This is a genomic window from Mesorhizobium loti R88b (assembly GCF_013170845.1).
Classification (GTDB): Bacteria; Pseudomonadota; Alphaproteobacteria; order Rhizobiales; family Rhizobiaceae; genus Mesorhizobium; species Mesorhizobium loti_B.
On the sequence record NZ_CP033367.1, the window covers coordinates 3,610,217 to 4,065,955 of the forward strand.

The window sequence follows — 455,739 nt, forward strand, 5'->3', positions numbered from 1 at the left end:
ACCTATGAGCGGGCACTGGCCTCGGCCGACTGGGTGCGCAACCGGCTGACCTTCGACATTGCCGGGCTCGACGTCGGCGGCGGCTTTCCGGCCGAGTATGGCAATGATCCGAACCGCAAGCAGGTCGAGATGCCGTCGCTCGGCCAGATCATGTCGCGGCTTTCCGGTGACCTGAAGGAATACCAGTTCGACCAGATGCCGTTGGTGGCCGAGCCGGGCAGGGTGATCGTGGCGCGCTGCCTGTCGCTGATCGTGCGGGTGCTGCTGCGCAAGGGCAAGCGGCTCTACATCAATGACGGCATCTGGGCGTCGCTGTCGGATTCATGGACCGGTAAGATCACGCTGCCGGCCCGTTTCATTCCTGATCCGGCGATCCGGACCCGCAATGGCGACGAGAACAAGATCGTGCCTTTCAAGGTCTGCGGCGCGACCTGCGATTCCGTCGACATCCTGTCCAGGCCATTCTGGCTGCCGGAAACCGTCGACACTGGCGACTGGATCGAAATCGGCCATATCGGCGCCTATTCGCTGTCGCTGAGGACCCGCTTCAACGGTTTTTATCCCGACACCTTCGTCGAGGTGACGACGCCCTTCGACGAGGGCGATGCCCCGCAGGGGTTTGCCAGTCTGGAGACGATGGCGGACTGAGTTTCTTCCTTCTCCCCTTGAGGGAGAAGGTGGCCTCGCGAAGCGAGGTCGGATGAGGGGTGTTCCAGCTTGGCGACACGTCAACAGCGAACTGAACCAGACGACACCAACGCCTCACTCCGCTGGAACACCCCTCATCCGTCTCGGCGCTGCGCGCCGATCCACCTTCTCCCACAAGGAGGAGAAGGAAGAGGTGCTACAATTTCCCCAACAGCTCCGGCGTCGGCCAGCCATCCACCGGCAATCCCAGCCGCATCTGCTCCTTGCGGATCGCTTCGCGGGTATTGGTGCCGAGAATGCCGTCGACCGTGCCGACATCGTAGCCCCGGGCTTCGAGCTTGGTCTGCAGCGCCTTCATCTGGTCGTTGTTGAGGCCGGGCTCAGGGTTGCGCGGATCAAGCGGCGGCGCGCCGGCGAGCCGTGCGGCGAGGTTGGCCGCGGTTAGAGCGTAGGTGAAGGACTGGTTCCATTCGAGATAGACGTCGAAATTCTCATAGGTGAGGAAGGCCGGCCCCTTGCGGCCCATGGGCAGCGCCAGGCCAGCCGTGAGGCCCTTGTCGACCAGCGGCGAGCCGTCGGGATTGGTGACGCCCCATTGCGCCCACTGTGTCAGCGGCAGTTTGTTGGTGCGCCCGGTCTGGTCCCAGGGCATCTGGTCTGGCACGCGCACTTCCTGGATCCAGGGTTCGTCGCGCTTCCAGCCGCGCGACAGCACCTTGTTGGCCGTGGTCATGATCACGTCCGGCACGCTTTTGCGCAGGTCGATCTTGCCGTCACCATCACCATCGACGCCGCTGGCCAAATAGTCGGAAGGCAGGATCTGCGTCTGGCCGATCTCACCGGCCCAGGCGCCCTGGACGTCGGCCGGCAGGACGCCATGGTCGATCAGCTCCAGAAGCGGCACCAGCTGCTGGCGGAACAGCTGCGGGCGGCGGCAATCATGCGACAGCGTCACCAGCGCGCTCAGCGTGTGGAAATCGCCCTGCACGGCGCCGAAGTCCGTTTCCAGCGCCCAAAAGGCGGTGATGACAGGCGCCTGAACGCCGAACTGCTGGTCGGCGCGCGCGAAGACATCGGCATATTTCTTCATGTTCGCCGCACCTTGCTTCAGCCGGTAGGCCGAGATCATGCGGTTGGAAAACTCGACGAAGGTCTGGGTGAAGACGCCCTGGGCGCGGTCGCGCGCCAAGGCTCTTTCATCGATCCTGGCGTCTTCCAGCGCATCGAGGCCGACAGCACCGACGCCGGCCGCCTTGGCCTCCACTGCTACACCCTGTTTCCAGGTTTCGAAATCGCCGCCGCATTCCTGCGCCATCGCCGGCAAGGCCGTGGCGCACAAGAACAGCGCCGCGAGGGCTTGGGAACGCAGTCGCATCAGCTTCCTTTCGAAACGAACAGGGGCAATCTATCGTGCTTCGCCTGGGAAGCCCAACGCCCTGGATTACCGGCGGTTGCACTCTTTACCGCTGGCTGTGTCGAAAAGCAGGCGAAGAGCCTGGTGTCAACGGGTGTTCTGCCGCAGTCCCTTATTGGAGGCGGTTCGCTGCCGTCGTCACCGGTTCAACGGGAGCTCTGCTGGAGCAGCATAATCGAAGCCGAGCTGCCGTTGAACTGATGTCAACGGGTGTTCTGCCGCAGCCATTTGTTCCAGGCAGCTTCGCTGCCGTTGAAGACATTGATGTCGGACTTGCCGGTCATGCCGGGAACAATGCCGGTTCCGGTGTATTGCCAGAAGGTGAAGGGGTGGCTGCCATACTTCTCTCGCGGGTGCCCAGCGACGGAGCGCAGCCAGTAGGGATAGCCGCGGAAGGTCGACAGCTCGTTGTCGTCGAAGAAATCGACCGATGTGTAGATGATCGGCTTCTTGCCGTAGTGCCGCTCGACGATTTCGAGGAAGGTGGTCATTTCCGCGCGCACCGTGGCAGGGTCGGGGCGCAGCCTGCAGGTCGGGGATTGCGGGTTCCATTCCATGTCGAGCACTGGCGGCATCGCTGAGCGGTCGACCGGGACGTTCTGGATGAACCAGCGCGCCTGCTGGGCGGCGGGCGTGCAGAAATAGAAGAAATGATAGGCTGCGCGCGGAATGCCATTGGCTTTCGTGCGCGCCCAGTGCTCGTTGAAATACTCGTCGAAGCGGTCGCCGCCCTCGGTCGCCTTGATGAAGGCGAAGGAAATGCCACTCGCCCTGGCCGTCGGCCAGTCGACCGAGGTCTGGTATTTGGAGACGTCGGTGCCGTGGACGGCGTAGTTCCACGGCGCGCCGCTGTCCCATTCATGCGGCTTGGAATCGGCGAAGCGCGGCGCGCGCACGGCCACCGTCCGACTGCTGGACGCGGATGGCGACAGTGACAGATCATCCACGGTCGAGCAGGCGCCGAGCAGCGTCAGCATGAAAAGAGCCGCAAGACGGCGCATCACAACTTCCAAGCCGGAATCAGCCGGTCGCTGATGGGTCTGTGAACTAATGGCCGATCTGGCCTCTTCGAGCGATCGCCCCACGCATCGCTCAATATACCATTTTTAGTGATCGCCGATCATGGTTGATAATCCGTTGATGGCGCTCGACAACAGCCGCGATTTTGCGGAAGCAATGGCGGCAATTCGATGACATAAATCGAGCCGGAAACTACCGGCAGCCGAAAAGCAGGGACGGAAAAGATGCGGATCGTCGTCAAGATCATCAAATGGCTGCTTGGCTTGATCGTGCTGGCGGTCGCCGCTTTGTTTGCCTGGCTTTACATCGCGCCGCCCGAATTGATCCGTGTCGGCTCCGGCTATTCGGCCAAGATCGTCTGCTCGAACGTCTTCATCGCCGGGCGCGATCCCAACGAGGTGCTGGCCGTCGACGTTCAGGCGCCCGGCCACCCGCTGCTGCGGCTGATGCGCGTCTCGGTGGACAAGAACCGAGGCACTGTATCAGCGGGCCTGCTTGGCTTCCTCGGCAAGAGCGTTGCCGTCGCGCGCGAGGGGCTGGGCTGCGCCTCGGTTCCCGATGGCGATGTCGGCAAGGCGCGGCGCACGACCATCCCTGCCGAAGCGTCGGTAGCCGCCAAGGGCGATCTGTGGCCGGAGGGAGATCGGGTCGATGCCTCGCAGAATCCCGAAATCACCAAGGTCCTCGGCGATGCAGCGATGGCTGGCACCGGCATGCGCGCGATTGTGGTGGTCAAGAACGGCCGCGTCGTTGCGGAACGCTATGGCGACGGCTTTTCCGCCAAGACGCCGCTGCTCGGCTGGTCGATGACCAAGACGGTGAATGCCGCGATCATCGGCACGCTGGTCAAGGATGGCAAGATGGCGGTCGACAACAAGGGCCTGTTTGCGCCGTGGAAGGCCGATGGCCGCGCCGCGATCAGCCTTACCGACATGATGGCGATGTCGAGCGGGCTGGAGTTCAACGAGGATTATGGCGACGTCGCCGATGTTACGCGCATGCTCTATCTCGAACCCGACATGGCGGGCTTTGCCGAATCAAAGCCGCTGGCGGCCGAGGTCGGCAAGGTGTTTTCCTATTCGAGCGGCACGGCGGTGATGCTGTCGCGCCTCTGGCAGGATGCGATCGGCGACAAGGTCAAGGCGCTGACATGGCCGCGCAGCGCGCTGTTCGAGCCGCTCGGCATGCACAGCGCCGTGCTCGAGACCGACGAACAGGGCACCTTCGTCGGCGGATCCTATCTCTATGCGACGGCGCATGACTGGGCGCGCTTCGGTCAGTTCCTGCTACAAGGCGGTGTGTGGAACGGCAACCAGGTCCTGCCGGCCGGCTTCGTCGACTGGATGCGGGAGCCGGCGCCGGCCTCGAAAGTCTATGGCAAGGGCCAGTTGTGGATCGAAGGACCGGGCGACGAGGACAGCCCCGGCGCCGGTGTCGCGGCAGGCCTGCCCAAGGATGCCTACTGGATGGAAGGCCATGACGGGCAGACGGTCACCATCATTCCATCCGAGCAATTGGTGATCGTGCGGTTGGGTCTGACGCCGGCCAAGTTCGGCTATCGGCCGCAGGCGATGGTGGGAGCGTTGGTCAAGGCGCTACATTAGCCCTGCAAATCTTGTCTACGCGGCTGTCGGTAAAGGCTTGGCGCGGTCGACACGCGCCCGTTCGTCGGGCGAATTCATGACCGTCCAAAGATCGCTGCGGCGTTGGACGTTCAGCCAGAAGTCGGGGCTGTTGCCAAACACCCGTGCCAGAATGAGCGCGGTTGCCGCTGTCACGTTGCGGCGGTCGTTGCACAATTCATTCACATGCTTGCGCTGAACGCCCATCGCCCCGGCCAAAGCCGCCTGCGTCAAGCCAAGCGGCTGCATGAATTCCTCGGTGAGAATTTCGCCAACCGTTGCTGGTTTGCGTGTGGTCATCAACATGTCTCTCACCTCACTTGTAACTGTGGTCGTCGAGATAGATGTCCGACGCCTCACCGCGACCGCCGTCCCACCGGAAGACCAGACGCCATTGTTTGTTGACGCGGATAGAATGGAAGCCTTCGAGATTGCCGCGCAACTTCTCGAAATGATTGCTGGGCGGAGCACGCAAATCTTGGTCAATCGCCGCATCGTCAATCATCTGGAGCTTTCGGAACAAGCGGCTTTCGAGATCGGACGGAATGTTGCGGGAGCGGGTATTGTCTACAAAGTAGGCCCGCAGCCATCCGTCTCTAAAGTCGACGATCATCACATACTTCCAGCGTGGAGCTGATGTACCACTCTGTGGGCCATATGGCAATGCGCACGCGGTTGCTGCCGCCTTATAGCGGTTGGGAGCAGCGGCCTTCAGGTTGCAAACTTAGATCTTGATCACCGCCAGCCAGGCATAGCCGCGATAAAGCGTGCGGAAACGGAAGGTTGCGCCGGTTCGCCGCGATTCCGATTCAAGCACTTCGCGCAGGGATTCACGCGGTGTGACGTGGAATTTTCTGAGCCAGCCGCGCAGCATCGTCCGGAACCAGTTGGGCAGGCCTTCCTGCTGGCCGAAATCGACGATGTGCAGCGAGCCGCTGGGGGACAGTGCGGCCAATGCTGCCGACACGGTCTTTTCCCAGCCGGGGATCATCGACAGCGAATAGGAGACGAAGACGCGGTCGAAGCGTTCGATGCCGTAAAGTGCTCCGGCGTCGAAATCGGTGGCGTCGCCCCTTGCCAGCGTGACTCGGTCAGACAGGCCTTCGCGGTCGATTGCTTTGGCTGCCGTTTCCAGCATTTCAGCCGAGATATCGAGGCCGAAGAAATGCGCATCCGGATAGCGACGCGCTGCCAGAATGATGTTGCGGCCGGTGCCGCAGCCGAGTTCCAGCACGGTGCCGCCGGCCGGTATCTCCAGCCCCTCGATCAGCCGGTCGCGGCCGAGCAGATAGTATTTGCGGGTCAGGTCGTAGATATGGCGCTGCCAGCGATAGACGCCGTCCATCAGTTCGGCATGGCTGGCCGGCAGCTCCGTCGTGCTCATGCCGCGCGCTTCACATAGAGGTGGAACCCGCCATAGATGGCCGAGCGGTCACGGGCCGAGAACTCGCGCGACGCCTCGTTCTGATAGTCCCACTGGTCGAGCAGCGAGGTCGAGACGCGGCCCGGCAGCAGGCTGGGTTCGGCGGCGGTGCGGAAGATGACGCGGGCGCCGGCCGAAGCGGTGCGGGTGATTTCCGACCACAGCGCATTGAGCTGCTCATCGGTCATCCAGTCCTGCGCATCGAGCAGGATGAAGCGGTCAACAGCGCCCGCATCCTTGCCGGCGAGGAACTCGATCAGATTGGCATGGTGGATGGCGACGCGGTCGATATTGCCGCGGATGGTGTCGTAGTTCTGCTTTTCCAGATAGGCGGGCAGGGCGGCCTCGCCCGGCTCGGGGTAGCGCCGGGCAAAAGCCTGCCAGGCGAAATAATTGTTCTCTAGGGGAAAATCGCAGGCGAGCTTTTCCAGCCGGGCCTTCAGCACGCTGGCCATGGTGCCATCGCCTGATGTGATCAGCGAATCATACTGCGCCGGCGGAATGCCGAGGCCGAACAGCGAAGCCTTGCGCGACGTTGCCCATTTCAGCAGCTTCTTGTCGAAAACCGGCGCCAGCTCCTCGTTGAAGAAGCGGCGCTGTTCGCCGATGTTTTTGGCTTCCATCATGCGGGCCGGGTTGACGCCGAAGAACTTCGCTGAGCGGTGACCCATGGCGATGAACAGGCCGAGCAGGCCGGTCTGGTAGAAATTGCGGTCGAAAACACCGATGCGCCGGCGGCCCCGCCAGCTGCGGTGTTCCCAGTAATGGCGGCTGACGGGATCGAGATGCGGCGCTATGAAACGGTCGTAGGCTTCCGAATTGTGGCTGGTGTCGGCGGCGCCGAAGAAGCGGAACAGGTCGCCCTGCGAGGGCAGGCGTCGCACCGCCTCCAGCTTCATGCGGTTCAGGGCGATGTGGGCGGCGTTGAGGTCGACGGCGTCGATCTGTGCCGGCGAGCGAGTGAGGTAGGCCAGGATGTTGCAGCCGCCCGAAGCGATGGTGACGACGCGGTGACCCTGGCCAAGCTGCATGGCCTCCATGTCGACATCGGGGTCTTCCCAGATCTGTGGGTAGACGAGCCCAGAAAACAGGAGAGCGAACAGCCGCTCGGAGATGCCGGCTTTCGAAAGTGCGCGGTTCTGGTAGACCGCTTTTCCAACTTCCTTGCCGCGGCGAAAAACCAGATCCGAGGAGACGTCCGTCATGACAAAGTGATTCCCCATTTGCTTTGTCGCAAGCGGGTACCCCAGGGTCATGACAGGCCGGTGACAACCTGTTGACGCAAAATCAGGCCGCAGCGAACCGAAGTCCTGTTAGCTTATTGGACTCGTATGTGTCTTTAAATTTATCAGAAAAGATTATGTCGAATCTGGCAACAAAGGGATCTCTTAGTCTAAATAAATCTAGATCTGTTGAAAACCCTTCTTTCAATTTCAAATCAAAAATCCTAGATATGTCGCCGCCATCAAATTGATATTTTTCGTAATTAGACCTTAAAAAATCGAAACCATCCACCTCTTCCATGGGAACATATATTTCCAGATCGTATTTGTCAGTTTTTGCTGTGTAGAATTTGTGGCGGCTCTGTAAAATTATCGACCCAAACAGGTCGAATATTTCACGCCTCGCAAACAAAACACCCGGCTTAGCAGTCGGCGCGAAATCTCCGATTGGGAGGGGGCGCTGTTTGTCAAAGCGGAATCGCAGCTTGCTTTGGTCGATATCCCTCGCACCTTCCATTCCTAGAAGATCTTGCGATCCATAGTCATTCCCCCAATCAGCAAGAATGGCACAATTTCTGGAATCTTGGTGGGTTCGCCAATATGACATCATAGTACCTACGAATTGAGTTCTACTAGCGTCGTTCGCGTTTTATCACTTTTCCCAGCCTTTGGCCGCTGATGTCATCTGAATTTGCGCGTTACAACAGCTTGCCAAACCCGCCCGACGTCGGCGTCGTCAGGATGACCGCTTCGCCAGCTTCAAGCACGGTCTGGTCGCAGGCCTTCAGCACATCGATCGTGCCATCCTTGCGGCGGACCTTGGTCGATCCGACCTCGCCATCGGCACCATCGTCCAGACCCTGCGGCGGGCGGTTGCGGTGCGAAGACAGGATCGCGCATTCCATCTTCTCGAGGAAGCGGATGGTGCGCTTGGTGCCGTCGCCGGCTTTCCATTTGCCCTTGCCGCCGGATCCCTCGCGAATGTGGAAATCCTCCAGCACCACGGGAAAGCGCAGTTCCAGCACTTCCGGATCGGTCAGGCGCGAGTTGGTCATGTGGGTGTGGACGCCTGATGTGCCGGCAAAGCCGCGGCCGGAGTTCATCTGGCCGGCCGGCGAGCCGGAGCAGATGGTTTCGTAATACTGGTACTGCTTGTTGCCGAAGGTGAGGTTGTTCATCGTGCCCTGCGCATTGGCCATGGCGCCCATGGCGCCGAACAGCGCATTGGTGACATGCTGCGAGGTCTCGACATTGCCGGCGACGACGGCGGCGGGGTAGGCGGGCTTCAGCATGCAGCCATCGGGAATGATGATGTTGATCGGCCGCAGGCATCCGGCATTCATCGGGATCATGTCCTCGACCATGACGCGGAAGGCATAAAGCACGGCTGCGCGGGCGACCGGCTCCGGCGCATTGAAATTGTTCTTCATGACAGGCGAGGTGCCGGTGAAGTCGACCGTTGCCTCGCGCTTTTGCCGGTCGACCGTGATCTTCACCTTGATGACCTGGCCGGTATCGGTCGGGTATTCGTAATGCGAGCTATCCGGCAGCCGTTCCAGCACGCGGCGCACGCTTTCGGCGGCATTGTCCTGGACATGGCCCATATAGGCCTCGACGACACCGAGACCGAAATGCGCGACCATCTTGCGCAGCTCGGCGACGCCTTTCTCGTTGGCGGCGATCTGCGCCTTGAGGTCGGCGATGTTCTGGTGTGGGTTGCGGGCCGGGTAGCGGTGGTCGGTGAGCAGCGTGTGCAGCTCGGCCTCGCGGAATTTCCCACGATCGACGATGCGGAAATTGTCGAACAGCACACCTTCCTCGTCCACGGTGGTGGCAAGCGGCGTCATCGAGCCGGGGGCGGTGCCGCCTATATCGGCGTGATGGCCGCGCGAGGCCGCCCAGAACAGGATGTTCTCCTGGGCATCGTCGAAGACGGGCGTCACCACGGTGATATCTGGCAGATGCGTGCCGCCATTATAGGGCGCGTTCAAGGCAAAGACGTCGCCGGGGTGGATGTCGCCGGAGTTCAGCCGGATGACGGTTTCGACCGAGCGGTCCATGGATCCCAGATGCACCGGCATGTGCGGCGCGTTGGCGACCAGGGCGCCTGTGTGGTCGAAGACGGCGCAGGAAAAATCCAGCCTTTCCTTGATGTTGACGGAGTAGGCGGTGTTCTGCAGCGTCACGCCCATCTGCTCGGCGATCGACATGAAGAGGTTGTTGAAGACCTCCAGCATAACCGGGTCGGCTGATGTGCCGAGGGCAGCAGCGCGCGCTTTCCTTTGTGTGCGACGGATCACGACGTGATCGAGATTGGTGATTTCGGCCTGCCAGCCCGGCTCGACGACGATGGTCTGGTTCGGTTCGATGATCAGCGCAGGGCCTGCGACCAGATTGGACGGGCGCAGGTTTTCGCGACGATGGATGCTAGCTTCATGCCACCCGCCTTCGGTGTAGATGCGCCGCGTTCCAGAAGCACCAGCTTCAACCCTTGCAGGTCCGGCGGGCGCATAGGCCTCGGCGCTGCTCTCGCCGATTTCGATGCCCTCGACGCCGACCGTCTCGACGATCATCGGCTTGGCGTCATAGACGAAGCCGAATTGCGCCTTGTGGGCAATTTCGAAAGCCCGCCTGGCCTGGAAAATCGAGTCACTTTCGAAATTCACCGGCAGTGTCGTGTCGGTGCCGTCATAGCGGATGTGCAACACCGGCTTGGTGGCAACCCTATCCTCGGCGATGCCTTGCGCCGCCAGCTCCGCGATGACTGCTTTTTTCAAGGTGGCGATGAGGTTGCCGATCTCCGTTCTGGATTCCTCGGCAAGGGGCTTGAGCAGCGCCTGCTGGCGCGAGGCGAACACCGACGCCAGGCCGATGCCATAGGCGGAAAGCAGTCCGGAGAAGGGGTGGATCAGCACCGCCTCCATGCCAAGCGCATCGGCGACCAGGCACGCGTGCTGGCCGCCGGCGCCCCCGAAGCAGTTGAGCAGGTATTCGGTGACGTCGTAGCCGCGCTGCACCGAAATCTTCTTGATGGCATTGGCCATGTTCTCGACGGCGATGGTGATAAAACCTTCCGCAACCGCTTCCGGCGAGCGGCCGTCGCCGATCTCGGCGGCCAGTGCCGCGAATTTTGCGCGCACGGTCTCGACGTCGAGCGGCTGGTCCTGGCCGCGGCCGAAGATCGCCGGGAAGAAATCGGGCTGCAACTTGCCGAGCATGACGTTGGCGTCGGTGACGGCGAGCGGCCCGCCGCGCCGGTAGGCTGCGGGGCCAGGATTGGCGCCGGCGGAGTCCGGTCCGGCGCGAAAACGGCCTGCCTCGTAGTGCAGGATCGAACCGCCGCCGGCGGCGACCGTGTGGATGCGCATCATCGGGGCGCGGACGCGTACGCCGGCGACTTCGGTATCGAAGGCGCGCTCATACTCGCCATCATAGTGGGCGACATCGGTGGAGGTGCCGCCCATGTCGAAGCCGATGACCTTGTCGAAACCGGCGAGCTTCGCCGTCTCGACCATGCCGACGACACCGCCGGCGGGGCCAGACAGCAGCGCGTCCTTGCCCTGGAACATGTCGGCTGCGGTGAGGCCGCCGGAGGACATCATGAACATGAGGTGAGGAAATTGGCCGATCTCCCCCACAGGTGGGGAGATCGGGGCCGCGCCTAGCTCGCCCGCCACCCTCTGCACATACCGCGACAGGATCGGCGACAGATACGCGTCGACCACGGTGGTGTCGCCGCGGCCGACCAGTTTGATCAGCGGCGAGACCTCGTGGCTGACCGAAACTTGGGCGAAGCCAATCTTGCGGCAGACCTTTGCCACCGCCTTCTCGTGATCGGGATATTTCCAGGCATGCATGAAGACGATGGCCACGGCGTCGATGCCGTCTGCCTTCGCCTGTTCGATGGCCGGCCGGCAAGCGGCGATGTCGAGCAGTCGCTCGACGCAGCCATCGGCAAGCACGCGCTCGTTGATCTCGATGACGCGCTCATAGAGCTGTTCGGGAAGGATGATCTCCTTGGCGAAAATGTCCGGCCGCGCCTGATAGGCGATCCTCAGCGCATCGCGAAATCCCTTGGTGATGAGCAGCAGCACGCGGTCGCCCTTGCGCTCCAGAAGCGCGTTGGTGGCAACTGTGGTGCCCATCTTGATGTCGCCGATCTGGCCGGACGGTATCGCGGCGCCCGGTTCAAGGCCGAGCAGGTCGCGTATGCCCTGGATGGCGGCGTCGGCATAGGCCTCGGGGTTTTCCGACAGCAGCTTGCGCGGATGCAGCCCGCCTTGCGGGTCACGGCCGATGACATCGGTGAAGGTGCCGCCGCGATCGATCCAGAAATCCCATTTCGACGCCATTGCAGCTCCCGGCACTTCAATTCCATTCAATGCATCGTGTTAGTTCGCCGCTGTCAGGCCGGCAATCGCAAAAGCGCCGGTCGATGTTACAGGTGGAAACGCAACGTTACGAAACTCATGGCCCGGTGATGCATTGTCTCTGCGAGCGCTCACTGCAATTTGAGCGTGTATTGAAGGAGAGATGTTATGAAAAAGCTCATTCTGGCTTCCTTGTCCGCCATTGCCCTTCTGGGCGTTGCTGCCTGCAGCGACAGCGGCACTGACAAAACCACCACCCAGAGCACCAATCCGCCGGCCGCCGAGCAGCCGATGAAGCCTGCGGCCCCGGCCGACAATTCGACCAAGCCCGCCGAGCCGGCTCCGGCAACACCTGCTCCTGCGCCCGCGCAGTAGCTTGTACCTGTAGAGCGTGTCTTGGGAGGAAGGCCGGCGTCATGCCGGCCTTTTCTCGTAGAGGCGATCAGCCGACCCGACCCACCCGACCAGACAAGGCTGCTTATCTTCACATCGCAGCCATGCGCCGTTATTGGCTTGATAGCGGTGACCGGTTGGCTTTATGAAACGGACCATGTCGATTTGGGACCGCCTCGGCGAGTTTATCACACGGGTATCGTCTTCAGCGACGTCGGGCGTTGCCGACGTTGTCGAGGCCGTGCGCACGGTTTTCTCCGGCGATGCCGATCTGCGCCGCCGCGTCGCCTTCTCGGTGGCGATGATCGCGCTTTCGGCCAAGATGGCCAAGGCCGACGGCATCGTCACCCAGGACGAGGTGCGTGCCTTCCAGGAAATATTCGAGGTGCCGCCGAAGGAGACGCGCAATGTGGCGCGGTTGTTCGAACTTGCCCAGCAAGACGTGGCCGGCTTCGAGATCTATGCCGAGCGTATGGCGCAGATGTGCGGCTCTGGCCATTCGAATTGCGTGATGCTGGAAGACATACTGGACGGCCTGTTCCACATCGCCAAGGCCGACGGCGTGGTGCATGAGGGCGAAGGCATCTTCCTGCACCGTATTGCCGAAATCTTCCGCATCGATGAGGCGCATTACGAAGCCATCATGGCGCGGCACGTCAATCTTGGCGCTGGCGATCCCTATGTCGTACTCGGCATCGAGCGCGGCAAGCCGTTTGAAGAGGTCAAGAAGCGGTATCGCAAGCTGGTGTCGGACAACCATCCGGACCGGCTGATCGGACGCGGTCTGCCGCAGGAATTCATCAAGATCGCAACCACCAGGGTCGCGGCGATCAACGCGGCCTACGAGATGATCGAGCGGGGCCTGCGGCACGCATGAGCGGCTTCCTGCCCGACGAGCCGAGCGCCGAGGTCAGGGTATCGCCGAATTTCGGGCCAAGGCGTGACACGCTGAAGGCCGATATAATCGTGTTGCATTATACCGGCATGGCGACGGGTGCCGGGGCGGAAGCGTGGCTGTGCGATCCGGCGAGCGAGGTCTCGTCGCACTATCTCGTCCATGAGAATGGCCACATCGTGCAGATGGTCAGGGAAAGCGACCGCGCGTGGCACGCCGGCAAGAGTTCCTGGTTCGGACGCACCGACATCAACTCCTGCTCGGTCGGCATCGAAATCGCCAATCCGGGACATTCGCTGGGTTACCCAGGATTTCCCGGACGCCAGATCGAGGCGGTGATCGGCCTGTGCAAGGGGATTGCCGCGCGGCATGCAATTCCTGCCAAACGGGTGCTGGCGCATTCCGACGTGGCGCCGGGGCGAAAGATCGATCCGGGCGAGAAGTTCCCGTGGGCAGTGCTGTCTGGCGCCGGTGTCGGCCATTTCGTGCCGGCCTCACCGGTGAGGCGCGGAGCCGCGCTGAAGCCCGGTGACAGCGGGGCCGATGTCGAGGCGCTGCAGTCGATGCTGGCGCTCTACGGCTATGGTGTCGAGATATCGGGCATTTTCGACCATCAGACACGGATTGTCGTCGAGGCCTTCCAACGGCATTTCCGGCCTCGCCTTGTGGATGGCGTGGCCGACGGGTCGACGATGCGCACGCTGCAAAGACTGCTTGCTTCGGCCAGGGATTGACCCTGGGTCAAGGTCCGCCCAAAGTAATCTCTTCCCTTCGTTAAGTTACAAGCTGTCACTCAAAGTGACTTGCCGCGCCTTCATTGGCGCCAATTCGGACTTCAAACGGCAATCCGTACAGTTTGTCGGACCTCTAGCCCCCGATGTTCCGATATTGATCAAGCAGCTCCGCGCGAAAATCTTCGCGTGGCCCAGACAGAACAGGATCACATGCAGAAATTGACCGTTTTAACGGCAGCTCTTGCTGCCGGCGTAATGACTTTTGCCTTCAGTGCGGCTGACGCCGCGCCGGTAAGCCCACGGGCCGATCAGGGGCTCGTCGCGGCGACCGCCAAGGGCAAGGCCATTCCGGCCAAAAGCAGCAGGAGTGCAAAGGCGACGAAGCAGGCTTCCGCCAAGGTGGAAAAGGTAAGCTGGACCAAGGCGAAGAAATCCGCGAGGCAGACGAAGCGCGGCCGCAAAACCGTCGACATGACGACAACGGCATCGATCGGCCTCAGGAATGTCGCAACGTCGACGGCGGCGGTGGCCAGCAGCGGCCAGTATTCCGCGATCGTCGCCCGCTATGCGGCAAGCTACGGCGTTCCGGTCTCGCTGGCTCATGCCGTCATCACCATTGAGAGCAACTATCGGCCGAACATGGTCGGCAGCGCCGGTGAAATCGGCCTGATGCAGATCAAGCCGGCGACGGCGCGGATGATGGGGTATAACGGGTCAGCCAAGGGGCTGTTCGATCCCGACACCAACATCAAATACGGCATGAAGTATCTCGCTTTGGCGCAGAACCTTGGTGGTGGCACGACCTGTGGCACGATCCTGAAATACAATGCCGGCCATGCCGCGACGCGGATGAACCCGATCTCGGCCGCCTATTGCAGCAAGGTCAAGGTTCAGATGGCGGCGCTCTGATTGCAAGTTGCGAGAGCCGACGGACAAGCCGGCTTTTTCATTTGCGTTTTCCCGGCTGAACCCCTTTATACGCCTTGCCAGCTGGCTGGGCGGCCGCACTCGCAAACGCTGAAAGGCCGCGAGTGAGGAAAGTCCGGGCTCCATGGAGACACGGTGCCGGTTAATGGCCGGCGGGGGCGACCCCAGGGAAAGTGCCACAGAAAGCAAACCGCCACGACTTTGTCGGGGTAAGGGTGAAAGGGTGGGGTAAGAGCCCACCGCGCGACTGGCAACAGGAGCGGCACGGTAAACCCCACCGGGAGCAAAACCGAATAGGGGCGGTGCGAGGGGAAACCCTCGAGGGCTGTTTCCGGCTCACCGTCCGGGTAGGTTGCGTGAGGCGCATGGCAACATGTGCCCAAGATGAATGGCCGCCACGTTCTCGTCCCGCAAGGGGCGAGGGCCATACAGAACCCGGCTTACAGGCCAGCTGGCAGTTTTCCCGGAGAGAAATCCTTTGAGATCAGCAGGTTGCGCCCTCGGGCGCGCCTGTCGATTCAAGCGTCTCCGGCCATCCGAAGCCGATGAGGGTCGTGCTAGATTCGATCAGCCGCCGACCCGGTCCAACGAAGCCTCGATCGCCGCCCAAAGTTCTTCCACGGGTTCGCAGCCTATCGACAGGCGCACAAAGCCGGCAGGAACCGCATCGCCTCGTTTCAAGCGCCGCTCCGCCGAGGAGTGGACCCCGCCGAAGGATGTCGCGGCCTGCAGCAGCGCGCAGTTGTTGATGAAATCCTCGGCCTTCTGTTCCGAGGCGAGTTCGAAGGAGATCAGGAAGCCGAACCGCTCCATCTGGGCGCGGGCGAGGTTGTGCGACGGATCGTTTTCGAGGCCAGGGAAACGCAAGCCGCTGACCGCCTCGTGGCCTTGCAGCCGACGCGCGATCATTTCCGCCGAAGAGCACATGCGGTCGAAGCGCACGTCGAGCGTTTCCAGGCCGCGATGCACCAGCCAGGCTTCGAACGGCCCCGGAATGCCGCCGGCGGTCTCGCGCCAGCCTCTCACGGCCGAGATGATCACATCGTCGCGGCTGGCGACATGGCCGAACAGCACGTCGGAATGGCCGTTGGGTGCCTTGGTGTCGGCGGCGACGACAATGTCGGCGCCGTGGTCGAGCGGGCGTTGGCCGAAAGGCGTCATCGTCGTGTTGTCGACAACGACAATCGCGCCGGCCCGGTGAGCAGCCTCGGCGACGGCCGTGATGTCGCAGATGTCCAATCGCGGATTTGAAGGGGTTTCGACATAGGCGAGGCGATAGCCGTCGAAGCCGCCGTCGAGGAAAGTCGATGTCGGTCGCAAGTCGAAGTCGATGCCGAACGGTTTCAGAAAGCGTTCGGCCAGCGCCCGTGTGGCGTGATAGCCGTCTGAAGGCAAAAGGATGCGGTCGCCGGATTTCAGCAGCCCGAAAAACACAGCCGAGATTGCCGCCATTCCAGAGGGGAAACCGACACATTGCGCGTCTTCCAGATGCGCCAGCATGTGCTCGACCGCGTCCCAGGTCGTGTTGCTGTAGCGGCCATACTGGCTGTAGCTGGTATCATTTCCCGGGTTGTGGAAGATGGCGGCCATGCTCAGGGGCAGCGGAATGGGGTCGCCTTTGGCAAGGTTATCGCGGCGCAGATGGGCGAGGGACGCGGCGCGTGACCTGGCTGTTTCGGACATGGATGTCAAACCTTGTTGCTAAGCGGATGAGAGGGGTGACGCTATGCGCGGCAGCGCTGCGCGGCAAGCCGCCTCCGGTTGGGCCAAAGCACTCTAAACGCTTCGTTAGGCTTAATGATCGATAAAGACGAGACGTGCCGTAACGGCTGCTCGGATTGGTCGCGATGCGCGTGTTTGTGAAGCCTATTCCCGTTGACGCCCATAGCACCCCATGATATCCCATTCGAACACTCAAGCTTTCGTTCCGTGTCAGGGTAAAGCGTACGCCAATCGGGCAGCCGCGGCGGCTGCGCGTTTGCCGTTTCTTGCCCATGTGGACGGGATGGGTGCGGGGCAGGGAACGCGCTGCGGCGGCGCGTGCAGGACAATGAAGAGGGGTGCGGCGGCGCAAGCGGCTGTAGCGTTTAATGGACCGGTTTCTGTCGAACACGGTGAGCAGGATCGATGCGAAGGGGCGGGTTTCCGTTCCGGCGCATTTCCGCGCCGTCGTGCAGAAACGCGGCTATTCGGAACTCTATGCACTACGCTGCCTGGACCTGCCGGCGATGGATGTCGGCGGGCTGGATCTGCTCGACCGTTACGAGCAGCGCATCGCGCAAGAAGATCCCTTCCTGCAGACTGCGGACGACATGTCGTTCTTCTGCCATGGCGACGGCACGTTCCTGAAGCTCGACCAGGACGGCCGCATCACCATGACCGATTTCATTCGCGAGCATACCGGCATCTCGGCGGAGGTGGCCTTTGTCGGGCGCGGCAATTTCTTTCAGATCTGGGAGCTGGGACGGCTTGCTGCCTATGGGGCGCAGGCACGGGCCCGGCTTTTGCAGCTTCGGCAGGGGACGAAGCCTGGGGAGCGACCGGAATGACGGTGGGCCACGGCGATGACCTTCCTCACGCTGTAGGTGGGCACGCCGTTGGCGGATCGGTCCGCCACATTCCGGTCCTCCTTGGCGAAGTGCTTGAGGCACTGGCGCCGGCGGAGGGCGACATCATCATCGACGGCACGTTCGGCGCCGGCGGCTATACCAGAGCCATTCTGGCGACCGGGGCTTCCGTCGTCGCCATCGACCGCGACCCCGATGCCATCGCCGCCGGGCGCGATCTGGAAGTGCAGTCGGGCGGCCGGCTGAAGCTGGTTCAGGCACCGTTCTCGACGCTCGACGAGCATGTTGAGAGCGCCGACGGTGTCGTGCTCGACATTGGTGTGTCCTCCATGCAGCTCGACCAGGCCGAGCGCGGATTCTCGTTTCGCAATGACGGGCCGCTCGACATGCGCATGGCGCAGGCTGGCTTGAGCGCCGCCGACGTCGTCAACAGCTTCAAGCCGGGCGATCTTGCCCGCATCTTCGGCTTCCTCGGCGAAGAACGTCACGCCGGCCGTATCGCACGCATGATCGAGGCGCGCCGCGAAAAGAAGCCGTTCGAACGCACGCTGGAACTGGCCGACGCGATCGAGACGCATATCGGCCGTGCGCCGAAGGACAAGATCCATCCGGCGACCCGCGTCTTCCAGGCGCTGCGCATCTTCGTCAATGACGAGCTTGGCGAACTGGCCAAGGCGCTGTTTGCTGCCGAACGTGCGCTGAAGCCCGGTGGGCGGCTCGCCGTGGTGACGTTCCATTCGCTGGAAGACCGCATCGTCAAGCGCTTCATCGCCGACCGTGCCGACGTCGCCACCGGCTCGCGCCATCTGCCCGAGGCGCACGCGCGCACCGCGACCTTCCGCAAGGCTGGCGGCGGCGTGACGGCAGGCGATGCCGAGGTCGCCGCCAATCCGCGTGCCCGATCGGCCAGGCTGCGCGCCGCGATCCGCACCGAAGCGCAGGCGCGCGCTGGCGACTTTTCGATTTTCGGTCTTCCAAAGCTTCCCGGCATCAACCTGCCGGGGGAGAGGTAAGCACGTGTTCCGTACCAGCGACATTGTCCTGATCGCCGTCATGGTTTCGGCGGCAGCCCTGACCTACAAGACCAAGCGCGAGGCCGAGGACCAGTTGGCGGCAGTGCAGAAGATCCATACCCAGATACGCTATGAGGAGGAGACGATCGACCTGCTCAAGGCCGACTGGAGCCTGCTCACCCAGCCGTCGCGGCTGCAGAAGCTCGCCGAACTCTACAAGACGCAGCTCGCACTCGAGCCGGTCAGCGCCCGCCAGATCGTGGGCTTGAGCGACCTGCCGGCCAAGGCCCTGGACATTCAGGACATCCTGAAAGGACGCCAGGACAGCATGGCTGACAATTCCGACAAGGCGCCGTCTGGCGACAAGGATCCCGTCGTGACCGGAGACATCGCCCAATGATCGGCAAACTGCTGAAGCGCCGTGCCAGGACGGGTGGAGACGGATCGATCGTCGTCGAGGGTGCTCGCAAGGCGACCGGCGGCAAAGGCAAGGCGCGCATCGTGATGACGATGGCGGTGTTTTTCGGCATCTTCTCGATCATTTCGGGGCGGCTGGTCTATCTCGGCTTCCAGTCGCCAGACATGTCCGGCGGCCCGCAGAGCCGGATCACCGCCTCGCGGCCCGACATTGTCGACCGCAATGGCGAAGTGCTGGCGACCGACATCAAGACGGCATCGCTGTTTGCCGAGCCGCGCCGCATCGTCGACGCCGACGAGGCGATCGAGAAATTGTCGACCGTGCTCCCCGAGATCGACTACGAGCAGACCTATCACAAGCTGAAGAGCGGCGCCGGCTTCGTCTGGCTGCAGCGGCAGCTGACGCCCAAGCAGCAGGCCGATATCATGCAGCTCGGCATTCCCGGCTTCGGCTTTCGCACCGAGAAGCGCCGTTTCTATCCGAGCGGCGAAACCTCATCCTATGTTGTCGGCCTGACCAACATCGACAATCAGGGCATCTCCGGCATGGAGAAGTATATCGACGAGCAGGGCCTGAGCGATCTGCAGGCGTCGGGCCTGGCGGTGGCCAAGGACCTGCAGCCGGTGAGGCTTTCGATCGATCTGCGCATCCAGCATGTGGTGCGCGACGAGATCGCCGCCGGCCTGGAGCGCTATCGCGCCATCGGCGCCGGCGCCGTCGTGCTCAACGTCAAGACCGGCGAAGTGGTGGCCATGGCCTCGGTGCCGGATTTCGATCCGAACAATCCTTACAATGCCCAGGAAAAGGACCGGCTGAACCGGATGTCGGCGGGCCTCTATGAGATGGGCTCGACCTTCAAGAGCTTCACCTCGGCCATGGCGCTCGATTCCGGCAAAGCGACGATGAACAGCCGCTTCGACGCCTCGCATCCAATCCGTGTCGGCCATCAGGCCATCCACGATTTCCACGGCAAGAACCGCGTGCTGTCGCTGCCCGAGGTGTTCCTTTATTCGTCCAACATCGGGTCGGCCAGGGAGGCTGAACTGGTCGGCATCGCGGGCCACCGGGAATTCCTGCATCGCCTCGGTATTCTGGAGCGGATGCAGACCGAATTGCCTGAGGTCGCACGCCCGACCGAGCCGAAGGTCTGGAAACAGGTCAATTCGTTCACAATCGCCTTCGGTCATGGCGTGTCGACGACGCCGCTGCAGGCGGCTGTCGGCTGCGCGGCGCTTATGAATGGCGGCTTCCTGATGAACCCGACCTTCCTGGTGCGGACGCAGGAGCAAGCGATGGCCGCCGCCAAGAAAGTGGTGAGCGACAAGACCGTCGAGGGCATGCGCTACCTCTATTCGCTCAACGCCGAGAAGGGCTCGGCCAGGAACGCCAGGGTCCCCGGCTACCGTGTTGGCGGCAAGACCGGAACGGCCGAGAAGGTCATCAATGGCCGCTACTCGAAGGAACTGAATTTCAACACCTTCGTCGCCGCCTTCCCGATGGACGATCCGCAATACCTGGTGTTCACGATCGCCGATGCTCCGCACCCGGAAAAGCCTGGGATGACCGACGTCGCGGCGTCGAATGCGGGGGTTATGGCGGGAAACATCATCAGGCGGTCGGCGGCCATGCTTGGCGTGAAGCCAGATTTCAGCCATGAAAATGGTGCAACGCTGGTTTCCTATCAGTGATTCTTGGGGCGCGCCGGCAACTGCGCGCTATTTTGTTGCGGTGAACGGGACTCGATGAAGCTCAGAGATTTAGCCGGTATCTTGCCAGTCGAAGGAACAGCTTCCGCCGATCTGGAGGTTACCGGGATTTCGTCCGATTCCCGGCAGGTAAAACCCGGCGTGGTCTTCTTTGCGCTTGCCGGCACCAAGGCGGACGGCTCGGCTTACGCTGCCGATGCGGCCAAGCGAGGCGCTGCCGCGATCGTGACAAACAAGGGCAGCTCTGTCGCCGGGTTGCAGGTTCCGGTGTTGGCGGTCGACGATCCGCGCCTGGCGCTGGCGCTGAGTGCTTCCAGCTTTTTTGGCAAGCAGCCTGCGATCATGGTCGCGGTGACCGGCACCAGCGGCAAGACCTCGGTCGCCGCCTTCACCAGGCAGATCTGGGAGCAGGCGGGCTATGCCGCCGCTTCGATCGGCACCACCGGCGTGGTCGCGCCCGGCCGCAACGAATACGGCTCGTTGACGACGCCCGATCCGGTCGCCTTGCACCAGCTGCTTCGGGAATTGGCGGATGCCGGCGTCACGCATGCCTCGATGGAGGCTTCCAGTCACGGGCTCGACCAGCGCCGCCTCGATGGCGTGAAGCTTGCCGCCGGCGGCTTCACCAATCTTGGCCGCGACCATATGGATTACCATCCCACGGTCGAGGATTATCACCGCGCCAAACTGCGCCTGTTCGACACGCTGCTGCCGAAAGGCGCGCCGGCGGTGATCTTCGCCGACGATCCATGGTCGGAACCGACAATCAAAGCGGCTCGGGCCGCCGGGCTCAAGGTGCTGACGGTTGGCCGCCACGGCGATTTCCTCAGGCTGAAGCGGGTCGAGCATGAGCGCCATCGCCAGCGCGCCGAGGTCGACGCCGATGGCGTGCTTTACGAAATCGACCTGCCGCTGGCCGGCGATTTCCAGATTTCGAACGCGCTGGTTTCGGCGGGCCTTGCTATTTCCACGGGAACACCTGTCGCCAAGGCCTTGGCCGCATTGGAGAAATTGAAGGGCGCGCCGGGCCGGCTGGATCTCGTCGGCACCACCGCCAGCGGCGCGCCGGTCTATGTCGACTATGCCCACAAGCCCGATGCGCTGGAGAACGTGCTGGCCTCGGTGAGGCCGTTCACGACGGGCCGCGTCATGGTGGTGTTCGGCTGCGGTGGCGACCGCGACCGGGGCAAACGGCCGATCATGGGCGAGATCGCCAGCCGGCTTGCCGATGTCGTCATCGTCACCGACGACAATCCGCGCTCGGAAGTGCCCGAAACCATCCGCGCCGCCATTCTTGCCGCCGCTCCCGGCGCCATCGAGATCGGCGACCGGCGCAAGGCGATCCACGAGGCGGTCGCCATGCTTCATGCCGGTGACACGCTGATCGTCGCCGGCAAGGGCCACGAGGAAGGCCAGACGATCGGCTCGCAAACCCTGCACTTTTCCGACCACGAGGAAGTCCGCGACGCGCTGCGGGAGCGTGCCGCATGAGTCTGCTGTGGACATCCGAGGCGCTGGTTGCCGCCATGGATGGGCGGCCGCTCGGCCCAATGCCGGAAGGTATTTCGGGCATTTCGATCGACAGCCGCAGCCTGCAGCCGGGTGACGCCTTCTTCGCCATCAAGGGTGAGGCGATGGACGGTCATGACTTCGCCACCGCTGCCATCAAGGCCGGGGCCGGCGTGTTGGTGGTGGCTGAAGGCAAGCTGCCGTCGCTTGGCCGGCTGACGGCGCCGATCATTGTCGTCGAGGACGTGCTGGCCGCACTGGAAAAGCTCGGCGTCGCCGCGCGGACCCGTTCGCAAGCAAAAATCGTCGCTGTCACCGGGTCGGCCGGCAAGACCACCACCAAAGAAGCGCTGCGCCATGTGCTGTCGGCCGTCGGCAAGGTGCATGCCTCGGCGCAGTCCTTCAACAACCATTGGGGCGTGCCGCTGACCCTGGCGCGCATGCCGGACGATTGCGACTATGCCGTGTTCGAGATCGGCATGAACCATCCCGACGAGATCCGGCCTTTGGTGAAGATGGTGCGGCCGCATGTCGCCATCGTCACCATGATCGCGGCCGCGCATCTGGGCTTCTTCCGCAACCTGGACGAGATCGCCAAGGCCAAGGCCGAGATTTTCGAAGGGTTGGAACCCGACGGTGCTGCCGTCCTCAACCGCGATGACGCGCGTTTCAAGCTTCTCGACAAGATGGCGCATGCCGCCGGTGTCGAGCATGTCTATGGCTTCGGCGAGAACGCGCGCTCGACCTTCAAGCTCACCAAATGCGAATTGCATGCCGACCATTCCGACATCGCCGCCAGGGTCAACGGCCATGATATGATCGCTCGTATCGGTGCGCCCGGCCGGCATATGGTGCAGAACGTGCTGGCGGTGCTGGGTGCGGCGCAACTGGTCGGCGCTGATCTCGGCAAGGTGGCACTCGCGCTGGCCGATCTCTCGGCCGAGCGCGGACGCGGCAAGCGCCATGTGCTGCGGCATTCCGGTGGCTCGATCACGCTGATCGACGAGAGCTACAACGCCAATCCGGCCTCGATGGGGGCGGCCATGGCGCTGCTCAACGCGACGCCGGTGACGGGCGAGGGCCGCCGCATCGCCGTGCTCGGCGACATGCTCGAACTCGGAGACCATTCGGCCAAGCTGCATGCCGCCCTTGCCGATCTCATCATTGGCACCGGTACGCAGACCGTCTTTCTCGGCGGTCCGGAAATGCGGGCGCTGGCGGAAGCACTGCCGGACGACATCAAAACGGAATACCGCGCCGGCGTCGAGGAACTGAAGCCGGTGCTGCTCGCCGCGCTGAAGCCGGGCGACGTGGTGATGATCAAATCGTCGAAGGGCATCGGCTTTGCAAAACTGGTCGATGCGCTGCTGGGCAAGTTCCCGGCTCAATCAACAGCCAACAGTCGGTCGTAGGGTCGGGGGACGAAAGCGCATGTTTACACTGCTGGTCGATTTCGCGGACAAGATCTCGGTCTTCAATGTCTTCCGCTACATCACGTTCCGCACCGGCGGGGCGTTGATCACCTCGGCGCTGATTGTCTTCATCTTCGGGCCGACGATCATCAATTCGCTGAGGCTCAGGCAAGGCAAGGGTCAGCCGATCCGCGCCGATGGTCCGCAGACGCATTTCAAGAAGGCGGGCACGCCGACCATGGGCGGGCTGATGATCCTGTCTGGCATCATCGGTTCATCGCTTTTGTGGGCGAACCTGTCGAGCATCTATGTCTGGGTGGTGCTGCTGGTGACGCTGGGTTTCGGCTCGATCGGCTTCTACGACGACTATCTCAAGGTGACCAAGCAGTCGCATCTGGGCTTTTCCGGCAAGGCACGGCTGGCGCTTGAATTCGTCATCGCCGGCATTGCCGCCTGGGCGATCATGCACAATGGCCAGGCGCCGTTCTCGTCGTCGCTGACATTCCCCTTCGCCAAGGAATTCATCATCAATCTCGGCTGGTTCTTCATTCCGTTCTCCTGCTTCGTCATTGTCGGCGCCGGTAATGCGGTGAACCTGACGGACGGCCTCGACGGGCTGGCGATCGTGCCGATCATGATCGCGGCGGCATCCTTCGGCGTCATCGCCTACCTCTCCGGCAACGCGGTGTTCGCCGAATATCTGCAGATCCATTTCGTGCCCGGCACCGGCGAACTGGCTGTCGTGCTCGGCTCGGTCATCGGCGCCGGCCTCGGTTTCCTCTGGTTCAACGCGCCGCCGGCGGCGATCTTCATGGGCGACACCGGTTCGCTGGCCATGGGCGGCCTGATCGGCACCGTGGCGGTCGCCACCAAGCACGAGATCGTGCTGGTCATTGTCGGTGGCCTGTTCGTGGTCGAAATCCTCTCCGTCATCATCCAGGTCGGCTACTTCAAGATGACCGGCAAGCGCGTGTTCCTGATGGCGCCGATCCACCATCATTTCGAAAAACTCGGCTGGACCGAAAGCCAGGTGGTGATCCGTTTCTGGATCATCGCCGTCATCCTGGCGCTGGTCGGCCTTTCCACCCTGAAGCTCCGATAGGAAACCTCCTTGATCCCCGCCGCATCCTTCGCAGGCAAGCACGTTTCGCTCTTCGGGCTCGGTGGCTCGGGGATCGCGACCGCGCGGGCATTGATCGAGGGTGGGGCTGAGGTGCTGGCCTGGGATGACAATCCCGACAGCGTCGCCAAGGCGGCCGCCACCGGCATCGCAACCGCCGATCTGCGCGGCGCGGACTGGGCAAAATTCTCGGCCTTCGTGCTGTCGCCCGGCGTGCCGCTGACGCATCCCAAGCCGCACTGGACGGTGGAACTGGCGCGTGGCGCCGGCGTCGAGGTGATCGGCGACATCGAACTGTTCTGCCGCGAACGGACTCTCAGCGCGCCGACTGCTCCCTTCATCGGGATAACCGGCACCAATGGCAAGTCGACGACCACGGCGCTGACGGCGCATATCCTGAAGGCCTCCGGCCGCGACACCCAGATGGGTGGCAATATCGGCCGCGCGGTGATGACGCTCGATCCGCCTACGCCCGATCGCCACTATGTCGTCGAGTGCTCGTCCTACCAGATCGACCTCGCGCCCTCGATCAACCCGACGGCCGGCATCCTGCTCAATCTGACGCCCGACCATCTCGACCGCCACGGCACCATGCAGCATTACGCTTCGATCAAGGAGCGGCTGGTGGCGGGCAGCGAGACGGCGATCATCGGCATCGACGATTCCTGGTGCGCGCAGATCGCCGAGCGGCTGGAGCGGGCAGGGCGGCAGGTCATCCGCATTTCCAAACGGCTGCCGCTGACCGACGGCTATTTCGCCGATGGCACCAATCTGATGGAAGCCGTGCATGGCCGCTACAGCCGGGTCGCCTTCCTTGAAGGTATCGGCTCGCTGCGCGGCCAGCACAATGCGCAGAACGCGCTTGCCGCGGTCACGGCCTGCCTGAGGGTCGGGCTCGACCTCGGCGAGATCCAGTCGGGGCTGGAAAGCTTCCCCGGCCTCGCGCATCGCATGGAGCAGGTCGGCCGCAAGGACCATGTGCTGTTCGTCAACGATTCCAAGGCGACCAATGCCGATGCGGCGGCACCTGCGCTGTCGAGCTTCAACCGCATCTACTGGATCGCCGGCGGCCTGCCCAAGGAAGGTGGCATCGAGCCGCTACGCGGGTTCTTCCCGCGCATCGCCAAGGCTTATCTGATCGGCGAGGCGGCGCCCGCTTTTTCGGCGACGCTGGGCGAGGCGGTGCCTTACGAGATCTCGGGCACGCTGGCCGCGGCGGTCGAACACGCCGCGCATGACGCGGCCAAAGACGACAGCGGCGAGGTGGTGGTGCTGTTGTCGCCGGCCTGCGCCAGTTTCGACCAGTTCAAGAATTTCGAAGTTCGCGGCGAAGCCTTCAGGCAAGCTGCGAATGCTATCGAGGGTGTGAAACCCATCGGAGGGGCACAATAATGCAGAGCCGTCTCGACAAAAGTCCGGTTGCAACCTGGTGGTGGACGATCGATCGCTGGTTCCTGGCGGCGTTCCTGTCGCTGATGGGGCTCGGCATCATCTTGTCCTTCGCCGCCAGCCCGGCGGTGGCCGAACGCATCGGCCTCGACAGTTTCCACTTCGCCACCCGGCAGATCATCTTCACCGTGCCGGCGCTCGGCGTCATGCTGGCCGTGTCCTTCCTCGATTCCAGGCAGATCCGGCGCATGTCGCTGATCATGCTGTGCCTGATGCTGGTGCTGATGGTGGCGGTGCTCTACATCGGTGTCGAGGTGAAGGGTGCGCGGCGCTGGGTATCGCTTGCCGGCCTGTCGATCCAGCCGTCGGAATTCCTGAAGCCGGCCTTCGTCATCATGTGCGCCTGGCTGTTTGCCGAGCACAAACGTCAGCCCGATATTCCGGGCAATCTGTTCGCCATGCTGCTCCTGGTGCTGGTCGTGTCGCTGCTGGTGGCGCAGCCGGACCTCGGCCAGACCATGCTGACGACCGGCACCTGGGGCATCATGTTCTTCATGGCGGGGCTGCCCTGGCTGTGGATCATCGTGCTCGGCGCCGCCGGCGTCGGCGGTGTCTTTGCCGCCTATACGGTGTTCCCGCACGTTGCCCTGCGCATCGACAAGTTCCTCACCGGCGAAGGCGATACGTTCCAGGTCGACATGGGGCGCGACGCGCTGATCAATGGCGGCTGGTTCGGCGTCGGACCGGGCGAGGGCACGGTCAAGCGGGTCATCCCCGACAGCCATGCCGATTTCGTGTTCTCGGTCGCGGGCGAGGAGTTCGGGCTGATCATGTGCTTCTTCATCATGTCGATCTTCGCCTTCATCGTGCTGCGCGGCCTCAACACGGCGCTCAAGGAACATGACGATTTCACTCGCTATGCGGTCGGCGGCCTCGTCACCGTGTTCGGCCTGCAGGCCGTCATCAACATGTGCGTCAACCTGCAGCTGGTGCCGGCCAAGGGCATGACGCTGCCTTTCATCTCCTACGGCGGCTCCTCGCAGATCGCCATTGCCATCTCGATGGGCATGGTGCTGGCGCTGACGCGCAAGCGGCCGGAAAAGCGCAAGCAGATGGGCTTTACGCTGCCGCAGCGCGCCATGCCGGCGGAGTGACATGGCGAGGGGTGTCATCCTTCTCGCGGCAGGCGGAACCGGCGGACATCTGTTTCCAGCCGAGGCGCTGGCGCATGAGCTGATCGAGCGCGGCTGGGCGGTGCATCTGGCCACCGACGACCGCGCCGAGCGGTTTGCCGGCCATTTCCCTGCCGCGGCTATCCATCCGATCCAGTCGGCGACGATGGGCTCGAAAAATCCAATTGCCGTGCTTGGCGCCTTCTGGAAGATCTGGCGCGGCGTGCGCCAGGCCTCCGCCATTATCGGCAGAATCAAGCCGGATGCGGTGGTCGGCTTCGGCGGCTATCCGACCTTGCCGCCGCTCTACGCGGCGACGCGGCGCAAGGTCCCGACGCTGATCCATGAGCAGAACGCGGTGATGGGGCGCGCCAACCGGGCGCTGGCCGGCCGTGTCGATGCCATTGCCGGCGGCTTCCTGCCGCAGGATACGAGTGCCACCGGTGACAAGACGGTAACGACAGGCAATCCGGTCAGGCCGGCTGTGCTGGAAGCGGCCAAGGCGCCCTATGCGGCATCGAGCGGAGAAGATCCGTTCCGCCTGCTGGTGTTCGGCGGCAGCCAGGGTGCTCAGTTCTTTTCCGATGCCGTGCCGGGGGCCATCGCGCTGCTTTCCGATGCCCAGCGCAAACGGCTGTTCATTACCCAACAAGCGCGCGCGGATGACGTGGCACGGGTCAAGGCCGCCTATGCCGCCCTTGGCGTTGCCGTCGAGGTCTCGCCCTTCTTCACCGACATGGCGGCGCGCATAGCGGCGGCGCAGCTGGTGATCTCGCGCTCCGGCGCCTCGACCGTCTCGGAGATCGCTGTCATCGGCCGGCCGGCGTTGCTGGTGCCCTATCCCTATGCGCTCGACCACGACCAGGCGGCGAACGCGGCGGCCCTTGCGGCGGCCGGCGGCGGCGAAGTGCATCCGCAATCGACGCTGTCGCCCGAACGGATCGCAGCCCTTATTGGCGGGCTGATGGACAATCCCGAGCGGCTGACGGCGATGGCGGCGGGTGCGAAGTCGGCCGGCAGGCCGGACGCGGCACGGTTGCTCGCCGACCTCACAGAGGCTATTGCGTCCAGAAAAACCGTTACGGATTTCAGGAAGGGGACGCACCCATGAAGATGCCGCAAACCATCGGCCTTGTGCATTTCATCGGCATTGGCGGCATCGGCATGAGCGGCATTGCCGAGGTGCTGCACAATCTCGGCTACAAGGTGCAAGGGTCCGACCAGGCCGACAGCGCCAATGTGCAGCGGCTGCGCGACAAGGGCATCGAATGCTTCGTCGGCCACAAGGCTGAAAACCTTGGTGGTGCCGAGGTTGTGGTCGTCTCGACGGCGATCAAGAAAACCAATCCGGAGCTGAAAGCCGCGCGCGAAAAGCTGCTGCCGATCGTGCGGCGCGCCGAGATGCTGGCCGAACTGATGCGTTTCCGCCAGGCTGTGGCAATCGGCGGCACACATGGCAAGACCACGACGACCTCGATGGTGGCGACGCTGCTCGATGCCGGCGGGCTCGATCCAACCGTCATCAATGGCGGCATCATCAATGCCTATGGCACCAATGCCCGCATGGGCGACGGCGAATGGATGGTGGTCGAAGCCGACGAGAGCGACGGCACGTTCCTGAAGCTGCCGGCCGAGATCGCCGTGGTCACCAACATCGATCCCGAGCATCTCGACCACTATGGCAGCTTCGACAAGGTGCGCGAGGCGTTCCGCCAGTTCGTCGAGAACGTGCCGTTCTACGGTTTTGGCGTGATGTGCACCGACCATCCGGAGGTGCAGGCGCTGGTCAGCCGCATCGAGGACCGCCGTGTCATCACCTATGGCGAGAATGCGCAGGCCGATGTGCGCTTCACCAATCACCGCATGGCGGGTGCGACATCCGAATTCGACGTGGTGATCCGCGACCGTAAAACCGGCATCCAGAAAACGATATCGGACCTGCGTCTGCCGATGCCTGGCCGCCACAATGTCTCCAACGCTACCGCCGCGATCGCCGTCGCGCATGAGCTCGGCCTGTCCGCCGAAGCGATCAAGAAGGGTCTGTCGTCCTTCGCCGGCGTCAAGCGCCGCTTCACCCACACAGGTTCGTGGAACGGCGTCGATGTGTTCGACGATTACGGCCACCATCCGGTGGAAATCTCGGCGGTGCTGAAGGCGGCGCGTAGTGCCACCAAAGGCCGCGTGATCGCCATTGCCCAGCCGCACCGCTTCACCCGGCTGCATGATCTGTTCAACGAATTCTCCGCCTGCTTCAACGACGCCGACACGGTGATGGTGGCGCCGGTCTACGCTGCCGGCGAAGACCCGATCGACGGTGTCACGTCGGACGAACTGGTGTCGCGCATCCGCGCCGGCGGCCATCGCGATGCGCGCTACATTGAAGGGCCGGCGGCAATCGCACCGATCATTCGCGACTTGGCCAAGCCCGGCGATTTCGTCGTCTTCCTCGGCGCCGGCAACATCACCCAGTGGGCCTATGCTCTGCCCAAGGAGCTTGCCGCCTCATGATGCACGGCCAGGCCCTGATCGACAAACTCGGCGACCGGCTTACCGGCCTGCGCGGCCGTCTCACGCCGAATCCCGAGATGGACAAGATCACCTGGTTCCGCGCCGGTGGTCTGGCTGAAGCGCTGTTCCAGCCGGCGGACGAAGAGGACCTTGCCGCCTTCCTGCGTGCGGTGCCCGAAGAGATCCCCCTGACGATCGTCGGCGTCGGTTCGAACCTTCTGGTCCGCGACGGCGGTATTCCGGGTTTTGTCGTCAGGCTTTCGGCCAAGGGGTTTGGCGAGGCCGAAGTGGTTTCGCCGATCAGGATCAAGGCGGGTGCTGCGACGCCCGACAAGCGTGTCGCGGCTTTGGCGCTGGAGGCCGGCATTGGCGGCTTCCATTTCTACCACGGCATTCCTGGCGCTATCGGTGGTGCGCTGAGGATGAACGCCGGCGCCAATGGCGTCGAGACGCGCGAGCGCGTCGTCGAGGTGAGGGCGCTCGACCGCAAGGGCAATGTCCATACGTTAAGCAATGCCGAGATGGGCTATGCCTATCGTCATTCGGCGGCACCGGCTGGGCTGATCTTCACCTCGGCTGTGTTCGAAGGCTTTGCCGAGGACAAGGCCACGATCAAGGCGGCGATGGATGCGGTGCAGAACCACCGCGAGACCGTGCAGCCGATCCGCGAGAAGACCGGCGGCTCGACCTTCAAGAATCCCGAAGGCACGTCGGCCTGGAAGGAGATCGACAAGGCGGGCTGCCGCGGTCTGATGATCGGCGGCGCGCAGATGTCGCCAATGCACTGCAACTTCATGATCAACACCGGAACGGCGACCGGCTACGACCTCGAATATCTCGGCGAGACGGTGCGCGCCCGCGTGCTCGAACATTCCGGTATCCGGCTGCACTGGGAGATCAAGCGCATCGGCAATTTCCGGCCCGGCCATGCCGTGCAGGAGTTTCTTGGACAGTTGCTTTAGATTTTCCCGATAGGGAATCTGTAAACCCGACACCGAAGCGAATGAAATGGTCGCGCATGCTGGGACAATCAACCGGGATGATCCGCACATGTTTGTGCCGATTTCACGAGCCCGTCGGCATCAAACGTGGTGCAATACCTGAAGAGGCGAAGTTCGCGTAAGGCGTTGAGCGAGTTCGGGATGTTGCGGAGCGTCCGGCAATCTGTCGGCAACGGGCCATTGGGCTGCAACGAGCGGAAATGTTACCGGCTAAATTTGGTGCGAGTACATCAATAACCAGCCCGATGGCAACTTCAACCTGAGTTGGCATGCTCTCTATCAATCGGCGGACTCCGCCGGCTTTAAGCCCTAGCCGAAAGCCACCGCCTTAGGCGGTTGGCAATTAACATTAGCATTTCTATTGGCCGGTCACTGCCATCTTTCCTGCCCCCACGCGTTAGGATAGAGTAGAAAGTTTAGAAAGACTGGTGGGGAGAGCGGCAATGAAGGAATTCGACCTATTCCTGAGTCATAATGGCGTAGATAAAACTTGGGTTGAGCATTTGGCAACAGTCGTCGAGGCCGATCGTAATGGGTCGCTGCTCAAGGTATTTTTCGACAAATGGGACATCCCTCCAGGCGGCGATATCCCGCTAGAACTCGAGCAGGGCTTGCAAAACAGCAGATACATCGGACTCGTCCTGTCGCCGGAAGCGTTGTTGTCAGACTGGGTGTCGCTCGAGCGGTCAACGGCGATCTACTCGGATCCGAGAGCAAAACAGCGCAGTTTGATACCCCTTCTGCGTAGAGACTGCGAAATCCCAAGTATGCTCGCGCGCTTGAACATGATCGACTTTCGACATAACGTCGACTTCGATGCCGGTGTAGCGAAGCTTGTAGCTCACCTACGCGGTCTCCCTTCGATAAGAGGCAACACCAGCAGCCCGGGTGAATTGCACCTCCGCGAGGATGTCGCCTTGTTTCGAAGACAGCGGGTTATTTTTGAAAGACCCGCCTTCGAAACTCCGTGCATATGGGAGCTTTTTCTGCGCGAGCTTAAGGAAGCAGCCGACATGACGCTCGCTGCTCTTAACACTGGGAGTCTTTACTCGAGAGATAAAACTCTTTTGGCCTCGTTCCCTGGTCGCAATGAATATATCACCCCCCAATTCCGGGAGGTTTTTGCCGCTATCGCGAATCTCGTTGTAAAAATGAAGAGGGACGTGGTCGAATTCGAAGCTTTGTTCATGTCTGTAGTGTCCGGCTATCGCCATCACTTGAATTTTTACGCGATGCTAGTGAGTTCTGCAGGCTCGACAAGCAGCGATAATGTCCAGTCCATGGTAGACTTCATGGATAGGATCGATAGCGGTAGAAATCAGATTTTGTCACTGCTGAACACGCTTCTCGATCCGTCGGGTGGTGAGCGGTTCAGTCCTATCGAACTTAGCAGTGAGATTATTCGGAAGGGTCAATTTGGTGGGGCGGACCGGATCAAAGAAGCATTGCACTGGTCCTGATTGTCGGCAGATCGTCGCCAGCCTGCGGCGCTCGGGCCGATGCAGACAAGTTCGAGTCGTATCGAGGCTGGTAGCGACAAGATCGCGATGAGCTAGGGCAGCGCGAAAACAGTCGGAGTTGTGGCCGTTATTCAGCGTATGGCAGAAAGTGTCTGGCTTCTTACTTTGGGGCGTCGGTTTCCAAAAATGGGTTCGCCGATGATGCTCGCTGGAAGATGCTCGGGCGCTAGCCGAAGTTCACGTAACGGATGAACTTCAACGCGCTCGCAAAACGCGCGAAACCGTTGCTCCAAAGACTCAGCCGAGCGGTTTTCGCAGGCATTTTCTCACAAAGTGAATCTCTCGGAATCATAAGCACTTGCCAGTGAATCAACTCTCTGATTCTCTGCTCCAAAGCGTTTCCTGATTTGAGTCGTTCGACGCGTTACCCGCGTTTTCCGTCTGGGGGGGCAACCTGCCGGGAGACTCGGACTCAATGTTGCGGAAAATCTTGGTTTTTGGTCCGCCGTGAGAGGGGATGACGGGGAATGAAAAGCAAGCATGTGGCCGTCCTGCTGGGAGGTTTCTCGTCCGAGCGGCCCGTGTCCTTGTCTTCCGGAAAGGCTTGTGCTGATGCGCTTGAGCAGGAAGGCTACGAGGTCACCCGAGTCGATGTCGGTCGCGATGTTGGCTCCGTGCTTGCGGCGCTCAAGCCGGATGTCGCCTTCAACGCGCTGCATGGCCCGTTCGGCGAGGACGGCACCATCCAGGGCATCCTTGAATATCTCGGCATTCCCTATACCCATTCCGGCGTGCTCGCCTCGGCGCTCGCCATGAACAAGGAACAGGCGAAGAAGATCGTCAAATCGGTCGGTGTTCCCGTTGCCGAATCAAAAGTGACCAATCGCTTCGCCATCCAGAACAAGCACCCGATGAAGCCGCCCTATGTGATCAAGCCGGTCAATGAGGGGTCGAGCTTCGGCGTCGTCATCGTGTCGGAGGGGCAGTCGCATCCGCCGCAGGTCGTCGGGTCGTCCGAGTGGAAATATGGCGATACCGTCATGGTCGAGCGCTACATCCATGGGCGCGAGCTGACCTGCGCCGTCATGGGCGATGTGGCTCTGGGCGTCTGCGAGATCATCCCGACTGGCCATTCCTTCTACGATTACGATTCAAAATATGTCGCGGGCGGATCAAAACACGAATGCCCCGCAAAAGTTTCACCAAATATTTACCAAAAAATACAGACACTGGCGCTCAAGGCTCATCAAGCTGTCGGCTGTCGGGGCGTTTCCCGGTCGGACTTCCGTTATGACGATCGTCACTCCGAAAATGGCGAGGTTGTATGGCTCGAGGTCAACACCCAGCCGGGTATGACGCCGACGTCTCTGGTGCCTGAAATCGCCGCCCATTCTGGGCACTCGTTTGGCGAATTGTTGAGTTGGATGGTGGAGGACGCTTCGTGTCTGCGTTGAAATGGGGACAAGGCAAGGGGAAGGGCGCGGCCGTGCCGTCGCTGTTCGGCCTGTCATTGTCGTTTGACCATTTCGTGCTGCCGCGCGTGCTTCGCCGCCCGGTGCGCATCCTGGCGCGCCTGGGCGATGGCGACTTCGAGGCGCCGCGCTTCTCCGCCGCGATCATGTCGGCGGTGCTGCTTGCTTCGAGTGGCGCCTATGGTGCCTATCTCGGTGGTCATGCCGATGGGATCGTCCAGAGCATCACTGCCCGCACAGGTTTTGCCGTTGATCAGGTCAAGGTGGTCGGCAACCGGCAGACCTCCGAGATCGACATTCTCGACAGACTCGAGCTCGACGGTTGGACCTCGCTGATCGGCTTCGACGCCGAGGCCGCGCGCGAGCGCATCTCCGGCCTGCCGTGGATCGAAGTGGCGGCGGTGCGCAAGGTCTATCCGCACACGCTGGAAGTGCGCGTCGAGGAGCGCGACGCCTTCGCGCTCTGGCAGCAGGGCAATGATCTCTCGGTCATCGAGAAGAATGGCGCCGTCATCGCGCCGTTCTCTGGCGGCAAGCAGGTGCTTCTGCCGCTGCTGATCGGCGATGGCGCGCCGGCCAAGGCGCCGGACTTCCTGGCCAAGATTGAAAAATATCCCGATCTCGCGAGCCGGGTCAAAGGCTATATCCGTGTCGGTGATCGGCGCTGGGACCTGAAGCTGGACAATGGCGTCACCGTCAAGCTGCCCGAGGACGACGAGGATCAGGCGCTCGCCGAACTCGTCAAGATGGACAAAGACAAGGGGCTGCTGTCGCGCGATATCGCCGCTGTCGACATGCGCCTGACAGACCGGCTGGTCGTGGAGCTGTCGCCCGAGGCGGCGACGCAGCGCGAGGCCGCCCTCAACGAGAAGCCGAAGACCCTCAAGCGCAAGCCGGAGACGAAGATATGAGCTGGCTTGGCGGTTCTGGCGATGCCGCGTCGCGCCGGTCCGGCACTTTGACGGTGCTGGATGTCGGCTCGAACAAGGTTTGCTGCATGGTGGCGAAGCTTAAGCCGAACGATGACGGCAAGCTTCTGCGCGGCCGCTCGCACCGCATCCAGGTGATCGGCATCGGCCACCAGAAGTCGCAGGGCGTGAAGTCGGGCGTGGTCGTCGATCTCGACCGCGCCGAACATGCCATCCGGCTGTCCGTCGACGCCGCCGAGCGCATGGCGGGGCTGACGGTTGATTCGCTCATCGTCAACATGACCGCTGGCCGGCTGAAGAGCGAAAGCTTCTCGGCGACCATCAATCTTGGCGGCCATGAGGCCGACGAGGCCGACATCAAGCGCGTGCTCGGCGCCGGCGCCAAGCAGGCCCTGAAGGCCGAGCGCGAGGTCATCCATTCGCTGCCCGTCGGGTTCTCGCTGGATGCCGAGCGCGGCGTTCGCGATCCGCGCGGCATGGTCGGCGACGCGCTCGGCGTCGACATGCATGTACTGACGGGTGACGCGGCCCCGATGCGCAATCTGGAGCTTTCCATCAATCGCTCGCATCTGTCGGTCGAGCGCATGGTGGCGACGCCTTATGCCAGCGGGCTTGCGGCCCTGGTCGACGACGAATTGGAAATGGGCGCTGCCTGCATCGACATGGGCGGCGGCACGACGACCATTTCGGTGTTTTCGGAAGGCAAGTTCGTCCATGGCGACGCCATCGCCATTGGCGGCAACCATGTCACGCTTGATATGGCCAAGGGGCTTTCGACCTCGCTCGACGCTGCTGAGCGGCTCAAGGTCATGCATGGTTCGGCGCTGCCGGGCAGCGCCGACGATCGCGACCTGGTTTCGGTCCAGCCGATCGGCGACGACGGCGACGTGCCATTGCAAATTCCGCGTTCGGTCATGACGCGCATCGTGCGCGCCCGCATCGACGAGACGCTCGAACTGCTGCGCGACCGGCTGAACAAGTCAGGCTACGGCAATGCGGTCGGCAAGCGCGTGGTGCTGACCGGTGGCGCCAGCCAGCTGGCCGGTCTGCCGGAAGCGGCACGCCGCATCCTCGGACGCAATGTGCGCATCGGCCGCCCGCTCGGCGTGGCGGGCCTGCCCGAAGCGGCGAAGGGACCGGCTTTCTCGGCCGCCGTCGGACTTTTGATCTATCCGCAGATGGCGAGCTTCGAGAGCCATCCGGCGAAAGGCATTTCCGGTCTCAGGATGACCGGAACGGGTGGAAAACTGCATCGCATGAGTCAGTGGTTGAGAGACAGTTTCTAAATTGACGGGGACAGCCCCATAGGCGGCCGCGGCGGCGAAGCGGCGTGAAAGGCAAAGGACGGAGACAATGACCATCAATCTGCAGAAGCCGGACATCACCGAGCTTAAGCCGCGCATCACCGTGTTCGGTGTCGGCGGCGGCGGCGGCAATGCCGTGAACAACATGATCACCGCCGGTCTGCGCGGTGTCGAGTTCGTCGTGGCCAACACCGACGCGCAGGCGCTGACCATGTCGAAGGCCGGTCGGCTGATCCAGCTTGGCGCGCATGTCACCGAGGGGCTCGGTGCCGGATCGCAGCCGGAAGTCGGCCGCGCGGCCGCTGAAGAATGCATCGACGAGATCCTCGACCATCTCACCAACACCCATATGTGCTTCGTCACCGCCGGCATGGGCGGCGGCACGGGTACGGGCGCGGCTCCGGTGGTTGCCCGCGCCGCCCGCGAGAAGGGCATCCTCACCGTCGGCGTCGTCACCAAGCCGTTCCATTTCGAAGGCCAGCGCCGCATGAAGACGGCCGACATGGGCATCGAGGAGCTGCAGAAATGCGTCGACACGCTGATCGTCATCCCCAACCAGAACCTGTTCCGGCTGGCCAATGACAAGACCACCTTCGCCGATGCATTCGCCATGGCCGACCAGGTGCTGTATTCCGGCGTCGCCTGCATCACCGACCTGATGGTCAAGGAAGGCCTGATCAACCTCGACTTCGCCGACGTGCGTTCGGTGATGCGCGAGATGGGCAAGGCGATGATGGGCACCGGCGAGGCTTCGGGCGAGGGCCGCGCGATGGCCGCAGCGGAAGCCGCCATCGCCAACCCGCTGCTCGACGAGACCTCGATGAAGGGCGCCAAGGGCCTGCTGATCTCGATCACCGGCGGTCGCGACCTGACCCTGTTCGAAGTCGACGAGGCGGCGACCCGCATCCGCGAGGAAGTCGACCAGGACGCCAACATCATCCTGGGTGCTACGTTCGACGAAGAGCTCGAAGGCGTCATCCGCGTCTCCGTGGTTGCCACTGGCATCGACAAGACCGCGGCTGAAATCGCGTCCGCGCCGATCTCGATCCGTACGGCTCCGCCCAAGCAGGCCACCCGTCCGGCCGTTGCTCCGGTGGAAAGCCGACAGGCGCCGGTCCAGCAGGCCGTGTATGAGCCGCGTGCCATCGATCCGGTCGCCGAGGCCATCCAGCTTGCTGAAGCCAATGCCGCCGCCATGGCGCAGGTTCGCCCGGCTCCGGTCACGCATGCGGACGATTTCCGCCCGCAGAGCAAGATCTTCCAGGCGCCCCCGGCACAGCCGCAGCCAATGCAGCAGCCGGTCGCCCAGCAGATGATGCAGCCGGCCCCGCAGCCGCGCGAAATCTTGCGTGAGGTCCAGCAGCCGGTGGCGATGGCACCGCAGCGTATGCCGCGCGTCGAGGATTTTCCGCCGGTCGTCAAGGCCGAGGTGGACGCCAAGAGCCGTCCGCATGACCACGAGAACAGCGGCCCGATGGGCCTGCTGAAGCGCTTGACCAACGGCCTGACCCGTCGCGAGGAAGAGCCGGCACGGCTCCAGCCAGCGCAGCCGCGTGAACCCAAGCTGCGCCAGGCGGCACCCGAAGTGCGCCGTCTCGCCAGCCAGGACGCCCAGCTCTATGCGCCGCGCCGCGGCCAGTTGGATGACCAGGGCCGCCTGACGCCGCAGACCAGGGCGACTCAGGACGACGATCAGCTGGAGATTCCGGCGTTCCTGCGCCGCCAGGCCAACTGAGCGGTTTACTGATCGTAACAATTGTTAACAGGCAAGTAAGGAATTGCTTGCCTGTTAACGTTTTAAATGCTGTAAAATCAAACGGTTATGATGCCGTACCTGTTCCAGTTCGCGGTTACAGAGAGTAAGAAACCGTGATTTGGAGTCTCCCTGCCGGGACATTATCTTCGCTGCCTACCATAGTCGGTCTGCCGGGATTTCGGGGAAGTGGCCCTGCCTGCCGATTTAACAAGAGCCGCGCCCTCGGGCTGGAGAAGCGGACTTAGGCATTCGGGCTTATGGGGTTTGTCTTGCACGACTACCAGACGACAGTGAAGACGCGCGCGTCGCTTACGGGCACCGGCGTCCACAGTGGCAAAGAAGTCTCTATCAGTTTCGTGCCCGCGGATGCCGATACCGGCATCGTTTTCCAGCTTGTCAATGGAGACGGGCAGGGCCGCGAGTTCCGCGCCCTGTTTTCCGAAATCGGCGCCACTGACCTGTGCACCATGCTTGGCGATCCGTCGGGCGAGCACATCGCCACCGTCGAGCACATCATGGCCGCGCTGTTCGGCCTGGGCATCGACAATGTTCTCATCGAGGTCGACGGCCACGAGGTTCCCATCCTCGACGGCAGCGCCATGGCCTTCGTGGAGGCCATCGACCAGGCGGGCATCGAGAAATTGCCGATCAAGCGGCGCTACATCAGGGTCGTCAAGCCAGTTCGGATCGAGAACGGTGCGTCCTGGGCGGAGTTCAGACCCTATGACGGCACCCGTTTCGAGGTCGAGATCGACTTCGAAAGCCCGGCGATCGGACGTCAGCTGTTTGCCTCCGACCTCAATGCCGATATCTTCCGCCGCGACATCGCGCGGGCCCGTACCTTCGGCTTCATGAAGGATGTGGAGCGGCTGTGGGCCGCCGGCTATGCGCTGGGATCGTCGCTTGAGAACTCGCTGGTGATCGGCGACGACAACCGCGTCATCAACATGGGCGGCTTGCGTTATCCCAATGAATTCGTGCGCCACAAGACGCTCGACGCGATGGGGGACCTGGCGCTGGCCGGAGCCCGCTTCATCGGCTGTTTCCGCTCCTATCGCGGTGGCCACAGGCTGAACGCAGCGGCGCTGCGGCGCCTGCTGTCGGACCGTACGGCTTTCGAGATCGTCGAGACGACACGCCGCGAGCGTGGCCGCGCGGCTGAGATGAGCGCCGTCAATGCGCCGCTCTACGCGCCCTGGATGATCTAAATCCTGTAACGTTTTGGGATGGCGGGTGTGGCAGGAATGCACCATCGGCCGACGAAATTACAGCGATATTCCATCGCCGCTTCACCGCCACAAAAATGTGCGATTGCCCGGAGATAGCGTTGCCGGGCAAGGCGGTTATGGTTTATGGCTGCTGCCGTCGATTAGTGCATGTCGCTCAAAAGTGGGGACCAGTTTTGGGACAACAGCATGCAAGAGGCATTAAAATAACGCCGAAAGGGCGCAATCCAATCATGTTTTTCAAGCGAGTCGGTCAATCGAAGGCGCCCCAGCGGTCCGTTCTCCTGGCGCTGTCGGTGGTTGTTCCTTCGCTCTTCCTTTCTGCTTGCATGTCGTCGCCGGAGAAAGACATCGACCTGTCGAAGTATGTCGACCAGACGGAGCCGGGCGACGTGCTCTACAATCAGGCCCTCGCCAATTTGAACGCCGGACGCCTCGACGAAGCGAGCAAGAAGTTCGACGCCGTTGACCGCCAGCACCCCTATTCGGAATGGGCGCGTAAATCGATGGTGATGGGCGCGTTCACCGATTACCGGAAGGGCAGCTACGACGATGCGATCTCGGCAGCCAAGCGCTATCTGGCGCTTTATCCGTCGACGGATGACGCGCCCTACGCGCAGTACATTATCGGCCTGAGCTACTACAAGCAGATCAAGGACGTGACGCAGGATCAGAAGGAAGCACGCCAGACCGTGCAGACGATGCAGGAACTGGTTACGCGCTGGCCGACGTCGGAATATGTCGACGACGCCAAGGAGAAGATCCGCTTCGCCAACGACCAGCTCGCCGGCAAGGAAATGCAGATCGGCCGCTATTATCTGGAGCGTCGCGAGTATATTGCCGCCGTCAAGCGCTTCCGCACCGTGGTGGAGAGCTATTCCAACACCCGCCATGTCGAGGAAGCACTCGCCCGCCTCACCGAAAGCTATTACGCGCTGGGGCTGACCTCGGAGGCCCAGACGGCAGCGGCGGTGCTTGGCACCAATTATCCCGACAGCCCATGGTACAAGGATTCCTACAAGCTGCTGCAAAGCAATGGGCTGTCGCCGCGCGAAAATTCCGGATCGTGGATATCCAAGGCCGGCAAGCTGATCACCGGCGCCTGATGTCGGGCTGAAGCGCGCATGGCGCGCTTTTTCGGATTGATCCGATGCTGAAACAAAAAGATAGTGCGGCGCTGCGACTCCAATCGGTCGCGTGCCGCTCTGCGGCGGTTCAGTGGTTTGATTGAAGCGCTGAACCGTCCTATCTCTTTGTTCTACGCAATTCCCGGGGGAAAACCGTTACGCACTTTTCCCGGAATTGCTTGAGGTCCGGGTTCTGATGCTTTCCAGACTGTCGATCCGCGATATCGTCCTGATCGAGAAGCTGGATATCGACTTCCAGCCGGGCCTTTCCGTGCTGACCGGCGAAACCGGCGCCGGCAAATCCATTCTGCTCGATGCCCTGTCGCTGGCGCTCGGCGCGCGCGGCGACGCTTCGCTGGTACGCCATGGCGCGGCACAGGGCCAGGTCATTGCCGTGTTCGATGTGCCGCGCAACCATCCGGTGCGCGCGCTGCTCGCTGAAAACGCCATCGAGGATGACGGCGACATCATCCTGCGCCGCGTGCAGACCGCGGATGGCCGCACCCGCGTGTTCGTCAACGACCAGCCATCCAGCGTCACACTGATGCGCGATGTCGGCCACGCGCTGGTCGAGATCCATGGCCAGCATGATGAACGCGCTTTGGTCGATCCCGGTGCTCACCGCGACGTGCTCGATGCTTTCGGCGGCCATCTCGGCGCCGTCCGCTCGACGGGCGAAGCATGGCGGCACTGGCGCGCCTGCGAGCAGGAGCTGACGCGCCACCGCGCCAAGGTGGCGGCCGCCGCGCGAGAGGCCGACTATCTGCGCGCCGCGGTCACCGAACTGACCAAACTCGATCCCCAGCCCGGCGAGGAAACGGAACTGGCCGAACTGCGCGCCCACATGATGCGCGCCGAAAAGATCGCTTCCGAAATCCATGATGCGCAGGATGTGCTGTCCGGCCCGTCATCGCCCTTGCCGCAACTGGCCAGTTTGCTGAGGCGCCTGCAGCGCAAGGCAACGGAGGCGCCGGGCCTGCTCGAGGACGTGGTCAAGTCGCTGGACGAAGCGATGCTGTCGCTCGACGCGGCGCAGTCGGGCGTCGAGGCCGCACTTCGCGCCACCGAGTATGATCCGCAGCGGCTGGAGAAGGCGGAAGAGCGGCTGTTTTCGCTGCGCGCTGCGTCACGCAAGCACAGTGTCGCCGTCGACGATCTGGCGCAACTGCGCGACACGATGGTTGCTGATCTCGCCGATCTCGATGCCGGCGAGGGGCGCCTGCATGGGCTGGAAAAGCAGGCCATCGCTGCGCGCGAGGCCTATGATAGCGACGCCGTGCAGCTATCCTCGCTTCGCCATGCGGCGGCGGTCGGCCTGACCAAAGCGGTCATGGCCGAACTGCCGGCGCTGAAGCTCGAACGCGCCGCCTTCATCGTCGAGATGAAGAGCGAGGCGGAAAACCGCATGGAAGAAGGCATCGACCAGATCGAGTTCTGGGTGCGCACCAATCCCGGCACGCGGCCCGGACCGATGATGAAGGTTGCATCCGGTGGTGAGCTGTCGCGTTTCCTGCTGGCGCTGAAGGTGGCGCTGGCCGATCGCGGCTCGGCGCCGACGCTGGTCTTCGATGAAATCGACACCGGTGTGGGTGGCGCCGTCGCGGACGCCATCGGCCAGAGGCTGGCGCGGCTGTCGAAGCGCGTGCAGGTGCTTTCGGTCACGCATGCGCCGCAGGTGGCGGCGCGCGCGGCAACGCACTTCCTGATCTCCAAGTCGGGCGGCACCGACCGCGTGGCGACCGGCATTGCCGAGATGGACAGGACGGCTAGGCAGGAAGAGATCGCCCGCATGCTGGCCGGCGCCACCATCACCGACGAGGCACGCGCCGCCGCCGAGAGGCTGCTGCGCGAGAATACAAACGCGGCTTAAGACTGTCCGCGTCATCCCCGAGTCAGGATATGGCCCGAGTCAGGATATGGCTCCATGTTGCTGTTCGGGAATGATTTTCCCAAGGCCGCTCTCCCTTGCGAGAGAATCCTGATCTATTGTGATGCGCCACCGTTCGGGGGAGAAAAGCATGGCCGAAAAACCAGTCGATGTGCTCAGCGAAAGCGAAGCCGAAGCCGAGTTGAAGCGGCTGGCCGAAGAGATTGCCGGCCACGATGTGCGCTATCACGCCGAAGACGCGCCAACGATTACGGACGCGGAATATGATGCGCTGCGGCGCCGCAACCTTGCGATAGAGGAGCGCTTTCCCGGCCTGGTGCGCGAGGATTCGCCGTCGCGCAGGGTGGGTGCCGCGCCGGCGGAAGGCTTCGCCAAGGTGCGCCATGCCGTGCCGATGCTCAGCCTCGCCAAGGCCTATACCGACGAGGATGTCACTGACTTCATCGAGCGCGGCAAGCGGTTCTTCGACCGCGACAAGGATCTCGACATCGCCTTCACGGCCGAACCGAAGATCGACGGGTTGTCGGCATCGCTGCGCTACGAGAAGGGCGTGTTCGTGCAGGGCGCGACGCGCGGCGACGGTGCCGTCGGCGAGGATATCACCGCCAATCTCAGGACGATTGCCGACATCCCCGCGAAGCTGAAAGGCTCGGGCTGGCCCGAGACCATTGAGATACGCGGCGAGGTCTACATGACCTATGCCGAGTTCGAAGCGCTGAAGCAGCGCTCGGCGGCGGCCGGCGGTCAGGATTACGTCAATCCGCGCAACACGGCGGCGGGGTCGCTGCGCCAGAAGGACGCCTCCGTCACGGCCAGCCGCAATCTTAAATTTTTCGCCTATGCATGGGGCTTCACGACATCGGATCCTGCGCCGACCCAGTACGAATCGGTGCAAAAATTTGCCGATTGGGGATTCAAGATCAGCCCCTTGATGGTGCGGGCGAAGTCGGTCGAGGAACTGGTCGCGCACTACCATCTGATCGAGGAGCAACGCTCCTCGCTTGGCTATGACATAGACGGCGTCGTCTACAAGGTCGATCAGCTGGAGCTGCAGCGCCGGTGGGGTTTCGTCACGGGCGAGCCGCGCTGGGCGGTCGCGCATAAATTCCCGGCCGAACAGGCGATGACGACGGTCGAGAAGATCGACATCCAGGTCGGCCGCACGGGCACGCTGGCGCCGGTCGCGCGGCTGGCGCCTGTCACCGTCGGTGGCGTCGTGGTCGAGAATGTCACGCTGCACAATGAGGACTACATCAAGGGTTTTGACAGCAACGGCCTGCCGATCCGCGACGGCATCGACGTTCGCATCGGCGACACGGTGGTGATCCAGCGGGCTGGCGACGTCATTCCGCAGATCGTCAGCGTCGTCGTCGACAAACGCCCGGCCAGTGCCGTCCCTTACGAATTCCCGCATACCTGTCCGGTTTGCGGTTCGCCGGCGACGCGCGAGATCAACGAGAAGACCGGCAAGGAAGACTCCCGCCGTCGCTGCACCGGCGAGCTGATTTGCGCCGCGCAGGCCGTGGAAAGATTGCGCCATTTCGTCTCGCGCGGCGCCCTGGATATCGAGGGCCTGGGCGCCGAAAACATCGACACTTTCTTCAATGCGGGGTTGATCAAGACGGCCGCCGATATCTTTACGCTCCGGGACCGTCGTCCCGCCGTCACCAAGGCTCTGGCCGAACGGCGCGAGGAGCAGGCCAGGCAGCGCGAAGCGGCATCGGGCAAGACGCGCAAGAATGTGCGCAGCGTCGAGGACCGCAACTATGAAGGGCTCGACAAGCTGTTTTCGGCAATCGATTCGCGCCGTGAGCCGGAACTCGATCGCTTCATCTTCGCGCTCGGCATCCGCCATATCGGCGAGACCACGGCCGCCGTGCTCGCCAAGACCTTCTCGACCATCGAGGAACTGATCCGCGTCGGCAAGGAGACGGCGGCAGCGGAAGATCCGCACACCGTCTTCCCGTCGGTCAACGGCATTGGCGACACGGTGATCGATGCGCTGCGCGACTTCTTCGGCAATGAACGCAATGACGATGTGCTTGAGAAGCTGCTCGGAGAGGTCAAGCCAAAGCCCTACATCGTCACCGTTTCGGCCGACAGCGAGGTCGCCGGCAAGACCATCGTCTTCACCGGTTCGCTGGAAAAGATGACGCGCTCGGAAGCCAAGGCGATGGCCGAGCGGCTCGGCGCCAAGGTCGCCGGTTCGGTTTCGGCCAAGACCGACCTGCTGGTCGCCGGACCGGGGGCGGGCTCCAAGCTCAAGCTCGCCAGCGAACTCGGCGTCGAAGTCATTGACGAAGACACCTGGCTGCAGCGGGTCGGCAAGGCGTGATGGACGGCGCGTTCAAAGGTTTCGGTCCAAAAGCCCTTCCGTTCCTGAAGGCGCTGGATTTCCACCAGAGCCGGGAGTGGTTTTTGGAGAACCGTGACCTGTTCGAACAGGAATTGCGCGATCCCCTAGGCGATCTCGTCGACACGCTGACACAGCGTTTTGCGGAAGCCGGGCTCGGCCTGCGCGGTGACCGCAGGAAGTCCCTGTTCCGCATCAATCGCGATGTGCGCTTCGCCAAGGACAAGCGGCCCTACAACCGGCATGTCTCGGCGATCCTGTCGCCTGATGGCAGCAAAGCCGTGCAGGGCGTCTTCTACATTCATATCGGGCTCGAGGGATGCTTTGCCGGCGTTGCCTGGTGGCAGCCGGAAGCAGCATTGCTGCTGGCGATGCGGCGGGCCATCGAGACATGGCCTGACAGGTTTCGCGCCATGGTGAAGGCGTTGAAGAAGAACGGCCTCGAGCTTGATGCCGAAGACGCCATGAAACGCACGCCGCGCGGCTTCGAGCACGTCACGGACGAGGAGCTTGTCGTTGCTATCCGCAACCGGCATTTTGTTGTTCGTCACGTCATCGATCCGGCTGGAATCCATGACGCCGCACTGGTCGAGGAACTCGTCGATTTCACTTTGCGCGCCAAGCCGCTGCTCGATTGGGGCAGGGCGATCGAGGGCAAGGTGCCGGGCAGTTAGAGCAATTCCAGGAAAAGTGTGAAACGGTTTTCCGTCCGGAATTGCATCAAAACAAAGAGTTAGAGCAGTTCACCGTTTCCGTGAAAAGGTGAACTGCTCTAGTTTTCCGGCCCGTTGGGTATGACGGCTACATCCGCATCAGAAGACCGCCGTCGACAGCCAGTTCAATTCCGGTGATGTAGCTTGCAGCGTCGGAGAGCAGGAAGAGCGCGGCGTTGGCCATGTCCTGCGGCGTGCCGATGCGGCCGAGCGGCGTGTAGTCGGCGACGGCGGCGCGCTTCTCCTCGGTGTCCCAGCGGGCCTGCAAGGGGGTAAGCGCCATGCCCGGACAGATCGCATTCGAACGGATGCCCTCGCTGGCAAGCTGCATCGCCAGCGACTTTGAAAGCGCGCAGACGCCGGCCTTGGATGCCTGGTAGGCGTCCTGCGGTTTCGGATCACCCCGGTACCACTGGATCGTCGAGAAATGCACCATGGCCCCGCCGCGTCCGCCCGCGCGCATGACGGGAACGACGGAGCGCGCCGTGTGCACGAAGGATTTCAGATTGATGTTGAAGACCTGGTCCCAGACATCAAGGTCCATTTCCAGTGCCGATCTGTCGCGGCCGAACCAGAGTACGCCGGCGACATTGGCGAGATAGTCGATGCCGCTGCGCTCGCGGCCCGCCGTGCTCACGACCTGCTCGACAAAGGCAGCGTCGGTGAGATCGCCCTGTGCAAAGGTGAGCCTGTCTCCGAATTTGGAGAGCGAAGCCGGAACCGCCTTGACGTCGATGGCGGTAACCGACGCGCCGGCTTCGAGCAGCGCAAGCGCGATTGCTTCGCCCATGCCGCCGCCAGCGCCGGCAACGACCGCGTGCCTGCCGGTGAAATCGTAAACGATCATCTGCAACCTCTCTGTGCTTTCGTGCCCCAAGACATCAGTTTCGTTGATTTGCTGGCTCAAGCGAATTCGTCTGACTTTCCAATCGCTCGCCCCTACATATCAGCGCAACTTGGGAACGGGATATGTCTGCTGAGACCTTGACCGAAAATTCTTTGGCCAGCGATTTCTGGCAGGGTGTGCGGCTCTCCATGCCTGTGGTGGTGGCGTCGGCGCCGTTCGCGGTGCTGTTCGGCGCGCTTGCCGTCGACAATGGCTTCTCGGTCCTCGAAGCCTTCCTGATGAGCGCTTTGATCTATGGCGGCGCCAGCCAGATGGTCGGCATCCAGCTGTTCGGCCAGCATGTCGCACCATGGCTGATCGTGCTGTCGATCTTTGCCGTCAATTTCCGCCATGTGCTCTATTCCGCCGGCATCGGCCGGCGTATCGCGCACTGGCCTGTCATCCAGCAGGCTCTCGGTTATTTCATCCTCACCGATCCGCAATTCGCGGTTGCCGAGGCGAGGGCGAACACCGGTCAGACGGTTGGCTTCGCCTGGTATCTGGGGCTCGGCCTGCCGGTCTACATATTCTGGGTGATAGAAAGCGCGCTTGGCGCGGTGTTCGGCAAGCTCATCCCCGATACGCATGCGCTGGGCATCGATTTCCTGCTGCCGATCTATTTTCTTGGCCTGGTCCTTGGCTTCCGCAAGCGGCCGCTGTGGCTGCCGGTGGTGCTTGCCAGCGCCGCTGCTTCCATCGTTGCCTACAAGACGGTCGGCTCGCCTTGGCATGTCTCGATCGGCGCCATCGCCGGCGTGCTGCTCGCCGTCATCCTGCCGCCGCACCATAGTGGCGTGGAGACAAGGCCATGAGCACGACATTCTGGATCATCATCGCCGGCGCGATCGCGACCTATCTCACGCGCATCGGCGGGCATCTGGTGATCTCGCGCTTCGAAAACATCCATCCGCGCGTCGAGGCCGGGCTCAACGCCGTGCCGGCGGCGGTGCTGACGACACTGGTGGCGCCGGAATTGCTGAATGCGGGGCCAGCGGAATGGGCGGCGCTGGTGGTGACTGCGGTGGTTTCGTTGCGCGGCGGGCTGATGGCGATGTTCTTGGCCGGTGCGGCGGTGTTGATCGTGGCGCGGCAGTTCGTCGAGTAGGGCGGGTCGATATTCAGGTGATGACGGCCTGCAAACGGCGGCTTCCTGCGCTTCCCCGTTCCACTGCGTCGCATTGGAACTGAGCTCACGTACCCAAGAGTACGCTCCGCTCCGGTTCTCGGAATCCACCGTTTTCGGCTCGTCCTGACCTGAATCTCGACCCGCCCTCGCGTCTCAGAAATCTAAATCTTGGCGTCGTGCGGCAAGGGCGCCGTCGCCTTTTCCAGCCAGGCCAGCGTTTCGCCATCGAGCATCGGTCCGATCTCGACCAGTACCCAGGCATGGTAGGCGTCGAACCAATGCAGCTCCTCGCGCGTCAGCAGGTCTGACCGCACCAACCGCTTGTCGATCGGGGCGAGCGTTAGCGTCTCAAAGCCATGCATGGCGATGTCGCCGCCTTCGATCTGTTCGGCTGGCGTCACCAGGATCAGGTTCTCGATGCGGATGCCATAAGAACCTTCCTTGTAATAGCCGGGTTCGTTGGACAGCATCATGCCTTCGAGCAGCTTTTCGGTACCGGTGCGGGCTATGCGCTGTGGCCCTTCATGCACGGCGAGATAGGAGCCGACACCATGGCCTGTGCCATGGGCGAAGTCGCAGCCATGCTTCCACAGCGCCATGCGAGCGACGGCGTCGATCTCCGAGCCGCGCGTGCCGGCGGGAAAGCGCAGTGTCGAAATGCCGATCATGCCTTTCAGCACCAGCGTGAAGCGCTCGCGCATCTCCTGCGTCGGCTGGCCTATCGGCACGGTGCGGGTGATGTCGGTGGTGCCGTCCTGATACTGCGCGCCGGAATCGAGCAGGAACAACTCGCCGGCCTGCAGCTTGCGGCTGGTGGCGCGCGACACGCGGTAATGCATGATGGCGCCGTTCGGGCCGGCGCCGGAAATGGTGTCGAAGGAGACGTCGCGCAGCGGCATCTGGGTTTCCTCGCCGGTCTGCCGGCGGCTCTCTTCCAGCCTGGTGACGACCGCGATCTCGTCGAGCGAGCCGGGTTTCTGGCGCTCCAGCCAGCACAAAAGCTTGGCCACCGCCGCACCGTCCCGGCGATGCGCGGCGCGCGAGCCGTTGATCTCGGCCTGGTTCTTGGTGGCGCGCGGGATGCGGGCAGGATCTGGCGCGGCAATCACCGTGCCGCCATTGTCCTCGACCAGCATGCGCAGCCTGTCGGCGGCCAGCACCGGGTCGAGCGCGATCTTCGCGCCGCTCTTGGCGAGGGCTACGATCGCCGCCTCGAATTCGCCGGGCTCGTGCAGATCGGCAAGCTGGGTGAGATAGGCCGCGACCTGGCGCGAGAATTTGCGCTTGTCCATGAACAGCTGGTGCGATCCGTCCGCGGCGAGGATGGCAAAGCCAAGCGCCAGCGGCGTGTGCGGCACGTCGCCGCCACGGATGTTGAAGGCCCAGGCGATGGAGGAGGGGTCGGTCAGCACCGCATGAGTGGCGCCGTCCTTGCCGATCGCTGCCGCCAGCCGCGCCAGCTTGTCCTTGGCGAGCTCGCCGGCAAAGCCGATCGGGTGCAGTTCGACCGGGGCCACCGGCGCCTCCGGCTGATCCTTCCAGATGATGTCGATCGGATTCCTGTCGAGTGGCACCAGCACGGCGCCGGTCTTGTCGGCCGCGGCCTGCAGCGCCTTGACCTCGCTGAGTGTGTGCAGCCAGGGATCGAAGCCGAGCCGCGCGCCCTTGCCGATATTGTCCTTCAGCCAGACAGCGGGCGGGTTGTCGACCAGGCTTTCGATCGAAAAAATGTCGAGATCGACCTCACCCCGCACCTGCAGCGTGTAGCGCCCGTCGACGAAGACGAAGGCGCGGTCGCGCAGCACGATGGCGACGCCGGCCGAACCGCTGAAGCCGGTCAACCATTTCAGCCGCGCCGAACGGTCGGCGACATATTCGCCCTGGTGTTCGTCGGCGCGCGGAACGATGAAGCCATCGAGGCCATTGGCGGCCAGCCATTGGCGCAACAGCGCCACGCGCGGCTTGCCGACAGCCGGGTCGCCGGCGGAATCGAAGGTCTGGAACATGATGGGCCTCCTTGTCGTCGCGCGACCGTAGCCTATGGGCTCGAAAATCGGAATCGATTTCCAGCTGGCGCAACCTGCTACAGCGTCACTTGACTAACAACCAACGGAGCTTGGTCCAGACACTGACGAAGAGGGATGGCCCAGCTTTCCGGCGCTGACGGCGCTCGGAATTGTGATCAGAAAAAGTCAGCAAGTGCCATCTTTTGAGCGTGCGCTAATTTGCGGGGCAAGCTATTCGTGTGGCGTCTTTGAGCTTGACCGGACGGGCGGGGGCCTTCCGATCGAGGTCGTTGTCGGAGGGCGTTGATGAGCATGGGAAGTCCTTGGCCATTTTTGGCCAGCCGGCGTCAGGCTGAGTCTGACGCGCACCCCCGATAGAATGATCTGGACGGTCGAGCGTGAGTGTCGCTCACGTGCCGTCACGGCAGTCTTCAATCAACATCGTAGCAATACCAATATGCCCGTTGGGCGGGCGCGGAATATGGGGCGAGGCATGAACTCTTCGACGATGTCCGGCGGGATCGCCTTGCTGTCGCGTTTGCATGACAGGCTCGGCATGAGCCACGGCGCGCGGCGACGCAACCTGCTGATGGGAACGGCCCTGGCCGGGCTGGCGCTGATGGCGACACCGGCCGCCGCCCAGCAATGGACCGGCGCGGCGAGTTCGGACTATGCCACCGGGAGCAACTGGACGGGCGGCACCGCTCCGAACGACCCAGCCGCATCAGTCGTCTTCGGTTCGGGCGCCAGCACGACGACCGTCAACCTGAACACGCCTTTGGCCCAGTATTCTGCCGGGCCTATAACATTCAACGATCCGGCCAGCGCCTACACCGTGTCGGTCTCGAATACGGCCTATCTGCAAGTCTATGGCGATGTGAACAACACGTCCGGTGTGACCCAGAACTTTTCCGTCACGGGCGACTCCGGCATGGCATCCTTCATCAATTTCCATGGCGCCGACGCCGGCAGCAACGTCGTCTACACTGTGAATGCCGATGGCGGGGTGACCTTCTATTCCGGAGGTTCCGCGTCGGGCGCCAACGCGACATTTGTCCTCAACGGCGGCTCCGTTTCGCTGTCAGGTGACGGCACGCTGGAACTCGGCTCTGTCGAAGGGTCGGGCATCCTTTCCTATTATGGAAATCCTGGCGGTTCGTCCGGCAACTTCCAGATCGGCGGCCTGAACACCAGCACCACGCTTGCCGCGCAGATTCAGGAACAGACAGGCACGCTGTCGATCACCAAGGTCGGAACGGGAACGCTGACGCTGACGGGGCCCAGCAGCTACACCGGCGGCACCAATCTCTATGGTGGCACGCTCAGCCTTGGCAACAATGCAGCACTTGGGACAGGGGCTGTTTACGCGGACGGCGGCACGACCATCGACATTCAGAACGGCATCACGATCAACAACGACCTGACCATGTATGCCAGCATGAACCTGAATGTCGGCTCGGGGGCAATCGGAACCTATTCCGGCCAGATTTCGGAGTTCAGCGATCCGTCGGCGATCTTCAAGACCGGAGCCGGCACGCTCGTGCTGACCAACAACACCAACAGTTTCAGCTCCGGCGCCATAATCGAGGAAGGAACGATCCAGGTCACGGCCGATCATGCGTTGGGCTCGGGCCCGATCACACTGGATAGCGGCACGCTGCAGGCGGGGGCAAACCTAAACCTTGCCAATGTTTCGATCCTGTTTGGCGCCGCCAGCGGTACCATCGACACCAACGGCTTCGATGTCAGGACGAGCGCCAGCATGGGTGACAACGATACGCCAAGCGGGACCTTCACCAAGACCGGAGCCGGGACACTGACGGTGGACGGCTTCGCCGGCAACGACAACTATTCCACGGCCACCGACGTCGCCCAAGGCACGCTGAAGGCGGCCACGACCAATATCTTCAGCGCGAACAGCGCCTATACGGTGGAAAGTGGCGCAACACTTGATCTCAACAATTTCGACCAAGCGATCGGTTCGCTTGCCGGCGCCGGCTCGGTCAAAATCGGTTCCGGCACGCTCTCGACCGGAGGCGACAACAGTTCGACGGTGTTTTCCGGCGACCTCAACGGAACGGGCGGCTTGATCAAGACCGGAAGCGGCACTTTCGAACTTTCCGGCGACAGCAGTGGTTTCTCCGGCGCGACAACGGTGCAAGCCGGAACGTTGCTGGTGACGGGGAATCTTGGCGGCTCCGTCGTCACGGTCGACAGTGGCACCACGCTGAAAGGCGATGGCAGCATCGGCGGACTGGTGGCCAACGGCACGGTCGAGCCTGGCGAGAATGCGATCGGTACGCTCTCCGTCAATGGCACCGCCAGTTTTGCGGCCGGGTCGACCTACGCGGTGGAATTGAACTCCACCGGCGCTTCCGACCTGATCGATGCGTCGGGCGCGGCCACCATAACCACAGGCGCTGGACTGACTGTCAGCAATGTCGGCCCGGGCAGCCTCGTGGTGGGCACGCGCTACACCGTGCTCGAAGCCAGCAGTGTCACCGGAACATTCACGCTCACCGATCCGGATATCTCCAACTTCATCAAGCTTACCACCACGTCCGACGCTACCCATGCCTATGTCGACGTCACCAAGTCCAAGAGCTTCGCCTCTGTCGGCCTGACGCCAAACCAGATAGCCACGGGTGAGGGGCTGGACAGTGCCGCCAGCAGCGCCCTGGTCAGCGCGTTCCTGGGTTTGCCGAGCGATGCCGCCGCGCAAGCCGCTCTTGATCAGCTCTCCGGCGAAATCCATGCCTCGGCCAAGGGCATGCTGCTCCAGGACAGCCACTTCCTGCAGGACGCGGTGACGGCGCGCCTGCGTGCCGCCTTCGGCGATAGCGGCAAAACCGCCTCGGTGCCGGTCATGGCCTATGGCGAGGACGGCGTTCAGGCGGTTGCCGCCGACACGGATCGCTTCGCCGTCTGGTCGCAGGGGTTTGGCTCCTGGGGCGGTACCGACAGCGATGGCAATGCAGCCCGATTCGACCGTTCGACGGGCGGCCTGCTGGTCGGCGCCGACGGAATGGCCGGCGACTGGCGCATAGGCATGGTCGGCGGCTACAGCCGCACCAGCTTCAATGCCGATGACAGGAACTCGTCGGGCGACAGCGACAATTATCATCTCGGCCTCTATGGCGGCACCAATTGGGGCGCCATCGCGTTCCGGACCGGCGCCGCCTACACCTGGCACCGGATTTCCACCTCGCGCTCCGTCGCGTTCCAGGGCTTCACCGACAGTCTGTCGGCCGACTATGACGCCGCGACCGCGCAGGCCTTCGGCGAACTGGCCTACAAGACCGATGCCGGACCGTTTGCCTTCGAGCCCTTCGCCAATCTCGCTTACGTCAATTTGCACACCGATGGTTTTGCCGAGAGCGGCGGCGCCGCGGCGCTGACCAGCGGCTCCTCATCGTCGGATGCAACCTTCACCACGCTCGGCGTCAGGGCCTCCACCGATGTCACCATTGGCGGCGTTGCGGCGACCATGCGCGGCATCTTCGGCTGGCGCCATGCTTTCGGCGACGTGACCCCGCAGTCGACCTTCGCCTTTGCCGGCGGTGACGACTTCACCATTGCCGGCGTGCCGATCGCCAGGGATGCGATGCTGGTCGAAGCCGGCTTCGACGTGCAACTGGCGCAGAACGCAACGCTTGGCCTGTCCTATGCCGGACAGTTCGGGCCCGGTGCCTTCGACAACGGCTTCAAGGCCAATCTGGGCATCAAGTTCTAGGCGGCGAAGGCTTTTGCTTTTGAGGCGGAACATCCAGGCACTGGGGAAGTTCTGAAGGGCCTGTTTCCCTCACAGGCATCTGAAGCTGGTAGAAAACAGCATTCAAGGCTCCGCTGACCCCCAGTCGGCGGGGTTTTGCGTTTTGGCCTACCCTTCGGCACCAGCCTTGAGACCCCAGCGCTGCGGTGGCCGCTCTGCCTCAGCGCTTGAGGTGGATCGTTACCCAGCCTTCGCGGTGCAAGGTGCGCACGTGCCGAAAGTTCTGGCCGACATAGGCCGAGATGACGGCGTCGCGCTGGCGCTCGAGAATGCCTGACAGCACGATTGAGCCGCCAAGCGTTATATGCCCCGCCATTTGCGGCGCCAGCCGCATCAGCGGCCGCGCCAATATGTTGGCGACGATGAGATCGAAGGGCGCGCGCTTGCCAAAGATCGGGTGGTGGAAGCCTGGCGCTGTCACTGTTTCGATCAGCGCCTTGACGTGGTTGAGCCGCGCATTGGCGGCGGCAACCCGCACCGCCACCGGATCGATATCGGTGGCCAGCACCGGGATATGCGCGAGTTTGGCAACGGCGATGGCCAGCACGGCGCTGCCGGTGCCGAGGTCGAGCGCATTGCGCGGATGCTCGCGCCGCACCACTTTCTCCAGCATCTCCAGGCAGCCTGATGTGGTGCCGTGATGGCCGGTGCCGAAGGCAAGGCCAGCCTCGATCTCGATGGCGAGTTCGCCGCTGTGGCGCTTCCTGCGGTCATGCGCGCCGTGGACGAAGAAACGGCCGGCGCGCACCGGCTTCAACCCTTCCAGCGAATGTATGACCCAGTCGATGTCGGGCAGCGCCTCGCGCTCGACCGGCTTCGACAGATTGAGGCCGGCAAGAACATCCTTCATCCGCGCTTCGACCGCATCGACGTCGCCGTCGGTGTAAAGCGAGACTTCGTGGATATCCTGGTCCTCATCGACTTCGATCACGGCGATCGGCAGGCCCTCATCCTCGAAGGCCGTTTCGAGCGCCGCGAAGACGCGCTCAGCCTCGGTCTTTCCCGTGGTGAAATGGAGCCGGGTCTGGGTCATGGAGTCCGTATCAACCCTTGGCCGCTAGCCGCTTCAGCTTCTCCACAGCGGTGCTGGCACTTTCGCCATAGGCGATCGTGCCGGCAAAGTCGCCCTTGCCGTTGAGCAGCAGCACTGAGGCGGTGTGGTCCATCGTGTAGTCGCCGTCGCCGGTGTCGACCTTCTTCCAGTAGATGCCGAACGCCTTGGCCATGGCATGGACCTTGTCGGGGTCGCCGGTAATGCCGGTGATGCGGTCGGAGAAATTGCTGACATAGGCGTTCATCACCGCCGGCGTGTCGCGCTCCGGGTCGACTGAGACGAAATAGGCGTGCAGGGTCTTGCCGTCGTCGCCGAGCGTCTTCAGCCAGCCGGAGAGTTCGAACAGCGTCGTCGGGCAGACCTCGGGGCAGTGGGTGAAGCCGAAGAAGACGACGCTGGGCTGGCCCCGGAACGCGGCCTCGGTGATCTCAGCGCCTTTCTGGTCGACCAGGGTGAAGGGAGCGCCGAACGGTTCGCCGCCATAATGGCCGCGATACCAGTCGAAAGTCAGCCAGCCGATGCCGGCCGCCATCAGGACGAGAATGCCGACCAGGATAGAACGCATCATTAGAAAAGTCCGTCTGCAGAAATCATCGCGCCGGCTCGGTGCCGCGCCGGTGCGACAGTCTTAGAGCCTGTTTGGAAATTCTACTCTGGCGGCCATCTGGTGGCATTTTCTGCGCTTCCGGTGCTCACGGACCCAAATGTCCGCTCCGCTCCGGTTCTCGAAACCACCACCATATGACTCGCCAGAGCGAATTTCGAAACAGTCTCTTAGCCGTTCGGCCCTGCCCAGGCAAAGTGCCGCGTTGCCGCAACCGCGGCGGTGTTGACGCATATGCTTGCAAAGCCTGACAATTCGCCCCACCTGAGACCGGCAACTCGAACCACAGGAGGCTCCCTTGCTGAAATTTATGGGTGGCGCGCTGGCCGCGTGTGTCGTGCTTGGCGCCGGTGGCGCCGTCGCCGAGGAAGTCGGTAAGGTCGGCGTCGACTGGGTCGGCAATGACATCATCGTCGAAGCGATCAAGGACCCGAAGGTGGAGGGCGTGACCTGCCATGTCTCCTATTTCGACCGCAGCGTCATCGATCGCCTGCACAAGGGCAACTGGTTCGAGGATCCCTCCGATTCGTCGATCTCCTGCCGGCAGACCGGCCCGATCACCATCGGCGATATCGATATGAGCGAGGGCGGCGAAGAGGTTTTCAAGCAAGGCATCAGCCTGATCTGGAAGAAGCAGGTGGTGAACCGCATCTACGACAAGACCAACGAAACGCTGATCTATCTCTCGCACTCGCGCCAGGTGCAGAACGGCTCGGCCAAAATGTCGGTCACGACAGTGCCGCTCTACGGCCAGAACGTGGTGTGGAGCAAGGGCAAGCCAAAATAGGCGAGTCGACTCTTTCTCGGAACTAGCTTGACGGACGATTGCTCCCGCTTGCGGGACCAATCGCTCTGACGTAAATCCGCCGTCATGGACCGTTCCGAAAACCTCGTCCTGAAGGATCCCGAGCCACGCATCCATCCGACCGCGGAGCTGAAGGCGTGCAAGCTCGGCCGTTATGCCTCGATCGGCGAGCGGGTGGTGCTGCGCGAGGTGAACGTCGGCGATTTCTCCTATTTCGAGCGCCATAGCGAAGCGATCTACGCCACGATCGGCAAATTCTGCTCGATCGCCGCCAACAGCCGTATCAATGCGCTGGAGCATCCGATCGAGCGGCTGACCCAGCACAAGGTCAGCTATCGGCCGAACGAATATTTTCGCTGGCTGGGTGTCGATGCGGCGTTCCGCGAACGGCGGCAGTCGAACGCCGTGACCATCGGCCATGACGTCTGGGTCGGCCACGGCGCGGTGATCATGCCTGGCGTCACGATCGGCAATGGTGCCGTCATCGGCGCCAACGCTGTTGTGACGCAGGATATACCATCCTACACGATCGTCGTCGGCGTGCCGGCAAAGCCGCTCAGGCCTCGCTTTGCGCCTGACATCGCGGCGCGGATCGAAGCGCTCGCCTGGTGGGACTGGCCGGTCGAAAAACTTGCCAGGGCGGTTCCCGACATCCAGGCAATGCCGATCGAGGCCTTCCTCGATCGCTGGGAAAACGACGCCGTTTAAGCCCGCATCCACCCTCGTTCTACTCGCTTCCCGTCGTTCGAAGCGGTGCGCATTCCGTTGGGAGAGAGGCTCTGACGGTAACCAATTTTCTTAACGTAAAATATTAAAGTTAAAAATTGGAAAACGGATTGCAACGACCAAATTAAACACTCCATGGTTGCAAGACTTTTCGCGAAATGCACTAATCGACATAGGGGTAAGTCGTAAGAAGTCGAAGGAAACACTGTAAGCAACAATGGAGAGAAGTCATGAAGAAGTTCGCACTTGTACTCACGGCTGCTATGGTTTCTTTCTCGACTGTCGGCGCCTATGCCGGCGGCTGGGGAGGTGGTGGTAGCCTGATCAACGTGTCGCCGTCCATCGGCCTCGGCCAGGTGAACGCATTGAATGGCATTCTGAGTGGCAACAACATCCTGAGCGGCAATGTCGTTTCGGGCATTCTCGACGGCAACAAGACCAACGTCCTTACCGGTGTTCTCTCCGGTATCGGCGTCAACGTCCTGGGCGGCAACAGCTACAAGCTGGGCGGCCATCACTAAGCAGCAAAGTCAGGGGTAATCCCTTGTCGGGGGCAGGAGGGTCTCGCACACCCTTCTGCCTCGCTGGTTTGTTCCCGAGACGAAAACAAGCCAGAAATCCGGTTTTGCGCGCGGAACGATGTCAGATCTTGGCGCGCACCGCGATGAATGCATCAACGGTGTGCTCGCGGTCGTCGATCACCGTCTTGATGGTGCGGGAGATATCGACCCGAAACACGAAGCTCAGCGACTTGGTCGCGTCATATGTCGCCTCGGCATAGATGCCGTCTCGACGCTCCTGGTTCTCGTAGAGCAGATTGTCCTTGATCTCGTAGAAGATGCCGGACGCGACGCCGAGATTTTGGCGCACCTTCATGCCGAGCTCCAGCTCCGCGCGCTGCAGCCACGAGGCCAGCGGGTCGTCGGTGTTGGACGTCTCGTAGCGGCCGAAATAGGTTCCGCGCAGTTCGAAGCCGCGCGGCAGCGGCTTGCCGAAAGTCACCTGCCAGGTCGGGCGCCAGCGCTGGTAGATGTCGTTGGCGCCGCGCAGGAACTCCGCGCCCAGCGCTACGCCGAGCGTCGAGCCGTCGGCAGCCTTGTAGGCGGCTTCGGCGCGCAGCGTATAGGCGTTGAACGACAGGAACAGCGGCGGAAAGCCGATCTGTTCGACGCTGGCGAAAAGCGCCGATGCGGATGCGCCGAAGGCGAACTGGCCGACAGTGTGGGTGATCCTCGATGCGAGTTGGAAGAGGTTGCGGTTGGCGTGCAGCTTCGCCGGCAGGATCAGGTCTTCCTGGAAATGCGTCGCGCCGAGCTTCTCGAAGCTGTCGGCGGCTTCGAGGATCAGCGAGGTCGTATTGCCGAGATCGATGCCAAGCTGCGTCTGGGCGGCGAAGACCTGCTTGGCCTCGCGCGTTCCCAATGTCAGCGGACCGATGTCCAGATTGTCGCCGGTGCTGGAGACGCGGTAGCTCAGCGTTCCCTTCAGTTCGAGACCCGGCGCCAGCCGGCGAAAGGCCTCGCCCGACACTCCCAAGGTGCGGTCGTCTTCGATCGAGGTCTTGTCGTAATGCGAGACCTGGAAGTCCGCATTGACCTTCGCGTAGGCGTCGTTGTCGCCCCACTGCTTCTGCAGCGTGCCGCGCAGCTGCGTGTACCAGTCGGAGACATTGCGGTCGCTGTCCAGCGCATTGTTGGTAAAGTGCCGTTCGAGACTGCCGGTGATCGTGGGATCGGTCGAGGGTGCCGCCGCCGGGTCGGTTGTCGGCTCGGCTGCCGGTACGGTCGTGGACTCTGCCCTGGCCGTTACCGACGCGCAGGCCATCAGCAGGCCGAGAGCGGCGCTGGCGAGCAAGCTGCGGGAAAGTGGAGCGACCGTCTGTCTGTGTGCCGGCCGGCGCTTTGGGGAAACCATGCTCCGCGCACTCCGGACTGAAACCCCTTCCGCCATGCGGGGGTGGCGCAGCGGAAGGGGCTGGAGGTAAACCGCTGTGAAGCGGAAGGAACAGGCTCTCTTGCCTGCACGGTTACCATGCCATTAAACCGATAAGGTGTGTTTTTTGTCAGATACGCGTCCTGCGTGTATTCAATTGTGCCTGATGAATTTGTTGCCGCCGGGAACCTGGAATGGGTGCTGTTTGTTTCTCATCGCGGCAGCCATTGAGGATCTCGACAGATGGAAAAGGTTTTCACCAGGATCGCCAACTGGGTCGCCCATATAACCGGCCTGCCGCTGACATTTGCCGCCTGCTGTCTGATCGTCGTCGTCTGGGGGGTGAGCGGGCCGTTCTTCTCCTTCTCCGACACCTGGCAACTGGTGATAAACACCGGCACGACCATCATCACTTTCCTGATGGTGTTTCTTATCCAGAACACCCAGAACCGCGACGGCGCCGCGATCCAGGCCAAGCTCGATGAGCTGATCCGGGTCAGCGAGGGCCACAACCATTTCATCGGCATCGAGCACCTGACCGAATCCGAGGTCGAGGAAATCCGTGACAAGTGCGAGCGGGCGGCGAAGCGGCATGACCAGCGGCATGATGAGAAGATCGCCAGCATGGCCGCGAAAAAGGTCGTGGCGCAGAAGCGTCCCCCAAAAAAGAACGCGGCGTAAGTGCCTCAGATTGAATGAGAAATCAACCTCGGGGTCCTGCCTGTTCTTGTTTGAGCATGACCTGATCCGAAAACCCGTTCCTATCCTCGATCAGGCTCGAAAACATGCTTTTCGAGGTGATGCTCACTGTCCTATGAAGGCGGCGAAAGGTTCCTTGTAGTCCGGATGCCAGCGCGACAGAGCGGGACGGTTTTCGATGATGTCGCCGATCGCCCAGGCCATGCGTTTCTCGTCCAACGGCCGCGCCACATCATTGTCCGGGCACAGGATGTAGAAGTCGCCCCTGACCAGGGATTCCAGCATGAAATCAACGACCTGTTCGCCGGTCCAGGCACCGGCGGGTTTTTCCGTCGCACCTTCGGTGAGGCCGGTATAGGTGAAGCCGGGGATGAGCAGATGTGCCGACAGGTGGGCGCCGGGCTCGTTGCGCAGCGCGTGCGCGAGGCCTTCGGTGAATGTCTTAACTCCGGCCTTGGAGACATTGTAGGCAAGATTGCCGGGTGGCGTGGTGATGCCTTGCTTGGAACCGGTGTTGACGATCAGGCCCGGCTTCGCCGACGCCAGCATGCGTGGTGCGAAGGCTTCGACGCCATGCGCGACACCCCAGAAATTGATGTCGAGCAGCCGCTTCCAGGCATCATGGTATTCCCAGGGCTTGCCGGGATTGTCGCCGACGCCGGCGTTGTTCATCAAGAGCGAGACCTCGCCGAAGGCGCCGAATGCCCGGTCGGCGAGACGATCGACCTCGTCGGCCTTCGACACATCCGAGGCAACGGCAAGCACGGCGTCGTCTCCGGCAATGGCCGAGACGGCGCGGGAGGCATCGTCAAGGCGGGTGCCGCCAAGGTCGGCGAGCACGATCTTCATGCCCATCAGCGCAAGCCGCTTGGCGGCCGCCAAACCAATGCCGCTGGCGGCGCCGGTGATGACGGCGGTGTTGCCCTTAACAAGCGCGGGCAGGGCGGTCTGAATTTCGGCGTCGGTGATCATGAGCAGCGGGATCCTTTTCTCGATGGCGCCGAACTTAGCGCTGGAACGGGCTTGCGCAAGCCCGCGTCAGCACGTGTTCGGGTTGACCCGTCGGGCCGCGACTGCGCATGTTGCCCCTGGCAAAAGAGATTTTTGCCGCGGCAAAAGAGATTTTAGCCTGGGGCAAAAGGAGACTTTTGCCTGGGCACATGGAGATTTTCGATTGACGGACTGGGTTGCAATTTTGAAGGAGCAGACCGCCACCGGCGACCAGATGGGGCGCGAGGTGCCGCAGATGCTGGCCAACCCCGATATCAGTGAAGCCCAGGTGAAGACGCTGTTCTCGGCGCTGGAAAAACAGGCCGAGTTCGTTGAGAAACTGCGTATGGCGCTGGAGAAGTTCGGCCATGATTTCCCGATCATCAAGACAGCTGAACGGCTGGAAGAACGCTATGCCGATCTTGCCGCATCCGTGGCGGAAAAGCTGAAAGCGATCCGCAATCAAAGCAATTCAGGAAAAGCGTGAAGCGGTTTTCCCGGGAAAGGCGCAAAGCGCTCTCCCTTGGGAATTGCACCAGACCAACAGCTATTTTTCGAGAACCCGCGAAAAGCGGGTGTCGGGGATCAGCCAGACCAGAGCGACAACCACATAGATACCGACACCGATCCAGCGATTGAGGAAGGTCAGCGCGATAGCAGCTATGTAGGCGACGAGCGAAAGCCTGCCCTTGCGGTCATTGCCGATTGCCTTGGCAAAGGCGGTATCCTGTCCGTGCAGGCGATGCAGGGCAATCACCAGGATGCCGTAAGCGGTCGCGCACATTGCCAGGTCAAAACCGTAGACCGCCACGGGAACCGTAGCGAAATGGTTCTCGCCCATGAAAGCGGTCGTCACTGGCATCAAGGATAGCCAGAACAGCATATGCAGGTTCGCCCAAAGGACGCGGCCGTCAACCCGTTGCACCGTGTGGAACATGTTGTGCAGGTTGTTCCAGTAGATGCCGACATTGATGAATGAAAGCACGTAGCACAGGAAGATCGGCCACTGCGGCAGCAGCGTCGAAAAGTCCTCGCCCTCCGGCACCTTCAGGTCCAGCACCATGATGGTGATGATGATGGCCACCACGCCGTCGGTGAATGCCTCGACCCTGCCTTTGCCCATGGAGCCCCCTGCCGTTAGCCTGCCAGTCTAGATGAGCTGAACGGCATCGGGGAAGGCCTCGAGGTCGGTTCTCAACCGTTCGGCGTTTCCGGCGCCATGTTGGCGCGCCCACGCGGCATGCCAAGCCCGGTGTCCGGCGGTTCGCCGGCGGCCGGCCTGTCCTCTATCATGTGCATGGTGCGCCAGTGGCCGAAGCGGTAATAGGCCGCGGCCAGCACAAGCGAGGTGATCGAACCGGCCGGAAAACTCCACCACAGCGCCTCGACGCCCAACACGCCGCGCATGAAATAGGCAAAGCCGGTGCGCACGACCAGCACCGAGATGACCAGGATGATCAGCGGCGGCATCACCGCACCGGTGGCACGCACGGTGGCAAACAGCACGATGGTGATGCCGAACAGGATGAACGACCACGATGCCACCGTGTTGATGTGGGCTGCGATGTTGATTGCCGCGCTGTCGCTGCTCAGGAACAGGCTGAGGATCGAGCGGTCGAACAGCCACAGCAGCGCGACCAGGGCGCCGGTGAGGACAAGGTTGAAGCCGACGCCGGAAGCTGCAATGCGGCCGATCCGGTCCCAGCGCTTTGCACCGACATTCTGCGCCGCCATCGAGGACACCGCTGCGCCAATGGCGAGCGCCGGCATCTGGATGTAGGTCCATAGCTGCGCGGCAATGCCGTAAGCGGCGGCGACCTGCGAACCGTAGGAATTGACCATACCCATCACGGTCAGTGCCGCCGCCGAGATGACGATCATCTGCAAGCCCATCGGCACGCCTTTGAAGACGATGATGCGCAGCAGTGTCGGGTCGGGTCGCAGAAGTGCGAGGTTTGCGCCCGCCAGCCGCAGCGGATGCTTGCTGACATAGAGCACCACCAGGATGGCGATGACGCTGACCGTTTGCCCAATAAGTGTCGACGTTGCCGACCCGGCGATGCCAAGTTCGGGGAAGGGGCCGATGCCGCGGATCAGCAGCGGGTTGAGGATGATGTCGAGGACAACCGCCAGCGCCATGAAGATGAAGGGCGTGCGTGAATCGCCAGCACCGCGCAGAACGGTCATGACGAAGGACAGAAGGTTCATCATCGGCACGGCGATGAAGATGATGCGCAGATAGGAACGCGCCAAAGGCAAGGCGTCGGCCGGTGTGCCGAGCGTGTTCAGGATCGCGTCGACCCAGATCCAGCCGCAGACGGCGAAAATGATCGAGATCAGGAAGAAGAAGGTGGCGCTGGTGCCGACGATGCGGCGCGCCTCGGGCAGGTCGCGGGCGCCGACCGATTGCGCCACCAGGATGGTGGCCGCCATACCGATGCCGAACACGGTGCCGAGGATCAGGAACAGCACCAGATTGGCGTTGGAGGTGGCGGTCAGCGCCGACTCGCCGAGAAAGCGGCCGACCCAGACGGCATTGATCGACCCGTTGAGCGACTGCAGCACGTTGGAGCCGAGCACCGGCAAGGCAAACAGCAGCAGCGTGCGCGGGATCGGGCCGCTGGTCAGATCGGCGGTGCGCCGGCGCGCGGGCATTTTTTCGGTCATGACAGGCAACTCGGCAAAAGTGATTTGGATCCGGTCCGCCATCATCGCCCATTCAACGGACCAGGTCGATGCGGTGTCGTGAAGATCGGCGAAGGCCTTCCGGCCTGTATTGATCCAGCCATGTTCTCAAAGCGTCCGGAATGGGATATTGATCGTCCGCTTGGGGCCGCATTCAGTACCAGATCTGACAAATAGACCGGGGGGTTCATGTCCGAAATTCCGTTGTTTTCCGAGCGCCTGAATCGGCGCGCGTTCCTGGGTGCATCCGCTTTGGGTGCGGCCGCGGTGGCTGTTTCGGCGTGCACCACGACCGACGTGGCGCCGGCGCCGCCAGTGGTCGCGGCGCCGCCCGAGCCGGCGCTCGGCGATACCGCAACAATGTATAGCGCGCGCACCGACGAGGGCTTTCAGCTGCCGGCCATCCCGGTCGCCAAGCTCGATCCGAAGTACGTACGCCAGATCGTGGCCGACCCGACCGGTGAAAAACCAGGCACCATCGTGGTCGATGTCTCCGAGCACTTCCTCTATCTGGTGCGCGATGGCGGCAAGGCCATCCGTTACGGCGTCAGCCTGGGCAAGGCCGGCTTCGGATGGACCGGCAGCGCCGTGATCCAGGCGCGGAAGAAGTGGCCGGTGTGGACGCCGCCGACGGAAATGATCAAGCGTCGGCCGGAGCTGGCGAAATTCAAGGACGGCATGCCGCCCGGCCCGCAGAGCCCGCTCGGCGCCCGCGCGCTCTATCTGTTCCGCGACGGCAAGGACACGATGTACCGGCTGCACGGCACGCCGGAGTGGGATTCCATCGGCAAGAACGCCTCGTCGGGCTGTGTGCGCTTCATGAACCAGGACATCATCGACCTCTACAGTCGCGTCAACGGCCCCGCACCAGTCTTCGTGCGGCCCAATTTGTCGGCTGCCGGCAAGATCATGGCGGTGTCGAGCAGGACGGCAGAGCCCATCGATGCGGGCGTGCCGAAAGATGCGGAGTTCTTGAAGTAGGCTTTCACGATCGACGGTTAGACCGGGATAATCCAGGCGGACGCCTCAAGCGCGCCCGCCTTAATAGAGGTGATTACTTCTTGGCGAGGCCGGGAAGCGTGACCTGATAGACCAGGAACATGGTGTCGACATTGGCGCCGTCATCGGCCTTGTAGGGGGCGCCGACCTGGAAACCGTCCTGGGCAAGGAAGTCGTTGTCATTGGCGACGAACAGGAAATAGTCGTCGGGCAGCTTCGGGTCGAGCACGCTGGCCAGCGACATCGCTTCCCACTTCTCGGACAGATTGTTGTGGTCGTTCGGTGCGCCATTGTGCAGGCCGAAGCGGTTGAGCTGCGCATTGTCGTTGATGTCGATGAACGGCGTCAGCTTGGCCGGCGTCACCGACGGATCGAGCACGCCCTTGGGAGCGAGCGGCTTGTCGGCGGCATCGAAGGCGCCGCCGGCGATGTCGGTCGCGGCCGAAACGTCGACGACGAAGATCTTGCGCAGCAGCGAGGTGTCGCCCTTCAGGCCCTGGCCGTTGCCGCTGTCGCGAGCCAGCATCAGAAACGCTGTGTCCGACAGCGCCACGATCTCGCTCTGCGCGGCGATCTTGGTCTTGCCCTTGGCATCCTTGAACACCGGCAGCGGCACAACATATTCATGCGCGAGCTTGAGATGGGCGAGGTCGGAGGCGTCGTAGACCAGCGCCCGCGTGTTCTGCCGAGTCGAACCCGAATCGCCGCCATCCTGCCTGGTCGCCGACTGCAGCACGGCAATCAAGAACTTGCCGTCCGGCGTCATCGCCATGCCTTCGAGGCCCTGGTTGTTCTGGCGGCCGGTATCGGGATCCTTCGGATCGGGCTCGGCCGCACCCGGGCCGGGGTTGTCCGAGGAGAAATTCGGCTTCCCCTTGCGCATCGGGACGAGGGCCGCCGGCGGCTGGGTCGCCGACAGCAGGCGGCCCTCAGCGGAGAAGTGGTAGATGTTGGGACCATATTCGTCGGAGATGAACATCGAGGCGTCCGGGAGCCGCACGATCGCTTCATTGTCGAGGGCGAGCTTGCCGTTGGTGGCGACTGGCAGCATCGGCATGTCGCCGCTGGCGGCATGCACATCCGACAGCGGATCGAGGCCGGTGGTGTCGGCGCCCTTGTCGTCGGTAAGCAGCAAGGTATCGGCAAGCGTCGCCTTGACGCCGGTCTGCTCCTGGCCGGCGGCGCCTGGGGCTGCCGGGGTGAACTCGATGCCTATGGTGTTGACGCGCGCCCGGTAGTCCGTGGTGCCGGCGACATTATAGCCACGATCCGGCAGCAGCCAGAGCGACCCCTTGTAGGTGCCGGCATCACGCGTCCAGCCTGATGTGTCGATCGCCATGCCGGAACCCGAGCCGAACGTCTCGCCGAACTTGTCGCGCTGCGCGGCCGGAATGCGGCCGACGCCAGCCAAACCTTTGTTGACGGGGACGGTGCTGTCGGCGAGCGCCGGAGTCAGGGCGGTGAACAAGGCGAGTGCGACGCCGAGCGAGGCGGTTCGGTACAGGTGTTTCATAGGCAATCCTCTTTCTGACAAAGCGGGCCGGAACGGCCGAAGGATGAAAAACTGAAAGAGGCGCCACATCGATGATGCCGCGCGCCACCCCCCAAAAAGCGGTCTAAGGCGAGAACATGATGCTTGCGTGACAGCGCGCGGTACATGGCCGCGGGCTTCTTCGCGCGCCGGCAAAAACGTGTGTCCGCACGAAGAACTGATCATCCCGCCACGTTGTCGGCACGGTCAGGCGGGGTGTGTTTGCGCATCACTGGACACTTATGTCCAGTGCGTATATAGTCCGGCTTCTGACAGACCGGGGAGGGAAGCCTTGAAGTCGCACTACCGCGCAGTGGTTATCGGAGGTGGCGTGGTCGGCGCCTCGGTGCTCTACCATCTGACGCGGTTCGGCTGGTCTGACGTGGCGCTGATCGAGCGCGCCGAATTGACGGCAGGTTCGACCTGGCATGCGGCAGCGGGTTTCCATGCCCTCAACGCCGATCCCAACGTCGCGGCGCTGCAGGATTACACCATCAATCTCTACCGCGAGATCGAAGCTGAATCCGGCCAGAACATCGGCCTGCACATGACCGGCGGCGTCAACATCGCCAGCGATCCCGCGCGCTGGGAGTGGCTGAAATCGGCCTGGGCTGTGTTCCAGTCGGTCGGCATCGAGACCGCCCGGCTGGTGACATCAGACGAGATCAAGGAAATCTGCCCGATCGTCGACGTCACCGGCGTGCTCGGCGGCCTGCATGATTCCAACGAAGGCCATCTCGACCCCTACGGCACCACGCATGCCTATGCCGGTGCCGCGAAGAAGCGCGGCGCCGAGATCATCCTGCGCAACCGGGTGATCGAGCTGAAGTCTCGCGCTGACGGTCACTGGGACGTCGTCACCGAACAGGGCACCATCGTTGCCGAGCATGTCGTGAACGCCGGCGGACTGTGGGCAAAGCAGCTCGGTCGAATGGCTGGGGTCGACCTGCCAGTGACGCCGATGGAGCACCATTATTTCATCACCGAGGACATTCCGGAGATCGCGGCACTCGATCGGGAGATCGGCATCGCCGTTGACCTCGACGGGTTTTCCTACCTGCGGCAAGAGCGCAAGGGTGTGCTGCTCGGCGTCTACGAGCAGAACCCGAAGCACTGGAACATGGACGGCGCGCCATGGGACTATGGCATCGAGCTGATCCCGGAAGACATCGACCGCATCAGTCCGGAACTCGCCAAGGCGCATGAGCGCTTTCCCTGCCTGGCGACAGCCGGCATCCGCAAATGGGTCAACGGCGCCTTCACCTTTACCCCTGACGGCAACCCGATCGTCGGGCCGGTGCGCGGCTTGAAAAACTACTGGGTTGCCTGCGGCGTCATGGCCGGCTTCAGCCAGGGCGGCGGCGTTGGAAAATCGCTGGCGGAATGGATGATTTTTGGCGAGCCACAGGCCGACATTTTCGGCATGGACATTGCCCGCTACGGCGCCTTCGCCGCCAACCGCGAATATCTCAAGCAGACGACGCGGCAATTCTATTCGCGCCGTTTCGTCATGACCTTTCCCAATGAGCGGCTGCCCGCGGGCAGGCCCTTGAAACGCCCCGGCGCCTATGACGGCATGAGTGCCGCGGGCTGCGAATGGACGGCCTCTTGGGGGCTGGAAATCCCGGCCTATTTCGCGCCGATGGGCTTTCGCGAGAACATGACGCTCAAGCGCTCCAACGCCTTTGACATCGTCGGCGACGAGGCGCTGCAGGTTCGGCGCGCCGCCGGCCTCGTCGATATCTCGGCCTATTCACGCTATGCGGTGTCCGGGCCGGGCGCCGAGGCATGGCTCGACCGGCTGCTTGCCTGCAGGCTGCCGAAAGCGGGACAGGCGCGGCTGGCGCCGATGCTCGGGCCGGACGGACGGCTGAAGGGCGACCTCACCGTGATCAACTGGGGCAGCGGCGATTATTGGCTGATGGGCTCCTACTACCTCAGGGAGTTCCACATGCGCTGGTTCGAAAGCCAGGCGGGAGAGCGCGTCACGGTCACCGACATTTCCGACGCGATGAGCGGCTTCCTGCTGACCGGGCCGAATGCGCGCAAAATCCTCGAGCGCACCACGCATCAGGATGTCTCCCGCGCGGCGCTGCCGTTCATGGCCTGCGGCGCGTACGACATCGGCATGGTGCGCGCCCGGGTTGCCCGCCTCTCCATCGCAGGTGAACTGGGTTTCGAGATCAGCTGCCCCGTGACCATGCATGCCACGCTGCGCGACACGCTGCTTGCCGCCGGTGAGGATCTTGGCCTGGTCGAGGTCGGCTATTACGCGCTCAATGCGCTCAGGCTGGAGAAAAGCTTCGGCATCTGGTCACGCGAATTCACGCAGGGCTACACGCCAGGCCAGACCGGCCTCGACCGCTTCGTCGCCTTCGACAAGGGCGATTTCATCGGCCGCGAGGCTGCGCTGAAGGAGCGCGAGGCCGGTGCGGCGCAGCGGATCGTGACACTGGAGATCGACGCCGTCGATGCCGATGCCAGCGGCTTCGAGCCGGTCTGGCATGAGGGCCGGCGCATCGGCTTCGTCACCTCCGCCGGATTTGGCTACACGATCGGCAAGAGCGTCGCGCTGGCGTTGGTGGACGACGATTTTGCCGAGGAGGGGGCCGCACTTTCGGTGCACATTGTCGGCGTCGAGCGGCCGGCACGGGTCATCGCGGCCTCGCCCTACGATCCCACGGGCAAGGCGATGCGGCAATGAGGAGGATTTTCGATGGTCGATGACGCGGCAAGAGACAGCAGGCGCGAACGCCGGCGTGGGCGGACAGGCGATGCCGGCAGCGAAAGCAGCCGCCGGCCCAATTACCGGTCGCTGAAGAACCCGTTCCTGCCGCAGCCGATCTTTTCGGACGATCGGGTCGCCGCGATCCACGACACGGCGCTGCGTGTGCTGGAAGAGCTTGGCATCAAGGTGCTGCTGCCACAGGCACGCGACTATTTCGCCCGCGCCGGCGCGCTGGTCGACCCGGACACCGACATGGTGCGCATCGGCCGCGACATGGTGGCGGCGGCATTGGCCTCGGCGCCGAAGTCGATCCATGCGCAAGCCGGCGACCGTTCGCGCGACCTGACGCTGGAACTCGGGTCGATGACCTTCCTGGCCGGATGCGGGGCGCCCAACGTCACCGACCTCGAACGCGGCCGGCGGCCTGGCACGCTGGCCGATTTCGAGGACCTGCTGCGGCTGGTGCAGCATTTCGACGTGCTGCATATGCTTGGCCCCTGCATCGAGCCGCAGGATGTCGACAACCGCTTTCGCCACTATGCCGTCAACCGCGCGCAGCTGACGCTGTCCGACAAATTCCCGTTCGTCTTCGCGCGCGGCACGCCGCAAGTCGAGGACGGCTTCGAGATGATCCGGTTGGCGCGCGCCCTGTCGCAGGACGAGTTCCTGGCGAACGCGCATTGCTACACCGTCATCAACACCAACTCGCCGCGCCAGCTCGACATTCCGATGGCGCAAGGCATCATCGATTTCGCCAGGGCCGGCCAGGTCTCCGTCATCACGCCGTTCTGCCTGGCGGGTGCGATGGCGCCGATCACAGTGGCCGGCGCGCTGGCGCTGCAGCATGCCGAGGCGCTGGCGGGGCTGACGCTGGCGCAGATCGTGCGGCCCGGCGCGCCGGTCGTCTATGGCTCCTTCTCCTCCAATGTCGACATGAAATCCGGTGCGCCGGCCTTCGGCACGCCGGAGCATGTCAAGGCGACGCTGGGCGCCGGCCAGCTGGCGCGCTTCACCGGACTGCCCTGGCGGTCCGGCGGCGGCAGTGCAGCCAACATCTCGGACGCGCAGGCAGCACACGAAACGCAGTTCGCGCTGTGGGGTTCGGTGCTGGCCGGAGCGACGATGTGCATCCACGCCGCCGGCTGGCTGGAAGGCGGCTTGAGCGTCTCCTTCGAAAAGCTGATCACCGACATCGAGGCGCTGCAGACGGTCGCCGAACTATGCGCCGCGACGCCGGGCGACGACGATTCCATCGGCTTCGAGGCGATCGCCGAAGTGCAGCCGGGCGGCCATTTCTTCTCGGCCGGCCACACCATGTCGCGCTACCGCACCGCCTTCTACGAACCGCTGGTGGCCGACTGGTCGAATTTCGGCAACTGGACGCAGAGCGGATCGAAGACGGCGAGCGAGCGCGCCACTGGTGTCTGGCGGCGCGCGGTCGCCGATTTCGAGCCGCCCGCTTCGGCTGCCGCGACATCAGGCGCGCTCGACGAATTCATCGCGCGGCGTACCGAAGAGGGCGGGGCGCTGCCGGTGTCGTGAGCGGCAGCCGCAGCAGCCGGATCGGCTCTTTGTTTTGCGCAATTCCGGACGGAAAACCGCTTCACACTTTTCCTGGAATTGCTCTTATGTCGGGTTGTCGAGCGTGAACAGGTCGCTCTCCTCGTCATAGGCAAAGTACTCGGCGTAGCGGGCCCAGCTGATGACGGCCCGCACCGTCTGGTCGGCATAGCCCTCGGACATATGGTCCTCGAGCTCATCGCGAAAACGGCGGGCCGGCGCCTTGTGGCCGGAACGCTCGTCGAGCACGCGGCGGATGTGGCCGGCCAGCGGCACATAGGTCGCGAGCGGCTGCACGAACAATTGCTTGCGCGCGTCGACCTCGCTCTCGGCGAAACGCTTGCCGGCAGGTGTCAACTGGATGTCGCCTTCGGCCAATTCGGCAAAGCGCAGCAGCTGCAGCGTTTCGGCGATCGGGAACAGATCATCGATCTCGAGCTGCAGGCTGGCGGCCAGCGGCGGCAGGTCGGCGTGCCCGTTATAGGGTGGGGCAGCGACGGCCTCGATCAAGCCGGCAAGCAGGTTGGTCGAGACGCGCGGCAGCACCATGGCGATGCCCGAACTGGGGAAGAGGAAGATCACTGCTGCCAGCAGCACAAGCAGGGCCGGCAGCAGCGGCCGGCGCCCAAGCAGCGGCAGAAATGATCTTGGGGACAAGCCGACCCTCATTGATGGGCAAAACGCCGAAGATATACCGCGCGGCCTTTTGGCCCGGCAAGGCGGCATGGTCCCCGATTGCTGACGCAAGCGCTACGCCTTACCATTGGCAATCGGCCCAGGCCGTGCAGAAATGAGCGCTATGCGCGAAGCCTTGATCGCAGTGGTGATTTTCCTGTGCCTGGTGGCGGCGCCGCTGGTCAGCATGGCAATCTGGCCGAAGCTGCCGGCCAGACATCGCGACGACGATACCAACAATGTCGTGCGGCTTGCCGCCAATCTGTTCGGGGTCATGACCTCGCTGGTTCTCGGGCTGATGATCAACTCGGCCAAGAACACCTTTGAATCGATCGATCACAATGTGCACGCCTATGCGACGGAGCTGATCCTTCTCGACAGGACATTGCGCCAGTACGGCCCTGAAGCCGACACGGTGCGCCAACCGCTGCTCGCCTATGTGCAGCGGGTGGAGAGCCAATGGTCGCAAACCGAGGAGAAACCAGTCGTTGCGAACCGGCTGTCCGAACATCTGTTGACGGAGATCGGAATTCAGCTCAACGCACTGGCATCGCCTGACGCGCCGCATGGCTTGTTGTTGCAGGATGCCCGCCAGCGCCTGCAGAAAGTGCTGGAAATGCGCTGGGTGCTGATCGAGCAGTCGGAGGGCGCTATACCCGGGCCACTGATCGCGATGCTGGTTGCGTGGTTGGCGCTGATCTTTGCCAGTTTCGGGTTCAGGGCACCGAGGAATGCGATCACGCTCGCAACCTTCGTGGTGTCCGGCGCGCTGATCGCAGGCGCACTCTACCTGATCCTCGACATGGACGTGCCGTTCTCCGGCCCGATCCAGATATCGCCGGCACCCCTGCAACGGGCTTTGGCTGAATTGCAGCAGTGAGACGGAACCCGCGGCGGTCCAGCGCATTCATGGATACGGCCAAGTTTGCCGGCGATTGAGGGAGGACGACATGGGTTTCGGCCAGTATCACGAACCGCCTGAAGAACTGACGCAGAAGGTGCGGACCTTTGCCCGCATGATTGCCTCGCTGATCGAGGAGGCGGAGGCGATCGGCTGGTACGAACAGCGGATGTCGGTGGAAAAGGACCCGCAAGCCAAGGCGATCATGAAGAATGCTCAGAGCGAGGAGTTCAAGCATTTCGGCATGGATCTGGAATTCCTGCTGCGCCAGAAGAAGGACTGGCGCGCGGAACTGAAGGAAATCCTGTTCACGACAGGCGATATTGTGAAGGCCGGCGAGCGGGGCGAGAAGAAGGTGGATTGAGCGCCTTCAGCAGGGCTCCCAACCCCATCAATCGCTGTCGCGCGCGATCAGTTCCAGCGGCCAGACCTCGCGGATGATGCTCGGGCCTTCGGGGCCGGCGAAGGCCGATAGCGAGGCCAGCAGCATTTCGGCCAGCCGCCGGCCCATCGGCTCCAGCGCCGGACGGAAGGCGGTCAGCGCCGGGGAAAAATAGCGGCAAAGCGGCGTGTCGACGATGACGATCACTGCGATATCATGGCCGGGCCGGATGCCCATCTCGGCCAGCGCCTTGCAGCCGCCGAGCGCCATGGCGTCGTTGTTGAAGATGATGGCGGTGGGCCGATCCTTGGAGAGCATTACGTCCGCCGTCACCTGATAGCCGCCGGCCTCGTTGATGAAGCCGTCGGCGATCAGGCCGGGGTCGACTTCAATGCCGTGCCGCTTCAGCGCCTTGCGATAGCCGTCCAGGAACAGGTAGCCGAAGTTGAGATCATGCGAAGGGCGGATGGCAGCGATGCGGCGATGGCCGCGCGCGACCAGCCGGTCGACGGCTTCATCACCCGCCCTCTCAAAATCGATATCGAGCGAAGGATAGGTGTCGCCGCCGGATTGACTTCGGCCAAGCGTTGCAAAAGGAAAGCCGGCCTTGCTGAGATAATCGATCCGATCGTCTTCCCGCCGTGTATTGGCCAACACGACCGCGTCGGCTCGGCGCGTCTCAACCACACGGCGTAGCCTCTCCTGCTGATATTGGCCGGGCTCACCCATGACGACCATCAGATCCAGGTCATAGTCGGCGAGCCGCGCCTGCAGACCGGTCAGGAACGGGATGAAGAACGGTTCGCCATATTGCTGGTCGCCGGGATGCGGCTGCAGCATGAAGGCGATCGAACGGGTGGCGCCCTGGCGCAGGCTGCGGCCGGACTGGTTGGGCGAATAATTCAGCTTCTTGGCGGCGTCGAGCACGCGCTGGCGGGTGTCGGCATTGACGTCGGCGCGGCCGTTCAGCGCCCGCGACACGGTGCCGATCGAAATGTTCAGGTGACGCGCAAGGTCGTGGATGCTGGACGCCAAAGATCATTCTCCCCCTGCCTTGGCTAGCACCGGCTGCCGCTCAGGCCAAGGCTTCGAGATGATTTTCGCAGGCAGCCGATTGACATTCTACGCCATCGGGTGTGTTCTCGTAAACGTTTACGGAAAAACGTTTACGGTGATGCCGTGGATGCCGTGACATTCGGTCTGGAGGGACCGGACGGAGGAGTGCCGGATGATGAATGTCGTCCTCGTCGGCTGTGGCGCGATGAGCAGGCAGTGGCTCGATGCCGCCAGGCAGATCGACGGGCTTGACATTGTCGGCCTTGTCGATCTCGACGCCGAGCGGGCGAAGGCGAGGGCGCATGAATATGGCCTCACCGGTGCCGTCACCGGCACCAGCCTCGACGCGGTGCTCGACCAGACCAAGCCGCAAGCCGTGTTCGATGTCGTGGTTCCCGCCGCCCGCCGCGAAGTCGCGCTCACCGCATTCGCGCACAATTGCCATCTCCTGACCGAAAAGCCGCTCGCTGACAGTCCGGAAAACGCACGCGCCATCGTCGAGGCAGCGCGCCGGGCAGGGCGCGTTCATGCCGTCGTCCAAAACCGCCGCTATGTCGCCAATGTCAGGCGCATCCGCCGTTTTCTAGACTCCGGCGCCATTGGGGCGGCGACCTCGATCCATGCCGACTTCTTCGTCGCGCCGCATTTCGGCGGCTTTCGCGAGGAGATGGCGCATGTGCTGCTGCTCGACATGGCGATCCACACCTTCGACGCCGCCCGCTACATGGCTGCGGGCGAGCCGGCTGGCGTCTATTGCCAGGAATGGGAGCCGGCCAATTCCTGGTACCGGCAGGGCTCGTCGGCCAGCGCCGTCTTCGATCTCGGCGGCGGCAAGGTTTTCACCTATGCCGGCTCCTGGTGCGCCGACGGTTTTCGCACCAGCTGGGAAGGCAGCTGGCGCATCGTTGCCCAGCGCGGCAGCCTGATCTGGGACGGTAGTGATGGCCTGAAGGCGGAAGTGGTGGCGTCGGGCCGCGATGGCCTGATCGACAAGACCCAGCCGATCGAAGTGCCGCCCCTCGATCCGGCCGACCGCATCGGCGGTCATCTCGGCATCATCCGGGATTTCATGCACGCCATCGAGACCGGCACAGAGCCTGAGACGCGCGGCGCCGACAACATCAAGAGCCTGGCCATGGTTTTCGGCGCCATCGAGAGCGCCGAGACCGGACGCCGCGTGGCGATCACCGGACAGGAAGAAAAGTAATGCAAAACCCGCTTCTCGACATCAGGATCGGCACCATGGTGCGGGCCAATCTCGACGACCCGGCAGGCTACATCAAACAGATCCTGCCGCTTGGCTTCGAAAGCATCCAGCCCTTCTTCTGGCAGACGCTGGGCGGCAAGGATTTGCCACGGCTGGCCGGCCAGATCCGCGAGGCGATCGGTGATGCCGATGTCATCGTGTCTTCCCTGGGCGTGTTCGGCAATCCGCTGGAGGATGGCGAGGTTGACCGTGGCGTGCTCGCCGCCTGGGAGACCGTCATCGACAATGCGCACCTGTTCGGTACCTCGATGGTCAGCGGCTTCACCGGACGTCTGCGCGGCAAGAAGCTGACCGACAGCCTGCCGCGCTTTCGCGAAGTGTGGGGGCCGCTGGCCAAGCGTGCCGCCGACAAGGGCGTGCGCATCGCCTTCGAAAATTGCGCCATGGACGGCAACTGGGCCGCCGGCGACTGGAACATCGCCCACAATCCCGACGCCTGGGAGCTGATGTTCAACGAAGTGCCCGACGACAATCTGGGGCTGGAATGGGAGCCCTGCCATCAACTCGTCTATCTCATCGACCCGATGCCGCAGATCCGCAAATGGGCGCCGCGCATCTTCCATGTCCATGGCAAGGACGCCACCGTGCGCTGGGATGTCATCCGCGAGCATGGCGTGTTCGGCCGGCTGCCCTTCGTGCAGATGCGCACGCCGGGCTTCGGCGACAGCGACTGGACGCGGGTGATCAGCGAATTGCGGCTGGCCGGCTACAAGGGCGCCATCGACATCGAGGGCTGGCACGACCCGGTCTATCGCGGCGATCTCGAAATCACGGGGCAGGCGCGGGCGCTGGACTATCTCAAGCAATGCAGGGGAGGTGCCAGCTACCTGCCAAATCCGACGTGAGACCAAATTTGATGTGAGAATTGGGCGGCGGGAGGAGCCGACCGGTAAGTCGTACTGCCGTAGCAATCGTCAAAAGCCCCTCGGCTGACGAGGGAACAATGGGAGGACAAGTGCATGAGCATCGCGATCAGAACGACACTTCTGCGCACGACCGTCGTGGCTGCCGCCACGGCGCTGTGCGCCGCCATCTCGACCTTGCCGGCACAGGCGCTCGACGCGCAGTGGTGCAAGGATGTCCATATCCGCTTCTTCGTCGGCGGCGCCGAGGGCGACGCTTTCGGCACGATTGTCTATAATGGCGCCAAGCAGGCGGCGGCCGATCTCGGGCCGAAGGTCGACTACATCTTCTCCGGCTGGGACGTCGAGAAGATGGTGCAGCAATTGCGCGAGGCGGTTGCCGTCAAGCCCGGCGGCATCGCCATGATGGGCCATCCCGGCGACGACGCGATCATGCCGCTGGCCGAGCAGGCGCATAAGGACGGCATCAAGATGATGTACCAGAACGTGCCGGTGCCGAAGGTGACGTCGGCGTTCGGCGGTGGCTATGTCGGCGCGCAGCAGGAGCAGCAGGGCCGCGCGCTCGGTGCCGAGGCGTTCAAGCTGGCCGGGCTGAAATCCGGCGACAAGGCGATCATGATCGGCCCCTTCGACAATGAGAGCCGGGGCGCGCGCGAGCGCGGGACGGTCGCCGCATTGAAAGAGGCGGGCGTCGATGTCGTTCAAATCAATTCTGTACCCGAGTGGGCAGCCGATCCGAATCTGGCCATCCCGGTGATCACCGCGGCGTTGCTCAACAATCCCACCGTCAAGGCGGTCGGCTACCCTGGCGGGCAGATGCTCGGCAATGTGCCGACCTACATGCAGGCCGCGGGAAGGAAGCCCGGCGATATCTTCAATTTCGGCTTCGACACCAGCCCGCAGATCGTCGAGGGCTTCAAGGGCGGCTGGGTGCAGCTGACGGCGGACCAGCAGCCATTCCTGCAGGGCTATCTGCCGATCCTCAGCCTCTGCCAGCAAGTGGTGCTGGGTCTCGCGCCGCTGAACGTCGACACAGGCGCGGGCTTCGTCACGCCGCAGAATTATGAGATCGTCTCAGAGCTCGCCAAGCAGGCGCTGCGCTGACCTCCCAAGGCTGCCGGCCGGGTTGACCCGGCCGGCAGGACCGCCGGTTGAGAAGGCCGGCAAGCGACAATGACAAGCGAGGATCCGATGGCCGAACGCATCATCGAACTGCGCGATATCAAGAAATCCTACGGTCAGGTCTATGCGCTTGGCGGCGTCAATCTCAGCGTCGACCGCGGCGAGGTGGTCGGCCTGATCGGCGACAATGGTGCCGGCAAGTCGACGCTGATCAAGATCCTCTGCGGCGTCGTCAGGCCGACCAGCGGCGAGATCCTCGTGCGCGACAAGCCGGTAAGCGGCTGGAGCGCGGCGCGTTCGCGCGACGCCGGCATCGAGACGGTGTTCCAGGACCGCGCTTTGGCGGTGCAGCAGACCATCGTGCGCAACATCTTCATGGGGCGTGAGCTGACCGGTTTCATGGGCTGGCTGAAGGTCAACAAGGAGATCGAGGAGGCAAGCCGGCTGATGCGCGAGATCGGCTTCACCTCAAAGGTGTTCACGCCGCATTCGATCGTCGGCCAGCTGTCGGGTGGCGAACGCCAGGGCGTGGCGATCGCCCGCGCCATCTACAAGCAGGCCGAGCTGATCATCCTCGATGAGCCGACGACGGCGCTGTCGCTGACCGAGACCGCCAAGGTCTTCCATTTCGTGCGCCAGGTGCGGGCCGGCGGCCGCTCGATCCTGTTCATCGGCCACAACATCCATCACGTGTTCGACATTGCCGACCGCTTCGTGGTGCTCGATCGCGGCAAGGTGGCGCTGACCGCCGACCGCAGCCAGGTCAAGTCGGCGGAAGAGCTCATCAATTTCATGGAAGACGTCGCGCATCCCGGCGGATTGCCCGGACTGCACGAGGCCGGCGAAGCGGAGCAGCAAGCGCGATGAGCAAGACCATGGAACCCGATCTCGAAAGCCCTCTCGGCTCGCATGGCGGGCCTGTCCGGAAAGAGTGGAAACACCCATCCGACCATTGGCTGCGCGGTTTCGTCCTCGACAACCGCGCCTCGCTTGGCACGCTCGCCGTGTTCGTCGTCATGATGGCGGTGTTCATGGTCGCCAACCCGACCGTGTTCACCACCTGGTATCTCTACAGTTCGGTGCTGACGACGCTTCCCGTGGCGTTGTTCGTGGTCGTGCCGCTGGTCTTCGTCGTCACCTGCGGCGAGATCGACCTGTCGTTTCCGGCGACGATGGGGTTTGCCTCCTGGGTCTTCGCGCTGGTGGTGCAAGCTGGCTACGATCCGTTCCTCGGCATTGCGGCGGCACTCGTCACCGGCATGCTGCTCGGCTTTCTCGTTGGATCGCTGGTGGTCTATGGCGGGCTGTCGTCGCTGATCGCCACGCTCGGCATGAACTTTTTGCTGCGCGGCCTGATCCAGATCATCAACGAAGGCAAGTCGATGGCGCTGACCGGCCTTGCCGACACCCCAGCCTACAAGATCTTCTCCAGCCAGGTTCTTGGGATCCCGGTGCAGATATTCTGGGCCATCGCCTTCGTCGTGCTGTCGGCGATGCTCTACAACCGGCACCGTTTCGGCGCGCAGGTGAAAGTGGTCGGCGACAATCCCGACAGCGCCCAGCAGATGGGCATCGACGTAAAGCGCGTGCGGGTGAAAGTGTTCGTCTTCGTCGGCATCGGCGCTGCGATCGCCGGCACGTTTTCGGTGATGATCAATTTCACCTGGTGGCCGACGGCCGGCGACGGCTATCTCCTGCCGGTGCTGGCCTCGGTCTTCGTCGGCGGCACGCCGACCTGGGGTGGCATCGGCACGGTCGCCGGCGGCGCCATCGGCGCGGTCACCGTGTCGTTCATCCAGACCGGCGTGGTGGCGGCGGGGCTGAGCGGCTTCTACGTGCAGTTCTTCAACGGGCTGATCATCATCCTGTCGCTGCTCGGGCATAAGTGGAACCAGGCGCGGTACAGGTGAGGGCTATTCTCGTTGACGGACCGCATAGCTTGACGATTGGGCGCAGACGTTCGTCGCTTCGTCATCCACGGGCGGAGCAAGGAGCGTAGCGGCGCAGCGCAGACCCGAGGATCCATGCCGCGACTTAAACACTCTGCCACGGTACAGAATCCTGCTCCGCTGCACTCTTCGGCCAAGGTCACGGAATGGATCCTCGGGTCTCCGCGACGTCGCTTCGCTCCTGCTTCGCCCGTGGATGACGAAGCCGGGGAGGACCCCGCCAGAGAATAACAACGTGGGACAACGTGACAGGCGGCAGCTCACACGGCCGCCACAAACCCGTCCAGCACGCGTTTCTGGCCGGCCTTGTCGAAGTCGATGGTCAGCTTGTTGCCTTCGATGGCGGAAATGTTGCCGTTGCCGAATTTCTGGTGGAAGACGCGGTCGCCGACGCTGAAGGCCGACGGCGTGTCGGAGACGGATTTGGCGACCAGTTCGCCGTCGATGGTGCGGCCTTTGACCGAGGTGCGGCCGGCGCCGTAACCGGAGTCGGTCTCGCCATAGCCGATGCGCTCGACCTGGTGGCCGGAGCGCGAGCCCCAGTTGCGGTCGGTCGCCTCGGTTCGATTGGCTTGCGCGCGCTGCCAGCCGGGTGTCGCGTAGGTGTTGGAGAAGGCGCCGGATTTTTCGGTGTCGGCGCCGACATTGTCGAAGCGCGAGGCGCCATAGGGGTTCTGGCGGCCGCCACGGCCAGACGCGAACGAACCGCCGCCATAGGAATTGCCATAGCCGCCATAGCTGTTGCCGCCGCTTTCGGCGACCTCGATATGGGCTTCCGGCAGTTCCTCGAGAAAGCGTGACGGGATGGTCGATTGCCAGAGGCCGTGGATGCGGCGGTTGGAGACGAACCACAGATGCAGGTTCTTCTTGGCGCGGGTCAGGCCGACATAGGCTAGGCGCCGTTCTTCCTCCAGCCCGGAACGGCCGCCTTCATCCAGCGCGCGCTGATGCGGAAACAGGCCTTCCTCCCAGCCGGGGAGAAAAACGGTTTCGAATTCGAGGCCCTTGGCCGAATGCAGCGTCATGATGTTGACGGCGTCGAGCGTGGCATTCTGCTCGGCGTCCATGACCAGTGCGACATGTTCGAGGAAGGAGCGCAGCGACTCGTACTCCTCCATCGAGCGGATCAGCTCTTTCAGGTTTTCCAGCCGGCCGGGGGCTTCGACCGAGCGGTCGTTCTTCCACATGTCGGTGTAGCCGCTCTCTTCCAGAATGGTCTCGGCGAGTTCGGTGTGCGGCGTCGTTTCCAGCGCCTTTTGCCAACGCTCGAAATTGGCGGCGACTTCGCGTAGCGCTGCGCGCGGCTTCGGCTTCAACTCGTCGCTTTCGGCGAGCTTGGCGGCGGCTTCCAGCATCGGCACACGTAGCGCGCGCGCCGTATCGTGGATCTGGCGGATGGTGGTTTCGCCGAGGCCGCGCTTGGGCACATTGACGATGCGCTCGAAGGCGAGGTCGTCGGCGCCTTGCGCGACGACGCGGAAGAAGGCCAGCGCATCGCGGATTTCCATGCGCTCGTAGAAACGCGGGCCGCCGATGACGCGGTAGTTGAGGCCGAGCGTGACGAAACGGTCCTCGAATTCGCGCATCTGGAATGAGGCGCGGACCAGGATGGCCATGTCGTTGAGCTTGTGCTTTTGCCGCTGATAGGCCTCGATGGTCTCGCCGACGGCGCGGGCTTCCTCTTCGGAATCCCAGGCGGCGTGGACATGCACCTTGCCGTCCTCCGGCTCGTCGCGGTCGGTGAACAGCGTCTTGCCGAAACGGCCCTCATTGTGGGCGATGAGATGGGAGGCGGCGCCGAGGATGTGCGCGGTGGAGCGGTAGTTGCGCTCCAGCCTGATGATGGTGGCGCCGGGAAAATCCTTGTCGAAGCGCAGGATGTTGTCGACCTCGGCGCCACGCCAGCCATAGATGGATTGGTCATCGTCGCCGACGCAGCAGATGTTGACTTTGTTATCGCTCACGGGCTGTTCCGCGCCTGCCGGCGCGGGCCCTCCGCGGGGGCCTCGCAACGGCTCGGACGCCCGGTCGGGCTTGCGGCCTTCGGCCGATCGCAGATCCGTCGATGTTGACGCGCGCCCGCTATCCGGTCGCTGCGCCAGCAGGCGCAGCCACATGTATTGGGCGGTGTTGGTGTCCTGATATTCGTCGACGAGGATGTATTTGAAACGCTTGTGATATTCCTTCAACACATCCGGATTGGCGCGGAAGATGCGGATGGGGTGGCAAAGCAGGTCGCCGAAGTCGCAGGCGTTCAGCGTCTTCAGCCGCTCCTGATAGGCCTTGTAGAGTTCGCGGCCCTTGCCGTTGGCAAAGGCGCGGGCGTCGCCTTCGGGGATCTCGGCGGGGCCGAGGCCCTTGTTCTTCCAGCCGTCGATCATCTGCGCGAACTGCTTGGCCGGCCAGCGCTTGTCGTCCAGCCCCTCGGCCTGGATCAACTGCTTGATCAGCCGCACGACGTCGTCGGTGTCGAGGATGGTGAAATCGGAGCGCAGCCCGGCAAGCTCGGCATGGCGGCGCAACAGCTTCACGCCGATCGAGTGGAAGGTGCCGAGCCAGGGCATGCCTTCGACATTGCCTTCGCCGATCAGCACGCCGATGCGGATCTTCATCTCGCGCGCGGCCTTGTTGGTGAAGGTCACGGCCAGGATCTGCGACGGGAAGGCCTTGCCGGTGGCAAGGATGTGAGCGATGCGGGTGGTCAAGACGCGGGTCTTGCCGGTGCCGGCGCCGGCCAGCACTAGAACCGGGCCTTCGGTGGTCTCCACCGCCAGCCTTTGTTCCGGGTTAAGGCCCTTCAGATAGTCGGGTGCGTTGTTCTGGCCGCTACGGGCGGCCATGGCGCGCGCGGCAATGCCCGACGGGGCCGTGGGCCGCGCATTGGGTTCATCGAAAAAGGGCATGTCTTCGGAAAAGCCGGACATCTTCCCCCCGAATGTAGTGATTCGGGAGGGAAAGACCAGAACTGTCTACGTTTTGTTCCGGTTTTAAAGCACGATTGGCGGTCGCCATGCGACTGTTGTGCCCCCCGGTGGCCGACGATTCTTCTCCAAAGCTATGACCAGGCCTATCTCGCGGCCGCGCGCATCCGCTCGCCGATCTTGTCGGCGACATAGCTGGCATCGCGTGCCGCGCCATGGATCATCGTCGAAGAGGTCGAGTGCTGGAAATGCAGGCCGCAGACATAGAGGCCGGGTTCGCCTTCCACGGCGCCGCGATACTGCTTCACCCGGCCGTTGTCGTCGAAGATCGGCAGCCTGATCCAATCCAGCCCGGCCTTGAAGCCGGTGCACCAGATGACGTTCGTGACGTCGAGGGTCCGGCCGTCGTCAAGCAGCGGTTTGCCGTCACGCACGCCGGCAACGCGGGAGACACGGCGGACGCCGGCAGCGTCGAGATCGTGCGGCTTGACCCGGATCAACGGCAGGCCGTGGGACAGCTGCCCAAGTTTGGCCTTGCGGCCCATTGGCGTGTCGACCGTCAACAACCGGTGGAAGATGAAGCGGAACACGACCGGCAGCACCAGGCGCATGGCGAAATAGCCATTATAGGCGACCGGAATGTTGCCGGGATGCCGGCCGGCCAGCCAGGTCTGGTGCGTCGGCGCGACATCCATGGCGATTTCGGCGCCGGAATTGCCGGCGCCGACCAGGAGCACGCCACCCGGATTGAGCAGCGAGGGGTTCTGGTAGGCACTTGAATGGAATTGCCGGATCGACGGATCGAGCAAGGCGGCGAAATCCGGAACCTTCGGCTTCTGGTAGCTCGCCGAGGCGATGACGACATGATCGGCGCTATAGCGCGTCCGGCCTGCCGTCACGACATAGCGGCCGTCGATGCGGGTTACCTCGTCGACCTTGACACCAGTGCGCACCGGCAAGGAAAACTTCCTGGCATAGGCCTCGAGATAGTCGGCCATCTCGTCCTTGGTCGGGAAGGCAAAGCGGTGAGCGGGGAAGGGCATGCCGGCCAGCCCGTCATAGCGCGCCGGCGTGAACAGGCGCAGCGAATCCCAGCGCGAACGCCAGCAGTCGCCGACACGTTCGCGCCCCTCGAGGATGACATATTTCAGGCCCTTGCGGGCGAGGTGATAACCGACGGACAAGCCGCTCTGGCCGGCGCCGATGATGACGACGTCGAAGTGTTCATCCCCCGGCGCGGGCCGCATTTCATCGCCTGAAGAAGCCTGGCTTGCCGCGTGGCCGCCCGCCGCCTGCAACACGCCGGCCTCCAGCTGCATGAAGGCCGCTCCCTGTTCCAGCAACGCGCCGGCACGCGCCTTGGTCTCGGTGATGCCGACACGGCGGCCGCGCCGTCGCATTGCGTGCCCAGAGGTCGGGCGAGGTGTCGAGGTCGGGTTCATGATCGCTCCATCCGGTTTCGTCAGCCTGGACCCAGAAATAGCGATCCGGTGCGGCGGCGCTTCGGGGAGACACCTCACGAGACCGGGAAAATGCGATGGGGATTTTCCCCCATGCCTCGGGTCTTTGGGGTCGTCGGTTCAGAGCAGCCCGTTCTGGAAGGCATAGGCGGTCGCAGCGGCGCGCGAGCTGACCGCCAGCTTGTCGAATATGTTGCTGAGATGCCGGTCGACCGTCTTTTCGCTGAGACCGAGGTCGCTGGCGATCAGCCGGTTTGTCTTGCCGGTGGCGACAAGGCCGAGAACTTCGATCTCGCGTCGGGTCAAGCCGTGCGGACGCGCCTTGTCCGACGCGGTCAGCGCCGTGACGCGCGCGCGATCGGGGGCAGCGCCCAGGGCCGTGAAAACCGCCCGGGCGGCATCGAATTCAAGCTCGGCGCTGTCCTCGTCGCCAAGCGCGCGGCAGGCCTGCCCGGCCAGCACGCGCAGGCGCGCTTCGAGATAGGGGGCGCCGGCGCGCTGCCATGTCGCCAGTGCGGTACGGAAATGGCCGAGTGCCACCGCGGCGTCGCCGTCGTTCAGCTCGATTTCGCCTCGCGCCTGCGAGGCCATCGCAACAAGAATGTCGGTCGCGAAACGGTCGGCCGTCGTCTGCAATTCCAGGGCCGCTTCGCGCGCCTCGTCGATTGCGCCCGCCGCGATCATGATCTCGACCAGCGCCGGCAGCAGACGGGCGCGGCCGAGCGGCGTCCCGGTCGTGGCGAGCACGCGGCGCATTGTTGCGGCCGCTTGCTCAGCGCGGCCTTGCACGAGACGCAGCAGCGCCATGCCGGGCTGCGGTTCGAGCCCAAGACGGCTGGCGGTGCGGTAAAGCTCTTCGGCTGCCGCGAATTCGCCGCGCAGCCGATGGATTTCGGCTTCCTGATAGGCCGCACCGGCGGTCGTCTCGTTGCTGACATTACGGGCCAATGATGATGTCGCACGCCGCGCTTCGGCAACGGCATCCTGCCAGGCGCCGTTCACCTCCATGATCTCCGCCCGGTGCAGCCGGCATAGGCCGTTGAACTGAACCAGCTGTGGCTGCGATCCGCACCAGTTCGACATCGCGTCGGTCCATTCGCGCGAACGATCGAAGGCGTAGATTTGCCGGCAGGCGTCGATGAGATTGCAATAGATGAGGCCGGTGACAACAGGCGAGAGCTTGCCGTCGACGACGGGCAGCATGGCTTCGTCGAGCGAGACGATGCCTTCCCCGATCCGGCCCTGGCGCAGCAGCGCGCGGCCGAGATAGCAGCGGGAGAAGGCGATCAGGTCGAGGTCGCAACAGCGTTCGCCGATCCCCAGCGACTGCGCCGCCAGCGCCGCGGCAGCCTGATCGTTGCCGCTCCCGAGTTCCTTGTGCGCCGAAAGCATGATCAGGAAGCCTTGCGCCGCGCATTCGCGGCCAAAGCCTTCGGCATGGCGCTGAGCCCTTTGCAGCCAGGCCATGCCACGGCCTTCCTCACGCAAAGCCATGAGCCGGAAGCCATGGAAGAACGCCCAGTACGCCGCCTGGTCGTCGCGGCCGGCCTCGGCATGTGTGTTGAAGAGACGCTCGGCGGCGGCGAAGATGTCGGGGTCGCGGTCGAGCATGCCAGCCGACCACATCAGCCGCTCAAGGTCTTCCGGGGCGAGCGCGGTGGTTTCGTCGGTCGCCTGTAAAAGCTCGAACGCATCCGCCCATGCCCTCTGTCCGTAGGCATGGCGGGCTTTTTCGAGCAACGAGGCAGCATCGGCTTTCATCGGCAAAGCATAGTACCACCTGACACCTGGCGGAAGAATGGCGGGGTTCAGGCCTTGCGGTAGCCGAGGGCGACGAAGAATCGATGCCCGAAGGAGCGCGCCTCGTCGGTCATCACGGCGCCCAGCGCGACCTGCATCTGGTCGTAATAATGGTTGCCGGCGGGTGAGGCCAGGAAGTCCTCGTAAAGCTTGAGATCGGCTAAAGGCAGATCCCGGTAGATATAGGCTGCCGATTCCATGACGTCCGTATCGATGTTGCGGCGAAGCCCTTCGGTCTGCTTGCGCAGCAAGGCCATGATCTGGTCGTCGGGCAGGGGCTTGCCGGCGGCACCCAGCATTTCGGAAAGCATCGCGTAGCCCATGTTCAAGGCGACGGCTTCTCCGGTATCGACGGCACTGAGATCGTCCATGATCTTTTTGTACAGTGCGAGCCGGGCCGGATCCCTGGAGGGAAGTTCGCCGAGGATTTTGGCTCCCTCTATCTTCTTGGCCTCCCTGGCCTGCGGCGCCGCAGCCTGGATCTCCAGCGCCGTGACCTGTTTGCCCAAGGGCGAAGCGTAGAACGAGGCCAGGTCGGACAGCTCCTTGGCGGTGAGCTTGTCGGCCATCCGCGTTTCGATGGCCGCCTCCATCTTGTTGGGATCAAAGGCGCCTTCCATGGCAGCGGCAAGCGCATCCCTGACTTTTTGCGGCGGCATTCCCGGCGCCGATGTCACGGCTGCGGTGAAACCCGGGCCGATGCCCATCAGCATCTCATGAAAGCCGTTGGCCTTGTTGATGTCGCTGATGGTCTGCGCCGGCGCGGCCATGGTGAGGAAGACGAGGCAGCAGAGCGCAAGCGCCAACCGCGTCAGTGACCGAACGAATGACGTCATTTGCTTGCTCCTGCGGAGAGATGATTGAGACTGCTGGAAAACCGGCATACAGGCAAGATGGGTTGCCACCGTGGCGTGTACACCAGCTTGACAGGCGAGGCGGCCGGGAGAAAGCTGTGCAAGGCAGGGAGGTATCCTGTCGCCCATGGCCGCCTCACCAGCGCGCAACAGTCGAAGGAGTATCATCTTGGCTGTCACCATCACCTCCCTCATTCTCTTCCTCATCGGCCTTGCGCTCGGCGCGGGTGGCATCTGGTTGGCCTCGCTGGGCGGCAGCTGGTACTACATGATTGTCGGTCTGGCTTTCCTGATCGCCGCCTGGCTGCTCTACCGGCGCCGCTCCACGGCACTCTGGCTCTACGCGGCGATCGTGCTGGGAACGCTGGCCTGGGCGGTGTGGGAAACCGGCTTCGACTGGTGGGAACTCGGGCCGCGCGGCGGCATCATCGTGCTGCTGGCTCTATGGCTGCTGACGCCGTGGGCGCGGCGCGGCCTCGCCGGTCCTGACGCTCGTGCGCCGCTGATCCTGGCCGTGCTGGCTTCGCTGGCTGTGGCCGGCTATTCGATGACCACGGACCCGAAGGACATTGCCGGCGCGCTCGACACCGACAAGGTGATCCCCAACGCCAATCTCGGCGGCGATGTGCCGGCGGGCGAATGGCACTATTACGGCCGCACCCAGTTCGGCCAGCGCTATTCGCCGCTCGACCAGATCACGCCGGACAATGTCGCCAACCTGCAGCCGGCCTGGACCTATCGCACCGGTGATGTGAAGGGGCCGGATGACATCGGCGAGACCACCTACCAGGTGACGCCGCTTAAAGTTGGCGACACGCTCTACATCTGCACACCGCACAATTTTGCCATCGCCGTGGATGCCGCGACCGGCAAGGAAAAATGGCGCTACGACCCCAAGATCAAGCTCGACAAGGATCGGCAGCACCAGACCTGCCGTGGCGTGGCCTATTATGCCGATGCCGCCGGCACCGCCGGCCAGCCCTGCGCGACCCGCGTCTATTTGCCGACCTCGGATGCGCGGCTGATCGCGCTCGATGCCGCCAACGGGCAGGTCTGCCCCGCCTTTGCCGAGGCCGGTACGCTGAATCTTTTGACCGGTATGCCCTATCCAAAATCGGGTTATTATTACTCGACTTCGGCGCCGCTGATCGCGGGCGGAAAAATCATCGTCGGCGGCGCGGTCAACGACAATTATTCGACGCAGGAGCCTTCCGGCGTCATCCGCGCCTTTGATGCGGCCACTGGCAAGCTGGTGTGGAACTGGGATTCTGGCAATCCGGATCAGACGACGCCGCTGCCGGCCGGCCAAACCTATACCGCCAACTCGCCCAACATGTGGTCGACGCCGAGCGCCGATGAGAAGCTAGGCCTGCTCTACGTGCCGCTCGGCAACCAGACGCCGGACCAGCTCGGCGCCGGACGCAGCGCCAATGTCGAGAAATTCTCGTCCTCGATCACCGCGCTCGACCTCAACACCGGGCAGTTGAAATGGGTGCGTCAGACCGTGCACCACGACCTCTGGGACATGGACGTGCCGGCGCAGCCGAGCCTGATCGACATCACCAAGGCCGACGGCACGATCGTGCCGGCGCTGGTCGGGCCGACCAAGCAGGGCGACCTCTATGTGCTCGACCGGCGCACCGGCGAGCCGGTGATCGCGGTCAAGGAAGTGCCGGCGCCCGGCGGTGCCATCGAGGGCGACAAGGCCTCGCCGACGCAGCCTTCGTCCGATCTCTCCTTCAACCCGAAGCCGCTGACCGATGCCGACATGTGGGGCATCACCATGTTCGACCAGCTGGCTTGCCGCATCGCCTTCCACAAATTGCGCTATGAAGGCCGCTACACGCCGCCCTCGCCGCAGGGATCTCTGATCTATCCCGGCAATTTCGGCGTCTTCAACTGGGGTGGGGTGGCGGTCGATCCTGTGCGGCAGGTGATGTTCGGCATGCCGACCTATCTGGCCTTCACGTCGAAACTCATTCCCCGCGCCGATGTGCCGGCGCCAGGCGACAACACCAAGGGCAGCGAACAGGGGCTGAACCGCAATGAGGGCGCGCCCTATGCGGTGGTGATGGGGCCGTTCCTGTCGCCGCTCGGCATTCCCTGCCAGGCGCCGCCCTGGGGCTATGTCGCCGGCGTGGATCTCAGGACCGGCACGATCGCCTACAAGCATCGCAACGGCACCATCTACGACATGACACCGCTGCCGCTGCCGCTGAAGGTCGGGGTGCCCGGCATTGGCGGGCCGATGATCACCGCCGGCGGCGTCGCCTTCCTTGGTGCGGCGGTCGACGACTATCTGCGCGCCTACGACCTGACATCAGGCAAGCAGCTCTGGCAGGCGCGGTTGCCGGCTGGCGGACAATCGACGCCGATGACCTACACGGTCGCCGACGGGCGCCAGTTCGTGGTCATCGTTGCCGGCGGCCATGGCTCGGTCGGCACCAAGCCGGGCGACTATGTGATGGCTTACGCGCTGCCGAAGTAGAGGAGGCGCTGCCTGGAATCAGGCTTGGCGAATGACGTCAGCCCAGTCCGAGGTGGCTCTTCAGGCTGGGCACCTGGCCGAGCACCTGGTTGGTCAGATCCGGACCGGCCGCGGCTTGGGCTTGCTGAACCAGTGTCTGACCAGCCTTCTCGATCTGCGCCAGGTCGAGGCCGGATGCCTTCAGCGCGGCGAGGCCGTTGACCAGCGCGCCGGCCTTTTCGCCGAGAACGCCGCCAAGCGCGCCCTGAAGCGACGACAGGAAGCCGCCACCGCCGCCGGCAGGGGCGGCGGCCATGACGTCATATTTCTGCGCCAGCGCATCGGCGCCCGGAATCTTGGCGAAGAAGGCTGAGGCGCTGGTGCCGTCGGCTTCATGTTCGAGCACCGAGAAAATGGTGCCGACGACTTTTTCGGTCGTGGCCTGATCGAGGCCGGCCTTCTGCGAGACGGTGTTTACGATGTCCTGTACGTCCATGACTTCACCTCAACCCTGGGTTTTCGTGTTTGCCGGATGGCGCTGCTGGCTGGTAGCCTGGCGGCTGGGAACCTTGACCATGGACTTTCGGCTCGCCGCGACAACGGTTGCGCGCATCACCGCAATCGCGGCTGCGGCAACCATGAAGGCGGTTGCCAGGATCGGCGAGGTCATGGTCATCAGTTTTCCTTTCAGATCGGGCCCTTCAGGACCGTGGCCGCGCCATGGGGCGACCGGACATCCAGTTTCTCCCACTATTGTGGCAGCGCCATCAAGATTTATCACCGATGACCAAATTGTGATGATCACTGCTTTCGCTCGCACACCGCTGCGTGAACCGCGAGCGTCACCGGCCTCTGACTGGACGATGCGGGGCTCGCCCCTATCTTGCGAGCGGGCAAGGATACAGAAGTCGAGATACCGAGATCGAGGAGTGCGCCATGTCGAAATCCATTGAAAAGCCTGTCATCACCCAGGCAATGATCGACGCCTATGACGAATACACGCATCTGACGCTCGATCGTCGCCGCTTCATGGAACAATTGACCAGGCTTGCCGGAACCGGTGCTGCGGCGGCCGCGATCGCGCCAATGCTGGCGGCGAATTCCGCCCAGGCGGCGATCGTCGCCGAAACCGATGCCCGCGTGAAAGGCGAGGACATCACCTATCCCGGCGGCAGCGGCGAGATGAAGGGCTATCTGGTCAAGCCGGCAAACCAGGCCGGCAAGCTCGGTACCGTCATCGTCATCCATGAAAACCGGGGGCTCAACCCGCATATCCGCGACGTTGCCCGGCGTGTGGCGCTGGAGGGTTTCGTGGCGCTTGCGCCGGACTTCCTGTCGCCGCTCGGCGGCACGCCCGCCGATGAGGACAAGGCGCGCGACATGTTCACCAAGCTGGACCCGGCGCAGACGGTCGCCAACGGCGTGGCGACCGTCGCATTCCTCAGAGGTGCCAAGGACGGCAACGGCAAGGTCGGCGCCATCGGCTTCTGCTGGGGCGGCGGCACGGCCAATATGCTGGCCGTCAACGCGCCCGATCTCGCCGCCAGCGTCGCCTATTACGGCATGCAGCCAAAGGGCGCCGATGTGTCGAAGATCAGGGCCGCATTGCTGCTGCACTATGCCGGGTTGGACGATCGCACCAACGCCGGAATCGATGCCTTCAAGAAGGAACTCGACGCCGACCATGTCGAATACACCGTCTACATCTACGAAGGCGCCAACCATGCCTTCAACAATGATACCTCGGCGGCGCGCTACGACAAGAAGGCGGCCGATCTCGCCTGGGGCAGGACGATCGCTTTCCTGAAGGACAAGCTGAAATAGGTTGTCAGGCGACCGAGGGCGCCCAGACGGCCTCGAAAGCCGGCGACAGGGTGAAGCCGGCCGGCCGCGTGGAAACGGGCGGCGGGCGGCGCACGCCTTCCTGCAGGTACCGCAACGCCGATGTCAGCCCGTTCATCGTGTAGGGCTTGGCGATGACGCCGATCGCACCGGCGAAATGATCGGGAATGCGCTTCGGGTTGGCGGTCATGAACACCACCACCGAACTCTTCTTCTGGCCGATATATTCGGCCACCTCGACGCCAGTCGGGCCATCGGTGAGGTGGATGTCGACAAAGGCGATGTCGGCATCGGTGGACTCAACCATGCTTTTCGCCTCAGACGAGGACGTCGCCCAGCCGACGACGCTGTGGCCAGCCTCTTCCACCAGGCTCTCCAGTTCCATGGCCAGCAGCGCTTCGTCCTCGATGATCAGGACCTTGAGCGGTTCAATCATGACACATTCCCTTTTTGCTGCGGTTCGTTCGGCATCGAGATCACGACCTTGGTTCCGGGGCCGGCGTCGTGCCATTCGATATCGGCGTGCAACTGGCGGGCGAGCGACTTGATCAGCCGCATGCCGAAAGACGCATCGCCACTGGCATCAGCCATGCCGACCCCATCGTCGGAGACCTCGATGTTGAAGTGGCCGTCAGGCTGGCTCATCTTAATGCCGATGCGCCCCGCGGTGGTCCCGTCGGGTCCTTCCTTGAAAGCGTGTTTCAAGGCATTGGTGACGAGCTCATTGACCATCAGCGCGACCGGCGTCGCCTTTTCAGCTGAAATCACAATGGGTTCGAGGTCGAGTTTCGACTTGATCCCGGAGCGCCCCGATGCCGTCAGCAGATCGGTCACCAGGTCCTTGGCGAAATCCGAGACGTCGAACCGGCTGACATCCTTCGACTGGTAGAGCCGGCGATGCACGGTGCTCAGCGCCTCGATGCGCTCCAGCATGGTCTTCAGGGAACGTTTGGTTGCCTCGTCCTTTATGGAACGGCTCTGCATGATGATGAGCGACGAGATCATCTGCAGATTGTTTTTCACCCGATGATCGACCTCGTGCAGCAAGGTGGTCTGCGCCTCAAGGGCAGCTTCCAGTTCCGCGGTGCGTTCCTTCACCGCTTTCTCGAAACGATCCTTGTCGGCGGTGATGCGATGCTCCGAGTGCTTGCGGTCCGAGACATCGAGCTGCGAGGCGAAAAAGAACTGCAACTCGCCTTTGTCGTTCGAGACAGGGCTGATGTAGAGCGCATTCCAGAAGGTCGACCCGTCCTTGCGATAGTTCAGGATGTCGATGGCTACGTCGGTCTTGTCCGCGATCGCCGTGCGGATCTCCGCAATGGCGTCCTTGTCGGTCTTCGGCCCCTGCAGGAAGCGGCAGTTCTTGCCAATGACTTCGTCACGACCATAGCCGGACAGCCGCAGGAAGGCGTCATTGGCAAAGACGATCGGGTTATCGGGCCGCCGGGGATCGGTGATGATCATCGACATGCGGGTGGCGCGGATGGCCGCCGCGAACGGGTCGCCCTTGCCGTGCTCGGCATGAAGGTCATCCGTCATGTGCCAAGCGTCGGCGGACTCCCTGGTCCGTTTCCAGTCCATGCTGTCACTCCAAGCTTTTTTCGTAGGGGACAACGGATAAAGCGAGGAATTGGTTCAATCCTGGACGTGTTGTCGCAGTTTGGCAGTGTCGGGAACCGACTCGGTGTTTCTGCAAGCGATTGATGATAAAGGTTTTCCTGGCGTCTAGGATGCCGATGCCGGCTTGTGGAAAGCGACGCCGGCGACCACCAGCGCGATCCCCAGGCAATCGCTGAGGCCTGGAATCTGGCGCAGCACGACGATACCGATCAGCGTTGCGGTGACCGGCAGCAGCGACAGCATCAGGGCGAAGCTCGAGCGCGGCAGCCGCGACATGGCAAGCTGGTCGCAGATGTAGGGAATGACCGAGGAGCAGATGCCGACGCCGACGGCGGCGAGCAACAATTGCGGTGCTGAGAAAGCCGGAAGCGCCTGTGCGAAGCCGATCGGTAGCACGACAATGAAGGCGATCGTCATGGCCGCGCCCAGCCCGGCTATGCCGCCACCCGCACTGGTGTGCGCGACGCGGTGGCCGAGCACGATGTAGCCGACAAAGAGTGCACCGTTGAGGAAGGCCCAGAACAGCCCGACCGGATCGCTGGACCATTTGACGTCGATGAGCAGCAAGGTGCCGGTGACGGCCACGGCAAGAGCGGTGAGATTGCGCGGGCTCCTGAGCCCGATCACCGCGACGCCGATGGTGCCGACGAATTCGATTGCCGCCACCAGCGAGATCGGCAAGCGGTCGAGCGCCAGGTAGAACGAGCAATTCATCACCGCCAGGCAGGCGCCGAAGGCCAGCAAAAGCAGCCGTGTCGAGCGATCGGCGCCGGCAAAGGTTCGCCAGGGGCGGGTCAGCGGCGCGAAAATCAGCGCCGCGGTGGCGATGCGCAGCCACGCCATCCCGAGCACGCCGACATACGGGAACAGCAGCACGGCGAAAGCCGGACCGAGATAGTGGAAGACAGCGCTGACGCCGAACCAGACATGCGGCGGCAGTTTTGTCGCCAGGCTGGCCGGGCCGCCAAGGGCAGGGCGGGCAGCGGGAGCTTGCGCTTGATCATCCATGGGATCAGTATCGCAGGCGATTTTGCCTGGATATATGGATGATGATCGCCTGTAGGTCGATTTTCTTCCCGGAAGCAAGGAGTTCTCCATGAAACGCCTTCGAACCGAAAATGTGGATCTCGACGTCGCGGATATGAAGATCCTGCGCCTGCTGGAAGAGGACGCTCGGATCAGCACAGCGGAGCTGGCGCGTTCGGTCGGCCTGTCGGCGCCGAGTGTCGCCGAGCGCATCAAGCGGCTGCAGGAGAACGGCGTGATCGAAGCCTATTCGGTCAGGATCAATCCAGCGGCACTTGGCCTGAAGCTGTCGGCATGGCTGCGCATCCGGCCGGTGCCGGGGCAATTGGCAGTCGTCGCCGATATCATCCGCGAGCTGCCGGAGATCGCGCAATGCGACCGGGTGACCGGCGAGGATTGCTTCATCGCGCTGGCGCATGTCGGGTCGGTGACCGAACTCGAACGGGTGATCGACCGGATCATTCCCTATGCGATGACCAACACGGCCATCATCCAGTCGTCACCGGTGGCGGCGCGCTCGCCGCTGGCAGCGATCAGGCGATCGCCTTGATTTGATTGGTTGCCTGATGTTTTCGCAGGCCGTCTCGTCAGGCGTGGCCGCGCTTCAGGCGGGCGCGTTTCAAAATGCTGCGCCAACGGATCATGTCGAACGGAATCGGTTCGTTGTTGTTGGCGATATGGAAGATCTCATTGTCGACGTTCTTGAGCGAACGCCAGAAATCATAGTCCGATATGCGCGGATCAGCGGCCAGCCTGTCCACCTCGACCTTGATGTCGGTTTTCATGCACGTCCCTCGAACCGGCTTCGCCCCGCCGCCCGTATAGCAACCCTGTGCGGAGCGTTTTCGACCGCTCCGCTGAGTCGTTCAACGGCTCAAATGGCTTGTTCCCGTTAAAACCTTGGTAAGGTTAACGCGGGCGCGGGGCCGCTTCAAGCACTGGTGCAAGCCGATTCCAGGGTTTCGCAATTTTGGATTGCTGGTGTGGCTTTGAAGCCCGGTGGCCTGTTTCGGGAACGGTCAGCTCGATCTATTTGCGTTTGATCCCGATCGAGCGGCCGGCGCGCTCCGGCATCGGCAGCACCGAATGGGCAGCGCGCATGGCTTCGATCTTGGCCAGCACATCGGCCGGGAAGGGCGCGACTTTCGGCCCGGACATGTCGACATGCAGCGACAGCGTCTCGGAGGTGGCGGCGAGCCAGCCATCGACATGGCGGATTTCCTGGTAGGCCCTGAGCCGCTTCTGGTCATGGTCGATAAGCTGGAACGAGACCGTGACCTTGTGGTCGAGATGTAGCTCCTGGACGTAACAGACATGGACCTCGGCGGTGTAGATGGTGAGGCGGCGGTCCTTCACATAGTCCAGCCCCATGCCCATCGCCTCGAAGGCCTCGTCCGAGCAGCGGTCGAACAGCACGTTGTAGTAGGCCATGTTGAGATGGCCGTTGTAGTCGATCCAGTCCTTTTCAATGTCCATAGGCCTGGAGACGAAGGGGGCGGGGATGGGCATCGAAACTTCCTTGTTCTGGTGCTGGACACGGCGTGGCCACTGAGACTTTTTTGTTCTGACGCAATTCCGGACGGAAAACCGCTTCACACTTTTCCTGGAATTGCTTTAGGCATTCATAATCGCAGAACAAGCATGGACGCTGGTCCATTCGCGGAGGAAATCATGGCTCTGAGCGACCTCAACCCGGTCGAACGCAACGAGGAAGGCATCGCCGCGGTGCTCGGCATCCTCAAGCAACAGCTCGGCGAGCGTTTTCAGACTGGCCAGGCAATCCGCTCGCAGCATGCGCATACGACCACCTACATTCCGACTCAGGCGCCTGACGGCGTCGCTTTCCCGGAGACGACGGCCGAGGTGCAGGAGATCGTGCGCGCCTGCGCCGCGCACCGCGTGCCGGTGATCGCCTTTGGCGTCGGTTCCTCGCTGGAGGGGCACACCAATGCACCGGGCGGCGGTATTTCGGTCGATACGTCGCGGATGAACCGCATCCTTGCGGTCAATCCGCAGGATCTCGACTGCACGGTCGAGCCCGGCGTGACGCGCGAGGATTTGAACCGTCACCTGCGCGACACCGGCCTGTTCTTTCCGATCGACCCCGGCGCCAATGCCTCGCTCGGCGGCATGGCGGCGACGCGGGCGTCGGGCACCAATGCGGTGCGCTACGGCACGATGCGCGAGAACGTGCTGTCTTTGACCGCCGTGATGGCCGACGGCGAGACGGTGATAACAGGCAAGCGGGCGAAAAAGAGTTCGGCCGGCTATGATTTGACCCGGCTGCTGGTCGGCTCGGAAGGCACGCTCGGCATCATCACCTCGCTGACATTGAAGCTGCAAGGCATTCCGCAGGCGATCTCCGGCGGCGTCTGCCCGTTTCCGAGCGTCGAGGCGGCCTGCAACGCCGTCATCGCAACGATCCAGATGGGCATCCCGGTGGCGCGCATCGAACTGGTCAATGCGCTGCAGATGCGGGCGATGAAGACCTATTCCAAGCTCGACTATCCCGAGAGCCCGTGCCTGTTCGTCGAGTTCCACGGCAGCGATGCGGGCGTGGCCGAGCAGGCCGAAACTTTTGGCATGATCGCCGAGGAAAATGGCGGCGGGCCGTTCCTGTGGACCAGCGTTGCCGAGGAACGCACCAAACTGTGGAAAGCCAGGCACGACGCCTATTGGGCGTCGCTGACGCTGCGGCCCGGCGCCAAGGGCCTGTCGACCGATGTCTGTGTGCCGATCTCGCGCCTTGCCGAATGCGTCATGGAAACCGAGGCGGACATCGCCGAAATGGGGCTGATCGCGCCGATCGTCGGCCATGCCGGCGACGGCAATTTCCACGTGCTGGTGCTGATGGATGTGAATGATCCCAAGGAGATCGCGCTGTCGGAAAAATTCGTCGCGCGGCTCAACATGCGGGCAATCGCCATGGACGGCACCTGCACCGGTGAGCATGGCATCGGCCAGGGCAAGATCGGCTTCATGCGCCGCGAACTCGGCCACGGCGTCGACATCATGCGTTCCATCAAGCAGGCGCTCGACCCGCAAAACATCATGAATCCTGGCAAGATATTGCCCGGCGAGGGCCATTAGATGTCGGTCGCCGAGACCTTGCTGCCGATCGAGCTGCCGCGGTCATCCGCTGGCGCGCCTCTGCCTCATGTGTTTGCGGATGAAGGCAGGCTGCTCGTTGCCTATATCGCCACTGCCCCGGATCCGTCCTTCGATGGCACGAATCCGCGTTCGGTTTCACCGGTAGCGGGCAACCAGTCCGTCGCCATCTTGACGGCTGATCCTTATCTGGCATTTCAGTTCGGCCCGCCGAATGACGAAGCCATCGGTGGTCATCGCCTCTATCCGCTGGGCTTGCGGGCCTACGAAGCATTTGAAGTCTGCAATTCGTCGTGGATCGCCTCCCTGGAAAAGTCCAATCGGGTTCATTCGTCCCATACGCCCGAACTGTTTTCAGGCTATCGGCACTTCATCTTGACGTTCCACGATTCGACGCTGGAGTTCATTGCCGAGAGTTTCTCTGCAAGCCTTCACAATGGAGCGGTTTTGACAGTGCTGATGGAAGCCATTGGGCACATTCTCCCGGCGCAGCACGATAAACCGATCCGCTTTCTCGACAGGCTCTGGCGACGCAATTGACCTGTCATAGGTTTCCCGCCGTCTTGACCGCGCCACCATTCGGGTCGAGGCTCCCTTGGCGGCATGCCTGAAAACACGGGCGCGCCAGTTGAGGAGGATTGTCATGGCCATTTCACGCAAGGAGGAAGCGCGCGCGCTGAGCGCCGATGAAAAGGACCTGGTGGAGAAGTCGCACCATCCAGCGGTGCAGGAGCTTTCCGACGCCGACCTTTCCGGCCTGGTCAAGCTGCTGCGGGAGCGGCGCGACAAGGCGCAGGCCGAAGCACACCGCCGCCGGCGCGAGATACGCGGCAAGGGCGCGCCGAAAGGGGCTGCCCCCTCGAAGTCCGATGGCGGCTCGCAAGTGAAGCTGGCGGTGCTGGCCATGGCGATGCGGCGGCTGAATGGCGAGGCCGAACGGCGGCGCCAACTGGCGGCTCGCATTTCACTGGTCGGCAATGCACGCAAGGCGCTGGCCTTGAAGCAGAATGCGCCGGCGGATGGTCTCGCGCTCAATTCACGGACGGCTCACAAGGGCATGCGGGCGGTCGCCAACGAGCGAGCGCCGAAGCTGGTGCGGCCGGCGGAACTCGGACGGCAGCGCAAGGCGGGCAAGGTGGCGCAAGCAAAGCGCGACGCGCGCTGATCCTCGCGGACAAGCGTTGCCCCCTACCGCGCGGCAGGAAGTTGCGGCTGCGCGCCGTCGACAAGGGTTTGCAGCATCGGCCGGGTCGGTGCGAAAAATGTCGTGCCCGTGTGCGGCGTTGAGAAATCGAGCAGCCGGTCGTAAGCTCCCGGCGGGTCGCCGACATACATGCGTTGCAGCATCTTTTCGGTGACCCAAAGATACCTGCTGTAGCCGATGAAGTAGGTGCCGAATTCATTCTGCCCGGGCCTGCCGAACGGCATGTTGTCGCGCAAAATATCATACTCGTTGCCGTCGGCATCCTCGATGGTGGCCAGTGACTTGTGCGATTTGCGCGGCGCGTCGTCATCGTCGATCTCGATGTTGTCGATCTTGGTGCGGCCGATGATCGCCTCCTGGACATGCGTCGGTGTTTTGCCCCAGGCCTGCATGTCGTGCAGGTATTTCTGGACGACGACATAGCTGCCGCCGGCAAAGTCGGCATCCTCGTCGCCGACCAGTGCCGAGGCGGGCAGGTCGAGGCCGGTCGGGTTGGCGGTGCCGTCGACAAAGCCGAGCAGGTCACGGGCATCGAAATAGCGGAAACCCGTCACTTCGTCGACGACCGTGACGCCGGAACCGACCCTGTCGAGCAGGATACGTTCGAACTCGAAGCACATGTCTGATCGCTCGGCCCGGATGTGGAAGAGAAGGTCACCTGGTGTCGATGGCGCCGAATGGACCGCCCCCTTGATCGGCGCGAATGGTTTCAGCTCCAGCGGCCGCCGACCCGGGCTGAGCCGGTCCCAGAGATCGCGGCCGATGCCGGCGATACACGACAGGCGGCCGCCAAGGTCGCGGAACCCGACATTCTTGACCAGGTCGTCAAGTTCGCCGAGTACGGAGCAGACCTTGGCAAGAGCCGCTTGGTCGCCGGCGACGCTGGCGACAAGGAAAATCGCCGACTGCGAAAGCGGCGCATCGATGCTCTGTGCGTCGATCGGCACGCGGTCCCAGTTCTTGCCCGACATCCGAAAATCTCCGCTTTTCCCGGATTTGTTTCAGATCGCTAGGGATGACGCAATACTGGATGAATTGCCTCTTTATCGACACGCGGATGCGGGTAGAGTGCGGCAGATTTCAATCAACCTGTTCGGAGCTTATGCTCGCACGCCTGTTCGTGATCTTTGGTGGCCTGTTTGTGCTGGTGCTGTGTGCGGCGCTGGTGGTGCCGTATTTTGTCGACTGGACTGGGTACCGCGCCGAATTCGAGCGCGAGGCAAGCGCCATCCTCGGCCGCAAGGTGACCGTGCAGGGCGACGCCACGGCAAGGCTGCTGCCGTTCCCCTCGGTCACCTTTTCCAACGTCGCCGTCGCCGGCGGCCCGAATGGCCAGCCGGCCATGACCGTCGAGACGTTTTCGATGGATGCGGAACTGGCGCCGTTCCTGCGCGGCGAGGTGCTGATCTTCGACATGCGGCTGGTGCGGCCGAAGGCGACCATCGACATCGCCAATGATGGCACTGTCGACTGGGCGATGCGACCATCCTCGCCCTTTGACCTCAACCAGATCTCGATCGAGAAGCTGACGGTGACGGAGGGGCAGATCGAGCTGCGCCATGCCGCCGGCGGTCGCAGCCATTTCATCTCCGAGATCAATTCGACCATTTCGGCCAAGTCGCTGGTAGGCCCCTGGCGCATGGACGGCACGCTGCGGCTGGACGGGTTGCGCACCACGGTCGCGGCGTCGACCGGCAAGGCTGAAGGCTCCGGGCAGATGCGATTGCGGGTGAAAGCCGATCCGGATGCCTATCCGCTGGTCATCGAGACCGACGGCAATGCCGGCATCGTCAAAGGTGCTGCCGTCTATTCGGGCGACTTCAAAATCTCAGGTGCCGACAAGAACAGCGCCGAGCTGCGCGGCACCGATGGCGAGACCGTCAAGGTCAGCGCCGGCAAGCCCGATCCGGGCTTCCGGCTGAATGGCAAGTTCGCGCTCGACCACCAGAAGCTTGGCGTCGACGAATTCCGTTTCGAGACGGGACCGCTGGACAATCCCTACACCGCCGACGGCAAGGCTTCGGTCGATCTCGGCCTGAAGCCGAGCTTCGCCATCGAGGCCAATGGCGCGCAGGTGAAGCTCGACGAGGCGGTGGGGGCTCAGGCCGGCACCGGCCTGACGCTGGACCAGCGCATTGCCGGGCTGGAGCAGGCATTGCTTGACCTGCCGAAGCCGGCCATCCCCGGCACCGTCGAGGTCAAACTTCCGGCGGTGGTGGCCGGTGACACCACCGTGCGCGACGTGCATCTGTCGGCCGAACCGGTCGAAAGCGGATGGAAGGTGAAGTCGCTTGCCGCGACCTTGCCGGGCCGCACGACGCTGGAAGCCGATGGCATGCTTGCGCTCAATGTGCAGGGCCATTTCGGCTTCACCGGCTCGTTGCTGCTGGCTGTGGCGCAACCCTCGGGCTTTGCCGCCTGGCTGTCGAAGGATGTCGACGAGGCGATCCGCCGTCTGCCGGCCGCCGGCTTCAAGGCCAAGGTCGACCTTTCGGAAAACCACCAGGCGTTCAGCGATCTCGAATTGATCCTGGGCAAGGCCAAGTTCTCCGGCCGCATCGATTCCAGCCAACCCGACGACGCCAGACCGTCGGTGCTGATGCGGCTGGAAGGTGGCGAGCTCAATGTCGACGGGCTGGCCGCGTTTGCCTCGATTTTCGTCAGCGACAAGGGCGCCAACCGCTTTGCCAACAGCGACCTCGATTTCCAGATCAAGGCCGGTCCGGTGAGCGCAGGCGGTCTGACCGCCGACACGGTCGATACCGCGCTCAGGCTGCGTGACGGGTTGCTCGAAGTCGACCGGCTCTCGGTGGGTGGGCTGGCCGGCGCCTCGATCAGCGCTACGGGCCGGATCAAGGATTTCCCGGCGAGCCCGACCGGCAAGCTCGACGCCTCGGTCGTCGCTGTCGACCTGAAGCCGCTGATCGACGTTGCCGCGCAGCATTATCCAGACAGTGCGGTGCTGAAAGGGCTGGCAAGCCGTGCCGCCGCCTATCCCGACCTGTTCCAGGACGCACGCGTCGACCTCGTGGCAAGTGCCGCCGACAATGGTGATGGCACGACCGGGCTGGCGGTGAGCGGCCAGGGCAAGGCCGGCGGCTCGGCCTTTTCGGCGTCGCTGTCGGGGAAGGGGGCGCCGGACAGGCTGCTCGATGCGCCGGTGACGCTGACCTTCAATGCCAAAAATCCGGACGCCACCGCCCTTTTGGCACTTTACGGCCTGCCGGCGCTGCCGCTCGGCATGCTGGGCGAGGCAACGACCGATATTTCGGCCAAAGGCACATTTGGCGGTGGCCTGGCGACAAGTTTCAATCTCACAGGCGCCGACTTCAAGGCCGGCTTTGACGGAACCGTTGCGGACACGCCGCAAGGACTTGCCGCCAAGGGCAAGATCAACCTCGATGCGACCGACATCGAACCGTGGCTGATGACATCGGGCATCGGTCTGCCCGGCATGGGGGCGGGCATGTCGACGTCGCTCTCGGCACAAGGCGACTATGGCAACGGCCTGCTGGTGCTGGACAATGTCAGCGGCGCCATCAACGAGGCGGCCGTGTCCGGCGACATCAATGTCGACGCCAAGGACGGCGTGCCGCATCTGGCCGGCGCGCTGGCGCTGGACGAGCTCGACCTCGATCCGATGGCCGTGGCGCTGTTCGGTGATTCCGCGTTCCTTGCGGACAAAAATGGGGCTGACAAGGGCGGCGCTTGGCCGGCAGCGCCCTTCAGCCAGAAATCCAGCCTGCCGTTCACCGCCGATCTCGACTTGACGACGGCCGCCCTTGCCGCCGGCCCGTTCGCCACCGCCTATGATGCTGCCTTTTCGCTCAAGCTCGACAAGGAGGGCATCCGGGTTTCGGACCTCAAGGCGAAACTCCTAGGCGGGGCGCTGACCGGCCTGTTTGAGTTGAAGAACAATGACGGCACGGGCCTTTTCACCGGCCAGATGAAACTGGCGGGTGCGGATCTCGCCAATGTGTTGCCGGATGCAGGTATCACCGGCATCAGCGATTTTTCGACGACGCTTTCGACCAGCGGCAAGTCGGTCGACGCAATGGTCGCCGCACTGTCCGGCTCCGGTACGGCGACGCTCAAGGGGTTGCAGGTCGCCGGCGTCAATCCCGATGCATTCAGCGCCTTGCTTGCCAGGGCGGACGCGATCGGACGCGACATCGACGCGGCCAAGACCGCCGGCTTTGCGCCTGGCATCGCCGCCGCCGGCAATTTCGCCGCCAAGGATGCCGACATCGCCTTCACGATTGCTGGCGGCACGCTAAGAGCGCCGCCAGTCAGCCTTGAAAATCCGGCGGCGACCTTGTCGGCGGATATCACGGCGGACCTCAATACCAGCACGGTTTCCGCCAAGGGCGCGATCACCTACAAGCCCGGCGACGAGGCGCTGGTCGGCTCCGAGCCGGTCGTCAATTTCACCGCTGCAGGGCCGTTCGGCGCTGTCAAACGGCAGTTCGACAGCGAACCGCTGGCGCAGTTCCTGACCCAGCGCGCGCTGGAGAAAGAGCAGCAGCGCGTCGAGGCGATGCAGGCGGCGCTGCTCGAAAAGCAGCGGCTGCGGCGCGAGGTGCGCTACTATGCAGCGCTGCAGGACGCGCGCGACAAGGCGGCGGAAGAATTGCGCCAGCAGGAGGAAGCGGCGCGGCTGAAAGCTGAAGCCGACGCCAAGGCGAAAGCCGAGGCAGACGCGCAGGCAAAGGCCGAAGCTGACGCCAAGGCTCAGGCCGACGCGGATGCCAAAGCCAAGGCGGATGCCGAGGCCAAAGCCAAAGCCGAGGCCAAAGCCAAAGCCGATGCGAAGGCCAAGGCTGATGCCGATGCAAAGGCTGCGGCCGAGCAGCAGGCCGCCGACGACGCAGCCAAGGCGCAGGCCGACGAAGACCAGCGGCAGAAGGCCGAGGAGGCGAAGCGTATCGCTTCGCAGGAAAAAGCGCGACTAGAGGCTGAGCGCAAGGCCGCCGAGCCGAAGGTCGAGCGCGCACCTCTGCCAGAAGCCAGCGACAACCCGCCAGCCAAGCCAAAGGCCAATCCGTTCACGATCGACAATCTCATGAAGTCGTTGCAGTAGCGGCGGTCGGACGAGCCGGAGCGCGGGGCTTAAACGTCTGCTCCGCGCTTCGCCCACTCCAGCACGTGCAGCCGCAGCGCCGAGGACAGGTTGGTGTCACGGGGCCGCGTCTCGTCGACTTCGGCCACGAGTGCGGCGAGCGTCTGTTTTCTCACCGCCGCGATGGCGACGAGATCGTCATAAAAGGGCTTTTCGAGGGAATAGCTGGTGCGATGGCCGCGAATGGTCACCGAGCGCTTTTCGACGGCGCTCACGGCCGAGCACTCATTGCCGAACACTCATTGCTTGTCCTTGCCGGGCTTGTCCTTGCCGGACGGCTCAAGGCGATGGCCGGCGACGAACTTCTCGGCCTTGTCGGCGATCAGCTGGTCGCGCTGCTTCTCAGCCTTGGAACGGCCGTGCAGGGCCCGGTTCTGGTCGGCGATGCGCAGCTTATCGTCCCGCGCCTTCTGCTTGCGAGCCTGGCGGAGATTGACGATATCGGCCATGGCGCGGACCGCCTGGCTTATTTCTTGCGGAAGGCGTCGAGCGAGACCACTTCGGCGCCCTTGGCGCCGGCCTCGGCCGCAGCGGGCTTTTTCTCGGCTTCGGCGGCCGCGGCTTTCTTTTCGGCTTTCGGCTTCTTCTCGGAGACGATGGTCAGAGGCTCGGGCGCCGGCTGGGCCGGTTCCTCTTCGGCCGGCGCGTCGGTCTTGACGTCGAACTCGAGCTCGAAATTGACCGAGGGGTCATAGAAACCACGCACGGCCGAGAACGGGATTTCCAGTTTCTCCGGCACGTCGGAGAAGGACAGGCCGACTTCGAAGCCGGTGTCTGTCACCTTCAGGTCCCAATACTGGAACTGGATGACGATGGTCATCTGCTCGGGGTAGCGTTCGCGCAGCCGTGACGACACCCGCACGCCGGGCGCGCCGGTCAGGAAGGTGATGAAGAAGTGATGGTTGCCGGGGAGGCCGGTGCGTGCGACCTCGGCCAGGACCTTGCGCATGACGCCGCGCAACGCCTCCTGGGCCAGAATGTCGTAGCGGATGTGGTCGTCGGCCATGTGCTGGTCGGGTTCCGTTGAATCGTCCGCATAGCTGTAATCAAGCTTGAGGGCGGCGTAAACCTGATATAGGCCGCCGCCGCACTGAGACGAGGACTATTGCGAATGATTTGATCGCCAAGCCGGCTTCGCGGTAAGCGCAAATGTTATGCGTTAGCCAGCGCAGTGTGCTTTTTGACGCTGCTCGGGGAAGGGCGCTTGCCGAAGGCGCGCAGGAAGGTGCGCACACCGTTCGTTGCCGATTGCAGGACTTCGTCTTCGGAAGGCGTGCCGCCAAGCATGAAAGTAGTCTGCAGTTCGGCATTGGCCAGGCCAAGGAACTGACGGGCCGCGACGTCGGGGTCGTCGATGGTGAGGTGGCCGCCATAGGCGAGGCGGGCGAAACGGGCGGCGATTGCCGGCCATGTCCTGCCCGGACCCTGTTCGCGCCATTCGGCAAATAATTCGGGATAGCGTTCGCCCTCGGTCTGGATCAGCTTGCGCAGGAATTTTCCGTCACGGTTGCAGATGCAGTTCTGGTTGAGGCGCACCGCAAAGCCGATCAGGTCGGCTTCGAGGTCGCCTGGCTGGTCCGGAAAGGTGGCAATGGTGGCGAAGATGCCGACATTGCAGCGCTCGGTGAGGTCGCGCACGACGGCGATAAAGAGCTTTTCCTTGTCGCCATGGTGATTATAGACGGTCTGGCGCGAGACACCGGCCTCCGCCGATATCAGGTCGATATTGGCGCCGGCAAAACCTTCCCGGCAGAAAACGCCGGCTGCGGCGTCAACGATCGACAGGCGTTTGGCCTCATGGCCGCGCGGCGGAAAAATGTCAGAAGAAAAGCCCGGTCTCATGAAAATCCATATAGAGGTGATTGACGATTTAGACAAGAGTGTCTAAATTTGTGGACACGATACAAAGAGGTTTCGCGCTGGAGAGGCGAATAGAATTCGCTCTTGGGGAGTCGGAATCTCGCGGGATGGAACGTCCTAGGGTTAGACGTCGCCTGGCGGCGGCAACCAGAATTCGAAAGAAGCCACTACCATGAGTCCCAAATTCCTCCGCATTGCGGTCGTGCTCGGCCTGTTGTCCGCCATCGGCCCGTTCGCCATCGACATGTATCTGCCCGCACTGCCGTCGATCGGCGCGGATCTGCACGCCGGAACCGCCGCCGTGCAGATGAGCCTGCTGATCTTTTTCCTGTCGATGGGTTTCGGCCAGATCGTCGTCGGGCCGATCTCCGACATGGTCGGCCGCAAGCTGCCGCTCTATGGCGGCCTTGCGCTGTTCATGGTCGGCGGCATCGGTTCGGCAATGGCGCCGACCATCGAGTGGCTGATCGCCTTCCGCTTCCTGCAGGGCCTTGGCGCCAGCGCCGGCATGGCCGTTCCACGCGCCATCGTGCGCGACCTGCACACCGGCAATGAGGCGGCCAAGCTGATGTCGTTGCTGATGCTGGTGTTTTCGGTGTCGCCGATCCTGGCGCCGCTGACCGGCAGCCAGATTATCGAGGCTTTCGGCTGGCGCGCTGTGTTCTGGACGGTGACCGGTGCGGCAGCCCTTGCCACCATTCTGCTTGCGACCTCGCTCAAGGAGACGCGGCCGGCGGAAGAACGCGTTGGTTCCTCGTTCGGCACCGCACTGTCGGCCTATCGCTTGCTTATGGGTGACCGCAACTTCCTCGGCCTGGTGGCGATCGCCGGCTTCGGCATTGCGAGCTTCTTCGTCTATCTGTCGAGCTCGTCCTTCATCCTGATCGACCATTATGGGCTGTCGCCTTCGGTCTACAGCGTGTTCTTCTCGATCAACGCGGTAGCTTTCATCGGCATGTCGCAGCTGACCGGGCTGCTGGCCGGGCGCTTCGGGTTGAAGCGTGTCGTGTGGGTGGCGGTGACCGGCTATGCCTCGACGATGGTGGTGCTCTTCGCGATCATGGCGACGGGCGTCGACCGGCTGGACGTGATGGCGGCCCTGCTGTTCGTCGGCTACGGCTTCCTTGGCTTGGTCATTCCCACCACTTCGGTGCTGGCCATGGAAGAGCATGGCGAGATCGCCGGCACCGCCTCGGCGCTGATGGGCACGCTGCACTTCGCCATCGGCGCGCTCGCCATGGGCGTTGCCGGCGTGTTCTTCGACGGCACGCCGCTGCCGATGGTCGCCGGCATCACGCTCTGCGCGGTGATCTCGTTCACGCTGGCCAAGTTCACGCTCGGCCGCTCGCGGGAAGCGATCGAAGCGCCAGCGGAATAGGCGACCGCAGTCAAAATGAAAGGCCGGGTCTTTCCCGGCCTTTTCATTTTGAGCCCGGCCTTGGCCCGCACAAAGCCAGTTCTGCGGCCCGACGGCTTCGCGGACCGTACGAAGTCTGGCCAGCGGGAGTTGCCATTGCGTGATGTTGAGAGAGGGAGAAGTGGAGGTTTCTGTTGCCAGGTACCTCCGAACCCCGCCTAGAAGTGCGAACCTCTAGGGCTTGATTTGAAGCTATCGCACTGCATTAAGCAGCGAGACGTGCTTCCGCATAGTTGTCATTTGCAACTACAGGTTTAGCCCGATGACGGTGGTACCATGCCGGGCAAAAGTACGATCTTTACACCTTCGTCGATCCTATTTCGCCCCCATCAAAAACCGCTCTGTCGTCAACAGCGGCTTTTGGTGGAGGCGCCGGGTACCGCCCCCGGGTCCGAACGGCTTATTTCATCGCCCATTTATCGCCATAGTCGGTCAAGCCGACAAAACGAATATAGGGGGCGATCATGGAAATTGAAAGGCCGCAATCGGGCTTTGTCCCTGTGTCAAATCGCGACGCCAAAGGGTTGACTTGGGCGCGGTCTCAACCGAAGCTTTGCGTGCGGTGAGGAGTTACCGACCTAGCGCACAGGTTGCAGCAGCGCGCCACAGCCCTCATCGATCGGATCCGTGGCGCCGACGAGGGGAATTTTGATGGCCGACTATCTTGCAGACGTGAAGAAGTACGATGCCGCGGCAAGTGCCGACGTCGTCGAAAAGATCGTCAAGCATCTGGGCATTGCACTCCGGAACCGCGACTCCTCGCTGGTGTCCTGCACGGACCCGAAGGAACTGGAGCGGGTCAAGGAGAGCTGGGTGGCCAAGAAGCTCGGCGTCAGCGACGGGGCGAAAGCCGACGCGGCGATCGAGAAGACCTGCAAGGCGATGCATGCCGATCACAGCAAGGGCCGGGTGACTTTCTACTATCTGGTGGCCAAGGATCTGGGCAAACTCGGCTCGCTCTGACACCTCCGATAATTCTACTCTGGCGACCGGCTGGCGGTTTCCTGTGCTTCCGGCTCGCCAGAGCGAGTTCTGAAAAGGTCTGCGCTCCCGATCTGGGTGGGGAAGACCTCAAACAAGCGTGGCATCAGCGCCCACATGCGCTATGATTGGTGAAATCTCGAATCGAGCCGGAACCGATGCGCCAGTATCTCGACCTCTTGCAGCATGTGCTGGAAAACGGCGCCGATCGTGGTGACCGCACCGGCACCGGCACGCGCTCCGTTTTCGGCTACCAGATGCGTTTCGACCTGGCACGCGGCTTTCCCGCCACCACCACCAAGAAGCTGCACCTGAAGTCGATCATTCATGAACTGCTGTGGTTCCTGGCCGGCGACACCAACATAAAATACCTGACCGACCACGGCGTTTCGATCTGGGACGAATGGGCCGACGAAAATGGCGACCTCGGCCCGGTCTACGGCAAGCAGTGGCGCTCCTGGCCGGATGGTCATGGCGGCTGGATCGACCAGATCGCTGCCCTTCTCAAGGAGATACGCCGCAATCCTCAATCGCGGCGGCTGATCGTCTCAGCCTGGAACCCGGCCGAGGTGGAAGCGATGGCGCTGCCGCCTTGCCACTGCCTGTTCCAGTTCTACGTGTCCGAGGGCCGGCTTTCCTGCCAGCTCTACCAGCGTTCGGCCGATATCTTCCTCGGCGTGCCGTTCAACATCGCTTCCTACGCGCTGCTGACGCTGATGGTGGCGCAGGTGACCGGTCTGAAGCCGGGCGATTTCGTCCACACGCTGGGCGACGCGCATCTCTACTCAAATCATTTCGAGCAGGCCCGCGAGCAGCTGAAGCGCACGCCAAGGGCGCTGCCGACAATGTGGATCAATCCTGAGGTCAAAGACCTCTTTGCGTTCCGCTTCGAGGATTTCCGGTTGGAAAACTACGTCGCCGATGCGTCGATCAAGGCGCCCATCGCGGTCTAAGCCTCAGGCTTGCAGGACTCAGCCAACTTCAAAGTCACCCGCCTGTGGCGGCGCGATCGGCTTGAACAGGGTGCGATCCGGTTTCAGATCGAGCAGCGGCGTGCCATCGACGCAGTCCATGCCGCGCACCAGCAGTGTCGATCCCTCGATGCCGACCAAGCTGACGATCGAGGTGCCGATCGGATTGGGCCGGACCGGCGAGCGCAGCGCGAATGTCCCGCGCGAGGTGCCGTCGCTGGCCGGGCTTTGTTTGACAAGGTCGCGCCGCGACAGATGCAGCCAGTACAGCACCTCCAACCGCTCGATTTTCTCCACGCCCTCCAGCGCCTGCCACCATGGATTGAAGATTTCGAGCCGGCAGACCGGGCCGTCCTCGCGGCCCTGGCGCGGCGTGACCAGCCGCGAGGCCCAGGGCGTGTGAATGACGCCGATGAACACCAGGCCGGCGTCGGTTGCCGGCGGAGCCTCGATCGCGACCTCACTCGGCCGGATCTCGTTTTCGCGAACCATGGCTCGTCGCAGACGGTTCAGTCGATGCCGACCATCACGTCCGAAGCCTTGACCACGGCATAGGCCTGCTTGCCCTTTTCAAGCTTCAGGTCGGCGACGGCCTCGTTGGTGATCGAGGCGGTGACGACGGTGCCGCCACCGATGTCGATCCTGACATGCGAGGTGGTGGCTCCCTTGACGATCTCGGTGATCGTTCCCTTGAGGATGTTGCGGGCGCTGATCTTCATTGTTTTTCCTTTCGAGGTTGTTCCGCTCGTCTTTAGCAGAACAGCCGCGCGGCGCCACTCACAAGACCAGCTTGAGTGTTTCAATGGAAGGCGGGCCTTCCCTTGTTATGTTCGTCCGGATATATCGATCTGCAGGCTTTGGGCCGCACGGATTTCAAACCAGGGAGAGTTTCATGATGGGCAAGGGTTTTGGATTGAAGGCATTCGCCATTGGCGGATTGGGGGCGCTGTTGATGGCCGCCGTGCCGATGGCGCATGCCGATGACAAGTTGACCGTATTCGCCGCCGCCAGCCTCAAGGACGCGCTCGATGCGGTCAACAAGGCCTGCGAGAAGAAGGTCGGTGAATCCGCAACCATTTCCTATGCGGCAAGCTCGGCGCTTGCCAAGCAGATCGAGGGCGGGGCGCCGGCCGATGTCTTCGTTTCGGCCGATCTCGACTGGATGAAATACCTCTCGGACAAGAAGCTGACCAAGCCGGAGACCGAAGTTCAATTGCTCGGCAACCAGATCGTGCTGGTCGCGCCGAAGGATTCGAAGGTCAAGACCAAGATCGAGAAGGGTTTTGACCTCGCCAAGCTGCTTGGCGACGGCAAGCTCGCCATGGGCGATTTCAAGGCTGTGCCGGCCGGCAAGTACGGCAAGGCAGCGCTCGAATCGCTCGGCGTCTGGTCCTCGGTGGAGGGCAAGGTCGCCCAAGCCGAAAACGTTCGCGCCGCATTGAAACTGGTGTCGACCGGCGAAGCCCCGCTCGGCATCGTCTATGCCACCGACGCCAAGGCCGACAAGACCGTCAAGGTGGTTGGCACGTTCCCCGAGGATTCGCATCCGCCGATCATCTATCCGATTGCGCAGACGGCCGATTCGAAGGACAAAGATACGCCTGCCTTCCTGAAGTGCGTGGAGTCCTCGGCTGCCGCCAAGATCTTCAAGGAACAGGGTTTTACCGTGCTCAAGAAGAGCAAATGAGAAGTCCTGACATCACAACATGAACTGGCTGCTGGACCTCACTCCCGACGAATGGAATGCGGTCCGGCTGTCCATCAAGGTGGCGACGGTGGCGATGCTTTTCAGCCTGCCACCGGGCATCCTGATCGCGCTGCTGCTGGCCCGAGGCCAGTTCTGGGGCAAGACGCTGCTCAACGGATTGGTTCATCTGCCGCTGATCCTGCCGCCTGTCGTGACCGGTTATCTCTTGCTGTTGACGTTCGGCAAACGTGGTCCGGCCGGCGCCTTCCTGGCCGAGCATTTCGGCATTGTCTTCTCGTTTCGCTGGACAGGTGCGGCACTTGCCTGCGGCATAATGGGCTTTCCCCTCATGGTGCGGGCGATCCGGCTGTCGATCGAGGCGGTGGACCGCAAGATGGAGGCGGCGGCGGGAACGCTTGGCGCCAATCCTTTGTGGGTGTTTGCGACCATCACGCTGCCGTTGATCCTGCCCGGGCTGATCGCCGGCGCCATCCTGGCTTTCGCCAAGGCGATGGGGGAATTCGGTGCGACAATCACTTTCGTCTCCAACATTCCCGGCGAGACGCAGACGCTGCCGTCGGCGATCTACACCTTCACGCAAGTGCCGGGCGGTGATGAGGGCGCGCTCCGCCTGACGCTGATCTCCATAATCATTTCGATGGCGGCACTGGTCGCATCGGAAGTGTTGGCGCGGCGGGTCGGCCGGCGGATGGACATCGAATGAGCGTCCTCGTCGACATCAGCCATCGGCTCGGCAATTTCGCCATCGACGTCCGCTTCGAGAGTGCTGGACGGCTGACGGCACTGTTCGGGCCGTCAGGTTCCGGCAAGACGACGCTGATCAACATGATCGCCGGCCTGATCCGGCCCGACAAGGGCCGCATCGAGGTCGATGGTCGCGTGCTGGTCGATACCGACGCCGGGGTTTTCGTACCGAAGCACAAGCGCCGCATCGGCATGGTGTTTCAGGACGCGCGGCTGTTTCCGCATATGAGTGTCGCCAGCAATTTGCGTTACGGCCGCTGGTTCACGCCAGCGGCGGAGCGTTACGCAGAGATCGATTCGGTTGTCGACCTGCTCGGCATCGGGCCGCTGCTGAACAGGCGCCCGGCAAAGCTGTCCGGCGGCGAAAAGCAGCGTGTGGCGATCGGCCGGGCGCTGCTGGCAAGCCCCAGATTGCTGCTCATGGACGAGCCGCTGGCCTCTCTCGACGAAGCGCGCAAGGCCGAAATCCTGCCCTATCTCGAGCGGCTGCGCGACGAGACGAAGATTCCGATCGTCTATGTCAGCCATTCGGTCGCCGAGGTGGCGCGGCTGGCCAGCGACGTGGTGACGCTGGCGCAAGGCAAGGTCGTCGCCAGCGGTCCGACCGAGGCCGTGATGCAAAGGCTCGACTTGTTGCCGGCGGAAGAGCGCGGCGAGGGCGGCGCGGTGCTCGACACCAAGGTGCTGCGCCACGACGAGGTGTTCGGCATGACCGTGCTCGGATCGGCTGCCGGCGAGATCCGCGTGCCGAGGCTGGCGATCAACGCCGGTGCGCCGGTGCGTATCCGCATCCGCGCCCGCGATGTGATGATCGCCACGGAGAAACCCACGGGCCTCAGTGCACTCAACATACTGCCCGGCACGATCGTCGCGATCAGCCCGGGCGAGGGGCCGGCGGTCGAGGTTGGCATCAGTTGCAATGGCGCAACCGTGCTGGCCCGTATCACCGAACAATCGCGACAGGCGCTGAAGCTTCAGCTTGGCGGCAAGGTTTTCGCGGTCATCAAGACTGTGAGCTTTGACCGGGCGAACACCGGCGCCGGCCTGCCCGTCGAGGCGGATGGATGAAGGTCGCTATGTCTTTTTGGAATAGCGGTTTTGCCGAAGAGCTTCTAGTGTGGAGATCGGACGTGACCGCGGAGGAGCAAAAATGCCGTCGCTGAGCTTGCGGATAAATCTCGATCCCGACGGGCGCATAGGTCCGGGCAAGATCGAGCTGCTGGAGCACATCGCCACCTTCGGCTCGATCTCAGCCGCAGCGCGCGGCATGGAGATGTCCTACAAGCACGCCTGGGACCTGGTCGAGGACATGAACCGTGTGTTCGGCAAGCCGCTGGTCGCGGCGCAGACCGGAGGCCGCAAGGGCGGCGGCGCGCAACTGACGACGGTTGGCCTGGCCGTGGTCAGCCGTTTTCGCGCCATCGAGCGGGCGGCGAGCGCCGCGGCGTCGACGCATATGGATGCACTGCAGGCGGAGATCGATGCCGGGTGAGATCGACTGGAAACTCTACCCCGACGGGCGACTAGCGCGATTTTCTGCGCTTCCGGTGCTCACGGACTTTAATGTCCGCTCCGCTCCGGTTCTCGAAATTCACGCTATTCACCTCGTCGGGACGAGTTTCGAGCCGATCTCAGCGTTGGCGCCACAAGGGATTAGTTCTCCTCCGGCTCGCCATGTTTGCGCAGCAGGTAGGTGTCCATGATCCAGCCCTTTTTCTTGCGGGCCTCTTCGCGGGTTCTCTCAATCTCTGCGCCAACATCGCCAAGGCGGCCCGAGACAAGAATCTCGTCAGGCGTGCCGAGGTAGGCGCCCCAATGGATGGTGACATCCTTGTCATCCAGCGTGTTGAAGGCGCATTTGCCGTCCAGCATGACGACCGTGCTGCCGGCATTTTCGGCCAGGCCTTCCTCGGTGAGCTTGCGCCCGGTGGTGACCAAGATGGAATCGCCGATGCGGTTCAGCGCCATTTTATGGCCGGCGGCCAACGCCTGGATGGCTGTGATGCCGGGGATGACCTCAAGCTCGAAGCCAACGTTGCCCCTCAGCCGCACCCGCTCGAGGATGCGCAGCGCGCTGTCGTAGAGCGAGGGGTCGCCCCAGATCAGGAAAGCGCCGCAACCGTCTTCCGCAATCTCGTCGCGGATCAGGCCTTCGTAAATGGCGGCGATGGCTTCGTGCCAGTCGTCGACGGTCGAGCGATAGGACGGCGCCGGCTGGGCGCGCACCGGCACGTCGAATTCGACCCGGCGCGACTTCGGGTTGGTGACAAAGCGGTCGCAGATCCCGCGCCGCAACTCGGCAAGATCGGTTTTGTCAGCGCCCTTGTCGGGGATGAACAGCACATCGGCGCGGTTCAGGCCTGATATGGCCTGAACCGTCATGTGGTCGGGATTGCCGGCGCCGATGCCGATGACGAGAAGCTTGCGCATGGGCGAACTCCTGCCCGATCGGAACTTGTTAGTCCAGACCGCTTGCGTGGCCAGACCGACCACTGTGGCGTACTCACGCATGCGGAAGGGCTTTGAAACGCCACATTGAAACGGCTAGGGTCGACCAGGCATTCCAGCCGAGGGGGCTTCGATGTTGCGATATGTTCTGACCGTGGCGCTGGCGCTTTCAGCCGCGCCGGCACTGGCCAATGACTCAACCGCCGAACTCGGCACCGGTGGCCTCATTCTGTCGCGTAACGATGCGGTGGCGATGCGGAGCGAGGACCTCTTCATTTCGCCCGAAAAGGTGACCGTCGACTACGTCTTCCACAACAACACCGACAAGGATGTCAGCGCGATCGTGGCCTTTCCGATGCCCGACATTTCGGGCGATCCCGAAGAAATGCCGGCGATCCCGGAAAATCAGAGTGACAATTTCCTCGGCTTCGAGGTGACGATCGACGGCGCGCCGGCAAAGCCGCAGCTCGAACAGAAGGTGTTTGCGCTCGGCATCGACATCAGCGCCGACCTGAAGGCGCAGAATGTGCCGTTCAACCCGTTTGGCGATGCGGCTAAGGCGGCATTGGCAAAACTGCCAAAGGCGGTGGCAGATGACTGGGTCAATCGCGGCATCATCATCGAGGATCCGGAAGGCGACCAAAGCGCCACACCGTCCTATGCGCCATGGTGGCAGCTTCGCTCGACCTATTGGTGGCGCTCGACCTTTCCGGCCAACAAGGACGTCCATGTTTCGCACCGCTACAAGCCGAGCGTCGGCGGCACGTCCTCGGTCAGTTTCTTCTATGATGGCAAGTTCCAGGGACGGTACGCCGCCTACAAGACCCGCTATTGCCTGGACGATGCGTTCGAAAATGCGGTGCGCCAGGCTGCGAAGGCCGACGGCTATCCGAAATTCTACGAAAACCGCATCGCCTATATCCTGACCACCGGCGGCAACTGGGCGGCCGGAACCATCGGCAAGTTCAAGCTGACCATCGACAAGGGCAATCCCAAAGCCATGGTCTCGTTCTGCGGCGACAATGTCAAAAAGGTCGGGCCGACGACCTTCGAGATGACTGCGGACGATTTCTATCCCGAGCACAATATCGATATCCTGCTGCTCGAACCCTCGGACAGCAATGGCGGGGACGCGAACTGATGCATGTTGCGATCTACGTCGCCATCGCCGAGAACGACGTGATCGGCCGCGACGGCGGGCTGCCCTGGCGGCTCTCCACCGATCTCAAGCGTTTCAAGGCCGACACGATGGGCAAGCCCATCATCATGGGCCGCAAGACCTATGAAGGGATCGGCCGGCCACTGCCGGGCAGGCTGAACATCGTCGTCACCCGCGAGAAGGCCTGGCGCGCCGAGGGCGTCGAGGTGGCGCATACGCTGGAAGCCGCGATCCAGCTGGCAACGGTGCGCGGACGTTGCATGGCTGGCGTGGACGAAGCCTGCGTCATCGGTGGTGGCGAAATCTATGCCCAGGCGCTGCCGCTGGCCGACCGGCTGCACGTCACCCATGTGCTGGCAGCCGTCGATGGGGACGCGCATTTCCCGCCGATCGACCCTCAGACATGGCGCCTGGTCAGTTCGCAGGAGGTTCCGGCGGGGGAAAAGGACAGCCACGCGACGCGCTATTCGGTTTACGAGCGCCGCAGCGAGATACATTGAAAGACGAAAAAGCTATTGAAAGACGACAAAGGGTCGCGACCGGCCCAAAACAGATGATGTCGGCGGGGCATCGCGTTGAAAGCGTGCTGCCACATCCCTATAGAAGAACAACACTGGATTTTGCGCCGTAACTCCGGCGCTTGAGGGAATTCCAAGCGAAAGGACATTCATGCCCTGGAACGACAAGAGCGGCGGTGGCGGCGGCCCATGGGGCGGCGGCGGCGGCGGTAACAATCAAGGGCCCTGGGGACAGGGGCCGAAGGGGCCAAGCGGCCCGCAAGGGTCGCCTCCCGACCTCGAGGACATCATCCGCCGTGGCCAGGACCGGTTGCGGCGTGCGCTGCCCGGTGGCGGCGGTGCCAGTCCGGCCGTGTTCGGCCTGATCGCCGCGGTGCTGGTCGTTCTGTGGGCATTCCAGGCAGTCTATACCGTGCAGCCTGATGAGGTCGCAGTCGAACTGCGCTTTGGCAAGCCGAAGCCCCAACTCTCTCAGCCCGGCTTGCATTTCCACTGGTGGCCGCTTGAGACCGTCGAGACGGCCAAGATTTCCGAGCAGCTCGTCGACATTGGCGGCGGCAACACCAGCGGCAACGGCCTGATGCTGTCGGGAGACCAGAACATCGTCAACGTGCAGTTCTCGGTGGCCTATCAGGTGTCCGATCCCCGCGCCTACCTGTTCGACGTCTCCGATCCCGATGGCATGCTGCGGCAGGTCGCCGAAAGCGCCATGCGCGAAGCCGTCGGCCGCCGGCCGGCGCAGGACATCTTTCGCGATGACCGCCAGGGCATAGCGGCGTCGGTGCGCGAAATCATCCAGACGACGCTGGACGGCTACAAGGCCGGTCTCAACGTCAACGCCGTCTCCATCGAGGATGCAGCACCGCCACGCGAAGTGGCCGATGCGTTCGACGAAGTGCAGCGCGCCGAGCAGGACGAGGACAAGTTCGTCGAGCAGGCCAACCAATATTCCAACCAGAAGCTCGGCCAGGCGCGCGGCGAGGCGGCACAGGTCCGTGAAGACGCGGCCGCCTACAAGAACCGCGTGGTGCAGGAAGCCGAAGGTGAGGCCCAGCGCTTCATCTCGGTCTATGACGAATACGTCAAAGCTCCCGACGTCACGCGCAAGCGGCTTTATCTGGAAACCATGGAGAAGGTTCTGAAGGATTCGAGCAAGGTCATCGTCGAGCAGGGCAACGGACAAGGCGTCGTGCCTTATCTGCCGCTGCCGGCATTGCAGCCGAAACCGCCGGCACCGGCCGCGCCTGCCGCGAACACGGGAGGTACCCAGTGATGGCCAACCGTCTTCCCATCTTCGTCGTCGTAGCGGCGGTCATCCTGTTCCTGATCTATTCCTCGGTCTTCGTGGTCAATGCCCGCCAGCAGGCGCTGGTGCTTCGCTTCGGCGAGATCGTCGACGTCAAGAGCGAGCCTGGCATCTATTTCAAGGCGCCGTTCTCGTTCTTCGACGCCGACACCGTGCAGCTGATCGAGAACCGGGTGCTGCGGTTCGATCTCGACAACATCCGCGTCCAGGTGTCGGGCGGCAAGTTCTATGAGGTCGATGCCTTCATCGCCTATCGCATCTCGGATCCGCGCGTCTTCCGTGCCGCCGTATCCGGTCAGATCGAACTGGCTGAAGCGCGCCTGCGGACCCGTCTCGACGCTGCCTTGCGCCGCGTTTACGGTCTGCGCGATTTCGAGGCGGCGCTTTCGGAAGAGCGTGCGGTGATGATGCGCGAAGTGCGCGATCAGCTCCGGCCCGACGCCACCTCGCTTGGCCTGCAGATCGAGGATGTCCGCATCCGCCGTACCGACCTCACGGCCGAGGTTTCACAGCAGACCTACGACCGCATGAAGGCGGAACGCCTGGCGGAAGCGGCGCGGCTTAGGGCACGGGGCAACGAAGCGGCACAGCGCATCACGGCGCGGGCTGATCGCGAAGTGGTCGAGATCGTCGCCGAAGCGCAAAAGGAGTCCGAGATCCTGCGCGGCGAGGGCGAAGCCCAGCGCAGCGCCACCTTCGCCGGAGCCTATCAGCGCGATCCCGCCTTCTTCGACTTCTACCGCTCGATGAATGCCTATGGCACCGCACTGGACAACACCGGAACGACGATGGTTCTGTCGCCGAATTCGGAGTTCTTCCGCTTCTTCCGTGACCCCGACGGCAAGGAAGGGCAGGCGAAGCCGACACCGGCGGCTCCAGCAGCACCGGCGACGGCACCTGCAGCGCCGGCGACACAACCCAGCACCGGCCAGCAATAGCCGGTGCAGGACTTTCTCGCCGCCATGGGCCTCGTCCTCGTGATTGAAGGGCTGGTCTATGGCGGCTTTCCCGGCCTTGCCAGGAAACTTGCCACTGAAGTGCTGTCGCTGCCGGAAAATGCCTTACGGATCGCCGGGCTGGTTGCGATCGCCTTCGGTGTCGGCATCGTTTGGCTGGTGCGGGGCGGATGAGGGCAGCGTCGTCGCGGAATAACGAGCGATTTGCACTCTGCCGATAGCCACAGCCGCAAACGTGCCGTATTTCTTGCCATCATGGCGCTACGCGGCGTTTTCGTCGAAGCGCTTTTCTCTTTTTAGAATTCCGGGAGGCTTCTCGATGACATCCACATCCCTTTTGCGCGCGGCACGGCGGACGCTGATCGCCGGAACAGCAGCACTTATTGTCGGCGCAACCGCCGTCCCGTCCTTTACGCCGCCGGCCTTCGCAGCCGATGGACCTGCCTCAGTGGCTGACCTGGCGGACCGTGTGCTGGGCGCGGTGGTCAACATCTCGACCTCGCAGACAGTGAAGGGCACGGAAGGTCCGGGCGCGGTGCCGATGCCGCAGCTGCCGGAAGGGTCGCCCTTCCAGGATTTCTTCGACGATTTCTTCAAAAACAAGGGCGGCGACAAGGATGCCGGCTCGCAGAAGGTCCAGTCGCTGGGCTCCGGCTTCGTCATCGACGCCGAGCAAGGCATCGTCGTCACCAACAACCACGTGATCGCGGATGCCGACGATATCGAGGTCAATTTCTCCGATGGCATCACCTTGAAGGCGACGCTGGTCGGCACCGACACCAAGACCGATGTCGCGGTGCTCAAGGTCGATCCGAAGGGCCACAAGCTGACCGCGGTGAAGTTCGGCGATTCCACCAAGATGCGCGTCGGCGACTGGGTGATGGCGGTCGGCAATCCCTTCGGCCTCGGCGGAACGGTCACGGTCGGCATCGTCTCGGCCCGCAACCGCGATATCAATTCCGGCCCCTATGACGACTTCATCCAGACCGATGCCGCGATCAATCGCGGCAATTCGGGCGGCCCGCTGTTCAACAGCGCGGGTGAAGTCATCGGCATGAACACCGCGATCATTTCGCCGTCCGGCGGTTCGATCGGCATCGGTTTCTCGATTCCCTCGCAGCTTGCCTCGGGCGTCGTCGATCAGCTGCGTCAGTATGGCGAGACACGGCGCGGCTGGCTCGGCGTGCGTATCCAGCCGGTGACGGACGACATCGCCGAAAGCCTCGGCATGGCGACGGCCAAGGGTGCGCTGGTGGCCGGCGTCATCAAGGGCGGACCTGTCGACAACGGCACCATCCAGGCTGGCGACGTCATCATCAAGTTCGACGGCAAGGACATCCATGAAATGCGCGACCTGCCGCGCGTCGTCGCCGAAAGCCCGGTCGGCAAGGCGGTCGACGTGCTGATCGTGCGCAAGGGCGTCGAGCAGACGGTGAAGGTGACGCTCGGACGGCTCGAGGATGGCGAGAAGCTCGCCAGTGGCGAGAATGGCAACACCGACCAGGACAAGGGCGACAAGACTCCGGCCGTTTCGACCGCCTCGGTGCTCGGCATGACCGTCGGCGAGATCAATGACGAAACGCGCAAGAAGTTCGGCATCGCGGCCGATGTTTCCGGCGTCGTCATCACCGATGTGGCCAAGGACTCGGCCGCTGCCGAGCGCGGCATCCAGCCCGGCGAAGTGATCACCGAGATCGCACAGGAATCGGTCGCCACGCCCAAGGACGTCATGGACCGGATCGGCGCGCTGAAGGAGCAGGGGCGCAAGAACGCGCTCTTGATGCTGGCGTCCAAGACCGGTGAGTTGCGCTTCGTGACGATCCGGATGGATTGAGGTTTCAATCCGCGGATTTCAAAAGGCGGCTAACCAGCCGCCTTTTTTCTTGCATGCCAGTCGTCCCGCGAAAGCCTGTAGAAAACATGCCGCTTGAGTGCGGGATGGCTATCGGGAATGCCGGGGTGGTCAAAATCGGCAGAGGGATCGGCGGTCATGCCGAGGCGTTCCATGACGGCGGTGGAGCGCCTGTTGTTATCGACGGCGAAACAGACGATCTCGCCAAGTCCGAGCTTTTCGAAGCCGTAGGCCAGCCAGGCTTCCGAGGCCTCTGTGACGTAGCCCTTGCCCCAGAATTCGGGTGCCAGCCGCCAGCCGATCTCGATGGTGCCCGCCGGCAGGAACGGCAAGTGGTCGGTTCCCATCAGGCCGGCAAAGCCGACGCACTGATCTGATGCGGCGATCTCGACCGCGGTAAAGCCATAGCCTTTTTGCTCGATCGATGCGCGCAATTCATCCATCTTGGCATCCGCCTGGGCACGGTCACGGCGGAACGGGAAGAACTCCATGACGCGCTCATCGGAGTTGATACGATGGAAGAGCTCACGGTCACGGTCTGCCCAATTGCGCAGGATGAGCCGCTCGGTGCGCATGGGTTTCATCTAGCGAACTCTTCTTGGCGATAACCCTGCAGATAGAGCAATGCGGTCAGGTCGCCGTGGTCGATGCGAGCCTTCGCCTGCGCAGCCACTGTCGGTTTGGCATGCAGCGCCACACCGGTTCCGGCAAGGTGGATCATGTCGAGATCATTGGCGCCATCACCGACGGCGATCGCGTCGGCCGGCGTCAATCCAAGGCGGGCCGAGATTTCGATCAGGGCATCTGCCTTGGCGGCGCGGCCGAGGATCGGCTCGCCGACCAGGCCGGTGAAGCGTCCGTCCTGTTCGAGCAGGCGATTGGCACGGTTTTCCTGGAATCCGAGCATGGAAGCGATGCGCGTCGTGAACACTTCGAAGCCGCCCGAGACAAGTGCCGTCCAGGCGCCGTTGGCGCGCATGGTCTGGACCAGCGCGCGGCCGCCAGAGGCCAATGTCAGCCGATTGGCGACGATGCGGTCGACGACGGCGGCATCGAGGCCCTTCAGAAGTGCAACGCGCTCGCGCAACGCCGGCTCGAAGGCGATCTCGCCATTCATCGACCGCGCGGTGATCGCCGCAACGCGATCCTTGACGCCAATCTCGTCGGCCAGTTCGTCGATGCATTCCTGGTCGATCATGGTCGAATCCATGTCGGCGATGAGGATTTTCTTGCGGCGCGTTTCGGCCTGCTGGACGATCACGTCGACCGGTTCCGCGGCCAGTGCTGCCCGCAGGGCATCAGTGGTCTCGGTGGGATCAGCCTCTTGCGGCAAGGCAAGATCGCAGGCAATGCCTTCGGCCAGCCAGACGACAGCGCTTGCGCCCACCGACCGTGAGGCCATATTCGCAAGCGACGGCGACAGAGCGCGGTCGGCGGGACGGGAAACAAGCGTGGCAATGAGCGGCATCGAGAATTCCGGCACGGATGCGGGCGAAGGCCGCGTGAAGAACGCGATCCTGATAGCCGGGCCGACCGCCAGCGGCAAGTCGGCACTCGCACTCGATCTGGCCGAACGCACGGGCGGCGTCATCGTCAACACCGATTCCATGCAAGGCTATTCGGTGCTCGATGTGCTGACCGCCCGGCCGGAGCCGGCCGACCTGGCGAGAGTGCCGCATTTTCTCTACGGCCATGTCCATCCCGGTACCGCCTATTCGACCGGCGCGTGGCTGCGCGATGTGATGAAACTCATCGACGACGGAACGCTGTCACGGCGGCCAGTCTTCGTCGGCGGCACCGGGCTTTATTTTCGCGCGCTGGCCGAGGGCATTTCGGAAATGCCTGATATTCCGGCGCGCATCCGCGACCGCTGGCGCTATGAGCTGAAGGAGCAAGGCGCGGTCAAGCTGCACGCGCTGCTGCTGCGCGAGGATTCGAAAGCCGCCATGCAGCTGAAGCCGACGGACAGCCAACGGGTCGTGCGAGCGCTCGAAGTTCTCGACGCCTCCGGCCGATCGATCCTGGAATGGCAGGCCGAGCGCGGCCGGCCGCTCATCGACAGGCAGACCGCGCATTTCCTCGTCATCGAGCCGGACCGGGCGGCGCTTGTCGATCGCATTGAAAGGCGTTTCGACCAGATGCTGGACAAGGGCGCGCTGGAGGAAGTCAGGCAAATTGCGGCCCTTCGCCTCAATGACGACCTGCCGGCGATGAAGGCGATCGGTGTTCGCGAATTGCAGGCGGCGATGGCTGGACAATCCAGCTTTCCCGAAGCGATCGAGCGCGCCAAGATCGCGACCCGGCAATATGCCAAGCGGCAGGCGACGTGGTTTCGCCATCAACTGGGGCCGCAATGGCAAAGATTGCGCCCCGGTGACGATCTCGAAACCACGATCCAAACACTTGTTGCTAATGCAACTTAAAAAGTTGACCTTGAGGGAAGGGTTCGCGCCGAAGTTGTTGCAATTAACGCTCCGTAAGGCGGTCCGTGCCATAAGATCGGTGGGCACTTTCGATCGGGGAGCAGATGCGTTTCCATAAGGCGGAATCCGCTTTTTTCGTCTTTATTTTCGTGATCCTCGCCGCTGGCCTGGTGACACTGCATGCCTATGGGCTCTTGCAATCCTTCGCCACGGAACTCACCACGCAGTCCGGCATGGACAAAGTCATCTATCTCAACAAGCTGTTGTTCGCGACCGGCGTGCTGCTGGCGACCGCGCTGTTTTTCGGTATCTTCTTCATCTACCCGCTGATCCGCAAACAGGCGACGGAGGAAGGCAAGCTGCGCGCCATGACGGTTTCGCTCAGCGCCCGCTCCGAAACGCTCGAGCACGCCGCCCTGACCGATGGCCTGACCGGGATGCAGAACCGGCGCTATTTCGACGATGCGCTGAAGGAATATCTCGAGGAGTTCCGGCGCATCGAGAAGCCGGTCGGGCTGATGATCCTGGATCTCGATCATTTCAAGCAGGTCAATGACACGCACGGACATGATGTCGGCGACGAGGTGCTCAAGGCTGTCGCCAACTGCCTCAAGGATATGACACGTTTCCACGATGTGGTGGCGCGGCTGGGCGGCGAGGAGTTTGCGGTGGTCACACCCAATATGGAGGCGGAGTTGCTGGCCAAATTCGCCGAGCGCATCCGCAAGGCGATCGCCAACATGTCCGTCCTTTCAGGCAATGTCCGGCTCAAGATCACCACCAGCGTCGGTCTTGCCGTCTGGGACCGCAAGGAAACGGCGGAAGAGTTCTATCGCCGCGCCGACCGCCAGCTCTATGAGGCGAAGAGGCAAGGCCGCAACCGCGTCTGCGCCTAAAATCCCATCATTGAATTCGTGAAGCCGGCCCTCTGCCGCTGTTTTCTGCGCTTCCGGTGCTCACGGACCAAAAGTCCGCTCCGCTCCGGTTCTCGAAAACCGCACCAGCCGACTCGGCCTGACGAATTCCCTGACTGGATTTACCCTGGCTGGCCAACGAAGCTCGGCGCTTGGATGTTTGAAGCAGGTGCTCAGATTATCGGCAGGTGGACTTGACGCCAGACTCAATCGTTCTGGGGGCGCATGCCGAAAGTGGCGGGCTTCAGGCCGTAGCGCATGTCGAAATCGTCTTCCGACGGCGTTCGGGTGGCCGGCGGCTTGCGGTAGTCGGGATCGCCGGCCTGGCGGCCGGAATCGACCACTTCGGCGAAGGCCATCGCCTGCTGCGACGGTTTCGGCACGTTGCGCAGCCGCTCGACAATCGCCACCAGATCGACATCGTCGTTGGCCTTTGGCGCCTCGGTCTCTTCGCGCTTGGCCGTGCCGGGAAGCAGGTGGCTGGGCAGTCGTTCGAACTTCAGCCGCATGGTGGTCGCCACGCCTTCGCCGAAGGCAATGGCTTCGCGCTGGCCCATGGACGACAGGAAGGCAAGGCTCGAGGCGGACGAGTCGGCGATGGCCGAACGGATGATCGCCTGGTCCTGCTCATTGGCGAGCCGCATGGCAAAGAAGGTCGAGCATTGCGACAGGATGGTCGGGTCGAGCTCGCCCGGACGCTGGGTGACGACGCCGAGATAGCAGCCATATTTGCGGCCTTCCTTGGCAATGCGCGACAGCGCGTGCCTTGTCGGCGCGAAGCCGAGACGCGGATCGGCCGGCATATAGCGATGCGCTTCCTCGCACAGCAACAGGAGTTGCAGCTTGCCCTCGCTCCACAGAGCGAGATCGAAGGCCAGACGCGCCAGCACCGAACAGACGGAATTGACCACTTCGGAGGGCATGCCGGCCATCTCGAAGCAGGTCACCGGGCGGCCGTGATGCGGCACGCGGAAAATGTTGCCGATCGTCTCGTGGATGGTGTCCTCGATCAGGCGCGAATTGAACATGAAGCGGTAGCGCGGATCGGCGGCTGCCGATTCGATGCGCGTCTTCAGCGATTTGAGCGTCGGGCGCTCGTTCTTGCTTTCGAGCATGCCCATACGCTCGTCGATCTGCTTGAGCAGGTCGGCGACGCGGTAAGGCACCGGCGTATCGGCGGTCAGCGCATCATTCCCGCGCCGGAGATAAGCGCCTGAATTCGGGTTGCGGTAGAGATTCTTGGCGAGCGGAATGAGGTCGCGCAGGGCGTCGATCTCTTCAGGGACCGTTTCGCGGCCGCGAAACAGCACCTCGGCGAATTCCTCGAGCTTGAACATCCAGAACGGCAGGTCGAGCGTCTTGGAATCGACCCTGACGCAATATTCCGGCAGCGATGAAGCAAACTCATTGTGTGGATCAAGGATAAGGATGCGCAGATCAGGGCGTGCCTGGATCGATTTGCGCAGCAGCAGCGAGACGGCGGTGGACTTGCCGACGCCGGTGGTGCCGACAACGGCGAAATGGCGAGCCAGCGTGTCGTCAATGGCGATGTTGGCGGCGATCGTCTCGTCCTGTGCCAGAGAGCCGATGGTAATGGAATGGCGGCCGGCGAGATCATAGACCGCCTGCAGGTCGCGGGTACGGATGCGGTGCGCGACCGCACCGATATGCGGATAGGTGGTGATGCCGCGGTCGAAGATTGGCCTGGCGCCGGGCTCGGCGCCGTCGCGCACTTCACCGACCAGCTCGATGCTGACCTCGATGGGGTTCTGGCCCTCGTTGCTCCAGGCGCGGTTCGATTTGCCGATCGCGTAAACGAGACCCACGGTTCGCGTCGTGCCCAGATTGATCGAGATCATCTTGCCGACCGTCCACAGGCCGGTGACAGATCCGTCGATGTCGTCGGCATAGGCGGCGATGGTGGCGCGCGCGCCGTCGCATTGCACCACATTGCCCAGGATGCGCCGGTCGTTCTGCTCTGCGTTGCGGCGCTCCTGCGATGTCGGTTCTCCGACGCAAGCTTCGCGTTCGACATACATGGATAGGCCAATCCCCATTTCCCTGGAGGTTGGACCCTACAGGAATGGGGTTAAGGTCGGATGAGGTCGGATGGTGTAGAGAGGATTAAAGGCTTGGCGAAAATTGTCGCAAAATGGCTCTTTTCCAACGTATGTCTTTCGCTATAATGGACGAATGGATGATATAGCGAACGATATTTCCTCGACCATCGGCAAGCGGATCCACACCGAAAGGGCCATGCGGGACTGGTCTCTGGCCGATCTCGCCGAACGGTCCGGTGTGTCCAAAGCGATGCTGAGCACGATCGAGCGCGGTATGACCAGCCCGACGGCGGCCCTTCTGGTCCGCATCGCGGCGGCCTTCGGCATGACGCTGTCGACCCTCATCGCGCGGGCGGAATTGCAGGGCGGCGGGTTGCTGCGCGAGGCTGAGCAGCCGGTGTGGTGCGATCCCGATACGGGCTATGTCAGGCGGCATTTATCACCTGCCACCGACATGCCGCTCGAACTGATCAAGGTGCATCTCCCGGCGGGCGCGAGCGTCAGCTTGCCGGCGGCCTCCTACGCCTTCATCAAGCAGCAGATCTGGTTGATTTCCGGACGGCTCGACTTCACCGAGGGCGATGTGGTGCACAGGCTGGCGCCCGGCGACTGCCTGGCGCTGGGCGCGCCATCGGACTGCACCTTCCACGCCTCGGAGGCGGGCGCCGACTATGTCGTCGCTCTGGTCAGGGGCTGACATCATGGCGAGACGTCCCAAACGCTCCCACAATGGGGGGCCGCCTCTTGATGAGTACAAGGGACCGCCATGGGGCAAAGGCGATCCCTACATCTTCCTGGCCTGGCAGGCCGCGCACGCCAAGGCGTGGAAGGCGCCGAGCCGCGAAATCATGTTGTTGCGCATGGACAAGGCCGAGCGGCTGGGCCTGACCTATGAGGAATACACGCTCGAAATCCTCGAGCGCGGGCGGCATCTCAGGGAAGAAGACACCGAGCGCATCAGCGCCATCAAGGCCGGGCGCAAGCGCCGCCGCGTGAGCCGTCTCGACTGATGCCGGCACGCTGTCTGCCCCCTTCATCGTTTCCAGAGGACTGGTCATGAATTCCATTGATATCGAAGCCCTGAGCGCCAGTGCGGAAACACTGGCAGTCCTGGCTGATCTGCTGGTCGAGACAGTTGCCGCAGGCGGATCGGTCAGTTTCATGCATCCGCTGGCACCGAAATCGGCAAGCGCGTTCTGGGAGAAGTCGCTGGCCGCAGCGGCCAGAGGGGAGCGAGTGGTGCTTGGCGCATGGGACGGCAAGGCCCTTGTCGGCACCGTCACGCTGCTGCTCGACTTCCCGCCCAACCAGCCGCATCGGGCCGAGATCGCCAAGCTGATGACATCGGTCGGATACCGGGGCAGGGGTGTCGGAACGCGCCTGATGCGGGCCGCCGAGCGTCTCGCTGTCGAGAAGGGGCGTACGCTGCTGGTCCTGGATACGGCAACAGAAGAGGGCGCTTCAGGCCTCTACGAAAAACTCGGTTTTACGTTGGCCGGCGAAATACCGGACTATGCGCTGAAGCCACATGGCGGGCTGACCGGCACGCTGATCTATTGGAAGCGCATTGGCGCCTTGTCGAAATAGGTCGCGCCGGTCAGGCCGAGGCGATCCCCGAGAGGCGCCTCAGCAGCCATTGGCGGAAATCCTGCTCGGCACTGGTCAGCCGCGCGGTCGGCGCCCTGGTCAGAAAATGGCCCGAGGTGCTGGAGAGCTCGAAATCGGAAAGCGGCACGAGGGTCCTGCTCCTGAGTGCTGAGTCGACCAGGGGCCGCGAACCCAGAAGCGCGCCGGCTCCGGCGCTTGCCGCTTCCATCGCCGCGACGAAGCTGTCGAAGCGATGTGACCGTTGGGGGTGGCCGGCCAATCCGGCGGCGACAAACCATTCCGCCCACATCTCACGCGCGCCGGCGACCAGAAGCAGTGGCAGCGATGTCCAGTCGGCAGCACCCGCCAGGGCCGGACTTGCCACCGGCACCAGCCGCTCGGTGGTCAGCCTGTCTGCTTCGCGGCCGGGAAAGGATCCGTTGCCGAAGCGGATGTCGAGCGCCGAGCCTGGCAAATCGTAGTCGGCCGGGCGATGGATCGTCACCAGGTCGAGCTGGATGCGCGGCAGCGCCCTGGCAAGATCGGGCAGTGCTGGAACGAGCATCAGCAAGGCAAACGAGATCGGTACGCGGATGGTCACCGTCTGGACGGCGCGCGGCTCGAACAGTTGCGCCGTGCTGCTGCCAATGGTGGCGAAGGCCGACTGGATATGGGGCAGATAGGCAGCGCCTTCCGGCGACAGTGCGACCCCGCGCGCCAGCCGCGTGAACAGACGCGTCTTCAGCCGCTCCTCCAGCAGTCGGATGTGCTGGCTGACGGCGGCCTGGGTCAAGCCGAGTTCAACTGCCGCGGCCGTGAAATTCGACAGCCGCGCCGCGGCCTCGAAACTGCGCAGCCAGTCGAGCGGAGGCAAGGCGGGGACGGTTCTTCGAGCCATTAGTTATTCATGGGCATTGGCCAAAAAATGATAATTTGAGTTATGCCTTCGGCGGGGTCAACATGCAATCGAAACCCACAGACGGAGCTGTGGGGATACAACAGACAGGACGGATTTCCATGCTCACCCACGCGCTGATCGGCGACGAAGGCAGAACAATCGAACTTGGCTGGCAGGATGGGAAACGCACCCGCTTCCATGCCATGTGGCTGCGCGACAACGCGCTCGACGCCAAGACGCGCAGCGCCGGCAACGGCCAACGGCTGATCACCATTCTCGACATTCCGGCCGATACGAAGATCGATGCAGCCTCGGTCAAGGGCGATGCCCTCGAGCTCACCTTCGTGCCGGAAGGAAAGACGGTCAGCTTTCCCTCGATATGGCTGAGCACCAATGCCTATGACCGCGACACCGCTCGCCAGGCCGGGTGGACCGGCACGGACACCGTTCGATGGACCAAGGCCTCGATGCAGGATTCGGTGCCGAGCGCCGGCTATATGGCCGCCAGCCGCGACCGGACGGTCTTGCGGCAGTGGCTCGCTGCGGTGAAAACCTATGGTTTTGCCGTGATGGACGATCTGCCGACAGAATCCGGGGCGCTATGCAAGGTGTCCGACCTGTTCGGCTATATCAGGGAGACCAATTACGGCCGCTGGTTCGAAGTTCGCGCCGAGGTCAATCCGACCAATCTCGCCTACACCAATCTCGGTCTTCAGGCACATACAGACAATCCCTATCGCGATCCGGTGCCGACGTTGCAGATCCTGTCCTGCATCGAGAATACGGTCGAGGGCGGCGAATCCAGCGTCGTCGACGGTTTTGCCGTTGCGGCCGCCTTGCAGGCCGAGAATCCCGAAGGCTTCCGGCTGTTGAGTTCATACCCGGCTCGCTTCGAATATGCCGGTTCATCCGGCGTGCGGCTGCAATCCAAGCGTCCGATGATCGAGCTTGGGCCGGATGGCGAGCTTATCTCCATTCGCTTCAACAACCGCTCGCTGGCGCCGACGGTCGACGTCCCGTTCGCCGAGATGGCCGCATACTATGCAGCCTATCGCCGGTTCGCGGAACTGATCGAGGATCCGTCCTTCGAAGTGACCTTCAAGCTCGAAGCAGGGCAGGCCTTCATCGTCGACAACACCCGCGTCATGCATGCGCGCAAGGCGTTTTCCGGCACCGGCAAGCGCTGGCTGCAGGGTTGCTATGCCGACAAGGACGGCCTGCTGTCGACGCTTTCGGCGATCGAACATCAGTTCAAGGAGGCCGCCGAATGAACGGTCAGAATCTGAACGCGGACAACATCGTCGAGTTCATCGCCGACATCTTTGAGCGTCGGGGGGCCGAATCCTATCTCGGCGAACCCGTCACCATGTCGGAGCACATGCTGCAGGGCGCCTGGTTCGCCGAGCAGGATGGCGCGTCGGAGGTGCTGGTGGCGGCGGCCCTGCTGCACGACATCGGCCACTATACCAGCGAGTTCGGCACCTATTCGCCTGATGATGTCGAGGACAAGCATCACGACGAAGCCGGCGGTGAGGTGCTGGCGCCGTTCTTTCCGCCGGTCATTGTCGAATGCGTCCGGCTGCATGTCTCGGCAAAACGCTACCTCTGCGCCACCGACCCGACCTATTTCGGCAAGCTTTCGCAGGCCTCGGTGCATACGCTGTCGCTGCAGGGTGGGCCGATGAACCCCGAAGAGGTGGCCGAGTTCCGCAAGAACCCGTTCCATGAGGAAGCGGTGCGGGTCCGCAGATGGGACGAAGCCGGCAAGATCGCCAATATGAAAACGCGGACGTTTCGCGATTACGTGCCGTTGCTGCAGCGCGTCGTGCGCGATTTCGCCAATCGCCTCTGACAGCGATTCATCACCGGGAGGGACAGCCATGTGTTTCTGCTTCGACGGCGACAATGCAGTGGCTGCATTCCGGCCGGAGAGCTGCCGCGAGCGCTTGACTGACGCAAGCGCTCGCGCCGAACGACCGGACACTTCACACCATGAACCAGGCCAGGTCGGCTCCGCCGGATCGTTCGAGCCGGCCGATGCTGGCCAAGCGCGCCACATTGCCGGCGGGTTTGTTCGGGAGTATTAGACACGCCCGAAATGCGGCCTGTTTTCATCCGCCGCTGCGTATCGACCACATTCTTGAAGGAGGCATGATGAGATCTTGTTCACGCATTTCGCGCCTCCACGGCAGTCGAACGGGCTGACCGCACCACAGCGGTTTCCAATTTCCCGACGATCTAACGACCGCCTTGCGGTGCGTTGCAGCGCTCATTGTCCGCAATGGATTCGATACAGGTCACTGATGCGGTGGGAGCCGACAAGCTCCCGGCCAACGATCACGGCTGCCTAAAGGCCTGAGATGCGCCTTTGCAACACTCGCTCAGGCCATTGTAAACATTGGAATAATGGCTCTTGCTCAAAAACTTCCTTGAGCCTAGAGAGCCCGCCATTCCAACCCCGTCATCCCCAGAGGAGACCCGTCAAATGTCACGCATATCCAGTTCGACACATTCCGTGCCGGCGCTGGAAGTGCGCGCGGCTGACAGGGTTCCAATCGGGAAGAACGGCCATGGCCAGGTCCATGATCCAGCTCAGGCAGGACGCCGAGCGTTTACGTATTAATGCATATGCCGCGACACTGCGGCGGGTTTCTCCAGCCCGGCGTCCCGCTCCGGATTTCGAGCGGGCGATCGAGGAGGCGCATCGCGGCTTCGGCATGGCGATCCGCGATGGGGCCTTATGGCGCCCGAAGCTGAAGACGCGCGACCATGCGCGTTTGCGGCTTGCGGCTGCGCGCCATCTCTATGCGCTGTACCCGGTGCCGGCCGCGCTCGAAGCCATCTGGCTCGACAGCTCGGGGCTCGATGCCGGTGAGATCAAGCTGCGCAAGGCCTGGTATATTGCGGCCGCGGGCGGCAACTCGCTCTACAAGGCGGGCGCCAGTGCGTGGTTGTCGCGCAAGGAGGTGCACTGCTTCCTGAACCTCTGCGGCGACTTCACGTTCGATGAGGCATTCTGGGTGGCGATCATACGGACTTATACGGATGATTTGGGGCTGGCGGCTCGAATTGCGCGGACGAAGATCGCGCGTACGCCACGCGGCGAGCTTGCCTTCTGGCGCGAGGTCGCCCGGTTCTTCTGCGGACAACCAACGTCCAGGGAAGAGATCGACGATCTGTGCGACTATGTCGGTGCGATGCATCGGCATGATCGCGCCTACAGCCTGAAGGGACGCACGCTCGGCTCGTTGCGCAAGCAGATGTCGGAATGGCACCGCGACATTGCTGCCATCGAACGCATCGAGGCCATGCGTCGCCGCGTCGCCGGCCGGGTTTCGCCGGTAAAAGGCGCCTGGGATGGCTCGCGGCTCGATGACTGGGAATGGCAGCCGCCGGCCAAGGAGGCGAAGGCGCATGGTGAGCGCTTCTTCATTCGCCAGCTAAGGACGGCCGAGGATCTGGTCGCCGAATCCAGGGCGATGCATCACTGCGTGTCGACATACGCAGCCAAATGCATTGCCGGCTATGCCTCGATCTGGGTACTGCGGCGCACGGCGCTTGGCAAGATCGACCGTCGGCTGACGATCGAACTAGACCGGCAACATCGTGCGGTGCAGGTGCGCGGTTTCGGCAATCGTCTGGCTACGCCCGACGAGCGCAAGATACTCGAGCGCTGGGCCAAGGCGAAGGGTGTGATGCTGCCGGACTGAAACGGAAGACCCGCGCGGTGGAAGTCGCCGCGCGGGTTCAAAGGGCGCGGATATGCCGGACGCTATCCCTTGTGATGCACCTTCTGCAGCCCATAGACCGGTGTCGGCAGCCCGGCCTGCCTGGCCTTCAGCTGCAGCGCCAGGAACTGCGAATAGTGGCGCGACTGGTGCAGATTGCCGCCATGGAACCACAGCGCTTCTTGTTGCGTCGGCTTCCACATGTTGCGCAATTCGCCTTCCCAAGGGCCCGGATCCTTGGTGGTGTTGGAGCCGAGGCCCCAGCATTTGCCGACCTTGTCAGCGGTTTCGCGCGATATCAGATCGGCGGCCCAACCGTTCATCGAGCCGTAGCCGGTGGCGTAGACGATAAGGTCCGCAGGCAGTTCCGACCCGTCGCTGAGCAGAACCGAATGCTGCTTGATCTCTTCGACGTCAACGCCGCTCTTCAGCTTGATCGAACCATCGATGACCAGCTGGGAGGCGCCGACGTCGATGTAATAGCCCGAGCCGCGCCTGAGATACTTCATGAACAGGCCGGACTCGTCGTCGCCCCAGTCCAGCATGAAACCGGCCTTTTTCAACCCCTTGTAGAATGCCGCGTCGCGTTTCTTCATCTCGGCATAGGCCGGGATCTGGAACTCGTGCAGGATCTTGTAGGGCAGGGAAGCAAAGATGAGGTCGGCCTTGGCCGTGGTGATGCCGTTCTGAACCGCCTGTTCCGAGTAGAGGGACCCTAGCCCGATTTCCATCAACGTGTCGGATCTGGAGATATGGGTGCTCGAACGCTGCACCATGGTGACGTCGGCGCCGGCTTCCCAAAGTGCGGCGGCGATGTCGTGGGCGGAATTGTTGGAGCCGATGACGACGGCCTTCTTGCCTGCATAGGCGTCGGGGCCTGGATGCTTCGAGGAGTGATGCTGGTCGCCCTTGAAGCTTTCCATGCCCTTGAATTTCGGCAGATTGGCCTTGCCGGACTGTCCAGTGGCCAGCACCAATTGCTTCGGCTTCAGGGTGATATCCTTGCCGTCGCGGTGGACGACGACGGTCCATTCTTTCTTCTTGTCGTCATAGGAAGCGCTCTTGGCCTCGGTCGAGGACCAGTAGTTCAGCTCCATCACCTTGGTGTACATTTCCAGCCAGTCGCCGATCTTGTCCTTGGGCGAGAAGACCGGCCAGTTCTTGGGGAAATCGATATAGGGCAGATGGTCGTACCAGACCGGATCATGCAGGCAGAGCGATTTGTAGCGCTTGCGCCAGCTGTCGCCTGCCCGCTCGTTCTTCTCGATGATTATGGTCGGTACGCCGAGCTGCCGCAGCCTTGCGCCAAGCGCGATGCCACCTTGGCCGCCGCCGATGATCACCGTATCGGGCTGTGTCTTGAAGCCGAGTTCGGCGGCTTCCCTCTCGCGCTCTTCCTTCCATGTCGGACGGTTCTTGCCCGAGCCGTGCTTGGCGCCCATGGGCCGCGCGAAGCCAGCCTTCTCCTCATGACCTTTCAATTCGGCCATGGTGGTCAGCAGTATCCAGATCTTGCCGTCCTTCAGCCTGACATGGCCAAAGCCACGCGCCAGTTCTGTCTCGAAACTGATCCAGCCTTCGATCAGCCCACCGCTCTCGGTCGCGTCCTCACCTTTGGCGAGTGCCCAGTGTGACGGCTTTGTCCTCGACAACTGGCTGTCCAGCATGTCGCGCACCTGATCCTTGCCTTCCATGGTCTTGATGTTCCAGGTGAAGGTGACGAGGTCGCGCCAGTAGCAGTCGTCCTGGAAACAACCGACGGCCTTCTCGACGTCATTGGCGGCCAGGGCGGCGCCGAATTGGTCGAGCAGGTCGGACAGTTTCTTGTTGGGGGCCTTGTCGAGCATAAGTCTTCCTCCGTGAAATCCTGACCGTCATGGTGGCTCCTCCCGAGCCGGACGATCAAGTATCGGCAGAGAGGACGGCGTTCGTCACGCCCCACCATAGTTTCGCGTGGCTTCAAGGACTTATCCGGAGAACGACGCTCCGGAACTGGTCCGGGAGTGCCTAGCGGAGGGCGATGGAAGGGACGTTGCGGTTTGCGTGATGTCGGTACGATATGGCGTCGGTCGCGAAATCGTGACGGCCATTTGTCGAATTGAGAAATACCTTCAGCGCCGGCGCGATTTTTGCCGTTGACAGGCTGCCTTGCCCGCCCTTAGTGTCCGCGACCATGAAAACGGCACTCATTCTCGTAGGAAGGCGCGTGGGCAAGGCGGTGTAACCGCCGGGCGAAAACCTCCCATGCGCAACACACAGGCTCCCTCGGGGGCCTTTTTTATTGCCTGAAACACGACTAAACGACCAGCAAACGCCAGATGGCGGACAGTACGGGACCAGACCGATGAGCAACGGACAGAGTGAGCGGCGCGAGATGACGGGCGCCGAAATGGTGGTGCAGGCGCTGAAGGACAATGGCGTCAAGCATGTCTTCGGTTATCCCGGCGGCGCCGTCCTTCCGATCTATGACGAGATATTCCAGCAGGACGAGGTCGAGCACATTCTGGTCCGGCACGAGCAAGGGGCCGGCCATGCCGCCGAAGGCTATGCGCGCTCGACCGGCAAGGCCGGCGTCATGCTGGTGACATCAGGCCCCGGCGCCACCAACGCGGTGACGCCGCTGCAGGACGCGCTGATGGATTCGATCCCGCTGGTCTGCCTGACCGGGCAGGTGCCGACCTCGCTGATTGGCTCCGACGCCTTCCAGGAATGCGACACCGTCGGCATCACGCGCCCCTGCACCAAGCACAACTGGCTGGTAAAGGACGTCAACGATCTCGCCGCGACCATCCACGAAGCCTTCCATGTCGCCACGACCGGTCGTCCCGGTCCGGTGGTGGTCGATATCCCCAAGGACGTGCAGTTCGCCAAGGGGTTTTATGTCCCGCCGCAGATTGCGCCGCGCACCAGCTATCAGCCCAAGGTCCAGGGTGACCTGGAGAAGATCAAGGCAGCCGTCGAGCTGATGGCCGGCGCCAAGAGGCCGATCATCTATTCAGGCGGCGGTGTCATCAATTCCGGCCCGGAAGCGAGCCATCTGCTGCGCGAACTGGTCGACCTCACCGGCTTCCCGATCACCTCGACGCTGATGGGTCTCGGCGCCTATCCGGCGTCGGGCAAGAACTGGATGGGCATGCTGGGCATGCACGGCACCTATGAAGCCAACATGGCCATGCATGATTGCGACGTGATGATCTGCATCGGCGCGCGCTTCGACGACCGCATCACCGGCCGGCTGACGGCGTTCTCGCCAAACTCGCGCAAGATCCACATCGACATCGATCCGTCGTCGATCAACAAGAACGTGCACACCGAAGTGCCGATCATCGGCGATGTCGGCCGCGTTCTGGAGGATATGGTGCGGCTGTGGCGGGCAACCGCCAAGGCCGACAAGAAGGCGCTCTACCCCTGGTGGGAGCAGATCGCCAAGTGGCGCGGTCGCGATTCACTCGCCTACAAGATGAACCACGACGTGATCATGCCGCAATACGCCATCCAGCGGCTCTACGAACTGACCAAGGGCATGGACACCTACATCACCACCGAGGTCGGCCAGCACCAGATGTGGGCGGCGCAGCATTATCATTTCGAGAAGCCGAACCGCTGGATGACATCAGGCGGGCTGGGCACGATGGGCTACGGCCTGCCGGCCGCACTCGGCGTGCAGATCGCGCATCCCGATGCGCTGGTCATCGACATTGCCGGCGACGCCTCGGTGCAGATGACGATGCAGGAGATGAGCGCGGCGGTGCAGCACAATGCGCCGATCAAGATCTTCATCCTCAACAACCAGTATATGGGCATGGTGCGCCAGTGGCAGCAGCTGCTGCACGGCAACCGGCTGTCGCATTCCTACACCGAGGCGATGCCGGACTTCGTCAAGCTGGCCGAGGCCTATGGCGGCCACGGCATTCGCTGCGAGAAGCCGGACGAGCTGGACGACGCGATCAAGGAGATGATCTCGGTCAGGAAGCCGGTGCTGTTCGATTGCCGCGTGGCGAACCTCGCCAACTGCTTCCCGATGATCCCGTCGGGCAAGGCACACAACGAGATGCTGCTGCCGGACGAAGCCACCGACGAGGCCGTGGCGAATGCCATCGACGCCAAGGGCAGGGAACTGGTGTAGCAGACAAGCCGAGGCAGGGCTGTCGCGAGAAGCCGTGCGGGAACAGAGAGTTAGATCAAGAGTTTGAAATCGAGATTCATGTCATGAACGCACAGCTACAACCGACCGGTTCGGCCTATTTCATCGCCAAGGAAACCGAGAAGCCTGAGAACCACACGCTTTCCGTGCTGGTCGACAATGAGCCGGGCGTGCTTGCCCGGGTCATCGGCCTGTTTTCCGGGCGCGGCTACAACATCGAGAGCCTGACCGTTTCCGAGACCGAGCATGAAAAGCATCTGTCGCGCATCACCATCGTGACGCGCGGCACGCCGCATGTGCTGGAGCAGATCAAGCATCAGCTGGAGCGTATCGTGCCGGTGCATCGCGTGGTCGATCTCACCGTGCGTTCGCACGAGTCCGGCCAGGAGCGGCCGCTGGAGCGGGAACTGGCGCTGGTCAAGGTCGCCGGCACCGGCGAGGCTCGTGTCGAGGCGCTGCGGCTGGCCGACGCCTTCCGCGCCAGCGTCATCGACGCCAACACCGAGCATTTCATCTTCGAGATCACCGGCAAGGGCACCAAGATCGACCAGTTCATCGCCATCATGAAGCCGCTCGGCCTCGTCGAAATCTGCCGCACCGGCGTGGCGGCGTTGAACCGCGGTCCGCAGGGGATGTAGGCCGACTTAACGATCCGAATCTTCCAGCAACGTAAGGACTGGCGTGGCCAACTGCCGACGCTGGCCTTTGCGATGGCCGGAAAGAGTCAATAGTGCTGGCGTATCCGGGAGGATATCATGTCACTCGACGCATTCCTCGCACTGCTCGTCTATGCCTTCGTGACCTCGATCACGCCGGGGCCGAACAATCTTATGCTGCTGGCCTCCGGCGTCAATTTCGGCATCGCCAGGACGATTCCCCACATGTTCGGCATCAGCATGGGATTCCTGGTGCTGCTGCTCGCCGTCGGTCTCGGCCTGGGTGCGGTTTTGACAGCGTTTCCGGCATTGCACACGGGATTGAAGATCGCGGGTGGTGCCTATCTGCTCTATCTTGCCTGGAAGATTGCCATGTCGCGCTCGCTCAACGGCAAGGGCGATGCCGAAGGGCGACCGATGCGTTTCATCGATGCCGCCGCTTTCCAGTGGGTCAATCCCAAGGCCTGGGTGATGGCGATCACCGCCATGGCTGTCTACACCAACCCCGATCACCCCTTCATTTCGGTGGCGCTGATCTCGGTCGCCTTCGCCGTCGTCAATCTGCCGAGCGTCTCGGTGTGGGCGGGATTCGGCACGGCGCTGCGTGGATTCCTGTCGGATCCGGTGCGGCTCAAATGGTTCAACATCGCCATGGGCGTGCTGCTGGCGGCGACGCTGTGGCCGATGCTGCGCTAGGCTAAGGACTCAGTTGCGGCGATGCAGATCGCCGACTTGAATCTGCAGCCCTTGGAAATTCCTCCGCTTCAAGACAAGATCATCCGACTCTAGCCTCTTGGGGAAACTCTGATGGAAAGCCACGAGCCGTTTTTGCGCGAGGCGATTGCGCTCTCGAAATCCGCAATGGAACGCGGCGACGAACCGTTTGGCTCGGTGCTGGTGAAGGACGGCGAAGTCATCCTGCGCGCCGAAAACAGCGTCTTCACCGGCCACGATATGACGAACCACGCCGAGATGAACCTGGTCAAGCTGGCGGCGCAGCACTACGACTCCGCTTTTCTCGCCGACTGCACGCTCTACACCAGCACGGAGCCGTGCGCGATGTGCTCCGGGGCGATTTACTGGTCGGGCATCGGGCGCATGGTGTTTGCGTGCTCCGAAGCGCGGCTTGGCGAGATCGCCGGGATCGGGTTGAACGTGCCGAGCCGGGCGGTGCTGCAAACCGGCGCGCGCATCGTCACCGTGGTTGGCCCGACCCTCGAAGACGAAGCCGCCGAAGTCCACCAGGAATTCTGGCCGAAGCATCTGGGCAAGGCTTAGAGCCCAGCTTTTGAGGCCTATGACGGGCTTCCGCCAGCGACCATAGCCGGCTGCCTATCCATTGTGCAGTGCACATTAAATCTTCGTAATGCCGTGTTTTGGCCCTTTTCCAACAAACGCCTGTCCTATCTATTCGGCTAAATCGCGGCAATCAGCCGTGAATTGCGCTAGAATACGACCACCAAGGCAACGGCGTGTCGGACGGAGAGGGTACTTTGACGATACGTGGAAAACTCGTTCTTTCATTGCTGGCAGTTGCCTGCGCGGGCGCGGCCTGGCTCTATCTTTCGCCTGACGCGCTGACCAAGGCTCAGCAGCTGGTCGGCATGAAGCAGGTCACGGCGGTGGACAAAAAACCGGCCGGTGACAAGGCGGCAGCTGGCGACAAGCAGGCATCAGGCAGTGGCGGCGCCCGGTCGGCCTCGATCCTCTCCGCGACAGCAACAACGGCTGATTTCCCGATCCGGCGCTATGCCATCGGCTTCGTCTCCTCTCCGGCAGTGGTCAACATCAATGCGCGGGTCTCCAGCCAGATCGTCTCGATCGACGTCAAGGACGGGCAGATGGTGAAGGCCGGCGATACACTGTTCTCGCTCGATGACCGGGCCTTGAAGGCGCAGCTCGCCAAGGATCAGGCGACGCTCGCCAAGGACCAGGCAATGCTTGCCAGCTCAAGTTCCGATCTTCAGCGGGCCAAGGATCTGGTCGCCAAGCAGGCCGGCACGCAGCAGACCTACGACCAGGCCGTTGCCGCGCAGAAGGCAGCGGCCGCCACCGTCGATGCCGATAAGGCAACGATCGACGCCGACAATGTCCAGCTTGGCTTTGCCACCATAACGGCGCCGATTGCCGGCAGGCTGGGTGCCGTCAGTGTTGCCATGGGCGACCTCGTCACCGTCAGCAATGGCAACAGCAGCACGGCGACACCGCTGGTGACCATCACCCAGATGGACCCGTTGCAGGTCAACTTCAATCTGCCGGAAAGCAATTTGGCGCTGCTGCACAAGGCGCTTGCCAATCCGCAGCAAGGGGCGGTGACGTTGACCAAGGATGGCGACCCGACGCCGATCGGCAAGGGCACGCTTGATTTCGTCGATTCCAGTGTCGACACCGCGTCGGGCACGATCGCCACGCGGGCGAGCATCCCCAATGCCGATATGTCGCTGTGGCCCGGACAGTATGTGAATGTCATCCTCGACGCCGGTATCATGCCGCAGATGACCTCGGTTCCGACCGTCGCGGTACAGCCCAGCCAGAAGGGGCCGTTCGTCTATGTGGTCAAGCCCGACAACACCGTCGAGATGCGGCCGGTGCAGGTGGCGCTGACCGAAGGGGAAAACAGCGCGATCAGCCAGGGTGTGAAAGCTGGCGAAAAGGTGGTCACGGAAGGCCAGACCAGGCTGAAGAACGGTGCCGCCGTGCATGAGGGCACCACGACAGCAGCGCCCAAGGTGGCCGAGGCGACCAATACGGGCGAGGCGGCCCAATGATCTCCGAATTCTGCATTCGCAGGCCTGTAGCCACCCTTCTGATGTCGTTCGCCCTCGTGCTGGGCGGACTGTTTGCCTACAAATTCCTGCCGGTGGCGGCACTGCCGAGCGCTGAATTTCCGGTGGTCAACGTCTCGGCCTCGCTGCCGGGCGCCTCGCCGGAGACCATGGCGACTTCGGTGGCGACGCCGCTGATCAAGCAGTTCGCGACCATTGCCGGCATCGATTCCATTTCGACCACGAACTCGCTTGGCCAGACCTCGATCGCCATCCAGTTCGTGCTCAACCGCGACATCGACGCGGCAGCGGCCGACGTGCAGGCGGCGATCGCGCGCACGCAGAAGTCGCTGCCGCCGCAGATGACGTCGCCGCCGAGCTACCGAAAGGTCAATCCGGCCGACGCGCCGATCCTTTTGATGTCGCTGGTCAGCGACACGGTTCCGCTGACCGACCTCGATGCCTTCGCCGAAAACGTCATCTCGCCGTCACTGTCGACCATCGACGGCGTTGCGCAGGTCTCGATCTTCGGCCAGCAGAAATATGCGGTGCGCATTCAGATCGATCCGACAGCGCTTGCCGCGCGCGGCATCTCGATCGACCAGCTGCAGGCGGCTGTTGCATCCGCGAACAGCAACACGCCGCTCGGTGTGCTGCAGAACAACAAGCAGCAGCTGACCATCACCGCCAACACGCAACTGACCGATGCCGCCGGCTTCTCCAACCTGATCATCGCCACCAAGAACGGCCATCCGGTGCGGCTGGGCGAGGTGACCCGCGTCGTCGATTCCGTTCAGACCACGACGACGGCGAGCTGGTACGACGGCACGCGCGCGATCATCATGGCGGTGCAGCGCCAGCCCGACGCCAACACCGTCGACGTCGTCGACAAGGTCAAGGCGATGCTGCCGTCCTTCCAGGACCAGATGCCGGCGGCCGCCCAGATCAAGCTGCTCAACGACCGTTCGAGCTCGATCCGCCAGGCGGTCAGCGACGTGCAGTTCACGCTGCTGCTCACCATTGCCCTGGTGATCCTGGTGATCTTCGTGTTCCTGCGCCGCGTCACGGCGACCATCATCCCGGCCGTGGCGGTGCCGATCTCGCTGATCGCCACGCTTGGCGCGATGTTTCTGTTCGGCTTCTCCATCGACAACATATCGCTGATGGGCCTGACGCTGGCGGTGGGCCTCGTTGTCGACGACGCGATCGTCATGCTCGAAAACATCTTCCGGCACATGGAGGAGGATGGCTTGTCAGCCTTCGATGCGTCGCTGAAGGGCGCGCGCGAAATCGGCTTCACCATCATTTCGATCTCGATCTCGCTGGTGGCGGTGTTCATCCCCGTGCTTTTGATGGGCGGCGTCATCGGGCGCATCTTCAACGAATTCGCCGTCGTGGTGACGGTTGCCATCCTGGCATCTATGTTCGTGTCGCTGACGCTGACGCCGATGCTGTGCTCGCGCCTGCTCTCGGTCACCAAGGCGGATCGCGACAAGCATGGCCCCGGCCACAAGCAGGACATTGTCACACGCGGCTACGACCGGATTCTGACATTTTGCCTGCGGCACACTTTCCTGGTCTTCCTCGTCTTTGTCGGCACCGCGGCGGCGTCGGTTTGGTTGATCGACATCTCGCCCAAGGGCTTCTTCCCGCAGGAGGACATCAGCCAGATCTCGGTGACGACCATCGCGCGCCAGGACATTTCTTTCGACGCCATGGTGAAGCTGCAGGGGCAGGTGGCGAGCGTCTTTTCCCATTCGCCCTATGTTTCGCATGTGGCATGGTCGGCAGGCAGCGGTAACAATGCATTGAACCAGGGCCAGCTCTATGTGCAGTTGAAGGACAAGAGTCAGCGGCCCGACATCGATAAGGTGCAGGCGGATCTGCGAAAGCAACTGGCCGGCGTCGCGGGCATCGAGACCTACATGCAGCCGGTGCAGAACCTGCGGCTCGGTTCGCGCTCGTCGGCCAGTGCCTACCAGCTCGTGGTTCAGGGCCTCGATACCGGCCTGACCGACCAGTGGGCGCAGAAACTGAATGACGCGATGGCGGCCGACCATACGACCTTCACCGACGTAACCAGCGACCTGCAGAACAACGCGCTGCAGGCATCGCTGGTCATTGATCGCGACAAGGCCGCCCAGCTCGGCATTGATACCGACACGCTGCGCTCCGCCCTCTACGGCGGATTTGGCACCGACCAGGTTTCAACGATCTTCGGTTCGGCCGACAGCTATGAGGTCATCACCGAGCTCGATCCCAAGATCGAATGGTCGCCCGAGCGCATGCTCGCCATCCAGATGAGGACGGCAAGCGGCTCCCTGGTTCCGCTCGGTGCCTTCGCCCGGGTCGACCGCACGGCCGGCGCCCTGACGGTCAACCAGCTCGGCCAGCTTCCGGCCGTGACCATCTCCTACAATCTGCCGCAAGGTGTCGCGCTGGGCGACAGCGTCACGCGCATCAATGCACTCAAAGAACAGATCGGCATGCCGACGGTGATCTCGACGACCTTCGCCGGCACGGCCAAGACCTTCCAGGATTCCCTTGCCAACCAGGGGCTTCTGGTCGGCGGCGCGATCCTGACCATCTATATCGTGCTCGGCATTCTCTACGAGAGCTTCATCCACCCGCTCACCATCCTCACCGGCCTGCCGTCGGCGGTGCTGGGGGCGGTCGTTGCCTTGCGTTTTGCCGGCATGGATCTGTCTGTTATTGCGGTGATCGGCATCCTGATGCTGATCGGCATCGTCAAGAAGAACGGCATCATGATGGTCGACGTCGCGCTCGAACTGCGACGAGAAGGCATGTCGGCCAAGGACTCCATCCACAAGGCCTGCCTGATGCGTTTCAGGCCGATCATGATGACGACTTTGGCGGCATTGATGGGTACGTTCCCGATCGCGCTCGGTACCGGCGCCAGCGCGGAACTGCGCCAGCCGCTGGGCGTGGCCGTTGTCGGCGGCCTCTTGGCTTCGCAGGCGCTGACCCTGTTCGTGACACCGGTGATCTACGTCTATATGGAGAATTTCTCGGGCTGGCTGGTCGGGCTGTGGTCGAGGGGCAAGGCCAAACCGCAGGTGGTCAAGGAGAGTGGCGACCAGCCTTCGCTGTTTGGCACCAATGACGACATCCCGGCGGACGCGCAAAAGACGGCCGCTGAATGACAGGCTGACACGGCAAGGACAGAAGCTGGCCCAAGCCGTTATGCTTGCGGCCGGCGGATCGGAGCCGTAATTTGCGGTCATGTCCCATGATCATGACCACGACAACGAACTCGATCCGTTTGCCGCCCGGGTGCGGGCGCTGGAGACCATCTTGAGCCGCAAGGGGCTGATCGATCCGGCGGCGATCGACGCCATCGTCGACACCTACGAGACCAAGATCGGCCCGCGCAACGGCGCCAGGGTGGTGGCCAAGGCCTGGAGCGATCCCGCCTATGCGGACTGGCTGAAGCGTGATGCGACGGCGGCGATCGAATCGCTCAGCTATACCGGCCGCCAGGGCGAGCACATGCAGGCGGTGTTCAATACAGAGGAGACGCACAACCTCGTCGTCTGCACGCTGTGCTCCTGCTATCCGTGGTCGGTGCTGGGGCTGCCGCCGGTCTGGTACAAGGCGCCGCCCTATCGCTCACGCGCGGTGATCGATCCGCGCGGCGTGCTCGAGGAGTTCGGGCTGACGCTTCCGACGACCAAGAAGATCAGGGTCTGGGATTCGACGGCGGAGCTGCGCTATCTCGTGGTGCCGATGCGGCCGGATGGCACCGACGGCTGGAGCGAGGAGCGGCTGGCCGATCTGGTGAGCCGCGATGCGATGATCGGTACGGCGCTCGCGCAGGAACCGCAACAAACCGGCGAGCCGGCATGAACGGCCCCCATGATCTCGGCGGACAGATGGGGTTCGGCCCGGTCGCGCCCGAAAAGGACGAGCCCTATTTCCACGCCGCCTGGGAGAGGCGGGCGCTAGGCGTGACGCTTTGCGCCAGCGCCATGGGCGCCTGGACTATCGACGAGAGCAGGCACGCGCGGGAATCGCTGCATCCGGCCGACTATTATAGCTCCAGCTACTACCAGATCTGGATCAAGGCGCTGGAGACCTTGCTCAAGCGCCATGGTTTCGTCAGTGAACGCGATCTCAAGGCGGGTGAGGCGATCGACGCGGCGGCGACGCCGAAGCGGGTGCTGAAGGCGGAAAACGTTCCGGCCGTGCTGGCCAAGGGCGGCCCTTGCGACCGGCCGGTCGCAACAGCGCCGCGCTTCAAGGCCGGCGACGCCGTACAGACGAAGAATTTCAACCCGAGCGGCCACACCAGACTGCCGCGTTATGCGCGCGACAAGCGTGGCACGATCGAGGCAGTCCATGACGGCTTCGTCTTTCCCGACACCAATGCACATGGGCAAGGCGAGAACCCGCAATGGGTTTACACGGTGGTCTTCGACGGCACCGAGATCTGGGGTGAGGGCGCCGACCCGACACTGACTGTGTCGATCGATGCCTGGGAGAGCTACCTTGAGCCGGCTTGAGGCGAACGGACCGGCGGTCGATTTGCCTGACAGCCTGGATGCGCCGGTGTTTGCCGAGCCATGGCAAGCCGAAGCGTTCGCGATGACCGTGGCGCTGCATGACAAGGGCCTGTTCTCGTGGGGCGAGTGGGCGCAAGCCCTGTCGGCGCAGGTGAAGAAGCCGGGCGCCGCAACGGACGGACACGACTATTACGAGCACTGGCTGGCGGCACTGGAAAGCCTGCTTGCCGCCAAGGGCCTGGCCGCCAAGCCCGATGTCGACGCGATGGCGCAAGCCTGGGAACGCGCCGCGCATGCGACCCCACACGGCAAGCCGATCCTGCTGGAAAACGATCCGGAATTCACATCCGCCAGATGAGGCGGCGGCCTCACGAAAGGCCAATCTTCCGCACCGCTCGCCAGGCACCGGCAACCAACCGCTGCGCATTTCACAAAGAGAGAATGAATGTATCTGTCGGAAATTCTCTCGATCGGCGCGGCCTTGTGCATCGCCACCAGTGGCATGCTGGCTGGTGAACTGATCGGCCGCATCGATGCGTTGACCCTGACCCGGCTGCAAACGCTCGCGGTGACAATTGCCACCACGATCGGGGCCACGCTGCTGGGCGGCTGGGCCGGGCTACTGCCTTGGCAGGTGGGCTATCTCTCGGCCTCTGGCGTGTTCGGGATCTTCATTGCCTCTTCGGCCTATATCTCGTCGATATTCGCGCTTGGGCCGCGCCTGGCGCTGCTGGTTTTCTCGCTGACCTCGCCCTTTGCCCTGATCATGGGCTATTTGTTTCTGGGAGAGACGGTTGGCCCGGTCAAGCTGGCCGGTGTGGCGCTGGTTATCGCCGGCATTGTCCTGGCCATCCTGTTCGGCCGTCCCGCCAAGGTTCAGCCGGAAGGCATTTTCCCGACCCCGCCGATCGAGGCGGCAGTGCTGCCGGCAAAACAGATGACCTTGCCTGTCGGTCTCGCCTTCGGGTTGGTTGCCGCACTCGGGCAGGCCGCGGGCGCGTTGGTGGCGCGTCCCGTCATGGCGTCGGGTGTCAATCCGTTCACGGCGATGGCGATCCGGACCGGTGTGTCGGCGGTGCTCTTCCTTCTGCTCTTGCTGGTTCCCCGCCGCAGCGCCGCCAGGCGCCCCCGGCCGGCGGCACGAACGCTGGGCATCGGCATCTGCGGCGCGCTGATCGGCACGGGCATGGGCATGTCGCTGATCATGGCCGCGCTGGCCGGCGGAAAGGTCGGCATCGTCTCGACATTGTCGTCGCTGTCGCCGGTGCTGGTGTTGCCCATGGTGTGGCTGCGCACAGGCTACAGGCCATCGGCACCGGCCTGGGCCGGCGCGGTACTCGCCTTTGCCGGCACATCTCTCATCGCGGCCGGCTGAAAGCGGCGATCAACCGGGCGCTGTCTTTGTTCTCTTTACGTTCTTTTTGTGGCCTGATAGCCTGAACCGTCGGAGGCGCTCGGTGCGTCACGACGGCAGTCGATATGGCGGCTGTCTTGTCTTTCCCTTGCGAATCCGGTCTGTCGCATTGATGGAATTCTCCCCCCAACAGGACGAGGCGCTGCAATCGGTTGCCCGCTGGCTGAAGGCCGGCCAGCCGCAGCTGTTCCGGCTGTTTGGCTATGCCGGCACCGGCAAGACGACGCTGGCGCGCTATTTCGCCGAACATGTCGACGGCCAGGTGCAGTTCGCTGCCTTCACCGGCAAGGCCGCACAGGTGCTGCGCTCCAAGGGCGCGGTCAATGCCCGCACCATTCATTCGCTGATCTACAGGGCCAAGGGCGAGGAATCGGTTGAGGATGAGGTGACAGGCAAGACCTCGATGTCGCCGACCTTCTCGCTCAACCGGCAAAGCCCGATCTCGCGCGCCAAGCTGGTCGTCATCGACGAATGCTCGATGGTCGACGAGCAGCTTGGCCGCGACCTGATGAGTTTCGGCACGCCGATCCTGGTGCTAGGCGATCCCGGCCAGTTGCCGCCGATTTCGGGCGGTGGTTTCTTCACCGACCATGAGCCGGACTATCTCCTGACCGAAATCCACCGGCAGGCGCGCGACAATCCGATCCTGCGGCTGGCGCTGGATGTGCGCGAGGGCCGTGAATTCATGCGCGGCGACTATGGCACGGCGCAAGTGATCGGCAAGGAAGACGTTACCCAGGAACTGGTGTTGAAGGCAGACCAGGTTCTGGTCGGCACCAACCGCACGCGTCGACGCTACAACCAGCGCCTGCGCGAGCTCAAAGGCTTCAATGCCGACTATCCGCAGGCCGGCGACAAGCTGGTTTGCCTGCGCAACGACGCGGCCAAGGGGCTGCTCAACGGTTCGCTGTGGAAGGTGATGACCTCATCGCGCGAAACGGTGAAGCCCGGCATCAACCTGCTGGTTTCGCCCGAAGAGGATGATCCGGACCGCGGCGTCGCCAAGATCAAGCTGCTCAAGGCGGCGTTCGAGGATCCCGACGCCGATATCCCCTGGCAGCAGAAGAAGCGCTTCGACGATTTCGACTACGGCTATGCCTTGACTGTGCACAAGGCGCAGGGCTCGCAGTGGAACGAGATTGTGCTGTTCGACGAAAGCTGGGCGTTCAAGGAAACCCGCCAGCGCTGGCTTTATACCGCCATCACCCGGGCCGCCGAGCGACTGACCATCGTCAGGTAAGGCATGGCGTCAGGTAAGGCGTGGCGTCAGGTAAGGCGTGGCGTCAGGCGATAGTCATGGGGCGCTGGGCGGCTGGACGCCGAGCCATTTCCAGGCCTCGTCTTCGTCCTCGGCCTTGAAGTGCCTGAATTCGATGGGCGACGACGCGGGCAGGGCGTGTCGCGCGTCCGGCGTCCAGTCCGGCGTGCCGATCGCCGCGCACCGGCCAATATGTTCCGGTGCGTGGACGGCGCCCTGTTTGAGGGTCTCTTCGGAGATGTCGGTCCAGTCGACGCCATCGTGATCGACCATGCGCACGGCGACGTCGATTCGCTGGTGGAGCGCATAGGCCGCCTCCAGCAGGCCAAACAGATTCTCTGCATCGGCCGCCGAGACATGCCCGACGACATCGATGGCGAACAGGTCGTCGCGCGCGGTGTCGAGGCGACGGATCGCTGGCACGGATTGCAGGAAATTCACGGCGGGGCCTCCTTGTCGCGAAATAGCGGTGCCCTTCTGGAACACTGGAAAGCCCTATCTGTTCCCATCAAAGACGCTATAGATGCCCGATCTCAAGCGCGCCGCGGCTGAACGGATGGCTGTGGCGCGCCGTTAACCCGCCTGTTTCACGGACACCAGCCCATGCCCGCAAAGCTTTCTGTCAACCTCAACGCCATTGCCATGTTGCGTAACCGGCGTGACCTGCCATGGCCCGATGTGATCGGTGTCGGCCGCCTTGCGCTTGCCGCCGGAGCGCATGGGCTGACCGTCCATCCGCGCCCCGATGAGCGTCACACCCGGCATTCCGACCTGCCCTTGATCCGGGCGCTGATCGACGATGAATTTCCGCAGGCGGAATTCAACATCGAGGGCTACCCAAGCGAGGATTTTCTGGCGCTTGTGGAAAAGCATCAGCCCGAGCAGGTGACGCTGGTGCCAGATGATCCGGCACAGGCAACCTCCGACCATGGCTGGAACTTCGTCACCGATGCGGCGTTCCTGACACCTATCGTCAGGCGGTTGAAGAAGGGTGGCTTCAGGGTGTCGCTGTTTTCCGATTCCGATCCTGCAGGTATAGCGGCCGCGCGCGATACTGGGGCCGACCGGATCGAGCTCTACACAGGCCCATATGGAAGCTATCATTCCGATTCCGCAAAAGCGGCCAACGAACTGGAAAGACTGGGAAAAACCGCCGATGCGGCATTTGCCGTCGGCCTCCAGGTCAATGCCGGGCACGATCTGACGGTGGGCAATCTGCCCGATCTGGCGAAGCGCATTCCGGCATTGGCCGAAGTGTCGATCGGACATGGGTTGACAGCCGACGCGTTGGAGTATGGCATGGCCGGCACGGTGCGTCGGTTTCTCAAGGCCTGCGGCTGGTAGGGGTATGCTTCGCTTTGCAGGTATGGCGGCCATAGCGTGCAATTGATACCGCATCGCAGCATGCATGAAGCACCGCGCGCTTGCCGGGGAGTGGTCCATGGACCTTGCCAGTCGCGGTAGCGAGGCAGAGACCGTCGAGCAATCAAGCCATTCCGGGGTCGAACAGCAAAGCACCAAGGTGCTGATGCTGGGCGCACTCGGTGTCGTCTATGGCGATATCGGCACCAGCCCGATCTATGCCTTTCGCGAGGCGCTTCACGCTTCGCCCGGCATCGATACGCGTATTCACGTGCTTGGCGTGCTGTCGCTGATTGTCTGGGCGCTGACGATCATCGTGACCGTCAAATATGTCGCCTTCGTGCTTCGTGCCGACAACAAGGGCGAAGGCGGCACGCTGTCGCTGATGTCGCTGGCGCGCAGCGCCTATCCCAGAGGCGCGCGCCTCATCCTGGCGATCGGCCTTTGCGGTGCTGCGCTGTTTTTCGGTGATTCGATCATAACGCCGGCCATCTCGGTGCTGTCGGCGGTCGAAGGCCTCAAGGTGGTGACCCCGACATTGGGCGCCTATGTCGTGCCGATCACCTTGGTCATCCTGGCCATCCTGTTTTCAGTGCAACGCTTCGGCACGGGAAAGGTGGCGGCGGTGTTCGGGCCGGTGACGGCGCTTTGGTTCCTGGCCATCGGCATTGCGGGGCTCTATCACCTGATGGACGATCCATCGATCCTGCTGGCGATCAATCCCTATTACGCGGTCGCCTATCTCGCCAGCACACCCACAGCCGCTTTTGTGACGGTCGGTGCTGTGTTTCTGGCGGTGACCGGGGCTGAGGCGCTCTATGTCGATCTTGGCCATTTTGGACGCAAGCCGATCGTGCTGGCGTGGTTTTCCGTGGTGTTTCCCTGCCTGCTGCTCAACTATTTCGGGCAGGGTGCCTTTGTCCTCGCCCATGACGGCAAGCCAACCAATCCATTTTTCCAGATGCTGCCTGACTGGGCGCTGATGCCGATGGTGGGACTGGCAACGGCCGCGACCGTCATCGCCAGCCAGGCGGTCATCTCGGGGGCTTTTTCGCTGACCCGCCAGGCCGTGCAGCTGAACCTTCTGCCACGCATCGAGGTGCAGCATACGTCCGAAATGCAACTCGGCCAGATCTACATGCCGCGCGTCAACCTGCTCATCGCGCTCGGGGTGATGTTGCTGGTCGTTGGTTTCGGCAGCTCGAGTTCGCTGGCGTCCGCCTACGGCATCTCGGTGACGGGCGAGATGCTGATGACCACCATTTTGCTGTTCGTGGTCATGCGCAAATTGTGGAAATGGACGCTGGCGCTCGCTCTGCCGCTGACCTTGCTGTTTGGCGTCATCGACAGCGGCTTCTTCCTGGCAAACATCGTGAAGATATTCGAAGGCGGCTGGGTATCGATCACCGTTGCCTGCCTGATGGGGCTGATCATGGGAACCTGGATACGCGGCACCCGCTATCTGTTCGACAAGACCCGCCGCAACGAGATCCCGCTCGATTTCCTCGCCGCCAATCTGCTGAAGAAGAAGCCGCATTTGGTGTCGGGCACGGCGGTGTTCCTGACAAGCGATCCCTTGAGTGCGCCGACAGCGCTGATGCACAGCCTGAAGCACTACAAGGTGCTGCATGAGCAAAACGTCATCCTCTCCGTGGTGACGGCGCCTCAGCCGGTGGTGCCGGACAGCGAACGGGTCAAGATGGAGACGGTCAACGAGCTGTTCATGCGGGTGACGCTGACCTTCGGCTACATGGAACAGCCCAACATACCGCGCGCGCTGGCGATCTGCCGAAAGCAGGGCTGGAAGTTCGACATCATGACGACATCGTTCTTCCTGTCGCGGCGCTCGCTCAAGGCCTCGCCCAATTCAGGCATGCCAGTGTGGCAGGACCGGCTTTTCATCGGCCTGGCGCGCACGGCGGCCGACGCCACCGAATATTTCCAGATCCCGACCGGACGTGTCGTGGAAATCGGCACGCAAGTTGCTATTTAAGGTGCATACGGCAGTCTCGTGGGCGTTCGGTATGCTGCCGTGGCGGCTAATTCAGCCCCGCAACCGTTGGATTACAGGCCATTTCCCAAGGAGCCTAGCGTTGACGGCATGGGAGCCATCACGCGACGGCACTTGATATTGCATTGCAGCAAGCGTAGAGCACCGCGCGCTTATCGGAGTGTCGTCCATGGCCCTTGCCAATGCTGGTAGTGAGGCAGAACCCGTCGAACAATCGAGCCATCCGGAAATCGAACAGCATAGCACCAAGGTGCTGATGCTGGGCGCGCTCGGTGTGGTCTATGGGGATATCGGCACCAGCCCGATCTATGCCTTTCGCGAGGCGCTGGTCGCGTCGTCCCATGGCACAGTCGCGGATCGCGGCGATATCCTCGGCGTGCTGTCGCTGATCATCTGGTCGCTGACGATCATTGTCACCATCAAATACATCATGTTCGTGCTACGCGCCGACAACCGCGGCGAGGGCGGCGTGCTGTCGCTGATGGCGCTGGCGCGCGGCAGTTTCCCCAAGCGCTCGGCGATCATCCTGGGCATCGGCATCGTCGGCGCCTCGCTGTTTTTCGGCGATGCGGTCATCACGCCCGCGATTTCGGTGTTGTCGGCGGTCGAGGGCATGAATGTCGTCACCCCTGCCTTCCAGCCCTATGTCGTGCCGCTGACCCTGGTCATTCTCGCCATGGTGTTTGCTGTGCAGCGCTTCGGCACGGGCGGGGTGGGGCTGGTCTTCGGTCCGGTGACCGCGATCTGGTTCCTGGCCATCGGCCTGTCGGGTCTCAAGCACATCATCGCCGATCCGGAAATCCTGTGGGCGATCAGCCCGCACTATATCGTTGCATTCCTGATCCATTCCCCCGACGTCGCCTTCGTCACCATCGGTGCCATCTTCCTCGCGGTGACCGGCGCCGAAGCGCTCTATGCCGATCTCGGCCATTTCGGCCGCAAGCCGATCGTGCTGGCCTGGCTGTCGATCGTGTTTCCCTGTCTGCTTTTGAACTATGCCGGGCAAGGTGCCTTCGTGCTGGCGAAGAACGGCGTGGTCGGCCATCCGTTCTTCGAGATGAACGAGGGCTGGGCGCTGATCCCGATGGTCGTGCTGGCGACCGCGGCGACCGTCATCGCCAGCCAGGCGGTGATCTCGGGTGCCTTTTCGCTGACCCGCCAGGCGGTGCAGCTCAACATGCTGCCGCGGCTCGAAATCCTGCACACGTCGGAAAAACAGTCCGGCCAGATCTATATGCCGCGCGTCAACCTGTTGCTGGCGCTGGTGGTGATGATGCTGGTGGTTGGCTTCGGCGAATCCAGCAAGCTCGCCTCCGCCTACGGCATCTCGGTGACCGGCAACATGCTCGTGACGACGGTGCTGCTTTATGTCGTCATGACCCGCATCTGGAAATGGAAGCTGTCGGTGGCGATCCCGCTGACCGCACTGTTCACTTTCATCGATATCGGCTTCTTCGCCTCCAACATCGTCAAGGTGTTCGAAGGCGGCTGGGCGTCGCTGGCGGTGGCCTTCACCATTGTGCTGGGCATGTGGACCTGGGTGCGCGGTAGTCGCTACCTGTTCGACAAGACCCGCCGCAACGAGATCCCGCTCGATTTCCTCGCCGCCAATCTGCTGAAGAAGAAGCCGCAGCTGGTTTCCGGCACGGCGGTGTTCCTGACGAGCGATCCCTTGAGTGCGCCGACAGCGCTGATGCACAGCCTGAAGCACTACAAGGTGCTGCATGAGCAGAACGTCATTCTCTCCGTGGTGACCGCACCGCAGCCGGTGGTGCCGGACAGCGAACGGGTCAAGATGGAGACGGTCAACGAGCTGTTCATGCGGGTGACGCTGACCTTCGGCTACATGGAACAGCCCAACATACCGCGTGCGCTGGCGATCTGCCGCAAGCAGGGCTGGAAGTTCGACATCATGACGACGTCGTTCTTCCTGTCACGGCGCTCGCTCAAGGCCTCGCCCAATTCCGGCATGCCGGTGTGGCAGGACAAGCTATTCATCGGCCTGGCGCGCACCGCGTCGGACGCGACCGAATATTTCCAGATCCCGACCGGACGTGTGGTAGAAATCGGCACCCAGGTGGCGATCTGATCGGCTTGATCGCTTCGACTTAGCGGGAGGCTGATATGAGCGGCGAATTGGTGCTTGTCACCGGCGGATCGGGCTTCCTCGGCGCCCACTGTATCGTTGAACTCCTCAAGGCAGGCTACCGCGTGCGCACGACGGTGCGTTCGGCCAAGCGTGAAGCCGGTGTCCTGGCCATGCTCAAAGCGGGCGGCGCCGAGCCGGGCGACAGGCTGTCCTTTTCCATCGCCGACCTGATGAGCGACACAGGCTGGCCGCAAGCGGTCGCCGGCTGTGACTATGTCCTGCATGTCGCCTCGCCATTTCCGCCCGGCGTGCCCAAGCATGAGGACGACCTGATCGTCCCGGCGCGTGAGGGCGCGTTGCGGGTGCTGCGGGCCGCACGAGATGCCAACGTCAAACGCGTCGTGCTGACCTCGTCCTTCGCGGCCATCGGCTATGGCAAGATGCCGTCCGACGGCCGCCCGTTCACTGAAGAGAGCTGGACCGATCCTAAGGGCAAGGTCAGCGCCTATGTGAAGTCGAAGACGCTTGCCGAGCGCGCCGCCTAGGACTTCATTGCCGCCGAAGGCGGTGCGCTGGAGTTGGCGGTCGTCAATCCGGTCGGCATCTTCGGGCCGGTGCTCGGGTCCGACCATTCAACCTCCACCGAATTTGTCCAGCGCATGATGAATGGCGCCATGCCGGGGCTGCCGCGCCTGTCCTTTGGCGTCGTCGATGCGCGCGACGTGGCGGACCTGCATGTGCGGGCCATGACCAATCCCGCGGCAAAAGGCGAGCGCTTCCTGGCGGTGTCAGGCGATTTCATGACCGTGCGGGAGATCGCGCAGACCTTGAAAACGCGGCTCGGCGATGCGGCGGCCCGCGTCAAGACGCGGCAGCTTCCCGATTGGCTGCTCCGGATCGTCGGATTGTTCAACCCGGAAGTCGCGCAGCTCGTGCCGGAACTGGGCAAGGTCAAGAACGCCACCAACGCCAAGGCCGTGCGCATGCTCGGCTGGGCGCCGCGATCGCGCGAAGATGCGCTGGCTGCCACCGGCGAAAGCCTGGTAAGGCTCGGCCTGCTCAAGAAGTAGCGCGGCGGGAAGTTAGAGCTGCCCGCCGCGCGGATTTCAGCCCAGCAGGGCCGCCTTGTTGGTTTCGAGGAACTGCTTCAACGGCACCGACTTGCGACCGGAGAGCTTCTCGACGGAGTCCGTCACCATGCCAAGGTCGCCGGCACGCGTTGCCGCGTCAAAGGAGACCAGAACCTTGGCGATCGGCTCGGGAAGCCCGGCTGCCTTGATCCCTTCAGTCAGAGCTTCGTCGGAAAGCTGGACGATCTGGATCGGCTTGCCGGTGACCTCGGTGATGAGTGCCGCGACTTCGGCTGTCGTGTAGGCCTTGGGGCCAGTCAGCGTGTAGGTCGTGCTGTCGCTGGCGTCCGAGGCCAGCCCCGCGGCTATGGCCGCTGCGTAGTCGTCACGCGCGCCGTACGAAATGGCGCCGTCGCCGGCCGACGTATACCAATGGCCCGATGCGAGGATCTGCGGCGCTGCCATGAACAGGTTCTCGTCGTACCAGCCATTGCGGAAGATCGTGTAGGGAATGCCACTCGCCTTGATCGCCTGTTCGGTGTCGTAATGATCGGGAGCGAAGGCAACCGCCGAACCCGGCTCGGTGTTGGGCATCGAGGTGTAGTGGAGATGACCAACACCCGCCTGCTTGGCAGCCGCGACCGCCGCGAGCTGCTGCTGGCGCCGCTTGCCCTGGATCGCCAGTTCATTGGTCGAGATGATGAGCACCCGGTCGGCACCGGCGAAGGCTTTGGCAACCGAGGCCTGATCGTCGAAATTCGCCTCGCGGACCGTGACGCCGCGCGCCGCGAGGTCGGCCAAATTGGCCGGTGTGCGGGTGGTGGCGATGATCTTCGCGGCCGGCACTTTGAAGGTGTCCAGCAAATGGTTGATGACGCTGCGGCCGAGCTGGCCGGATGCACCGGTGACGAGAAGAGTTGCGGTCATGAGGGATCCTGACGTTTGCGGGGAAAGGCGGTTCGGGCAGCGGTCTCAAAAAGAGACCAGCACTAAAATAGGAATTGACCCGGTGCCGTAAAGGAGGCAGTTTTTCGGGAGGTAGGCACAGGCAGGGAACCAGTCATGGACAGCTCGATCGTCAAACTGAGATCCAAGCTTGAGGTCTACAAAGCCATGACCGATGGCGGCAACCTGTCCGATTGCCCGGTCCGCGATGTCATCCAGGGCCTGAGCGGCAAATGGAGCTCGCTGTTGATGGCGGCGCTGGCCGAGCAGCCCTACCGCTTCGGCGAATTGCGGCGACTGGTACCCGACATCTCGCAGCGCATGCTGACCCAGACGCTCTGTGACCTGCAGCGCGACGGCTATGTGCATCGCGAAGTGTTCCCGACCAAGCCGCCGAGCGTCGAATACAGCCTGACCGACCTCGGACGCTCGATGTTCAGCGCCTTGCAGCACCTCCTGCAATGGGCGGAGAATAACCACGACGCGGTGCGTGGCGCGCGCGCTGCCTTCGACGCCGCATAATCGAGCGCTCAGCCTCGTCTGGCATACGCCTTGACGCTGTCATGGCGACCAAGCAGTCGATTCCCTTTGGCCCTCCCGGCAAACAGACCTTGCAGTCGTCACAATCGTGTGGGAGCTGACAAAATCAGCTTGGGAGTTTCAGTTGCGGCGATTCCTGATTGTACTGGTGCTGGTTTGTTCAACCGTCTTTCCGGCATGGGCCGAACAGCGCTTCGCGCTGGTCATGGCAGTCGATGCCTACAAGAACGTCCGGCCGCTGGGCAATGCCGTCAACGATGCCCAGACGATCAAGAAGTCACTGGAAAAGCTTGGCTTTCAGGTCACGCTGGAGACGGATCGCGACCTCAGGCGGATGCGCCGCGCGCTTGAGGATTTTCGCGAGGACGCTGCCGGCGCCGATGTCGCGCTGGTCTATTTCGCCGGTCACGGCGTCGAAATATCAGGCGAGAACCGGCTTTTGCCGACGGATGCCGACGCCACCTCGGTCGACACGCTGAAGGAGACCAGCCTGCCGATGGAAGAGGTGCGGGAAACGGTCTCCAGCGTCTCGAAAGTCGGACTGATCCTGCTCGATGCCTGCCGCAACGATCCGTTCGCCGGAGGTGCTGGTGCCGGGCGCGGCGTCAAGGCACTGAACGTCAAGACGACGGCGGAGGTGCGGCCCGGGCTCGGTCGTCTGGGCAAGGCTGAAAACCTGCTCTACACCTTCTCCGCAGCGCCCGGCGCGACCGCGGCCGACGGCAATGGCGAGAATTCGCCGTTTACGGCCGGCCTGGCAAAATATCTGGCGACCGACGGGCTCGAAATCCGCTCGGTGCTGACGTTGGTGCAGCAGGAGGTCTACGACCGGTCGCGCGGCGCGCAGCTGCCCTATGTCGAGAACGGCCTGCCGCAAATGTTCTTCGCCTCCAAAAGTGCTGGCCAATTGCCGGAACGGGAGCGCCTGCTGCTGGCGATGGCCGACGTGACGCCCGATCTGCGCGACGAGGTCGAGCGGCTCGCCAGGGACAAGGACATGCCGCTGGCACCGCTTTATGGCGCGCTGATCGATTCCGGCGCCAAGTCGTTGTCGGCGGACGACCGGCGCAAGAAGCTTGCCGAGGCCGCCGATGCGTTCGTGGCCGTGCGCGCGCAGATGAAGACGCTGGCGTCGGCTGACCCGACGGTCGCCAAATTGCGGCAGGACGCGCAAAGCCAGCTCGATCTCGGCGCGTTCGACACGGCGCGCGGCAAGCTTGCCGAAGCCGCCGAAATTGATGCGACCTCGCGCGATGCGCTGAAGGCAAACTTTCTTGATCGCACGCTGTCCGAGGCGACCACGCATATGATCAGCGGCGGTGCGGCGCGTTCCAACCTGAAATACGATCTGGCGATCGAAAGCTACGAGAAGGCGAGTGCACTTTACGACGATCTGGCGCGCGACAAGCTGCCTGAGGCACAGCGCAAGCAGCAGCTGGAATCGCTGGAGGTGCTCGGCGACCTGTATCTGACGGTCGGCAATCTGTCGGGCGGGCGCAGCGCCTACGAACGCCAGCAAAAGGTGGCGACCGCTCTTGCCGAAGCCGAGCCGTCCAATGCCGCCTGGCAAGACAATGTCGCGGCCAGCACGCTGAAACTGGGTGATGTGCAGCGCGACCAGGGTGACTCCTCCGCTGCATTGGCATCCTATCAACGCGGCCTGGCAATCCGGACGGAGCTTGCCGCCGGCAATGCGCCCGATGCCGGCGCGCTCGGCCTCGAGGCCGCTGCGTTCCTGAAGGTGGGCGCGCTGCACAAGCTGCAGGGCAATGACGAGATGGCGATGGCGGCCTACACATCGGCGCGCGACATTGCCGCGCGGCTTGCCGGCAAGGATCCGGCCAATGAGGACCTGCAATCCACACTGGCGCTGAGCGACCGCCAAATTGGCGAAATCCAGCAGGACAAGAAACAGCTTTCGCAGGCGCTCGCTTCGTTTGGGGAAAGCCTGGACATATCGAAGAAACTGGCCGAGGCCGCGCCCGACAATGCGCTGCGCCAATTCGATCTGGCCACCGCCTATGACGCGCTGGGTTATGCCCAGTATGACAAGAACCAGGCGGATGGCAGCGGTACGACCATTGGCGAGAGCGCGGTCGCTTCCTTCGAGACCTCGGTCGCCATCACGCGGCGGTTGATCGCAGCCGATCCCAACAACACCTCCTGGCAGCGCGGGCTTGCCGGCACTTTGGAAAGAATGGGCCAGGCCATCTATTTCAGCGATGGTGTGATCACCCATGAGGACGCCGACAGATCGCTGGCCGCCTACAAGGAGGCAAACGGGATCCGCGAACGCCTTGTCCAGTCGGATGCCGTCAACAAGCAGTGGGTGGCGGACCTGATCACCTCTTATGAAAAGATGGCCACCTGGTATGAGTTCGTCCCTGACGATGCCACCGCAATCGAATTCACCAAGAAGGCGCATCAGGCATCGTTGAACCTGGCTGCGCTCGACCCGGAAAACATGGGCTGGCAGCACAATGCGACGCTCTATCATGCCAAGATCGCCAGTTCCTACAGCCAGATGAAAGACTATGCCAACGCCTTGAAATACGATGAGGCCGGCTTGGCCTATGCGACCAAGATCGTCGAGGCGCAGCCGGACAAGCAGACCTATCAAAGCGATCTCATCGTCTTCCATTCCAGGGTCGCGATCGATAAGCGGCTGATGAACGACTACAAGAGCTATTGGGCGCAGAATGATCTGCGGCTGGAGGCCGCGAAGAAATTCGCCACGCAGTTCCCGCAAAACGTCAACAGCCTGCGCGATCTCTACGAGGCCTATGTCGAAGTCGCCGATTCCTATACGACGAATTTCCCGCAGGATGCGATGAAGCTGTACAAGGCCGCCGAAACCGCAGCGGCAAAGGCGGTGTCCATCGAACCCAAAAATCCCGAATTCGATTTCGCCGTCTACAATGCTGAGGTCAAGACCGGCTATGTGCTCGAGGATCAGGGCGATAAGGCCGGTGCCAAGGCTGCTTACGAAGCCAGCCTCAAGAGCGTCCAAAAGGCGATTGATCTCAAGCCGGACGAAGTCCTGTACACGGCCAGCCGCGATCATGCTCTCGCCAGGATCGACGGTATCAGCAATTAGCGCATTTTGCCCGGAAGCGGGGATCTGTTTGGGGGACGACATGCATTGCCTTGGCCTCGGCGCTTTTAGCGCATGATCGCGAACCGATGCCTCGACATCGCAATTGCCGGCGCCGGCCCGGCGGGGCTCGCCATGGCGCTTTATCTCAAACGCGCCGGGCACAACGTCACCATCTTCGAACGTTTCGAGGAGCCCAAGCCGGTCGGCTCCGGGCTGATCCTGCAGCCGACCGGGCTGACGGTGCTTGCCGATCTCGGTCTGCTCGCCGACATACTGGCGCTCGGCGCGCGCATCGATCGCCTGCATGGCGCCGATGCCTCGACCGGGCGCACCGTGCTCGACGTCCGCTACGATGCCCAGCGCAGCAACCGCTTCGGCCTGGCGGTGCACCGGGCAGCTTTGTTCGGCGTGCTTTTTCGCGCTGCGCAACGCGAGGCGATCGCCATCGAGACCGGCGTCGAGATCGAGACCATGGAGGCCGGCGAGCGCGCGACGCTGATTTGGGGCAACGGACGAAGGGTAGGGCCGTTCGATCTGGTCGTCGACGCCAGCGGTTCGCGCTCGAAACTGCGGCAATGTGTGGTCGGCGCTGGTGCACCGCGACCGCTCACCTATGGCGCGTTCTGGGCATCGCTTGATTGGCGCGGCGAGGGCTTTGACGAGCACGCGCTTTTGCAGCGCTACGACAAGGCCAGCGTGATGATCGGCGTGCTGCCGATCGGCCGGCCGGAACCCGGTGCTGAAAAGATGGCGGCCTTCTTCTGGAGCCTGAAGCCCGATGATGCCGAGGCGGTTCGCGCCCAAGGCATCGACGCCTGGAAGGAGAGGGTGGTGAGGCTGTGGCCGCAAAGCGAGGCGTTCGCCAACCAGGTCGACAGTTTCGACCAGCTTTCGCTGGCCCGCTACGGCCATCACACGGTGAAGCTGCCAATTGGCCGGAGACTGGCCGTCATCGGCGACGCCGCGCATTCGACCAGCCCGCAACTCGGGCAAGGGGCGAATATGGCGCTGCTCGACGCCGCGGCGCTCAGCCATGCGCTGGCGCGTACGCAAAGCGTCGAGGCAGCGCTTGAAGCCTATGCCAAGGCGCGGCGCTGGCACGTGCGTGTCTTCCAGGCGCTGTCGCTGGCGTTCACGCCGTTCTACCAGTCGGATTCGGTGGCGCTGCCCTTCATCCGCGACAGGCTGGTGGCGACCATCGCAAAAATCCCGCCGGCCCCGCAGTTTCTCGCCTCGATGGTCGCCGGCACGGTGATCGATCCGTTCAGGCGGGCAGGGCTCCGGGAAGCGCGGTGGGATTTCGGACAAAATCGGGGTCATGATACGACCGCATCATAGAGTTTTCGTCCGGGCCAATCGCATGCATGTCATGTTCAGAGCGCGAAAATCGCAAGGTCCGATGCGCATCGTTGCAGCTGTCCTGGGGATGCTGGTCGTGGCGTTGCCTGTACCTCCGGCACACGCCCAGGCGCCAGGCCAGGCCAGCCAGCAGGGGGCGGCAGACAGTGAAGACGCGCTGAGGGCTCGCATCGACGCTGCTTACAAGCTGATGATGGACGCAGGACGCTTCGATGAAGGCTACGCGCAGTTGCGGGCAACGCTGCTCGATGCCGCCAGAAGCGACTTGTACGAGTTTACCGTGGAGAGCTACTCGAACGCCGGCGGGACATTTCTCAACAACCAGATCCTCGACAACGCCGAGGAGATTTTTGCTGAAGGCCTGAAAACCAGGGCGATGCAGCAGGATGTCGAGAAGCGCGGCGATTTCTATCTCAACTACGCGATGCTGAAGCAGGCCGAGAAGGACTATCAGGGCTTCGTTTCCATGTGCGCGACAGCAACCAATCTGTACGCCCATTACCACGGCAACGAATCCCACGAACTCATGTATGCCAATGATGTGCTGGCGACCGGGGTTGCCGCATTCGGTCAAATCGCTTCAGCTATCAATATCGAGCAGCGCAATCTGAAATTGGCCGAGCAGGTAACTGGCACCGACGATCGTTTCATCTGGAAGCTGCAGAACAATCTGGCCGATATGCTGCGCCAGATGGGGGCTCCGACACGCGCCTTGCAGTATGATCTGGCCGTGCTGGAGAATCGCATCGGCTATTACGGGCCAAATCACTTCAATGTTTTGGCCAGCGCCAACAATACCGCTCAGGACTATCTGGACCTTGGCAAATACGACGAGGCCTTGCGCTACTTCCAACAGGACCGGGACATTGCCGTTGTCCTGAAGCAGGAAGGCAATCTGGTCGAGCAAGCCGATGCCTGGCTGCTCTACACGAGGGTTGTCTCCGGTACGCAGCCCCTAGACGACCCAACGCTGGCACGGCTGCAACAACTGACCATCGATCCCAGCTATCCCGAAATACTGGCAATCAAGATCGCCAACCTCCTTGCCTCGCATTTCGCGGCCGGAGGCGACACCGAAAACAGCATGAGCCAACTTGAACGAGCCCAAAGCATCGCCGAAACAACATACGGGGTGGTGCACCCGCTGACCTTTGCCGCACGTCAGGCCAAGGCCAATCTCAAGGCGAAAACGAATCCAGAGGCGGCGGCCGCCGATTTCGCCGCTCTCGACGAGGACATGCTGCGTTGGAATTGGTTCCAGGTAAGCACGGCCGGTAACCCTGTTGTCGCCGAGGCCAGCCGCGCCTTGGCCGACGATATGCTGTACGACTATGCGCGCCTCGCAAAAGACAAGGCTTCGGTGGTGCCAGCGTTTGCCGAAGCCGTGCGCCGCTGGCCGACGCTTGAGAATGAGAAACGCGATCTGTTGCGCAGACTGTCCCGCCTGATCGATCCGAACGACACGGAGACACGGAATTTGATCCAGACCGGTATCCGGCTGTCCCTAGCCTATCAGGAGGCGGCTTCCAGCGGTGACAGTTCCGATGATCCAGGTGTGGTGCAGCCGGAACAGGTTCAGGCGGCGTACGAAAAGGCCACCGCCAGAGTCATGGCCAAATACAGTTTCAGTCAGAGCGTGGTGGACAAACCCTTGCCGTCAGCCAACCTGCTGCTGAAGCCCAACGAGGCACTGGTCGACTACTTCATCACCCGCAAATGGCGGGCGGATCGCGAGAGTGCCGATCCGCTGGAAGACGAGCGCCTCTATGCGATCGTCACGCGCAAGGACCAGAAGCCCCGCCTCTACGATCTCGGCGATTCGCGCCGGCTCATCCCGGCTGCTCACGAAACACGCATGGCAAATTTGCGGTCGACACGTTCCGCGCAGGAACGCGGCGCCGTGACCTTGATCGACCTGAACGCCACATTCTCCGGGCTGTATGCTGGTCTGATCGCGCCGTTGGAATCGTCGCTTGGCGGCGCCGACACGCTGTTCGTGGTGCCGGACGGCAAGCTGTTCTCCGTGCCGTTTCCCCTGTTGCAGGACAGCAAAGGCGCAACGCTCGACGACCGCTTCGTCGTGCGCATGCTGACGCGGCCGGAATCGCTGCTGAATGCCGGCGTCGATCAGAGTTTTCCCAAGACCGGCAAAGCCCTGCTGGCTGGCGGTCTGGACTATGCCCGAGGGTCGGAAAAGGGAGCGGAGCCGCTGCCGGGCACAGCCAGGGAGGTCGACGCCATCGCCTCGATCCTGCGCGGCGATGCCTATTCGGTCGAAATGCTGACCGGAAAGGCGGCCAGCGAGCGGACGCTGCGCGAGGATATGGAGCAGGCGACGATCGCGCATCTGGCGACCCACGGCGCCTATCGTGACGAGAAAGAGGGCGGCGTGGGCGCGGTGAATGCGCTCTGGCAAAGCCAGGTCGTGCTGTCGCAGTCGGGAGACCGGCAGTCGATGAAACGCGACGATGAAGACGGCCGGCTCTACGGCATGGAACTGATGAACTGGGACCTGTCGGGCCTCGACCTGCTTGTCCTGTCGGCTTGCGAGACGGCCCGAGGCCAGGAGACATTTGTCGGCGGTTTGCGCGGCCTGCCGACGGCAATCGATATCGCCGGCGCCAAACGCTCGCTGCTGACGCTGTGGCCGGTGGACGATGCCGGAACCGCAGCCTTCATGGTCGGCTTCTACCGCCGTCTTGCGGCCGGGCAGACCTATCCGGAAGCGTTGCGCCAGACCCGCCGCGATGCTCGCGACGGCAAGATATCAGGCGCCCAGGACCCGCGGGTCTGGGCCGCCTTTGTCATGTTCGAGAACTGAGGCCGTTCAAAGTGGGTGTTTGCCCGGGTCTGTCATTCAAGCCGATCGTGCCAATGCAAATGGTCCGGCTTGATCGTTTCGATGGATGAGGCTCGACAGAAATGAGCCCTTCGCTTGCAGGAAAGCATGCAGGCGCTGCGGATAATCGGGCCGCACGGCGTCCCTGATCGATGTGCGATCGTTCAACGCTTTCCGCCAGGCCTGGACGCGCGGCTTGCCGTCCAGGATGGAGAAATCGCCGATCCTGTCGAAAGCGTCTAGATATCTGAAAACAGGCCCGAACACCGCATCGACAAGCGAGAAGCTGTCGCCGGCGAACCATGGACCACGGGGCCGGGTATCGTCCGCCAGTTGCGCCTCAAGGCGGCCAAACATGTCCGCCAGCGCGCTGGATTCGGCGAGGAAGGCCGCCTCATTTGACGCCGAATAGAACCGGCCGATGGCGTTGAGGGTGGCCGAGCCGAACTCGATCCAGGCGCGGTGCCGGGCACGGGCATAGGGGTCGGCGGGGTGCAGCGGATTGGCCTGTGTCTCCTCGAGGAATTCGAGGATGACGGCGGATTCGAAGATCGTCGTTTCCTCGCCGTCGCGCTGGACGCGCAGCAGCGGCACCTTGCCGAGGGGCGAAATGGCGTTGAACCACACAGGCTTGTCGGCGAGGTCGATGTCGAGGCGTTCGAACGGCACGCCTTTCTCGGTCAGCGAGATCGCCGCGCGCTGGACATAGGGGCAGAGAGGGTGGCTGACGAGGGTGAGCTTGTCGGTCATGTCACTCTGCCCAGACATAGTTCAATGCGCCGCCCTCGACGCGCGTCGACAGAAACATCAGGCGAGAACCCTTTGGTGCCGGGCCGTCGAGGCGATCGCCTGATGCCATGTCGAAAGCGGCGCCGTGCCATTGGCAGACCAGCCTGCCGTCCGTGCAGTCGAGCGGTCCACCGAAATGCAGGCAGACATTGGCGGCAGCGCGGATGCGGTCGCCACTGCGATAGACATGGACCTCACGGCCGAAGAACGGGGCGATCAGGCTGCCCGTTTGCGGGATATCGGCAACCTTGCAGATTTCATGTTTCATGGTTTTGCCTTCCGAGTATTGATGTAATTGCATCTATGTAGATGCATTTGCATTGATCGTCAAGCTTGATGCATCTGCATCTATCGCCTAGGGTAAGCCATGATCGAAAAAGCCACGCCTTCGCCGGAAGCCATCAAGGCCTGGGCCCGCCTGATGCGCGTGTCGCGCCAAATGGTGGAGAGTGCCGAAGATGCATTGAAGGAAGGCGGCCTGCCGCCGCTTGCCTGGTACGATGTCCTGCACGAGCTTGCCGAGGCGGGCGAGGGCGGCTTGCGCCCGTTTCAACTGACCGAACGTACCCTGTTTGCGCAATACAACATCTCGCGGCTGCTCGCCCGGCTCGAGGCGGATGGACTGGTCGAAAAACTGCCGGTGGCCGATGACGGTCGCGGCCAGACCATCCGCATCTCGGCCAAGGGACGTGAGACGCGCCGCCAGATGTGGGCCGTCTATGGCCGGTCGATCGCCGAACTGGTCGGGGCCAGGCTTTCGCCGGATGAGTTGAACACGGTGTCGGCGCTGCTCGGCCGGCTGCGCCATCCGCCTGTGGGCGAGTGAGGCTGACCGGCACTGAGCGGCTGTTGCGCACCGTCGCCTTTTGCCGCCAAATATTTCTACCTTTCCCCTTGCGTCGGGTGGCGGATTGCGCAATATGCCGAACCGTAACGTACGGTACTCCCGTTGATTGACGGCGCACTGTGCCCCATCGAACAGGAACCGAGCGTGTTGCAGGCCAACGCCGATATCGACAACAGCGAAGCGCTGACGGAGCGGCAGAAGGCCGTTCTGGATGCAGTGCTGCGGCTGCTGGTCGAGGAGGGCGATCAGTTGACCATGACCGCCGTGGCGCGGCGCGCCAGCTGTTCGAAGGAAACGCTCTACAAATGGTTCGGCGACCGTGACGGACTGTTGACCGCGACGGTGCAGTGGCAGGCCTCCAAGGTGCGCGTGGTGTCTGTCGACGGCAAGGGCCTTGATCTCGCCTCGCTGACGGCCAGCCTTGAAGGCTTCGCTTCCGACTGGCTGAAAGTGATTTCGAGCGACACGTCGATCGCGCTCAACCGGGTAGCGATCGGCCATGCCGGGTCGGGCAAGGACAACCTTGGCGCCGTCGTGCTGGAGAATGGCCGTTTCGCGCTGGCGAGGCGGCTGAAGCCGGTGCTCGAGGCCGGACGCCATGCCGGGCTCCTGGACTTTACGGATGCCGAGACGGCGTTTCGTAGCTTTTTCGGGCTGGTCGCCCGCGATGTGCAGATCCGTCTGATGTTGGGTGACCGGCTGGAATTGACTGAGGCGACGATCGGCGGCGATGCCGTCCGCGCGACGCAGCAGTTTCTCGCTCTTTACGGAGCAAAAACCGGCCGCAAGGCCTCTGATTCATAAAACGGGAAGGAAGTAAAATGCGCGTCTATTACGATCGTGATGCCGATCTTAACCTGATCAAGGGTAAGAAGGTCGCCATCATCGGCTATGGCAGCCAGGGCAGGGCGCATGCGCTCAACCTCAAGGATTCCGGCGCCAAGGAGATCGCCATCGGTCTCAAGGCCGGCTCGGCGACCGCCAAGAAGGTCGAGGCCGACGGCCTCAAGGTGATGAGCGTGGCGGATGCCGCCAAATGGGCCGACCTGATGATGATGGCGACGCCCGACGAATTGCAGGCCGACATCTACAAGAATGAAATCGCGCCGAACATTCGCGATGGTGCGGCGATTGCCTTCGCGCACGGCCTCAACGTGCATTTCGGCCTGATCGAGCCGAAGTCGACGGTCGACGTCGTCATGATCGCGCCGAAGGGGCCTGGCCACACGGTGCGCGGCGAATACCAGAAGGGCGGCGGCGTGCCGTGCCTGGTTGCCGTCAACCAGGATGCCTCGGGCAATGCGCTCGACCTGGCGCTGTCCTACGCCTGCGGCGTCGGCGGCGGCCGTTCGGGCATCATCGAGACCAATTTCCGCGAGGAATGCGAGACCGATCTGTTCGGCGAGCAGGTCGTTTTGTGCGGCGGTCTGGTCGAGCTGATCCGCGCCGGCTTCGAGACGCTGGTGGAAGCCGGCTACGCGCCCGAAATGGCCTATTTCGAGTGCCTGCACGAGGTCAAGCTGATCGTCGACCTGATCTATGAAGGCGGCATCGCCAACATGAACTACTCGATCTCGAACACCGCCGAATGGGGTGAGTATGTCTCGGGTCCGCGTATCATCACCGCCGAGACCAAGGCCGAGATGAAGCGCGTGCTGAAGGACATCCAGACCGGCAAGTTCACCTCGGAATGGATGCAGGAATACCGCGCCGGCATGTCGCGCTTCAAGGGCATCCGCCGCAACAATGACAGCCACCAGATCGAGGAAGTCGGCGCCAAGCTGCGTGCGATGATGCCCTGGATCTCGAAGAACAAGCTGGTCGACAAGGCCAAGAACTGATCGAAATCCACGTCTTGCCCCTGCGCGTCCTCGGGCTTCGCCCTGCGGTCGCGCGGGGGATTTCAAGAACAAGCTGGTCGACGTGGCCAAGACTAGGGTCCGAACTCAGATGTACCTGATATGGCCCACTGCGAGATGGTCGCCGTGGGCTTGTCGCTACGACTACGCGGGTACGAGCCCGTGGCGCAGCATGACCTCCTTCGCCTTGGCCAGGTCGGGCTTGCCGGGAACATTGATTACCTCGGCAATTTCGTCGAAGTAGCGGCGCCCGATAGACCCCGGCGTAAGCACGGCCAAAGTCCGCGATACACCGTCGTGCAGATTCTCGTGGTGGTGGACACTTCCGCGCGGAATGAAGATGGCATCGCCGGCGCCGAGCTCCTGCTTTCGGCCATCAACGGTAATTGTCAAAATGCCCTCCAGCCCATACAGCGTTTCGTCAGCCTCCTGATGGTAGTGGGGCGCCGGTACGCGGGCGCGGGACGGGACAATGAACTCAAACACGGTTGCACCTTTGTCGGTGACCAGGAAGCGCAGTTCCAGTTCACCGATCTTCAGGACGCTCTGTGTACCCGCTTCCATCGACATGCTCCTTGTTGTAAAGTGGCTTTACATGATTTGTAAAAGGACTTTACATTGATGTCAACGGCCGGTGAAACGACAGAGCCCGACAAAGAGCTGGGCCCGCCGTTCTTCGGGGCTCTCCTGCGCATCACCTGGCAGCACGTTCGCAACCAGATGCACAGGGCCATTCATGACGCCGGCTTCACCGACTTTCAGGACGCTCACTTCGCCATATTCTCGTATCCCCTTCCGGATGGCGTAAGGCCGTCGGAACTGGCTCGCCAGAAGCGAATGTCGAGGCAGGCGATCAACTATCTCCTCATCCAGCTCGAGGAGCTCGGCTATATCGAACGGCGCTCTCCCGAGGGCAGCGACCGGCGCCTCATCTACCTGAGCGCGCGCGGGTGGCAGCTTGTCGAGACGATTTTCACCTGCCTGCGGCGGTTGCACGCGGAATGGGCGGAGGAGATCGGTGAGCAGCGGTTCAACGACTTCCTTGGCGTGTTGAAGCAGCTGGCCGCGAGGGCGCAGCAGGATGACTCCAAAGATCCAGGCCAGTAGCCGAACGATCGCGGCTGGCGCGCTGCACGTCACTATGCCCGCAGTTGCGTTGAGCCGTTGTTTCAGCGAGGCCCGCCGACAAACGGCGCCGCTATGCGCGGCGCCGTTTCATGGGGATCCGTCAGTCACAGCAACTCAGCTGTAGGGCGAATAGCACTGCTGGCGCGGGCCGCCATAGGGCTGGAACGTGTTGTCCCAGGACCGGTACGAACGGTAGCGGTTGTAGCACCACTGGACATGGGCGTTAGAAAGCCGCCCGGCGCGATAGTAGCGGCGCGGCGGCGGCGCATAGTAGCCGTCGTTGTAGTAGTTGTTGCTGTACATGCTGCCGAGGCCAAGCCCGAGGCCCAAGCCCAGGATCGCGGCACCAGCGTCGTCATCATAATAACCCCCGCCGCGATGGCGCCAACCGCCGCGATTCCAATGGCGGTCACCGTTCCAACGACCGCCGCCATTCCAATGGTGGCCGCTCCAGTTGCCCGACCGGCGCCATCTGAAATTACCGCCATTGTTGTTGCCGCCGGCCCAACTGTCGCGCACGTCTGTGACTGTCGGAGCGGCAGTGCTGGTCGGAATCGACAGGTTCGGCTGCATGATCGGCCCGGCGGCGGACGGCGCCGTGATGCCGGAGACAATGCCGAGCGCTATCAGCCCGGACTTTATGGTGGAAGAAAAGAGCGAGTTCATTTGCACTCTCCAAGAGTTACAGGCCCCACGCCTACCCTGGAATGGGCTCACTGTGGGGGTTTGGATCTGAACGACGGATGAACGGAAAGGTTCCGTCAACCATGGCGTGAAGGCCGCCAGGACCAATCGATCTAAGCATGTGGTCCTGCGATCTTGTTTTCTCCAGCACATGCGGGCAAAGGTCAGGACATGTCGCTGCGCCTTGCCACCTTCAATGTCGAGAACCTGATGAACAGGTTCGATTTTTCCGGCTATCGCAACCAGCTCAACGAAGATCGCACGCTGGCGCTGTTCGATATCCAGAGCGAGGCCGAGTACAAGATGCTGGAGCAGGCCCGTGCCATCGCGCAATCCGACGACACGCGGCAATTGACGGCGCTGGCGATCGCGGCCACCCGGGCCGACATGATCTGCATGCAGGAGGTCGACAACATCGAGGCTTTGAAGGCCTTCGAGTACGGCTATCTGTTCAAGATGGTGGGGCAGGGCTACCGGCAGAAATACACCACGTCAGGCAATGATTCGCGCGGCATCGACGTTGCTGTGATGATGCGCAACGAGACGGCACAGGGCCAGCCGATCGAATTCGTACGCATGACCAGCCACGCCTACGTCACCTATGAACAGTTCGGGCTGCATACACCGGAGCTGGCGGCGCTCGGCAACCAGGCCAATGAGCGCATTTTCCGCCGTGATTGCCTGGAAATCGACATCACCGTCGGCGGGGTGCCGCTGACGCTCTACCTCGTGCATTTCAAGTCGATGGGCTCGCCCCGCAACGGGCTTGATGGACGCGAGGCGACGATGCCGGTGCGCAACGCCGAGGCACAGGCGGTGCGCCGCATCATCGAGGAGCGCTTCGGTGGGGAGCACGCCGCCGACAAGCGCTGGGCGATCTGCGGCGACATGAACGATTACCGGCAGCGCGTGAAGATCGCCGGCGACGAGGTCGATGGTTACCGTTTCGAGGTGGTCGACGAGGCCCAGTCCTGCATCAACGTGCTGACGGCGGGCGGCTTCTGCGAAAACGTCGTCGAGCGGCGGCCGGAAATGAACCGCTGGAGTTTTTATCACACACGCGGGCCGCAAGAGCGGCATCTCTGCCAGCTCGACTACATCCTGTTGTCCAGGGGGCTGGCGGCGAAGAACGCCACTGCTGTGCCCGACATCATCCGCAATGGCCAACCATGGCGCACGATCTTTCCGCCGGGCCAGGAGGTCGAGCGTTTCCCGCGCGCCGGCTGGGACCGGCCGAAGGCGTCAGACCATTGCCCGGTGGCGATCACGCTGGACATGGCGTGACGCGCATGAGTTTCGACCTGCCGCGCAATGTCATCCTGCCGGTCGATACCGTCGACGTCCGGCTCGATCCTGGCCCGCATCCTTTCGCGCTGGATAATGGCGAGGCGATCGCCGAGAACTGGCAGCGCGAGATATCGGCCAATCCGGCGCTGTTTGACGGTACCGTGGTGCTCTTGTCCGCACTCGCCTGGCGCGACCGGCGCCTGGTTGGTCGCTGTCACGCCGTCAGCTACTCCGCCTTCATGCTGTGGCGTAAGCAGCGCGCAAATTCAGGCGCCGAGCATGCCTATGGCCATGCCATGCTGGTGGCCGGCGACAACGCGCTGGTGGCGATCCGCATGGGCTCGCACACGGTGGGTGCCGGCAGCGTCTATTTCGCCGCCGGTTCGTTCGAACCGATCGATTTCCGCGACGGCCTTGTCGACGTCGATTTCAACATGATCCGCGAGGTGCGCGAAGAGACAGGCCTTGACCTGTCCGCTGCCAGGCGCGGTCCGCATTGGCATGCCCTGTCGACCACGAGTGGCACGGTCATCTTCCGCCGCTATCATGTCGATGGAACGGCTGACGAGATTGCTTCGCACATCCGTACCTTCGTTGCCGCCGAGGTCGATCCGGAAATCGAGGGACCGGTGATCATCCGCCATGCAACCGATCTGCCGGCAGGATTGGCGCCGCATATGAAGCCTTTGGTCGAATGGCATTTCGCGGGAATGGAATAATCCCGGCTACGGTGACTTGATCGCCTGATGTTGCGGGCCGGGCGTGGGCTGGCGCTGATCCTCTTTGCGGGGCTTGCCGTAAATCTGGGCTGGCGGTTTGGTTCCGGTTCAGCACGCGCGGTTTCGCCTGGCCTGCAACAAAAATGACGGTTGTATTCCCGACATGATCCCGCCGGCCTTGCAGGGCCTGCGCCGGCCATGTGAAACACCGCAGGCCACCCCGTTGATTACTGGATATCGCCCATGAAATTGCTTTTGCTTGCTACCGCCGCTCTGTGTGTCCTGACGGCACCGGCCCTTGCATTCGACTGCAGCAAGGCGACGACGCAGGTTGAGCACCAGATATGCGGCAGCAAGGCCCTGCGCCGGGCCGATGATGAGATGAGCACGGCCTATGCGAAATTGTTGCGTGCCGTCGACGATCCAGAAATCCACGCCGCGCTGATCGAGAGCCAGCGCCGCTGGATCAAGGCGCGCGACAGTGGCATCAATGACCCGGCCACCCTCGAAGCCGGGGGCACGGACGACGATTCCGCTCCACCGAGTTGGGCCCAAGTCCTCACGCGCGTGACACAGGACCGCACGGCCTTTCTCAAGAAGACGTCTGACGGCAAGCCCGCCTTCGTCGCCAGCGCGCTTGCGCAGCGCAAGGCGCTCGGCGTCAGCGGAAATGGTCCATGGGCGGGGTTCTCGACCAACTGCACTTTCATTCCCGACCGGCAGCACCCGAACGACTATACCTACAACTGCTTCGGCAGCATGAGCCGGCAGAATGGCGACAGGGTCTGTGTCGAAGCCAACGATTTCGCCTCCTACACGTCGCAGACCACCCGCACCGTGGTCGATATTGTCGACGGCCGGGCGCGGACGCGGGCAAAATGCGGCCTCGGCAATGACGGGGTCAAAACATGCCCCGACGAGCCCGTCGATGGGAAAGCGCCCGATGGCGGCTGGGACATGACGCCGGATACGAGAAAGGCTGAAGCGCCGGGCAAGCCGGACCTGAAGTTGGACCCGGAGGCGTCGGAAACCGTTGCCGATGCCGATTGGATGAGTGGTTGCCTCGCGGACAAATCCTTCCCCGCTGGCGGCACCAATCCCTGATCGCCACAGGCAATAAGCGCTGCTCTATTCGTGCCGCAGCGCGTCGATCGGGTTAAGCCTGGCGCCGCGCAGGGCCGGGAAGAAGCCGAACACCATGCCGATCAGCGCGGAGAAGCCGACGGCGAGCAGGATGACGGCTGGGCTGGGCGCAAAGGGTATCGTCAGCGTCAGCGAGGCGAGGCCGGCCAGCGCCAGGCCGATCAGGATGCCGATGATGCCGCCAAGCAGCGACAGCACCGTCGCCTCGACCAGGAACTGGATGAGGATGTGCTTTTCGTGCGCGCCTATGGCGAGCCTGATGCCGATCTCGCGGGTGCGTTCGGTGACCGAGACCAGCATGATGTTCATGATGCCGATGCCGCCGACCAAAAGGCTGACGCCGGCGACGGCGCCCAGCATGCCGGTCATGGTGGTGGTGGCGCTGGCCATGGCGTCGGCGATCTGGGTCATGTCGCGGATGGCGAAATCGCTTTCGCGGTCGGGCGTGATCCGGCGTGCATCGCGCAGTATGTCCTCGACGCGGGGCTGCAATTCGCTGGTCGGCGTGCGGTCGTCGGCGGCGATGTAGATGTTGTCGATGTCGCGGTTGCCGGCGATGCGGCGCTGATAGGCATGCAGCGGCATCAAGACGACATTGTCCTGGTCCTGGCCGAAGCCGGTGTAGCCCTTGGGCTCGAGCAGGCCGATGATCTTGCAGGAGGTGCGGTTGACGCGGATGATCTCGCCTTCGGGATCGCCGGCGCCGAAGAATTGCTGGCGCACGGTCTCGCCGATCAGGCACACGCCGGTGCCCGAGCGGGTTTCGGAATCGCTGAACGGGCGGCCCGACACCAGCTTCCAGTCGCGCGCATCGAGATAGGCGCTGTCGGTGCCGGTGACGCCCGAAGTCAAGCTCTCGGTGCCGAAGATGACGCGGACCTGCTTTTGCGAAGCCGGCGAAATGGCGCGCGCACCAGTCAAATGCGCAACCAGGGCTTCGAGGTCCTTTTCGGCCAGCGGCCGCACCACCTGGTCGAGCCCGCCCGGGCCACCGGGGCCGGCCGGGCGGCCTGACCTGACAACCAGCAAATTGCTGCCAAGCTTGGAAATGTCGGCCTTAACCTTTTCTGTCGTGCCGGAGCCGATGGTGAGCATGGCAATGACGGCGGCAACGCCGATGACGATGCCAAGCAGCGTCAGGAACGAGCGCAGCACATTGCGGCGGATCGAGCGCAGCGAGAGGCGGACGGTTTCCCAGATCATGCCAGCTCCACCTTCATGGTGTCGGAGGCGACATGGCCGTCGAGGAAGCGGATCGTGCGCTCGGCATAGAACGCGACATCGGCCTCGTGCGTGACCATGGCGATGGTCAGGCCAAGCTCGGTGTTGAGCTTTGTCAGCAACTCCATGATCTCGTGCGTGCGGGCAGTGTCGAGATTGCCGGTCGGCTCGTCGGCGACGAGCAGGGTCGGCCGGGTGACGATGGCGCGCGCGATCGCCACGCGCTGCTGCTGGCCGCCCGACAGTTCGGCCGGTGTGTGGTGCTCGCGGCCGACAAGGCCAACCTGGGCGAGTGCCTGCATGGCTAGGTCGCGGCGCTCGCGGCTTGCCACGCCACGATAGATCAGCGGCAGCTCGACGTTCTCCGCCGCCGTGGTTCGGGCCAGCAGATTGTAGCCCTGGAAGACGAAACCGACATAGAGATTGCGCAGCATTGCGCGGCGGTTGCGGTCGAGCCGGCCAGCATCGATGCCCATGAAGGAATAGGTTCCGGCCGTCGGCGTGTCGAGGCAGCCGATAATATTCATCGCCGTCGATTTGCCGGAGCCGGACGGGCCCATGATGGCGACGAATTCGCCGCGCTTGATGGCAAGGTCGACGCCTGCCAGAGCATGAACCCGGGCCTCGCCCTGGCCGTAGCTCTTCCAGACCTTGTCGAAGGTGATGAGAGGCGCACCCGCGGCCACGGCCTCAGCTCCGCAGCTGTGACGCGGTGATGATTTGCACGCCTTCGTCGAGACCGGAGGTGATCTCGGTCAGCTCGCCATCGGTCGAGCCGATCTTGACGTTGACCGGATGCGGCCGGCCGTTTTCCAGCACATAGAGCGTGCGCGAGCCATCGGTTGGTGGCGCGACCGTGCGTTGGCGATTGGGACGGCCCATCCGGCCCGTGAACAGATCGCTCAAGCTCCAGCCGCGCGCCGCCTGCTGCGCCGGGCGGTAGCGGAAGGCGGAGGAGGGGACCGTGAGCACGCCCTTGGCTTCCCTCGTGACGACCGCAACCGTCGCGGTCATACCGGGCCGCAGCAACAGCTCGTTGTTGTCGACTTCGAGCCGCGCATTGTAGGTGACGACCCCGTCTGTGGTGACCGAGGCGTAAGAGATGTCGCGGATTGCGGCGTCGAACGGCCGCTCCGGGAAGGCGTCGACGGTGAAGCGGGCGTGCTGGCCTGATTTGACCGCACCGATGTCGGCTTCGTCGACCGCCGCCACCAGTTCCATGTTCCTCAGATCCGCTGCGATGATGAACAGCACCGGCGCCTGCAGCGAGGAGGCGACCGTCTGGCCGGGGTCGACCGAACGGGTCAGAACGATGCCGTCGATCGGCGCATAGATCGTGCTCTTGGCAAGGTCGGTCTGCTGCGCCTTGAGATCGGCCTGGGCGATGGCGAGATTGGCTTGCGCACTGTCGAGCGCTGCCTTGGCGCGGTCACGTGTCGCGGTTGCCGCCTCGAGCGACTGGTCAGTCGCCATGCCGCGTTTTGTCAAGGCCGCCGCGCGTACCAGCGCGCTTTCGTTCTCGGCCAGCGTCACCGTGGCGTCTTCGACATTGGCCGCGGCGCCCTTGGCGGATGCCTCGGCGCGTTCAATCTGGACCTCGAGTTTCACCGTATCGAGCGTAGCCAGCACGTCGCCCTTCTTCACCTGCTGGTTCTCCTCGGCGGAGACCGAGCGGATGATGCCGGACAGTTCGCTTGATATGTCGACCTGGGTGAGCGGCTGCAGCGTGCCGGTCGCCGAGACCTGGACGGTGAGGTCGGCCTTGGCGGCCGGCGTTGTGGTGTAGTCGATCCTGGCCGGCGTGCCCGCATACCACTGATAGAGGCCCAAGCCAGCGGCAAGCACGATCAGGGTCAGCAATGCATAGAGCCAGCCACGCTGGCGTGTCTTGCGCAGCCCCTTTTTATCAAGGCCGAGCGCCGTCTCGATGGCGGAATCCGATTCCGTCTTTGGCAGATTGACAATCTGGTCCACGCCAGACCCCTATGATGCGCAACGTCCCTATCTGTGCACAGATCAGGCTTGATGGTTCGAATATCAAATTAAATTTCGCCCATGTTGGGATTGAGGCAGGAATGAAAACCCGGAATTACTTGCTTTACGATGTGTTTACGACCGAGCGACTGGCCGGCAACCCGCTGGCCGTGGTGTTGGATTGCGATGGATTGGACACGACCGCGATGCAGGCTATCGCGCGCGAATTCAACCTGTCCGAATCAGTCTTTGTCCTGCCGCCTGACAATCCCAAGCATAAAAACCGCATCCGCATCTTCACGCCCGACTATGAAATGCCGTTCGCCGGGCATCCGACAGTGGGTTCGGCAATCGCGCTGGCTGAATTGGCGGGCGAGGGTGGAGCCGGCATCTTCGTGCTGGAGGAAAACATCGGCCCGGTGCGCTGCGCCGTCAGCACGCATGATGGCGCCACTTTCGCCGAATTCGACCTGGCGAAACTGCCGGAGCCGCTGAAGCTGGAGGCCGACCCGCAGGCAATCGGTGCAGCCCTTGGCCTGGCGCCGCACGAAATCGGCTTCGAGAATCACCGCGTCTCGTTCTGGTCGGCAGGCGTGCCCTATGTGACCATTCCTGTCGCCAATCTCGAGGCGGCGGGCCGGGTCCGGCTGGACAACCAGGCGTGGTCGGAACTGGCGCCGCGCAAGAGCGAATGGGCCTTCGCCAGCCCCTATGTCTATTGCCGCGAGACGGTGAACCACGAAAGCGCGTTCCATGTCCGCATGATCGTGCCCGGCACGCCTTCCTATGAGGACCCAGCGACCGGTTCGGCGGCGGCCGCCTTTGCCGGCGCCATCATGCATTTCGACGCGCCGACCGATGGCATTTCGCAACTGTGGATCGAGCAGGGCCTGGAGATGGGCCGGCCGTCGCGCATACGCCTCGAATTGACCGTGCAAGGCGGAAAACTGGCCTCGGCGCGCATTGGCGGCCATGCGGTCAAGGTGGCGGAAGGCAAGCTTTTCGTCTGATCGCGATGTGCTGAAAGCGATTTGTCGGGAAATGACTCCTGCAGGGCTGGACATGTCGGATGGTGGCGGCTATATGCCCGCCAACGCCGGTTTTTGCCGGCCGAGTGGGTGCGTAGCTCAGTTGGTAGAGCAGCTGACTCTTAATCAGCGGGTCCACAGTTCAATCCTGTGCGCACCCACCAAATTCTTCAAAAATTGGTGGAAAGACCCTGAAAGCGAGACGCGTTTGGCGCGTCTTAAGCATGCGTCGATATCGGCGCGGGCCGAGGGCCGAGCAGCGGTGGCAGGCCTGGCTACTGAAGCGTCGGCCTCAAATAGCTGAGGATTGCCCGCACTATGGCCAGGACGCCGTCGACGGCGTCGAAGCTTGTCTTGCTTTTGCCAACGACCCATTCCAGTTCCGGGGCTTCCGGCAGACGAAGCTCGCGACCTATTCCCCAGCCTGAGAGCATAAAGAGTTGGAATGATCTCGGGTCGCCATCCGCATAGTAAGGAAATTGAAAGAACAGCCTTATTGGACCGCCATATGCGAGCTTGAAGGTCATCGAGAACCTGATTTCGTGACCGAATCTGTCTTCGAAAATTCCACTAAAACTAAGGTCTTTGGCGTCGTAGCTATGCCATTGCGTCGCTAATCCCAAAGAACTCCAAGCCTTCAGAGTATGGGCTTTCAGTTCTTTGCGATTGGGGAATTTTGCCTTTTCAGGATCATAAGGCAGGGGTGGATCGACGTAATTTGTCTCGGTTCTCCACTCTTCTGCCGCGCTGCGGAGGTCTTCAAAAACCTGAACGATTCTCGTGCCGGTCTGCTCGCCAGAAAAGATTGAGATTCGCCATTGAGAAATCATCTCGCACAGCTCTTCGACAGTATGGCCTGATCGCTCTGCCCAATCCTGTGTTGCCAGTATCCACGGCGAATTGTAATTCAGCCCGGCAAAAGCTCCGCTCTTGCTGTCGAAATCCCGGATAATCCGAGCAAGAGCATCCCGAAGTCCCTGTTTGGGGTTCCCGAATATCTGCGAGGGCTCATTCATCGGGTGTGATCCGGCGTTGCGAATCTACTTATCCGACACCCCAGCCTCGGCGAAGCTCGCCATCCCAGCATGGCACTCCAGCGCCGAGCGGACGATGTTGACGGCGAGGCAGGCGCCGGAGCCTTCGCCGAGCCGCATGCCGAGATCGAGCAGCGGCGGCAGGCCCAGCGCTTCGAGCAGGCCGCGATGGCCTGACTCAGCCGAGACATGGGCGGCGACGGTGTGTGCGAGGCCGGTCGGATGCAGCTTTGCCAGCGGGGCGGCGGCGGCGGTGCAGACAAAGCCGTCGAGCAAAACGGGTATACCGAGGTGACGGGCGGCGAGCGTGGCGCCGAAGATGGCGGCCAGTTCGCGGCCGCCGAGTGCGGCGGCAACGCCCAGCGGATCGGCGAGGGCTGCGGCGTGTCGCTTCAGGCCGGCTTCTATTGCCGTCACCTTGCGCTTCAGGCCGGCATCGTCAACGCCGGTGCCGCGGCCGGTCCATTTTTCCGCGCCGCCGCCAAACAGCGCCGCCGAAATGGCGGCAGCCGGCGTGGTGTTGCCGATGCCCATTTCGCCAAAGCAGACCAGGTCGAGATCATCAGTCACGGCGTCATAGCCGGCCGAGACAGCGGCGAGGAAGGCCTTTTCATCCATCGCCGGCACTTGCGTGAAGTCGCCCGTGGGATGGTCGAGGTCGAGCGGGATGACGTCGAGCTCAGCGCCGGCGATCCGGGCGAGCTGGTTGATGGCGGCGCCGCCACCGGCGAAATTCGCCACCATCTGCACCGTGACTTCCGAGGGGAACGCCGACACGCCTTGCGCGGTGACGCCGTGGTTGCCGGCGAAGACGAACACCTTCACCCGGTCGAGTTTGGGCATGTCGCGGCCCTGCCAGCGCGCCAGCCAGGCGGCAATGGTTTCCAGCCGGCCGAGACTGCCTTGCGGCTTGGTCAGCGTGTCCTGGCGGCTGGCAACGGCCTTTGCCGCGCTATCGCTGCCGGCGGGCAGATCGAGGCAGGCGGCGCGCAGTTCATCGAGGGATTTGAAGGGCATGGGGGCAAGGTCTCCGGAAGGGAATCAAGGGGAAGCAGGCCAAGGCGATCAAGAGAGGGCGACGGAAGCGACGAGCAGCACCGCGATTTCGCTGACCTGCTGCAAAGCGCCGATCGTGTCGCCGGTCTGGCCACCGATCTGGTTGAGGCAAAGGGCGTGGAAGGCGGCAAACAGCAGGCCAAGCAGGATCAGCGCGGCGATGGCGCCGCCGGGCCCAAGCAGCAGGAGCGGGATCGCGCCAAGCACGGCGCCGGCGATTGCCGTTTCAAGCGAGACCGTGCCGGCGCTGGCCGAGAGGCCGTCGTCGCGCGCCGGCGGCAAGAGATGCATGAAGGCGCCGAGCACGCCACGCGAAGCCGTGTGGGCGGCGACAAGGGCGAAAAGGGCTTGCGTCGGGTCGACAAGTTGCGACAGCGCGCTCCAGCGGATGAGCAGCGACAGGGCAAGCGCCATCGCACCATAGGCGCCGATGCGGCTGTCGCGCATGATGTCGAGTTTGCGGCCGCGTGATTTGCCGCCGCCAAAGCCATCGGCGACGTCGGACAGCCCGTCCTCATGCAGGCAGCCGGTGGTGAGCACGGTTGCGACAAGGGCAAGGGCGGCGGCCGGCGCCATGGCAAGGCCGAACCTCTCAGCGGTGGCAAAGACAATGGCGCCGATCAGGCCGACGAGGAGCCCGGCGATGGGTGCGGCCCAGATCGCGGCGGCGAGGCTGCGGCCGCGAAAGTCGAAGACGGGGAGCGGCAGCCTGGTGAAGAACACGAGGCAAAGCGCCACATCGTCGAGGATTTGGCGAGGCGAAAGGGTCAAACTCCGCAGCTTGAGCATGATCTCCGAAAATCGGTTGCCACTTTTCGGCATCTAACTCTAGCCCCTCGCAATGGCGTGGAAGAAAGTGCCACTAACATGGCCGCGCCGGTAGCCGGAAGGGCCGATCGGATTGCCCTGGCCATCGGCGAGGTCGGCCAGCGGCTCGTCATTGCCGGTGGCCGTCATCTGCGCATAGTGGAATTCGTGACCCCGGATCAGCGCGCCTTGTGAGCCAAGAGAACAGTCGGCGCGCAGCCGTGCCTCGCGATAGCCGAGATTCATCTTGCGCTTGGCAAAGCTGGTGGAATGGCCAAGCAGGCCCAGCATGCGATGCGTTTCGTCGGAGGCGTCTTCCAGCGTTTCGCCCAGCACCATGAAGCCGCCGCACTCGCCATGGATCGGCTTCTTCGTCGCGAAATGCAGCATTCCGGCACGGAAATTCGTAGCGGCGGCGAGCTTGCCGGCGTGAAGCTCGGGATAGCCCCCAGGCAGCCAGCAGACATCGCAATCCTGGTCGGGCGCTTCATCGGCGAGCGGGGAGAACGGGACAAGTTCAGCGCCGGCCTGACGCCAGTAGGCGGCGACATGCGGGTAGAGGAAGGTGAAGGCGGCATCCTCGGCAAGCGCGATGCGTTGGCCTGGCGGCTGCAGCGCGTCCGCGAAGTCGCCCGCTGCCGGGGTGAGGGGCGTTGCCAGAGCCATGACGGCATCGAGGTCGAGCGACTTTTCCGCCATGTCGGCCAGCCGGTCGAGATGCGCCATGAGGTCATCATATTCGCCGGCCTGGACAAGGCCGAGATGCCGCTCGGGCAGGTTCAGGGTGGGGTCACGCAGGATGGCGCCGACGACAGGCAGGCCGATCGCCTCGATGGCGTCGCCGGACAGCCGGCGGTGGCGCTCGCTGCCCAGCCGGTTGAGCACGACGCCAGCCATGCGCACATCCGGATCGTAGGTGGCAAAACCCTTGGCGACGGCGGCTGCCGTGGTCGATTGGCCTGATACGTCGAGCACCAGCAGCACCGGCAGGCCGTAGAGTCGGGCGAGATCGGCGGCCGAACCGGTTCGTCCCGGCGCGGCCGGAATGCCGTCGAACAGGCCCATGGCGCTTTCGAGGATGACGAAATCCGTGTCGTCGGCCTGTTGCGCGGCCAGCGCGTTGAGCAGCGATGGCGGCATCGCCCAGCTGTCGAGATTGACGCCGGACAGGCCGGTGGCGGCGGTGTGGAAACCGGGGTCGATATAATCGGGGCCGGATTTGGCGCCGCGCACCTTTAGCCCGCGCCGGGTGAGCGCGCGCAAAATGCCGATGGTGACGCTGGTCTTGCCCGAGCCGGAGCGCGGCGCGCCGATGATGATCGCGCGGGCCGTCATGCCTGGCCCGCCAGTGCCGCGCGCATGGCGACGATGCCACCGACGACGATCAATGCCGGCGAGGCGAGGCCGGCGGCGGCGGCTTCCTCGGCAATGGTGGCAAGCGTGGCGACGACGATCCGTTCCTGTGGTGTGGTCGCGGCGACGATGACCGCTGCAGGCGTCGATGGCGCCAGCCCGCCGTCGAGCAATGCCGTGGCAATCAGGGGAAGGTTGGCCATGCCCATATAGACCACGACTGGTTGGCCGGTGCGGGCGATTGCGCCCCAGTCGATGTCGTCATCGGTGCCGGCGGCGTGTCCGGTCGCCAGGATCACCGCCTTGTTGATGCCGCGCATGGTGGCCGGAATGCCGGTCGCGGCGAGCGCGCTCAGGCCTGACGTCAGGCCGGGCAGCACGCGGAACGGGATGCTTTCGCGCGCGAGCGCCAATGCTTCTTCGCCGCCACGGCCGAAAATATAGGGATCGCCGCCCTTCAGCCTGACGACGCGGCGGCCATCGCGCGCCAGCCTGACCAGCAGTGCGGTGATGTCGTCCTGCTTCATCGACGGCTTTCCGCCGCGCTTGCCGGCAAAGAACAGCTCGGCATTTTCGGCAACGGCGACGACATCCGGCGAGACCAGCGCGTCGTAGACCAGCGCATCTGCTTCGGCCAACGCCGCCAGCACTTCCAGAGTCAGGCAACCGGGGTCGCCAGGGCCGGCACCGGCCAGCCAGACATGGCCCGGCTCGAGCGGGCGCGGCTTGAAGTTCAGCCGCGACAGAGCCCGTTCGAGCGCGGCGTTTTCGCCTTTGTTTTTGGTGCTGCGGCTCACAATCCGTCCCGTCCGCGAAAACGCCGCTGATAGTGGGCGTCGTACAATGAACTCTCGCCAAAGCCTTCCGCCGCGAGTGAGCGGCCGACGAAGATGATCGCCGTGCGCTCCATCGGATCGGCGGCCAACAACGCCTCGATCGTGGCCAGCGTGCCGGTCAGCACGCGCTCGTCCGGCCAGGAAGCGCGAAAAACGATCGCCACCGGGCAATCGCCGCCATAGTGCGGTGTCAATTCGGCGACGACGCGATCGATGGCGTGGATGGCCAGATGGATGGCAAGCGTGGCGCCGGTGCGGCCGAAGCCGGCCAGTGTTTCGCCAGGCGGCATCTTTGAGGCGCGGCCGGAGATGCGGGTCAGCACCAGGCTCTGCGCGACCTCGGGAATGGTCAGTTCGCGGCGAAGGGCTGCGGCCGCGGCGGCGAACGAAGGAACGCCCGGCGTCAGCGTGTAGGGTATGCCGTGCTTTTCCAGCCGGCGGATCTGCTCGGCAACCGCGCTCCATACCGACAGGTCGCCGGAATGCAGGCGGGCGACATCATGGCCGGCCTTATGTGCGTCGAGATAGGCGGCTTCGATCTCGTCGAGCGACATCGGCGCCGTGTCGATCAGCTTTGTTCCCGGCGCGCAGTGCTGCAGCAATTCGGGCGCGACGATCGAACCGGCGTGGAGACAGACCGGACAGCTTGCCAGCAGCCTGGCGCCACGCAGCGTGATGAGATCGGCGGCGCCCGGGCCTGCGCCGATGAAATGGACGGTCATGGCGCATCTCCGCTGATGGCGATGGCGCAGGTGACCGGGCCGAGCACGGTGCGCGGGCCAAGCAGTTTTGCACCGGCGCCGGCAACCGCAAGGGCGGATGCTTCGGAAACCGATGGTGTGCCTGCCCGTTTCTGTGAGAGGTTGGAGCTGCTGAGCGTGCGCGGCGAGGCGGCCTGAAGCGCTGCGTCATCGACGATGATGACGGGAAGGTTCAGCGTGCGGCCAGCCGCGGCGATCGCTTCTTCATCCTTCTTGAGCGTGGCGGTGGCCAGGGCTGAAAGCGCTGTCATCGCCAGTCCGTGCGCTTCGAGCGCGATTTCTACGGCGGCGAGCACGTCTTCAACGCTCACGCCCTTTCGGCTGCCGATGCCAGCCACCATCATGGCTTCACCCATGTCCATTGGGTGATCGGCATAGCCGGCCGCCAAGCCTGCATCGAACCGACCGGCGAAGCGCGGGAGATGTTTATCCGCGTGAGATCACCGCCCAGTTTCGTGTGCTGGGCCAGGAGCAGGGCTTCCATCTCCAGCGTCACCGCATTGGCGACGAGACGGCCGCCGGGGCGCAGCGCCTTGATGGCAGCCTTCAACACACCGGTGTCGCTGCCGCCGCCGCCGATGAAGATCGCATCCGGCGTGTCCAACCCGGCGAGCGCCTTGGGCGCCCTGCCTTCCACCACCACAAGCCCGGGAACCCCGCAGGCGGACGCGTTGTGGCCAATGCGGACAGCGCGGGTCGGGTCGGCCTCGATGGCGATGGTGCGCATCGAGGGGTGGGCGAGCATCCATTCGATGCCGATGGAGCCGGAGCCGGCGCCGATATCCCAAAGCAATTCGCCGCGCCTTGGCGCCAGCGCTGAAAGGGTGACGGCGCGGATTTCGCGCTTGGTGATCTGGCCGTCATGGTCGAACAGATGGTCGGCAAGGCCAGCCGTCAGCGGCAGCACCCGTGCCTGCGGATTTGAATCAATTTCGATCGCCAGCACGTTGAGCGGATTGATGTTTTCGAGATCGAAAGCGTCAGCGCGGGTGGAGCGCTGGTTCTCCTTTGGGCCGCCAAGCGCCTCCAGGACCGTCAGCCGCGATGCGCCGAAATCGAGTTCGGTGAGCAGGTGAGCAATTGCCGCAGGTGCCTCGGCATCGGATGTCAGCGCCAGAATGCGTGCGGTGGGCTGCAGCAATGGCCGGATCAGGTCGAGCGGACGGCCATGCAGCGAGACCGCCTCGATGTCCTGGAGCGCCCAGCCCAGGCGAGCGGCCGCCAGCGAAATGGCTGATGGTGCCGGGATGACATGCATGTCCCGTGGCTTGACCTTGCGGGCGAGGGTAGCGCCGACGCCGTGGAAAAAGGGATCGCCGGAGGCGAGCACGCAGACTTTGCTGCCGGCAAGCGCCAATACATCGCGCATCTCGGCATCGAAAGGGACCGGCCAGGGACAGGGCTTACCCTTGGCGAAGGACGCGACGAGCGCCAAATGCCGCTTGCCGCCGAAGATGAACTCCGCTTCGGCAATCCGCTGCTTGGCCTCGTCGCCGAGACCGGCTAAACCGTCCTCGCCGATGCCAACGACTGTCAGCCATCTCTGGTTGGCGCCGTGCGAACCCTCAGCAGGCATGATGACCCACCGCATTCTGATCCTCGGCGGCACCATGGAAGCCCGGCAACTTGCTGGAACGTTGGCCGCGCGTGCCGATTGCTCGGTTACGCTGTCGCTGGCCGGCCGCACTGAAAACCCGATCGCCCAGAACGTGCCGACAAGGGTCGGCGGCTTTGGCGGTGCTGGCGGGCTGGCAGCCTATCTCAATGACATGCGGATCGACCTGCTGATCGACGCCACGCATCCCTATGCGGCGCATATATCCGCCAATGCCGCGCAAGCCGCGCGCATGGCGGGGGCGCCGATTTTCGCCTTGCTGCGCCCCGGCTGGGACCCCGTCGAGGGGGATCGCTGGTCGGAAGTAGATACGGTTGGCGATGCTGTGCAAGCGCTGAGCGCCAGGCCGCGTCGCGTTTTCCTGGCGCTCGGAAGGCAAGAGGTCGCCGCGTTCGAGGCAACGCCCCAGCACCATTATCTCATTCGCAGCGTCGATCCTGTCCAGCCGAAGCTGGCGGTGCCCGATGCCGACTATCTGCTGTCGCGCGGGCCGTTTCGCGAGGACGACGAACGCACGCTGCTCGAAAACCATCGCATCGATGTCGTCGTGTCCAAGAACAGTGGCGGCGCGGCGACCTACGGCAAGATTGCCGCTGCGCGGGCGCTTGGCATCGACGTGATCATGGTCCGCAGGCCCGTCCTGCCGGACGTGCCCTCGGCTGAAACCGTCGATGCGCTGGCCGCGATGGTCGATCATTTTGTCGAGCCCGCTGCCGAGCGTGGCGTGTAGACCAGCGCCGGTTTGTCGCCGCGCTTGATAATCCGGGTTTCCGGCGAACCGATGATGATGCAGGTCGCCATGTCGGCCTTTTCAGCTTCGACGTCAGCCAGCAAGAACACCTCGACGCGCTCGTCCGGACGGCCGGCGGCGCGGCCGAAGATGACCGGCGTGGTGCCGGGCAGGATCGCGGTCAGGCATTCGAAGGCACGGCCAAGCTGCCAGGGCCGTGCCTTGCTGATCGGGTTGTAGAGCGCGATGACGAAGCCGGCACCGGCCGCTGCCAAGAGGCGCAACTCGATCAAATCCCACGGCTTCAGATTGTCGGACAGCGAGATGGCGCAGAAATCATGGCCGAGCGGCGCGCCGATGCGGGCAGCGACTGCCAGCATGGCGGTGATGCCGGGCACAACAGCGACATCGACCGCGCGCCATTCGGCCGGACCGGCCTCGATTGCCTCACAAACCGCCGCCGCCATGGCGAAGACACCGGGATCACCACCGGAGACGACGGCGACGTCATGGCCCTCGGCTGCCTTTGTCAGCGCGTCCTTGGAACGGGCGAGTTCCTCGCGATTGTCCGAGGCGACGCGAGTCTGGTCCGGGCGCAGTTCCAGCCGGTCGAGATAGGGCTTGTAGCCATAGAAGAATTTGGCTTCCGCGACGGCGCGGCTGGCTTCCGGAGTGACCTGATCGGCATTGCCCGGTCCAAGCCCGATGACGGTGAGACGGCCGCTCATGCCTGCGCTCCCATCGCGGTGGGCCGGCCGGACCAGCCGGCAACCAGCACGATGGCGAAGTAGGGCGCCTTGTCGTCCTGCTTGTCGGCGAGCTTCATCGAGACGCTGCCGGCCATGGTGCCGCGCTCGACATAGACGGCGCGCGTCAGCTTGCCGGTGGCTTCCAGTGCCCGCCTGATCTTGGGCAAGTTGCGGCCGACCTTCATGATGACGGCGGCGTCGGTGTCGGCTAGGCGACGCGTCAGCTCGAACTCGCTCATCGTGCCGGGCAGAACCGTCAGCACATCGTCGCCCTGGACGATGGGAACACCGGTCTGCGACCAACAGCCCGACATGGCGGTGACGCCGGGGATAACCTCGGTCGGGAAACGATGCGCGAGGCGCACATGCAGATGCATGTAGGAGCCGTAGAACAGCGGATCGCCTTCGGACAGGACGGCAACCATCCTGCCGGCTTCGAGGTGTTCGGCGACCTTCTCGGCCGACTCTTCGTAGAAACCGGTGATCTGCGAGCGGTAGTCGTCGTGATCCCTAGCGATTTCGGTGGTGACGGGATAGAGCAGCGGCAACTCCAGCATGTCTGGGCGGAAGCGCGCTTCGACGATGGCGCGCGCATTGCTGTTGTTGCCGCGCTTGGCGAAATACGCCACCACATCGGCTTCAGCCAAGGCCCGCGCGGCCTTCAGCGTCAAGAGTTCGGGGTCGCCCGGACCAGTGCCGACGCCGACGAGACGGCCTGTTGCCGGAGCATCTTTGACAGGTGCGTTCACAGACCCGGCCTCGCCAGCGAATTGAGCGCGGCCGCGGTCATGGCGCTGCCGCCGAGCCGGCCGCGCACGATGGCATAGGGCACGCCATAGGAATTCTCGGCCAGCGCATCCTTGGATTCGGCCGCACCGACGAAGCCGACCGGCATGCCGATGATGGCCGCCGGCTTCGGCGCGCCGTCGCGCAGCTTTTCCAAGAGATAGAACAAAGCGGTCGGCGCATTGCCGATGGCGACGACGGAGCCGGCCATCCGTTCGCCCCACAGGTCGATGGCAGCAGCCGAGCGAGTGTTGCCGATCGCCTTGGCGATGTCATGCGTGCGCGGGTCGCGCAAGGTGCAGATCACCTCGTTGCCAGCGGGCAGGCGGGCGCGGGTGACGCCATGCGAGACCATTTCCGCGTCGCAGAAGATCGGCGCGCCGGCGGCGAGCGCCTTGCGCGCGGCGGTGACGAAGTCAGGCGAAAAAACGAAATGGCTTGATGCTTCGACCTGGCCGCAGGCATGGATCATGCGGATGGCGACATCGGCCTCGGCTTCCGAGAAGCGCGTGAGATCAGCCTCGGCGCGGATGATGGCGAAGGAGCGTTCGTAGATCGCCGTGCCGTCGTGGATGTAGTCGTAGGCGGCCATGCTCATTTCCGTTTTTCAGTTTGGGCCTGTCGGTAAGCCTCGGCGATTGCCGCCGGCCCGAGCCTTGTCAGGCAGTGGGCTGCGGTCTCGCCTTGATATCGTGCGCTGCGGATCACTGCCGCGACGCGACTGACACCGCGCGCGGCGTCATAGCCCGGCCTGTAGCCGGCAGGAAGGGCCTTTGCCGTCGCGTTCACGACAAGTCCGGCCCCATTTTCGCCGCCGACGATTGTCAGCGCCGCTGGGCCTGGATGCGCGCAGCCCTTGGCGCAGCCGGAAATGTGCAGGGTGAAGTCGAGAATGTCAGCGTTTTCGGCGGCGATGGTTTCGGCGATGTCGCGCGTGGCAATGTGGCCGGAGGCGCAGGCCGGTGTTCCGGGGCAGGCGGCGATGCGGGTGCGCGGGTCGGTGGGGGAGGTTACGAAGCCGAGGGTGGCGGCTGTGGTTTGGAGGGGGTGGTTGGCGGCTGATGGTTGGCCGAGGAAGAGGAGGGCACGGCCTGGGGCGAGGCGGATTTCTGAGGTGCCAAGTTCGGAGGCTTGGCTGGCAAGGTCTATGAGGTTTTGCGCTGGCATACTGCCGAAGGGTAGGCCGATGCCGAGGGCGTGGCCGGTGTTCAAGTCGAAGAGGCCAATCGGCGGGCGGGAGCGCTCTACGGCGCCCCCCTCTGTCCTGCCGGACATCTCCCCCACGGGTGGGGAGATTGGCAGCTTCGGCGCCGGCGCTCCTTCTGCAACGTTGGTGATTGGCGAAGCCGGCGATGACAGCCCAATCTCCCCCCTCGTGGGGGAGATGTCCGGCAGGACAGAGGGCGGCGCCTCGCGCAAACCTGTCAAAAGCCAACCTGCGAGAGACGCCAGTTGCCTCTCGGACAAATCCCTCCCATGGGCGTCACGGCCCTTCTCGGCAACCATTCGGAGGGCCGCGACAGTAATATCGCGTGCTGCATCGTCCTCAACCGTCGCAAGCCGTTTCGCCCTTTGGCCATCAACAGCGACAGATACAGTCCACAGGACGCCAGCGTCGGCTCGCATCGCCTTCAGCCTGATGTCGGCCGTCACAGCATCCATCGTCAGTTGCCCACCGCCGTCGACAATCACCGAGACCTTCGGCCCCAGCCTCGTCGTCAGCCCTGCCTCTTCAATCGCCACCCTGATCCGCTCAGCCAGCGGCCACGGATCGGCAATCTCCTGCGGGTCGATTCCGGCCAGCGGCCCGGTCTCGACCGGCACCCCGATACGCACGGCAATGCCCAGCGCATCGACCTCCGCCGCCAGCAGTGCAGTTCTTTCCGCCGTTAGTCCACGTATCTGCAGGCTGCCGCGAGCGGTGACTTCCATGATGCCGTTGCCATGCCGCAAGGCGGATTCGGCCAGTCCGATCAAAAGTTTGGGCGATAAGCCTCCAGCGACCGGGTTCAGCCGCACCAGCAGGCCATCGCCCGTCTGCATCGGCGCCGACAAAGCCGGGCAGGCGCCGCGCCTTGAAAAGGCGTTCATGCCGCCACCCCGAGCGCCTCGGCCTCGGCAATCAGCGCTGCAAGATCGTCGTCGATGGAATTGCGCAGGGGATGCCAGAGGCCGCGCCGACGCGCCGACAGGAAACGCTCGGCAATGACTTTCGCGGCCGCCGGGTTCTCGCGCAGGATGAAGGCGCGGACCAGGGGATCGCCGACATAGGCGTCGTGCACGGCCTCGATCAGCGAACCCGATATGGCATGGGTGGTTTCGGCGAAGCCGACCAGCCGGTCGACCGTCTCGGCGAATTCGGAGGCGCCGCGCGGGCCGTGGCGCATCTGGCCAGCGATGAAGCGAGCATTGACCGCGCGCGCCCGCACCACCCGCGATACGGCTTCGCTGACCGAGCGTGGCTTGGGCTTTTGCGGATCCGTGGTGTCGAGCACGATGACGTCGGCATTCCGGCCCAGCGCCGCAAGAGCGGCCGAAAAGCCGCCGATGAAAGCGACGTCGGCAGAGCCTTCCAGGATATCGCGGCCAGGATCGTCGCCGGTGTGGACGAGAAGGTCGGCCTCGGCGATGCGGGTTTCAAAGGCGCCGGGGGAGGCGATGCCTTCGCCCTCGGCGCCGCCATAGGCATGCGAGGTGGCGTCGAGATAGGCGCGGCCGATCTCTTCGCGCGCGCGCCAGTCGCCACGGGACAGGAGATCCTCGACGCCGGCACCGTAAGTGCCGGGCGAGGTGCCGAAGATGCGCGGGCTGATCTTGCCGTCGGCGCGGGTTTTGGCCGCGAGCGGGTTTTCCGAATCGTCCTCGTCGCGGGCGGCAACGGCATTGGCAGCGGCATCGATCAGCGCGATCTGGGTCGGGAACATGTCGCGGAACAGGCCCGAAATGCGCCAGGTGACATCGACGCGCGGGCGGCCAAGCGTGGCCGGCGGCAGTACTTCGATGCCGGTGATGCGGCCGGTGGCGGCGTCCCATTGCGGCCGGCAGCCCATCAGCGCCAGGCCTTGCGCGATCTCCTCGCCGCCGGTGCGCAGCGAGGCTGAGCCCCAGAGGTCGATGACCAGCGAGCGTGGCCAGTCGCCATGCGATTGCATATAGCCGCGCACGACCTCTTCCGCCGCGACCTTGCCCAGATCATAGGCGGTCGGCGTCGGCATGGTGCGCGGGTCCGAGGTGAACAAATTGCGGCCGGTGGGCAGCACATCGGAGCGGCCACGCGCGGGCGCGCCTGCCGGACCGGCCTTGACGTGACGTCCATCGAGCGCGGCCAGCAACGCCGTCTTTTCGGCCTCAGCGCTTTGGACGCGCATGGCATCGGGTTCGCTCTCGGCCGCACGGCCATAGATGTGCAGCCCGTCCTTGATGGCGAAATCCTTGAGGTCGCAGAGCCAGGCATCGATGCGGCGCAGCGCTTCGTCAGGCGCATCGGTCGTGGCGACGCCGGCTTCAGCAGCGAGGCCCGTCTTTTGCGCAGTCTCGACAATCAGTTTCGCCAGACGGTCGCGGCGACGGCGGTCGAGGCCGTCGGCCTGGGCGTATTCGTCGACCAGGCGTTCAAGTTTGTGCTGGTTTTCGTCCAGCCCAGCGCCGGCCAACGGTGGCGGCAGATGGCCAAGCGTGACGGCAGCGATGCGCCGCTTGGCCTGCGCGGCCTCGCCGGGATTGGAGACGATGAAGGGATAGATGACGGGCAGGGGACCCGTGACGATCTCGGGGAAGCAGTTTTGCGAGAGCGCGACCGTCTTGCCGGGCAGCCATTCCAGCGTGCCGTGGGCGCCGACATGGATCAGGGCGTGGACGCCGAGCGACTTGCGCAGCCACAGTCCGAAGGCGAGCAGGGCATGGCGCGGCGGGAGCGTCGGGTCGTGGTAGTCCGCGCGGCGGTCGGCGGAGCGGCCGCGGTCGGGGGGCAGGGCGACCGTGACGTTGCCGAAGGTAGCGGCGCGGAAGGGGAAGTGTCTTTCGCTTGTTGGCCGAGAAGGTCGGTGCGAGGCACCCCCCTCTGGCAGGACAGAGGGGGGCGCCTTGCGCAACCCTGTCTCGTCTTTTGCCTCGCCCCAAGCGCCTTCGACCGCAGTCATTGCCTCAATCGGCAATTCCTTCGAGAAGCGCAGATAGTCGTCCAGCCCCAGCCCACCATCGCCTCGCTCGAGCAAATCCAGCAGCGCGCGCGGCGATTGCGGAATCCCCTCAACGCCATAGCCCTGTTCGCTGAGGTCATGCAGCATGGCGAGCACGCTGGACGGCACGTCGAGACCGACGGCATAGCCGGTACGGCCAGGCGCGCTTGGGTAATCGGGGATCAGGATAGCCAGCTTTCGGTCGGCGCGGGGCGTCTCCTGCAGGCGAATGAACGCCGCGACGCGATCAGCCACCTGCGCGATCCGGTCCGGCTCCGGCCGGTTGGCGAAAGCGCGGTGACCAAGCGCCGGATCAACTTCGCTCTCGCCCTTGAAGGAAATCGCTCCGGCGAGGATGCGGCCGTCGAGTTCGGGCAGTACGACATGCATGGCAAGGTCGGCAGGCGCCAGGCCGCGCTGGTTGTTTTCCCAGACATCGCGGCGGGTGGTGGCGACGATGACCTGGAAGACGGGCACGCCGGCGCGGTCGAACAGGGTTTCGACGCCGGGTTCAGCACCGGAGGCGAAAGCGGTCGCGGTGATGATGGCGGCGGGGTTTAGCGTGGCCAGCGCGGTTTCGACGAAGGCGAGGGAGGTCGGGTCTTTCAGGCTGGAGACGAAGATGGGGATCGGGGCGATGCCGCGCTGGCGGAGCGCTTCAAAAAGCGCGTCGATCGGCGCGACGTCGGCGGCGAGCAGCATCGAGCGATAGAACAGGATGGGGATGACACGAGCGTTGATGTTGTCAACGCCGGCGTTTGAAAGATCCAGTCGTTCCACAACTCCGCGCCCAGGCTCGTAAAATCCGGCCTTCGGCACTGCAACCGGCGCCGAAACCGTTGCTTCCCCTCCAGCCAAGCCTGCCAATCGCTGAACCAGCGCGCTCATATTGGCCGGGCCACCCTCGCGGAAATAGCCGAGCAGCGCGTCCAATTCCAGGCGCGGCAGCGTTGAGGCTTCGATCAGTCTGAGGTCCTCGTCATGGCTTTCACCCGGAAGCAAAGCCAGCTTGATGCCGCGTTCGCGGGCTGTCGAGGCAAGCTGGTCGCAGCCATAGCGCCACCAGTCGTAGCCGCCGAGGATGCGGACCAGGATGATTTTGGCGTGGCGCGCCACGCTGTCGACCCAGAGATCAACCGACATCGGGTGGCGCAGGTCGCGCAGAGCGGCCAGCCGCATCGAGGGCAGGCTGCCGGCATCGACCTTCCACGCGGCCGCCAGTCCGGCGAGATCGCTGTCGGTGAAGGACAGCGCCACGATATCCGCCGGCGTCTGCCGCAGATCGATCGGCTCGGCGAGATCGTCGAGCGAGGCGGACGTGGTGGCGAGTATGTGCATTGCGGTCTAGCGCGGTTCACCGTTTCACGGAAACGGCGAACCGCTCTATCTCCTTGTTTTTTGCGCAATTCCTGTGGGAAAACCGCTTCACACTTTTCCTGGAATTGCTTTGGCTGCTTGGCGTCAGCCGGCGAGTATAGCTTCGATTGCCGGGCGGTTCAGCCCCTTCAGGCCGATGACGACGAGACGCGAGCGGCGATCGTCCTCGGCCGTCCAGGCGCGGTCATAGTAGTGATTGACGCGCGGGCCGACGGCCTGCAGCAAAAGCCGCATCGGCTTGCCGCCGACTTCGACGAAACCCTTCACGCGCAGCACGTTTTCCTGTTCGGCGGCGGTGGCGACGCGCTTTGCCAGTTCGTCGGGATTGGCGATCGAGGGAATGTCGACGATGAAGGTGTCGAAGTCGTCATGCTCGTGGTCGAAGGCGCCGTCATGATGGGACTTGCGGTTCTCGATGTCGTCCTCGACGGCGAGCCCGAGGCCGAGCAGCACGGAGGGATCGACCTTGCCATGCGATGTCGGCACGATTTTTACCGCGCGGGCGGAATGTTCATTGATGATGGCATTGGCGCGGGCCGAACCGGCGGCGTCCATCAGGTCGCTCTTCGACAGGATGATCAGGTCGGCGCAGGCGATCTGATCCTCGAACACTTCCTCGACCGGGTCGTCATGGTCGAGGCTGTCGTCCTGAGCACGCTGCGCCTGCAGGGCGTCCATGTCGTTGGCGACGCGGCCTTCGGCCAGCGCGGGGCCGTCGACCACGGCGATGACGCCGTCGACGGTTACGCGGCTCTTTACCGACGGCCACTGGAAGGCCTGGACAAGCGGCTTGGGCAGGGCCAGGCCGGACGTCTCGATCAGGATATGGTCGACTTTCGGCGTCAGCGACAGGATCTTGTCCAGCGCCGGCACGAAATCGTCGGCGACGGTGCAGCAGATGCAGCCATTGGCCAGTTCGACTATGTTTTCCTCCGGGCAGGTGTCGATGCCGCAGCCCTTCAGGATCTCGCCGTCGATGCCGATGTCGCCGAACTCGTTGACGATGATCGCGATACGCTTGCCGCCGGCGTTTTCCAGGAGATGGCGGACCAGCGTGGTCTTGCCGGCGCCGAGGAAGCCGGTGACAACGGTGCAGGGTACTCGGGAGAGATTGCCGGCCGGATTTGGAGCGCTCATGGTTGGTCCTTCAGCATGTCGAGAGGTGGAATACGCGCCACGAGGCCGCGCTTGAGGGAATCAGGCCGGCCGCGCCATGGGATGAGGCCGTCGGTCGAGGTGGCGAAGAGTTTTGCGCCGGTGATAAGGTCGGGGCCGCTGGTCAAGGTCAGGTCGCCGAAGACATAGCTCCAGCAGCCATCGCGCAGGATCGCGGCGCTGAGCCGGCGCTTGCAATTGCCGAGACATTCGACCGTGCGGACGCGGATATTGTCGGCCGCTGCGGCGCGGCGCGTATCTTCGGCCAAAAGTTCGCCGGCGCGGGGATGCGCGTCGGAGCCGGCCTCATTGCGGCAGGAGGCGCAGACGATGACGGTGACGCCGGCCAAGGCTTCACTGTCGCCGGACGCATTGTCCGCTGTGCCAGCCGAAAAACTGCTGTTCTGGTCCAAAAAGCCGGGCTCCTTGCCCGGAAACCCGCCGGGCGATCGGATTCTTCTGTCGCAGACGGCAGGTCTCCTGGCTCGCGGGTCATCGCCTTGGATAGCCGCCTTCCCGGGAACTCCCAGTGGCTTTCGGCCTTGGCTCTTCGCTTACAGTTGCGGGGACAGCCGCGGATTTGAGATCGAAATCCCGCACCGCATTCCCTCTTAGCCCTTGCCGTTGCGGGCAAGGGACCGTCTGGACCGGATTTAGGCTTTTGCAGGTGGCGGTGTCAACGCGCGGTAGGCGAGATCGCCAACCAGCTGTATTCAGCGCCGCAGGATTTTCTTGCCCAGCTGCGCCCAACGGCTCAGCGCAACCGGTCTCTCTTCTGGTAACGCAAGAATGACTTGGCGCACTGCCTGGTAGCCATCGCCGTGATGCCAATCCTGGCCAACGAGAAGCTCCTGGCCTTCCGGCCATGTTTCGTTGTCCAGGACAACTTCGTGACCGACCATTGCTCCGTCATGGCTCGCCAGGAATATCCGCACAAAATGACTGCCGGGGCGAACATTGGCCGCGAACAGTCTTTCCAAACGGGCATAGAACGCCGGATATGCTTGGTTGAGCGTGGATTCTGCCGCAGCCTGGGTGATCACAGGTCCGCCAAAGACCTTCCAACCGGCATCATTCCGACGCCAGAACTCGATTTCGGCTTGCATGTTCTCGCAGACATGATGCGCGAGGCCCTCGATCAGCACATGAAATACGCCGATCAGGAACTTTCCGAATGCCTGGAATGTCGCTTCTTCGCGCGTGCTGCCCATGCCGACAAACGATTCGATGGCTGGCTGAGTCTCCAGCAGGGGCGAGAAGATGTAGATCTCGACGACCAATCTGTGGGTAGAGTCTTGTTGCCCCCTGTTGAAAATCTCGGCTTCGAAGCGCAGGTCCTCCAGTTCAAGCCGGACGTCGTACTGTCCACGTACGGCTTTGATCCCATGCGCGATAAGCGCTTCGTGGATCAGGTCGAGAACTTGTTGCGATGCCATCATTGAACCTGGGCTGACAAAAACGCCTCAAACGTCTGCGGCCGGCGGCTGATGTCAAGAGCGGCTCTGGCTGTTGAACGCATCCAGCAGCGCCGGGCCTAGATCGCCGGCAGGCGTCACTTCCATGCGTTCAAGGCCAAGCCAGCCCTGCATCTGCTCCAATTCCTCGAAGAGCTGAGCAGCGGTCTCAGGCGGTGCGCCGAGTTCGGGGTAGGCGGCATGGACGCGCAGAATGCTCCCCGGTCGGTCGGCCCTGAGGTCGACTCGTGCCACGATCTTGTCGCCGAGCAGGAAGGGCAGGACGTAATAGCCGTATTGGCGCTTTTCGGCGGGCGTGTAGATTTCGATGCGATAGTGGAACTTGAAGAGCCGTTCCGACCGCGACCGTTCGAAGACGACCGGGTCGAAGGGCGCCAGCAAGGCACGAGCCTCGATTTTCCGGGGCAGGCGGGCGTCCTTGTGAAGATAAGCCGGCTTGTCCCAGCCTTCGACGCGCACCGGGATCAACTCGCCGGTCTCGACCAATTCCTCCAACCGCCCCTTCATGTCGGCCGGCGAAAGTCGAAAATAGTCGCGCAAATCGCCTGATGTCGCGATGCCGTGGGCGCGGGCCGAGATGCGCAGCAATTCGCGGTGCGCGTCCTCTGCAGCCGGCACCGGCAGGTCGAGGATCGCCTGAGGCAGAACGCGTTCCGGCAGGTCGTAGAAGCGCTCGAAGCCGCGGCGATGCGCGGTGGTGATGCGACCGGCCCAGAACAGCCATTCGAAGGCGTGCTTGGCGTGGCTCCAGCCCCACCAGCCGCCCGAACCTTTCTGGCCTTCCAACGCGGAAGCGGCGATCGGGCCGCGTGCGACGACCTCGCGGTAGATCTCTTCTATATAGGCGGCGTGCTCGCGACCCCATTTGGCCAGGCCGAGATACATTTCATCACCCTGCTCGGCGCGCTGCATGCGCCAGCGCATCAGCGGGTAGGTTTCGACCGGCAGGAACGAAGCCTCATGCGCCCAGTATTCAAAGACCGTGCGCTTGCGGGTGACGGCGGCATTGTCGAGCAGAGCGAGCGGGTAGGGGCCAAGCCGCGAATAGAGCGGCATGTAGTGAGCGCGTACCACCGCGCTGACGGAATCGATCTGCAGCAGGCCGGTGCGGGAGAGCACCCGGGCGAAGTGGCGGCGGTCGGGCGTGCCACTTGGCCGGGGATCGAGAAACCCTTGAGCGGCGAGCGCGATGCGCCGGGCCATGGGGAGCGAGATCTTTTCCTTCATTCGTATGCGACTCTGAGGAGGTTCTGACGGCTGATTCCAGACCATGCTAGCAGGGTTTTGCCGGCAACCATGTCAGGAGACAAAAGTGGAGTAGAAAATGAAGGAAATCAAACAGGAGCCGATCGGACCAGTTTAGCGCGACATGCCGTCCAGGCCGGTGTTTTGAACAAGGTTTGACTTGCTTCGATGGAAGTGCTGCGCTAACCCTCGCCGCGTTGCAGCATAGGCTCCTTAAAACGGTTCAGCGGTTAAACTGTCACGCTTCCGCATTAAGGTCCGGTGCTGTAATCAAAGTGGATTGGCTCCAACGGAAAGCCGAGCATGAACGCACTTCTCAGTTCGTACCTGCCCATCGTCCTGTTCATCGGCGTGGCGCTGGTCGTCGGCCTGGCGCTGCTGGCCGCACCGTTCCTGGTGGCGTACCGCAACCCCGATCCCGAAAAGCTTTCCGCCTACGAGTGCGGTTTCAACTCGTTCGATGACGCCCGCATGAAATTCGACATCCGCTTCTACCTGGTGTCGATCCTGTTCATCATCTTCGATCTGGAAGTGGCCTTCCTGTTTCCCTGGGCCGTCTCCTTCTCGAAGATCGGCATGCTTGGTTTCTGGTCGATGATGGTGTTTTTGGCAGTGCTGACCATCGGCTTTGCCTATGAATGGAAAAAAGGAGCGCTGGAATGGGATTGAACGACAGTTCAGGTACCCTCGTCGCGCCGAAGCCCAAGGGCCTCATCGATCCCAACACCGGCCGGCCGGTGGGGGAGGACGATCCCTTCTTCCTCGAAATCAACAATGAGCTTGCCGACAAGGGCTTTCTGGTCACCTCGACCGAGGCGCTGATAACCTGGGCGCGCAGCGGCTCGCTGATGTTCATGACCTTTGGTCTGGCGTGCTGCGCCGTCGAGATGATCCACACCTCGATGCCGCGCTACGATTCGGAGCGGTTCGGTGTCGCGCCGCGCGCGTCGCCGCGCCAGTCCGACATCATGATCGTCGCCGGCACGCTGACCAACAAGATGGCGCCGGCGCTGCGCAAGGTCTACGACCAGATGCCGGAACCGCGCTACGTCATCTCGATGGGCTCCTGCGCCAATGGCGGCGGCTACTACCACTATTCCTATTCGGTGGTGCGCGGCTGCGACCGTGTGGTGCCGGTCGACATCTATGTCCCCGGCTGCCCGCCGAGCGCCGAAGCCCTGCTCTACGGCATTCTTCTCTTGCAGAAGAAGATCCGCCGCACCGGCACGATCGAACGGTAAAGCCATGGCCGCATCCCTTAGCGAACTGTCGACCTATCTCGGCGAGAAGCTGATTGGCCGCGTCAACGACGCGGCGATCGCCTTTGGCGAACTCACCGTTCATGTCGAGCCGCGCGATCTGGTCGAAGTGGTGACCTTCCTGCGCGACGATGCGCGTTGTCAGTTCATCTCGATCATCGATGTCTGCGGCGCCGATTATCCGTCGCGGGTCAAGCGCTTCGACGTCGTCTATCACCTGCTGTCTCCGAAGCAGAATGTGCGTATCCGCGTCAAGGTTCTGGCCGACGAGGAGACGATGGTGCCATCGATCACTGGCGTGTTCCCGGGTGCCGACTGGTTCGAGCGCGAGACCTACGATCTCTATGGCGTGCTGTTCTCGGGCCATCCCGATCTGCGCCGCCTGCTGACCGACTACGGCTTCGAAGGCCATCCGCTGCGCAAGGATTTCCCGCTGACCGGCTTTGTCGAGGTGCGCTACGACGACGAAGCCAAGCGCGTCATCTACGAGCCTGTGGAATTGAAGCAGGAATTCCGCAATTTCGATTTTCTCTCGCCTTGGGAAGGCACGGACTATGTGCTGCCCGGGGACGAAAAAGCCAAGACGAATTGAGGCGCCAGAATGGCTGAAACCTCCGTCCGCAATTTCAACATCAATTTCGGGCCGCAACACCCTGCGGCGCATGGTGTTTTGAGGTTGGTTCTGGAACTCGACGGCGAAGTCGTCGATCGCGTCGATCCGCACATTGGCCTGCTGCATCGCGGCACGGAAAAGCTGATCGAGGCAAAGACCTATCTGCAGGCGGTGCCTTATCTCGACCGGCTCGACTATTGCGCGCCGATGAACCAGGAGCATGCCTTCGCGCTCGCCGTCGAGCGCCTGCTCGGCATCGAGGTTCCGAGGCGCGGCCAGCTGATCCGCGTGCTTTATTGCGAAATCGGCCGCATCATGTCGCACATCCTTAATGTGACGACACAGGCCATGGACGTCGGCGCGCTGACGCCGCCGTTGTGGGGCTTCGTCGAGCGCGAAAAGCTGATGGTGTTCTATGAGCGCGCTTCCGGTTCGCGTATGCATGCCGCCTATTTCCGCCCCGGCGGCGTCCATCAGGACCTGCCGCGCCAACTGGTCGAGGACATCGGCAAGTGGATCGACCCGTTCCTGAAGTCGATTGACGACCTCGATCGCCTGCTGACCGGCAACCGCATCTTCAAGCAGCGCAACGTCGATATCGGCATCGTATCATTGGCCGATGCCTGGGCCTGGGGCTTTTCGGGCGTCATGGTGCGCGGTTCGGGCGCGCCGTGGGACCTGCGCAAGTCGCAGCCCTATGAATGCTATTCGGAAATGGATTTCGACATTCCGATCGGCAAGAACGGCGACTGCTACGACCGTTATCTCGTGCGCATGGAAGAGATGCGCCAGTCGGCGCGGATCATGCGCCAGTGCATCGATCTGCTGCTCGGCAAGGAAAGCACCGGTCCGGTGTCGAACCTCGACGGCAAGATCGTGCCGCCGAAGCGCCAGGCGATGAAGCGCTCGATGGAAGCGCTGATCCACCACTTCAAGCTCTACACCGAGGGTTATCGCGTTCCGGCGGGCGAGGTCTATGCGGCCGTCGAGGCGCCGAAGGGCGAATTCGGCGTCTATCTCGTCTCCGACGGCTCCAACAAGCCCTACCGCTGCAAGCTGCGCGCGCCGGGTTTCGCGCATCTGCAAGCCATGGATTTCCTCTGCCGCGGCCACATGCTGGCCGACGTCACCGCTGTTTTGGGTTCACTAGATATCGTGTTTGGGGAGGTCGATCGATGAAACGCATTGCAATCGCAGCCCTGCTTACGACTTCAGCCGTGCTGTCAGCCCACGCCGAGGGCGTCACCGTCGATGCCTTGCTCAAGCAGGGCTTTGAGGTGAAGGCCGCAATCCCCAGCAATGCCGGTCCGGGCCTTGTCCTGCAGAAGGGCGATGCCGTGTTCATGTGCTTTGTCGCCGAGACCAAGACCTCCGGCGATATCGCCACTCAATATTGCAAGCCTGTTCACTAGGTTGTCCTGAATGTCAGTCCGTCGTCTCGCAGAAGCCAGCGTCCAGCCAGCATCCTTCGCCTTCAACCGGGCGAACGCGGCAGCGGCGAAGCTGTGGATCAAGAAGTACCCGAAAGGCCGCGAGCAGTCGGCGATTATCCCGCTTCTGATGATCGCGCAGGAGCAGGAAGGCTGGGTTACCAAGGCGGCGATCGAGACGATTTCGGATATGCTCGGCATGCCGCGTATCCGCGGGCTCGAGGTCGCGACCTTCTATACGCAGTACCAGTTGAATCCGGTCGGCACGCGGGCGCATATCCAGGTTTGCGGCACCACGCCCTGCATGCTGCGCGGCTCGGAAGCGCTGATGGATGTCTGCCGTTCGAAAATCCACCACGACCAGTTCCACACCAACGACAAAGGCACCTTGTCGTGGGAAGAGGTCGAGTGCCTTGGCGCCTGCGTCAACGCGCCGATGGTCATGGTGTTCAAGGACACGTTCGAGGATTTGACGCCGGAACGGCTGGCCGAGATCATCGATCTCTATGACGCCGGCAAGGGCGCCACAGTGGCGCCCGGACCGCAGAACGGCCGCACCGGCTCGGAGCCGGCCTCCGGCCTGACGACGTTGAAAAGCGAAAAGGCGATCCTCAAATCGACCCGTGACCGGGAAGCCAAGGCGGCGACCAAGGCAGCCCAGAATGCGGCGCCGGCCGCTGCCGCCGCTCCGGCCGCAGCCGCTCCTGCGGCGCAGGCACCGGCTGCCGCTTCTGTCGCGCCGTCCAATGCCAGCAAGCCGAAGACCGACGCGGCTGAAACCAGCCCGGCCTTGAAGACGCCTTCGGCGACCAAGGTGGCGCCGGCGGCGGAGACGGCGGCGAGCGTTTCGGCACCGCCGCTTTCGGCCGCCAACGCCAACACGGCAGCACCGGAAGTCGAGAAGGTCGTCAAGCAGCGCAATGGGCCGACGGCCAAGGCCGAACCAGCATCCGCCGTCAAGGCGCCGGAAGCCGAAGCGTCCGATGTTAAGGCAGCAGCTGCAAAGCCGGCAAAACCATCGCTGGAGGACAAGAACCGTCCGGCCGGTATCGACAGGCCGGCCGCGGTCGACGATCTCAAGCTGATCTCCGGTGTCGGCCCGAAGATCGAGGGCATCCTGCATACGCTTGGTATTTTCACCTTCGCGCAGGTCGCTTCCTGGAAGAAGGCCGAGCGCGAGTGGGTGGACGGCTATCTCTCCTTCCACGGCCGCATCGACCGCGATGACTGGGTCAAGCAGGCCAAGGCGCTCGCCAAGGGCGGGGTTGCCGAATACATCCGCGTTTTCGGCAAGAAGCCGGTCTGAGGGACGAAAAATGCTTCAGGACAAAGACCGCATCTTCAACAACATCTACGGCCTCTTCGACAAGTCGCTGGCCGGCGCCATGGCGCGCGGCGCCTGGGACAACACGCCGGGCCTCGTCGCCAAGGGGCGCGACTGGATCGTCAACGAGATGAAGGCATCGGGCCTGCGCGGCCGTGGCGGCGCTGGCTTCCCGACCGGCCTCAAATGGTCGTTCATGCCCAAGCAGAGCGACGGCCGGCCGAGCTACCTGGTCATCAATGCAGACGAATCCGAGCCCGGCACCTGCAAGGACCGCGACATCCTGCGCAACGACCCGCACACGCTGGTCGAGGGCGCCTTGCTCGCCGGCTTCGCCATGGGCGCGGTCGCTGCCTACATCTATGTGCGCGGCGAGTTCATCCGCGAGCGCGAAGCGCTGCAGCGGGCCATCGAGGAGGCCTATGAGGCCAAGCTGATCGGCAAGGGCAACACATCAGGCTACGATTTCGACGTCTACATGCATCACGGCGCTGGTGCTTATATCTGCGGCGAGGAGACGGCGCTGCTCGAAAGCCTCGAAGGCAAGAAGGGTCAGCCAAGGCTGAAGCCGCCATTCCCGGCCAATGTCGGCTTGTACGGTTGTCCGACGACGGTCAACAATGTCGAATCCATTGCGGTGGCGCCGACCATCCTGCGCCGGGGCGCGGCCTGGTTCTCGTCCTTCGGCCGGCCCAACAATGTCGGCACCAAGCTGTTTTGCATCTCCGGCCACGTCAACAATCCGTGCACCGTCGAAGAGGCCATGTCGATCTCGTTCCGCGAACTGATCGAGACCCATTGCGGCGGCATTCGCGGCGGCTGGGACAATCTGCTCGCCGTCATTCCGGGTGGCGCCTCGGTGCCGCTGGTGCCGGCGGAGCAGATCATCGACGCGCCGATGGATTTCGATGCGCTGCGCGATCTCAAGTCGGGCCTCGGCACGGCGGCTGTCATCGTCATGGACAAGTCGACCGATGTGGTGAAGGCGATCGCTCGACTGTCTTATTTCTACAAGCATGAGAGCTGCGGCCAGTGCACGCCGTGCCGCGAAGGCACGGGCTGGATGTGGCGGGTGATGGAGAGGCTGGTGCGCGGCGAGGCGCAGAAGCGCGAGATCGACATGCTGCTCGACGTCACCAAGCAGATCGAAGGCCATACGATCTGCGCGCTGGGCGACGCTGCGGCATGGCCGATCCAGGGCCTGATGCGGCATTTCCGCGGCGAGGTGGAGCGCCGCATTGACGAGTTTTCGCGCAACGCGCATCGCGCCGAACCGGTGATGGTGGCGGCGGAATAGAGAATATGTGACTGCGGGCGAAAGCCCGAAGCGAGAAGTGCGGGGCGGGGCGAACGAAGAAACGACCAGGAGAACTCTATGGCGCCGTATTCGACACCCTACCCAATGATGCCCAATTTGGACCAGATCGAGAAGATGAACCAGGACCTGACCAGGATGATGCCGAAGGAGATGGCCAGCGCCGTCAACCTTTTCGTGCACCCTGTCGCGGGTGCGGCGGCGATGTCGGCGCTTGGCATCGGGCTCGCCAATCATGCGTTCGGCGTCTGGCTTGGCGCGCTTTCGGGCGCGGCCGAAGCCTCGCAGCGGCTCATGCAGCCTGTCGTCGATGATTTCGAGGCGCGCGTCGCGACCTTCGACGACACGAGCGTCTCCGCCACCAAGGCGCGGGCGACGGCCAAAACCGTGATCGCCGAGGCGCAGTCCTTTGCGCAGGAAGTCACCGATATCGCTGCCAAGGAAAGCGTCGTCATTGCGCCGGCCGCAACTGCCGCCCCCGCAACGGGCGAGACCGCCGATGTGTTGCTGCCCGAGGATTTCAGGCAGCCCAAGGCGATGGACAAGCCGGCGAAACCGTCGGACTTCAAGGCGATATCGGGCATCGGCCCGAAGCTGGAGAAGGTTCTGAACGGCCTGGGTATCTGGACATATGCCCAGATCGCCGCATGGTCGCCGCAAGAGATCGCCTGGGTTGACGACTATCTGTCGTTCAAGGGCCGCATCGGCCGTGATGACTGGACTGCCCAGGCGGCGGCTTTGGCCGCGAAGAAGTGAATGAAATGCCGGGCGCTGCTGAAGTCGCGCCCGGGAAATGAGATTGCGGGAAATCCGCAGAGGTTTGAGGCGAATGGCAAAGCTCAAGGTCGACGGGAAAGAGATCACTGTACCCGACCACTACACGCTGCTGCAGGCGGCGGAAGAGGCGGGCGCGGAAGTGCCGCGCTTCTGCTTCCATGAGCGGCTGTCGATCGCCGGCAATTGCCGCATGTGCCTGATCGAGGTGAAGGGCGGACCGCCCAAGCCGCAGGCCTCCTGCGCCATGAATGTGCGTGATCTTCGCCCAGGCCCCAATGGCGAGGCGCCGGAAATCTTCACCAACACGCCGATGGTCAAGAAGGCCAGGGAAGGCGTGATGGAATTCCTGCTCATCAACCATCCGCTGGACTGCCCGATCTGCGACCAGGGCGGCGAATGCGACCTGCAGGACCAGGCGATGGCCTTCGGCGTCGATTCCTCGCGCTATCACGAGAACAAGCGCGCCGTCGAAGACAAGTATATCGGCCCGCTGGTCAAGACGGTGATGAACCGCTGCATCCACTGCACGCGCTGCGTCCGCTTCACCACGGAAGTCGCCGGCATTTCCGAACTCGGCCTGATCGGCCGTGGCGAGGATGCCGAGATCACCACCTATCTCGAAAGCGCCATGACCTCGGAACTGCAGGGCAATGTCATCGACCTCTGCCCGGTCGGCGCGCTGACCTCCAAGCCCTTCGCCTTCCAGGCGCGCCCTTGGGAGCTGACCAAGACCGAATCGATCGACGTGATGGACGCCGTCGGCTCGGCGATCCGCGTCGACAGCCGTGGCCGCGAAGTGATGCGCATCCTGCCGCGCGTCAACGAGCAGGTGAACGAGGAGTGGATCTCCGACAAGACCCGCTTCATCTGGGACGGCCTGCGCACGCAGCGCCTCGATCGCCCCTATGTGCGCAAGGACGGCAAGCTGGTTCCAGCAAGCTGGGCCGAAGCATTCGCCGCGATCAAGGACGTGGTGTCGAAGGCGGCGCCCGAGAAGATCGGCGCCATTGCAGGCGATCTCGCCGCTGTCGAGGAAATCTACGCGCTGAAGCAACTGATGGCGTCACTCGGTTCGAAGAACACCGACTGCCGCCAGGACGGTGCCGCTCTCGATCCGACGCTCGGCCGCGCCAGCTACATCTTCAACCCGACCATCGAAGGTATCGAGCAGGCCGACGCGGTGCTGATCATCGGCGCCAATCCGCGCTACGAGGCCTCGGTGCTCAACGCCCGCATCCGCAAGCGCTGGCGGGTCGGCAATCTGCCGGTCGGTGTCATCGGCGATGTCGGCGACACGCGCTATGACTACGAATTGCTCGGCGCCGGGCCGGATTCGCTGAAGGATTTGGCCGACGGCAAGGGCAAGTTCTTCCAGGTGCTCAAGAACGCGACGCACCCGCTGATCATCGTTGGCCAGGGCGCGCTGGCGCGTGCCGATGGCGCGGCCGTGCTTGGCCAGGCGGCGAAGCTCGCGGCTGCCGTGAACGCTGCCCGCGCCGACTGGAACGGTTTTGCGGTGTTGCACACTGCAGCCGGCCGCGTCGGCGGCCTCGATGTCGGCTTCGTACCGGGCGAGGGCGGCAAGGATGTTGCCGGCATGCTTGGTGAGACGGACGTGCTGTTCCTGCTCGGCGCCGACGAGATCGACATGGGCAGGACCGGCGGCGCCTTCGTCGTCTATATCGGCACCCATGGCGACCAGGGCGCGCATCGCGCCAATGTCATCCTGCCGGCGGCCGCCTACACCGAAAAGTCGGCCACCTATGTCAACACGGAAGGGCGTGTGCAGCAGACCAACCGCGCCGGCTTCGCGCCGGGCGATGCCCGCGAAGACTGGGCGATTCTCAGGGCACTGTCCGATGTGCTGGGCAAGAAGCTGCCATTCGATTCGCTGCCGCAGTTGCGTGCCAAACTCTATGGCGAATACCCGCATCTGGCCCGCATCGACCACGTCGAGTCGGGCAATGCCGAGGATATCGCCAATGTGGCGAAGCTCGGCGGGCAGCTCAACAAGGGCACCTTCACCTCGCCGGTTCACGATTTCTATCTGACCAATCCGATCGCGCGGGCGTCCGCCGTGATGGCGGAATGCTCGGCACTGGCCAAGAGCGGCTTCAAGCAGGCGGCGGAATAAGCATGGAAACCTTCTTCTCCTTCTACGTGCTGCCGGCGCTGATCATTCTGCTGAAATCGGTCGTGCTGATCGTTATCCTGCTGATTTTCGTCGCCTATATCCTCTATGCCGACCGCAAGATCTGGGCGGCGGTGCAGCTGCGGCGTGGTCCGAACGTGGTCGGTCCGTGGGGCACGCTGCAGGCCTTCGCCGACCTGCTGAAGTTCGTCTTCAAGGAGCCGGTGATCCCGTCAGGCGCCAACAAGGGCGTCTTTCTGCTGGCGCCGTTGGTTTCGGCGGTGCTGGCGATCTCGGCCTGGGCGGTCATTCCGGTCAATGAGGGCTGGGCCGTCGCCAACGTCAATGTCGGCATCCTCTATGTCTTCGCCATCTCCTCGCTCGAGGTCTATGGCGTGATCATGGGCGGCTGGGCGTCCAACTCGAAATATCCGTTCCTCGGCGCGCTGCGCTCGGCGGCGCAGATGGTGTCCTATGAAGTCTCGATCGGCTTCGTCATCGTCACCGTGCTGCTCACCGCCGGCTCGCTCAACCTGACCGATATCGTGCTGTCGCAGCATGACGGAATTGGCACGCGGCTCGGCCTGCCCAACACGTTCCTCGACTGGAACTGGCTGTGCCTGTTCCCGATGTTCATCATCTTCTTCATCTCGGCGCTGGCCGAGACGAACCGTCCGCCCTTCGACCTGGTCGAAGCCGAATCGGAACTGGTCGCCGGCCACATGGTCGAATATTCGTCGACGCCGTTCCTGCTGTTCTTCCTCGGCGAGTATGTCGCCATCGTGCTGATGTGCGCCTTGGCCACCATCCTGTTCCTCGGCGGCTGGCTGCCGCCCTTCGACTTCGCCCCCTTCACCTGGGTGCCCGGTGTCATCTGGTTCGTGCTGAAAGTGTGTTTCGTGTTCTTCGGCATCTCCATGGTGAAGGCCTTCGTGCCCCGCTACCGCTACGACCAGCTGATGCGTCTCGGCTGGAAAGTGTTCCTGCCGATCTCGCTGGCTATGGTGGTGATCGTCGCCGCCTTCCTCAAGTTCACGGGGATGGCGTGATGAGCAATTTGTCTATCGGCCTTTTGGGAGCAGCCGTCGGGCTTCTCATAGCGTTGTTCGAGTATCTGGTTTTGCTGCCTCGTATTCTGAAGCAGATAAGCGCGGAGGCTGTAAAACCGATAACGTTCGTGTTCCGTGTCGTGACGCCGATCCTGTTTGGATGCGCTGGCTATTTCGTCGCGATAAACCTGTATGGGAGTGGCCAATGAACGCTCTGTCTCAGGCCGCAAAATCGCTGCTGCTGCAGGATTTCGTCAGCGCCTTCTTCCTGTCGATGCGCCAGTTCTTCGCGCCGAAGGAGACGATCAACTATCCGCACGAGAAGGGGCCGACCAGCCCGCGCTTCCGGGGCGAGCACGCGCTGCGCCGCTATCCCAATGGCGAGGAACGCTGCATCGCATGCAAGCTTTGCGAGGCGATCTGCCCGGCGCAGGCGATCACCATCGAGGCCGGCCCACGCCGCAATGACGGCACGCGCCGCACGGTGCGTTATGACATCGACATGGTGAAGTGCATCTATTGCGGCTTCTGCCAGGAAGCGTGCCCGGTCGACGCCATCGTCGAGGGGCCGAATTTCGAGTTCGCGACGGAGACGCGCGAGGAACTCTACTACGACAAGGACAGGCTGTTGGCGAATGGCGACCGGTGGGAGCGCGAACTGGCGCGCAACATCTCGCTGGACTCGCCCTACCGCTGATATTTGCCGCATGGACGGGGCGAGGGGCCTCGTCCAGAGGATGATCCCGAAAAGTTGCAGACTTTTCGGACCAGATCATCCTCCGGGATGAAAGAGTGTCGCATGTTTCTTTCGATCGGGTCTTTCAACCCGATCGGAACATGCGATAGGAACACGAAACTTGCCGACCGGAGGCGGTCGCAAAGAATCGAACCGGGCACGAGCGCCATGTTCGAACAGGAAACCCGGGGGATCCCCAATGTTGAGTGGACTAGAGGCGGCCTTTTTCTACCTCTTCGCCTTTGTCGCGGTGGCGTCGGCGTTCATGGTCATTTCGTCGCGCAACCCCGTGCATTCGGTGCTGTTCCTGATCCTGACCTTCTTCAACGCCGCAGGCCTCTTCATGCTGACCGGCGCCGAGTTCCTGGCGATGATCCTGCTCGTCGTCTATGTCGGCGCGGTCATGGTGCTGTTCCTGTTCGTAGTCATGATGCTCGACGTCGATTTCGCCGAGCTGAAAAGCGGCGCCCTGCAATATGCGCCGATCGGCGCGCTGGTCGGGCTGATCCTGGCGGCCGAACTGATCGTCGTGCTCGGCGGCTACACATTCGCGCCGAAACTGGCCGCGACTGTTTCGAAGCCTATTCCCGATCTCGCGGCGCGCTCGAACACGGCAGCGCTCGGCGACATCCTCTATACCGACTACCTCTACTACTTCCAGGTTTCGGGCCTCATCCTGCTGGTTGCCATGATCGGCGCCATCGTCTTGACGCTGCGCCACAAGGAAGGGGTCAAGCGGCAGTCGATCGCAGCCCAGGTCGGCCGCACGCCGGCCACCGGCATGGAAATCCGCAAGGTCAAGTCGGGCGAAGGAGTCTGAGATGGTCGTCGGCATCGCACATTATCTGACCGTATCGGCGATCCTGTTCACGCTCGGCGTGTTCGGCATCTTCCTGAACCGCAAGAACGTCATCGTCATCCTGATGTCGGTCGAGCTGATCCTGCTGGCGGTCAACATCAATTTCGTCGCCTTTTCGGCCGCACTTGGCGATCTGGTCGGCCAGGTGTTCGCGCTGTTCGTGCTGACGGTCGCGGCGGCAGAGGCTGCCATCGGACTTGCCATTCTCGTCGTCTTCTTCCGCAACCGCGGCTCGATCGCGGTCGAAGACGTGAACATGATGAAGGGTTGACGGAACCACCATGTATCAGGCCATCGTCTTCCTTCCCCTGCTCGGCTTCCTGATCGTCGGCCTGTTCGGCAATTCGCTCGGCGCCAAGGCATCCGAATACATCACCTCCGGTTTCCTGGTGATTTCGGCCGTGCTGTCGTGGGTTGCCTTCTTCAGCGTCGGTTTCGGCCATGGCGAGGTGTTCGTCGTGCCGGTGCTGCACTGGATTCAGTCCGGCGGCCTCGACGTATCCTGGGCGCTCAGGATCGACACGCTGACGGTGGTGATGCTGGTGGTGGTCAACACCGTGTCGGCGCTGGTTCACATCTATTCGATCGGCTACATGCACCACGATCCGAACCGGCCGCGTTTCTTCGCCTACCTGTCGCTGTTCACCTTCGCCATGCTGATGCTGGTGACAGCCGACAATCTGGTGCAGATGTTCTTTGGCTGGGAAGGGGTCGGTCTCGCGTCCTACCTGCTGATCGGCTTCTGGTACAAGAAGCCGTCGGCCAATGCCGCGGCCATCAAGGCCTTCGTCGTCAACCGTGTCGGCGATTTCGGCTTCGCGCTCGGCATCTTCGGCTTGTTCGTGTTGTTCGGCTCGGTCAATCTCGGCACCATATTTGCCAATGCAGCAACGTTCATTCCGGCTGAAGGCGCACCGCAAGGTCCCGCCGTGCTGACCTTCCTTGGCCATGCGCTGGACAAACAGTCGGCGATGACCGTCGTCTGCCTGCTGCTGTTCATGGGCGCCATGGGCAAGTCGGCACAGGTGCCGCTGCACACCTGGCTGCCGGACGCCATGGAAGGCCCGACGCCTGTTTCCGCGCTCATCCATGCCGCCACCATGGTGACGGCGGGCGTGTTCATGCTGGCGCGGCTTTCGCCGCTGTTCGAACTGTCGCATTCGGCGCTGACGGTGGTCACCTTCATCGGCGCCTTCACCGCCTTCTTCGCGGCGACCGTTGGCCTCGTCCAGAACGACATCAAGCGCGTCATCGCCTATTCGACCTGCTCGCAGCTCGGTTACATGTTCGTGGCGCTCGGCGTAGGCGCCTATGGCGCTGCAATCTTCCATCTGTTCACGCATGCCTTCTTCAAGGCGCTGCTGTTCCTCGGCTCCGGCTCGGTCATCCATGCCGTCTCCGACGAGCAGGACATGCGCAAGATGGGCGGCTTGCGGAAGCTGATCCCGACCACCTACTGGATGATGGTGATCGGCACGCTGGCGCTGACCGGCGTCGGCATTCCGGTAACCGTCATCGGCACCGCCGGCTTCTTCTCCAAGGACGCCATCATCGAGAGCGCCTTTGCCGGCCACAATTCGGTCGCCGGCTTCGCCTTCGTGCTGCTCGTGATCGCGGCCTGCTTCACCTCCTTCTACTCCTGGCGCCTGATCTTCATGACGTTCCACGGCAAGCCGCGGGCGAGCCATGAGGTTATGCACCATGTCCATGAATCGCCGCCGGTGATGCTGGTGCCGCTGTTCATCCTGGCAGCCGGCGCGCTGTTTGCCGGCGTCATCTTCCACAGCTCCTTCATCGGCGAAGGCTATGCCGAGTTCTGGAAGGCATCGCTGTTCACGCTGCCGGACAACCACATTCTGCACCAGATCGAAGAACTGCCGCTGTGGGTCGAGCTGTCGCCCTTCATCGCCATGCTGATCGGCTTCGCGCTGGCGTGGAAATTCTACATCCGCTCGCCGGAAATGCCGGTGAACCTAGCTAAGCAGAATCGCGGGCTCTACGCCTTCCTGCTCAACAAGTGGTATTTCGACGAGCTCTACGACTTCCTGTTCGTGCGGCCGGCCAAGCGCCTCGGCTACTTCCTGTGGAAGACCGGTGATGGCACCATCATCGACGGGCTCGGGCCGGATGGCATTTCGGCGCGCGTCGTCGATGTCACCAACCGCGTCGTCAAGCTGCAGACCGGCTACCTCTACCATTATGCCTTCGCCATGCTGATCGGCGTTGCCGCACTCGTCACCTGGATGATGCTCTGATGACCGCCTGGCCAATCCTCTCGCTGGTCACCTTCCTGCCGCTGGTTGGTGTGCTGCTGATCCTGTTCATCAACGATGACAGCGAAAACGCACGCCGCAACATCCGCGCCATCGCGCTGCTGACGACGACGTTCACCTTCATCATCTCGCTGTTCATCTGGACCGGCTTCGACAACTCGCAGGCCGGCTTCCAGTTCGTCGAAAAGGTCGCCTGGCTCGACTCCGGTATCTCCTACCACATGGGCGTCGACGGCATTTCCATGCTGTTTGTCATCCTGACGACCTTCCTGATGCCGCTCTGCATCCTGGCCTCGTGGGAATCGATCGAGAAGCGCGTCAAGGCCTACATGATCGCCTTCCTGCTGCTCGAGACGCTGATGATCGGCGTGTTCTGCGCGCTGGACATCGTGCTGTTCTACGTCTTCTTCGAGGCCGGCCTGATCCCGATGTTCATCATCATCGGCGTCTGGGGCGGCAAGCGGCGCGTCTACGCCTCGTTCAAGTTCTTCCTCTACACGCTGGCCGGCTCGGTGCTGATGCTGCTTGCCATCATGGCGATGTTCTATCAGTCCGGCACGACCGACATCCCGACGCTGTTGACGCACAGCTTCCCGGCCAACATGCAGACTTGGCTATTCCTCGCCTTCTTCGCCTCTTTCGCGGTGAAGATGCCGATGTGGCCGGTGCACACCTGGCTCCCCGATGCTCACGTCGAAGCGCCAACGGCAGGCTCGGTCATCCTGGCCGGCATTCTCCTGAAGATGGGCGGGTACGGCTTCCTGCGCTTCTCCTTGCCGATGTTCCCGCTGGCATCCGAAATGTTCGCGCCGCTGGTGTTCACGCTCTCGGTCGTCGCCATCATCTACACCTCGCTGGTGGCGCTGATGCAGCAGGACATGAAGAAGCTGATCGCCTATTCGTCGGTCGCCCATATGGGCTTCGTCACCATGGGTATCTTCGCCATGAACCAGGAAGGCGTGCAGGGCGCGATCTTCCAGATGCTCAGCCACGGTCTGGTCTCGGGCGCGCTGTTCCTGTGCGTCGGCGTCATCTACGACCGCATGCACACACGTGAGATCGATGCCTATGGCGGCCTGGTCAACAACATGCCGAAATACGCCACCGTGTTCCTGATCTTCACCATGGCCAATGTCGGCCTGCCCGGTACATCGGGCTTCATCGGCGAATTCCTGACCATGCTCGGCGTGTTCCGGGTCAACACCTGGGTGGCGTTCTTCGCCGCCACCGGTGTCATCCTGTCGGCGGCCTATGCGCTCTGGCTCTACCGCCGGGTGATCTTCGGCGCGCTGACCAAGGACAGCCTGAAGGGCCTGCTCGATCTGTCGTTGCGCGAGAAGGTCATCATCTACCCGCTGGTGGTGCTGGTCATCTTCTTCGGCGTCTATCCTGCTCCCGTCTTCAACGCGACGGCCCAATCGGTCAAGTCGCTCGTCACCAATGTCACCGCATCCATCGGCGCCGCGCAGACCGCGGCGGCGAACTGACCAGAGGTTTTGCGAACCATGACGCCGGACCTTCTCTCCAGCCTGTCGCTCTCGACGCCCGAGCTGATCCTTGCCATCGGTGCGCTCGCGCTGCTGATGGTCGGCGCCTATTCGCGCGCCAATACCAGCACGCTGGTGACCGGCCTCGCCGTGGCCGTGCTGGTCGTCGCGGGCGCATGGCTGATCTTCCGGACCGGGGACGGCAGCGCTTATGGGCATGCCTTTATCCAGGATTCGTTTTCCCGCTTCATGAAGGTGCTGGCGCTGGTCGGCTCGGCCGTGACGCTGATCATGTCCGGGCGCTTTGCCAAGGCGGAACATTTCGACAAGTTCGAATATCCGGTGCTGATCCTGCTTTGCACGCTGGGCATGATGCTGATGATCTCGGCCAACAGCATGATCGGGCTCTATCTCGGCCTCGAACTGCAGTCGCTGGCGATCTATGTGCTGTGCGCGATCAACCGCGACAATCTGCGTTCGACCGAGGCAGGCCTGAAATACTTCGTCCTCGGCGCGCTGTCGTCGGGCATGCTGCTCTATGGCATCAGCCTGGTCTACGGCTACACCGGCAACACCGGCTTCCAGGAAATCGCCACCGCTCTGGGTAGTGGCGAGCGCCAGCTTGGTCTCGTCTTCGGCCTGGTTTTCGTGCTGGCCGGCCTTGCCTTCAAGATCTCGGCGGTGCCGTTCCACATGTGGACACCCGACGTCTATGAAGGCGCGCCGACACCGGTGACCGCTTTCCTTGCGGCAGCCCCCAAGATGGCGGCGATGGCGCTGATCGTGCGCGTCACCATGGGTGCGTTCAAGCCGATTGCCGCCGACTGGCAGCAGATCATCGTCTTCATCTCGATCGCCTCGATGGCGCTCGGTGCCTTCGCCGCGATCGGCCAGACCAACATCAAGCGCCTGATGGCCTATTCCTCGATCGGCCACATGGGCTACGCGCTGGTCGGCCTTGCCGCCAACAGCCAGGCCGGCGTGCGCGGCGTTGCCATCTACATGCTGATCTACCTGGTGATGACGCTCGGCACCTTCGCCTTCATCCTCGCCATGCGGCGCAAGGAAGGCAATGTCGAGCAGATCAGCGATCTGGCCGGGCTTTCCTCGACCAATCCGATCATGGCGACCATCCTGACCATCCTGATGTTCTCGCTGGCCGGCATCCCGCCGCTCGCCGGCTTCTGGGGGAAGTGGTACGTCTTCCTGGCCGCCATCAACGCGCATCTCTACGCGCTGGCGATCATTGGCGTGCTGGCCTCAGTGGTGGGTGCTTATTACTACCTGCGCATCATCAAGATCATGTGGTTCGACGAGCCGGTCGGTGGCTTCGTGCCGATGGCCAGCGAATTGCGTGTCGTGCTCGGCGTCAGCGGCGCCTTCGTGCTGTTCTATGTGCTGATCGGCGGTCCGATCGGCACCTATGCCGAAGCCGCCGCCAAGACGTTTTTCTAGACGGAATGGCATTTCGGCTGGCCCCAACCTCGGCGTCGGAAGGCTTCCGGCTCGAGGATCATGAGACTATCGGCTCCACCAATACGGTGGCGCTGGACCATGCAAGGGCAGGCGACCCTGGTAAATTGTGGGTCGTTTCCAAGAAGCAGGAAAGCGGGCGTGGCCGGCGCGGCCGCGCCTGGGTATCGCACGAAGGCAATCTGGCCGCGACCTTGCTCGTCATCACCGGCGGTGAACTTCGCCTTGCCGCGACGCTCGGTTTCGTCGCTGGCCTGTCGCTTGCCGACGCGCTCGATGCAGTGGTGCCGAAAGGCCGCATCGCCATCGGGCTCGATGGTGCGAGCCAGGGGCAAAACCGTTTCGAGCTGAAATGGCCGAACGACGTGCTGGCCTCCGGTGCAAAGCTCGCCGGCATCCTGCTGGAGTCGGCGATACTGGATGGCGGCCGCTTCGCGGTCGCCGTCGGCATCGGCGTCAATGTGGTGGCGCATCCCCCGGATTTGCCGTATCCCGCGACATCGCTGCAGGCTCTCGGCGCGACATGCGACGCGGAAACGCTGTTCCTGGCGCTGTCGGATGCCTGGAGCGAGAATGCCCGCCTGTGGGATGAAGGGCGCGGACTTGCCGCCGTCAGGCGGCGCTGGCTGGCGCGCGCGGCGGGGCTTGGCGGCGAGGTTGCTGTCAGAATTGACGGTAATGTCGTGCGTGGGGTGTTCGAGACCATTGACGAAGACTGTCGTTTCGTGATCCGCGACGATGAGGGATCTGTTGTGACGGTCGCAGCCGGCGATGTGCATTTCGGCGCGGTTGCATCCGCCCGAGTCTAGAGCGGCTCATTGTTCGATATGAACAATGACGGCTATAACTGTTTGTTTATGCGCAATTCCTGTGGGAAAGCCGTTGCACGCTTTTCCTGGAATTGCTCCAACGGCTTGGCCTGAGGGCCAGGAAGGAAAAAATCATGGCGAAAGCCGAAAACGCTGAACTCGTCTTCGTGCCGCTTGGCGGCGTGGGCGAGATCGGCATGAACTTCGCTCTCTATGGCTACGGCCCGCCGAGCGCCCGCGAATGGATCGTCATCGATGTCGGCGTCACCTTTCCAGATGCCAGCCTGCCCGGCGTCGACCTGGTGCTGCCCGACACGCGCTTCATCGAGGAAAATCTCGCCAATCTGCGCGGTATCATCATCACCCATGCGCACGAGGATCATTACGGCGCGCTGCTCGACACCTGGCCGAGGCTGAAAGCACCGGTCTGGATGACGCCGTTCAGCGCCGGCTTGCTGGACGCCAAGCGGCAAGGCGAACAAGGCGCGCCGAAGATCCCGGTGACGATCTACCGGGCCGGCGAAAAATTCACAGTCGGCCCGTTCGAGATCGAAGCCATTCCGGTGGCGCACTCGATCCCTGAGCCGATGTCGCTGGCGATCACCACGCCGGCCGGCACCGTCATCCATACCGGTGACTGGAAGATCGATCCGGAACCGACGATCGGCCCCAAGACCGACGAGGCACGGTTCCGTGCCTATGGTGACAAGGGTGTGCTGGCGCTGATCTGCGATTCGACCAATGCGCTGCGCGAAGGCGAATCGCCCTCGGAAGTCGCTGTCGGCGAGGGCCTCAAGGGCGTCATCCAGAGTGCTGTCGGCCGCGTCGCCGTCACCACCTTCTCCTCCAATGTCGGGCGCATCGTTTCCATTGCCAGGGCGGCACGCGATGCCGGCCGCCAGTGCCTGGTGCTGGGCCGTTCGCTGAAGCGCGTCATCGATGTCGCCGACGAACTCGGCTACATGGACGGCTTGCCGGAATTCATCGCCGAGGAAGATTTCGGCTTCATCCCGCGCGAAAACCTCGTCATCATCTGCACCGGCAGCCAGGGCGAGCCGCTGGCGGCACTGGCCAAACTGTCGCGCGACGAGATGAAATCGGTGTCGCTGACGGCGGGCGATACGGTGGTGTTTTCCTCGCGTACGATTCCCGGCAACGAGAAGGCGATCCTCGAGATCAAGAACCGCCTGATCGATCTTGGCATCAAGATCATCGAGGACGGCGATGCGCTGGTGCATGTCTCCGGCCATCCCCGGCGCAGCGAATTGCGCAAGATGTATGAATGGGTGCGCCCGCAGATCGGCGTTCCCGTGCATGGCGAGGCGGCGCATCTGGTGGCGCAGGGCTCGCTGATGTCGACTTCGGGCATCGGCCAGGTGGCGCAGGTGCGTGACGGTGACATGCTGAGGCTCGCGCCCGGCCCGGCCACCATCATCGACCAGGTGCCGTTCGGCCGCATCTACAAGGACGGCAGGCTGATCGGCACAGACCAGGCGATGGGCATTCGCGACCGGCGCAAATTGTCGTTTGCCGGCCATGTCGCGGTCAATGTCGTGCTCGACGACAAATATGAGCTGGCCGGCGACCCCGACCTGGTCGCCATTGGTGTCGCCGAGGCCGATGCCGGTGGCGAGGCGCTGGAAGATTTGATGATCGATGCGGCCGTCGGCGCTGTGGACTCGATTCCTCGCCAGCGCCGCAAAGACCTCGACCTGGTGCAGGAAGCGGTGCGTCGCGCGGTGCGCGGTGCGGCCAACGAAGCCTGGGGCAAGAAGCCGCTGGTGACAGTGTTCGTCACGCGGTGACGAACAGGGGAATAAGGGAGTAGGGCAGTAGGGCAAGCAAGTCGTGTAGTACTCGGCCTTCAGTTCTTTTTCTCTACTGCCACCCTGCCTTATCGACCTACTCGCCTGATACGGAGCACTCCATGCTCGGACGATTGAATCATGTCGCGCTTGCGGTGCCGGATCTGGAGGCGGCCATTGCTACCTATCGTGGCACGCTCGGCGCCGAAGTGACGGAGCCGCAGGCTTTGCCGGAGCATGGTGTCACCGTGGTGTTCGTCAATGTCGGCAACACCAAGATCGAATTGCTGGAGCCTTTGGGTGAGGGCTCGCCGATCGCAGCGTTCCTTGCGAAAAACCCGTCCGGCGGCATGCATCACCTCTGTTATGAGGTCGACGACATCCTGGCCGCGCGCGATCAGCTCAAGGCTGCCGGTGCGCGCGTGTTGGGCGACGGCAACCCGAAGATCGGCGCCCACGGCAAGCCGGTGCTGTTCCTGCACCCGAAGGATTTCTTCGGCACGCTGATCGAACTGGAACAATCATGAGCTGGATTTCGTTCACCGCCCTGTTTTTCGCGACCTGGTGGGTGGTGCTGTTTGTCGTGCTGCCGTTCAGCGTCAGGACGCAGGATGACGATCATGACGTGACGTTGGGCACGGTCGCGAGCGCGCCGCGTGGCCCGCATATGTTGCGCGCCGTGATCCGGACCACCATTGTCACGGCGATCCTGATGGGCATTTTCTACGGCCTGACGCATGGGCTGGGATACAGCGTCGACGACCTCGCGCGCATCATGCCGGATTTCGGCCCCGCGAAATAGACCTCTCGGCAAAGGCGCTCCGACGCCATCGGTGCAATGCGGGTGGGGATCGCGATGCCGTCAGATTGCGCGGCCGTAAGCTTGCTGACGCAAGGTCATGTAACCTGTCAACTCACCGCGCTAATCACGTGATTGCACAAAAAAAATGCAAGGCACAAGGCCTTGCAATTAAACGCGTCCGATCTGTTTCCGTTTTCCGGCGGCAGCGAGTAACCGCGCCTAGATCGCATCCTCCCAAGACTTTGACCGCGTAGGAGAGCTGATTTTTCTCAACCCTCTCGGTTATCGCGGCACACTAGCCTAAGCCGAATGAAAATGTCACGAAGAATTTTGCCTCGAAACAGGCATTCTCGTGCTGCACTGCACAATAGAATGGCATGCTTTGCTTTCGAAACAACCAGCAGGCTTTTGCGGCATGTCCTGAATTGACGCGCGCAAAGAATTCGCGGCCAAATCAGAAGACATTCGGCCTCCTCCACACAATCGGCTGAATGCTATTTGGCGACGCCGGCCTCCGCCATTGCCTTTTCGACCATGCCGATCCAGACCTCGTTGGCACCCGGCAGCCGTCCTTGCGATTTCAGGCCCGTCAGCATGGCCAGCGCCGCTTTGAGATTTGCCGGAGTGTCGACGCCGGCAATTGCCAGCTTGTAGCGGCTGAAGGCGGCATCGACCGTGCGCTGTGCATTGCCCGGGTCGGCTTGCAGCTGCGCCTTGGCGATGACGAAACCAGCCAGGTATTCCGCAGCCGCGCCGGTCTTGTCGCCCTTGCTCATCAGCATATCGCCGATGCGGTTGTGGCCGACCGCAAGGTCGCGCTGCCATTCGGCATTGTCGTGGTCGAGTTCGGCCAGATATTCCGCAATGGCCTGCGCGGAACGGCGGTCGGCGAGCGCTCCATCAACATCTCCGGCCTCGGCGCGGGCGTCGGATATCTTGCCCAGCGCAAGCTCGAGGTCACGCCGCCATAATGTGTTGCCGGGATCCCGCGCCACCAGCTTTTGCGCGATATCGACGCTGCGCTTGTAGGGATCGAAAGCTTTTTTGTTTTGCCCGGTCAGCCGCTGCAGGTCGCCGATAGCGGTGAGGCTGACGGTGATGTCACGCTGCAGTTCGGTGTCGTCAGGCAGCTTCTTCGCCAGCGCCTCGGTGATCTGCAGGGATACATCGTATTCCGCGATCGAGCCTTCCAGATCGTTGGTCAGCCGGAGCGCCAGCCCGATCTTGGAATGGCTGACGGCAAGGTCGCGCCGGAAGCCGTCATCATCCGGCGCTTGCTCGACCAGGAACTCGGCAACCTTGAGCGCTGAACGGTAATTGGCCAGCGCGCCAGGCCCGTCGCCCGCAGTCCGCATGGCGTCGCCGATGCGGTTGAAGCAGATGGCGTAGTCGCGCAAATAGCCAAAGGTAGGCTCCTTTTCGAGGATCGCCTTCATCGTCGCGAGAGCCTGCTGGTAAAGCGCGATCGCGCCGGCGCTATCGCCCATCGCCTTCTTGACGTCGGCCACCTTGTTCTGCGCTACGGCAAGGTCGCGCTGGTGATCGATCTTGTCGGGCTCGGCGGCCGCGCGTTTCTCGGCGGAGCGGACCATCGAATCGTAGGCTTTGCCGGCTTCCTGCAAATGGCCGACGGTCGTTTCCAGCGTGCCGATCAGTTCCCAGGACAATGTCTGCTGGTAGCGCGCGTCGTCCGGTATTGGAAAGCCCTCGACATCAGCATAGAGCGCCACAGCCTTGCGGTAGTCCTCGATGGCGAGGTCGTAGCGCAATTGCGCCTGCGAGGCGCCGCCGGCTAAATAGTGCGTCGTTGCCTCCGACAGCGTGCGCTCGATGAAGCGGGTTTTCAGATCGTCGCGCGACTTGCCGTCGATATCAGCCGCCTTGCCAAGCAGTGCGCGTGCCTCGTCGAACGAGCCGAGGGCCAATTGCGTCTCGGCCTGTTGGCGCAGCGCCGTCACTTGCGGGTCGGAAGAGGCGAAGTTGCGCAAATCGGCGCGGACCTTGATGAAAGCATCGGCCGCTTCCCTGAGTTTCTGCTGGCGCTGCCCTGGTGCCATCGCTTTGCTGTCGGAGGTGATGAGTGCGGCGTATAGCGGCGCCAGCGGCATGTCGGCGTGGGCCGCCACCGTTTCGACCTCGACGCGCAGATCCGGCGTGACATCGGCCATGGCGAGCAGCAGCCGATCGCGCTCGGGCAGGGCATCCTGGCTGGCCTGCGCGGCGAAGAAAAGTCGGGGCAAGCCGCTCTCGACATAGGGAAGCTGTTTGCCGCGCGACAGATCGTAAACCTGCTGCTGCACCAGGGTCAGCACCGAGCGTATTTCCAGCCCGTCCGTGGGCAGGAACCTGGCCAATGCGGCGGAGAATTCGGAGTTGCCGGATGCGCCGTCGGACGCTGTCTGCCCGGGCGCCGCGGAGAAGGCGAACAGCACGTTTTCGGCGGCGCCCATGCGTCCGAGCCCCGGCTTGGCTTCGGCTTTCACCTCTGGCGCGATGGACACCACGCCGCGTCCTTCGCCAGACTGGCTGTCTCCGGATTCGCTGCCCCCGGACTGGCCAAATGGATCGTTGCGGCAAGCGTCGAGCACCACGAGGCCGATCTTGCCGACCGCGGTCACTGTCTCGCGCACCTCTTCGAGTGGAAGGGTTGTGGCCTTCAATCGGTCCAGCGAAGACGGATCGGCATCGACCGGCAGAAGGCGGTTGTCGCCCGCGATCTCGACGCCATGGCCGGAGAAGTAGATCAGCGCGACATCGGCGCCGGCGGCATCGTCGCGAAAATCCTCCAGCGCGCGGCGCATCCGCTTCAGGTCGCGGTTCGCTTCGGTGGTGACGTCGAAGCCGAGTTTTTGCAATGCGGCTTCGATCGTGCGGCTGTCGTTCACTGCATTCTTCAGCGGACGTACGTTGCGGTACTCGTCGGCCGCGATAATGAGCGCGACCCGCCGCTCGGCTTGCGCCGCCGAGACGAAAATGATCGCCAGCATGACTGCCAGGAGAAACCGCAATGACCCAATCCGCCCCAAGCCGACAGCGTCCCACGGCTTTACGGTTCAGGCAAGCCGGCGCGAAGTGGCCCGGAAACCGGAGGATTGCGGGCACCACGGCGTCAATGTGCCGCCATGGCCGGGTTTCCATTGCGCCTTGAAATGGCTATGAAGCCGGGTCAAGCAAGCCTGCGTCGCGCCGATTCTGGCGTGGCCGTTCTCATTCACGGACCAGTCCATGCGTTTGTCGCGCTATTTCCTGCCCATCCTCAAAGAAAATCCGCGCGAGGCCGAGATCGTCTCGCACCGGCTGATGCTACGTGCCGGCATGATCCGCCAGCAGGGGCAGGGCAGTTTTTCCTGGCTGCCACTCGGCAAGCGCGTGCTCGACAAGGTATGCCAGATCATCCGCGAGGAACAGAACCGCGCCGGCGCGCTGGAAATCCTGATGCCGACCATCCAGTCAGCCGATCTGTGGCGCGAAAGCGGCCGCTATGACGACTACGGCAAGGAGATGCTGCGCATCAAGGATCGTCAGGATCGCGACATGCTCTACGGTCCGACCAATGAGGAAGTGGTCACCGAGATCGTCCGCGCTTACGTCAAGTCCTACAAGGACCTGCCGCTCAATCTCTACCACATCCAGTGGAAGTTCCGTGACGAGGTGCGGCCGCGCTTCGGCGTCATGCGTTCACGCGAATTCCTGATGAAGGATGCCTATTCCTTCGACCTCGATTTCGAAGGCGCGAGAGCGGCCTATAACAGGATGTTCGTTTCCTACCTCAGGACGTTTACGCGCATGGGCCTGCAGGCGATCCCGATGCGGGCCGACACCGGGCCGATCGGCGGCGATCTCAGCCATGAATTCATCATCCTGGCCGACACCGGCGAAAGCCAGGTCTATTGCGATCGCGATTATCTGTCGCTCCAGGTGCCCGGCGAAAACACCGACTTCGCCAATGACGCCGAGATATCGGACATCGTCAAAACGTGGACGACGCCCTACGCCGCCACCGACGAGATGCATGACGAAGCGGCGTGGGACAAGCTCGGCGAAGCGGACCGTGTCTCGGCGCGGGGCATCGAGGTTGGCCACATCTTCCATTTCGGTGACAAATATTCCAAGCCCATGGGCGCCAAGGTGACCGGGCCCGACGGCAAGGATCATTTCGTCTCCGGTGGCTCCTACGGCATCGGCCCGTCGCGGCTTGTCGCGGCGATCATCGAAGCCAGCCATGACGAGAACGGCATTATCTGGCCGGACAGCGTGGCGCCGTTCGACATCGGCCTGATCAACATGAAGGTGGGCGACGCCGATTGCGACCGCGTCTGTGACGAACTCTATGCCGCCTTCACTGCTGCCGGCAAGGATGTGCTTTACGACGACACCGATCAGCGGCCGGGTGGCAAGTTCGCCACCGCCGACCTGATCGGCCTGCCCTGGCAAGTGATCGTGGGGCCGCGCGGCGTTGCCGCCGGCGAGATCGAGATCAAGAATCGCAAGACCGGCGAGCGTGAAACGCTGCCGCTGGCCGACGCGAAAAAGCGCTTCGGTGCTGCTGCATGACCGAGGCGGCGGCGACAAGATCGGCGGGCGCCGGCCCGTTCTCCATCTTCGAACGCATGGTGGCGTGGCGCTATCTGCGCTCGCGGCGCAAGGAGACGGTGATTTCCGTCATCGCCTCGATCTCCTTCCTCGGCATCATGCTGGGGGTGGCGACGCTGATCGTGGTCATGGCTGTGATGAACGGGTTCCGCGCCGAGTTGTTGACGCGCATCCTCGGCGTCAACGGCCATTTGATCGTGCAGCCGCTCGATTCGCCGCTTGAGGACTACACCCAGGTTGCCGGCCGCATCAACGGCGTGCCCGGCGTCAAATACGCCATTCCGCTGATCGACGGCCAGGTGCTGGCGCAAGGCAATGTCGGCGGCGGCACCGGCGCACTGGTGCGCGGTATCAGGGGCGATGATCTCGGCAAGATCTCGATCGTCGCCAGCAACATCAAGCAAGGCACGCTCGCCGATTTCGATACAGGCGAGGGTGTGGCCATCGGCAAGCGCATGGCCGAGAATCTCGGGCTGACGCTGGGCGACACCATTACGCTGATCTCGCCCGATGGCGACGTGACGCCGATCGGCACGACCCCGCGTATGAAGGGCTACAAGATCGCGGCGATCTTCGAAGTCGGCATGTCGGAATATGACACTTCCATCGTCTATATGCCGTTTTCCGAAGCGCAGCTCTACTTCAACATGGATGGCCGCGCGCAGACGATCGAGATCTATGTCGACAATCCCGACGATGTCGACGCGCTGAAACCGAAGGTCGAAGAGGCAGCGCAGCGGCCGATCGACATGGTCGACTGGCGCCAGCGCAACGAGACCTTCTTTTCGGCGCTGCAGGTCGAGCGCAACGTCATGTTCATGATCCTGACGCTGATCGTGCTGGTGGCGGCGCTCAACATCATTTCCGGGCTGATCATGCTGGTGAAGGACAAGGGGCACGATATCGCCATCCTGCGCACCATGGGCGCCTCACGCGGCGCCATCCTGCGCATCTTCCTGATGACGGGTGCTGCGATCGGCGTCACCGGCACGCTGGCCGGCGTGCTGCTCGGCGTCGTCATCTGCACCAACATCGAATCGATCCGGCAGTTCTTCTCGTGGATGACCGGCAAGGTGCTGTTCAACCCGGAACTCTATTTTCTCAGCCAGTTGCCGGCCAAAATGGATCCGCGCGAGACGACCTATGTCGTCATCATGGCGCTCGGCCTGTCTTTCCTGGCGACGGTGTTTCCGGCGTGGCGGGCGGCTCGCCTCGATCCCGTCGAAGCCTTGAGGTACGAGTAGTGGCTGAGGTCATTATCGAGTTGAAGAGCGTCGAACGGCACTATGTCCAGGGGCCGCGCAAGCTGACCATTCTCAACGGCGCCGATTTTGCGCTGAAGCGCGGCGAGATGGTGGCGCTGGTGGCGCCGTCCGGCACCGGCAAGTCGACGCTGCTGCATACCGCCGGCCTGCTCGAACGCCCCGACGCCGGCGACGTGATCCTGTCCGGCCGGGCCTGCGGGCGATTGTCCGACGACGAGCGTACGTCAATCCGCCGCAACGATGTCGGCTTCGTCTACCAGTTCCATCATCTGCTGCCGGAGTTTTCCGCGCTGGAAAACATCATGATGCCGCAGCTGATCAAGGGGTTGAGCCGCAAGGAAGCGTCCGAGCGCGCGGCGCAACTGCTCGACTACATGCAGATCGGCAAGCGCGCCTCGCACCGGCCGTCCGAACTTTCCGGCGGCGAACAGCAACGCGTCGCCATTGCCCGTGCCGTCGCCAATGCGCCGCTGGTGCTTTTGGCCGACGAGCCGACCGGCAACCTCGACCCGGTCACCGCCTCCTATGTCTTCGACGCGCTGAGCGCACTGGTCAAGCAATCGGGACTCGCCGCGCTGATCGCGACCCACAATCACGACCTGGCCTCGCGCATGGACCGGCGCGTTACGCTGGCCGACGGCAAGGTTGTGCCGCTGTAGGGATTTTGATCTCTCCGAGGGTCACTGGGGGATCAGAACCGCCAGTGAGCCTTCAGTGCGATCAGGGTGGAAGAGATCGCGATCATCACAAGGATGAGCAGCCAGGTTACGAAGTTGCGCGGGAGGCGCCACCGGCGGCCTTGCCTCATGCGCTTTCGCCAACGATCAGCTTGATTGGCGCCTTGGTGTTGCCCCACGTCCATCACTCGGTAGTCGTTCAGCTTGCCCACTATTGTCCCGGCTGAGATTAAGCAGGCGTTAATATAGCTTGCCCCAGGCGAGCAATCGCAATGGCTTGAAACGCGCCATGAGCCGCAAAAGGCTCATCCATACGCTACGGGAAGAGGGCGTCGCCCACATCTTCCTGACCTGTTGATAGGTCCCGCGCCGTCAACCTTTCCTTAACCCTGCCGATTTGATCGCCCGGAGATTCTGGAGGCAGCCGGGTTCCGTCCGTTGACATTGAAACAAAATTAGAACAAATTGAGAACATATCAACAACAGGAGAGAGTTATGACCGATCTGGTTCAGGATGTCATCTCGCTGGTTTGCATGAGCACATTCCTCATTTCCATGGCGATCTGGATCGGCGCCATGTGATTTGGCGAAGGCTCAACCGACCTTGCGCGCCGCTTCGACGGGCAAGGCCGTGGCGGGGCCGAACACGTCCTCGAAGGCTGATTTAAGCGCCAGATCAAGGTCGGCCATGCCAACGGGCAGACCGAGGTCGACGAGGCTGGTGACGCCGTGGTCCTGCACGCCGCAGGGTACGATGCCGCTGAAATGGGCGAGGTCCGGCTCGACATTGATGGCGATGCCGTGAAAGCTCACCCAGCGCCGCAGCCTGATGCCTATTGCGGCGATCTTGTCCTCCGCCGGCGAGCCGTCCGGCAAGGCAGGGCGATCGGGCCGCACCACCCAGACGCCAACCCGGTCCTCGCGGCGCTCGCCATGGACGTTGAAGGCAGCAAGCGTGCCGATGATCCACTGTTCGAGCGCGGCGACGAAAGCGCGCACGTCCTCGCGCCTCCGCTTCAGGTCAAGCATGACATAGGCAACCCGCTGGCCCGGCCCATGATAGGTGTATTCGCCGCCGCGTCCGGCCGCGAAGACCGGAAACCGGTCAGGCTCGATCAAATCCTCGATGCGGGCACTGGTGCCGGCGGTGTAGAGCGGGGGATGTTCGACCAGCCAGACCATTTCGCCGGCGGCCCCGCTGCGGATCGCCTCGGCGCGCGTCTCCATGAAGGCGATCGCATCGGGATAGGCGGTGAGATCAGGCTCGATGCGCCACTCGACCGGTGCCGAACCGGGGAGCGGCAGGAACGACGTGGCAATCTGGCTGCGTTCTGGCATGGCTTTTCGTTTTTCGCTTGTGCCGCCGCGATCCGCTTGCACTTTCGGGCGACATGCATCTGCCTCCCATATGGCGTCAATCGCTCAAAACGTCCAGTTCCTGCGCCGTATTCCAATCCTGTGGACCGTTATGCCAATCGGTTGAGATTATTGCTTGCCGCGCACTTGTTTCGCCGGAAACGATTTGCTACACGCCGCGTGCCGGTCGGTTCCGGCTCCTACCACGTGCGGTCGTGGCGGAATTGGTAGACGCGCAGCGTTGAGGTCGCTGTGGGGCAACCCGTGGAAGTTCGAGTCTTCTCGACCGCACCATTCTCCCTCCCGAAATCCGATTTGTATCAGCCGCCGATGGCGGGCAGGGCGCATCTCGTTTGACGTGCCCGCGCATTACCCTTGGCATGCGACCGACGCCAAGCGTTCATGACGGCAGGATACCTGGTCCATTCGGCAGATCGACGGTAACGACGAGCCCGGTTGGCTGGTTGTCATGCAACTCGATCTTGCCGCCGTGACCCTGGATGATATCCGCTACGATCGACAGGCCCAGGCCGAAACCGTGCTTCGACGCAACGCCGCGTGACATGTCCTCCTTGAAGAATGGTTCGAAGACGCGGGAGCGCGCCGTCATCGAAATGCCTGGTCCATCGTCGCCGATCGCGATGCGCGCCGCTGTGTCGGTCTGCGTCAATGCGACGGTGACGTTGCCAGCGAATTTGACCCCATTGTCGCACAAATTGGTGATCGCACGCGCCAGCGCATTGGGTTTGCACCAGCCAAGAAGCCTGTCCGGTCCGGAATAGGAAACCGAGAACCCGACATCGGAGAATTCGGCACAGACGGTTTGCAGCACGCTGGCAATGTCGGCTCGCTGCAGTTGTTCCGTCGAGACATCGTTGCGCAGATAGGTCAGCGTCTCATCGATCAGATCCTCGATGTGCTGGACATCGGACAGTATGGCGGTTCGAACGGGGCCATCCTCCATGCGCTCGGCGCGAAGCCGCAGCCGCGTCAAAGGCGTGCGCAGGTCGTGGCTAACGCTGCGCAACATGCGCGTGCGATTTTCGATCATCGTCCGGATACGCGTTCTCATCCTGTTTAGAGCACGGGCCAAGTCTATCATTTCGATCGAGCCGCGTTCGACGAAGAGCTCGTCGCTATTCTCAATCTCGGCCGAACTTACAGCCGCCGAGATCCGCTTCAGCGGGTCCGTTACCGCCCATACCGCAAACAGCCAGATCAGGATGGGCAAGGCGACGAAAGCCATGAACCTGTAAAACGAGGCACGGACGAAGCCTGATGTCAGCCAGGAATCGGGCATGCCGAAATGCGCCAGGACGCTCTGCTGGTCCAGATCGACGACAAACGCGTATTGGCCGTCGATCCTTATCCAGCGTCCATCAATGGGCCCACTGTCCATTCGAAAGAGCCATTCGATGCTCCGCCATTGCAGATAGGAATACGGAATGGCGCGGATCTGTTGGCTGGGCAGGATCTTGAAATCAAAGCCGGCGCGTGTCGCCGCGGCCAGAATCGCACCACGATCCTCCGTTGGTGTTTTGCGCAACAAGGCAGCGACAACGGCAGCTCGCCTGGCGCTGTCTTCCACGACTGGAAGGTCAACATTCTCTATCAAACCTTCGACGACCGATCCGACGGACATGATCGTAATCACCGCGGCGAAAATGATTGCCGTGAACTGCCCACGCACCGACTGGGGCAGGAAACGGCAGACCAAACCCCTCACGCCTCCTCCACCGTCGCGGTGAAGATGTAGCCACCCAGCCGAACAGTCTTGAGGAGCACCGGGTCGCGCGCATCCTTTTCGATCTTCTGGCGGATCCGGCTGACATGGACATCGACGCTTCGCTCGATCGGCCCGGCAAGCCCGGCATGGGTTACGCTCAGAAGCTCCTCGCGCGAAAGAACCCGGCCGGCATTGCGGCAAAACGCCAGCAGCAGATCGAATTCATGCGTCGTGGTCGCAACCCGCGCATTGCTTGGGTCATGCAATTGCCGGCGAACGGGATCGAGGCGCCAGCCGTTGAAGCGCAGCACCTTCGATCGGTCCCGCTCGTCGGGCGCGTAAGCGGTGCGGCGCAGCAACGCCCGTATCCGTGCCGTCAGTTCGCGCGCGCTGAACGGTTTGGTCACGTAATCGTCGGCGCCGATCTCCAGTCCGAAGATGCGGTCGATTTCCTCGCCAAGCGCGGTCAGCATCAGGATCGGAACATTCGTGTGCGCACGAAGCCGGCGGCAGATGCTGAGGCCGTTCTCGCCAGGCAGCATGATATCGAGCACGATCAGATCGAATTTCTGGCTACGAAGTGCTGCGTTCATGCGCACGCCGTTGCCGGCGATCTCCACGATCATGCCGTTTTCGGTGAGTGTCTCGCCCAGCATGCGCGCGATCTCGATATCGTCTTCGACAATGAGGATATGCGGCTCGTGCCTCGGGGATTTGAACTCGGCGTTCAAATCGATACGGCCGGCGTTTGCCGCAGCCTGCATTGGCAGATGTGTGGGCATCAAAACCTGTATCCGACAAGGAGCATCCCCGAGGGCTGGACCTTGTCGACGACCACAGGGCTGTCGGCGGCATCCCCCACAAGAATGCCGACCCCCGCCTGGCCACGCACCATCCAGTTCTGATTGAGCATATATGTGGCGGAAATCGAAAAATCGGCACGCTTCAATCCGGCGCCGGCATCATACTGGGCCAACCCCGAGCGAACCGATTGTTCGGGCGTGACGCCAAAATAGGCCTGCATGTATTTTTCGTCGGCGAAAACGACCGATGCGCTGGCGCCGACCATCAAGGATTGGGAGAGAGGCTGGGTCAGCTCAATGCCAAGCGTGCCCTCCAGGCCGTCGCTGCCGCCGACGGTCTGGTCCAATTGCGCGAAGATTTCCGCCGGGCCGAACTTCAGCGCCGCCTTGCCGCCGACGATCGCGCCCATGTCGACATCCCCCAAGCCGCGCAGATGATCGGAATCGTCCTCCTTGCGGCCCATGTCATAGCCAAGCCGCGCGCTGAGTTCGAACGGCCCGTGTTCATAGACGGCGACGTTGGCGCCCGTCGGATCGATCGTCACCGTATCGAGGAATGTCGCCGATACGAAAGGCACCGGCATGACCTTGAATTCGTTGCTGCCCTCGTATTTGGGGACGATGATGGCGCCACCGCCAAGGACGACATGCCAGTCCGTCAGTTTCTGTTCGAAGCGCCCGAAGCGCGAAGGATCGGGCGGCGGGGTCAAATCCCCAGTATCGGCATCAGTGTCGACGGCAATGGCGTCCGCCGCCAGCACGATCCCCGGATGCGTTGAAAACAGGATTGCCATCGCGGCAAGAGAGGCCCGGCCGGCGAAGATTCCAGAAATCATTTTGAACATGCATGCTCCACAGCAGCGAGGCAGTAAGAGCCCCCTGATGCTGCGACTATTTCAGGCCAAAGTGGCTGCATGCGTGAAGTGATATTAAGTTTTGTTGCGCAATCTTGGTCTGATCTTGTCGCCTGCGCGGGCGCGCCGAAACGGCGGATCGTTAAATTCGGGGCGTGTTTGATAGCCTTCGCGCTGTGCAAATTCCTGAAGTCGATTTTCCAGGACACTGGCGGCGGGTCATGCCGACCGCGCCGCCGCCTCGTGTTTCCCGCAACAGCCTGGATACCGCCTGACAGTGGAAATCAGGCAGCCTTCTTCATCCTGGTCAGCGTGTCAGCGACTACCTCACCAAAAGACGACGGCGTCGGCACGATGATGACGCCGGCCTCCTTCAGGATCTCCACCTTCTCCTGCGCCGACTCGCCGAAGGCCGAGATGATGGCGCCGGCGTGGCCCATGCGGCGGCCTTTTGGGGCGGAAAGGCCGGCGATGTAGGCGATCAGCGGCTTGCGCATGTTGTCGCGCGCCCAGATCGCGGCTTCGGCTTCCTGCGGCCCGCCGATCTCGCCGATCATCACCACGGCGTCGGTGTCGTCGTCCTGTTCGAACAGCTTCAGCATGTCCTTGAAGGAGGAGCCGTTGATCGGATCGCCGCCGATGCCGACGCTGGTCGACACGCCGATGCCGAGCGCCTTCATCTGCGAGGCGGCCTCGTAGCCCAGCGTGCCGGAGCGGCCGACAATGCCGACGCGGCCGGGCAGATAGATCGAGCCCGGCATGATGCCCATCAGCGCCTGTCCAGGCGTGATGACGCCGGCACAGTTCGGGCCGATCAGCCGCATGCGGTCCTCGTAGCGGTAGCGCAGCATGTAGCGCTTGACCTGCATCATGTCCTGCGAGGGGATGCCGTCGGTGATGCAGACGCAGAGTTTTATCCCCGCGTCCGCTGCCTCCATGATCGAATCGGCGGCGAAGGGCGGCGGCACGAAGACGATGCTGGCTTCCGCGCGGGTCTCGCGCACCGCGCCCTTGACTGTGTTGAAGACGGGCAGGCCGAGATGCTTCTGGCCGCCCTTGCCGGGCGTGACGCCGCCGACCAGCTTGGTGCCATAACGTTTCATGTCCTCGGCATGGAAGCTGCCGATCTTGCCGGTAAAACCCTGGACGATGACCCGGGTGCTGCGATTGAGCAGGATTGCCATTTTTTCGACCTCCCTCAGGCTGCTTTTTTCTTGGTGGCCGCGCGCCAGGCGGCGACGGCTTTTTCGGCGGCTTCGGCCAGCGTGTCGGCAACGATCACCGCCTCGCCGGAATCGGCCAGGATACGGCGGCCTTCCTCGGCCTTCGTCCCGGAAAGCCGCACCACCAGCGGCACGTTGACGCCGACCTCGCGTATCGCCTTGATGACGCCCTCCGCGACCCAGTCGCAGCGGTTGATGCCGGCGAAGATGTTGACCAGGATGGTCTCGACATTCTTGTCGCCGAGCACGGCGCGGAAGGATTTCGCCACCCGCTCGGGCGAAGCGCCGCCGCCAATGTCGAGGAAGTTGGCCGGCTCGCCGCCGGCGATCTTGATCATGTCCATGGTTGCCATGGCGAGCCCGGCGCCGTTGATGATGCAGCCGATGTTGCCGTCGAGGCCCACATAAGAGAGGCCGCGGTCGCTGGCGAAGGTTTCGCGCGGGTCTTCCTGGCTCTTGTCGCGCAGCTCGGAGATTTCCGGGCGCCTGAACAGGGCGTTCTCGTCGAACGACATTTTTGCGTCGAGCGCGATCAGATTGCCGTCGCGGGTCACCACCAGCGGATTGATCTCCAGCATCGAGGCGTCGTAGTCGCGGAACACCTGGTAGCAGCTGAAGATGGTCTCGGTCGCCTTGCCGATCAGATTGTGGTCGAGGCCAAGCCCGAAGGCGATCTCGCGTGCCTGGAAACGTTGCATGCCGACGCCGGGATCGACCGATGTGCGCAGGATGGAATCGGGCGCCTTTTCGACGATGTCCTCGATTTCCATGCCGCCGGCGGCCGACGCCACGATCATCACGCGCTCTTCCTTGCGGTCGAGGACGAAGCCGACATAGAGCTCCTGCGCAATGTCGACGGCTTCCTCGAGATAGAGCCTGGAGATCAGCTTGCCGCGCGGACCGGTCTGCTGCGTCACCAGCTTGCGGCCGAGCATCGCTTCGGCGGCACTGGAGATCTCCTCGTCATTGGCGCAGAGCTTGATGCCGCCAGCCTTGCCGCGGGCGCCGGAATGCACCTGCGCCTTCAAGACCCATTTGCTGCCGCCGATCTCGCGCGCCCGGTAAGTCGCCTGCTCGGGGCTGTAGGCCAGTCCGCCGCGCGGCACATGCACGCCGTGGCGGGCGAGCAGTTCCTTGGCCTGATATTCGTGTATGTCCATTTTGTCCTCCCTGAACAGTCGATGCGTGGCGCGGTCGTTAGCTAATCAGTTGGCCGGCGCGTTCGATGGCCTCGTTGACCACCAAGACATTCCTCGCCATGCGCTCCGACGCGGCGTCGATCATCTTGCCGTCTAGTGCGGCCGCTCCCTTGCCCTGCGCCTCGGCCTCCTTCAGCACTTCGAGGATGCGCCTGGCGCGGGTGACCTCCTTTTCCGGCGGCGAGAACACGTCGTTGGCGAGCGCAATCTGCGAGGGGTGGATCGCCCATTTGCCTTCGATGCCAAGCGCCGCGGCGCGCCTTGCGGCTGCCTTGTAGCCTTCCGGGTCGGAGAAATCGCCGAACGGTCCGTCAATCGCGCGCAGGCCGTAGGCGCGGCAGGCGACGGTCATGCGCGACAGCGCGAAATGCCACTGGTCGCCGGGATAGTCGGGGTTGAGGCCGCCAATGTTGACGGTGCGCGCCTTGCAGCTCGCCGCGTAATCGGCGACGCCGAAATGCATGGCTTCCAGCCGTCCTGATGTGGCGGCAATGGCCTCGACATTGGCCATGCCGAGCGCGGTCTCGATCAGCGCCTCCAGGCCGACACGGGTCTTGAAACCCTTGGCCATCTCGATCTGGTTGACCATGGCCTCGACCATGTAGAGGTCGGCCGGCACGCCGACTTTCGGCACCAGGATCGTGTCCAGCCGGTCGCCGGCCTGTTCCATCACGTCGACCACGTCGCGATACATGTAATGGGTGTCCAGCCCGTTGATGCGCACCGAGACGGTCTTGCCCTTGGCGCGCCAGTCGATGTCGTTGAGCGCCTGGATAATGTTCCTGCGGGCGCGTTCCTTGTCGGGTGGGGCGACCGCGTCCTCGATATCGAGGAAGACGAAGTCGGCGGCGCTGTTGGCCGCCTTGTCGATCATCTCCGGGCTGGAGCCTGGAACCGCGAGCTCGCTGCGCTGCAGCCTGAGCTTCTTCAAATGATTGATGGTGTGGCTCATCGTCGGCTCCCCCTCAGGCCGCTTCGGCGACCGGCACGGCGGCAGAGGCGCGGAAATGCTGGATGGCGGCGCCGACGCCGGAGCCGGGCGCCAGCCGGACGCCGCAGTCGAGCAGCGCCATTTCGGCGGCCGACAGGGAGGCCAGCACCATCACCTCGTTCAGCCAGCCGAGATGGCCGATGCGGAACACCTTGCCGAACACCTTGTTGAGGCCGCCGCCGAGCGATGTCTGGTAGGTGGCGTAGGCGCGCCTGACGACATCGCCGCTGTCGATGCCATCAGGCACCAGGATGGCGCTGACCGTATCGGAGTGCCATTTCGGCGCTTTGGCGCAGAGCTTCAGGCCCCAGGCATCGACCGCCTTGCGCACGCCTTCGGCGAGGCGATGGTGGCGGGCGAAGATGTTGTCCAGCCCTTCCTCAGCGATCAGGTCGAGCGAGGCGCGCAGGCCGCGCAACAGCTGTGTAGCCGGCGTATAAGGAAAATAGCCGGCATCGTTGGCGCGGATCATGTCTTCGAACGAGAAGAAGCAGCGCCGGTGGGTGGCGCCCCGCGAAGCGACGAGCGCCTTCTTGCTGACTGAGAGGAAACCGAGGCCGGCGGGCAGCATGAAGCCCTTCTGCGAGCCGCTGACGGCGCAGTCGACGCCCCATTCCTCCTGGCGGAAATCGATCGAGCCGATCGACGACACGCCGTCGACGAAGAGCAAAGCAGGGTGGTTTGCGTCGTCGAGTGCTGCGCGGCAGCCGGCGACGTCGCTGGTGACACCGGTCGCCGTCTCGTTCTGGGTGCAGAAGATGGCCTTGATGCGATGCGCCTTGTCGGCCTTCAGCCGCTCGGCGTAGAGCTCGAGCGGGACGCCGGTACCCCATTCGCAGTCGATGACATCGACCTCGAAGCCAAGCCGCTCGGCCATGTCGACCCACAGATGCGAGAACTGGCCGAAGCGCGACATCAGCACGCGGTCGCCGGGGCTAAGCACATTGGTCATCGCCGCTTCCCAGGCGCCGGTCCCGGAAGACGGGTAGATGAAGACGCGGCCGGTCTCGTTCTTGAAAACCTTTTTGATGTCCTCGAACAGCGGCAAAGTAAGATCGGGGAAGGATGCGGCGCGCATGTCCTCCATCGGCAGGTTCATCGCCTGCCGGACCTGTTCGGGAATGTTGGTCGGCCCGGGAATGAAAAGATGGGTGAAACCGGCCATGGTGCGAACTCCTCCTGATCCAGCAAAGCGGTGGTGGGGAGTTTCGTTTCGACGGCTAATGCCAACAACACCTTGGCGGGTAACATCTCGCCGCGCGCGGGTGGGGGTAGCCTACCCGGTTGACCTACCCGAAAGGCTGCTTCTGGGTACGCCGCTCTCGCGAATATAGCGCGACGGCCATCGCCCGGTTGCGGACATCAAGCTTGTCGTAGAGATTCTTGAGGTGGTACTTCACCGTGTTCTCGGAAATCCCGGTCCGCGTCGCGATCTGCAGATTGGTCCAGCCGTCGGAAAGCACCGCCAGCAACTCGCGCTCGCGCACCGTGAGCAGCGCCAGGGGTGTATCGTTGACCTTGTTGATGTCGATGTAGGGGATGCAGATGCGTCCATGCGCGACCGCCAGGATCGTCTCGAAGATGATCGAGGGATCGTCGAACTGGAAGCAGTAACCCTGGGCTCCAAGCCGCACGCACTGTTTCAGGATGCCGATGTCATGATCGTTTGAAAACACCGCGATGCGCACATTGAGCTTGCGGCTGTGAACCTCGGCCAGGACGTCCGCGCCATCCATGTCGGCGAGCTTCCAGCCGATCACGGCGACGTCGAATTCGCCCGCCATTGCCAGTTCCAGGAAATGCCTGCCGCTTTGCACCGAAGCCAGGAGTTCGAAGCGCCCGTCGCATTCCAGCATTTCGCGCAGAGCCGATACGACGAGCGGATTGCGTTCGGCGACGACCACGCGAACGCGCCGCTCCTCGATTTCCTTGTCCGCTGTCTGCGACCTGATCTTCAAGGTTTTCCGGCTGTTCTGGTTTACGGTTGGGCGGGTCGAGCAAGTGGCTGACCTGCATCATGACAATTCTGCCTCAACCGTGCAGGGGTGCTCTTTCCCCAGCGACATCAGCTGTCGCGCGGCTTGAAGCTGGCGTTGCATCATCTTTTGACGAAATCGGGATCGCCAGGCGACGCAGCGAGGTAAAAATCGGCACCGATGGGCAAGGCTGCTTTTCACTCAGAAATCCAGTGGGTTAGAGTGGCGGGCTGCGAAGCCGAATGGCCTCGTATCCCTGTCTTTCTTCTGTGTTGAGGGTTGGGCTTAAAACCGGTTTCCCCTTTTTGGGATCATGGTCTAGACCTGACAGGGACCTTTTTGGGATTCTGACGGCGGGAGGCGCTGGTGGAGGACAAGCAGACGACCTCCGCCAAGGCGGCTGACGACGCCCGCGCCGACATCTATGGCGAGGACGGTGCGGTCCTGTCGTCCTTCCTGGCGCAGATCGGCGCGGCCATCGCCGATCGTGACACGCTGACGCTGAAGCGCGACGTCGACGATCTGCACCAGTCGGAACTCGGCGATCTCATCGAGGCTCTACATCCCGAACAGCGTCGTGCCTTGGTCGAGCTTCTGGGCACGGACTTCGACTTTTCGGCGCTCACCGAGGTCGACGAGACGATCCGCCGCGACATCGTCGATCATCTGCCCAACGCGCAGATCGCCCAGGGCGTGCAGGAGCTCGATACCGACGACGCGGTCTACATTCTCGAAGACCTTGAAAAGGAAGATCAGGACGAGATCCTGTCGCAGCTGCCGTTCACCGAACGGATCAGGCTGCGCCGCTCGCTCGACTATCCCGAAGAGACCGCCGGGCGGCGTATGCAGACGGAGTTCGTCGCGGTGCCGCCGTTCTGGACCATCGGCCAGACCATCGACTATATGCGCGAAGACAAGAACCTGCCTGAGCGCTTCAGCCAGATCTTCGTCATCGACCCGACCTTCAAGCTGCTTGGCGCCATCGACCTCGACCAGATTCTGCGCACCAAGCGCACGGTCAAGGTTGGAGAGGTCATGCACGAGACGCGCCACGCCATTCCGGCGACGATGGACCAGGAAGAAGCGGCGCGTGAGTTCGAGCAGTACGATCTTCTCTCCGCTGCCGTCGTCGACGAGAACGAGCGGCTGGTCGGCGTGCTGACCATCGACGATGTCGTCGACGTCATCCAGCAGGAGGCCGAGGAAGATCTGCTGCGCATGGGCGGCGTCGGCGACGAAGAGCTTTCCGACAGCATTTTCTCGACGTCGCGCTCGCGTGTTCCCTGGCTGCTGATCAATCTCTTGACCGCATTCCTCGCGGCTTCGGTGATCAGCCTGTTCGACCGCACGATCGAGCACATCGTGGCGCTTGCCGTGCTGATGCCGATCGTCGCCGGCATGGGCGGCAATGCCGGCTCGCAGACCATGACCGTCACCGTGCGGGCGCTGGCGACCAGGGATATCGACATCTACAATGCCGGCCGCATCATCCGCCGCGAAATGGGCGTCGGCTTCATCAACGGCGTCATCTTCGCTGTCCTGATCGGCATTGTCGCTGCGGCCTGGTTCCAAGATCGCAATCTGGGCGGCATCATCGCGGCGGCGATGATCATCAACATGTTCGTGGCAGCACTTGCCGGCATCCTAATCCCGCTGCTGCTCGACCGGTTCAAGATCGACCCGGCGGTCGCTTCTGCCGTCTTCGTCACCACGGTGACCGATGTCGTCGGCTTCTTTGCCTTCCTCGGTCTCGCCACATGGTGGTTCGCCGTGCCGTGAAGGCCGAAGCGTCTCTCAATTGACTTTTACGTAAATGCCGTGCGAGGCTTGCGCGGGGTGCCATGTCGATTCCGCCATGGCACGGGTTTGGTTCGGGACGGAAGGGCGCGCCGCCTTGGCGACCGCCTTGAATTCCGGGGTGCGGGAGTGACAATGCGGGAATATTATTCGATCACCGAGCTGACCCGCGAATTCGACGTGTCGACGCGGACGCTGCGGTTCTATGAGGATGAGGGGCTGGTGCAGCCGGTACGGCGCGGGCGTACGCGGCTGTTTCGTCCGTCCGACCGCCATCTCATCCGGCAGATCATGCGCGGCAAGAGGCTCGGCTTCTCGATCAACGAGATCCGCGAAATCATCCAGATGTACAAGGAACCGCCCGGCGAGGTCGGTCAACTCAAGCTGATGATCAAGCGCATCGAGGAAAAGCGTGAGGATTTAAGGCAAAAGCGCCGCGACCTCGAGGAGACGCTGGCCGAACTCGACCAGGCCGAGGAATCCTGCGTCGAGCGGCTGGTGGAGCTCGGCGTCAACACCTGAGCCGCTGTTCAAATCCAGCGCCGCACCCGTTTGGCGTAGTCCCGGTATTTCTTGCCGAACTTCGCCGCCAGGATCTTTTCCTCGCCCTCGATGGCGACCTTCTGCGTGACGAAGGCGGCAATGAAGGCAAACAGGAAGAACCAGGCTATCCCCGAGACAAAGGCGACACCGATCAGCATCAGCGTCAACCCCAGATAGATCGGGTTGCGGGTGATGCCGAATGGGCCTGAGGTGACGAGATGCTCGGGCAAGGCGGTCGGACTGAGCGTGGTCTTGGCCCGCATCATGGTGCGGATGGCGGTGACCCAGAGTGCCGCTGCGCCGAACAGCACCACCCAGCCGGCGGCGAACAGCAGGTCGCCCAGCAGGTCGCCGATCCAGGGCAGCGGATAGAGCATGCCGAGGATGACGCTGATGGCGATTGCCGCGGCGTAGATCACCGGTGGCCAAGGTATTACCCCGGGCTTCGGCTGTGTTTCGGTCATTGCGTTCCTCCCTCGTCCACCTTGTCTTCGGTCTGGGCCGTGCAACTGGCGGCCAGATCGCCCAGATGCGCCCGGAATTCCGCAGTCTGGTCGTTGTTGTAGAGCCGATCAAGAGAGCCTTCGCCCTGCAGCGTCGTTAGCATGCAGCCGCAATAGCTCGAACAGAAGGTCGCGTTGCGCGTCTGTTCGCACGACACTTGGCAGGTTTTCAGGAACTCCACCTGCGGGGTTTCGGCCGGGGCGGGCATCACCTGCGAAAAAAGCCAGACGCAGCCGAACAGTATCGGTTGGTGGATCAGGTAGAAGGCAAGGCTGTGCCGGCCGATGAAGAGCAAGGGATTGGCCCAGCGGCCGGGCGTAAGGCTCGCCAGCCGCTCCAGCAGACCCGAGGTAGAGGCAAGCTTGGCCACTGCGAGGCCGGCAAGCACCACGCCGAACCACGGGAACAGCGGCACGTAGTCGTTGGAGCGCGGATTGATGGCCGAAAGGCCGACCCACCACAGCCAGGGATGATCGAAGGATTCCAGACTGACATAGAAGGGCACCACGATAATCACCGCCGATACCAGCAAGGTGAGCAGTGCCGGCAGGCGCAGGAAGGCGAGGCCGAGCAAGCTTGCCAGCGCTATCTCGTGCAGGATGCCGAAGAAGATGAAACCGCCTGGCGTAACGAACCAGGTGACTGCAGATATGGCAATCGCCGCCACGGCGACCATCGCGAAGCGTTTCCAGAAGCCGGTCCAGCGGATCTGTCTGCCGTGAGCGAGGAACAGGCTGACGCCGACCAGGAACAGAAAGGTCGAGGCGATGCAGCGCGCGTAGATCTTCCACCCGCCGAAGGCGGTGAGGCCGGGATCGGTGTAGTGAAAATTCTCCAGGTCCCAGGTGAAATGGTAGCTCGCCATGGCCAGCAGCGCGATGCCGCGCACGATGTCGATGGCGACGATGCGCCTGGATGGCTCCGGAACGGGTGCGGTCGGCGTATGGATGGTCATGGTCTCGCGATCTGATTCAGCCCTTGCCTGAGGACTATCACGGTTGGGCGGGACAGAAGAAGGCCGGGAACACGGCGATGCCGGCATCGAGCGGCGCTTTAGGCCAGAGCCGGGAAGCCTTTGACCGGTTTCGCTTTTTGCCGGTTACGCGTCGGTTTCCTCTTAATCGCCGGGGAATGGCCACGGCAGATTTGACCGGTGATTCTGCTTTGGGGAAGCAATGTCCACCCATGTGCGCCATCCGATCTGGCTCCCGGCCCTCAAGGCCGCGGATGCGCGCACCTTCGCCTCGCTCTACGCGGTCGAATCATTTGCCCGCGCCACGGTGTCGAGCGTCATCCCGATTCAGGCCTACGAAATCCTCCACAACGAGCAGATCGTCTCGATCCTCTACACGGTTGTGGCGATGATGGGCCTGTCGGTGACCTTGTTCATGCCGATGCTGATCCGCCGCTTTGCCCGGCGCTGGGTCTACACCGCGGGTGCCTGTCTGCTGGCGATCGGCTCGCTGTTCTTCGTCACCCATACGCTTGCCGGGCAAATCGCCGGTATGCTGTGCCGCGTCATGGGCGCCAGCGCGCTGTCGATCACGCTCAACCTCTACATCATGGATCACATCCGCAAGACCGACTTCATGCAGGCCGAATCGCTGCGCATGGCGTGGTCGATGTTTGCCTGGACCGGGGGGCCGACGCTCGGCATCTTTCTCTACGCGCATTTCGGCATCTATGCCGCGCATGGCGCGGTGGCCGTGTTTGCGATGGCTTTGCTGGCGCTGTTCTGGTTCTATCGGCTGAGCGACAACCAGTCGATCCAGCCTGGCAAGACACGACCGGCCAATCCGCTCGCCAATATCGGCCGTTTCGTCGCACAGCCGAGGCTGAGACTGGCGTGGCTGATCGCCTTCGGCCGCTCCTGTTTCTGGTCGACGTTCTTCGTCTATGGGCCGCTGTTCATGGTCATCACCGGGCAGGGCGCTATTGTCGGCGGCCTCTTGGTCTCGGCCGGCAACGCACTGTTGTTCATGGCCATCTTCTGGGGGAAGGCTGGAAAACGCTTTGGCGGCCGGCGGACCATGACCTTTGCCTATTTCGCCATGTCGGCCATGCTGCTGGCCGCGGGCACGGTGGGAGCGACCGCGCCGTTGCTGACGGGGGCCTTCCTGCTTGGTGGCGCGTTCTTCACCATCGCGCTGGACGCATTGGGTTCGACCGCCTTCATGCGCTCGGTACGCTCCTATGAGCGGGCGCAGATGGCGGCGGTCTACCGCACCTATCTCGATTTCTCAGAACTGACGCCGCCGCTGGTCTATTCCGTCGTGCTGATCTTCTTCGGGCTGGGCTCGGTGTTCATCACGCTCAGCCTGCTGGCGGCGGTGTGCGGCTTCGTGACCTGGCGCTATCTGCCGAAGTCCCTGTGACGATCAGACAGAAAGCGCTGCGTGCCGCTCACGCACCCAGTTGTGGAAGCGGTGCAGTTCATATTCCTCGGGCATCAGCACGCCGGCTTCATGGCGCATCGAGCGCAGGCCCCTCTGGTTGACCTCGCAGATCGCCGCATCCTCTTCCAGCACCTGCGTGCCGAAGGCGACGATGTTGTCGATGTCGGTTGATGGGTCGCTGAGCGCCTCGGGCGTGAACAGCCATTCGGCGACAAGCTCCGTCTGTTCGGGACCGAGCGGCACCAGCCGCACGGTCCTGACATAGTCGACATGACCGACGATGAACATTGAAGGCAGGCTGGTGGCGTAGGTCTGGCCGGCTGCACGTTCGGCTGGTGTCAGCACCGGGAAAACTGGTCCATGGGCCTGGCCATCACGCGACCAGGTTTCGGCCCCGGCGCGCAGGCCACCGGAAAACTCCGGCGCGTCATTGTCGGCATGGCGCGTCCATTCGGGATCGTCGTGGCGGCTCATCAGGCCGCGACCATAGATCGGCACCAGCCGCGACAAATCCTTGTGAACGCCCGGGCAATGCAGGCACTCGTTGAAGTTTTCCCAAAAGATCTTCCAGTTGCAGTTCATCACCTTGCGCAGCACATGGCCAGAGACCAGCGCTTCCAGCGGCCAGTTGCCGAGATTGCCGGAGGCAGGGTCGAAGGATGCCTGCGCCGAGCCTGCCGCGTCTTCCTGCAGATTGATGAACACGAAGCCGCGCCACACCGAAAGGGCGACGCGATAGAGCGGGTGGTCGGCCTTGTCGAAACCATCAGGCAGCGATTTCGACGGCACGCGCACGAGGTCGCCGCGCAGCGAATAGGACCAGGCGTGATAGGGGCAGGTGATCAGCCGCGCCTTCAGCCGGCCCTCGCTCTCCTGGCAAAGCTGCGAACCGCGATGCCGGCAGGTGTTGTGGAAGGCGCGCAGCTCGCCAGTGTCGTCGCGCAGGACGACGATGTCCTGCGTGCCGATGCGGAACCGACGGAAAGCCAGCGGCTGGGCCAGATCGGCCTCGCGACAGACGAGCAGCCAGTTTTTGTACCAGATGGCATTAAGGTCGCGCTGATAGGCTGCCGCATCCCAATAGGCCGATGAGGGCAGCGTCGGCTCGGCCCGGGTCAGGCCGTTATAGGGATCGCGCTCGCTGGCAATGGGCTGCATGGCTGGCTTCCTGTGAGGACGCCAGCCGACACCCGGCCAGCACAATTGTCAATTGTCGTGCCCAGGACCACTGGTCTTGTCGGCATGGCGCAATCGCGCTGCTTGCCGACGGAATTTGGTTTGCCGCGTGTCGTGATTTTCCCTATAGTCACGCAGTCGTCGGTTCCGTTTTGGAGCCAAGAGGGAATGCGGTGCGGGCTCGTTTGTTGCCCAATGCCGTGGCTGCCCCCGCAACTGTGTGCGGTAGTCCTCTCCATATGCCACTGAAGATTCGTCTTCGGGAAGGTGGAGAAGGGCGCTGATCCGCGAGCCAGGAGACCTGCCGGCGACGGCAAAACTGACAGGCCCTCGGGTGGAGGGTGAAAGGACAAGATATGACTACTGCTTCCGTCTCCCTCGGCGCCTCCGTCTCCTCGCAGTCGCGCTTCATGCAGCTGGCGCTTGCCGCGCTGCTCGGCACCTTCATCATCGGGTTTGTCGGCTTCTCGCATATCGATGCGGTCCACAATGCTGGTCATGACAACCGCCATTCGATGGCATTTCCCTGCCACTGACGAGGATCTGACATCATGAATCTGTTTCGCAACGTCGTGTTCATCGCGGCGATCGCAGGGCTCGTGGCCGGCGTCGTTCTTGCCTGCATGCAGGCCTATGCCACCGCCCCTCTCATCCTCCAGGCCGAAGTTTACGAAAAGGCCGGCGCCGGCCATCAGCACGACCATGCCGCGGCACCGGCCGAGAACGCTGCTGGCACCAATGCCGCCAGCAGCACCGCGCCCGCTGCAAACACCATGAGCATGGCGCCAGCCGCCGCGACTGCGCCCGAACATGAGGATGAGGGCTGGGAGCCTGCCGACGGCTTCGAGCGTCACGCATACAGTGCGGTTTTCAATGTCGCCACCGGCATCGGCTTCGCGCTGATCCTGGTTGCGGTTTCCGAATTCGCAGGCGGCATCGGCAATTGGCGCCAGGGCGTGTTCTGGGGGTTGGCTGGTTTCGCCGTGTTCACGCTGGCGCCCGGTCTCGGCCTTCAGCCCGAACTGCCGGCGATGCCTGCGGCCGATCTCTTGCCGCGCCAGATATGGTGGACGGCAACGGCAGTGGCGACAGCGATCGGTCTCGCTTTGATTGCTTTCCGCAGATCGCTGCCGCTGGTGATCCTGGCAGTGGCGTTGATCATTGCACCGCACATCGTCGGCGCACCACAGCCAGACAGCTTCGAGACACCGATCCCGGAAGGCCTGCACCACCAGTTCGTGGTGGCGGTGACGTTGACCAATCTGGTGTTCTGGCTGGTGCTCGGCGCTGTCGTTGGCGTGGTGCGTGGACGCTTCACCGGCACCGCGAGCAGCCTGCGCGACAGCTTTGCCTAATCGCAGCAAGCTGACCTTCATCATCGGCGGCGCGCGCTCCGGAAAGAGCGCGCACGCCGAAATTCTTGTGACGGCCTCGCCCTCACCATGGGCGTATATCGCCACAGCGCAAGCCTATGACGACGAGATGCGCGAGCGCATCGCACTGCACCGCTTAAGGCGCGGCGAGGGCTGGACGACCATCGACGCAGCGCTCGACCTTGCCGGTGCGCTCGAGGCCTTGCCCGACAACCAGCCGGTGCTTGTCGACTGCCTGACGCTGTGGCTGACCAATCACATGCTGGCCGAGCACGACCTTGTCGCCGAATGCCGGCGGCTGGCGGATGTGTTGTCGCGGCCGCGTGGACCCTGGTTCGTGGTATCCAATGAAGTCGGGCAAGGCATCGTGCCCGACAATGCGCTGGCTCGCCGTTTTCGCGATGACGCCGGTCGGCTCAACCAGCAGGTTGCGGCAGTTGCCGATACGGTGCTGCTGATGGTGGCGGGGTTGCCCCTCAAGGTGAAATGACATGACCGACATCGACGATAAGGACGAAGAGCGCCATCGCGCCAAGATGGCCAAGCGCAAGGCGGTGCAGGACGCCGAGGTGGCGAGCAAGACGGTCGAGAAAGGACTGCTGATCGTCAACACTGGTCCGGGCAAGGGCAAGACGACAGCCGCCTTTGGCCTGGCGTTGCGGATGCTCGGCTATGGCAAGCGCGTCGGTGTCGTCCAGTTCATCAAGGGTAAGTGGCATACCGGCGAGAAGGATGCTTTCGCCGCCTTCGGCGACCGCGTCGTCTGGCATGCGATGGGCGAGGGCTTTACCTGGGAGACGCAGGATTTGAAGCGCGACGTCGCGGCGGCGGAAGCCGCATGGGCCAAGGCGCTTGAGTTAATCGCCGATCCCTCGATCAGCCTCGTCGTGCTCGACGAGTTGAACATCGCGCTGCGCTACGACTATCTCGATCTCGACACGGTGGTTGGCGCGCTAAAGGCGCGTCGCGAAGGCCTGCATGTTGTCGTCACTGGCCGCAATGCCAAGCCGGCGCTGGTCGAGGCGGCCGATCTGGTCACCGAGATGGGCGTGACCAAACACCATTTTTCGGCAGGCGTGAAAGCGCAGCAGGGGATCGAGTTCTAGAACGCCAGAACCGTGATCGCCGAGACCAAACCGAACAGCGCGATCAGTAGATAATCGGCGACGCGATAGAGCGTCAGCGCCCGCCTGATGTCGCCGCTGTCGACGTCGCGGCGGCCGCCTTCGCCCATGAAAACATCGTCGACCACGATGCCGCCATAGCTGCGCGGTCCGGCAAGTGCCAGGCCAAGCGCGCCGGCCATCGCCGCCTCCGGCCAGCCGGCATTGGGCGAGCGGTGCTTCTTCGCGTCGCGCCACACCGCTTGCTGGGCGCTGCTGGGATCGGCGCCCTTGACCAGGAAAGCCGCCAGCACGATCAGCAAAGCTGTCAGCCGCGAGGCCGGCAGGTTGATCCAATCATCGAAGCGCGCGGCGGCCCAGCCGAAGGCCTCGTGACGCGGGGTGCGGTGGCCGATCATCGAATCGGCGGTGTTGGCGGCCTTGTAGGCGGCACCGCCGGCCAGACCGCCGACACCCGTCCAGAAGGCGGGGGCGACGATGCCGTCGGAAAAATTCTCGGCCAGGCTTTCGATCGCCGCCCGGCAGACGGCGGCGCGGTCGAGCGCCTCGGGATCGCGGCCGACGATGCGCGAGACGGCGACGCGGCCCATGGCCAGGCCGCCCGAGTCAAGCGCGTCAGCCACGGCCTCGACATGGTCGTAGAGGCTTTTCTGCGACAGCAGCGATGTCGCCAGAAGGGCGGCAATGAACAGCCCGAACGGAACGAACCAGAGCAGAACAAGCTGCACGCAGAGACCAATCACCGCCGGCAGCAGCACGATGACCAGCAGCGCCCGGACACCATTTTGGCGACGCAGCGCGTCGGGATCAGTGGCGCGGTTGAGCCTGATGTCGAGAAAGGATATCAGCCTGCCGAACCATGTTACGGGATGGCCGATGGCGCGGAACAGCCAGTCCGGATAACCCAGGACGAATTCGACGGCCAAAGACAGGAAAGCGATCAGGACTGACATGAAGCTTCTTGATGGAGCGGTGGACCACGGTGGAAGTCTTGGCCGGGCGAGGGTGCTTTTCCCCAACGCGGTGCTGCCTTTCGTCGACCTCTCGACTGGTATCAATCCGCACTCCTACCCGCTTTTCGACCTGCCCGCCACCTCGCTATCGCGATTGCCGGAAGCGGGACGCGGGCGTGAGCTGACAGAAATCGCGGCCAGAACCTACGGCGCGCCGTCGCCTGCCAACGTCGTGGCGGCTCCGGGCACACAAATCCTGCTGCCGCGCGTGGTCTCGCTGGTGAGGCCCGGCAAGGCACTGGTGCTGGGGCCGACCTATGCCGAACATGCCCGCGCAGCGGCGATCGCCGGGCACGAGGTGAGCGAAGTCAGCGATTTCACGGCGCTGGCTGACGCTGACCTCGCCATTATCGTCAATCCCAACAATCCGGATGGTCGCGTCATCGAACGCGACCGTCTGCTGGTGCTAGCGGACAGGCTGCGCACCAAGGGCGGGCTGCTGGTGGTCGACGAGGCATTCATGGATGTGGGCCCGCGCGAGCACAGCGTCGCCGGTGAAGTCGGTCTGGGTGACATCGTCGTGCTGCGCTCGTTTGGCAAGTTCTTTGGGCTGGCTGGCCTTCGGCTTGGCTTCGCGCTTTCCGATGCCGCGACTGTTCAACAGCTGGAAACGCAGTTCGGGCCTTGGGCCGTCGCCGGTCCGGCGCTGGAATATGGTATTCGGGCGCTAGGCGATATCGGCTGGCAGGACGCGATGCGGGCATCCCTTGCTGAGGCCGCGGCGCGGCTCGACGCGCTGTTCGGCCGCTTCGGCGTGCCCGTCTCGGGCGGCACCACGCTGTTTCGCTATCTCAGCCTGCCGGATGCGGCCAGCCTATTTTCCGCCCTTGGCGAGCGCGGCATCCTGCTTCGGCATTTCAACGATCGACCCGATGTCTTGCGCGCGGGTCTGCCGGGGAGTCAGGAGGAATGGCAGCGGCTCGAATCTGCCCTTGCCGAATGGGCGGCGCAGCGCGAGGATCGATCGAAGGGTTCCAAACAATGATCCATGTCTGCTCGCTGGCAAAAATTGAGGAAACGGTGGCCAGGACCGGCGCCGACCGCATGCTGTCGCTGCTTTCCGTCGGGACCGATGTGACGCGTCCTACCTCGATAGCGAGGGAAAACCATCTGCATCTCGTCATGCACGATATCGCGGTGGCGCAGGACGGCATGACCATGCCGGGCGAGGAACATGTGCGCAATCTGCTCGATTTCGCGCGCCGCTGGGACCGAGCCAAGCCGATGGTCGTGCATTGCTATGCCGGCATCAGCCGTTCGACCGCTTCGGCCTATATTATCGCTGCCGCACTGGCGCCAAGACGTGACGAGGCAGAGCTGGCCAAGACGTTGCGGGCGCTGTCGCCCTCGGCGACACCCAATCCGCGGTTGATCGCTGTGGCCGATGTGCTTCTAGAGCGCAACGGCCGCATGATCGAGGCGATCGAATCGATCGGGCGCGGCGCCGACGCCTTTGAAGGCATGCCGTTCGCGCTGAAGATCGATAGTTAGGCGGCTACTTCAGCCACTCGACAAGCTTTGCCTTGCGCACATCCCTGAGCAGGCTGATGAACCCGTCGGCCTGATGCTCCGCCGTCAGCCGGCCCTTTTCGGCCGTTGCGATGCTGGCGTCGCCGACCACGCCGTTGGGGTTGAGATCGCTGGCGATCCAGGCGAAGGCATGGGTGCCGGTGTGGCGCAGCAGCGAAAATTCCTTCTCGGCCTTGGCGACGTTGGAAACGAAATTGTCGGCCTTGGCCATCTCGACCAGGTCCGGCCGGAAATGTAGCATCAAGGACGTCTCGACATCGCCGCCATGGATGCCGTGACGGTCCTCGAGTTCGGTGTACATGCCGGCCGGACGGCCAAAGCGCTGCCAACTGGTTTTTACGGCCAGCATCTTTTCGCGCACCCGCAATTCGCGCGTGATGATGCCCATGATCTCCTCATTACCGCCATGCGAATTGACGACGATCAGCTTGCGCACGCCGGCGCGCGCGATCGACACGCCAAGCTCCGTCCAGGCCTCGATCAGCGTCGTTGCCGGCAAGGTGAGGGTGCCCGGCGCGTGCAGGTGCTCGTTGGACTTGCCCACCGCCTGAACCGGCAGGATGCGGATGTCGAGATCGTCTGGCAGGCGCGAAATGACCGTGTCGAGCATTCCGTTCATGATCGAGGTATCGGTCGAGACCGGTAAATGCGGCCCATGCTGCTCGATCGCCGCCACCGGCAGCACGGCAATCGTTGCCTCTGGATCGATCGAGGCGTACTCGGTCGTCCGGTAGTCGCCCCACCACACGCGTCTTTTGGCTACGGTCATGTCATGCCTCTTGAATGGATGAGCCAGACCTAGCGCGACAGAACTTGTCTGTCGATCACCCGGCGGCGATGGCCTCGACCTCGACCTTGAATTCGGGCCGGGCAAATCCGCTGACGATCATCAACGTCGAGGCGGGCGCCGGGCTTGAAAACAACCGGTCGCGAACGTCCATATAGGGGCGCAGATGCGCGCGGTCAGTGACATAGGCGTTGATGCGCACGATATCCCCGAGCCCTAGCCCCGCCTCGCCAAGCACTGCCTCGATGTTGCGGAAACAGAGCTCGGCCTGGGCACCAGCGTCTTCGGGGATCTGGTCGTCCGCCGTGATGGCGACCTGGCCTGAGCACAGCACCAGCCGCTTGCCCGGGGGCACCTCGACACCATGGCTGTAACGGGCAAAGGGCGGCTTGATCGACTTGGGGGTGAGGAATTTGAACATGACAGTCTCCTGGATGCCGCCAGCCTAGGGCGGCATGTGTTGCAGCTTCAAGATGGCGGTGCAAGTTCCCGGTGCGATTGTGGACAGGCGTTTAAAAAATAGGCACGATGCCTCCGGTGCAGCACGACCTTTCCGGCTTTCGCAGATGGCTGTGGTGCAGGCGGGCGGGTCCCGGCGCAAGACGCCGGTGGCATGTGTCTTGCTTCTTGAATCTTTGGTGTCGAGCCTGGCGCGTGACGCGCCGGAGCAAACAAAGGGTGGTGTCGATGTACGTAAAACAGAAGATCTCGGTGGCGGTGGTGGCCTTGCTTGCCGCCAGCACGCTGGGTGCGGCGGCGAATGAAAAAGTCACTTTCGGCACCAACTGGTTGGCCGAGCCGGAACATGGCGGCTATTACCAGGCCGTGGCGGACGGCACCTATGCTGCCTGCGGCCTCGACGTCACCATTATGCAGGGCGGCCCGCAAGTCAGCGGTCGGCCGATGCTTTTGGCCGGCAAGATCGATTTCTACATGGGCGGCAATCTGCTGTCGGCCTTCGACGCCGTCCAGCAAGGCATTCCGATGCGCGTGGTGGCCGCCGACTTCCAGAAGGACCCGCAGGTCATCATGTCCCACCCCGGCGAGGGGCTCGACAAATGGGAGGATCTGAAGAACGCCGACCAGTACATACTGGGTGACGAAGGCGTGCAAACCTTCTTCCAGTGGATGGTAACTGCGCTCGGCTTCGACGCCGCCAAGCGCGCGCCCTACACCTACAACACCGCTCCTTTCCTCGCCAACAAGAAGTCGATCCAGCAGGGCTACGTCACCTCGGAGCCGTTCGCGGTCAAGAAGGAAGGCGGCTTCGTGCCGAACCAGTTCCTGCTCGCCGACTATGGCTGGGATACCTATTCGACAACGATCGAGGTGATGCAGGACACGATCGACAAGAAGCCGGAGGTCGTCCAGTGCTTCGTCGATGGCTCGGCCAAGGGCTGGTACAAGTACCTCTACGGCGACAACAAGGCCGCCAACGACATGATCAAGAAAGACAATCCTGACATGACGGACGACCAGATCGCCTTCTCGATCGACCAGATGAAGAAGTTCGGCCTTGCCGATTCGGGCGACACGGAAAAACTCGGCATCGGCGCCATGACCGACGCGCGCATCAAGAGTTTTTACGACAAGATGGTCAAGGCCAAGGTCACACCCGCCGGCATCGACATCACCAAGGGCTACACGCTGGCCTTCGTCAACAAGGGCGTCGGGCTCGACCTCAAGAAATAGGCCAGCCCGGCATGATGAGAGAAAAGGTGGCGCAAGCGCCGGACGTCACTTCGGCCTTGCTGGCGCTGAGGGGCGTCGGCAAGGTATTTTCCAATGGTGTGACGGCGCTGAGCGCTGTCGATCTGACGATCCGGGAGGGCGATTTCCTCAGCCTGCTCGGCCCGTCCGGCTGCGGCAAATCGACGGCGCTGCGGCTGATCGCGGGCCTGTCGACGCCGACCTCCGGCGTGCTCGACTGGCGCGGCGGCGGTTCGCTCGACCGCGCCAATATCGGCTTCGTCTTCCAGGAGCCAACATTGCTGCCCTGGGCCAGCGTCTTCGACAATGTGTGGCTGCCGCTCAGGCTGAAAGGCATTTCCCGCGCCAAGGCTGCGCCGGCGATAACGGAAATGCTGGCGCGGGTGCACCTGACCGGCTTCGAGGACGCCGTGCCGCGTGAACTGTCGGGCGGCATGAAGATGCGTGTCTCGATCGCGCGGGCCATGGTGACCAAGCCGCGCGTGCTGTTGATGGACGAACCGTTCGCCGCGCTCGACGAAATCACCCGCTTCAAGCTCAACAACGACCTTCTGGAGCTGTGGCAGGACGAGCGCTTCACCGTCGTCTTCGTCACCCACAGCGTCTTTGAAAGCGTCTTTCTCTCCAACCGCGTCGTCGTCATGGCGGCGCGGCCGGGCAGGGTGTTCGACGAACTCGCCATCGAGGCGTCCTATCCGCGCGACGAGGTGTTTCGCACCTCGCCCGACTATGCGGCTCTTTGCCGGCAGGCCTCCGACGTGCTGGTCAACGCCATCAACTCAACCGCAGGCGCGCATCATGATGGCCATTGACGAAGGGGTGCTCAAACTTGACCCGGAGGAAGCGCGGCGTGTGCGCCAGGAGCGGTTCGAGCGCATCGGCCGCTGGGTGCTGCCGCTGGCGATCATGATCCTAGCGATCTGGCTCTGGGACCGCATCTGCGTCTGGAACGAGATTCCGCAATACATCCTGCCACGGCCCGGCGTGGTGCTGTGGACGCTCTACAATGATGCCGGGCTGCTGTTCTCCTCGTTGCTGGTCACCTTGCGCATCACCTTCCTCAGCCTGGCTTTGGCTGTCATCGGCGGCGTCGGCCTGTCGGTGCTGTTTGCGCAATCAAAATGGGTCGAGATGTCGTTCTTCCCGTTTGCCATCGTGCTGCAGGTGACGCCGATCGTGGCGATCTTTCCGCTGATCAACATCTATGTGAACAACCAGACGACCAAGCTTCTGCTCTGCGCCTGGATCGTCGCCTTCTTTCCGATCCTGTCCAACACCACGCTTGGCCTGAACTCGGTCGACCGCAATCTGCGCGACCTGTTCAAGCTCAATGGCGCGACGCGCTGGCAGCAACTGCGCTATCTCAGGCTGCCGGCGGCGATGCCGTATTTCCTAGGCGGGTTGAAGATCGCCGGCGGACTATCGCTGATCGGCGCCGTGGTGGCCGAGTTCGTCGCCGGCACCACCGGCCAGTCGTCGGGACTTGCTTCGCGCATCATCGAGGCCGGCTACCGGCTCAACGCGCCACGGCTGTTCGCGGCCCTGTTCCTGATCTCGCTCACCGGCATCCTGATCTTCCTCGTGCTGTCGCTGATTTCGCATCTCATTCTCAGGCGCTGGCATGAAAGCGCGCTGAAGCAGGAGCGCTAGGCCCTTGATACCCAACGCAGGTTCATACTGGCTCGCCAACGCCCGGCTTCACGCGTCCCTGACGCCAGGGCTCGCCGCGACCTATGACAATGACGGGTTTACGCTCGCTGATATCGCTGTCGCAGATGGTAAGATTTCCGCCATCGCAGGGCATGATCGTGCAGTCGTATCCAGCGATGCTATCGACCTCGCCGGCCGCGTAATCTTGCCGTGTTTCGTCGATTGCCACACCCATATCGACAAGGGCCACATCTGGCCGCGAAAACCGAACCCCGATGGCACGTTCATGGGTGCGCTGAACGCGGCCGGGGCCGACCGCGTGGCGCGCTGGAGCGCCGAGGATCTCGCCAAGCGCATGGATTTCTCGCTGCGCTCCGCCTACGCGCACGGCACGAGAGCGCTGCGCACCCATCTCGACAGCGTCGCGCCGCAGGAGGAAATCTCCTGGCCAGTGTTCGAGACGATGCGCGAGACATGGCGCGGCCGCATCGAATTGCAGGGCGCGTGCCTGGTCGGCATCGAGGGCGTGCGCGACAAGAAGTGGTTCGACAGGCTGGCGAAACGAGTAGCCGCCGCCAAGGGCGTGCTTGGCGTCGTCACCTATATGGTGCCGGATCTGGAAGAGCTGCTCGACCATGTTTTCGCGCAGGCGATCAAGCATGGGCTCGACCTCGATTTCCATGCCGACGAGACCGACGACATTGCCGCGATCTCGCTGAAGAAGATCGCCGAGGCGGCGCTGTGGAGCGGCTTCGAGGGCAATATCCTTGTCGGCCATTGCTGCTCGCTGGCGCGCCAGCCTGACCTCGAAGTGCTGGACACGCTGGACAAGGTGGCGAAAGCCGGGCTGGCGGTGGTGTCGCTGCCGATGTGCAATCTCTACCTGCAGGATCGGCGCGGGGACCAGACCACGCCGCGCTGGCGGGGCGTGACGCTGCTGCATGAAATGAAGGCGAGGGGCATTCCGGTCGCTGTCGCTTCCGACAACACGCGTGATCCTTTCTATGCTTATGGCGACCTCGACATGCTGGAGGTCTACCGCATGGCGACGCGCATCCTGCATTTCGATCATCCGGTCGCCGACTGGCCGCAAGCGGTCACCGCGACGCCGGCCAAGGTGATGCGGCTCGATGGTTTCGGCATGCTGGCGGCTGGTGGGGATGCCGATTTCATCCTGTTCAAAGGTCGAAGCTGGACCGAATTGCTGTCGCGGCCCGAATCGGATCGCATCGTCGTGCGCGCCGGCCGCGCGATCGAGCGGCACTTGCCCGACTATGCCGAACTCGACGAACTGATGGTGGGATGATGGATGTTTCGGCGCTCAAACGCGATCTCGACGGGCTGAAACTCGACGACAATCCGGCCATCGTCCAGCAGAAGAGCCGCGACTTCTACTGGTACAGCCCGGTGCTGAAGCAGCAGCTCGACCATGTCACCGGCGATCTGATCGCGACGCCGAAGGATGAGGCCGAACTGATCCGCGTGCTGGCCGCTTGTCACCGGCACGGCGTGCCGGTGACGCCACGCGGCAGCGGCACCGGCAATTACGGCCAGGCGATGCCATTGTCGGGCGGTGTCGTGCTCAACCTCGCCGAGATGAACGAGATCAAGTCGATCGCGCCGGGCCGCGTGGTGACCGGCCCGGGAGCGGTGCTGGCCGACATCGACAAGGCGACACGGGCGCATTCCGGGCAGGAGCTGCGGCTATCGCCGTCCACCTACAACACCGCCTCGATCGGCGGCTTCATCGCCGGCGGTTCAGGCGGCGTCGGCTCGATCAATTTCGGCGGGTTGCGCGATTTCGGCAATGTGCTGCGGCTGCGCGTGGTGACGATGGAGGCAGAGCCTAAAGCGCTCGAACTCACCGGCGAGGATCTGCACAAAGTCACCCATGCCTACGGCACCAACGGCATCATCACCGAAGTCGAGATGCCGCTGACGGCGGCCTATGAATGGGTCGACGTCATTATCGGTTTCGATGCCTTCATGGATGCGGCGCGCTACGGCAATGCACTGGCCTGCCAGGACGGCATCCTGACCAAGCTGATCACGCCGATCGCCGCGCCCGTGCCGCAGCTCTATTTCAAGCGGCACCAGAAATTTTTCAAGGAAGGGCAAAGCATCTGCGTCGTCATGGTGGCGCAGCATGGGCTGGATGCTTTCCTGGCCTTCACCCGGCGTGCCGGCGGTGAAGTCATTTTCAACGCCGCTACAGCGACGCCGGAGGAGAAAAAGGGCCTGCCGCCGGCCTACGAGCTGGCATGGAACCACACCACGCTTAGAGCGCTGCGCGTGGACCCTTCGATCACCTATCTGCAATCGCTTTATCCCTTTCCCAACCAGCTGGCTTTGGTCGAGAAGATGGATGCGATGTTTCCGGGCGAAGTCTTTTCGCATCTCGAATTCGTGCGGCTGGATGGCAACATCACCTGCTTTGGCCTGCCCTTGGTGAAATTCACCACCGAGGCGCGGCTCGACGAGATCGTGCGCCTGCATGAGGAGAATGGCTGCCCGATCTTCAACCCGCACCGCTACACGCTGGAAGAGGGCGGCATGAAGCAGACCGATGCCGTGCAGCTCGCCTTCAAGCGCGAGACCGATCCGCAAGGGCTGCTCAACCCCGGCAAGATGATCGCCTGGGAAAATCCGGACTACGACTTTCGCTCTGGCCGGACTTTTTTGTTCAAGGGGCTGCAAAAGGCAGGCTGATGAACATCCTCATCCTCTACGCGCATCCGGTCGAGACCAGCTTCAATGCCGGCCTGCACCGGTTGATCGTCGAGCGGCTGACGGAGGCGGGGCATACGGTCGATGACTGCGACCTCTACGCCGAGGGTTTCGATCCCAGGCTGACGCGCGAGGAGAGGCTGAACTATCACAACCCGCGCGGCTCCGCCGATCCCGCGGCACCGTATGTCGAGCGCCTGTTGCGCGCCGATGCGCTGGTGCTTTCCTATCCGGTCTGGAACTACGGCTTCCCGGCGATCCTGAAGGGTTTTTTCGATCGCGTCTTCCTGCCCGGCGTGTCGTTCAAGCTGGTTGACGGCAAGGTGCAGCCGTCGCTGCACAACATCAGGAAGGTCGCGGCGGTCACCACTTATGGCGGCAGCCGGTTCCGCGCCATGGTGATGGGCGATCCGCCGCGCAAACTGATCAAGCGCATGCTGCGCGCCACGGTAAAGCCGGGCGCATCGGTGACTTACCTCGCGCATTACGCGATGAACCTGTCGACCGACCAAACACGGAAAGCCTTCATGACGAAGGTTGCGGCCAGCATGGATGCGTTCTGATGCGGGTTCTCGTGGTCTATTGCCATCCCGTGCCCGAAAGCTTCTGTGCGTCGATCCGCGACACCGCCATGGAGGTTCTGAAGGCGAGGGGCTGGCAAGTGCGGCTGCTCGACCTTTATGCGGAAAAATTCGATCCGGTGATGGGCTGCGAGGAACGGCGCAGCTACAATGACCAGGCGCCGCAGGATCCGGCGCTGAAGCCGCATTTCGAACTGCTCGCCTGGGCCGAGGCGATCCTGTTTGTCTACCCGACCTGGTGGTACGGGCTGCCGGCGATGCTGAAGGGCTGGCTCGACCGGGTGTGGGCGACGGACGTTGCCTTCAAGTTGCCGGGGGGCAAGGGGCGTATCAAATCGCTGATGACGCATGTCACCAAGGTCGGCGTCATAACCACCTGCGGCGCACCGACCTGGTGGAGCGTCGTCGTCGGCCAGCCCGGACGCAAGACGCTGCTGCGCGGCATGCGGGCGTTGTGCGCAACACGCTGCAAGACGTTCTTCCTGGCGCATTATTTGATGGACGCCTCGACGCCGGCGACAAGGGCGGCGTTTTTGGCGAAGGTGAGGGTGAAGCTGGAAAGGTTTTAGCTTTCTTCGCCCCGTTTACGGGGAGAAGATGGCGGCAGCCAGATGAGGGGCAGCGCTAACGTTTGCCTTATTCTGAGGCGCTGGCGCCGCCCCTCATCCGCCCTTCGGGCACCTTCTCCCCGTAAACGGGGAGAAGGAAGAGGGCGCTACATCTTTACCCGCTCGGCCTTCGGATCGTACATCGGCTTCAGCGACGCCTCCGCCGCGAACCGCTCGCCGGCGATTTCGATCTCGTAGGACGAGGCCAGCACATCCGCCTCGCTCTCGCCCTGGCACGGCACATAGCCCAGCCCGATGGCGCCGCCGAGATGGTGGCCGTAATTGCCTGATGTGATCGGGCCGACGATCTTGCCATCGCGCAGGATCGCTTCATTGTGGAAGAGCAGGGGCTGCGGGTCTTTCAGGCGGAATTGCACCAGCCGGCGGCTCAATCCAGCCTCCTTCTTCTTCAGCACCGCTTCGCGGCCGATGAAGTCGCCCTTGGCCGTTTTGACGGCAAAACCGAGGCCGGCCTCCAGCACATTGTCCTCATCGGTGATGTCGTGGCCGAAATGCCGAAAGGCTTTTTCGATGCGGCAGGAATCCAACGTATGCAAGCCGCAGAGTTTCAGGCCGACGTCAATGCCGGCCTCGTCGATCGCCTCGAAGACATGGGCTGCCTGATCGGTCGAGACATAGAGCTCCCAGCCGAGTTCGCCGACATAGGTGACGCGGTGGGCGCGGGCGAGACCCATGCCGATTTCGATCTCCTGGAATGTGCCGAACGGGTTGTTCTCGTTGGAGAAATCGTTGGGGCTGACCTTCTGGATCAGCTTTCGCGCATCCGGGCCCATCAGGCAGAGCACGCTTTCGGCCGCAGTGACGTCGGTGACGACAACGAACTCCTCGCCGACATGCCGGCGCAGCCAGGCGAGATCACGCTGCAGCGTGGCGCCCGGTACGACGAGGAAGTAGGCCGTGTCCGAGAGCCTGGACACGGTGAGGTCGCTCTCGATGCCGCCGCGCCGGTTGAGCATCTGGGTGTAGACGATCTTGCCTGGCGCCACGTCCATGTCGTTGGCGCACAGTTTTTGCAGGAAGGCACAGGCGTCGCGGCCCTCGACACGGATCTTGCCAAACGAGGTCATATCGAACAGGCCGACCTTGTTACGGACGGCCAGGTGCTCCTCGCGCTGGTTGTCGAACCAGTTCTGCCGCTTCCAGGAATAGCGGTATTCGCGCTCCTGTCCCTCGCGGGCGAACCAGTTGGCGCGCTCCCAGCCGGCGACCTCGCCGAACACGGCGCCGCGCGCCTTCAGATGCTCGTGCAGCGGCGAGCGCCTGACATTCCTCGACGTTGCCATCTGGCGATAGGGGAAATGATCGGCATAGAGCAGGCCGAGCGTTTCGGAGACGCGCTCCTTGAGATAACGGCGGTTCTTCTGGAACGGCTGGGCGCGACGGATGTCGACTTCCCACAGGTCGAAGGGCGCTTCGCCGTCGTTGATCCATTGCGCCAGCGCCATGCCGGCGCCGCCGGAGGAGACGATGCCGATCGAATTGTAGCCGGTCGCCATCCAGTAGCCCGACAGTTCCGGCGCCTCGCCGAGGTAGTAGCGGTCGTCTGGGGTAAAACTTTCGGGTCCATTAAAGAAAGTATGGATGCCGGCGGTGGCCAGCATCGGCATGCGGTTGACGCCCATTTCGAGGATCGGCTCGAAATGATCCATATCCTCCGGCAATTGATCGAAGCAGAAATCCCTAGGGATGCCGTCCATGCCCCACGGCTTGGCCACCGGCTCGAAGGCGCCGAGCATCATCTTGCCAGCGTCTTCCTTGTAGTAGGCGCACTCGTCCGGCACGCGCAGCACCGGCAGCCGGCCGAGACCGGCGATCGGCTCGGTGACGAGATAAAAATGCTCGCAGGCATGCAGCGGGATGGTGACACCGTTCTGGGCGCCCAGTTCGCGCGCCCACATGCCGGCGCAGTTGACGACGATGTCGGCCTCGGTGGTGCCTTGGTCCTCGCCCTGTGCCCAGGACACGCCGGTGACGCGGCCGGCCCTGGTGTGGACCTTGGTGACCTTCACATTCTCGACGATGGTGGCGCCGCGCTGGCGCGCACCCTTGGCCAAGGCCATGGCAATGTTGGCGGGGTCGCACTGGCCGTCGAGCGGCAGGTGCACGGCGCCGACGACGTCCGAGACATTCAGATGCGGGTACATCTGCTTGACTTCGCTCGGCGAAATCTCACGCACATCGACATCGAAAGCGCGCGCCAGCGATGCCTGCCGGTAGATCTCGTGCTTGCGCTCCTCGGTCAGCGCGACCGTGATCGAGCCGACCTGGCGCATGCCGGTGCCGACTTCGGTCTCGGCTTCCAGCTTGACGTAGAGGTCGGCCGAATATTTCGCCAGCCGCGTCATGTTCTGCGAGCCGCGCAACTGGCCGATCAGGCCGGCCGCATGCCACGTCGTGCCCGAGGTCAGCTGCTTGCGTTCCAGCAGCACGATGTCGGTCCAGCCGAGCTTGGCCAGATGATAGGCGACCGAACAGCCGGAGACGCCGCCCCCGATGATGACGGCCCTCGCTTTGGTAGGAATGGCCTTCGTGGGGATGATCTTGGCGGTCATGCGGCCTCGCGGCGATAGGTGGAAGCAAAACGGCGCAGCCGAGCTGCTGCTTCTTGAAGTACGGGCTCCGGCTGGCAGAGACTGATGCGGATGTGGCCCGCGGCGGCTTCGCCGAAGCTGGAGCCGGGCATCACGCCGACATTCTCCTTGTCGAGGAAGGAGAAGGCGAATTTCTCGTCGTCGGGTTCGACCGCAGATATGTCGAGCATGACATACATGCCGCCTTCGGAACCGTGCACGCAGACATCGTTCATGCCGCGCACGGCATCGAGAAAGACGGTGCGGCGTGCCGAGTAGCGCTCGGCGATGTCCTTCACGCCATAATGGTTCTCCAGCGCCTCGGCGCAGGCGACCGAGATGAAGGCCGGCAAGCCGTAGGTCGTCACCAGATTGAGATTGATGAGCAGTGTGATCATCGCCTCAGGACCGGTCAGCCAGCCCATGCGCCAGCCGGTCATGCCGTGGCTCTTGGACATGGAATTGATGACCAGCGTGCGCTCGGCCATGCCGGGCAGCGAGCGTGGCGAGACATGCTCGCCGCCGCCCAGCGTCCAGTAGACTTCGTCCGACAACAGCCAGAGGTCATGATCGCGGCAGATTTCTGCCAGCTGTTCCAGATGCTCGCGCGAATAGACGGCACCCGTCGGGTTGTTCGGCGTGTTGATCAGGATGGCGCGCGTGTTGGGCTTGAGTGCCGCGCGGATCATGTCGGCATGCGGCTGGAAGCCATCCTCGGCCGGCGTCTCGACGACGGTGAAACTGGCACCGGCGGCGCTGAACGTGTTGGGGTAGGTGGCGTAGTAGGGGGCAACGACGATAGCGTGGTCGCCCTGGTCAAGCACGGCCTGCACAGCCGCGTAAAGCGCGGCCTGGCCTCCCGGCGTGGCGATGACCTGATCCGGTGTCGTCTCCACACCGGTGCAAGCGCTGGAGGCTGCCGCCATCGCCTGGCGCAGGCGGGGCAGGCCCGGCAGCGGCGTGTAGTGGTGATTGCTGCCGCGAACAGCAGTCACGCAGGCCTCGATCGTTTGCGAGGGCGTGTCGAAATCATGGTCGCCGACCGACAGCATGATGATGTCTTCGCCGGCTGCCTTGCGAGCCCAGGCGGCGGAATGGACTTCCCAGCCGTCCTTGCCGGAAGGCACGATGCCGGAAATGCGCGATGATGGTCTAGGCATGCAAAACTCCCGTAATTTCGTAACCATCCTGCTGCAGTCGATCGCGCAGCGCGGCAATGTGCGGCGGTCCGACTTCGCAGCAGCCGCCGACGATGTCGGCACCTGCCTCCACCCAGCCGATCGCCTGCTCGGCGTAGGCGTCCGGGCCTAGGTCGTGACGGGCATGCAGCACATCGACGGTGCCGCCGTGCTTGAGCGCCTCCGTGGAGGTGAAGCCATTGGCATAGGCGCCGACCGGGCCGCCAAGATCGATCAGTTCAGGCAAGGCGGCGGCAATCGCTTCCGGCCGGCAGCAATTGAGCAGCCGCGCCGCTATCGGCAAGCCATCAAGCGCGCTGGCCGCGGCGGCTATTGTTTCGCCGCTGCGCAGCCGTGGCGCACCGTGATCGGCGAGCGTCCACGACACCCAGACGTGCTTGCCACTCTCCGAAGCCGCGGTGACGGCCGCGCGCGCTTCATCGGCGGAGGCCATGGTCTCGCACAGGAATAGATCGACCCCATCCGCCTGCTCGGCAACGATGCGGCGGTAGATGTCGAGCGTCTCCTGATAGGAAATGGTCAACGCCGGCGCGTAGCTGCCGAAGAGTGGCGACAGGCAGCCAGCGATCGCGGCATCGCCGGCTTGCTCGCACGCTTGCCGGGCAAGCTCGATGCCACGCTTCTGCAACGGCTTGAACAGGTCCTCGGCGCCCTCTCGCGCCAGGCGCTCGGGTGTCGCCGAATAGGTGTTGATGGTGATGACGCGGGCGCCGGCGCGGATGAATTCGGCATGCAGGCTGCGCACCAGATCGGGTTCGTCGATCAGCACCCGGGCCGACCACAACGGCGTCGGCTCGGACTTGCTGCGGCGGACCAGTTCCTGGCCCATGCCTCCATCGGTGAGGATGACCGGCTTCATGCGCGCAGCCTCTCGTTTCTGGGATCCCAAAGCGGCTCGTCTTTCTGCACGACCGCCTTGAAACGGTCGCCGAAGATTTCGACCTCGACGGAGGTGCCGGGTTCGGTCAAATCGACGCGCAGCATGCCGAGCGCGATCGACTTGTCGACGCGATGACCCCAGCCGCCTGACGTGGTCTCGCCTACGATCTGGCCGCCATGCCAAAGCGTCGACATGTAAGGCGCGTCGCAATCGCCGGGGTTTTCGACCACCAGCGTGACGAAGCGCTTCTTCACGCCTTGCTGCTTTTCGTTCTGCAGTGCGGCCTTGCCGCGGAAGTCGGGCTTTTCCCATTTGACGAAGCGCTCGAGCCCGCCCTGCAGGATGGAATAGTCGGTCGAGAGATCACCCTTCCAGGTGCGGTAGCCCTTCTCGAGCCTGAGCGAATCCAGCGCGTACATGCCGAACGGTTTTAGGCCGTGTTTCTGACCCGCAGCCCAGATGGCGTCGAAGATGGCGACGGTGTCATCGACCTTGGTATGAATTTCCCAGCCGAGTTCGCCGGCGAAGGACACGCGCACCAGCTTCGCCCAGCGGCCGGCGATCTTTGTTTCCTGATGCGTCAGCCACGGCAGAGCGAGGTCGGCGTCGCAGACATCGGCGAGGATTTTTCGCGAATTGGGTCCGGCGAGGATCTGGGTGGAATACTCTTCGGTGCGGTCAGTCAGCGTGAAGGCCGCATACCTGGGCATGCGCGATTTCAGCCATTCGAAATCGTGCCATTGCGCGACCGCCGCCGTGATCAGCGTCATCTGCTCCTCGCCATGGCGCACGACTGACATTTCGGTAACGATGCGGCCCTTGTCGTCGGCGAAATAGATGAGACCGATGCGGCCGGGCTTCGGCACCAGTCCGGTGACCTGCAGGCTCAGCCATTCGGCCGCACCGGGACCTTCAAGGTTGAAGCGCGAGAAGCCGGGCAGGTCCAAAATGCCGGCGGCATCGCGGACCGCCAGGCATTCCTCGCGCACACGATGTTGCCAGGGCCCTTCGCGGCGGAAGGTCAGCGTGGCCTCCTCGGAGATGTCGTCGCCGGGCTGAGCGTACCAGGTGGCGCGTTCCCAGCCATTATAGGCATCGAAGCGGCCGCCGAGCGCTTTGGTGCGATCGTGGATCGGCGACAGTTTGCGGTTACGCCCTTCCGGCCAGGCATGGCGGGGAAACTGGATGGCGTATTCATTGCCGTAGATCTCCAGGCCCTTGGCGACGCAATAGTCCGGCGCCGAGGCAAAGGACGTGAAGCGGCGTGGATCGCAGGACCACATGTCCCACTCGGTCTGGCCTTGCGTCACCCATTCGGCCAGCACCTTGCCGGCGCCACCGCCTTGCGCGATGCCGAAGGTGAAGACGCAAGCCTCGAAAGCATTGGGCACACCCGGCATCGGACCGATCAGCGGATTGCCGTCCGGCGCATAGGGGATCGGTCCGTTGATGACCTTGGACAGGCCGGCGGTGCCCAGGATCGGCACGCGGGCGACGGCGTCGGCCAGATAGTGTTCCAGCCGATCGAGATCGTCGGGGAAGAGCTGGAAGGAGAAATCCTCCGGCATCGGATCGCCAGGGGTGGCCCAATGCGCGCGGCAATTGCGCTCATAGGGGCCGAGATTCATGCCGGCCTTTTCCTGGCGCAGATAATAGGACGTGTCGACATCGCGCAGCAGCGGCAGTTTCTTGCCCTGTTCCTTCGACCATGCGGCGAGTTCGGGGATCTCCTCGAACAGGATGTATTGGTGGCTCATCACCATCATCGGCACCTCGCGGCCGAACATCCGACCCACTTCAGCGGCGCGGTAGCCGGCGGCGTTGACGACGATCTCACAGCGGATCTCGCCTTGCGGCGTGGCGACCACCCATTCGTCCTTCTCGCGGCGCACGCCGGTGACGGGGCAGAAGCGGATGATTTTCGCGCCCATGTCGCGCGCGCCCTTGGCCAACGCCTGGGTGAGCTGCGCCGGGTCGATGTCGCCGTCGCTCGGGTCGTAGAGCGCGCCTTCCAGATCGTGCGTCTCGATGAAGGGATAGCGGCGTTTGATCTCATCGACACCGACAACATCGATGTCCATCCCCTGGTAGCGGCCCATGCCCTTGGCGCGCTGGAATTCCTGCATGCGCTCCCAGGAATGGGCGAGCCGCAGCGAACCGGTGACGTGGTAGTTCATGGGATAGTCGACTTCGGCGCCCAGGCCGCGATAAAGCTCGGTCGAATAGCGCTGCATGTTCATCAGTGACCAGGACGAGGAGAAGGTCGGCACGTTGCCGGCGGCATGCCAGGTCGAGCCTGAGGTGAGCTCGTTCTTTTCCAAGAGCACGCAGTCGGTCCAGCCCGCCTTGGCGAGATGATAGAGCGAGGAGGTGCCGACAACGCCACCTCCGATGATCACCACGCGCGCCGTGCTCGGCAAACCCGCCATGTCGTTCTCCCAAACCGAAGCGCATCGCGCTTCTATTTTTTGTTTTGATGCATGTCGTTATCCCAAAACCGCTGCACACTTTTGGGCGACATGCATTTCAATACACCGGTGGCGAAACCACCCAGATGATGACGGCCGGCTCGGTGCCGGGATTGCGCCAGCGATAGGGCTTGCCTTCGAAGCGGAAGGAATCGCCTTCGCCGAGCCGGTGCCAGATACCAGCGATCTCGATCTCGAAAATACCCGAGGCGATATAGCCGGCTTCCTCGGTCGGCCGCAGCTGCTCTGTCTTCATCTCCGCGCCTGCTGCAAAGATCGAACGCACCATCTCGAAGCTACCTCCAAGATCGGGCGACAGGAGTTCTTCCACTAGGCCGGTTTCGCTGGTGCCCAGCGTGCGGCGCCTGCCGGCGCGCACCACCACGCCACGCTCGCTCTCGACCGGCACGTCATGGCTGAAGAACAGGCTGATCGGCACGCCGAACAGTTCGGCGAAGGCCCTGAGGTCGCTGAGCGATGGCGTCGACAGGCCGCGCTCGACCTGGCTGACCCAGCCGACCGACCGGCCGAGTTTCAGGGCGATCTCGGCCAGCGTCAGCCCGCGCGCCCGGCGCAGCGCCCTGATATCGCTGGCCAGCACCCGTTCGTCAGGTCCCTGCAATGTTCGTGCGCTAGGGGAGGGCAAAACGCTCACTTCATGAAAAATTCCATCCGAATTTCATGAGAGATCAAGCTCATGAAAAAATCAAGTGGATTTTCACCGATGCTCAAGATTTGCTTGCAGGATTTTGATGGTTCATGCAAAGGCTCCGCCTTGACCGGCGAGTGGGGACGTCCGATCGACACAAAGGCTAAGGGACGGCCCATGCTGGAAAAGAAGGCTCGAATCGCTGGCGATGCCGAGATCGTCGACGAGGCGATCATGTCGCGCCGTTCGGTGCGCGCATTTCTGCCCGACATGATCGACGACGCGACGATCCGCGACATTCTGGCGGTTGCGGCGCGCGCTCCGTCCGGCACCAACATGCAGCCATGGCGGGTCTACGTCACCAAGGGCGAGACCAAGCAACTGATCACAGATGCTATTCTGAATTCCGGTATCCGGGCTGAAAAGGCCGACTGGGATGAATACAAATATTATCCGACCCAGTTCTTCGAACCGTATCTCACCCGCCGCCGTGCCAATGGCTTCGGTCTCTATGGCGCGCTCGGCATCGGCCGCCGCGAGGTCGACAAGATGCGCGCCCAGCACGACCGCAACTTCGTCTTCTTCGACGCGCCGGTCGGCATGATCTTCACCATCGACCGCCGCCTCAACCAGGGCTCGTGGATCGACTACGGCATGTTCCTGCAGAACATCATGGTCGCGGCGCGGGGCAGGGGCCTGCACACTTGCCCGCAGGCCGCCTTCGCGCCCTATCACCGGCAGATCCGGCCGGTGCTCAACATTCCCGACGAGGAGATCGTCGTCTGCGGCATGGCGCTTGGCTATGAAGACACGTCCAAGCCCGAGAACGCCTTCCGTACCGACCGTGTGCCGCTGGAAGAGTGGGTGACGTTCAGCGAATAAGCCAGCCGAACAGGCCGACTTGCCGGCCTAGTCCATGTTGATCTGCGCGCCGTGGCCGCTGACATGGGCTCCGTCCTGCGGCGTCAACTTGAGATAGGCAAGCAGCGCGCAGAGCGTGATGACGCCCTCGATTGCGAACAGGATGCGGAAGTCGCTAGTCACGGCCGGCCCACCACCGGCCAGGAACGACAGCATCGCCGCAGCGAGGCCGACGCTGATCGCCACCGCCAGTTGCCAAAGGATGTAATAGAGCGCGCTGAAGCGGGCGAGCTGTTCGGGCGCGATGTCGGAATAGGCGAGGTTGCCGGTCGAAGCCCATTGAATGGAACGGAAAACACCGAAAACGAAGATATAGCCAAGCACGATCCAGATCGGCGTGGTTGCTTGCATCAGGGCAAAACCGGCAACCATGGCGGCCACGAACGGCGTGTTGAAGACCAGCACGCGGCGGAAGCCGAACCGGTTGAGGACGCGCGGCATGAAGAAACGCATGACCACCGAGCCGACGGCGGCAATGAAGGTCAGCGATCCAGCCTGCACCGCGCTCATGCCGAAGCCGAGCTGGAACATCAGCGGCAGCAGGAAGGCGACGGAGCTGAGCCCGATCGTGTCCAGCCCGCCGCCGGTGAGGAACGAGATGCGAAAGGTGCGGATGCGCAGCAGCTTGAGGTCGAGCAGGGGATTGGGCACGCGCAGGCAGTAGAGCGAAGCAATCGACAGGATGATGACGGCCATTGCCAGTTCACCGGCGACCATGCCGCCGGCGGCGTCCTTGGCTGCAAGCGAATCCATGCCGAAGACCAGCAGCACCATGCCGCTGCCGACCAGCACGAAGCCGGGAAAATCGAAGCGCGTGCGCACGGGCTTGGTCACGGTCGGAAACAATGACGCGGCAAGGATTGCCGCTGCCAGCGCGAACGGCACATTGATGAAGAAGATCCAGCGCCAGGAAATGTAGGTTGTCAGCGCGCCGCCGACGAGCGGCCCGACCAGCGGGCCGGTTTGGCTGGCCACCGAGATATACATGTTGACCTTCAGCGTGCGGTTGCGCGGAAAGGTCGACAGGATCACGACCTGGCCAAGCGTGCCCATCAGGGCACCGCCGAAGCCCTGCAGGGCGCGGGCACCAACCAGCATCCAGATGTTGTCAGACAGTCCGCACAGCGCCGACGAGGCGGCAAACACCAGCAAGGCAAAGCAGTAGACGTTGCGCAGGCCGAAGCGGTCAGCGGCCCAGCCGCCGAGCGGCATCGAGATGATCAGGCTGGCGACATAGACGGTGATCAGCAAGCCGAGCTGGCTGGGTGGACGGCCAAGGCTTTGGCCGATGCCAGGCAGCGCTGTCACCACGACATTCTGGTCGAGGCTGGTCATGAACACGCCGCAGGCGACCGTCAGCGGCAACAGGAGCAAGGCCCTGGCCGACACATCGGCGCGATCCGTGGCGCCGGCGGATAGTTCTGCGGTCATGGGGATGTTCGAACCAAACGAATGTGCCGACTCTGAGACGGGATTTTTGTATCCCTTGGACCGGTTAGGCGGCCATATTTTTCATCATGGGCGCCCGTTGTGCGATTCTCTAGCGGCAGAACCGGCCGGCATTGAGGCCAGAAAGCGCGGCTAGGCGGGCCATCCTACCGCGCCGTCTACTGCACCTCGTAGCCGACTTCCTCGCTGGCATGGCAAAGCGCCTTCCAGAACGAGCGCGCGAAGGAGCGGAAGACGTAGATGTCGAACTGATCGGCGCTGGTGCGCTGGATTTGGGCGAAGACATCGTGATGGGTGGTCGAACGGCCGGCGCCGATGGGGAAGGCCGGCAAGGCGAAGTCGATGGCGAAGAATTTCGCCAGCACCCATTCGGCCTTCGGCCCGGCGATGCGTATGGCGGTGCGGCCATGCGAAAGGTCGGTCACCGTGCCGATGGCCGGGGTCACCACCTTGGCGAAGGCTGCCGCCAGCCCTTCGGCTTCGTCGGCCACGGTGAATTTTCCCGGCGCGAAGCCGAACACCGACTTCGCCCCGTCGCTCACGCCGCCGCCGGCGCCATCGGGCAGCGCAAGGCCGGTGACGGTGCGGATGGCCGCCATCAGGGTCTTCTCTTCGCCCGGCCACGCGGCGAGCTGCACGATCGAACCCGGCCGAGTTTCGGTTAGGAGAATCTCGACGCCATGCTCGAAATTGCCGTGCGAGCCGGTGTGAAACTCCGGTTCAAGGGGGGATTGGCGCTCAACCATGCATGCGGGTCCCTTCCGGATCGTAGAAATGGTTGGAGACGATCTCGACCGGCCCAAACCGGTTGCGCAGCGGATCGGAGACGTGGGCGCGGGTGCCGTGCCTTGCCTTGCCGCCCTCGACCAATGCCAGCGCGATATGCTTGCCGAGCGCCGGCGAATAGCAGCAGGCGGTGATGTGGCCGATCGAGCCGTGCGGATTGGCCTCGTCGAGTTGCTCGACAATGTGTGAACCGCCATTGAGCGGCCGGTTGTCGAGCGCGATCAGGCCGACCAGTTCCAGCCGGTCGGACGCGATCAGGCCTTCGCGATCCATCATCGCCGAGCCGATGAACGGCTTTTTCTTCGACAGCATCCAGTCGAGATGCAGGTCGCGCGCCGTGGTGCGGCCGTCGATCTCGGCGCCGGTAACGTGGCCCTTTTCGATGCGCATCGTGCCCAGCGCCTCGAGCCCATAGGTAACCAGTCCGAACGGCTTGCCGGCCTCGACCAGCGTTTGCCAGACATGGACGCCATGGCCGGCGCCGGAATAGACCTCGAAGGCCATTTCACCGGAGAAAGACAGCCGGCAAATCATCACCGGCACACCTGCTATCTCGCCGCGCACAATGCCCATGAAGGGCAAGGTGGCGTTGTCGACAGCGGTGCCGGTGACGCAAGCAGCGAGGATCTGCCTGGCCTTCGGCCCGCCGATCGCGGCAGCCGCCCATTCGTCGGTCACCGAGGTGATGTGGACCTTGAGGTTCGGCCAGATCACGTCGAGGAAATATTCCAGATGCTGCATCACCTTGCCGGCGTTGGCCGTGGTGGTGGTCATCAGGAAATCCTGTTCGCCGAGCCGCCAGGTGGTGCCATCGTCGAAGGCGAGGCCGTCCTCGCGCAGCATCAGCCCGTAACGCGCCTTGCCGACGGCAAGCGTCGAAAACATGTTGGTGTAGACGCGGTCGAGGAACGCGGCTGCGTCAGGGCCTTGCACTGCGATCTTGCCCAGCGTCGAAACATCGACGATGCCGGCGCTTTCGCGGGTCGCCTTGGCCTCGCGCACATAGGCCTGCTCGACCGTTTCACCTGAAAGCCCGTAGATCATCGGCCGGTACCAGAGGCCGGCGGAATATAGGGTCGCGCCATTGGCGAGATGCCAGTCATGCATCGGCGTCAGCCGCTCGGGCTTCAAATCGCCAAAACGCTCCGCCGCCAGCGAGCCGATCGACACCGGCGCGAAGGGCGGCCGGAAGCGCGTCGTGCCGACCTCGGGGATCGGCTTGCCCAGCGCTTCGGCCATGATGGCAAGGCCGGGAACATTGGAGCTTTTGCCCTGGTCGGTCGCCATGCCGAGCGTGGTGTAGCGCTTCAGATGCTCGACCGAGACAAAGCCTTCGCGGTGCGCCAGCCGTACATCCTCGGCCGTCACGTCATGCTGGAAATCGACAAAGCTCTTGCCCTTGGCCCTGATCTCGAAAATGGGAGCCGGATCGGGATCGCCGGGTGCTGCCTCGACCGTGGGCAACGCCGCTGGCGTGCTCACCCCGCCTGCGGCGGAAAGTCCGGCAGCGCGGCCTTCGGCGATCGCCTCGGCAGTGGAAAAACTGCCGGTGAAGGCGCCGGCGCCGATCCAGTGATGCGTCGGCTTCGGTGGCAGAAAAGCTTGCCGTGTAGCACTCCATTCCGCCTTGGCGCCGGCCTGGCTGGCCAGATGGATGGTCGGCGACCAGCCGCCCGACATCAGCAGGCAGTCGGCATGGATGCTTCGTTCATCGCCGGTGAGCGCTCCGGTGACCATGTCGAAACGCTGCACCTTGATGCCCGATAGCGCCTTGCTGCCCTCTGTGGCGACCACGGCATGGCCGGCAAGGATTTCGGCTTCGGCCTCCATCGCCAGCTTGCGCATCTCTGGCGAAAGCTCCTGCCGGACATCGACGATCGCAACGATCGCGGCCCCTGCCTTCTTCAAGGCGATGGCCGCGCGATAGGCGCTGTCATTGTTGGTGAACAGCGCAATCCGATCGCCCGGCAGCACGCCGAACTCATTGGCGTAGCGTTCCGCCGCATGCGCCAGCATCACGCCCGGCCTGTCATTGCCCGGAAAGACCAGCGGTCGCTCGAAGGCGCCGGTGGCCAGCACCACGGATCCGGCACGGATTGCCCAGTAGCGATGGCGCGGCTCGCCCCTGGCGGGGTGCTCCTTGTGGTCGCTGACCCGTTCAAGCGCTGCAAGCGTGTTGTTGTCGTAATAGCCCCAGACGGTGGTGCGCGGCAAAAGCCGGACATTGTCGCGGCCTTCGAGCTGGGCAACGGTGCGGCGCGCCCAATCGGCGGCCGGGGCGCCATCGATGGTTTCATCCGACCAGTTGGTCGAACCGCCGAAACGCGGCTCGAGATCGGCCAGCATGACGCGGGCGCCCCGATCGGCGGCGGCCTTGGCGGCCATCAGGCCGGCAGGGCCGGACCCAACCACCAGCACGTCGCAAAAGGCATTCATGCGCTCGTAGCGGGCCGGGTCTTTCGCCGATCCGGCGCTGCCAAGGCCAGCGGCGCGGCGGATGAAGTGCTCGCAAAACATCCAGAAGCGCGTGCCTTTGAGCGGACCGATCACCGGCCCCATGAAGGTCTTGTAATAGAAGCCGGCAGACAGGATCTTGCCGCCCAGCTGGTTGACGGCATTGATGTCCCAGGCCAGCGAGGGGAAGCGGTTCTGACTGATGGCCACCAGCCCGTCATGGATCTCGACCATGGTCGCCGGGATATTGGGCTCGCGCACCTCGCCCTTCAGCACTGTCACCAGCGCATTGGGCTCCTCGACGCCCGCCGTGAGCAGGCCGCGCGGGCGGTGGTATTTGAACGATCGCCCAAAAAGCGTGACACCCTTGGCCAGCAGTGCGGACGCCAGCGTGTCGCCGGCATGGCCGGTATAGGCAACGCCATCAAAAGTGAAGCGGATCGTCTTCAGCCGGTCGATGCGGCCGCCAGTGTCGGTGCGGCGCGGGCTCATGCCTTGTCCTCCGCCTTGCGACGCGTGGCCGGGGCATGGTCGCCGCGCACGAAAGCGACACTTAAAATCTCATGCGTCAGCGTGTTGCGCACGACCCTGAGATGCGCGCGGCAACCGCCGGAATGCTGCCAGATCTCGTTATGGTCGCCGGCCGGGTTCAGCCGGTCATAGACATAGGCGTTCCAAGCCTCGAAATTCTGCGAGGCAGGGTCGGGACGCTCACGATTGCCATCACCCTGATAGGTGAACTCGATGACGTCGCGCGGGCCGCAATAGGGGCAAGTGATGAGCACAGGATGTTCCTAATGAAGCCATGGTTAGTGAAGTCGGGGATTCGCGCCCTGGCCCTTGTCGTCGATGACGAGGCCGCGGTAAAAACGGTCGAGCGTAAACGGCGCGTTGAAATCGTGCGGCTCGTCCTTGGCTATGGTCCAGGCAAAGGTCCAGCCGGAGGCCGGCGTCGCCTTGAAGCCGCCATAGCACCAGCCGCAGTTGAGATACATGCCGGGCAAGGGGCCGGTGGTGATGATCGGCGAGCCGTCCATCGACATGTCGCAGACGCCGCCCCAGGAGCGCAGCATGCGCACACGCGCAAGGCCTGGAAACAGCGCCAGCATCTCGCTCATCACCTCGTCGACGATGGGCAGATTGCCGCGCTGGGCGTAGGAATTGTAGCCGTCGATGTCGCCGCCATAGACAAGGCCGCCCTTGTCGGACTGCGACATGTAGAAATGGCCCATGCCGAAGGTCACCACGGTGTCGATGAAGGGTTTCAGCGATTCCGTCACGAAGGCCTGCAGCACATGGCTCTCGATCGGCATCGTCTCGATGCCGGCCAGCTGCATGACGCGCCCGGTGCTGCCGGCCACCGCGACCGCTACCTTCTTGGCCCTGATGTCGCCGCGCGACGTGCTGACGCCGGTGACGCGGTCGCCATCGCGCAGGAAGCCGGTGACTTCGCAGTTCTCGATGATGTCGACGCCGCGGCGGTCGGCACCGCGCGCATAGCCCCAGGCCACCGCATCGTGGCGGGCGGTGCCGGCGCGTCTTTGCATCAGGCCGCCGATGACGGGAAAGCGTGCGCTGTCGGAGATATCGAGCGCCGGGATGAGGCGCTTGATCTGCGCTGGCGTCATCAGCTCCGCGTCGACGCCGAGATGGCGCATGGCGTTGCCGCGCCTGGCATAGTCGTCGAACTGGGCCGGCGTGTGAGCCAGGTTCAGGCAGCCGCGCTGCGAGAACATGACGTTGTAGTTGAGCTCGTGCGACAGGCCCTCCCACAGCTTCATCGAATGTTCGTAGAAGCGGGTGTTGGCGGGCAAGAGGTAGTTCGAGCGCACGGCCGTCGTGTTGCGGCCGACATTGCCGGAGCCGAGCCAGCCCTTTTCCAGGACGGCGACATTGGTGATGCCGTGTTCCTTGGCCAGATAATAGGCGGTCGCCAGACCGTGACCGCCACCACCGATGATGATGACGTCATAGGATGCCTTCGGGTCGGGCTTGCGCCAGGCCGGCTTCCAGTCCTTGTTTCCCTTGAGCGCGTTCGCAAGCAGCGAAAAGGCCGAGTACTCTGCCATTGATGTCATCCGGTTCGGGCGATGCGGCATGGTATAGAGCAGGCCGCATCCGCAAAGCCAATATTGCGCCATGGCCTTTCGACTGGCCGACGCCCACGATCGCATGGGCCAGCGATCACTTGCCCCATGATATGGCCGTCTTTATCAAGGACAGGCTCTTTGAATGCCTTTGCCGCTCGTGAGTCGCCGATACGTCATGCTTTTTCGATTGCTTCGCCTCATTCTTGTTCTCGCGCTGGTCGTGTCGGCCCCGTTGTCGTTCGAAGCGGCCGCGCAAGGCGTCGGCCAGGCGCCCGCCGGACTGGTCGCCGACCAGCAGAAGATCATCCAGGCGCTGACGGCCAAGACCGACAATTTCGACAAACAGGTCCAGCAGAATGCCGATGACGACAGCAGCCTCGTCGATGTCCGCCTGCAACTCGAGGAACTGTCACGACAATCGCTGACCAGCGCGCTGGCCTTCCGCACACGCCTTGGCGAGATCAACAGCCGGCTTGAGCAGATCGGGCCGGCACCAGCCGCCGGCCAGCCGCCGGAGCCCGACATCGTGAGCGGCGAGCGTGAGGCGCTGACATCGGAAAAAGCTGAGATCAACGCGGTCATCTCGCAGGCGCAGGCCTTGTCGATCCGCATCAACGGGCTGATCGACAAGATCGGCAAGATGCGCAGCGATTTGTTCCGTAACTTCCTGACCAAGCGCTACGTGCTCTCGGATGCGTTGAGCCCGCAGGTCTTCTCCGATGCCAGGGACGAATTCGGCAATTTCTACAAGGCAGTGTCGTCCTGGCTGAGCTTCGCCATCAAGTTCAAGTTCCAGGCCATTCTGGCGGCAACCTTCGTTGCGCTCGGCCTGGCGCTGGTGCTGCTCGTCGGCGGCAGAAGGCTGTTTGGAAAGGTGTTCGAAGCCGAGGCCAAAAATGAAGATCCATCCTATCTCAGCCGCCTGTCGGTGGCCTTCTGGTCGACATTGCTGCCGACCTTGGCGGTTGGCGCCTTTCTCGTTTCGACCATCTTCTTTTTCAACTATTACAACGTGTTGCGCGGTGACATTGGGCTGTTCCTGAATGCGCTGGCAACGGTCATCGGTGTCGTGTTCTGCGTCAACCGGCTGACCAATGCGGCACTTTCGCCACGGCTGCCGAACTGGCGCCTTATCCCGGTTGAGACCGGGCCGGCGCGCTGGCTGGTGCGCCTGGCCACCGCCATGGCCGTGGTCATCAGCGTCAACACCTTCCTGTCGGTGATCAACGACAAGATGGGCTCGCCACTGTCGCTGACCATCGCCCGCAGTTTCGTCGCCACCATCGTCGTCGGCATCATCCTGATCCTGATGGCGATGCTGCGGCCATTCAAGGCGCGCGACGGAAGCTGGCGGCCATGGCCAGCATGGCTACGCTATCTGTCGCTGGCGCTTGGCCTGTTCACCATCGTCGCCGCCTTGCTCGGCTATATCGGCCTTGCGCTGTTCGTCTCGCTGCAAGTCGTGGTCACCGGCACTGCGCTCATTACCGCCTATATCGGGTTCCTGTCGGCGCGGGCGATCGGCGAGGAGGGGGCTTTCGCCGACACCTCGGTCGGGCGCTGGCTGTCGGCCAATTCCAGCTACGAGGATACGGCACTCGACCAGCTAGGCCTTGTCGTCAGCGTCGCCATCAACGTGATGATCGTGCTGGTTTTCCTGCCGCTGATCCTGCTGATGTGGGGCTTCCAGCCCGGTGACATCGAGGCCTGGGCATACAGGCTGGCAACCGGGATCAATATCGGTTCGGTGACGATTTCGGTCACTGGTATCCTGTCCGGCATCGTCGTCTTCATCATCGGCTATTTTCTGACGCGCTGGTTCCAGGGCTGGCTCGACGGCTCTGTCATGGCACGCGGCAAGGTCGACACTGGCGTGCGCAACTCGATCCGGCTGGCGGTGGGCTATGCCGGCGTGGCGTTGGCGGGGCTGGTTGGCATATCGGCCGCGGGCATTGACCTTTCCAGCCTTGCACTGGTCGCCGGCGCGCTTTCCCTCGGTATCGGTTTTGGCCTGCAGAATGTCGTGTCCAATTTCGTCTCCGGCCTGATCCTTCTGGCCGAGCGGCCGTTCAAGGTCGGCGACTGGATCGTGGCCGGTGACGTCAGCGGCACGGTCAAGAAGATCAGCGTGCGCGCCACCGAGATCGAGACCTTCCAGCGGCAATCGGTGATCCTGCCCAATTCGAACCTGATCAACAACGCCGTCGGCAACTGGACGCATCGCAACAAGCTCGGCCGTGTCGAGATCAAGGTCGGCGTCGCCTATGGCAGCGACGTCAAGCAGGTGCATGGCATCCTGCTGGAAATCGCGCGCAGCCATCCGCTGGTGCTGAAGAATCCCGAGCCCTTCGTGCTGTTTTCCAATTTCGGTGCCGCTGCGCTGGAATTCGAAATCCGCGTGTTTCTGGCCGATATCATGAACGGCAGCGCAGTGCAGAACGACATTCGTTTTGCCGTGCTGGAAAAATTCAACGGCGAGCACATCGAGATCCCCTCGACGCCGCGCGCCGTCGTCGAGATGTCCAAGCCCAAGGCCTGGCCGACCGACGATGACAAGATCGAGGCCGATTTCGTCGAACAGGAGCAAGCGAAGGCAGATGCCGCGGCCGAGGCGAAGAAGCTCGCCAAATCGGGCCGCAAGATACGCAAGCCCGATCCCGACTAGAGCAGTTCACCTTTTCACGGAAACGGTGAACTGCTCTAACTCTTTGTTTTGACGCAATTCCGGACGGAAAACCGTTTCACACTTTTCCTGGAATTGCTCTAGACCTGTTCGCGGTTCTCGACCAGCACCGATAATGCCGCGCGCAGATCGGTCTTGCCGCGCCTGATCTCGCCGACGCCTTGTTCCGCATCGATGCGGCCGGCATTGTGGGCGTCGAACGTCGCCACCACCAGGTCGGCGTAACTCCTGCTGAGGCCGCCGCGCACGAGGGCGGGGACCCAGTCCTGCCTCGGCAATTCTCGGGCTGATATCTCGCGGCCGGCAATCTCCCCAAGCGTCCGCGCTACATCGGTGGCGCTGTAACGGGTTGGCCCTTCGGCATGGATCACGCGCAGCGCATCGCCATTGCCCGAAAGCAGGAGATCCGCGGCCATCAGGCCGACATCGCCGGCCGACACGGTCGGGAAGGATTTAGAGACGGGATGATGCAGGCTCGGCAGCACGCCGGTGTCGATCGCCCGGCCAACCAGACGGTTCCAGTTCTGCATGTGCTCGGCGGAGCGCAGCACTGTCAAAGCCACCGGGATTTTCTTCAATTGCGATTCCAGATGATGGAAAGTCAGCGTGATGCCGGTGCCGGCGGCAAGCTGCGCGCCATAGTCCGAGATCGCCAGAATGCTTTGCGGCCTGACTTGATCGAGCGCGTCGACGATGGAGCGGATGGTGGCCTCCATCTCAGCCGAAGCATCATCGGCGCGGGCGCCGGTCGGGCAGATGACTTGTACGGCAGTCGCGCCCTTTGTTGCCCGCGTCAGAGATGGTGTGTCGCGCAGGTCTGCAACATCTGCCTCGCAGCCGAGCGCACGGAATTCTTCGGCGTGCGACGAATTTCGCACCACGGCTCTGACGGGAACATCACGTTTACGCAGCGCACCAATGGTGGCTCGTCCGATCTTTCCAGCAGCGCCCAAGACAACAAACATATCCGTATCCCTCAGTCTGACCGATGAATGCTAGGAGTGCCGGATGCTCAGGTCGCTCAGATATGGACGGCGGAGCGCAAGAACGGATGATTAGGTTGGTAGCTGGCCCTTTCTTCAGGGCTCCAACGACTTTCGTGTCATCATAGCCTCGAGCAAGGCAGGGCCCGGAACAAGGATGGCTTGGGCAGTTCGTTCAGGCAAAGAAGGATGCATTGCCCGAAGGCTGCGACCTTCACTCCACGACCTGCGCGGCACCGACACGACGAAGTTCTACATCAACGGCCTGACAGAGCACGAAATCGCCGAGATCATGTCGTTGGGGGGAGACATCGTCTCCCGCATCATCCGCCACTGCATCGACCGCGCCACCGCGATCAATGACAGGATCAAGCGGCTGAATGAAGCGAGAACTCGCATGTAGCTAATGTCGCACCTCTGACCAAAGGACGGGCTTAGACATTGCGAATTTTAACTCAATAACGATATAGGTAGTTGATATCGGGCAGACTGCCGTGCCCTAGTGTGCCCGTTCTGGGAGGACAGTTGAATGAGTCATGCTGCCAAGACAGGTAAAAGGCTAGTGCATTCTGAGCGGCAGCCGAACCGAAACTTCGATCTGTATAGCTCGGATTCGGTGGTGAAATTTCACGTGGACGGCGCAGCTGGAATGGCCATCGGACCAACACTCTCGCGCCTAGAATTCTTCAACGTAGATCATATTGAACAAAGCGATGGAGGCGAGCCGATGGAGGTACGCGAACAGAGTCTTACTGTCGTCATTCCTACTTCGGCCTTGGTTGAGTTCCTCGTAAACGGTTTGAATCAGACGGCTGCTAGTAAGGACGCTATCGTCCAAGGTATGACCGCTCAAGCAGAGAGCATACGAAAAGTTTTAGAATCCATCTCGGTCGCAAAATGACGAATCTTCTTTATAAAATTTTTGTGCCAAGGAATGAGTATCTTCCAGGAGGTCTCCTTAATCGTAGAGAGGAATATGATTTCGCTCTTGTCGACGACTGGGATGGCAACAACGCCAAAGCCATCGCTCCCTCCACACTCCGATCTATGCAAAGCATCATTTCAGAGTTCGGGACGTGGGATCACATCGTGGAGATTTCGCCCGGTCGTGATGGGTCCATTTCCGCAACTTGGGAAGACGGAAACGGGCACTATGTCTATCTGAGCATTGGCGACGACAAGACGTTGCACCTTTATAATGGTGACAATGGGCAGAAGAAATGGGAGGGGGTCTCACTTGTCACAGACAGGCGCATTTTGGCGCGTCTACAGGAAGCTTTCAGCTATTGGCGCCCGCTTGCTGGGCGAAGCTTCTCATATACTTTCACTTCTCAGCCTCGGCCGGTCATCCCACTCCCCATTAGGACCAAATCTCAACCCTCAATCGCCATCCCCGCCTGAGGCTGAGTGGTGGCCGGCGAGCCGCGAGGATTGGTGGCTTCGTCATATAATTGAGAACGGAATGGTTCGCGTCGACAAGCCTCGACTGAAGGCGAAATACATCGAAGACCGCCTTCTTGAGGTCAAAGATAGGCCGTGGACCGCAGAGATCTCAGGTCGTCTGCTGAGCAAAGCAGTGGACATCGAACAGAAAGCCGTTGCTGAAGCCAATAAAGTCAATCGGCCCGGAATCCGTTTTCGCGCTGTCGCAATCGCAAAGGTCGAGGCGATAGAGGACGACTATTTCGATGTTTTCGCTGAGCCAAAGGGCTATGATCCTGCTCACGCAAACATAGTCCTTAGACAGCCGATGCCGACTGTTATGGTGGAACCTCTCGACCAACGCGCCACGCCCAAGGTCTCCCACGAGTTCGTAAAGCGCCTTTGCGATAAATTTGATGTTTACGATGCTGTGGACGTTCAAAAAATAGAGGCATTACGCGTTGCCTGACTGTCCATCAGGTTGGTCGCGTGAAGCACGTTGCACGAACAAAATCTGTAGAAGCGGCTGTAATAATGCTGGTTTCGGCGTTTTCTAAATAAGGCTCAAACCCTTGTGGCATATGCTGGAGCGGGTAGCGACCCCGCGCATTTGACTTGGGAACTGACTGTACAGCCGGCGAAAATGTCGGACCGCCGTTATCGCTGCATGCGGATCAGTGCGGCAGGTGTGACACCGAGGATGCGCCTCATGCTTTGCGCCATATGGCTCTGATGTGCGAAGCCTGCTTCCAGCGCGATCTGGCTGAGCGGCATTTTCCCCTGATGCAACAAGGTCTTGGCCCGCTCAACGCGGCGATGGATGACATATTGGTGGGGCGGGAGACCGAAGGTGCGGCGAAACAGCACTTTCAGGTGTGAAGCGCTGATGGCGGCCACCTGCGCCAACTCATCAAGCGAAAGATCCTGGTCGAGATTGGCTTCGATGAAATCGGCCAGCCGGCGCTTCTGGCCGAAGGAAAGCCTTTGCCTGGCTGGAGCCTGCGGCTTTGACGCAGCACCCTGGATGATCTGCACCGCCAGCGCCTTGGCCAGGCTTTCGAAATACAGCCGGTCGGATGGCACATCCGGGCTCAGCCCGGTCGCCAGTGCATGGGCGATGTGTTCGATCCTCGGATCGCGGCGCTGGAACTGCGGATTGACGACGACCCGGTCCGGATCGATGTCGAGATCCTCGGCAGCGCGACGAACCAGAGCCGGACTGACCCACAGCCGCAGGATGGTGCAGTCCGCGTCATCCTCCCAGTCGCCGTCGAGACCGGCGGGTACGACGTCGATGTCGCCGTCGGACTGGACCCGCCGATGATGTTTTCCATCGCAATGGCACGACGCGTTGACCGGCGCTCCAACGTGGATTCCAAGCCGATGGTTCATGGCTGCCGGCACATAATGGGTCAGCCCCGCGGTAATCCTTCGCGACTCAACCCCAACGCCGATCGTTTCCAGCCAGTTGTCGTGCATGGTCATTCTTCGCGTTTGCCGTCTACGGCATCATATCGTGCCGTTCGGCGAAATTAACAGGGGCAAGGGGTGCGCCCGCAGCCGCTGCTGGAGAAGCCAAAGCCAATTGCGGCATGAATACGGCATTCAGTTGCGGTTCAGCTTCCATCTCATATAAGCTCCCATGCAAAGGCGAAAATGCCTTGCAAAATGCAACAGAGGCGGTGGGAACACCGATATTGCAAAATGTGGAAGTCTCTCGTCGCTGCCGTGGCCCTGCTCGCCGTGAGTGGCTCGGCTCATGCCGCAAGCGCGGTCAACAAGGACGCCGAGACCCGCACGCTGGTCGTGACGGAGGGCGGCAGCAAGACCGAGCTTGCGCTGGCCGGCGGTGAAACCGTCGAGTTCTGCCAGAATGGCTGCTTCGTCACCTTGCCCAACGGTGACCTCGAAGCCCTGACCGGTTCGGAAATCGTCGAAATTTCCGGCGGCGTCGCCCGCATCAAGTAATCTCGACGGCATGATTGCAAAGGCCGGGCATTTGCTCGGCCTTTTATCGTTTCCGGTAGCGGTTGCTTAACAATGACGCCGGAAATACCACCGCGGCAGCCGCCCACAACCGGGCGTTTTAACGTTCGCTACGCCATCCCCGCTATACCAGTGTGAAGACGCCGAAAAGCGGCGCGCAACGGGATTCCGGTTTTCCGGATCACACGCTGACAGGGCAGGACGGGCATGGACGCGCGGTCGGACAGGAACGCAATACCGCTTGCGGTCGATCTCGACGGTACGCTCATCGCGACCGACCTTTTGTGGGAAGGCTTGTTCCTCCTCCTCAAGAAGAACCCGCTCTACATTTTCCTGGTGCCTTTCTGGACGGCCGGCGGGCCGGCGCGGCTGAAGCAGGCGATCGCGCAGCGCATCGACATCGACCCTGCGACGCTGCCCTATCGCGCGCCGTTGCTCGACCGGCTCCGTACCGAACACGCCGAAGGCCGCAAGATCGTGCTGGCGACGGGTACGCCGCGCAAATTCGCGGAAGCAATATCAGCCCATCTCGGCATTTTCGACCGGGTGCTGGCAACCGACGGCCTCGACAATCTCACCTCGGGCAAGAAGCGTGCTTCGCTGGTGGCTGCCTATGGCGATGGCGGCTTCGACTATGCCGGCAACAGCCGCCATGACCTTCAGGTCTTCGATGCCGCGCGCAACGCGATTGTCGTTGCGCCCGACCGTCATGCCGCGCGCTGGCAAGCGGCGCATGGCGCCGAAACGATGCCGGCGCCGAAGCCGACCTTGCGGACCATCGTCAAGATGCTGCGCGTGCACCAGTGGCTGAAGAACTCGCTGATCGCCGTGCCGATGGTGCTGTCGCACGAATATTTCAATTCCAACATGATCTGGGAATGTCTGCTGGCGTTCATCTCGTTCAGCGCGGTTGCGTCGGCGATCTACATCCTCAACGACTTCTTCGACCTCGCGCTCGACCGCAAACACGCCACCAAGCGCAACAGGGCGTTCGCCAGCGGTGCGCTGTCGATCCCGTTCGGGCTTGGCGCGATTGTGGTGCTGCTGGCGATCGGTGTCTGCACCGCGCTCTTTCTCTCGCCCGAATTCCTGGCTGTGCTCGGCGGCTACGTGGTCGTCACAACGGCCTATTCGCTGTCGTTCAAACGCATGCTGCTGGTCGACGTGCTGACGCTTGCCGGCCTTTACACGATCCGTGTGATCGCCGGTGCGGCCGCAACCGGCGTCGCCGTATCGTTCTGGCTGCTCGCCTTCTCGATCTTTTTCTTCCTGTCGCTGGCGCTGGTGAAGCGCTTCGTCGAACTGCGCACCACCGCCATTCCGCCCGGCGAACGCATTGCCGGCCGTGGCTATCGCACCGAGGACCAGGAGATCGTCGCCCAGGCCGGCATGGCGTCTGCCTTCTCTTCGGCGCTGGTGCTTGCGCTCTACATGGACAGTGTCGCGGTGCGCGAACTCTATCCGCATCCATGGCTGATCTGGCCACTGCCGCCGATCGTGCTTTACCTCACCATGCGCGTCTGGATCCTGGCGCGCCGCGACGAGATGCATGACGACCCGGTCGTCTTCATCATCCGCGACTGGCGCAGCCAGATCGTGGTGCTGATCGGCGCCGTGCTGCTGGTCATCGGGGGCTGGTAGGCATGGCTGGACGGTTCCAGAGCTTTGGCCTTGCCACGCCGCCTGCGCCACGAGCGATCCACGCTGACGATGCCATTGCGCTGCTCAGGGGTGGCCGCGCGACGGACGCCTCGCTGCTGGCCTATGGAAACGGGCGTTCCTACGGCGATTCCTGCCAGAACCAGGCCGGCGCGGTCGTGAATATGCGAACCCTGAACCAGATCCGCGCCTTCAATGCCGAGTCCGGTGTGCTCGAAGCGGATGCCGGCGTGCTGTTGTCCGATATCATCGCGCATGCAGCACCCTACGGCTTCTTTCCGGCGGTGGTTCCGGGCACGCAATTTGTCACGCTTGGCGGCGCCATCGCCAATGATGTGCACGGCAAGAACCATCACCGGCGCGGCACGTTCGGCTGCCATGTGGAGAGCTTCACGCTGCTGCGGTCCGATGGGAAAACCTATCGCTGCTCGGCCACGGACAATCCGCGCCTGTTTGCGGCCACCATCGGCGGCATGGGGCTGACCGGCCTGATCCTGTCGGCCTCGATCCGGCTGATGCGGGTGCATTCGCTCGACATCGTCGAGAAGACGACACCATTTCGCGACCTCGGCGAATTCTTCGACCTGGCCGAGGCTGCCGACCAGGCCAATGAATATGCCGTCGCCTGGATCGACCAACTCGCCGGCGGCCGCAACAGCGGGCGAGGGCTGCTGTTCACCGGCAACCATGCCGAACATGGCTCGCATGCGGCGACGCGCGCCGGCGGCAGTCTCGGGGTTCCGTTCCAGCCGCCGTTCAATGTGCTCAACCGGCCGTTCCTGGCCGCTTTCAATGCAGCCTACCGGTGGAAGAAAGGCCGTGCGACCGTGCCGCGTCACACCGGCTACCTCGGTTTTTTCTTCCCGCTCGACGGCGTGCGTGACTGGAACCGGCTTTATGGCCCCAATGGGCTCTTCCAACACCAGAGCGTAGTACCGGAAGAGGCCGCACGTGCCGTGGTTCCGGAGCTGCTCACGGCGGCCCGCCGGGCCGGGCAGTGGTCTTTCCTCACCGTGCTGAAGCGCTTCGGTTCGATCCGCTCGCCTGCGCTGCTGTCGTTCCCGCGACCGGGCTATACGCTGACGCTGGACTTCCCCAACAGGGGAGCGGCGACGCTTGCCCTGCTCGGCGAGCTCGACCGCATCGCGATCGCGGCAGGCGGGGCGGTCAACCCTTACAAGGATGCGCGCATGAGTGCGGCGACCTTCGCCGCCTCCTTTGCGGACTGGCCGCGGCTGGAAGCGCTGCGCGACCCCTCATTCATGTCTGATTTCTGGACACGCACGGCCGGCAGCATCGATCTGCGGCGGCGCGGCGCCGAGGCTGCCGAATAGATAAAATAGGGCAAATAGATAAAATTTGAATGAATCGTGGTTAGCAAATGATTAAGCTCAAGGTTTACTCAAAACATTCTTGTGAGTTCACCAAATCTTTTCAGGTTTGTATTACTCGATGGTGCGGGGTGGGTGAGCAGGCATGAAATATATCGTCTTCATTCTCTTTACGGTCATGACCAATGCCGCTGCGCAGCTGATGCTCAAGCAAGGCATGATGTCGCTTGGCCCGATCTCGTTCGAGGGCGTCAATCCGCTCCTCAAGCTGCTGCAGATCGTCTTCAGCCCCTGGGTGTTCCTTGGCCTCTGCACCTTCGTGATTTCCATGGCCTCGCACCTCTATGTGCTGTCCAAGGTCGAGCTTTCCTTCGCCTATCCCTTCCTCAGCCTCGCCTATGTCGCCGTCGCCATCTTCGCCTATTTCGTCTTCCGCGAAGATCTCAATGGCTGGCGCATCGCCGGCATCGCCTTCATCTGCGTCGGCACCGTGCTGATCGCCCAGAGTGGTCGGGATTTGGGTGGGCGCGTGCATGAAGACCAGACCGCTTCCATCACGCCCGACAAGATCCCTGCAAACGAGACCGTTCGATGAGACATGTGATTTTCGGCGGTGACGGCTTCGTCGGCCGTCATCTTGCCCCGAAGCTTGTGGCCGATGGCGAAGACATTGTCGTTGCCGACGTCGTCAAGAGCGACCTTGCGCACTATCGCAACGTCCGCTTCATCAAGTGCGACGTCACCGATCCGGCGTCGGTCGCTGCGGTCGGGCTCAAGGCCGACGACGTGGTCTACAATCTGTCGGCCAAGATGCTGTCGCCGATCCAGGTGCGAGCCAAGCGGCACGACTTCTTCTTTCCGGTCAATTTCCATGGCACCGAGCACATCATGCAGGCCATGGACAAGGCTGGTGCACTAAGGCTCGTCCACTACACGACCGACATGATCTACGGCCACACGGTCACCCAGCCGATGACCGAAGAGCATCCGGTCGCACCGCTCGGCGAGTATGGCTGGTCGAAGCAGAAGACCGAGGAGCTGGCCGCGCAATGGCGCAAGCGCGGCATGTCGATCTCGCTGTTTCGCCCGCGCCTGATCATCGGGCCCGGCCGCCTCGGCATTCTCGAAAAACTGTTCAAGTTGATCGACTGGAACCTTCCGGTGCCGATGATCGGTTCGGGCCGCAACCCCTATCAGTTCATCTCGGTGTTCGACTGCGCCGAGGCCGCCCGTGCGGCCTGGAAGGCCGGCGTGCCCAACGAGGCCTATAATCTCGGCTCGCTCAACCCGCCGCCGGTGAAGAAATTGCTCGGCGATTTGATCCGGCATGCCGGTTCGAAATCGCTGCTGATCCAGACACCCGGATGGGCTGTCAAGCGCACGCTCGACCTGCTCGACCTCTTGAACAGGCCGATCATGGATCCGGAACAATATCTGATCGCCGACGAGGAGTGTGTGCTCGACGTCTCCAAGGCCGAGCGTCAGCTTGGCTGGGTGCCGCAATATCGCGACGAGGACATGCTGATCGCCGCCTACAGCGAATACCGCGCCAAGAAGGCCGGTCCCGCTGTGGCCACCAAACATGTGCCTGCCGAATAGCGGGCCTGCCAAACAGTTTTATGGCGCACGACGCTGGTCGTAGGCGCGCACAGGAGATTGAAATGACCGTCATGGCCAAGCCCGAACAGACGAATGTGCGCACCATGGTCAGCGCGCCGGCGCTGTCGCCCGTCACCATCGCCAAACCCGATCTGATCAGCGTCGAGCAGGCGAAGGCGATGGATGTCGCCCGCATGACCGATCTGTTCAAGGCGCACCTCAATCCGGGCCAGCTGCATTTCATGAAGCTGCTCGGCTTCCACAAGATCAAGGTCGAGCGCGCCGAGGGCATGTTCTACATCGACCAGAACGGCCGCAAGATCCTCGATTTCTTTGGCGGCTTCGGTTCGCTGGCCTTCGGTCACAACCATCCGCGCATCCTCGAAGCGCGCAAGAAGTTCCAGGAAGAGAAGCGCCAGGAAATCGCCATCGCCTTCATGTCGCAATATGCGGCGGCCCTTGCGCACAACATCGCCAAATGCTCTCCCGGCGATCTCGACATGGTGTTTTTGGGTTCGTCCGGCTCGGAGGCGATGGAAGCGGCGGTGAAGCTTGCCGAACGCGCCGCCGGCCCGAAGCGGCCCAAAATCGTCTATGCCGAGAATTCCTTCCACGGCAAGACCAAGGGCGTGCTCGGCATCACCGACGGCCAGCTCTATCGCGCCGACTTCAAGATGGCGGAAAACACGGTCCGCATTCCGTTCGGCGACATCGAGGCGGTCGAGCGCCTGTTCCGCAGCGATCCGGAGGTCGGCGTCATTGTGCTTGAAACCATCCAGGGTGGTGGCGGCATCATCCAGGCCCCGGCGCAATACTGGCAGAAGCTGCGGGCGCTGTGCGACCAGTTTGGCGTGCTGTGGGTGGCCGACGAAGTGCAGTGCGGCTATGGCCGCTCGGGCCGCTTTTATGCCTTCGAACATTACGGCGTCGTTCCGGATGTGACGGCGCTGGCCAAGTCGCTCGGCGCGGGCAAGGCGGCGGTCGGCGCGATGATTGCGCGCCGCGAGGTCTACATGAAGGCCTATGGCACGCCGAAGACGGCGATGATCCATGCCATGGCAACCTTCGGCGGCATGGGCGAGGCCTGCGTCACCGCGATCGAGGGTATCAACGTGCTCTATGACGAGGCGCTGATCGACAACGCTGCCGTCACGGGCGACTATTTGCTGCAACGCCTGCAAGCGCTGAAGGACAAGTACCCCAAGATCATCAAGGATGTGCGCGGCAAGGGCTTCATGGTCGGCCTGGAGTTTCACGACTTCTCGCAGACCTTGCCGATGGTGCTGCGCCCGATCGTCAGCGTGCTCGACGACAAGCTGAAGGGTTCGCTGTCCGGTTTCGTCGGCGCGCTGTTGCTGCGCGATTACGATGTGCTCGTCGCCTTCACCGAATACAACCGCAACGTCATCCGGCTCGAGCCGCCGCTGATCTGCCAGCGCGAGCATGTCGACCGCTTCGTCGATGCCTTCGACAGCCTGCTGTCGCGCGGCATCGTGTCGATCGTGAAGGATTTCGTCAAAAGCCAGGTCCGTTAAAAGAGGTTCGCTGAGCAATGCTGACCAAGTCTCCCGCTCCGCAAAACCCGCTCGACCGGCTCATCGCGTCCGGCCTGGTTTGGGGCGAGGGAACCTATGCGCGGCTGGCAGTGCCGATCGGCGCGGCGGCCTTCGCACTCTACATTCTTCTGACGGCATTCACGGCCTGGGTGATGCCTGATGCCAACTGGGACATGCTGCCCTATCTCGCAATATCGGAGGAAGGCACCTATCCCGATGCGCAGGCGCTGCATGACTATGCCTACAGCACTATCAAATCAGGCGTGTCGGCTGGCGACTACAAGACCCTCACCGACGATGGCGGCGGCTTCCGCAGCCACATGACGGAAAATGCCGCCGACTTCCATTCGCTGCTCGGCATGTACCGGATCAAGTTCCTCTATGCCGAGATCCTGTCGACGCTGAGCGCGGTGATGTCGCCGGTCGAGGCGATGCACTTGGTGCAGGTATTTTCGGTGCTGCTGTTCGGCGCAATCACTTTGCTCTGGCTGCGCACGGAAAAGGCATTGGCGCTGGCGCCAGTGGTCGGCGCGGTGCTGATCATGGCCGATTTCGGCGATGCGGCGCGTGCCTCTACGCCGGATCTGCTAACGTCAGCGCTGCTGCTCGGCGGGCTCTACGCCTATATCAGGGGCCGCGAGGTGGCGACGGCGATCCTGCTCTTCCTTGCCTTCATGGTGCGGCCGGACAATATCGTTTTCCTTGCGGTTTTCGCCGTGCTGCTGGTCACTTTCCGGCAGAAGGCCTGGGGTATGCTGGCCGGCTTTGCCGCGTCCTTCGTCGCCTATTTCGCCATTTCCCACTGGGCCCATCATCCCGGCTGGTGGCCGCATCTGTGGTTCTCCAGCATCGAGCAGCACTACAATATGGACGGGTTCGAGCCGGCGTTCTCGGTCACCGCCTATCTCAGGGCGTTCGCCACCTCGCTGCTGCGCGCCGTCAGCCTGAACAGCTGGGTCGGCGTCTCGGTGCTGGCGCTGGCCGGCTGGTTTGCAGCCGGCCGGGCCGGCTTCCGCCTCGACCGCCGTGCCGCCATATTGTTCGCCGCACTGCTGCTCGGCGCCCTGGCGAAGTTCACGGTCTTCCCTATCCACGACACGCGCATTTATTTCCCACACCTGATCCCGCTCTTCCTGCTGCTGGCGACGCCCTTCATGGCACTGTGGACAGCCGTGGCGCGCGGTCAGCATCGCGCCGCCTTTCAAATCATTCCCGGAGACAAGCCATGAGTTCGCTATCCAACTTGGCACGCATCGCCTTGTCGCTCGGTCTTCCCTCAGGCCTGCTCGATCGCGGGCCTTCGCTGCGCGGCACGAAATTTCTGGCCAAGGCGGCGCTGAAAGCGCGCTTCGGCGGATCAGGGCAGCCGTTCCAGATGGTCAATGTCGGCGCCTGCGATGGCGCGCTGTTCGACGACGTTACGCCATGGCTGCACAGGATTCCTGGTGCCCGCGCCATGCTGGTCGAGCCGATCCCGTACAATCAGAAGCGGCTGCGCGCCAACTATCCCGACACGGACCGCTTTATCATCGAGCCGGTGGCGGTCACTAAGACAAAGGGCACGATCACCGTCCACACCTTCGATGCCGCAGCACTCGAGGCCGGCACGCTGTCGATCGAATTCATCGGATGCTCCTCGGTCACCGACACCAACCTGATGTCGGGCAAGAATGCCTGGGGTGAGGCTGATGCCAACTTCAACAAATTCGCGCCGCACCTGAAAGACATCGAGGTGCCGTCGGAGACGCTGCAATCATTGCTCGACCGCAACGGCATCACCCATATCGATGCCTTCCTCGTCGATTGCGAGGGGGCCGACTGGATCGTCTTCGAACAGCTCGATCTGAAACGCTACCGTCCGGGCATGATCAAGGTCGAGGTCGGCGCGCTGCCGGCCCCGGAGATCGGCCAGGTCGTGGTCAAGCTGAAGACGGCGGGCTACCAGGTCGGCTTCCAGGCCGAGGATATCTGGGCCTTCGCCTGAGACTGCTCGTGTTCCAGCTAAATCCGCATCAGCCAAGGCCAGGGACATGAAGCATTCCGCCGTCTGGTCGCTCGGCTTTTTACCAATGTCGCAAACAGGCTTCATCAGGCCTGTCGCTCCGCCCTATAGTCCGCCCGCAAAACGCTTTGGAGTCGCGGGCAATGGCAGAGTTTCCGAAAAAGGCGAAGGTCGTCATCATTGGCCTCGGCGGTATCGTCGGCGCATCGATCGCCCATCATCTGATCGAACGCGGATGGGATGACATCGTCGGCATCGACAAGTCGGGCATCCCGACCGACATCGGCTCGACCGCGCACGCCTCCGACTTCTGCTACACGACCAGCCATGATTTCCTGTCCTGCTGGACGACGCTCTATTCCATCGATTTCTACGAGAAGATGGGTCACTACGCGCGCATCGGTGGCCTTGAAGTGGCCCGCGTCGGCGACGACGGCCGCATGGACGAGATCAAGCGCAAGATCGCCTCGGCAAAGGCTTTTGGAACACGCGCGCGCCTGATCGAACCGGCCGAGATCAAGGAAAAATTCCCGCTCATCGAAGAGGGGATGGTGCAGGGCGGCCTTTGGGATCCGGATGCAGGCCTGGTCATCCCGCGCTCGCAGACCGTTGCCGGCAAGCTGGTCGACCAGGCGGAAGCGTCGGGCAAGCTGAAATCCTTCGCCAACACGTCGGCCAGGTCGCTTGTCGTCAAGGACGGCCGCATCACTGGTGTCGTGACCGATCGCGGCACGATCGAGGCCGATTACGTCATCGTCTGTGCCGGCATCTGGGGCCGGCTGATCGCGGAAATGGTCGGCGAAGATCTGCCCGTCATGCCGATCGACCATCCGCTGACCTTCTTCGGGCCGTACAATGAGTTTGCCGGCACCGGCAAGGAGATCGGCTGGCCGCTGCTGCGCGACCAGGGCAACTCGGCCTATATGCGCGACACCGGCGATCCCAAGACCGCCGAGGGCGGCCAGATCGAATGGGGCTATTACGAAGAAAACAACCCGCGCCTTTGCCATCCGCGCGATCTCCTCGAAAAGCATGAGGCGCGGCTGTCGCCCTCGCAGCGCGACCTCGACATGGAGCAGATCCTGGCGCCGCTCGAACGCGCCATGGAACTGACGCCGATCCTGGGCGAGCTCGGCTACAACGAAAGCCATTCCTTCAACGGCCTCTTGCAGGTGACCGCCGATGGCGGCCCGTCGATGGGCGAGAGCCAGAAGGTGAGGGGTCTCTGGTATGCCGTCGCCATCTGGGTCAAGGACGGCCCCGGCATGGGCAAGTTGATCGCCGACTGGATGACGGATGGCCGCACCGCGATCGACCATCACGCCATCGACTATGCGCGCTTCTATCCGCACCAGACGAAGGAGCAGTTCATCTGGGATCGCTGCACCGAGACGGCGATGAAGGTCTACAATCCGGCTGTGCATCCCCGCGAACCGTTCTCCAAGGGCCGCAACGTCAGGCGCTCGCCGTTCTGGGAACGCGAAAAGGAACTTGGCGGCTATTTCATGGAACTGGGCGGCTGGGAACGCGCCCATGGCTATGCTGCTAACGAACACCTGCTGGAGAAGTATGGCAACCGGGTTCCCGTTCGTGAGAACGAATGGGACAACCGCCATTTCTGGCGCGTCTCCAATGCCGAGCATCTGGCGATGAGCGAGGATTGCGGCATCGTCAATCTCTCGCACTTCTCGATGTATGACATCGAGGGACCCGACCATGTCGCACTGCTGGAGTGGCTGTGCGCGGCCAAGGTCGGCGGCGACAACAACATCGGCAAGGGCATCTACACCCACTTCCTCGACGAGGAGGGCATGGTGCGCGCCGACTTCACCGTCATCCGCATGGCTGACCGCTGCCGTCTGATCGACGGCGCCGATGCCGGTCCGCGCGACTTCCGCTACATGCAGCGCACCGCGCAGGACAAAGGCTTCGACGTCACCATCACCGATGTGACGGAAAAATACGTCACCATCGGCATCTGGGGTCCGAACGCGCGCGCGACGCTGCAGAAGGTCGTCGAGAATCCGGATGGCCTGTCGCTGGAGAACTTCCCGTTCGCGGCAATCAAACCGGTCAGGATCGGCGGCAAGGACGTCACCGCTTTCCGCATTTCCTATGTCGGCGAGCAGGGCTGGGAACTGCATATGCGCTACGAGGACGGCCTCGCCGTCTGGGATGCGCTGCGCTCGACCGGCGTGATGCCGTTCGGTGTGGAGACCTATGCCAATACGCGGCGCATGGAAAAGAGCCTGCGGCTGCAGAACGCCGACCTTCTGACCGAGTACAATCTGCTCGAAGCCGACCTCGCGCGTCCGAAGGTCAAGGAGAATGATTTCTGCGGCAAGGCCAAGCATGTCGAGTACCGCGCGCGTGAGCACCAGCCGGCGACGTTGTGTACGCTGGTGATGACGGAAAACACCGATTCCAAGGGTGTGGCGCGTTATCCGGTCGGCATCATGCCGGTGCTGGATCCCACCACCGGAGAGACGCTGGTCGACGAGCTCGGCCGCCGCTCCTTCACCACATCGGTCGCCTATGGCCCGACGATCGGCAAGAACATCGCGCTTGCCTATCTGCCGCACGCCTATGCGCAGGAAGGCCGCAAGCTCAACGTCGAGTATTTCGGCGAGACCTATCCGGTTGAAGTCGCCGGCGTCGGCTACAAGCCGCTCTACGACCCGGAGAATCTCAAGCCGCGCAGCTGATCGCCCGGCGGAGCAACGGACGGATCGCAAAAGCCTGGCTTCGAGCCGGGCTTTTGTCTTTTTAAGAGGATGATTCTCGCTTACCGTCGAGACGGGCGGAGTGAGGCACTTGCAACGGTTCAGCTGGGACAAGAAGAACGATGCGTTCGTGTTCACGACCAGCGGAAACGTTCCCGTTCGTGTCCGTTGGACCTTTGCTGTTCCAATTATCTTGCCTTTTCTGCATGAGTGGTCGACGCGGCCGATGGACGCCCTGATCCATACGTTCGTATTTGCCGTGCTGTTCTTCGTGTCGGTGTTTTTGCATGAACTGGCGCATGTATGGGCAGCGCGCCGACAAGGCATCGGAACCGAGAGAATAGAACTCTATCTCTTTGGCGGGCTTGCTTACTTCAAGCAGGGCGTAGCCTCGTCGCGTGGTTGGGCATGGATCGCATTTGCGGGTCCATTGGCGAACATCGTTTTGGCGGCGGGGCTCGCTGCTTCCTACTATCTCCTCGTGGCGCAGCTGCCCGTTGAGGTGCATAGTCTCTTCAATTCGCCACCTCCAAGGCCGGTCAACCTTCTGGAATGGATGCTTTGGATCGGCGCTTTGCTGAACGCGGCGCTCTTTGTATTCAACATTCTCCCCGCCTATCCCCTCGATGGCAGCATGATTGCGCAGCATCTGCTTGCACGACGCTTCGGAAGCGGCACAGCAGCGCGGATTGTCGGCTTCTGTGGCGTCGTCCTCTCGATTTTGCGTTTTGTAGTGATCCTTGCCGCTGCCATTTCAGGCGTCCTGCTATGGCTTCCGCCAGCGTTCAAGCCAAATTGGCGAGCGTTTCGCGGCACAGGCAAGAAGAAATCCAATCCGCCGCGCCCGGCAGTCGAGGCCAACGATGACGTGGAGTGGCGCGGCAAGGGCGGATGGCCGATCAACAAATGATATCCGTGCGGCCTAGCCGCTGTTAAGCTCAGTCGTGACGGATGCGAAACCGACTCCTCGGGCTTTTTTCTTTGCCACGAAGAGATTCTCGCTTACCCTTGCGGCATGTCTGCTTTCGCCCGCGCAAGACATTTCCTTTCCGGCTGCGCCGCGCTGGCGCTGATGCTCTGGCTGGCGCCGGGATCCCGCGCCGACGAGCCGGTCGATGTCGAGCTGGTGCTGGCGGTCGACGTTTCGCTGTCGATGTCGGCGGACGAACTCGAGATCCAGCGCCATGGCTACGCCGCGGCGCTGACGCATGACAATGTGCTTCAGGCGATCGCCGATGGCGCCTATGGTAAGATCGCCGTCACTTATGTCGAATGGGCCGGCACCACCTGGCAGAAGGTCATCGTGCCGTGGACGGTGATTGCCAGCCGGGCCGATGCGGAAAAAGTGGTGGCGCAGCTCGATGCCCATCCTCCCGACAGCGCGCGGCGTACGTCGATCTCCGGGGCGATGGAGTTCGGTGCGGACCTGTTCGCCGAAAGTGGCTACCAGGGGACCAAGCGGGTGATCGACATTTCTGGCGACGGACCCAACAACCAGGGCGCGCCGGTCAATCTCACCCGCGACGGCGTGGTCAGGCAAGGCATCATCATCAACGGCCTGCCGCTGATGACCCGAGGCGGATTGTCCGGCGCCTACGACGTCAACAATCTCGACCGCTACTACAGCGACTGTGTGATCGGCGGCCCGGGAGCCTTCATGATCCCGGTCAACGACTGGACGCAATTTCCCGAAGCCATACGCCGCAAGCTGGTGCTGGAACTCGCCGGTCCCGCGTCGCCGCAATGGGCGGCGGAGGAGGCGGATCATCCGCCAGTGGTGCTGGCTCAGGACAAGCCCTCCAGCGATTGTCAGATCGGCGAGAAGATGTGGCGCAACCGCGGTGGGATACCCGACAGCCGCTAGGCTCTTCTTGCGGCCGCAGCATTGGCAAACTGGCTGGATCGCGCTATCCAGCCGCTGGGGGCCGCGGTCCAACCGAGGAAACATCAGATGAAACGCCTTGCCATCCTGACGGCTATCGCGTCCGTGCTTTTTGCCGACGGCGCCAGCGCCCAATACAACGATCAGCCTGCCTGCGTCATGTTCGAGCACGCGAATTTTCGCGGGCGCTCGATCGAGATGCAGGCCGACGATTCGGTCAGTTTTCGCGGCGGCCAGTTCTGGAATGACCGCGTGTCGTCGGTCTTCGTTCGCCGCGGCTGCAGCCTCGCTGCCTATGAGGATACGCGAATGGGCGGCCGTTCGATCGAAATCAGGCGCAGGGCCCGTGAGCTCGGAGGCGACTGGAACGACCGCATCTCATCGGCCGAGTGCGTCTGCGACGGATACTAGTCCCTGGCAGGCCGGAGCTATTCACCTAAGCGCGGTTCGGATCATTGTTTCGAACCCGCTGGCCATGCCTGTGGGCGACGCGACTTCGCCCGCCGACCTGGGGACCCTTCCCGGCGTCTTGTTGGCGTCCATCAGGTAGGATTTGCCGTCGTGAACCGCAAAATCGAACTTGCCATAGTCAAACCCCAACTCCTCGCGGCGACGGCGCAGGTCATCAGGGACAGCACAAGGCTCGCTGCGGAAAACGCCGGGGCCTTTGACCATGGAACCGCGTGAAACAAAACGGCCGCAGAAATCATAGCCGCCACAAAAGACCCAGAAGCGCAGGGCGAAGCCATCTTCCACGACTTCGGGCAGGAACCGTTCGACAAGGAAGTCCGGATCCGCGAAGAAATCCGCGGGCACATCCGACGCCCGATCGAACAGCTGGTAGTCCCTCATGGCTCTTGCGGCGGGAAAGGGCGCCGGCTTGCCTGCGCGCCGGGCCCGGCGATTAAGACGCTCTTCCGGCACGCCTCCGCTGTTCAGCACAGGTTTGACGATGACCGGTCCCGTCCAGCCATCACCAGGCACGACCCTTGCCTGACTGATCCGTCCCTTGGAGATATCGGACACAGCAAGATTGAGGCATAGCGGAAAGCTGCGTCCATAGTCGACATAGGCTGGGTCGACGTACGTGGCGTCGATGTGAAGGACCGCGACATCTCCCTTCATCCTGTTCGATGGTCCCTGCGCGACCGTCCACGAGTGGCCGCGCATGCGCAGGTCTTCGAGAATTGCGTGGATCATATAGCCGCTGTCGGATCGCCGAAAAAACTTTCGCTCGATCAGTCGATCGTACTCGTGCGTGATCACCACGATGTGCGCCATTCGGCCCCCCGGCCATCTTTCACTTCAGACGGTGATAATATACTGGAATCCGCCGGGGCAAAGTGCTTAGCACGACAAGGGGGCGAGGGGCATGTCCGACCTGTGGGCCAATCTGTTCCGTACATGGGATCTCATAAAGGCGCCGCTGCGGCCTCCCGCCGATGTCGTCGACGTTATGAAACGCCTGATCGATACAGACCGCGCCGAGATGGCTCTGCTTGGCGTCACGCCGGAATTGGCAAGGCTCGGCAAGTCCTTGGTGGCGATAGACGCCAACCCGCATATGATCGGCGCGTTGTGGATCGGCGATAGCGCGACCCGCAAGGTGGTTCTGGGAAACTGGCTCGATCTTCCATTGCTGGACAACAGCATCGACGCAATTGTCGGCGACGGTTGTCTTTCGGCCGTGACGAGCGAGGCTCAGCGGCTTCGGTGCCTGGAGGAAATGGCCAGGGTGCTGAGACCGGGTGGCCGGGCGGCCATCCGGCTTTTTGCGCGCCCGGCCGTGACCGAGCCGCTCGATGCAATAAGGGCCGATGCGTTGGGCGGCAGGATCAAGGCGCTGGCCGAGATCGTCCTGCGGGCCGCGCTGTCGCTTCCTGCCGCGGCGCCCGACTATGGGTTGAAGATGTCCGCCGTTCTGGACGCCATCAACGAGATGTTCGGTGACCGGAAGGAATTAATGGCGGCAGGCGCATGGGAGCAGGATGCCTTCGCTTTCATCGACCTGTATCAGGGGTCCGATACGATATGCTGCTGGCTGAACGAGGCGATCCACGTGGCGGAGGCTGCACGTTACTTTGCCGATGTCCGTCTCGTGCCAAGCGGTACCTACCCGGTCGCCGATCGCTGTCCGATCCTTCTGCTTGGCTCGCCGCACCGGTAGCGAAAGTCTCGCACGGTTCTTGGAATGGAACACGTTCCTGTTGATTGACAAGCCGATTGGCGTCTGTGAGACAATTCTCCCGAGATAAAACAAAAGGGGAACTCATATGAACAGGATCGCCGTTTTTGCCGCAACTTTGACGCTTGCCGCCGGTCTGTCCGCGCCGGTGATGGCCGCCACATCGGTCACCATCGGCATCAGCGGCTGGACCGGCTTCGCGCCGCTGACGCTTGCCAAGCAGGCAGGCCTCTTCGAGAAGCATGGGCTCGACGTGACGTTGAAGAAGGTGCCGCAGGCCAGCCGTCCGCTCGCCATTGCCAGCGGCGACCTGCAATGCGCCGCCACCACGGTCGAAACCTGGCTGGTGTGGAACGCCAGCGGGGTGACCACCAAGCAGATCTTCCAGCTCGACAAATCCTATGGCGCCGACGGTATTGTCGCCCGCAACGACATCAAGACCGTCGCCGATCTCAAGGGCAAGAACGTCGCCTCCTCGGCGCCGGGCACGTCGCCCTATTTCATGCTGGCCTGGGTGCTGAACAAGGCCGGCATGTCGACGAAGGATGTGACCGTCGTCAACCTTGAGCCGGACGCGGCGGCGCAGGCCTTCCTTGCCGGGCAGAACGATGCAGCGGTCACCTATGAGCCATTCATCTCGGCGGTGCGCGACAAGTCCGATCAGGGGCACATCCTGGCCACCACACTCGACTACCCGATGGTGCTCGACACGGTCGGCTGCACGCCCGAATTCCTCAAGGCCAATCCCGACGCCGCCAAGGCGCTGGCCGACAGCTATTTCGAAGCGCTCGACCTGATCAAGAAGGATCCGCAGAAATCCTACGAGATCATGGGCGCCGACGTGAAACAGTCGGCCAAGGAATTCGAGGATTCTGCCAAGTATCTGAAATGGGCTGATAAGGCCGATAACAAGCAGTTCTTCACCAAGGAATTCCAGGATTTCTCCAAGACCGCCGGCGATCTGCTGCTGCAGATGGGGCTGATCAAGGAAGCACCAGATGTCACCACGCTGGCCGACACCAGCGCGGTGGCGAACTGACAGTCTCACCTTTGCCCATCAAGCGGCGGCGCCTGGCGCCGCCGCTTCCCGCTGACAAAGGATAAAGATGCGCCCCTTGCATCCAGTCTCGCCGGGTCTGCGAACCGTGCTCGGCATTTCCTTCTTCGTGCTGTTCATCGCCTTTTGGGCGTGGATCACGCTTGGCGGCCACGTTAACCGCATCTTCCTCGCCGATCCGCTGTCGATGCTCAAGGACGGCTGGCGGCTGCTGGTCGAGGACCGTTTCTGGCTCGACATACTCATAACCATCTGGCGCGTCTTCGGCGGCTTTGTGCTGGCCTCCGTCGTCGCCGTGCCGATCGGCATCGCGATGGGCGCCTGGAAGCCGGTGGAGGCGTTCCTGGAGCCCTTCGTCTCCTTCGCCCGCTATCTGCCGGCCTCGGCCTTCATTCCGCTGCTTATCCTGTGGGCCGGCATCGGCGAGCTGGAAAAGCTGCTGGTCATCTTCGTCGGCTCGGTGTTCCAGATCATCCTGATCGTCGCCGTCAAGGTCGGCTCCACGCGACGCGATCTGGTCGAGGCGGCCTACACGCTGGGCTCCACCAACAATGGCATCGTTCGCCGGGTGATCATGCCGGCCAATGCGCCGGAGATCGCCGAGACGCTGCGCCTCGTGCTCGGCTGGGCCTGGACCTATGTCATCGTCGCCGAGCTGATCGGTTCGTCCTCGGGCATCGGCTACATGATCATCAACAGCCAGTCGCGGCTGGCGACCGGACAGATCATCTTCGGCATCATCGTCATCGGGCTGATCGGGCTGTTGTCCGATTTCGCCTTCAAGGCATTCAACCGCTGGCTCTTCCCGTGGAGCCTGGCATGAGCAAGCTTCTCATCGAAGGCGTGTCCCGTACCTTTGCCGGCGTGCGCGGCGGACAGCCGGTCAAGGCGCTGATGCCGGTCGACCTGGCGGTCGCCGCCAACGATTTCATCACCATCCTGGGGCCGTCAGGCTGCGGAAAGTCGACGCTGCTCAGGATCGTCGCCGGCCTCGAGGCGCCGAGCGAAGGCCGCGTGCTGCTCGACGGCAAGGCGGTGACGCGGCCGGGACCGGATCGCGGCATGGTCTTCCAGTCCTACACGCTGTTCCCGTGGCTGACGGTGGCCGAAAACATCGGGTTCGGCCTGCGCGAACGCGGCATGGCGCAGAAGGAGCGGGACGGAATCGTCGCCTCCTATGTCGATCTGGTCGGGCTGAAGGGGTTCGAGAACCATTGGCCAAAGCAGCTGTCCGGCGGAATGCAGCAGCGTACGGCAATTGCCCGCGCTCTCGCCAACGATCCCGAGATCCTGTTGCTGGACGAGCCGTTCGGCGCGCTCGACAACCAGACACGCGGGCTGATGCAGGAGCTGCTGCTCGGCATCTGGGAACGGCGCAAGAAGACGGTGCTGTTCGTTACCCACGACATCGAGGAGGCGATCTTCATGGCTTCGCGCGTCATCGTGATGACGGCGCGGCCGGGTCGCATCAAGTCGGATGTCGCCATCGACCTGCCGCATCCGCGCCACTACACGCTGAAGACCAGTCCGGAATTCTCCGCGCTGAAGGCGCGGCTGACCGAGGATATCCGCGTCGAGGCGATGCGCACGGCGCAGGCGCAGCCGGCAGAGGCTTGATCCAGGGATCAGGCCGCCAGCAGTTGCTTGCGGTCGACGCGCTCCTGCTGCGGCGAACGGGCATAGAGCTCGCGGTAGCATTTCGAGAAATGCGAGGCCGAAACGAAGCCGCAGGCGACCGCCACCTCGACCACCGGCATCGACGACTGGATCAGCAGGTGCCTGGCGCGATCGAGCCGGATTTCCAGATAGTAGCGGGCCGGTGAGCGGCCCATTTCGGTGCGGAACAGCCGCTCGATCTGGCGGCGCGACAGGTCGACATGGTCGGCGATCTCGATCAGCGACAGCGGCTCGGACAGATTGCCTTCCATCAGCTCGATGATGGTCAGCACTTTCGAGTTCTGGACGCCGAGGCGGGCCCGCAGCGGCAGGCGCTGGCGGTCGGTCGGGCTGCGCACGCGGTCGGTCAGTACTTGCTCGCAGACGCGGTTGACGAGGTTGTCGTCGAAATCGTCGCCGATCAGCTTCAGCATCATGTCGAGGGCGGCGGTGCCGCCGGCGCAGGTGTAGATGTTCTGGTCGATCTCGAAGAGATCGGCAAAGACATTGGCCTTCGGAAACGCCTCGGAAAAGCCGGGCAGGTTTTCCCAGTGGATGGCGCAGCGCTTGTTGGACAAGAGGCCGGCAGCGGCCAAGATATGCGCGCCGGTGCAGAGGCCACCGACGGCGACGCCGCGATTATACTCCTCCCGCAGCCAGGCAAAGGCCGACTTGTTCTGATAGCGTTCGACATTGATGCCGCTGCAGACGATGGCCATGTTGGGCCGATCGGGGCCTGCCATCTTCTTGCGTTCTTCTTCGAGCGACGTGTTGACCGCGCATTCGACACCATTGGAGGCGCGCACCGGCTTGCCGTCGATGCTGGCGAGACGCCACCGATAGGCCTCGTAACCGAGCATGCGGTTGGCGGAGCGCAGCGGGTCGAGCGCGGTCGCAAAAGCGATCATGGTGAAATCGGGAACAAGGAAGAACACAAACGACCGCTTGATCGGATGCTTGACGGCGTTCAAGGGAACCTCATCTGGCCATGACGCGAACAGGATGTCGCGAATAGCATAGCGACATCAGGAAAAACCTTGCCTGTCAATCGGCTACGCCGTCTGGACGAGATTAAATTTGCGACATGGGTCGCAAATGGGCAATAGGCGTGCAGCGATGCCGGGAAAGCGGCAGTAACTGTTCAAGGCGCGGGCAAAGTGCGCAAAACAAACAAAAACGCCGCTTGGCTGGAGCCAGGCGGCGGCGTTGCAGTTTTAAAGCAGCGGCAGGGAGGCGCTGCCTGGAAAAAAGCTCAGGCGACGAAGCCGAGGCGCGCCGCAGCCATGGCGCCGGTCTGGCCGGGCATGGTGTTGGCAAGGCGCTGACGCTCGAGAGCGGTGGTCAGGTTCATTTCGCGGCGGGCAAAGAGGCGGGCAAAAAGCTTCATCATCATCTCCTATCGGTTGCTCAGACGGGTCGCCTTCGCTTGATGGAGTGGGGCAGCTCGTTTGCTGGCGCTGATATAGGCTTGTGTAAGTGAAAACTAAATCGCAAAAGCGAAGCGCTTGATATGAAATGCGACACCGAATGCGACGGAGTTGGGCATCGCGCTTAAATTTTGTGATTATTTACAAGGCACTAATTCGAAGTCCGCGCCGCTATGCGGCTTGCTCATATGCGCCATGCGCCGGCGACATGGCTCTAAAACTCATTTGAATACAAATAAAATGGTGAAGGCCTGCGTGTTAAAATCGAGAAGGCCTGCCGGGCTGGGTCAGCGCGGCAGGCCTTCAGCATGTGCTACACACGGTTTACTTTGCTCCAGCCCAGGATCCGATGCCATTGCGCATGCCGGTCTTGGTGTCGGAAGCTTCAGGCCAGCCAATATCCTTCTGCAGTTCGATCGGCAGGGAGCGGATGGCGCGTTCGGTCTGGTAGCGGGCGCGTGCCGCGCTGAATTCAGTCGCGATGCGACCGAGGGACGACAGGATAGACATTTCATTTCTCCTAGTGCGCCGGGCAGGGATGCCGGGCAGCGGTTGGTTACGTCAGGTCTGTTTCAGCTTCATTTCATGTCGATTACAGGTCTGTGTCGTGTTGGTTTCGTGGCTGCATCTGGCAGCATCCTGTCTCGACAAGATTGACTATCCTCCCAAACTGATGTTCAATCAAACGAAATGGAATGATGTTTTGTATCAGAAAAATTGAAGGTCGATCCCATGAACGCCCCGCTCAATCATCCGCTGCCGCTGCTCGATCTCGACGTTTTGCGCACTTTCGTGGCGATTGCAGAGACCGGCAGCTTCACCACCGCCGCCAATGCGGTGTTCCGCACGCCCTCGGCTGTCTCCATGCAGATCAAGAAGCTGGAAGACATTCTTGGCCGCTCGGTGTTCGCGCGTGACGCGCGCTCGGTGTCGCTGACCACGGATGGGGAGGTGCTGCTTGGCTATGCACGCCGGCTGCTGTCGATCAACCGCGAGGTGGTGTCGAAGTTCATCATTCCCGACATTGTCGGTGTCGTTCGACTAGGCTCGCCGGATGATTATGGCGAGCGCGTGCTGCCGCATGTGCTGAAGCGCTTCGCGCAGTCGCACCCCTCGATTGCCGTCGACGTCACCATCGACCAGAGCAGCAATCTGCGCCGCCGCATGGACGACCGGGCGCTCGACATCACGCTTCTGACCAACTCCTACAAGACCAGCGCGCTCGGCGCCGAGGTGCTTTTGACCGAGCCCATCGTGTGGGCCGGCGCCAAGGGTGGATGCGCGCATCTGCGCGAACCGCTGCCGGTGTCATTGTGGGAAGAGGGGTGCGCCTGGCGGGCAGGGGCGCTTGACGCGCTTGGCCGCGAGGGCCGCAACTATCGCGTTGCTTACATGAGCGCGCATACAGCCGGCCAGCGCGCCGCGATCATGGCCGATCTTGCGGTCGCGCCGCTGCCGAGATCGTTCCTCGGCAATGACATGGTCGAGCTCTGCCCGAAGGACGGCATGCCCGATATCGGTACCTACAATCTGGCCATGGTGGTGGCGCCCGACGCCAGCGCGCCGGTTAAGGCTGTCGCCGACCACATCCGCGACACGTTCGAAGTGTTCCGGGAAACCGGCAAGTTCTGATCGTCAGATACTGGACCGGAAGCGCTACTCCGCAGCCTCCGCGGAGGGCGCCTCGTACCTTGTTCTCATGTTTTGCCCGATCGGCTCGCGGCTCTCGCTGAGGAACGCGACGATGTGCTGGCGGGCGCGGCGCGATTCCGGCATGTCGATCAGCGGCCAGACGTGGAACATGCCTTGCTCATAGATGACATCGATTTCGACGCCGGCGGCACGCGCCTTTTCGGCGAAGATCAGATTGTCAGGACTGAGCAAGTCGTGCGAGCCGGTCAGAAGCAGCGTTTTCGGCAAAACTGAAAGATCGCCATAGAGCGGGCTGATGTGCCAATCGCTGCGGTCGATGCCGGCGCTGTACATACGGATCGCTTCCAGGCCGCCGGGGATGCCCAGCCAGGGATCATTGCGCTCCGCCTCGAACAGCTTGGGGTTGGAGAGCGACATGTCGAGGCCGGGTGAAATCAGCACATGGCGCGACGGCAGCGGCAGGGCCTCTTCGGCGGCCATCATGGTCAGCACCACGGCCATGTTGCCGCCGGCGGAATCGCCCATGAAGATGATATCTTCCGCCTCTGTCTCCTCGAGCATTTCGCGATAGACATCGCCGACCATGCCGAACATGGCGTGGAAATCGTGTTCGGGGGCGATGGGATAGATCGGCACGGTAATGCCGTAGCCCAGCCGGTCGGCCATGTCGGCGATCAGGTGCCAGTGATAGGGCGTGATCTCAAAGACATAGGCGCCGCCGTGCAGGTAGAGAATCCGCTTGCGCTCGCCGGCTCGGGGGGCGATCTCGTAGACTGGAAAGCCGTCGACGGTGCGCGTCTCGATGTCGAAACGCTGGTGCAAAGAGGCCGGCGGGCGATGATCCTCGGTCTTGCGCGCGGCCGCGATCCAGCGCTGCAGGTTTTCCGGGCTGGAAAATGCTTGCTTGCGGCTGTGCCTGAGCACGAAGGACACGAAATGGCTTTTCAAACTTGGCATGCGGATACACGAACTTCGGCTGCAGCCGACTAAGAGAATTCCCCTCTCTTGCGAAGATCGTACCTTGGCCGAAAATGTCAAGATTTACGCAGTGTGCCACACGGCGGTGTGATCCGCGCTAGCGCGGTCAGCGGCGCGGCAAAAGTGCCGCGCGCAGCTGGTTGCTGGTTGCGGCCGGGGATGGGCGAGATCCCTGGCGGATGCCGAGCAATTTGCATTTGTCGGCGAAGGTCATCAGCGTGCCGCACTCCAGATGGCGTTGTGAAGCACGGCCTTCTTGCTGGATCGCGGCGACACCGGCCAGCCAATATCCTTCTGGATCTCGGGCGGCAGGCTGTTCAGCAGGCGCAGCGCCTTGCTGCGGTCATGGGCATTCTTGATGGCCGCGCCGTAGCGGCCCAGGCTTTCGAGCATCGACATCGTTGTCTCCCTTGGAGCGTTGTGGCGGCCAATTTCTGACCGCCATTCGATGCCGGTTAAATGCTCCCGTGATGTATCTGATGGATTTCGCGAAAACAGCGTTTCGGTTTCCGGATCGAGCGATCCGGAAACATTTGCATGCAAATGAGTTTGATGTGTCGGCCGCCCTTGAAGGCCGCTTTTACTCGCGGCTGCGCCTTGCTGCGTGGCCTTCGCGAGAGCGTCGACGTGGGGCGGCGTCGCCGGCGATGCCGTCTTCGCTGACCGTCTTGCGCGGCGGCAGTTTCACCGCCGCCGACAGTTTCGGGAACGGATCGACCTTGTTGGGCAGCGCCATGGCGTAGACGAAGTGTTCCTGGAATTTTGGCTCGAGCGCGGTCTCGATCTTTTCGATCTGGCTGACGGTCTCCTCGATTTCGCGGCGATAGCCGCGGTTCAAGAGCGCCATGCGCGCACCCGCACCCGCGGCGTTGCCGACGGCCGAGACCTTGTCGAGGTCGCAATCGGGGATCAGGCCCAGCACCATGGCGTATTTCGGATCGATGAAAGAGCCGAAGGCGCCGGCGAAATGGATGCGGTCGACATGCTCGGTGTTCTGCTTTTCCATCAACAGCTTGGTGCCGGCATAGAGCGCTGCCTTGGCGAGCTGGATGGCGCGCACGTCGGTCTGGGTGATGGTGATCTTCGGCCCATCTTCCTTCGAGGCGTCGGAGCCTTCCTTCAGCACGTAGGAGAAGGTGCGGCCGTTGGCGATAACCCGTGGCGATCGCATGCTGAGTGATCCGTCGACGACGCCATCCTCCGAGATGATGCCGGCGAGATACATCTCGGCCACGATTTCGATGATGCCGGAGCCGCAAATACCGGTGACGCCGGTCGCCTGCACGCTGTCCAGGAAACCCGGTTCGTCGGACCACAGCTCCGAGCCGATGACACGGTACTTTGGCTCCAGCGTCTCGGGATCGATGCGCACGCGCTCGATGGCGCCGGGCGCCGCCCTCTGGCCGCCGGAGATTTCGGCGCCCTCGAAGGCCGGGCCGGTGGGCGAGGAGGCCGCCACCACCCGCGCACGATTGCCGAGCACGATCTCGGCATTGGTGCCGACGTCGACGATCAGCATCATCTCGTCCTGGCGATGCGGCCCTTCCGACAGTGTGACAGCCGCTGCGTCGGCGCCGACATGGCCAGCGATGCAAGGCAGCATATAGAGGCGCGCGCCCTGGTTGAGCTTGAGGCCGATGTCGGAGGCCTTGATGCGCACGGCACCCGAGACCGCTAGCGCGAAGGGGGCACCGCCAAGCTCTGTAGGATCGATGCCGAGGAAGAGATGGTGCATGATCGGATTGCCGACGAAGACGCTGTCCAGGATGTCGTTGCGCTGGACATTGCCTTCCGCGCAGACCTTGTCGACAAGGCTGGAGATCGCCTCGCGCACGGCGACCGTCATGCCTTCGCGGCCGTCCGGGTTCATCATCACATAGGAGACGCGGCTCATCAGATCCTCGCCAAAGCGGATCTGCGGGTTCGATGTGCCGGAGGACGCAGCGACGCGGCCCGACAGCAGCGACACCAGATGCATGGCAATGGTGGTCGAGCCGATATCGCAGGCCAGACCATAGGCCTCGTTCTTGAGGCCCGGCCACAAAGCGATGACCCGCGCTATGTCGCTGTCGGCATCCTTGTGGATGGCGGCGGTGGCGGTCCAGTTGCCCTTGCGCAGGATGCCTTGCACCTGCGGCAGCAAGTAGAAATCGAATTCGAGGTTCTTGAAGCCCCAGTCCTTCATCAGCGCGATCTTGAGCCGGTCGAGATCGCCGAGCGGCTTGTGCATGTCGGGTTCTTCGATCTCGACATAGCACATGCGGATCGCCGTATCGCGGGCGATGACCCTGGTGTCGGCATCCTTACGGATGGTCTGCGCATTGATGACCGTGTCCTGCGGCACGTCGATGACGAGGTCGCCGAGGATCTGCGCCGAGCAGGACAGGCGGCGCCGTTCGGGCAAGCCGCGCACGCGTTCGTAGCGCTCTTCCTTCGGGCCCTTGGGCGAAATGTGGTCGTTGGAAGAGACGATCTTGTGCTTGGCGAAATTGCCTTCCTGCACCTCGATCTGGCAGCGCCCGCACGTGGCGCGGCCGCCGCACACGCTTTCGACATAGACGCCGAGCTGCCGCGCGGCATCGAGCACCGGCGTGCCGACAGGAAACCGCCCGCGCTTGCCCGACGGCATGAACAGCACGAGTGGATCGGTGATGTTGGCAGGCGAGTTCATGCTTACACGTGTCTCGGTAGGGATTGTCGATACCGTTTAACGGATCGTTTCAGTATTGGGCGGAGTGTCTGATGGTCCAGAGGCCAATCATGTCCGAGCTCCTGCTGTCCAGCATATTCACTGCTTTTACCATGGTGCGCCTGCTGAGGGGCCCATGGCTGCGCAATCCGCAATATCTGGCCACCGGAATTCTCGGCGCGATCGTCGCGGTGCTGGTGCTGCACGGAGTCTGGCCCGCCTATGACGATGATTTCATCATAGGCGGCGTGACCGGTATATTCGGATCGTGGGCGGGAATGGCAGTGTTCGACGCCATATTGGGCATGGCCTGAGCGCAAAGCAGACGCGTCCGACCGCATCAACGATGCGATCGGTCCAACGTGGTTTGCAGCTCGGCTCACGATTGCGCGCTTATCCCCGACCCATCCGGGCTTCGCGACCGCCGCGACGGCGACCGCCGGCAGCGCCATCGCCCGGTGCATTGACCTGCGTCGGCGCCGCCACTGCCTGGCCACCTTCTGCCGGCTTGTAGTCCTTGTAGGTGCGGATCCAGTTGGTGCAGTTCTCATCGGTGCCGTTGAGCACATTGGCGCCGCGCACGGCTTCCATTTCCTGCGGTCGCACCGGGTTCATGATCGCCGACGTCATGCCGGCGCCGATCACCATCGGGATGAAGGCGGCGTTGATGCCGTGACGGTGCGGCAGGCCAAACGAGATGTTGGAGAGGCCGCAAGTGGTGTTGACCTTGAGCTCTTCGCGCAGCCGACGCAGCAGCGCGAACACCTGGCGGCCGGCGTCACCCAGCGCGCCGATCGGCATGACCAGCGGGTCGACGACGACGTCATGTGCGGGAATGCCGAAATCGGCGCAGCGCTGCACGATCTTCTTGGCGACGGCGAAGCGCACGTCCGGATCCATCGAAATGCCGGTCTCGTCATTGGAGATGGCGACGACCGGGACGTTGTATTTCTTGACCAGCGGCAGGATGGCTTCGAGCTTTTCTTCCTCGCCGGTGACCGAATTGACCAGCGGGCGGCCCTTGGCGACCTTCAGAGCGGCCTCGATCGCGGCAGTGACCGACGAGTCGATCGACAGCGGCAAATCGACCAGGCCCTGCACGATCTCCAGCGTCTGAACGAGCAGGCCAGGTTCGGTCTCGTTCGGATTGACGGAGGTGACGCCGGCGTTGACGTCGAGCATGGTGGCGCCACAGGCGGCCTGTTCCAGCGCGTCCCTGATCACGGTTTCGAAATTGCCGGCGATCATCTCGGCGGCGAGCTTCTTACGGCCGGTCGGGTTGATGCGCTCGCCAATGACGCAGAAGGGCTGGTCGAAGCCGATGATGATCTCGCGTGTCGCCGAGGCGACGATGGTCCGGGTCATGAAGTCTCTCCGCCTTGATATAAAGTGCTCTTTATATCGTCTCTGGTTTCGTTCCAGGGTCAGGTGATTGGCCGCGTTTTCAGTGCGCGGTCTTTACCATGTCCACCTGCGTTTCGGTAATGTCGTCATGCAATATGTGGTCGAGCCGGTCGGCGACCATCTGGTCGTCGCGACGGATCTCGCGTTTCCACGGCTGGCGGCCCTTCAGCACGCCCGATTCATCGACAATCTCGGCGACATATTCCTCCTGGCGGTAGGCCATCACATGGATGCCGGCAACGCCCGGGATTTCCTTGACCTCGTTGATGATGTCGGTGCAGAGCTGCTTGCCTTCCTTCTTCTGGTCCTGGGCGCCCTCCAGCCGTTTGATGATGGCGTCCGGGATGTGAATGCCAGGCACGTTGGAGCGGATCCATTTGGCTGTTTTGGCCGAGGCGAGCGGGCCAACGCCGCACAGCACGAACACCTTCTCGGTGTGGCCGAGATCGCGCGCCTTCTGCATGAAGGTCCTGAACATCGGCACGTCGAAGCAATACTGCGTCTGCACGAACTGCGCGCCGGCGGCGATCTTCTTGCCGAGATGGATCGGGCGAAAGTCGAAGGGCGGCGCGAACGGATTGACGGCCGCGCCCAGGAACAGCTGCGGCGGCGTGGTGAGCTTGCGGCCGGACAGGAACTTGCCGTTGTCACGCATGATGCGGCAGGTCTCGAGCAGCGACATGGAATCGAGGTCGAACACCGGCTTGGCGCCGGGCTGATCGCCCGCCTGTACGCCGTCGCCGGTCAGGCACAGCATGTTGGCGACGCCCATTGCCGCGCCGCCCAGCACGTCGCCCTGGATGGCGATGCGGTTCTTGTCGCGGCAGGCGATCTGCATTATCGGGGCATAGCCCATGCGGGTCAAAAGCGCGCAGATGCCGACCGAGGACATGTGGCAGTTGGCGCCGGAGGCATCGACCGCGTTGATGGCGTCGACCCAGCCATCGAAGATCTTCGCCCTGTTGTAGACGTCTTCGGGATCCGCGCTGTCGGGCGGGTTGAGCTCGGTGGTGACAGCGAACTCGCCGCGCCGCAGCACGCGCTCCAGCCGGCCGCGCGAGGTGTGGCCGGGCAGGGGGTCGAGCGGCAGGTGGATGCCGGCCGGGTTCTCGTCGCGCTGGTGGCCGATCATGCCGCGGCTCCGGTCTTGGGGGCGGCCGCGGCTTCGCGGGCTGCCGCCGCCTGCGCGGTGACACGCAGCCAGGCGGAGGTTTCGCGCAACGATTGGTCCACCGGCTTCTGCACGGTCAGGATCTTGTCTGAGTTGACCATGTTCTTGGAGCCTTCCCAGGCCTTGACCCAGACGCAAGGCATATCGGGCTCGACCTCGCAATTGCCGTTGGCGCGCACGCCGCCGCACGGACCGTTGCGCAGCTGCTTGGGGCAGTTCATCGGGCACGACATGCCGGTCGAGGACAGGATGCACTGGCCGCACATGCGGCAGTCGAACATGAAGCCCTTGACGCGTTTTTCGACGAACTTGATCGGCGCTTCGACGCGCCCGTAGCCAAGGCCTTTCCACAAGGGATGGAGCAGCAGGAAGGTGTCGGCAAACCGCGCATAGAACCATTCGAGCAATCGCGAATGGCGGATCGACCACAGCCTGATCGCAAAAGAGCGCTGTACGCGCCGCTGCGGCGACACATCGGCCGGCTTGTAGTCGGATTTCGGCGCTGCCTTCTTGACCTGAGTGGCCTGGGTAACCGCCGGATTCGTGTCAGACATTTTCTTTGCCGCCCGCCTTGACCAGAGCGACCAGCCGCTCGCGATCATATTTCGTGTCGAGGTCTTGAAAAGCCTTTTCGACTTCGGCTTCGAGATCGTCGCCGACAGGGATAGGATCAGCCTTGCGCCATTCGGCCAGATAGTCGTCGGTGCCGCCGGCGCCGGTGCGCATGGCGCACATGTCGATGGCCTCGGTGAAGCGCAGAGGCAGTTCGCGCTTGGCGTTCTGCCGGCCCTTCTTGACGATGATTTGGGCAGGGATGTCGCGCCAGTAGACGACGATAAGATCGGCCATGAATTCTCGCTCCTCGATCTGCGAGCATTGCCGCATGCGCAATGGGGCCGCTTGTTATGGGACGACGCGCGCGCATTCAAAAGCGACGCATTTCAATGTCGTAAAATGAAAGGTGTGTTTATTCGTTTGCGACGTGCGCCGGCGACGGGTCCGGCGCGCCGAAAAAGCCGTCGCGCCTTGCCCTGTTCCGGGCCGACAAGACGCTACCAGATGCCGGTTCGGAGACCCGTCCAGAGGTAGAACCAGATCGTCGGGTGATACCATTGCCGTGACGGCAGGCCGGGATCGATGGTGGCGACTTTTCCAGCCAGCACGTCGCGCACCGCCTCCACGCAGATGTCGCGCGAGAACGAAGCCTGCCGCAGCGCATAGCTTGAAATGCTATCTCCGCGTCCGGGTTTGCCGCGCGCTTGCTTGAGCGCACCGCCGGTGTCGACGCCGGCATCGACCAACAGCACGGTGGTGCCGAAATTTTGCGTATCGCCTGATACCAGCGCCCAGTAGCCGCCGTTCATGCCCCGGTATTTGGGCGTGATGCCAGCATGGTAATTGACGACGGGACAGGCGATTTTCGACAGCGTGTCGCGGCTCAGCATGCGGCAGCCGGCAAGAAACACAACGCCAGGCTGGAGCCTTGCTATGGCGTCCAGGCATTCCGGCGCGTTGGCGGAGGGGACGTGGATGATCGACTGCCCGGGTTTCGGTTCGGTCTGCATTTTCTGCTCAGCGATCATCTCATCGGCATGACCGGCGAAGAAGCGCTTTCCCAGGCGCGTCAGCACCATCGTGCCCAACTGGCCGATGACCGAGACCCAACCCTGGCGCCGGGCACGCCTGACCAGCAATTGCTTTTTTGATTCAGGCGTTTCGAGGATGACGTTGACGGGACCCAGACTGTCGACGATGGCGTTGATGACCGCCCAGATGTGCGGGCCACCTTCGGTGACGACGACAATGTTCGACTTCTGGGGTTCCATGGTGCGCGCCGGAAAGATGCAGCCGATGCCGGATCCCGGCGCCCGCTATGCTAGAGCGTCCGGGTTAATCCTTGGTGATCGGCAGCCGGTACGGCTCAGCGTTTGAATTCGATGATGTCGAGCTTCGATTCATAGTAGGGCGCGGGAAATTCGATGCGCCATTCATTGGGGCCGGTGCGGAAGGCATAGCCAACCTGGTCGGTCTGCGGGCCGCTGCCATAGGGTTTTGCGGGATCGCTGTTGACGTAGCCCACGCCAAGATAGATCGCGCGTTTGTCGCCATCGTCGAAGAAGCGGCCCTTGGTGCGCTGCGAGCCGCTGATCTTTTCCAGCCGCCAGCCCGAGCCATCGTCGGTCACCTTGCACTTGAACCAGCCATAGATGACGAGCGGGCTGGTCTCGCCGGCCTTGATGGTGCGGCATTGCCAGTTACCGGTCAAATCCTTGTCGGAGAACGCCACCAGCGGCTTGGCCAGCAAGGCATCGAGCTGCTGGACATCGGCGGGGTCGCCTGCTTTCGCTTCGGCCAACGCCCCTTTGCGCGTTTCATCATATTTGTCGAGCCGCGCCTTGTCGGCGGGGGTGATGATTTTCTGCGCCTGGCCGTCGGCCAGGGCGGGCAGGGCGCAGCAGAACAGGCCGATGGCGGCAACCAGTGGGCGAAGGATCATCCGGGACTCCCGAGGCTAATGGCAGTTGATGTCTGGAGCGGCGCTCCTGCCGGCCGCTGCCTGACTTAATCGGGTCGATCACGCCTGTCATCCATGCTTAACAGCGTGACCGTCAAAAATCATGGTGTGGCACATGCGAATCTTGCTCACGGGGTCGTCGGGTTGGCTGGGCAGCGCACTGGCGCCGCGCCTGCGCGGTCTTGGCCATGAAGTGATCGGTCTGACCCTGTTCCATCCGTAGAAACACAGATGATCGGCTCGATCGCCGATCGTGACCTGGTCATGCGGGCGGTCAGGGACAATCGAATCGAGGCCATCATTCACAGCGGCGCTCTGCACAAACCCAATATAGAGAACCGCACCAACAGCGATTTCGTCGCCACCAATGTGCAGGGCACGCTCAACCTGCTCGACGCGGCGGTGGCGAACGGCGTGCAGCGCTTCGTCTTCACCTCGACGACCTCGCTGATGATCTCGCAAGCGATACGCGACGGGTTCAGTGGCGGTGCGCGCAAGGCGGCCTGGCTGACGGAAGAGATGACGCCCGAGCCGCGCAACATCTATGGCGTCACCAAGCTTTCAGCCGAACATCTTTGCCGTCTCTATCATCTTCAGCACGGCCTGCCGGTGGTCGTGCTACGCACGGCCCGCTTCTTCCCCGAAGCCGACGACATGGCGCATGCGATCGAGCAGTCGGATGCCAATACCAAGGCCAATGAGGTCTTGTTTCGCCGGCTGACAGTGGAGGATGCGGCGCATGCTCATGTCGCTGCATTGGAGAAAGCGCCGCAGCTCGGCTTCGATACTTTTATCATTTGTGCGCCGACGCCGTTTCGGCCTGATGACTGCGCTGCGCTGATCGCCGATGCGCCGTCGGTCGTGGCGCGCTATTTTCCGGACTTTCCGGCGCTTTACGCGCGAAAGGGCTGGACGATGTTTTCCTCCATCGACCGGGTCTATGACGCGTCGCGAGCGAGAGACCGGCTGGGCTTTGTCTGCAGGACGAGCTTTGCTGATGTGCTGGTGGCGTTGCGGGCGGAGGAGAGGGCCTAGCGCACTTGGGCTAGGCGACCTTCGCGGCGTGCGCCATTCCGGTCGTCAGGTCGCCATAGCCGGTCGGGCGCCGCTCATAGGCGAGGCCGAGCAAGACCGCTGCCTTTTCCGCGACCTTGTCGAGTTCGGGATCGTTGGTCTGGGCGAGATAGATCAGCTTCTCGTAATTGCCGAAATAGTCCTTGATCAGCTCCGGATGCTTGTCGAGACCGAGCGGTTTCATGAAGAAGGCATCGAACTGACGGCACAGGAAATCGGTCATGTAGAAGGACATCATGTCGTCGTCGGCGATTTTCGCATAGGCTTCCATGCCTTGATAGAAGGCGAAGCAATGCGGGCCGGCCATGCGCTCGACGTGATGCTTCTCCAGGACGCGGTCAAGCAGGCCACCGGTGCCGCAATCGGCATAGCCGACGAAGATGTGCTCGTAACCCTCGGCCCTGGCCTTCTCGATCGCCTTGTCCATGGCGGGCGCGATGCGGTCGGGATAGAAATGGAATTCCGCGGGAAGACAGGTCAGTTCCAGATGGTCGAGCTTGAGCTGCTCCTTCACGGCCAGAACTTCGCGCGCGAGCATGCCGCAGGCAATGACCAGAACCCTGCCTGCTTGATTCTGCTTGGATCTGGGCATCTTGACCATGGGACTAGCCGAGCCGGCCTTCGTAACTATCGGGCGAATTTATCGGGAGAGGGATAATCCGTCCACGAAAACATTTAGATATGCAGTCCTAGTGCTGATCGATAGTGCTGATGGTCTCGGCGCGCACCAATACGGCGCTACCAAGAGCGCCGGCAAGAAAAGTCGCCAACGCGACGCAGTGACGCGATCATTTCCGCAAGCAGGCCTATTCATGGTGCTCGCCGCTAAAGGCCGCCGGAGAGCGGCCGCTTTTGACCGTCTCGACCGTTGTCGACGGATAGGCGCGCTACTTTCTCAATTAGATTGTAATTGTCATGCGGAAAAGTCGCTCTCCCTTGGCAATAGCAGCGAGGACGAATCATAGATCACCAATATAAGTGAAAACGTTGACACAAATAGATAAATGCGTATGCTTGGTGAGGGGGTACAATGAAACGACAGCGGGTCGCCTCGACGGCTATTTTTCTTTGCTTGATGACAAGCCTTGGCTTTGCGAAGGATTTTGTTCCATCAATATCGTATTGTGAGGCGAAATCTTTCGCCGATCAATGTGAGGGTTTGGTGCCGGATTCCGCTGAGTGTAAGACAAAAATTGAAATTGCCACAAAGGGGTGCGACGAATATCTCGGTAGCACAACTATTATTGTCTGGAAAAAATTCAACGAGAATATAGCCGAAATTGTCGCTACCTTGTTCCTGGCATTGTCATTGCTTTTGGCTTCTCTGAATCAATTCATGCGCAACCAAATAGCGAGATTTAAGGCTCGGTTAGCCGATCCATATATTCAACGCGCACCAAAGTATGAAACCTTCGGTCTTAGCGCTATGGTGGTTGGAATTGGTGGCTGTGGCAAAACGTCCATTGTGAAGGCGCTCTCTGCTTCAGAGCACGCGGATCCTGATGTCGCTACTGCGGAGGCTCTAACTTATTCACTTGTTAACGAGGTAACTGTCAGGAAGCAAAATCAGACCTTCCGAAGGCTCGTGCGGATGTACATCAGCGACCACGTCGGCCAGAATTTCCGATCAATATTTTCAACCGACTTCTTCAAGGATTCAGAAATTGCGCTTTTAAAAAAATGCGTCATTGTCGTTGTTGATCTGTTTCCGCCAGTTGGCCACCTCGACGGCGTTCCGCGGCGAAAAGAATTTAATCTTGAAAGAATAGCGGAGAATCTGGAAATATATAGCGACGAAATGGTGCAATTGATCACGCAGAACACAAAGTCTGGAGATTCGGTCGTCTTGTTTATTAATAAAATAGATCAGTTGCAGGAAATCGACGACACGGCGATAAAGCGAGCAAAGGGACACTATCGCCCCCTCGTAAACAGGCTTGCAGGAATCAAAGGGCTGAAACTAAGTGTCTTGGTAGGTTCGGCCGGGACTGGGATGGGTATTTGCGGGACGGAGGCTGGGGGGAGCGAGGGCGGATTGCTGGGAATCTTGGTCGAGGCGTCTGGACCGATATGAGATAACCAAATGGTAAATTGGCGAGATAAGAGGCCGGAAGATTTTTCCGTTGAACATCAGGGCTTGCGCGACAGCGCATCCGAATTCAGGAAAGCCGAATCCAGACCACCGGTTTCTTACCGTCTTTTAATTGTGGCTACGCCGATTTTTCTCATGTACTCGCTTTTAGTCTCCTATCTTTACTATCGAGATGTTGTTCTTGACGTTAAGCCAGGGAATGATCGGTTGCTGGCTCTGTCCAAGCAGATCGATGGCTTGAATAGTAGAATTGCACCTCTTCAGCAGCTTTCGGACTTCGTAAAAAAGGAATGCGCCAACGTCGACGCAGTTAAAGTATCAAAAGTCAATTTTTGTAAGGATCTAACGGACAACTATCTGAAGAACATCAATTAGACATCGCAAAAACTACTCTAATCCTAAGCCTCAGATCTCTCTCCAGCCGCCTTGCAAAGGTGCTCTTGTTTAGGCCGAAGCGCGCACGTTGTGCTTACGCTTCATGAAGTCCTTGGCGGTCTCGACAGCCACCGCGGCATCGCGGCAATAGGCGTCGGCGCCGACGGCCTTGCCGAATTCCTCGTTCAGCGGCGCGCCGCCCACCAGCACGACATAGTCGTCTCGGATGCCCTTTTCCTTCATCGTGTCGATGACGACCTTCATGTAGGGCATGGTGGTGGTCAGCAGTGCCGACATGCCGATGATGTCGGGCTGGTGCTGTTCGATCGCATCGAGATATTTCTCGACCGCGTTGTTGATGCCAAGATCGATGACGTCGAAGCCGGCGCCTTCCATCATCATGCCGACGAGGTTCTTGCCGATGTCGTGGATGTCGCCCTTGACGGTGCCGATCACCATCTTGCCCTGCTTGGGCGCGCCGGTGGCGGCGAGCAGCGGACGCAGGATGAACATGCCGGCCTTCATGGCGTTGGCCGACAACAGCACTTCGGGAACAAACAGGATGCCGTCCCGGAAATCCTCGCCGACGATGCGCATGCCTTCGACCAGCGCTTCGGTCAGCACCTTGTAGGGCACCCAGCCGCGTTCCAGCAGGATGTTGGTGCCTTCCTCGATCTCTTCCTTCAGCCCGTCATAGAGGTCGTCGTGCATCTGCTGCACCAACTCATCGTCGGAAAGTTCGGAAAGGATGATCTCGTCGTCGGACATATGTATCGAGCTCCTGCCGGCATCGCGACTGCGTCGCAAGGCACAAAATATTCGCGTTCATACCTAACCCGCTGGGGGCGTGTATCCATAGCTGATTTGCGACTTCCCGCAAAAGGAAAGCGACTGGAAAATCTATTGGTTTTCTTGTCGATTTTGCGACAGGCGTTGGCGCGGACGGGCCGTTTCGAATAGGGTGCATGGCTACGATCCGGGCAAAGCCGCGCCATGCGGCTACAACGGTTACGGACCAGCCATCGTCAGGCCAGGCCATATTTAGGGAAGAGCGATCATGAGCGAACACGCGGCAGTCGACCAGGAAGCGTCAAACGCGCGGCGTGGACGCGCTGCCAGCGGCGGCGCGGCGGCAAGACGCGCGGCACGCTCGGGCGGTGGCCCAGGCACGCAGCTCACCTATATCAAGCGCAAGATCAACGTTTATGAGGTGCTGAACGAGGAAGGACTGGCGCTGATCGAGAAGAACACCGACACGGTGCTCGAAGAGATCGGCATCATCTTCCGTGACGATGCCGAAGCGCTGCAGCTTTGGAAAGAGGCCGGCGCCGACGTCAAGGGCGAGCGCGTGCACTTCCCGAAGGGACTGTGCCGCTCGCTGCTCAAGACCGCTCCGTCCATCTACACCCAGCATGCCCGCAATTCCGAGCGCTCGGTACAGATCGGCGGCAACGCCACCGTCTTCGCGCCGGTCTATGGCCCGCCCTTCGTGCGCGACCTCGACGGTGTCAGGCGCTACGCGACGATCGAGGATTTCCAGAATTTCGTGAAGCTCGCCTATATGGCGCCGTCGATCCACCATTCGGGTGGCACGGTGTGCGAGCCGGTCGACGTGCCGGTCAACAAGCGCCATCTCGATATGATCTATTCGCACATAAAGTATTCGGACAAGCCGTTCATGGGCTCGGTGACCGCGCCGGAACGCGCCGAGGACACGGTGGCCATGGCCAAGATCGTGTTCGGTGACGACTTCGTCGAGAACAACACGGTGTTGACCAGCCTGATCAACGCCAACTCGCCGATGGTGTTCGACGAGACAATGCTCGGCGCGCTGAAGGTTTATTCGCGTCACAACCAGGCCTGCATCGTCACGCCGTTCATCCTCGCCGGCGCGATGAGCCCGGTGACGGTCGCCGGCACGCTGACGCAGGTCCTGGCCGAAGTGCTGGCCGGCGCGTCGTTCACGCAGCTGATCCGGCCGGGCGCGCCAGTGCTGTTCGGCACCTTTGCCTCGTCGATCTCGATGCAGTCGGGCGCGCCAACCTTCGGCACGCCGGAGCCGTCGCTGGTATCCTATGGCGCCGCACAGCTCGCACGCCGCCTCGGCCTGCCGTTCCGTACCGGCGGTTCGCTCTGCGCATCAAAGGTTCCGGACGCTCAGGCCGCCTACGAAAGCGCCAACACGCTGAACTCGACCATTTTGGCAGGCACCAACTTTGTCCTCCACTCGGCCGGCTGGCTCGAGGGTGGGCTGGCGTCCTGCTACGAAAAATTCATGATGGACATCGACCAGCTCGGCATGACGCAGAAATTCTCCGAAGGCGTCGACCTGTCGGAGAACGGCCAGGCGATGGACGCCATCCGCCAGGTCGGACCGGGCAGCCACTATCTCGGCTGCGACCACACACAAGCGAATTTCCAGACCGCCTTCTACCGCTCCAACATCGCCGACAACAATTCCTACGAGCAATGGCTGGCCGAAGGCGAGAAGACCGCGCCGCAACGTGCCAACGATCTCGCCCGCCGCTGGCTGGAAAGCTATGAGGCGCCTTATCTCGATCCGAGCATCGACGAGGCGCTGAAGGACTTCATCGCCAAGAAGAAGGGGTCGATGCCCGACGCCTTCACTTGAAAGGAGCCCGAATCAGGCGGGGCTAAAGTCGCCAACATCATCCACAAGGAAGTCTGGCGGAGCGCCTTCTCCGATCCGGACAAGAAGGGATGACTGCGCGCGGAGGCATGGCTGATGAGATAGCCGCCGCGCTTTCCGCCAATGGCCTCGTTCTGCGTGGTGGGGTGGCGTTCGCCGGAGGTGAGGAAGCACCCTCCGGTTTGTCTGGTGCTTCAGCCAAATCCGCGCTTTTGATCGGGCAGGCGGGGGCGGAACCCTGGCCGCATTTTCTGCGCTGGCGCGAAGGGCAGCCACAGACAATCGCCAATCCGCTCGACAGCTGGTCACGGCAGGTGATTGGCGCTGTAGCGGAGGCATTCGGCGCACGCGCCGTTTCGCCCTCGGACAAGCCTTACCTGCCGTTCCAGCAATGGGCGATGCGGGCCGAAGGGCTGAAACCATCGCCGCTCGGCATCCTCATGCATCCGCAATACGGGCTTTGGCATGCCTATCGCGGCGCGCTGCTGTTCGAGGAGGAAATCGCGCTTCCGGAGCAGGGCGAGGCAACCCACCTTTGCAACGCCTGTGTCGACAAACCCTGCCTGAAATCCTGTCCGGTCGATGCCTATTCCAGGGAAGGCTTTGCCTACCAGGCCTGCCTGGCACATGTGCGGGGAGCAAATGGCGAGCCGTGCCGCAGCGGCGGCTGCCTTGACCGCAATGCGTGCCCCTATGGCACGTCTTATCGGTATCCACCTGAGGTCCAGGCGTTTCACATGGTGAGTTTTTCACGGGTCGCCAGCTAATCGACGCCACCGCTTGGTGAGCTTCTGTCTCGATCAGTAGCTTGACGGTTCCCGGAAGGTGGCCTATTCATCAAGTCATCCGATGACTTGATGAATAGGCCGATGCAACCTGCCATCCGAACCAATCTCACCGACAGCGCGACCGGGAGCTTGCGCGCTGAAATCGTCGGCGGCCGCTGGGGCGTCGGCGAGCGTATTCCCAATGAGGCGGCTCTCAGCGACCTTCTGTCGGTCAGCCGAGGCACCGTGCGCGAGGCGGTGAGGGTGCTGGTCTCACAAGGATTGCTGGATACGCGCCAGGGTTCGGGCACCTATGTGCGTTCGACTGTCGATTCGTCAGCGGCGCTCGACCGCGTCAAGCGGACTGGTTTGCGCGACCAATGGGAGGCGCGGGCCGCACTCGACCTGGAGGCCGCACGGCTTGCCGCCTTGCGTCACACACCTGTCGATCTTGAGAGGATGCGCCGGCTGCTTGCCGAACGCGGCACTGTCGCCGACGGTGGCAGCGAAGCCTTCATCCGGCGCGACCTCGCTTTCCACAAATCGGTCGTCGCGGCGTCCGGCAACAGAGCGATGATGGAGCTTTACGACTTCTTCACCGCCGCCATCACCGAAACCATCCACGCCACCATCGGCGGCGAGCTGCCCGAGCCTGATCAGCAGGCCCACGCGGCAATTGTCGACGCCATCGCCGCGAACGATCCGGACCGTGCGGTTGCCGCCGTCCGCGCTTTCATGGCGCCGGTGCTTGCCCAGCTTGAAAGACTGCTTTCCCAATGAACCAGATTTTTCACCAGTCCGCCCCGAAGGCTAATGCGGTCGAGGGGCTGGACCTCATCGATGCCGAAGCCGACAGCCTGCCGCAGCCGCAGCCGCCGGAACTGCGCAACCGTGCCGGGCGCATCGTGCTTGGCGCGAGCCTCGTGCTGATCGCCTTCAATTTGCGGCCGCTGTTTTCCAGCCTGTCGGTGCTGTTGCCCGAAGTGATGCAGGCGACCGGTCTTTCGACGACCGGCGCCAGTCTGCTGACGACGCTGCCCGTGCTGTGCCTCGGCCTGTTCGCGCCCTTTGCGCCCAGACTTGCCCAGCGCTACGGGGCGGAGCGCACCTTGCTCGGCGCGCTGGTGCTGTTGGCGCTGGGAACCGGGCTACGCTGGTTCGGCTCGGTGCCGCTGCTGTTTGTCGCCACCTTCCTTGCCGGCGGCGCCATTGCCATCGGCAACGTGCTGCTGCCGGGTCTGGTCAAGCGCGATTTTGCCGACAAGGCCGCCGTCATGACCGGACTTTACACCATGGCGCTGTGCGCCGGTTCGGCCGCTGCCGCCGGCCTCACCCTGCCGATCGAGCATTTTGTCACAGGTTCGTGGTCCGGCGCGCTCGGTGCGTGGGCGCTGCCGACATTGCTTATGCTGTTGATCTGGATTCCGCAGGCGCTGGGCAGCCGGCGTCAAGTCAGCCATCGCGGCTTTCGCGTCGTCGGCCTGTGGCGCGACCGCCTGGCCTGGCAGGTGACTTTGTTCATGGGCCTGCAGTCAGCGCTTGCCTATTGCATCTTCGGCTGGCTGGCGCCGATCCTGCGCGAACGCGGCTTCGACGGACCAACCGCCGGCGCCATCGCTTCGGTGTCTGTGATGGCGCAGGTCATCACTTGCCTTGCCGTGCCATCCATTGCCGTGCGGCTCAAGGACCAGCGCGGCATCAACGTGGCGCTGGTCGGCATCGCCGTGGTTGCGCTGCTCGGCATTCTGTTTGCGCCGACCTCGACCGTGCTGTTCTGGGCGATCCTGCAAGGCATCGGGCAGGGTGGCCTGATCGCCGCCGCCATGACCCTGATTGTACTGCGTTCGCCGGACTCGCATGTCGCGGCGCATCTTTCGGGCATGGCGCAAGGCGTGGGCTATGTGCTTGCGGCGTTCGGTCCGCTGCTGGTGGGTCTGATCCGCGGCTGGACCGGCAGTTTTTCGGAATCGGCTTTCCTGTTCGTGCTGCTCGGACTAGGTGCTGCCATCATGGGGTTCGGCGCCGGACGTGCGTTGCATGTCGGCGCCAGGACCATGTCCGTCGAGGATCAGGGCTGACCCGAACAAGTCTGCCCGGGCCACAAACGCGTCACGTGATCCTGCACGAAATGTTGACCGGCCGGCTCGGGGAACGCCTTGCCGTGGCGGTTTGCGCGGATATGTATCGCCCATCGGATGAACGGAGCAGGCAATGACGAAGCAGGACCTTCAGATCAAGACGAGGGATGGTACGGCGAAGGCGGGCCTGTTCCGCTCGGCCAAGACGTCCCCGGCCAAGGCCGGTGTCATTCTCTACCAGGACGCCTTTGGTCCGCGCCCGGCGCTCGACGACATGGCCGAACGGCTGGCGAATGAAGGTTATGCGGTGCTGGTGCCCGATCTATTCTATCGCAACGCCCCCTATGGTCCGTTCGATGCCAAGACCGCGTTTATCGAGGAAAAGACCAAGACAGCGCTGATGGCGCTGGTCACCGGCACGACGCAGGAAATGACCATCAGTGACAGCGCCGCCTTTCTCGATGCGCTCGCCGCCGAAGGCGTCACCGGGCCGATCGGCACCGTCGGCTATTGCATGGGCGGCGCGCGGGCACTGAATGCCGCCGCGACCTATCCCGACAGGATCAAGGCCGCCGCCAGTTTTCATGGGGGCAATCTCGCCAGCGATGCCGAGGACAGCCCGCACCGCAAGGCGGCATCCTTCAAGGCGCGCGTCTATGTCGGCATGGCGGGCGTCGACCGGAGCTTTCCGCCGGAGCAGTCGACGCGCCTGGCCGAGGCGTTCAGGGATGCGGAAGTCGATCATGTGCTGGAGAATTATGTCGGCATGGCACATGGCTGGTGCGTGCCGGATCACAGCGTCTATAACGAAGCTGGCGCTGAGCGCCATTGGAAGCGATTGACGGCGCTGTTCGCCGAAACGCTGATCTGAGTTTTAGCGCGGCTGTTCTTGCCTGTTGGCTGCCCGAACCGTTCGCGGTATCAGGCAGCGGCGGCTCCCTGAATGAGCGGGCCGAGCGGGAATGGTTCGCCTGATGCAATCCTACGATGTCGTGATCATCGGCGCTGGTGCCGCCGGAATGATGTGCGCCGTGGAGGCGGCCAAGCGTGGCCGTTCGGTGCTGATCCTCGATCATGCCGCGATGCCTGGCGAGAAGATCCGCATCTCCGGCGGCGGCCGGTGCAATTTCACCAACATCCACGCCAGCCCGAAGAACTTTCTCTCCGGCAATCCGCATTTCTGCATTTCGGCGCTCAGCCGCTACACGCAGCGCGACTTCATCGGGCTCGTCGAACGGCACAGGATTGCCTATCACGAAAAGACGCTGGGACAGCTATTCTGCGACGGTTCCGCGCGCCAGATCATCGACATGCTGGTCTCGGAAATGCAGGGCAGGGGCGTCGAACTGGCCCTGTCGACGCTGGTCAGGGATGTGCGCAGGAGCGGGGAAGGGTTCGTGCTCACACTCTCCACCGGCACGGTCACCTGTCAGTCCCTGGTCGTCGCCTGCGGCGGCAAGTCGATACCGAAAATGGGGGCGACGGGCTTCGGCTATGAGATTGCCGAACGGTTTGGGCTTGGCATTGTCGAAACGCGGCCGGCGCTGGTGCCGCTGACCTTCGACGCCAAAACGCTCGAGCGGCTGGCGCCGTTGGCCGGCAATGCCGTTGACGCGGAGGTTGCCTGCGGCAAGGTGCGGTTTTTAGAAGCGATGCTGTTCACGCATCGCGGTGTCAGCGGACCGTCCATCCTGCAGATCTCTTCCTATTGGCGCGAGGGCGACGAAATCCGCATCGCCATGCTGCCGGGGCTGGATGTGGCTGATATCATTCGCACTGCCAGGCGCGGCAATGGGCGGCAAGCGGTGCAGACAGTGCTGGCAAATCATCTGCCGAAGCGCCTTGCGCAATCGATCGCCGAGCGCACCGGCATCGATGGCAATCTCGCCGACCTGTCGGACGCGCAGATCAAAACGGTCACGGCCGCGGTCAATGACTGGCGCATCAAGCCGGCGGGTTCCGAGGGTTACCGTACCGCCGAAGTGACGCTGGGCGGGGTCGATACCAACGCACTTGATCAGAAGACGATGCAGGCGAAATCCGTGCCGGGGCTGTTTTTCATCGGTGAAGTCGTCGATGTCACCGGCTGGCTTGGCGGCTACAATTTCCAGTGGGCATGGTCATCGGGCTGGGTGGCGGGACAGGCCGCATAGGCTGTGGTTGCCTAGACCAGGTTCATAGCGTGAAGTCCGATAAAAATAGCCACGCCGGCGCCAATCAACAGAAGCGGATTGACCCTGGTCCAAAGCAGTGTTGCCGTTGATGCGAATGCCACGGCGCGTGCGAACCAGCCGCCATCGATGGCCTGCAGCAACACGTAGGTCGCAGCTAAGATCATCCCGGCGGCGACCGGCCGGAGCCCGGTCTCCAGAGCTCGCTTCCAGCGCGCGCCGCTGTTGCGGGACCACATATGAGCGACCGCGTAGATCAGAAAGGTGGTTGGGCCGAAAATCGCCACCGTTGAAACGACAGCGCCCCAGAACCCTGCGACTTGCCAGCCAATTAAGGTAACCAGCAGGGATCCCGGCCCCGGGGCCATGCGCGAAATGGCAAACGCATCGACGAATTGCGCCTGGGTCATCCACTGGTGGACATCGACGACCTGCCGGTTGATGTCGGCAATGGCGCTTTGTCCGCCGCCGATGGTCACGAGCGAAAGTGGAGCAAATACCGCCAGCAGGCTCAGCAACAACGAATTGTGTGGGTCGTCGCTCATCAACTTGCCCTGGCGTAGGCATAGGCCACGCTGACGAAACCGGCGGCGAGGACGACCCAGAAGAGCGGCCAGTGCAGAAGTGCGACGGCAACGAATGTGGCGGCCATGATCGCAATGGGAAAGGCGTTTCGAGGCACGGCTCGCGCGGCGGTGATGCCCATCGACAGCGAAAGACCAACGGCTGCCGCCGCGGCTCCGGTCAACGCCACATGCGTCAGCGGATAGCGCGATAACGAGGAGAACAGCGTTCCCAACAGGACGATGACGATGGCTGGCGGAACGATGATGCCGACAAAACCAATGATGGCGCCGCGCCAGCCGAGCAGCCGGTAGCCGATCCAGACCGCCATGTTCTTGACGTTCACACCCGGCAGCGCCTGGGAAATCGACAAGCCGTTGAGAAATTCCTCCTGCGTCATCCATTTGCGGTTTTGAACAAATTCCCGCAGCAGCCAGCCGCTCAGTCCACCGCCGAAACTCGTCAAGGCGATGCGGGTGAAAATCCAGAACAGCTGCGAACTGCTGGGGGCGGATGGTGCTTCCGGTTCCGACATGTTCAACGTTCCGGCTGTGGCCATCTCCTTGTTGGGCAAGAGAACCAGAGACCCGAGTCGAGATGGAATTGCCAGTGTTATGGCCGATGACGACAGGTCACGCTTTCTTGCGCCTCATGTGAAGCCATCCGAGCGGGCATCCGAGCGTCAAAAGCGCTGCGCTGAAAAAAATCTTTCCATAACCCCAAGGATTGGCCATTAGCCTTCGTCCAACTGACAAATGATGGCGATGATGCTGGATGAGAGCGAAGCCTCCGACGCCGAACTGATCGGGCGGGCGAAGGGCGGAGACAGGGGGGCCTTCGGCAAATTGCTGGAGCGTCACTACGACTTCGTCTATCGCGCCGCTTATCGCTGGTGCGGCAAGAAGGCCGATGCCGAAGACATCGCCCAGGAAGTCTGCGTCCGGCTCGGCAAGGCGATCCGCGACTATCGCGGCGGTGGCGCTTTCACGACATGGCTCTATTCCGTGACGATGAATGCGGCGCGCGACATGATGCGCAAGACCGCGCGCGAGACGGTGAAGACCGAGGCTTACGGCGTCCATGCCCTGATTTCAGGAGAGACACCGGCCGAGAGCGAGGATCCCGCCGAGGCACTCTGGGCGGCGGTGCGGCAATTGCCGGACAAGCAGCGCGACGCGGTGCTGCTGGTCTATGGCGAGGGCTGGAGCCACGCGGCCGCCGCCGAGGCGATGGCGATCTCGGAGACGACGGTTTCCTGGCACATCCATGAAGCGAAGAAACGGCTGAAGACGCTGATGCGTTCGGCCGGGGAAGTGTGACCATGGTCGACGACAACGAACTCAACAGACTGCGCGACGCAGCCGTACCGGCACCGGGCGAGAGCGCGAAGGCGCGCGCCTTCGAAGCCGCCCTGCGCGCCTATGATCAGGAAAATATTTCCGCTGTCACCCAAGGATCGGTCGGCGGCCTTCGTCTCACAGAGCGAGCACAAAAGCTCTGGAGCGAGATCATGCAAAAGAAACTCATTGCCACGCCGGCCCTTGCCGGGCTTGTCGCCCTGCCGATCGCCGGATACGCCACCTTCCATCTGCTGAGGGAGCAGCCGCCCAAATTCGGCGGCGACCAGAAGATCACCGAGACGCTGGCCGACAAGCCGGCGACCTTGAAGCCGATCGCCGCCGAGCCGAAGCAGGCTCCGACGGAACTGGCGAAGGACAAGAAGGCCGACGCGGATGTGGAAAGCCGCGATGTCCGCGAGGTCCTGGTTGCGCCGTCAGACCCGGCAAAACCGGAAGCGCCCCAGGCCGGTGGGACCGCTCAGCAGACTGCTGCGGAGCGTGGCATAGTTGCCGAGCCGGCACCGCCGGCGCCGACTGGTGAATTCGCATTGGATGGAGCTGCAAGCGCGCCCAGCACGTCGCGGGTTGCCCGTATGCCGGCTGCTGAATCCAAGCTGATGGCGCCGCTGCCCACCGCACCGGCGGACCAGATCGCGCCGCAAGAGGAAAACCGCAACCGCATCGAGGACTTCAAGACCAATCCCGTGCATGCGGCACTCGCAGACCCGGTCTCGACCTTCTCGATCGATGTCGACACTGCCTCCTATTCCTTCGTGCGCCGTTCGCTGAAGGAAGGGTCGGTACCGCAGGCCGACACGGTGCGTGTCGAGGAGATGATCAATTACTTCCCCTATGACTGGAAGGGGCCGGACTCGGCGTCGACGCCATTCAACTCGACCGTCAGCGTCATGCCGACGCCGTGGAACGAGCACACCAAGCTGATGCATGTCGCCATCAAGGGCTTCGACATCAAGCCGACCGAGCAGCCGAAGGCCAATCTGGTGTTCCTGATCGATGTCTCGGGTTCGATGGACGAGCCGGACAAGCTGCCGCTGCTCAAATCGGCATTCCGCCTGCTGGTCAGCAAGCTGAAGGCCGACGACACGATCTCCATCGTCACCTATGCCGGAGAGGCCGGCACCGTGCTGATGCCGACCAAGGCTGCCGAAAAGGACAAGATTCTCAATGCCATCGACAATCTGACGCCCGGCGGTTCGACGGCCGGTGAGGCCGGCATCAAGGAAGCCTACAAGCTTGCCCAGCAATCCTTCATCAAGGACGGTGTCAACCGGGTGATGCTGGCCACCGATGGCGACTTCAATGTCGGCCAGAGCGACGATGATGATCTGAAGCGCCTGATCGAACAGGAGCGCAAGTCCGGCGTCTTCCTGTCGGTGTTCGGCTTCGGCCACGACAATCTGAACGACCAGATGATGCAGACCATTGCCCAGAACGGCAACGGCACCGCTGCCTATATCGATACGCTGGCCGAAGCGGAGAAGGTGCTGGTCGAGGATGCCTCTTCGACGCTGTTCCCGATCGCCAAGGACGTGAAGATCCAGGTCGAGTTCAATCCGAACAAAGTCTCGGAATACCGGCTGATTGGCTACGAGACCCGGGCGCTCAACCGCGAGGACTTCAACAATGACCGGGTCGATGCCGGCGATATCGGCTCGGGCCATTCCGTCACCGCGATCTACGAGATCACGCCGAAAGGCAGCGGCGGCGAACAGATCGACCCGCTGCGCTACGGCCAGGCAACGGTGAACAATGGCGGCGTCGCCAATGCGGACGAATATGCCTTCGTCAAGATCCGCTACAAGCTGCCGACCGAGGACGTCTCGAAGCTGATCACCACGCCGGTGACATCAGCCAACGAGGTGGCGTCCTTCGACCAGGCCAGCACCGACCAGCGTTTCTCCGTCGCGGTTGCCGCCTTCGGCCAGAAGCTGCGCGACGAAGATGCGACCGCCAAGTTCGGTTACGACAAGATCATGGAGATTGCCACTGCCGCCCGAGGAGCCGACCCGTTTGGGTACAGGTCAGAGTTCCTCTCACTCGTGCGCCTTGCCTCGGCGCTGGGCGGTAACCGGTAGTGGCGATGACGGCCGGTTTCTTTCAGATGGGATCGTTCTGATACGGGAAACCGGCCTACGGGCGGGTGAGGCAGGCCGGCGAGGGGTTATTCCCTTGCCGGCCTTTTTTTCGGATCCGTCGATATTCAGGTGAGGCCCGCCTGCAAACGACGGCTTCCTGTGCTTCCCCGTTCTACTGCGTCGCAGTAGAACTGTGCTCACGTACCCAAAAGTACGCTCCGCTCCGGCCTTCGCCGGCCGAAGCCCTCAGAAATGCCTCCGCTCTATGAAGGCTACGGCCGGCGAAGGCCGGTTCTCGGAAACAACCATACTCAGCGCGGCCTGACCTGAATCTCAACAGATCCTAGGCCCAGCCCTAACCGCATGATCGTTAAATTGCGCGGTATTTCCGGTACCGGATCGCAATGTCCTCTTGTTACATCAGACATATCTACGGGGCTTGAGGGAGCCGGAATTGCAGATCAGGACTATCGCCAACTCGACACCGCCGGCACGAGACGCTTCGGCAGTTTCGTCAGCCCCGTCATCCGAATCCAGGCGCATCAGCGACGATGTCGCACAGGCGCGCAATACCGCCATGTCGGCACTGACCAACGACCGCTTTCGCGCCATGCTGGAACAGATCACCGATCCGGGCGCCTCGGGCGCCCTGATGACGATGCGCGGCGACAATGTGGTCGATTTCAAGTCGGCGCAGTCGAGCTACGCTGACAACAGCGAATAATCAGAAGCTTCAGGCCCGGCTGCGGCGCCGTTCGCGGCGGGCTTCGCTGGTCTCGGCGGTGTTTTCGGTCGCCACCTTGTTGCGCATCGGGCCGATGCGCTCGACAATTGCCGCGACCGTCGGGCGATCCGCCTTGGTGTGCGCGTCGAGCGCCTTGCGCATGGCGGCAAGATGCTGGAACGAGGTGCCGCAGCAGCCGCCGATGATTTTCGCGCCGCTATCGACCGCAAGGCGGACATAGTCGGCCATCAACTCGGGCGTGCCGGAATAGTGGATCTCGGTGCCGCGGAATTCGGGAATGCCGCAATTGCCCTTGACGATGACGGTTGCCTGCGGTTTCGCCTCGGTCATGTCGAGCAGCGATGCAAGGATGTCGGAGGCACCGACGCCGCAATTGGCGCCGACGCCGAGCGGTGCTTCAGACAGCCCGTCAACGACGCCGTGGATATCCTTGGGCAGCAGGCCCATCATGGTGCGGCCCGCGGTATCGAACGACCCGGTATAGGTGTAGGGCAGGCCGACGCGGATCGCCGCTTCGGCGGCAGCGCGGATTTCGTCGGGCGCCGACATGGTTTCGATCCAGGCGACTTCAGCGCCGCCTTCCTTGAGTCCCTCGATCTGTTCGGCAAAGGCCTCGACCGCCTCGTCATAGGTCATGGCGCCGAGCGGTACGAGCAGTTCGCCGGTCGGGCCGACCGAGCCGGCAACGATCACCTTGCGGCCGGCCTTGTCGGCAACCGCGCGCGCAATCTCGGCGGCGCGCTTGTTCAGCGCATGCACACGGTCCTGCGCATGGTGGAGCTTGAGCCGATGGCGGGTGCCGCCAAAGGAGTTGGTGAGGATGATGTCGGCGCCGGCATCGACGAAGTTCTGATGCAGGCTGGTGATGGTGTCGGGCGCTGTCTCGTTCAGCAACTCCGGCGCCTCGCCGGCCTCCAGGCCCATGGCGAACAGATTGGTGCCGGTGGCGCCATCGGCCAGCAGCACACCCTTTTCAGCCAGCAGCGCATCGATCGGGTTGGTCGTCGTCATCGGATTGGCTTTCGTGTTTCGAATTCGAATAAGGATATAAAGAAGTCTTTATGTCTAGTCAATGTTTTGCCGCAACCTTCCGGCTGAAGCCGTTGCTCACGATCCGGAGGTGATCTCGACGGCGATTTCGGTGCAGACCCCGCCATTGGTCGGGTAATAGTCGACCGAACAGGCGGTAACCACCAGCAGCAAATCCTGTTCGGCGCGCAACGTCACATTGCCGCCAGGCGGATTGATCGAGGCCTCGACCACCAGCCGTCCGTCCGGCTGCGGCAAGGAATTCTGGAAGAGATCGACGGGATCGGGGGCAAAGGGCAGCAATATGCCCTCGCTGGCCAACGCCTGCATCAGATTGTCCCGGCAATTCGGGTGGTTGGGAAAGCCGGCGCGTTCGTAGAGGGCCGAGTCACAAGCGGGGTAGAGCATGTCATGCGGGCCGGGCGATGCATTCTCGACCAGTGTCAGCATCGGCTTGGCGGCGGCACTGTAGAAATGGTCGCCAATGCCGGGGAAAAGGCGCTCGGTGATGTCGCGGGTCTGCGACGTGCTCAGCCAGTCGAGTTGATCGGCGGTGGCGAACGCCCAGAGATCGGCGACCTGCTGACCCTTAGGGTCGATGATGCGGATGAGATCGCCGCGTTTGACGTGGATGGAGCGGCCCGACTGGGGAGGGACGACGATACGGCGTGGCTCTGGCATGGATTGTCCTTCGGCAATAGTTCTGGCCCTCGACCATGTAGGGGTCAGGGACTCCAATGACCACGGTTGCGGCCGATCAGACAGAGCCTGATGGAAACGACATGCCGGCCAGATTGCGCGCGAAAGCGGCGGCCTCGTGCGGGTTGATGTCGGCAACGCGGATCAGATTGTCGAAATGCTGGGTCAGCGCCTGGACCGGTTGCGTGGCGTTCAGCACGACATACATGTCGCCGACATAGATGGCGGCCCGGTAAGGGCCGAAGATGGTCAGCGGGATCGAATACCGCATGCGGCCATCATAGAGGAACAGGCGGAAGGTCGGATAGAGATCGTCAAGCAGCGTCGCCATATGGGCGAGCTGCTGCCGGCGGTCAGCCTCCGGAAAACGGTCCCAGACGCCGAGGCCGCGCGCAAAAATCTCCAGCGTGTGGCGCGGCATGCAGACCTCCATGTCGGTCTCAGGACGCCGGTTGTATTCGATGCGGTACTGGGTTTCGTTAGCCTGCGTCAGACGGCTCCGGTTGGTGATGTTGGCTTCGTAGTCGACAAGCGCGTGCGTTCGCAGAAGATCGGGAATGCCGGCCGGTACATAGCGGATCTTGGTGCCCGCCGCTTCGGCGAACCATTTGGCGAGCAGCGTGCGGTCGAAACCGTCGCGTGCTTCCTCGATCTCCAGGCTTTCGCGGATTTCACCGGTGACACCTTCGTCCTGGCTGAGGCCAAGCAGCCAGTCCAGCGACACCTTGAATTCAGCGGCGATGTTGAGCAGCGTTTCGGCACGCGGCAGGCGCGTCGAGGCGCCGGACATCAGCTGCGATAGCGCCGACCGATCGATGCCGACAGCAGACGCGAATGCCGACTGGTTGAGATCGGATCGTGTCAGGAGAAGCTTCAGACGCTCCCTAAAGATTGCTGACAGGTCGCGTTTGTCCACCGTTCGTTCTCCACCTGCTCTTAGGAAAAATTTGCGCCGAGGTCCACCGATCAGGCTCCCCAGGCGTAAATGAATCCCTAAGGTTGTTTACAATGTGCAACATATGCAGCCAAAAATGCGCAATGGCAACATTTTGTGCACTTTGTCGCGTTGAGTGGAATCATTTCTCCTGACACTATGCTGTCAGGAACCAATTGGGGTTCCGGCGACTGAGGGACAGTGGTCGATAGCATGGCAGGCAAGAGCATCAAGCGACGCAGCGCAACGGCCATCGAGTGGCCGACCGTGGTCCTCGCAGTCTTCTGTTACGGAACGTGGCTCGCCGCCGGGTTCCTGCTCTGGCCGTCCTACCCGATCCTGGCTCTCCTCATTCTCGGCTTTGTCCTGGCACTGCAGTCGTCGATCATGCACGAAGTGCTGCATGGCCATCCGACGCGCAGCGCGTTGATCAACGAAGCCTTCGTCTTCCTGCCGATCGGCCTCGTCTGGCCGTTCCGCCGCTTCAAGACGCTGCACTTGCGCCACCATGCCGATGAGCGGCTGACCGATCCCCTCGACGATCCCGAGAGCTATTACAAGGCGCTGTGGCATCACGACGATCTGCCGCCGACGATGAAATTCCTGCTCAAGATCAACAACACCATGGCCGGTCGTTTCTTCCTCGGCCCCTGGCTGTCCTGCATCGGCTTCTTCATCGACGACGCCAAGCAGATTATGGCCGGCGACAAGGCGATCCGCAAAGCCTGGCTGCTGCATGCGATCGGCCTCGCCATCGTGGCCCCGATCGTGCAGTTCGGGTTCGGCATTCCGCTGTGGCTCTACATTCTGGCGCCGGTCTGGCTCGGCCAGTCGCTGATTGCGATCCGCACCTTTGCCGAGCATCAATGGTCGGAGCATCCGGAAGGCCGCACGGTGATCATCGAGCGCTCGCCGCTGTCGTTCCTGTTCCTCAACAACAATCTGCACTTCGTGCACCACAAGACGCCGACTGTGGCCTGGTACAAGCTGCCCAAGCTGTTTCGCGACCGCCGCGACGAGTGGCTGCGGATGAACAATGGTTATGCCTATCCGAACTATTTTGCGCTGATCAAAGCCTACGCTTTCAAGGCGAAGGAGCCGATCGTGCATCCGGTGCTGCGTCGCCAGGCCGAGCCGGGCAGGGCCTTCAAGCCGCGTATCAGGGCGCGCAGCATCAATGGGCTTGGCAGCGCACCGGTTCCGGCCGAGCCGCCAAAGGAATAATCCCGGGCCCCCGAACCCGTGTCGCCCAATTCTGATTGGGCGCCGCGTTTTTGCGATCCTTTCTCCAGACGTGATGATTTGATATCGGCATGAGTGAATTGATTGCGGCGTTGCCGATGTATGACTGGCCCGAAGTCCGCGGCGAGGTCGACGCGCAATGGGCGCTTTTGCGCGACGCCTTCCGGCAGAAGGGTATCGATGCGCCGCAAACCATCGTGCACCGCAATGGCGATCTGCCGCCGGTGCCGGGCGGTATTAGCGATGCCGAGGGCAAGCTGATCGCGCCCGATCCGGCGGCATTGCCGCCCGACGAACTCGATCATCACAAACTTTGGCTGCACCCGGCGCTGCTGTTCGCGCAGACGTGCTGGGGGCCGATGGAACTGGGTCTGTCGAGCCATGTGCAAGTGGTTGGCCAACCGAGCTACGACGCCTTTGAAGGCGGGCGGGGCGAACTCTATTCAAGCGCGCTGGTGATGCGGACGGGCGAGGGGCCGGAGCTCCGCTCACCCGCGGACGGCAAGGCCTCGCTGCCGCTCGATCTCATCCGCAGCAAGCGCTTCACTTTCAATGGCACCGATTCGATGTCTGGAATCATCGGGTTGACGCGCGATTTGCAGGCGGCCGGCGAAAGCCTCGACATCTTTTCCTCGCGCAGCGCAAGCGGTGGCCATCGCGCCTCGATCGTCGCCGTCGCGGAAGGTAAGGCTGATATAGCCGCGATCGACTGCGAAAGCTGGGCGCTGGCGCAGCGTTTCGAACCGGCGGCGCGGAAAGTGGCCATCGTCGGCTGGACGGCACGGCGCAAAGGCCTGCCCTTCATCACCGCCGCAACGACGCCGGAAAACACAGTCCGGGCCATGCGCGAGGCCCTTGACGGGTTATCCGAGCAGCCTCGCATCCAACGGGTAGGTTGAAAGCTGCTCGTTGCCGGTCCCGGTGATCAGGATCTGCTCCTCGATCTTGACGCCCTCGCGCCCACCAAGCCTGCCGATATAGCTTTCCACGCACAACACCATGCCTGGTTCGAGCACGCCGTCCGGCGTGTCTGACGTCCAGTCGCTGGCATGCGGCAGTGTAGGATATTCGTCGGCCAGGCCAACACCGTGATAGAGCACGCCGTAGCGCGTCGGGAAGCAGTCGCCCGGCGGCACGACCGAACGTTCGACAAGGTCGCGGAACGAGATGCCTGGCTGCATTAATTCAGTGTTGTGCATGATCTGGTCGGCGGCGATGCGGAACAGGTCGCGCTGCTCGTTGGTCGGCTTTGTATCGCCACACAGCCAGGTGCGCGACAGGTCGGCGCAGAAGCCATAGGGGCCGATCAGGTCGGTATCGAAGGCAACGAGGTCGCCTGCCTCGATGATGCGTGACGAGCATTCCTGGAACCACGGATTGGTGCGCGGGCCTGACGCCAGCAGCCGCGTCTCGATCCATTCGCCGCCGCGCGCAATGTTGCCGCGATGCAGTTCGGCCCACAATTCGTTCTCGGAGATGCCGGGCCTCAGCGCCTGTTCCATCTCGCCCATTGCCGCCTCGCAAGCGACGATCGCCCGGCGCATGGCGAGGATTTCATCAGGCGATTTGATCAGCCGTGCATTCTCCATCACCGCTTCGCCATTGCCGATCGAAATGCCGAGGCGGGCGAGTTCCTCGACACCTTCCGGATTGAGGTGATCGACCGCGATGCGGTTGTTGCCGCCGCCATGTTCCCGCACCAGATCGGCAATACCGGCGGCCCAGCGGCGGACCTTCTGCTCGGTCAGCTCACCGCCATAGAGATACATCCAAGATACCGCTGGCCGTACCTCGTCGACGACGCCGGAATGGTCGGACAGATGCTCGCAGGAAAAATAGTCGAACAGCACCACCGGCCCCTCGGTGGCGACGAAACAATGACGCGTCGGATTGTGCGCGACCCACAGCTGCATGTTGGTGCTGTCGGTGGCGTAGCGGATGTTGACGGGGTCATAGAGCAGGGCGCCGGCATAGCCGCGCCGCTTCAGTTCGGCGCGGATCCGCTGCAGCCGGTATTTGCGCATCGCCGGCAGATCGGGCGCGGCAATGCCTGCCGCCGCCCATTCCGCTTCAGCCTGGACGCCATAGCCGAGCACATGCTGGTTGAGTGACGCCGCCTTCTGGCGGGAGGCGTCGCGCAAAGCCTCGACCGATCCTGATACAAACGGCATGATCTTGCGATGGCGACCGAAGCTGCCTTTGGCCCCCGCGGCGTCCATCGTCGAAACTCAGGTCCGCATCTTCTCGCCGCTCGGGTCGAAGGGCGCCTCGACATTGATGCGCGCCGGGCGCCGGTGACCGAGGATCTCAATCTCGAATAGTCCGGCACTCTCGTCTTCGGCAAGGGCCGCCGGCACATAGCCCTGCGCCATCGACTTCTGGACATAGTGGGCATAACCGCCCGACGTCACCCAGCCAACCACGCGCCAGTCGCCATCGACGATGCCGCGCACGGCAGAAGCGCCTTCAGCAGCTTTGGAACCACGGATTTCCTTGCCGGATGTATCGAAACGCGGCGCGCCGTAGCCATGCGGCTTTTCCACCGTGCCATAATCCTTGCTGACCTTGGCCCAAATCGGCTCGTCGCCCATCACGTCGGCATCGGCAGCGTCGACGATGAACGAGACACGGCGCAGTTTCGGTCCTTCCGCCTGTTCCTTGGCGGCGGCCTCGCGGCCGATAAAATCGTTCTTCTCGAGCTTGATGAAGCGGTCCATCGAACCTTCGAACGGTCCGTAGATCGGCCTGAGCTCGCGGAACCAGGTCGGGAAGTTCTTTTCCAGGCGCATAGACAGCAAAGCGCGCATGCCGAAATCGACCAGGCCGAATTCCTCGCCGGCATCCTTGATCGCCTTGTACACCAGCCGCTCATAGGCCGGCGCCATCCAGATCTCGTAGCCGAGATCGCCGGTGTAGGTGATACGGTTAACCATGCACGGCGCGCCGCCGACCGCCATTTCGCGGAAATCCATGAAGCGGAAGGCTTTTGTCGAGATGTCGACATCGACGAGCTTCTGCAGGAGGTCACGCGATTTCGGCCCGGCGATCGACAGGCCGACAAGCGTCTGGTCGAAGCGGTGGATGCGCACCTCTGATCCCCTTGGGCCATCCTTCGGAAGATGCTTTTCGAACCAGCGCATGTGGTATTTCTGCGCGGCCGACGAGCCCCAGATCATGAAGCGGTCTTCAGCGGCCTTGGCGATGGTAAAGTCGCCGATCAGTTTGCCGAATTCGTTGACCATCGGCGTCAGCACGATGCGGCCGGTCTTCGGCATGCGGTTGGTCATCTGCCGGTTGAGGAATTCTTCCGCGCCCGGCCCCGATACTTCGTATTTGGCGAAGTTGGCGATCTCGGTGACGCCGACACGCTCGCGCGTGGCGCGCACTTCCTCGCCGATCGGGCCGAAATCGTTGGAGCGGTGGAAGGAGACGATGTCCTTGGGCTCTTTGCCCTTTGGCGCGAACCACAGCGGGGTTTCCAGACCCCAGCTATCGCCCATGACGGCATTGTTGGCGAGCATCGTGTCGTAGAGCGGCGTCGTCTGCGCCGGGCGTGCCGCCGGCAGCTCTTCATTGGGGAAGCGGATGGAGAAGCGGCGCGAATAGTTTTCGCGGACCTTGGCGTTGGTGTAGCGCAGGCCGGCCCATTCGCCGAAGCGGGCGACATCCATGCCCCAGACGTCGAAACCGGGATCGCCATGCACCATCCAGTTGGACAGAGCGAGACCGACGCCGCCGCCCTGGCTGAAGCCCGCCATGACGGCGCAGGCGCACCAGAAATTGGTCAGGCCCTGCACCGGGCCGACCAGCGGGTTGCCGTCAAGCGCGAAGGTGAACGGGCCGTTGATGATCTGCTTGATGCCGGCCTTCTCGATGCCGGGGAAATGCTTGAAGCCGATCTCCAGCGACGGCGCGATGCGGTCGAGATCTGGCGGCAGCAGTTCGTGGCCGAAATCCCAGGGGGTGTTGACCGGCGACCACGGCTTGCAGGCCTTTTCATAGGTGCCGAGCAGGATGCCGTTGCGCTCCTGGCGGGTGTAAATCTCGCCCTTGAAGTCGAGCACGCCGATCATCTCGCGACCGGTCGACTTGTTGAATTCCTCGACCTCCGGCATCGGCTCGGTCAGCAGATACATGTGCTCCATGGCCAGCACCGGCAGTTCGACGCCGACCATGCGGCCGATCTCGCGCGCCCACAGGCCGCCGCAATTGACGACGTGCTCGGCGTGGACCGTGCCCTGTTCGGTGACGACGTTCCAGGTGCCGTCCGGCTGCTGCGTCAGGTCGACGACGCGGTTGCGCAGCACGATGTCGGCGCCGAGTTTCTTGGCCGCCTTGGAGTAGGCGATGGTGGTGCCGGAGGGATCGAGATGGCCTTCGACCGGGTCCCACATGGCGCCGACGAAATTGGTCTCGTCCATCAGCGGGAACATCGCCTTGGCTTCGGATGGGGTAATTAGCTCGGTGTCCATGCCGAGATAGCGGCCCTTGGCGTGGGCCAGCCGCAGAAAGTCCATGCGTTCGGGCGTATCGGCCATCATCACGCCGCCGGTCAGATGCAGCGAGCAGGACTGGCCGGAGATTTCCTCGATCTCCTTGTAGAGCTGCACCGTATAGGCCTGCAGCTTGGCGACGTTGGGATCGCCGTTGAGTGTGTGGAAGCCGCCCGCCGCGTGCCAGGACGAGCCGGAGGTCAGTTCCGAGCGCTCGATCAGCATGATGTCGGTCCAGCCGGCCTTGGCCAGATGGTAGAGAACCGAGCAGCCGACGACGCCGCCGCCAATGACAACCGCTTTAACGTGGGATTTCATGAAGATAGGTCCGTTTTTGCGTAACTGAATCAGGTTTTGGTGAGCGGGCGTGGCGACGGGGCTTGCCGCTCAGAAATCGGTCGGCGCGCCGCCTTCGGACGTGCGCTTTTCGACGAAGGCGTTGAGCTCTTCGCGGATTGCCGGGTCCATGTAGGGTTCTTCGTAGGACGCCAGCCGTTCCTTCCACACCCGGTTGGCCTTTTCCATCGCCGTCGGCGAGCCGGCTTCCGCCCAGGTCTCGAAATTGCGCCAGTCGGACAGGATCGGTGAATAGAAGGCGTTCTTGTAGCGGTCCTGAGTGTGCTGGGTGCCGAAGAAATGGCCGCCGGGGCCGACTGACTGGATGGCGTCGAAGCCGAGCGCCTCGTCGGACATGTCTAGTGGGGTGAGGAATTCGGCCACCATCTGCAGCAGGTCGATGTCGAGAATGGTCTTCTCATAGGAGCAGCGCAGGCCCCCCTCGAGCCAGCCGGCGGCATGCATCATAAGATTGCCGCCGCCCTGGATGGCGCCCCACAGCGAGAAGACGCTTTCGTAAGCTGCCTGCGCGTCGACCGTGTTGGCTGCACAGGTGTTGGAGGTGCGGTAGGGGATCTTGTAGCGGCGGGCGAGCTGGCCGCCGACGAGCTGCGCTTTCATGTATTCCGGCGTGCCGAAGGCCGGCGATCCGGACTTCATGTCGACATTGGAGGTGAAGCCGCCATAACCGACCGGCGCGCCCTTGCGCACCATCTGGGCAAAGGCGATGCCGGACAATGCCTCGGCATTCTGCTGCACCAGCGCGCCTGCGATGGTCACCGGCGCCATGGCGCCCGACAAAGTGAACGGGGTGACGATGACGACCTGACCCTTGCTCGACATCTGGATGATGCCTTCCATCATCGGCACGTCGAGCTTGAGCGGCGAATTGGTGTTGATGATGGTGAAGACGGACGGCTCTTCCAGCAACTGCTCGTGGCTGATGCCGCGCGCGATGCGGGTGATCTCGATGCCGTCGACATTGCGCTCCTTGCCCAGCGAATAGATGTGGAACACCTTGTCGGTCAGCGTGGCGAGGTCGCGGACGCATTCGAGGTGGCGGACCGACGGATGGATATCGGTCGGCTCGACCGGGTAGCCGCCGGTGCAGTTCAGAATGTTGTGCATCTGCGCCAGACGCAGGAAGTTGCGGTAGTCGGCCTGGTTGCCCGGCCGGCGGCCGCGATCGATGTCGGAGCAATTGGGCGCGGAGGCCATCATCGAGATGATCAGATTGTCGCCGCCGAAGCGCACATTGTGCGCGGGATTGCGGGAATGGATGGTGAATTCGGACGGGCAGTTCGAAACCAGGTCGAGGATCATGTCGCTGTCGAAGCGCACCCGCTCCGAGCCTTCGCGAACATCGGCGCCATGCGCCTTCATGATGCGGCGGGCTTCGTCGTGCAGAACGTCGACGCCGATTTCCCGGAGCACGCGCAAGGAGGCGAGGTGGATCGATTCGAGCTCGTCATCGGAGACCAGCTTGGTCGGCGTGAGCGGATTTCTCAGCTGGCGGTAAGCCGGCTGCTCGAACGCGGCCGAGCCTCCGGCACGCTTTCCGGCGCGGCCGCCACGGCGGGCACGGTCAGGTGCCTGGGCCGGTTCTAGGGGTTGTAGGGCGGCGGTCATGATGGTCCTCGTAGGATGCGATAGCGGCCGGCATAATGGACCGGCGGCCCGCCGGCCATTGCGGAGGCGGCGACCACTAGGGCGAGGGAAGCGACATGCCGGAACGGCAGTTGCGTCGCCGCGACATTCGTCCTGGCCGCACCGGTGCACCGGCAGGGCCTGAGTGCAGCCGATCGGTTGGATGCCAATTTGAAGTGCGTTACAGTACTGTCTTTTACTTCTGACATACTTGCACGTTGAACTTTTCTGGAGGGACAGCCATGCCTGATGTCGTCAAAGTGCGTGCCGCGACAAACAACGAAGTCGCCTTCCTTGCCTGGGATATTGACGGGATGATCCCTGACTGCCTCGGCTTCGAGATCGTTCGCCTCTATCCCGCGACAGGCGAGGAACGCTGCCTGGCGTCCTGGGTGCCTTTCAAGGGGCAGCGCAATCCGCGATGGATTCCGCAGGACACCGGCGTGTGGCCGGTGCAGAAGACATTCTGGCGCGATCTCACCGTGCGGCGCCGGCGCGACAGCATCGACGTCAGGCCGGACGGCGAGATGATCGCCTACCGGGTGCGTCCGGTCGGCGACATGAAACCGGGCCTCGATCCCGTGCCGGTACGCCCCGATAGGTCGTCGACGACAAGCCCGCCTATACCGGACCGGCGCGGCCGCTCGGCTATCTCGGCCAGGGTGCCGTCAGCCCGCCGATCTTCCTGGGACAGATGTTCGGCAAGGCGCGTGTCGCCTTCACCAATGGCGTGCTGTCGACACAATGGATGTCGCACGCGTTGCAGAAGGCCGGCATCAAGGTCGGGCAGCGCGAGAAGATCGCTGCGATCCTGCAGGACCCGACCAGCAAGATACGCGCCTATCTGCATGGCGATGTGCCCGATGTGCTGACCAGTCTCCTGAAACGCGCCAAGGCCGAGGGCGGCACGGTCAGGCTTGCCCTCTATGAGCTTGGTGATGACGAATTGTGCGACGCTATCATCGCCGCGAAGGATGTCGTCGAGGTCATCCTTTCCAATTCTGGCAAGGGCAAGCTTGCAGACGCGGCCGAAGACGACAAGACCGAGGTTTGGGATGCCGGCAACTTTCGCTACAGGCAGCGCCTGCGCGATGCGGGCGTGGTGGTGACGGACCGGCTGTTCAACAACAACCATATCGGCCACAACAAATTCGCTGTCTACCGCGACGCCCAGGGCAAGCCGCTGGCGGTGATGACCGGCAGCACCAACTGGACCTCGACGGGCATTTGCGGACAGTCCAACAATGCCTTTGTCCGTGACGATCCCGCGATGGCCGAGGTCTTCAATGACTATTGGCAGCGCATGAAGGCGGACGTGTTTCCGCCACCAGCCAGCGAAACCGCTGCCGGGCACGTCGCACAGACGCAAGGTGTGCCGTTCCGCAGGGACAACCATTTGCCCAATCCGCTGAACGGCGCGACCTCGGCGCTGGACGGCATGACGGTCTGGTTCTCCCCGAACGACCCGAAGCGCAGCAAGAAGGATATTTCTGTGCGGCCGGTGGACCTCGAGGATGTCTTCGCGCGCATCAAGGCGGCCAAGCGCGCCGTTCTGTTCCTCGTGTTCAACCCTTCATTGCTCGGCGACAACTCGATCGTCGATCAGGCCGTCGCCGCCGCGAAGGCCGATCCAAATCTGATCGTGCAGGGCGCCATCAGCGACGAGACCGCCATGCCCAACTATGTCGCGCCGCCCAAGGATCCGGTCACACATAAGTCGATCAAGGGCGGCGGCAAGTCGCCCTTCGTCTATCCGGAAAATGTCTGGGAGGCGCCGAACGTCTCCATTGTGCGGGCGGCGAACCTGACCGGCGCCACCATCGCGCGCGACTTCCAGGCCGAGGTGCTGACCGTCGGCCATGCGATCGTGCACGACAAGATCGTCATCATCGATCCGATGGAGGACAACGCCACCGTCATCACCGGAAGCCACAATCTCGGTTACAAGGCGTCCTACGAAAACGACGAGAATCTGGTGATCGTGGAAGGCGACAAGACGTTTGCCGCAGCCTACGCCGTGCACATGCTCGACGTCTACGACCACTACAAATTCCGCGCCTGGCGCCGGACGATCGGCAAGGGACCATCGGACGATGACGGGATTTCCATCGACGACAAGTGGCTGAAGCCCTACGCGGATGGCAAGAAAGGCGCGATTGCCCGGTATTTTCCTTAATGCATGGCGCCCAAAAGTGACCTCGGTTTTGGGGGAACGACATGCTTAAAAACAAAGAGCTTTAAGCGCAGCCGGGCACTCGCGCCAAACCGTCCTTCGATTTCAGACCGCTCGGTATCAACCGATCGGTCTGAATTGTTGGTGCAAGCGGATTTCCCCACCAGCCCTTCCATTCCCGCAAACGAGTCAGTAGCTAGTCGGCTTGCTGGCCGCATGGCCAGCATCTCACATGGATGACGGCATGGTGGCGACCGGCTCGAGCGAAGGCGAAGCGGGAACGCAGTGGGCAGCGCTTGCTGGCGTCACCGCCGCCCTTGCCATGTTCGGCGCCGCGCAAGGGCTGAGCTCGCCGCTGTTCACGCTCCTGATGCAGAAGCAAGGCATGTCGCCCGGATTGATCGGCCTGTCGGCGGCGATGATGCCGCTTGGGCTGATCCTGTCGGCATCCTTCGTGCCGGCGGCGGTGCGGCTGGTCGGCGCGCGCAACTTGGCGGTCGGTTGCTCGCTGATCGGCGCGCTGTGCTTCCTGGGCATTGGCTATTTGCAGAACTGGGTGGCCTGGTATCTCATCCGCCTCATCATCGGCGTCGTCATCAACCCGCTCTATATCCTCGGCGAGGTCTGGGCGCTGTCACTGGCGCCGCCTTCGCGGCGCGGCCGGGTGATGGGCGTGTTCAACACCCTGATGGGCGCCGGCTACGCCGCCGGTCCCTTCACCTTGACCCTGGTCGGCACATCGGGCTGGGCTCCGTTCAGCGTCGGCGTCGGCGGATTCTTGCTTTGCGCGGTCATCCTGCGCCTTGTCTCGTCAAAGCTCACCGGCTTCGAGGATGACGGCCAGCCCGCCGGCAGCTTTGTCGGTTTTGCCCGGCTGGCGCCGGCGCTGCTGCTGGCCGTTCTGGTCTCGGCCGCCGTCCAGCAAAGCACCTATGCGCTGGTACCGGTGTTCGGTGCCGGCTATGGCCTGCCGGAAGCGATCCTCGCAGCGCTGGTGATGGCGCTTTCCCTGGGCAACATCCTGCTGCAGATCCCGCTCGGCCTGCTGGCGGAGCGATTCGGTGGCCGCCCCATGATCCTGGCCTGTGCCATGGCGACGACCGTCTGCGCCGTTCTGCTGCCGTTGCTGATCATGACCCCGCTGATCTGGCTTGTGCTGCTGGTGATGGGCGCGGTCGGCTACGGCGTCTATACGATGGCGCTGGTCGAACTCGGCAGCCGCTTCAAGGGCACGCTGCTGGTCACCGGCAATGCGGCTTTCGCCTTGTTGTGGGGCGTTGGCGGCATCGTCGGCCCTCCTGGCGCCGGCCTGCTGATGCAAGGCATTGGTCCACTCGGCCTGCCGATCGTGATCATCGGCCTCGATGCCTTGCTGGTGATCTTCGCGCTGTATCGCTCGTCGGTACGCCGGAGCGCCAAGGCATGATTGCGGCCGGTTCGGGCAACAGCCAGGCAGGGATGCAATGGGCCGCCATTACCGGCGTGATCGCCACCGTCTCGGTCTTCGCGATCGCGCAGGGGCTGTCCTATCCGCTGTTGAACTTCATCCTGCAACGCCAGGACGTTTCGCCAGCGATGATCGGCCTGTCGGCGGCGATGACACCGATCGGTTTCATCGTTTCGTCGCCGCTCATTCCAGCGCTGGCGCGACGGTTCGGGGCAGGGCGCGCGGCGCTCACCTGTGCCGCACTCTCGGCAATCGTGCTGGCGCTGATCGGCTGGACGCAGAATGTCTACCTCTGGTTTCCGCTGCGCTTCCTGATCGGCGTGGTGACCAATCCGCTCTATGTCTTAAGCGAAATCTGGGTGATCGCTCTGGCGCCGCCGGCACGGCGCGGGCGCATCATGGGCGTCTATTCGACGATCATCTCGGCCGGCTTCGCCGCCGGACCGCTTTGCCTGCTTGCCGTGGGCACGCAGGGATGGCCGCCCTTTCTCGTCGGCATTTGCGCCTTCGTCCTGTGCGGCATCTGCCTGGCGTCGGTGCTGTCGCGCCTACCGAAGGTGGACGAGGCCGGTCACCAGGTTTCCGTCCTGGGCTTCGTGCCGATGGCGTGGCTGCTTTTGTTTGCCGTCATCGTGGCCGCGGGCTTCGAACAGGGGGCGCTGGCCTTGCTGCCGGTCTATGGCACCCATCACGGCATTGCGGAGGTCCGCATGTCGGCGCTGCTGTCGGTGATGATCGCCGGCAACATCGCCATGCAGGTGCCGCTTGGGCTGCTGGCGGAGAGGCTTTCCGCGCGTCTGGTGCGACTTGCGTGTGTTGCCTTGACCGTGCTTGGGTGCGGTCTTCTGCCGCTTCTTATCGAGACGCCGCTGATTTGGCCGATGATCTTCGTCTGGGGCGCGGTTTCCTACGGCATCTACACGATGTCGATCATTGAGCTTGGCCAGCGCTTCACCGGCTCGACACTGGTTGCCGGCAACGCCGCCTTCTCGCTGATGTGGGGCGTCGGTGGCATAGCCGTGCCGCCGCTGGCTGGTACCGCCATGGACATGCTGGGCGCAAAGGGCCTGCCGATCACGCTTGGTGTGATGTGCCTGATACTGGCGATTGCGAGTGTTTTTGGCAGCAGATCAGCCTGAGCCTCTCATTTGCTTTGCCGTCTGAAAATTGCCCAGAGGTCACAATCGGCATGGTGTTCTGGCGGGTAATATTTGCTGCGCAGAATCCTTTGAATTTCAACAGCGCGATCAAAGTCTGGGATCAGTCCGACATCGGACAGCTCGGAGTTCTCAAATGCTTCTGGAAAGCCACCGCAGTTGGTCAGTGCGCTTGTTGAAACGTCCTGGTCCAGCAGGTCGTAGCCGAGGAACGCAAATCCGTCCCAGTCAAGTTGGCGCACGTCCGTCGAAGGTCTTCGAATCACGCCAAGGATGTTGACGCCGCTGACATCGGCCAACTCTGAAAGAAGGAAGTTCAGGTCGACGAAGAAATCGAGCATATAATCTTCGTTCACAATGTGGGGCCAATAGCTGTCCTTTGTGTCTTCAAGAGCGGCGGGGCAAAGCATTGTGTCGAGTGTGACGACCTCGGTCAGTTGGGTGAGGCCCGACCACTCGACGTATTTGGTCCATCCGGTGCCGTCGGATGGACCAAATCTCTCTTTCGCAATGTACAGACGCTGCACGCGTTTCCCCCTATGGCGATCGTGGCTCGATAAGGTTTTCGCAGTTGATACGGTATCGCTGGGATCGCTTCTTTCGTGCGTTCCAATTGAATTTCGGTAGTGGCATGACGATGTTTGCGACACCGCGCCTTGATGAGTTTACCGGAGACCATATGACCAAGTCGACTTCACAGACCCCGCCAAATTCCACGGCTGAAGATCCCTTCCTGTGGCTGGAAGACCGGACCAGCAAACAGTCGCTCGACTGGGTGCATGGCCAGAACGAGATCACGGTTGGGCAATTGCAGGGCGATCCGTCCTATCAGGCGTCGTTCCAGACGGCGCTCGATTTGATGACGGCCGAGGACAACATTGCCGTCGGCAATGCCATTGGCGGCCACGTCTATAATTTCTGGCAGGACAAGACCAATGCGCTCGGCCTGTGGCGCCGCACGACGGTCGCTTCCTACAAGACCGAGAAGCCGGTGTGGGAAACGATCATCGACTTCGACCAGCTTGCGGCGAAGGAGGGGATCAAATGGGTGTTCAGCGGCGCCAGCCGGCTCTATCCGGACTTCAGCCGCTGCTTGCTGTCGATGTCGCCCGACGGTGGTGATGCCAGCGAGATGCGCGAATTCGACATCGAGACCAAGTCGTTCATTGAAGGCGGGTTTCGTGCCCCGGCCTCGAAGTCGGGTTTCAGCTGGCTGGACAAGGACACGGTCATCGTCTCGGCGGCATTCGAGGAGGCTGACAAGACCGAGTCTGGCTATCCGCGCGTGATCAAGCTCTGGAAGCGCGGCACCAAGCTGGAAGAAGCGACACCGATCTTCGAGGCCGAAAAGCAGGATCTCGCCGTGGGAGCGGGCGTCGAGTTCGACGGCGACAAGCGCCATCTGTTCCTGGCGCGAACGCTCAATTTCTTCGCATCGCATAGCTTCCTGCATCTCCCGTCGGGTGAAAACAGGCGCATCCCGCTGCCTGACGACGTCACCGATACGGCGCTTTTCAAGGACCAACTGGTGTTCGGGGTGCGCACGCCCTGGACAGCGCCGGACGGTACGGCGTGCCAGCCGGACGGGCTCTATTCGCTCGATTTCGCGCACTGGATCGAAACAGGCAGTTTTGGCGCCATCGAAACCCTGTTCGCGCCGGCGTATCGCGTGTCGATCGCTGGCATTGCCCGCACGCAGGACCGGCTGTTCATCAGCCTGATGGACAATGTGCGCGGCAAGGTCATTGTCTGCCAGCGCAAGGACGGCGCCTGGTCGATGAAACCGGTAGCGTTGCCTGAAAACGGCACTGTCGGTATCAGCCATGCCGAGCACTTTGGTTCCAGCGTGTCGTTCTCCTTCACAGATTTCCTGACGCCGAGCTCTATCATCTGGTCGGATGATGATGGCGAGACACTCGCCACCGTGAAGTCGCAGCCGGCGCGTTTCGATGCCGCGCCGCTGATCTCCGAGCAGTTCGAGGCACGCTCGAAGGACGGGACGATGATCCCTTATTTCGTCGTCAGGCGACGCGATCAGAAGGGGCCGGTGCCGACGCTGCTCTATGGCTATGGCGGCTTCGAAGTGCCGCTGCTGCCCGGCTATGCCGGCGTGCGCGGCAGGCTGTGGCTGGAGAAGGGCAATGCCTATGTGCAGGCCTGTATCCGCGGCGGCGGCGAGTTCGGCCCGGCCTGGCATCAGGCGGCGTTGAAAGGCAATCGCCAGAACGGTTTTGACGATTTTGCCGCGGTGGCGCAGGACGTCGTCAGGCGCGGCATTGCCACGGCTCAATCGCTCGGCATCCAGGGCGGCTCGAATGGCGGTCTGCTGACCGGCGTTTCCCTGACGCAGCATCCGGAGCTTTTCGGCGCCGTCATCATCGAGGTGCCGCTGCTCGACATGCTGCGCTACACGCAATTGCCGCCCGGCGCGTCGTGGATGGCCGAATATGGCGATCCGTCAAAGCCGGAAGACGCCGCGTGGCTTTCCGCTTATTCGCCCTATCAGCATGTCGAGGCTGATGTCGCCTATCCATCGGTGCTGCTGACAACGTCGACCGCCGATGACCGGGTCCATCCCGGCCATGCGCGCAAGATGGCGGCCCGCTTGCAGGAGGCGGGGCATGAAAAGACGCTGTTCTTCGAGGAGACGGAAGGCGGACATGGCGGCCGCGGCGACCGTCGCCCGCAAGCGGCGCAGACGGCGATGAAGTATGTGTTCCTGCAGCGGGCGCTGGCCGCCAAGGCATAGACCTATTCCGTCATGTGCCAAGCAAAGGGTGGTTCACCTCGGCCAGCCTTTGCTCTAAGGTGCCGGCCATGGCTCCTGCTACGACCTTTGTCTGCACGTTCGGGGTCGCGGTGACACCGTCACCGCGCACGCTGCGCGCGGAGCTTTTGCGGCTGTGCGCCCGCATCGGCTATTCGCCACCTGCCTGCCTCTGACGAATGCGCCCCGGCATCGCCGGAATGATTTCAGAGGAAAGATCAGAGACATGACCTATCAGAATTATTCGCTGAAGCAGCTTCAGCAGATTGACGCCGCGCACCATCTTCATCCCTTCACCGATCACAAGGAACTGCGTGAGGCCGGGTCACGCATCATCACCCATGCCAACGGCCCGTTCATCTACGATTCCGAAGGGGCTGAAATCCTCGACGGCATGGCCGGGCTGTGGTGCGTCAACATCGGCTATGGTCGTGACGAACTGGCCGAGGCCGCTTACGCCCAGATGAAGGAACTGCCTTACTATAATTCCTTCTTCAAATGCTCGACGCCGACGCCTGTGCTGCTGTCCAAGAAGCTGGCCGAGATCGCGCCGAAGCACGTCAACCAGGTATTCTATGGCTCCTCCGGTTCGGAAGCCAACGACACGGCGCTGCGCCTAGTACGGCATTACTGGGTGCTGGAAGGCAAGCCGGAAAAGAACCGCATCATCTCGCGCAAGATGGCCTATCACGGCTCGACCGTCGCCGGCACGTCGCTTGGCGGCATGGATGGCATGCACAAGCAGCTCAATGGGGCGGTACCCAACATCGTCCATGTGATGATGCCCTATGCCTATGAACTGGCGCTGCCCGGCGAAAGCGATCATGATTTCGGCCTGCGCGCGGCCAAGGCCGTCGAGGACGCGATCCTCGAAGCCGGCGCCGACAAGGTCGCGGCGTTCATCGGCGAGCCGGTGATGGGGGCGGGGGGTGTGAAGATACCGCCGGCCGGCTACTGGCCGGAGGTGCAGCGCATCTGCCGTAAATATGATGTGCTTCTGATGCTCGACGAGGTCATCACCGGCTATGGCCGCACCGGCGAGTGGTTCGCCGCGCAGACACTCGGCATCGAGCCGGACACCATCACCACGGCCAAGGCGCTGACCTCGGGTTATCAACCGCTGTCTGCCTTGCTGGTCGGCGACCGCATCGCCTCGACACTGGTCGAGAAGGGCGGCGAGTTCAACCACGGCTACACCTATTCCGGCCATCCGGTCGCCTGTGCCGTGGCGTTGAAGAACCTGGAGATCATCGAGCAGGAGGGTCTGGTCGACCGCGTCAGGAATGACACCGGGCCTTATTTCGCCAAGGCCCTGCAGGAGCGCATCGCCGGGCATGATCTGGTTGGCGAGGTGCGTTCGATCGGCCTGATGGGCGCGATCGAGATCGTCAAGGACAAGGCGAGCAAGGAACGGTTCCTGCCGTCGGGAAGTGCGGCGGTTGTTGTGCGCGACCATGCGATCGCCAATGGCATGATGCTGCGCGCCACCGGTGACACGATGATCCTGTCGCCGCCGCTGATCTGGACCCGCGACACGATCGACATGGCCTGCGAGCGCATCGGCAAGGCGCTGGATCTGGCCCAGGCCGATCTGCGCAAGCGCTAGGAGCGAACCTCGACCGGGCGTTTCCTCGATGGAAATGCCCGGTCTGGAGAAAGATGCTGTCGTCCTAGGGAACGAATTCCACTCGCGGCGCGTAGTGTGTCAGGCAGCGGCCGAGTCGGCCGCGACAAGGGGTTTGTTTCCATGAAAAAGATCGTCAAGAGCCGACGCGTGCAAGACGCGGCCAGCATCGGCGCGGACCTGATGCTGGCGCCGCTGGTGGCGATGATGCGTCTGCCGCTTATGGCCAAGGATGCCGGCAGCAATCAGCCTTGGGGTACCGAGACGGCCCGCGCGGTCAATGAGAAGACCGCCGCGATGGCCGAAGGGGCGTTCGCGGCGCAAATGTCTGTCCTGCAGTCGGCATCGCGTTTCTGGCCTGAGGTTCTGTCCGGCCGCACACCGTCGCTGTTCAACGGCGTCGCGGCTGAACGGTCGATCAGCGCCGCGCTGAAGCCGGCCAGCCGCGCGGTGAAGGCGAATTTTCGCCGGCTTTCAAACAAGGCCTGATGAGGTTTGCAGGCACTGCATTGTGCCGATGCCGGAACGCGACGGAATTTTGATTTTGCGTATTGTCGAATTCATACGCTAGAACCGATCGGTATGCGCACCGATGGGGGACATCATGGCCGGACAACCGCTCAACCAGCCGGCTGAAATTCCAGCCGGACTCGACCGCTGGAACTGGGGTGCCTTTTTCCTCAACTGGATCTGGGGCATCGGCAACAGCACCTTCATCGCGTTGCTGGCGCTGATCCCCATCGTCAACCTCATCATGATCTTCGTGCTGGGCGCGCGCGGCAGCCGCTGGGCCTGGCAGAACCGTGCATGGCGCGACGCGGAACATTTTCGCAGGACGCAACGCAATTGGGCGATCGCCGGGCTGGTCGTCTGGGTGGTCGGGATCGGCGGCTGTGCGGCAACCGTCGGCAGCATACCTTATGTCCTGAAAGGCAGCGATGCCTACCACATGACGATGGACAAGCTGCGCGCCGACGATCGTGTCAAGGCTGCTCTCGGCGACGGCGTAACCGACGGTTTCTGGGTCGGTGGCAGTCTCAACGTCAATGCCAATGGAGCGGGCAGCGCGCAGTTCAGCATCCCGGTTCACGGCGCCAAGGCAAAGGGCACCGCGTACTCGACCGCGATCAGAACGGCGGGGACGTGGAGCCTGCGCCTGGTTGTCGTCAAGGTGGATGGCGTCGACGCGCCGATCGTACTGCTCAACGAGGATCACGTTCCGATCCCGAATGCGGCGATCGGGATATAGCAGGGCAAAACGCAACACTACGTTGGCTCTGCCGGGGTGGCGGTCGGCTGTCCGGCGAGCATCGTGGCCCAACGGCCCGGTGATTGGTGCTGCGCTCCAGGCAAGGAAATGTGCTGAAAAGCCAGGCGCTGTCTGGCACTATACACACGCGTCCAGTTGGATCCGGGGCATTTCAAACGAGGGCATGCGCATATGGTGAGTTCCGTCCGTGCGGTGGTGGTCGGTGGCGGCTGCGTGGGCGCCGGCATTCTCTACGGCCTGGCAAAGCGCGGCTGGACCGATGTGGCACTGCTGGAGCGGACGCAGCTCACGGCTGGTTCGACATGGCATGCCGCGGGGCTCATCCCCTCTTACGCGCGCAGCCGCAATGTCGGCCGCATGATCGCCCGGTCAATCGAAATCTACGAGGGCCTGGAGGCCGAGACCGGCCAGAAGGTCGGCTGGCACAAATGCGGCCAACTGCGCATCGCCAACACGCGCGACCGGCTCGACGAGTACAGAAGCTATATGGACGTCGCCGAGGTCCAGGGTGTGCGCGCCCGGATCGTATCGCCCGCGGAGGCGCGTGAGATCTGGCCGCTGCTCGACAACAACAGCATGCTGGGCGCCCTCTACCATCCCGATGACGGTCACATTGCACCGGCTGATGTCACCCAGGCCATGGCCAAGGGCGCGCGCGATCTCGGCGCGAAGATCCATCTTGGCACCGAAGTCGTGGGTTTCGAGCGGATGGCGAGCGGCGAATGGAAGGTGAAGACCACCCGCGGCGACTTCGTTTGCGAACACGTCATCCTTGCAACCGGCAACTACGCACGCCAGACAGGCGCCATGCTGGGTCTGGATATTCCGGCGATCCCCATCCTGCATCAGTACTGGATCACCGAAGCGGTTCCGGAGGTTGTGGAACGCAAGCGGCTTGGTCTTCCGGAGATGCCGATCCTCAGGGACGAGGGTTACGAGGGCTATCTGCGCGAAGAAGGCGACGGGCTGATGTTCGGCCCCTATGAGCGGACCGAACAGCTCAAGCTGTTCGCCGAAAACGGCGTCCCGGAATGGTTCGGCGCCGATCTGCTGGACGAGGATTTCGACGCCGTGTCCTGGAACTGGGAGCGCGCGACCGAACTGGTCCCCGCGCTCGGGCGCGCCGGCATCAAGCGCAATGTGCGCGGACCTTTCCAGATGACGGCCGATGAGCTGCCGCTGATGGGGCAGGCGTGGGGCCTGGAGAATGTCTGGTTGGCCGAAGGGGTGCCCGGGGGCATCCTTTGGGGCGGAGCGATCGGCTATTACCTCTCCGAGCGGATCGTGGAGGGCGGCAACAGCATCGACACGGCAGAGCTCGATCCCCGCCGGTTCGGCCACTATGCCAACAAGAACTGGACCCGGGCAAAGGTCAGGGAAGCCTGGGGTACCCACGCCGCGCAGCACTATCCAGGCCAGGACATGCCGGCGGCGCGACCGCAGAAGACGGCGCCGTCCTATAATCGCCTGAGCCAGCTCGGCGCGGTATGGGATGTGTTGAACGGCTGGGAGATGCCGAGCTGGTTTGCGCCCAAAGGTGTCGAAGCGCGCAACGTCTACAGCTGGCGCTGGACTGCCAAGGGGAATTACGTCGGCAAGGAGGTCCGGGCTGTCCGCCAGGCCGCCGGGCTGGTCGAGATGACGCCAATGACCAAGTTCGAGGTCAGCGGGCCGGGCGCCGGCGACTGGCTCGACGCAATCCTGGCCAACAAGTTGCCGCGCCCCGGGTGTGTCGCCCTTGCCCATCATTTGACACCGGCCGGTGGCGTGCAGGCGGAGTATGTGGTGGCACGGCTGCAGAACGACCTGTTCTATCTCATATCGACGCCGCGGGCCGAACGCTGGAACCTTGACGATTTGAGCCGGCTGCTGCCGAAGGACGGCAGCGTGCAGCTGCGCAATGTCACCGATGATCGCGGCAGCTTCACAATCGTTGGGCCGAAGGCGCGCGACATATTGCAGCCGCTGACGGAGATCGACCTTTCCAACGAAGCCTTTTCATGGTTCGGGGTGCAGTCCGGCACCGTCGGCATGGCCAGCGATGTGCGGCTGCTGCGCGTCAATTATAGCGGCGAACTCGGATGGGAACTCTACCACCCGCTCTGCTATCAGCGGCACTTGCTGGACGCACTCCTGGCGTCGGGAGAAGCGCACGGGCTGAGGCTGGTCGGACTTCAAGCGCTGGAATCGCTGCGTCTCGATAAATCCTACCGGGCCATGTATCGCGATATGAATCTCGAGATATCAGCCTGGGAAAGCGGCCTCGACCGTTTCATCAGCCTCGACAAGGGGGATTTCATCGGCCGGGCGGCACTGGTCGCAAAACAGAAACAAGGGACACGCCGGATCGCCACACTGTCGATCGATACGGATGGTGCGAGCGCATTCGCCTTCGAGGGCGTTTACCACCAAGGCAAGCTAGTCGGCCACGTCACGTCGGCGGGCTACTCCTATACTTTCGGTCACGACATCGCACTCGCGCTGCTGCCGCTGGACCTTGTATCGCCAGGTACCGAGCTCGAGGTTTCGATTCTCGGCGAGCGCCGTGCGGCAAAGGTGATCGCCGACTCGCCCTATGATCCGGAAGGCGCCCGCGGGCGCCTGTAAGGGCATCCCGGAGCACATTCATCCGGGTTAAACGCGGTTGTGCGGGGCGAAAATGCAAAAACCGCGCTCCATCGGGAACGCGGCTTTGCCAGATACGCATGGCGCTTCGCTACTCGAACACTTGCGAAACTAACGGGCTCCGGTACGCGAGACCTGATCCGGAGCGCCGGGCGGATGCGATATGTCCGCCTCGCAGTCCATTTTATAGGGACATCGTTACCGCCGAGTTATCGAGAGCTTAAGCAAATCTAAATTTGGCGATTTTCTCGCAAGACAGGCGTAAAAACCCAATTGTATTAGCAACTTATGGATTGGCGCCGCGCAGAAAATTAATGATCCCGGAAAAGTCGGCGCCGGCATGGCCTTGCGCATTGAACAGCGCGTAGAGCTGTGCCGCTTCGGCACCCAGCGGGGTGACGGCGCCAGAACCCTGGGCTGCTTCCTGCGCCAGTTTCAAATCCTTCAGCATCAATGCGGCGGCAAAGCCGGGCTTGTAGTCGCGATTGGCGGGCGAGGTCGGCACCGGGCCGGGCACCGGGCAATAGGTGGTCAGCGACCAGCACTGGCCCGATGAGGTCGAGGCGACGTCGAACAGCGCCTGATGCGACAGGCCGAGCTTTTCCGCCAGCACGAAGGCCTCGGCGACGCCGATCATGGAGATGCCGAGGATCATGTTGTTGCAGATCTTTGCCGCCTGGCCGGCGCCATCGCCGCCGCAATGGACGATGCGCCCGGCCATGGGCTTCAGGATCGGCTCTGCAGCAGTGAAAGCTGCATCGGAGCCGCCGGCCATGAAGGTCAGTGTGCCGGCTGTCGCTCCGCCAGTGCCGCCGGAGACTGGCGCGTCGATGGAAAGCAGGCCGTGTTTCGCGGCAATCGCGTGCGCCTTGCGCGCCGACTCGACGTCGATCGTTGAGGAATCGATGAACAGCGCGCCCTTTTTCGCCTTGGGCGCGATGTCCTCATAGACCGACAGCACGTGCTTACCGGCTGGCAGCATGGTGATCACCACGTCGGCGTCTTTCACCGCTGCCGGCGCGTTGGCCATGACGACGATGCCGTGGTCGCGCGCAACGGTCAAATTCTCCGGCATCAGGTCGAAACCGTTTACAGCATGTCCCGCCTTGACCAAATTGGCGGCCATCGGATTGCCCATGTTACCGAGGCCGATGAAGGCGATCGTCGTCATTGTCTCTCTCCCGGAGTTTGCTGGCTTCAGCGTCCGATCAACGCCCGCGCGATGATGACGCGCATGATCTCGTTGGTGCCTTCGAGGATCTGGTGCACCCTGAGGTCGCGCACCAGTTTCTCGATGCCGTAATCGTGCAGATAGCCGTAACCACCGAGCAATTGCAGCGCATCGTTGGCGACGGTGAAGCCGGTGTCGGTGACGAAGCGCTTGGCCATAGCTGACCATTTGCCGGCATCGGGCGCCTTGCGATCGAGTTTGGAGGCGGCGGCATAGAGGAAGATGCGCGCCGCCTGCAATTCTGTCTCCATGTCGGCCAGCCTGAACTGCAGCGCCTGGAACTGGTTGATCTTCGAACCGAAGGCCTTGCGCTCGGCGGTGTAGGACAGCGCCTTGTCAAGCGCCGACTGGGCGCCGCCCAGCGAACAGGCGGCGATGTTCAGCCGGCCGCCATCGAGCCCGGCCATGGCGATGCCGAAACCAGCACCTTCGCCTGACAAGAGATTTTCGGCCGGCACCTTGCAATCCTCGAAGATGACCTGGCGGGTCGACTGCATGTGCCAGCCCATCTTGTGCTCGTTGGCACCGAAGGAGAGGCCTGGCGCATCTTTTGGCACGACGATGGTGGAAATGCCTTTCGGCCCATCGGCACCGGTGCGCACCATGACGGCATAAACGTCGCTGTCGCCAGCGCCCGAGATGAACTGCTTGGCGCCATTGAGAACATAGTCGCCACCGCTCTTCACCGCGCGGGTCTTGAGCGCCGCTGCGTCGGAGCCGGAGCCCGGCTCGGTCAGGCAATAGCTCGCCAGCCATTCCATCGAGGTCAGCTTCGGCAGGAAGCGTTGGCGCTGCTCGTCATTGCCGAAACGGTCGATCATCGACGCGACCATGTTGTGGATCGAGATGAAGGACGAAAAGGCCGGATCGGCATGCGACAGCGCCTCGAAGATCAGCACCGCATCGAGGCGGCCGAGCGCGGAGCCGCCGACATCGTCCCTGATGTAGATGCCGCCGAGACCAAGCGGGCCGGTTTCGCGGATCACGTCGGCGGGAAAGTGCCTCCTGCGGTCCCAGTCGAGCGCATTCGGCGCGACACGGTCGGCGGCGAAGGCCTGCGCCATCTCCTGGATGGCGCGCTGTTCCTCGTTCAGTTCGAACTGGCTGGTGCTCGCATCGACCGCGGCGTCCATGGCGTGCTCCCTATGTGCTGACCAGCTAGCCCGCTGGCCTGTTGTTTTTGGCTTTGCGCGCGCACCAATCTAGACCAATGATGCCGCCGCGCAACCCGACCCTCCGCAGAGCGGCTGTGCATCAATGTATGTCCGGAGCGAGATGTGACGACAAAATTCAATGAACTGCTGGGACAGTTCCACGCCTATCTCGCTTGCGTGGACAACGCCCTGGTGCTCGACGCCGTGGCGCGGATCGGCTGGGACATGCCGGCCCGTGCGTTGGAGCCGTATCCGCTTGCCTGCCTGCATCACCTTGATCGGGCCGCCGAACTGGCCCCGCCGGCTGCGGAACCATTGGTGCAATTGCTGGCGCAGCAGCGCAACGCATTGCGCTGGGGGCAGACCTACACCGAGGCTGACTTCGGCCAGGCGTTCATTGACAATTACGGCTGGCTGGAAATGTTCGGCACGCGCGGCCATTTCGCCAATGACGAGGCTGCGGCCGGCCTGCTGATCCTTGGACCCGAGATTGTCTATCCCGACCATCATCACGTCGCCGAGGAAATCTACATTCCGCTGACGGGCGGCACGGAATGGCGCATGGGCGAGGGCGGTTTTCGCAAGCGGGAGGCCGGCGAGGTCGTCCACCACGCTTCCAACGTCAACCACGCCATGCGCACCGGCAAAGAGCCGCTGCTGGCACTCTACATCTGGCGCGGTGGCCCGCTGGCGGCGAAATCCACCATCACTGGAAATGCGACGCAGGGCCAGCGCTGATGGCCAGGGCGATCATGCTGCAAGGCACGGGTTCGGATGTCGGCAAGACGGTGCTGGTCGCGGGGCTGTGCCGCGCCGCGAAAAAGCGAGGACTGAAGGTGCGGCCATTCAAGCCGCAGAACATGTCGAACAACGCCGCCGTCGCCGACGGCGACAACAATCATGGCGGCGGCGAGATCGGCCGCGCGCAGTGGCTGCAGGCCATCGCTTGTGGCGTTGCGCCGTCGATCCACATGAACCCGGTGTTGCTCAAGCCTCAGACCGATGTGGGCGCGCAGGTCATCGTCCAGGGCAAAGTGTTTGGCGAGGCACGAGCACGCGACTATCAGGCGCTGAAGGGCCGGCTGATGGATGCAGTGCTGGACTCCTGGGCAAAGGTCGGCGAGGGCGCCGATCTGGTCATTGTCGAGGGCGCCGGCTCGCCGGCCGAAATCAACCTCAGAAGCCGCGACATCGCCAATATGGGCTTTGCCACGCGTGCCAATGTGCCTGTCGTGCTGGTCGGCGATATCGATCGCGGCGGCGTCATCGCCTCTGTCGCCGGCACGCATCTGATCCTGCCGGAAGAGGACCGGCGCATGATCGTCGGCTATCTCATCAACAAGTTCCGCGGCGATGTCTCGCTGTTCGATGACGGCCTGAAGGCGATCGAGAAATTCACCGGCTGGCGCTGTTTCGGCGTCGTGCCCTGGCTGAAGGCGGCAGCGCGGCTGCCTTCGGAAGATTCGGTGGTGCTGGAGCGGCTGGCATCCGGTGAGGCGCGCGCGCTGAAGGTGGCGGTGCCGATGCTTGGCCGCATCGCCAATTTCGACGATCTCGATCCGCTCAAGGCCGAACCGCAGGTGGAGGTGGTGTTCGTGCCGCCTGGAAAGCCGCTGCCGGCCGATGCCGGGCTGGTGGTCATTCCCGGCTCCAAGTCGACGATCGGCGATCTCCTGAAATTCCGCGAAAATGGCTGGGACCGGGACCTTGCCGCGCATCGCAAGCGTGGCGGCCATGTCGTCGGCATTTGCGGCGGTTTTCAGATGCTTGGCCGTAGGGTGCGCGATCCTGACGGCATCGAAGGCAGTGTCACTGAAGCAGAAGGGCTCGGCCTGCTCGATATCGAAACGGTGATGGAGCCGGAGAAGACGGTGCGCAATGTCAGCGCGCGCTCGGTGCCGTTCGGCCTGCCGCTCGTGGGCTACGAAATCCATCTCGGCCGCACCACCGGACCGGATACACTGCGGCCATCCGCCGTCATCAATGGCATCGATGACGGCGCGATCTCGGCCGATGGCAAGGTGATCGGCACCTATATGCACGGCCTGTTCGGTGCCGACGCCTTTCGCGGGAAATTCCTTGAAAGCCTCGGCATCAGAGGCGGCGGCATCGACTATCGCGCCGAGGTCGAGCGGGCGCTGGACGAGGTCGCCGCCGAGCTGGAAAGCCATCTCGACTGTGACGCGATTTTTGCATTGGCTCGTTAGGACCTATGCCTTTTCGCCCGCCTTCGGCCAGTAGGTGCCGAACGACCAGACACCGCCTTCCGGATCGCGGCAGATGAACTCGCGGCTGCCATAGTCACGGTTGATCAATTCCTGGATGATCGTGGCGCCGGCTTGCCTGGCCTTGGCATACGCCGCATCGGCATCTTCGACGGCGATATAGATCGATTTGCCGCCGCCTGTGCCGGGCTCGCCGACCATCTTGCCATAATCGTCATCGCGCACCGTGCCCAGCATGATCATCGAGGAGCCGAAGACCAACTCGGCGTGGTGCACGATATCGCCTTCACCGTAGCGGGCGCGGACGCTGAAGCCGAAGGCTTTGCAGAGCCAGTCGATCATTTTCGCCGCATTTTTGTAGCGCAAAGCAGGGTAGAGCCGAGGGGCTTCAGTGGTGGTGGGCATGGGAACCTCCTTCATTTGGGTTGGTCGATAACCCACTCTGGACAAAGGCCGTTCCAGGGTCTTGAAGAAATGTTACCTGCCGACAAGCGCTGTTGGCGTCTCGCCGGCAAGCACTCGGAACTCGCGCACCAGATGCGCCTGGTCGGCGTAGCCGCAATCGGCGGCGATATCCGCCCAGTCGACAGCCGACTGCCGCGACAGGCCGAGCGCCCGGTTGAAGCGCACGATGCGCGACAGGGTTTTGGGGCCGATGCCGGTCGCGTCAGTGAATTTTTCGGCGAGATGTTTGCGGCTCCAGCCCAGTCGTTCGGCGAGCGATGCAATGCGGGTGCGGCCACCTGACGTGATGATGCGGTCATAGGCCCAGGCGATTTCCAGCGGCGTTTCGGCTGCATTCGCAAGACGGGCGGCGACGAAGGCTTCGGCAAGGTCGAAACGCGCTGCCCAGTCCGGCGCATTGCCAAGCTGTTCGCGCAGCGCCATGCCCTCGGTGCCCAAGACGTCGTCGAGCACGACCATGCTGTCGGCCAACTCGCTCATTGGCAGGCGGAAGAAACGGCGCGCGCCAAGCGGGGTGAAGTTGACCTGGACACAGTAGGCGGCACCGAAGGATTCGATCATCACCGGCCCGGCAAAGAGGCCGGCGGCGAAACTGGCAAAGCGGTCATTGTCGCCAGGCGTTTTGCCGAGACCGATGGCGAAAGGCTCGGCGAAGCTGATCACCAGTGGCACGGTCAGCGATGCGTATTCGACATTGCGGAAATGGCCAGGTGCCGTTTCGCGATAGCCGCAAATGTCTGACACGATGCCCTCAAGTCCAGGATCGGGAAGGCGCCGGCGCATCTCGAAACGCCCTGCTATGGAGCGGTCCTGTTCCTTCCGGCGCTGCATCTCGATCGGCATTGGCCATCCTTCTGCCCGGCGAATCTAGCAGACCCTTGCTCAGAATCAAAAGCGCCCGGCTTTTGGCCGGGCGCTCTCCGTCCCCACTTCAAGGGAAACTTTGTCAGGCGCCGCGCATCAGGCAGCCGATGGCCAGGACGACGAATGCGATGGTAACGATCCAGACCGAGGCCAGGGGAATGAACGCCACAATGCCGAGAGCTGCGAGAACGCCGATGATGGCGATAACAACTGCAATGATGAAAACGATCTGTGTGGGTGCGCTGAGATTCATGTTTGGCTCCTCCTCAACATGATTCGAACAGCGGCATTGTAACAGGTGCGTGATCACACACCAATCATGACACGCAGCTGGTTGGCGGGATCGGCCAGCAGCTTCACCGCCAGAGCCAGGCAGACGACCACCAGCAGCGGCTTGATCAGTTTGGCGCCGATGCGCATGGCAAGGCTGGCGCCGAGGCGGGCGCCGAGGAACTGGGCAACGCCCATCATCAGCCCGATCTTCCAGGAGATGACGCCGACGGCGGCAAAGACGATGAAGCCGCCGATGTTGGAGGCGAAGTTGAGCAGCTTGGTATGCGCCGTCGCCTTGAGCACGCCGTAGCCGGCAAGCGCGACGAAAGCCAGCATGTAGAAGGAGCCGGCGCCGGGGCCGAACAGGCCATCATAGAAGCCGATCGCCGGCACCAAAGTCAGTCCAAACAGGAATGGCGACAGGCGCTCGGCCCGGTCGACATCGTTCATGTTGGGCTTGAGGGCGAAATAGAGCGCAATGGCGATCAGCACCAGGGGGAGGATGGCGCGCAGGACGTCGCCCGGCACGATGGTGGCCAGCAAGGCGCCGATAGCACTCCCGACCAGTGCCAGCAGCGCCGATGGCAATTGCCTGCGCAGGTCGACATGGCCCTTGGAGGCATAGTGGATGGTCGCCGACCCCGAGCCGAACATGCCTTGCAGCTTGTTGGTCCCAAGCGCCTCAACCGGTGAGAACCCGGCCAACAGCAGTGCGGGAATGGTGATCAGCCCGCCGCCACCAGCAATCGAATCGACAAAGCCCGCGGCAAAGGCGGCGAAGGCGAGCATGGCGATTGTCTGGGTGGTGAGGTCGATCATCTGATATGCGGAGACGTCCGGTCGGCTGGATAGTGGCGTTCGACCACGACCGCCCTGTTTGCGCAAGGCCGATTCCGCGCTACTTCTACTCCAGCGCGTCGCGCCTGGATTTGTACTGACCGGAAAGAGGCCCTGATGGCATTCGCATTGCTGGACCAGATACGCTCGATCTTCGACGGCGACCCCGGCGTGCGCAAGGTCGCTGACGATCCGGTGCTCTCGGCGGAACTGCTGATGCTGTTTCGCATGATCCTGGCCGACGGGACCGTCAGCGAGAGCGAGATGATTGCCTTCCGGCGCATCTGCAAGGATGCGTTCGACATTCCGGAAACCAGCATCGATGCGGTCATCGAATATCTCAACGAGTTCGGCTACGAGACCAATGGCTCGCAGGCGATCGCGCTGTTTCGCGATCTCGACATCGAACGCCGCAAGCAGTTGGCGCAGCACATGGCGGAGATCGCCAAGGCGGATTCGCAACTGGCCGAGAGCGAGGTGCGCCTGCTGCGCCGCACGCTCGACCTGCTCGATATCAGTCCCGTCGATGTGGTGAAGCCGGAAGAATAGGGCCTAACACCTCACTCACCCTTGCTCTTGAATCTTTCGGGCGATCGCCCGGTGCAGGTCAGGCGCGGCATTTACAAGTGCCTTGGCGGCCTCGGATTGCGGATGGTCGAGCACCTCGTTCGTCTTGCCGCGCTCGACGATCTTGCCGTCATGCATGACCAGCACTTCGTCGGTGATCGCGCGGGCGACGGTCAGGTCATGGGTGATGAAGAGATAGGCGATGCCGAGCTTCTGGTTGAGTTCGGCGAACAAATCGAGGATTTGCGCGCGGATCGAGACATCGAGCGCCGAGACCGGCTCGTCGGCGACGACCAGTTTCGGTCGGGTGATGATGGCGCGGGCGATCGACAGGCGCTGGCGCTGGCCGCCGGAAAACTCGTGTGGGTACTTGTCCATGTCGCGCTGATCGAGACCGACCTCGTGCAGCGCATGCGCCACCATCTCGCGACGCTCGGCGCGCGTCGGTTTCTTCTCCAGCACATGCAAGGGCTCGGCGACCAGTTTTTCGACCTTCTGGCGCGGGTCGAAGGAGCCGTAGGGGTCCTGGAAGACGACCTGCATGTCGCGCCTGGCCGGCTTCAACTCGGCTTCACTCTTGCCGGTGATGGTTTCTCCACGAAACCTGATGGTGCCCGAACTCGGCCGGTCCAGCGCCAGGATCATGCGGGCGAGCGTCGACTTGCCACAGCCGGAGCGCCCGACCAGCGCCACCGACTGGCCCGGCGCCAACGACAGGGACACATCGTCGACAGCGCGGATAGCGAGTGCGCGCTGGAACAGAGAGGTGCGCCGGCCCGGATAATCGCGCGACACGCCTTCAACGTCGAGCAGCGGCTTGGCCGATCCGGCTGCGTGAACCTTGACGCGCGTCGGCACATGCATCGAAGCCTGCGCCAGCTGGCGCGTGTAGGGATGAAGCTGTTCAGACAGCGTGCGCACCGTGTCGCCGGCCTCCATCACCTCGCCGCGCCGCAGGATAGTGATGCGGTCGGCCATCTCAGTGACTACGGCGAGATCGTGCGAGATCAGCAGCAGGCCCATGCGGCTCTCCGCGACGAGATCACGCAAGAGGTCGAGAATCTGTGCCTGCAGCACAACGTCGAGCGCTGTCGTAGGCTCGTCGGCGATCAGCAGCTTCGGCTTCAGCGCGCAGGCGATGGCGATGATGACACGCTGGCGCTGGCCGCCTGACAGTTCGTGCGGATAGCGCGACAGCGGGAATTTCGCCTGGGGCAGGCCGACGCGGTCGAGCATTTGGCGCGCCCGCTCTTCGGCCGCGGCGCGCGTGGCCTTGGTGTGCCAGCGTATGCCTTCAGCCACCTGTTCCCCGATGGTCTTGACCGGATTGAGTGCCGTCATCGGCTCCTGGAACACCATGCCGATGTCGTCGCCGCGCAGCGCGCACATCTGGTCCTCGGTTGCGGCGAGGATATCGATGCCGTCGAAGGTGACGCGACCGGTGGCGCGCGCGGCATAAGGTAGAAGCCGCATCACCGTCAGCGCGGTCATCGACTTGCCCGAACCGGATTCGCCGACCAATCCCATCACCTCACCGGGCGCGACGGAGAGCTCCATGTTCTTCAGGATTTGCGTGCCGCCGATCGTCAGCGACAGGTTCTCGATCTCCAGCAGGCTCATCGCTGCCGCCGCGATTTCGGATCAAGAATATCGGCAATGCCGTCGCCGAGCAGGTTCAGGCCGAGCACGGTGATGACGATCGCCACGCCGGGAAAGATCGCCATCCACGGCGCCACCACCATGCGGGTCTGCGCGTCGAACAGCATGCGGCCCCAGCTCGGCATTGGCGGCTGTGCGCCGAGGCCGAGGTAGGAAAGCCCGGCTTCGGCCAGGATGCCCAGCGCGAACTGGATGGTGCCTTGCACAAGGAGCAGCGTGGCGATGTTGGGCAGTACATGTTCGATGGATATCTGCGTGCTGCTTTTTCCGGCGGCGCGGGCGGCAAGGATGAATTCGCGCGGCCAGATCGCCAACGCGCCGGCGCGGGCAACGCGGGCAAAGACCGGAATGTTGAAGATGCCGATGGCGATGATGGCATTGACGGCGCCTGGCCCGAAAATGGCTGTTATCATGATGGCCGACAGCAGCGCGGGGAAGGCGAAGACGAGGTCGTTGATGCGCATCAGCGCCTCGTCGACGAGGCCGCCACGCGCCGCGGCAAAGGCGCCTAGCGGCACGCCCACGCCCATGCCGATGCCGACCGCTACAAGTGCCACCGCGATCGAGTTGCGGGCGCCGACCATGATCATCGACAGGATGTCACGGCCGAAATGGTCGGTGCCGAACCAATGCGCCAGCGAAGGGCCTTGCGTCTTGTCCGCTATGACCAGCTTCGTCACATCGTACGGCGTCCAGATATAGGAGACGACCGCCATCGCCAGAATCAGCAAGGTGATGACGAAGCCGGCTACGAAAGCGGTATTCCTGAATGCCTTGGCCAGGATGGAGCTGAACGTCTCCTCGGGAATGTCTAGACGCAGCGTCATTGCCGGCTTCTCAGGCGCGGATCGACGACCGCATAGGAAAGGTCGACGACGAGGTTGACGGCAATGACGGCGGCAACCAGCAGCATGACGACGCTTTCGACGACGATCAGGTCGCGCTGGGTGATCGCCTGGAACACCAATCGGCCGAGGCCGGGGAGATAAAAGACATTCTCGATGATGATGGTGCCGGCGAGCAGGAAGGCGAATTGCAGGCCCAGAATGGTCAGCACCGGGATCATGGCGTTGCGCAGCGCGTGGCGCCACAGGACCGTGCGGTAGGGCAGGCCCTTGGCGCGGGCGGTACGGATATAGTCCTCGTTCAGCACCTCGATCAGCGCCGAGCGGGTGACGCGCGCCAGGATGGCTGCTTGCGGTAAGGCCAGAGCCACTGCCGGCAGGAGCAGGGATTTCAGTGCCGGCCAGGCGCCGGCTCCCCAGCCGGGAAAACCTCCGGCCGGCACCAGCCGCAGCCAGACGGCGAAGACGTAGATCAGCATCAGCGCAAACCAGAAATTGGGCACGGCGACACCGAGCTGCGCCGCGCCCATGGAAATCGTGTCGCCGGCCCGGCCGCGCCGGCTGGCCGAAAACAGGCCGACGGGAATGGCGATGAGGGTGGAGAGCGCAAGCGCGATCAGCGCCAGCGGCAGCGAGACGGCCAGCCGTTCGCGCACGAGATCGATGACCGGCACCGAATAGGTGTAGGAGCGGCCGAAATCGAGGCTGAGCAGGCCGCCGACCCAGTGCAGATAACGCCAGACCAGCGGCGCGTTGAGGCCCATCTGATTGCGAAGCAGTTCGACTTGGTCGGCGCTGGCGTTCATGCCCAGCATCAGCCGCGCCGGATCGCCGGGCAGGATTTCGAGCACGGCGAACACCACGATGGAAGCCAGCACCAGCGTGGCAAGCGAGATGGCCAGGCGCTTGAGGAGATAGGCGGTCATCCGTTCCAACGTGCCGGAAAAAGGCAGGCTCCGGAAGCAGTTTTACTTCCGGAGCAACGCATTTCTCTGAAGGGCGAAATCAATCCGACCACTTCACCTTGGTCAGGTCGTTGGCGGGGATCGGCGCGTTTTCCCAGAGCCCTTGCAGCTTGGCGTCCCAGACCCCGACCTTGGGCAGTTCGTAGAGGAAGCCGACCACGGCGTCGTCGGCAAGGATCTTTTGCGCTTGCGCATACAATTCCTTGCGCTTGGCCTCGTCGGACGTCAGGTCCAGATCGGCAATCACCTTGTTGAAGGTGGGGTTGTCGTAATTGAAGTAGTAGTCCTTGCGCGAATAGATATCGATGTCGTTCGGCTCGGTGTGGGAGACGATGGTCAGGTCGTAATCCTTCTTGGTGAACACCTGGTCCAGCCACTGCGCCCACTCGACCGGGATAATCTCGAGGTTGACGCCGACATCGCGGAGCTGCGAGGCGATGATCTCGCCGCCGAGCCGTGCATAGGACGTCGGTGGCAGCTTCAACGTGGCCTTGAAGCCGTTCTCCAGTCCCGCCTCCTTCAGCAATTCCTTGGCTTTGGCCACGTCGTGCGGATAGCGGCCGGTGAGGTCGACATAATATTTGCTGGCCGGTGACATATGCGAGCCGATCGGCAGGCCGAGCCCGGCCGAGGCGCCGTCGATGATCGCCTTGCGGTCGAGCGCGTAGGAGATTGCCTGCCGCACCTGCAGCTTGTCGAAGGGCGGCTTCTTGTTGTTGATGGACAGGATGGTCTCGCCTTCGGTCGCGCCGACCACGACCTTGAAGCGCGGATCATCCTTGACCTGAGCGACGCTGTCGGGATCGAAGAAGGGGAAAGCCTGTATGTCGCCGGAAAGCAGTGCCGGCACCGCCGCTGCTGCATCGGGAACGACGCGGAACTCGACCTTTTCAAGGAAAACAGGGGCGCCCCAGTAATGCTCAGCTTTCACCAGGGTGATTGATGAACCCTTGGCCCAGCTGTCGAACTTGAAAGGGCCGGTGCCAACAGGCTTTTCCTTGTTGGTATCGGCGGTTTTCGGCGACACGATCACCGCGTCGCCCCAGCCCAAATTGTAGAGGAACGAGCCCTGCGGGTGGGTGAGCGTCACCTTCACGGTGGCGGGGTCGACCACTTCGACCTTGTCGATGGCGGCAAACAGCTGCTTTTGCGCGTTGAGGGAGTTTTCCGCGCGGGCACGGTCGAGCGAGAACTTCACGTCGTCGGCGCTGAAATCGGCGCCGTCGTGGAATTTCACGCCGGTGTGCAGCTTGAAGATGTAGACCTTGCCGTCATCGGAAATGGTCCAGCTCTCGGCCAGATCCGGCAGGACTTCGCTGCTGGGGCCGATGCGGGTAAGGCCCTCGAAGACATTGGCGTAGGTGACCTCCCTGATGGCCGCGGCCGCTCCTGCCGTCGGGTCGAGATGCGGGGGTTCAAGCGGAATGCCGATGACGAGATCGGTCCGGGCGGCAAACGCCGAGGTGGCGGTTGCGACCGCCAGCACGGCAGCGGCCAGAAGGGTCTTCCACAGTTTCATCGCTGAACTCCCCATGTGCTCAAATGCTCAAGCCTTGGGATAGAAGCGTGATTTCGCGCGGGAGTAAATTGCGTTTCGTGCTGTCGCGCCGCGCCAGGAGAAATGTTTTTGCGCCGCGGGCCACTCATCCGGTTGTGCCGCGCAGCAGCACGTTGAGCCCGATCGCCATCACCTTGGCCGATTCCACCATGTCCGAAATCCCGACCCATTCGTCCGGCCGGTGGGCAAGGTCGAGAATGCCGGGTCCATAGGCGATGCAGTCGTAGATATGACCGATGCGGGCAATGTGCTTCTGGTCGTAGGTGCCGGGCGAGATGACATAGTCGGGCTCGCGGTCGAAGATCGCATGAATGCCTTGCGCAACAGCCTTGACCACTGGCGCGTCGCGCTCTGTCATCAGCGGCAGCACCTCCATCAGGTCACGGATCTCGTAGTCGAACTTTTTGCGCTCGCGCTTCAGCCGCTCGAGAATGCCGGTCACTTCGCCTTTGACCGTGGCGAGATCTTCCTCGAGCAGGAAGCGGCGGTCGATGGTCAGCCGGCAGGAATCGGGCACGTTGGGCGAGGGCAGGCCGGGCCGGAAATCCTCGGTCTGGCCGCCATGGATGGAGTTGATGTTCATGGTCGAGCGTTTCGCACCTTCGGGCACGACCGGCATGCGCGTCATCTTGCGGTCGAGCGCCGGGAACAGTTCGTCCTCGAAAGCTCGCAGCACCGCGCCCATGTGGCGCACCGCATTGTCGCCGAGAAACGGCATCGAGCCGTGCGCGATTTCGCCCTTGGTTTCGATTTCCGCCCACCAGACGCCGCGATGGCCAAGGCAGATGCGGTCTTTGTTCAGCGGCTCGGGAATGATGACGTGGTCGACCCTGGGTTTCGAGAAATAGCCGAGGCCGGCCAAATGGGCGACGCCACCGAAGCCGCCGGATTCTTCGTCGACCGTTCCCGATATCTCGATGGCGCCGGGAAAGTCGGGATAGACTTCCATGAAGGCCTCGGCGGCGATGATGGACGCCGCCAGGCCGCCCTTCATGTCACAGGCGCCGCGTCCATAGACTTTGCCGTCTTTGACAACGCCGGCAAAGGGATCGACGGTCCAGCCGTCGCCGGCCTCGACCACGTCGATATGCGAATTGAAGTGGACACAGGCACCGGGTGAGCGGCCGTCGAACCGGGCCACGACATTGATGCGCGGGTAGCGATCGCTGTCACCGGGCGTGCCTTCGGCGCGGATGAATTCGGTCTCGAAGCCGCTCTTGCTCAACCGCGCGCCAAGATATTCGGCGCATGGCCGGTAGGCTTCGCCGGGCGGATTGACGGTCGGAAACCGGATGAGGTCGGCGGTCAGCGCGACGACATCGTCGCGCCTTTCATCGATTGCTTGCAGGAGTCGTTCGTTCATGGGGAGAGTTGAGCAACGATCGACGCTGCATTGCAAGCCCACCGGCAATCAAGTCCGTGCGACGTGTCGTTGCGGCAACTATTGCGGGAAATCGTTCAAATTCGCTGCTTTGGATTGGCGAATTGATCAAGGAGTGTGTGTTATCCCGTTCACCTGCCATTAAAAAGATGAAAAACATCGTGAGGGCAGACAGGCTAAGGGCAATCAAAGGGGTTTGGTCGCATGAATAAGTCTTTTCTAGTCGCAGCCGCGATGCTGGCAACCGCGCTGTTTGGTGCGCCGGCTGCAAGCCACGCGGCCATGTTGGAGGCGAATATCGACGTCTCGTCGCAGACGATGACGGTCCGATATGGCCTATCGGTTTACCGGTGGACCGTGTCCACCGCGCGTCCAGGCTATTTCACGCCGCGTGGCACCTATCGGCCGCAACGCCTGGCCCGGATGTGGTATTCGAAAAAGTATCATATGTCGCCGATGCCTTATTCGGTGTTCTTCCATGGCGGCTATGCCATCCATGGAACGGGTGCTGTCAGGCAGCTTGGGCGGCCGGCCTCGCATGGTTGCGTGCGGCTGCACACGGCCAATGCCGCGACCTTCTACTCGATGGTGCAGGAAGTCGGCTTCGGCAACACGCGCATTGTCGTGACCAACTAGCAGCAAGCGAGAATTCTCGTTGCCGGGCCGGAGCCCGGCGCGAGACTTTCCACTGATGGCAACAACAATCGGCCAAGGTTTTACCTGTTCCGGTATGGACGGCTATTGCCGAGGGATAAGGGGTGTGCTTTGCATGCCGATGCCTGACTGAGGACAATCAACAGTATCGGGCGGTTTGAATTATTAGAGTTCGCTTAAATATTGCAGGCGGTCAATCGGTTCGCCGGGGAACTTGCCTTTATGTGCCGTTTGCCGGAATTGACAGATGCCTCCCCAGTCAGAGTTGGACGATCGTGTTCCCAGTCGGCCCGCAGGCGTGGTCATTCTCGGCGGGGCGCACGGGACGCTGGCGCTGACCAGGAGCTTTGGCATTCAGAAAGTGCCTGTCTGGCTGGTGAGCAACGATACCCCGTTGCCCGGCTTTTCGCGATATGCCCGCAGAACAAGGACGTGGCCCGGCCCCGATGATGATGCTGCGGTAGCCTTTTTGCTCAATCTGGCCAAGGCCGAAGGTCTAGGTGGTTTTCTGCTGATCGCTGGCGGCGACCCCGAAGTTCGTTTCGTCTCGCAATCGATCGACGAGCTGTCCACCGTATTCGACGTGGTGCTGCCACCCTGGCAGCAGCTGAAATGGGTTTGTGAAAAGCCGCTTCTCTACCGCCGGGCGCGCGAACTGGGGCTCGCCGTTCCGCTGACCTACGGGATCACGTCGCTCGAGCAGGCAAAGGCAGCCGAACTTCGCTTCCCCGTCATCCTGAAACCGAACATGGGTGGACGCAGCCGTTTCGCACGCGCCAAGGCTGTTCTCACCAGTGACCTGAAATCGTTTTTGACAGCCTATGCATGGGCTGCCGAAGAGATCGGCAGCGAGAATATCGTGGTCCAGGAAATGGTACCGGGAGGAGGCGAGAGTCAGTTCTCCTACGCGGCGCTTTGGAACGAGGGCGCGCCGGTGGCGGAATTCACCGCCCGCCGCACGCGCCAATATCCGGTCGATTTCGGCTACACCAGCACCTTCGTGGAGGTCGTCGACGAACCGCAATTGGTCGACGCCGCGCGCCGGCTGCTCGGATCGATCGCGCATCACGGGCTGGTGGAGGTTGAGTTCAAGCGCGACGCGCGCGATGGCTCGATGAAAGTGCTGGATGTCAATCCGCGGCCCTGGACATGGTTTGGGCTGGGCGCCGCCGCCGGCGTCGACCTCGGCGCCGTGCTTTGGGCGATCAGGTCGGGCCAAACGGTGCAGGCAGCTTCAGCGCGGCCCAACACATCCTGGATGTATCTGGTTCGGGACATGGTGGCGGCCGGCAAGCTGATCTCGAGCGGCCGGCTGACGAAGCGGGCCTATCTCGGCTCATTCGCCACCGTCAAGGCATGGGCTGACTTCACGGCGAGCGACCCCGTGCCAGCTCTGATCGACATACCATTGACGGTGTGGAGAGTGCTGACGAGGCGGATACTTCGTCTCCGATGAAAACAATTAACTGACAGCACCGGTCGATCTGCCATCGAGGCAGCAGGGTGCGGATACTTTCCGCATTCTTAACTCAGGCGCGCTTAGGACAGCGATGCGTCCGGTCGAATTCCCGTTTGGGACCAGACGTCGAGAAACAGACCCGCGAGACCGATGACATGACCGGTTCCATGCCCAGATCCGATTGCGAGGTGGTTGTGATCGGTGCTGGACCGTTCGGGCTGGCCGTCGCTTCCGCCCTCACGGCAGCGGGCGTCGATACGCTCACGCTTGGCGGCGCGATGTCCTTCTGGCGCGACCACATGCCGAGAGGCATGAGGCTGCGCTCGCCGTGGCACGCGACCTATATCGGCCACACAAAAGGTCCGCTCTCGCTCGATTCTTACGCGAAGGTCCTTGGAATCTCGTCGACTGAACCGCTGCGGCTCGAAAACTTCGTCGACTATGGATTGTGGATCCAGGCGCAAGCGGTTCCGGACCTGGATACGCGCAGGGTAGACAATGTCGAGAAGGCGAATGGCGGATTTCGTCTGGCCCTGGCCGACGGTGATGCCGTAAAAGCGCGCCGCGTCGTCGTTGCCACCGGCCTGATGAACCAGCAATTGATCCCTGCCGTCTTCGACGGGATCCCTCGCGAACTTGTCAGCCATGCCAGTGAGCATACGGGTTATGAGGCGTTCCGCGGCAAGCGCGTCGCCGTCATCGGGCGTGGGCAAAGCGCCTGCGAATCCGCGGTGCTGCTCAAACGCAGTGGGGCCGATGTCGAACTCATCTGCCATGGCGACATCCATTGGCTGGGGTATCGGGCGCTATCGGGAAAGCAGAGCTGGAGCTTGCGCGACTTCGTTTCGGAGCGGCTGGCATCGCCTTCCAGGGTCGGCCCGTTCCCGATTTCCTGGCTCGTCGAAGTCCCAGGCCTCGCGCACCGGTTTCCGGAGGCAGCACGGGCCGGGCTCAACAGGCGCAGCCTTGGCGCCGGCGCGACAGGCTGGCTGAAGCCCGATTTCGACGGCATAAGGGTCAATGCGGGCACCAGGATCGTTGGCGCGTCCGCCAAGGGCAATGCCGTTGAACTGCGGTTGGAGAAGGACGCCGCCACCTTCGATCACGTCCTGCTCGGCACGGGCTACCGGATCGATATCGCCAGGCTCGGCCTGTTCGCGCCCGATATGCTTGCCGCGATTGCGCGCCGGGAGGGATTGCCCCTGCTGTCAGCGGGGTTTGAATCCAGCATTCCTGGCCTGCATTTTGTCGGCGCGAGCGCGGTCGGCAGTTTTGGCCCGCTGATGCGGTTCACCGCCGGCACGCCGTTTGCGGCGCGCACCGTGGCGCGTTTCGTTCAGAAGGCCAGAGACAGAAGTTACGCGGCGGCCTGAACCTGAAAGACCGCGTACTCGATAGTGCGGATCGCATCGAGGAAGCCTGGCATTTTTGGCACGGCAAGCTCGGTAAAAATGCCGGTTTCGCGGATGGCAGGCCGCGCCCAATCGATGGCACGGTGGCTTGAGCTTCCATAGACGATGAAGCAATCCCGTGGGCGGCGTTCGAGCGACGACACGAGATTTTTCAGGACGATATCGAAAACGTCCTTCGAAAAGGGATTGTAGAAATAGACCACCAGGGGCGCTTCGGGAAAATCGTAAGCCGCCGCATCGGCCTCGACGACGCTGAGTGACTGGCATTTTTGCGACGGATCCCGGAAACGCTCGATGTTGCTTCGGGCGATATCAACCAGTTCGCGTGCGAACTCCACACCGATGATCTCGGCGAACGTATATCGTGACGCCAGCAACAGCGTTCGCGACTTTCCGGAGCCGATATCGATGAATGTATGGCCATGGAGATCGCGGGGCAGCGACTTCATGATGAAGTCGAAGGTTCTGGGCGAGGTGCAGACGGCCTCGTTGCCCTTGGCGCGGTGCGGGCCGACGACATCCAGGGCGCCGAGCTGGATGGAGCCTGCCGTATCGACACCGTGCCGGCGATCCCATTTCCGGGCGAGACGGTCGGCGACGATGTGCCTGATGTTGCGCTGGACAAAGCCAAGGCTTGTGCCCAGCCCATGCCGGCGAATGAGCCTGACTGGTTCCAGCAGGCCATGCTGACGGATATGGGACCACGCCCGGCCAAAACGGCCGAACGAACGATCTTCGAGGCCATCCCGATCCAGGCGCGGCATCTCGATATTCGTCATGCCACGGGCTCCATCCCAGTCGATGAACATCTTCCGGGGTATGTGTACCCCCGTCGTTTAAGATTCCCTGACCAGCAACGTTACGAATGTCTGAATCACGAGCTTCGCGGGGGATCGTCTTGGACGGACAGGCTACTGAGCCGAGGCCTTTGCCGCCCGTTCGATCAAACGCGCCACGTCCTCTGGCTTGGAAAGGTAGACCGCGTGGCTGCCGGGAACCTCGATCGTTTCGCTGCCGGCCCGCTTGGCCATGCTGCGTTCGAGATCGGGATTGATGTTGTGGTCCTTGCTCGCGACCAGCGCCCAACTTTTCTTCTGGTGCCAAGCGGCCGCCGTCACCGGCGCGCCGGCAGCGGCCTTGGCCAGCATCGGTTGGGAATTTGCCATGAATTTCGCTTGGGCAGCCGGGACGTCGGCGGCGAAATCGGCAGGGAAGGCGGCCGGATCAAGGTAGAGGAAATCGTCCTTGGTGGCGCGCAAGTCGTTGTTGGCGGGGGCGGCCTGGGAGAGCATGCTGATCGCACTTTCGCCTTTGTCGGGGATGAAAGCGGCGATGTAGACGAGGCCGGCGACGTTAGACGCGTCGCCTGCCTCGGTGATGACAACCCCGCCATAGCTGTGGCCGACCAGAATTGTAGGCCCTTGTTGCAGATACAGCACCCGTTTGGTCGCTGCGACGTCTTCGGCGAGTGATGTCAGCGGCTCCTGCACCACGGTGACCGTATAGCCGTCCTTGCCAAGAATGCTGGCGACATCATGCCACCCGGAACCATCGGCGAAGGCACCGTGGACGATGACGACGTTCTTGACTTGCTCGGTCCGCGCCGGGGCGACCGCAGCCGTCAGAAGTGCGATCGCACCAGTCGCTGCGACAATGAGTTTGTTTAGCATCGAGCTCTCCTTCGCTTTCAAATTTGCTCAACCATTTGGTTGAATAAAGCGTCGGCTTGACAGATTGTCAACCTTTGGGTTGAATATTTTTAGAACGAAGAATCGAGCAGGTGGATCGCCATGATTGAGATCGAAGCGCGGAGGGTAGCCGCGTCGCGAACCGGGCGCCTCGATGCGGTATTCGCCGCGCTGGCCGATCCGACGCGGCGTGCGATTATCGAGCGGCTCTCGGCGGGCGAGGCGCGCGTGACCGAGGTTGCCGAACGCTTTCCGATGTCCTTGAACGCGGTGTCGAAACACATCCGCGTGCTGGAAGCGAGCGGCGTGGTGGAGCGGCACAGGAACGGGCGCGACCACATTCTCTCCATCAATACAAGTTCGCTGGACGAGGTCGATGGCTGGATCGAAGGGACGCGCCGCTATTGGGAAAAGCGGCTGGATGCCATGGAAAACCTGCTGGGCGAGCTCAACAAGTGACCCTGTGGGGCCCGGGGATGGCAAGCATGGTTCGTGATGACGCGACGGCCCCGACCGTGCAGTTACGCCGGCGCGTGAGGGCGGGGGCGGAGCAGATCTTCGACCTGTGGACCCAACCGGAGCTGATGGTTCGGTGGATGAGCCCCTTTCCGGGCGCGGTCGATTGCAAGGCGAGCTGTGATCTCCGTCCCGGCGGAACCTTCAGCCTCGTCATGTCATCGCAGGAAGCAAGCCGTGAGGTCTCCGGCACCTATGTGTTGGTCGACCGGCCGCGCAAGCTGGTGTTCACCTGGATTGGCCCGCTGACGAACAATGTGAATACATTGGTGACCGTCGAACTCAATCCGCTCGGCGATGAAACCGACCTCGTGCTAACCCAGGAACGTCTGCCGACGCAGGCAATTGTCGGAGGTCATACCAAGGGCTGGGGACATATACTGGACCATCTGGCGGACGTGGTTTCCCGGGTTTAGGTGCTCGGGACGGGAGCCGGCTTCGCCCGCTTCTTGCGCCGCCAGTTGCTGATCTCCCACCTTTTGTGGAACCACATCCACTGGCCGGGATCCTCGCGCACCCAGCGTTCGACCACGTCGTTCAGCATCTGGGTGGTGGCGTGGACGTCAACGCTGCCGTCAGCCGTGCGTGGCAAGACCAGCTTGTCCTCGATCTCGAGCCGGAAACGGTTGCCCGGCAGCCTGATGCAACGCGCGGGATAGACGTCGCAATCGTAGTGGCGGGCAAGGGTGCCGAGCACCCGGTTGCTCTGGCAGGGACGACCGAAGAAGATCGTGTCCAGGCCGTTGGAGAATTTCTGGTCGACAAGGACGCCGATATTGCCGCCATTCTCCAGGACACCTGCCAGGGCGAATGAGGCTCCGGCCATCGACGGCAGCAGCGAGCCCATGGTCGAGCGGCGCGTCGAAAGGATGTAGTCGGCGAGGTAGGGGTTGTTGGGCGGGCGAAACAGCGCCGTGATGTTCATGCCGAAGGTGGCTGCCGCCACCGGCAGCAGCTCGAAATTGCCGAGATGGCCGGTAAAGACGATGTGCGGCTGCTTTTCGGCGGCGATCTCGAGGAAATGCTCTATTCCCTTGACCTCGACGCGGCCGGGTTTGCTGGCAGCCGGGTCATAGTCGAACAGGGCGTCGAGGAAGATGTATTCGGCGGCGAGGCGAGCCATGTTGCCCCACATGTCGGAAGCGATGGCCTGGATTTCGTCCTCGCTCTTGTCCGGATAGGCCTTGCGCAGATTGTCGATGGCGACCTGGTGGCGTCCGACCCTGGGACCAATGAGGCGTGCGATGCGGTCGGCGAAATTCAACGCGCTGTCGGCTGGCAGCAGGCGCAGTATCGAGATGATGATCATCGCCGCGCGGGCAACCAGCCAGTAGTTCAGCTGGCGCAGCTGCCTGCCATAGCGATACCTCAGGTCCCGGCGAAACTTCTTGAACACAGGCTTTAGCCGACGCGCAGGATGATCTTGCCGAAGACGTCGCGGCCTTCCATGCGCTTCAGCGCGGCATCGATATCGTCGAAGCCGACTTCGGTGTCGATGACCGGCGCGACTTGTCCCGCCGCCATTTTCTGCATGGCGTTGGCCATGTTCTCCATGCGGCAACCGAACGAGCCGAGCAGTTTCAGTTGCTGCTGGAACAACTGCATGAGGTTGATCTGTGTCGACACGCCGGATGTCGAGCCGCAGGTCACCAGGCGGCCGCCGCGCTTCAGGCACAGCATCGAGCCGGCAAAGGTGTCGGCGCCGACATGTTCGAACACGACATCGACGCCTTTTTTCTTGGTCAGCTTGCGCACGACGCCTTCGAAACGGTCGTCGCGGTAGTTGATGACATGGTCGGCGCCGAGCGCCTTGGCCCTGTCGATCTTCTCGTTGGAGCCGACCGTGGTGATGATGGTGCAGCCCATGCGCTTGGCCAGCTGGATCGCTGCCGAGCCGATGCCGGAGCCGCCGGCGTGGACGAGGATCGTCTCGCCGGGTTGGAGTTTGGCGTTGTCGAACAGCATGTGCTCGACGGTACCGAAGGTGACGGGAGCGACAGCTGCGCCGATGTCGGTCACGCCCGGCGGGGCGGGGACCAGCAGGCGCGCCGGCAGGTTGATCTTTTCCTGCGCGAAGCCGTCGAGGTGGAAGCCGTGAACGCCCGAAACATGTTCGCAGAGATTGTCTCGGCCTTCGCGGCAGGCCCGGCAAAGGCCGCAGGTGCGCGCGCCATAGATCGACACCAATTGTCCAGGCCGCAGGCTGGAAACGCCGGGACCGACGGCCTCGACCTCGCCTGAAGCTTCAGCGCCGACGACCAGCGGCAGCTTGCGCTTGGCGAAGGCCATGCCGCGCCAGCCCCAGACGTCGATGTGGTTCAGCGCCACGGCCTTGATGCGCAGCGTGACTTCGCCGAGTGCGGGCGGCGGCGGGGGCGGCAGGTCCACCGTTTCAAGACGGCGGTCCTCGATGAGTTGCAATGCGCGCATTGGGCCTGTCGGTTCAGTGGGGCTGAAAAAGGTCGCTTAGACCGGTTCCCGCGCCATGACAAGGCAAGTGTTCTGGCCGCCGAAGCCGAAGGAGTTCGACAAAACGCTGCGAACCTCGGCATTGCGCTTCTTGTTGGGCACCACATCGAGCACGATTGCCGGGTCGGGGTTGTCGTAATTGATGGTCGGCGGAATGACGCTTTCGCGCATCGTCATCAGCGAGAACGCCGCCTCGACGGCGCCTGCGGCCGACAGTGTGTGGCCGATCATCGACTTGTTCGACGAGACCGGCATCGAGCCGATCCGCTCGCCAAACACCGTCGACAGCGACAGATGTTCCATCTTGTCGTTTTCCGGCGTGGACGTGCCGTGGGCATTGACGTAGTCGATCTCGTCTTTGCTCAGGCCGGCATCGGCGAGGGCGGCGCGGACCGCCGCGATTGCCGGCGACCCGTCGGGCTTGGAGCGGGTACGGTGGAAATCGTCGGCCTTCTCACCGCAGCCGCTGAGGATGCCCAGAACGCTGGCGCCACGCGCAAGGGCTGCTTCCAGCGATTCCAGCACGAGGGCGCCGGAGCCCTCCGCCAACACGAAGCCGTCGCGATCCTTGGAGAAGGGCTTTGATGCCTTCTCGGGATTGTCATTGTGGGTGGAAAGAGCCGACAGCAGCGAGAAACGAATCAGCGCCTCGGCGGTTGCCGAACCATCGGCGCCGATCGACAGCGCCCGGTCGCATTCGCCGCGGCGGATCGCCTCGACGCCGAGCTGGATGGCGGTGGCGCCGGAAGCGCACGCGGTCGACAGCGTGATCGGCAGGCCGCGCGTGCCGAAATGGTCGGCCAGCCGGTCGGCGATCGAGCCGAACTGGGTGGTCTCGAAGATGTCGAGTTCCTTCAGTCCGCGCGCCACCCGCAGCAGCCTTTCGGCGCCGGCGTCCTGGCTGTCGGAATTGTAGAGCGCGAAGCGTTCATGCCAGTCGAGCTCGACCGGCGGCGAGGCGAGGAAGAGCGGCCCACCGAAATCGCCGGAATCGAGACCGGATTCGGCCACGGCCTCACGCGCGGCGGTTTCGGCCAGTTCGTAGGTGAGGGGGCTGGCGCCCTTCGAGCTTGAGTCCAGAAAGTCGACCATGCCGGAAATGCGGGTGTTGAGATGATCGATGGGAAAGCGGGTGATCGGGTGGATGCCCGATTTGCCCGAGGTCAGCGCTGCCCAATTGTCGGCTTTGCCGACGCCGAGCGAAGTCACCACGCCGATGCCGGTGACGGCAACGACCGGCCTGCCCATGTGATCTCTGAAATTGGTCATCGGGAAGCCCTTGAGCGGTTTAATCTCTGCAACATGCCGGGCGCCGCCTTAAGCGGCATTGACCAGCGCCATGCCCTCGAATTGGTGATAGCCGATCGCGGTTGCAAGGACGCTTGCGGGAACGCCCTCGAATGGCTTCTCGGCTGCGGCATCGAAGACAGGGTAGGCGGTCTTGCGGTCGACGGCGAGTGCCGCGAGCGCCACGGCAAACGGAAACTGCGCTTCCTTCATGTGCCCGGTCAGCGTCGAGAAGCCGCGCGTCGCGATCGCCTCGACGGCATCGAGCGCTGTCTTCTCGGCATTGGTTGCCGCGTGCGCGCCGGACGCGCCGGACATGGCGAGCAGCTTGCCGTTCGGCAGCGACGCCCGGCTGAGCAGCGCGGCGATCTCGGCATCGAGTTCTCCACGCGAGCGCCTGGCGCGACCGGAAACGACCGGTCCGAGCTCGGCGTAGATTTTCCGCCCACGGCTTGTCGCGTGTTCGCGCTGTTCCAACACCAGGAAGGCGCCGCCGGAGCCGGACACCACGCCGCCACCCTCGGCACCCTGTCTTTGCCAGACAGGCTTCCAGGGGCCGCGATGCAGATACCCGGCCAGTTCATAGCCGAGCAGCATGTCGGAATGTTGCGTTTGGAAGGCGCCGCCGACCAGGACATGCGTGGACTGGCCGGAGCGGATGCGCGCGGCTGCCGTCTCGACGGCGGAAACACCAGCGCCTTCCTCGCCCATGAAGGTGCGCGAGGAGCCCGTCACCTTGTGGACGATGGAGATGTTGCCGGCGAGCAGGTTGGAAAGCTGGGCCAGGAACAAGGTCGGCCGCAACTCGGTGGTCAGCTTCTCGTTGAGCAGAACGTCGCGGTCGTTGCGGCTCTCGGATGCGGCGAGAATGACGGCATCGACCGCCTCGTCGCGCTCGCCGCCGCCGGCTGCCACAACCATGTCCATGGTCGTGCAGAGTTCGTCATTGCCCTTGATGCCGGCATCGTCCAGCGCCAGGCCTGCGGCATAGGTGCCGAGCCGCTGCCAGGTTTCCATCTGCCGCTGGTCGCCACGCTTGGGGATCTGCAGGTTCCAGTCGATTTCCGGCAGCGGGTGGACGGTATAGGGCGCGAAGCGTGCGGTTTCGAGCACCGGCTGCAGGCCCGGTTGCGCGAGCTTCTGCCAGTGGGCGTCAGGGCCTTCTCCCAAGGAGGAGACAAGGCCGATACCAGTGATGACGACGTCGTGGGGGCTGCTCATGAGCGGCTTTGTGGGTCAGGCAGCGCAGCCCGTCAAGGCCGCACGCCGGCCGATATCAGGCGGTCTTGGCGGCGACCAGCGCGTCGATCTTGGCGCACAGGTTCTTCATGACGAAGTAATCGTCGGTCGAAGCCTTGCCGTCATTGACTTCCTGGGTCCACTTTTCCAGCGGCACCTTGATGCCGAATTCCTTGTCGATGGCAAAGACGATGTCGAGGAAATCGAGGCTGTCGATGCCGAGATCGTCGATCGTGTGGCTCTCGGGTGTGATGGTGTCGATATCGATCTCGCTGGTGTCGGCAATGATCTTGGCGACTTTGTCGAACGTGGTGGAATTCGTGGTGGACAACGGGGCTTTTCCTTCTTTGCGGGCGGAATCTGTCCGCATCTTGTTTGGGCGCTGTCTAATCGGTTTTTCCCGGCAGGAAAAGGCCTGATAGTCCGGGCGCAGATGGGAAGCGTGCCCAAGAAACGCAAGAAGGGCCGCCGGTCAACCTGGCGGCCCTTCCCGTTACCGTTACGTAAGCTGCCTTCAATAGCTATTCGCCGACCTCTTGCGTGTTCTCAAAAAGTGACGCGGCCGAGGACGCGCAGGCCGTCGCCCTGCGGCTCGACGACCACGGCTTCGCCCTCGCGCGGCGAAATGCCGGTCAGTGCCACGATGTCTTCCAGATGGGTGACCATGACCAGATTGTCGGAGCCGGAATAGGCGCGGATTTCCTTCATGATCGCGGCGATCTGCGCTGCCTTCTGCGCATCGTCGCCCTTCAAGAGATCGAGCGGCGCAAAAAGCTCCGGCTCGGCCTCGAAGGCGATGCGCGCGGTGTCGAGGCAACGGCAATAGCGGCTGGATAGCACTCGCTCGATGGGGGCCGCGCGTGCGGCAAACAGGGCGCCGATCTTGCTTGCCTGCTGCTTGCCACGCGCCGACAGGTTGATCTGGGTGGCGCAGCTGTCGATGTCGAAATTGGCCGGGTCGGTGGTGCCGGTGACCATGGCATGACGCAGCAGCACCACATGGCCGCCGTCACGCAGCAGCGCCCAACCGGCATCCGTGGCATGGGCAGCCACGGGAACGACGAGCAGGAACAAGGCCAGGGCAAATCGGATCATCGCAGTCCTTCCAGGAGCCTGGCATCAGGCGCCGACCATTCGCATATAGGGATTGGAAAGCGGGCACAAAGACAAGCCGGCAGCCGCCGCGTCTCAAGGCTCACTTTTTGGCGATCTGCTTTTTCACCAGATCGATCTTCTGGTCGGTAAGCGGGATGGGGATGGTGTAGCCGGCTTCGGTAAAGCCCTGCTTGGCATTCTCGAAAAAAGCGATCGCTGTTAGGTATTCCGGCTTGCCGCCGCCATAGTTGGCGCGGCTCCAGTAGACGTCGCCAAGGTTGTTCTGTTCGAAGGCCCACTGCAAGGGCTGGCTTTCCCTGGTGAACACCTTCAGCGTCGCCGTGAAAGCCGCCTCGGCCTGGTCGAGGTATTTGCCGGTGCGCTGGAGGTTGCCGAGATTGAGCAGGCTCATGCCGATGCCGTTCTGGGCGTTGGCCCAGTCGATCGGGGCCGCTTCGATGGTCAGCACTTCGAGTGCCGCCCTGCGCGCGGCGATCGAATCCTGCAGGATCTTGGGATCGGCGTTGCTCATGCTCAGCCAGTGCAGCGTCGAGCCCAGGCCAGCCTCGGTCAGCGCCCATTGCCGTGGATTCGTCTCGCGCTTGTATTCGCGCAATGCATTGCGGTAGGCGTCTTCGGCCTCGCTGTAGTGCTCGGGTTTGTCCGTCACGCCGCCTAAAAGCTGCAGCGTGTTGCCGAGATTGTAGTAGCTCATCGCCCAGTCCTGCGGGAATTTCCGCCTGATATAGACCTGCCGGGCCGCCTGGAAGGCTGCCGCCGACTGCTCCAACTTGGCCGCATCACGGGTGCGCTGGCCGAGCGTCTGATAGATCGAGCCGAGATTGTTCTGCGCCGACGCCCAGTCCAACGGGAAGCGCTGCCGGGTAAACACCGTCAGCGCATCATCATAGGCCGTCGCTGCCTCGTCGAGGGTGCTTGTGCCCATATCGAAGCGGGCGACGCCGCTCAGGGCGTTGCCGAGGTTGAGCCGGCTGGTCGCCCAGGACACCGGAAAGGTTTCACGGGTTCGCACCTCGAGCGCGGCTCGGAACGCATCGGCTGCCTCGTTGATCCTCGCCTTGTCGTTGAGCTGAATTCCAAGCGTCACCAGCGTGTTGCCGAGATTGTTCTCGACCATCGCCCATTCTACCGGGGCTTTCTCGCGCGTATATTCCTCAAGCGCCAGCCGGTAGGCGGCTTCGGCCTGCTTCAGGTGCTCGCCGACGGGTTCACGCTCGGCGAGCGCATAGAGGGCGAGCCCGAGATTGTTCTGTGAGGATGCCCAGTCGAGCGGAAGCTTGTCGCGCGGACGCTTGTCGAGCGTGGCGCGCATCGCCGCCACCGCTTCATTCAAGTGCTTGGGATCGCTCTCGCGCTCGCCGAGCTTCAGCAGAACATTGCCAAGGTTGTTCTGTGCCGCGGCCCAGTTGCGATCGTCTTTCTCGCGCTCGAAGACGACAAGCGAATCGCGAAAGATCTGTGCCGCCTCTTCGAGATGCGCGGTTTCGGTTTCGCGCTCGCCGATGTTTTGCAGCACCACCGCCATGTTGTTGCGGGTGATCGCCCAGTCGCGGTTCTGTTCGCCGTTGGGAATGAAGTTCAGGATGATGCGGTAGGCTTCGATCGCCTGCTGCAGCGAATCGAGATCGCCGCTGGCATAGCCGTAAGCGTTGAGGGCTTCGGCTTCCTGGTTCTTGTAGTTCCAGCGCAGCTTCTCGTCCCATTTCTCGGCCAGCGAGAATGCCTTGGCGTAGTCGCTGGCGGCGGATTTGTAATCGAAGATCAGCGCCGAGGCATCGCCGCGTTTGGCATAGATGGCGGCGTCGGCGATGCGTTTCTGCTTGACCAGTTCCTCGGCCTGGTCGACAGCGCCGCTGTTCTGCTCAACCCTGCCGACCGCGTCATCGAGGAATTTGCGCGCCGTCACCATGGCGCCCTGGCCGATGGCCTTGTCGGCCGAGGCGACGAGGCGGGTAATCTCCGGATCGTCGGTGCGCAGCGCATTGCGTTCCGCCATCATCTTCTTCAAGCGTTCGGCCTGGGCGTTGAGCACCTTTTGCAGCTCGGTTGGATCTTCCGGGATTTTTTCGGTGCCGAGCGCTCTCAGCACGCCATAGAGCGCGTCGAGCGGCACGCCCTCTTGCAACGATGCCAGTTCCACCTGTGCCCGCTTGGGGTCCGGCAGGTCGGAAATGGTCAACAGCAGCTGCCGCCGTTCGCCGGTGATCAGCGCATCATCGCCGGTTGGTTCCGGCGGTGCCACGCCGAAATAAAGCAGCCGGCGCAGGCTTTCATTCACCCAGGGGCGCTGCTTTGCCTTGGTGTCGAGATAGACCTCTTCGGTCACCATGCGCATGACCGAGCCGAACTCCGTGCCTTTCATCGCCGCGAGGTGGCGCAGCAGCGCGGCCGCATAGGGACTGTTCTGGCCGGCAGCACCATCAAGCGCCGGGCGGCCCGGCTCGGCGGCGAAGCCGACTACCGTGCCGAGGCTCGCATCTTCCGCGGGGGCATTGGCGAGCGCCTTTGCGCCACGCACCGGTTCCAGCCCGCCAGCGCCGATCGGCTCGGCGGAAGCGGTGGGCGCCTGGCGCACGACCGCATCCGGCGGAAACGGATTGGTGCGGCAGGCATCGAGCAGCACGATTGTCACCGGTACGGTCTTTTTCAGCTCGTCCATCACGGCGGAAATCGGCACCAGTGCATCGTTTGCGTCTTTCAGCGAGGAGACGTCGGCATCCACCGGGACCAGATAGTTCTCGCCGCCTGCCTCAATGCCGTGCCCGGAATAGTAGATGAACGCGACATCAGCGCCTTCGGCATCCTCCGCGAAGCGTTCGAGGTCGCGTTTCAGCTTCGCGGCATCGCGATCGGTGACGTTGCGGGCGTCGAAGCCGAGATCGGTCAGCATCTTGGCCATGTCGCGGGCATCGTTGGCCGGGTTGGAGAGGGCAGCAATGTGCAGGTAGTGCGACTGGCCGATGACCAGCGCCACGCCCTTGAGGCTTTTCGTTTCAGCTGATGCAAGCGCCGTCGCGGCAAGACAAAACAGCGCGGCGACGAAAGCTGTCAGCCACATCCGTGCAAAGAAATTGCGTCCTGAGGTTTCGACAAAGGTCATTTGTCGTTCGTTTCCGCCCTGATACTCCAAACCCTCTATAACGCTGCCAGTGGACCATGATCAAATTCGGGCGCGATTGCGCCACGACCGTGGCTCGCCTATCCCTGAAGAATGTCACCGCTTACCGAAACGGTCCTCTTCGTCTTCAGCCTCGTCGCGCTCGGCTATCTCGCCGGGTTCACGGGCTATTTGAAACCGTCGAGCGGCGAGGGGATATCCGATTTCGCGGTCTCGGTCGCAATGCCGTTGCTTCTGTTCCAGACCATGGTGAATTCCGACTTCCACGGCGTCGCGCCATGGTCGCTGTGGGGGGCCTATTTCACGGCAGTGGCCATCACCTGGGCCGCCGGCCATGTCGTCACCACGCGGATCTTTGGGCGCGACGCGCGCGCCGGCGTGGTCGGCGGCGTCTCGTCCGCCTATTCCAATGTGGTTCTGCTTGGCGCTCCGTTCATCCTGGGCATATTTGGCCCGAGCGGCTTCGAAGTGCTGTCTCTGCTGGTTTCCGTGCACCTGCCAATCATGATGATGGCCTCGATCGTGCTGTTCGAGATGTTCGGCCGCAGCGGTAGCGAACCCGTGCATCCCTTGCGTGTCATCCGCAGTTTCCTGAGACGGCTGTTCCTCAATCCGCTGATCATCGGCATTCTGCTGGGGCTGGCCTGGCGCCTGACCGGTGTGCCCCTGCCGGACCTCGTCATGCGGCTGGTCGATGCGCTGGCCGACACTGCCGGACCGGTGGCGCTGTTTGCCATGGGGCTCAGCCTGCGCCGCTTCGGCATATCAGGCAATGTCCGGCCGGCACTGGCGCTTTCGGCGCTGAAGCTGTTTTTGATGCCGGCGCTGGTTCTCGCCTTCGTCTGGCTGCTCGGCCTGCCGCCGATGACGGCCAAGGTGGCGGTCGTGGTCGCGGCACTGCCCTCCGGCATCAATTCCTATCTGATCGCCGTGCAGTTCAACACCGGCCAGGCGCTCGCATCGAACCAGATGACCATCGCCACGGCGTGTGCCGCCGTTACCACGGCTTTCTGGCTGACCGTGGTTCTCCATGTCTACGGCTAGTTTGTCTACGGCTAGTTCGTCCTCGGCTGGTTTCGCGCTGGCCCAAAGCCTATATGCCATCTTGCAATTGATTGCGTGGCTTGCCCTAGGTAAAGAGCACTGGCTCCAGTGTCCCGGCCTCGTTACCATCGGGCACGTTCATCGAAGAAAATCCAGATACCGGCCCGTCAGTGCGCCGAGCGGAGGCTAGACCATGCTTCAGAAAACCAGCCATTTCATGCGGCAGGCCAATCTCATCAACGGCGAATGGGTGCAGGCCGACAGCGGCCAGACGGTCGACGTCAACAACCCGGCCACCGGCCTCAAGATCGGCACCGTGCCGAAGTCGGGCAAGGCCGAGACCCGCCGCGCCATCGAAGCCGCCGCCGAAGCGTTCAAGACCTGGCGCAAGACGACGGCGCTCGAGCGCTCGAAGCTGCTGCGCAAGCTGCATGACGCGATGATGGACAATCAGGACGTGCTGGCCGAACTCTTGACCATCGAGCAGGGCAAGTCGCTGTTCGAGTCGAAGGGCGAGATCGGCTCGGCCGCGGCTTACATCATGTGGTTCGCCGAAGAAGGCCGCCGCACCTATGGCGACGTCGTGCCGTCGCCGTGGGCGGACCGTCGCATCCTGGTGACCAAGGAACCGGTCGGCGTCATCGCCGCCATCACGCCATGGAATTTCCCATCCTCGATGCTGGCCCGCAAGCTCGGGCCGGCACTTGCCGCCGGCTGCACCGCGGTCGTCAAGCCGGCCTCGCAGACGCCTTATTCCGGCCTTGCGTGGGGTGCGTTGGCCGAGGAAGTCGGCTTTCCCAAGGGCGTCGTCAACATCCTGACCGGTTCGGCCAGCGAGATCGGCGATGAAATCTGCGCCAATCCGCTGATATCGAAGATCACCTTCACCGGCTCGACCGAGGTGGGCAAGCTTCTGATCCAGAAATCGTCTGTGACCGTCAAGAAAGTGTCGATGGAACTCGGCGGTAACGCGCCGTTCCTGGTTTTCGACGACGCCGATCTTGATCGCGCCGTCGCCGGCGCCATGACGGCCAAATACCGCAATTCAGGCCAGACCTGCGTGTGCACCAACCGCTTCCTCGTGCAGGCCGGCATCTACGACAAGTTTGTCGAGAAGCTGGTCGCCGCCAGCAATGCCCTGAAGGTTGGCTCGGGCCTGGAAGAGGGCGTGCAGCAGGGACCGCTCATCGACGAGAAGGCCGTCGAGAAGGTCGAGGAATTCATCGCCGACGCCACCTCCAAGGGCGGCAAGGTCGTTGCCGGCGGCAAGCGCCACGCGCTCGGTGGCTCGTTCTTCCAGCCGACCGTGATCGCCAATGCGAAGCCTGACATGCGCTTCATGAAGGAAGAGATTTTTGGCCCGATCGCCCCGGTGTTCAAATTCGAGACCGAAGCGGAAGCCATCGCGCTCGCCAATGACACCGAGTTCGGCCTTGCCGCCTATTTCTACACCGGCGATCTCGGCCGCGCCTTCCGCGTCATGGAAGGCCTGAAGTACGGCATGGTCGGCGTCAATGAAGGCCTGATCACCACACCCGAAGCGCCGTTCGGCGGCGTCAAGGAATCGGGCCTTGGCAAGGAAGGCGGACATCAGGGTATCGAGGACTATCTCGATACCAAATATGTGTGCATCGGCGGCCTCGGCCTCTGATAGACTGCTCCTGGGATGGGGAGGCCAATCGCCTGCCCATCTCTTGTGGGAAACCAGCCGAAGTCCTCTGGATCTACTGGCATTTGCGGGCATGGCGATGAAGGACGGCGAGGTTTTCGGCACGACGCAGGCGGGCGAGGCGGTGCGCCGCTTCACGATCAGGGGCGGCGGTATCACCGCCAACATCATCGGGCTCGGTGCTGTCATCCAGGATTTGCGCCTGACCGGGCACAATGCGCCGCTGGTGCTCGGCTACGACAATCTGCAAGCCTACGAGACCAACAATACCTTCTTTGGCGCGGTGGTTGGCCGCTATGCCAACCGCATCCGCGACGGCCGCTTCACCATCGCCGGCAACCGCTACCAGACCGAACCAAATTTTCTCGGCAAGCATACGCTGCATGGCGGCTCGCAAGGCTATTCGCACCGGCCGTGGACCGTTTCCTTGCACGGCAGGGATTTCGTCACGCTGACGCTGCATGATCCCGACGGCACGATGGGCTTTCCCGGCGCGCTCGACGTCACCTGCACCTACCGGCTGAAGATCCCCGGCACGCTCAGTGTCGAACTGACGGCGACCTGCGAGGAGCCGACGCTGTGCAATCTCAGCCAGCATTCCTACTTCAACCTCGATGATGGCGGCGAAGGCGACATTCTCGATCACCGGATGATGCTGAATGCCGGCGCCTACCTGCCTGTTGACAGCGACATGATCCCGACCGGGGTCGTCAAGCCGGTCGACGGCACGCCCTTCGATTTCCGTCAGGCGCGGCCGCTGCGCATGGAGACCGAGGGCGAGCAACTGCCTTACGACCAGAATTTCTGCCTTGCCTCGGCGCGCGGGCCGCTGCGGCAAGCGTCATGGACGCAAGGAGCGAATTCCGGTGTCGAGATGGAGGTCTGGACCACGGAGCCCGGCGTCCAGCTCTATACCGGCCAGTATGTGACGCCGCGCAAGGGGCTGGAAGGGCGGGACTACAAGGCGTTCAGCGGCTTCTGCCTGGAGCCGCAAATATGGCCGGATGCACCAAACCGGCCGTATTTTCCGCAGGCGACGCTGTGGCCAGGCGCGATTTATCACCATGTCACGGAATACCGCTTCCGCCTGCCTTAAGGCCTGCTGATATTCAGGTGAGGCCGGCCTGCAAATGGCAGCTTCCTGCGCTTCCGGTGCTCACGTACGAAAAGTACGCTCCGCTCCGGTTCTCGGAATCCACCATTTTCGACTCTGCCTGACCTGAATCTCAACAGACCTTAGTTGGCAAATGCCGCTCGTAGCGTCTCGAACGGCGCCAGCGCGCCGCGGACTTGCACCACGGCGGCGGCGACGCGATGGGCTCGGCTTGCCGCTTCCTGCGGGCCATGGCCGGCAAGTCGAGCCGCCAGATAGCCGCCATTGAAGGAATCGCCAGCGCCGGTGGTATCGACGGGCGCCGCGACATGGATCGCCGGCGCGTCGTGCAGTGTGCCGCTTTCGGCAATCAACGCCGGCTGTTCACCGTTCTTGACGATCACCTCGCCGACCCGTTGCCGGAGCCGCTCGGCGGTTGCCTGTGGTGTCGCATCCCCAAACAGCATCTGCTCGTCAGGGAAGGTCGGCAGGGCGATGTCGGTGACGCCAAGCGCCGCGACGATCGCTGCCTGCGCGTCCTCGCGATTGCGCCACAGCCGTGGCCGGTAGTTGGGATCAAAGGCAATCAGCGAGCCCGCCATGCGGGCCTTGGCTACAGCCGCCAGCAACGTGGCCCGCGCGGCATTGTGCAGAATTGCCAAAGTGATTCCGGAAAAGTAAACAAGCGCCTGATTTTCAAGGTTTTTCGATAGTGCTGTGGGATCGGAGGCGAGCTGCCGCGCGGCGGCGTCGCCGCGCCAGTAGGTGAAGGAGCGCTCGGCGCCGGTCAGCGTGATCGCGTAGAGGCCAGGCCTTGCGCCCGCTATCACCGGACTGGAACCGATGCCGATGCCGTTTTCGGCGAAGAAGCCGATCTGGCCCTGCGAGAAGGGGTCGTCGCCGAAAGCCGAGACATAGGTTGCAGGGCGGTCGCCGCTCAACGCATGCAGCGCCCACAGCGTGTTGAACGTGTCGCCGGCAAAACCTATGCGCCAGTTCGGGCCGGTCTGGCCCGACAGTTCGAGCATGCATTCGCCGATCGAGGCGACGCCGTTTCCCGCCATCTGCAATCCTCCACTGATTTCGGTGCTGTAGCTTTTTGCCAGCGGCAGCGCCATGCTTGGCAAGCAGGCATTTTTGCGCCACAGCGTTTTCCCACAGGCTGGCGGGACGCGATCCGCTCGGCGGAACGTTGTCCGCAGAAGAGGAACCGGTTTGGCATCATTATGGCGTTATCTCCTGGCGGGTCTTGGTCTGGCTGCGTTGCTGGTCGGCATTCTGGCGGTCGTCTATCTGACGGCGCCGCAATCGGCGCAGACGGTCGGCCCGGATGTCTCGCGGACGAAGAAAACCGACAATGGGCTGTACATGGCGAGCTTCGTGCCGGAACGGGGCGTGGTGCGGCACGGCGAACTGGAATCCTGGCTGCTGACGTTGAAGACAAAGACGGGGGCTTCGGTGGAGCGCGCCGCGATCGCCATCTCCGGCGGCATGCCGCAACACAATCACGGGCTTCCAACCAGCCCGCAGGTGACCGATTACCTGGGCGAGGGCCGTTACCGCATCGAGGGGCTGAAATTCACCATGAGCGGCTGGTGGCAACTTCGTTTCGCCATCTCGTCCGGCGCCGGCTCCGATACGGTGCTGTTCAACGTGGTGCTGTGAGCGGCCGATGAAGCGCCTTTTCTGCTTTCTGGCGCTGACGGTGGCCGTCATCCTTGTCGGCTGCGGCAAGCCGGATTTTTCCGACGCCGAGAAGAAAACCATCGCTTCGCTGGCGCTCAACACATTGCCGGCGCTGAAGCCCGACACCACCAACCGCTTTGCCGACGTGCCGGCGGCTGCCGCGCTTGGCTCGACGCTGTTCTTTGATCTCGGCATGAGCCGTGACGGGACGGTGTCATGCTCGACCTGCCACAAGATTGATCGCCAGTTCCAGGACGACCTTCCGCAAGCCGTTGGTGTCGGCCGCACCAACCGCCGCACCATGGCGCTGGCCGGCGTGGCGCGTGACCCCTGGTTCTTCTGGGATGGCCGCCGCGACAGCTTGTGGTCGCAGGCCATCACTCCGCTTGAGAACCCGCTGGAGCAAGCAGGAAACCGCACCGCCTACGCGCACTATATCAAGACGCGCTTCGGCGAGCGCTATGAGCGCATTTTTGGGCCGTTGCCGGATTTTTCCGGCATGCCGTTGAATGCCAGCCCGCTTGGAAACGATGCCGAAAGGGCTGCCTGGAACGCGATGAGCGAGACGCAACGCGACGCCATCAACCGCGTCTTTGCCAATATCGGCAAGGCGATCGCGGCTTTCGAACGCTCGATCGAGCCGGTGCAGACGCGCTTCGACCGCTTTGCACTGGACCTTGCTACAGGTGCCGAGCCGAAGGACGATGCGGTCTTTACGCGGGAAGAAATCCTCGGGCTGAAACTGTTCATCGGCAAAGCCAACTGCGTGAGCTGCCACAACGGCCCGCGCTTCACCGACAACAGCTTTCACAACACCGGCGTGCCGCCCGTCGCGGACCTGCCGCCGGATCGTGGGCGGATCGATGCGGTGGCTCAGGTCGAGGCCGATCCGTTCAACTGCTTCGGCGCCTATCGCGATGGCGACGTCGGCGCCTGCGGCGAACTGCGTTTCATGGTCAAGGATGCGCCGCAACTGATCCGCGCCTACAAGACGCCTTCACTGCGCGGAGCGGCAACGCGGCCGCCCTACATGCATGCCGGGCAGTTTTCGTCGCTCGACGAAGTGGTGGCGCACTACGCCAAGGCGGCACCGAGTGTGGAGGGGATCTCCGAAATCCACCCGCTGGAGCTGTCGGACCGCGAGCGCGCTGCGCTGGTGGCGTTTTTGAAGACGCTGTCGGAATAGAGTTACCTGTCCTTGACCGTCTCCATCGCCACGAAGGTCGAAGTCTGGGCGACATGGGGGAGGGCGGAGATGCGCTCGCCAAGCACGCGGCGATAGGCGGCGATGTCCCGGGTGCGAACTTTCAGCAGATAATCGAAGCTCGACGCCATCATGTGGCATTGCTCGATCTCCGGCACGGCCTGCACCGACCGGTTGAAAGCGTCGAGCGCTGCCGACCTGGTGTCGGACAATTTCACCTGGACGAAGGCGACATGGCCCTCACCCATGCGCTCGCGGTCGATGATTGCCTGATAGCCCCTGATATAGCCGTCCTTCTCCAGCCGCTTCACCCGTGCCTGCACCGGCGTCTTGGACAGGCCGACCTTTGCCGCGAGTTCCGACATGGAAAGCCGGCCATCGCTTGCCAGCGCCGAAAGGATGTTCCGGTCAATGCGGTCCAATTGGTCTTCTGTCATCTAAATTGCAGTCCATATGCTTATCTCAGGCCTTCATGATAGTTCGAATGGCCTGCCATGTCGATTTCTTTGGACCGGCCGAAGATTTGGAGCTGTGCTAGCTTGCGCCATTCGGTCCGGTGACCGCCGGCCCACTCCCCTTTGCTCGATCCACGGGACCGCCATGCCGCTCGATGCCATCCGCCAGCAGATCCGCGCCAACTATTTGCCTGACGAAGACGAGGCCGTGAAACGGCTGGCCGAGGCCACGGGGCTCTCGGCGAGGGACCGCGATGCGATCTCGGCGCGAGCCGCCGACCTGGTGCGGGCGGTACGCGGCTCGTCCGATCCCCGGCTGATGGAGGTTTTCCTCTCCGCCTATGGCCTCTCCACAAAGGAAGGCGTGGCGCTGATGTGCCTGGCCGAGGCGCTGCTGCGCGTGCCGGACACCGAGACGATGGACGACTTGATCGCCGACAAGATCGCGCCGCACGACTGGTCGGCGCATTCCGGCGGTTCGAGCTCGATCTTCGTCAATGCCTCGACCTGGGCGCTGATGCTGACCGGCCGCGTCCTCGACGAGGGTGAGGGGGGCATTGAAGGCACGCTGCGCTCGATGGTACGGCGGCTTGGTGAACCGGTTATCCGCAAGGCGGTGGCCGCCGCCATGCGCGAGATGGGCGAGCAGTTCGTGCTCGGCCGCACCATTGCGGAAGCCGTCAAGCGCGGCCGGCCGATGATTCAGAAGGGCTATCTCTACTCCTTCGACATGCTGGGCGAGGCGGCCCGCACCGAGGCCGATGCGCTGCGCTATCACAAGGCCTATGCTGACGCCATTTCATCGCTCGATTCCGGCTCCAACGGTCCTGATATCAGGCAGAATCACGGCATTTCGGTCAAGCTCTCGGCGCTGCATCCACGCTACGAGGTGGCGCAGAAAGAGGAGATGCTGCCGGTCATGGCCGAGCGGCTGCTGGCGCTGGCGCTGGCAGCCCGGCATTCGCGCATGGGCCTCAACATCGACGCCGAGGAGGCCGACCGGCTTGATCTGTCGCTCGACGTGATCGAGCGGGTGCTGGCCGATCCGGAACTCGCCGGTTGGAACGGTTTTGGCGTCGTCGTCCAGGCCTATGGCCCGCGCGCGGCTTTCGCCATCGACTGGCTCTACGCGCTGGCGAAGAAGTACGACCGCACCATCATGGTGCGGCTGGTCAAGGGCGCCTATTGGGACACCGAGATCAAGCGGGCGCAGACGCTGGGGCTTAGCGGTTACCCCGTCTTCACCCGCAAGGCCAACACGGACGTTTCCTACATGGCCTGTGCGAAAAAACTGCTTGGCATGACCGACCGCATCTATCCGCAATTCGCCACCCACAATGCGCATACCGTTGCTGCGATTCTCTCGATGGCGGGAAATCGCGACTCCTTCGAGTTCCAGCGCCTGCACGGCATGGGTGAGGGTCTGCACGAGACGGTGCGTAAATCAGAGGGCACACGCTGCCGCATCTATGCGCCAGTCGGCGCCCATTCCGACCTGCTTGCCTATCTGGTTCGCCGGTTGCTGGAGAACGGCGCCAACTCGTCGTTCGTGCACCAGCTGACCGACGAGGATGTCGAGCCGGAGGATATCGCGCGCGATCCGCTGAAGACAATCGAGGATCAGGGTCCTGCCGCCAATCCCGCGATCGCCCGGCCTTCGCAGATCTTTGGCGCCGGCCGCCATAATTCGAAGGGATTCGATATCACCGACACGGTGACGCTGGCGGCGATCGACAAGGCCAAGGCGGCCTTCGCCGGCTCGGATCGCTGGCATGCCAAGCCGATCACGCGGGCCGCCAGCTATGGCAAACAGCGCCCGATCGTCAATCCGGCCAAGCCTGACGAAGTGGTCGGCACGGTCAGCGAGGCGGCTGCCAAGCAAGTCGCGACCGCCGTGCGCTTCGCGGTCGAGGCGCAGCCGGCCTGGGCCAAGCGGCCGGTCGCCGAGCGTGCCGCCATCCTCAACCGCGCCGCCGATCTCTATGAAGCCAATGCGGTCGAGTTCTTCGCGCTCGCTACAAGAGAGGCCGGCAAATCATTGGCCGACGGTGTCGCCGAGGTGCGTGAGGCCGTCGACTTCCTGCGCTACTACGCCGCCGAAGCGGTGAACAATGAAGCCGGTACCGAGGCGCGCGGCGCCATTGTCTGTATTTCGCCGTGGAATTTCCCGCTCGCCATCTTCACCGGCCAGATCGCTGCCGCACTCGTGACCGGCAATTCGGTGATCGCCAAACCGGCCGAGCAGACACCGCTGATCGCTTTCCGCGCCGTCGAACTTTTGCGTGAGGCCGGCGTGCCGGAAGACGTCATCCAGCTTCTGCCCGGTGACGGCCCTTCGGTCGGTGGTCCGCTGACCGCTGATCCACGCATTGCCGGTGTCTGCTTCACCGGCTCGACCGAGGTTGCCAAGCTGATCGAGAAGCAACTGGCCGAGACCGCCGCACCCGACGCGATGCTGATCGCGGAGACCGGTGGCTTGAATGCGATGATCGTCGATTCCACCGCGCTGCCCGAACAGGCGGTGCGCGACATCCTGGCCTCGGCCTTCCAGAGCGCTGGCCAGCGCTGCTCGGCGCTGCGCGTGCTCTATGTGCAGAAGGACGTCGAGAAGAAGATGCTGGAGATGCTGAAGGGTGCCATGGAAGCGCTCAACATCGGTGACCCCTGGTTGATCTCGACCGATGTCGGTCCGGTCATCGATGATGAGGCCCAAAGCTCGATCCGGGACTATTGCATCAGAATGGGCCTGCAGGGCCGGCTGATCGCCAAGCTCGAGGCGCCGAAGGATGGCCGCTTCGTCGCGCCGCATGTCTTCCGGGTCAAGGGCATCGAGGAAATGGATCGCGAGGTGTTCGGGCCGGTGCTGCATGTCGCCAGTTTCGATGCCGACAAGATTGATACGGTGATCGCTGAGATCAACCGCAAGGGCTATGGCCTGACCTTCGGATTGCACACCCGCATCGAGGGCCGGGTGCAGCATTTCGTCGACGGCATCCATGCCGGCAACATCTATGTCAACCGCAACCAGATCGGCGCCGTCGTCGGCTCGCAGCCATTTGGCGGCGAAGGACTGTCCGGCACTGGACCAAAGGCCGGCGGCCCGCATTATCTCAGGCGCTTCCGCAAGGGGCCGGAGGCCGGCACGCATGTCGGAGAAGGCCACAAGGTGACCGCGACCGAGCTTGCCGACAATCTGCCCGATCCAGCACTTGGGGGATGGTCGACCCGCCCGGATCGAATTGCGATCCTGAGAAAACATCTGCGCGGCAAGGGGGCGGCCGCCATTGGTGCGGCCGCTGCAATCGATTTCGGCCAGGTCGATCTGCCCGGACCAACCGGCGAGGCCAACACGCTGTCGCTGTCGCCGCGCGGGCGGGTGCTGTGCCTTGGTCCCGACGCTGACACGCTGCTCTCCCAGACGATCCAGGCGCTCGCCGCTGGCAATGCGGTGCTGGCCGTGGCTCCAGGGGGACCGGCTGCATTGTCGGCGCTGACCGGCAAGGGACTGCCGCTGGCGGCCATAGATGGCCGGCCTGATCCGGTCGAGGCGCGCTCGCTGCGCGTCGATGTCGTGGCTTTCTCAGGCACACCCGAGGCGGCGCGCATCGTGCGCAGGGTCATCGCCGACAGGACTGGCCCGATCGTGCCGCTGGTCAGCGAGGTGCTCAACCCGGCCGCCTATGCGCATGAACGCGCTGTCTGCGTAGACACCACGGCGGCCGGCGGCAATGCCAGCCTGCTCGCCAGTGCCTGATCCGACTTAGAGCAGTTCACCGTTTCATAGAAACGGCGAACCGCTCTAACTCTTTGTTTAACGCAATTCCCGACGGAAAACCGTTTCACACTTTTCCTGGAATTGCTCTACGCGCCCTCGACGACGGAAAAGCCCTCGAATTGCGGGTGGCCGAGATAGTGGACCTTGGTCGTGCCGACATTCCTGTGGGCGGCGCGGAAGTTTTCCGATTTGGTCCAGGCGATGAAATCGTCGTGGCTTGCCCACACCGTGTGGGAGGCAAACAGCGTGTAGCCCTCGGTCTCGTTGACCGAGCCACGCAGCAGGTGGAATTCGCGAAAACCCTTCATCTCGGCAAGGCTGGAGTCGCGGTTTTTCCACACGGCTTCGAAGTCAGCCTCCGAGCCGGTCTGTACCTTGAAGCGGTTCATGGCGATGTACATTGGGTTCCTTTCGGCTATTCGCGAGCGTTGATCTTGGGTAGTTGCTTGAGCTGTCAAGGCGAGAAGGGGCCGATTGGCGCTTTGAACCGCCAGTTCATCAGCCCGGTCTCGGGAGGAATCGGCGGGAACGGTGCCTGTTTTCGCACAAGCTCCAAGGCGAATTGATCGAGTTCGGGCGAGCCTGAGCTTTTGGCAAGCTGCAGGTCGACAATGTTTCCATTGGCGAGCACGACAAATGCCACCAACGCGTTGTTGCGGGCTGTCGTCTGTGCGGATTTCGATACGCGGCGATTGGCGCGAGCCAACTTGCTGGCTACCTCGCCGCTATAGCGGGATGCCGCCGCGTTCCCGGTATCGGCTTGCTTTCGGCCCTTGCTCGCAATTGCCGCCTTGATTTCTTTGCCGTCCGCTGTGCCGCGGTCCTCGTATGCTTCGTCTGCAGTTGCAGGGGCGGCTTCCGGGGTTGGCCTGGCACTTGGGATAGGCGGCTGCTCTGGAACGGCGACAGGCATCTCGATCGTTTCGGGCTCGGCGCTTGGCTGTGCCGGTTCGGCCTTGGCGGCCACGCTTTGATCATCGGGACGCGGAGTCGCCGCGACCAGTATGTCCGGCGTGACCGCTTGCTGTTTGACGGCTTCCGGCAAGGGCTTGGGCAGCGGCTTGGCTGCTTCGGGCTCGGGAGCCTGCTTCACGGCCTCCTGTGGAGGCTGCGAAGGTTTTGTCGGCTGCACCGGCCTGGGCGGCTTAGCGGGCTCCGGTTTGGCCGGCTGCGGATTCGGCACCAGTTGGACATTCACTGCCGCCGGGTCCTTGTCCAGCGCGCTGCCGGCGACCTTGTCTCCGGTCTGATCGCTGCCTTCGGACTGCATGGTGTCCTGGAAAGCGGATGTGCCGGCGGGCGAGATCAGAAACGCCGCCGCCACCGTGGCATGAAGCACGCAGGAGATAACGATCGCCGCTGTCCACTTGCCGCTCCCGGCAGACGGTCGCACAGGCGCGAGTCGCTCGGCCGGCGCTATCGCCAGCTCGCTGCCAGCGTCGGGGAGGGGACTGATTTCCTGCATGTCGAGGGCGGGAAACTGCAGCGAGGCGCGTTGACTTGTCAAATCAAGATCGGTTGCCTCAAGCGGCAACCAATCGAAGCCGGTCAGCGGCCCGGCCACGGTCTTTCCCGGGAATGGGCGATGCAGTCCCACTTCAGACGCCGAAAGCGATACCGGTCTTGGTGTCGGTCTTCAGCTTGCGCATGCAGGCACTCGGTTCGACACCGGTGCCGGCGCATTCGGTTGCGCTGTTGATCAGCACGCGGCTGACCTTGGTGCAGTCGGTGCCGGCGAGATCGAAGCGCGTCACCTTGGTCTTGCCGGCCGGCAGGTCCTTGAAGTCGAGCGCGGTCAGCCGGTCGACAATGCCGGCCTCGTTGAACAGCGCGATCTCGAACGCCGCCTTGGACAGGTCGGCGCCGAGGCTGTTGTTGACCAGGAACGTCAGCCGGCACCCTTTGTCGGATGGTTGCGCGGCGTTGAGTTCGAGGGTCAGCGCGGGGATCGGTGCGGACTCTTCAGCCCACGCCGGAACCATCGCCAGCGACATCGCAAACGTCGAGGTCAGCAGACGAAGGGATGTCGTCAAGCTCTTCATAATCATCAGCCTCCAAATCGCATTGTTGCCGCCAGCTTCAACGTTATGCCGGGCTCGTAGGCCGCGAATGTCGACTGGGCGCCGGGCGTCGTGGCCGGGACGACGTTGAGCGCATTGGCATATTTGACGTCGAACAGATTGTCGGCGCGGAAATCGATCTTCAGATTGTCCGTCGCCTGGTAGCTGGCGAAGGCGTTGACGAGCGTGTAGTCGTCGGCGATCGGATTGCCCTTCGGCTTGCCGTTGTACTGCACTTCGCCGCCGACGGTCAGCTTGTCCTCGAGGAAGCGCAGGCCGAGCTGGGCGGTGACCTGTGAGGAGGGGATGGTGAGCAGTTCCCCGCGCACTCCGGCATAGGACATGGTGTGGCCGTTGGTGATCGAAGCGGAAAGCCCCGCATAGCCCCATCCGGCATCGTAGACGCTTTCGATCTCAATGCCGTTGATCTTGGCCTTGGCGAAATTCTGATACTGGAAGCAGATCGGGATGTACCCTGGATTGCTTCCCAACTGGCTAAAATCAACCGGGCAGGCGCTTGCGGGGTTCGTGAATGACGCGGGGAAAGACACGCCCTGGATGTAGTCATCCACGTCATTGTTGAAATAGGCCGCCTTGATACGAAGCGCGTCGCCGGCCTCGAAAATATCGTTCTGTTTGTAGTTGATGCCAGCCTCGACTGTTTTGCCGGTTTCGGGCTTGAGGTTCGGATTGGGCAGGAACGGGAAGGTGACGCCCGCGGGGTGGCGGCCGCTGATCAGCGTTTCCGTCAGCGACGGAGAGCGATAGCCCTCGGCGTAGGTGCCGTAGAATTGCAGCCCATCGAGGCCCGCGCTTTCAAATGGCGTGACACCGACGGTGATGCGCGGCGACAGCCGGTCGCCCGATGTCTCGTGGTTGCTGTCCTTGAGGCTGTAATTGTCGTAACGCAGCCCGGCTATGACTTCGAGCCATTCCCAGCTGAGCTTGTCCTGGACATAGGCGCCGGAAACATTGCGCTTGCCGGAAGGCGTGTAGAAGCTGTCGCCACCGGCGGCACCACCGGTCTTGACGTCGTCACCCACCCAGTCGCCGCCATAGGTCAGCTCGTGCGCGATGCCGGCGGTCTCGAACCGCGATGTGTTCCAGATGTCGATTGAGGTCGTGCCGACATAGAACGTCGACTGCGAACCCGCCGGCAGGATCACCGGCAGACCGGTCGAAGGATTAAACCGGGACTGGGGGACAAGCGTGGTCAGATCAAGATTGGTCTTGTTGTACGAGGTGTTGATATGAAGATCGAGCCAGCTCTTGTCTTCGTCCGTGATGTTGTAGCGGGCTGTGAAGGTGTTCGACTTCAAGTCGACGTCATTGACCGGGATGCCGCCGGTGATTTCATTCCAGCCATCGCTTGAACCGACCCAGCCAAGCTTCAATTCGCTGTTCTCGGTTGGGCGAATGCTGGTCTTGAGCATGCCGCTCAGCACGTCGAAGCCGGTGCCTTTGACGGTGTTGCCGCCGCCGTCCTTGTAGTCGTCATAGTTGCGGTAGACGATGTTGCCGAGCACATCCCAGTTCTCGTTGACGCGATAGGCGCCCGTAGCGCTGGTGGTCCAGCCCTTGCCGTTGCTCTCATAGCGGCCGGTTACCGAAGCGCCCCATGTTTCTTCCGGCTTGAGGAAGTCCGCGGCATCCTTAATGTCGAAGAAGACGACGCCGCCGATGGCGCCCGAGCCATAGGTGTTGGCGACAGGACCCCGGATCACATCGACGGATTTGATCAGCTCGGGATCGATGTAGAAGGTCGACTGGGTGCCGTGGTCGGAGCGCTGGAAATCCTGGCGCGCGCCGTCGACGATGACCGCGACGCGGCCGAAATCCTGCAGGCCGCGAATGTTGATGCTGGTGCTGACGCGCCTGGCGTCGGCTTGTGCCGCGACACCGGGTACACCGAACAGCATCTCGTTGGGCGTCGTCGCCATGCGGCGGTCGAGCTGTTCCTTGTCGAGATGGCTGGCCGACGCCAGTGATTCGATCGCCGTCTCGCCGGTGCGGCTGATGACGAGAATCTTGTCGAGCAGCGTCGCACCTGCCGGGGCGGCTTTCTTCTCATCAGCCTTCTTCGATTGATCCGTCTGCTGGCCTGCCGGCTGCGTTGCCTGCTGTGCGTGAGCTGATGGCGCAGACAAGGCGATTGCCGCCACGCTTGCCAACAAAGCCGCCGCGCCGCTCACCATCGGCTGGCCGCGCCGTTCCCAAATCATCAACCCCATGCCCCAACTCCAGAATTCCAGGTTTCGTGCTGGCTGGCGCGGGGCTCGCTGGCATTTTTGATCGTGTCCGGCGTCTTAAATGTTGACTCATTTAATCCGGTATTGCACTGACTAATAAACATGATTATTCAAGTCAAGAAATGAATCGGATCTTCGCAGCGCCCAGCCAGACGCCCGGCACAGGAAAGGGATCGACCCAGATGAACACCCACAATCCCAATGACTTTCGCTACCGCGTCCGCCGTTCCGACGATGCCGCCGTCACCCGTTTCGATCGGGTTCCGCTGGCGGTCAGAACATTGTCCAGCAACACGCTGTTCCAGGGCGAGCACGAGATCGGCATCGAGCATCATGGCGCGCTCTACCGGCTCAAGATCACCCGCCAGGGCAAGCTCATTCTCAACAAGTAAGGCAAGGCAGTTAGGGACGAGACATGGACCAGCGCGTAAAACCCGCCCCGCATGAAATCCGGCGGGCACGGACGGAAAATCCGAAAACGCGCGAGCGTGACCTGGCTGCCCAACTTGGCATTTCGGAAGCCGAGCTGGTCGCCGCGCATTGCGGCGACGGCGTTGTCCGCGTCGAACCGCGCGTCAACGATCTCTTGACCGGCCTCGAAGCCGTCGGTGAGGTGATGGCGCTGACCCGCAACGAAAGCGCCGTGCACGAAAAGATCGGCGTTTACGACAAGGTCGTCACCGGCAACCACAATGCCATGGTGCTTGGCGAGAACATCGACCTGCGCATCTTCCCGAAGGCCTGGGCACATGGCTTTGCTGTGGAAAAGCGCGATGGCGACGAGATCCGCCGCAGCCTGCAGTTTTTCGATGCGGCGGGCGAGGCGGTGCACAAAGTGCATCTGCGGCCGGCGTCCAGTCTCTATGCCTACCAGAAGCTGGTTGCCTCGCTGGAATCGTCCAACCAGGAACCGACGGTCGACATTTCAGGCCAAGGCTTCGACGATGAGGGCGAGGCCACGGCGACAACCGCCAACCTTGACGATCTGCGTGATCGCTGGAGCCGGCTGACCGACGTGCACCAGTTCTTCGGCATGCTGAAGACGCTGAAGCTCAGCCGCCGCCAGGCGGTGCGCATGGTGGGAACGGATTATGCTTGGCTGCTCGACAATGACGCGGTCCGCGCCATGTTCCATCACGCTGCTGAAGGCGAGATGCCGATCATGTGCTTCGTCGGAAACCGCGGCTGCATCCAGATCCATTCCGGGCCGGTCAAGTCGATCAAGCCGATGGGGCCGTGGATCAACGTGCTGGACGAGACCTTCCACCTGCACCTGCGGACCGACCACATCCATGAAGTCTGGGCGGTGCGCAAGCCGACCAAGGATGGCCATGTGACCTCGCTCGAGGTCTACGCCGCGAACGGCGAGATGATCATCCAGTTCTTCGGCAAACGCCACGAAGGCGAAAGCGAGCGCGACGACTGGCGCTTCCTGGTCGAGAACCTGCCGCGCATCCCGAACCCGACGGCAGCCTGAGGAACAAAACGATGTCTTTTCTTTCGAAATCGCCGACCATGCGTGGCGCAATGGTCGGCCTTTCCCTCGTTGTTGCCATGCTGCAGCCGGCTGCCGCCACTGAAGGCGTCTCGATTTTCACGGACACCTCGAAGATCGTCGCCATAGGCGGTTCGATCACCGAGATCGTCTATGCGCTTGGCGAGGAGAAGCATCTGGTGGCGCGCGACTCCAGCAGCCGTTATCCGAAGGCGGCGCTCGACCTGCCCGATGTCGGTTATATGCGCGCGCTGTCACCGGAAGGTGTGCTGTCGGTCAATCCGACCGGCATCCTGGCGCTGCACGGCAGCGGTCCGAAGGAAGCCGTCGACGTGCTGAAGAAGAGCAGCGTTCCGTTCATCGAAGTGCCCGAGCATTATAGCCACGAAGGCATCCTCGAGAAGGTCCGCATCGTCGGCAAGGCGCTCGGCGTCGATGCCAAGGCCGAGGTCTTGGCCAAGGAGCTCGATGCCAAGCTGACATCAGCCGAAAAGCAGACCGCCTCGATCAAGGAGCGCAAGCGCATCCTGTTTGTGCTGTCGATACAGGGCGGCAAGATCCTGGCAGCGGGCAGCGAAACTGCGGCCGACGGCATGGTCAAGCTGGCGGGCGGGGTCAATGCCGTCGAAGGTTTCTCCGGCTACAAGCAGATGTCCGATGAGGCTATTATCACCGCCAGGCCGGACGTGATCCTGATGATGAGCAATGCCGGACCGCCGGTGTCGGACGACGAACTGTTCGGCAATCCGTCGGTCGCCTCGACGCCGGCCGGAACCGCGCGCAAGGTGATCCGCATCGATGGCAGCTATCTGCTCGGCTTCGGGCCGCGCACGGCTGAAGCCATCCACGACCTTGCCGTCTCGCTCTATGGCGCTGAAGTCACGGACTGAGCATCATGGTCGATCAATCGATCGCCGGCCCGGTGAAGGTGATGGCGAGTGCATCTGAAGGCGACCGCTCGGGTCGCGCCCGCATCGTCATCCTTTATCTGTGCCTGGGGCTTGCCGCCGCCGTGCTCTTGTCGCTCACATCAGGGGCATCGGATGCCTCGGCCGTCAACGTTCTCAAGGACTGGCTGCTTGGAGCCGTTCCCCGTGATGCAGCGCTGAGCGCCCGTGACAGCCTGATCGTCTACGACATCCGCTTGCCGCGCGTCATCCTCGGCATGCTGGTCGGCGCTGCGCTCGCGGTATCGGGCGCCGTCATGCAGGGATTGTTCCGCAATCCGCTGGCCGATCCCGGCCTGATCGGCGTTTCCGCCGGCTCCAGCCTTGGCGCGGTGGCCGTCATCGTGCTCGGCACCACGGTGCTGGCGCCGGTAACGGCCTTGTCCGGCGCGCTTGCACTGCCGCTGGCCGCCTTCTTCGGCGGCTTTGCCACGACAATGGTGCTCTATCAGGTCGCCACGCGACGCGGGCAAACCTCGGTTGCCACCATGCTGTTCGCGGGCATCGCGCTGGCAGCACTTGCCATCGCGCTGACCGGCATCCTCATTTTCATGGCGGATGATCGCCAATTGCGCGACCTGACCTTCTGGCAATTGGGGTCGCTCGGTGGCGCAACCTGGCAGAAGATCGGTTCTGTCGGGCCGATCATCATAGTGGCAATGGCGGCGATGCCGTTCCTGTCGCGGGGCCTCAACGCGCTGGCGCTGGGCGAGGCGACCGCTGGCCATCTCGGCATTCCGGTTCAGCGGCTGAAGTACACGGCCATCATCGGTGTCTCGGCCGCGGTCGGTGCATCCGTCGCCGTCAGCGGCGGCATCGGCTTCGTCGGCATCGTCGTGCCGCATCTGCTGCGCCTGCTGATCGGTCCGGACAACCGTTATCTGCTGCCGGCCTCGGCGCTGCTCGGGGCCTCGCTGCTGCTTCTGGCGGATGCGGTCGCCCGCACCATCGTGGCGCCGGCCGAACTGCCGATCGGCATCGTCACCGCGATTGCTGGCGCGCCGTTCTTCCTGTGGATCCTGCTGCGCAAACGCGGCGTGGTTGATCTGTGAGACTTCTGTGAGGCTGGGATGATCGAGGCAAGGGACGTTTCCGTCGCGATTTCCGGCAAGCGCATTGTCGGGGGTGTCGATTTCGATGCGCGACCCGGCGAGATCGCGGCCATCGTCGGCCCCAACGGCTCCGGCAAGACGACCTTTCTGAAGGCCCTGTCGGGCGAACTCGCCTATACCGGGCACGTAGCTCTCAATGGCCGTGACCTGTCTTCGATGAAGCCGGTGGAGATTGCCGTCCAGCGGGCGGTGCTGCCGCAGGCGATGACGCTGTCGTTCCCGTTCACCGTGCGCGAGGTGGTCAAGCTCGGCCTTGTCGGCGGCCGCTCGGGTGCCTTGCCGGGCGAGGATGCGCGGCTGCCGGAACGGGCGCTGGCCCGCGTCGACCTCGATGGCTTTGCCGGACGTTTCTACCAGGAGCTTTCCGGCGGCGAGCAGCAACGTGTCCAGCTGGCGCGCGTCCTGTGCCAGGTCTGGGCGCCGGTGCTGGACGGCAAGCCGCGCTATCTGTTCCTCGACGAACCGGTTTCCAGCCTCGACATCAAGCACCAGCTGATCATCATGAACATCGCCCGCGACTTTGCCAGAAGGGGCGGTGGAGTGGTCGCCATCCTGCACGACCTCAACCTGACGGCCATGTATGCCGACCGGATTTTCGTCATGCATCGTGGCCGGCTGGCCGCAACCGGATCACCGCAGGACGTGTTGAGTGATGATCTGATCGAAAAGGTCTTCGATTGCCGGCTCCGCGTCGGCGTGCTGCCGGCCGGGAATATGCAGTTCGTGCTGCCGCAATCATCGGTCAGCTGATATTCAGGTGAGGCCGGCCGCGACGGGCTTTAATCGGTGCGATCAGGCAGCCGGGGCGCGGCGTTCGACCAGCATGTCGATGCCAAGCAGGTTGCGCACACTGGGCCGTGCCGCGACCATATCGGCGATCGTGTAGCGGGCAAGCACGGCGAAGAAGGCGTTGAGTGCCTCACGCAGCGCCGAATTCAGCGCGCAGCTGTCGACCAGCGGGCACTCGGCGGCATCGTTCTCGAAGCATTCGGCCATGGCGAAGCTCTCTTCCGTCACGCGCACGACGTCGAACAGGTTGATGGATTCCGCGGCGCGGCCAAGCCGGACGCCGCCATTTCTGCCGCGCACGGTCTCGACCAGACCATGCTCGACCAGCGGCTGCAGGATTTTGAACAGAAACAGTTCCGACACCGAATAAGCGGCCGCAATTTCGGGAATGCGGCTCAACCGGTCATTGTTGGCGGCACAGTACATCAGGATGCGCATGGCGTAATTGGTCTGGCGGGTAAGCCGCATATTGTCCTCACTAGGCGCTGACGCGGTGCAACACGCCAGATTCCAGAACTTGTTGGCGCGGCGCTCATCCGGAATTTCGGATTCGCCACACTGGCCTTGGCCGAATATGGCCTATACCTTGGAATAATTCCAGACTAGCTTCGCATAATAGATGAATATTCTCGTCAACTTTATGTGCGCAACCGGGCAAAGCGCTGGGAAAGCCTGATATCACGGGCATTTCGGCGGTCAAAACACTAGATAGACCCCAAATCGACCAGAGATTGACCAGAGATCGATCGGGAATCGATCAGAGATCGGCGAGGAGCGGCTCATCCATGTCCCAATCGGCTCCGTCCCTGGCGCCTGTCCGTTTCGATGCCGATGCGGCCGCCAAGCTCGCCGCGCTGCGCCGCACCAAAGTCATCGCCACAGCCGCGCTGGCGCTTTGCGTGCTGGTGTTCGCCTTGGCCAAGTCGTTCGAGAAGTCCCATCCATGGCTGGGGTTCGTCGCTGCCTTCGCCGAGGCAGCGACCATTGGCGGCCTTGCCGACTGGTACGCCGTGGTTGCGCTGTTCAGGCGGCCGCTTGGCCTGCCGATCCCGCACACCGCCATCATCCCGGAAAAACAAAACCGCATCGCCGACAATCTCGGCCGTTTCATCGAGGCCAATTTCCTGGCACCGGAGCCGGTGCGGGAAAAACTGGCCGAGGTCGATTTTGCAGCGCTCGTCGCGGATTGGCTGACTGATGCCGAACGCGCCGCCGGCCTGTCGCGCTTCGTCGTGCGGCTGGTGCCGCAGACGCTGGCCGCGGTCGAGCAATCCGGTCTGCGCGGCTTCGTCACCAGCCGCATGCTGGAGCAGATCGAAAAGGTGCCGCTGGCGCCGCTGGCCGCGGAACTCTTGTCGGCACTCACCGACGACCGCCGCCATCAAAAGCTGTTCGACGAGTTCATCAAGGTGATCGGCCGCTTCCTGAACGACGAACAGGCGCTGGCGACGATGCGCGAAAAAATCCGCGAAGAGCTGCCCTCGCTGTTCAACCTGTTCAGGGCCGACGCCTATCTGCTGAAGAAGATCGTCGCCTCGGCGGGTTCCTTGCTCGATGAGGTGCGGGCCGATCCCGAGCACCCGATGCGCGCCGAGTTCGACCGTTTCGCGCAGGCCTTCATCGACAAGCTCAGGACATCGAAGCAATATGCCAAACGTGCCGAGAAGCTGAAGCGCGATTTTCTGGCCCGTCCGGAGGTCAGGGGATTGGCTGGCGACATGTGGGCAAGCCTCAGCCAGTTTATCGAGCAGGATGCCAAGGCGCCTGAATCGATCATCCGCACGCATCTCGCCAACATGTTCGTCGAGGTCGGCCGGCATCTTGCCGGTGATCCGCAGATCAGGGCCGACATGAACGGGGGATTCGTCGTGGCGCTTTCTTCGTTCGTGGAAAGCCAGAAGAGCGGCGTGTCGAAATTCATCGCCGACCAGGTCAAGCGCTGGGACCTGGCGCAACTGACGCGGCTGATCGAGATGAACATCGGCAGGGATCTGCAATACATCCGCTTCAACGGCATGGTCATCGGTGGGCTGGCGGGTATCGTGCTCTATACGATCGAGCTGCTGCTCCCGGTCAATTGATGCGCATCGATCGCCAGGTTCGAAATGGACATACGGCAGCCGAGTGCTATCCTCCCCTTGAGGGCACCCGCATCCGCGGCGACAGGGGAGAAGACACCATGGCAAAACAACCGGAATCCGATTCCTTCATGGACATGTTCGGCAAATTTGGCCGCGACCTGAAGGTGCCCAATGTCGATGTCGAGGCAATCCTCGCCCATCATCGCAAGAACCTCGAAGCGCTGGAGAAGGCGGCGCGAGCCAGTGCCACTGGCGCGACCTCGCTGTTATCAAGGCAACGCGAAATGCTGCAGGACACGCTGCGCGAGGTCGCCGACGTGGCGCAGAGCTATCGGGCGCCCGGCAATCCGCAGGAGCTCATGGCCAAGCAGACGGAGTTCGCCAGGAAATCCTTTGAGGCGGCGCTCAAGAATGCGAGCGAAGTGGCTGAATTGGCCCGAAAATCCGGCACCGAATCGATCGACATCCTGCGTGCGCGCATCAAGGCGGCGATGGAGGAAATCCGTGCCGGCTACGAGAAGAGATAGGTCTACGTGGCCTGTTGTACGGCATTTTCCCACACACTCGGCCGATACTCCTTACCCCAGCGCATAGTTGCATCCGCGCCACGCGATAGTCGGCATGGCATGATTCAGCCGGAATTCGGCGGAACGGATTCACGCAAGGCGAATTGACAGGGGCCGTGCGTTCGTGGTCCGGAGGCGCTGCAAGCTATCGGGAAAGCAGGAATGACTGAAGTACGGCCTAAAACGCCGCCGACCTACGAGCAGTTGGGGACGATGTCCGGGCAGGAGCTTGGCGTCTCGGAGTGGACCACGGTCGACCAGGACCGTATCAACCAGTTCGCCGAGTGCACTGGCGACCATCAATGGATCCATGTCGATCCCGAACGGGCGCGGCGGCAAAGCCCGTTCCGCACGACGATCGCGCATGGGTACCTGACGCTGTCGATCATCGGCGCGCTGGCGCTCGGCATGGGGATCGTGCCGGAAAACACGCAGGCCGCCTTCAACTATGGTTTCGACAAGGTGCGCTTCCTGGCGCCGGTCAAGGTCGGCGCGCGCATCAGGCTGCGCACGGTCCTGCTTTCCATGGAGGTCAGGGGGCCCGGCCAATATCTGATGAAAGCGGCCAACACGGTCGAGATCGAAGGCGAGGAAAAGCCAGCGCTCGTGGCGGAAACGCTGGTCATGCTTTATGAGCGCCGCAAACGGGCAGGGGCCTGAGAGACCGTTTGGAAATTCTACTCCGGCGGCCATCTGATGGCGTTTTCTGCGCTTCCGGTGCTCACGGACCCAAATGTCCGCTTCGCTCCGGTTCTCGAAACCACCACCATATGACTCACCAGAGCGAATTTCGAAACAGTCTCTGCGCGGCGTCTAACGGACATTACGCTTCCATCGCCAGGCAGGTTGTGCCTCATGGAACAATGGGTTCCACACGACCGGCTACGCGGGCCGAGAGTAGCGCGAGGACCAGCGCGATAAGCGCCAGCGCTGTTGCCGTCTGAAAGGTGATCTGCATCCCATGGGCGGCGGCCGCTGAACTCAAGAGCTGCTGTCCAACCCCTTGCCGAGCACCAGCCGATGCGACCGCGAATATCGCGCCCATCAAGGATGCGCCGGTGATGAGGCCGAGATTGCGCGACAGGTTGAGCAGCCCCGATATGACGCCGCGCTCGCCGGCACTGATACCGCTCATGACGGCTGCATTGTTGGAGGTCTGGAACAGGGCGTAGCCGAAGCAGGTGACGGTGATCGGAACGACATAACTGACAATGCCGAGCCTCGTCATGGCCAGCGACAACAGGAATGTACCGATGGCGAGACTGAACAGCCCGGCGACCATCATCCTGTTGGCTCCGAAGCGATCGGCGAGCCGTCCGGCCAGCAGCGCCGACAGGGCCGACACGAGCGGCCCGGTCGAAAGCACCACGCCGACCATCGCCGCATCGAGTCCCAGCCCTCGCGACAGATAGAACGGGGCAACCACCAGGGTCGCCATCATCACCGTGGCGACGATGAGGTTCATGGCAAGACTGGCGCTGAGCCGTGGATTCCGGAAGCTGGCGAGTTGAACCAAAGGGTTTTTCACTCTCGTCTGCGTGGCGGCGAAGAGAACAACGCCTATGCCGGTGGCGGCCAGCAGGCCGATGTTGAGCGCGCCGAAATTGCCCCGGCCAAGCGTCATGGCCAGTGCATAGGCGGCCAGTGTCAGAGCCAGCAGGACAGTGCCCATCGTGTCGAATTTGCCTTGGGTGGCCTGCGCTGTTTTGCTGCGAACGGGTAGGGCATGCCAGGCGAGGGCAAAGGTCAAGAGGCCGAGCGGGACATTGACCAGGAAAATCGCCCGCCAGCCGAGGCCGGCGATCAGCAGGCCGCCGAGCGAGGGGCCGAGTGTCGTGCCGACCGATGACATGGCACCGAGCAGACCCATGGCGCTGCCGGCCCGCTCCTTGCTTACGGTTTCCGAGACAAAGGCGAGCGTCAGCGCCATCATCAGCGCTGCGCCAAGCCCTTGCACGGCACGCGCGGCGATCAACAGCCAGAGTGTCGGCGCCAGGCCGCACAAAACTGATGCCGAAGTGAAAAGGGCGATGCCGGCAAGCAGCAAGGGCCGACGCCCGAACACGTCGGCCAGCCGTCCGGCGCTGACGATCAGCGTGGTGATGGCAAGGAGATAGGCCAGAACCACCCATTGCACAGCCTGGAACGACGCTCCGAACGTCTGCATCAGCGCGGGCAGCCCGACGCTGGCAATGCTTGTTCCGAGCGACGACAGCAGCGTGGCGAGCGACAGGCTTGCCAGCGCCCAGCCTACCGATCGGTTCTGTTGCGGGGCTGATACCAGCCCATCCAGATTTTGCTCGGCGACTGTCATGGCGATCTCCTTTTTGTTGGCCCCGCAACGGAGTTCTCGGAGATCTAGTCCTGCGCTTGGTATGGCGGAAGGCGCAGCATTTGCATCATATCAGTGCATCAGACGCCACATCATGTTATGATCCGCGGATGACATCGCCCGATCTCAATCTGCTCTTTGCTCTCGACGCTCTGCTGGCGGAAGGCAGCGTGGCACGCGCCGCGCGCCGCCTGCGGCTCAGCCCCTCGGCAATGAGCAGGACGCTGGCGCGGCTGCGCGAGGCAACGGGCGATCCCCTGCTGGTCCGCGCCGGGCGCGGCCTGGTGGCGACGCCACGCGCCGAAGAGTTGCGGCGGCAAGTCGGCCGCGCCGTCCAGGATGCGGAGGTGCTGCTGCGCCCTGCCGAGTTGCTGGATCTCTCAGGCCTGGACAAGGTCTTCACGCTGCGCACCAACGAAGGCTTCGTCGAGGAATTCGGGCCTCGCCTCGTCGCCCGCATCGGGGCTGATGCACCAGGGGTGCGGCTGCGTTTCGCGCCGAAGTCCGACAAGGATGTGCTGTCGCTGCGCGAAGCGGCGATCGACCTGGAAATCGGCGTGGCCGGCGAAACCGGACCCGAAGTGCGCATCCAGGCGCTGTTTCGCGACCGCTTCATTGGTGCCGCTCGAACAGGCCACCCCTTAAGCGAAGGCAAGGTGACGCCGGAGCGCTATGCGGCTTGTCGGCACATCAGTGTCTCGCGGCGTGGCCGCGAGAGAGGGCCGATCGACGAGGCGCTGAGCGGGCTTGGCTTGCAGCGGACGGTCGTGTGCATGGTCTCGGGTTTCTCGGCCGCGCTCGCCATGGCGCGCGCCTCGGACCTGGTTGCCAGCGTGCCCGAGCGACACACGGCCGGCGCGCGCTCAGACATGCACAGCTTTCCGCTGCCGGTCGCTACTGTGGAAGTCACCATCTCCATGCTCTGGCACCCGCGCCTCGATGCCGACCCGGCGCAACGCTGGCTGCGCGACTGCGTGCGGGAGGTCTGTGCGAGCCGCTGAGATCAGGGCGCCATTGCCGCCTCAAGTACCTTGAAAATTCGCGCGTCTTCGCACTGGGCGACGTTGAAGCGCAGGAAGCGGCTGGCAGATTGCGACAGGCTGAACGCATTGCCGGGCGCCAGCACGACATTGTCGGTAAGAGCCCGGCGTGCGACTTCGGCTGCGTCTATGCCATCCGGCAGGCCGCACCACAGGAACAGGCCGGCCGGCTGGTCGATCCAGGGCGTGATGCCGATTGTCTTCAGCCGGGTGCCGGTCTCGACCATGGCGCGCGCGAGCCTCGCGCGCAGCAAATCCATGTGCTTGCGGTAACTGCCGTCCTTCAGCAGCGTCAGCACCAGCTCGGCCGCCAGCCGTCCGCCGCCGAAGGTGGTGGCGATCTTGAGGTCGGTCAGGCCGTCGATCCAGTCGCGGGACGCGGCGATGAAACCGCAGCGCACCGACGCCGACAGCGTCTTGGAGAAGCTGCCGATCTGGACGACGCGGCTGAGGCCATCGAACGCCGCGAGCCTCGAGGCAGGGGTGTGCTCGAAATCGGCGAAGATATCGTCCTCGACAATGGTCAGGTCCGATTGGTCGGCGAGCTTGAGCAGCCGGTGCGCAGTGACCGGCGACAGGATCGCGCCGGTCGGGTTGTGGATGGCGGAGTTGGTGATGTAGAGGCGCGGCCGGTGCTCGGCGAGCGCTTGCGCGAACAGCTCGATGTCAGGCCCCGACGGCGTGTAGGGAACGCTGACGACCTTGGCGCGGTGGGCGCGCAGCAAAGCGTGGAAATTGAAATAGCAGGGGTCGTCGACCAGCACGGTGTCGCCGGGCTCGATCAGAAGCCGGCACAGAAGATCGATGGCCTGGGTGCCCGATTCCGTCAGCATGATCTGTTCGGGGGAGGCTTCGACGCCATGCCCGGCCATACGCCGCGCCAGCAATTGCCGCAGCGCCGGCAGGCCGAGGGGCGTACCGTAATCGGCAAGCGCGACATCGTCGGCGCGTGCGACCGTGCGCAATGCGCGACGTAAGCCGGCCTGGGGCATCCAGGACGCCGGCAGCCAGCCGCAGCCGGGTTTCACGGTCTCGTCGCTGGCGTCCAGCGACTGCCGCGAGACCCAGAGCGGATCGACGGCACGGTCGAGCCGGGGACCGATCTCGGCCAGCGACAACGGCGCCAGCGAGCCGGCGGCATAGAAGCCCGAACCCGGTCGGGAACGGATCGTGCCCTCGGCGGCCAGCCGCTCATAGGCTTCGACCACCGTCGATTTGGACACCTGCATGGATTGGGCGAAGGCGCGGATCGAAGGCAGTCGGGCTCCCGGTGTCAGGCTGCGTGTGGCGATCCGCTGGCGGATGGTCGCCATCACGCTTTCGACCAGGGTTCCCCCACCGTCAGTTTCCAGAGCGATGTCCGCCATCCGTACTGCTCATCAGGCCATTACAGTTTCGCAGAATTGTACCCCATTGTCTCTGGCTGCACCATGGGCATCTGTTCGATAGAGGGCGAAAGATAGGGAGCCTGGAATGGACAAGACTGCGAGCGGCTGGCTGAACGGATTTATCGGCGTGCTGATCTTCTCAGGCTCGCTGCCGGCGACGCGCGTGGCCGTGATGGACTTCGATCCGACATTCGTCACATCGGCCCGCGCCGCGATTGCCGGACTGCTTGGCCTGGCAATGCTGCTCTTGTTCCGGCAGAAACGCCCACAGCGCGGGGACCTGGTGTCGCTGGTGATCGTCGCACTTGGCGTGGTGGTCGGCTTTCCCTTGCTGACCGCCTTGGCGCTGAAGCACGTCACCTCCGCTCACTCCATCATCTTCGTCGGCCTGCTGCCGCTGGCAACCGCGGTCTTCGGCGTGCTGCGCGGCGGTGAGCGTCCGCGCCCGGCGTTCTGGCTGTTTTCCTGCGTCGGCAGTGCGCTGGTCGCGGGCTTCGCGCTGATGCAAGGCGTGACCGCCTCGCCGGTCGGCGACGGCCTGATGCTCGCCGCCATTGTCGTCTGCGGCCTGGGTTATGCCGAGGGGGCCGCGCTGTCGCGCAGGCTCGGCGGCTGGCAAGTGATCTGCTGGGCGCTGACGCTGTCGCTGCCGATCATGTTGGTGCTGACGTTAGCGACCCTGCCGCTATCCTTTGCGGCCGTCGGCTCCCCCGCCTGGATCGGGCTCGCCTATGTCTCGTTGTTCAGCATGCTGATCGGCTTCGTGTTCTGGTATCGTGGCCTGGCGCAAGGCGGCATTGCCGCGGTGGGGCAGTTGCAGTTGCTGCAGCCCTTCTTCGGCCTCGCGCTGGCGGCGACGCTGCTGCACGAACAGGTCAGCCCCATGATGGTGGTCGTCACGCTGGGCGTGGTGGCGTGCGTGTTCGGGGCGAAGGAGTTTGCGCGGTAGTTCGGGAAGCGAGTCCCGCGCCTAAAACTTCGTCACAACCCCAATCCCTATCCCCTCGAAGCCACCCATCGCCATCAAGGCCGCGGGCGCTTCGTCGAGGCTGATCTTTTTGCCGACCAGCAGTTCGGGCTTCAGCTTGCCGTGGCGGATCATCTCCATCATCGCGGGGTAGCGATAGGCCTGCATGCCGTGGCTGCCGAGGATTTCGAGCTCGAAGGCGATCACCTTGTCCATCGGCACTTGCGGGCGGGCGTGCTCGCCCAGCATCAGGCCGACCTGCACGTGGCGGCCGCGCCGGCGCAGATTGGCGATGGAGTTGAACGAGGTGGTCGGGTGGCCGAGCGCGTCCATCGACATATGCGCGCCGCCATTGGTGATCTGCTTGACGGCCTTGACCACATTGGGCGTCGTCGACGCATTGATGGTGGCGACAGCGCCGATCTTTTTGGCGAACTCCAATTTCTCGTCGGTGAGGTCGATGGCAATCACGTTGGCGCCCATCGAGCTGGCGATCATGATGGCCGACAGGCCGACGCCGCCGCAGCCATGCACCGCCACCCATTCGCCCGGCTTTACCCGGCCCTGGTCAACGATGGCGCGAAAGGAGGTGACGAAGCGGCAGCCGAGGCTGGCGGCGGTGGCGTATTCCATCTCCTCGGGCAGGCGCACGAGATTGGTGTCGGCGTGCTCGATGCCGACATATTCGGCGAACGATCCCCAGCCGGTGAAGCCCGGCTGCGTCTGATGCTCGCAGACCTGATGGTTGCCCGACGTGCATTCGAAGCAGCGGCCGCAGCCGACAGCAAACGGCACTGTCACGCGGTCGCCGGCCTTCCAGCGGGTGACCTGCTTGCCAGCGGCAACGACGACGCCCGCCAGTTCGTGGCCCGGGACATGCGGCAAGGTGATGCCGTCATCATGGCCCATCCAGCCATGCCAGTCGCTGCGGCACAGCCCGGTCGCCTCGACCTTGATGACGACGCCATCTGCGGCCGGCTTCGGATCGGGGACGGTCTGGATCGTCGGCGCTTCGCCGAATTTCTCGAAGACGACGGCTTTCATTGGCAGGTCCTTACTGTAGTTTGTTCAATTGTGCCCAGCGTTGCCAGGCGGCCGTTCGAGAAGCGGCTGCCACTTCCGGAACCAGTCGCTTGCCTCGACATCCCCGGGCCAGATGCCTTCGACCGTGGGATAGATCAGCTGCATGACACGAAAATCCAACCCGTCATAGAACCAGATATCCCAGCCGAAGTGCTCGCGGTAGTGATCGATGTGCACAGCGCCAAATTGACATTCGAGACTTTCGACAAAGCCCGACGATCGTTGTCCGGGCTGGAAAACCTCGCCGGCGCGGACACGCCTGCAATACTCGTTGATGATGAACTTGGAGATTTCCTGCCTCAGGCCGATCACGATCAGTTCCGGAGCATTGAAGTTGTGTTCGATACCGACGGAATAGGCGAAGGGCGCAAGCTCCTCTTCTTCCAGCACATACAGGATATGGCAGCCGTATTCCTCGATATCGGCAAGGGCCTTGGCTTCCTCAGGATCGAGGGCTTCCCTATTCGGCATCGATCTGATTTTCCGGCGCGGCTTTCTGGAAGGCCGGCAGCGCCATGCAGGCGGCGTTGATGCGCGTGATCGTCGGGTATGGCGTCAGGTCGACGCCGAAGCGCGCGTTGCTGGTGATTTGTGCCGCAAGGCAGATATCGGCGAGCCCCGGCGCCTCGCCGTGGCAGAACGTTCCGGTCTGCGGCGAGGAAGCCAGAATCTTTTCAAGCGGCTGAAAACCTTCGTTCACCCAGTGGCGAAACCAGTTTGTGATGTCCTGGTCGCCGGCGCCGAACAGGGTGCGCAGCGAGGTCAGCACGCGCAGATTGTTGACCGGGTGGATGTCGCAGGCGATCATCTGCGCCAGCATTCTCACGCGCGCCCGGCCAAGTGCATCCCTGGGCAGCAACGGCGGCGTGGGCTGGATCTCGTCGAGATATTCGATGATCGCCAGCGATTGCGTTAGAAGCGTGCCGCCGTCGAGCACCAATGCCGGCACCAGCCCTTGCGGATTGACCGCGAGATAGGATGGTTCCAGGTGATCGCCATGGCGCAGATGATGCGGGACGTAGTCATAGCTGAGGCCCTTCATCTCCAGCGCGATCCGCACCCGGTAGGAGGTGGAGGAACGATAATAATTGTGCAGGACGATGTCGCTCATAACCGGGGCTGGCCGATCGTCACTTCAATCGTGCCGATGCCGTCGACACCGCCGGTCATCGTCTCGCCCGGTTTGACCGCGCCGACACCGGCCGGCGTGCCGGTGAAGATCAGGTCGCCGGCCTGCAATTCGACGCCCTCGCTGCAGATCGAGACGATATCGGCAATTGGCCAGATCAGCTCAGCGAGGTCGGCGTCCTGTTTCACCGCGCCGTCGACGGCGAGCCAGATGCGGCCATTCGCGGGGTGCCCGGATTTCTGCGCGGGAACAAGCGGGCCGCAGGGCGCGGAGCGGTCGAAGGCCTTCGACCAGTCCCATGGCCGTGCCGCCTTCTTGGCGACATCCTGAAGGTCGCGGCGGGTGAGGTCGATGCCCACGCCGTAGCCCCAGACGTGATCGAGAGCCTTGTCACGAGCAATGCGGAAACCTGCCGTACCGATCGCCACCACGAGTTCGATTTCGAAATGCAGGTTTTCGGTCAGCGGCGGGTAGGGGATCTCGCTGCCGGAATCGACGACCGCGTCACCCGGCTTGGTGAAGAAGAAGGGCGGGTCGCGCTCGTCATTGCCGAATTCGCGGGCGTGCGCGGCATAGTTGCGGCCGACGCAGAAGATGCGCCGGACGGCGAAGCGTTCGCTGGAGCCCGCAATGGCTACTGAAGGCGTGGGGGGCACGGGAAGAACAAAGTCGGTCATGGTCTGTCTCTGCAGGAAGGTCACGGGCACCTTTGACCGATTTCGAGGGCCGGGCAAGCGTCGCATTTGGCGCAGCGGCAATTCGCAAAAGATCGTGCAAGGAATCCGGATGGCGGCGGTATACTATTTGGCAATAATCCGGCCATGGTCACGGGACTATGCTGTCGCCGGTAAACCGGAACGAGCCACATGACAGCAGCCAACGATCGCGCCCGGTTCCTGATCATCGACGACCACCCGCTGTTTCGCGAGGCGCTGCACAGCGCCGTGCAGATGGCCTATCCGGAGGTCGACACCGTCGAGGCGCGCTCGATTACCGAGGCGTTTGAACTCTTGGCCGACGCCAAGCCGTTCGACCTAGCGCTTCTCGATCTCTCAATGCCCGACGTGCACGGCTTCGACGGGCTGCTGCAACTCAGGACCCGCTATCCGCGCCTGCCGGTCGTGATCGTGTCGGGCTACGAGGAGCCCAAGATCATTTCCGAGGCGCTGTCCTATGGTGCTGCCGGCTTCATCCCGAAATCGGCGCGCAAGAGCGACCTGGCCGCCGCCATCCGCTCGGTGATGGACGGCGCGATCTATGTGCCGGAAACCTATGAAGGCCAGCCGGCGGACGCCGACAGCGTCGACCGCGCCGACATGGTTCAGCGTCTGTCCAAGCTGACGCCGCAGCAATTGCGGGTGCTGCAAATGTTGCGCCAGGGCCTGCTCAACAAACAGATCGCCTATGAGCTGCAGGTGGGCGAGACCACTGTGAAGGCGCATGTGTCGGAGATATTGCGCAAGCTCAATGTGTATAGCCGCACGCAGGCGGTGATCGAGGTTTCGAAGCTGGATAATGCCGAGCTGTTTCGGGATCAGGCGGGGTTTTAATCTCTTACCCTCCCCCCTTGTGGGGAGGGTCGATCCGCGAAGCGGAGCGGGGTGGGCGAGCTTGGCGCTGCACCCCACCCCGGCGCCCCGCGCCTACCCTCCCCTTGAAGGGGAGGGTAAGCCCCTAAGCCAGCAAATGCGCCAGCAGCGCCCTTAGCTGCGCCGGCTTTAGTGGTTTGCGCATCAGTTCGATGCCGCCGGCGCGGGCTGCCTTGGCGACGGCCTCGGAACTGTCGGCAGTGACGATCAGCGCCGGCACGGCGCGGCCGAGATAGTCGCGGACTTCCGATATGGTGGCGGTGCCGAGATCGCCGCCGTCGAGATGCTGGTCGGCAATGACGATGTCGGGCACCCAATCGGTGTCGCCGAGCAGGTCCATTGCATCGTCGGTCGAGGTCGCGGACCGCACCAGGCACTGCCAGCGCTCGAGCAGGAAAGTCATGGCCTCCAGCACCTCGATGTCGTTCTCGACCAGCAGCACCTTGGTGCCGAACAGGCCGTAGCCGCGCGACCGCTCCAGGTTGGTGGCGCTGGCGATGGCGTCGGCGGGCGCGCCGATGCCGACCGGGACATCGATGTGGAAGATCGTGCCGCGCCCGACCTTCGACGAAAAGGTCACGGGATGGCCGAGCGCGCCGGCCATGCGGCGCACGATGGCAAGCCCGAGCCCGAGACCGTTGCCGTCACGTTCCGAACTGGCCGGTGAGGTGCCGCGATGGAATTCCTCGAACACCGCCTCGCGCTGGTCCTCGGGAATGCCGCAGCCGGTATCGGCGACATCGATGCGGATGGTGTCGCCGCGATGCCTGGTGCCGACCAGCACGCCACCGGAACGGGTATAGCCCAGCGCGTTGGAGAGGATGTTCTGCAGGATGCGGCGCAGCAGCGTGCGGTCGGAACGGACGACGGCACCGACCGGCCGGAACTTCAGCGACAGGCCCTTCATTTCCGCGACCGGCTGGAAATCCGAGCGCAGCGACGAGAACAGCGCCTCCAGGCTGACGTCACCGATATCGGGCTGCACCACGCCGGCGTCGAGCTTGGAAATGTCGAGCAGTGTGCGCAGCAGGTCCTCCATCGTTTCCAGCGAGCGCTCGACCTGCCGCACCAGCTTCCGGCCTTCGTCGCTGGTCTGGACCTCAGCGAGTGCCGACACGGACAGGTGGGCCGCGTTCAGCGGCTGCAGCACGTCATGGCTGGCGGCGGCGAGGAACCTCGTCTTGGAGAGGTTCGCCAGCTCGGCATTTTCCTTTGCGGCGCTGAGATCGATGTTGGATTGTTCCAGCCGGCGCAGCGTCGAGTGCAACTCTTCCGTGCGCGTACGCACGCGGTTTTCCAGGGAGATCGCGGTCTGGAACAGCGAGAAGGCATTGCCTTGCTGGTCCATCGAGCGCTCGACTCGGCTGACCAGGGCGGCGTTGATCTTCTTCAGCTTTTCGAGGTCGTTTATGTCCTTGAGCGGCATCTTGTCATTCCGCTGCTTGCCGTTCGCCGAAGGCGATGCCGGTGAAGGTCTGGTTCAAATGCATCGACCTATACTGTTCGCCATAGGTGCCAAAGCCGATGACCTTGTTGACCCGGTAGAGCTCCGAAATGTCGCGAAAGACCTGCCGGTTGCGCGCATCGAGCCGGCGCAGCACGCAGTCGAAGCCGAGGATCATATCGATGCCGCCCAGCCTCTCCTCGACTTCGCGCAGGGCCGCGCGTGTCGATTCGACCATGTCCTTGGGCTGGGCGATCGACAGCACGACACCGTCGTCGATGGCGCAGAAGAACGACAGCGAGCCGTCCGGATGCATCCTCTGGATCGAGCGGCAGTAATATTCGCCGCCCACCTTCACCACCACCGGATGCGAGGCGAAGCTAAGCGGCGTCAGGGTCTGCGGCAAGATGCCTACGGAAGCGGCATATTCCTCCGCCGCATTGGTGGCGTTGAACTCGCGCACGATGCGGTGGTCGGCATCGGACGCGGTCACCACCAGCTTTTCATCGGTGGGAACGAAATTGTCGGTCTTGAAGACGTGGAACGGAATTTCCGTTGATATCAGCACGATGATGGCGCTGTCCGAGGTGACCCTGCCGTTGGAGATCAGGCGCGTCGTCTCGAATTTCAGATCGTCGCCGGCCGAGCCGCCGAGCAGTGGTATGTCGTCGAGCCCCCAATGGATGGCGGAGCTGACCGCTTCCTCGGCATAGGACAGCCCGTCGATGAAGCAGAGCGCGAAGGTGTTGCTGGTCTGCTCCACGCCAACCCGGCCGCGCAGCGTGCGCCGCAATGCCTCGACCTCGCCCGTGATCCTGTCCATGCCCGACGAGGACAAATTGTCGACCATGACGCTGACCGCGGTAAATGCGACCGAGGGAAGCAGCATCGCCAGCATATGGCCTTCCTCGAGCCCTTGCGGCGTGATCTCGCCGGCGGTGGAACAGCCGGCATGATGGAGTCCTGGCGCGTGGGCCATGAGTGCCCGCGACAGGGCACCGGCCTCGACGAGGCTCTGCGAGAAGAAGACAAGGGCAAAGCCGGCGTTGACTGCGGCGGCCTCGCTGGCTACCGCGCGTGCGAAAACATCCGGGTCGGGCTCATCCGTGGTCAGCGCCGACAAGCCGCATGCGTAGCGCGTCCGTGAACTGGCCAGCGGCGTTCTCCGAAATTCCTCCGACGCATTTTTGTGCGCGTCCGGCGCGCCAGCGTCTGATGGCATTGTTGCCCCCAATCCGAGCTTTGGCAATGGGTCGGCTGCCAATGCGCCTTCGGGCTTGGCCATGACCGAAAGTACAAGGTTCGGCGTTTTCGGCGCGCTGTTTTTTGCCCGTTATGCAGTGTACGAATAACGCATGGCCGAAGTGCCAGCGGCGCGTCGGCAGCGTGATGACCAAGGTTGATACCCAGGGAGGATTCATGTCTGATATTTCGTTTGTTGTGAACGGAAGGCGGGTCAGCGGCGCCGCCGAGGATCGAACGTTGCTGGTTCATTTCCTGCGCGAGAATCTCGGTCTCACCGGCACCCATGTCGGCTGCGACACCTCGCAATGCGGGGCCTGCGTCGTCCATGTCGACGGCAAGGCGGTGAAGTCCTGCACCATGCTCGCTGCACAGACCTCCGGGTCGACCATTGTGACGATCGAAGGCCTCGCCAACGGCGCCGACCTGCATCCCGTGCAGGCAGCCTTCAAGGAACATCACGGCCTGCAATGCGGCTTCTGCACGCCGGGCATGATCATGACGGCAACCGACATGATCAACCGCCATCCGGAGGGCCTGGACGAGGCGACGGTGCGCGCCGAGCTGGAAGGCAACATCTGCCGCTGCACCGGCTACCACAACATCGTCAAGGCGATCCTCGCCGCATCAAAGACGATGGCCAAGGTGTCGAAGGGCAGGGCTAAGCAGGCGGCGTGAGGGAAATGAGCGAGTAGCGAATAGGGAATAGCGAGTAGTCAGTGTCCGCTGACAAGCTCCACCCCGCCGTTCTTCGCCGCTCCCTACTCCCTATTCGCTACTCATTATTCGCTATCTCGGGAGGAATTTCTTATGGGCATTGAAGGTGTTGGCGCTCGGGTCGCGCGCAAGGAAGACAAAAGGTTCATCACCGGCGCCGGCCGCTATGTCGACGACATGGTGGTTCCCGGCATGAAGCATGCGGCCTTCGTGCGCAGCCCGCACGCGCATGCGCAGATCAAGAAGATCGACGTGAAGAAGGCGCAAGCCATGCCCGGCGTCATCGGCGTGCTGACCGGCAAGGAGCTCAAGGCCGACGGCATCGGCAATTTGATCTGCGGCTGGATGATCCATTCCAGGGACGGTTCGCCGATGAAGATGGGGGCGTGGTCGCCGCTCGCCTTCGACAAGGTTCGCTATGTCGGCGACGCGGTGGTCATCGTGGTCGCCGAGACCAAGGGCCAGGCCCGCGACGCGGCCGAAGCGGTCGAGATCACCTACAAGGAATTGAAGGCTGTCGTCGATGCCTCGAAGGCCATGGACAAGGGCGCACCGCAGATCCATCCGGAGGCCGAAAACAACCTGATCTTCGACTGGGACATCGGCAATGCCGACGACACCGCCGCCGCCTTCAAGAAGGCAGCTCATGTCGTCAAGATGGACATCATCAACAACCGGTTGGTTCCCAATGCCATGGAGCCGCGCGCCGCACTTGGCCATTACGACAAGGCCGAGGACCACTACACCTGCTGGACGACGTCGCAGAACCCGCATGTCGCACGGCTGGTGATGAGCGCCTTCTACAATGTCGCACCGGAAAACAAGCTGCGCGTCATCGCGCCGGATGTCGGCGGCGGCTTCGGCTCGAAGATCTATATCTACCCGGAAGAGCTGGTCTGCCTGTGGGCCTCGAAGAAGACCGGCGTTCCGGTCAAATGGGTGGCTGACCGAACCGAAAGCTTCCTCACCGACGCGCATGGCCGCGACCATCACACCCATGCCGAAATGGCCTTCGATAAGGATCACAAGATCCTTGGTCTCAAGGTCGAGACGCAGGCCAATCTCGGCGCCTACATGTCGCTGTTCTCGTCGGCGACGCCGACCTATCTCTACGCGACGCTGCTGTCGGGGCAGTACAACATCCCGGCGATCCACGCCAATGTGAAGGCGATCTACACCAACACCGCACCCGTCGATGCCTATCGCGGGGCAGGGCGACCGGAAGCGACGTTCGTCATGGAACGCCTGATGGAGACTGCCGCACGCCAGTTCGGCGTTTCGCCGGCGGATTTACGACGCAAGAACTTCGTCACCTCGTTTCCGCACCAGACGCCGGTCATCATGTGCTATGACGCCGGTGACTATGCGGCTTCGCTCGATGCGGCCATGAAGGCTTCGGACTACGCCGGCTTTGCCAAGCGCAAGGCAGCCGCCGCCAAAAAGGGACTGCTGCGCGGCATCGGCATGAGCTGCTACATCGAGGCCTGCGGCATCGCGCCGTCGGCGGCGGTAGGCAGCCTTGGCGCCGGTGTCGGCCTGTGGGAATCGGCGGAGGTGCGCGTCAACGCCGTTGGCACGATCGAGGTGCTGACCGGCTCGCACAGCCATGGCCAGGGCCACGAGACAACGTTCGCGCAACTGGTCAACGAGCGCTTTGGGGTACCGATCGATTCGGTTTCGATCGTCCATGGCGATACCGACAAGGTGCAGATGGGCATGGGCACCTATGGTTCGCGCTCGGGCGCGGTCGGCATGTCGGCCATCGTCAAGGCGCTCGACAAGGTCGAGGCCAAGGCCAAGAAGATCGCCGCCCACCTGCTCGAAGCCGATGAGGGCGACATCATCATCGAGAATGGTGCGCTGAAGGTCGCCGGCACGGACAAGAATGTGCCGTGGTTCCAGATGGCGCTTGCCGCCTACACGGCTCACAATCTGCCGGGCGGCATGGAACCCGGCTTGAAGGAGACGGCGTTCTACGACCCGTCGAACTTCACCTTTCCGGCGGGCTGCTACATCTGCGAGGTCGAGGTCGATCCGGAGACCGGCACGACGGAGATCATACAGTTCGTCGCCGCCGATGATTTCGGCAACATTATCAACCCGATGATCGTCGAGGGCCAGGTGCATGGCGGTATTGCCCAAGGCATCGGCCAGGCGCTGCTGGAAGGCGCACACTATGACGCCGGCGGACAGCTGCTGACGGCCAGCTACATGGACTATACAATGCCGCGCGCCGGCGATCTGCCGTCATTTAAGGTCTCGACTTCGAACACGCCATGCCCGGGCAATCCGCTGGGGATCAAGGGCTGCGGCGAGGCGGGTGCCATCGGCTCGCCGCCGGCGGTGATCAACGCCATCACCGATGCCATCGGCAGCAATGATCTCGCCATGCCTGCTTCGCCGTCCACCGTGTGGGCAGCGATCCGCGCCGCGACGAAGCACTGAGGAGGAACAACCATGTACTCGGTCAACTATCACCGTGCCGCCTCGGTCGCTGACGCCGCAAAGCTCGTGAAGAGTGGCGACGCCAAGCTGCTCTCCGGCGGCATGACCTTGATCCCAGCCATGAAGACGCGGTTGGCGGCACCCTCCGACCTTGTCGACCTCTCACGCATCAAGGATCTGCAGGGGATAAAAGTGTCGGGCAAGACGGTCACCATCGGCGCCGCGACCACACATTTCGATGTCGCCAATGACGAGAAGCTGCGCAAGGCCTGTCCGGCGCTTGCCCATCTGGCATCGCTGATCGGCGATCCGGCGGTGCGCCACAAGGGCACGATCGGCGGCTCGATCGCCAACAACGATCCGGCGGCGGATTATCCGGCCGCACTGCTGGCGCTCGGTGCCACCATCATCACCAACAAGCGCGAGATACCGGCCGACAAATTCTTCAAGGGGCTGTTCGAAACCTCGTTGAAGGATGGCGAGATCGTCACGGCGGTTACCTTCACCGCGCCGGCAAAGGCGGCTTACGAGAAATTCCGCAATCCGGCCTCGCGCTACGCCATCGTCGGCGTGTTCGTGGCCAAGGGCAAGGACGGCGTCAGCGTTGCCGTGACCGGCGCCGGCGACGACGGTGTCTTCCGCTCGAAGGAAATCGAAGCAGCACTGGCAAAGAATTTCGACGCTGCGTCACTGGCCGGCGTCAAGGTGCCGGCGAAGAACCTGATGAGCGACATCCACGCTTCCGCCGACTACCGCGCCAATCTGATCGCGGTCATGGCCAAGCGTGCCGTAGCGGCAGCCAGCGCCTGACGCGACGAGCAGTTATGGACAAGGAAAGGGGCCATCGTGGCCCCTTTTTCGCATGCAGCGGCCTGTACCGCCCAGAATCGCGGCAGCGCACCGTTTGTTTGCTTGAAGCAAATCCGGCGGCTTGCTGCCCAAGGAACTGCCTTGGCAGCAATCTCGCACTTGCACAAATTTATATTGCACTGCAGTATAGGTGTGGGCGGGAATGCGAGCCGGGTTCGGATGCGTATCGCCGTGCCCTTTCGTATGCCAATGCGAAGGGATCGGCATGTCCGAAATTTCCGCGACCCATATGGTTCCGTCCCGGTCCGTCGCCGACAGACCGGCGAGGACAAGACTGGCCTATCTCGATGGTTGGCGCGGCCTGTCGATCGCCCTGGTGCTGATCGGGCACTTCTTTCCGGTTCCTGGAATCAATCTCGGCGTGCTGGGCGTCGAATTCTTCTTCGTGCTCTCGGGCCGGTTGATGGCCGAAATCCTGTTCATCGAACGCTATCCGCTGAAGAAATTCTTCAAACGCCGTTTCTCGCGCATCTATCCAGCACTTCTGGTCTTCGTCATCATTGCCATGGTCGCGCTCTCCGGCACCTTCATCGCGTTCAAATGGAAGGCGGCGCTGACGGCGCTGACCTTCACCTACAACTACGCCGGAATCCTGGTCACCCGTGCCGGGGCGCTGGACCATATCTGGTCGCTCTGCATCGAGGAGCATGCCTATGTGATCCTGGCGCTGATCAGCGCCACCGTGACCAGCCGCAACCGCGTTATCCCGTTGTTGGTGGCGCTGGCCTTGCTCGCCATGGCCAACGGCGCGATTTCGTACTGGGTGTTCAAGCTGGACTACGAGGCCACTTACTGGCGCACCGATGTGCACATCGCCTCGATCCTGCTGTCGGCTTCGATCTGCCTGCTCAAGGCCGAGGGCAAACTGCCGGCGGTGCTGAAGGGGCCTTATGTCGCCGTGGCAGCGGCGACTGGCGCGGTGCTGCTGTTCATGGACCCGGTGCCGACGCCGATCCACTATCTCCTGGCGGTGCCGCTGCTGGCGCTGGCCGTCAACGCGCTCGATTTCAGCACTCCGGTTTTTTCCGGTCTGCTGTCGTCATGGCCAATGGCGACGTTGGGCCTGTGGTCGTATTCGCTCTATCTGTGGCAGCAGCCGTTCTACAAATTCGTCTACGAGCAAGGTAGTAACCCATGGCCGATGCTGGCCGGGGTGTGTGCCTGCGCGCTCTGCAGCTACTACCTCATCGAGCGCCCGGCGCGTGAATGGTTGAACCGCAACTGGTGATTCAGGCCTCATCGCGCCGAGGCACTGTTGTTCCGAGCCTGAGATAGCGTCGCAGGCCGGCTTCGCCGCGCGGCGTTGTCCAGCGATGGTTCCAGGCGAAGGCCGGCCGCAGCAGAGGGGCGAGGAATTTGAGGATCGGCCTCTCGACCGTGACCTGCCAAGTCAGCTGGACATGGGTGCCGGTGCCCAACGGCGACAGTTCGGCCCGCCACAGCCCGTCGAAATCGCCATGGGTTTTCACCACGACCAGCCGGCCGGGCTCGAGTTCGGCGGCCTCGATGATGAAATTCAGTTCATAGGGCAGGGCGCCGCGCGCCCGTGCCTTTACCCGCGAGCCGACGGACGCCTTGCCCTTGCCGTCGAGCGGAACCACTTCCTTGTAGACCTCGCCCCACCATAGCGGCAGCAGTTCGGCGTCGGAGAGCACGTCCCACACTTGCTGCGGCGTGCCTTCGGGAATGTGCCAGCTTTCGTCGAAGCGGAAGACGTTGCTTGGCATGGCGGTTCTTCCAGTTGGCGGAACCCTATATTAGTTTGAGCTTCATTATGTGGCCAGCGATCAGGCGACGATCTGCTTGACGTAGTAACGCACCGCTTTCTTGCCGCCATGGATCACGGCGTCGCCGACTTCGGCGAAGCCCAGCGCCGCGTGGAAGGCATCCGAGGCGGGATTGGGCGGATCGGCGTTGACCTCGCAGGTGACCAGCGTGTGGCCGGCGCGCTCCGCATGCTCGAACAGGTCCTGATAGAGCCGGCGTGCATGGCCGCGGCCCCTTGCATGCGCCGCCACGACGACGCGATCGACATAGATGAAGCCTTCGTACCGTTCGCGGAACCAGACGAAATTCGGGCTGTCGTAATTGGCCTCCTGGTCGAAGGTCATGATGAAGGCTTCGAGATCGCCGATGCGGCGCGCATAGAACGCCTCGCCGAGCAGGAACGACAGCCGCTCGGCCTCGAGCCAGGACAGTTCGGCGGCATGCTCATTGTTGAGCGCCAGAATGGCTGCCTCGTCGCCTGGCGCTATGCGCTCTATCTCAGACGTCATGCCTTGGCCGCCGCGATCGTCGCTGCCACCAGCGGTGTGTCCGTCAATGTGTTGCGGTATTCGCGGTCGAGATCGGAGCCGCCCATGCCGACCTTGGCATTGCGGTAGCGCATGGCGCTCGGCACATCCTTCAGCGCCGCGAAATGCATTTCGGCCAGTCCGGTCTTTGCGCGCACCTCGGCGATGTTGGCGAGATCGAGCCCGCCGCAACCGAGGATGATGATGCGGTCGCCGGCCTGACGCACCAGATCGGCAAGCAACGGCAGGCCTTCGATCGCGGTGTCGCGCTGGCCGCTCGTCAGCACGCGCCCGACCTTGCAGCGGATCAGCGCTTCCAGTGCCTCGGCCGGATCGTGCGTCATATCGAAGGCACGGTGGCAGGTGACGTTCAGGGAGCCGGCCGCCTGCGTCAACTCGCCCATGCGCTTCTCGTCGATGGTGCCCTCGGCGTTCAGGCAGCCGAACACGACGCCGGGCACGCCGAGATCGCGAAGTGCTTCGACATCGGCCAGCATCGAGCGGTATTCGGTCTCGCTGTAGAGAAAATCGCCGCCACGCGGCCGCACCATGACGTGGAACGGCACGCTCGCCTGGTCCAGCGCCGCGCGCACCGTACCGAGGCTCGGCGTGATGCCGCCTTCGATCAGGCTGGCGCACAGTTCAACCCGGTCGGCGCCGGCGGCCTGCGCGGCGAGCAGGCCATCAATGCCTTCGACACAGATTTCGATCAGCGGCGGGCGGGTTTCTGCGGTCAAGGGGCGATCCTGTTCATGATGATTGCGCAAAGCCCTAGCATCGGACCGGTTGCCAGGAAAGCATGAACGGCGCGTCGCCATTTGGGCCAGGGAGCAACCCGGGAGGGCGGGCGGCGCATTGCCTTCCCGCCGCCTTCGGCGTGGGCATAGGATTCGTGGCTACTGGCGCAATTCCGTGTTCTTGGCGCCTGCCTCGACCTGATCGATCACCAGGAGCTTGACCTCGATATCACCGATGTTGGTGGCCTGATGCCACTGGCCGATCATTTCGATGATGAAATCGCCTGTCTTGTAGGTGTTGCTGTTGCCGGTCTCGACATTGGTGACCTTCAGCGTTCCGGCCTCGACATAGGCGTAGCGCGGGAAGGGGTGCCGATGCACCGGCAAGGTTGCGCCGACCGCGATGTCGTACGTCGACACCAACACTTGCACATTCTTCTGCGGCAGCGTGATCGGCTGGCCGGACGCGGTGGTCGTGCGTGATGCGAGCGGTGTGACGACGACAGGCGTGCTGCTGCTGTCCAGAGCCAGGGCACAATTTGCGTAGAGCGCAGCGGCAAGCAGCAGTGCCGATACCAGGATTTTCCGCATGATTCCTCCCTGAACCGACGCATCTATTGCGCGGCGGCAAACCGCGCGCAAGCGGGAGCGGCGCGATGAATGGCTTCATCGACCCACGAGCCGAAATCTTCCTTCATATTCCGCCGCCTCCTCTTCCACCGAGGGCCGATCAGTTGGTCTGTTTATCGTCTTCGTCAGGAGACAGCACTGGTTCTACCCCGGCTTTCGGCGTTGCCGGATTTGACCCCGCGCAATGCGGCGTCGGATCGGCAGCCCCATAAGGTTGCATACAGTCGTAGGAGCTCGGATATGACGTATGATGCAATGACCAAACGCGCTATGGCAGGCACGACCGTCTCCTTTCCGCTAACCGGAGCTGCGGCGGCAGAAGGGATTTTTGCCGCAAACTCGAACGAAAGCCCCATCCTGGCTAGCTTCCGACTGTGGCAGGCGCTGATGAATTCGATCTCCTTCGACATTTCCGACGGCGATCTGAAACGCGTCTATCAGGACATGTCGGAGATCGTGCAGTCGATGCTTGCCATCTCGGCTACAAACACGCACGAGTTCGCAGCGCAATTCCTGGTTGTTTGCAGCGGTGACGTGATCGAATACCGTCAGGCCGCCCGACAGCTTCATGCCCACGCGCAAACCCTTGTCGGTATCGCGTAAGGGTCGCCGCCGGATGGCATTGGACAGATGGAATGGAGACTTTTGACCAAGTCCTGAACACGCCGGGAAAGCGCTACCGAGACACGAGTTCGAATAGGACTTGCAGGCTGCCTAAGGTGGTTGGCCGTTTGGGCCATGGGCTGGGCGCCCGTCAGTTTGCAAAGCTTTTGAAGTTGTTGGCTCCCCGGGCCGGATTCGAACCAGCGACCAACCGGTTAACAGAGGTTTTCTACTGATTTTCGATGAGTTGCGCTGGTGAGCGTTGATGGCGTCAAAGCGTTGATCAGAATACGAAAAATTGTGATCAATGCCGATCAGCGTTCCTCAAGCTCACTCGACATACCGCATGATCTGGCGTACATCATCCCGTACATCATCAACACCGGTTGGTCAGGGGGGGTGTAATGCCGAAGGTTGAATTGACTGACAGGTTTTGCCAGGCCGCGAAGCCCACGACGGGCCGACAAACCGATTATTTCGACGCAATCGTGAAGGGCCTTTGCCTCACAGCGTCGTCCGGCGGCACGCGGACGTTCTACCTTCATTATACGCGCCTCTCCGATGGAAAACGTCAACGGATGAAATTAGGCACGTTCCCAGACATCAAGCTGGCGGCGGCCCGGGAGAAGGCGAGGGAGGTGCGAGGCGGTATCATCAACGGCGCGGACCCCATTGCTGAGAAGAAGGCCGAAGCGGCCTCGATGTCGGTTGCAGATCTCGTCGAGAACTACGTCACGCGGCGCGCTTCAAAGAATCGTAGCGGGGACGAGGTCGCGCGGCGCCTGCGTAAGAATGTCAGCGGACAGGACGCAGAAGGCCACACGATCGAAGGCGCCTCGACTGGCGTGATCGGGAATGTGAAGCTCTCCGGCTTGCATCGGCGCGATCTGACGAAGGCAATTGACGCGATCACAGACCGTGGAGCGACGACGGAGGCGGTGCGCGTGTTTGAGGATCTTCGCGCTATGGTTCGGTGGGCGCGAGGTCGCGGCGATCTTGATGCGAACCTGATGGAAGGCATGCAACCGCCGGCCAAGCTAGTCGCGCGGGATCGCGTGCTGACCGCGGACGAAATTCACGTCATGTGGAAAGCTCTCGCTAGCGCTGATATGTGGGAGGGGAGCAGGCGGATTATTCGACTTTGCCTGATCCTGGGTGCCCGCGTCGGCGAGGTCTGCGGGATGACACGCGATGAAATTGATCTCGATCGTGCACTTTGGGTTCTGCCGCCTGAGCGGGTAAAGAATGCCAACAGGCACACCCTTCCGCTACCGAGCATGGCGGTAGACATGATCCGCGAACAATTGGCGGACGCTGACAAGCTGGCGAAGCGGATGGAGCGCCAGCCATCAGAGTTCATTTTCCCAGGCGTCGGCGGGAAAGGGCCAGTCGGTGGCGCCGCGATAGCCAAGGCCCTAAAGCGCCAGGAGGTCATTACAACGGGCAGAACGACAATCCTGAGCGTTGAGCCCTTCACATGCCACGATCTGCGACGGACGTGCGCGACGCATCTTGCCGAGCTCGGAGTCAATCCCTTCATCATCGGCCACATCCTGAATCACATCACGTCGATCAAAGGGACGATCACCACAGCCGTCTACGCGCGGTACGACTATCTGAAGGAAAAAACCGAAGCGCTGAACATTTGGGCAGACCGGCTCGCCGGCATCCTCTTCGACGGCGCCGTCGCAAATGTAGTGCCGATTGCGGAGAGGGCGGCGTGATGGACCAGACCGTCAATATTCCGACGACCGGCGGCGTGACTGAAGACGCGGAGTTCAAGCGGTTTTCTCAACAACGTGCGCTAGAATTCCTGCCCGAATTGGAGAAGTTGTTTGCCGCTGGCGATAAATATGCGCTCATGCAAGCTATCAGCCAGTGCGCCTTATATGATCTAGTTCTTCCCCGTTGGGCGGCGGAGGCTTTTTTGGAAGGGTATTACTCAGTCCTGAACCTGAGGTCGGCATCATGGGACGAGGCCTTTGGCAGGCCGTACAAGAAAGGCTTCCACCTGGATAAAGCCAAGGTGCGCCGCTCGGCGAGGCTAGAGGTTTTCTTAGCCGTTGGACGAATTCGAGCACGTGAACCTAACACACCGATCGACGATCATCTTTTCGAGAGAGTTGGCCAGGAGTGTAATGTGGGCCGATCGTTGGCAAATCAGCTTTACTACGAACACAAGCGCTACGCGGATTCGCTTCTGCCACCAGATTCGTAAAATTCCCGGCAATACAGCTGACTGACGTTTGAGCGATGTTCCCTGCGGCAACTTGAACCGCAAGGAGAACATTGATGACCGTTGAGAAAGTCACACTCGCGGAACTAAAAGATGACGATCTGGTGGGCAGCGACGATGCCTGCCGCATACTGGGTGGGGAACGCTCCCCGATATCCCGAGCCACGCTGGACAGAGGCATTGCCGCGAGCCGCTTCCCCAGCCCGATGAAAATTGGCGCCACCAATCGCTGGCGTGTCGGCTGGCTGCGCGATTGCCTCCGTGAAGCTGAGACTAAGCGCTCCCAACCGGGCGAGGCCGCCTGATGCCGCGGAGCTACCGCCGGCACCCACAGCCGCGGCCATTGTTCCCGGCCGTGCGCCAGACGTTTGGCATGTCTGTGGCGGACGCCATAGCAGCGATCCGACTCGCAAAGTTTGCCCGTGAGTTCGCATAGCTATGTCGACGTTAGTCCGCTTCCAGCCACCCCCTGCGAGCTCGGCGAAACCGCTGCAGCGGCAGCGCGCGGCCGTCGTCGACTTGCGCCGGCGCGATCTCCTGGTTGTGCCCGCACTGCGGGAAATTGCAGCTGAGCTTGAGGCTGCGCTTCCGAACTCCCGGGATCTCTCTGCGGCCATCGAGGTGGCAGTGAAAATCTATGGACGCGACCTACGGCTCAGATTCGGCGTGACCGGTGCTGACGCCGCAGGGCTGGTTCGCGCGGCACGCGCGGGAATCCGGGGCGAAGTCAATCGCATACGTTCAAAAAGGAGCAAAGAAGATGCACGCGGCACATAAGGCTGCGCCCGAAAAAGAAACGCCCGATCAGGGCGACCAGGCGAAAAACGAAAAAAGCAGAGATAGTTCCTACCAGAATATCGATCGCAAGGCAAAGGAAGCGGCCGAGAGCATTTTGCTTGTTTGGTCGGACGACATCAAACAGCGTCGAGCGCTGCTTGCTGAATGGTTCGACCTCGCGAAACGGAATCTCACGGGACGCGCCTTGAAAGGCGCTTGCATCGCACACGATCAGTTCATGGTGAAGACGCTCTCAATGCACCGTGACGATGAGTGGATCGCAAAGGAATATTCCTGCAGCGAGCGTACCGTTCAGCGGTGTTTTGCTGACATGCGCGATGAGGGATTCGGAAACTGCGAAGCGATCAAGATCAAGATCGGAGCGGTCTATCGCACTACGGGCCGGCGGGTTTTCCTGTCGCTGCCTGCGCACCTTGCGAATGCACGCGCTGCGACAGACGGTGGCGCTTCTACAAAGAACGACGCTTCGACACGAATGGCCGACGCTTCGACACATTCGAGCGACGCTCCGACACATTCGGTTCACGCTGCGACAAAAACGAGCGACGCTTCGACACGCGTTGGCGCTTCTAGACCTTACGAAAGGAGACCTTCGAAAGAAGATCCAACGAAAGAAGACAACGGACGGCGTCCAGTTTATGGGCAACGAATCTTGTCGGATTTTCTGAATGGTGATCTTCCGCCTGTCGGCGGAGAGCTAAACCAGGACACGCCTCATCCTTCATCGGAAGCCTACCCAGACATGAAGGAAAAAACCTTCACGCTGGATGACGAGGAAGAAGAAGACGATGAAGATGACGAAGAACCGCCGCCGAGGTCGGACAGGCGCGATCCCTATGACTGGGGGGATTGAAGAAGCCCCAGTGAAAGGACGTGCCAATGGCGAGGAGGAAAAAACCGATTGGCATCAATACCAATCCGCCCTAGGCGCGGCCTGGCTCGAATGACTTGTATTATAGTCGCAATGCCGCATGCTAAACCGCTATGAACAACAAGATTGCTGCGCGGTCGATTGCAGTCCTCCGGCCGCAGCCAGGCAGGAACCAGCGCGGATTGTATCTATGACCGATGTCCACATCGGTTCGGACCAGCTGTACGATGCAAGGAGACTGTCAGACGCTGAGAATACTTCGCTGAAATTACCAATCTGGGCTAGCCGTTGAGCGTTAGCGACATTAAGGTCCGCGCCAGATCGGGAATTTCCGATCCGGGGCATAAGAACCCCTTCAGGTGGCGGCATCAGTGCTGCCGATATCCGCACTCTCCGACCGTGGTCGGGGAGGCGTCAGCGTATGTCCAGGACGCAATTCTAAAGGCTGTCGCGGTCTTCCACCTGAAGGCTTCTTAACTCCCCGATCCGGTCAGGGGAGTAGCCATGAGCGACAACAACATTCTTCCTAAAAACTATTTCGATGAACGCCCGCCAAAATCGTCGTGGCCGACAGTGCCGAAAAGTGGGATCATCACGATCGCTGCAGTGATCGTCGCGATAGCAGGTATCATCTACATCGCCCAGTTCGCATGGTCATTCAAGGTAGCGGCCGACCAGCGACAGATAGCTCGGCACAACGCTGCTCAGCGCATTATCCATAACGAACTCGCGAAGTTATGCTCGCCAGCGGATCGCATCAGTGATCCTGACACGTGTCGGCTTATACCGGAATAGGTCTTCCAAGCCGATTATAGCAACATTGCCAATAGCGGCTGCGGACGACATCGCGAGGGGCTTATGATCGGAATTGCAAAGGTTGCCGGCATACTGTCAGTCGCAATAGGGGTCGTTTGCATTCTTGCCGGGGTCTTCGGCGGCGCGAGGGCCTCTGTGGCTTTTGCTCAGACGCCTCTATGGGCCTTGGGTCTCTCAAGTATTGTGTCTGGGTCCGTGCTCTATTGCGTTGGACTGATCGCGGAAAACATGGGCTTGATGGTCGACCACCTTGCCGCCATACGCCGGAATCAGGAGGCTGCCGGGCCCCAAACGCGGGTGCCACCCCTGTCCGTAGCGCGTCTAGCCAATCTCGGGGACGTGAAGGGGCTGTTTCAAGATAGGTAGCAAAGCTTCGCGCCGGCAAGCAGAGCTAGTGCGTTAGATGAAGCGGGACCGAGAGAATGGGCTAGCCCGCTATAAATTCGATGCCATTCAAGCTGCCTTGAGCGCATGCACGGACCAAAAGACTGGCTACCGGCGGTCGGAAGATCTCGACGCATCGCAGCCTTAAAAGGAAATACCCGTTTATTTGGCGGGGCGGTGATGTTTCGATGCTCATAAAGACTGGCCGAAGGTAATAACCGATGAGCCACAGGGCAGCCGGCTGCTGCGAACGGTACACGGCTGAGCCACCGTGCTCCTCTCGAATGGATCAATTTCGAACGGTGCGCAATGCGGCCCATTGATCCTCTGTCGGACTGACAGCGGTCGTCGATATCGTACAGCTTCGATTTATCATGTTGGCTTCGTGCGGATAAAGGATGTGCGAGTAGGGCAGGGCGTCGACAGAGTTCATGAACCTGCTGACCAGGTATGGTTTGTACGCTGAAATTTCCGCGGCCGCGCCCTTTTTGGCTTCGTCAATATGTTCTAGCCACAGCGCAGGGTTGGCCCGCGCAGCGTCGCTTGACTCTCGACGAACCCTCGCCAGCATCTCACACATCAAGAGCGTGTCCTGTGCGTCGCCCCAACTCGCGCCAAGCCTCATCTGCTCGTCGATTACCTTGCGGCGCGCAACGCCGTAACCGTCATCCTTGTAGACCAGTTTAGTTTGCAGCCAGTCGAGGATTGGCTGGGCGATCAGCGCGACGAAGCATAGACCGATGAATCCCTTGAAAAGCATCATGACTGCATCCTCCAGTGGTTTTGGCTGTCGAAAATATCCGATGACGAACTGACAACTCGCCTCAAGTGCATCGGAAATTACCGATAGTCTAGGTCGGATGTAAAGAGGTATTTTCCTTCATGATCTCTCCCTACAATCGTAAAACTGGATCCAGTTATCATCGTTTAGCAGCAGAACCCCCTGGCCATATGCCCTTGAAGAACGAAGATTTCCGCAAGGGACCGACCGGCGCCCTTTTTTTTAGCTAATTGCCGCAATTGCATTGAAGGGTTTTTCCGATGCCAATCAAAGGAGCATCTACTCTGGTAGTGTGCGATACCGGAAAATGCGGCCCTCGCACGCATGCGGTGACCAGAAATCTGGAGTGTGACCTGCCACTGAGAATTTCCTCCATCTGAGATTAGAGTCCGGCCCTTGATCGAAGGACGGACTGATGAAGAGAAAGCGGTTCACGGAAGAGCAGATCATTGCGGTTCTGCGCGAGCACGAGTCGGGAGCGAAGGCGGGCGATTTGGCTCGCAAGCACGGGGTCTCGGAGGCGACGCTGTATAATTGGAAGGCGAAGTATGGCGGGATGGACGTGTCCGACGCCAAGCGGCTGAAGGCGCTGGAAGACGAGAACGCCAAGCTGAAGAAGCTGCTCGCCGATCAGATGCTGGAAGCCTCGGCGCTGCGCGAGCTTCTGTCAAAAAAATGGTAGGGCCCGCCGTTAAGCGCGAAGCCGTCGCGCATCTGCAGGCCGTCATGGGCTTGTCGGAGCGTCGGGCCTGTTCCTTCGTCGGCGCCGATCGCAGGATGATCCGCTACCAGTCCCGGCGTCCGCCCGAGACGGAGCTGCGTGGCAGGTTGCGCGACCTCGCCAACGAGCGCCGACGCTTTGGCTACAGGCGGCTGTTCATCCTGCTCAGGCGCGAGGGCGAGGCATCTGGGGTCAACCGCATCTATCGTCTCTACCGCGAGGAAGGCCTGACGGTGCGCAAGCGCCGGGCAAGGCGGCGAGCGGTCGGCACGCGGGCGCCGATCCTGGTCGAGGCAAAGCCAAACGCGCGCTGGTCGCTGGATTTCGTGCATGACCAGTTCGCCTGCGGCCGCAGGTTCCGCGTGCTCAACATCGTCGACGACGTGACGCGCGAATGCCTGGCCGCGATCCCGGACACCTCGATCTCCGGCCGTCGGGTTGCCCGTGAACTGACGGAACTGATCACCCACCGCGGCAAGCCGGGCATGATCGTCTCCGACCACGGCACCGAGTTTACCTCGAACGCCATCCTCGCCTGGTCGAAGGATTGCAGGATCGAATGGCACTACATCGCGCCGGGCAAGCCGATGCAGAACGGTTACGTCGAGAGTTTCAACGGCCGGATGCGCGACGAGCTGTTGAACGAGAGCCTCTTCTTCGGTCTCGACCACGCCCGAAGCGCCATCGCCGAATGGAGGGAGGACTTCAACACCGCCAGGCCACATTCCTCGCTCGGCTACCAGACCCCGGCAGCCTATGCCGAGGTCATCACCGCAACCGGCTCCGACGCTGTGCTGATGGAAGGCTCCGCGCCTCCGCCGGTTGCTCAACCCGCGCCACAAGGCGTAACAAAAACGGTCGAGGCTCTAATCGCAGCTGGATGACAGTTCAGTGGCAGGTCAAGTGATCGAAAGAAAAATGGGCGCTTCCAGCATCCTCTCTGGATGAATGGAGTTACATCGAACGGCAGCTTGGCGCCCTCATCCCGGCCGTTCGCGTATGGTACGCAAGCTACAGAAAGCGGCCCGTCTGCTTTTCGAAGAGGGGCGTGTCAGCAACAGATGGAAAGTGGTCGCACTCATAGTCAGTGGCCAACGGCCGCCGAGCCCAGTCGCGTGATAAGAACAAAATGCCCTACCCGACGTTGAGGTCGCGATACGGCCTCTCCCCTGTAGTTAGGTAGTTAGTGCGCGGCAATATCGGACCGCGTCACTAGAACAGGTCATCACTAGACTCGACCGGCTTTCGCCTCAGTGGCTCAGGCTTCATCGGTTCGGGCTTCTTAGCCAGAAATTCATAGAGCGCTTTCAGCTTGGCGAGCAGTTCGTCGAATGTGATGACAATCACGTCGCGTAGGTTATTGCGGTAAAGCTCGAGGCTCTTCTTCTCTTCGTCTGTGGGGGGCGACTGACCTGCGATCACGATGCAGGGCACCGCGTAGGTGAAAACGTCGTACGCCTTCGAGGCGATCTTCTTGCTGTTGATGTCGTTCTGCAGCTGGTGCCGCTGGTCAAGCACTTGTGTAACCGCACCGCTCAGTTCCTCGGAAGGCGCGTATACGCCACCGCGGTAGGGACGTTTCACAAGCAAGGCCGTCTTGGGCGTCTTGATCTCGATCAGTGCAAGGTTGCCGAACAGTCCGAGCCTGATGGCGTAATCAGCCAGCTTGCCGCCGCTACCATCGAATTTCGTGCCACCGACCGCGACCTGGTCGCCGAAGGCCAGCGCTGGCAGGTTGAAAGCCAGCTGCAGAATAAAAGCGTTTGCGTTGAAGAACTCTTGCCAGTGACGCTCTTGCAGACCGGTCTGGCCGAGCTTCCTACCGAAAATCTCGATCAGCTCCTCAAGCGACACGAACTCGATTTCACGACGCAACTCGAGCAGCTCCCCCGGCTCTTTCTCTGCCAACGTCCTGACCGACTTCTTGACCGTGCGAGCTGCGGCCTTGGCTTCGGCCTCCGGCGATCGAGACTTGCCGATGAGCGTCTCAGCAAGGATATCGGCGACTGGGCGACGGGTGCCGTCGCCGATCGGAAGGTCGAAGTCTGGGTCAAGCATGATGTTGAGATTGGCGTCGAGGTACTCGCGCTTCGCCCTGTTTGCCAGATCGATGGATCGCTTGTGCGTTCGGTTGATATCGCGACGAAATTTGTCGAACATCGAGTACGACATCGTAAGCACGTCGCCCTTGCGGGATACCCCTTTGTCGTTCGAGATTCGCAGCGTGCTAACGGCGCTCTGGTGCTCTGCCGCCTCCGCGATAAATCGCATGTCGTAAGTCAAGCCGAAGCCGGCCAAGGGCTCCCTGACGATGCCCACTGGCAACTCCTCAAAGTAGAGGTAGTCATCGTCCTTGATCGCGCCCGGTGAGTCGACGTCTTCGAGAATGATGGTCTCTAGATGGAGGTATTTGGGCTCGAGGAAGTAGGCCCCGAAGGTTGTGGTGATCGGATATGTGGTGAGGGTGCGGGTCGAGGCCTTGTATCGGGCAAGAATGATCGGCTCTGTCGGCGCCTCGAAGTCGGCGTTGGCTTTCGCCGCCGCTTTCAGTGCTTCCGGTTTGAGTTGGAGTTCGATCTCATAGTCACCGACCTTTTTCGGATGATAGGCGACACGAAGGCCTTCGTCCGCGCGATCGGGCATCAACTTCAGGATTATCGGCTTCTCACTCATGACGCTTCTTTCGGCTTGTCGCGCAGTGGCAGCGCACGCCCAGGATGGCGCAGTTGCCACGTCTCGATGATGAAGAGCGCGATCGCGGACGCGGAATGGATAGCAAGCTTGGCTATTGGGGCATCGATACGTCGGAAGCCTTTCTCTTTGCCGTGGGCGCCGCCGACGTGAGTGCGCAGGGAGCCGATGCTCTGCACCGAAGTAACCAAACCGGAGAGTACCGCCTTCACGTCGTTGACGATCTCGGGCGCCAAACCTTCTTTCATTGGATCCAGACCAAGTGGATCGCGTACTGCGCGATAGAGCGAGCTGATGTCCTGTTTGGCAGGGAAGTCGAGCTCCAGCTCAACAAGGATAGAGCGGCAGACGCTTTCGACGACTGCGCAAGCCGATGTAACTGCCAACTCGGGGTCTGCGACGGCCGCTCGAAGCGCACGATCTAGGTCCCGGTTGACCGTATCGAAGTCGATGCCGACGGCCATTGCGGAAAGCTCATTGGTAACCGGAGCAGTTTCCACAATCTCGACCAGGCGCACTGTGCGCCCGGCCGGCTCTAACTTGAGTCCGTCATAGAACAAGTGCTTGTTGAGGTACTCGACAACAGCGGTGTGTCGCTCAGGCTCCTTGATGAAGTCGCGCGGGTCTGCCGCGCTCTCGATGATCTGTTTGAGCAGTTCGCCGTTGCCTGTGTCGATGAACATTGCGCCATGGATGGCCGTCTTTGTGGCAGGTAAACGGCTCTCGCCTTTGATGTCGAAGGGTACCCCAAAGCCCTTGAACCAAGCCTCCAATCGCCACCCCTGCCGGTAAAGGCCAATTGACGGCTCGTAGCCGCCGGCCGAGCCGCCCGAGATAATCTCAGCTAAGGCATCGACCGATTGACCTGACAAATCGATTCGCATGCGTCAATGTTACAGTAGATTCATCAGCGCAACTTCCTGAGCATGGGTTTCCCAAAAGCTTGAGGCTCGCCGGCAGGCGGCGGCTTTCTCCCTTTGCGTTAACTGTTAGCTGCCGGACCACTTCCGGCCCCGCAACAGTCTGGCGGAAATACGGCTAATCTCGGTCGTTCGGACTGTCTAAAGCGCCACCGAACTGCAGCACCGATTATTGCCACCTTACTCGCGCAGCGACACGTGCGAAGTTTTGAGCAAAAAGGTCTATGAATTCAGGATCCCCCTGGGCAAAGCCTGAGCGCACCAACTCCAACTTAAACGGGTCCGTCTGCATTTCGCTGAGAATCTTATCCCTGTTCTTACCGTCCCATGCAGCACGTCCGAAAGCCATGAACTCCCAGCCGTTGCGAGGGTCGCCTTGGAGGGTCTCCTTCACTCGAGCCTTTGAATATTGTTCGAAATTCGCTAGTGATCCAAGAATTTCAAAGCGCTCAAACATGAGCTCGAAGTTCGGGGTAAGGCCAACAAAAGTCTTCGCCCATTGCAGGAATATCGTCAGCAAGTGATCGCTTAGCGCTGTCTTTCGCTTTTCGAATCCTTCAATATTTTTGAATGCCTCGTTCTCATCTCCATCCCAAATATTCAGGAAGAGAACGTCAATCAGGCGCTGCGGCTCTCCATACTGTTGATCAACCTTCGCATTGAACATCCTATGAAGCATTGCCCACCGCGTTGCCCGCGTAAGCCCAAGACCGTATGCCGTGAAAATGAGTACTGCTGGATATGAACGTAGGTTTAGTAGCCTTACAGAGCCGCCACCAGGTCGCTTTGCATAGGTGTAGAGGCTCTGGATAATATCCAGCACAAGCGAGAACTCCGTGTCATCTCCCCAGCGAGCTAGAACGCCGACCATGCAGGTTAGCGCCTCTGTGGCGGCCTCATAGCTGCGTACATGCGAGCGGAAAGCGTCGGCGTCTCCTTGCGAAATAATTTCAAACTCGGACGTGCCTAGTTGCGCTAACAGACGATCCGCTTCCTGGGCAAAGAGTTCATCCATCTGGATGCGGTACTCCGGCTTTGCCAGAAAACGCTTTGCACTGCTGACCAAAAGTTCAATGCTGAAAGGATTCTGGCGCTTACTCTGTTCGAGCGTTTCGACGCGCTGCTGCAATCCTCGAAAGAAGTTGTCTGCATCATTAATGGCGATAACGCGTGCACGGCGATGGTCAACGATTGTCTGTGCCCCGCTACCAAGATTTCCGCGAGATGCCCAGAATACTGAGTAGCGACGGTTTGGCGCTCGAAGAAATGCCGCACGCAACGCGCTATCCCACTCGCCCGACCAGCCACAAACGATGAGCCCGTGTTCGTCCATGATACGATCAAGAAGGGTGTCATACTGTTTTGGATAGCCGCTAAGTTCGGCCTCCGTGTTAAGAATCCGCGCGTCCTTGTAATCGCCATGCAGTTTGAGGATGTAGCAAGCGCTGTGTGTAATCGGCTCGGCGCCGGAAAGCGCGTCAACGGATGACACGATTGTTGGCTCGATTCCGCGCTCTCGCAACGCGTTTTCCATCAGTCGATCAAAGTTGGTTGTGACGATGACGCGGATATAGCCGCTACGCACAAGTTCTGCGATAGCATTGTGTGCAGCCGTGGGAATTTTGCGTCCCGCTTCACGATCCTCGTCACTCGGCTCTATGTAGCTGTGCAGGATTGAGCGTCGCTCCTCAGGCGATGAAGCCAGCTCTTCAAGGAGTCTGGAGTAGCTGGGTTCTTCTCCTGCGGTCTTGCGGTACCACGCAGCCCAGTCGGTCTGATCCTCTATTCCCTGCGCCAGCGCAGCACGGCGGATCAGGTCAAGCGTGATTTCCCAACCGGTAGGAATTTCCGCTGCGCGCGAAAGGCCAGACCCCAGCACCACGGCAAACACACCCTTGTTCTCGTACACCGAGAAAGCAAGCTGTGTGAGTGGATCGCCGGCGAGAATACTCATCATTCACCGCCAACTGATTTTGGTTGGCGCCGAGAACGAGCATTCCTTGAACGCCGTGGAAGCCTCGGCCGCCGTGAGGTTGGAATGCTTCTGAATCGGTTGTCAATCTGATCGAGTGTTTCCCTGGCAGTATATGCGTTTGCCTGAAGCAGGTCTTCAAACAGCTCAGTGCCAAGTTCGCGCGTATCCGGTCCTAGCCGGTGAAGCGTAATTGCTATGTCTACAAATTCAGGGGCAACGGTCGCAGTGCCAGTGCTCATGTCGGCCAGTTCCGTGCGCCAGTTGGCAATCAATCCACGAGCAAATCTTCCGACAAGCTGTCCGGAGTGCGGGAGCAGTGTCTGCAGCCGCTCAACAACAAAACTGGAATTCACACCTTTTGCGTTGGCAAGGTGCTCCTCGATTGTCCTCAGCAACTGTATCCAGTGCGGCTCCGGCGTTATCTCATCGACAAGGCGGAAGAGATCGAAGATCGCAACCCAAGCGAGCTTGTCTGCGATTGGGATAATTCTCTGAAGCAGGGTTGAGCACGCGACCTGCCATTCCTCTTCGGACCAAACATTTACTGCCGCGTATGCAGCGCCGATCCTAGCATTTGAAAGCTCGGGTTTCGAAAGGATTTCGTTGAGAAGCTTCTTGGGCCAGTCGAGGCTAGGCTGGACGAGAGAAATTAGCGCGACTAGTTCACCATATCCCTGCTCATTGCTTGCTGATGCGGAGTAGTCCCAGCGCGAAAGCAGAGAGCCCACAAAGGCATCCGCCTTCCAGTGAAGTTGGGCCAACAGACGCAACCCCTCGTGCGTGCGGGCAAGCTCGGGATACTGGCCGAACAGGCGATCCAGAAAGTCAGTTAATTCGCTAATATGTGTCGATGGTATGTACGGCAGAAATCGTAGCAACGCCTCCCAGATACGGCTATCGTTTTCTGCGCTTAGCTGCCCGTTCAGCATCGATATAACGCGAAGATAATCTTTATTGCGAAGGAATATCTGGAACAAAACCTCAATAATCGGATAGTTACCGTGGGGCAGAATCCTTAGTCCGCCCATTCCCCATAGTATACTTTCCTGTCGCTCCTCTTTTTTGGCATCGTTGGTCGCAGCCGTGAAAATTTCTTCATCGTCCTCATCATCCGAATCCTCACGCTCTGGAACTGCGGGCTTTTCCGCAAGCCAGCTTTCGAGTAACGCAATGGTTTTCTCATCGATGTTCAGATCACGCCTGACCAGCCGTTCGACAGCTCTGGCTGCGCTACCGCGATACTCTTCACCAGAGAAGCCGCGCTGATCAAGATGATTGATCAGCTCCAGAATGAGTTCGGCGGAAGCCGCTTCTGCCATTGCATCCAGCGCATATCCGGCTGCGCGCGTTCCAATGTCGGGCGTCATCTTCTTGATGATTGCGGAAGCCCGGTCTGGCTTCGACTTTGCGAATTCGGCGAATTCTCGTGAGAGCTGAACATTCCCGCCCTTCATCCAGTGCTTCGGATGGTCCCAACCACTGGCGTCGGGCAATTCTGTGAAAGCGTTGATGATGTCGTCATCACTGGCCTTCGCCAGATTTTCGGCTGCTATCGCTGATCCGATCCATTGAGGGCCGTAGGATCGCACACCATCCTTTTGAGCAGGAAACTGCCTTCGCTGCTCGGTGATGAATCGCTTCACCTCTTCGGACGTGCGCTCACGCGGCAACGCTTCTAGAAGATCCGTCTTCAGGCGACGGATACGTTGACCAAAATAGCGCTTTGAGCTCGCATCCAGTCCCGATCGTGGCTTTGGAGAATAATCAAAGACCGTCTTTTCAAAAATCCTCACCTGACTGTCAGACCAATACGGGCTTGCAGCGCGGATGAGCTTGGTCGTTGTGCTATGGGTGTCTTGAAGATTTCCCAGATGAAAGCGGTTGGTATCCTGCAGAAAAAACTGAAGTGATTGATCGGCGTATTTTTCCGGCTGACTCGCAAGGGCATATGCGAACAGGCGCTGCGCGGGCGTTGAATCATCGTACTGGTTGCGGTCGATCCAGCCAAGGAACTCCGCTTCGTCCTCCTTTGCCAGTTCTTCCGCCGCTGTTCTTAGTGCGCCTTGAATCGGATGTTCAGGCAAGTCCAGTGGGGACTCTCCATCGAAGCGGAAATCGACCTGATAGCTTAGTGCGAAACCCGGGCCATCGGTGTCGTTTTCAAGATCGCGCAACACATCGGTTGCATGGCGGAACCACGGCCACAAAATTCTCAGGAAATCCTTAGGGTGCTCTCTGGCAAGCGCTTCGAGACTGTCCCATCCGTTGGAGTTCTCGATGACTTTTGTAATCGGCTCGGTCGGCGAGTTCGATATCCGCCAGACAATCCTGTCATCATCCCCCTCAGGTGGGACAAGTGCCATACGGCGTTGGCCTTCTTCTATCGCTGCTTTGAGCTGGGCATCGAGCTGAGACCGAACAAATCGCAGCGCCATATCTGGTTGGGATGCGCCAAGCGTACCTACGATATGATCGAATTCATACGGCGATGTCGCCGAGCGGGCAGCAACTGAACTTGCGATTTCGAGAACGCCTTCTGTCCAGTGTGGACAGGACTGAATGACGAATAGCGTGAGGCGGTCAAACCGTTTGTCCGGCAGCCAGTGGGAGCGCAGCAATGAAGTGACTGTCTCCGGCGCGGAACTGAAGGCTCGGGACAGAATAGCCGCCGCGATATTATCCTCGCCCGGTATTGTCATCGCGGCGGCAATTGCGTGCTGCAAACGCCCGAACCATCCATCACTGCCGACAATCGCCTGCAATGCAATCTGGCGATGCGCGGAATTCAGGGCGTCCCCCATCAGGAGCACTTCCGGGTCGATTGGTTCAGATTGTTGCCCCAAAAACTCGATCAAGAGATGCTGCAAGTGAATCCTCAGATTCTGTGTCGACCAGATGGCACGCAGTTCCGTGAGATATGTGGGAGGCTCAACGTCCCGCAGATATGTCAAAGCAGCCCAGAGTTTCGGCCTGACAAACAAGGAGGCTTCGCGCTCCAGTATGTACCGAGACAGTCGGCCGGTCTGCTGTGAGAACGCGCGCGCAAGCGCGTGTTCGAAGACGGTCTGGTGTGAAAATCCGATTCGCCCGGCCGCGCCGTAGCGCGTCAGGATGCCCAAAGCGATCAAGGTATCAAGTTCGCTGGTATTTTCCTCGAAACGCGCTGAATTCAGCCACATGGTCTCAAGTTCCGCCATCTGCTCGGCGATATTTCCCGCGAGCTTGGAAAGCTTGGCGCCGTCGGGCCGCTTCAGAATGTGCTCCTCCCAAAGATGATTGAGCATGGTCTGATATTTGGCGAACGGTTCGCTGCCCGCGCGTTCGCCCAACTTGAGATATGTCGCAAGCGCCTGCGGCGAGCGCATGACTTCTTGTGCATTTGCAGGCCACCCTGCCGCCTGAATGCCATGCTTTTCCAAAACGCTGAGTACCGTGCTCCAGGGCGGCAACTCCAGGTTAAGACTCTCAGCATGAATGGTTCGAAGGCGGACATCGTGGTCGTATTCAAAAGTACGGGCGGACAAAACGATGTGAATATTCCGCGAGCCGCTCAGCTTGCGGACAAGGTTGAGCAGGACATTGAGACGACCGGTGCGTAGGTCCACATACCCAGCTAGTGCGTCGAGCTGATCAATGATGAGCACGGTGGGACGCGTGCGCGACAGCTCAAGTAGGAGCTTTGATGGAACGTGATCCAGTCCGATGGATCGTGAAATACCTTCTTCGTTAGAAATGTCGAGGTCTAGGAGGTCTGCCTTAATCGCCAGAAATGGAATGTTTTGGTCATGAAGGCGCTGGCCGAATGCTGCCAGCAGTGCAGATTTTCCTGCGCCAGGTAGTCCCAAGAGCGCCGTTGTGCTGCTTTCAGAATCTTGAACTAACGATAACAGGTGATCTAGTTCGGGGCGATGAATTGCGGTTCCATCTGGAAGGGTCTTAGGCCAATCAAGGAGTGGACGGGATGCTTCCAGCATGCTGACACCCAATGTCGGCGTAGACAAGAGTTCGGATTCTGTCGAGACGCCCAGCAGGCGTGACTGAAACTTCTCCTGCAAGAGCCGGAACGTCTCCTGCGCGCTCAGCCGCGCAATGTCGGCTACTCGCGCGGACACGAAAATGTGAAAAGATCCGACTTCGGTGCGCACGAGACTAAGTTCTGGATCGCCAGTTATCGAGCGAAGCCCATCAATTATCTGATCGATCTTTTCTTTGGGAAAATCGGTGGCGTTCCCAGCGAAATTGAGGACAAGTGTTGTTCGCGCGCTTTCAACGCCTGCTGATGCAGAAGTTATGTTCTCCTCTGCCCCTCCGCTTTCTGGTGTTGCTGAAATAGCTGGTGCGGGACGCAGCGCCGGAGAGGATTGACTCCATGCAGCGAGCAGTTCGAACCCGAACGCAGCAGCATGAGCGGCAGCGACAGGTTGATAGATGGCATCGAGTTCTGGCGTTTTTTCTTTGCGCATATCCGAAATGCCACGGACCACGATGCTTGGCGTCCGCTCAAGCGACCCTGCATAGAGCGCACCGTAGCCTTCCATCTCCAGCGCGAGGGAATCGCCGTAGTGTTTCGAAATCTGTTTTTCCAGTTCGGACTCGGCGTCAGCAGATACTGCTTCGACGGAGATGATTGGCGCAACAAAACAGCCTGGTGGAAAAGGCTGAGGATAGACGGATGTGTCCGGGAGCTTCTGTCTGAGCAAATCGCGAATGCGCATCTGCCACTCGCTATCGCGGCGAAGCTTCTTCGCAAGACCAACCAGACGCGGATCAACTGGGAAGGTGTGAGGGCGGCTGGAAAATTCGCCACCTTGGTACTTGCCGCTGTAAGGAAAATAGACATGGTTTGAGACAACTACAGCTCCGATAGGAGCCTCTGGTTTTCTAGACGCCGCAACCCCAACGAACAACATGACCTCGAACGGTCCAAAATCTACGGAAGCATATGTCACTGCCGTCTGCGCTGCGTGTGTTCCGGCACCGGATTCGGTGACGACAACGAGCCACTCATCGCCCGGAGCGGAAAACTGCCCGATCTCAACAATATTGCCGTCGCGCGCCTGACAGGACCCAAGATGCGTTAGATGTGCCCTGACCGCACTCATCTCCATATCCAGAGCCGTGACAAAGAGCGCTCTCCGGAGCCCACGAGTCTCCGCATCTTTCAAGATTTCGGCTTTATCGACGAGTTTCAAACGTGCCTCGTAGCGTACGAAATTTCTGTGGCGATAATTATCGCAAATCGACCCTTGGTGTTGAGCTTAGAAGCACTATACGGGGATAGCAGGTCGCTTCAATTATTCTTCACAGGTTACCCCGAACAAATACGTATGGTTGGGTAGGGTAACCCTGACACAATCACCTCTGCGGGGCAGAGAAACACGAAGCAGGTGGTGCTGGCTGGCGGAGCTCAGTTAAAGATTGGCGTATTCCAATCGGCCTCATCGAAGACCTGAGTGGCAACGAAATCCATCAATGCGTGACCCGCTGGCAGAAATTCGAGGGTCCGCTGATATGTAAACGGAGCTGGCATCTGATGTTTGTTGCCATGCGCAACATTGTTCCTCAACTGAGCGTAGCTCCGAGCGAGCAGGCGATCCCATGAATCGATTGGAACGTTGTCGCTATCCCATTTCAGTGCGCCGCCCCACGCGACTGTGAGATATTGCGGCACGGTTTCCTTGAAGATGAGAATGCCTCGGCCCGCAAAGTCGAAGCTGGCGAAAGGAAATCTGTTTTCTACATCGACGGCGATCACGCTCCAGTTCACGCCCGTGACAGCGCGAATGCCACGGACGTTCGTAACGTGTGCAAACCGTATGTCGCGATTGACCAAGAAGAACTCGAACTTGGCCGCCGCTAGAATAAACAGGGAAATGTCCTGTTCCATGCGCCAGTACCTCCGTAATGAAAATGTACAACAGTTGGCGGTAGCAGTTTCATGCAACTGCCATTCCTTTGTTCGATCCAGCCCGGGGCAAGCAAACATTCCGTTGTCCCGAAGACAAAATATCGCATCTCCGCAACGCGCGATCAGGTCAAGCCCCCAAGGGCGTGGGAAACCCACGCGGCCATGATTTGTTTTGTCCCCTGAGAAGGGATGGCGCGCCAGACGAGATTCGAACTTTATTGCTTTTTTCGAACGCAATCGCATGTCTGCTTTCCTGGCCTCGCTCCCGAAAAGCCGCCAGTCCGTTCACGGCCCAAAAGGTTCCTGGCGGCAACGCGCCTGATCTCGGTCGTTTATGGCGGCCCCATGCGCCCGCAAAAGCGGACGTCGCTCGTGCCGAGGGCATGAGCGACGTTGCGCCATTAGCCCGACATTGCAGATCGAGCTTATGCTCTTGTTGTCAGGGTCGAGAGCTGGTCAGTGTCGTAACGGTCCCGCAAGTTGGCAAGCATTTTCGGATCAGGAGAGCCGCGTTCAGCCAGCTTGGCGAGCTCTTCGAAATAGTGCTCATGCCCTGGCGGAGAGACGGTCATCAGCACCCGCGCCGGCTTCTCGCTCACATTGGTGATATTGTGCGGGACCCCCGGCGGAATGAACAGGAAAGTGCCTAGGGTAGCGTGGATCGTCTTATCACCAACCTGCCAAACGCATTCGCCGTCAAGCAGGTAGAAAGTTTCCTCCTGCACGCGATGAACATGCAGGCCGGTGGCGAAACCGGTCGGGATCGTCCAGTCGAACACGCTCGTGTGTTTCGTATCCTCGCCGGTGACGAGGAACACCATCGGATGGCCACGTAACATGACCCCCTTATCCTCGTGGGGCATACGAATGACGGGAGCGACGCTCATTTGATCCTCCATTGGCTCGGTGCTACTTCCGCAACCAAGGGCACAAGGTGCGCTCCCCGTTTCGGCGAGTCGTGAAGCCTTTCCGAAATCGTTGCGAAAAAATCACAAACGGTATCTTCTTCGGGAATGTCGACAAGCCTTACGTTTGGCCCCTTTCGCCTCGACACCGATACCGGGATTCTATTCCACGGCGTCGAGCCGACGCCGCTCGGCCAGCGGGCGGTCGCGCTGCTTGCGCTGCTTGTGGAACAGGCGGGCGCGCCGGTTCCGAAAGAAGCTCTGATCGAGGCGGCGTGGCCCGGACAGGCCATTGAGGACAGCAACCTCACGGTCCAGATTGCGGCAGTGCGGAGGCTCTTTGGACGGTTGGCGGACGGCGCATACTGGATCGAAACGCTGCCGCGACGCGGCTATCGCTATGTCGGGCCGGCGGTCACGGGCGGTAGCTGTAATCCGAGATCCGGCGGCACCGCAACTGCAACGCTGACATTGCTGGACAAACCGTCGGTTGCGGTTTTGCCGTTCTCAAACCTAAGCGGCGATCCGGAGCAGGATTATTTCGCCGATGGGATGGTGGACGATATCATCAGTGGCCTGGCACGCATCAACTGGTTGCTCGTAATCGCGCGAAATTCGACCTTTACCTACAAGGGCCGCGCCGTGGACGTGAAACAGGTCGGCCGCGAGCTTGGCGTCCGGTATGTACTCGAAGGCAGCGTGCGAAGAGCTGGCGGCCACGTGCGCGTGACCGGCCAGATGATCGATGCATCGACCGGCGCTCATGTATGGGCCGAGCGGTATGACCGCAGCTCGGACGATATCTTCGCGCTTCAGGATGAGATCGCCATGTCGGCCGTCGGCGCAATCGCACCGAGCCTGCGGCGTGCCGAAATCGACAGGGTGAAACGTAGGCGTCCCGACAACCTTGATGCCTATGACCTCGTGCTTCGGGCGCAGCTCGACGTTGATTCCGGAATGCCCGAGCAAGTGACGCGCGCGCTCGTTCTGCTGGAACGTGCCATCGAACTCGATCCGACCTATGCGCTGGCGCACGGCAACGCTGCGATGTGCCACCATTGCCTCTTCCTCCGCAGCGGCTTGCAGGAAGCCAACCGCGCCGCTTCGATCCGCCATGCCCGCTCGGCCATCCTCCAGGGACAGGACGATGCGTCCGCATTAACTCTCGCGGGATTTTCCCTGGGCATGGATGGACATGACCGCAGCGCTGCTTTCACTGCATTGGAAGCTGCGCTCGCGATCAGCCCGTCATCAGCGCTGACCTATATTCTCGGCAGTGTCGTCCTCGGATGGGGCGCAGAAGCAGAGCGAGCCATCGACTGGAGCGAGCGCGGAATGCGGCTAAGCCCCTTTGACCCTTGGGCTTTCGCCGCTTTCGACGCGCAGGCGATGAGTCACCTGCTCCGCGGCCGCTACGACGAAGCCTGTCGCGCCGCTTACAAGTCCGTTCAGGCCAATCCCGCACACAGCATCACTTATGTGCAATTGGCCGCTGCACTTGCCAAACTCGGCCGGTTGCAGGAAGCGAGGGCAGCTGCCGCGCGGGTGCTCGAACTGCAGCCAACGTTCCGCTACAGCCGCCAGTTTGCGGGCGTGAACTGTGCTCCAGCGCTCGCGGAATGCCTTGGTGCTGCGCTTAATGCTGCTGGGCTGCCAGAATAGTGCGATGCTCTCATAGAGATATTCGACACGGGCCAAATGGACCCGGCGGTACCAACGATGGCAAGCGCTGCATTATAGATCTCATCCAAGATACTGGACTGCTGGGGGTGGCTAGGGACATACACAAGATATAACCCGTGGTCTGAGAGAGAGGCCGTGTGCATTGACCAGCGGGGCTTGAAATAGTGGCTAGTTGCCGTCGAGTTGTCGAATGGCAGCTCAGCGCCACATGTTCCCGAACCCGCCGGTCCGCAAACGGCCCAAAACCGAAAATTCTGTTTCTCGCAAGATCTCGATCAGGGTTGGGATCTTTCCCCTAGGTAATGACGGCGCAGGCGGCTAGCATGAGGCTCACTGGGGGTGTGCGATGACAGACGTCTCGATACGCCGGGCGGACTTTATGATGGTCCTGGCTTATGCTTCGGACCTGGCCACGGGCCATTCTCGCGACTTCGCACTGAAATCCTGCGTGCTTGCAATGCGGATCGCCGATCTTGCGGGTGTTTCCGAAGAGGTTCGGCGCAACGCCTACCACCAGTCGATGCTGCGCTATGTCGGCTGCAACGCCGACACGGACCTTCTGTCGGCCACCTTCGGCGACGAAATCGCTCTTCGCCAAGATCTTGTAGGTCTCGACATGGGCAATCGTGCGGAACTGGGCAGGGTCTTCGTGCAGGCCTTCAAACGGTTCTACTACGATCTCGAGCCTGACGCGCAGGCGAGGGCGATTGAGACCGCGATGTCGCAGGCGCTCGCAGTGGCTCGCCCGGTGCTCACAGCGCATTGCGAGGTCGCGCAGCGGATCGGCCAACGGCTTGGCCTGTCCGAGGAGATCCGGCGAAATCTCGGGCAGATCTAGGAACGCTGGGACGGCAAGGGCCTGCCGCGTGGGCTGAGCGGCGAGGATGTCTTGCCGGCCGTCCGCCTGATCACGCTAGCGCAGGATGCCATTGCGCTCAGCGAAGCCGTCGGCATCGAGGGGATGGCCGAAACCATAGGCAGTCGCGCCGATGGCCCATACGAAGCGGATTTGGCTCGACTCGTCTCGGCTAACGCCGCGGCTCTGATGGAGGGGATCGGTGCGACGGTCGACCGCGATACGATCCTGGCGCTCGAGCCCGATCCGCCGGTGACGCTGGACGAGGCAGCCTGCGACGAGGCATTCCTCGCCATCGCCGACATGATCGACATGCGCATGCCGCTTACCTTCGGCCATTCACGGATGGTCGCGCAACTGGCCGAGGGAGCCGGGGGGCAAATGAAGCTGCCCGCCACAGACCTCCGCGCGCTGCGCTGGTCGGGCTGTATCCACGACATTGGCGAACTGGTGGTGCCGGTGGCGACCTGGATGCGCAATGGTCCGCTGTCGGTGCGCGAGCGCGACGCGGCACAGCTGCACGCCTATTACGGCGAACGGGCGCTGGCCTCGTTCGGCCACGAGGGAGATGCGATGGCCGCCCTAGTGCTTCGCCATCACGAACGCCTGGATGGCTCGGGCTATCACCGCAAGGTCGGCGGCTCCGATCTATCTCCAGCAGCGAGGATCCTGGCCGCTGCGGAAGCGTTCCAGACGTCGCGCGAGGAACGTCCTCACCGCAAGGCGCTGTCCAGCGAAGCTGCGGCGAGCCAGTTGCGCGCCGCGGTTCGCGACGGCTGCATCTGCCCTGACGCCGCCGAGGCCGTGTTGTCCTTCTCGGGGCTGCCGTCGCGCCGAGCGCTGCCGAGGGCGCTTGCTGGCATGACGCCACGCGAGATCGAGGTGCTGCGGCTGATCGCCGCCGGCCTTACAGTGAAGGAAGCGGCTAGCAAGCTCGAAATCTCGCCCAAGACCGCAGACCACCATATCCAGAGTGTCTATTCCAAGATCGGCGTGACCACTCGCGCCGCTGCCGCGCTCTATGCGGTTGAGCACGGTCTTATCCGACCGGGCGAAACGCAGGCATAGGGAATCCACCCCATGTGCACCCGCTTGCGGGCGCCCATCGTGATCCTGTCGACGGACCAATGGTGGCCGCGACCGACAGGAGGAAATCAGATGCTTCTCGCAACGACCAAAGTGGTGGACGTAGACCACTTCATCCGCATCTTTTCGACCAAGGGCGCCGACAAGCGCCGGCTGCACGGCTCGAACGGCGCAACCGTCTTCCGAGACCCCAGCGAGCCCGACCGCGTCTGGGCGATCTTCGACTGGGACGCCGAGGGCTGGAAGAATTTCGTGTCGGATCCTGAGGTGCCCGCGATCCTGCAGGAAGCCGGCCATGTCGGCAAGCCGCAGGCAGCACTGCTGCTCGGCCACTACGAGGCCTGAGCTCCCGCCCTGAGCGCCTGCCGCCCGGCGGCGGCGCGCCCCGACGAACCCCCAGATTTGGAGAAATCAAATGGATCCGAAACCCATCAAGATCGGCCTTGTCGCCGAACTCACCGGCCCATTGTCTTTCATGGGCATCGCAAATGCGAACCTCACCACCATGCTCGTCGACGACATCAACGCCAAAGGCGGCTTGCTCGGCCGGCCGCTGGAGCTTGTTATCGAGGATGGCGAAACCATCGACGGCGTCGCCAGGGCGAGGACCGCGAAACTGATCGACGTCGATAAGGTCGATGTGGTCGTCGGCGGCATCTACAGCTCGACCCGCCAGGCTATCAAGAGCGAGGCAGTTACGCGGGGCAGGACGCTCTACATCTACACCGAGCAGTATGAGGGACAGGAAAACGATCCGCTGATCTTCTGCACGGGTCCCGTGCCCGCGCAGCAGGTCGAACCGCTAATCCCATGGCTGATGAAGAGCACCGGGGCGAAGACGTTCTACTTGCCGTCGGCCGACTACATCTGGCCCCATTTGCTGAACAAGGCCGCGAGCCGGGTGGTGCGCGCCAATGGCGGCGAGATCGTCGGCGAGGAGTATTTTCCGCTGGATACCGTCGATTTCCGGCGGACGGTGCAGCAGATCATGGCGAGCGGCACCGACGTGGTTTTCAATACCATCGTTCCGCCGGGCCTGACACCGTTCCTCGAAGAACTGCACAAGGCCGGTTTCGGCAAACGCGGCGGCAAGATCGTCTGCACCTACTTCGACGAGAACTTCTTCAATCTGGTGCCGTTCGAGCAGATCGAGGGCCTCTACAGCTGCCTCGACTACTACCAGGAACTCGACGATCCGTTTGGCCGCGCGCTCTTGCGTCGCTACGGCGAACGGTTCTCCGGCAGTGCCATGTTGACCGCGGGCAGCGGCTGCACCGGCCACTACCGGGCGGTCAAAATGTGGGAAGCGGCGGTGAACGAAGCTGGCACGGTCGAGCGCGACGCGGTGATCCGTGCGCTCGATCACGCACGGATCAGCGAGGGACCGGGTGGTCCGGCCGAAATGGTCCCCGGCCAGCACCATGTTCGCATGAACATGTACATCGCACAGGCACAGAGCGGTCGCTTCCGGGTGGTGAAGAACCTGGGTCCGATCGATCCCAACGAACGCGCACTCAGCGACGAACTCCTGCTAAGCAAGGCAGTGTAACTGGCGGCGTCTATTACCGGTTCTTCCAAGTAGCGGGGCGGCTAGATGTGCCCTCGCCATGAAACGGGCCCATGGTGGTTGCATCAGCCACCCCCATGGGAGCAGCCGACATATTGGGACGCTGGTCTGTGCCGCGAGACTTGAAGTCGCTGACGGGCGACTATCAACGTGGCTCTTGGCGCAAAGAGTCCGCGATACGCTGGACGCGTCAGTCCCCTTTCAAGGCTCGCCATCCCCAAAACGGACAGTCTGCAAACGGCCCCCGTGCAGACATATCGCAACTTGTTGGCGAGCGGTCATTGTTCCGTGCAATCGATAAAAACCATTTGCCGTTCATAGTCAGCTTGGCACGACGAGAACCCAATGATGCATGACGATCAGGTGGATATCGACATCGATATCGCTCGCCAGATGATCCGCGATCAGTTTCCCCAGTATCGCCATGAGGAAATCACCTCGGTGAAGTCCTTGGGAACCGTTAATGCAATCTTCCGCATTGGCTCGAAGAGCGCCGCGCGGTTTCCACTGCGGGCAATGAATCCGACCGACTGCGCCGATATGCTTCGGTCAGAGGCCGCTGCCATGGTTGAGTTTGGGGAACTTTGTTTGTTTCCGACGCCTCAGCCGATTGGGCTCGGCGCGCCAGGTTCTCACTATCCGATGCCATGGGCATTGCAGACGTGGATCGAAGGCGAGGTTGCCACGCCGCACGGGCTAAGTGGATCGACGACGTTCGCCCTGGACCTTGCACACCTCGTGGCATCGTTGCGCAAAGCAGACACAAGGGGTCGACGCTTCGACGGGCAAGGACGTGGCGGACATCTCTCCGATCATGACGACTGGCTGGCTGTTTGTTTTGAAAACAGCGAGGGCCTTCTCGATGTGGCTCGGCTTCGCGATTTGTGGGTAGTGTCTCAGTTTGAATAAGGTGGCGATCTACACGGTTTGGTACAACTTCATCAAAATGCACAAGACGTGAAATGACGCCGGCAATGGCAGCTGGCGTGTCCATGACGCTCTGGTCAATGGAAGACCTTTGCGAGAAGATGGATGCAGTTGCGCCGAAGCCCGGCAAGCGCGGGCCTTACAAAAAGAAGATCGCGTGAGCGATGACGGACAGGAATGGTGGCAGGGGAAAGTCGTCGCCCATGTGAGCGACGGCATAACTCTTATTCGAGTCGGTCAACATCGTGACTCGATATCCCGCCTTGATATCGAGATCGCGTTTCGAACCGAATTGATCCCAATCGATTGCCGCGCACTAGGTTCCCGGTTGCTCGTTAGCTGGTGGAACTCTTCCAATCCCTCTGCATCATGGGCCATAATGCGCTTCCCCGAAAATTCAAACTGAGACACTATCCGAACCCGAGCCTGCCAGCGCCTGCGAATGGGTCTATCACTCGCCCGGTGCTGGCGGCTTGTGCCACCACCATTTGATGAAGCGGGCAAACGCGATCACGCCGGCCACGACGCCGAACGCGCTTGCGGTCAGGGTGAGCACCTGGCCGAGGTCGAGGGTGATTATCATGGGGGCGTTCCTTTCAAGACAGATCTCGCCATTGAGAAAAGTTCTAAAAGGAACAACAACATACACCCTGACCCGGGACGCGATGTCAACAGGGAAACCGCCCCAATCCCCGTTACATGCGACCAAACCGTTCATAAGTGGCCAGCACGAAGGCCGAAATCGACTAATACTGTAGGAAATAATGGAACGCGGAATGTGCCAATCATGTTTCCATGGTCTGTCAAGGTGGGCAACGTATGGGAAATCATTCCTCGCGAATGTCCCTGAGCGTCGCGTGTCTAAGGTGTTCCTCGCGCTTCAAGGTTTTGACCCTGCCGACAAGGCCCGGTTTGATCCATTCGCCCTCGACCTTGGCGCCCTTGGGCGGTTGCCCTTGCCCTCCTGCACCTGCTTTCGCTGCACGCCTCCCTACGGCTGGGTAGCGCCGTCTAGACTCCAGCCGGAAAAGGCCGCATTCTCGGATAACGGGAGGCAGAATAGATGAATTGGTTGATCGAGACGGCGCTAGGTGGCGTAGCTGTGTTTGTCGCCATACGTGCCCCCTATGCCTGGTATTGGCAGGTCGTAATTCTCGTAGCTCTCTTCTTAGCCCTAAACCTGGCAGTCTCCGCTGTCCGAGTCGCGCTAGCGTCTCTCAATAGAACCTAGATCCATCGCAACTTAGTTACCCTCAAAGGTATCTCCCGGATGGCGCTACAAGTCCTGTAGCCATGCCCCTATGGCTGGGTAGCGCCTAGCTGCGCCCTAGCTTCCTGAGCCGCTTCGATAAGGAGGTCGAGGTCGACTGCCCGCATCGGGGAGAAGTTCGAATCTTGGCCTGACACGACGCTCATACGGCACATCCGTTCGCCATCATCCGACTGGTAGACTTTGAACGAGACCGTGAAATATTTGGCTTTCACGTCGTACTTGGCGATGAGCTTGCGCGACCAGAACCGCCGCCAACCCGTTGCCAGTGATTGCAATAGCAAAGTCGTCTCCCTACGGCTGGTTAAGCCTGGCGCTTCGCGGTGTGTGCTATCTCGAATGGCTTCAAGGTGTAGGCGTCTTCCAGCATCCGCAACGCCTCCTCTTTCGTGAGGCCATAGTGGGCGGCTTCCCGCTCAAGGGCGGTCTCCGGCTGTGGTTCAACTGACTGTTTCGCTTTCTGCTTCGCCTTCTTTCCCATGCGCCGAATCATAGCACATTCCTATAGATCGCTCCATTTCGCGGGGTTGCCGACCTGTCCTGATTATATCCCTATCTCACTTTGGGTTTGTCAGCGACATAATCACCCGCTGATGCAGGGTACAAACAGAGAACAAAGATTGCCGAGGCACCTTGCTGCCGATATCATCCGGACCATGGGCTGGACGTTTGGATCGCTGATCGAGCATGAGATGAAGGTGACGGTGCATTGCCTGCAATGCCATCACTCGCAGACGCTCGACCTAAAGGCGCTGCGCGACCGGTACGGCGCGGACACGCCGGCCATGGCCACCGACCTGGCCCCTCGAATGAAATGCACTTCCTGCAAGCGGCGTGCGGTTCAATTCAGCTACACGCCTGACTACGTAAAGGCCGACACCAAGCGGCTCAGCAACTCCTACGCCAAGGCGAGGGACGGGCGGGTAGTGGGTCGACCCACTACCAGCCAGCCCTATAAGAAGACATCTGCAATTTTTTCTATAATATAGATTTCCCGTGTGGGTACATCGTCCACCCACTTACTGAAATTATCTAGCATCCACCTGGTCGATATAGCGTGCTTTCCGGATTCTTCCGGCAAGTGAACAATCGGCGTTCCAGCATAGTATCCGCTAACAACGAGAAGCCCCATTCCGCGACCTTCGATATCGCAATCATAAACCATTACGTTTCGCCAGTTCTCTCCCCTGTAAACGAAAGGGAAGCGAATGATTGACCCCCTTCCGATATGGATGTTTCCGGCATCCAAATAATTTTGCAGGCTTCGCTTTTCCATATCTCAGGTCGCCCCCTAATTCGATATCGAACCATCCAAATGCTGGGACGTACCGACTGTTAGGGGAGAATCGCAATATCTAAATTTCAAACTGACCCACTACCGATTTGTGGGCGGGCTTGCGCGAGTTGCCATCGCCAGAGCCTGTCGTGATGAGTCACAGGGACCTTATCCCGGCAAACCTTCTCGTCCAGAGCGGGCGCCTTGTCGGCGTGCTGGATGGCGGCAGTTTCGGACCAGCCGACCCATCGCTGGATCTGGTAGTCGCGTGGCATCTTCTGGACCGCGAACGAAGGGCGACGTTTCGGCGCCACCTTCAAGTTGAGGATCTCTGGTGGAAGCGTGGTGCTGCCTGGGCTTTCCAGCAGGCAATGGGTCTCGTCTGGTACTACCGTCGCACCAACCCCGCCATGAGTGAACTGGGGCGCAGCACGATCTCTCGCATTCTCGACGATCCGGAAATCTGAATCGAGCAGCCCCTCCGCCGTGCTGGCGGCGGCGCACTGCAGAGCCGCGCCTTGACTTCGCAAATCGCGTCCCCAACTATGGCTGTATGTGCACCGCCGCCAAAATCCTTAGCGATTTTCTTTTCCGGGTTTGCCCCATAGCGGGATCGTAACCCCCGGCTCGGTGGCCATGCGCGCCTCGGGCCGAGGGGTAACATCTAACATCGACATGTCAATTGGCGCAGGGTCGCATCAGTCCCTGCAGCATCGGCGCATTCAGCAATAAACTTTCGTCGCACCGACAACCGTTGACGACCCTTCTGCGGGTCCCAGTTGCGGGGCAGAAGCGTGAGTATTCAAATGCAAGAGAACAACAAAACCTGGCGCAAGCCGATTATCCGCATCGCACAGTCGGAGCACGCACGTTTGTCGGCGCTAGCGAACACCGTTGCTGCCCGAAATCCTGAGGCGGCAGATGAACTGCTCGCCGAGCTGGAGCGCGCGCGCATAGTCGCCGATGGCTCGGTCACCGCCGACACCGTGCGGATGGGCTCGATTGTGACGTTCAAGCCCGACACGGGTGATCGCAAAACAGTCACGCTGGTTTTCCCTGGCGATGCGGACATCTCCCAAGGCAAGGTTTCGATCCTTACGCCGATTGGCACGGCTTTGATGGGCCTCTCGGCCGGGCAGTCGATCATGTGGACCGCCAGGGATGGACGCCAGCACCAGTTGCTGGTGCTTCAAGTGAGCCAGCCAGCTCCGGAAGGCGATACAGCCGATCAGCGCGTGCCATCGTTTTCGACAATTGCGACGCGCGTCTAGCCATGGGCGTTTCCATCCGTCTCCTCAATCATGCGGGCAGCCTCATCGCGGGAGTGTGACCCCTGCGCCGGCCAATCCTTGCCCGGCACAGGGGTAGTTCTCCCCGATCAACGCTTGACGCCGGATCCCTGCACAGGCCGGCCGGAGACACGCCATGCCCATTATCGATAGCTGCCAACTGACCACCAAAGACTACACCATTCTTGAAGTGATGCAGGAACGCCGACCTGCCCGCGGCGATACCTTGTCGGCTATCCTTCAACGCAAGATTTCGAGCGCGGTTGTAGTGTTTAGCGAGGACATCCTTGCCAGCGTCGTGACACTCAGCACTCGCGTGGCCTATCGGGTGAACGACGGCCAAGCCGAAACCCGCATCGTCGCCCATGACGAGATGCGCGGTCTGGTTGGAATGCTTTTGCCCATCACCAATCCACGCGGCCTGGATGTCCCCTCAACCGGGTAGACAAACAAAGGCCCGTCTCGGCTCACACCCGGCGCGGGCCATTGCTTTTAAAGCCCCGCGCTATATCCCGCTCCGAAACCAATTGTAGGGCCAAGATAATGCAAGCCAACAAGACGACGCTAGAACGCACCTTCGCGTTGGCTCGGTCCGGCGGGATGTGACCGGCAAGGAAGTCGAGTTCATCCAGTGGAACACGACAGGGCCGGTGCGGCCTCCTACGGCTGGGTAGCGGTCAAAGCCGCGTGGACCAGTCGGGCGCGTCCGCTTGCATAAACCAATAAATCGCGATCACGAGCAGCACCGCCAGCACGGCAAGCCCAATCCAGACTGTGAGCTTCGTCTTGTTCATGGCGGGCAGGTAATCAGTAATCCCCGTGCCGCAATTCAATTGGCCGTGTGCGTCCCCCACGGCTGGGTAGCGTCATGAGGAACATAAGGGCGCCCCGATAGTTTTCTTGGCGGCAGAGGTTCCAACGCCTCGGCAAGTCCCGCGATCCCTAGGGGCGCCCGCTGCTGCCGTGAATGGGGCAGCGGGATTGCTGAAGGCAAGATCACCTTGACGGAATATTAGGCGTCTCTAAAGATTGGTGCTTGCGGCAGGATGCACCCCATGCCTTCCGCAGATCGGGATAATGCACCACCTGATCGGCCCGCGCTTTCCGCCACGAGGCGCGGGCTTTCAACTTTTTCAGGGGATGAGATGACCGACAAGCCGGCCACAACCTACCTCGTGAGCGTGTTCGAAAAGCCGAACTGGCGCACCGTGATCACCACCAAGGACAAACAGGCGGCTCTCGATATGGCCAAGGAGATCGGCGACAAGGTGCGGGTCGAGACGATCAGGCCGAAGGCGAAGCGATGATTGAAAGTGGCCGGCGCCTAGGTTGGGGTGGGCTTTGGGATGACGCCGGCCAAGCGGACATCAGATCCGCCGCAAGCAAATGCTAATATACCGAAGGCGATCCCTGGCTATGGTGTGATCGCGGAAGCCGGCGATTACATATTAGACAGACCCGTCCTACCTTACCGAAGACAAGCGCTTCTGCTTCATCTCGGGTGCGCCATACATCCCTTCCAGAAACGAAAGGATTTCGCGCGCTGCATCGGAACTGCAGGAATAATAGATTGTCTGGCTATCCCGCCGGGTCTCTACTAGGCCAAGCCTGCGCAGCTTGGCTAAGTGCTGCGACAGAGACGATTGGCTTATCATCAACTTTTCGCAGATGGCGCCGACAGACATTTCGCCGCGATTGGCCAAATGGCTCATAATCAATAGTCGCCACGGACTGGCTAACACTGCCAGAAGATCAGCCGCCTGCTTGGCGTTGGCTACCAGCTTCTTCGAGACCATAAGCCCCCGCGAGCGTCTTTTCGAGATCCGGCTTTTTATAAGATCGCGGATTAATCAGCGAGCGCTAAAATGGTTCCGAACATAACCGAGGCAGGGATTATCACCTTACGAATCCGTAAGTCGCGCGCATGAGCCCAGCCTAATATGAGTGGCTCCATGAGCAAGCATCCCGACCACGACACCGATCAAGCCACGCGCCCTTATGAGATTGAAACGTTCGCCGAAAAGTACGGATTAACGTTGAAGGCGGCGGACGTGATCTTGCTTGCAAACGGGCCATCGCGTGTCGCCTGCGACGCCGCAGCGAAGGCATTCCTCGCCGCGTTGGCAGGACGGTCTCAGTCCAAGGCCTCTTGAGCCCCAACAGCCATCTATAGCGCTGGTCGCTGGCTACTTCGCTGGCCGGTGGCTGCGCGCCAACACGCACCTCGAAGCGTCCTGGCGCCCGCCTGTGTCCAGCGCCATGCACTTTCGCCCGTCCGCTCAAACCATAAAATGCCCTTGCCGGCGGCACAGTGCAATTTAATGCCTCTATCGCACAATGCTCGACGCGATTGTGCATTACGATCCTGGCCTGCCCAAATTGGAATGGGAATGGCGATCCTCACGGCTCGCCACCCCCGTTACAGCCCTTAGATGCTCAGGCCTTGCCGGCCAGCGCGTTCAGCTTGGCGCAGAACTCAGCATGCGGTTTGCTCATTGCGGCGTCCTGGCATTCCTCCATCATGGCAGTCTGATGCTTCTTCGAAATCTTCGCCCAAACCTTCTTCATGTTTGGGTTCACGTCCCGTGGATCAAACGGACTGTCAGCCAAAACGCGAGCGCCATAAAAAAAAGAACGCCAAACGAAATAAGCAGGAGCCTCATCGGCCTAATTTAGCAGACCATGAAACAAGGGCCGAGCTTGAGTTCCTTACGGATTCGTAAGTGCCTGTTTCTGGCATCGCCAGCTAACCATCACCGTCGGCAGCGAACGGCACATTTGCTGCGCGGTGGGCCTCCACCCGCCGAAACTATAAGGCCCGCTGCCGTTGAGGCGGCGGGCTTTACCAGCCGCCCGCCACTGTAAGCCGGCAAGCGACAACGCAGCTACTCGGCTGATCCATTGTCGGTGAATGGCGAGGCGCTGGGTACGCACTGTACGGACCAGCCTGGGGGAGTCGGCTGCTTCTGATATTCTGCGATAGCGGCGGTGCATTGTTCGCGCTTATCGAAAGTGGTGGGCAATAACACCATGCCACCCTGCGGGCCTGCGATTACCAAATACCAGACCAGAGCTGCGGTAGTAGCCATGTGAACTCCTTACGCTAGGGGGCTATGAACGCGCCTGCGGTGGCGGAACAAAGGCCGCACCGCACGACTGCGGCGTGCCCGTCACAGGTTCGGATGTTGTCTTGCCACGTTTGGAACGCTTCGAGAGCGCCTGAGCGTTTGATAGCTTACAAATTTGTAAACTAAGCGGCTGGAACGCACAGGGTCATCACGTAGTTGTGAGCATCAGGTGAAATCTAGTACGGAGGAAATTGATGAGACTTCTATTGGGAGCAGCCATTGCGGCTGCAGCGACATTTGCATCATTGGCGCCTACCAATGCCCAAAGCGTAATCATCCAGCCTGACAACGGCGGAGGCTATGCTGACCAGTACTCCTCGGACAATGGCGGCGAGTACCGTCACCACCACCGTCATCATGATCAAGGGAGCTACGACGACGGCCAATACGACGGTCAGTACAATGATAGCCAGTACAGCGATGGACAATATTGGCGTCATCACCGCCACCACCATGGCTGTCGAATCTTTGTAACTACGCATTGGCGCCATCATCACCGGGTCGTCGAGCGCACGAGAGTGTGCGGCTAACGCATACAGGAGGACGAAGGAATAGGAACGTGGCGAGATGAACGAATGCGGAGGCGCCCCATGTCATCGTGGGGGCCTGGGCCTGAATTTTTAAGGCGCGCAATCGCGACCGCTCTCGTAGTGTTTGCCCGAGCGCGAAACCTAACCGCCTATTTCGCTGCTCTTGGGATAATAGCCCAACAGCCCGCTGCTCCCCAAATATGTCCCGGCAGCGGGCTGCTACCCTCCGGAGACTTCAGCCTCAATTGCGGCCAGTAGGCAACTTGGTGGATAGCGGAATCGTAGATAGGTGGTCGCTCTTTTTGTGTCCCTCATGCCAGGGCGGCTGGCTCGCTGAGATTTCGTTGGGGTTATCTCGGCGAGCCTAAAATGACATCGCCCCGTAGCCGCACTGTGTAGACCATCGTTGCAACGCTCCCACTCGTCCGGCGCGAAACTCTTTATGCGCCGCCGCTGCATGGGTCTATAGCCAGGACTGAGTGGGGTTTATCTCGACGCACCACAGTCGCCGGAGTTGCCACCCTCATCGCTCTCTCGGGAGCGGGCCTAGCGGATGCGAAAGGCGGTCATTGGATGCATACCCAGTCGCCCTGCGCACCGGATTACAAAAGGCTTTGTTCAACTGTACCCATCGGTAAAGCTGCGGCATGCCTCAAAAAGCACATCAGCGAATTGAGTCCTACGTGCAAAGCAAAATTCGGCAAATGAAGAAACCAGAGGTGCGGCTTGAATTAAGACGCTGCCTCATGGTGGCGGCGTACTATTTTTCGTGCGGAACGATGTAGCTATTGCTGGTCACGCCGCGCGTCACCGTAACAGATAAATAGGCGTCCGGAAGCGCCCCTGTCACCTTTGCGTCGACACGGCGGCAGCGCCCGATGATCTTACCCCTTGGAGCGCTTGCCAGCCTGTTCTTCAGTGCGGCCCGGCACTGGTCAAGCGATGAAAATATCGCGGGCGGTGCTGCAATGGGTTTGCAGACAAAACCGTCAATTGGGCTGCACGAAAGCAAAATCATCACTGCTGCGGTTGCCGGGTCCATTTCGGAAGCTCCCATATCAGGATGAGGCTTCAACGCTGAACGAAAGGAATTAGTTTCCGGCAGGCTTGGCCTTCGCCTTAGGACCGCGCCTCGGCTGATGCGTGTGGGTCATGACCGTCTCGAGTTGGCCCTTGATCTTGGCGTGCAGTTTAGCCTTGTCAACGCCTTCGGGGTAAATGCCCTTCTCGATACTGGTGGCCATGCGTTCCAGCAGATCGGTATCGTGTTCGTCGCGGTAGGGTTTTAAGTCGAGGTCTGCCGGAACTTTGGTAAGCCGTTCATCGTCCATCGTCTTCACGTATTTCTGCATGAAGCGGTCATAGTCCCGCCAGGAGATGCCCGCCGCCCGCACCGCCGCTTCTTCGGCCCGAGTGGCGATTTGGTGGGCGTGCAGATAATGCAAGTCCAGTTGGTCGATCAACGACTTCTCGACCTCCTCGTGCAACAATAGGAAACGGTCGGTGTTGATCTTCCGGCCGTTGTACTCCCATTCGCTGGGCATATGCCGGTCGATATAGATCGTCTTCCCATCTTTCGAATAGCCGGCGAGGTAGGGGATGTCATGCTTGCGGTCCAGCGTCTTGACCTTGCGCGCCACGGCGTCGAGCGCCCGATCCATCATCAGGCTCGACACGTACCAGTTGGGCAAGCGCAGCCTCTTATGCGGTGCGGTTGGGTGGCAATAATCAAGCGCCATGGCTGTTCCCTTCCGAAGCGACCGAATGATATTTGCACGTCATTCTATTTCGGGCAATTTGCTGCGTGAAGTTGCGGCTAACCCTCCTGGCAAATATCTTCTGCAGGGGTCGAAAATGAGCCACGCGGGTGCCCCAGTATCCCCGTAACAGAAGTGACCTCGAAACGGAGGCCTACCCATTTAAGGCCTCTGGTTCGACAAGGAACGATACTGCGATCAGGTCGTCGCCGGCAATCTGGCCGCGACCGTTATCCATGATGGCCGCGACCTTCTGGAAGGTCTTTATTTCGGTGTCAGTTATGCGTGCTGCCCGCACTCTTGCCTGGAGATCAGCCAAGCGCGCCATGAGCGCTTCTGTCGTCTCGACTTCATGGTTCATCATCTTCTTTATCCAGTTGAGTGGCGAATGACATACACAACCCGCCGCCATCGGATGGCGACGGGTTGGCGGTACGAAGTTCAGTCGTAGACTTTGAGAATTTTGCGGGTGCTCGGATCCACCAGAACCGTGCGGTTGTCGACCACCACATAGCGGTATTTCACGTTGGGAACCTCGTGGAGTTCGACCGTGTCCGGCAGAGCCGTACCGATGTTCAGCTCGACGCCGGGTATCTTCACGGAAGCCAGCGGCTGCTTTTTCACGTACTCGCGGACGACGGTGTCCTGCTCCGGCGTGATGACAACGTCCTGGGCCGCAACTGCGCCGACGCCGGCCAAAAGCAACAGCGCCGCAGCGGCGCCGGTAAGGTGCATCTTCATGGTTTTTCTCCTCTTGTGATCGGGCGACAGCACCATCGTCTGTGCGCCAGCCAATCGAACTTCACGGCATGCCAAACGTTCCTCGGACGGGCTTCGGTCCCACAGAGGTCAAGACCAAAGTCCGGCCACAAAACGCAATGGTCTTGCCTATTGGGACTAGGCGGAACGGCCTACGTCCAGCGTAGTTGTTTGTCCGGATTCGGAGAAAGCACATGGATAAGAGTGTTGGCCAAGCACGCTGGTTGCTCGCACCGGTTTTCGCAGCAGCCGTTACCTTCCTGGTGATCGGCATAGTCCTCGGCTGACATGTCATGGATCGGCACAGCTACGTCCCTTCCTGTGCTGATAGGACCCGCGAGCCGCTTCCGCAGCTGGCGGGTCCTCTATTTTTATTCGGTGGGCAAAAGAAAATGACATTGACGCAGAGATCGAATGACACCGACAAGGCAACCGAACCTGCGAATGACAACCACGATGTTCATATAGCGAGGCTATTGGACGCCGCTTTGACTGACGAGGAAAACATTGCCGACCTTGTCAGGCGAACCGAACGCACGGCTATGTTAGTGCTTATAGGAATGGGCGGATGGTTGATGCTCGTCCCGGCCATCTACGTAGTGCTTACCCACGGGATATGAGCGAACAATCTACAGCCGCTAAGTGCCCACAAATTGACCGGCCATGAACGAACATGCCCCGAATAAATTGGTGCCCGAGCATTCACCACGGTGGCAGAACCGTAGGGGCGTTCTACTCGCGGCCGCCGTCCTGGTTTTGGCTTTTTGCGCTCTGGTCGGAATATGGTTTTTTAGATTTGCCTAAACGCGCTTCGCTCGGGAGTAAGGCGACCGCTTCGGGGGCGTGTCCGCCAGGTAGTCGGTAAAACCCTCTCCAATTCGGCCACAGCCTCGTCCTTGCTTAATGACCTTCCTCGCCGGCCGCCATGGACACGCCACCGCTTGTCGTTCGTGCTGATCGCCCAGAACCATTTACCTGCGCTCGGACCGTTCTCTTTGCCGAGAAGTCTGCCCACGCTTGAGCGTAGGAACGACGGTTCGTAGTCGTGAAGTGCCGTCTGCCCGCCGAGGATGGTCCGACCCCAATTAAGTCAGAGCCGCGCATCACGACCCCGAACAAACCAATCTGCCTCGACGATGGTAGGGAAAGACCCGATAACTTCGCCATCCTGCACGACCTCATAACCGCTCGCCGAGCGCAAGGCGTTGATCAGAAGCGTTTGTTTGTTGCCCAGGCCGCGAATTGCAATGCCCTACTTTTCATCTTGGCGCTTCTCAATCTCATAGGTTAGCCACCGACAAAACATGCCGGTAATCGACGCTGCAGCTCCGACGAGCAGGCTCGCGACAAGCAGAGGGCTTTGTGAAGCACTCTTCCAACTCACAATGGCGAGCAGAACAACGCTGAGTGTAGAAAATAGATAGCCCGCGCCTTTGAGGATGTGCAGAGCAGATTTTGTCATGCTTGAAATCTCCTTTGGGTGCAACGGAACATTCGTTACGTCTGGGAGTTCCAAAGCCGGCTCACATCTGCAAGGCGTCTCGATGCCCAACTTTCTCAAACTCCCTACAACGACGGATGGCCTGATCAGAGTGGTTATAGAAACCCCACGTGGCTCAGAGGCAAAATTAGCCTATGATCCAGCGACCCAGGTTTTCGCCTACGTCCGGCCTCTACCGGTTGGAATGAGTTATCCGTACGACTGGGGTTTTATTCCGTCCACATTGGGCGAGGATGGTGACCCCCTTGATGGGCTCGTCATCCATCAGGGTACGACGGCACCAGGAGTGGTTATCAAGTGCCAACTGCTAGGAGTGTTGCGTGTCAAGCAGAAGGACCAGGGTGGCGAGGCCGTCCGCAATGACCGCTTCATCTTTTGCCCTCACAAGGAAGACGCCGAAGATGAACCTGCCACCGAGCAGCATGTCCCTGAGCATCTCAGGCGGGAAATCGAGCAATTCTTTCTTTCGTCCGTACTTGGGACCGGCAAAACAATCAAGTTCAAAGGCTGGCAGGGTGCAGATGAAGCTCAAAGAGCGATTAGGAACGGTATGAAGGCGTTTGCTTCCCGCTATTAGTCCGAAGGTGGGCTTCTGGCGCACGCGCCTTCACGTCTCCAGTTACCGGACGTGGCTAACTGAGGCTGCGTGGGCTTGCCGCCAAGCGCGAGCGGTTTGGCTCGATTGTGGCGCAGGTCATCATCATCTCGGGCTCGATCGAAGAGACACAAGCCGCCCCGGGAAAGCCGTGCGACAATCAAGGGCCGCTGGCTTCGGCCGGCGGGCTTTTTCGCGACGGAACAATATCCGGCTGACGAAATTCATATGGTCGCACTGCCCATTCAGAGCGTGTTCCAACCTCAGACTATGCCCGCTGCCGAAAGGTGGCGGGCTTTTTGTTTGTCACGCCGCTGTCGTGCATCAGGGGTATTTCTGCCGCCGACGTTATCCTGCGTCATTGATCCTCCCTTGTTTGGCCCCGCTCGCATCCTGCCGGCGGGGCTTTTTTGCATCACAAACGATTCGCCAGTGAATCGTCGCTGCTAAGGTGGCTGCTGGCTGACGATGAAGCCGATCATGGACACGCGTGAAATGGTTGCGATCGGCGAAACCCTTGCGAGGGTTGTAACGCCTGAAATGTCTCCCAAGCAGTTGATCAAGGCTGTCGAGAAAGACCATCCCAAGGCGACGAAAAAGGATATTGCAAGGTCGGCGTTTTTCTCGATTATCGCCAATGCGGATCACGACGTGGGAAAGGCCAAGAATTTGCAGGCGTTTGCCATCGCAGAACGCACTCAGCCCGAGGACTAGCGAATATCCTTGTGAGCAACATCTTCACCGCTTCAAGCGCGTTTTCCTTCAGTCGAGACCTAGCGGAAATCGCGCTGATCGACCTGCTGGCCGCAGTAGGGACAGGGATAGAAGTGAAGCTGGTCGTCGGCCGGTTCTGGCCCGTGCAACTCGCTGTGAAAGGACGGTTAAAGGTCTCATGGCTTCGTCATAGGCTGAACGAATATTCGAAGACGAAGCCGCGTTTTTCGTCAGTGACCCGTATCCAGACGGGCTCTGTGGTGCGCAGCGTCACCTCACGCTCGGTCGCCTCCCTGGCGGCTTTCAAAGCCGTCGTTGCGCTCACAATGTGGGTTGCCGTAACGGCATCGCCATCCATTTCCTCGACGTGATATTTCGGCACAGCTCAGATTGATCCCCTGTTTTTTAGAGCTTTGGCCTCGAGCTCAAGCGTGTCGCGGTCGTTGCCGTGCTTTGCGATCAGTTCGCGAACTTGCGGGATGGAGAGGCCGAATTTGCTCGCGAAATAGCCAACCTCGTATTGCTCATCGCCGCTCACGCGGCTGCGGTCCTGATAGCCAAGTTTGTTCTTGTCGTCGGCCACGTCGATCTCCTTCCCTGAATGGCAGATCATCGGGCAACGTCGAAACAAGCAGTTTGTTTCAGCCTTTCCGGTTTTGGAACTATTTAAGCGCATGCTAATTAAATCGCGGCTTTGCGAGTCAGTGTATGCGTTTGAAGTTCATCGCCCCGTTGATGCCGACCTTGGTGGAAAAGCCTCCAGAGGGCGATGGATGGATTCATGAGGTGAAGTTTGATGGGTACCGTTCGCAACTCATAATCGATGACCACGGCACCAGGATTTACACGCGCAACGGCCACGACTGGACCGCGAAATATCGTGATCTGGTGAAAGAGGCCAAGAGCCTTGGCGCGGAGAGCGCCATTGTCGACGGCGAGATCATCGTGTTGAACGATGCCGGCCTGTCCAACTTCAGCGAGCTTAGGAAGGCCATCACGCGCCGGCAGCATGATCTCTATTTCGTCGGCTTCGATCTGCTCCATCTCAATGACCACGATCTGCGCGACATGGCACTGGAAGAGCGACGGGAAATCCTTGCCAGCATCATCGAGCCCGGCGGCCGGATCCAGTTCAGTGAACCGTTGCCGGGCGACGCGAAGGCTATCTTCCACTTGGTTGACCAGGCCGGGCTTGAGGGCATGGTGTCGAAGCGACGTGACAGCAAATACCGCAGCGGTCCGTCAACCAACTGGCTGAAGGCGAAATGCTACCAGATTGAGGAATTCGAACTGCTCGGCGTGGCGCGTGAGCCGGGCAAGCCGGCCTTTGCGCTGATGGCAGAGCGAGGCACAGGTCGATATGTCGGCAGCGCCTTCATCACCTTGAACCGGGAAATGCGCGAACGGCTTTGGAAGCGCGTCCAGGACCACGCAGGAGCGGCGCCGAAGGGCATGAAGCGCCCGGCGACACAATGGGTCAAGCCGGGGATCATCGGCCGCGTGAAGCACTTGCGGGGCGAGGAGGATTTACGGCATGCTTCTCTCCAAGACTTTCGGGAGGAAGAACATGCCAATCCAAAGAAGGGCGACTGAGGTCGGCATATTCGACGCGGCCGAACTGGCGATGCTTGGAAGGGTCTACGACAAGCTCACGTCGGATGGTCAATCGCCGGATGCCCGCGAAACGATTGCATCCCGAATTCTCGCCAACTACATGGCGGGCGTTGTCGACGAGGACGAACTCACTTCGCTTTCCAAGCAACCATTGGGGCGCTGACCATGGCGGTAGCTAAGAAGGATCAAGAGCGCGAAACCTACGCGTGGATGTACGGTGCCCAAGCCAGCAAAGACGGGCAACTGCGCGTCGTTCCCGACTATTGGCAGAGTTTGGCGGCAGCCTGGCTCCAAGGGTTCGACGGTGTTCCGCTCGATGGTGCGGCCAAGGCGAAGCCAGTCAGTGACCAGATGGAAGCTGAAGTCGATGAGGCGGCTATCGACCGCAGGCGGAACCTAAGTCGGCGATCGAACTTAAGGCTCGATGAGCGCCCGCGGCATCAATTTCCTCGACAACTGGATGGCAGAACAGCTGCCCGAGACCGCGACCGGCGATCCCGTCGTCATCAGCGACCTTGCAGACAAGGCAATGAAGGCTGCGGACAAGGCGGGCATTCTCACCACGGAGATCAGCGAGGAAGTGCCCAGCGTGTTCGAGGTCATCGCCGAAGCCATGGATCATCGTGAAGGTGACGCGCCCTGACCCCGCGAATCTGCGATGAGTCGCCATATGGGCAAGAAGGCAAAGCGCAAAGCAAAGCAGGCGGTTGAAGCCCCACTAGATGCCGCGCTCGAAGCGGAAGCGGCCTATTATGCCCGCAAGGTAGGCATCACTCCAGATGAAGCCGCCAAGATCATTAGGGAAGCCCACGCACCGAAGCTTTCTATCGTCCGCAAGGAATAGGCGAAGGTCGGTGCTGCTTGACTCGTTCCCCACGCGTTCGCATTTTGATCTTCCGCAACGATAGGCTGGTGATCTGATGTGTGGACGCGTTTTCGTCAAAACGACTATCCCTGACATGGTGCGGCGTTTCGAGTTTGCCCATCCTGGCGACGTCGAGCGCATGGGCAACGGCTTTCCTATCTGGAACGGCGCGCCCAGCCTGAACTATCCGATCATCATTCGCGAAGAACTGTCCACCTCCATGGCCGGCTTCGTGTCGGCCAAATGGGGTCTCGTTCCCGGCTGGGCTCGTGACGGGAGTGGCCGCCCGCCGCCCGTCAACGCGCGCTGCGAGACCATCGCGACCAATGGCATGTTCCGCAAAGCTTATGCCTCACGGCGCTGCCTGGTGCCGGTGGACGGCTATTTCGAATGGCAGAAGCTGGATCTCTGGGGAAAGAGAAAACAGCCCTATGCGATCGCGATGAAGGATGACGAGCCCTTCGCCATGGCGGGCATCTGGGAAGAGTATGCCGATAAGGCCACTGGCGAACTGATCCGCACCTTTGCGATTGTCACCTGCGAGCCGAACACCCTCATGGCAACCATCCACGACCGGATGCCTGTGATCCTGGCGCCGGCCGATTATATGCGTTGGCTTGGCCCGGAGCTTGACCCTCGAGACCTGATGAAGCCGTATCCATCCGAGCTGATGAAGATGTGGCCGATAGGCAGCAGGGTAGGTAGCCCGCGCAACAACACGCCCGACATCATCGACGAAATAGGTGTTGGACCCAGTGATCTGTTTGACGTTTAGCCTTTACAGCCGCCAGGGCAGATAGGAATAATGTCCTTCAGGTGGGGCGACTCTCAAAAGGTGTCGCGATGGCCAGGACGGCATCGACCGCAGTTGTTGCCCCTACCGTAGCTGAAGCTGCCAAGGCCGACACCGCGCTTGAGCGAGCTCGCTACCACTTTGACCAGTTCGCCGCCGCGATGGACGAACTCACCACCGGATATGATGGATGGAAGATCGGGGGCGCCGGGCATTCACGGGAGTTTGCGGCGGCAGGGTGCAGGACCATCGGCGATTATTCGTGGCTTTCCGCGCGGCTCGTCCAATACGAAACCGGGACGGAGCCGCGTTGTCCGGCACTGATCGTCGAGCGACACCATGAATTCATTGGGATGCAGAAGCAGCCCCGAGGCTGGCTTGATGAACCCCTGTATCGCGACGGGGAGGGGGTGCGGCTGTCAGCGCCATCGATCAATCGCCCTTCGGATACTTGACGCCCGCTGCCTCACGGTGGCGGGCTTTTCATTTGGCGGTGGAGCGTAGCGGGATTAGCGGGCAGAACCCTCATCTGCCGTTTGCGTAGGTGACCGGCCTTGTCAGATCGTCCTCGGATGGCAAAAGACTTGGCAGAGATTCGAGCTGCAAACCGCCGATACAAGGCCTTGCATCGCGAAGAAATCCTGGCGAGACAGCGAAAGCGACGTGCTGAAAATCCAGAAAAAACGGCAGAATTGAAACGTAAGTTCAGGCTACTGCACCCGGAACGGATCGTTGCCGCTAATAAGGCTTATCGCCTGGCTAACCGCGACAAAATTGCGGCTGGCAAAAAGAAATATCTTGCAGAGCACCCAGGCCAGCAACTTGCCTACGAGCGAGCATACTACATTAGGTATCCGGAAAAGGGTCTAGCAAAGCAGGAAAGCCGAAAGCTGAGAGAGCGTGCGCAGGCCAACATGCAAAGATCGATCAACTCCATTCGCCACGACCCTGACACTGTCTATCGGGTGGTGAGCCGCGCTGTTAGCTCCGCTCTGCCCCGGTTCATGCGTGACGACGTCATCGCCTCGATGCTCCTGGCCGTCCTCGAAGGCAAGCTGCTGCTCGATCACGTTGGCGCTCGCATGAAGGATTACGTTACCGGCTATAACCGGGAGTACGATACGTTCAAGACGCTGTCACTTGATGCGCCTATGGGCGGCACTGATCTGCGCCGCATCGATCTACTGGAAGCGCCGGCCGCGTGCGAGGCGGATGAGGAAGACGCGGACCTCCTCATGCTCAGGGGCGGGCGGTTTCCTATTTAGCCTCCCGATGGCGGGCTTTTATTGCTGTGGGCACCGCCAAGCTGCGAGCAAGGCTTGGTACACGAGAATCGGCGCCGGGGACTGCCTATTCTCAGGGTGATCCTCAAGGTACTTGCAAGCGATGTCCGTAACCTGTTGAGCCACCACGCCCTCGGGGATGCAAATGAATTTGTTGGGCACAACAGGCTTCCCGGTTGCCTGGTCAATCACCCCGACATTCAGATCGGTTAAGTCAGCCACTCCGATGACATACCCCTGCGCAAACCCAGGAGAGGAAGTGCATAAGTTGTGGAGTTCATTCCCGGTGAAGAATCCGGCCTGTGCCGATATTGTCGAAGCAACCAGCAAAGCTGAAGCCGTTCGACTTCTTCCCAGCATTCGCCCCCTCCCATGTCGCGTCCATGTCGCGTGGTCCAGCTGATAGTCGCAGGAAATTCCGGCGAGAGCGAGCCGGAACAGCAGGGGAACGCGTTGCTACGGTTTTTGCAACGCAACGCTACGGTATTGGACGGGACAGCGTGTCACAGGCAGCGCTAGCGAAGCCTGAAATCGTTGATAGATAACGCCTTAACGGGACACTGCGGGACGGGGAGGGACGCCAGTGAGCGAATTTCAAGACCGGTGCCTTCTAACTCTTGTACGCGATCCCGATCCCTCGAACTTCGCGACTTGATTGGTTCCCTACGATTCGCAATGCCGCCCATTGATCCTCCGTCGGTCTGGTGTCAGGCAATGGAGCCGGACTGAACTGATCAACCAATCTCGCATCTGAAGGGTAGAGAATATGAGCGTATGGAGGGTCGCAATCGCGTAAGAGAGACCGTTACCAAATGTGGCTTGTGCTTGCGATCTCCACAGTCGCGCCCCGCTTAGCGCTCTCCATGTGCTCAAGACAGCGGTAAGGCTCCGCCGCACCGCGTCGCTAGCCGCCCGCCGCACCTTTGCGACTTCTCTCTCAGGAATAGCGTCTCCTGCGTTCGGCGTAGCAAATTCCAAGCTTCATTCTGCACTGACCACCTTGCGACGAGCGACGTCGTATCCGTCGTCCCGGTACACCAGCTCAGTCTCAAGAAGTTCAAGCAGACAGGGAAGAACCATCGACGCGCACAAGCGATGAGTAACGCGCCGGACAGGTTGGGCATGACTTAGAACTTTTCACAAAAGAACATCGATTCTTCGCACTAACTTTGGCCCATAAGTACGCTAAAGCCGGCGAGGTAGGCATGTTGATTCGGAATAATCGATAGTCAACCCTGATTATTGAAAAGGATATTTCCTTCAAATGCGATCAATAGTAGTTTATACAACACTAATTCATAAGACAAAATAGGTTACCCATGGCTAGGTGCTCTTAAAGACCGATTTGGCGGCCACGAAACCGTGCCCTTTTTTTTCCTGATTGCCGGAATTGCATTGAAGGGTTTTTCCGATACCATCAAAGGAGCATCTACTCTGGTAGTGTGCGATACCGGAAAATGCGGCCCTTGCACGCATGCGGTGACCAGAAATCTGGAGTGATCGAAAGAAAAATGGGCGCTTCCAGCATTCTCTCTGGATGAATGGAGTTACATCGAACGGCAGCTTGGCGCCCCATTTCAGTCATCGACGTCGTCTCTGCGGCATCCTCAAGCCAGACGGTGCGCACGACAGCGCAGGAAATATTTCTCGGAACAGGCGACTTCGCAGCCTTTGGCCTTAAGCTTTGTGTGCTAGCTTTCGAGATCTTGATCGACATGTCGCTTGCGGATCTGGTCGGACGACAAATGCGTAACTCTCTAGCTTGTACGAAGCCACGCACAAGCCGCGATCTTACTCAACCGGCTGCCCTGTAGCAAAAATGTCGTAGGGGACCGATAGGTATGCTCCCTATTGTCGCGCCAGTTCAAGGTAGGTCTCCCAAGCATCTATGGAGACTTTGATGTTGTCGCTACTTGCGGGGCCCCAGAGTTCAGAGCCGTGAAACGCTACCGTGTAGAGCCATTGTGGGCTGGGTCCCTTGCCATGGGCATTCGCGTCCGCAAAAGCATACGAGCCACAGATGGCTTCAACAAAACCAGTCTTCCCGCGCGCATAGCGTGGGAGGCGGGTGTGGCCTTGGGGGCGCTTCTTTCGCGTTACGACCCTGTCGCCGGGCGAGAATCGCGGCTTATCGCTGATTACCAGTTCGGTGGGTCCGGCAGCCAGCATGTCGTCGACCATGTCGGGGCGCAAAATGCAGCTGACGGGCTCAGCTGTCCCTTCGGGGATGCCGGTGAGCAGCTCTTGGCAGGTTACAAAACCGTGGCGCTCCAGCAACGTTTCAAGGCCTCCCATCCAAATCTCGTAATAGCTAGCTCGCAAGTAGTCTGTGGGCGGGATGATCTCATAGGCGTGACGGCACTCATCAAGTGTCCAGGCGCCAAGGCAGCTCGCACATAGCGAAAGACCTAGAGCACGTTTTTCCCAATCGTGATGGAAAACAGGCTCAGCGGCTTCCGGGTTGACGAGGCCAAAGCCTATTTGGCCGCCCAAATCGTGTGGATCATTCATGGTGTCGCGTCCCCGGCGCCAATGAGGCCTACACCAATCATGGCGTCACGAGTCACGAGCCGAGCCAATTCAGTTTCGCCCATCGTCTCGAAACCGGGCGGTGGTTGGGGTATGACAAGGTAGCGCAATTCCGCGGTCGAATCCCAAACGCGTATCTGCGTCTCCTGGCTCAGACTTACCCCGAACTCAGCCAGCACGCTGCGGGGATCCTGCACGACGCGCGAGCGGTATGCCGGCGACTTGTACCAAACCGGCGGCAGGCCAAGCACCGCCCAAGGATAGCAAGAACAAAGCGTACAGACGACAACGTTGTGAACATCCGCGCTATTGAACACTGCCCGCATACGCGTGCCGCGGCGTTCGCCAAAGCCCAGACTGGCAATGGCTGCAGTTGCATCCGTCTTCAGCCAGGCTGCAAACGCTGTTTCCGACCATGCTCGGGCAACCACGGCGGCGCCGTTTCTTGGCCCCACCTTCGTCTCATAAGTCTCCACAATGCGGTCGATAGCTGCGCTATCGACGAGGCCTTTAGCAGTGAGAAGGGTTTCCAATGCTCGAACCCTCGCCTCCATGTCGCTGAAGCGATTGTCATGGTCATGTTGATGGTTGTGCTCATCGTCGTGCACGTGCGCTTCCCCCTGATGCGGCTTGAACCGTGCTCTTGCTGTCAGTTCTGAGCAGCCAACGCCTGTTTTGTATGTTCCACGGACAAAGCCGCGCGCGAGTATTTCACGCCCGGCCTATCCAGATCTTCAGTCAAGGAATGCATGAAATGGTCCCACGCCCGGCGGAGGTCGACGAGGTTCGGATCCTTAAGATTTATGCCACCGATATCCGCAGACAACAGAGTATCGAGCACGAAGTGCGACTGCACGATATGCCTTGCCTTCATCGATTGCAGCACGGGGCGAAGCGCATAATCCAACGCGAGCATGTGGGCGAGGCTGCCGCCTGTTCCGAGAGGAAGGACCACTTTCCCGGCGAGCGCGTATTGTGGCAGGATGTCGAGCGCTGCCTTCAGCAGTCCGCTGAACGATGCCTTGTAGATAGGGGTGGCGACGATAATTCCGTGGGCGTCCTTCACCTTGGCGGCAAATTCGACGAGCGAAGGATGGGAAAAATCCGCCGATAACAGCGCCCGCGGGTCAAGCTCGCCTATCCTCAGATGCTCTGTCTCTATTTCATTGAGACGGATCTCATTTGCGATCGCGTCAGCGAGTGCCGCAGTCCTTGACGTCTTGGAAGGGCTTCCTGAGACGATCAGAACTTTTGCCATGGGGGTCGATCCTTCTTCACCCGTTCATGTCGTTGCGATGGTGCCCAGTTCGATCAGGTCTTCGCGGCGAACCGGTTGGG

430 protein-coding genes, 2 tRNA genes, 2 other RNA genes, 5 pseudogenes and 2 riboswitches (2 of these 441 only partly in view) are annotated in these 455,739 nt (G+C 62.3%); of the genes and pseudogenes, 251 read left to right on the forward strand and 188 right to left on the reverse strand.

Annotated features, from left to right (window positions below; all coding sequences use genetic code 11):
- Window positions 1–648, forward strand: partial view of an alanine racemase gene (locus EB235_RS17655; RefSeq protein WP_027029738.1) — the 3' portion only. The gene continues 573 nt to the left of window position 1, outside the view; 648 of the gene's 1,221 nt are visible here — the last part of the coding sequence; its start codon lies beyond the left edge, outside the window; it ends in the stop codon at window positions 646–648.
- A gap of 196 nt (window positions 649–844) precedes the next feature.
- Here the strand turns inward: EB235_RS17655 and EB235_RS17660 are convergent, their stop codons facing one another.
- Window positions 845–2,023: a lytic murein transglycosylase gene (locus EB235_RS17660; protein WP_027029737.1), complete on the reverse strand. Its 1,179-nt coding sequence runs from the start codon at window positions 2,021–2,023 to the stop codon at window positions 845–847.
- Window positions 2,024–2,265: 242 nt separating this feature from the next.
- Window positions 2,266–3,063 (reverse strand): glycoside hydrolase family 25 protein, encoded by a 798-nt coding sequence (locus EB235_RS17665; RefSeq protein WP_027029736.1) that lies wholly within the window; start codon window positions 3,061–3,063, stop codon window positions 2,266–2,268.
- Window positions 3,064–3,306: 243 nt separating this feature from the next.
- Between EB235_RS17665 and EB235_RS17670 the strand changes: the two genes are divergently transcribed.
- Window positions 3,307–4,686, forward strand: coding sequence for a serine hydrolase domain-containing protein (locus EB235_RS17670; RefSeq protein WP_027029735.1), 1,380 nt, complete (start codon window positions 3,307–3,309; stop codon window positions 4,684–4,686).
- A 15-nt stretch (window positions 4,687–4,701) separates the two neighbouring features.
- On the opposite strand, the gene EB235_RS17675 is transcribed toward EB235_RS17670, so the two are convergent.
- From EB235_RS17675 to EB235_RS17700, 6 genes are all read right to left on the reverse strand, one after another.
- Window positions 4,702–5,010, reverse strand: a complete 309-nt coding sequence (locus EB235_RS17675; protein WP_027029734.1) for a HigA family addiction module antitoxin — start codon at window positions 5,008–5,010, stop codon at window positions 4,702–4,704.
- Between the two features lie 10 nt (window positions 5,011–5,020).
- Complete coding sequence (locus tag EB235_RS17680; RefSeq protein WP_027029733.1) at window positions 5,021–5,317, reverse strand: type II toxin-antitoxin system RelE/ParE family toxin; 297 nt, start codon at window positions 5,315–5,317, stop codon at window positions 5,021–5,023.
- 111 nt (window positions 5,318–5,428) lie between these two features.
- The gene (locus tag EB235_RS17685; protein ID WP_027029732.1) at window positions 5,429–6,088 is read right to left on the reverse strand and encodes a class I SAM-dependent methyltransferase; all 660 of its coding nucleotides are present in this window, start codon (window positions 6,086–6,088) and stop codon (window positions 5,429–5,431) included.
- Window positions 6,085–7,383, reverse strand: coding sequence for a DUF3419 family protein (locus EB235_RS17690; RefSeq protein WP_027029731.1), 1,299 nt, complete (start codon window positions 7,381–7,383; stop codon window positions 6,085–6,087). Before EB235_RS17690 ends, EB235_RS17685 begins: the two co-directional genes overlap by 4 nt.
- Window positions 7,384–7,414: 31 nt before the next feature.
- Entirely contained in the window at window positions 7,415–7,960 is a 546-nt protein-coding gene (locus tag EB235_RS17695; protein WP_208603620.1) for a hypothetical protein, read from the reverse strand.
- A gap of 88 nt (window positions 7,961–8,048) precedes the next feature.
- Complete coding sequence (locus EB235_RS17700) at window positions 8,049–11,702, reverse strand: hydantoinase B/oxoprolinase family protein (RefSeq protein WP_027029729.1); 3,654 nt, start codon at window positions 11,700–11,702, stop codon at window positions 8,049–8,051.
- Window positions 11,703–11,888: 186 nt separating this feature from the next.
- Here EB235_RS17700 and EB235_RS17705 point away from each other — a divergent pair, with 186 nt between their 5' ends.
- The 5 genes from EB235_RS17705 (at window position 11,889) to rnpB (ending at window position 15,128) form a co-directional block, all read left to right on the forward strand.
- Complete coding sequence (locus EB235_RS17705) at window positions 11,889–12,095, forward strand: hypothetical protein (protein ID WP_027029728.1); 207 nt, start codon at window positions 11,889–11,891, stop codon at window positions 12,093–12,095.
- 175 nt (window positions 12,096–12,270) lie between these two features.
- Complete coding sequence (locus EB235_RS17710) at window positions 12,271–12,990, forward strand: J domain-containing protein (protein ID WP_027029727.1); 720 nt, start codon at window positions 12,271–12,273, stop codon at window positions 12,988–12,990.
- Entirely contained in the window at window positions 12,987–13,742 is a 756-nt protein-coding gene (locus EB235_RS17715; RefSeq protein ID WP_027029726.1) for a peptidoglycan recognition protein family protein, read from the forward strand. Before EB235_RS17710 ends, EB235_RS17715 begins: the two co-directional genes overlap by 4 nt.
- A gap of 210 nt (window positions 13,743–13,952) precedes the next feature.
- A complete protein-coding gene (locus EB235_RS17720) occupies window positions 13,953–14,651 on the forward strand; it encodes a lytic transglycosylase domain-containing protein (RefSeq protein ID WP_027029725.1) in 699 nt (232 codons plus the stop codon).
- 77 nt (window positions 14,652–14,728) lie between these two features.
- Window positions 14,729–15,128: RNase P RNA component class A (gene rnpB / locus EB235_RS17725), an RNA gene on the forward strand.
- Window positions 15,129–15,236: 108 nt separating this feature from the next.
- On the opposite strand, the gene EB235_RS17730 is transcribed toward rnpB, so the two are convergent.
- The gene (locus tag EB235_RS17730) at window positions 15,237–16,352 is read right to left on the reverse strand and encodes a cystathionine gamma-lyase (RefSeq protein WP_027029724.1); all 1,116 of its coding nucleotides are present in this window, start codon (window positions 16,350–16,352) and stop codon (window positions 15,237–15,239) included.
- Between the two features lie 407 nt (window positions 16,353–16,759).
- Between EB235_RS17730 and mraZ the strand changes: the two genes are divergently transcribed.
- The 22 genes from mraZ (at window position 16,760) to EB235_RS17840 (ending at window position 44,673) form a co-directional block, all read left to right on the forward strand.
- The gene (gene mraZ / locus EB235_RS17735) at window positions 16,760–17,218 is read left to right on the forward strand and encodes a division/cell wall cluster transcriptional repressor MraZ (RefSeq protein WP_027029723.1); all 459 of its coding nucleotides are present in this window, start codon (window positions 16,760–16,762) and stop codon (window positions 17,216–17,218) included.
- Complete coding sequence (gene rsmH / locus EB235_RS17740; protein ID WP_027029722.1) at window positions 17,215–18,249, forward strand: 16S rRNA (cytosine(1402)-N(4))-methyltransferase RsmH; 1,035 nt, start codon at window positions 17,215–17,217, stop codon at window positions 18,247–18,249. Before mraZ ends, rsmH begins: the two co-directional genes overlap by 4 nt.
- A gap of 4 nt (window positions 18,250–18,253) precedes the next feature.
- Window positions 18,254–18,649, forward strand: coding sequence for a cell division protein FtsL (ftsL, locus tag EB235_RS17745; protein ID WP_027029721.1), 396 nt, complete (start codon window positions 18,254–18,256; stop codon window positions 18,647–18,649).
- Window positions 18,646–20,355 (forward strand): peptidoglycan D,D-transpeptidase FtsI family protein, encoded by a 1,710-nt coding sequence (locus tag EB235_RS17750; protein ID WP_027029720.1) that lies wholly within the window; start codon window positions 18,646–18,648, stop codon window positions 20,353–20,355. The genes ftsL and EB235_RS17750 overlap by 4 nt, the downstream gene beginning before the upstream one ends.
- A gap of 54 nt (window positions 20,356–20,409) precedes the next feature.
- Window positions 20,410–21,864, forward strand: coding sequence for a UDP-N-acetylmuramoyl-L-alanyl-D-glutamate--2,6-diaminopimelate ligase (locus EB235_RS17755; protein ID WP_027029719.1), 1,455 nt, complete (start codon window positions 20,410–20,412; stop codon window positions 21,862–21,864).
- The gene (locus EB235_RS17760; protein WP_027029718.1) at window positions 21,861–23,294 is read left to right on the forward strand and encodes a UDP-N-acetylmuramoylalanyl-D-glutamyl-2,6-diaminopimelate--D-alanyl-D-alanine ligase; all 1,434 of its coding nucleotides are present in this window, start codon (window positions 21,861–21,863) and stop codon (window positions 23,292–23,294) included. Before EB235_RS17755 ends, EB235_RS17760 begins: the two co-directional genes overlap by 4 nt.
- 19 nt (window positions 23,295–23,313) lie before the next feature.
- A complete protein-coding gene (mraY, locus tag EB235_RS17765) occupies window positions 23,314–24,396 on the forward strand; it encodes a phospho-N-acetylmuramoyl-pentapeptide-transferase (RefSeq protein ID WP_027029717.1) in 1,083 nt (360 codons plus the stop codon).
- Between the two features lie 9 nt (window positions 24,397–24,405).
- Entirely contained in the window at window positions 24,406–25,806 is a 1,401-nt protein-coding gene (gene murD / locus EB235_RS17770; protein ID WP_027029716.1) for a UDP-N-acetylmuramoyl-L-alanine--D-glutamate ligase, read from the forward strand.
- Window positions 25,806–26,957: a putative lipid II flippase FtsW gene (gene ftsW / locus EB235_RS17775; protein WP_027029715.1), complete on the forward strand. Its 1,152-nt coding sequence runs from the start codon at window positions 25,806–25,808 to the stop codon at window positions 26,955–26,957. The genes murD and ftsW overlap by 1 nt, the downstream gene beginning before the upstream one ends.
- Window position 26,958: 1 nt before the next feature.
- Window positions 26,959–28,086 (forward strand): undecaprenyldiphospho-muramoylpentapeptide beta-N-acetylglucosaminyltransferase, encoded by a 1,128-nt coding sequence (gene murG / locus EB235_RS17780; protein ID WP_027029714.1) that lies wholly within the window; start codon window positions 26,959–26,961, stop codon window positions 28,084–28,086.
- Window positions 28,083–29,483 (forward strand): UDP-N-acetylmuramate--L-alanine ligase, encoded by a 1,401-nt coding sequence (gene murC / locus EB235_RS17785; protein ID WP_027029713.1) that lies wholly within the window; start codon window positions 28,083–28,085, stop codon window positions 29,481–29,483. Before murG ends, murC begins: the two co-directional genes overlap by 4 nt.
- Window positions 29,480–30,445, forward strand: a complete 966-nt coding sequence (gene murB / locus EB235_RS17790; protein ID WP_027029712.1) for a UDP-N-acetylmuramate dehydrogenase — start codon at window positions 29,480–29,482, stop codon at window positions 30,443–30,445. Before murC ends, murB begins: the two co-directional genes overlap by 4 nt.
- Before the next feature lie 482 nt (window positions 30,446–30,927).
- Window positions 30,928–31,944, forward strand: coding sequence for a toll/interleukin-1 receptor domain-containing protein (locus tag EB235_RS17795; protein WP_027029711.1), 1,017 nt, complete (start codon window positions 30,928–30,930; stop codon window positions 31,942–31,944).
- Between the two features lie 527 nt (window positions 31,945–32,471).
- Window positions 32,472–33,398, forward strand: coding sequence for a D-alanine--D-alanine ligase (locus EB235_RS17800; protein ID WP_027029710.1), 927 nt, complete (start codon window positions 32,472–32,474; stop codon window positions 33,396–33,398).
- A complete protein-coding gene (locus tag EB235_RS17805) occupies window positions 33,386–34,327 on the forward strand; it encodes a cell division protein FtsQ/DivIB (RefSeq protein WP_027029709.1) in 942 nt (313 codons plus the stop codon). The genes EB235_RS17800 and EB235_RS17805 overlap by 13 nt, the downstream gene beginning before the upstream one ends.
- The gene (ftsA, locus tag EB235_RS17810) at window positions 34,324–35,631 is read left to right on the forward strand and encodes a cell division protein FtsA (protein WP_027029708.1); all 1,308 of its coding nucleotides are present in this window, start codon (window positions 34,324–34,326) and stop codon (window positions 35,629–35,631) included. Before EB235_RS17805 ends, ftsA begins: the two co-directional genes overlap by 4 nt.
- Before the next feature lie 67 nt (window positions 35,632–35,698).
- Window positions 35,699–37,384 (forward strand): cell division protein FtsZ, encoded by a 1,686-nt coding sequence (ftsZ, locus tag EB235_RS17815; RefSeq protein WP_027029707.1) that lies wholly within the window; start codon window positions 35,699–35,701, stop codon window positions 37,382–37,384.
- Between the two features lie 278 nt (window positions 37,385–37,662).
- The gene (lpxC, locus tag EB235_RS17820; protein ID WP_027029706.1) at window positions 37,663–38,613 is read left to right on the forward strand and encodes a UDP-3-O-acyl-N-acetylglucosamine deacetylase; all 951 of its coding nucleotides are present in this window, start codon (window positions 37,663–37,665) and stop codon (window positions 38,611–38,613) included.
- 251 nt (window positions 38,614–38,864) lie between these two features.
- Window positions 38,865–39,737, forward strand: a complete 873-nt coding sequence (locus tag EB235_RS17825) for an outer membrane protein assembly factor BamD (protein WP_027029705.1) — start codon at window positions 38,865–38,867, stop codon at window positions 39,735–39,737.
- Between the two features lie 217 nt (window positions 39,738–39,954).
- Window positions 39,955–41,628 (forward strand): DNA repair protein RecN, encoded by a 1,674-nt coding sequence (recN, locus tag EB235_RS17830; protein WP_027029704.1) that lies wholly within the window; start codon window positions 39,955–39,957, stop codon window positions 41,626–41,628.
- A gap of 148 nt (window positions 41,629–41,776) precedes the next feature.
- Window positions 41,777–43,981, forward strand: coding sequence for an NAD-dependent DNA ligase LigA (ligA, locus tag EB235_RS17835; RefSeq protein WP_027029703.1), 2,205 nt, complete (start codon window positions 41,777–41,779; stop codon window positions 43,979–43,981).
- Entirely contained in the window at window positions 43,981–44,673 is a 693-nt protein-coding gene (locus tag EB235_RS17840; RefSeq protein WP_027029702.1) for a DUF2461 domain-containing protein, read from the forward strand. The genes ligA and EB235_RS17840 overlap by 1 nt, the downstream gene beginning before the upstream one ends.
- A 127-nt stretch (window positions 44,674–44,800) precedes the next feature.
- On the opposite strand, the gene EB235_RS17845 is transcribed toward EB235_RS17840, so the two are convergent.
- Window positions 44,801–45,559: an SDR family NAD(P)-dependent oxidoreductase gene (locus tag EB235_RS17845; RefSeq protein WP_027029701.1), complete on the reverse strand. Its 759-nt coding sequence runs from the start codon at window positions 45,557–45,559 to the stop codon at window positions 44,801–44,803.
- Window positions 45,560–45,681: 122 nt separating this feature from the next.
- Here EB235_RS17845 and EB235_RS17850 point away from each other — a divergent pair, with 122 nt between their 5' ends.
- Window positions 45,682–46,410: an AzlC family ABC transporter permease gene (locus tag EB235_RS17850; RefSeq protein WP_027029700.1), complete on the forward strand. Its 729-nt coding sequence runs from the start codon at window positions 45,682–45,684 to the stop codon at window positions 46,408–46,410.
- Window positions 46,407–46,703 carry an AzlD family protein gene (locus EB235_RS17855; RefSeq protein ID WP_027029699.1) on the forward strand — a complete coding sequence of 99 codons (297 nt, stop codon included), beginning with the start codon at window positions 46,407–46,409 and terminating at the stop codon, window positions 46,701–46,703. Before EB235_RS17850 ends, EB235_RS17855 begins: the two co-directional genes overlap by 4 nt.
- Before the next feature lie 182 nt (window positions 46,704–46,885).
- On the opposite strand, the gene EB235_RS17860 is transcribed toward EB235_RS17855, so the two are convergent.
- Window positions 46,886–48,730: an aminopeptidase P family protein gene (locus tag EB235_RS17860; RefSeq protein WP_032925424.1), complete on the reverse strand. Its 1,845-nt coding sequence runs from the start codon at window positions 48,728–48,730 to the stop codon at window positions 46,886–46,888.
- Window positions 48,731–49,223: 493 nt separating this feature from the next.
- Here EB235_RS17860 and EB235_RS17865 point away from each other — a divergent pair, with 493 nt between their 5' ends.
- On the forward strand, window positions 49,224–52,463 hold the full coding sequence (locus tag EB235_RS17865) for an autotransporter outer membrane beta-barrel domain-containing protein (RefSeq protein WP_051429595.1): 3,240 nt from the start codon (window positions 49,224–49,226) through the stop codon (window positions 52,461–52,463).
- A 199-nt stretch (window positions 52,464–52,662) separates the two neighbouring features.
- Here EB235_RS17865 and EB235_RS17870 read toward each other — a convergent pair whose 3' ends face one another.
- Together EB235_RS17870 and EB235_RS17875 are read right to left on the reverse strand one after the other, a co-directional pair.
- On the reverse strand, window positions 52,663–53,535 hold the full coding sequence (locus EB235_RS17870; protein ID WP_027029697.1) for a 50S ribosomal protein L11 methyltransferase: 873 nt from the start codon (window positions 53,533–53,535) through the stop codon (window positions 52,663–52,665).
- A gap of 10 nt (window positions 53,536–53,545) precedes the next feature.
- Complete coding sequence (locus EB235_RS17875; RefSeq protein ID WP_027029696.1) at window positions 53,546–54,124, reverse strand: SCO family protein; 579 nt, start codon at window positions 54,122–54,124, stop codon at window positions 53,546–53,548.
- Window positions 54,125–54,470: 346 nt separating this feature from the next.
- Here EB235_RS17875 and EB235_RS17880 point away from each other — a divergent pair, with 346 nt between their 5' ends.
- From EB235_RS17880 to EB235_RS17890, 3 genes are all read left to right on the forward strand, one after another.
- Window positions 54,471–54,947: a CreA family protein gene (locus tag EB235_RS17880; RefSeq protein WP_051429594.1), complete on the forward strand. Its 477-nt coding sequence runs from the start codon at window positions 54,471–54,473 to the stop codon at window positions 54,945–54,947.
- Between the two features lie 84 nt (window positions 54,948–55,031).
- Window positions 55,032–55,673 (forward strand): DapH/DapD/GlmU-related protein, encoded by a 642-nt coding sequence (locus EB235_RS17885; protein WP_027029694.1) that lies wholly within the window; start codon window positions 55,032–55,034, stop codon window positions 55,671–55,673.
- A gap of 248 nt (window positions 55,674–55,921) precedes the next feature.
- On the forward strand, window positions 55,922–56,212 hold the full coding sequence (locus EB235_RS17890; protein ID WP_027029693.1) for a hypothetical protein: 291 nt from the start codon (window positions 55,922–55,924) through the stop codon (window positions 56,210–56,212).
- Between the two features lie 121 nt (window positions 56,213–56,333).
- Here the strand turns inward: EB235_RS17890 and EB235_RS17895 are convergent, their stop codons facing one another.
- On the reverse strand, window positions 56,334–57,605 hold the full coding sequence (locus EB235_RS17895; protein WP_027029692.1) for a hypothetical protein: 1,272 nt from the start codon (window positions 57,603–57,605) through the stop codon (window positions 56,334–56,336).
- 261 nt (window positions 57,606–57,866) lie between these two features.
- Here EB235_RS17895 and EB235_RS17900 point away from each other — a divergent pair, with 261 nt between their 5' ends.
- Entirely contained in the window at window positions 57,867–58,304 is a 438-nt protein-coding gene (locus tag EB235_RS17900) for a low affinity iron permease family protein (RefSeq protein ID WP_027029691.1), read from the forward strand.
- A gap of 123 nt (window positions 58,305–58,427) precedes the next feature.
- Here EB235_RS17900 and EB235_RS17905 read toward each other — a convergent pair whose 3' ends face one another.
- Window positions 58,428–59,294 (reverse strand): SDR family NAD(P)-dependent oxidoreductase, encoded by an 867-nt coding sequence (locus EB235_RS17905; RefSeq protein WP_027029690.1) that lies wholly within the window; start codon window positions 59,292–59,294, stop codon window positions 58,428–58,430.
- Between the two features lie 202 nt (window positions 59,295–59,496).
- Here EB235_RS17905 and EB235_RS35180 point away from each other — a divergent pair, with 202 nt between their 5' ends.
- On the forward strand, window positions 59,497–59,799 hold the full coding sequence (locus EB235_RS35180) for a hypothetical protein (RefSeq protein ID WP_027029689.1): 303 nt from the start codon (window positions 59,497–59,499) through the stop codon (window positions 59,797–59,799).
- A gap of 60 nt (window positions 59,800–59,859) precedes the next feature.
- On the opposite strand, the gene EB235_RS17915 is transcribed toward EB235_RS35180, so the two are convergent.
- Both EB235_RS17915 and EB235_RS17920 read right to left on the reverse strand, forming a co-directional pair.
- Window positions 59,860–60,435, reverse strand: coding sequence for a TMEM175 family protein (locus EB235_RS17915; RefSeq protein WP_027029688.1), 576 nt, complete (start codon window positions 60,433–60,435; stop codon window positions 59,860–59,862).
- A 71-nt stretch (window positions 60,436–60,506) separates the two neighbouring features.
- Entirely contained in the window at window positions 60,507–61,979 is a 1,473-nt protein-coding gene (locus EB235_RS17920; protein WP_027029687.1) for an MATE family efflux transporter, read from the reverse strand.
- 207 nt (window positions 61,980–62,186) lie between these two features.
- Here EB235_RS17920 and EB235_RS17925 point away from each other — a divergent pair, with 207 nt between their 5' ends.
- Complete coding sequence (locus tag EB235_RS17925) at window positions 62,187–62,978, forward strand: L,D-transpeptidase (RefSeq protein WP_027029686.1); 792 nt, start codon at window positions 62,187–62,189, stop codon at window positions 62,976–62,978.
- A gap of 73 nt (window positions 62,979–63,051) precedes the next feature.
- Here the strand turns inward: EB235_RS17925 and EB235_RS17930 are convergent, their stop codons facing one another.
- Complete coding sequence (locus EB235_RS17930) at window positions 63,052–64,509, reverse strand: esterase-like activity of phytase family protein (protein WP_027029685.1); 1,458 nt, start codon at window positions 64,507–64,509, stop codon at window positions 63,052–63,054.
- 310 nt (window positions 64,510–64,819) lie between these two features.
- Between EB235_RS17930 and EB235_RS17935 the strand changes: the two genes are divergently transcribed.
- Together EB235_RS17935 and EB235_RS17940 are read left to right on the forward strand one after the other, a co-directional pair.
- Window positions 64,820–67,231, forward strand: a complete 2,412-nt coding sequence (locus tag EB235_RS17935) for a GcvT family protein (RefSeq protein ID WP_027029684.1) — start codon at window positions 64,820–64,822, stop codon at window positions 67,229–67,231.
- Between the two features lie 12 nt (window positions 67,232–67,243).
- Complete coding sequence (locus EB235_RS17940; protein ID WP_027029683.1) at window positions 67,244–68,797, forward strand: trimethylamine methyltransferase family protein; 1,554 nt, start codon at window positions 67,244–67,246, stop codon at window positions 68,795–68,797.
- 84 nt (window positions 68,798–68,881) lie between these two features.
- Here EB235_RS17940 and EB235_RS17945 read toward each other — a convergent pair.
- Window positions 68,882–69,388, reverse strand: a pseudogene (locus EB235_RS17945) (AAA-associated domain-containing protein); the annotation flags it as partial.
- 226 nt (window positions 69,389–69,614) lie between these two features.
- On the opposite strand from EB235_RS17945, the gene EB235_RS17950 reads away from it, so the two are divergent.
- Together EB235_RS17950 and EB235_RS17955 are read left to right on the forward strand one after the other, a co-directional pair.
- Window positions 69,615–70,370, forward strand: a complete 756-nt coding sequence (locus EB235_RS17950) for a DUF4239 domain-containing protein (RefSeq protein WP_027029681.1) — start codon at window positions 69,615–69,617, stop codon at window positions 70,368–70,370.
- A gap of 70 nt (window positions 70,371–70,440) precedes the next feature.
- Entirely contained in the window at window positions 70,441–70,755 is a 315-nt protein-coding gene (locus EB235_RS17955; protein ID WP_027029680.1) for a hypothetical protein, read from the forward strand.
- Between the two features lie 27 nt (window positions 70,756–70,782).
- On the opposite strand, the gene EB235_RS17960 is transcribed toward EB235_RS17955, so the two are convergent.
- Window positions 70,783–71,808: a LacI family DNA-binding transcriptional regulator gene (locus EB235_RS17960; RefSeq protein ID WP_027029679.1), complete on the reverse strand. Its 1,026-nt coding sequence runs from the start codon at window positions 71,806–71,808 to the stop codon at window positions 70,783–70,785.
- A gap of 193 nt (window positions 71,809–72,001) precedes the next feature.
- Between EB235_RS17960 and EB235_RS17965 the strand changes: the two genes are divergently transcribed.
- From EB235_RS17965 to EB235_RS17985, 5 genes are all read left to right on the forward strand, one after another.
- Window positions 72,002–73,036 carry a Gfo/Idh/MocA family protein gene (locus EB235_RS17965; protein ID WP_027029678.1) on the forward strand — a complete coding sequence of 345 codons (1,035 nt, stop codon included), beginning with the start codon at window positions 72,002–72,004 and terminating at the stop codon, window positions 73,034–73,036.
- A complete protein-coding gene (locus EB235_RS17970) occupies window positions 73,036–73,941 on the forward strand; it encodes a sugar phosphate isomerase/epimerase family protein (protein WP_027029677.1) in 906 nt (301 codons plus the stop codon). Before EB235_RS17965 ends, EB235_RS17970 begins: the two co-directional genes overlap by 1 nt.
- Before the next feature lie 114 nt (window positions 73,942–74,055).
- Window positions 74,056–75,063 carry a substrate-binding domain-containing protein gene (locus EB235_RS17975; protein WP_027029676.1) on the forward strand — a complete coding sequence of 336 codons (1,008 nt, stop codon included), beginning with the start codon at window positions 74,056–74,058 and terminating at the stop codon, window positions 75,061–75,063.
- Window positions 75,064–75,150: 87 nt separating this feature from the next.
- Window positions 75,151–75,948, forward strand: coding sequence for an ATP-binding cassette domain-containing protein (locus tag EB235_RS17980; protein ID WP_027029675.1), 798 nt, complete (start codon window positions 75,151–75,153; stop codon window positions 75,946–75,948).
- Window positions 75,945–76,991 (forward strand): ABC transporter permease, encoded by a 1,047-nt coding sequence (locus EB235_RS17985; protein WP_027029674.1) that lies wholly within the window; start codon window positions 75,945–75,947, stop codon window positions 76,989–76,991. Before EB235_RS17980 ends, EB235_RS17985 begins: the two co-directional genes overlap by 4 nt.
- Window positions 76,992–77,290: 299 nt before the next feature.
- Here the strand turns inward: EB235_RS17985 and EB235_RS17990 are convergent, their stop codons facing one another.
- From EB235_RS17990 to EB235_RS18005, 4 genes are all read right to left on the reverse strand, one after another.
- The gene (locus EB235_RS17990) at window positions 77,291–79,954 is read right to left on the reverse strand and encodes an ATP-dependent helicase (protein WP_027029673.1); all 2,664 of its coding nucleotides are present in this window, start codon (window positions 79,952–79,954) and stop codon (window positions 77,291–77,293) included.
- A gap of 143 nt (window positions 79,955–80,097) precedes the next feature.
- Window positions 80,098–81,393 carry a flavin-containing monooxygenase gene (locus EB235_RS17995; protein ID WP_245268769.1) on the reverse strand — a complete coding sequence of 432 codons (1,296 nt, stop codon included), beginning with the start codon at window positions 81,391–81,393 and terminating at the stop codon, window positions 80,098–80,100.
- A 138-nt stretch (window positions 81,394–81,531) separates the two neighbouring features.
- Window positions 81,532–83,172, reverse strand: coding sequence for a helix-turn-helix transcriptional regulator (locus EB235_RS18000; RefSeq protein WP_027029671.1), 1,641 nt, complete (start codon window positions 83,170–83,172; stop codon window positions 81,532–81,534).
- A 47-nt stretch (window positions 83,173–83,219) separates the two neighbouring features.
- The gene (locus EB235_RS18005) at window positions 83,220–84,047 is read right to left on the reverse strand and encodes a DUF2059 domain-containing protein (protein WP_027029670.1); all 828 of its coding nucleotides are present in this window, start codon (window positions 84,045–84,047) and stop codon (window positions 83,220–83,222) included.
- Between the two features lie 187 nt (window positions 84,048–84,234).
- On the opposite strand from EB235_RS18005, the gene EB235_RS18010 reads away from it, so the two are divergent.
- Window positions 84,235–86,553, forward strand: a complete 2,319-nt coding sequence (locus EB235_RS18010; RefSeq protein ID WP_027029669.1) for a glucose/quinate/shikimate family membrane-bound PQQ-dependent dehydrogenase — start codon at window positions 84,235–84,237, stop codon at window positions 86,551–86,553.
- Between the two features lie 37 nt (window positions 86,554–86,590).
- Here the strand turns inward: EB235_RS18010 and EB235_RS18015 are convergent, their stop codons facing one another.
- Together EB235_RS18015 and EB235_RS18020 are read right to left on the reverse strand one after the other, a co-directional pair.
- Window positions 86,591–87,028: a hypothetical protein gene (locus EB235_RS18015; protein ID WP_027029668.1), complete on the reverse strand. Its 438-nt coding sequence runs from the start codon at window positions 87,026–87,028 to the stop codon at window positions 86,591–86,593.
- A gap of 9 nt (window positions 87,029–87,037) precedes the next feature.
- Window positions 87,038–87,208, reverse strand: a complete 171-nt coding sequence (locus EB235_RS18020) for a hypothetical protein (protein WP_080680755.1) — start codon at window positions 87,206–87,208, stop codon at window positions 87,038–87,040.
- A gap of 260 nt (window positions 87,209–87,468) precedes the next feature.
- Here EB235_RS18020 and EB235_RS18025 point away from each other — a divergent pair, with 260 nt between their 5' ends.
- Window positions 87,469–88,356: a dienelactone hydrolase family protein gene (locus EB235_RS18025; RefSeq protein WP_027029666.1), complete on the forward strand. Its 888-nt coding sequence runs from the start codon at window positions 87,469–87,471 to the stop codon at window positions 88,354–88,356.
- Window positions 88,357–88,360: 4 nt separating this feature from the next.
- On the opposite strand, the gene EB235_RS18030 is transcribed toward EB235_RS18025, so the two are convergent.
- The 3 genes from EB235_RS18030 to EB235_RS18040 all read right to left on the reverse strand — a co-directional run bounded on the left by EB235_RS18030 (window position 88,361) and on the right by EB235_RS18040 (window position 91,002).
- Window positions 88,361–88,810: a response regulator gene (locus EB235_RS18030; RefSeq protein WP_027029665.1), complete on the reverse strand. Its 450-nt coding sequence runs from the start codon at window positions 88,808–88,810 to the stop codon at window positions 88,361–88,363.
- On the reverse strand, window positions 88,807–89,955 hold the full coding sequence (locus EB235_RS18035) for a histidine kinase dimerization/phosphoacceptor domain -containing protein (protein ID WP_032925420.1): 1,149 nt from the start codon (window positions 89,953–89,955) through the stop codon (window positions 88,807–88,809). Before EB235_RS18035 ends, EB235_RS18030 begins: the two co-directional genes overlap by 4 nt.
- Window positions 89,956–90,099: 144 nt before the next feature.
- Window positions 90,100–91,002 carry an EamA family transporter gene (locus EB235_RS18040; protein WP_027029663.1) on the reverse strand — a complete coding sequence of 301 codons (903 nt, stop codon included), beginning with the start codon at window positions 91,000–91,002 and terminating at the stop codon, window positions 90,100–90,102.
- Between the two features lie 88 nt (window positions 91,003–91,090).
- Between EB235_RS18040 and EB235_RS18045 the strand changes: the two genes are divergently transcribed.
- A complete protein-coding gene (locus EB235_RS18045; protein ID WP_027029662.1) occupies window positions 91,091–91,570 on the forward strand; it encodes an Lrp/AsnC family transcriptional regulator in 480 nt (159 codons plus the stop codon).
- Window positions 91,571–91,607: 37 nt separating this feature from the next.
- Here EB235_RS18045 and EB235_RS18050 read toward each other — a convergent pair whose 3' ends face one another.
- Together EB235_RS18050 and EB235_RS18055 are read right to left on the reverse strand one after the other, a co-directional pair.
- Window positions 91,608–91,805 (reverse strand): hypothetical protein, encoded by a 198-nt coding sequence (locus EB235_RS18050; RefSeq protein WP_015317249.1) that lies wholly within the window; start codon window positions 91,803–91,805, stop codon window positions 91,608–91,610.
- 244 nt (window positions 91,806–92,049) lie between these two features.
- The gene (locus EB235_RS18055; RefSeq protein WP_027029661.1) at window positions 92,050–92,529 is read right to left on the reverse strand and encodes a thioesterase family protein; all 480 of its coding nucleotides are present in this window, start codon (window positions 92,527–92,529) and stop codon (window positions 92,050–92,052) included.
- A 162-nt stretch (window positions 92,530–92,691) separates the two neighbouring features.
- Here EB235_RS18055 and EB235_RS18060 point away from each other — a divergent pair, with 162 nt between their 5' ends.
- From EB235_RS18060 to EB235_RS18070, 3 genes are all read left to right on the forward strand, one after another.
- Window positions 92,692–94,110: an FAD-binding oxidoreductase gene (locus EB235_RS18060; RefSeq protein WP_027029660.1), complete on the forward strand. Its 1,419-nt coding sequence runs from the start codon at window positions 92,692–92,694 to the stop codon at window positions 94,108–94,110.
- Window positions 94,111–94,668: a hypothetical protein gene (locus EB235_RS18065; RefSeq protein ID WP_051429593.1), complete on the forward strand. Its 558-nt coding sequence runs from the start codon at window positions 94,111–94,113 to the stop codon at window positions 94,666–94,668.
- A 103-nt stretch (window positions 94,669–94,771) separates the two neighbouring features.
- Entirely contained in the window at window positions 94,772–95,293 is a 522-nt protein-coding gene (locus EB235_RS18070) for a hypothetical protein (protein ID WP_027029659.1), read from the forward strand.
- A gap of 23 nt (window positions 95,294–95,316) precedes the next feature.
- On the opposite strand, the gene EB235_RS18075 is transcribed toward EB235_RS18070, so the two are convergent.
- Window positions 95,317–96,303 carry a Dyp-type peroxidase gene (locus tag EB235_RS18075; protein ID WP_027029658.1) on the reverse strand — a complete coding sequence of 329 codons (987 nt, stop codon included), beginning with the start codon at window positions 96,301–96,303 and terminating at the stop codon, window positions 95,317–95,319.
- 131 nt (window positions 96,304–96,434) lie between these two features.
- On the opposite strand from EB235_RS18075, the gene EB235_RS18080 reads away from it, so the two are divergent.
- On the forward strand, window positions 96,435–100,412 hold the full coding sequence (locus tag EB235_RS18080) for an AsmA family protein (RefSeq protein WP_027029657.1): 3,978 nt from the start codon (window positions 96,435–96,437) through the stop codon (window positions 100,410–100,412).
- Between the two features lie 29 nt (window positions 100,413–100,441).
- Here EB235_RS18080 and EB235_RS18085 read toward each other — a convergent pair whose 3' ends face one another.
- From EB235_RS18085 to EB235_RS18100, 4 genes are all read right to left on the reverse strand, one after another.
- Entirely contained in the window at window positions 100,442–100,666 is a 225-nt protein-coding gene (locus tag EB235_RS18085) for a ribbon-helix-helix domain-containing protein (protein WP_027029656.1), read from the reverse strand.
- Window positions 100,667–100,690: 24 nt separating this feature from the next.
- A complete protein-coding gene (locus EB235_RS18090) occupies window positions 100,691–100,900 on the reverse strand; it encodes a DUF4169 family protein (protein ID WP_027029655.1) in 210 nt (69 codons plus the stop codon).
- 17 nt (window positions 100,901–100,917) lie between these two features.
- Complete coding sequence (locus EB235_RS18095; RefSeq protein ID WP_027029654.1) at window positions 100,918–101,457, reverse strand: SspB family protein; 540 nt, start codon at window positions 101,455–101,457, stop codon at window positions 100,918–100,920.
- 146 nt (window positions 101,458–101,603) lie between these two features.
- Window positions 101,604–102,293, reverse strand: coding sequence for a TetR/AcrR family transcriptional regulator (locus tag EB235_RS18100; protein ID WP_027029653.1), 690 nt, complete (start codon window positions 102,291–102,293; stop codon window positions 101,604–101,606).
- Between the two features lie 190 nt (window positions 102,294–102,483).
- On the opposite strand from EB235_RS18100, the gene EB235_RS18105 reads away from it, so the two are divergent.
- A complete protein-coding gene (locus EB235_RS18105; protein WP_027029652.1) occupies window positions 102,484–103,689 on the forward strand; it encodes a multidrug effflux MFS transporter in 1,206 nt (401 codons plus the stop codon).
- Between the two features lie 159 nt (window positions 103,690–103,848).
- On the opposite strand, the gene ssrA is transcribed toward EB235_RS18105, so the two are convergent.
- Window positions 103,849–104,209: a transfer-messenger RNA gene (gene ssrA / locus EB235_RS18110) on the reverse strand.
- Between the two features lie 170 nt (window positions 104,210–104,379).
- On the opposite strand from ssrA, the gene EB235_RS18115 reads away from it, so the two are divergent.
- Together EB235_RS18115 and EB235_RS18120 are read left to right on the forward strand one after the other, a co-directional pair.
- Window positions 104,380–104,691: a DUF2853 family protein gene (locus EB235_RS18115; protein ID WP_027029651.1), complete on the forward strand. Its 312-nt coding sequence runs from the start codon at window positions 104,380–104,382 to the stop codon at window positions 104,689–104,691.
- A gap of 176 nt (window positions 104,692–104,867) precedes the next feature.
- Window positions 104,868–105,662: a thymidylate synthase gene (locus EB235_RS18120; RefSeq protein WP_027029650.1), complete on the forward strand. Its 795-nt coding sequence runs from the start codon at window positions 104,868–104,870 to the stop codon at window positions 105,660–105,662.
- A gap of 18 nt (window positions 105,663–105,680) precedes the next feature.
- Here EB235_RS18120 and tsaA read toward each other — a convergent pair whose 3' ends face one another.
- Window positions 105,681–106,172: a tRNA (N6-threonylcarbamoyladenosine(37)-N6)-methyltransferase TrmO gene (tsaA, locus tag EB235_RS18125; RefSeq protein WP_027029649.1), complete on the reverse strand. Its 492-nt coding sequence runs from the start codon at window positions 106,170–106,172 to the stop codon at window positions 105,681–105,683.
- 17 nt (window positions 106,173–106,189) lie between these two features.
- Entirely contained in the window at window positions 106,190–106,399 is a 210-nt protein-coding gene (locus tag EB235_RS18130; RefSeq protein WP_027029648.1) for a TOBE domain-containing protein, read from the reverse strand.
- Window positions 106,400–106,572: 173 nt separating this feature from the next.
- Between EB235_RS18130 and modA the strand changes: the two genes are divergently transcribed.
- The 4 genes from modA (at window position 106,573) to EB235_RS18150 (ending at window position 109,624) form a co-directional block, all read left to right on the forward strand.
- Window positions 106,573–107,367 (forward strand): molybdate ABC transporter substrate-binding protein, encoded by a 795-nt coding sequence (gene modA, locus EB235_RS18135; protein WP_027029647.1) that lies wholly within the window; start codon window positions 106,573–106,575, stop codon window positions 107,365–107,367.
- Between the two features lie 19 nt (window positions 107,368–107,386).
- Window positions 107,387–108,091, forward strand: coding sequence for a molybdate ABC transporter permease subunit (gene modB, locus EB235_RS18140; RefSeq protein ID WP_027029646.1), 705 nt, complete (start codon window positions 107,387–107,389; stop codon window positions 108,089–108,091).
- On the forward strand, window positions 108,088–109,200 hold the full coding sequence (gene modC, locus EB235_RS18145) for a molybdenum ABC transporter ATP-binding protein (protein ID WP_027029645.1): 1,113 nt from the start codon (window positions 108,088–108,090) through the stop codon (window positions 109,198–109,200). The genes modB and modC overlap by 4 nt, the downstream gene beginning before the upstream one ends.
- Before the next feature lie 82 nt (window positions 109,201–109,282).
- The gene (locus EB235_RS18150; protein WP_027029644.1) at window positions 109,283–109,624 is read left to right on the forward strand and encodes a winged helix-turn-helix domain-containing protein; all 342 of its coding nucleotides are present in this window, start codon (window positions 109,283–109,285) and stop codon (window positions 109,622–109,624) included.
- Window positions 109,625–109,785: 161 nt separating this feature from the next.
- Here EB235_RS18150 and cobF read toward each other — a convergent pair whose 3' ends face one another.
- Entirely contained in the window at window positions 109,786–110,562 is a 777-nt protein-coding gene (gene cobF / locus EB235_RS18155; RefSeq protein WP_027029643.1) for a precorrin-6A synthase (deacetylating), read from the reverse strand.
- A 151-nt stretch (window positions 110,563–110,713) separates the two neighbouring features.
- Between cobF and EB235_RS18160 the strand changes: the two genes are divergently transcribed.
- From EB235_RS18160 to EB235_RS18185, 6 genes are all read left to right on the forward strand, one after another.
- Complete coding sequence (locus EB235_RS18160) at window positions 110,714–111,721, forward strand: DUF4424 domain-containing protein (protein WP_027029642.1); 1,008 nt, start codon at window positions 110,714–110,716, stop codon at window positions 111,719–111,721.
- Window positions 111,721–112,239, forward strand: a complete 519-nt coding sequence (locus tag EB235_RS18165; RefSeq protein ID WP_027029641.1) for a dihydrofolate reductase — start codon at window positions 111,721–111,723, stop codon at window positions 112,237–112,239. Before EB235_RS18160 ends, EB235_RS18165 begins: the two co-directional genes overlap by 1 nt.
- Before the next feature lie 169 nt (window positions 112,240–112,408).
- Window positions 112,409–113,530, forward strand: a complete 1,122-nt coding sequence (gene hflK, locus EB235_RS18170; RefSeq protein ID WP_027029640.1) for an FtsH protease activity modulator HflK — start codon at window positions 112,409–112,411, stop codon at window positions 113,528–113,530.
- Window positions 113,530–114,501: a protease modulator HflC gene (hflC, locus tag EB235_RS18175; RefSeq protein ID WP_027029639.1), complete on the forward strand. Its 972-nt coding sequence runs from the start codon at window positions 113,530–113,532 to the stop codon at window positions 114,499–114,501. Before hflK ends, hflC begins: the two co-directional genes overlap by 1 nt.
- Window positions 114,502–114,504: 3 nt before the next feature.
- Window positions 114,505–114,693 (forward strand): DUF2065 domain-containing protein, encoded by a 189-nt coding sequence (locus tag EB235_RS18180; RefSeq protein WP_027029638.1) that lies wholly within the window; start codon window positions 114,505–114,507, stop codon window positions 114,691–114,693.
- A gap of 145 nt (window positions 114,694–114,838) precedes the next feature.
- Entirely contained in the window at window positions 114,839–116,353 is a 1,515-nt protein-coding gene (locus tag EB235_RS18185; RefSeq protein ID WP_027029637.1) for a DegQ family serine endoprotease, read from the forward strand.
- 29 nt (window positions 116,354–116,382) lie between these two features.
- On the opposite strand, the gene EB235_RS18190 is transcribed toward EB235_RS18185, so the two are convergent.
- Complete coding sequence (locus tag EB235_RS18190) at window positions 116,383–116,955, reverse strand: GNAT family N-acetyltransferase (protein ID WP_027029636.1); 573 nt, start codon at window positions 116,953–116,955, stop codon at window positions 116,383–116,385.
- Window positions 116,952–117,839, reverse strand: coding sequence for a phosphoserine phosphatase SerB (serB, locus tag EB235_RS18195; protein WP_027029635.1), 888 nt, complete (start codon window positions 117,837–117,839; stop codon window positions 116,952–116,954). The genes EB235_RS18190 and serB overlap by 4 nt, the downstream gene beginning before the upstream one ends.
- Here serB and miaA point away from each other — a divergent pair.
- The gene (gene miaA / locus EB235_RS18200) at window positions 117,829–118,794 is read left to right on the forward strand and encodes a tRNA (adenosine(37)-N6)-dimethylallyltransferase MiaA (protein ID WP_027029633.1); all 966 of its coding nucleotides are present in this window, start codon (window positions 117,829–117,831) and stop codon (window positions 118,792–118,794) included. The genes serB and miaA overlap by 11 nt on opposite strands.
- 104 nt (window positions 118,795–118,898) lie before the next feature.
- Window positions 118,899–119,690, forward strand: a complete 792-nt coding sequence (locus EB235_RS18205; protein ID WP_027029632.1) for a GGDEF domain-containing protein — start codon at window positions 118,899–118,901, stop codon at window positions 119,688–119,690.
- Between the two features lie 224 nt (window positions 119,691–119,914).
- Here the strand turns inward: EB235_RS18205 and EB235_RS18210 are convergent, their stop codons facing one another.
- A complete protein-coding gene (locus EB235_RS18210) occupies window positions 119,915–121,747 on the reverse strand; it encodes an ATP-binding protein (protein WP_027029631.1) in 1,833 nt (610 codons plus the stop codon).
- Window positions 121,748–121,901: 154 nt separating this feature from the next.
- Here EB235_RS18210 and EB235_RS18215 point away from each other — a divergent pair, with 154 nt between their 5' ends.
- Genes EB235_RS18215 through EB235_RS18225 form a run of 3 tightly spaced genes read left to right on the forward strand, consistent with a single transcriptional unit; the run spans window position 121,902 to window position 123,355 of the window.
- Complete coding sequence (locus tag EB235_RS18215; RefSeq protein ID WP_027029630.1) at window positions 121,902–122,465, forward strand: helix-turn-helix domain-containing protein; 564 nt, start codon at window positions 121,902–121,904, stop codon at window positions 122,463–122,465.
- Between the two features lie 4 nt (window positions 122,466–122,469).
- Window positions 122,470–122,778, forward strand: coding sequence for a hypothetical protein (locus EB235_RS18220; protein WP_027029629.1), 309 nt, complete (start codon window positions 122,470–122,472; stop codon window positions 122,776–122,778).
- A gap of 46 nt (window positions 122,779–122,824) precedes the next feature.
- On the forward strand, window positions 122,825–123,355 hold the full coding sequence (locus EB235_RS18225) for a GNAT family N-acetyltransferase (protein ID WP_027029628.1): 531 nt from the start codon (window positions 122,825–122,827) through the stop codon (window positions 123,353–123,355).
- A gap of 10 nt (window positions 123,356–123,365) precedes the next feature.
- On the opposite strand, the gene EB235_RS18230 is transcribed toward EB235_RS18225, so the two are convergent.
- Window positions 123,366–124,253 (reverse strand): LysR family transcriptional regulator, encoded by an 888-nt coding sequence (locus EB235_RS18230; RefSeq protein ID WP_027029627.1) that lies wholly within the window; start codon window positions 124,251–124,253, stop codon window positions 123,366–123,368.
- A 119-nt stretch (window positions 124,254–124,372) separates the two neighbouring features.
- Here EB235_RS18230 and tmpA point away from each other — a divergent pair, with 119 nt between their 5' ends.
- The 3 genes from tmpA (at window position 124,373) to EB235_RS18245 (ending at window position 127,963) form a co-directional block, all read left to right on the forward strand.
- A complete protein-coding gene (gene tmpA, locus EB235_RS18235) occupies window positions 124,373–125,524 on the forward strand; it encodes a 2-trimethylaminoethylphosphonate dioxygenase (protein ID WP_027029626.1) in 1,152 nt (383 codons plus the stop codon).
- Complete coding sequence (gene tmpB, locus EB235_RS18240) at window positions 125,521–126,105, forward strand: (R)-1-hydroxy-2-trimethylaminoethylphosphonate oxygenase (protein WP_027029625.1); 585 nt, start codon at window positions 125,521–125,523, stop codon at window positions 126,103–126,105. The genes tmpA and tmpB overlap by 4 nt, the downstream gene beginning before the upstream one ends.
- A 718-nt stretch (window positions 126,106–126,823) precedes the next feature.
- On the forward strand, window positions 126,824–127,963 hold the full coding sequence (locus tag EB235_RS18245) for a PcfJ domain-containing protein (RefSeq protein ID WP_027029624.1): 1,140 nt from the start codon (window positions 126,824–126,826) through the stop codon (window positions 127,961–127,963).
- A gap of 62 nt (window positions 127,964–128,025) precedes the next feature.
- On the opposite strand, the gene EB235_RS18250 is transcribed toward EB235_RS18245, so the two are convergent.
- Window positions 128,026–129,828 (reverse strand): NAD(P)/FAD-dependent oxidoreductase, encoded by a 1,803-nt coding sequence (locus EB235_RS18250; protein ID WP_027029623.1) that lies wholly within the window; start codon window positions 129,826–129,828, stop codon window positions 128,026–128,028.
- Window positions 129,829–130,325: 497 nt separating this feature from the next.
- Here EB235_RS18250 and EB235_RS18255 point away from each other — a divergent pair, with 497 nt between their 5' ends.
- The 11 genes from EB235_RS18255 (at window position 130,326) to EB235_RS18305 (ending at window position 142,723) form a co-directional block, all read left to right on the forward strand.
- Window positions 130,326–132,107 (forward strand): acetolactate synthase 3 large subunit, encoded by a 1,782-nt coding sequence (locus EB235_RS18255; RefSeq protein WP_027029621.1) that lies wholly within the window; start codon window positions 130,326–130,328, stop codon window positions 132,105–132,107.
- An 83-nt stretch (window positions 132,108–132,190) separates the two neighbouring features.
- On the forward strand, window positions 132,191–132,763 hold the full coding sequence (ilvN, locus tag EB235_RS18260; protein ID WP_027029620.1) for an acetolactate synthase small subunit: 573 nt from the start codon (window positions 132,191–132,193) through the stop codon (window positions 132,761–132,763).
- A 117-nt stretch (window positions 132,764–132,880) separates the two neighbouring features.
- Window positions 132,881–133,477, forward strand: a complete 597-nt coding sequence (locus tag EB235_RS18265) for a LysE family translocator (protein WP_027029619.1) — start codon at window positions 132,881–132,883, stop codon at window positions 133,475–133,477.
- A gap of 111 nt (window positions 133,478–133,588) precedes the next feature.
- Complete coding sequence (locus EB235_RS18270; RefSeq protein ID WP_027029618.1) at window positions 133,589–134,059, forward strand: nucleoside deaminase; 471 nt, start codon at window positions 133,589–133,591, stop codon at window positions 134,057–134,059.
- A gap of 221 nt (window positions 134,060–134,280) precedes the next feature.
- Complete coding sequence (locus tag EB235_RS18275; RefSeq protein WP_027029617.1) at window positions 134,281–135,549, forward strand: efflux RND transporter periplasmic adaptor subunit; 1,269 nt, start codon at window positions 134,281–134,283, stop codon at window positions 135,547–135,549.
- Window positions 135,546–138,710: an efflux RND transporter permease subunit gene (locus tag EB235_RS18280; RefSeq protein WP_027029616.1), complete on the forward strand. Its 3,165-nt coding sequence runs from the start codon at window positions 135,546–135,548 to the stop codon at window positions 138,708–138,710. The genes EB235_RS18275 and EB235_RS18280 overlap by 4 nt, the downstream gene beginning before the upstream one ends.
- 79 nt (window positions 138,711–138,789) lie before the next feature.
- Entirely contained in the window at window positions 138,790–139,413 is a 624-nt protein-coding gene (gene nthA, locus EB235_RS18285; RefSeq protein WP_027029615.1) for a nitrile hydratase subunit alpha, read from the forward strand.
- The gene (nthB, locus tag EB235_RS18290) at window positions 139,410–140,069 is read left to right on the forward strand and encodes a nitrile hydratase subunit beta (protein WP_027029614.1); all 660 of its coding nucleotides are present in this window, start codon (window positions 139,410–139,412) and stop codon (window positions 140,067–140,069) included. The genes nthA (EB235_RS18285) and nthB (EB235_RS18290) overlap by 4 nt, the downstream gene beginning before the upstream one ends.
- Window positions 140,056–140,427: a nitrile hydratase accessory protein gene (locus tag EB235_RS18295; protein ID WP_027029613.1), complete on the forward strand. Its 372-nt coding sequence runs from the start codon at window positions 140,056–140,058 to the stop codon at window positions 140,425–140,427. Before nthB (EB235_RS18290) ends, EB235_RS18295 begins: the two co-directional genes overlap by 14 nt.
- A gap of 87 nt (window positions 140,428–140,514) precedes the next feature.
- Window positions 140,515–141,444 carry an EamA family transporter gene (locus tag EB235_RS18300; RefSeq protein WP_027029612.1) on the forward strand — a complete coding sequence of 310 codons (930 nt, stop codon included), beginning with the start codon at window positions 140,515–140,517 and terminating at the stop codon, window positions 141,442–141,444.
- A gap of 151 nt (window positions 141,445–141,595) precedes the next feature.
- Window positions 141,596–142,723: an ATP-dependent DNA helicase gene (locus tag EB235_RS18305; RefSeq protein ID WP_027029611.1), complete on the forward strand. Its 1,128-nt coding sequence runs from the start codon at window positions 141,596–141,598 to the stop codon at window positions 142,721–142,723.
- A 54-nt stretch (window positions 142,724–142,777) separates the two neighbouring features.
- Here EB235_RS18305 and EB235_RS18310 read toward each other — a convergent pair whose 3' ends face one another.
- On the reverse strand, window positions 142,778–143,182 hold the full coding sequence (locus EB235_RS18310) for an STAS/SEC14 domain-containing protein (protein WP_027029610.1): 405 nt from the start codon (window positions 143,180–143,182) through the stop codon (window positions 142,778–142,780).
- A 162-nt stretch (window positions 143,183–143,344) separates the two neighbouring features.
- Here EB235_RS18310 and EB235_RS18315 point away from each other — a divergent pair, with 162 nt between their 5' ends.
- From EB235_RS18315 to EB235_RS18330, 4 genes and pseudogenes are all read left to right on the forward strand, one after another.
- Window positions 143,345–144,085, forward strand: a complete 741-nt coding sequence (locus EB235_RS18315) for a pyridoxine 5'-phosphate synthase (RefSeq protein ID WP_027029609.1) — start codon at window positions 143,345–143,347, stop codon at window positions 144,083–144,085.
- A gap of 97 nt (window positions 144,086–144,182) precedes the next feature.
- Entirely contained in the window at window positions 144,183–146,096 is a 1,914-nt protein-coding gene (locus tag EB235_RS18320) for a potassium transporter Kup (RefSeq protein WP_027029608.1), read from the forward strand.
- A 187-nt stretch (window positions 146,097–146,283) separates the two neighbouring features.
- Entirely contained in the window at window positions 146,284–148,203 is a 1,920-nt protein-coding gene (locus EB235_RS18325; protein WP_027029607.1) for a potassium transporter Kup, read from the forward strand.
- A gap of 35 nt (window positions 148,204–148,238) precedes the next feature.
- Window positions 148,239–149,273 (forward strand): annotated as a pseudogene (locus EB235_RS18330) (SDR family oxidoreductase).
- Window positions 149,274–149,309: 36 nt separating this feature from the next.
- On the opposite strand, the gene EB235_RS18335 reads toward EB235_RS18330, so the two are convergent.
- Window positions 149,310–150,200: an SDR family oxidoreductase gene (locus EB235_RS18335; RefSeq protein WP_027029606.1), complete on the reverse strand. Its 891-nt coding sequence runs from the start codon at window positions 150,198–150,200 to the stop codon at window positions 149,310–149,312.
- Between the two features lie 135 nt (window positions 150,201–150,335).
- Between EB235_RS18335 and EB235_RS18340 the strand changes: the two genes are divergently transcribed.
- From EB235_RS18340 to EB235_RS18355, 4 genes are all read left to right on the forward strand, one after another.
- A complete protein-coding gene (locus EB235_RS18340) occupies window positions 150,336–150,740 on the forward strand; it encodes a winged helix-turn-helix transcriptional regulator (RefSeq protein ID WP_027029605.1) in 405 nt (134 codons plus the stop codon).
- Between the two features lie 142 nt (window positions 150,741–150,882).
- On the forward strand, window positions 150,883–153,855 hold the full coding sequence (locus tag EB235_RS18345) for a caspase family protein (protein WP_051429592.1): 2,973 nt from the start codon (window positions 150,883–150,885) through the stop codon (window positions 153,853–153,855).
- A gap of 72 nt (window positions 153,856–153,927) precedes the next feature.
- A complete protein-coding gene (locus EB235_RS18350; protein ID WP_032925415.1) occupies window positions 153,928–155,193 on the forward strand; it encodes an FAD-dependent oxidoreductase in 1,266 nt (421 codons plus the stop codon).
- A 61-nt stretch (window positions 155,194–155,254) separates the two neighbouring features.
- The gene (locus EB235_RS18355) at window positions 155,255–158,035 is read left to right on the forward strand and encodes a CHAT domain-containing protein (RefSeq protein ID WP_167334855.1); all 2,781 of its coding nucleotides are present in this window, start codon (window positions 155,255–155,257) and stop codon (window positions 158,033–158,035) included.
- 36 nt (window positions 158,036–158,071) lie between these two features.
- Here EB235_RS18355 and EB235_RS18360 read toward each other — a convergent pair whose 3' ends face one another.
- Window positions 158,072–158,803, reverse strand: coding sequence for a glutathione S-transferase family protein (locus tag EB235_RS18360; protein ID WP_032925413.1), 732 nt, complete (start codon window positions 158,801–158,803; stop codon window positions 158,072–158,074).
- Between the two features lies 1 nt (window position 158,804).
- A complete protein-coding gene (locus tag EB235_RS18365; RefSeq protein WP_027029601.1) occupies window positions 158,805–159,110 on the reverse strand; it encodes a Rieske (2Fe-2S) protein in 306 nt (101 codons plus the stop codon).
- 99 nt (window positions 159,111–159,209) lie between these two features.
- Here EB235_RS18365 and EB235_RS18370 point away from each other — a divergent pair, with 99 nt between their 5' ends.
- The 3 genes from EB235_RS18370 (at window position 159,210) to ilvC (ending at window position 161,530) form a co-directional block, all read left to right on the forward strand.
- Window positions 159,210–159,668 (forward strand): MarR family winged helix-turn-helix transcriptional regulator, encoded by a 459-nt coding sequence (locus EB235_RS18370; RefSeq protein WP_027029600.1) that lies wholly within the window; start codon window positions 159,210–159,212, stop codon window positions 159,666–159,668.
- A 168-nt stretch (window positions 159,669–159,836) separates the two neighbouring features.
- Window positions 159,837–160,493, forward strand: coding sequence for a TetR/AcrR family transcriptional regulator (locus EB235_RS18375; RefSeq protein ID WP_432431169.1), 657 nt, complete (start codon window positions 159,837–159,839; stop codon window positions 160,491–160,493).
- Window positions 160,494–160,510: 17 nt separating this feature from the next.
- Window positions 160,511–161,530, forward strand: a complete 1,020-nt coding sequence (gene ilvC, locus EB235_RS18380; protein WP_013531065.1) for a ketol-acid reductoisomerase — start codon at window positions 160,511–160,513, stop codon at window positions 161,528–161,530.
- A 162-nt stretch (window positions 161,531–161,692) separates the two neighbouring features.
- Here ilvC and EB235_RS18385 read toward each other — a convergent pair whose 3' ends face one another.
- Window positions 161,693–162,112, reverse strand: a complete 420-nt coding sequence (locus tag EB235_RS18385) for a cupin domain-containing protein (RefSeq protein ID WP_027029598.1) — start codon at window positions 162,110–162,112, stop codon at window positions 161,693–161,695.
- Window positions 162,113–162,169: 57 nt separating this feature from the next.
- Between EB235_RS18385 and EB235_RS18390 the strand changes: the two genes are divergently transcribed.
- Window positions 162,170–162,655 (forward strand): MarR family winged helix-turn-helix transcriptional regulator, encoded by a 486-nt coding sequence (locus tag EB235_RS18390; RefSeq protein ID WP_027029597.1) that lies wholly within the window; start codon window positions 162,170–162,172, stop codon window positions 162,653–162,655.
- Between the two features lie 135 nt (window positions 162,656–162,790).
- Here EB235_RS18390 and EB235_RS18395 read toward each other — a convergent pair whose 3' ends face one another.
- A complete protein-coding gene (locus EB235_RS18395) occupies window positions 162,791–163,342 on the reverse strand; it encodes a BA14K family protein (protein ID WP_027029596.1) in 552 nt (183 codons plus the stop codon).
- A 189-nt stretch (window positions 163,343–163,531) separates the two neighbouring features.
- On the opposite strand from EB235_RS18395, the gene EB235_RS18400 reads away from it, so the two are divergent.
- The 3 genes from EB235_RS18400 (at window position 163,532) to EB235_RS18410 (ending at window position 166,470) form a co-directional block, all read left to right on the forward strand.
- A complete protein-coding gene (locus tag EB235_RS18400; RefSeq protein ID WP_027029595.1) occupies window positions 163,532–164,644 on the forward strand; it encodes an endonuclease/exonuclease/phosphatase family protein in 1,113 nt (370 codons plus the stop codon).
- 5 nt (window positions 164,645–164,649) lie between these two features.
- Complete coding sequence (locus EB235_RS18405) at window positions 164,650–165,366, forward strand: hypothetical protein (protein ID WP_027029594.1); 717 nt, start codon at window positions 164,650–164,652, stop codon at window positions 165,364–165,366.
- A 243-nt stretch (window positions 165,367–165,609) separates the two neighbouring features.
- Window positions 165,610–166,470, forward strand: coding sequence for a lysozyme inhibitor LprI family protein (locus EB235_RS18410; RefSeq protein WP_051429591.1), 861 nt, complete (start codon window positions 165,610–165,612; stop codon window positions 166,468–166,470).
- A gap of 24 nt (window positions 166,471–166,494) precedes the next feature.
- On the opposite strand, the gene EB235_RS18415 is transcribed toward EB235_RS18410, so the two are convergent.
- The 3 genes from EB235_RS18415 to EB235_RS18425 are packed head-to-tail and all read right to left on the reverse strand — an operon-like array spanning window position 166,495 to window position 169,704.
- A complete protein-coding gene (locus EB235_RS18415; RefSeq protein WP_027029593.1) occupies window positions 166,495–167,712 on the reverse strand; it encodes an ABC transporter permease in 1,218 nt (405 codons plus the stop codon).
- Entirely contained in the window at window positions 167,709–168,416 is a 708-nt protein-coding gene (locus tag EB235_RS18420; protein ID WP_027029592.1) for an ABC transporter ATP-binding protein, read from the reverse strand. Before EB235_RS18420 ends, EB235_RS18415 begins: the two co-directional genes overlap by 4 nt.
- A gap of 4 nt (window positions 168,417–168,420) precedes the next feature.
- Window positions 168,421–169,704, reverse strand: a complete 1,284-nt coding sequence (locus EB235_RS18425) for an efflux RND transporter periplasmic adaptor subunit (RefSeq protein WP_027029591.1) — start codon at window positions 169,702–169,704, stop codon at window positions 168,421–168,423.
- Between the two features lie 101 nt (window positions 169,705–169,805).
- Between EB235_RS18425 and EB235_RS18430 the strand changes: the two genes are divergently transcribed.
- Both EB235_RS18430 and EB235_RS18435 read left to right on the forward strand, forming a co-directional pair.
- Window positions 169,806–170,714, forward strand: a complete 909-nt coding sequence (locus EB235_RS18430) for a PhzF family phenazine biosynthesis protein (protein ID WP_027029590.1) — start codon at window positions 169,806–169,808, stop codon at window positions 170,712–170,714.
- Between the two features lie 106 nt (window positions 170,715–170,820).
- Window positions 170,821–170,896 (forward strand) — tRNA-Lys (locus EB235_RS18435).
- A gap of 111 nt (window positions 170,897–171,007) precedes the next feature.
- On the opposite strand, the gene EB235_RS18440 is transcribed toward EB235_RS18435, so the two are convergent.
- Genes EB235_RS18440 through EB235_RS18475 form a run of 8 tightly spaced genes read right to left on the reverse strand, consistent with a single transcriptional unit; the run spans window position 171,008 to window position 178,155 of the window.
- Window positions 171,008–171,748, reverse strand: coding sequence for a hypothetical protein (locus EB235_RS18440; protein WP_027029589.1), 741 nt, complete (start codon window positions 171,746–171,748; stop codon window positions 171,008–171,010).
- A gap of 24 nt (window positions 171,749–171,772) precedes the next feature.
- Window positions 171,773–172,783, reverse strand: coding sequence for a nicotinate-nucleotide--dimethylbenzimidazole phosphoribosyltransferase (gene cobT / locus EB235_RS18445; RefSeq protein ID WP_027029588.1), 1,011 nt, complete (start codon window positions 172,781–172,783; stop codon window positions 171,773–171,775).
- Between the two features lie 48 nt (window positions 172,784–172,831).
- Entirely contained in the window at window positions 172,832–173,611 is a 780-nt protein-coding gene (gene cobS, locus EB235_RS18450; RefSeq protein WP_027029587.1) for an adenosylcobinamide-GDP ribazoletransferase, read from the reverse strand.
- Window positions 173,612–173,650: 39 nt separating this feature from the next.
- Window positions 173,651–174,964: a cobyrinate a,c-diamide synthase gene (locus EB235_RS18455; RefSeq protein ID WP_027029586.1), complete on the reverse strand. Its 1,314-nt coding sequence runs from the start codon at window positions 174,962–174,964 to the stop codon at window positions 173,651–173,653.
- Window positions 174,961–175,779 carry a uroporphyrinogen-III C-methyltransferase gene (gene cobA / locus EB235_RS18460; RefSeq protein ID WP_027029585.1) on the reverse strand — a complete coding sequence of 273 codons (819 nt, stop codon included), beginning with the start codon at window positions 175,777–175,779 and terminating at the stop codon, window positions 174,961–174,963. Before cobA ends, EB235_RS18455 begins: the two co-directional genes overlap by 4 nt.
- Window positions 175,776–176,540 (reverse strand): precorrin-4 C(11)-methyltransferase, encoded by a 765-nt coding sequence (gene cobM, locus EB235_RS18465; protein WP_027029584.1) that lies wholly within the window; start codon window positions 176,538–176,540, stop codon window positions 175,776–175,778. The genes cobA and cobM overlap by 4 nt, the downstream gene beginning before the upstream one ends.
- Complete coding sequence (locus EB235_RS18470; protein WP_027029583.1) at window positions 176,537–176,923, reverse strand: cobalamin biosynthesis protein; 387 nt, start codon at window positions 176,921–176,923, stop codon at window positions 176,537–176,539. The genes cobM and EB235_RS18470 overlap by 4 nt, the downstream gene beginning before the upstream one ends.
- On the reverse strand, window positions 176,920–178,155 hold the full coding sequence (locus EB235_RS18475; protein ID WP_027029582.1) for a bifunctional cobalt-precorrin-7 (C(5))-methyltransferase/cobalt-precorrin-6B (C(15))-methyltransferase: 1,236 nt from the start codon (window positions 178,153–178,155) through the stop codon (window positions 176,920–176,922). Before EB235_RS18475 ends, EB235_RS18470 begins: the two co-directional genes overlap by 4 nt.
- Before the next feature lies 1 nt (window position 178,156).
- Here EB235_RS18475 and EB235_RS18480 point away from each other — a divergent pair, with 1 nt between their 5' ends.
- Complete coding sequence (locus EB235_RS18480) at window positions 178,157–178,924, forward strand: cobalt-precorrin-6A reductase (protein ID WP_027029581.1); 768 nt, start codon at window positions 178,157–178,159, stop codon at window positions 178,922–178,924.
- Here EB235_RS18480 and EB235_RS18485 read toward each other — a convergent pair.
- From EB235_RS18485 to EB235_RS18525, 9 genes are all read right to left on the reverse strand, one after another.
- Window positions 178,888–179,652: a precorrin-3B C(17)-methyltransferase gene (locus EB235_RS18485; RefSeq protein ID WP_027029580.1), complete on the reverse strand. Its 765-nt coding sequence runs from the start codon at window positions 179,650–179,652 to the stop codon at window positions 178,888–178,890. The two genes, EB235_RS18480 and EB235_RS18485, sit on opposite strands and share 37 nt — an antisense overlap.
- The gene (locus EB235_RS18490; protein WP_027029579.1) at window positions 179,649–180,422 is read right to left on the reverse strand and encodes a precorrin-2 C(20)-methyltransferase; all 774 of its coding nucleotides are present in this window, start codon (window positions 180,420–180,422) and stop codon (window positions 179,649–179,651) included. The genes EB235_RS18485 and EB235_RS18490 overlap by 4 nt, the downstream gene beginning before the upstream one ends.
- Window positions 180,419–181,051 (reverse strand): precorrin-8X methylmutase, encoded by a 633-nt coding sequence (locus tag EB235_RS18495; RefSeq protein WP_027029578.1) that lies wholly within the window; start codon window positions 181,049–181,051, stop codon window positions 180,419–180,421. Before EB235_RS18495 ends, EB235_RS18490 begins: the two co-directional genes overlap by 4 nt.
- A 2-nt stretch (window positions 181,052–181,053) precedes the next feature.
- On the reverse strand, window positions 181,054–182,550 hold the full coding sequence (gene cobG / locus EB235_RS18500) for a precorrin-3B synthase (protein ID WP_027029577.1): 1,497 nt from the start codon (window positions 182,548–182,550) through the stop codon (window positions 181,054–181,056).
- A complete protein-coding gene (gene cobN, locus EB235_RS18505) occupies window positions 182,547–185,975 on the reverse strand; it encodes a cobaltochelatase subunit CobN (protein ID WP_027029576.1) in 3,429 nt (1,142 codons plus the stop codon). The genes cobG and cobN overlap by 4 nt, the downstream gene beginning before the upstream one ends.
- Before the next feature lie 123 nt (window positions 185,976–186,098).
- On the reverse strand, window positions 186,099–187,151 hold the full coding sequence (cobW, locus tag EB235_RS18510) for a cobalamin biosynthesis protein CobW (RefSeq protein ID WP_027029575.1): 1,053 nt from the start codon (window positions 187,149–187,151) through the stop codon (window positions 186,099–186,101).
- Window positions 187,148–187,582: a DUF1636 family protein gene (locus EB235_RS18515; RefSeq protein ID WP_027029574.1), complete on the reverse strand. Its 435-nt coding sequence runs from the start codon at window positions 187,580–187,582 to the stop codon at window positions 187,148–187,150. The genes cobW and EB235_RS18515 overlap by 4 nt, the downstream gene beginning before the upstream one ends.
- A 40-nt stretch (window positions 187,583–187,622) precedes the next feature.
- A riboswitch (cobalamin riboswitch) is annotated at window positions 187,623–187,827 on the reverse strand.
- A 55-nt stretch (window positions 187,828–187,882) separates the two neighbouring features.
- A complete protein-coding gene (locus tag EB235_RS18520) occupies window positions 187,883–188,608 on the reverse strand; it encodes a DUF6348 family protein (protein WP_027029573.1) in 726 nt (241 codons plus the stop codon).
- Between the two features lie 51 nt (window positions 188,609–188,659).
- A complete protein-coding gene (locus tag EB235_RS18525; RefSeq protein WP_027029572.1) occupies window positions 188,660–189,871 on the reverse strand; it encodes a winged helix-turn-helix domain-containing protein in 1,212 nt (403 codons plus the stop codon).
- A 321-nt stretch (window positions 189,872–190,192) separates the two neighbouring features.
- Between EB235_RS18525 and EB235_RS18530 the strand changes: the two genes are divergently transcribed.
- The 21 genes from EB235_RS18530 (at window position 190,193) to EB235_RS18630 (ending at window position 210,031) form a co-directional block, all read left to right on the forward strand.
- Window positions 190,193–190,558 (forward strand): NADH-quinone oxidoreductase subunit A, encoded by a 366-nt coding sequence (locus EB235_RS18530; protein WP_010910112.1) that lies wholly within the window; start codon window positions 190,193–190,195, stop codon window positions 190,556–190,558.
- Entirely contained in the window at window positions 190,549–191,130 is a 582-nt protein-coding gene (locus tag EB235_RS18535; RefSeq protein WP_027029571.1) for a NuoB/complex I 20 kDa subunit family protein, read from the forward strand. Before EB235_RS18530 ends, EB235_RS18535 begins: the two co-directional genes overlap by 10 nt.
- A gap of 4 nt (window positions 191,131–191,134) precedes the next feature.
- Window positions 191,135–191,740, forward strand: coding sequence for an NADH-quinone oxidoreductase subunit C (locus EB235_RS18540; RefSeq protein ID WP_027029570.1), 606 nt, complete (start codon window positions 191,135–191,137; stop codon window positions 191,738–191,740).
- A 9-nt stretch (window positions 191,741–191,749) separates the two neighbouring features.
- Window positions 191,750–192,940, forward strand: a complete 1,191-nt coding sequence (locus tag EB235_RS18545; RefSeq protein ID WP_027029569.1) for an NADH-quinone oxidoreductase subunit D — start codon at window positions 191,750–191,752, stop codon at window positions 192,938–192,940.
- Window positions 192,937–193,173 carry a hypothetical protein gene (locus tag EB235_RS18550; protein ID WP_027029568.1) on the forward strand — a complete coding sequence of 79 codons (237 nt, stop codon included), beginning with the start codon at window positions 192,937–192,939 and terminating at the stop codon, window positions 193,171–193,173. The genes EB235_RS18545 and EB235_RS18550 overlap by 4 nt, the downstream gene beginning before the upstream one ends.
- A 10-nt stretch (window positions 193,174–193,183) precedes the next feature.
- On the forward strand, window positions 193,184–194,497 hold the full coding sequence (locus EB235_RS18555; RefSeq protein WP_027029567.1) for an NADH-quinone oxidoreductase subunit E: 1,314 nt from the start codon (window positions 193,184–193,186) through the stop codon (window positions 194,495–194,497).
- 10 nt (window positions 194,498–194,507) lie between these two features.
- Window positions 194,508–195,812, forward strand: coding sequence for an NADH-quinone oxidoreductase subunit NuoF (gene nuoF, locus EB235_RS18560; protein WP_027029566.1), 1,305 nt, complete (start codon window positions 194,508–194,510; stop codon window positions 195,810–195,812).
- Window positions 195,813–195,890: 78 nt separating this feature from the next.
- Window positions 195,891–196,586: an NADH-ubiquinone dehydrogenase gene (locus tag EB235_RS18565; RefSeq protein ID WP_027029565.1), complete on the forward strand. Its 696-nt coding sequence runs from the start codon at window positions 195,891–195,893 to the stop codon at window positions 196,584–196,586.
- 73 nt (window positions 196,587–196,659) lie between these two features.
- Window positions 196,660–198,741 (forward strand): NADH-quinone oxidoreductase subunit NuoG, encoded by a 2,082-nt coding sequence (gene nuoG, locus EB235_RS18570; protein WP_027029564.1) that lies wholly within the window; start codon window positions 196,660–196,662, stop codon window positions 198,739–198,741.
- Window positions 198,742–198,743: 2 nt separating this feature from the next.
- On the forward strand, window positions 198,744–199,787 hold the full coding sequence (nuoH, locus tag EB235_RS18575; RefSeq protein WP_027029563.1) for an NADH-quinone oxidoreductase subunit NuoH: 1,044 nt from the start codon (window positions 198,744–198,746) through the stop codon (window positions 199,785–199,787).
- The gene (locus EB235_RS18580; RefSeq protein WP_027029562.1) at window positions 199,787–199,996 is read left to right on the forward strand and encodes a hypothetical protein; all 210 of its coding nucleotides are present in this window, start codon (window positions 199,787–199,789) and stop codon (window positions 199,994–199,996) included. Before nuoH ends, EB235_RS18580 begins: the two co-directional genes overlap by 1 nt.
- The gene (nuoI, locus tag EB235_RS18585) at window positions 199,993–200,484 is read left to right on the forward strand and encodes an NADH-quinone oxidoreductase subunit NuoI (protein WP_027029561.1); all 492 of its coding nucleotides are present in this window, start codon (window positions 199,993–199,995) and stop codon (window positions 200,482–200,484) included. Before EB235_RS18580 ends, nuoI begins: the two co-directional genes overlap by 4 nt.
- A gap of 238 nt (window positions 200,485–200,722) precedes the next feature.
- Window positions 200,723–201,343, forward strand: coding sequence for an NADH-quinone oxidoreductase subunit J (locus EB235_RS18590; RefSeq protein WP_027029560.1), 621 nt, complete (start codon window positions 200,723–200,725; stop codon window positions 201,341–201,343).
- Window position 201,344: 1 nt separating this feature from the next.
- Window positions 201,345–201,653, forward strand: coding sequence for an NADH-quinone oxidoreductase subunit NuoK (nuoK, locus tag EB235_RS18595; RefSeq protein WP_019858930.1), 309 nt, complete (start codon window positions 201,345–201,347; stop codon window positions 201,651–201,653).
- A 10-nt stretch (window positions 201,654–201,663) separates the two neighbouring features.
- Entirely contained in the window at window positions 201,664–203,637 is a 1,974-nt protein-coding gene (gene nuoL, locus EB235_RS18600; protein ID WP_027029559.1) for an NADH-quinone oxidoreductase subunit L, read from the forward strand.
- Window positions 203,637–205,142, forward strand: coding sequence for an NADH-quinone oxidoreductase subunit M (locus EB235_RS18605; RefSeq protein WP_027029558.1), 1,506 nt, complete (start codon window positions 203,637–203,639; stop codon window positions 205,140–205,142). Before nuoL ends, EB235_RS18605 begins: the two co-directional genes overlap by 1 nt.
- Window positions 205,143–205,160: 18 nt before the next feature.
- Window positions 205,161–206,597 carry an NADH-quinone oxidoreductase subunit NuoN gene (nuoN, locus tag EB235_RS18610; RefSeq protein ID WP_027029557.1) on the forward strand — a complete coding sequence of 479 codons (1,437 nt, stop codon included), beginning with the start codon at window positions 205,161–205,163 and terminating at the stop codon, window positions 206,595–206,597.
- 5 nt (window positions 206,598–206,602) lie between these two features.
- Window positions 206,603–207,424 (forward strand): biotin--[acetyl-CoA-carboxylase] ligase, encoded by an 822-nt coding sequence (locus EB235_RS18615; protein WP_027029556.1) that lies wholly within the window; start codon window positions 206,603–206,605, stop codon window positions 207,422–207,424.
- Window positions 207,425–207,558: 134 nt separating this feature from the next.
- On the forward strand, window positions 207,559–209,229 hold the full coding sequence (locus EB235_RS18620) for a ribonuclease J (RefSeq protein WP_027029555.1): 1,671 nt from the start codon (window positions 207,559–207,561) through the stop codon (window positions 209,227–209,229).
- A gap of 122 nt (window positions 209,230–209,351) precedes the next feature.
- On the forward strand, window positions 209,352–209,756 hold the full coding sequence (mce, locus tag EB235_RS18625; RefSeq protein WP_027029554.1) for a methylmalonyl-CoA epimerase: 405 nt from the start codon (window positions 209,352–209,354) through the stop codon (window positions 209,754–209,756).
- Window positions 209,753–210,031, forward strand: a complete 279-nt coding sequence (locus EB235_RS18630; protein WP_027029553.1) for a DUF1467 family protein — start codon at window positions 209,753–209,755, stop codon at window positions 210,029–210,031. The genes mce and EB235_RS18630 overlap by 4 nt, the downstream gene beginning before the upstream one ends.
- Window positions 210,032–210,525: 494 nt before the next feature.
- Here EB235_RS18630 and EB235_RS18635 read toward each other — a convergent pair whose 3' ends face one another.
- Window positions 210,526–213,039 carry a caspase family protein gene (locus EB235_RS18635; RefSeq protein WP_155256305.1) on the reverse strand — a complete coding sequence of 838 codons (2,514 nt, stop codon included), beginning with the start codon at window positions 213,037–213,039 and terminating at the stop codon, window positions 210,526–210,528.
- 217 nt (window positions 213,040–213,256) lie between these two features.
- Here EB235_RS18635 and proS point away from each other — a divergent pair, with 217 nt between their 5' ends.
- From proS to EB235_RS18650, 3 genes are read left to right on the forward strand one after another with little or no spacing between them, the layout of a single operon-like run.
- Window positions 213,257–214,585 (forward strand): proline--tRNA ligase, encoded by a 1,329-nt coding sequence (proS, locus tag EB235_RS18640; RefSeq protein ID WP_027029552.1) that lies wholly within the window; start codon window positions 213,257–213,259, stop codon window positions 214,583–214,585.
- The gene (locus tag EB235_RS18645) at window positions 214,582–215,868 is read left to right on the forward strand and encodes a lipoprotein-releasing ABC transporter permease subunit (RefSeq protein ID WP_027029551.1); all 1,287 of its coding nucleotides are present in this window, start codon (window positions 214,582–214,584) and stop codon (window positions 215,866–215,868) included. Before proS ends, EB235_RS18645 begins: the two co-directional genes overlap by 4 nt.
- The gene (locus tag EB235_RS18650) at window positions 215,868–216,548 is read left to right on the forward strand and encodes an ABC transporter ATP-binding protein (RefSeq protein WP_027029550.1); all 681 of its coding nucleotides are present in this window, start codon (window positions 215,868–215,870) and stop codon (window positions 216,546–216,548) included. Before EB235_RS18645 ends, EB235_RS18650 begins: the two co-directional genes overlap by 1 nt.
- A 612-nt stretch (window positions 216,549–217,160) precedes the next feature.
- On the opposite strand, the gene lipB is transcribed toward EB235_RS18650, so the two are convergent.
- A complete protein-coding gene (gene lipB / locus EB235_RS18655; protein ID WP_027029549.1) occupies window positions 217,161–217,904 on the reverse strand; it encodes a lipoyl(octanoyl) transferase LipB in 744 nt (247 codons plus the stop codon).
- Window positions 217,905–218,131: 227 nt separating this feature from the next.
- On the opposite strand from lipB, the gene EB235_RS18660 reads away from it, so the two are divergent.
- Window positions 218,132–218,216 (forward strand) — tRNA-Leu (locus EB235_RS18660).
- Between the two features lie 106 nt (window positions 218,217–218,322).
- Here the strand turns inward: EB235_RS18660 and EB235_RS18665 are convergent.
- The 8 genes from EB235_RS18665 to EB235_RS18700 all read right to left on the reverse strand — a co-directional run bounded on the left by EB235_RS18665 (window position 218,323) and on the right by EB235_RS18700 (window position 226,676).
- Window positions 218,323–219,648: a sensor histidine kinase gene (locus EB235_RS18665; RefSeq protein ID WP_027029548.1), complete on the reverse strand. Its 1,326-nt coding sequence runs from the start codon at window positions 219,646–219,648 to the stop codon at window positions 218,323–218,325.
- Window positions 219,645–220,412 (reverse strand): response regulator, encoded by a 768-nt coding sequence (locus EB235_RS18670; protein ID WP_027029547.1) that lies wholly within the window; start codon window positions 220,410–220,412, stop codon window positions 219,645–219,647. Before EB235_RS18670 ends, EB235_RS18665 begins: the two co-directional genes overlap by 4 nt.
- A gap of 17 nt (window positions 220,413–220,429) precedes the next feature.
- The gene (locus tag EB235_RS18675) at window positions 220,430–221,296 is read right to left on the reverse strand and encodes a MipA/OmpV family protein (RefSeq protein WP_027029546.1); all 867 of its coding nucleotides are present in this window, start codon (window positions 221,294–221,296) and stop codon (window positions 220,430–220,432) included.
- A 293-nt stretch (window positions 221,297–221,589) separates the two neighbouring features.
- Entirely contained in the window at window positions 221,590–222,489 is a 900-nt protein-coding gene (gene sucD, locus EB235_RS18680; protein WP_027029545.1) for a succinate--CoA ligase subunit alpha, read from the reverse strand.
- 14 nt (window positions 222,490–222,503) lie between these two features.
- On the reverse strand, window positions 222,504–223,688 hold the full coding sequence (locus EB235_RS18685) for a malate--CoA ligase subunit beta (RefSeq protein ID WP_027029544.1): 1,185 nt from the start codon (window positions 223,686–223,688) through the stop codon (window positions 222,504–222,506).
- Between the two features lie 37 nt (window positions 223,689–223,725).
- Window positions 223,726–224,679 (reverse strand): HpcH/HpaI aldolase/citrate lyase family protein, encoded by a 954-nt coding sequence (locus EB235_RS18690; protein ID WP_027029543.1) that lies wholly within the window; start codon window positions 224,677–224,679, stop codon window positions 223,726–223,728.
- Window positions 224,680–224,692: 13 nt separating this feature from the next.
- Entirely contained in the window at window positions 224,693–225,883 is a 1,191-nt protein-coding gene (locus EB235_RS18695) for an aminotransferase class V-fold PLP-dependent enzyme (RefSeq protein ID WP_027029542.1), read from the reverse strand.
- 124 nt (window positions 225,884–226,007) lie between these two features.
- A complete protein-coding gene (locus EB235_RS18700; protein ID WP_080680752.1) occupies window positions 226,008–226,676 on the reverse strand; it encodes a response regulator transcription factor in 669 nt (222 codons plus the stop codon).
- Between the two features lie 384 nt (window positions 226,677–227,060).
- Here EB235_RS18700 and mgtE point away from each other — a divergent pair, with 384 nt between their 5' ends.
- The gene (gene mgtE / locus EB235_RS18705) at window positions 227,061–228,473 is read left to right on the forward strand and encodes a magnesium transporter (protein ID WP_027029540.1); all 1,413 of its coding nucleotides are present in this window, start codon (window positions 227,061–227,063) and stop codon (window positions 228,471–228,473) included.
- A 153-nt stretch (window positions 228,474–228,626) separates the two neighbouring features.
- Window positions 228,627–229,013 (forward strand): MerR family transcriptional regulator, encoded by a 387-nt coding sequence (locus EB235_RS18710; RefSeq protein ID WP_006203215.1) that lies wholly within the window; start codon window positions 228,627–228,629, stop codon window positions 229,011–229,013.
- 8 nt (window positions 229,014–229,021) lie between these two features.
- On the opposite strand, the gene EB235_RS18715 is transcribed toward EB235_RS18710, so the two are convergent.
- Window positions 229,022–229,498, reverse strand: a complete 477-nt coding sequence (locus EB235_RS18715) for a methyltransferase family protein (RefSeq protein WP_027029539.1) — start codon at window positions 229,496–229,498, stop codon at window positions 229,022–229,024.
- Complete coding sequence (locus EB235_RS18720; RefSeq protein WP_027029538.1) at window positions 229,495–230,493, reverse strand: DUF1624 domain-containing protein; 999 nt, start codon at window positions 230,491–230,493, stop codon at window positions 229,495–229,497. Before EB235_RS18720 ends, EB235_RS18715 begins: the two co-directional genes overlap by 4 nt.
- Window positions 230,494–230,713: 220 nt before the next feature.
- Here EB235_RS18720 and EB235_RS18725 point away from each other — a divergent pair, with 220 nt between their 5' ends.
- On the forward strand, window positions 230,714–231,913 hold the full coding sequence (locus tag EB235_RS18725) for an MFS transporter (RefSeq protein WP_027029537.1): 1,200 nt from the start codon (window positions 230,714–230,716) through the stop codon (window positions 231,911–231,913).
- Window positions 231,914–231,916: 3 nt separating this feature from the next.
- Here EB235_RS18725 and EB235_RS18730 read toward each other — a convergent pair whose 3' ends face one another.
- On the reverse strand, window positions 231,917–233,092 hold the full coding sequence (locus EB235_RS18730) for an aromatic ring-hydroxylating oxygenase subunit alpha (RefSeq protein ID WP_027029536.1): 1,176 nt from the start codon (window positions 233,090–233,092) through the stop codon (window positions 231,917–231,919).
- A gap of 143 nt (window positions 233,093–233,235) precedes the next feature.
- Window positions 233,236–233,433, forward strand: a riboswitch (cobalamin riboswitch).
- Window positions 233,434–233,466: 33 nt separating this feature from the next.
- On the opposite strand from EB235_RS18730, the gene EB235_RS18735 reads away from it, so the two are divergent.
- From EB235_RS18735 to cobO, 4 genes are read left to right on the forward strand one after another with little or no spacing between them, the layout of a single operon-like run.
- Window positions 233,467–233,646 carry a CbtB domain-containing protein gene (locus EB235_RS18735; protein ID WP_027029535.1) on the forward strand — a complete coding sequence of 60 codons (180 nt, stop codon included), beginning with the start codon at window positions 233,467–233,469 and terminating at the stop codon, window positions 233,644–233,646.
- Window positions 233,647–233,661: 15 nt separating this feature from the next.
- Complete coding sequence (locus EB235_RS18740) at window positions 233,662–234,465, forward strand: CbtA family protein (RefSeq protein ID WP_027029534.1); 804 nt, start codon at window positions 233,662–233,664, stop codon at window positions 234,463–234,465.
- Window positions 234,458–234,973 (forward strand): bifunctional adenosylcobinamide kinase/adenosylcobinamide-phosphate guanylyltransferase, encoded by a 516-nt coding sequence (gene cobU / locus EB235_RS18745; protein ID WP_027029533.1) that lies wholly within the window; start codon window positions 234,458–234,460, stop codon window positions 234,971–234,973. The genes EB235_RS18740 and cobU overlap by 8 nt, the downstream gene beginning before the upstream one ends.
- Window position 234,974: 1 nt before the next feature.
- Window positions 234,975–235,589, forward strand: a complete 615-nt coding sequence (cobO, locus tag EB235_RS18750; RefSeq protein ID WP_027029532.1) for a cob(I)yrinic acid a,c-diamide adenosyltransferase — start codon at window positions 234,975–234,977, stop codon at window positions 235,587–235,589.
- Here cobO and cbiB read toward each other — a convergent pair.
- Complete coding sequence (gene cbiB / locus EB235_RS18755; protein ID WP_027029531.1) at window positions 235,586–236,560, reverse strand: adenosylcobinamide-phosphate synthase CbiB; 975 nt, start codon at window positions 236,558–236,560, stop codon at window positions 235,586–235,588. The genes cobO and cbiB overlap by 4 nt on opposite strands.
- Here cbiB and cobD point away from each other — a divergent pair.
- A complete protein-coding gene (cobD, locus tag EB235_RS18760) occupies window positions 236,559–237,605 on the forward strand; it encodes a threonine-phosphate decarboxylase CobD (RefSeq protein ID WP_027029530.1) in 1,047 nt (348 codons plus the stop codon). The genes cbiB and cobD overlap by 2 nt on opposite strands.
- On the forward strand, window positions 237,602–238,111 hold the full coding sequence (locus tag EB235_RS18765) for a tyrosine phosphatase family protein (protein ID WP_027029529.1): 510 nt from the start codon (window positions 237,602–237,604) through the stop codon (window positions 238,109–238,111). The genes cobD and EB235_RS18765 overlap by 4 nt, the downstream gene beginning before the upstream one ends.
- A gap of 4 nt (window positions 238,112–238,115) precedes the next feature.
- Here the strand turns inward: EB235_RS18765 and EB235_RS18770 are convergent, their stop codons facing one another.
- Window positions 238,116–238,919 (reverse strand): creatininase family protein, encoded by an 804-nt coding sequence (locus EB235_RS18770; RefSeq protein ID WP_027029528.1) that lies wholly within the window; start codon window positions 238,917–238,919, stop codon window positions 238,116–238,118.
- A gap of 55 nt (window positions 238,920–238,974) precedes the next feature.
- Window positions 238,975–239,358, reverse strand: a complete 384-nt coding sequence (locus tag EB235_RS18775) for a RidA family protein (RefSeq protein ID WP_027029527.1) — start codon at window positions 239,356–239,358, stop codon at window positions 238,975–238,977.
- A gap of 266 nt (window positions 239,359–239,624) precedes the next feature.
- On the opposite strand from EB235_RS18775, the gene EB235_RS18780 reads away from it, so the two are divergent.
- Genes EB235_RS18780 through EB235_RS18810 form a run of 7 tightly spaced genes read left to right on the forward strand, consistent with a single transcriptional unit; the run spans window position 239,625 to window position 246,174 of the window.
- Window positions 239,625–240,629, forward strand: coding sequence for an ABC transporter substrate-binding protein (locus EB235_RS18780; protein ID WP_027029526.1), 1,005 nt, complete (start codon window positions 239,625–239,627; stop codon window positions 240,627–240,629).
- Window positions 240,630–240,640: 11 nt separating this feature from the next.
- The gene (locus EB235_RS18785) at window positions 240,641–241,459 is read left to right on the forward strand and encodes an ABC transporter ATP-binding protein (RefSeq protein WP_027029525.1); all 819 of its coding nucleotides are present in this window, start codon (window positions 240,641–240,643) and stop codon (window positions 241,457–241,459) included.
- On the forward strand, window positions 241,446–242,297 hold the full coding sequence (locus EB235_RS18790) for an ABC transporter permease (RefSeq protein WP_027029524.1): 852 nt from the start codon (window positions 241,446–241,448) through the stop codon (window positions 242,295–242,297). Before EB235_RS18785 ends, EB235_RS18790 begins: the two co-directional genes overlap by 14 nt.
- Window positions 242,298–242,301: 4 nt before the next feature.
- Window positions 242,302–243,603: a cytosine deaminase gene (locus EB235_RS18795; protein WP_027029523.1), complete on the forward strand. Its 1,302-nt coding sequence runs from the start codon at window positions 242,302–242,304 to the stop codon at window positions 243,601–243,603.
- Entirely contained in the window at window positions 243,603–245,006 is a 1,404-nt protein-coding gene (locus EB235_RS18800) for an FAD-binding oxidoreductase (RefSeq protein WP_027029522.1), read from the forward strand. Before EB235_RS18795 ends, EB235_RS18800 begins: the two co-directional genes overlap by 1 nt.
- A complete protein-coding gene (locus EB235_RS18805; protein WP_027029521.1) occupies window positions 245,006–245,587 on the forward strand; it encodes an NAD(P)H-dependent oxidoreductase in 582 nt (193 codons plus the stop codon). Before EB235_RS18800 ends, EB235_RS18805 begins: the two co-directional genes overlap by 1 nt.
- The gene (locus tag EB235_RS18810; RefSeq protein ID WP_027029520.1) at window positions 245,587–246,174 is read left to right on the forward strand and encodes an NAD(P)H-dependent oxidoreductase; all 588 of its coding nucleotides are present in this window, start codon (window positions 245,587–245,589) and stop codon (window positions 246,172–246,174) included. The genes EB235_RS18805 and EB235_RS18810 overlap by 1 nt, the downstream gene beginning before the upstream one ends.
- Window positions 246,175–246,320: 146 nt before the next feature.
- Here the strand turns inward: EB235_RS18810 and EB235_RS18815 are convergent, their stop codons facing one another.
- The 5 genes from EB235_RS18815 to EB235_RS18835 form a co-directional block, all read right to left on the reverse strand.
- A complete protein-coding gene (locus tag EB235_RS18815) occupies window positions 246,321–248,786 on the reverse strand; it encodes a GcvT family protein (protein ID WP_027029519.1) in 2,466 nt (821 codons plus the stop codon).
- Window positions 248,783–249,964, reverse strand: a complete 1,182-nt coding sequence (locus EB235_RS18820; RefSeq protein WP_027029518.1) for a pyridoxal phosphate-dependent aminotransferase — start codon at window positions 249,962–249,964, stop codon at window positions 248,783–248,785. The genes EB235_RS18815 and EB235_RS18820 overlap by 4 nt, the downstream gene beginning before the upstream one ends.
- Window positions 249,957–250,862 (reverse strand): homocysteine S-methyltransferase family protein, encoded by a 906-nt coding sequence (locus tag EB235_RS18825; protein WP_027029517.1) that lies wholly within the window; start codon window positions 250,860–250,862, stop codon window positions 249,957–249,959. The genes EB235_RS18820 and EB235_RS18825 overlap by 8 nt, the downstream gene beginning before the upstream one ends.
- Window positions 250,859–253,312, reverse strand: a complete 2,454-nt coding sequence (locus EB235_RS18830; protein WP_027029516.1) for a GcvT family protein — start codon at window positions 253,310–253,312, stop codon at window positions 250,859–250,861. The genes EB235_RS18825 and EB235_RS18830 overlap by 4 nt, the downstream gene beginning before the upstream one ends.
- Before the next feature lie 97 nt (window positions 253,313–253,409).
- Window positions 253,410–253,952, reverse strand: a complete 543-nt coding sequence (locus EB235_RS18835) for a helix-turn-helix domain-containing protein (RefSeq protein WP_032925412.1) — start codon at window positions 253,950–253,952, stop codon at window positions 253,410–253,412.
- Window positions 253,953–254,177: 225 nt separating this feature from the next.
- Here EB235_RS18835 and EB235_RS18840 point away from each other — a divergent pair, with 225 nt between their 5' ends.
- On the forward strand, window positions 254,178–254,882 hold the full coding sequence (locus EB235_RS18840) for a nitroreductase (protein ID WP_027029514.1): 705 nt from the start codon (window positions 254,178–254,180) through the stop codon (window positions 254,880–254,882).
- Window positions 254,883–254,909: 27 nt separating this feature from the next.
- On the opposite strand, the gene EB235_RS18845 is transcribed toward EB235_RS18840, so the two are convergent.
- The 5 genes from EB235_RS18845 to EB235_RS18865 form a co-directional block, all read right to left on the reverse strand.
- On the reverse strand, window positions 254,910–256,352 hold the full coding sequence (locus EB235_RS18845) for an MFS transporter (protein WP_027029513.1): 1,443 nt from the start codon (window positions 256,350–256,352) through the stop codon (window positions 254,910–254,912).
- 176 nt (window positions 256,353–256,528) lie between these two features.
- Window positions 256,529–257,116 (reverse strand): sarcosine oxidase subunit gamma, encoded by a 588-nt coding sequence (locus EB235_RS18850; protein ID WP_027029512.1) that lies wholly within the window; start codon window positions 257,114–257,116, stop codon window positions 256,529–256,531.
- The gene (locus EB235_RS18855; RefSeq protein ID WP_027029511.1) at window positions 257,109–260,102 is read right to left on the reverse strand and encodes a sarcosine oxidase subunit alpha; all 2,994 of its coding nucleotides are present in this window, start codon (window positions 260,100–260,102) and stop codon (window positions 257,109–257,111) included. Before EB235_RS18855 ends, EB235_RS18850 begins: the two co-directional genes overlap by 8 nt.
- A complete protein-coding gene (locus EB235_RS18860; RefSeq protein WP_027029510.1) occupies window positions 260,099–260,395 on the reverse strand; it encodes a sarcosine oxidase subunit delta in 297 nt (98 codons plus the stop codon). The genes EB235_RS18855 and EB235_RS18860 overlap by 4 nt, the downstream gene beginning before the upstream one ends.
- 24 nt (window positions 260,396–260,419) lie before the next feature.
- Entirely contained in the window at window positions 260,420–261,679 is a 1,260-nt protein-coding gene (locus EB235_RS18865; RefSeq protein WP_027029509.1) for a sarcosine oxidase subunit beta, read from the reverse strand.
- A 196-nt stretch (window positions 261,680–261,875) separates the two neighbouring features.
- Between EB235_RS18865 and EB235_RS18870 the strand changes: the two genes are divergently transcribed.
- Complete coding sequence (locus EB235_RS18870; protein ID WP_027029508.1) at window positions 261,876–264,365, forward strand: mechanosensitive ion channel family protein; 2,490 nt, start codon at window positions 261,876–261,878, stop codon at window positions 264,363–264,365.
- A 98-nt stretch (window positions 264,366–264,463) separates the two neighbouring features.
- On the opposite strand, the gene EB235_RS18875 is transcribed toward EB235_RS18870, so the two are convergent.
- Window positions 264,464–265,348, reverse strand: a complete 885-nt coding sequence (locus EB235_RS18875) for an NAD(P)H-binding protein (protein ID WP_027029507.1) — start codon at window positions 265,346–265,348, stop codon at window positions 264,464–264,466.
- A 175-nt stretch (window positions 265,349–265,523) separates the two neighbouring features.
- Between EB235_RS18875 and EB235_RS18880 the strand changes: the two genes are divergently transcribed.
- From EB235_RS18880 to EB235_RS18890, 3 genes are all read left to right on the forward strand, one after another.
- Complete coding sequence (locus tag EB235_RS18880) at window positions 265,524–265,769, forward strand: hypothetical protein (protein ID WP_027029506.1); 246 nt, start codon at window positions 265,524–265,526, stop codon at window positions 265,767–265,769.
- Window positions 265,770–265,895: 126 nt separating this feature from the next.
- A complete protein-coding gene (locus EB235_RS18885; protein ID WP_155256294.1) occupies window positions 265,896–266,267 on the forward strand; it encodes a hypothetical protein in 372 nt (123 codons plus the stop codon).
- Window positions 266,268–266,828: 561 nt separating this feature from the next.
- Complete coding sequence (locus EB235_RS18890) at window positions 266,829–267,257, forward strand: hypothetical protein (protein WP_027029503.1); 429 nt, start codon at window positions 266,829–266,831, stop codon at window positions 267,255–267,257.
- 188 nt (window positions 267,258–267,445) lie between these two features.
- Here the strand turns inward: EB235_RS18890 and EB235_RS18895 are convergent, their stop codons facing one another.
- Entirely contained in the window at window positions 267,446–268,273 is an 828-nt protein-coding gene (locus tag EB235_RS18895; protein ID WP_027029502.1) for an AraC family transcriptional regulator, read from the reverse strand.
- 219 nt (window positions 268,274–268,492) lie between these two features.
- Between EB235_RS18895 and EB235_RS18900 the strand changes: the two genes are divergently transcribed.
- The 12 genes from EB235_RS18900 to EB235_RS18955 all read left to right on the forward strand — a co-directional run bounded on the left by EB235_RS18900 (window position 268,493) and on the right by EB235_RS18955 (window position 281,937).
- A complete protein-coding gene (locus EB235_RS18900; protein ID WP_027029501.1) occupies window positions 268,493–268,756 on the forward strand; it encodes a hypothetical protein in 264 nt (87 codons plus the stop codon).
- A gap of 225 nt (window positions 268,757–268,981) precedes the next feature.
- Window positions 268,982–270,415, forward strand: a complete 1,434-nt coding sequence (locus EB235_RS18905) for a UbiA family prenyltransferase (protein WP_027029500.1) — start codon at window positions 268,982–268,984, stop codon at window positions 270,413–270,415.
- A gap of 2 nt (window positions 270,416–270,417) precedes the next feature.
- Window positions 270,418–271,767, forward strand: a complete 1,350-nt coding sequence (locus EB235_RS18910; RefSeq protein WP_027029499.1) for an FAD-binding oxidoreductase — start codon at window positions 270,418–270,420, stop codon at window positions 271,765–271,767.
- 142 nt (window positions 271,768–271,909) lie between these two features.
- The gene (locus EB235_RS18915; protein WP_027029498.1) at window positions 271,910–272,359 is read left to right on the forward strand and encodes an EamA family transporter; all 450 of its coding nucleotides are present in this window, start codon (window positions 271,910–271,912) and stop codon (window positions 272,357–272,359) included.
- Window positions 272,356–273,363 (forward strand): NAD-dependent epimerase/dehydratase family protein, encoded by a 1,008-nt coding sequence (locus EB235_RS18920; protein WP_027029497.1) that lies wholly within the window; start codon window positions 272,356–272,358, stop codon window positions 273,361–273,363. Before EB235_RS18915 ends, EB235_RS18920 begins: the two co-directional genes overlap by 4 nt.
- A 104-nt stretch (window positions 273,364–273,467) precedes the next feature.
- Window positions 273,468–274,898 carry an aspartate aminotransferase family protein gene (locus EB235_RS18925; protein ID WP_245268953.1) on the forward strand — a complete coding sequence of 477 codons (1,431 nt, stop codon included), beginning with the start codon at window positions 273,468–273,470 and terminating at the stop codon, window positions 274,896–274,898.
- A 17-nt stretch (window positions 274,899–274,915) separates the two neighbouring features.
- Window positions 274,916–276,148, forward strand: a complete 1,233-nt coding sequence (locus EB235_RS18930; protein ID WP_027029495.1) for a glycosyltransferase 87 family protein — start codon at window positions 274,916–274,918, stop codon at window positions 276,146–276,148.
- Window positions 276,145–276,903 carry an FkbM family methyltransferase gene (locus EB235_RS18935; RefSeq protein ID WP_027029494.1) on the forward strand — a complete coding sequence of 253 codons (759 nt, stop codon included), beginning with the start codon at window positions 276,145–276,147 and terminating at the stop codon, window positions 276,901–276,903. Before EB235_RS18930 ends, EB235_RS18935 begins: the two co-directional genes overlap by 4 nt.
- 161 nt (window positions 276,904–277,064) lie before the next feature.
- On the forward strand, window positions 277,065–279,626 hold the full coding sequence (locus tag EB235_RS18940) for a GcvT family protein (protein WP_027029493.1): 2,562 nt from the start codon (window positions 277,065–277,067) through the stop codon (window positions 279,624–279,626).
- Window positions 279,627–279,735: 109 nt separating this feature from the next.
- Window positions 279,736–280,554 (forward strand): site-2 protease family protein, encoded by an 819-nt coding sequence (locus EB235_RS18945; protein WP_155256292.1) that lies wholly within the window; start codon window positions 279,736–279,738, stop codon window positions 280,552–280,554.
- A gap of 105 nt (window positions 280,555–280,659) precedes the next feature.
- Window positions 280,660–281,508, forward strand: a complete 849-nt coding sequence (locus EB235_RS18950) for a DUF1194 domain-containing protein (protein ID WP_027029491.1) — start codon at window positions 280,660–280,662, stop codon at window positions 281,506–281,508.
- An 87-nt stretch (window positions 281,509–281,595) separates the two neighbouring features.
- Window positions 281,596–281,937, forward strand: coding sequence for a peptidase inhibitor family I36 protein (locus EB235_RS18955; RefSeq protein ID WP_027029490.1), 342 nt, complete (start codon window positions 281,596–281,598; stop codon window positions 281,935–281,937).
- Window positions 281,938–281,958: 21 nt separating this feature from the next.
- On the opposite strand, the gene EB235_RS18960 is transcribed toward EB235_RS18955, so the two are convergent.
- Window positions 281,959–282,807 (reverse strand): hypothetical protein, encoded by an 849-nt coding sequence (locus tag EB235_RS18960; RefSeq protein ID WP_027029489.1) that lies wholly within the window; start codon window positions 282,805–282,807, stop codon window positions 281,959–281,961.
- Window positions 282,808–282,898: 91 nt separating this feature from the next.
- Here EB235_RS18960 and EB235_RS18965 point away from each other — a divergent pair, with 91 nt between their 5' ends.
- From EB235_RS18965 to EB235_RS18980, 4 genes are all read left to right on the forward strand, one after another.
- Complete coding sequence (locus EB235_RS18965) at window positions 282,899–283,693, forward strand: class I SAM-dependent methyltransferase (RefSeq protein WP_027029488.1); 795 nt, start codon at window positions 282,899–282,901, stop codon at window positions 283,691–283,693.
- A 106-nt stretch (window positions 283,694–283,799) separates the two neighbouring features.
- Entirely contained in the window at window positions 283,800–284,750 is a 951-nt protein-coding gene (locus EB235_RS18970) for an ABC transporter substrate-binding protein (RefSeq protein ID WP_027029487.1), read from the forward strand.
- Between the two features lie 67 nt (window positions 284,751–284,817).
- Window positions 284,818–285,591: an ABC transporter permease gene (locus EB235_RS18975; RefSeq protein ID WP_027029486.1), complete on the forward strand. Its 774-nt coding sequence runs from the start codon at window positions 284,818–284,820 to the stop codon at window positions 285,589–285,591.
- Window positions 285,588–286,385, forward strand: a complete 798-nt coding sequence (locus EB235_RS18980; RefSeq protein WP_027029485.1) for an ABC transporter ATP-binding protein — start codon at window positions 285,588–285,590, stop codon at window positions 286,383–286,385. The genes EB235_RS18975 and EB235_RS18980 overlap by 4 nt, the downstream gene beginning before the upstream one ends.
- Window positions 286,386–286,393: 8 nt before the next feature.
- On the opposite strand, the gene EB235_RS18985 is transcribed toward EB235_RS18980, so the two are convergent.
- From EB235_RS18985 to EB235_RS18990, 3 genes are all read right to left on the reverse strand, one after another.
- Complete coding sequence (locus tag EB235_RS18985) at window positions 286,394–287,332, reverse strand: GlxA family transcriptional regulator (RefSeq protein ID WP_348626915.1); 939 nt, start codon at window positions 287,330–287,332, stop codon at window positions 286,394–286,396.
- A 344-nt stretch (window positions 287,333–287,676) separates the two neighbouring features.
- Window positions 287,677–287,811, reverse strand: a complete 135-nt coding sequence (locus EB235_RS35115; RefSeq protein WP_013894968.1) for a hypothetical protein — start codon at window positions 287,809–287,811, stop codon at window positions 287,677–287,679.
- A 364-nt stretch (window positions 287,812–288,175) separates the two neighbouring features.
- Window positions 288,176–288,361, reverse strand: coding sequence for a hypothetical protein (locus EB235_RS18990; RefSeq protein WP_027029483.1), 186 nt, complete (start codon window positions 288,359–288,361; stop codon window positions 288,176–288,178).
- A gap of 222 nt (window positions 288,362–288,583) precedes the next feature.
- Here EB235_RS18990 and EB235_RS18995 point away from each other — a divergent pair, with 222 nt between their 5' ends.
- Window positions 288,584–289,483 (forward strand): LysR substrate-binding domain-containing protein, encoded by a 900-nt coding sequence (locus EB235_RS18995; protein WP_027029482.1) that lies wholly within the window; start codon window positions 288,584–288,586, stop codon window positions 289,481–289,483.
- Between the two features lie 24 nt (window positions 289,484–289,507).
- Here EB235_RS18995 and EB235_RS19000 read toward each other — a convergent pair whose 3' ends face one another.
- From EB235_RS19000 to EB235_RS19010, 3 genes are all read right to left on the reverse strand, one after another.
- Entirely contained in the window at window positions 289,508–290,461 is a 954-nt protein-coding gene (locus EB235_RS19000; RefSeq protein ID WP_027029481.1) for an alpha/beta hydrolase, read from the reverse strand.
- Window positions 290,462–290,695: 234 nt separating this feature from the next.
- The gene (locus EB235_RS19005) at window positions 290,696–290,881 is read right to left on the reverse strand and encodes a hypothetical protein (RefSeq protein WP_027029480.1); all 186 of its coding nucleotides are present in this window, start codon (window positions 290,879–290,881) and stop codon (window positions 290,696–290,698) included.
- A gap of 181 nt (window positions 290,882–291,062) precedes the next feature.
- Window positions 291,063–293,153 carry an ASKHA domain-containing protein gene (locus EB235_RS19010; protein WP_027029479.1) on the reverse strand — a complete coding sequence of 697 codons (2,091 nt, stop codon included), beginning with the start codon at window positions 293,151–293,153 and terminating at the stop codon, window positions 291,063–291,065.
- Window positions 293,154–293,242: 89 nt separating this feature from the next.
- Between EB235_RS19010 and EB235_RS19015 the strand changes: the two genes are divergently transcribed.
- Complete coding sequence (locus EB235_RS19015; protein WP_245268766.1) at window positions 293,243–293,485, forward strand: hypothetical protein; 243 nt, start codon at window positions 293,243–293,245, stop codon at window positions 293,483–293,485.
- A 79-nt stretch (window positions 293,486–293,564) separates the two neighbouring features.
- On the opposite strand, the gene EB235_RS19020 is transcribed toward EB235_RS19015, so the two are convergent.
- The 6 genes from EB235_RS19020 to EB235_RS19045 all read right to left on the reverse strand — a co-directional run bounded on the left by EB235_RS19020 (window position 293,565) and on the right by EB235_RS19045 (window position 298,243).
- Window positions 293,565–294,536 (reverse strand): methyltetrahydrofolate cobalamin methyltransferase, encoded by a 972-nt coding sequence (locus EB235_RS19020; protein ID WP_027029477.1) that lies wholly within the window; start codon window positions 294,534–294,536, stop codon window positions 293,565–293,567.
- Window positions 294,537–294,615: 79 nt separating this feature from the next.
- A complete protein-coding gene (locus tag EB235_RS19025) occupies window positions 294,616–295,707 on the reverse strand; it encodes a methylenetetrahydrofolate reductase (RefSeq protein WP_027029476.1) in 1,092 nt (363 codons plus the stop codon).
- Window positions 295,704–296,300: a methylenetetrahydrofolate reductase C-terminal domain-containing protein gene (locus EB235_RS19030; protein WP_027029475.1), complete on the reverse strand. Its 597-nt coding sequence runs from the start codon at window positions 296,298–296,300 to the stop codon at window positions 295,704–295,706. The genes EB235_RS19025 and EB235_RS19030 overlap by 4 nt, the downstream gene beginning before the upstream one ends.
- Complete coding sequence (locus EB235_RS19035) at window positions 296,293–296,595, reverse strand: virulence factor (protein WP_027029474.1); 303 nt, start codon at window positions 296,593–296,595, stop codon at window positions 296,293–296,295. Before EB235_RS19035 ends, EB235_RS19030 begins: the two co-directional genes overlap by 8 nt.
- 203 nt (window positions 296,596–296,798) lie before the next feature.
- Complete coding sequence (locus tag EB235_RS19040) at window positions 296,799–297,572, reverse strand: formyl transferase (RefSeq protein ID WP_027029473.1); 774 nt, start codon at window positions 297,570–297,572, stop codon at window positions 296,799–296,801.
- 95 nt (window positions 297,573–297,667) lie between these two features.
- Complete coding sequence (locus EB235_RS19045; RefSeq protein WP_027029472.1) at window positions 297,668–298,243, reverse strand: DUF4893 domain-containing protein; 576 nt, start codon at window positions 298,241–298,243, stop codon at window positions 297,668–297,670.
- Between the two features lie 133 nt (window positions 298,244–298,376).
- On the opposite strand from EB235_RS19045, the pseudogene EB235_RS19050 reads away from it, so the two are divergent.
- Window positions 298,377–299,296: pseudogene (locus EB235_RS19050) on the forward strand (NAD-dependent epimerase/dehydratase family protein).
- A 10-nt stretch (window positions 299,297–299,306) separates the two neighbouring features.
- Here EB235_RS19050 and EB235_RS19055 read toward each other — a convergent pair.
- Window positions 299,307–299,936 (reverse strand): DUF1638 domain-containing protein, encoded by a 630-nt coding sequence (locus EB235_RS19055; RefSeq protein WP_027029471.1) that lies wholly within the window; start codon window positions 299,934–299,936, stop codon window positions 299,307–299,309.
- Between the two features lie 429 nt (window positions 299,937–300,365).
- On the opposite strand from EB235_RS19055, the gene EB235_RS19060 reads away from it, so the two are divergent.
- Window positions 300,366–301,409 carry a GTPase domain-containing protein gene (locus tag EB235_RS19060; RefSeq protein ID WP_027029470.1) on the forward strand — a complete coding sequence of 348 codons (1,044 nt, stop codon included), beginning with the start codon at window positions 300,366–300,368 and terminating at the stop codon, window positions 301,407–301,409.
- A 9-nt stretch (window positions 301,410–301,418) separates the two neighbouring features.
- A complete protein-coding gene (locus EB235_RS19065; RefSeq protein WP_155256290.1) occupies window positions 301,419–301,802 on the forward strand; it encodes a hypothetical protein in 384 nt (127 codons plus the stop codon).
- A gap of 69 nt (window positions 301,803–301,871) precedes the next feature.
- Here the strand turns inward: EB235_RS19065 and EB235_RS19070 are convergent, their stop codons facing one another.
- Window positions 301,872–302,570, reverse strand: a complete 699-nt coding sequence (locus EB235_RS19070; protein ID WP_027029468.1) for a corrinoid protein — start codon at window positions 302,568–302,570, stop codon at window positions 301,872–301,874.
- A gap of 289 nt (window positions 302,571–302,859) precedes the next feature.
- Between EB235_RS19070 and EB235_RS19075 the strand changes: the two genes are divergently transcribed.
- The 6 genes from EB235_RS19075 to EB235_RS19100 all read left to right on the forward strand — a co-directional run bounded on the left by EB235_RS19075 (window position 302,860) and on the right by EB235_RS19100 (window position 309,450).
- Complete coding sequence (locus tag EB235_RS19075; protein WP_027029467.1) at window positions 302,860–304,434, forward strand: trimethylamine methyltransferase family protein; 1,575 nt, start codon at window positions 302,860–302,862, stop codon at window positions 304,432–304,434.
- A gap of 107 nt (window positions 304,435–304,541) precedes the next feature.
- Entirely contained in the window at window positions 304,542–305,219 is a 678-nt protein-coding gene (locus EB235_RS19080) for a hypothetical protein (protein ID WP_432431135.1), read from the forward strand.
- A 102-nt stretch (window positions 305,220–305,321) separates the two neighbouring features.
- Entirely contained in the window at window positions 305,322–305,999 is a 678-nt protein-coding gene (locus EB235_RS19085) for a FadR/GntR family transcriptional regulator (protein ID WP_027029465.1), read from the forward strand.
- Entirely contained in the window at window positions 305,996–307,297 is a 1,302-nt protein-coding gene (locus EB235_RS19090; RefSeq protein ID WP_027029464.1) for a CynX/NimT family MFS transporter, read from the forward strand. The genes EB235_RS19085 and EB235_RS19090 overlap by 4 nt, the downstream gene beginning before the upstream one ends.
- A gap of 133 nt (window positions 307,298–307,430) precedes the next feature.
- Window positions 307,431–308,168, forward strand: a complete 738-nt coding sequence (locus EB235_RS19095; RefSeq protein WP_027029463.1) for a dienelactone hydrolase family protein — start codon at window positions 307,431–307,433, stop codon at window positions 308,166–308,168.
- 103 nt (window positions 308,169–308,271) lie between these two features.
- Window positions 308,272–309,450 (forward strand): NAD(P)/FAD-dependent oxidoreductase, encoded by a 1,179-nt coding sequence (locus EB235_RS19100; RefSeq protein WP_027029462.1) that lies wholly within the window; start codon window positions 308,272–308,274, stop codon window positions 309,448–309,450.
- Between the two features lie 11 nt (window positions 309,451–309,461).
- On the opposite strand, the gene EB235_RS19105 is transcribed toward EB235_RS19100, so the two are convergent.
- Together EB235_RS19105 and EB235_RS19110 are read right to left on the reverse strand one after the other, a co-directional pair.
- Entirely contained in the window at window positions 309,462–310,013 is a 552-nt protein-coding gene (locus EB235_RS19105) for a chromate transporter (protein ID WP_027029461.1), read from the reverse strand.
- Window positions 310,013–310,567 (reverse strand): chromate transporter, encoded by a 555-nt coding sequence (locus tag EB235_RS19110; RefSeq protein WP_208603619.1) that lies wholly within the window; start codon window positions 310,565–310,567, stop codon window positions 310,013–310,015. Before EB235_RS19110 ends, EB235_RS19105 begins: the two co-directional genes overlap by 1 nt.
- Window positions 310,568–310,790: 223 nt before the next feature.
- Between EB235_RS19110 and EB235_RS19115 the strand changes: the two genes are divergently transcribed.
- The 3 genes from EB235_RS19115 to EB235_RS19125 all read left to right on the forward strand — a co-directional run bounded on the left by EB235_RS19115 (window position 310,791) and on the right by EB235_RS19125 (window position 314,192).
- Window positions 310,791–311,351 carry an RNA polymerase sigma factor gene (locus EB235_RS19115; RefSeq protein ID WP_027029459.1) on the forward strand — a complete coding sequence of 187 codons (561 nt, stop codon included), beginning with the start codon at window positions 310,791–310,793 and terminating at the stop codon, window positions 311,349–311,351.
- 2 nt (window positions 311,352–311,353) lie between these two features.
- Entirely contained in the window at window positions 311,354–313,468 is a 2,115-nt protein-coding gene (locus EB235_RS19120) for a VWA domain-containing protein (protein ID WP_027029458.1), read from the forward strand.
- 454 nt (window positions 313,469–313,922) lie between these two features.
- Window positions 313,923–314,192: a hypothetical protein gene (locus EB235_RS19125; RefSeq protein WP_027029457.1), complete on the forward strand. Its 270-nt coding sequence runs from the start codon at window positions 313,923–313,925 to the stop codon at window positions 314,190–314,192.
- A gap of 9 nt (window positions 314,193–314,201) precedes the next feature.
- On the opposite strand, the gene bmt is transcribed toward EB235_RS19125, so the two are convergent.
- The 3 genes from bmt to EB235_RS19140 all read right to left on the reverse strand — a co-directional run bounded on the left by bmt (window position 314,202) and on the right by EB235_RS19140 (window position 316,857).
- Window positions 314,202–315,224: a betaine--homocysteine S-methyltransferase gene (bmt, locus tag EB235_RS19130; RefSeq protein WP_027029456.1), complete on the reverse strand. Its 1,023-nt coding sequence runs from the start codon at window positions 315,222–315,224 to the stop codon at window positions 314,202–314,204.
- A 96-nt stretch (window positions 315,225–315,320) separates the two neighbouring features.
- A complete protein-coding gene (locus EB235_RS19135; RefSeq protein ID WP_027029455.1) occupies window positions 315,321–315,923 on the reverse strand; it encodes a DUF1989 domain-containing protein in 603 nt (200 codons plus the stop codon).
- Window positions 315,924–315,999: 76 nt separating this feature from the next.
- Window positions 316,000–316,857, reverse strand: coding sequence for a helix-turn-helix domain-containing protein (locus EB235_RS19140; protein WP_027029454.1), 858 nt, complete (start codon window positions 316,855–316,857; stop codon window positions 316,000–316,002).
- Between the two features lie 231 nt (window positions 316,858–317,088).
- Here EB235_RS19140 and EB235_RS19145 point away from each other — a divergent pair, with 231 nt between their 5' ends.
- Window positions 317,089–318,099 (forward strand): fatty acid desaturase, encoded by a 1,011-nt coding sequence (locus EB235_RS19145; protein WP_027029453.1) that lies wholly within the window; start codon window positions 317,089–317,091, stop codon window positions 318,097–318,099.
- Window positions 318,100–318,188: 89 nt separating this feature from the next.
- Entirely contained in the window at window positions 318,189–319,016 is an 828-nt protein-coding gene (locus EB235_RS19150; protein ID WP_027029452.1) for a phosphate/phosphite/phosphonate ABC transporter substrate-binding protein, read from the forward strand.
- Here the strand turns inward: EB235_RS19150 and EB235_RS19155 are convergent.
- From EB235_RS19155 to EB235_RS19165, 3 genes are all read right to left on the reverse strand, one after another.
- The gene (locus tag EB235_RS19155; protein ID WP_027029451.1) at window positions 318,981–320,336 is read right to left on the reverse strand and encodes a M24 family metallopeptidase; all 1,356 of its coding nucleotides are present in this window, start codon (window positions 320,334–320,336) and stop codon (window positions 318,981–318,983) included. The two genes, EB235_RS19150 and EB235_RS19155, sit on opposite strands and share 36 nt — an antisense overlap.
- 9 nt (window positions 320,337–320,345) lie before the next feature.
- Window positions 320,346–322,928, reverse strand: a complete 2,583-nt coding sequence (locus tag EB235_RS19160; protein ID WP_027029450.1) for a GcvT family protein — start codon at window positions 322,926–322,928, stop codon at window positions 320,346–320,348.
- Window positions 322,929–322,997: 69 nt separating this feature from the next.
- Entirely contained in the window at window positions 322,998–324,575 is a 1,578-nt protein-coding gene (locus tag EB235_RS19165; RefSeq protein ID WP_027029449.1) for a trimethylamine methyltransferase family protein, read from the reverse strand.
- 712 nt (window positions 324,576–325,287) lie between these two features.
- Here EB235_RS19165 and EB235_RS19170 point away from each other — a divergent pair.
- The 3 genes from EB235_RS19170 to EB235_RS19180 all read left to right on the forward strand — a co-directional run bounded on the left by EB235_RS19170 (window position 325,288) and on the right by EB235_RS19180 (window position 329,352).
- Entirely contained in the window at window positions 325,288–326,769 is a 1,482-nt protein-coding gene (locus tag EB235_RS19170) for a phospholipase D-like domain-containing protein (protein WP_245268765.1), read from the forward strand.
- Window positions 326,770–327,010: 241 nt separating this feature from the next.
- A complete protein-coding gene (locus EB235_RS19175; RefSeq protein WP_027029448.1) occupies window positions 327,011–328,192 on the forward strand; it encodes an MFS transporter in 1,182 nt (393 codons plus the stop codon).
- On the forward strand, window positions 328,189–329,352 hold the full coding sequence (locus EB235_RS19180) for an MFS transporter (protein ID WP_051429589.1): 1,164 nt from the start codon (window positions 328,189–328,191) through the stop codon (window positions 329,350–329,352). Before EB235_RS19175 ends, EB235_RS19180 begins: the two co-directional genes overlap by 4 nt.
- A 5-nt stretch (window positions 329,353–329,357) precedes the next feature.
- Here the strand turns inward: EB235_RS19180 and EB235_RS19185 are convergent, their stop codons facing one another.
- Window positions 329,358–329,897, reverse strand: coding sequence for a hypothetical protein (locus EB235_RS19185; protein WP_027029446.1), 540 nt, complete (start codon window positions 329,895–329,897; stop codon window positions 329,358–329,360).
- 152 nt (window positions 329,898–330,049) lie between these two features.
- On the opposite strand from EB235_RS19185, the gene EB235_RS19190 reads away from it, so the two are divergent.
- The 6 genes from EB235_RS19190 to EB235_RS19215 all read left to right on the forward strand — a co-directional run bounded on the left by EB235_RS19190 (window position 330,050) and on the right by EB235_RS19215 (window position 337,638).
- Window positions 330,050–332,119: a prolyl oligopeptidase family serine peptidase gene (locus tag EB235_RS19190; RefSeq protein WP_027029445.1), complete on the forward strand. Its 2,070-nt coding sequence runs from the start codon at window positions 330,050–330,052 to the stop codon at window positions 332,117–332,119.
- 68 nt (window positions 332,120–332,187) lie between these two features.
- Window positions 332,188–332,313, forward strand: a complete 126-nt coding sequence (locus EB235_RS19195) for a capsid protein (protein WP_080680745.1) — start codon at window positions 332,188–332,190, stop codon at window positions 332,311–332,313.
- A 50-nt stretch (window positions 332,314–332,363) separates the two neighbouring features.
- On the forward strand, window positions 332,364–333,743 hold the full coding sequence (locus EB235_RS19200) for an aspartate aminotransferase family protein (protein WP_027029444.1): 1,380 nt from the start codon (window positions 332,364–332,366) through the stop codon (window positions 333,741–333,743).
- A gap of 141 nt (window positions 333,744–333,884) precedes the next feature.
- Window positions 333,885–334,250, forward strand: a complete 366-nt coding sequence (locus EB235_RS19205) for a hypothetical protein (protein WP_027029443.1) — start codon at window positions 333,885–333,887, stop codon at window positions 334,248–334,250.
- Window positions 334,251–334,365: 115 nt separating this feature from the next.
- Entirely contained in the window at window positions 334,366–335,010 is a 645-nt protein-coding gene (locus EB235_RS19210; protein ID WP_027029442.1) for a cytochrome c oxidase assembly factor Coa1 family protein, read from the forward strand.
- 192 nt (window positions 335,011–335,202) lie between these two features.
- Window positions 335,203–337,638, forward strand: a complete 2,436-nt coding sequence (locus tag EB235_RS19215) for a GcvT family protein (RefSeq protein WP_027029441.1) — start codon at window positions 335,203–335,205, stop codon at window positions 337,636–337,638.
- Window positions 337,639–337,942: 304 nt separating this feature from the next.
- Here EB235_RS19215 and mmsB read toward each other — a convergent pair whose 3' ends face one another.
- Both mmsB and EB235_RS19225 read right to left on the reverse strand, forming a co-directional pair.
- Window positions 337,943–338,827: a 3-hydroxyisobutyrate dehydrogenase gene (gene mmsB, locus EB235_RS19220; RefSeq protein ID WP_027029440.1), complete on the reverse strand. Its 885-nt coding sequence runs from the start codon at window positions 338,825–338,827 to the stop codon at window positions 337,943–337,945.
- Between the two features lie 26 nt (window positions 338,828–338,853).
- Window positions 338,854–340,020, reverse strand: coding sequence for an isobutyryl-CoA dehydrogenase (locus EB235_RS19225; RefSeq protein WP_027029439.1), 1,167 nt, complete (start codon window positions 340,018–340,020; stop codon window positions 338,854–338,856).
- Between the two features lie 144 nt (window positions 340,021–340,164).
- On the opposite strand from EB235_RS19225, the gene EB235_RS19230 reads away from it, so the two are divergent.
- Window positions 340,165–340,779 carry a dimethylsulfonioproprionate lyase family protein gene (locus EB235_RS19230; RefSeq protein WP_027029438.1) on the forward strand — a complete coding sequence of 205 codons (615 nt, stop codon included), beginning with the start codon at window positions 340,165–340,167 and terminating at the stop codon, window positions 340,777–340,779.
- Window positions 340,779–342,248: a cobyric acid synthase gene (locus EB235_RS19235; protein WP_027029437.1), complete on the forward strand. Its 1,470-nt coding sequence runs from the start codon at window positions 340,779–340,781 to the stop codon at window positions 342,246–342,248. The genes EB235_RS19230 and EB235_RS19235 overlap by 1 nt, the downstream gene beginning before the upstream one ends.
- A 3-nt stretch (window positions 342,249–342,251) precedes the next feature.
- Here the strand turns inward: EB235_RS19235 and EB235_RS19240 are convergent, their stop codons facing one another.
- The 4 genes from EB235_RS19240 to EB235_RS19255 all read right to left on the reverse strand — a co-directional run bounded on the left by EB235_RS19240 (window position 342,252) and on the right by EB235_RS19255 (window position 344,687).
- On the reverse strand, window positions 342,252–342,671 hold the full coding sequence (locus tag EB235_RS19240; protein ID WP_027029436.1) for a VOC family protein: 420 nt from the start codon (window positions 342,669–342,671) through the stop codon (window positions 342,252–342,254).
- Between the two features lie 72 nt (window positions 342,672–342,743).
- The gene (locus EB235_RS19245) at window positions 342,744–343,574 is read right to left on the reverse strand and encodes a helix-turn-helix domain-containing protein (protein ID WP_027029435.1); all 831 of its coding nucleotides are present in this window, start codon (window positions 343,572–343,574) and stop codon (window positions 342,744–342,746) included.
- A gap of 103 nt (window positions 343,575–343,677) precedes the next feature.
- Complete coding sequence (locus EB235_RS19250; RefSeq protein ID WP_080680744.1) at window positions 343,678–343,848, reverse strand: hypothetical protein; 171 nt, start codon at window positions 343,846–343,848, stop codon at window positions 343,678–343,680.
- Between the two features lie 53 nt (window positions 343,849–343,901).
- Complete coding sequence (locus EB235_RS19255; protein ID WP_027029434.1) at window positions 343,902–344,687, reverse strand: TSUP family transporter; 786 nt, start codon at window positions 344,685–344,687, stop codon at window positions 343,902–343,904.
- A gap of 135 nt (window positions 344,688–344,822) precedes the next feature.
- Between EB235_RS19255 and EB235_RS19260 the strand changes: the two genes are divergently transcribed.
- A complete protein-coding gene (locus EB235_RS19260; protein WP_027029433.1) occupies window positions 344,823–345,254 on the forward strand; it encodes a TerB family tellurite resistance protein in 432 nt (143 codons plus the stop codon).
- Window positions 345,255–345,269: 15 nt separating this feature from the next.
- Here EB235_RS19260 and EB235_RS19265 read toward each other — a convergent pair whose 3' ends face one another.
- The 5 genes from EB235_RS19265 to EB235_RS19285 all read right to left on the reverse strand — a co-directional run bounded on the left by EB235_RS19265 (window position 345,270) and on the right by EB235_RS19285 (window position 351,662).
- Window positions 345,270–346,892: an ABC transporter ATP-binding protein gene (locus tag EB235_RS19265; protein ID WP_027029432.1), complete on the reverse strand. Its 1,623-nt coding sequence runs from the start codon at window positions 346,890–346,892 to the stop codon at window positions 345,270–345,272.
- The gene (locus EB235_RS19270; RefSeq protein WP_027029431.1) at window positions 346,889–347,758 is read right to left on the reverse strand and encodes an ABC transporter permease; all 870 of its coding nucleotides are present in this window, start codon (window positions 347,756–347,758) and stop codon (window positions 346,889–346,891) included. Before EB235_RS19270 ends, EB235_RS19265 begins: the two co-directional genes overlap by 4 nt.
- On the reverse strand, window positions 347,755–348,702 hold the full coding sequence (locus EB235_RS19275; RefSeq protein WP_027029430.1) for an ABC transporter permease: 948 nt from the start codon (window positions 348,700–348,702) through the stop codon (window positions 347,755–347,757). Before EB235_RS19275 ends, EB235_RS19270 begins: the two co-directional genes overlap by 4 nt.
- A gap of 79 nt (window positions 348,703–348,781) precedes the next feature.
- Window positions 348,782–350,260, reverse strand: coding sequence for an ABC transporter substrate-binding protein (locus EB235_RS19280; protein WP_027029429.1), 1,479 nt, complete (start codon window positions 350,258–350,260; stop codon window positions 348,782–348,784).
- Between the two features lie 124 nt (window positions 350,261–350,384).
- A complete protein-coding gene (locus EB235_RS19285) occupies window positions 350,385–351,662 on the reverse strand; it encodes an acetylornithine deacetylase/succinyl-diaminopimelate desuccinylase family protein (RefSeq protein WP_027029428.1) in 1,278 nt (425 codons plus the stop codon).
- Between the two features lie 222 nt (window positions 351,663–351,884).
- On the opposite strand from EB235_RS19285, the gene EB235_RS19290 reads away from it, so the two are divergent.
- The 3 genes from EB235_RS19290 to EB235_RS19300 all read left to right on the forward strand — a co-directional run bounded on the left by EB235_RS19290 (window position 351,885) and on the right by EB235_RS19300 (window position 355,166).
- Window positions 351,885–352,316 (forward strand): L,D-transpeptidase, encoded by a 432-nt coding sequence (locus tag EB235_RS19290; protein WP_027029427.1) that lies wholly within the window; start codon window positions 351,885–351,887, stop codon window positions 352,314–352,316.
- 265 nt (window positions 352,317–352,581) lie between these two features.
- Window positions 352,582–353,790, forward strand: coding sequence for a hypothetical protein (locus EB235_RS19295; RefSeq protein ID WP_051429588.1), 1,209 nt, complete (start codon window positions 352,582–352,584; stop codon window positions 353,788–353,790).
- Between the two features lie 158 nt (window positions 353,791–353,948).
- Window positions 353,949–355,166, forward strand: a complete 1,218-nt coding sequence (locus EB235_RS19300) for an NAD(P)-binding domain-containing protein (protein ID WP_032926279.1) — start codon at window positions 353,949–353,951, stop codon at window positions 355,164–355,166.
- On the opposite strand, the gene EB235_RS19305 is transcribed toward EB235_RS19300, so the two are convergent.
- Together EB235_RS19305 and EB235_RS19310 are read right to left on the reverse strand one after the other, a co-directional pair.
- On the reverse strand, window positions 355,151–355,984 hold the full coding sequence (locus EB235_RS19305; protein ID WP_051429842.1) for an SAM-dependent methyltransferase: 834 nt from the start codon (window positions 355,982–355,984) through the stop codon (window positions 355,151–355,153). The genes EB235_RS19300 and EB235_RS19305 overlap by 16 nt on opposite strands.
- Before the next feature lie 132 nt (window positions 355,985–356,116).
- A complete protein-coding gene (locus EB235_RS19310; protein WP_027029422.1) occupies window positions 356,117–356,875 on the reverse strand; it encodes an alpha/beta hydrolase in 759 nt (252 codons plus the stop codon).
- Between the two features lie 120 nt (window positions 356,876–356,995).
- Between EB235_RS19310 and EB235_RS19315 the strand changes: the two genes are divergently transcribed.
- Together EB235_RS19315 and EB235_RS19320 are read left to right on the forward strand one after the other, a co-directional pair.
- Window positions 356,996–357,352 (forward strand): ArsR/SmtB family transcription factor, encoded by a 357-nt coding sequence (locus EB235_RS19315; RefSeq protein WP_032925404.1) that lies wholly within the window; start codon window positions 356,996–356,998, stop codon window positions 357,350–357,352.
- A gap of 26 nt (window positions 357,353–357,378) precedes the next feature.
- Entirely contained in the window at window positions 357,379–357,825 is a 447-nt protein-coding gene (locus EB235_RS19320; RefSeq protein WP_167334854.1) for an SRPBCC family protein, read from the forward strand.
- Here the strand turns inward: EB235_RS19320 and EB235_RS19325 are convergent.
- The 7 genes from EB235_RS19325 to EB235_RS19355 form a co-directional block, all read right to left on the reverse strand.
- Entirely contained in the window at window positions 357,822–358,805 is a 984-nt protein-coding gene (locus EB235_RS19325) for a lipid A biosynthesis lauroyl acyltransferase (protein ID WP_027029420.1), read from the reverse strand. The genes EB235_RS19320 and EB235_RS19325 overlap by 4 nt on opposite strands.
- Before the next feature lie 5 nt (window positions 358,806–358,810).
- The gene (locus EB235_RS19330) at window positions 358,811–359,839 is read right to left on the reverse strand and encodes a zinc-binding dehydrogenase (protein ID WP_027029419.1); all 1,029 of its coding nucleotides are present in this window, start codon (window positions 359,837–359,839) and stop codon (window positions 358,811–358,813) included.
- A 36-nt stretch (window positions 359,840–359,875) separates the two neighbouring features.
- On the reverse strand, window positions 359,876–361,147 hold the full coding sequence (locus EB235_RS19335; RefSeq protein ID WP_027029418.1) for a beta-ketoacyl-ACP synthase: 1,272 nt from the start codon (window positions 361,145–361,147) through the stop codon (window positions 359,876–359,878).
- 48 nt (window positions 361,148–361,195) lie between these two features.
- Window positions 361,196–362,386, reverse strand: coding sequence for a beta-ketoacyl-ACP synthase (locus EB235_RS19340; protein ID WP_027029417.1), 1,191 nt, complete (start codon window positions 362,384–362,386; stop codon window positions 361,196–361,198).
- A gap of 55 nt (window positions 362,387–362,441) precedes the next feature.
- Entirely contained in the window at window positions 362,442–362,735 is a 294-nt protein-coding gene (locus tag EB235_RS19345; protein WP_027029416.1) for an acyl carrier protein, read from the reverse strand.
- A 215-nt stretch (window positions 362,736–362,950) separates the two neighbouring features.
- Window positions 362,951–363,499 carry a histidine phosphatase family protein gene (locus tag EB235_RS19350; protein ID WP_027029415.1) on the reverse strand — a complete coding sequence of 183 codons (549 nt, stop codon included), beginning with the start codon at window positions 363,497–363,499 and terminating at the stop codon, window positions 362,951–362,953.
- 100 nt (window positions 363,500–363,599) lie between these two features.
- Entirely contained in the window at window positions 363,600–366,620 is a 3,021-nt protein-coding gene (locus EB235_RS19355; protein WP_027029414.1) for a caspase family protein, read from the reverse strand.
- Between the two features lie 111 nt (window positions 366,621–366,731).
- On the opposite strand from EB235_RS19355, the gene EB235_RS19360 reads away from it, so the two are divergent.
- The 3 genes from EB235_RS19360 (at window position 366,732) to EB235_RS19370 (ending at window position 370,447) form a co-directional block, all read left to right on the forward strand.
- The gene (locus tag EB235_RS19360) at window positions 366,732–367,682 is read left to right on the forward strand and encodes an AEC family transporter (protein WP_027029413.1); all 951 of its coding nucleotides are present in this window, start codon (window positions 366,732–366,734) and stop codon (window positions 367,680–367,682) included.
- A 193-nt stretch (window positions 367,683–367,875) separates the two neighbouring features.
- Entirely contained in the window at window positions 367,876–369,333 is a 1,458-nt protein-coding gene (locus EB235_RS19365) for an NAD-dependent succinate-semialdehyde dehydrogenase (RefSeq protein ID WP_027029412.1), read from the forward strand.
- Window positions 369,334–369,424: 91 nt separating this feature from the next.
- On the forward strand, window positions 369,425–370,447 hold the full coding sequence (locus tag EB235_RS19370; protein WP_027029411.1) for an aldose epimerase family protein: 1,023 nt from the start codon (window positions 369,425–369,427) through the stop codon (window positions 370,445–370,447).
- A gap of 140 nt (window positions 370,448–370,587) precedes the next feature.
- Here EB235_RS19370 and EB235_RS19375 read toward each other — a convergent pair whose 3' ends face one another.
- Window positions 370,588–371,508: a sugar kinase gene (locus EB235_RS19375; RefSeq protein ID WP_027029410.1), complete on the reverse strand. Its 921-nt coding sequence runs from the start codon at window positions 371,506–371,508 to the stop codon at window positions 370,588–370,590.
- 151 nt (window positions 371,509–371,659) lie between these two features.
- On the opposite strand from EB235_RS19375, the gene EB235_RS19380 reads away from it, so the two are divergent.
- Together EB235_RS19380 and EB235_RS19385 are read left to right on the forward strand one after the other, a co-directional pair.
- Window positions 371,660–372,109 carry a FixH family protein gene (locus tag EB235_RS19380; protein ID WP_027029409.1) on the forward strand — a complete coding sequence of 150 codons (450 nt, stop codon included), beginning with the start codon at window positions 371,660–371,662 and terminating at the stop codon, window positions 372,107–372,109.
- Window positions 372,110–372,116: 7 nt separating this feature from the next.
- Window positions 372,117–373,316, forward strand: a complete 1,200-nt coding sequence (locus EB235_RS19385; RefSeq protein ID WP_027029408.1) for a cytochrome-c peroxidase — start codon at window positions 372,117–372,119, stop codon at window positions 373,314–373,316.
- 2 nt (window positions 373,317–373,318) lie between these two features.
- On the opposite strand, the gene EB235_RS19390 is transcribed toward EB235_RS19385, so the two are convergent.
- On the reverse strand, window positions 373,319–373,771 hold the full coding sequence (locus tag EB235_RS19390) for an Lrp/AsnC family transcriptional regulator (protein WP_027029407.1): 453 nt from the start codon (window positions 373,769–373,771) through the stop codon (window positions 373,319–373,321).
- A 163-nt stretch (window positions 373,772–373,934) separates the two neighbouring features.
- Between EB235_RS19390 and putA the strand changes: the two genes are divergently transcribed.
- Entirely contained in the window at window positions 373,935–377,543 is a 3,609-nt protein-coding gene (gene putA, locus EB235_RS19395; protein ID WP_027029406.1) for a bifunctional proline dehydrogenase/L-glutamate gamma-semialdehyde dehydrogenase PutA, read from the forward strand.
- Between the two features lie 107 nt (window positions 377,544–377,650).
- On the opposite strand, the gene EB235_RS19400 is transcribed toward putA, so the two are convergent.
- The 4 genes from EB235_RS19400 to EB235_RS19415 are packed head-to-tail and all read right to left on the reverse strand — an operon-like array spanning window position 377,651 to window position 381,855.
- Entirely contained in the window at window positions 377,651–377,965 is a 315-nt protein-coding gene (locus tag EB235_RS19400; protein ID WP_027029405.1) for an antibiotic biosynthesis monooxygenase family protein, read from the reverse strand.
- A gap of 53 nt (window positions 377,966–378,018) precedes the next feature.
- Window positions 378,019–379,128: an energy transducer TonB family protein gene (locus EB235_RS19405; RefSeq protein ID WP_348626879.1), complete on the reverse strand. Its 1,110-nt coding sequence runs from the start codon at window positions 379,126–379,128 to the stop codon at window positions 378,019–378,021.
- A gap of 34 nt (window positions 379,129–379,162) precedes the next feature.
- Window positions 379,163–379,606, reverse strand: a complete 444-nt coding sequence (locus EB235_RS19410; RefSeq protein ID WP_027029403.1) for a hypothetical protein — start codon at window positions 379,604–379,606, stop codon at window positions 379,163–379,165.
- A 5-nt stretch (window positions 379,607–379,611) separates the two neighbouring features.
- Window positions 379,612–381,855: a TonB-dependent hemoglobin/transferrin/lactoferrin family receptor gene (locus tag EB235_RS19415; RefSeq protein ID WP_027029402.1), complete on the reverse strand. Its 2,244-nt coding sequence runs from the start codon at window positions 381,853–381,855 to the stop codon at window positions 379,612–379,614.
- Window positions 381,856–382,055: 200 nt separating this feature from the next.
- Here EB235_RS19415 and hemP point away from each other — a divergent pair, with 200 nt between their 5' ends.
- From hemP to EB235_RS19440, 5 genes are read left to right on the forward strand one after another with little or no spacing between them, the layout of a single operon-like run.
- On the forward strand, window positions 382,056–382,265 hold the full coding sequence (hemP, locus tag EB235_RS19420; protein WP_027029401.1) for a hemin uptake protein HemP: 210 nt from the start codon (window positions 382,056–382,058) through the stop codon (window positions 382,263–382,265).
- A 23-nt stretch (window positions 382,266–382,288) separates the two neighbouring features.
- Entirely contained in the window at window positions 382,289–383,350 is a 1,062-nt protein-coding gene (locus EB235_RS19425; protein WP_027029400.1) for a hemin-degrading factor, read from the forward strand.
- Between the two features lie 11 nt (window positions 383,351–383,361).
- Entirely contained in the window at window positions 383,362–384,258 is an 897-nt protein-coding gene (locus EB235_RS19430; RefSeq protein ID WP_027029399.1) for a heme/hemin ABC transporter substrate-binding protein, read from the forward strand.
- Window positions 384,259–384,263: 5 nt separating this feature from the next.
- On the forward strand, window positions 384,264–385,367 hold the full coding sequence (locus EB235_RS19435; protein WP_027029398.1) for a FecCD family ABC transporter permease: 1,104 nt from the start codon (window positions 384,264–384,266) through the stop codon (window positions 385,365–385,367).
- A gap of 18 nt (window positions 385,368–385,385) precedes the next feature.
- Window positions 385,386–386,177 (forward strand): heme ABC transporter ATP-binding protein, encoded by a 792-nt coding sequence (locus EB235_RS19440; RefSeq protein ID WP_027029397.1) that lies wholly within the window; start codon window positions 385,386–385,388, stop codon window positions 386,175–386,177.
- A gap of 42 nt (window positions 386,178–386,219) precedes the next feature.
- On the opposite strand, the gene rirA is transcribed toward EB235_RS19440, so the two are convergent.
- Window positions 386,220–386,684, reverse strand: a complete 465-nt coding sequence (gene rirA, locus EB235_RS19445) for an iron-responsive transcriptional regulator RirA (protein ID WP_027029396.1) — start codon at window positions 386,682–386,684, stop codon at window positions 386,220–386,222.
- Window positions 386,685–387,001: 317 nt separating this feature from the next.
- Here rirA and EB235_RS19450 point away from each other — a divergent pair, with 317 nt between their 5' ends.
- From EB235_RS19450 to EB235_RS19460, 3 genes are all read left to right on the forward strand, one after another.
- Complete coding sequence (locus tag EB235_RS19450; RefSeq protein ID WP_027029395.1) at window positions 387,002–388,297, forward strand: DUF445 domain-containing protein; 1,296 nt, start codon at window positions 387,002–387,004, stop codon at window positions 388,295–388,297.
- Window positions 388,298–388,395: 98 nt separating this feature from the next.
- Window positions 388,396–388,824: a phasin family protein gene (locus EB235_RS19455; protein WP_027029394.1), complete on the forward strand. Its 429-nt coding sequence runs from the start codon at window positions 388,396–388,398 to the stop codon at window positions 388,822–388,824.
- A gap of 201 nt (window positions 388,825–389,025) precedes the next feature.
- Entirely contained in the window at window positions 389,026–389,523 is a 498-nt protein-coding gene (locus EB235_RS19460) for a MaoC family dehydratase (protein ID WP_027029393.1), read from the forward strand.
- Window positions 389,524–389,716: 193 nt separating this feature from the next.
- Here EB235_RS19460 and EB235_RS19465 read toward each other — a convergent pair whose 3' ends face one another.
- Entirely contained in the window at window positions 389,717–391,177 is a 1,461-nt protein-coding gene (locus EB235_RS19465; RefSeq protein WP_027029392.1) for an MFS transporter, read from the reverse strand.
- A 128-nt stretch (window positions 391,178–391,305) separates the two neighbouring features.
- Between EB235_RS19465 and EB235_RS19470 the strand changes: the two genes are divergently transcribed.
- Window positions 391,306–392,196 (forward strand): LysR family transcriptional regulator, encoded by an 891-nt coding sequence (locus EB235_RS19470; protein ID WP_027029391.1) that lies wholly within the window; start codon window positions 391,306–391,308, stop codon window positions 392,194–392,196.
- Window positions 392,197–392,198: 2 nt separating this feature from the next.
- Here EB235_RS19470 and EB235_RS19475 read toward each other — a convergent pair whose 3' ends face one another.
- A complete protein-coding gene (locus EB235_RS19475) occupies window positions 392,199–393,602 on the reverse strand; it encodes a PLP-dependent aminotransferase family protein (RefSeq protein WP_027029390.1) in 1,404 nt (467 codons plus the stop codon).
- A gap of 106 nt (window positions 393,603–393,708) precedes the next feature.
- Here EB235_RS19475 and EB235_RS19480 point away from each other — a divergent pair, with 106 nt between their 5' ends.
- Window positions 393,709–394,572 (forward strand): DMT family transporter, encoded by an 864-nt coding sequence (locus EB235_RS19480; RefSeq protein ID WP_027029389.1) that lies wholly within the window; start codon window positions 393,709–393,711, stop codon window positions 394,570–394,572.
- 21 nt (window positions 394,573–394,593) lie between these two features.
- On the opposite strand, the gene EB235_RS19485 is transcribed toward EB235_RS19480, so the two are convergent.
- Genes EB235_RS19485 through EB235_RS19500 form a run of 4 tightly spaced genes read right to left on the reverse strand, consistent with a single transcriptional unit; the run spans window position 394,594 to window position 397,479 of the window.
- On the reverse strand, window positions 394,594–395,634 hold the full coding sequence (locus tag EB235_RS19485) for a zinc-dependent alcohol dehydrogenase family protein (protein WP_027029388.1): 1,041 nt from the start codon (window positions 395,632–395,634) through the stop codon (window positions 394,594–394,596).
- 24 nt (window positions 395,635–395,658) lie between these two features.
- The gene (locus EB235_RS19490; RefSeq protein ID WP_027029387.1) at window positions 395,659–396,144 is read right to left on the reverse strand and encodes a DUF4262 domain-containing protein; all 486 of its coding nucleotides are present in this window, start codon (window positions 396,142–396,144) and stop codon (window positions 395,659–395,661) included.
- Complete coding sequence (maiA, locus tag EB235_RS19495) at window positions 396,134–396,784, reverse strand: maleylacetoacetate isomerase (protein ID WP_027029386.1); 651 nt, start codon at window positions 396,782–396,784, stop codon at window positions 396,134–396,136. Before maiA ends, EB235_RS19490 begins: the two co-directional genes overlap by 11 nt.
- Window positions 396,781–397,479 (reverse strand): fumarylacetoacetate hydrolase family protein, encoded by a 699-nt coding sequence (locus tag EB235_RS19500; protein ID WP_027029385.1) that lies wholly within the window; start codon window positions 397,477–397,479, stop codon window positions 396,781–396,783. Before EB235_RS19500 ends, maiA begins: the two co-directional genes overlap by 4 nt.
- Before the next feature lie 189 nt (window positions 397,480–397,668).
- Here EB235_RS19500 and EB235_RS19505 point away from each other — a divergent pair, with 189 nt between their 5' ends.
- Window positions 397,669–398,352 (forward strand): response regulator, encoded by a 684-nt coding sequence (locus tag EB235_RS19505; RefSeq protein ID WP_027029384.1) that lies wholly within the window; start codon window positions 397,669–397,671, stop codon window positions 398,350–398,352.
- Between the two features lie 124 nt (window positions 398,353–398,476).
- On the opposite strand, the gene EB235_RS19510 is transcribed toward EB235_RS19505, so the two are convergent.
- Window positions 398,477–399,817 (reverse strand): hybrid sensor histidine kinase/response regulator, encoded by a 1,341-nt coding sequence (locus EB235_RS19510; protein WP_027029383.1) that lies wholly within the window; start codon window positions 399,815–399,817, stop codon window positions 398,477–398,479.
- A 4-nt stretch (window positions 399,818–399,821) separates the two neighbouring features.
- Complete coding sequence (locus tag EB235_RS19515) at window positions 399,822–401,057, reverse strand: FIST signal transduction protein (RefSeq protein ID WP_027029382.1); 1,236 nt, start codon at window positions 401,055–401,057, stop codon at window positions 399,822–399,824.
- 197 nt (window positions 401,058–401,254) lie between these two features.
- Here EB235_RS19515 and EB235_RS19520 point away from each other — a divergent pair, with 197 nt between their 5' ends.
- The 4 genes from EB235_RS19520 to EB235_RS19535 all read left to right on the forward strand — a co-directional run bounded on the left by EB235_RS19520 (window position 401,255) and on the right by EB235_RS19535 (window position 406,337).
- Window positions 401,255–401,755: a (2Fe-2S)-binding protein gene (locus tag EB235_RS19520; protein WP_027029381.1), complete on the forward strand. Its 501-nt coding sequence runs from the start codon at window positions 401,255–401,257 to the stop codon at window positions 401,753–401,755.
- Between the two features lie 132 nt (window positions 401,756–401,887).
- Window positions 401,888–404,239 (forward strand): xanthine dehydrogenase family protein molybdopterin-binding subunit, encoded by a 2,352-nt coding sequence (locus tag EB235_RS19525; RefSeq protein WP_027029380.1) that lies wholly within the window; start codon window positions 401,888–401,890, stop codon window positions 404,237–404,239.
- Between the two features lie 12 nt (window positions 404,240–404,251).
- Window positions 404,252–405,049, forward strand: a complete 798-nt coding sequence (locus EB235_RS19530; protein ID WP_027029379.1) for an FAD binding domain-containing protein — start codon at window positions 404,252–404,254, stop codon at window positions 405,047–405,049.
- 265 nt (window positions 405,050–405,314) lie between these two features.
- Window positions 405,315–406,337, forward strand: coding sequence for an acyltransferase family protein (locus EB235_RS19535; RefSeq protein WP_027029378.1), 1,023 nt, complete (start codon window positions 405,315–405,317; stop codon window positions 406,335–406,337).
- 1 nt (window position 406,338) lies between these two features.
- Here the strand turns inward: EB235_RS19535 and EB235_RS19540 are convergent, their stop codons facing one another.
- From EB235_RS19540 to EB235_RS19555, 4 genes are all read right to left on the reverse strand, one after another.
- On the reverse strand, window positions 406,339–406,836 hold the full coding sequence (locus EB235_RS19540) for an SRPBCC family protein (RefSeq protein ID WP_027029377.1): 498 nt from the start codon (window positions 406,834–406,836) through the stop codon (window positions 406,339–406,341).
- A gap of 60 nt (window positions 406,837–406,896) precedes the next feature.
- Entirely contained in the window at window positions 406,897–407,385 is a 489-nt protein-coding gene (locus tag EB235_RS19545; protein ID WP_027029376.1) for a GNAT family N-acetyltransferase, read from the reverse strand.
- Window positions 407,382–408,140 carry a copper homeostasis protein CutC gene (locus EB235_RS19550; protein ID WP_027029375.1) on the reverse strand — a complete coding sequence of 253 codons (759 nt, stop codon included), beginning with the start codon at window positions 408,138–408,140 and terminating at the stop codon, window positions 407,382–407,384. The genes EB235_RS19545 and EB235_RS19550 overlap by 4 nt, the downstream gene beginning before the upstream one ends.
- A gap of 159 nt (window positions 408,141–408,299) precedes the next feature.
- Window positions 408,300–408,731, reverse strand: coding sequence for a cupin domain-containing protein (locus EB235_RS19555; protein WP_027029374.1), 432 nt, complete (start codon window positions 408,729–408,731; stop codon window positions 408,300–408,302).
- 69 nt (window positions 408,732–408,800) lie between these two features.
- Between EB235_RS19555 and EB235_RS19560 the strand changes: the two genes are divergently transcribed.
- The 6 genes from EB235_RS19560 to EB235_RS19585 all read left to right on the forward strand — a co-directional run bounded on the left by EB235_RS19560 (window position 408,801) and on the right by EB235_RS19585 (window position 414,073).
- Window positions 408,801–409,373 (forward strand): hypothetical protein, encoded by a 573-nt coding sequence (locus tag EB235_RS19560; RefSeq protein ID WP_155256286.1) that lies wholly within the window; start codon window positions 408,801–408,803, stop codon window positions 409,371–409,373.
- 404 nt (window positions 409,374–409,777) lie between these two features.
- Window positions 409,778–411,097: a tyrosine-type recombinase/integrase gene (locus EB235_RS19565; RefSeq protein ID WP_027029372.1), complete on the forward strand. Its 1,320-nt coding sequence runs from the start codon at window positions 409,778–409,780 to the stop codon at window positions 411,095–411,097.
- Complete coding sequence (locus tag EB235_RS19570; RefSeq protein ID WP_027029371.1) at window positions 411,097–411,591, forward strand: hypothetical protein; 495 nt, start codon at window positions 411,097–411,099, stop codon at window positions 411,589–411,591. Before EB235_RS19565 ends, EB235_RS19570 begins: the two co-directional genes overlap by 1 nt.
- 74 nt (window positions 411,592–411,665) lie before the next feature.
- Window positions 411,666–411,914 carry a helix-turn-helix transcriptional regulator gene (locus EB235_RS19575; protein ID WP_155256284.1) on the forward strand — a complete coding sequence of 83 codons (249 nt, stop codon included), beginning with the start codon at window positions 411,666–411,668 and terminating at the stop codon, window positions 411,912–411,914.
- Between the two features lie 368 nt (window positions 411,915–412,282).
- Window positions 412,283–413,260, forward strand: a complete 978-nt coding sequence (locus EB235_RS19580; protein ID WP_155256282.1) for a hypothetical protein — start codon at window positions 412,283–412,285, stop codon at window positions 413,258–413,260.
- A gap of 522 nt (window positions 413,261–413,782) precedes the next feature.
- Window positions 413,783–414,073: a hypothetical protein gene (locus EB235_RS19585; protein ID WP_027029367.1), complete on the forward strand. Its 291-nt coding sequence runs from the start codon at window positions 413,783–413,785 to the stop codon at window positions 414,071–414,073.
- Between the two features lie 694 nt (window positions 414,074–414,767).
- Here the strand turns inward: EB235_RS19585 and EB235_RS19590 are convergent.
- The gene (locus EB235_RS19590) at window positions 414,768–415,241 is read right to left on the reverse strand and encodes a hypothetical protein (RefSeq protein WP_027029365.1); all 474 of its coding nucleotides are present in this window, start codon (window positions 415,239–415,241) and stop codon (window positions 414,768–414,770) included.
- Between the two features lie 433 nt (window positions 415,242–415,674).
- Here EB235_RS19590 and EB235_RS34795 point away from each other — a divergent pair.
- Together EB235_RS34795 and EB235_RS19595 are read left to right on the forward strand one after the other, a co-directional pair.
- Window positions 415,675–415,827: pseudogene (locus tag EB235_RS34795) on the forward strand (transposase); the annotation flags it as partial.
- Window positions 415,794–416,864 carry an IS3 family transposase gene (locus EB235_RS19595; RefSeq protein WP_245268851.1) on the forward strand — a complete coding sequence of 357 codons (1,071 nt, stop codon included), beginning with the start codon at window positions 415,794–415,796 and terminating at the stop codon, window positions 416,862–416,864. The pseudogene EB235_RS34795 and the gene EB235_RS19595, both read left to right, overlap by 34 nt.
- Window positions 416,865–417,192: 328 nt before the next feature.
- Here EB235_RS19595 and EB235_RS19600 read toward each other — a convergent pair whose 3' ends face one another.
- The 6 genes from EB235_RS19600 to EB235_RS19625 form a co-directional block, all read right to left on the reverse strand.
- Window positions 417,193–418,653: a Shedu immune nuclease family protein gene (locus tag EB235_RS19600; RefSeq protein WP_080680740.1), complete on the reverse strand. Its 1,461-nt coding sequence runs from the start codon at window positions 418,651–418,653 to the stop codon at window positions 417,193–417,195.
- Complete coding sequence (locus EB235_RS19605; RefSeq protein ID WP_027029364.1) at window positions 418,650–419,555, reverse strand: abortive infection family protein; 906 nt, start codon at window positions 419,553–419,555, stop codon at window positions 418,650–418,652. The genes EB235_RS19600 and EB235_RS19605 overlap by 4 nt, the downstream gene beginning before the upstream one ends.
- Before the next feature lie 205 nt (window positions 419,556–419,760).
- A complete protein-coding gene (locus tag EB235_RS19610) occupies window positions 419,761–421,548 on the reverse strand; it encodes an SIR2 family protein (protein ID WP_246741397.1) in 1,788 nt (595 codons plus the stop codon).
- Complete coding sequence (locus EB235_RS19615; protein ID WP_027029362.1) at window positions 421,545–426,758, reverse strand: hypothetical protein; 5,214 nt, start codon at window positions 426,756–426,758, stop codon at window positions 421,545–421,547. Before EB235_RS19615 ends, EB235_RS19610 begins: the two co-directional genes overlap by 4 nt.
- Window positions 426,759–426,973: 215 nt before the next feature.
- Window positions 426,974–427,717 carry a hypothetical protein gene (locus EB235_RS34600; protein ID WP_208603618.1) on the reverse strand — a complete coding sequence of 248 codons (744 nt, stop codon included), beginning with the start codon at window positions 427,715–427,717 and terminating at the stop codon, window positions 426,974–426,976.
- Window positions 427,718–427,899: 182 nt separating this feature from the next.
- The gene (locus EB235_RS19625; protein ID WP_027029360.1) at window positions 427,900–428,361 is read right to left on the reverse strand and encodes a cupin domain-containing protein; all 462 of its coding nucleotides are present in this window, start codon (window positions 428,359–428,361) and stop codon (window positions 427,900–427,902) included.
- 126 nt (window positions 428,362–428,487) lie between these two features.
- Between EB235_RS19625 and EB235_RS19630 the strand changes: the two genes are divergently transcribed.
- The 7 genes and pseudogenes from EB235_RS19630 to EB235_RS35120 all read left to right on the forward strand — a co-directional run.
- Window positions 428,488–430,041, forward strand: a complete 1,554-nt coding sequence (locus EB235_RS19630; protein WP_027029359.1) for a winged helix-turn-helix domain-containing protein — start codon at window positions 428,488–428,490, stop codon at window positions 430,039–430,041.
- Between the two features lie 367 nt (window positions 430,042–430,408).
- The gene (locus tag EB235_RS34800; RefSeq protein WP_245268763.1) at window positions 430,409–430,900 is read left to right on the forward strand and encodes a hypothetical protein; all 492 of its coding nucleotides are present in this window, start codon (window positions 430,409–430,411) and stop codon (window positions 430,898–430,900) included.
- A 51-nt stretch (window positions 430,901–430,951) separates the two neighbouring features.
- Window positions 430,952–431,986, forward strand: coding sequence for an HD domain-containing phosphohydrolase (locus EB235_RS19635; RefSeq protein ID WP_245268762.1), 1,035 nt, complete (start codon window positions 430,952–430,954; stop codon window positions 431,984–431,986).
- A gap of 90 nt (window positions 431,987–432,076) precedes the next feature.
- Window positions 432,077–432,349: a hypothetical protein gene (locus EB235_RS19640; protein WP_027029358.1), complete on the forward strand. Its 273-nt coding sequence runs from the start codon at window positions 432,077–432,079 to the stop codon at window positions 432,347–432,349.
- 70 nt (window positions 432,350–432,419) lie between these two features.
- Window positions 432,420–433,553: a substrate-binding protein gene (locus EB235_RS19645; protein ID WP_027029357.1), complete on the forward strand. Its 1,134-nt coding sequence runs from the start codon at window positions 432,420–432,422 to the stop codon at window positions 433,551–433,553.
- 534 nt (window positions 433,554–434,087) lie between these two features.
- On the forward strand, window positions 434,088–434,480 hold the full coding sequence (locus tag EB235_RS19650) for a phosphotransferase (RefSeq protein ID WP_432443030.1): 393 nt from the start codon (window positions 434,088–434,090) through the stop codon (window positions 434,478–434,480).
- Window positions 434,473–434,659, forward strand: a pseudogene (locus tag EB235_RS35120) (IS1 family transposase); the annotation flags it as partial. The gene EB235_RS19650 and the pseudogene EB235_RS35120, both read left to right, overlap by 8 nt.
- A 290-nt stretch (window positions 434,660–434,949) precedes the next feature.
- Here EB235_RS35120 and EB235_RS35125 read toward each other — a convergent pair.
- The 3 genes from EB235_RS35125 to EB235_RS19660 form a co-directional block, all read right to left on the reverse strand.
- Entirely contained in the window at window positions 434,950–435,081 is a 132-nt protein-coding gene (locus EB235_RS35125; RefSeq protein WP_280944884.1) for a hypothetical protein, read from the reverse strand.
- Window positions 435,082–435,797: 716 nt separating this feature from the next.
- A complete protein-coding gene (locus EB235_RS19655; protein ID WP_155256280.1) occupies window positions 435,798–436,052 on the reverse strand; it encodes a hypothetical protein in 255 nt (84 codons plus the stop codon).
- 20 nt (window positions 436,053–436,072) lie between these two features.
- Window positions 436,073–436,261: a hypothetical protein gene (locus tag EB235_RS19660; RefSeq protein ID WP_032925398.1), complete on the reverse strand. Its 189-nt coding sequence runs from the start codon at window positions 436,259–436,261 to the stop codon at window positions 436,073–436,075.
- Between the two features lie 127 nt (window positions 436,262–436,388).
- Between EB235_RS19660 and EB235_RS19665 the strand changes: the two genes are divergently transcribed.
- Window positions 436,389–436,757, forward strand: a complete 369-nt coding sequence (locus EB235_RS19665; RefSeq protein ID WP_208603661.1) for a hypothetical protein — start codon at window positions 436,389–436,391, stop codon at window positions 436,755–436,757.
- Here EB235_RS19665 and imm45 read toward each other — a convergent pair.
- Entirely contained in the window at window positions 436,721–437,044 is a 324-nt protein-coding gene (gene imm45 / locus EB235_RS35290) for an Imm45 family immunity protein (protein ID WP_155256277.1), read from the reverse strand. The two genes, EB235_RS19665 and imm45, sit on opposite strands and share 37 nt — an antisense overlap.
- Before the next feature lie 152 nt (window positions 437,045–437,196).
- Here imm45 and EB235_RS19675 point away from each other — a divergent pair, with 152 nt between their 5' ends.
- The 4 genes from EB235_RS19675 to EB235_RS19690 all read left to right on the forward strand — a co-directional run bounded on the left by EB235_RS19675 (window position 437,197) and on the right by EB235_RS19690 (window position 439,640).
- Window positions 437,197–437,511, forward strand: coding sequence for a phosphotransferase (locus EB235_RS19675; RefSeq protein WP_027029355.1), 315 nt, complete (start codon window positions 437,197–437,199; stop codon window positions 437,509–437,511).
- Window positions 437,512–437,850: 339 nt separating this feature from the next.
- Window positions 437,851–438,315, forward strand: coding sequence for a nucleoside diphosphate kinase regulator (gene rnk, locus EB235_RS19680; RefSeq protein WP_051429583.1), 465 nt, complete (start codon window positions 437,851–437,853; stop codon window positions 438,313–438,315).
- A gap of 154 nt (window positions 438,316–438,469) precedes the next feature.
- Complete coding sequence (locus EB235_RS19685) at window positions 438,470–438,778, forward strand: hypothetical protein (RefSeq protein WP_208603617.1); 309 nt, start codon at window positions 438,470–438,472, stop codon at window positions 438,776–438,778.
- Between the two features lie 700 nt (window positions 438,779–439,478).
- Entirely contained in the window at window positions 439,479–439,640 is a 162-nt protein-coding gene (locus EB235_RS19690) for a hypothetical protein (protein WP_167334853.1), read from the forward strand.
- 156 nt (window positions 439,641–439,796) lie between these two features.
- Here EB235_RS19690 and EB235_RS19695 read toward each other — a convergent pair whose 3' ends face one another.
- The gene (locus EB235_RS19695) at window positions 439,797–440,129 is read right to left on the reverse strand and encodes an ArsR/SmtB family transcription factor (RefSeq protein ID WP_027029354.1); all 333 of its coding nucleotides are present in this window, start codon (window positions 440,127–440,129) and stop codon (window positions 439,797–439,799) included.
- A gap of 156 nt (window positions 440,130–440,285) precedes the next feature.
- Here EB235_RS19695 and EB235_RS19700 point away from each other — a divergent pair, with 156 nt between their 5' ends.
- The gene (locus EB235_RS19700; RefSeq protein WP_051429841.1) at window positions 440,286–440,486 is read left to right on the forward strand and encodes a hypothetical protein; all 201 of its coding nucleotides are present in this window, start codon (window positions 440,286–440,288) and stop codon (window positions 440,484–440,486) included.
- A gap of 283 nt (window positions 440,487–440,769) precedes the next feature.
- On the opposite strand, the gene EB235_RS35130 is transcribed toward EB235_RS19700, so the two are convergent.
- From EB235_RS35130 to EB235_RS19730, 8 genes are all read right to left on the reverse strand, one after another.
- Window positions 440,770–440,901 carry a hypothetical protein gene (locus EB235_RS35130; protein WP_280944882.1) on the reverse strand — a complete coding sequence of 44 codons (132 nt, stop codon included), beginning with the start codon at window positions 440,899–440,901 and terminating at the stop codon, window positions 440,770–440,772.
- Between the two features lie 317 nt (window positions 440,902–441,218).
- Complete coding sequence (locus tag EB235_RS35185; protein ID WP_080680739.1) at window positions 441,219–441,422, reverse strand: hypothetical protein; 204 nt, start codon at window positions 441,420–441,422, stop codon at window positions 441,219–441,221.
- A gap of 281 nt (window positions 441,423–441,703) precedes the next feature.
- Window positions 441,704–441,943, reverse strand: coding sequence for a hypothetical protein (locus EB235_RS19705; RefSeq protein WP_155256275.1), 240 nt, complete (start codon window positions 441,941–441,943; stop codon window positions 441,704–441,706).
- 808 nt (window positions 441,944–442,751) lie between these two features.
- Entirely contained in the window at window positions 442,752–443,033 is a 282-nt protein-coding gene (locus tag EB235_RS19710; protein WP_080680737.1) for a hypothetical protein, read from the reverse strand.
- A 49-nt stretch (window positions 443,034–443,082) separates the two neighbouring features.
- A complete protein-coding gene (locus EB235_RS19715) occupies window positions 443,083–443,730 on the reverse strand; it encodes a hypothetical protein (protein ID WP_051429585.1) in 648 nt (215 codons plus the stop codon).
- Window positions 443,731–443,902: 172 nt separating this feature from the next.
- Window positions 443,903–444,112 (reverse strand): hypothetical protein, encoded by a 210-nt coding sequence (locus EB235_RS19720; RefSeq protein ID WP_027029352.1) that lies wholly within the window; start codon window positions 444,110–444,112, stop codon window positions 443,903–443,905.
- Window positions 444,113–444,189: 77 nt separating this feature from the next.
- Window positions 444,190–444,489, reverse strand: a complete 300-nt coding sequence (locus tag EB235_RS19725; protein WP_027029351.1) for a DUF1236 domain-containing protein — start codon at window positions 444,487–444,489, stop codon at window positions 444,190–444,192.
- Between the two features lie 1,270 nt (window positions 444,490–445,759).
- Window positions 445,760–445,969: a hypothetical protein gene (locus EB235_RS19730; protein ID WP_027029349.1), complete on the reverse strand. Its 210-nt coding sequence runs from the start codon at window positions 445,967–445,969 to the stop codon at window positions 445,760–445,762.
- Between EB235_RS19730 and EB235_RS19735 the strand changes: the two genes are divergently transcribed.
- The 3 genes from EB235_RS19735 (at window position 445,968) to EB235_RS19745 (ending at window position 447,688) form a co-directional block, all read left to right on the forward strand.
- Entirely contained in the window at window positions 445,968–446,585 is a 618-nt protein-coding gene (locus EB235_RS19735) for an inorganic diphosphatase (protein ID WP_245268760.1), read from the forward strand. The two genes, EB235_RS19730 and EB235_RS19735, sit on opposite strands and share 2 nt — an antisense overlap.
- 498 nt (window positions 446,586–447,083) lie before the next feature.
- The gene (locus EB235_RS19740) at window positions 447,084–447,317 is read left to right on the forward strand and encodes a hypothetical protein (protein WP_027029347.1); all 234 of its coding nucleotides are present in this window, start codon (window positions 447,084–447,086) and stop codon (window positions 447,315–447,317) included.
- An 11-nt stretch (window positions 447,318–447,328) separates the two neighbouring features.
- Entirely contained in the window at window positions 447,329–447,688 is a 360-nt protein-coding gene (locus tag EB235_RS19745; RefSeq protein WP_155256272.1) for a hypothetical protein, read from the forward strand.
- Window positions 447,689–447,702: 14 nt separating this feature from the next.
- Here the strand turns inward: EB235_RS19745 and EB235_RS19750 are convergent, their stop codons facing one another.
- Entirely contained in the window at window positions 447,703–447,900 is a 198-nt protein-coding gene (locus tag EB235_RS19750; RefSeq protein WP_027029346.1) for a DUF3606 domain-containing protein, read from the reverse strand.
- 125 nt (window positions 447,901–448,025) lie between these two features.
- Between EB235_RS19750 and EB235_RS19755 the strand changes: the two genes are divergently transcribed.
- The 7 genes from EB235_RS19755 (at window position 448,026) to EB235_RS19785 (ending at window position 451,854) form a co-directional block, all read left to right on the forward strand.
- Window positions 448,026–448,910: an RNA ligase family protein gene (locus EB235_RS19755; RefSeq protein ID WP_027029345.1), complete on the forward strand. Its 885-nt coding sequence runs from the start codon at window positions 448,026–448,028 to the stop codon at window positions 448,908–448,910.
- Entirely contained in the window at window positions 448,885–449,094 is a 210-nt protein-coding gene (locus EB235_RS19760) for a hypothetical protein (protein WP_027029344.1), read from the forward strand. The genes EB235_RS19755 and EB235_RS19760 overlap by 26 nt, the downstream gene beginning before the upstream one ends.
- A gap of 261 nt (window positions 449,095–449,355) precedes the next feature.
- Window positions 449,356–449,574 carry a DUF768 domain-containing protein gene (locus tag EB235_RS19765; protein ID WP_027029343.1) on the forward strand — a complete coding sequence of 73 codons (219 nt, stop codon included), beginning with the start codon at window positions 449,356–449,358 and terminating at the stop codon, window positions 449,572–449,574.
- Window positions 449,575–449,601: 27 nt separating this feature from the next.
- Window positions 449,602–449,775, forward strand: coding sequence for a hypothetical protein (locus EB235_RS19770; protein ID WP_245268759.1), 174 nt, complete (start codon window positions 449,602–449,604; stop codon window positions 449,773–449,775).
- 76 nt (window positions 449,776–449,851) lie between these two features.
- The gene (locus EB235_RS19775) at window positions 449,852–450,571 is read left to right on the forward strand and encodes an SOS response-associated peptidase (protein WP_027029341.1); all 720 of its coding nucleotides are present in this window, start codon (window positions 449,852–449,854) and stop codon (window positions 450,569–450,571) included.
- A gap of 68 nt (window positions 450,572–450,639) precedes the next feature.
- Entirely contained in the window at window positions 450,640–451,044 is a 405-nt protein-coding gene (locus EB235_RS19780; RefSeq protein ID WP_027029340.1) for a hypothetical protein, read from the forward strand.
- A gap of 117 nt (window positions 451,045–451,161) precedes the next feature.
- Entirely contained in the window at window positions 451,162–451,854 is a 693-nt protein-coding gene (locus EB235_RS19785) for a hypothetical protein (RefSeq protein WP_027029339.1), read from the forward strand.
- Between the two features lie 18 nt (window positions 451,855–451,872).
- On the opposite strand, the gene EB235_RS35295 is transcribed toward EB235_RS19785, so the two are convergent.
- The 5 genes from EB235_RS35295 to EB235_RS19810 all read right to left on the reverse strand — a co-directional run.
- Complete coding sequence (locus tag EB235_RS35295) at window positions 451,873–452,232, reverse strand: Rap1a/Tai family immunity protein (protein WP_167334852.1); 360 nt, start codon at window positions 452,230–452,232, stop codon at window positions 451,873–451,875.
- 1,488 nt (window positions 452,233–453,720) lie between these two features.
- Complete coding sequence (gene nthB, locus EB235_RS19795; RefSeq protein WP_027029338.1) at window positions 453,721–454,383, reverse strand: nitrile hydratase subunit beta; 663 nt, start codon at window positions 454,381–454,383, stop codon at window positions 453,721–453,723.
- Window positions 454,380–454,955 carry a nitrile hydratase subunit alpha gene (gene nthA / locus EB235_RS19800; RefSeq protein ID WP_080681017.1) on the reverse strand — a complete coding sequence of 192 codons (576 nt, stop codon included), beginning with the start codon at window positions 454,953–454,955 and terminating at the stop codon, window positions 454,380–454,382. Before nthA (EB235_RS19800) ends, nthB (EB235_RS19795) begins: the two co-directional genes overlap by 4 nt.
- A 95-nt stretch (window positions 454,956–455,050) precedes the next feature.
- Window positions 455,051–455,659, reverse strand: coding sequence for an NADPH-dependent FMN reductase (gene ssuE / locus EB235_RS19805; RefSeq protein WP_080680736.1), 609 nt, complete (start codon window positions 455,657–455,659; stop codon window positions 455,051–455,053).
- A gap of 53 nt (window positions 455,660–455,712) precedes the next feature.
- Window positions 455,713–455,739, reverse strand: partial view of an LLM class flavin-dependent oxidoreductase gene (locus EB235_RS19810; RefSeq protein ID WP_027029336.1) — the 3' end only. The gene runs 1,311 nt beyond the window's last position; the window shows 27 of its 1,338 coding nt (coding positions 1,312–1,338); its start codon lies off the right edge, out of view; its stop codon occupies window positions 455,713–455,715.

Coding starts and splice junctions, on each gene's coding strand:
- EB235_RS18160 (WP_027029642.1), top strand. CDS start 110,714: ATGTTGCGATATGTTCTGACCGTGGCGCTGGCGCTTTCAGCCGCGCCG.
- EB235_RS19685 (WP_208603617.1), top strand. CDS start 438,470: ATGCCCATTATCGATAGCTGCCAACTGACCACCAAAGACTACACCATT.
- EB235_RS19275 (WP_027029430.1), bottom strand. CDS start 348,702: ATGACCGCCTATCTCCTCAAGCGCCTGGCCATCTCGCTTGCCACGCTG.
- EB235_RS18065 (WP_051429593.1), top strand. CDS start 94,111: ATGTCGGTCGCCGAGACCTTGCTGCCGATCGAGCTGCCGCGGTCATCC.
- EB235_RS18590 (WP_027029560.1), top strand. CDS start 200,723: ATGTTGAGTGGACTAGAGGCGGCCTTTTTCTACCTCTTCGCCTTTGTC.
- EB235_RS18050 (WP_015317249.1), bottom strand. CDS start 91,805: ATGAAAACCGACATCAAGGTCGAGGTGGACAGGCTGGCCGCTGATCCG.
- nuoH (WP_027029563.1), top strand. CDS start 198,744: ATGGAAACCTTCTTCTCCTTCTACGTGCTGCCGGCGCTGATCATTCTG.
- EB235_RS19525 (WP_027029380.1), top strand. CDS start 401,888: ATGGGCATTGAAGGTGTTGGCGCTCGGGTCGCGCGCAAGGAAGACAAA.
- ilvN (WP_027029620.1), top strand. CDS start 132,191: ATGAACGCACAGCTACAACCGACCGGTTCGGCCTATTTCATCGCCAAG.
- EB235_RS18615 (WP_027029556.1), top strand. CDS start 206,603: ATGGCATTTCGGCTGGCCCCAACCTCGGCGTCGGAAGGCTTCCGGCTC.
- EB235_RS19100 (WP_027029462.1), top strand. CDS start 308,272: ATGCAATCCTACGATGTCGTGATCATCGGCGCTGGTGCCGCCGGAATG.
- EB235_RS17860 (WP_032925424.1), bottom strand. CDS start 48,730: ATGTTCCAGACCTTCGATTCCGCCGGCGACCCGGCTGTCGGCAAGCCG.
- EB235_RS18025 (WP_027029666.1), top strand. CDS start 87,469: ATGTCGAAATCCATTGAAAAGCCTGTCATCACCCAGGCAATGATCGAC.
- EB235_RS19710 (WP_080680737.1), bottom strand. CDS start 443,033: ATGGACCCGGCAACCGCAGCAGTGATGATTTTGCTTTCGTGCAGCCCA.
- EB235_RS18040 (WP_027029663.1), bottom strand. CDS start 91,002: ATGGATGATCAAGCGCAAGCTCCCGCTGCCCGCCCTGCCCTTGGCGGC.
- EB235_RS18580 (WP_027029562.1), top strand. CDS start 199,787: ATGAGCAATTTGTCTATCGGCCTTTTGGGAGCAGCCGTCGGGCTTCTC.
- EB235_RS18905 (WP_027029500.1), top strand. CDS start 268,982: ATGGACGCGCGGTCGGACAGGAACGCAATACCGCTTGCGGTCGATCTC.
- EB235_RS18825 (WP_027029517.1), bottom strand. CDS start 250,862: ATGAAGCCGGTCATCCTCACCGATGGAGGCATGGGCCAGGAACTGGTC.
- EB235_RS18410 (WP_051429591.1), top strand. CDS start 165,610: ATGAAATTGCTTTTGCTTGCTACCGCCGCTCTGTGTGTCCTGACGGCA.
- EB235_RS19045 (WP_027029472.1), bottom strand. CDS start 298,243: ATGATCCTTCGCCCACTGGTTGCCGCCATCGGCCTGTTCTGCTGCGCC.
- EB235_RS18890 (WP_027029503.1), top strand. CDS start 266,829: ATGGTTCGCGTCGACAAGCCTCGACTGAAGGCGAAATACATCGAAGAC.
- EB235_RS18960 (WP_027029489.1), bottom strand. CDS start 282,807: ATGGCGCACATCGTGGTGATCACGCACGAGTACGATCGACTGATCGAG.
- EB235_RS19610 (WP_246741397.1), bottom strand. CDS start 421,548: ATGATGAGTATTCTCGCCGGCGATCCACTCACACAGCTTGCTTTCTCG.
- EB235_RS35295 (WP_167334852.1), bottom strand. CDS start 452,232: ATGCTGGGAAGAAGTCGAACGGCTTCAGCTTTGCTGGTTGCTTCGACA.
- EB235_RS17890 (WP_027029693.1), top strand. CDS start 55,922: ATGAAGAAGTTCGCACTTGTACTCACGGCTGCTATGGTTTCTTTCTCG.
- cobM (WP_027029584.1), bottom strand. CDS start 176,540: ATGACCGTCCATTTCATCGGCGCAGGCCCGGGCGCCGCCGATCTCATC.
- EB235_RS19060 (WP_027029470.1), top strand. CDS start 300,366: ATGAAACGACAGCGGGTCGCCTCGACGGCTATTTTTCTTTGCTTGATG.
- tsaA (WP_027029649.1), bottom strand. CDS start 106,172: ATGGTTCGCGAAAACGAGATCCGGCCGAGTGAGGTCGCGATCGAGGCT.
- cobO (WP_027029532.1), top strand. CDS start 234,975: ATGACCGACATCGACGATAAGGACGAAGAGCGCCATCGCGCCAAGATG.
- EB235_RS18900 (WP_027029501.1), top strand. CDS start 268,493: ATGTGGAAGTCTCTCGTCGCTGCCGTGGCCCTGCTCGCCGTGAGTGGC.
- EB235_RS19075 (WP_027029467.1), top strand. CDS start 302,860: ATGAGCGAACACGCGGCAGTCGACCAGGAAGCGTCAAACGCGCGGCGT.
- ftsZ (WP_027029707.1), top strand. CDS start 35,699: ATGACCATCAATCTGCAGAAGCCGGACATCACCGAGCTTAAGCCGCGC.
- EB235_RS18185 (WP_027029637.1), top strand. CDS start 114,839: ATGACATCCACATCCCTTTTGCGCGCGGCACGGCGGACGCTGATCGCC.
- EB235_RS35125 (WP_280944884.1), bottom strand. CDS start 435,081: ATGATAATCACCCTCGACCTCGGCCAGGTGCTCACCCTGACCGCAAGC.
- EB235_RS19105 (WP_027029461.1), bottom strand. CDS start 310,013: ATGAGCGACGACCCACACAATTCGTTGTTGCTGAGCCTGCTGGCGGTA.
- murC (WP_027029713.1), top strand. CDS start 28,083: ATGAAGATGCCGCAAACCATCGGCCTTGTGCATTTCATCGGCATTGGC.
- EB235_RS34800 (WP_245268763.1), top strand. CDS start 430,409: ATGACAGACGTCTCGATACGCCGGGCGGACTTTATGATGGTCCTGGCT.
- cobN (WP_027029576.1), bottom strand. CDS start 185,975: ATGCACATACTCGCCACCACGTCCGCCTCGCTCGACGATCTCGCCGAG.
- EB235_RS18545 (WP_027029569.1), top strand. CDS start 191,750: ATGGCTGAAACCTCCGTCCGCAATTTCAACATCAATTTCGGGCCGCAA.
- modB (WP_027029646.1), top strand. CDS start 107,387: ATGAACTGGCTGCTGGACCTCACTCCCGACGAATGGAATGCGGTCCGG.
- EB235_RS17795 (WP_027029711.1), top strand. CDS start 30,928: ATGAAGGAATTCGACCTATTCCTGAGTCATAATGGCGTAGATAAAACT.
- EB235_RS19355 (WP_027029414.1), bottom strand. CDS start 366,620: ATGACCTTTGTCGAAACCTCAGGACGCAATTTCTTTGCACGGATGTGG.
- EB235_RS17800 (WP_027029710.1), top strand. CDS start 32,472: ATGAAAAGCAAGCATGTGGCCGTCCTGCTGGGAGGTTTCTCGTCCGAG.
- EB235_RS19650 (WP_432443030.1), top strand. CDS start 434,088: ATGAATCCGACCGACTGCGCCGATATGCTTCGGTCAGAGGCCGCTGCC.
- EB235_RS35130 (WP_280944882.1), bottom strand. CDS start 440,901: ATGAAGAAGGTTTGGGCGAAGATTTCGAAGAAGCATCAGACTGCCATG.
- EB235_RS19780 (WP_027029340.1), top strand. CDS start 450,640: ATGGCCAGGACGGCATCGACCGCAGTTGTTGCCCCTACCGTAGCTGAA.
- hflC (WP_027029639.1), top strand. CDS start 113,530: ATGGCCAACCGTCTTCCCATCTTCGTCGTCGTAGCGGCGGTCATCCTG.
- EB235_RS19175 (WP_027029448.1), top strand. CDS start 327,011: ATGGTGGCGACCGGCTCGAGCGAAGGCGAAGCGGGAACGCAGTGGGCA.
- EB235_RS18315 (WP_027029609.1), top strand. CDS start 143,345: ATGCCCGCAAAGCTTTCTGTCAACCTCAACGCCATTGCCATGTTGCGT.
- ssuE (WP_080680736.1), bottom strand. CDS start 455,659: ATGGCAAAAGTTCTGATCGTCTCAGGAAGCCCTTCCAAGACGTCAAGG.
- EB235_RS18965 (WP_027029488.1), top strand. CDS start 282,899: ATGTCCGACCTGTGGGCCAATCTGTTCCGTACATGGGATCTCATAAAG.
- modA (WP_027029647.1), top strand. CDS start 106,573: ATGATGGGCAAGGGTTTTGGATTGAAGGCATTCGCCATTGGCGGATTG.
- EB235_RS17705 (WP_027029728.1), top strand. CDS start 11,889: ATGAAAAAGCTCATTCTGGCTTCCTTGTCCGCCATTGCCCTTCTGGGC.
- EB235_RS18915 (WP_027029498.1), top strand. CDS start 271,910: ATGAAATATATCGTCTTCATTCTCTTTACGGTCATGACCAATGCCGCT.
- EB235_RS18190 (WP_027029636.1), bottom strand. CDS start 116,955: ATGAAACCCATGCGCACCGAGCGGCTCATCCTGCGCAATTGGGCAGAC.
- EB235_RS18765 (WP_027029529.1), top strand. CDS start 237,602: ATGATCCATGTCTGCTCGCTGGCAAAAATTGAGGAAACGGTGGCCAGG.
- EB235_RS18535 (WP_027029571.1), top strand. CDS start 190,549: ATGGGATTGAACGACAGTTCAGGTACCCTCGTCGCGCCGAAGCCCAAG.
- EB235_RS17885 (WP_027029694.1), top strand. CDS start 55,032: ATGGACCGTTCCGAAAACCTCGTCCTGAAGGATCCCGAGCCACGCATC.
- EB235_RS17715 (WP_027029726.1), top strand. CDS start 12,987: ATGAGCGGCTTCCTGCCCGACGAGCCGAGCGCCGAGGTCAGGGTATCG.
- rnk (WP_051429583.1), top strand. CDS start 437,851: ATGCAAGAGAACAACAAAACCTGGCGCAAGCCGATTATCCGCATCGCA.
- EB235_RS17700 (WP_027029729.1), bottom strand. CDS start 11,702: ATGGCGTCGAAATGGGATTTCTGGATCGATCGCGGCGGCACCTTCACC.
- EB235_RS18305 (WP_027029611.1), top strand. CDS start 141,596: ATGGAATTCTCCCCCCAACAGGACGAGGCGCTGCAATCGGTTGCCCGC.
- EB235_RS18100 (WP_027029653.1), bottom strand. CDS start 102,293: ATGAGACCGGGCTTTTCTTCTGACATTTTTCCGCCGCGCGGCCATGAG.
- EB235_RS19150 (WP_027029452.1), top strand. CDS start 318,189: ATGAGTGAATTGATTGCGGCGTTGCCGATGTATGACTGGCCCGAAGTC.
- EB235_RS17685 (WP_027029732.1), bottom strand. CDS start 6,088: ATGAGCACGACGGAGCTGCCGGCCAGCCATGCCGAACTGATGGACGGC.
- EB235_RS19530 (WP_027029379.1), top strand. CDS start 404,252: ATGTACTCGGTCAACTATCACCGTGCCGCCTCGGTCGCTGACGCCGCA.
- EB235_RS19585 (WP_027029367.1), top strand. CDS start 413,783: ATGAGCGACAACAACATTCTTCCTAAAAACTATTTCGATGAACGCCCG.
- EB235_RS19760 (WP_027029344.1), top strand. CDS start 448,885: ATGCCAATCCAAAGAAGGGCGACTGAGGTCGGCATATTCGACGCGGCC.
- EB235_RS19390 (WP_027029407.1), bottom strand. CDS start 373,771: ATGACAGAAGACCAATTGGACCGCATTGACCGGAACATCCTTTCGGCG.
- EB235_RS18780 (WP_027029526.1), top strand. CDS start 239,625: ATGTACGTAAAACAGAAGATCTCGGTGGCGGTGGTGGCCTTGCTTGCC.
- EB235_RS19265 (WP_027029432.1), bottom strand. CDS start 346,892: ATGAGCCTGCTGGAGATCGAGAACCTGTCGCTGACGATCGGCGGCACG.
- EB235_RS18320 (WP_027029608.1), top strand. CDS start 144,183: ATGGACCTTGCCAGTCGCGGTAGCGAGGCAGAGACCGTCGAGCAATCA.
- EB235_RS17975 (WP_027029676.1), top strand. CDS start 74,056: ATGAGCATCGCGATCAGAACGACACTTCTGCGCACGACCGTCGTGGCT.
- EB235_RS19250 (WP_080680744.1), bottom strand. CDS start 343,848: ATGAATCTCAGCGCACCCACACAGATCGTTTTCATCATTGCAGTTGTT.
- EB235_RS19015 (WP_245268766.1), top strand. CDS start 293,243: ATGTCCGAGCTCCTGCTGTCCAGCATATTCACTGCTTTTACCATGGTG.
- EB235_RS18390 (WP_027029597.1), top strand. CDS start 162,170: ATGTCAACGGCCGGTGAAACGACAGAGCCCGACAAAGAGCTGGGCCCG.
- EB235_RS18350 (WP_032925415.1), top strand. CDS start 153,928: ATGATCGCGAACCGATGCCTCGACATCGCAATTGCCGGCGCCGGCCCG.
- EB235_RS18060 (WP_027029660.1), top strand. CDS start 92,692: ATGGCTCTGAGCGACCTCAACCCGGTCGAACGCAACGAGGAAGGCATC.
- EB235_RS18230 (WP_027029627.1), bottom strand. CDS start 124,253: ATGGCTCGAAGAACCGTCCCCGCCTTGCCTCCGCTCGACTGGCTGCGC.
- EB235_RS17875 (WP_027029696.1), bottom strand. CDS start 54,124: ATGATGCGTTCTATCCTGGTCGGCATTCTCGTCCTGATGGCGGCCGGC.
- EB235_RS18885 (WP_155256294.1), top strand. CDS start 265,896: ATGAGTCATGCTGCCAAGACAGGTAAAAGGCTAGTGCATTCTGAGCGG.
- EB235_RS18385 (WP_027029598.1), bottom strand. CDS start 162,112: ATGGAAGCGGGTACACAGAGCGTCCTGAAGATCGGTGAACTGGAACTG.
- EB235_RS19520 (WP_027029381.1), top strand. CDS start 401,255: ATGTCTGATATTTCGTTTGTTGTGAACGGAAGGCGGGTCAGCGGCGCC.
- EB235_RS19625 (WP_027029360.1), bottom strand. CDS start 428,361: ATGAGCGTCGCTCCCGTCATTCGTATGCCCCACGAGGATAAGGGGGTC.
- EB235_RS19120 (WP_027029458.1), top strand. CDS start 311,354: ATGGTCGACGACAACGAACTCAACAGACTGCGCGACGCAGCCGTACCG.
- EB235_RS17895 (WP_027029692.1), bottom strand. CDS start 57,605: ATGGTTTCCCCAAAGCGCCGGCCGGCACACAGACAGACGGTCGCTCCA.
- EB235_RS18540 (WP_027029570.1), top strand. CDS start 191,135: ATGGCCGCATCCCTTAGCGAACTGTCGACCTATCTCGGCGAGAAGCTG.
- modC (WP_027029645.1), top strand. CDS start 108,088: ATGAGCGTCCTCGTCGACATCAGCCATCGGCTCGGCAATTTCGCCATC.
- recN (WP_027029704.1), top strand. CDS start 39,955: ATGCTTTCCAGACTGTCGATCCGCGATATCGTCCTGATCGAGAAGCTG.
- EB235_RS18740 (WP_027029534.1), top strand. CDS start 233,662: ATGAATCTGTTTCGCAACGTCGTGTTCATCGCGGCGATCGCAGGGCTC.
- EB235_RS18115 (WP_027029651.1), top strand. CDS start 104,380: ATGGCCGACTATCTTGCAGACGTGAAGAAGTACGATGCCGCGGCAAGT.
- EB235_RS19735 (WP_245268760.1), top strand. CDS start 445,968: ATGCTTGAAATCTCCTTTGGGTGCAACGGAACATTCGTTACGTCTGGG.
- EB235_RS18685 (WP_027029544.1), bottom strand. CDS start 223,688: ATGGACATACACGAATATCAGGCCAAGGAACTGCTCGCCCGCCACGGC.
- EB235_RS18365 (WP_027029601.1), bottom strand. CDS start 159,110: ATGAAACATGAAATCTGCAAGGTTGCCGATATCCCGCAAACGGGCAGC.
- EB235_RS18675 (WP_027029546.1), bottom strand. CDS start 221,296: ATGTTCAAAATGATTTCTGGAATCTTCGCCGGCCGGGCCTCTCTTGCC.
- EB235_RS18980 (WP_027029485.1), top strand. CDS start 285,588: ATGAGCAAGCTTCTCATCGAAGGCGTGTCCCGTACCTTTGCCGGCGTG.
- EB235_RS19440 (WP_027029397.1), top strand. CDS start 385,386: ATGATCGAGGCAAGGGACGTTTCCGTCGCGATTTCCGGCAAGCGCATT.
- EB235_RS17970 (WP_027029677.1), top strand. CDS start 73,036: ATGCAAAACCCGCTTCTCGACATCAGGATCGGCACCATGGTGCGGGCC.
- EB235_RS18690 (WP_027029543.1), bottom strand. CDS start 224,679: ATGAGCCACACCATCAATCATTTGAAGAAGCTCAGGCTGCAGCGCAGC.
- EB235_RS19660 (WP_032925398.1), bottom strand. CDS start 436,261: ATGATTCGGCGCATGGGAAAGAAGGCGAAGCAGAAAGCGAAACAGTCA.
- EB235_RS18820 (WP_027029518.1), bottom strand. CDS start 249,964: ATGCCTAGACCATCATCGCGCATTTCCGGCATCGTGCCTTCCGGCAAG.
- EB235_RS19095 (WP_027029463.1), top strand. CDS start 307,431: ATGACGAAGCAGGACCTTCAGATCAAGACGAGGGATGGTACGGCGAAG.
- EB235_RS17950 (WP_027029681.1), top strand. CDS start 69,615: ATGCGCGAAGCCTTGATCGCAGTGGTGATTTTCCTGTGCCTGGTGGCG.
- cobT (WP_027029588.1), bottom strand. CDS start 172,783: ATGCCCTTCAAATCCCTCGATGAACTGCGCGCCGCCTGCCTCGATCTG.
- EB235_RS18770 (WP_027029528.1), bottom strand. CDS start 238,919: ATGACCGTAGCCAAAAGACGCGTGTGGTGGGGCGACTACCGGACGACC.
- EB235_RS19310 (WP_027029422.1), bottom strand. CDS start 356,875: ATGCTAAACAAACTCATTGTCGCAGCGACTGGTGCGATCGCACTTCTG.
- ligA (WP_027029703.1), top strand. CDS start 41,777: ATGGCCGAAAAACCAGTCGATGTGCTCAGCGAAAGCGAAGCCGAAGCC.
- EB235_RS19245 (WP_027029435.1), bottom strand. CDS start 343,574: ATGCCGATCGAGATGCAGCGCCGGAAGGAACAGGACCGCTCCATAGCA.
- EB235_RS19740 (WP_027029347.1), top strand. CDS start 447,084: ATGGACACGCGTGAAATGGTTGCGATCGGCGAAACCCTTGCGAGGGTT.
- EB235_RS18475 (WP_027029582.1), bottom strand. CDS start 178,155: ATGCCTGCTGAGGGTTCGCACGGCGCCAACCAGAGATGGCTGACAGTC.
- EB235_RS17900 (WP_027029691.1), top strand. CDS start 57,867: ATGGAAAAGGTTTTCACCAGGATCGCCAACTGGGTCGCCCATATAACC.
- nuoI (WP_027029561.1), top strand. CDS start 199,993: ATGAACGCTCTGTCTCAGGCCGCAAAATCGCTGCTGCTGCAGGATTTC.
- EB235_RS18520 (WP_027029573.1), bottom strand. CDS start 188,608: ATGATGGCATCGCAACAAGTTCTCGACCTGATCCACGAAGCGCTTATC.
- EB235_RS18840 (WP_027029514.1), top strand. CDS start 254,178: ATGCTGGAAAAGAAGGCTCGAATCGCTGGCGATGCCGAGATCGTCGAC.
- EB235_RS19555 (WP_027029374.1), bottom strand. CDS start 408,731: ATGCGGAAAATCCTGGTATCGGCACTGCTGCTTGCCGCTGCGCTCTAC.
- EB235_RS18400 (WP_027029595.1), top strand. CDS start 163,532: ATGTCGCTGCGCCTTGCCACCTTCAATGTCGAGAACCTGATGAACAGG.
- EB235_RS17710 (WP_027029727.1), top strand. CDS start 12,271: ATGTCGATTTGGGACCGCCTCGGCGAGTTTATCACACGGGTATCGTCT.
- EB235_RS18895 (WP_027029502.1), bottom strand. CDS start 268,273: ATGACCATGCACGACAACTGGCTGGAAACGATCGGCGTTGGGGTTGAG.
- nthA (WP_080681017.1), bottom strand. CDS start 454,955: ATGGAGGCGAGGGTTCGAGCATTGGAAACCCTTCTCACTGCTAAAGGC.
- EB235_RS18165 (WP_027029641.1), top strand. CDS start 111,721: ATGCATGTTGCGATCTACGTCGCCATCGCCGAGAACGACGTGATCGGC.
- EB235_RS18715 (WP_027029539.1), bottom strand. CDS start 229,498: ATGACCGAAACACAGCCGAAGCCCGGGGTAATACCTTGGCCACCGGTG.
- EB235_RS18800 (WP_027029522.1), top strand. CDS start 243,603: ATGGATGTTTCGGCGCTCAAACGCGATCTCGACGGGCTGAAACTCGAC.
- EB235_RS18250 (WP_027029623.1), bottom strand. CDS start 129,828: ATGCTCGACAAGGCCCCCAACAAGAAACTGTCCGACCTGCTCGACCAA.
- EB235_RS17915 (WP_027029688.1), bottom strand. CDS start 60,435: ATGGGCAAAGGCAGGGTCGAGGCATTCACCGACGGCGTGGTGGCCATC.
- EB235_RS18220 (WP_027029629.1), top strand. CDS start 122,470: ATGGCGAGACGTCCCAAACGCTCCCACAATGGGGGGCCGCCTCTTGAT.
- EB235_RS19560 (WP_155256286.1), top strand. CDS start 408,801: ATGGCTTCATCGACCCACGAGCCGAAATCTTCCTTCATATTCCGCCGC.
- EB235_RS19455 (WP_027029394.1), top strand. CDS start 388,396: ATGGCAAAACAACCGGAATCCGATTCCTTCATGGACATGTTCGGCAAA.
- EB235_RS18340 (WP_027029605.1), top strand. CDS start 150,336: ATGGACAGCTCGATCGTCAAACTGAGATCCAAGCTTGAGGTCTACAAA.
- EB235_RS19025 (WP_027029476.1), bottom strand. CDS start 295,707: ATGATCGGCCACCAGCGCGACGAGAACCCGGCCGGCATCCACCTGCCG.
- EB235_RS19170 (WP_245268765.1), top strand. CDS start 325,288: ATGTTCGGCAAGGCGCGTGTCGCCTTCACCAATGGCGTGCTGTCGACA.
- EB235_RS18370 (WP_027029600.1), top strand. CDS start 159,210: ATGATCGAAAAAGCCACGCCTTCGCCGGAAGCCATCAAGGCCTGGGCC.
- EB235_RS18325 (WP_027029607.1), top strand. CDS start 146,284: ATGGCCCTTGCCAATGCTGGTAGTGAGGCAGAACCCGTCGAACAATCG.
- tmpB (WP_027029625.1), top strand. CDS start 125,521: ATGAACGGTCAGAATCTGAACGCGGACAACATCGTCGAGTTCATCGCC.
- EB235_RS18015 (WP_027029668.1), bottom strand. CDS start 87,028: ATGGACGTACAGGACATCGTAAACACCGTCTCGCAGAAGGCCGGCCTC.
- EB235_RS18735 (WP_027029535.1), top strand. CDS start 233,467: ATGACTACTGCTTCCGTCTCCCTCGGCGCCTCCGTCTCCTCGCAGTCG.
- EB235_RS19055 (WP_027029471.1), bottom strand. CDS start 299,936: ATGGTCAAGATGCCCAGATCCAAGCAGAATCAAGCAGGCAGGGTTCTG.
- EB235_RS18875 (WP_027029507.1), bottom strand. CDS start 265,348: ATGTTTGTTGTCTTGGGCGCTGCTGGAAAGATCGGACGAGCCACCATT.
- EB235_RS18695 (WP_027029542.1), bottom strand. CDS start 225,883: ATGGCCGGTTTCACCCATCTTTTCATTCCCGGGCCGACCAACATTCCC.
- bmt (WP_027029456.1), bottom strand. CDS start 315,224: ATGACGACGACCAACCCGATCGATGCGCTGCTGGCTGAAAAGGGTGTG.
- EB235_RS18955 (WP_027029490.1), top strand. CDS start 281,596: ATGAAACGCCTTGCCATCCTGACGGCTATCGCGTCCGTGCTTTTTGCC.
- EB235_RS17695 (WP_208603620.1), bottom strand. CDS start 7,960: ATGATGTCATATTGGCGAACCCACCAAGATTCCAGAAATTGTGCCATT.
- EB235_RS19145 (WP_027029453.1), top strand. CDS start 317,089: ATGGCAGGCAAGAGCATCAAGCGACGCAGCGCAACGGCCATCGAGTGG.
- EB235_RS19240 (WP_027029436.1), bottom strand. CDS start 342,671: ATGCCCACCACCACTGAAGCCCCTCGGCTCTACCCTGCTTTGCGCTAC.
- EB235_RS18730 (WP_027029536.1), bottom strand. CDS start 233,092: ATGCAGCCCATTGCCAGCGAGCGCGATCCCTATAACGGCCTGACCCGG.
- EB235_RS19425 (WP_027029400.1), top strand. CDS start 382,289: ATGGACCAGCGCGTAAAACCCGCCCCGCATGAAATCCGGCGGGCACGG.
- EB235_RS19755 (WP_027029345.1), top strand. CDS start 448,026: ATGCGTTTGAAGTTCATCGCCCCGTTGATGCCGACCTTGGTGGAAAAG.
- EB235_RS17845 (WP_027029701.1), bottom strand. CDS start 45,559: ATGATCGTTTACGATTTCACCGGCAGGCACGCGGTCGTTGCCGGCGCT.
- nthB (WP_027029614.1), top strand. CDS start 139,410: ATGAACGGCCCCCATGATCTCGGCGGACAGATGGGGTTCGGCCCGGTC.
- EB235_RS19535 (WP_027029378.1), top strand. CDS start 405,315: ATGTCCGAAATTTCCGCGACCCATATGGTTCCGTCCCGGTCCGTCGCC.
- EB235_RS19510 (WP_027029383.1), bottom strand. CDS start 399,817: ATGCCGCTCAAGGACATAAACGACCTCGAAAAGCTGAAGAAGATCAAC.
- cobG (WP_027029577.1), bottom strand. CDS start 182,550: ATGAACGCCTTTTCAAGGCGCGGCGCCTGCCCGGCTTTGTCGGCGCCG.
- EB235_RS19305 (WP_051429842.1), bottom strand. CDS start 355,984: ATGACGAATATCGAGATGCCGCGCCTGGATCGGGATGGCCTCGAAGAT.
- EB235_RS19475 (WP_027029390.1), bottom strand. CDS start 393,602: ATGGCGGACATCGCTCTGGAAACTGACGGTGGGGGAACCCTGGTCGAA.
- EB235_RS19785 (WP_027029339.1), top strand. CDS start 451,162: ATGGCAAAAGACTTGGCAGAGATTCGAGCTGCAAACCGCCGATACAAG.
- EB235_RS19565 (WP_027029372.1), top strand. CDS start 409,778: ATGCCGAAGGTTGAATTGACTGACAGGTTTTGCCAGGCCGCGAAGCCC.
- EB235_RS17940 (WP_027029683.1), top strand. CDS start 67,244: ATGGTCGATGACGCGGCAAGAGACAGCAGGCGCGAACGCCGGCGTGGG.
- EB235_RS19205 (WP_027029443.1), top strand. CDS start 333,885: ATGAAAAAGATCGTCAAGAGCCGACGCGTGCAAGACGCGGCCAGCATC.
- EB235_RS18725 (WP_027029537.1), top strand. CDS start 230,714: ATGTCCACCCATGTGCGCCATCCGATCTGGCTCCCGGCCCTCAAGGCC.
- ilvC (WP_013531065.1), top strand. CDS start 160,511: ATGCGCGTCTATTACGATCGTGATGCCGATCTTAACCTGATCAAGGGT.
- EB235_RS17880 (WP_051429594.1), top strand. CDS start 54,471: ATGGGTGGCGCGCTGGCCGCGTGTGTCGTGCTTGGCGCCGGTGGCGCC.
- EB235_RS17675 (WP_027029734.1), bottom strand. CDS start 5,010: ATGTTGATGACCACACGCAAACCAGCAACGGTTGGCGAAATTCTCACC.
- EB235_RS17665 (WP_027029736.1), bottom strand. CDS start 3,063: ATGCGCCGTCTTGCGGCTCTTTTCATGCTGACGCTGCTCGGCGCCTGC.
- EB235_RS18440 (WP_027029589.1), bottom strand. CDS start 171,748: ATGAATGAGCCCTCGCAGATATTCGGGAACCCCAAACAGGGACTTCGG.
- EB235_RS18925 (WP_245268953.1), top strand. CDS start 273,468: ATGGTCAGCGCGCCGGCGCTGTCGCCCGTCACCATCGCCAAACCCGAT.
- EB235_RS17870 (WP_027029697.1), bottom strand. CDS start 53,535: ATGACCCAGACCCGGCTCCATTTCACCACGGGAAAGACCGAGGCTGAG.
- EB235_RS19215 (WP_027029441.1), top strand. CDS start 335,203: ATGGTGAGTTCCGTCCGTGCGGTGGTGGTCGGTGGCGGCTGCGTGGGC.
- EB235_RS19160 (WP_027029450.1), bottom strand. CDS start 322,928: ATGAAATCCCACGTTAAAGCGGTTGTCATTGGCGGCGGCGTCGTCGGC.
- mraZ (WP_027029723.1), top strand. CDS start 16,760: ATGGACCGGTTTCTGTCGAACACGGTGAGCAGGATCGATGCGAAGGGG.
- EB235_RS19005 (WP_027029480.1), bottom strand. CDS start 290,881: ATGTCGATGCTCGAAAGCCTGGGCCGCTACGGCGCGGCCATCAAGAAT.
- EB235_RS18950 (WP_027029491.1), top strand. CDS start 280,660: ATGTCTGCTTTCGCCCGCGCAAGACATTTCCTTTCCGGCTGCGCCGCG.
- EB235_RS18830 (WP_027029516.1), bottom strand. CDS start 253,312: ATGGCGGGTTTGCCGAGCACGGCGCGCGTGGTGATCATCGGAGGTGGC.
- miaA (WP_027029633.1), top strand. CDS start 117,829: ATGAGCGGCATCGAGAATTCCGGCACGGATGCGGGCGAAGGCCGCGTG.
- EB235_RS19320 (WP_167334854.1), top strand. CDS start 357,379: ATGGTTCGTGATGACGCGACGGCCCCGACCGTGCAGTTACGCCGGCGC.
- EB235_RS19515 (WP_027029382.1), bottom strand. CDS start 401,057: ATGCCATCAGACGCTGGCGCGCCGGACGCGCACAAAAATGCGTCGGAG.
- EB235_RS19195 (WP_080680745.1), top strand. CDS start 332,188: ATGGCTCCTGCTACGACCTTTGTCTGCACGTTCGGGGTCGCGGTGACA.
- EB235_RS19040 (WP_027029473.1), bottom strand. CDS start 297,572: ATGGAACCCCAGAAGTCGAACATTGTCGTCGTCACCGAAGGTGGCCCG.
- EB235_RS18990 (WP_027029483.1), bottom strand. CDS start 288,361: ATGTCTATCCTGTCGTCCCTCGGTCGCATCGCGACTGAATTCAGCGCG.
- EB235_RS19630 (WP_027029359.1), top strand. CDS start 428,488: ATGTCGACAAGCCTTACGTTTGGCCCCTTTCGCCTCGACACCGATACC.
- EB235_RS18620 (WP_027029555.1), top strand. CDS start 207,559: ATGGCGAAAGCCGAAAACGCTGAACTCGTCTTCGTGCCGCTTGGCGGC.
- EB235_RS19065 (WP_155256290.1), top strand. CDS start 301,419: ATGGTAAATTGGCGAGATAAGAGGCCGGAAGATTTTTCCGTTGAACAT.
- EB235_RS19690 (WP_167334853.1), top strand. CDS start 439,479: ATGACCGACAAGCCGGCCACAACCTACCTCGTGAGCGTGTTCGAAAAG.
- EB235_RS19365 (WP_027029412.1), top strand. CDS start 367,876: ATGCTTCAGAAAACCAGCCATTTCATGCGGCAGGCCAATCTCATCAAC.
- EB235_RS17990 (WP_027029673.1), bottom strand. CDS start 79,954: ATGTCCGGCTTTTCCGAAGACATGCCCTTTTTCGATGAACCCAATGCG.
- EB235_RS19675 (WP_027029355.1), top strand. CDS start 437,197: ATGAGTCACAGGGACCTTATCCCGGCAAACCTTCTCGTCCAGAGCGGG.
- EB235_RS18255 (WP_027029621.1), top strand. CDS start 130,326: ATGAGCAACGGACAGAGTGAGCGGCGCGAGATGACGGGCGCCGAAATG.
- EB235_RS19000 (WP_027029481.1), bottom strand. CDS start 290,461: ATGCCAAGTTTGAAAAGCCATTTCGTGTCCTTCGTGCTCAGGCACAGC.
- cobD (WP_027029530.1), top strand. CDS start 236,559: ATGAAGCTTCTTGATGGAGCGGTGGACCACGGTGGAAGTCTTGGCCGG.
- EB235_RS18810 (WP_027029520.1), top strand. CDS start 245,587: ATGCGGGTTCTCGTGGTCTATTGCCATCCCGTGCCCGAAAGCTTCTGT.
- EB235_RS19340 (WP_027029417.1), bottom strand. CDS start 362,386: ATGAGCAGCCCCCACGACGTCGTCATCACTGGTATCGGCCTTGTCTCC.
- EB235_RS19295 (WP_051429588.1), top strand. CDS start 352,582: ATGCCTCCCCAGTCAGAGTTGGACGATCGTGTTCCCAGTCGGCCCGCA.
- EB235_RS17730 (WP_027029724.1), bottom strand. CDS start 16,352: ATGTCCGAAACAGCCAGGTCACGCGCCGCGTCCCTCGCCCATCTGCGC.
- EB235_RS19465 (WP_027029392.1), bottom strand. CDS start 391,177: ATGACAGTCGCCGAGCAAAATCTGGATGGGCTGGTATCAGCCCCGCAA.
- EB235_RS19590 (WP_027029365.1), bottom strand. CDS start 415,241: ATGATGCTTTTCAAGGGATTCATCGGTCTATGCTTCGTCGCGCTGATC.
- EB235_RS18920 (WP_027029497.1), top strand. CDS start 272,356: ATGAGACATGTGATTTTCGGCGGTGACGGCTTCGTCGGCCGTCATCTT.
- sucD (WP_027029545.1), bottom strand. CDS start 222,489: ATGGCAATCCTGCTCAATCGCAGCACCCGGGTCATCGTCCAGGGTTTT.
- EB235_RS18280 (WP_027029616.1), top strand. CDS start 135,546: ATGATCTCCGAATTCTGCATTCGCAGGCCTGTAGCCACCCTTCTGATG.
- EB235_RS18985 (WP_348626915.1), bottom strand. CDS start 287,332: ATGATCGCTTTTGCGACCGCGCTCGACCCGCTGCGCTCCGCCAACCGC.
- ftsW (WP_027029715.1), top strand. CDS start 25,806: ATGCAGAGCCGTCTCGACAAAAGTCCGGTTGCAACCTGGTGGTGGACG.
- EB235_RS19545 (WP_027029376.1), bottom strand. CDS start 407,385: ATGACGTCTGAGATAGAGCGCATAGCGCCAGGCGACGAGGCAGCCATT.
- proS (WP_027029552.1), top strand. CDS start 213,257: ATGCGTTTGTCGCGCTATTTCCTGCCCATCCTCAAAGAAAATCCGCGC.
- rirA (WP_027029396.1), bottom strand. CDS start 386,684: ATGCGGCTTACCCGCCAGACCAATTACGCCATGCGCATCCTGATGTAC.
- EB235_RS18300 (WP_027029612.1), top strand. CDS start 140,515: ATGTATCTGTCGGAAATTCTCTCGATCGGCGCGGCCTTGTGCATCGCC.
- EB235_RS17750 (WP_027029720.1), top strand. CDS start 18,646: ATGATCGGCAAACTGCTGAAGCGCCGTGCCAGGACGGGTGGAGACGGA.
- EB235_RS18880 (WP_027029506.1), top strand. CDS start 265,524: ATGGCTTGGGCAGTTCGTTCAGGCAAAGAAGGATGCATTGCCCGAAGG.
- mraY (WP_027029717.1), top strand. CDS start 23,314: ATGTTTACACTGCTGGTCGATTTCGCGGACAAGATCTCGGTCTTCAAT.
- EB235_RS18485 (WP_027029580.1), bottom strand. CDS start 179,652: ATGAGCGGCCGTCTCACCGTCATCGGGCTTGGACCGGGCAATGCCGAT.
- imm45 (WP_155256277.1), bottom strand. CDS start 437,044: ATGGAAAAGCGAAGCCTGCAAAATTATTTGGATGCCGGAAACATCCAT.
- EB235_RS18495 (WP_027029578.1), bottom strand. CDS start 181,051: ATGGCCGCCTACGACTACATCCACGACGGCACGGCGATCTACGAACGC.
- EB235_RS19315 (WP_032925404.1), top strand. CDS start 356,996: ATGATTGAGATCGAAGCGCGGAGGGTAGCCGCGTCGCGAACCGGGCGC.
- EB235_RS19200 (WP_027029444.1), top strand. CDS start 332,364: ATGACCTATCAGAATTATTCGCTGAAGCAGCTTCAGCAGATTGACGCC.
- EB235_RS19705 (WP_155256275.1), bottom strand. CDS start 441,943: ATGCGTAGTTACAAAGATTCGACAGCCATGGTGGTGGCGGTGATGACG.
- EB235_RS18790 (WP_027029524.1), top strand. CDS start 241,446: ATGATGGCCATTGACGAAGGGGTGCTCAAACTTGACCCGGAGGAAGCG.
- EB235_RS19765 (WP_027029343.1), top strand. CDS start 449,356: ATGAGCGCCCGCGGCATCAATTTCCTCGACAACTGGATGGCAGAACAG.
- EB235_RS19450 (WP_027029395.1), top strand. CDS start 387,002: ATGTCCCAATCGGCTCCGTCCCTGGCGCCTGTCCGTTTCGATGCCGAT.
- EB235_RS17980 (WP_027029675.1), top strand. CDS start 75,151: ATGGCCGAACGCATCATCGAACTGCGCGATATCAAGAAATCCTACGGT.
- EB235_RS18775 (WP_027029527.1), bottom strand. CDS start 239,358: ATGTTCAAATTCCTCACCCCCAAGTCGATCAAGCCGCCCTTTGCCCGT.
- EB235_RS19540 (WP_027029377.1), bottom strand. CDS start 406,836: ATGCCAAGCAACGTCTTCCGCTTCGACGAAAGCTGGCACATTCCCGAA.
- mmsB (WP_027029440.1), bottom strand. CDS start 338,827: ATGACGACGATCGCCTTCATCGGCCTCGGTAACATGGGCAATCCGATG.
- EB235_RS19505 (WP_027029384.1), top strand. CDS start 397,669: ATGACAGCAGCCAACGATCGCGCCCGGTTCCTGATCATCGACGACCAC.
- EB235_RS18265 (WP_027029619.1), top strand. CDS start 132,881: ATGTCACTCGACGCATTCCTCGCACTGCTCGTCTATGCCTTCGTGACC.
- EB235_RS17840 (WP_027029702.1), top strand. CDS start 43,981: ATGGACGGCGCGTTCAAAGGTTTCGGTCCAAAAGCCCTTCCGTTCCTG.
- murG (WP_027029714.1), top strand. CDS start 26,959: ATGGCGAGGGGTGTCATCCTTCTCGCGGCAGGCGGAACCGGCGGACAT.
- EB235_RS18555 (WP_027029567.1), top strand. CDS start 193,184: ATGTCAGTCCGTCGTCTCGCAGAAGCCAGCGTCCAGCCAGCATCCTTC.
- EB235_RS19070 (WP_027029468.1), bottom strand. CDS start 302,570: ATGTCCGACGACGAGATCATCCTTTCCGAACTTTCCGACGATGAGTTG.
- EB235_RS19090 (WP_027029464.1), top strand. CDS start 305,996: ATGAACCAGATTTTTCACCAGTCCGCCCCGAAGGCTAATGCGGTCGAG.
- EB235_RS19715 (WP_051429585.1), bottom strand. CDS start 443,730: ATGGCGCTTGATTATTGCCACCCAACCGCACCGCATAAGAGGCTGCGC.
- EB235_RS17850 (WP_027029700.1), top strand. CDS start 45,682: ATGTCTGCTGAGACCTTGACCGAAAATTCTTTGGCCAGCGATTTCTGG.
- EB235_RS18870 (WP_027029508.1), top strand. CDS start 261,876: ATGCTTTTTCGATTGCTTCGCCTCATTCTTGTTCTCGCGCTGGTCGTG.
- EB235_RS18020 (WP_080680755.1), bottom strand. CDS start 87,208: ATGACCATGACCTCGCCGATCCTGGCAACCGCCTTCATGGTTGCCGCA.
- EB235_RS18405 (WP_027029594.1), top strand. CDS start 164,650: ATGAGTTTCGACCTGCCGCGCAATGTCATCCTGCCGGTCGATACCGTC.
- EB235_RS17995 (WP_245268769.1), bottom strand. CDS start 81,393: ATGAACCCGACCTCGACACCTCGCCCGACCTCTGGGCACGCAATGCGA.
- EB235_RS19600 (WP_080680740.1), bottom strand. CDS start 418,653: ATGAGTGAGAAGCCGATAATCCTGAAGTTGATGCCCGATCGCGCGGAC.
- EB235_RS19280 (WP_027029429.1), bottom strand. CDS start 350,260: ATGAAACTGTGGAAGACCCTTCTGGCCGCTGCCGTGCTGGCGGTCGCA.
- EB235_RS18360 (WP_032925413.1), bottom strand. CDS start 158,803: ATGACCGACAAGCTCACCCTCGTCAGCCACCCTCTCTGCCCCTATGTC.
- EB235_RS19480 (WP_027029389.1), top strand. CDS start 393,709: ATGGACAAGACTGCGAGCGGCTGGCTGAACGGATTTATCGGCGTGCTG.
- EB235_RS19210 (WP_027029442.1), top strand. CDS start 334,366: ATGGCCGGACAACCGCTCAACCAGCCGGCTGAAATTCCAGCCGGACTC.
- nthB (WP_027029338.1), bottom strand. CDS start 454,383: ATGAATGATCCACACGATTTGGGCGGCCAAATAGGCTTTGGCCTCGTC.
- nthA (WP_027029615.1), top strand. CDS start 138,790: ATGTCCCATGATCATGACCACGACAACGAACTCGATCCGTTTGCCGCC.
- EB235_RS19430 (WP_027029399.1), top strand. CDS start 383,362: ATGTCTTTTCTTTCGAAATCGCCGACCATGCGTGGCGCAATGGTCGGC.
- rsmH (WP_027029722.1), top strand. CDS start 17,215: ATGACGGTGGGCCACGGCGATGACCTTCCTCACGCTGTAGGTGGGCAC.
- EB235_RS18105 (WP_027029652.1), top strand. CDS start 102,484: ATGAGTCCCAAATTCCTCCGCATTGCGGTCGTGCTCGGCCTGTTGTCC.
- nuoG (WP_027029564.1), top strand. CDS start 196,660: ATGGCAAAGCTCAAGGTCGACGGGAAAGAGATCACTGTACCCGACCAC.
- EB235_RS19225 (WP_027029439.1), bottom strand. CDS start 340,020: ATGGACGCCGCGGTCGATGCGAGCACCAGCCAGTTCGAACTGAACGAG.
- EB235_RS19235 (WP_027029437.1), top strand. CDS start 340,779: ATGGCCAGGGCGATCATGCTGCAAGGCACGGGTTCGGATGTCGGCAAG.
- EB235_RS18720 (WP_027029538.1), bottom strand. CDS start 230,493: ATGACCATCCATACGCCGACCGCACCCGTTCCGGAGCCATCCAGGCGC.
- murB (WP_027029712.1), top strand. CDS start 29,480: ATGATGCACGGCCAGGCCCTGATCGACAAACTCGGCGACCGGCTTACC.
- EB235_RS19155 (WP_027029451.1), bottom strand. CDS start 320,336: ATGGACGCCGCGGGGGCCAAAGGCAGCTTCGGTCGCCATCGCAAGATC.
- EB235_RS19135 (WP_027029455.1), bottom strand. CDS start 315,923: ATGCCAGAGCCACGCCGTATCGTCGTCCCTCCCCAGTCGGGCCGCTCC.
- EB235_RS19330 (WP_027029419.1), bottom strand. CDS start 359,839: ATGCGCGCATTGCAACTCATCGAGGACCGCCGTCTTGAAACGGTGGAC.
- EB235_RS18130 (WP_027029648.1), bottom strand. CDS start 106,399: ATGAAGATCAGCGCCCGCAACATCCTCAAGGGAACGATCACCGAGATC.
- EB235_RS18075 (WP_027029658.1), bottom strand. CDS start 96,303: ATGTCGGGCAAGAACTGGGACCGCGTGCCGATCGACGCACAGAGCATC.
- ftsA (WP_027029708.1), top strand. CDS start 34,324: ATGAGCTGGCTTGGCGGTTCTGGCGATGCCGCGTCGCGCCGGTCCGGC.
- EB235_RS19350 (WP_027029415.1), bottom strand. CDS start 363,499: ATGATCCGATTTGCCCTGGCCTTGTTCCTGCTCGTCGTTCCCGTGGCT.
- EB235_RS34600 (WP_208603618.1), bottom strand. CDS start 427,717: ATGCGATTGCGTTCGAAAAAAGCAATAAAGTTCGAATCTCGTCTGGCG.
- nuoL (WP_027029559.1), top strand. CDS start 201,664: ATGTATCAGGCCATCGTCTTCCTTCCCCTGCTCGGCTTCCTGATCGTC.
- EB235_RS19490 (WP_027029387.1), bottom strand. CDS start 396,144: ATGCCGAATAGGGAAGCCCTCGATCCTGAGGAAGCCAAGGCCCTTGCC.
- EB235_RS19435 (WP_027029398.1), top strand. CDS start 384,264: ATGGTCGATCAATCGATCGCCGGCCCGGTGAAGGTGATGGCGAGTGCA.
- EB235_RS19260 (WP_027029433.1), top strand. CDS start 344,823: ATGGCATTCGCATTGCTGGACCAGATACGCTCGATCTTCGACGGCGAC.
- EB235_RS17985 (WP_027029674.1), top strand. CDS start 75,945: ATGAGCAAGACCATGGAACCCGATCTCGAAAGCCCTCTCGGCTCGCAT.
- EB235_RS19775 (WP_027029341.1), top strand. CDS start 449,852: ATGTGTGGACGCGTTTTCGTCAAAACGACTATCCCTGACATGGTGCGG.
- cobF (WP_027029643.1), bottom strand. CDS start 110,562: ATGCGCAAGCTTCTCGTCATCGGCATCGGCGCCGGCAATCCCGACCAC.
- lipB (WP_027029549.1), bottom strand. CDS start 217,904: ATGCCAGAACGCAGCCAGATTGCCACGTCGTTCCTGCCGCTCCCCGGT.
- EB235_RS19335 (WP_027029418.1), bottom strand. CDS start 361,147: ATGACCAATTTCAGAGATCACATGGGCAGGCCGGTCGTTGCCGTCACC.
- EB235_RS17865 (WP_051429595.1), top strand. CDS start 49,224: ATGAACTCTTCGACGATGTCCGGCGGGATCGCCTTGCTGTCGCGTTTG.
- EB235_RS19640 (WP_027029358.1), top strand. CDS start 432,077: ATGCTTCTCGCAACGACCAAAGTGGTGGACGTAGACCACTTCATCCGC.
- EB235_RS18815 (WP_027029519.1), bottom strand. CDS start 248,786: ATGACCGCCAAGATCATCCCCACGAAGGCCATTCCTACCAAAGCGAGG.
- hemP (WP_027029401.1), top strand. CDS start 382,056: ATGAACACCCACAATCCCAATGACTTTCGCTACCGCGTCCGCCGTTCC.
- EB235_RS18530 (WP_010910112.1), top strand. CDS start 190,193: ATGAACGCACTTCTCAGTTCGTACCTGCCCATCGTCCTGTTCATCGGC.
- hflK (WP_027029640.1), top strand. CDS start 112,409: ATGCCCTGGAACGACAAGAGCGGCGGTGGCGGCGGCCCATGGGGCGGC.
- EB235_RS18415 (WP_027029593.1), bottom strand. CDS start 167,712: ATGATCTGGGAAACCGTCCGCCTCTCGCTGCGCTCGATCCGCCGCAAT.
- EB235_RS19700 (WP_051429841.1), top strand. CDS start 440,286: ATGAGCAAGCATCCCGACCACGACACCGATCAAGCCACGCGCCCTTAT.
- EB235_RS19110 (WP_208603619.1), bottom strand. CDS start 310,567: ATGTCGGAACCGGAAGCACCATCCGCCCCCAGCAGTTCGCAGCTGTTC.
- EB235_RS19415 (WP_027029402.1), bottom strand. CDS start 381,855: ATGGGGTTGATGATTTGGGAACGGCGCGGCCAGCCGATGGTGAGCGGC.
- mce (WP_027029554.1), top strand. CDS start 209,352: ATGCTCGGACGATTGAATCATGTCGCGCTTGCGGTGCCGGATCTGGAG.
- EB235_RS19180 (WP_051429589.1), top strand. CDS start 328,189: ATGATTGCGGCCGGTTCGGGCAACAGCCAGGCAGGGATGCAATGGGCC.
- EB235_RS18245 (WP_027029624.1), top strand. CDS start 126,824: ATGGCCAGGTCCATGATCCAGCTCAGGCAGGACGCCGAGCGTTTACGT.
- EB235_RS19360 (WP_027029413.1), top strand. CDS start 366,732: ATGTCACCGCTTACCGAAACGGTCCTCTTCGTCTTCAGCCTCGTCGCG.
- EB235_RS18605 (WP_027029558.1), top strand. CDS start 203,637: ATGACCGCCTGGCCAATCCTCTCGCTGGTCACCTTCCTGCCGCTGGTT.
- EB235_RS18550 (WP_027029568.1), top strand. CDS start 192,937: ATGAAACGCATTGCAATCGCAGCCCTGCTTACGACTTCAGCCGTGCTG.
- EB235_RS17825 (WP_027029705.1), top strand. CDS start 38,865: ATGTTTTTCAAGCGAGTCGGTCAATCGAAGGCGCCCCAGCGGTCCGTT.
- EB235_RS19410 (WP_027029403.1), bottom strand. CDS start 379,606: ATGAAGAGCTTGACGACATCCCTTCGTCTGCTGACCTCGACGTTTGCG.
- EB235_RS18000 (WP_027029671.1), bottom strand. CDS start 83,172: ATGAAAGCCGATGCTGCCTCGTTGCTCGAAAAAGCCCGCCATGCCTAC.
- EB235_RS35185 (WP_080680739.1), bottom strand. CDS start 441,422: ATGGCTACTACCGCAGCTCTGGTCTGGTATTTGGTAATCGCAGGCCCG.
- nuoK (WP_019858930.1), top strand. CDS start 201,345: ATGGTCGTCGGCATCGCACATTATCTGACCGTATCGGCGATCCTGTTC.
- EB235_RS18670 (WP_027029547.1), bottom strand. CDS start 220,412: ATGCAGGCTGCGGCAAACGCCGGCCGTATCGATTTGAACGCCGAGTTC.
- EB235_RS17720 (WP_027029725.1), top strand. CDS start 13,953: ATGCAGAAATTGACCGTTTTAACGGCAGCTCTTGCTGCCGGCGTAATG.
- EB235_RS17905 (WP_027029690.1), bottom strand. CDS start 59,294: ATGATCACCGACGCCGAAATTCAGACCGCCCTGCCCGCGCTTGTTAAG.
- EB235_RS19400 (WP_027029405.1), bottom strand. CDS start 377,965: ATGTACATCGCCATGAACCGCTTCAAGGTACAGACCGGCTCGGAGGCT.
- EB235_RS18645 (WP_027029551.1), top strand. CDS start 214,582: ATGACCGAGGCGGCGGCGACAAGATCGGCGGGCGCCGGCCCGTTCTCC.
- EB235_RS18935 (WP_027029494.1), top strand. CDS start 276,145: ATGAGTTCGCTATCCAACTTGGCACGCATCGCCTTGTCGCTCGGTCTT.
- EB235_RS18225 (WP_027029628.1), top strand. CDS start 122,825: ATGAATTCCATTGATATCGAAGCCCTGAGCGCCAGTGCGGAAACACTG.
- putA (WP_027029406.1), top strand. CDS start 373,935: ATGCCGCTCGATGCCATCCGCCAGCAGATCCGCGCCAACTATTTGCCT.
- EB235_RS18845 (WP_027029513.1), bottom strand. CDS start 256,352: ATGACCGCAGAACTATCCGCCGGCGCCACGGATCGCGCCGATGTGTCG.
- EB235_RS18930 (WP_027029495.1), top strand. CDS start 274,916: ATGCTGACCAAGTCTCCCGCTCCGCAAAACCCGCTCGACCGGCTCATC.
- EB235_RS18210 (WP_027029631.1), bottom strand. CDS start 121,747: ATGTATGTCGAACGCGAAGCTTGCGTCGGAGAACCGACATCGCAGGAG.
- EB235_RS19500 (WP_027029385.1), bottom strand. CDS start 397,479: ATGACCGACTTTGTTCTTCCCGTGCCCCCCACGCCTTCAGTAGCCATT.
- EB235_RS19460 (WP_027029393.1), top strand. CDS start 389,026: ATGACTGAAGTACGGCCTAAAACGCCGCCGACCTACGAGCAGTTGGGG.
- EB235_RS18805 (WP_027029521.1), top strand. CDS start 245,006: ATGAACATCCTCATCCTCTACGCGCATCCGGTCGAGACCAGCTTCAAT.
- EB235_RS18205 (WP_027029632.1), top strand. CDS start 118,899: ATGCGTTTCCATAAGGCGGAATCCGCTTTTTTCGTCTTTATTTTCGTG.
- EB235_RS17855 (WP_027029699.1), top strand. CDS start 46,407: ATGAGCACGACATTCTGGATCATCATCGCCGGCGCGATCGCGACCTAT.
- nuoF (WP_027029566.1), top strand. CDS start 194,508: ATGCTTCAGGACAAAGACCGCATCTTCAACAACATCTACGGCCTCTTC.
- EB235_RS19020 (WP_027029477.1), bottom strand. CDS start 294,536: ATGACCCGGACCATCGTCGCCTCGGCGACACGCGAGATCATCATCGGC.
- EB235_RS18970 (WP_027029487.1), top strand. CDS start 283,800: ATGAACAGGATCGCCGTTTTTGCCGCAACTTTGACGCTTGCCGCCGGT.
- EB235_RS19605 (WP_027029364.1), bottom strand. CDS start 419,555: ATGCGAATCGATTTGTCAGGTCAATCGGTCGATGCCTTAGCTGAGATT.
- EB235_RS18630 (WP_027029553.1), top strand. CDS start 209,753: ATGAGCTGGATTTCGTTCACCGCCCTGTTTTTCGCGACCTGGTGGGTG.
- EB235_RS18030 (WP_027029665.1), bottom strand. CDS start 88,810: ATGATTGAACCGCTCAAGGTCCTGATCATCGAGGACGAAGCGCTGCTG.
- EB235_RS19575 (WP_155256284.1), top strand. CDS start 411,666: ATGACCGTTGAGAAAGTCACACTCGCGGAACTAAAAGATGACGATCTG.
- EB235_RS18850 (WP_027029512.1), bottom strand. CDS start 257,116: ATGGTTGAGCGCCAATCCCCCCTTGAACCGGAGTTTCACACCGGCTCG.
- EB235_RS17670 (WP_027029735.1), top strand. CDS start 3,307: ATGCGGATCGTCGTCAAGATCATCAAATGGCTGCTTGGCTTGATCGTG.
- EB235_RS18785 (WP_027029525.1), top strand. CDS start 240,641: ATGATGAGAGAAAAGGTGGCGCAAGCGCCGGACGTCACTTCGGCCTTG.
- EB235_RS19730 (WP_027029349.1), bottom strand. CDS start 445,969: ATGACAAAATCTGCTCTGCACATCCTCAAAGGCGCGGGCTATCTATTT.
- EB235_RS19080 (WP_432431135.1), top strand. CDS start 304,542: ATGGCTGATGAGATAGCCGCCGCGCTTTCCGCCAATGGCCTCGTTCTG.
- EB235_RS18070 (WP_027029659.1), top strand. CDS start 94,772: ATGGCCATTTCACGCAAGGAGGAAGCGCGCGCGCTGAGCGCCGATGAA.
- EB235_RS17690 (WP_027029731.1), bottom strand. CDS start 7,383: ATGACCCTGGGGTACCCGCTTGCGACAAAGCAAATGGGGAATCACTTT.
- EB235_RS18080 (WP_027029657.1), top strand. CDS start 96,435: ATGCTCGCACGCCTGTTCGTGATCTTTGGTGGCCTGTTTGTGCTGGTG.
- EB235_RS19165 (WP_027029449.1), bottom strand. CDS start 324,575: ATGACCGCCGCCCTACAACCCCTAGAACCGGCCCAGGCACCTGACCGT.
- EB235_RS19285 (WP_027029428.1), bottom strand. CDS start 351,662: ATGAACGAACGACTCCTGCAAGCAATCGATGAAAGGCGCGACGATGTC.
- EB235_RS18095 (WP_027029654.1), bottom strand. CDS start 101,457: ATGGCCGACGACCACATCCGCTACGACATTCTGGCCCAGGAGGCGTTG.
- EB235_RS18525 (WP_027029572.1), bottom strand. CDS start 189,871: ATGAAGGAAAAGATCTCGCTCCCCATGGCCCGGCGCATCGCGCTCGCC.
- EB235_RS19085 (WP_027029465.1), top strand. CDS start 305,322: ATGCAACCTGCCATCCGAACCAATCTCACCGACAGCGCGACCGGGAGC.
- EB235_RS18005 (WP_027029670.1), bottom strand. CDS start 84,047: ATGACGTCATTCGTTCGGTCACTGACGCGGTTGGCGCTTGCGCTCTGC.
- EB235_RS18855 (WP_027029511.1), bottom strand. CDS start 260,102: ATGAGCCCGCGCCGCACCGACACTGGCGGCCGCATCGACCGGCTGAAG.
- EB235_RS18565 (WP_027029565.1), top strand. CDS start 195,891: ATGGCGCCGTATTCGACACCCTACCCAATGATGCCCAATTTGGACCAG.
- EB235_RS18270 (WP_027029618.1), top strand. CDS start 133,589: ATGGAAAGCCACGAGCCGTTTTTGCGCGAGGCGATTGCGCTCTCGAAA.
- EB235_RS19720 (WP_027029352.1), bottom strand. CDS start 444,112: ATGATGAACCATGAAGTCGAGACGACAGAAGCGCTCATGGCGCGCTTG.
- EB235_RS17680 (WP_027029733.1), bottom strand. CDS start 5,317: ATGATCGTCGACTTTAGAGACGGATGGCTGCGGGCCTACTTTGTAGAC.
- EB235_RS18055 (WP_027029661.1), bottom strand. CDS start 92,529: ATGCCCATCCCCGCCCCCTTCGTCTCCAGGCCTATGGACATTGAAAAG.
- EB235_RS18045 (WP_027029662.1), top strand. CDS start 91,091: ATGAAACGCCTTCGAACCGAAAATGTGGATCTCGACGTCGCGGATATG.
- EB235_RS18710 (WP_006203215.1), top strand. CDS start 228,627: ATGCGGGAATATTATTCGATCACCGAGCTGACCCGCGAATTCGACGTG.
- EB235_RS17955 (WP_027029680.1), top strand. CDS start 70,441: ATGGGTTTCGGCCAGTATCACGAACCGCCTGAAGAACTGACGCAGAAG.
- EB235_RS18035 (WP_032925420.1), bottom strand. CDS start 89,955: ATGGACTGGAAACGGACCAGGGAGTCCGCCGACGCTTGGCACATGACG.
- EB235_RS18335 (WP_027029606.1), bottom strand. CDS start 150,200: ATGACCGCAACTCTTCTCGTCACCGGTGCATCCGGCCAGCTCGGCCGC.
- EB235_RS19370 (WP_027029411.1), top strand. CDS start 369,425: ATGGCGATGAAGGACGGCGAGGTTTTCGGCACGACGCAGGCGGGCGAG.
- EB235_RS17755 (WP_027029719.1), top strand. CDS start 20,410: ATGAAGCTCAGAGATTTAGCCGGTATCTTGCCAGTCGAAGGAACAGCT.
- EB235_RS19375 (WP_027029410.1), bottom strand. CDS start 371,508: ATGGCGGGAAACGGCGTCGCCTCGATCGGCGAATGCATGCTCGAACTG.
- EB235_RS17925 (WP_027029686.1), top strand. CDS start 62,187: ATGTCCGAAATTCCGTTGTTTTCCGAGCGCCTGAATCGGCGCGCGTTC.
- cobS (WP_027029587.1), bottom strand. CDS start 173,611: ATGCTCAAGCTGCGGAGTTTGACCCTTTCGCCTCGCCAAATCCTCGAC.
- EB235_RS18355 (WP_167334855.1), top strand. CDS start 155,255: ATGCGCATCGTTGCAGCTGTCCTGGGGATGCTGGTCGTGGCGTTGCCT.
- EB235_RS18120 (WP_027029650.1), top strand. CDS start 104,868: ATGCGCCAGTATCTCGACCTCTTGCAGCATGTGCTGGAAAACGGCGCC.
- EB235_RS19270 (WP_027029431.1), bottom strand. CDS start 347,758: ATGACGCTGCGTCTAGACATTCCCGAGGAGACGTTCAGCTCCATCCTG.
- EB235_RS19725 (WP_027029351.1), bottom strand. CDS start 444,489: ATGAAGATGCACCTTACCGGCGCCGCTGCGGCGCTGTTGCTTTTGGCC.
- EB235_RS19010 (WP_027029479.1), bottom strand. CDS start 293,153: ATGAACTCGCCTGCCAACATCACCGATCCACTCGTGCTGTTCATGCCG.
- EB235_RS19115 (WP_027029459.1), top strand. CDS start 310,791: ATGGCGATGATGCTGGATGAGAGCGAAGCCTCCGACGCCGAACTGATC.
- EB235_RS18150 (WP_027029644.1), top strand. CDS start 109,283: ATGCCGTCGCTGAGCTTGCGGATAAATCTCGATCCCGACGGGCGCATA.
- EB235_RS17760 (WP_027029718.1), top strand. CDS start 21,861: ATGAGTCTGCTGTGGACATCCGAGGCGCTGGTTGCCGCCATGGATGGG.
- EB235_RS19290 (WP_027029427.1), top strand. CDS start 351,885: ATGAATAAGTCTTTTCTAGTCGCAGCCGCGATGCTGGCAACCGCGCTG.
- EB235_RS19470 (WP_027029391.1), top strand. CDS start 391,306: ATGACATCGCCCGATCTCAATCTGCTCTTTGCTCTCGACGCTCTGCTG.
- EB235_RS18975 (WP_027029486.1), top strand. CDS start 284,818: ATGCGCCCCTTGCATCCAGTCTCGCCGGGTCTGCGAACCGTGCTCGGC.
- EB235_RS17930 (WP_027029685.1), bottom strand. CDS start 64,509: ATGAAACACCTGTACCGAACCGCCTCGCTCGGCGTCGCACTCGCCTTG.
- serB (WP_027029635.1), bottom strand. CDS start 117,839: ATGCCGCTCATTGCCACGCTTGTTTCCCGTCCCGCCGACCGCGCTCTG.
- EB235_RS18995 (WP_027029482.1), top strand. CDS start 288,584: ATGAACGCCCCGCTCAATCATCCGCTGCCGCTGCTCGATCTCGACGTT.
- EB235_RS18480 (WP_027029581.1), top strand. CDS start 178,157: ATGACCCACCGCATTCTGATCCTCGGCGGCACCATGGAAGCCCGGCAA.
- EB235_RS19695 (WP_027029354.1), bottom strand. CDS start 440,129: ATGGTCTCGAAGAAGCTGGTAGCCAACGCCAAGCAGGCGGCTGATCTT.
- nuoN (WP_027029557.1), top strand. CDS start 205,161: ATGACGCCGGACCTTCTCTCCAGCCTGTCGCTCTCGACGCCCGAGCTG.
- cbiB (WP_027029531.1), bottom strand. CDS start 236,560: ATGTCAGTCCTGATCGCTTTCCTGTCTTTGGCCGTCGAATTCGTCCTG.
- EB235_RS19190 (WP_027029445.1), top strand. CDS start 330,050: ATGACCAAGTCGACTTCACAGACCCCGCCAAATTCCACGGCTGAAGAT.
- EB235_RS17965 (WP_027029678.1), top strand. CDS start 72,002: ATGATGAATGTCGTCCTCGTCGGCTGTGGCGCGATGAGCAGGCAGTGG.
- EB235_RS19255 (WP_027029434.1), bottom strand. CDS start 344,687: ATGATCGACCTCACCACCCAGACAATCGCCATGCTCGCCTTCGCCGCC.
- EB235_RS18215 (WP_027029630.1), top strand. CDS start 121,902: ATGGATGATATAGCGAACGATATTTCCTCGACCATCGGCAAGCGGATC.
- EB235_RS18455 (WP_027029586.1), bottom strand. CDS start 174,964: ATGACGGCCCGCGCGATCATCATCGGCGCGCCGCGCTCCGGCTCGGGC.
- EB235_RS18090 (WP_027029655.1), bottom strand. CDS start 100,900: ATGGCCGATATCGTCAATCTCCGCCAGGCTCGCAAGCAGAAGGCGCGG.
- tmpA (WP_027029626.1), top strand. CDS start 124,373: ATGCTCACCCACGCGCTGATCGGCGACGAAGGCAGAACAATCGAACTT.
- EB235_RS19645 (WP_027029357.1), top strand. CDS start 432,420: ATGGATCCGAAACCCATCAAGATCGGCCTTGTCGCCGAACTCACCGGC.
- EB235_RS18395 (WP_027029596.1), bottom strand. CDS start 163,342: ATGAACTCGCTCTTTTCTTCCACCATAAAGTCCGGGCTGATAGCGCTC.
- EB235_RS19030 (WP_027029475.1), bottom strand. CDS start 296,300: ATGTCTGACACGAATCCGGCGGTTACCCAGGCCACTCAGGTCAAGAAG.
- cobW (WP_027029575.1), bottom strand. CDS start 187,151: ATGAGCGCTCCAAATCCGGCCGGCAATCTCTCCCGAGTACCCTGCACC.
- EB235_RS19770 (WP_245268759.1), top strand. CDS start 449,602: ATGGGCAAGAAGGCAAAGCGCAAAGCAAAGCAGGCGGTTGAAGCCCCA.
- EB235_RS17920 (WP_027029687.1), bottom strand. CDS start 61,979: ATGACCGAAAAAATGCCCGCGCGCCGGCGCACCGCCGATCTGACCAGC.
- EB235_RS35115 (WP_013894968.1), bottom strand. CDS start 287,811: ATGAAGCTTTTTGCCCGCCTCTTTGCCCGCCGCGAAATGAACCTGACC.
- maiA (WP_027029386.1), bottom strand. CDS start 396,784: ATGAGCGACATCGTCCTGCACAATTATTATCGTTCCTCCACCTCCTAC.
- EB235_RS19485 (WP_027029388.1), bottom strand. CDS start 395,634: ATGAAAGCCGTCGTCTTCGAGAAATTCGGCGAAGCGCCGACGATCCAG.
- EB235_RS19035 (WP_027029474.1), bottom strand. CDS start 296,595: ATGGCCGATCTTATCGTCGTCTACTGGCGCGACATCCCTGCCCAAATC.
- EB235_RS17660 (WP_027029737.1), bottom strand. CDS start 2,023: ATGCGACTGCGTTCCCAAGCCCTCGCGGCGCTGTTCTTGTGCGCCACG.
- EB235_RS19300 (WP_032926279.1), top strand. CDS start 353,949: ATGACCGGTTCCATGCCCAGATCCGATTGCGAGGTGGTTGTGATCGGT.
- EB235_RS18430 (WP_027029590.1), top strand. CDS start 169,806: ATGAAAACCCGGAATTACTTGCTTTACGATGTGTTTACGACCGAGCGA.
- lpxC (WP_027029706.1), top strand. CDS start 37,663: ATGGGGTTTGTCTTGCACGACTACCAGACGACAGTGAAGACGCGCGCG.
- EB235_RS18470 (WP_027029583.1), bottom strand. CDS start 176,923: ATGATGGTGGCTGGCATCGGCAGCCGAAAGGGCGTGAGCGTTGAAGAC.
- EB235_RS18910 (WP_027029499.1), top strand. CDS start 270,418: ATGGCTGGACGGTTCCAGAGCTTTGGCCTTGCCACGCCGCCTGCGCCA.
- EB235_RS19385 (WP_027029408.1), top strand. CDS start 372,117: ATGAAGCGCCTTTTCTGCTTTCTGGCGCTGACGGTGGCCGTCATCCTT.
- EB235_RS18865 (WP_027029509.1), bottom strand. CDS start 261,679: ATGGCAGAGTACTCGGCCTTTTCGCTGCTTGCGAACGCGCTCAAGGGA.
- EB235_RS18940 (WP_027029493.1), top strand. CDS start 277,065: ATGGCAGAGTTTCCGAAAAAGGCGAAGGTCGTCATCATTGGCCTCGGC.
- EB235_RS19570 (WP_027029371.1), top strand. CDS start 411,097: ATGGACCAGACCGTCAATATTCCGACGACCGGCGGCGTGACTGAAGAC.